Source organism: Chitinimonas sp. BJYL2, assembly GCF_027257935.1.
GTDB lineage: Bacteria > Pseudomonadota > Gammaproteobacteria > Burkholderiales > Chitinimonadaceae > Chitinimonas.
In genome coordinates, this window is record NZ_JANZKW010000002.1 from 344,258 (window position 1) to 805,630 (window position 461,373).

The 461,373-nt window shown below is 61.3% G+C and carries 425 protein-coding genes, 2 tRNA genes and 1 pseudogene (2 of these 428 only partly in view); 210 read left to right on the forward strand and 218 right to left on the reverse strand.

Features of this window, described 5'->3' with window-relative positions; translation table 11 throughout:
• On the forward strand, positions 1 to 855 hold the 3' portion of the coding sequence (gene clsB / locus O9X62_RS07175) for a cardiolipin synthase ClsB (RefSeq protein ID WP_269532120.1). It extends 306 nt beyond the left edge of the window; 855 of the gene's 1,161 nt are visible here — the last part of the coding sequence; the start codon falls outside the window, past its left edge; its stop codon occupies positions 853 to 855.
• A gap of 184 nt (positions 856 to 1,039) precedes the next feature.
• On the opposite strand, the gene rsgA (O9X62_RS07180) is transcribed toward clsB, so the two are convergent.
• The 11 genes from rsgA (O9X62_RS07180) to hppD form a co-directional block, all read right to left on the reverse strand.
• Complete coding sequence (gene rsgA / locus O9X62_RS07180) at positions 1,040 to 2,167, reverse strand: ribosome small subunit-dependent GTPase A (protein ID WP_269532121.1); 1,128 nt, start codon at positions 2,165 to 2,167, stop codon at positions 1,040 to 1,042.
• Between the two features lie 281 nt (positions 2,168 to 2,448).
• Positions 2,449 to 3,069 carry an NTP transferase domain-containing protein gene (locus O9X62_RS07185; protein WP_269532122.1) on the reverse strand — a complete coding sequence of 207 codons (621 nt, stop codon included), beginning with the start codon at positions 3,067 to 3,069 and terminating at the stop codon, positions 2,449 to 2,451.
• Positions 3,066 to 4,061 (reverse strand): XdhC family protein, encoded by a 996-nt coding sequence (locus O9X62_RS07190; protein WP_269532123.1) that lies wholly within the window; start codon positions 4,059 to 4,061, stop codon positions 3,066 to 3,068. The genes O9X62_RS07185 and O9X62_RS07190 overlap by 4 nt, the downstream gene beginning before the upstream one ends.
• Positions 4,061 to 6,229, reverse strand: a complete 2,169-nt coding sequence (locus O9X62_RS07195; RefSeq protein WP_269532124.1) for a xanthine dehydrogenase family protein molybdopterin-binding subunit — start codon at positions 6,227 to 6,229, stop codon at positions 4,061 to 4,063. The genes O9X62_RS07190 and O9X62_RS07195 overlap by 1 nt, the downstream gene beginning before the upstream one ends.
• Before the next feature lie 3 nt (positions 6,230 to 6,232).
• Positions 6,233 to 6,715, reverse strand: a complete 483-nt coding sequence (locus tag O9X62_RS07200; protein ID WP_269532125.1) for a (2Fe-2S)-binding protein — start codon at positions 6,713 to 6,715, stop codon at positions 6,233 to 6,235.
• Between the two features lie 200 nt (positions 6,716 to 6,915).
• Positions 6,916 to 7,563 (reverse strand): maleylacetoacetate isomerase, encoded by a 648-nt coding sequence (gene maiA / locus O9X62_RS07205; protein ID WP_269532126.1) that lies wholly within the window; start codon positions 7,561 to 7,563, stop codon positions 6,916 to 6,918.
• The gene (locus tag O9X62_RS07210) at positions 7,560 to 8,312 is read right to left on the reverse strand and encodes an ABC transporter substrate-binding protein (protein WP_269532127.1); all 753 of its coding nucleotides are present in this window, start codon (positions 8,310 to 8,312) and stop codon (positions 7,560 to 7,562) included. The genes maiA and O9X62_RS07210 overlap by 4 nt, the downstream gene beginning before the upstream one ends.
• An 88-nt stretch (positions 8,313 to 8,400) precedes the next feature.
• Positions 8,401 to 9,378 carry a fumarylacetoacetate hydrolase family protein gene (locus tag O9X62_RS07215; RefSeq protein ID WP_269532128.1) on the reverse strand — a complete coding sequence of 326 codons (978 nt, stop codon included), beginning with the start codon at positions 9,376 to 9,378 and terminating at the stop codon, positions 8,401 to 8,403.
• A gap of 116 nt (positions 9,379 to 9,494) precedes the next feature.
• Entirely contained in the window at positions 9,495 to 10,391 is an 897-nt protein-coding gene (gene phhA, locus O9X62_RS07220) for a phenylalanine 4-monooxygenase (protein WP_269532129.1), read from the reverse strand.
• A gap of 7 nt (positions 10,392 to 10,398) precedes the next feature.
• A complete protein-coding gene (locus O9X62_RS07225; protein WP_269532130.1) occupies positions 10,399 to 10,938 on the reverse strand; it encodes a VOC family protein in 540 nt (179 codons plus the stop codon).
• A gap of 1 nt (position 10,939) precedes the next feature.
• A complete protein-coding gene (hppD, locus tag O9X62_RS07230) occupies positions 10,940 to 12,019 on the reverse strand; it encodes a 4-hydroxyphenylpyruvate dioxygenase (RefSeq protein ID WP_269532131.1) in 1,080 nt (359 codons plus the stop codon).
• A gap of 158 nt (positions 12,020 to 12,177) precedes the next feature.
• Here hppD and O9X62_RS07235 point away from each other — a divergent pair, with 158 nt between their 5' ends.
• Entirely contained in the window at positions 12,178 to 12,651 is a 474-nt protein-coding gene (locus O9X62_RS07235; RefSeq protein ID WP_269532132.1) for an Lrp/AsnC family transcriptional regulator, read from the forward strand.
• A gap of 81 nt (positions 12,652 to 12,732) precedes the next feature.
• Here O9X62_RS07235 and O9X62_RS07240 read toward each other — a convergent pair whose 3' ends face one another.
• Complete coding sequence (locus tag O9X62_RS07240) at positions 12,733 to 13,350, reverse strand: GNAT family N-acetyltransferase (RefSeq protein WP_269532133.1); 618 nt, start codon at positions 13,348 to 13,350, stop codon at positions 12,733 to 12,735.
• A gap of 95 nt (positions 13,351 to 13,445) precedes the next feature.
• On the opposite strand from O9X62_RS07240, the gene O9X62_RS07245 reads away from it, so the two are divergent.
• The gene (locus O9X62_RS07245) at positions 13,446 to 14,351 is read left to right on the forward strand and encodes a LysR family transcriptional regulator (RefSeq protein ID WP_269532134.1); all 906 of its coding nucleotides are present in this window, start codon (positions 13,446 to 13,448) and stop codon (positions 14,349 to 14,351) included.
• Between the two features lie 211 nt (positions 14,352 to 14,562).
• Entirely contained in the window at positions 14,563 to 16,203 is a 1,641-nt protein-coding gene (locus O9X62_RS07250; RefSeq protein WP_269532649.1) for an electron transfer flavoprotein-ubiquinone oxidoreductase, read from the forward strand.
• Positions 16,204 to 16,318: 115 nt separating this feature from the next.
• Here the strand turns inward: O9X62_RS07250 and O9X62_RS07255 are convergent, their stop codons facing one another.
• From O9X62_RS07255 to O9X62_RS07265, 3 genes are all read right to left on the reverse strand, one after another.
• The gene (locus tag O9X62_RS07255; RefSeq protein WP_269532135.1) at positions 16,319 to 17,335 is read right to left on the reverse strand and encodes a Gfo/Idh/MocA family protein; all 1,017 of its coding nucleotides are present in this window, start codon (positions 17,333 to 17,335) and stop codon (positions 16,319 to 16,321) included.
• Positions 17,332 to 19,179: an HAD family acid phosphatase gene (locus O9X62_RS07260; protein WP_269532136.1), complete on the reverse strand. Its 1,848-nt coding sequence runs from the start codon at positions 19,177 to 19,179 to the stop codon at positions 17,332 to 17,334. The genes O9X62_RS07255 and O9X62_RS07260 overlap by 4 nt, the downstream gene beginning before the upstream one ends.
• Positions 19,180 to 19,305: 126 nt before the next feature.
• On the reverse strand, positions 19,306 to 20,616 hold the full coding sequence (locus O9X62_RS07265) for a hypothetical protein (RefSeq protein WP_269532137.1): 1,311 nt from the start codon (positions 20,614 to 20,616) through the stop codon (positions 19,306 to 19,308).
• A gap of 307 nt (positions 20,617 to 20,923) precedes the next feature.
• On the opposite strand from O9X62_RS07265, the gene O9X62_RS07270 reads away from it, so the two are divergent.
• Together O9X62_RS07270 and O9X62_RS07275 are read left to right on the forward strand one after the other, a co-directional pair.
• The gene (locus O9X62_RS07270) at positions 20,924 to 23,203 is read left to right on the forward strand and encodes an NADP-dependent malic enzyme (protein ID WP_269532138.1); all 2,280 of its coding nucleotides are present in this window, start codon (positions 20,924 to 20,926) and stop codon (positions 23,201 to 23,203) included.
• Between the two features lie 109 nt (positions 23,204 to 23,312).
• A complete protein-coding gene (locus O9X62_RS07275; RefSeq protein WP_269532139.1) occupies positions 23,313 to 23,558 on the forward strand; it encodes a PhaM family polyhydroxyalkanoate granule multifunctional regulatory protein in 246 nt (81 codons plus the stop codon).
• Between the two features lie 35 nt (positions 23,559 to 23,593).
• Here O9X62_RS07275 and O9X62_RS07280 read toward each other — a convergent pair whose 3' ends face one another.
• The 4 genes from O9X62_RS07280 to putA all read right to left on the reverse strand — a co-directional run bounded on the left by O9X62_RS07280 (position 23,594) and on the right by putA (position 30,769).
• Complete coding sequence (locus O9X62_RS07280) at positions 23,594 to 24,814, reverse strand: multidrug effflux MFS transporter (RefSeq protein WP_269532140.1); 1,221 nt, start codon at positions 24,812 to 24,814, stop codon at positions 23,594 to 23,596.
• Positions 24,815 to 25,048: 234 nt separating this feature from the next.
• The gene (locus O9X62_RS07285) at positions 25,049 to 26,023 is read right to left on the reverse strand and encodes a quinone oxidoreductase (protein WP_269532141.1); all 975 of its coding nucleotides are present in this window, start codon (positions 26,021 to 26,023) and stop codon (positions 25,049 to 25,051) included.
• Between the two features lie 87 nt (positions 26,024 to 26,110).
• A complete protein-coding gene (locus O9X62_RS07290) occupies positions 26,111 to 27,508 on the reverse strand; it encodes a methyl-accepting chemotaxis protein (protein ID WP_269532142.1) in 1,398 nt (465 codons plus the stop codon).
• 141 nt (positions 27,509 to 27,649) lie between these two features.
• Entirely contained in the window at positions 27,650 to 30,769 is a 3,120-nt protein-coding gene (putA, locus tag O9X62_RS07295; RefSeq protein WP_269532143.1) for a bifunctional proline dehydrogenase/L-glutamate gamma-semialdehyde dehydrogenase PutA, read from the reverse strand.
• Positions 30,770 to 31,022: 253 nt separating this feature from the next.
• Between putA and O9X62_RS07300 the strand changes: the two genes are divergently transcribed.
• Positions 31,023 to 31,493 carry an Lrp/AsnC ligand binding domain-containing protein gene (locus tag O9X62_RS07300; RefSeq protein ID WP_269532144.1) on the forward strand — a complete coding sequence of 157 codons (471 nt, stop codon included), beginning with the start codon at positions 31,023 to 31,025 and terminating at the stop codon, positions 31,491 to 31,493.
• A gap of 58 nt (positions 31,494 to 31,551) precedes the next feature.
• Here the strand turns inward: O9X62_RS07300 and O9X62_RS07305 are convergent, their stop codons facing one another.
• From O9X62_RS07305 to O9X62_RS07325, 5 genes are all read right to left on the reverse strand, one after another.
• Complete coding sequence (locus O9X62_RS07305; protein ID WP_269532145.1) at positions 31,552 to 32,853, reverse strand: alkaline phosphatase; 1,302 nt, start codon at positions 32,851 to 32,853, stop codon at positions 31,552 to 31,554.
• Positions 32,854 to 32,980: 127 nt separating this feature from the next.
• Positions 32,981 to 35,401 carry a TonB-dependent receptor gene (locus O9X62_RS07310; protein ID WP_269532146.1) on the reverse strand — a complete coding sequence of 807 codons (2,421 nt, stop codon included), beginning with the start codon at positions 35,399 to 35,401 and terminating at the stop codon, positions 32,981 to 32,983.
• 624 nt (positions 35,402 to 36,025) lie between these two features.
• Complete coding sequence (gene speB / locus O9X62_RS07315; protein ID WP_269532147.1) at positions 36,026 to 36,985, reverse strand: agmatinase; 960 nt, start codon at positions 36,983 to 36,985, stop codon at positions 36,026 to 36,028.
• Between the two features lie 143 nt (positions 36,986 to 37,128).
• Positions 37,129 to 37,605, reverse strand: coding sequence for a DUF6265 family protein (locus O9X62_RS07320; RefSeq protein ID WP_269532148.1), 477 nt, complete (start codon positions 37,603 to 37,605; stop codon positions 37,129 to 37,131).
• Complete coding sequence (locus O9X62_RS07325; RefSeq protein ID WP_269532149.1) at positions 37,602 to 38,036, reverse strand: nuclear transport factor 2 family protein; 435 nt, start codon at positions 38,034 to 38,036, stop codon at positions 37,602 to 37,604. The genes O9X62_RS07320 and O9X62_RS07325 overlap by 4 nt, the downstream gene beginning before the upstream one ends.
• Positions 38,037 to 38,206: 170 nt before the next feature.
• Here O9X62_RS07325 and O9X62_RS07330 point away from each other — a divergent pair, with 170 nt between their 5' ends.
• The gene (locus tag O9X62_RS07330) at positions 38,207 to 39,496 is read left to right on the forward strand and encodes an FAD-binding oxidoreductase (protein WP_269532150.1); all 1,290 of its coding nucleotides are present in this window, start codon (positions 38,207 to 38,209) and stop codon (positions 39,494 to 39,496) included.
• Here O9X62_RS07330 and O9X62_RS07335 read toward each other — a convergent pair.
• The 6 genes from O9X62_RS07335 to O9X62_RS07360 form a co-directional block, all read right to left on the reverse strand.
• On the reverse strand, positions 39,493 to 40,155 hold the full coding sequence (locus O9X62_RS07335) for a hypothetical protein (RefSeq protein WP_269532151.1): 663 nt from the start codon (positions 40,153 to 40,155) through the stop codon (positions 39,493 to 39,495). The two genes, O9X62_RS07330 and O9X62_RS07335, sit on opposite strands and share 4 nt — an antisense overlap.
• Positions 40,156 to 40,252: 97 nt before the next feature.
• Positions 40,253 to 40,996, reverse strand: coding sequence for a hypothetical protein (locus O9X62_RS07340; RefSeq protein WP_269532152.1), 744 nt, complete (start codon positions 40,994 to 40,996; stop codon positions 40,253 to 40,255).
• Positions 40,997 to 41,153: 157 nt separating this feature from the next.
• Positions 41,154 to 41,669, reverse strand: a complete 516-nt coding sequence (locus tag O9X62_RS07345) for a GNAT family N-acetyltransferase (protein WP_269532153.1) — start codon at positions 41,667 to 41,669, stop codon at positions 41,154 to 41,156.
• An 8-nt stretch (positions 41,670 to 41,677) separates the two neighbouring features.
• Positions 41,678 to 42,757 (reverse strand): enoyl-CoA hydratase/isomerase family protein, encoded by a 1,080-nt coding sequence (locus O9X62_RS07350; RefSeq protein ID WP_269532154.1) that lies wholly within the window; start codon positions 42,755 to 42,757, stop codon positions 41,678 to 41,680.
• Between the two features lie 27 nt (positions 42,758 to 42,784).
• Positions 42,785 to 43,474: a hypothetical protein gene (locus tag O9X62_RS07355; protein WP_269532155.1), complete on the reverse strand. Its 690-nt coding sequence runs from the start codon at positions 43,472 to 43,474 to the stop codon at positions 42,785 to 42,787.
• Entirely contained in the window at positions 43,431 to 44,207 is a 777-nt protein-coding gene (locus O9X62_RS07360; protein ID WP_308446440.1) for an enoyl-CoA hydratase, read from the reverse strand. Before O9X62_RS07360 ends, O9X62_RS07355 begins: the two co-directional genes overlap by 44 nt.
• A 136-nt stretch (positions 44,208 to 44,343) precedes the next feature.
• Between O9X62_RS07360 and hemP the strand changes: the two genes are divergently transcribed.
• The 6 genes from hemP (at position 44,344) to O9X62_RS07390 (ending at position 50,457) form a co-directional block, all read left to right on the forward strand.
• Positions 44,344 to 44,502 carry a hemin uptake protein HemP gene (hemP, locus tag O9X62_RS07365; RefSeq protein ID WP_269532156.1) on the forward strand — a complete coding sequence of 53 codons (159 nt, stop codon included), beginning with the start codon at positions 44,344 to 44,346 and terminating at the stop codon, positions 44,500 to 44,502.
• 123 nt (positions 44,503 to 44,625) lie between these two features.
• Entirely contained in the window at positions 44,626 to 46,809 is a 2,184-nt protein-coding gene (locus O9X62_RS07370) for a TonB-dependent hemoglobin/transferrin/lactoferrin family receptor (RefSeq protein WP_269532157.1), read from the forward strand.
• A gap of 20 nt (positions 46,810 to 46,829) precedes the next feature.
• A complete protein-coding gene (locus O9X62_RS07375; RefSeq protein ID WP_269532158.1) occupies positions 46,830 to 47,864 on the forward strand; it encodes a hemin-degrading factor in 1,035 nt (344 codons plus the stop codon).
• Positions 47,845 to 48,642 (forward strand): hemin ABC transporter substrate-binding protein, encoded by a 798-nt coding sequence (locus O9X62_RS07380; RefSeq protein ID WP_269532159.1) that lies wholly within the window; start codon positions 47,845 to 47,847, stop codon positions 48,640 to 48,642. The genes O9X62_RS07375 and O9X62_RS07380 overlap by 20 nt, the downstream gene beginning before the upstream one ends.
• 1 nt (position 48,643) lies before the next feature.
• A complete protein-coding gene (locus O9X62_RS07385) occupies positions 48,644 to 49,654 on the forward strand; it encodes an iron ABC transporter permease (protein ID WP_269532160.1) in 1,011 nt (336 codons plus the stop codon).
• Positions 49,651 to 50,457, forward strand: a complete 807-nt coding sequence (locus O9X62_RS07390) for an ABC transporter ATP-binding protein (protein ID WP_269532161.1) — start codon at positions 49,651 to 49,653, stop codon at positions 50,455 to 50,457. The genes O9X62_RS07385 and O9X62_RS07390 overlap by 4 nt, the downstream gene beginning before the upstream one ends.
• Before the next feature lie 109 nt (positions 50,458 to 50,566).
• Here O9X62_RS07390 and O9X62_RS07395 read toward each other — a convergent pair whose 3' ends face one another.
• The 4 genes from O9X62_RS07395 to O9X62_RS07410 form a co-directional block, all read right to left on the reverse strand.
• A complete protein-coding gene (locus O9X62_RS07395; RefSeq protein WP_269532162.1) occupies positions 50,567 to 50,938 on the reverse strand; it encodes a PRC-barrel domain-containing protein in 372 nt (123 codons plus the stop codon).
• Between the two features lie 117 nt (positions 50,939 to 51,055).
• Entirely contained in the window at positions 51,056 to 51,514 is a 459-nt protein-coding gene (locus O9X62_RS07400) for a glycine zipper 2TM domain-containing protein (RefSeq protein WP_269532163.1), read from the reverse strand.
• 306 nt (positions 51,515 to 51,820) lie between these two features.
• Positions 51,821 to 52,258, reverse strand: coding sequence for a nuclear transport factor 2 family protein (locus O9X62_RS07405; protein WP_269532164.1), 438 nt, complete (start codon positions 52,256 to 52,258; stop codon positions 51,821 to 51,823).
• 45 nt (positions 52,259 to 52,303) lie between these two features.
• Positions 52,304 to 52,933, reverse strand: a complete 630-nt coding sequence (locus tag O9X62_RS07410; protein ID WP_269532165.1) for a TetR family transcriptional regulator — start codon at positions 52,931 to 52,933, stop codon at positions 52,304 to 52,306.
• Positions 52,934 to 53,096: 163 nt separating this feature from the next.
• Between O9X62_RS07410 and O9X62_RS07415 the strand changes: the two genes are divergently transcribed.
• Together O9X62_RS07415 and O9X62_RS07420 are read left to right on the forward strand one after the other, a co-directional pair.
• The gene (locus tag O9X62_RS07415; protein ID WP_269532166.1) at positions 53,097 to 54,182 is read left to right on the forward strand and encodes a ferredoxin reductase; all 1,086 of its coding nucleotides are present in this window, start codon (positions 53,097 to 53,099) and stop codon (positions 54,180 to 54,182) included.
• A 16-nt stretch (positions 54,183 to 54,198) separates the two neighbouring features.
• Positions 54,199 to 55,275 carry an acyl-CoA desaturase gene (locus tag O9X62_RS07420; RefSeq protein WP_269532167.1) on the forward strand — a complete coding sequence of 359 codons (1,077 nt, stop codon included), beginning with the start codon at positions 54,199 to 54,201 and terminating at the stop codon, positions 55,273 to 55,275.
• Positions 55,276 to 55,317: 42 nt separating this feature from the next.
• Here the strand turns inward: O9X62_RS07420 and O9X62_RS07425 are convergent, their stop codons facing one another.
• The 4 genes from O9X62_RS07425 to gcvA all read right to left on the reverse strand — a co-directional run bounded on the left by O9X62_RS07425 (position 55,318) and on the right by gcvA (position 59,752).
• Positions 55,318 to 55,755: a GNAT family N-acetyltransferase gene (locus O9X62_RS07425; RefSeq protein WP_269532168.1), complete on the reverse strand. Its 438-nt coding sequence runs from the start codon at positions 55,753 to 55,755 to the stop codon at positions 55,318 to 55,320.
• A 40-nt stretch (positions 55,756 to 55,795) separates the two neighbouring features.
• Positions 55,796 to 56,527, reverse strand: a complete 732-nt coding sequence (locus tag O9X62_RS07430; RefSeq protein ID WP_269532169.1) for an alpha/beta hydrolase — start codon at positions 56,525 to 56,527, stop codon at positions 55,796 to 55,798.
• Positions 56,528 to 56,640: 113 nt separating this feature from the next.
• Positions 56,641 to 58,797: a patatin-like phospholipase family protein gene (locus tag O9X62_RS07435; RefSeq protein WP_269532651.1), complete on the reverse strand. Its 2,157-nt coding sequence runs from the start codon at positions 58,795 to 58,797 to the stop codon at positions 56,641 to 56,643.
• A 49-nt stretch (positions 58,798 to 58,846) separates the two neighbouring features.
• Complete coding sequence (gcvA, locus tag O9X62_RS07440; RefSeq protein WP_269532170.1) at positions 58,847 to 59,752, reverse strand: transcriptional regulator GcvA; 906 nt, start codon at positions 59,750 to 59,752, stop codon at positions 58,847 to 58,849.
• A 116-nt stretch (positions 59,753 to 59,868) separates the two neighbouring features.
• Between gcvA and O9X62_RS07445 the strand changes: the two genes are divergently transcribed.
• The 8 genes from O9X62_RS07445 to O9X62_RS07480 all read left to right on the forward strand — a co-directional run bounded on the left by O9X62_RS07445 (position 59,869) and on the right by O9X62_RS07480 (position 66,506).
• Positions 59,869 to 60,258, forward strand: a complete 390-nt coding sequence (locus O9X62_RS07445) for a DUF2917 domain-containing protein (protein ID WP_269532171.1) — start codon at positions 59,869 to 59,871, stop codon at positions 60,256 to 60,258.
• A 56-nt stretch (positions 60,259 to 60,314) separates the two neighbouring features.
• On the forward strand, positions 60,315 to 60,512 hold the full coding sequence (locus tag O9X62_RS07450) for a hypothetical protein (RefSeq protein WP_269532172.1): 198 nt from the start codon (positions 60,315 to 60,317) through the stop codon (positions 60,510 to 60,512).
• Positions 60,513 to 60,682: 170 nt separating this feature from the next.
• Positions 60,683 to 61,327, forward strand: coding sequence for a glutathione S-transferase family protein (locus O9X62_RS07455; RefSeq protein WP_269532173.1), 645 nt, complete (start codon positions 60,683 to 60,685; stop codon positions 61,325 to 61,327).
• Positions 61,328 to 61,500: 173 nt separating this feature from the next.
• Positions 61,501 to 62,163: a glycerophosphodiester phosphodiesterase gene (locus tag O9X62_RS07460; protein WP_269532174.1), complete on the forward strand. Its 663-nt coding sequence runs from the start codon at positions 61,501 to 61,503 to the stop codon at positions 62,161 to 62,163.
• Positions 62,160 to 62,414 carry a TfoX/Sxy family protein gene (locus tag O9X62_RS07465; protein ID WP_269532175.1) on the forward strand — a complete coding sequence of 85 codons (255 nt, stop codon included), beginning with the start codon at positions 62,160 to 62,162 and terminating at the stop codon, positions 62,412 to 62,414. The genes O9X62_RS07460 and O9X62_RS07465 overlap by 4 nt, the downstream gene beginning before the upstream one ends.
• A gap of 86 nt (positions 62,415 to 62,500) precedes the next feature.
• Positions 62,501 to 63,379 (forward strand): 4-hydroxy-tetrahydrodipicolinate synthase, encoded by an 879-nt coding sequence (gene dapA, locus O9X62_RS07470; protein ID WP_269532176.1) that lies wholly within the window; start codon positions 62,501 to 62,503, stop codon positions 63,377 to 63,379.
• Between the two features lie 12 nt (positions 63,380 to 63,391).
• Complete coding sequence (bamC, locus tag O9X62_RS07475; RefSeq protein WP_269532177.1) at positions 63,392 to 64,558, forward strand: outer membrane protein assembly factor BamC; 1,167 nt, start codon at positions 63,392 to 63,394, stop codon at positions 64,556 to 64,558.
• Positions 64,559 to 64,718: 160 nt separating this feature from the next.
• Entirely contained in the window at positions 64,719 to 66,506 is a 1,788-nt protein-coding gene (locus O9X62_RS07480) for an ABC transporter ATP-binding protein (RefSeq protein ID WP_269532178.1), read from the forward strand.
• A 10-nt stretch (positions 66,507 to 66,516) separates the two neighbouring features.
• Here the strand turns inward: O9X62_RS07480 and O9X62_RS07485 are convergent, their stop codons facing one another.
• The 4 genes from O9X62_RS07485 to O9X62_RS07500 all read right to left on the reverse strand — a co-directional run bounded on the left by O9X62_RS07485 (position 66,517) and on the right by O9X62_RS07500 (position 70,834).
• Positions 66,517 to 66,819, reverse strand: coding sequence for an Hpt domain-containing protein (locus tag O9X62_RS07485; RefSeq protein ID WP_269532179.1), 303 nt, complete (start codon positions 66,817 to 66,819; stop codon positions 66,517 to 66,519).
• Complete coding sequence (locus O9X62_RS07490) at positions 66,816 to 67,244, reverse strand: response regulator (RefSeq protein ID WP_269532180.1); 429 nt, start codon at positions 67,242 to 67,244, stop codon at positions 66,816 to 66,818. Before O9X62_RS07490 ends, O9X62_RS07485 begins: the two co-directional genes overlap by 4 nt.
• Positions 67,241 to 70,111, reverse strand: a complete 2,871-nt coding sequence (locus tag O9X62_RS07495) for an ATP-binding protein (RefSeq protein ID WP_269532181.1) — start codon at positions 70,109 to 70,111, stop codon at positions 67,241 to 67,243. The genes O9X62_RS07490 and O9X62_RS07495 overlap by 4 nt, the downstream gene beginning before the upstream one ends.
• 66 nt (positions 70,112 to 70,177) lie before the next feature.
• Complete coding sequence (locus O9X62_RS07500) at positions 70,178 to 70,834, reverse strand: response regulator transcription factor (protein ID WP_269532182.1); 657 nt, start codon at positions 70,832 to 70,834, stop codon at positions 70,178 to 70,180.
• A gap of 129 nt (positions 70,835 to 70,963) precedes the next feature.
• Here O9X62_RS07500 and O9X62_RS07505 point away from each other — a divergent pair, with 129 nt between their 5' ends.
• The 3 genes from O9X62_RS07505 to O9X62_RS07515 all read left to right on the forward strand — a co-directional run bounded on the left by O9X62_RS07505 (position 70,964) and on the right by O9X62_RS07515 (position 75,132).
• Positions 70,964 to 72,175 (forward strand): HD-GYP domain-containing protein, encoded by a 1,212-nt coding sequence (locus O9X62_RS07505; protein ID WP_269532184.1) that lies wholly within the window; start codon positions 70,964 to 70,966, stop codon positions 72,173 to 72,175.
• A 43-nt stretch (positions 72,176 to 72,218) separates the two neighbouring features.
• On the forward strand, positions 72,219 to 74,252 hold the full coding sequence (locus O9X62_RS07510; RefSeq protein ID WP_269532185.1) for a methyl-accepting chemotaxis protein: 2,034 nt from the start codon (positions 72,219 to 72,221) through the stop codon (positions 74,250 to 74,252).
• A 97-nt stretch (positions 74,253 to 74,349) separates the two neighbouring features.
• Positions 74,350 to 75,132 (forward strand): hypothetical protein, encoded by a 783-nt coding sequence (locus O9X62_RS07515; RefSeq protein ID WP_269532186.1) that lies wholly within the window; start codon positions 74,350 to 74,352, stop codon positions 75,130 to 75,132.
• A 93-nt stretch (positions 75,133 to 75,225) separates the two neighbouring features.
• Here the strand turns inward: O9X62_RS07515 and O9X62_RS07520 are convergent, their stop codons facing one another.
• The 3 genes from O9X62_RS07520 to O9X62_RS07530 form a co-directional block, all read right to left on the reverse strand.
• Positions 75,226 to 75,957, reverse strand: a complete 732-nt coding sequence (locus O9X62_RS07520) for an ABC transporter substrate-binding protein (protein WP_269532187.1) — start codon at positions 75,955 to 75,957, stop codon at positions 75,226 to 75,228.
• Between the two features lie 86 nt (positions 75,958 to 76,043).
• Positions 76,044 to 77,189: a PLP-dependent aminotransferase family protein gene (locus O9X62_RS07525; RefSeq protein WP_269532188.1), complete on the reverse strand. Its 1,146-nt coding sequence runs from the start codon at positions 77,187 to 77,189 to the stop codon at positions 76,044 to 76,046.
• A 115-nt stretch (positions 77,190 to 77,304) separates the two neighbouring features.
• A complete protein-coding gene (locus O9X62_RS07530; RefSeq protein WP_269532189.1) occupies positions 77,305 to 78,795 on the reverse strand; it encodes a wax ester/triacylglycerol synthase family O-acyltransferase in 1,491 nt (496 codons plus the stop codon).
• Positions 78,796 to 78,963: 168 nt separating this feature from the next.
• Between O9X62_RS07530 and O9X62_RS07535 the strand changes: the two genes are divergently transcribed.
• Both O9X62_RS07535 and O9X62_RS07540 read left to right on the forward strand, forming a co-directional pair.
• On the forward strand, positions 78,964 to 80,952 hold the full coding sequence (locus tag O9X62_RS07535) for an SDR family oxidoreductase (RefSeq protein WP_269532190.1): 1,989 nt from the start codon (positions 78,964 to 78,966) through the stop codon (positions 80,950 to 80,952).
• 26 nt (positions 80,953 to 80,978) lie between these two features.
• Complete coding sequence (locus tag O9X62_RS07540) at positions 80,979 to 83,432, forward strand: hybrid sensor histidine kinase/response regulator (RefSeq protein WP_269532191.1); 2,454 nt, start codon at positions 80,979 to 80,981, stop codon at positions 83,430 to 83,432.
• Here O9X62_RS07540 and O9X62_RS07545 read toward each other — a convergent pair.
• The 3 genes from O9X62_RS07545 to O9X62_RS07555 form a co-directional block, all read right to left on the reverse strand.
• Positions 83,319 to 83,966 carry a response regulator transcription factor gene (locus O9X62_RS07545; protein ID WP_269532192.1) on the reverse strand — a complete coding sequence of 216 codons (648 nt, stop codon included), beginning with the start codon at positions 83,964 to 83,966 and terminating at the stop codon, positions 83,319 to 83,321. The two genes, O9X62_RS07540 and O9X62_RS07545, sit on opposite strands and share 114 nt — an antisense overlap.
• Before the next feature lies 1 nt (position 83,967).
• Positions 83,968 to 84,240 (reverse strand): polyhydroxyalkanoic acid system family protein, encoded by a 273-nt coding sequence (locus tag O9X62_RS07550; protein WP_269532193.1) that lies wholly within the window; start codon positions 84,238 to 84,240, stop codon positions 83,968 to 83,970.
• 103 nt (positions 84,241 to 84,343) lie between these two features.
• A complete protein-coding gene (locus O9X62_RS07555; protein WP_269532194.1) occupies positions 84,344 to 85,015 on the reverse strand; it encodes a hypothetical protein in 672 nt (223 codons plus the stop codon).
• A 336-nt stretch (positions 85,016 to 85,351) separates the two neighbouring features.
• Here O9X62_RS07555 and O9X62_RS07560 point away from each other — a divergent pair, with 336 nt between their 5' ends.
• Positions 85,352 to 85,783, forward strand: coding sequence for a phasin family protein (locus tag O9X62_RS07560; protein ID WP_269532195.1), 432 nt, complete (start codon positions 85,352 to 85,354; stop codon positions 85,781 to 85,783).
• A 196-nt stretch (positions 85,784 to 85,979) separates the two neighbouring features.
• Positions 85,980 to 87,215 carry a patatin-like phospholipase family protein gene (locus O9X62_RS07565; RefSeq protein ID WP_269532196.1) on the forward strand — a complete coding sequence of 412 codons (1,236 nt, stop codon included), beginning with the start codon at positions 85,980 to 85,982 and terminating at the stop codon, positions 87,213 to 87,215.
• A gap of 78 nt (positions 87,216 to 87,293) precedes the next feature.
• Here the strand turns inward: O9X62_RS07565 and O9X62_RS07570 are convergent, their stop codons facing one another.
• A complete protein-coding gene (locus O9X62_RS07570) occupies positions 87,294 to 87,929 on the reverse strand; it encodes a GntR family transcriptional regulator (protein ID WP_269532197.1) in 636 nt (211 codons plus the stop codon).
• Positions 87,930 to 88,381: 452 nt separating this feature from the next.
• Here O9X62_RS07570 and O9X62_RS07575 point away from each other — a divergent pair, with 452 nt between their 5' ends.
• Positions 88,382 to 88,708 carry a DNA-binding transcriptional regulator gene (locus O9X62_RS07575; protein ID WP_269532198.1) on the forward strand — a complete coding sequence of 109 codons (327 nt, stop codon included), beginning with the start codon at positions 88,382 to 88,384 and terminating at the stop codon, positions 88,706 to 88,708.
• 54 nt (positions 88,709 to 88,762) lie between these two features.
• Here O9X62_RS07575 and O9X62_RS07580 read toward each other — a convergent pair whose 3' ends face one another.
• Together O9X62_RS07580 and O9X62_RS07585 are read right to left on the reverse strand one after the other, a co-directional pair.
• Entirely contained in the window at positions 88,763 to 89,632 is an 870-nt protein-coding gene (locus tag O9X62_RS07580) for a radical SAM protein (RefSeq protein ID WP_269532199.1), read from the reverse strand.
• Positions 89,632 to 90,084 (reverse strand): universal stress protein, encoded by a 453-nt coding sequence (locus O9X62_RS07585; protein ID WP_269532200.1) that lies wholly within the window; start codon positions 90,082 to 90,084, stop codon positions 89,632 to 89,634. Before O9X62_RS07585 ends, O9X62_RS07580 begins: the two co-directional genes overlap by 1 nt.
• A 114-nt stretch (positions 90,085 to 90,198) precedes the next feature.
• On the opposite strand from O9X62_RS07585, the gene O9X62_RS07590 reads away from it, so the two are divergent.
• The 5 genes from O9X62_RS07590 to O9X62_RS07610 all read left to right on the forward strand — a co-directional run bounded on the left by O9X62_RS07590 (position 90,199) and on the right by O9X62_RS07610 (position 93,326).
• Entirely contained in the window at positions 90,199 to 90,630 is a 432-nt protein-coding gene (locus O9X62_RS07590; RefSeq protein WP_269532201.1) for a thioesterase family protein, read from the forward strand.
• Positions 90,627 to 91,043, forward strand: coding sequence for a hypothetical protein (locus tag O9X62_RS07595; protein WP_269532202.1), 417 nt, complete (start codon positions 90,627 to 90,629; stop codon positions 91,041 to 91,043). The genes O9X62_RS07590 and O9X62_RS07595 overlap by 4 nt, the downstream gene beginning before the upstream one ends.
• Before the next feature lie 121 nt (positions 91,044 to 91,164).
• Complete coding sequence (locus O9X62_RS07600; protein ID WP_308446441.1) at positions 91,165 to 92,019, forward strand: MoxR family ATPase; 855 nt, start codon at positions 91,165 to 91,167, stop codon at positions 92,017 to 92,019.
• An 87-nt stretch (positions 92,020 to 92,106) separates the two neighbouring features.
• The gene (dinB, locus tag O9X62_RS07605) at positions 92,107 to 93,198 is read left to right on the forward strand and encodes a DNA polymerase IV (protein ID WP_269532204.1); all 1,092 of its coding nucleotides are present in this window, start codon (positions 92,107 to 92,109) and stop codon (positions 93,196 to 93,198) included.
• Entirely contained in the window at positions 93,195 to 93,326 is a 132-nt protein-coding gene (locus tag O9X62_RS07610) for a hypothetical protein (RefSeq protein ID WP_308446442.1), read from the forward strand. The genes dinB and O9X62_RS07610 overlap by 4 nt, the downstream gene beginning before the upstream one ends.
• Before the next feature lie 138 nt (positions 93,327 to 93,464).
• On the opposite strand, the gene O9X62_RS07615 is transcribed toward O9X62_RS07610, so the two are convergent.
• The gene (locus tag O9X62_RS07615) at positions 93,465 to 94,574 is read right to left on the reverse strand and encodes a hypothetical protein (RefSeq protein ID WP_269532205.1); all 1,110 of its coding nucleotides are present in this window, start codon (positions 94,572 to 94,574) and stop codon (positions 93,465 to 93,467) included.
• A gap of 852 nt (positions 94,575 to 95,426) precedes the next feature.
• Positions 95,427 to 96,704 (reverse strand): antiviral reverse transcriptase Drt2, encoded by a 1,278-nt coding sequence (gene drt2, locus O9X62_RS07620; RefSeq protein WP_269532206.1) that lies wholly within the window; start codon positions 96,702 to 96,704, stop codon positions 95,427 to 95,429.
• A gap of 562 nt (positions 96,705 to 97,266) precedes the next feature.
• Here drt2 and O9X62_RS07625 point away from each other — a divergent pair.
• Positions 97,267 to 97,674: a DNA-deoxyinosine glycosylase gene (locus O9X62_RS07625; protein WP_269532652.1), complete on the forward strand. Its 408-nt coding sequence runs from the start codon at positions 97,267 to 97,269 to the stop codon at positions 97,672 to 97,674.
• Here O9X62_RS07625 and O9X62_RS07630 read toward each other — a convergent pair.
• Positions 97,662 to 98,483 (reverse strand): CPBP family intramembrane glutamic endopeptidase, encoded by an 822-nt coding sequence (locus O9X62_RS07630; RefSeq protein ID WP_269532207.1) that lies wholly within the window; start codon positions 98,481 to 98,483, stop codon positions 97,662 to 97,664. The genes O9X62_RS07625 and O9X62_RS07630 overlap by 13 nt on opposite strands.
• A 267-nt stretch (positions 98,484 to 98,750) precedes the next feature.
• Between O9X62_RS07630 and O9X62_RS07635 the strand changes: the two genes are divergently transcribed.
• Complete coding sequence (locus O9X62_RS07635) at positions 98,751 to 99,971, forward strand: HD-GYP domain-containing protein (protein WP_269532208.1); 1,221 nt, start codon at positions 98,751 to 98,753, stop codon at positions 99,969 to 99,971.
• Between the two features lie 92 nt (positions 99,972 to 100,063).
• On the forward strand, positions 100,064 to 101,986 hold the full coding sequence (locus O9X62_RS07640; RefSeq protein ID WP_269532209.1) for a radical SAM protein: 1,923 nt from the start codon (positions 100,064 to 100,066) through the stop codon (positions 101,984 to 101,986).
• Here O9X62_RS07640 and O9X62_RS07645 read toward each other — a convergent pair.
• A complete protein-coding gene (locus O9X62_RS07645; protein WP_269532210.1) occupies positions 101,983 to 102,441 on the reverse strand; it encodes a YiiD C-terminal domain-containing protein in 459 nt (152 codons plus the stop codon). The two genes, O9X62_RS07640 and O9X62_RS07645, sit on opposite strands and share 4 nt — an antisense overlap.
• A gap of 148 nt (positions 102,442 to 102,589) precedes the next feature.
• A complete protein-coding gene (locus tag O9X62_RS07650) occupies positions 102,590 to 104,023 on the reverse strand; it encodes a DEAD/DEAH box helicase (protein WP_269532211.1) in 1,434 nt (477 codons plus the stop codon).
• Positions 104,024 to 104,412: 389 nt separating this feature from the next.
• On the opposite strand from O9X62_RS07650, the gene prmB reads away from it, so the two are divergent.
• Complete coding sequence (gene prmB, locus O9X62_RS07655; protein ID WP_269532212.1) at positions 104,413 to 105,318, forward strand: 50S ribosomal protein L3 N(5)-glutamine methyltransferase; 906 nt, start codon at positions 104,413 to 104,415, stop codon at positions 105,316 to 105,318.
• 6 nt (positions 105,319 to 105,324) lie between these two features.
• Here prmB and O9X62_RS07660 read toward each other — a convergent pair whose 3' ends face one another.
• Positions 105,325 to 105,936 (reverse strand): TetR/AcrR family transcriptional regulator, encoded by a 612-nt coding sequence (locus O9X62_RS07660; protein WP_269532213.1) that lies wholly within the window; start codon positions 105,934 to 105,936, stop codon positions 105,325 to 105,327.
• Between the two features lie 162 nt (positions 105,937 to 106,098).
• Between O9X62_RS07660 and O9X62_RS07665 the strand changes: the two genes are divergently transcribed.
• A complete protein-coding gene (locus O9X62_RS07665) occupies positions 106,099 to 106,629 on the forward strand; it encodes an isochorismatase family protein (RefSeq protein WP_269532214.1) in 531 nt (176 codons plus the stop codon).
• Positions 106,630 to 106,641: 12 nt separating this feature from the next.
• Here the strand turns inward: O9X62_RS07665 and O9X62_RS07670 are convergent, their stop codons facing one another.
• Genes O9X62_RS07670 through O9X62_RS07680 form a run of 3 tightly spaced genes read right to left on the reverse strand, consistent with a single transcriptional unit; the run spans position 106,642 to position 109,026 of the window.
• Positions 106,642 to 107,184, reverse strand: coding sequence for an adenine phosphoribosyltransferase (locus O9X62_RS07670; protein WP_269532215.1), 543 nt, complete (start codon positions 107,182 to 107,184; stop codon positions 106,642 to 106,644).
• Positions 107,185 to 107,194: 10 nt separating this feature from the next.
• Positions 107,195 to 108,496, reverse strand: a complete 1,302-nt coding sequence (locus O9X62_RS07675; protein ID WP_269532216.1) for an NCS2 family permease — start codon at positions 108,494 to 108,496, stop codon at positions 107,195 to 107,197.
• A 44-nt stretch (positions 108,497 to 108,540) separates the two neighbouring features.
• The gene (locus tag O9X62_RS07680; protein WP_269532217.1) at positions 108,541 to 109,026 is read right to left on the reverse strand and encodes a low molecular weight protein-tyrosine-phosphatase; all 486 of its coding nucleotides are present in this window, start codon (positions 109,024 to 109,026) and stop codon (positions 108,541 to 108,543) included.
• Positions 109,027 to 109,252: 226 nt separating this feature from the next.
• On the opposite strand from O9X62_RS07680, the gene O9X62_RS07685 reads away from it, so the two are divergent.
• Positions 109,253 to 111,256 (forward strand): methyl-accepting chemotaxis protein, encoded by a 2,004-nt coding sequence (locus O9X62_RS07685; RefSeq protein ID WP_269532218.1) that lies wholly within the window; start codon positions 109,253 to 109,255, stop codon positions 111,254 to 111,256.
• Positions 111,257 to 111,339: 83 nt separating this feature from the next.
• Here the strand turns inward: O9X62_RS07685 and O9X62_RS07690 are convergent, their stop codons facing one another.
• The 6 genes from O9X62_RS07690 to O9X62_RS07715 form a co-directional block, all read right to left on the reverse strand.
• Positions 111,340 to 111,906 carry a chalcone isomerase family protein gene (locus O9X62_RS07690; RefSeq protein WP_269532219.1) on the reverse strand — a complete coding sequence of 189 codons (567 nt, stop codon included), beginning with the start codon at positions 111,904 to 111,906 and terminating at the stop codon, positions 111,340 to 111,342.
• A 125-nt stretch (positions 111,907 to 112,031) separates the two neighbouring features.
• Positions 112,032 to 113,237: an acetyl-CoA C-acyltransferase gene (locus O9X62_RS07695; RefSeq protein ID WP_269532220.1), complete on the reverse strand. Its 1,206-nt coding sequence runs from the start codon at positions 113,235 to 113,237 to the stop codon at positions 112,032 to 112,034.
• A 239-nt stretch (positions 113,238 to 113,476) separates the two neighbouring features.
• Entirely contained in the window at positions 113,477 to 115,843 is a 2,367-nt protein-coding gene (locus tag O9X62_RS07700) for a 3-hydroxyacyl-CoA dehydrogenase/enoyl-CoA hydratase family protein (protein ID WP_269532221.1), read from the reverse strand.
• A 417-nt stretch (positions 115,844 to 116,260) separates the two neighbouring features.
• A complete protein-coding gene (locus tag O9X62_RS07705; RefSeq protein ID WP_269532223.1) occupies positions 116,261 to 117,745 on the reverse strand; it encodes an OmpP1/FadL family transporter in 1,485 nt (494 codons plus the stop codon).
• Between the two features lie 214 nt (positions 117,746 to 117,959).
• Positions 117,960 to 120,413, reverse strand: coding sequence for an acyl-CoA dehydrogenase (locus O9X62_RS07710; protein WP_269532224.1), 2,454 nt, complete (start codon positions 120,411 to 120,413; stop codon positions 117,960 to 117,962).
• A gap of 17 nt (positions 120,414 to 120,430) precedes the next feature.
• Positions 120,431 to 121,102, reverse strand: coding sequence for a TetR/AcrR family transcriptional regulator (locus O9X62_RS07715; protein WP_269532225.1), 672 nt, complete (start codon positions 121,100 to 121,102; stop codon positions 120,431 to 120,433).
• A gap of 337 nt (positions 121,103 to 121,439) precedes the next feature.
• On the opposite strand from O9X62_RS07715, the gene flhA reads away from it, so the two are divergent.
• The 8 genes from flhA (at position 121,440) to O9X62_RS07755 (ending at position 132,308) form a co-directional block, all read left to right on the forward strand.
• Positions 121,440 to 123,530, forward strand: coding sequence for a flagellar biosynthesis protein FlhA (gene flhA, locus O9X62_RS07720; RefSeq protein WP_269532653.1), 2,091 nt, complete (start codon positions 121,440 to 121,442; stop codon positions 123,528 to 123,530).
• Between the two features lie 96 nt (positions 123,531 to 123,626).
• A complete protein-coding gene (gene flhF / locus O9X62_RS07725; RefSeq protein WP_269532226.1) occupies positions 123,627 to 125,198 on the forward strand; it encodes a flagellar biosynthesis protein FlhF in 1,572 nt (523 codons plus the stop codon).
• Between the two features lie 14 nt (positions 125,199 to 125,212).
• Complete coding sequence (locus tag O9X62_RS07730) at positions 125,213 to 126,103, forward strand: cellulose synthase operon protein YhjQ/BcsQ (RefSeq protein ID WP_269532227.1); 891 nt, start codon at positions 125,213 to 125,215, stop codon at positions 126,101 to 126,103.
• A gap of 100 nt (positions 126,104 to 126,203) precedes the next feature.
• Entirely contained in the window at positions 126,204 to 126,959 is a 756-nt protein-coding gene (locus O9X62_RS07735) for an RNA polymerase sigma factor FliA (protein WP_269532228.1), read from the forward strand.
• Between the two features lie 75 nt (positions 126,960 to 127,034).
• On the forward strand, positions 127,035 to 127,775 hold the full coding sequence (locus O9X62_RS07740; protein WP_269532229.1) for a flagellar motor protein: 741 nt from the start codon (positions 127,035 to 127,037) through the stop codon (positions 127,773 to 127,775).
• Positions 127,776 to 127,895: 120 nt separating this feature from the next.
• The gene (locus O9X62_RS07745) at positions 127,896 to 128,747 is read left to right on the forward strand and encodes a 1-acyl-sn-glycerol-3-phosphate acyltransferase (RefSeq protein ID WP_269532230.1); all 852 of its coding nucleotides are present in this window, start codon (positions 127,896 to 127,898) and stop codon (positions 128,745 to 128,747) included.
• 34 nt (positions 128,748 to 128,781) lie between these two features.
• Complete coding sequence (locus O9X62_RS07750; protein WP_308446444.1) at positions 128,782 to 129,708, forward strand: isoaspartyl peptidase/L-asparaginase; 927 nt, start codon at positions 128,782 to 128,784, stop codon at positions 129,706 to 129,708.
• Between the two features lie 140 nt (positions 129,709 to 129,848).
• The gene (locus tag O9X62_RS07755; protein WP_269532231.1) at positions 129,849 to 132,308 is read left to right on the forward strand and encodes a DNA translocase FtsK; all 2,460 of its coding nucleotides are present in this window, start codon (positions 129,849 to 129,851) and stop codon (positions 132,306 to 132,308) included.
• Between the two features lie 85 nt (positions 132,309 to 132,393).
• Here the strand turns inward: O9X62_RS07755 and O9X62_RS07760 are convergent, their stop codons facing one another.
• Entirely contained in the window at positions 132,394 to 133,083 is a 690-nt protein-coding gene (locus tag O9X62_RS07760) for a hypothetical protein (RefSeq protein ID WP_269532232.1), read from the reverse strand.
• A 132-nt stretch (positions 133,084 to 133,215) separates the two neighbouring features.
• Positions 133,216 to 134,007: a helix-turn-helix domain-containing protein gene (locus O9X62_RS07765; protein WP_269532233.1), complete on the reverse strand. Its 792-nt coding sequence runs from the start codon at positions 134,005 to 134,007 to the stop codon at positions 133,216 to 133,218.
• A 92-nt stretch (positions 134,008 to 134,099) separates the two neighbouring features.
• Here O9X62_RS07765 and O9X62_RS07770 point away from each other — a divergent pair, with 92 nt between their 5' ends.
• Positions 134,100 to 135,005: a DMT family transporter gene (locus O9X62_RS07770; protein WP_269532234.1), complete on the forward strand. Its 906-nt coding sequence runs from the start codon at positions 134,100 to 134,102 to the stop codon at positions 135,003 to 135,005.
• Here O9X62_RS07770 and O9X62_RS07775 read toward each other — a convergent pair.
• The 4 genes from O9X62_RS07775 to O9X62_RS07790 all read right to left on the reverse strand — a co-directional run bounded on the left by O9X62_RS07775 (position 135,002) and on the right by O9X62_RS07790 (position 137,745).
• Complete coding sequence (locus O9X62_RS07775) at positions 135,002 to 135,907, reverse strand: histone deacetylase (protein ID WP_269532235.1); 906 nt, start codon at positions 135,905 to 135,907, stop codon at positions 135,002 to 135,004. The two genes, O9X62_RS07770 and O9X62_RS07775, sit on opposite strands and share 4 nt — an antisense overlap.
• A gap of 157 nt (positions 135,908 to 136,064) precedes the next feature.
• Entirely contained in the window at positions 136,065 to 136,472 is a 408-nt protein-coding gene (locus O9X62_RS07780) for an MAPEG family protein (protein WP_269532236.1), read from the reverse strand.
• A gap of 79 nt (positions 136,473 to 136,551) precedes the next feature.
• Positions 136,552 to 136,959: an RNA-binding S4 domain-containing protein gene (locus O9X62_RS07785; protein WP_269532237.1), complete on the reverse strand. Its 408-nt coding sequence runs from the start codon at positions 136,957 to 136,959 to the stop codon at positions 136,552 to 136,554.
• 6 nt (positions 136,960 to 136,965) lie between these two features.
• Entirely contained in the window at positions 136,966 to 137,745 is a 780-nt protein-coding gene (locus tag O9X62_RS07790) for an SDR family NAD(P)-dependent oxidoreductase (protein ID WP_269532238.1), read from the reverse strand.
• Positions 137,746 to 137,881: 136 nt separating this feature from the next.
• Between O9X62_RS07790 and msrB the strand changes: the two genes are divergently transcribed.
• From msrB to alaS, 7 genes are all read left to right on the forward strand, one after another.
• Entirely contained in the window at positions 137,882 to 138,274 is a 393-nt protein-coding gene (msrB, locus tag O9X62_RS07795; RefSeq protein ID WP_269532239.1) for a peptide-methionine (R)-S-oxide reductase MsrB, read from the forward strand.
• A 60-nt stretch (positions 138,275 to 138,334) separates the two neighbouring features.
• Positions 138,335 to 139,336 (forward strand): ADP-glyceromanno-heptose 6-epimerase, encoded by a 1,002-nt coding sequence (gene rfaD / locus O9X62_RS07800; RefSeq protein WP_269532656.1) that lies wholly within the window; start codon positions 138,335 to 138,337, stop codon positions 139,334 to 139,336.
• Entirely contained in the window at positions 139,333 to 139,779 is a 447-nt protein-coding gene (gene recX, locus O9X62_RS07805; protein ID WP_269532240.1) for a recombination regulator RecX, read from the forward strand. The genes rfaD and recX overlap by 4 nt, the downstream gene beginning before the upstream one ends.
• Entirely contained in the window at positions 139,772 to 140,146 is a 375-nt protein-coding gene (locus O9X62_RS07810; RefSeq protein WP_269532241.1) for a VanZ family protein, read from the forward strand. The genes recX and O9X62_RS07810 overlap by 8 nt, the downstream gene beginning before the upstream one ends.
• Positions 140,147 to 140,267: 121 nt before the next feature.
• On the forward strand, positions 140,268 to 142,352 hold the full coding sequence (locus O9X62_RS07815; RefSeq protein ID WP_269532242.1) for a prolyl oligopeptidase family protein: 2,085 nt from the start codon (positions 140,268 to 140,270) through the stop codon (positions 142,350 to 142,352).
• 184 nt (positions 142,353 to 142,536) lie between these two features.
• The gene (locus tag O9X62_RS07820) at positions 142,537 to 144,639 is read left to right on the forward strand and encodes a response regulator (protein ID WP_269532243.1); all 2,103 of its coding nucleotides are present in this window, start codon (positions 142,537 to 142,539) and stop codon (positions 144,637 to 144,639) included.
• 92 nt (positions 144,640 to 144,731) lie between these two features.
• A complete protein-coding gene (alaS, locus tag O9X62_RS07825) occupies positions 144,732 to 147,350 on the forward strand; it encodes an alanine--tRNA ligase (RefSeq protein WP_269532244.1) in 2,619 nt (872 codons plus the stop codon).
• A 182-nt stretch (positions 147,351 to 147,532) separates the two neighbouring features.
• Here alaS and O9X62_RS07830 read toward each other — a convergent pair whose 3' ends face one another.
• The 3 genes from O9X62_RS07830 to O9X62_RS07840 all read right to left on the reverse strand — a co-directional run bounded on the left by O9X62_RS07830 (position 147,533) and on the right by O9X62_RS07840 (position 151,148).
• Complete coding sequence (locus O9X62_RS07830) at positions 147,533 to 148,552, reverse strand: glycosyl hydrolase family 18 protein (RefSeq protein WP_269532245.1); 1,020 nt, start codon at positions 148,550 to 148,552, stop codon at positions 147,533 to 147,535.
• A gap of 87 nt (positions 148,553 to 148,639) precedes the next feature.
• Positions 148,640 to 149,248 (reverse strand): response regulator transcription factor, encoded by a 609-nt coding sequence (locus tag O9X62_RS07835; protein ID WP_269532246.1) that lies wholly within the window; start codon positions 149,246 to 149,248, stop codon positions 148,640 to 148,642.
• On the reverse strand, positions 149,241 to 151,148 hold the full coding sequence (locus O9X62_RS07840; protein ID WP_269532247.1) for a nitrogen regulation protein NR(II): 1,908 nt from the start codon (positions 151,146 to 151,148) through the stop codon (positions 149,241 to 149,243). Before O9X62_RS07840 ends, O9X62_RS07835 begins: the two co-directional genes overlap by 8 nt.
• A 139-nt stretch (positions 151,149 to 151,287) precedes the next feature.
• Between O9X62_RS07840 and O9X62_RS07845 the strand changes: the two genes are divergently transcribed.
• The 9 genes from O9X62_RS07845 to O9X62_RS07885 all read left to right on the forward strand — a co-directional run bounded on the left by O9X62_RS07845 (position 151,288) and on the right by O9X62_RS07885 (position 161,252).
• Positions 151,288 to 152,292, forward strand: a complete 1,005-nt coding sequence (locus O9X62_RS07845; protein ID WP_269532248.1) for a TRAP transporter substrate-binding protein — start codon at positions 151,288 to 151,290, stop codon at positions 152,290 to 152,292.
• Positions 152,293 to 152,340: 48 nt separating this feature from the next.
• Positions 152,341 to 152,898 (forward strand): TRAP transporter small permease, encoded by a 558-nt coding sequence (locus O9X62_RS07850; RefSeq protein ID WP_269532249.1) that lies wholly within the window; start codon positions 152,341 to 152,343, stop codon positions 152,896 to 152,898.
• On the forward strand, positions 152,895 to 154,271 hold the full coding sequence (locus tag O9X62_RS07855; protein ID WP_308446445.1) for a TRAP transporter large permease subunit: 1,377 nt from the start codon (positions 152,895 to 152,897) through the stop codon (positions 154,269 to 154,271). Before O9X62_RS07850 ends, O9X62_RS07855 begins: the two co-directional genes overlap by 4 nt.
• Positions 154,272 to 154,358: 87 nt before the next feature.
• Positions 154,359 to 156,254, forward strand: a complete 1,896-nt coding sequence (locus O9X62_RS07860) for a tetratricopeptide repeat-containing diguanylate cyclase (protein WP_269532250.1) — start codon at positions 154,359 to 154,361, stop codon at positions 156,252 to 156,254.
• Positions 156,255 to 156,326: 72 nt separating this feature from the next.
• Positions 156,327 to 157,184, forward strand: coding sequence for a DMT family transporter (locus O9X62_RS07865; RefSeq protein WP_269532251.1), 858 nt, complete (start codon positions 156,327 to 156,329; stop codon positions 157,182 to 157,184).
• A 94-nt stretch (positions 157,185 to 157,278) separates the two neighbouring features.
• The gene (locus tag O9X62_RS07870; protein WP_269532252.1) at positions 157,279 to 158,739 is read left to right on the forward strand and encodes a TldD/PmbA family protein; all 1,461 of its coding nucleotides are present in this window, start codon (positions 157,279 to 157,281) and stop codon (positions 158,737 to 158,739) included.
• Complete coding sequence (locus O9X62_RS07875; protein WP_269532253.1) at positions 158,736 to 160,058, forward strand: TldD/PmbA family protein; 1,323 nt, start codon at positions 158,736 to 158,738, stop codon at positions 160,056 to 160,058. Before O9X62_RS07870 ends, O9X62_RS07875 begins: the two co-directional genes overlap by 4 nt.
• Before the next feature lie 64 nt (positions 160,059 to 160,122).
• Positions 160,123 to 160,656 carry a peptide-methionine (S)-S-oxide reductase MsrA gene (msrA, locus tag O9X62_RS07880; protein WP_269532254.1) on the forward strand — a complete coding sequence of 178 codons (534 nt, stop codon included), beginning with the start codon at positions 160,123 to 160,125 and terminating at the stop codon, positions 160,654 to 160,656.
• On the forward strand, positions 160,653 to 161,252 hold the full coding sequence (locus O9X62_RS07885; protein WP_269532255.1) for a GNAT family N-acetyltransferase: 600 nt from the start codon (positions 160,653 to 160,655) through the stop codon (positions 161,250 to 161,252). The genes msrA and O9X62_RS07885 overlap by 4 nt, the downstream gene beginning before the upstream one ends.
• A 50-nt stretch (positions 161,253 to 161,302) precedes the next feature.
• On the opposite strand, the gene O9X62_RS07890 is transcribed toward O9X62_RS07885, so the two are convergent.
• Complete coding sequence (locus O9X62_RS07890; protein ID WP_269532256.1) at positions 161,303 to 162,931, reverse strand: methyl-accepting chemotaxis protein; 1,629 nt, start codon at positions 162,929 to 162,931, stop codon at positions 161,303 to 161,305.
• A 230-nt stretch (positions 162,932 to 163,161) separates the two neighbouring features.
• On the opposite strand from O9X62_RS07890, the gene O9X62_RS07895 reads away from it, so the two are divergent.
• Genes O9X62_RS07895 through O9X62_RS07910 form a run of 4 tightly spaced genes read left to right on the forward strand, consistent with a single transcriptional unit; the run spans position 163,162 to position 165,194 of the window.
• Complete coding sequence (locus tag O9X62_RS07895) at positions 163,162 to 164,088, forward strand: tRNA-dihydrouridine synthase (protein ID WP_269532257.1); 927 nt, start codon at positions 163,162 to 163,164, stop codon at positions 164,086 to 164,088.
• A 15-nt stretch (positions 164,089 to 164,103) separates the two neighbouring features.
• Positions 164,104 to 164,445 carry a YkgJ family cysteine cluster protein gene (locus O9X62_RS07900; RefSeq protein ID WP_269532258.1) on the forward strand — a complete coding sequence of 114 codons (342 nt, stop codon included), beginning with the start codon at positions 164,104 to 164,106 and terminating at the stop codon, positions 164,443 to 164,445.
• Positions 164,438 to 164,785 (forward strand): YkgJ family cysteine cluster protein, encoded by a 348-nt coding sequence (locus tag O9X62_RS07905; protein WP_269532259.1) that lies wholly within the window; start codon positions 164,438 to 164,440, stop codon positions 164,783 to 164,785. The genes O9X62_RS07900 and O9X62_RS07905 overlap by 8 nt, the downstream gene beginning before the upstream one ends.
• Before the next feature lie 16 nt (positions 164,786 to 164,801).
• Positions 164,802 to 165,194, forward strand: a complete 393-nt coding sequence (locus O9X62_RS07910) for a group II truncated hemoglobin (RefSeq protein WP_269532260.1) — start codon at positions 164,802 to 164,804, stop codon at positions 165,192 to 165,194.
• Between the two features lie 59 nt (positions 165,195 to 165,253).
• Here O9X62_RS07910 and O9X62_RS07915 read toward each other — a convergent pair whose 3' ends face one another.
• Positions 165,254 to 166,105, reverse strand: coding sequence for a tryptophan 2,3-dioxygenase (locus tag O9X62_RS07915; protein ID WP_269532261.1), 852 nt, complete (start codon positions 166,103 to 166,105; stop codon positions 165,254 to 165,256).
• A gap of 380 nt (positions 166,106 to 166,485) precedes the next feature.
• Between O9X62_RS07915 and O9X62_RS07920 the strand changes: the two genes are divergently transcribed.
• From O9X62_RS07920 to O9X62_RS07940, 5 genes are all read left to right on the forward strand, one after another.
• Positions 166,486 to 166,953 carry a Dps family protein gene (locus tag O9X62_RS07920; RefSeq protein WP_269532262.1) on the forward strand — a complete coding sequence of 156 codons (468 nt, stop codon included), beginning with the start codon at positions 166,486 to 166,488 and terminating at the stop codon, positions 166,951 to 166,953.
• Positions 166,954 to 167,118: 165 nt separating this feature from the next.
• Entirely contained in the window at positions 167,119 to 167,622 is a 504-nt protein-coding gene (locus tag O9X62_RS07925) for a molybdopterin-dependent oxidoreductase (RefSeq protein WP_269532263.1), read from the forward strand.
• Positions 167,623 to 170,655 carry a response regulator gene (locus O9X62_RS07930; RefSeq protein WP_269532264.1) on the forward strand — a complete coding sequence of 1,011 codons (3,033 nt, stop codon included), beginning with the start codon at positions 167,623 to 167,625 and terminating at the stop codon, positions 170,653 to 170,655.
• A 3-nt stretch (positions 170,656 to 170,658) separates the two neighbouring features.
• Positions 170,659 to 171,840 carry a two-component system response regulator gene (locus tag O9X62_RS07935; RefSeq protein WP_269532265.1) on the forward strand — a complete coding sequence of 394 codons (1,182 nt, stop codon included), beginning with the start codon at positions 170,659 to 170,661 and terminating at the stop codon, positions 171,838 to 171,840.
• A 3-nt stretch (positions 171,841 to 171,843) separates the two neighbouring features.
• Positions 171,844 to 172,848 carry a response regulator gene (locus tag O9X62_RS07940; protein WP_269532266.1) on the forward strand — a complete coding sequence of 335 codons (1,005 nt, stop codon included), beginning with the start codon at positions 171,844 to 171,846 and terminating at the stop codon, positions 172,846 to 172,848.
• 28 nt (positions 172,849 to 172,876) lie between these two features.
• On the opposite strand, the gene O9X62_RS07945 is transcribed toward O9X62_RS07940, so the two are convergent.
• The 7 genes from O9X62_RS07945 to pcaC all read right to left on the reverse strand — a co-directional run bounded on the left by O9X62_RS07945 (position 172,877) and on the right by pcaC (position 180,598).
• Entirely contained in the window at positions 172,877 to 174,229 is a 1,353-nt protein-coding gene (locus O9X62_RS07945) for a serine hydrolase (protein WP_269532267.1), read from the reverse strand.
• Positions 174,230 to 174,372: 143 nt separating this feature from the next.
• Positions 174,373 to 176,235: a C39 family peptidase gene (locus O9X62_RS07950; RefSeq protein ID WP_269532268.1), complete on the reverse strand. Its 1,863-nt coding sequence runs from the start codon at positions 176,233 to 176,235 to the stop codon at positions 174,373 to 174,375.
• 225 nt (positions 176,236 to 176,460) lie between these two features.
• Entirely contained in the window at positions 176,461 to 177,333 is an 873-nt protein-coding gene (locus O9X62_RS07955) for a DMT family transporter (protein ID WP_269532269.1), read from the reverse strand.
• On the reverse strand, positions 177,330 to 178,223 hold the full coding sequence (locus tag O9X62_RS07960) for a methylated-DNA--[protein]-cysteine S-methyltransferase (protein ID WP_269532270.1): 894 nt from the start codon (positions 178,221 to 178,223) through the stop codon (positions 177,330 to 177,332). Before O9X62_RS07960 ends, O9X62_RS07955 begins: the two co-directional genes overlap by 4 nt.
• Before the next feature lie 56 nt (positions 178,224 to 178,279).
• Entirely contained in the window at positions 178,280 to 179,578 is a 1,299-nt protein-coding gene (locus O9X62_RS07965) for an HD-GYP domain-containing protein (RefSeq protein ID WP_269532271.1), read from the reverse strand.
• A 65-nt stretch (positions 179,579 to 179,643) separates the two neighbouring features.
• On the reverse strand, positions 179,644 to 180,228 hold the full coding sequence (locus O9X62_RS07970; protein WP_269532272.1) for an adenylate/guanylate cyclase domain-containing protein: 585 nt from the start codon (positions 180,226 to 180,228) through the stop codon (positions 179,644 to 179,646).
• On the reverse strand, positions 180,221 to 180,598 hold the full coding sequence (gene pcaC, locus O9X62_RS07975) for a 4-carboxymuconolactone decarboxylase (protein WP_269532273.1): 378 nt from the start codon (positions 180,596 to 180,598) through the stop codon (positions 180,221 to 180,223). Before pcaC ends, O9X62_RS07970 begins: the two co-directional genes overlap by 8 nt.
• 153 nt (positions 180,599 to 180,751) lie before the next feature.
• Between pcaC and O9X62_RS07980 the strand changes: the two genes are divergently transcribed.
• From O9X62_RS07980 to O9X62_RS07990, 3 genes are read left to right on the forward strand one after another with little or no spacing between them, the layout of a single operon-like run.
• Entirely contained in the window at positions 180,752 to 181,066 is a 315-nt protein-coding gene (locus O9X62_RS07980; RefSeq protein ID WP_269532274.1) for a hypothetical protein, read from the forward strand.
• On the forward strand, positions 181,063 to 182,418 hold the full coding sequence (locus O9X62_RS07985) for a mechanosensitive ion channel family protein (RefSeq protein ID WP_269532275.1): 1,356 nt from the start codon (positions 181,063 to 181,065) through the stop codon (positions 182,416 to 182,418). Before O9X62_RS07980 ends, O9X62_RS07985 begins: the two co-directional genes overlap by 4 nt.
• 14 nt (positions 182,419 to 182,432) lie before the next feature.
• Positions 182,433 to 183,164 carry an ABC transporter substrate-binding protein gene (locus O9X62_RS07990; RefSeq protein ID WP_269532276.1) on the forward strand — a complete coding sequence of 244 codons (732 nt, stop codon included), beginning with the start codon at positions 182,433 to 182,435 and terminating at the stop codon, positions 183,162 to 183,164.
• A gap of 41 nt (positions 183,165 to 183,205) precedes the next feature.
• Here the strand turns inward: O9X62_RS07990 and O9X62_RS07995 are convergent, their stop codons facing one another.
• Entirely contained in the window at positions 183,206 to 183,676 is a 471-nt protein-coding gene (locus tag O9X62_RS07995) for an Lrp/AsnC ligand binding domain-containing protein (RefSeq protein ID WP_269532277.1), read from the reverse strand.
• 126 nt (positions 183,677 to 183,802) lie between these two features.
• Here O9X62_RS07995 and O9X62_RS08000 point away from each other — a divergent pair, with 126 nt between their 5' ends.
• Entirely contained in the window at positions 183,803 to 185,125 is a 1,323-nt protein-coding gene (locus tag O9X62_RS08000) for a D-amino acid dehydrogenase (protein WP_374708391.1), read from the forward strand.
• A gap of 138 nt (positions 185,126 to 185,263) precedes the next feature.
• Complete coding sequence (alr, locus tag O9X62_RS08005; protein WP_269532279.1) at positions 185,264 to 186,328, forward strand: alanine racemase; 1,065 nt, start codon at positions 185,264 to 185,266, stop codon at positions 186,326 to 186,328.
• Positions 186,329 to 186,331: 3 nt separating this feature from the next.
• Here the strand turns inward: alr and O9X62_RS08010 are convergent, their stop codons facing one another.
• Complete coding sequence (locus O9X62_RS08010; RefSeq protein WP_269532280.1) at positions 186,332 to 187,240, reverse strand: LysR substrate-binding domain-containing protein; 909 nt, start codon at positions 187,238 to 187,240, stop codon at positions 186,332 to 186,334.
• Between the two features lie 118 nt (positions 187,241 to 187,358).
• Here O9X62_RS08010 and O9X62_RS08015 point away from each other — a divergent pair, with 118 nt between their 5' ends.
• Together O9X62_RS08015 and aroC are read left to right on the forward strand one after the other, a co-directional pair.
• Positions 187,359 to 187,973 (forward strand): FMN-dependent NADH-azoreductase, encoded by a 615-nt coding sequence (locus O9X62_RS08015; protein WP_269532281.1) that lies wholly within the window; start codon positions 187,359 to 187,361, stop codon positions 187,971 to 187,973.
• 128 nt (positions 187,974 to 188,101) lie between these two features.
• Positions 188,102 to 189,202 (forward strand): chorismate synthase, encoded by a 1,101-nt coding sequence (gene aroC / locus O9X62_RS08020; RefSeq protein WP_269532282.1) that lies wholly within the window; start codon positions 188,102 to 188,104, stop codon positions 189,200 to 189,202.
• Positions 189,203 to 189,348: 146 nt separating this feature from the next.
• Here aroC and O9X62_RS08025 read toward each other — a convergent pair whose 3' ends face one another.
• Both O9X62_RS08025 and O9X62_RS08030 read right to left on the reverse strand, forming a co-directional pair.
• Positions 189,349 to 189,600 carry a hypothetical protein gene (locus tag O9X62_RS08025; protein ID WP_269532283.1) on the reverse strand — a complete coding sequence of 84 codons (252 nt, stop codon included), beginning with the start codon at positions 189,598 to 189,600 and terminating at the stop codon, positions 189,349 to 189,351.
• Positions 189,601 to 189,783: 183 nt separating this feature from the next.
• Positions 189,784 to 190,290, reverse strand: a complete 507-nt coding sequence (locus tag O9X62_RS08030; protein WP_269532284.1) for a hypothetical protein — start codon at positions 190,288 to 190,290, stop codon at positions 189,784 to 189,786.
• A gap of 183 nt (positions 190,291 to 190,473) precedes the next feature.
• On the opposite strand from O9X62_RS08030, the gene O9X62_RS08035 reads away from it, so the two are divergent.
• Both O9X62_RS08035 and O9X62_RS08040 read left to right on the forward strand, forming a co-directional pair.
• The gene (locus tag O9X62_RS08035) at positions 190,474 to 191,391 is read left to right on the forward strand and encodes a LysR family transcriptional regulator (RefSeq protein WP_269532285.1); all 918 of its coding nucleotides are present in this window, start codon (positions 190,474 to 190,476) and stop codon (positions 191,389 to 191,391) included.
• Positions 191,388 to 192,107: a hypothetical protein gene (locus O9X62_RS08040; protein ID WP_269532286.1), complete on the forward strand. Its 720-nt coding sequence runs from the start codon at positions 191,388 to 191,390 to the stop codon at positions 192,105 to 192,107. The genes O9X62_RS08035 and O9X62_RS08040 overlap by 4 nt, the downstream gene beginning before the upstream one ends.
• A 120-nt stretch (positions 192,108 to 192,227) precedes the next feature.
• Here O9X62_RS08040 and O9X62_RS08045 read toward each other — a convergent pair whose 3' ends face one another.
• The 11 genes from O9X62_RS08045 to O9X62_RS08095 form a co-directional block, all read right to left on the reverse strand.
• Entirely contained in the window at positions 192,228 to 192,791 is a 564-nt protein-coding gene (locus O9X62_RS08045; RefSeq protein WP_269532288.1) for a phasin family protein, read from the reverse strand.
• Positions 192,792 to 193,070: 279 nt separating this feature from the next.
• Positions 193,071 to 195,302 (reverse strand): HDOD domain-containing protein, encoded by a 2,232-nt coding sequence (locus O9X62_RS08050; protein ID WP_269532289.1) that lies wholly within the window; start codon positions 195,300 to 195,302, stop codon positions 193,071 to 193,073.
• A 78-nt stretch (positions 195,303 to 195,380) separates the two neighbouring features.
• Positions 195,381 to 195,935, reverse strand: coding sequence for an SMC-Scp complex subunit ScpB (scpB, locus tag O9X62_RS08055; RefSeq protein ID WP_308446446.1), 555 nt, complete (start codon positions 195,933 to 195,935; stop codon positions 195,381 to 195,383).
• A 6-nt stretch (positions 195,936 to 195,941) separates the two neighbouring features.
• Positions 195,942 to 196,739, reverse strand: a complete 798-nt coding sequence (locus tag O9X62_RS08060; protein ID WP_269532290.1) for a ScpA family protein — start codon at positions 196,737 to 196,739, stop codon at positions 195,942 to 195,944.
• On the reverse strand, positions 196,739 to 198,058 hold the full coding sequence (locus O9X62_RS08065; RefSeq protein WP_269532291.1) for a hemolysin family protein: 1,320 nt from the start codon (positions 198,056 to 198,058) through the stop codon (positions 196,739 to 196,741). Before O9X62_RS08065 ends, O9X62_RS08060 begins: the two co-directional genes overlap by 1 nt.
• 91 nt (positions 198,059 to 198,149) lie before the next feature.
• Complete coding sequence (locus O9X62_RS08070; protein WP_269532292.1) at positions 198,150 to 198,821, reverse strand: MarC family protein; 672 nt, start codon at positions 198,819 to 198,821, stop codon at positions 198,150 to 198,152.
• 158 nt (positions 198,822 to 198,979) lie between these two features.
• Entirely contained in the window at positions 198,980 to 200,317 is a 1,338-nt protein-coding gene (locus tag O9X62_RS08075; RefSeq protein ID WP_269532293.1) for an ATP-binding protein, read from the reverse strand.
• The gene (locus tag O9X62_RS08080; protein ID WP_269532294.1) at positions 200,314 to 200,979 is read right to left on the reverse strand and encodes a response regulator transcription factor; all 666 of its coding nucleotides are present in this window, start codon (positions 200,977 to 200,979) and stop codon (positions 200,314 to 200,316) included. The genes O9X62_RS08075 and O9X62_RS08080 overlap by 4 nt, the downstream gene beginning before the upstream one ends.
• Before the next feature lie 178 nt (positions 200,980 to 201,157).
• Positions 201,158 to 201,541: a hypothetical protein gene (locus O9X62_RS08085; RefSeq protein WP_269532295.1), complete on the reverse strand. Its 384-nt coding sequence runs from the start codon at positions 201,539 to 201,541 to the stop codon at positions 201,158 to 201,160.
• Complete coding sequence (locus O9X62_RS08090) at positions 201,538 to 202,092, reverse strand: cytochrome b/b6 domain-containing protein (RefSeq protein ID WP_269532296.1); 555 nt, start codon at positions 202,090 to 202,092, stop codon at positions 201,538 to 201,540. The genes O9X62_RS08085 and O9X62_RS08090 overlap by 4 nt, the downstream gene beginning before the upstream one ends.
• Positions 202,089 to 202,352: a PepSY domain-containing protein gene (locus tag O9X62_RS08095; protein WP_269532297.1), complete on the reverse strand. Its 264-nt coding sequence runs from the start codon at positions 202,350 to 202,352 to the stop codon at positions 202,089 to 202,091. The genes O9X62_RS08090 and O9X62_RS08095 overlap by 4 nt, the downstream gene beginning before the upstream one ends.
• 181 nt (positions 202,353 to 202,533) lie before the next feature.
• On the opposite strand from O9X62_RS08095, the gene O9X62_RS08100 reads away from it, so the two are divergent.
• Entirely contained in the window at positions 202,534 to 204,093 is a 1,560-nt protein-coding gene (locus O9X62_RS08100) for an aldehyde dehydrogenase family protein (RefSeq protein ID WP_269532298.1), read from the forward strand.
• Entirely contained in the window at positions 204,083 to 204,865 is a 783-nt protein-coding gene (locus O9X62_RS08105) for an ABC transporter substrate-binding protein (protein ID WP_269532299.1), read from the forward strand. Before O9X62_RS08100 ends, O9X62_RS08105 begins: the two co-directional genes overlap by 11 nt.
• 135 nt (positions 204,866 to 205,000) lie before the next feature.
• On the opposite strand, the gene O9X62_RS08110 is transcribed toward O9X62_RS08105, so the two are convergent.
• Both O9X62_RS08110 and O9X62_RS08115 read right to left on the reverse strand, forming a co-directional pair.
• Positions 205,001 to 206,200 carry a glycosyltransferase gene (locus O9X62_RS08110; protein WP_269532301.1) on the reverse strand — a complete coding sequence of 400 codons (1,200 nt, stop codon included), beginning with the start codon at positions 206,198 to 206,200 and terminating at the stop codon, positions 205,001 to 205,003.
• An 84-nt stretch (positions 206,201 to 206,284) separates the two neighbouring features.
• Positions 206,285 to 210,298 (reverse strand): PAS domain S-box protein, encoded by a 4,014-nt coding sequence (locus O9X62_RS08115; protein ID WP_269532302.1) that lies wholly within the window; start codon positions 210,296 to 210,298, stop codon positions 206,285 to 206,287.
• Between the two features lie 286 nt (positions 210,299 to 210,584).
• Between O9X62_RS08115 and O9X62_RS08120 the strand changes: the two genes are divergently transcribed.
• The 12 genes from O9X62_RS08120 (at position 210,585) to fliD (ending at position 227,487) form a co-directional block, all read left to right on the forward strand.
• A complete protein-coding gene (locus O9X62_RS08120) occupies positions 210,585 to 211,445 on the forward strand; it encodes a TetR/AcrR family transcriptional regulator (RefSeq protein WP_269532303.1) in 861 nt (286 codons plus the stop codon).
• Positions 211,442 to 212,596 carry an efflux RND transporter periplasmic adaptor subunit gene (locus O9X62_RS08125; protein WP_269532304.1) on the forward strand — a complete coding sequence of 385 codons (1,155 nt, stop codon included), beginning with the start codon at positions 211,442 to 211,444 and terminating at the stop codon, positions 212,594 to 212,596. The genes O9X62_RS08120 and O9X62_RS08125 overlap by 4 nt, the downstream gene beginning before the upstream one ends.
• 120 nt (positions 212,597 to 212,716) lie before the next feature.
• Positions 212,717 to 216,016 carry an efflux RND transporter permease subunit gene (locus O9X62_RS08130; RefSeq protein WP_269532305.1) on the forward strand — a complete coding sequence of 1,100 codons (3,300 nt, stop codon included), beginning with the start codon at positions 212,717 to 212,719 and terminating at the stop codon, positions 216,014 to 216,016.
• 184 nt (positions 216,017 to 216,200) lie between these two features.
• Positions 216,201 to 216,872, forward strand: a complete 672-nt coding sequence (locus O9X62_RS08135; protein WP_269532306.1) for a YIP1 family protein — start codon at positions 216,201 to 216,203, stop codon at positions 216,870 to 216,872.
• Positions 216,873 to 216,897: 25 nt separating this feature from the next.
• A complete protein-coding gene (locus tag O9X62_RS08140; RefSeq protein WP_269532307.1) occupies positions 216,898 to 218,103 on the forward strand; it encodes an efflux RND transporter periplasmic adaptor subunit in 1,206 nt (401 codons plus the stop codon).
• Positions 218,100 to 218,801 (forward strand): ABC transporter ATP-binding protein, encoded by a 702-nt coding sequence (locus O9X62_RS08145; protein ID WP_269532309.1) that lies wholly within the window; start codon positions 218,100 to 218,102, stop codon positions 218,799 to 218,801. The genes O9X62_RS08140 and O9X62_RS08145 overlap by 4 nt, the downstream gene beginning before the upstream one ends.
• Positions 218,789 to 220,012 (forward strand): ABC transporter permease, encoded by a 1,224-nt coding sequence (locus O9X62_RS08150; RefSeq protein ID WP_269532310.1) that lies wholly within the window; start codon positions 218,789 to 218,791, stop codon positions 220,010 to 220,012. The genes O9X62_RS08145 and O9X62_RS08150 overlap by 13 nt, the downstream gene beginning before the upstream one ends.
• 76 nt (positions 220,013 to 220,088) lie before the next feature.
• Complete coding sequence (locus O9X62_RS08155) at positions 220,089 to 222,023, forward strand: prolyl oligopeptidase family serine peptidase (protein ID WP_269532311.1); 1,935 nt, start codon at positions 220,089 to 220,091, stop codon at positions 222,021 to 222,023.
• A gap of 81 nt (positions 222,024 to 222,104) precedes the next feature.
• The gene (locus O9X62_RS08160) at positions 222,105 to 222,923 is read left to right on the forward strand and encodes an SPFH domain-containing protein (protein ID WP_269532312.1); all 819 of its coding nucleotides are present in this window, start codon (positions 222,105 to 222,107) and stop codon (positions 222,921 to 222,923) included.
• A gap of 67 nt (positions 222,924 to 222,990) precedes the next feature.
• Positions 222,991 to 223,821, forward strand: a complete 831-nt coding sequence (locus O9X62_RS08165; protein ID WP_269532313.1) for a hypothetical protein — start codon at positions 222,991 to 222,993, stop codon at positions 223,819 to 223,821.
• A gap of 442 nt (positions 223,822 to 224,263) precedes the next feature.
• Positions 224,264 to 226,351 carry a glycoside hydrolase family 10 protein gene (locus O9X62_RS08170; RefSeq protein ID WP_269532314.1) on the forward strand — a complete coding sequence of 696 codons (2,088 nt, stop codon included), beginning with the start codon at positions 224,264 to 224,266 and terminating at the stop codon, positions 226,349 to 226,351.
• A gap of 170 nt (positions 226,352 to 226,521) precedes the next feature.
• Positions 226,522 to 227,487, forward strand: a complete 966-nt coding sequence (fliD, locus tag O9X62_RS08175; protein ID WP_269532316.1) for a flagellar filament capping protein FliD — start codon at positions 226,522 to 226,524, stop codon at positions 227,485 to 227,487.
• Here the strand turns inward: fliD and O9X62_RS08180 are convergent.
• Both O9X62_RS08180 and O9X62_RS08185 read right to left on the reverse strand, forming a co-directional pair.
• The gene (locus O9X62_RS08180; protein ID WP_269532318.1) at positions 227,484 to 228,629 is read right to left on the reverse strand and encodes an MFS transporter; all 1,146 of its coding nucleotides are present in this window, start codon (positions 228,627 to 228,629) and stop codon (positions 227,484 to 227,486) included. The two genes, fliD and O9X62_RS08180, sit on opposite strands and share 4 nt — an antisense overlap.
• Positions 228,626 to 230,527 carry an ATP-binding cassette domain-containing protein gene (locus tag O9X62_RS08185; RefSeq protein WP_269532319.1) on the reverse strand — a complete coding sequence of 634 codons (1,902 nt, stop codon included), beginning with the start codon at positions 230,525 to 230,527 and terminating at the stop codon, positions 228,626 to 228,628. Before O9X62_RS08185 ends, O9X62_RS08180 begins: the two co-directional genes overlap by 4 nt.
• 81 nt (positions 230,528 to 230,608) lie before the next feature.
• On the opposite strand from O9X62_RS08185, the gene O9X62_RS08190 reads away from it, so the two are divergent.
• Positions 230,609 to 231,286, forward strand: coding sequence for a hypothetical protein (locus tag O9X62_RS08190; protein ID WP_269532320.1), 678 nt, complete (start codon positions 230,609 to 230,611; stop codon positions 231,284 to 231,286).
• A 40-nt stretch (positions 231,287 to 231,326) separates the two neighbouring features.
• Positions 231,327 to 232,064 (forward strand): hypothetical protein, encoded by a 738-nt coding sequence (locus O9X62_RS08195; RefSeq protein ID WP_269532321.1) that lies wholly within the window; start codon positions 231,327 to 231,329, stop codon positions 232,062 to 232,064.
• 126 nt (positions 232,065 to 232,190) lie between these two features.
• On the opposite strand, the gene O9X62_RS08200 is transcribed toward O9X62_RS08195, so the two are convergent.
• From O9X62_RS08200 to O9X62_RS08215, 4 genes are read right to left on the reverse strand one after another with little or no spacing between them, the layout of a single operon-like run.
• The gene (locus O9X62_RS08200; protein WP_269532322.1) at positions 232,191 to 232,688 is read right to left on the reverse strand and encodes a disulfide bond formation protein B; all 498 of its coding nucleotides are present in this window, start codon (positions 232,686 to 232,688) and stop codon (positions 232,191 to 232,193) included.
• 24 nt (positions 232,689 to 232,712) lie between these two features.
• Complete coding sequence (locus O9X62_RS08205; RefSeq protein ID WP_269532323.1) at positions 232,713 to 233,234, reverse strand: FlgO family outer membrane protein; 522 nt, start codon at positions 233,232 to 233,234, stop codon at positions 232,713 to 232,715.
• On the reverse strand, positions 233,234 to 233,803 hold the full coding sequence (locus O9X62_RS08210; RefSeq protein ID WP_269532324.1) for a hypothetical protein: 570 nt from the start codon (positions 233,801 to 233,803) through the stop codon (positions 233,234 to 233,236). Before O9X62_RS08210 ends, O9X62_RS08205 begins: the two co-directional genes overlap by 1 nt.
• A gap of 3 nt (positions 233,804 to 233,806) precedes the next feature.
• On the reverse strand, positions 233,807 to 235,012 hold the full coding sequence (locus O9X62_RS08215; protein WP_269532325.1) for a patatin-like phospholipase family protein: 1,206 nt from the start codon (positions 235,010 to 235,012) through the stop codon (positions 233,807 to 233,809).
• Positions 235,013 to 235,191: 179 nt separating this feature from the next.
• Between O9X62_RS08215 and guaB the strand changes: the two genes are divergently transcribed.
• Positions 235,192 to 236,655 carry an IMP dehydrogenase gene (gene guaB, locus O9X62_RS08220; protein WP_269532326.1) on the forward strand — a complete coding sequence of 488 codons (1,464 nt, stop codon included), beginning with the start codon at positions 235,192 to 235,194 and terminating at the stop codon, positions 236,653 to 236,655.
• Positions 236,656 to 236,805: 150 nt separating this feature from the next.
• Positions 236,806 to 237,645 (forward strand): 1-acyl-sn-glycerol-3-phosphate acyltransferase, encoded by an 840-nt coding sequence (locus O9X62_RS08225; RefSeq protein ID WP_269532327.1) that lies wholly within the window; start codon positions 236,806 to 236,808, stop codon positions 237,643 to 237,645.
• A 118-nt stretch (positions 237,646 to 237,763) separates the two neighbouring features.
• Here O9X62_RS08225 and cysS read toward each other — a convergent pair whose 3' ends face one another.
• From cysS to orn, 10 genes are all read right to left on the reverse strand, one after another.
• A complete protein-coding gene (gene cysS / locus O9X62_RS08230) occupies positions 237,764 to 239,140 on the reverse strand; it encodes a cysteine--tRNA ligase (protein WP_269532328.1) in 1,377 nt (458 codons plus the stop codon).
• Between the two features lie 140 nt (positions 239,141 to 239,280).
• Positions 239,281 to 240,252 carry an RNA polymerase sigma factor RpoS gene (rpoS, locus tag O9X62_RS08235; protein WP_269532329.1) on the reverse strand — a complete coding sequence of 324 codons (972 nt, stop codon included), beginning with the start codon at positions 240,250 to 240,252 and terminating at the stop codon, positions 239,281 to 239,283.
• On the reverse strand, positions 240,249 to 241,082 hold the full coding sequence (locus O9X62_RS08240; RefSeq protein ID WP_269532330.1) for a peptidoglycan DD-metalloendopeptidase family protein: 834 nt from the start codon (positions 241,080 to 241,082) through the stop codon (positions 240,249 to 240,251). Before O9X62_RS08240 ends, rpoS begins: the two co-directional genes overlap by 4 nt.
• A 236-nt stretch (positions 241,083 to 241,318) precedes the next feature.
• Positions 241,319 to 241,948, reverse strand: a complete 630-nt coding sequence (locus O9X62_RS08245) for a protein-L-isoaspartate(D-aspartate) O-methyltransferase (protein WP_374708392.1) — start codon at positions 241,946 to 241,948, stop codon at positions 241,319 to 241,321.
• 23 nt (positions 241,949 to 241,971) lie between these two features.
• A complete protein-coding gene (gene surE / locus O9X62_RS08250; protein WP_269532332.1) occupies positions 241,972 to 242,712 on the reverse strand; it encodes a 5'/3'-nucleotidase SurE in 741 nt (246 codons plus the stop codon).
• A gap of 328 nt (positions 242,713 to 243,040) precedes the next feature.
• Entirely contained in the window at positions 243,041 to 243,607 is a 567-nt protein-coding gene (locus O9X62_RS08255) for a hypothetical protein (protein WP_269532333.1), read from the reverse strand.
• 151 nt (positions 243,608 to 243,758) lie between these two features.
• Positions 243,759 to 244,637: an Hsp33 family molecular chaperone HslO gene (gene hslO / locus O9X62_RS08260; protein ID WP_269532334.1), complete on the reverse strand. Its 879-nt coding sequence runs from the start codon at positions 244,635 to 244,637 to the stop codon at positions 243,759 to 243,761.
• A gap of 29 nt (positions 244,638 to 244,666) precedes the next feature.
• A complete protein-coding gene (locus O9X62_RS08265; protein WP_269532335.1) occupies positions 244,667 to 245,242 on the reverse strand; it encodes an MFS transporter in 576 nt (191 codons plus the stop codon).
• Complete coding sequence (locus O9X62_RS08270) at positions 245,239 to 245,727, reverse strand: nicotinamide-nucleotide amidohydrolase family protein (RefSeq protein ID WP_308446447.1); 489 nt, start codon at positions 245,725 to 245,727, stop codon at positions 245,239 to 245,241. Before O9X62_RS08270 ends, O9X62_RS08265 begins: the two co-directional genes overlap by 4 nt.
• Before the next feature lie 2 nt (positions 245,728 to 245,729).
• Positions 245,730 to 246,275, reverse strand: coding sequence for an oligoribonuclease (gene orn / locus O9X62_RS08275; RefSeq protein WP_269532336.1), 546 nt, complete (start codon positions 246,273 to 246,275; stop codon positions 245,730 to 245,732).
• 90 nt (positions 246,276 to 246,365) lie between these two features.
• On the opposite strand from orn, the gene O9X62_RS08280 reads away from it, so the two are divergent.
• The 9 genes from O9X62_RS08280 to O9X62_RS08320 all read left to right on the forward strand — a co-directional run bounded on the left by O9X62_RS08280 (position 246,366) and on the right by O9X62_RS08320 (position 255,853).
• Positions 246,366 to 247,613 carry a M48 family metallopeptidase gene (locus O9X62_RS08280; RefSeq protein WP_269532337.1) on the forward strand — a complete coding sequence of 416 codons (1,248 nt, stop codon included), beginning with the start codon at positions 246,366 to 246,368 and terminating at the stop codon, positions 247,611 to 247,613.
• Positions 247,614 to 247,621: 8 nt separating this feature from the next.
• Positions 247,622 to 247,936 carry a 4a-hydroxytetrahydrobiopterin dehydratase gene (locus O9X62_RS08285; RefSeq protein WP_269532338.1) on the forward strand — a complete coding sequence of 105 codons (315 nt, stop codon included), beginning with the start codon at positions 247,622 to 247,624 and terminating at the stop codon, positions 247,934 to 247,936.
• Positions 247,933 to 248,796 (forward strand): ribosome small subunit-dependent GTPase A, encoded by an 864-nt coding sequence (rsgA, locus tag O9X62_RS08290; protein WP_269532339.1) that lies wholly within the window; start codon positions 247,933 to 247,935, stop codon positions 248,794 to 248,796. The genes O9X62_RS08285 and rsgA (O9X62_RS08290) overlap by 4 nt, the downstream gene beginning before the upstream one ends.
• 142 nt (positions 248,797 to 248,938) lie before the next feature.
• Positions 248,939 to 249,151 carry a 30S ribosomal protein S21 gene (rpsU, locus tag O9X62_RS08295; protein WP_269532340.1) on the forward strand — a complete coding sequence of 71 codons (213 nt, stop codon included), beginning with the start codon at positions 248,939 to 248,941 and terminating at the stop codon, positions 249,149 to 249,151.
• 277 nt (positions 249,152 to 249,428) lie between these two features.
• The gene (locus O9X62_RS08300) at positions 249,429 to 249,869 is read left to right on the forward strand and encodes a GatB/YqeY domain-containing protein (protein WP_269532341.1); all 441 of its coding nucleotides are present in this window, start codon (positions 249,429 to 249,431) and stop codon (positions 249,867 to 249,869) included.
• Between the two features lie 69 nt (positions 249,870 to 249,938).
• Entirely contained in the window at positions 249,939 to 251,849 is a 1,911-nt protein-coding gene (gene dnaG, locus O9X62_RS08305) for a DNA primase (protein WP_269532342.1), read from the forward strand.
• 204 nt (positions 251,850 to 252,053) lie between these two features.
• Positions 252,054 to 253,997, forward strand: a complete 1,944-nt coding sequence (gene rpoD / locus O9X62_RS08310) for an RNA polymerase sigma factor RpoD (protein ID WP_308446448.1) — start codon at positions 252,054 to 252,056, stop codon at positions 253,995 to 253,997.
• Positions 253,998 to 254,005: 8 nt separating this feature from the next.
• A tRNA-Ile gene (locus tag O9X62_RS08315) sits at positions 254,006 to 254,082 on the forward strand.
• A 184-nt stretch (positions 254,083 to 254,266) separates the two neighbouring features.
• Entirely contained in the window at positions 254,267 to 255,853 is a 1,587-nt protein-coding gene (locus O9X62_RS08320; protein WP_269532344.1) for a methyl-accepting chemotaxis protein, read from the forward strand.
• 105 nt (positions 255,854 to 255,958) lie between these two features.
• Here the strand turns inward: O9X62_RS08320 and O9X62_RS08325 are convergent, their stop codons facing one another.
• Positions 255,959 to 256,180 (reverse strand): hypothetical protein, encoded by a 222-nt coding sequence (locus O9X62_RS08325; protein WP_269532345.1) that lies wholly within the window; start codon positions 256,178 to 256,180, stop codon positions 255,959 to 255,961.
• Positions 256,181 to 256,474: 294 nt separating this feature from the next.
• On the opposite strand from O9X62_RS08325, the gene arsA reads away from it, so the two are divergent.
• A complete protein-coding gene (gene arsA, locus O9X62_RS08330; RefSeq protein ID WP_269532346.1) occupies positions 256,475 to 258,235 on the forward strand; it encodes an arsenical pump-driving ATPase in 1,761 nt (586 codons plus the stop codon).
• Positions 258,236 to 258,251: 16 nt separating this feature from the next.
• Here the strand turns inward: arsA and O9X62_RS08335 are convergent, their stop codons facing one another.
• The 5 genes from O9X62_RS08335 to O9X62_RS08355 all read right to left on the reverse strand — a co-directional run bounded on the left by O9X62_RS08335 (position 258,252) and on the right by O9X62_RS08355 (position 262,727).
• On the reverse strand, positions 258,252 to 259,097 hold the full coding sequence (locus O9X62_RS08335) for a DUF6671 family protein (protein WP_269532347.1): 846 nt from the start codon (positions 259,095 to 259,097) through the stop codon (positions 258,252 to 258,254).
• 265 nt (positions 259,098 to 259,362) lie between these two features.
• Positions 259,363 to 260,292, reverse strand: coding sequence for a protein kinase (locus O9X62_RS08340; RefSeq protein ID WP_269532348.1), 930 nt, complete (start codon positions 260,290 to 260,292; stop codon positions 259,363 to 259,365).
• Between the two features lie 10 nt (positions 260,293 to 260,302).
• A complete protein-coding gene (locus tag O9X62_RS08345) occupies positions 260,303 to 261,973 on the reverse strand; it encodes a DUF262 domain-containing protein (protein WP_269532349.1) in 1,671 nt (556 codons plus the stop codon).
• Positions 261,974 to 262,134: 161 nt separating this feature from the next.
• Positions 262,135 to 262,533 carry an MAPEG family protein gene (locus tag O9X62_RS08350; protein WP_269532350.1) on the reverse strand — a complete coding sequence of 133 codons (399 nt, stop codon included), beginning with the start codon at positions 262,531 to 262,533 and terminating at the stop codon, positions 262,135 to 262,137.
• 62 nt (positions 262,534 to 262,595) lie between these two features.
• Positions 262,596 to 262,727 (reverse strand): hypothetical protein, encoded by a 132-nt coding sequence (locus O9X62_RS08355; RefSeq protein WP_269532351.1) that lies wholly within the window; start codon positions 262,725 to 262,727, stop codon positions 262,596 to 262,598.
• A gap of 106 nt (positions 262,728 to 262,833) precedes the next feature.
• Between O9X62_RS08355 and O9X62_RS08360 the strand changes: the two genes are divergently transcribed.
• A complete protein-coding gene (locus O9X62_RS08360) occupies positions 262,834 to 263,088 on the forward strand; it encodes a helix-turn-helix domain-containing protein (RefSeq protein WP_269532352.1) in 255 nt (84 codons plus the stop codon).
• A 33-nt stretch (positions 263,089 to 263,121) separates the two neighbouring features.
• Here the strand turns inward: O9X62_RS08360 and O9X62_RS08365 are convergent, their stop codons facing one another.
• Both O9X62_RS08365 and O9X62_RS08370 read right to left on the reverse strand, forming a co-directional pair.
• Complete coding sequence (locus O9X62_RS08365) at positions 263,122 to 263,346, reverse strand: DUF2798 domain-containing protein (protein WP_269532353.1); 225 nt, start codon at positions 263,344 to 263,346, stop codon at positions 263,122 to 263,124.
• A gap of 38 nt (positions 263,347 to 263,384) precedes the next feature.
• Positions 263,385 to 263,876: a DUF2938 domain-containing protein gene (locus O9X62_RS08370; protein WP_269532354.1), complete on the reverse strand. Its 492-nt coding sequence runs from the start codon at positions 263,874 to 263,876 to the stop codon at positions 263,385 to 263,387.
• Between the two features lie 82 nt (positions 263,877 to 263,958).
• On the opposite strand from O9X62_RS08370, the gene O9X62_RS08375 reads away from it, so the two are divergent.
• The 5 genes from O9X62_RS08375 (at position 263,959) to O9X62_RS08395 (ending at position 267,958) form a co-directional block, all read left to right on the forward strand.
• On the forward strand, positions 263,959 to 264,396 hold the full coding sequence (locus O9X62_RS08375) for a helix-turn-helix domain-containing protein (protein WP_269532355.1): 438 nt from the start codon (positions 263,959 to 263,961) through the stop codon (positions 264,394 to 264,396).
• Positions 264,397 to 264,434: 38 nt separating this feature from the next.
• Positions 264,435 to 264,803, forward strand: a complete 369-nt coding sequence (locus tag O9X62_RS08380) for a VOC family protein (protein WP_269532356.1) — start codon at positions 264,435 to 264,437, stop codon at positions 264,801 to 264,803.
• 160 nt (positions 264,804 to 264,963) lie between these two features.
• Positions 264,964 to 265,575: a GbsR/MarR family transcriptional regulator gene (locus tag O9X62_RS08385; RefSeq protein ID WP_269532357.1), complete on the forward strand. Its 612-nt coding sequence runs from the start codon at positions 264,964 to 264,966 to the stop codon at positions 265,573 to 265,575.
• Positions 265,572 to 266,939 (forward strand): cytochrome ubiquinol oxidase subunit I, encoded by a 1,368-nt coding sequence (locus O9X62_RS08390; RefSeq protein ID WP_269532358.1) that lies wholly within the window; start codon positions 265,572 to 265,574, stop codon positions 266,937 to 266,939. Before O9X62_RS08385 ends, O9X62_RS08390 begins: the two co-directional genes overlap by 4 nt.
• Entirely contained in the window at positions 266,936 to 267,958 is a 1,023-nt protein-coding gene (locus O9X62_RS08395; protein WP_308446449.1) for a cytochrome d ubiquinol oxidase subunit II, read from the forward strand. The genes O9X62_RS08390 and O9X62_RS08395 overlap by 4 nt, the downstream gene beginning before the upstream one ends.
• A 6-nt stretch (positions 267,959 to 267,964) precedes the next feature.
• Here the strand turns inward: O9X62_RS08395 and O9X62_RS08400 are convergent, their stop codons facing one another.
• The 6 genes from O9X62_RS08400 to O9X62_RS08425 form a co-directional block, all read right to left on the reverse strand.
• A complete protein-coding gene (locus O9X62_RS08400) occupies positions 267,965 to 268,846 on the reverse strand; it encodes a prephenate dehydrogenase/arogenate dehydrogenase family protein (RefSeq protein WP_269532359.1) in 882 nt (293 codons plus the stop codon).
• A gap of 12 nt (positions 268,847 to 268,858) precedes the next feature.
• Positions 268,859 to 269,215, reverse strand: a complete 357-nt coding sequence (locus O9X62_RS08405) for a hypothetical protein (protein ID WP_269532360.1) — start codon at positions 269,213 to 269,215, stop codon at positions 268,859 to 268,861.
• 1 nt (position 269,216) lies between these two features.
• On the reverse strand, positions 269,217 to 270,233 hold the full coding sequence (gene aroF / locus O9X62_RS08410) for a 3-deoxy-7-phosphoheptulonate synthase (RefSeq protein WP_269532361.1): 1,017 nt from the start codon (positions 270,231 to 270,233) through the stop codon (positions 269,217 to 269,219).
• A gap of 211 nt (positions 270,234 to 270,444) precedes the next feature.
• Positions 270,445 to 271,116: an isoprenoid biosynthesis glyoxalase ElbB gene (elbB, locus tag O9X62_RS08415; RefSeq protein ID WP_269532362.1), complete on the reverse strand. Its 672-nt coding sequence runs from the start codon at positions 271,114 to 271,116 to the stop codon at positions 270,445 to 270,447.
• A 95-nt stretch (positions 271,117 to 271,211) separates the two neighbouring features.
• Positions 271,212 to 271,574: a cupin domain-containing protein gene (locus O9X62_RS08420; protein WP_269532363.1), complete on the reverse strand. Its 363-nt coding sequence runs from the start codon at positions 271,572 to 271,574 to the stop codon at positions 271,212 to 271,214.
• Positions 271,567 to 272,067 carry a hypothetical protein gene (locus tag O9X62_RS08425; RefSeq protein WP_269532364.1) on the reverse strand — a complete coding sequence of 167 codons (501 nt, stop codon included), beginning with the start codon at positions 272,065 to 272,067 and terminating at the stop codon, positions 271,567 to 271,569. The genes O9X62_RS08420 and O9X62_RS08425 overlap by 8 nt, the downstream gene beginning before the upstream one ends.
• A 177-nt stretch (positions 272,068 to 272,244) precedes the next feature.
• Here O9X62_RS08425 and queF point away from each other — a divergent pair, with 177 nt between their 5' ends.
• From queF to O9X62_RS08445, 4 genes are all read left to right on the forward strand, one after another.
• On the forward strand, positions 272,245 to 273,066 hold the full coding sequence (queF, locus tag O9X62_RS08430) for an NADPH-dependent 7-cyano-7-deazaguanine reductase QueF (RefSeq protein ID WP_269532365.1): 822 nt from the start codon (positions 272,245 to 272,247) through the stop codon (positions 273,064 to 273,066).
• Between the two features lie 71 nt (positions 273,067 to 273,137).
• Positions 273,138 to 273,968 (forward strand): HDOD domain-containing protein, encoded by an 831-nt coding sequence (locus O9X62_RS08435; protein WP_269532367.1) that lies wholly within the window; start codon positions 273,138 to 273,140, stop codon positions 273,966 to 273,968.
• 69 nt (positions 273,969 to 274,037) lie between these two features.
• On the forward strand, positions 274,038 to 278,249 hold the full coding sequence (gene hrpA, locus O9X62_RS08440) for an ATP-dependent RNA helicase HrpA (RefSeq protein ID WP_269532368.1): 4,212 nt from the start codon (positions 274,038 to 274,040) through the stop codon (positions 278,247 to 278,249).
• 98 nt (positions 278,250 to 278,347) lie between these two features.
• Complete coding sequence (locus tag O9X62_RS08445; RefSeq protein ID WP_269532369.1) at positions 278,348 to 279,103, forward strand: ABC transporter substrate-binding protein; 756 nt, start codon at positions 278,348 to 278,350, stop codon at positions 279,101 to 279,103.
• Positions 279,104 to 279,160: 57 nt separating this feature from the next.
• On the opposite strand, the gene hisN is transcribed toward O9X62_RS08445, so the two are convergent.
• Together hisN and O9X62_RS08455 are read right to left on the reverse strand one after the other, a co-directional pair.
• The gene (hisN, locus tag O9X62_RS08450) at positions 279,161 to 279,928 is read right to left on the reverse strand and encodes a histidinol-phosphatase (protein WP_269532370.1); all 768 of its coding nucleotides are present in this window, start codon (positions 279,926 to 279,928) and stop codon (positions 279,161 to 279,163) included.
• A gap of 77 nt (positions 279,929 to 280,005) precedes the next feature.
• On the reverse strand, positions 280,006 to 280,413 hold the full coding sequence (locus tag O9X62_RS08455) for a hypothetical protein (protein ID WP_269532371.1): 408 nt from the start codon (positions 280,411 to 280,413) through the stop codon (positions 280,006 to 280,008).
• A 97-nt stretch (positions 280,414 to 280,510) separates the two neighbouring features.
• Between O9X62_RS08455 and O9X62_RS08460 the strand changes: the two genes are divergently transcribed.
• Complete coding sequence (locus tag O9X62_RS08460; RefSeq protein ID WP_269532372.1) at positions 280,511 to 281,854, forward strand: hypothetical protein; 1,344 nt, start codon at positions 280,511 to 280,513, stop codon at positions 281,852 to 281,854.
• Between the two features lies 1 nt (position 281,855).
• On the opposite strand, the gene O9X62_RS08465 is transcribed toward O9X62_RS08460, so the two are convergent.
• From O9X62_RS08465 to O9X62_RS08475, 3 genes are all read right to left on the reverse strand, one after another.
• On the reverse strand, positions 281,856 to 282,773 hold the full coding sequence (locus O9X62_RS08465) for a hypothetical protein (protein ID WP_269532373.1): 918 nt from the start codon (positions 282,771 to 282,773) through the stop codon (positions 281,856 to 281,858).
• Positions 282,774 to 282,838: 65 nt separating this feature from the next.
• Positions 282,839 to 283,312 (reverse strand): GNAT family N-acetyltransferase, encoded by a 474-nt coding sequence (locus tag O9X62_RS08470; protein WP_269532374.1) that lies wholly within the window; start codon positions 283,310 to 283,312, stop codon positions 282,839 to 282,841.
• Positions 283,309 to 284,112, reverse strand: a complete 804-nt coding sequence (locus O9X62_RS08475) for an SDR family oxidoreductase (RefSeq protein ID WP_269532375.1) — start codon at positions 284,110 to 284,112, stop codon at positions 283,309 to 283,311. The genes O9X62_RS08470 and O9X62_RS08475 overlap by 4 nt, the downstream gene beginning before the upstream one ends.
• 177 nt (positions 284,113 to 284,289) lie before the next feature.
• Between O9X62_RS08475 and O9X62_RS08480 the strand changes: the two genes are divergently transcribed.
• A complete protein-coding gene (locus O9X62_RS08480; protein WP_269532376.1) occupies positions 284,290 to 286,626 on the forward strand; it encodes a bifunctional diguanylate cyclase/phosphodiesterase in 2,337 nt (778 codons plus the stop codon).
• 1 nt (position 286,627) lies between these two features.
• Here the strand turns inward: O9X62_RS08480 and O9X62_RS08485 are convergent, their stop codons facing one another.
• Positions 286,628 to 287,422, reverse strand: a complete 795-nt coding sequence (locus O9X62_RS08485; protein WP_269532377.1) for an SDR family oxidoreductase — start codon at positions 287,420 to 287,422, stop codon at positions 286,628 to 286,630.
• 149 nt (positions 287,423 to 287,571) lie between these two features.
• On the opposite strand from O9X62_RS08485, the gene mmsB reads away from it, so the two are divergent.
• The 8 genes from mmsB (at position 287,572) to O9X62_RS08525 (ending at position 293,121) form a co-directional block, all read left to right on the forward strand.
• Positions 287,572 to 288,465: a 3-hydroxyisobutyrate dehydrogenase gene (mmsB, locus tag O9X62_RS08490; RefSeq protein WP_308446450.1), complete on the forward strand. Its 894-nt coding sequence runs from the start codon at positions 287,572 to 287,574 to the stop codon at positions 288,463 to 288,465.
• Positions 288,466 to 288,587: 122 nt separating this feature from the next.
• Complete coding sequence (locus tag O9X62_RS08495; protein WP_269532378.1) at positions 288,588 to 289,166, forward strand: septation protein A; 579 nt, start codon at positions 288,588 to 288,590, stop codon at positions 289,164 to 289,166.
• A gap of 1 nt (position 289,167) precedes the next feature.
• Entirely contained in the window at positions 289,168 to 289,470 is a 303-nt protein-coding gene (locus O9X62_RS08500) for a YciI family protein (protein WP_269532380.1), read from the forward strand.
• Complete coding sequence (locus tag O9X62_RS08505) at positions 289,467 to 289,736, forward strand: BolA family transcriptional regulator (protein WP_269532381.1); 270 nt, start codon at positions 289,467 to 289,469, stop codon at positions 289,734 to 289,736. The genes O9X62_RS08500 and O9X62_RS08505 overlap by 4 nt, the downstream gene beginning before the upstream one ends.
• Positions 289,737 to 289,772: 36 nt before the next feature.
• Positions 289,773 to 290,558: a peptidylprolyl isomerase gene (locus O9X62_RS08510; protein ID WP_269532382.1), complete on the forward strand. Its 786-nt coding sequence runs from the start codon at positions 289,773 to 289,775 to the stop codon at positions 290,556 to 290,558.
• 93 nt (positions 290,559 to 290,651) lie between these two features.
• Positions 290,652 to 290,990, forward strand: coding sequence for a P-II family nitrogen regulator (locus O9X62_RS08515; RefSeq protein WP_269532383.1), 339 nt, complete (start codon positions 290,652 to 290,654; stop codon positions 290,988 to 290,990).
• A gap of 99 nt (positions 290,991 to 291,089) precedes the next feature.
• Positions 291,090 to 291,165: transfer RNA gene (locus tag O9X62_RS08520), tRNA-Thr, on the forward strand.
• 519 nt (positions 291,166 to 291,684) lie between these two features.
• The gene (locus O9X62_RS08525; protein ID WP_269532384.1) at positions 291,685 to 293,121 is read left to right on the forward strand and encodes a polysaccharide lyase family 1 protein; all 1,437 of its coding nucleotides are present in this window, start codon (positions 291,685 to 291,687) and stop codon (positions 293,119 to 293,121) included.
• A 257-nt stretch (positions 293,122 to 293,378) separates the two neighbouring features.
• Here O9X62_RS08525 and fliR read toward each other — a convergent pair whose 3' ends face one another.
• The 19 genes from fliR to O9X62_RS08620 form a co-directional block, all read right to left on the reverse strand.
• The gene (gene fliR / locus O9X62_RS08530) at positions 293,379 to 294,167 is read right to left on the reverse strand and encodes a flagellar biosynthetic protein FliR (protein WP_269532385.1); all 789 of its coding nucleotides are present in this window, start codon (positions 294,165 to 294,167) and stop codon (positions 293,379 to 293,381) included.
• Between the two features lie 7 nt (positions 294,168 to 294,174).
• Positions 294,175 to 294,444, reverse strand: a complete 270-nt coding sequence (gene fliQ / locus O9X62_RS08535; RefSeq protein ID WP_269532386.1) for a flagellar biosynthesis protein FliQ — start codon at positions 294,442 to 294,444, stop codon at positions 294,175 to 294,177.
• A gap of 7 nt (positions 294,445 to 294,451) precedes the next feature.
• The gene (gene fliP, locus O9X62_RS08540; protein WP_308446451.1) at positions 294,452 to 295,195 is read right to left on the reverse strand and encodes a flagellar type III secretion system pore protein FliP; all 744 of its coding nucleotides are present in this window, start codon (positions 295,193 to 295,195) and stop codon (positions 294,452 to 294,454) included.
• Complete coding sequence (gene fliO / locus O9X62_RS08545; RefSeq protein WP_269532387.1) at positions 295,192 to 295,650, reverse strand: flagellar biosynthetic protein FliO; 459 nt, start codon at positions 295,648 to 295,650, stop codon at positions 295,192 to 295,194. The genes fliP and fliO overlap by 4 nt, the downstream gene beginning before the upstream one ends.
• A gap of 10 nt (positions 295,651 to 295,660) precedes the next feature.
• Positions 295,661 to 296,107, reverse strand: coding sequence for a flagellar motor switch protein FliN (gene fliN, locus O9X62_RS08550; RefSeq protein WP_269532388.1), 447 nt, complete (start codon positions 296,105 to 296,107; stop codon positions 295,661 to 295,663).
• Entirely contained in the window at positions 296,097 to 297,116 is a 1,020-nt protein-coding gene (gene fliM / locus O9X62_RS08555) for a flagellar motor switch protein FliM (RefSeq protein ID WP_269532389.1), read from the reverse strand. Before fliM ends, fliN begins: the two co-directional genes overlap by 11 nt.
• A 41-nt stretch (positions 297,117 to 297,157) precedes the next feature.
• A complete protein-coding gene (locus O9X62_RS08560; RefSeq protein WP_269532390.1) occupies positions 297,158 to 297,730 on the reverse strand; it encodes a flagellar basal body-associated FliL family protein in 573 nt (190 codons plus the stop codon).
• Between the two features lie 142 nt (positions 297,731 to 297,872).
• A complete protein-coding gene (locus O9X62_RS08565; protein WP_269532391.1) occupies positions 297,873 to 299,147 on the reverse strand; it encodes a flagellar hook-length control protein FliK in 1,275 nt (424 codons plus the stop codon).
• A gap of 77 nt (positions 299,148 to 299,224) precedes the next feature.
• Positions 299,225 to 299,677: a flagellar export protein FliJ gene (gene fliJ, locus O9X62_RS08570; protein ID WP_269532392.1), complete on the reverse strand. Its 453-nt coding sequence runs from the start codon at positions 299,675 to 299,677 to the stop codon at positions 299,225 to 299,227.
• A gap of 9 nt (positions 299,678 to 299,686) precedes the next feature.
• A complete protein-coding gene (fliI, locus tag O9X62_RS08575) occupies positions 299,687 to 301,108 on the reverse strand; it encodes a flagellar protein export ATPase FliI (RefSeq protein WP_269532393.1) in 1,422 nt (473 codons plus the stop codon).
• Positions 301,089 to 301,946 (reverse strand): flagellar assembly protein FliH, encoded by an 858-nt coding sequence (locus O9X62_RS08580; RefSeq protein WP_269532394.1) that lies wholly within the window; start codon positions 301,944 to 301,946, stop codon positions 301,089 to 301,091. The genes fliI and O9X62_RS08580 overlap by 20 nt, the downstream gene beginning before the upstream one ends.
• 11 nt (positions 301,947 to 301,957) lie before the next feature.
• Positions 301,958 to 302,959: a flagellar motor switch protein FliG gene (fliG, locus tag O9X62_RS08585; protein WP_269532395.1), complete on the reverse strand. Its 1,002-nt coding sequence runs from the start codon at positions 302,957 to 302,959 to the stop codon at positions 301,958 to 301,960.
• 117 nt (positions 302,960 to 303,076) lie between these two features.
• Complete coding sequence (gene fliF, locus O9X62_RS08590) at positions 303,077 to 304,810, reverse strand: flagellar basal-body MS-ring/collar protein FliF (RefSeq protein WP_269532396.1); 1,734 nt, start codon at positions 304,808 to 304,810, stop codon at positions 303,077 to 303,079.
• 13 nt (positions 304,811 to 304,823) lie between these two features.
• On the reverse strand, positions 304,824 to 305,147 hold the full coding sequence (fliE, locus tag O9X62_RS08595; protein WP_269532397.1) for a flagellar hook-basal body complex protein FliE: 324 nt from the start codon (positions 305,145 to 305,147) through the stop codon (positions 304,824 to 304,826).
• Between the two features lie 84 nt (positions 305,148 to 305,231).
• Positions 305,232 to 306,596, reverse strand: a complete 1,365-nt coding sequence (locus O9X62_RS08600) for a sigma-54 dependent transcriptional regulator (RefSeq protein ID WP_269532398.1) — start codon at positions 306,594 to 306,596, stop codon at positions 305,232 to 305,234.
• A gap of 224 nt (positions 306,597 to 306,820) precedes the next feature.
• Positions 306,821 to 307,540 carry a chemotaxis protein CheB gene (locus O9X62_RS08605; protein WP_308446453.1) on the reverse strand — a complete coding sequence of 240 codons (720 nt, stop codon included), beginning with the start codon at positions 307,538 to 307,540 and terminating at the stop codon, positions 306,821 to 306,823.
• Positions 307,537 to 309,225 carry a fused response regulator/phosphatase gene (locus O9X62_RS08610; RefSeq protein WP_269532399.1) on the reverse strand — a complete coding sequence of 563 codons (1,689 nt, stop codon included), beginning with the start codon at positions 309,223 to 309,225 and terminating at the stop codon, positions 307,537 to 307,539. The genes O9X62_RS08605 and O9X62_RS08610 overlap by 4 nt, the downstream gene beginning before the upstream one ends.
• Positions 309,226 to 309,243: 18 nt before the next feature.
• Positions 309,244 to 309,543 (reverse strand): STAS domain-containing protein, encoded by a 300-nt coding sequence (locus O9X62_RS08615; protein ID WP_269532400.1) that lies wholly within the window; start codon positions 309,541 to 309,543, stop codon positions 309,244 to 309,246.
• A 63-nt stretch (positions 309,544 to 309,606) separates the two neighbouring features.
• Positions 309,607 to 310,788: a PAS domain-containing sensor histidine kinase gene (locus O9X62_RS08620; RefSeq protein WP_269532401.1), complete on the reverse strand. Its 1,182-nt coding sequence runs from the start codon at positions 310,786 to 310,788 to the stop codon at positions 309,607 to 309,609.
• A 270-nt stretch (positions 310,789 to 311,058) separates the two neighbouring features.
• Between O9X62_RS08620 and O9X62_RS08625 the strand changes: the two genes are divergently transcribed.
• From O9X62_RS08625 to O9X62_RS08650, 6 genes are all read left to right on the forward strand, one after another.
• Positions 311,059 to 312,015 (forward strand): chemotaxis protein, encoded by a 957-nt coding sequence (locus tag O9X62_RS08625; RefSeq protein WP_269532402.1) that lies wholly within the window; start codon positions 311,059 to 311,061, stop codon positions 312,013 to 312,015.
• A gap of 23 nt (positions 312,016 to 312,038) precedes the next feature.
• Positions 312,039 to 312,974 (forward strand): chemotaxis protein, encoded by a 936-nt coding sequence (locus O9X62_RS08630; protein ID WP_269532403.1) that lies wholly within the window; start codon positions 312,039 to 312,041, stop codon positions 312,972 to 312,974.
• Between the two features lie 70 nt (positions 312,975 to 313,044).
• Positions 313,045 to 313,434 (forward strand): chemotaxis response regulator CheY, encoded by a 390-nt coding sequence (gene cheY, locus O9X62_RS08635; RefSeq protein ID WP_269532404.1) that lies wholly within the window; start codon positions 313,045 to 313,047, stop codon positions 313,432 to 313,434.
• A gap of 18 nt (positions 313,435 to 313,452) precedes the next feature.
• Positions 313,453 to 314,274, forward strand: coding sequence for a protein phosphatase CheZ (cheZ, locus tag O9X62_RS08640; RefSeq protein WP_308446454.1), 822 nt, complete (start codon positions 313,453 to 313,455; stop codon positions 314,272 to 314,274).
• Positions 314,275 to 314,310: 36 nt separating this feature from the next.
• Complete coding sequence (locus O9X62_RS08645; protein ID WP_269532405.1) at positions 314,311 to 316,254, forward strand: chemotaxis protein CheA; 1,944 nt, start codon at positions 314,311 to 314,313, stop codon at positions 316,252 to 316,254.
• A gap of 86 nt (positions 316,255 to 316,340) precedes the next feature.
• Positions 316,341 to 317,558 carry an EAL and HDOD domain-containing protein gene (locus tag O9X62_RS08650; protein ID WP_269532406.1) on the forward strand — a complete coding sequence of 406 codons (1,218 nt, stop codon included), beginning with the start codon at positions 316,341 to 316,343 and terminating at the stop codon, positions 317,556 to 317,558.
• 79 nt (positions 317,559 to 317,637) lie between these two features.
• On the opposite strand, the gene dut is transcribed toward O9X62_RS08650, so the two are convergent.
• Both dut and coaBC read right to left on the reverse strand, forming a co-directional pair.
• Complete coding sequence (gene dut / locus O9X62_RS08655; RefSeq protein ID WP_269532407.1) at positions 317,638 to 318,090, reverse strand: dUTP diphosphatase; 453 nt, start codon at positions 318,088 to 318,090, stop codon at positions 317,638 to 317,640.
• Positions 318,087 to 319,298, reverse strand: a complete 1,212-nt coding sequence (gene coaBC, locus O9X62_RS08660) for a bifunctional phosphopantothenoylcysteine decarboxylase/phosphopantothenate--cysteine ligase CoaBC (RefSeq protein ID WP_269532408.1) — start codon at positions 319,296 to 319,298, stop codon at positions 318,087 to 318,089. The genes dut and coaBC overlap by 4 nt, the downstream gene beginning before the upstream one ends.
• 250 nt (positions 319,299 to 319,548) lie before the next feature.
• On the opposite strand from coaBC, the gene radC reads away from it, so the two are divergent.
• The 8 genes from radC to O9X62_RS08700 all read left to right on the forward strand — a co-directional run bounded on the left by radC (position 319,549) and on the right by O9X62_RS08700 (position 327,386).
• The gene (gene radC, locus O9X62_RS08665) at positions 319,549 to 320,229 is read left to right on the forward strand and encodes a DNA repair protein RadC (protein WP_269532409.1); all 681 of its coding nucleotides are present in this window, start codon (positions 319,549 to 319,551) and stop codon (positions 320,227 to 320,229) included.
• A gap of 87 nt (positions 320,230 to 320,316) precedes the next feature.
• On the forward strand, positions 320,317 to 321,324 hold the full coding sequence (locus tag O9X62_RS08670) for a hypothetical protein (RefSeq protein ID WP_269532410.1): 1,008 nt from the start codon (positions 320,317 to 320,319) through the stop codon (positions 321,322 to 321,324).
• A gap of 239 nt (positions 321,325 to 321,563) precedes the next feature.
• On the forward strand, positions 321,564 to 322,805 hold the full coding sequence (locus tag O9X62_RS08675) for a branched-chain amino acid ABC transporter substrate-binding protein (RefSeq protein WP_269532412.1): 1,242 nt from the start codon (positions 321,564 to 321,566) through the stop codon (positions 322,803 to 322,805).
• 263 nt (positions 322,806 to 323,068) lie between these two features.
• Positions 323,069 to 323,998: a branched-chain amino acid ABC transporter permease gene (locus O9X62_RS08680; RefSeq protein WP_269532413.1), complete on the forward strand. Its 930-nt coding sequence runs from the start codon at positions 323,069 to 323,071 to the stop codon at positions 323,996 to 323,998.
• Between the two features lie 9 nt (positions 323,999 to 324,007).
• On the forward strand, positions 324,008 to 325,141 hold the full coding sequence (locus tag O9X62_RS08685; protein WP_269532414.1) for an ABC transporter ATP-binding protein: 1,134 nt from the start codon (positions 324,008 to 324,010) through the stop codon (positions 325,139 to 325,141).
• Positions 325,134 to 325,904: an ABC transporter ATP-binding protein gene (locus O9X62_RS08690; RefSeq protein WP_269532415.1), complete on the forward strand. Its 771-nt coding sequence runs from the start codon at positions 325,134 to 325,136 to the stop codon at positions 325,902 to 325,904. Before O9X62_RS08685 ends, O9X62_RS08690 begins: the two co-directional genes overlap by 8 nt.
• Positions 325,905 to 325,908: 4 nt before the next feature.
• On the forward strand, positions 325,909 to 326,637 hold the full coding sequence (locus O9X62_RS08695; protein WP_269532416.1) for an ABC transporter ATP-binding protein: 729 nt from the start codon (positions 325,909 to 325,911) through the stop codon (positions 326,635 to 326,637).
• A gap of 2 nt (positions 326,638 to 326,639) precedes the next feature.
• On the forward strand, positions 326,640 to 327,386 hold the full coding sequence (locus O9X62_RS08700) for a molybdopterin-binding protein (RefSeq protein WP_269532417.1): 747 nt from the start codon (positions 326,640 to 326,642) through the stop codon (positions 327,384 to 327,386).
• On the opposite strand, the gene nudC is transcribed toward O9X62_RS08700, so the two are convergent.
• From nudC to O9X62_RS08715, 3 genes are all read right to left on the reverse strand, one after another.
• Complete coding sequence (nudC, locus tag O9X62_RS08705) at positions 327,383 to 328,219, reverse strand: NAD(+) diphosphatase (protein ID WP_269532418.1); 837 nt, start codon at positions 328,217 to 328,219, stop codon at positions 327,383 to 327,385. The genes O9X62_RS08700 and nudC overlap by 4 nt on opposite strands.
• The gene (locus O9X62_RS08710) at positions 328,216 to 328,518 is read right to left on the reverse strand and encodes a PilZ domain-containing protein (protein WP_269532419.1); all 303 of its coding nucleotides are present in this window, start codon (positions 328,516 to 328,518) and stop codon (positions 328,216 to 328,218) included. Before O9X62_RS08710 ends, nudC begins: the two co-directional genes overlap by 4 nt.
• Before the next feature lie 106 nt (positions 328,519 to 328,624).
• A complete protein-coding gene (locus O9X62_RS08715; protein WP_269532420.1) occupies positions 328,625 to 328,957 on the reverse strand; it encodes a helix-turn-helix domain-containing protein in 333 nt (110 codons plus the stop codon).
• Positions 328,958 to 329,166: 209 nt separating this feature from the next.
• Between O9X62_RS08715 and O9X62_RS08720 the strand changes: the two genes are divergently transcribed.
• Positions 329,167 to 330,843: a diguanylate cyclase gene (locus tag O9X62_RS08720; RefSeq protein ID WP_269532421.1), complete on the forward strand. Its 1,677-nt coding sequence runs from the start codon at positions 329,167 to 329,169 to the stop codon at positions 330,841 to 330,843.
• 86 nt (positions 330,844 to 330,929) lie between these two features.
• Here O9X62_RS08720 and sucD read toward each other — a convergent pair whose 3' ends face one another.
• The 12 genes from sucD to O9X62_RS08780 form a co-directional block, all read right to left on the reverse strand.
• Positions 330,930 to 331,817, reverse strand: a complete 888-nt coding sequence (sucD, locus tag O9X62_RS08725) for a succinate--CoA ligase subunit alpha (protein WP_269532422.1) — start codon at positions 331,815 to 331,817, stop codon at positions 330,930 to 330,932.
• A 28-nt stretch (positions 331,818 to 331,845) separates the two neighbouring features.
• Positions 331,846 to 333,018 (reverse strand): ADP-forming succinate--CoA ligase subunit beta, encoded by a 1,173-nt coding sequence (sucC, locus tag O9X62_RS08730; protein WP_269532423.1) that lies wholly within the window; start codon positions 333,016 to 333,018, stop codon positions 331,846 to 331,848.
• A gap of 103 nt (positions 333,019 to 333,121) precedes the next feature.
• Complete coding sequence (gene lpdA / locus O9X62_RS08735) at positions 333,122 to 334,558, reverse strand: dihydrolipoyl dehydrogenase (protein WP_269532424.1); 1,437 nt, start codon at positions 334,556 to 334,558, stop codon at positions 333,122 to 333,124.
• Between the two features lie 99 nt (positions 334,559 to 334,657).
• A complete protein-coding gene (gene odhB, locus O9X62_RS08740; RefSeq protein ID WP_269532425.1) occupies positions 334,658 to 335,854 on the reverse strand; it encodes a 2-oxoglutarate dehydrogenase complex dihydrolipoyllysine-residue succinyltransferase in 1,197 nt (398 codons plus the stop codon).
• A gap of 86 nt (positions 335,855 to 335,940) precedes the next feature.
• Positions 335,941 to 338,763, reverse strand: a complete 2,823-nt coding sequence (locus O9X62_RS08745; RefSeq protein ID WP_269532426.1) for a 2-oxoglutarate dehydrogenase E1 component — start codon at positions 338,761 to 338,763, stop codon at positions 335,941 to 335,943.
• A 99-nt stretch (positions 338,764 to 338,862) separates the two neighbouring features.
• Positions 338,863 to 340,155, reverse strand: a complete 1,293-nt coding sequence (gene gltA / locus O9X62_RS08750) for a citrate synthase (RefSeq protein ID WP_269532427.1) — start codon at positions 340,153 to 340,155, stop codon at positions 338,863 to 338,865.
• Between the two features lie 78 nt (positions 340,156 to 340,233).
• Positions 340,234 to 340,497: a succinate dehydrogenase assembly factor 2 gene (locus O9X62_RS08755; RefSeq protein WP_269532428.1), complete on the reverse strand. Its 264-nt coding sequence runs from the start codon at positions 340,495 to 340,497 to the stop codon at positions 340,234 to 340,236.
• Between the two features lie 12 nt (positions 340,498 to 340,509).
• Positions 340,510 to 341,220 (reverse strand): succinate dehydrogenase iron-sulfur subunit, encoded by a 711-nt coding sequence (locus O9X62_RS08760; RefSeq protein ID WP_269532429.1) that lies wholly within the window; start codon positions 341,218 to 341,220, stop codon positions 340,510 to 340,512.
• Positions 341,221 to 341,231: 11 nt separating this feature from the next.
• Positions 341,232 to 343,007, reverse strand: a complete 1,776-nt coding sequence (gene sdhA / locus O9X62_RS08765; protein ID WP_269532430.1) for a succinate dehydrogenase flavoprotein subunit — start codon at positions 343,005 to 343,007, stop codon at positions 341,232 to 341,234.
• Positions 343,007 to 343,354, reverse strand: a complete 348-nt coding sequence (sdhD, locus tag O9X62_RS08770; RefSeq protein WP_269532431.1) for a succinate dehydrogenase, hydrophobic membrane anchor protein — start codon at positions 343,352 to 343,354, stop codon at positions 343,007 to 343,009. The genes sdhA and sdhD overlap by 1 nt, the downstream gene beginning before the upstream one ends.
• A complete protein-coding gene (sdhC, locus tag O9X62_RS08775) occupies positions 343,348 to 343,722 on the reverse strand; it encodes a succinate dehydrogenase, cytochrome b556 subunit (protein WP_269532432.1) in 375 nt (124 codons plus the stop codon). Before sdhC ends, sdhD begins: the two co-directional genes overlap by 7 nt.
• Positions 343,723 to 343,944: 222 nt before the next feature.
• Positions 343,945 to 344,673 (reverse strand): GntR family transcriptional regulator, encoded by a 729-nt coding sequence (locus O9X62_RS08780; protein WP_269532433.1) that lies wholly within the window; start codon positions 344,671 to 344,673, stop codon positions 343,945 to 343,947.
• A gap of 236 nt (positions 344,674 to 344,909) precedes the next feature.
• On the opposite strand from O9X62_RS08780, the gene O9X62_RS08785 reads away from it, so the two are divergent.
• Positions 344,910 to 345,896 (forward strand): malate dehydrogenase, encoded by a 987-nt coding sequence (locus O9X62_RS08785; RefSeq protein WP_269532434.1) that lies wholly within the window; start codon positions 344,910 to 344,912, stop codon positions 345,894 to 345,896.
• Between the two features lie 152 nt (positions 345,897 to 346,048).
• Positions 346,049 to 348,100 (forward strand): glycosyltransferase family 41 protein, encoded by a 2,052-nt coding sequence (locus tag O9X62_RS08790; protein ID WP_269532435.1) that lies wholly within the window; start codon positions 346,049 to 346,051, stop codon positions 348,098 to 348,100.
• On the opposite strand, the gene O9X62_RS08795 is transcribed toward O9X62_RS08790, so the two are convergent.
• Positions 348,088 to 348,549, reverse strand: coding sequence for a thioredoxin family protein (locus O9X62_RS08795; RefSeq protein WP_269532436.1), 462 nt, complete (start codon positions 348,547 to 348,549; stop codon positions 348,088 to 348,090). The genes O9X62_RS08790 and O9X62_RS08795 overlap by 13 nt on opposite strands.
• Positions 348,550 to 348,638: 89 nt before the next feature.
• Between O9X62_RS08795 and hpnC the strand changes: the two genes are divergently transcribed.
• Together hpnC and O9X62_RS08805 are read left to right on the forward strand one after the other, a co-directional pair.
• Entirely contained in the window at positions 348,639 to 349,478 is an 840-nt protein-coding gene (gene hpnC, locus O9X62_RS08800; protein ID WP_269532437.1) for a squalene synthase HpnC, read from the forward strand.
• Positions 349,475 to 350,050: a thermonuclease family protein gene (locus O9X62_RS08805; protein WP_269532438.1), complete on the forward strand. Its 576-nt coding sequence runs from the start codon at positions 349,475 to 349,477 to the stop codon at positions 350,048 to 350,050. The genes hpnC and O9X62_RS08805 overlap by 4 nt, the downstream gene beginning before the upstream one ends.
• A gap of 3 nt (positions 350,051 to 350,053) precedes the next feature.
• Here O9X62_RS08805 and O9X62_RS08810 read toward each other — a convergent pair whose 3' ends face one another.
• The 3 genes from O9X62_RS08810 to O9X62_RS08820 form a co-directional block, all read right to left on the reverse strand.
• Complete coding sequence (locus O9X62_RS08810; RefSeq protein WP_269532439.1) at positions 350,054 to 350,917, reverse strand: DMT family transporter; 864 nt, start codon at positions 350,915 to 350,917, stop codon at positions 350,054 to 350,056.
• Between the two features lie 67 nt (positions 350,918 to 350,984).
• Positions 350,985 to 352,088 (reverse strand): hypothetical protein, encoded by a 1,104-nt coding sequence (locus O9X62_RS08815; protein ID WP_269532440.1) that lies wholly within the window; start codon positions 352,086 to 352,088, stop codon positions 350,985 to 350,987.
• A 382-nt stretch (positions 352,089 to 352,470) separates the two neighbouring features.
• The gene (locus O9X62_RS08820) at positions 352,471 to 354,309 is read right to left on the reverse strand and encodes an ATP-binding protein (RefSeq protein ID WP_269532441.1); all 1,839 of its coding nucleotides are present in this window, start codon (positions 354,307 to 354,309) and stop codon (positions 352,471 to 352,473) included.
• Positions 354,310 to 354,522: 213 nt separating this feature from the next.
• Between O9X62_RS08820 and O9X62_RS08825 the strand changes: the two genes are divergently transcribed.
• Both O9X62_RS08825 and O9X62_RS08830 read left to right on the forward strand, forming a co-directional pair.
• Positions 354,523 to 355,779 carry a D-amino acid dehydrogenase gene (locus O9X62_RS08825; protein ID WP_269532442.1) on the forward strand — a complete coding sequence of 419 codons (1,257 nt, stop codon included), beginning with the start codon at positions 354,523 to 354,525 and terminating at the stop codon, positions 355,777 to 355,779.
• 41 nt (positions 355,780 to 355,820) lie between these two features.
• Positions 355,821 to 356,570, forward strand: a complete 750-nt coding sequence (locus O9X62_RS08830) for an ABC transporter substrate-binding protein (protein WP_269532444.1) — start codon at positions 355,821 to 355,823, stop codon at positions 356,568 to 356,570.
• A 35-nt stretch (positions 356,571 to 356,605) separates the two neighbouring features.
• Here the strand turns inward: O9X62_RS08830 and O9X62_RS08835 are convergent, their stop codons facing one another.
• Positions 356,606 to 358,423 carry a M61 family metallopeptidase gene (locus O9X62_RS08835; protein WP_269532445.1) on the reverse strand — a complete coding sequence of 606 codons (1,818 nt, stop codon included), beginning with the start codon at positions 358,421 to 358,423 and terminating at the stop codon, positions 356,606 to 356,608.
• A gap of 247 nt (positions 358,424 to 358,670) precedes the next feature.
• Between O9X62_RS08835 and O9X62_RS08840 the strand changes: the two genes are divergently transcribed.
• Complete coding sequence (locus tag O9X62_RS08840; protein ID WP_269532446.1) at positions 358,671 to 359,138, forward strand: copper chaperone PCu(A)C; 468 nt, start codon at positions 358,671 to 358,673, stop codon at positions 359,136 to 359,138.
• Between the two features lie 55 nt (positions 359,139 to 359,193).
• Here O9X62_RS08840 and O9X62_RS08845 read toward each other — a convergent pair whose 3' ends face one another.
• Positions 359,194 to 359,844 carry a GntR family transcriptional regulator gene (locus O9X62_RS08845; protein ID WP_269532447.1) on the reverse strand — a complete coding sequence of 217 codons (651 nt, stop codon included), beginning with the start codon at positions 359,842 to 359,844 and terminating at the stop codon, positions 359,194 to 359,196.
• Between the two features lie 212 nt (positions 359,845 to 360,056).
• Between O9X62_RS08845 and O9X62_RS08850 the strand changes: the two genes are divergently transcribed.
• Complete coding sequence (locus O9X62_RS08850; RefSeq protein ID WP_269532448.1) at positions 360,057 to 361,394, forward strand: glutamine synthetase family protein; 1,338 nt, start codon at positions 360,057 to 360,059, stop codon at positions 361,392 to 361,394.
• A gap of 24 nt (positions 361,395 to 361,418) precedes the next feature.
• A complete protein-coding gene (locus O9X62_RS08855) occupies positions 361,419 to 362,780 on the forward strand; it encodes an aspartate aminotransferase family protein (RefSeq protein ID WP_269532449.1) in 1,362 nt (453 codons plus the stop codon).
• Positions 362,781 to 362,982: 202 nt separating this feature from the next.
• On the opposite strand, the gene O9X62_RS08860 is transcribed toward O9X62_RS08855, so the two are convergent.
• Positions 362,983 to 363,213, reverse strand: coding sequence for a hypothetical protein (locus O9X62_RS08860; RefSeq protein WP_269532450.1), 231 nt, complete (start codon positions 363,211 to 363,213; stop codon positions 362,983 to 362,985).
• Positions 363,214 to 363,408: 195 nt separating this feature from the next.
• On the opposite strand from O9X62_RS08860, the gene O9X62_RS08865 reads away from it, so the two are divergent.
• From O9X62_RS08865 to O9X62_RS08895, 7 genes are all read left to right on the forward strand, one after another.
• Positions 363,409 to 364,353: a sensor histidine kinase gene (locus tag O9X62_RS08865; protein WP_269532451.1), complete on the forward strand. Its 945-nt coding sequence runs from the start codon at positions 363,409 to 363,411 to the stop codon at positions 364,351 to 364,353.
• A gap of 19 nt (positions 364,354 to 364,372) precedes the next feature.
• Positions 364,373 to 365,161, forward strand: coding sequence for a LytTR family DNA-binding domain-containing protein (locus O9X62_RS08870; RefSeq protein ID WP_269532452.1), 789 nt, complete (start codon positions 364,373 to 364,375; stop codon positions 365,159 to 365,161).
• Positions 365,162 to 365,311: 150 nt separating this feature from the next.
• A complete protein-coding gene (locus tag O9X62_RS08875) occupies positions 365,312 to 366,076 on the forward strand; it encodes an ABC transporter substrate-binding protein (RefSeq protein ID WP_269532453.1) in 765 nt (254 codons plus the stop codon).
• Positions 366,077 to 366,625: 549 nt separating this feature from the next.
• The gene (locus tag O9X62_RS08880) at positions 366,626 to 367,162 is read left to right on the forward strand and encodes a carboxymuconolactone decarboxylase family protein (protein WP_269532454.1); all 537 of its coding nucleotides are present in this window, start codon (positions 366,626 to 366,628) and stop codon (positions 367,160 to 367,162) included.
• A gap of 11 nt (positions 367,163 to 367,173) precedes the next feature.
• Complete coding sequence (locus O9X62_RS08885) at positions 367,174 to 367,380, forward strand: hypothetical protein (RefSeq protein ID WP_269532455.1); 207 nt, start codon at positions 367,174 to 367,176, stop codon at positions 367,378 to 367,380.
• A gap of 30 nt (positions 367,381 to 367,410) precedes the next feature.
• Positions 367,411 to 368,037, forward strand: coding sequence for a glutathione S-transferase family protein (locus O9X62_RS08890; protein WP_269532456.1), 627 nt, complete (start codon positions 367,411 to 367,413; stop codon positions 368,035 to 368,037).
• 143 nt (positions 368,038 to 368,180) lie between these two features.
• Positions 368,181 to 370,253, forward strand: coding sequence for a pyridoxamine 5'-phosphate oxidase family protein (locus tag O9X62_RS08895; RefSeq protein WP_269532457.1), 2,073 nt, complete (start codon positions 368,181 to 368,183; stop codon positions 370,251 to 370,253).
• A gap of 27 nt (positions 370,254 to 370,280) precedes the next feature.
• Here O9X62_RS08895 and O9X62_RS08900 read toward each other — a convergent pair whose 3' ends face one another.
• Positions 370,281 to 371,180: a LysR family transcriptional regulator gene (locus O9X62_RS08900; RefSeq protein WP_269532458.1), complete on the reverse strand. Its 900-nt coding sequence runs from the start codon at positions 371,178 to 371,180 to the stop codon at positions 370,281 to 370,283.
• Positions 371,181 to 371,314: 134 nt separating this feature from the next.
• On the opposite strand from O9X62_RS08900, the gene O9X62_RS08905 reads away from it, so the two are divergent.
• The 7 genes from O9X62_RS08905 to O9X62_RS08935 all read left to right on the forward strand — a co-directional run bounded on the left by O9X62_RS08905 (position 371,315) and on the right by O9X62_RS08935 (position 376,803).
• On the forward strand, positions 371,315 to 371,854 hold the full coding sequence (locus O9X62_RS08905) for a carboxymuconolactone decarboxylase family protein (RefSeq protein ID WP_072429136.1): 540 nt from the start codon (positions 371,315 to 371,317) through the stop codon (positions 371,852 to 371,854).
• Between the two features lie 46 nt (positions 371,855 to 371,900).
• Positions 371,901 to 372,275 (forward strand): hypothetical protein, encoded by a 375-nt coding sequence (locus O9X62_RS08910; RefSeq protein ID WP_269532459.1) that lies wholly within the window; start codon positions 371,901 to 371,903, stop codon positions 372,273 to 372,275.
• Between the two features lie 207 nt (positions 372,276 to 372,482).
• Positions 372,483 to 373,505, forward strand: a complete 1,023-nt coding sequence (locus O9X62_RS08915) for an NAD(P)-dependent alcohol dehydrogenase (RefSeq protein ID WP_269532460.1) — start codon at positions 372,483 to 372,485, stop codon at positions 373,503 to 373,505.
• Between the two features lie 159 nt (positions 373,506 to 373,664).
• Complete coding sequence (locus O9X62_RS08920) at positions 373,665 to 374,531, forward strand: HD-GYP domain-containing protein (RefSeq protein ID WP_269532461.1); 867 nt, start codon at positions 373,665 to 373,667, stop codon at positions 374,529 to 374,531.
• A 155-nt stretch (positions 374,532 to 374,686) separates the two neighbouring features.
• Positions 374,687 to 374,911, forward strand: a complete 225-nt coding sequence (gene grxC / locus O9X62_RS08925) for a glutaredoxin 3 (RefSeq protein ID WP_269532462.1) — start codon at positions 374,687 to 374,689, stop codon at positions 374,909 to 374,911.
• A gap of 83 nt (positions 374,912 to 374,994) precedes the next feature.
• On the forward strand, positions 374,995 to 375,477 hold the full coding sequence (locus tag O9X62_RS08930; RefSeq protein WP_269532463.1) for a nuclear transport factor 2 family protein: 483 nt from the start codon (positions 374,995 to 374,997) through the stop codon (positions 375,475 to 375,477).
• A gap of 516 nt (positions 375,478 to 375,993) precedes the next feature.
• Positions 375,994 to 376,803, forward strand: a complete 810-nt coding sequence (locus O9X62_RS08935) for a hypothetical protein (RefSeq protein ID WP_269532464.1) — start codon at positions 375,994 to 375,996, stop codon at positions 376,801 to 376,803.
• A gap of 579 nt (positions 376,804 to 377,382) precedes the next feature.
• Here the strand turns inward: O9X62_RS08935 and O9X62_RS08940 are convergent.
• The 17 genes from O9X62_RS08940 to O9X62_RS09020 all read right to left on the reverse strand — a co-directional run bounded on the left by O9X62_RS08940 (position 377,383) and on the right by O9X62_RS09020 (position 396,285).
• A complete protein-coding gene (locus O9X62_RS08940; protein WP_269532465.1) occupies positions 377,383 to 380,169 on the reverse strand; it encodes a chitinase C-terminal domain-containing protein in 2,787 nt (928 codons plus the stop codon).
• Between the two features lie 951 nt (positions 380,170 to 381,120).
• Positions 381,121 to 382,137 (reverse strand): cupin-like domain-containing protein, encoded by a 1,017-nt coding sequence (locus O9X62_RS08945; protein WP_269532466.1) that lies wholly within the window; start codon positions 382,135 to 382,137, stop codon positions 381,121 to 381,123.
• 178 nt (positions 382,138 to 382,315) lie between these two features.
• Entirely contained in the window at positions 382,316 to 383,173 is an 858-nt protein-coding gene (locus tag O9X62_RS08950) for a 2OG-Fe(II) oxygenase (RefSeq protein WP_269532467.1), read from the reverse strand.
• Positions 383,174 to 383,247: 74 nt separating this feature from the next.
• The gene (locus tag O9X62_RS08955; RefSeq protein WP_269532468.1) at positions 383,248 to 383,754 is read right to left on the reverse strand and encodes a type II secretion system protein; all 507 of its coding nucleotides are present in this window, start codon (positions 383,752 to 383,754) and stop codon (positions 383,248 to 383,250) included.
• A complete protein-coding gene (locus tag O9X62_RS08960) occupies positions 383,729 to 384,112 on the reverse strand; it encodes a type II secretion system protein (RefSeq protein WP_269532469.1) in 384 nt (127 codons plus the stop codon). Before O9X62_RS08960 ends, O9X62_RS08955 begins: the two co-directional genes overlap by 26 nt.
• Complete coding sequence (locus O9X62_RS08965) at positions 384,087 to 384,590, reverse strand: type II secretion system protein (RefSeq protein ID WP_269532470.1); 504 nt, start codon at positions 384,588 to 384,590, stop codon at positions 384,087 to 384,089. Before O9X62_RS08965 ends, O9X62_RS08960 begins: the two co-directional genes overlap by 26 nt.
• A complete protein-coding gene (locus O9X62_RS08970) occupies positions 384,583 to 386,481 on the reverse strand; it encodes a secretin N-terminal domain-containing protein (RefSeq protein ID WP_269532471.1) in 1,899 nt (632 codons plus the stop codon). The genes O9X62_RS08965 and O9X62_RS08970 overlap by 8 nt, the downstream gene beginning before the upstream one ends.
• A gap of 33 nt (positions 386,482 to 386,514) precedes the next feature.
• Positions 386,515 to 387,018 (reverse strand): hypothetical protein, encoded by a 504-nt coding sequence (locus tag O9X62_RS08975; RefSeq protein ID WP_269532472.1) that lies wholly within the window; start codon positions 387,016 to 387,018, stop codon positions 386,515 to 386,517.
• Entirely contained in the window at positions 387,018 to 387,593 is a 576-nt protein-coding gene (locus tag O9X62_RS08980) for a hypothetical protein (RefSeq protein WP_269532473.1), read from the reverse strand. The genes O9X62_RS08975 and O9X62_RS08980 overlap by 1 nt, the downstream gene beginning before the upstream one ends.
• The gene (locus O9X62_RS08985; protein WP_269532475.1) at positions 387,590 to 388,120 is read right to left on the reverse strand and encodes a hypothetical protein; all 531 of its coding nucleotides are present in this window, start codon (positions 388,118 to 388,120) and stop codon (positions 387,590 to 387,592) included. The genes O9X62_RS08980 and O9X62_RS08985 overlap by 4 nt, the downstream gene beginning before the upstream one ends.
• A complete protein-coding gene (locus O9X62_RS08990) occupies positions 388,114 to 388,866 on the reverse strand; it encodes a hypothetical protein (RefSeq protein ID WP_269532476.1) in 753 nt (250 codons plus the stop codon). The genes O9X62_RS08985 and O9X62_RS08990 overlap by 7 nt, the downstream gene beginning before the upstream one ends.
• Positions 388,847 to 390,505, reverse strand: coding sequence for a GspE/PulE family protein (locus tag O9X62_RS08995; RefSeq protein ID WP_269532477.1), 1,659 nt, complete (start codon positions 390,503 to 390,505; stop codon positions 388,847 to 388,849). Before O9X62_RS08995 ends, O9X62_RS08990 begins: the two co-directional genes overlap by 20 nt.
• The gene (locus O9X62_RS09000) at positions 390,502 to 391,674 is read right to left on the reverse strand and encodes a type II secretion system F family protein (protein ID WP_269532478.1); all 1,173 of its coding nucleotides are present in this window, start codon (positions 391,672 to 391,674) and stop codon (positions 390,502 to 390,504) included. Before O9X62_RS09000 ends, O9X62_RS08995 begins: the two co-directional genes overlap by 4 nt.
• Before the next feature lie 6 nt (positions 391,675 to 391,680).
• Positions 391,681 to 392,112 carry a type II secretion system major pseudopilin GspG gene (gene gspG, locus O9X62_RS09005; RefSeq protein WP_269532479.1) on the reverse strand — a complete coding sequence of 144 codons (432 nt, stop codon included), beginning with the start codon at positions 392,110 to 392,112 and terminating at the stop codon, positions 391,681 to 391,683.
• A gap of 313 nt (positions 392,113 to 392,425) precedes the next feature.
• Positions 392,426 to 394,366 (reverse strand): glycosyl hydrolase family 18 protein, encoded by a 1,941-nt coding sequence (locus O9X62_RS09010; protein ID WP_269532480.1) that lies wholly within the window; start codon positions 394,364 to 394,366, stop codon positions 392,426 to 392,428.
• Between the two features lie 564 nt (positions 394,367 to 394,930).
• Positions 394,931 to 395,455, reverse strand: coding sequence for a C40 family peptidase (locus O9X62_RS09015; RefSeq protein ID WP_269532481.1), 525 nt, complete (start codon positions 395,453 to 395,455; stop codon positions 394,931 to 394,933).
• Positions 395,452 to 396,285, reverse strand: coding sequence for an alpha/beta hydrolase (locus tag O9X62_RS09020; protein ID WP_269532482.1), 834 nt, complete (start codon positions 396,283 to 396,285; stop codon positions 395,452 to 395,454). The genes O9X62_RS09015 and O9X62_RS09020 overlap by 4 nt, the downstream gene beginning before the upstream one ends.
• A 247-nt stretch (positions 396,286 to 396,532) precedes the next feature.
• Here O9X62_RS09020 and O9X62_RS09025 point away from each other — a divergent pair, with 247 nt between their 5' ends.
• Positions 396,533 to 397,168: a TetR/AcrR family transcriptional regulator gene (locus O9X62_RS09025; RefSeq protein ID WP_269532483.1), complete on the forward strand. Its 636-nt coding sequence runs from the start codon at positions 396,533 to 396,535 to the stop codon at positions 397,166 to 397,168.
• A 42-nt stretch (positions 397,169 to 397,210) separates the two neighbouring features.
• Here the strand turns inward: O9X62_RS09025 and O9X62_RS09030 are convergent, their stop codons facing one another.
• Positions 397,211 to 399,100 carry a GGDEF domain-containing protein gene (locus tag O9X62_RS09030; protein ID WP_269532484.1) on the reverse strand — a complete coding sequence of 630 codons (1,890 nt, stop codon included), beginning with the start codon at positions 399,098 to 399,100 and terminating at the stop codon, positions 397,211 to 397,213.
• Between the two features lie 219 nt (positions 399,101 to 399,319).
• Between O9X62_RS09030 and O9X62_RS09035 the strand changes: the two genes are divergently transcribed.
• Positions 399,320 to 400,300 carry an L-threonylcarbamoyladenylate synthase gene (locus O9X62_RS09035; protein WP_269532485.1) on the forward strand — a complete coding sequence of 327 codons (981 nt, stop codon included), beginning with the start codon at positions 399,320 to 399,322 and terminating at the stop codon, positions 400,298 to 400,300.
• On the opposite strand, the gene O9X62_RS09040 is transcribed toward O9X62_RS09035, so the two are convergent.
• Positions 400,297 to 401,196 carry a LysR substrate-binding domain-containing protein gene (locus O9X62_RS09040; protein WP_269532486.1) on the reverse strand — a complete coding sequence of 300 codons (900 nt, stop codon included), beginning with the start codon at positions 401,194 to 401,196 and terminating at the stop codon, positions 400,297 to 400,299. The two genes, O9X62_RS09035 and O9X62_RS09040, sit on opposite strands and share 4 nt — an antisense overlap.
• Positions 401,197 to 401,283: 87 nt before the next feature.
• Here O9X62_RS09040 and O9X62_RS09045 point away from each other — a divergent pair, with 87 nt between their 5' ends.
• The 7 genes from O9X62_RS09045 (at position 401,284) to O9X62_RS09075 (ending at position 406,876) form a co-directional block, all read left to right on the forward strand.
• Positions 401,284 to 402,213 (forward strand): DMT family transporter, encoded by a 930-nt coding sequence (locus O9X62_RS09045; protein ID WP_269532487.1) that lies wholly within the window; start codon positions 401,284 to 401,286, stop codon positions 402,211 to 402,213.
• A 74-nt stretch (positions 402,214 to 402,287) separates the two neighbouring features.
• Complete coding sequence (locus O9X62_RS09050; protein WP_269532488.1) at positions 402,288 to 402,986, forward strand: hypothetical protein; 699 nt, start codon at positions 402,288 to 402,290, stop codon at positions 402,984 to 402,986.
• A 55-nt stretch (positions 402,987 to 403,041) separates the two neighbouring features.
• Complete coding sequence (hpnD, locus tag O9X62_RS09055) at positions 403,042 to 403,878, forward strand: presqualene diphosphate synthase HpnD (protein ID WP_269532663.1); 837 nt, start codon at positions 403,042 to 403,044, stop codon at positions 403,876 to 403,878.
• Positions 403,879 to 403,895: 17 nt separating this feature from the next.
• Positions 403,896 to 404,345, forward strand: coding sequence for a hypothetical protein (locus O9X62_RS09060; protein WP_269532489.1), 450 nt, complete (start codon positions 403,896 to 403,898; stop codon positions 404,343 to 404,345).
• Positions 404,346 to 404,400: 55 nt separating this feature from the next.
• Complete coding sequence (locus tag O9X62_RS09065; protein ID WP_269532490.1) at positions 404,401 to 404,766, forward strand: hypothetical protein; 366 nt, start codon at positions 404,401 to 404,403, stop codon at positions 404,764 to 404,766.
• Position 404,767: 1 nt separating this feature from the next.
• Positions 404,768 to 406,105 (forward strand): hydroxysqualene dehydroxylase HpnE, encoded by a 1,338-nt coding sequence (gene hpnE / locus O9X62_RS09070; protein WP_269532491.1) that lies wholly within the window; start codon positions 404,768 to 404,770, stop codon positions 406,103 to 406,105.
• A 48-nt stretch (positions 406,106 to 406,153) separates the two neighbouring features.
• Positions 406,154 to 406,876 (forward strand): ABC transporter substrate-binding protein, encoded by a 723-nt coding sequence (locus tag O9X62_RS09075; protein WP_269532492.1) that lies wholly within the window; start codon positions 406,154 to 406,156, stop codon positions 406,874 to 406,876.
• A gap of 69 nt (positions 406,877 to 406,945) precedes the next feature.
• On the opposite strand, the gene rfaE1 is transcribed toward O9X62_RS09075, so the two are convergent.
• From rfaE1 to cmk, 9 genes are all read right to left on the reverse strand, one after another.
• Positions 406,946 to 407,884: a D-glycero-beta-D-manno-heptose-7-phosphate kinase gene (rfaE1, locus tag O9X62_RS09080; RefSeq protein WP_269532493.1), complete on the reverse strand. Its 939-nt coding sequence runs from the start codon at positions 407,882 to 407,884 to the stop codon at positions 406,946 to 406,948.
• Between the two features lie 5 nt (positions 407,885 to 407,889).
• Positions 407,890 to 408,114: a hypothetical protein gene (locus tag O9X62_RS09085; RefSeq protein WP_269532494.1), complete on the reverse strand. Its 225-nt coding sequence runs from the start codon at positions 408,112 to 408,114 to the stop codon at positions 407,890 to 407,892.
• A 95-nt stretch (positions 408,115 to 408,209) separates the two neighbouring features.
• Positions 408,210 to 409,523: a UDP-glucose/GDP-mannose dehydrogenase family protein gene (locus O9X62_RS09090; RefSeq protein WP_269532495.1), complete on the reverse strand. Its 1,314-nt coding sequence runs from the start codon at positions 409,521 to 409,523 to the stop codon at positions 408,210 to 408,212.
• Between the two features lie 21 nt (positions 409,524 to 409,544).
• Positions 409,545 to 410,243, reverse strand: coding sequence for an orotidine-5'-phosphate decarboxylase (gene pyrF, locus O9X62_RS09095; RefSeq protein WP_269532496.1), 699 nt, complete (start codon positions 410,241 to 410,243; stop codon positions 409,545 to 409,547).
• Between the two features lie 30 nt (positions 410,244 to 410,273).
• The gene (gene lapB / locus O9X62_RS09100) at positions 410,274 to 411,437 is read right to left on the reverse strand and encodes a lipopolysaccharide assembly protein LapB (RefSeq protein WP_269532497.1); all 1,164 of its coding nucleotides are present in this window, start codon (positions 411,435 to 411,437) and stop codon (positions 410,274 to 410,276) included.
• 63 nt (positions 411,438 to 411,500) lie between these two features.
• A complete protein-coding gene (locus tag O9X62_RS09105; protein ID WP_269532498.1) occupies positions 411,501 to 411,803 on the reverse strand; it encodes a lipopolysaccharide assembly LapA domain-containing protein in 303 nt (100 codons plus the stop codon).
• A gap of 155 nt (positions 411,804 to 411,958) precedes the next feature.
• Entirely contained in the window at positions 411,959 to 412,246 is a 288-nt protein-coding gene (locus tag O9X62_RS09110; RefSeq protein ID WP_269532499.1) for an integration host factor subunit beta, read from the reverse strand.
• A gap of 29 nt (positions 412,247 to 412,275) precedes the next feature.
• A complete protein-coding gene (gene rpsA, locus O9X62_RS09115) occupies positions 412,276 to 413,958 on the reverse strand; it encodes a 30S ribosomal protein S1 (RefSeq protein WP_308446458.1) in 1,683 nt (560 codons plus the stop codon).
• 147 nt (positions 413,959 to 414,105) lie between these two features.
• Positions 414,106 to 414,774, reverse strand: a complete 669-nt coding sequence (cmk, locus tag O9X62_RS09120; RefSeq protein ID WP_269532501.1) for a (d)CMP kinase — start codon at positions 414,772 to 414,774, stop codon at positions 414,106 to 414,108.
• Between the two features lie 331 nt (positions 414,775 to 415,105).
• Here cmk and O9X62_RS09125 point away from each other — a divergent pair, with 331 nt between their 5' ends.
• From O9X62_RS09125 to argS, 11 genes are all read left to right on the forward strand, one after another.
• Positions 415,106 to 416,029, forward strand: a complete 924-nt coding sequence (locus O9X62_RS09125; RefSeq protein ID WP_269532502.1) for an NAD-dependent epimerase/dehydratase family protein — start codon at positions 415,106 to 415,108, stop codon at positions 416,027 to 416,029.
• On the forward strand, positions 416,026 to 418,788 hold the full coding sequence (locus tag O9X62_RS09130; RefSeq protein WP_269532503.1) for a bifunctional glycoside hydrolase 114/ polysaccharide deacetylase family protein: 2,763 nt from the start codon (positions 416,026 to 416,028) through the stop codon (positions 418,786 to 418,788). The genes O9X62_RS09125 and O9X62_RS09130 overlap by 4 nt, the downstream gene beginning before the upstream one ends.
• Positions 418,754 to 422,590, forward strand: a complete 3,837-nt coding sequence (locus O9X62_RS09135; protein ID WP_269532504.1) for a tetratricopeptide repeat protein — start codon at positions 418,754 to 418,756, stop codon at positions 422,588 to 422,590. Before O9X62_RS09130 ends, O9X62_RS09135 begins: the two co-directional genes overlap by 35 nt.
• A gap of 4 nt (positions 422,591 to 422,594) precedes the next feature.
• Positions 422,595 to 423,125 carry a penicillin-binding protein activator LpoB gene (locus O9X62_RS09140; protein ID WP_269532505.1) on the forward strand — a complete coding sequence of 177 codons (531 nt, stop codon included), beginning with the start codon at positions 422,595 to 422,597 and terminating at the stop codon, positions 423,123 to 423,125.
• Positions 423,126 to 423,136: 11 nt separating this feature from the next.
• Complete coding sequence (locus tag O9X62_RS09145; protein ID WP_269532506.1) at positions 423,137 to 424,543, forward strand: PelD GGDEF domain-containing protein; 1,407 nt, start codon at positions 423,137 to 423,139, stop codon at positions 424,541 to 424,543.
• Positions 424,540 to 425,538, forward strand: coding sequence for a hypothetical protein (locus O9X62_RS09150; protein ID WP_269532507.1), 999 nt, complete (start codon positions 424,540 to 424,542; stop codon positions 425,536 to 425,538). Before O9X62_RS09145 ends, O9X62_RS09150 begins: the two co-directional genes overlap by 4 nt.
• Positions 425,535 to 427,082, forward strand: coding sequence for a GT4 family glycosyltransferase PelF (pelF, locus tag O9X62_RS09155; RefSeq protein WP_269532508.1), 1,548 nt, complete (start codon positions 425,535 to 425,537; stop codon positions 427,080 to 427,082). Before O9X62_RS09150 ends, pelF begins: the two co-directional genes overlap by 4 nt.
• Positions 427,082 to 428,452, forward strand: coding sequence for an exopolysaccharide Pel transporter PelG (pelG, locus tag O9X62_RS09160; RefSeq protein WP_269532509.1), 1,371 nt, complete (start codon positions 427,082 to 427,084; stop codon positions 428,450 to 428,452). The genes pelF and pelG overlap by 1 nt, the downstream gene beginning before the upstream one ends.
• Positions 428,453 to 428,546: 94 nt before the next feature.
• A complete protein-coding gene (gene aroA, locus O9X62_RS09165) occupies positions 428,547 to 429,857 on the forward strand; it encodes a 3-phosphoshikimate 1-carboxyvinyltransferase (protein ID WP_269532511.1) in 1,311 nt (436 codons plus the stop codon).
• A 115-nt stretch (positions 429,858 to 429,972) separates the two neighbouring features.
• On the forward strand, positions 429,973 to 430,371 hold the full coding sequence (locus tag O9X62_RS09170) for a response regulator (protein WP_269532512.1): 399 nt from the start codon (positions 429,973 to 429,975) through the stop codon (positions 430,369 to 430,371).
• A gap of 104 nt (positions 430,372 to 430,475) precedes the next feature.
• Positions 430,476 to 432,191 (forward strand): arginine--tRNA ligase, encoded by a 1,716-nt coding sequence (gene argS / locus O9X62_RS09175; protein WP_269532513.1) that lies wholly within the window; start codon positions 430,476 to 430,478, stop codon positions 432,189 to 432,191.
• A 149-nt stretch (positions 432,192 to 432,340) separates the two neighbouring features.
• On the opposite strand, the gene O9X62_RS09180 is transcribed toward argS, so the two are convergent.
• Entirely contained in the window at positions 432,341 to 433,441 is a 1,101-nt protein-coding gene (locus O9X62_RS09180) for an extracellular solute-binding protein (RefSeq protein WP_269532514.1), read from the reverse strand.
• Between the two features lie 278 nt (positions 433,442 to 433,719).
• Here O9X62_RS09180 and O9X62_RS09185 point away from each other — a divergent pair, with 278 nt between their 5' ends.
• From O9X62_RS09185 to O9X62_RS09200, 4 genes are read left to right on the forward strand one after another with little or no spacing between them, the layout of a single operon-like run.
• The gene (locus O9X62_RS09185) at positions 433,720 to 434,514 is read left to right on the forward strand and encodes a thymidylate synthase (protein ID WP_269532516.1); all 795 of its coding nucleotides are present in this window, start codon (positions 433,720 to 433,722) and stop codon (positions 434,512 to 434,514) included.
• The gene (locus tag O9X62_RS09190) at positions 434,514 to 434,999 is read left to right on the forward strand and encodes a dihydrofolate reductase (protein WP_269532517.1); all 486 of its coding nucleotides are present in this window, start codon (positions 434,514 to 434,516) and stop codon (positions 434,997 to 434,999) included. Before O9X62_RS09185 ends, O9X62_RS09190 begins: the two co-directional genes overlap by 1 nt.
• A 38-nt stretch (positions 435,000 to 435,037) precedes the next feature.
• Complete coding sequence (locus O9X62_RS09195) at positions 435,038 to 436,321, forward strand: diguanylate cyclase domain-containing protein (protein ID WP_269532518.1); 1,284 nt, start codon at positions 435,038 to 435,040, stop codon at positions 436,319 to 436,321.
• Positions 436,318 to 436,683 (forward strand): hypothetical protein, encoded by a 366-nt coding sequence (locus tag O9X62_RS09200; protein ID WP_269532519.1) that lies wholly within the window; start codon positions 436,318 to 436,320, stop codon positions 436,681 to 436,683. Before O9X62_RS09195 ends, O9X62_RS09200 begins: the two co-directional genes overlap by 4 nt.
• On the opposite strand, the gene O9X62_RS09205 is transcribed toward O9X62_RS09200, so the two are convergent.
• Entirely contained in the window at positions 436,684 to 437,091 is a 408-nt protein-coding gene (locus O9X62_RS09205) for an MAPEG family protein (protein ID WP_269532520.1), read from the reverse strand.
• A gap of 113 nt (positions 437,092 to 437,204) precedes the next feature.
• Here O9X62_RS09205 and O9X62_RS09210 point away from each other — a divergent pair, with 113 nt between their 5' ends.
• From O9X62_RS09210 to waaF, 3 genes are read left to right on the forward strand one after another with little or no spacing between them, the layout of a single operon-like run.
• Positions 437,205 to 438,125, forward strand: coding sequence for a branched-chain amino acid transaminase (locus O9X62_RS09210; RefSeq protein ID WP_269532521.1), 921 nt, complete (start codon positions 437,205 to 437,207; stop codon positions 438,123 to 438,125).
• Between the two features lie 50 nt (positions 438,126 to 438,175).
• The gene (locus O9X62_RS09215; RefSeq protein ID WP_269532522.1) at positions 438,176 to 438,379 is read left to right on the forward strand and encodes a zinc-finger domain-containing protein; all 204 of its coding nucleotides are present in this window, start codon (positions 438,176 to 438,178) and stop codon (positions 438,377 to 438,379) included.
• Between the two features lie 3 nt (positions 438,380 to 438,382).
• Complete coding sequence (gene waaF / locus O9X62_RS09220; RefSeq protein WP_269532523.1) at positions 438,383 to 439,441, forward strand: lipopolysaccharide heptosyltransferase II; 1,059 nt, start codon at positions 438,383 to 438,385, stop codon at positions 439,439 to 439,441.
• A 63-nt stretch (positions 439,442 to 439,504) separates the two neighbouring features.
• Here the strand turns inward: waaF and O9X62_RS09225 are convergent, their stop codons facing one another.
• Both O9X62_RS09225 and O9X62_RS09230 read right to left on the reverse strand, forming a co-directional pair.
• Entirely contained in the window at positions 439,505 to 441,721 is a 2,217-nt protein-coding gene (locus O9X62_RS09225; protein WP_269532524.1) for a carbohydrate binding family 9 domain-containing protein, read from the reverse strand.
• Between the two features lie 147 nt (positions 441,722 to 441,868).
• Positions 441,869 to 442,354 carry a YajQ family cyclic di-GMP-binding protein gene (locus O9X62_RS09230; RefSeq protein WP_269532525.1) on the reverse strand — a complete coding sequence of 162 codons (486 nt, stop codon included), beginning with the start codon at positions 442,352 to 442,354 and terminating at the stop codon, positions 441,869 to 441,871.
• A gap of 74 nt (positions 442,355 to 442,428) precedes the next feature.
• On the opposite strand from O9X62_RS09230, the gene O9X62_RS09235 reads away from it, so the two are divergent.
• The 4 genes from O9X62_RS09235 to flhB all read left to right on the forward strand — a co-directional run bounded on the left by O9X62_RS09235 (position 442,429) and on the right by flhB (position 447,683).
• Positions 442,429 to 443,925, forward strand: a complete 1,497-nt coding sequence (locus tag O9X62_RS09235) for a glycoside hydrolase family 13 protein (protein WP_269532526.1) — start codon at positions 442,429 to 442,431, stop codon at positions 443,923 to 443,925.
• A 20-nt stretch (positions 443,926 to 443,945) separates the two neighbouring features.
• Positions 443,946 to 445,238 (forward strand): GGDEF domain-containing protein, encoded by a 1,293-nt coding sequence (locus tag O9X62_RS09240; RefSeq protein ID WP_269532528.1) that lies wholly within the window; start codon positions 443,946 to 443,948, stop codon positions 445,236 to 445,238.
• Between the two features lie 152 nt (positions 445,239 to 445,390).
• On the forward strand, positions 445,391 to 446,458 hold the full coding sequence (locus tag O9X62_RS09245; RefSeq protein WP_269532529.1) for a hypothetical protein: 1,068 nt from the start codon (positions 445,391 to 445,393) through the stop codon (positions 446,456 to 446,458).
• Between the two features lie 85 nt (positions 446,459 to 446,543).
• On the forward strand, positions 446,544 to 447,683 hold the full coding sequence (gene flhB / locus O9X62_RS09250; protein WP_269532530.1) for a flagellar biosynthesis protein FlhB: 1,140 nt from the start codon (positions 446,544 to 446,546) through the stop codon (positions 447,681 to 447,683).
• Between the two features lie 91 nt (positions 447,684 to 447,774).
• Here flhB and typA read toward each other — a convergent pair whose 3' ends face one another.
• A complete protein-coding gene (gene typA / locus O9X62_RS09255; RefSeq protein WP_269532531.1) occupies positions 447,775 to 449,592 on the reverse strand; it encodes a translational GTPase TypA in 1,818 nt (605 codons plus the stop codon).
• 441 nt (positions 449,593 to 450,033) lie between these two features.
• Between typA and O9X62_RS09260 the strand changes: the two are divergent.
• The 3 genes and pseudogenes from O9X62_RS09260 to O9X62_RS09270 all read left to right on the forward strand — a co-directional run.
• A pseudogene (locus O9X62_RS09260) lies at positions 450,034 to 451,497 on the forward strand (DEAD/DEAH box helicase); the annotation flags it as partial.
• Between the two features lie 656 nt (positions 451,498 to 452,153).
• A complete protein-coding gene (locus tag O9X62_RS09265) occupies positions 452,154 to 453,779 on the forward strand; it encodes a methyl-accepting chemotaxis protein (protein WP_269532533.1) in 1,626 nt (541 codons plus the stop codon).
• Positions 453,776 to 455,299, forward strand: coding sequence for a methyl-accepting chemotaxis protein (locus O9X62_RS09270; RefSeq protein ID WP_269532534.1), 1,524 nt, complete (start codon positions 453,776 to 453,778; stop codon positions 455,297 to 455,299). Before O9X62_RS09265 ends, O9X62_RS09270 begins: the two co-directional genes overlap by 4 nt.
• Before the next feature lie 37 nt (positions 455,300 to 455,336).
• Here O9X62_RS09270 and O9X62_RS09275 read toward each other — a convergent pair whose 3' ends face one another.
• Together O9X62_RS09275 and O9X62_RS09280 are read right to left on the reverse strand one after the other, a co-directional pair.
• A complete protein-coding gene (locus O9X62_RS09275; protein ID WP_269532535.1) occupies positions 455,337 to 456,788 on the reverse strand; it encodes a hypothetical protein in 1,452 nt (483 codons plus the stop codon).
• A 28-nt stretch (positions 456,789 to 456,816) separates the two neighbouring features.
• Positions 456,817 to 457,665, reverse strand: a complete 849-nt coding sequence (locus O9X62_RS09280; RefSeq protein WP_269532536.1) for an alpha/beta fold hydrolase — start codon at positions 457,663 to 457,665, stop codon at positions 456,817 to 456,819.
• Positions 457,666 to 457,964: 299 nt separating this feature from the next.
• Between O9X62_RS09280 and rarD the strand changes: the two genes are divergently transcribed.
• The 3 genes from rarD (at position 457,965) to O9X62_RS09295 (ending at position 459,935) form a co-directional block, all read left to right on the forward strand.
• Positions 457,965 to 458,849, forward strand: a complete 885-nt coding sequence (rarD, locus tag O9X62_RS09285) for an EamA family transporter RarD (protein ID WP_269532537.1) — start codon at positions 457,965 to 457,967, stop codon at positions 458,847 to 458,849.
• A 30-nt stretch (positions 458,850 to 458,879) separates the two neighbouring features.
• Entirely contained in the window at positions 458,880 to 459,362 is a 483-nt protein-coding gene (locus O9X62_RS09290) for an SRPBCC family protein (protein ID WP_269532538.1), read from the forward strand.
• A 399-nt stretch (positions 459,363 to 459,761) separates the two neighbouring features.
• Entirely contained in the window at positions 459,762 to 459,935 is a 174-nt protein-coding gene (locus tag O9X62_RS09295) for a hypothetical protein (protein WP_269532539.1), read from the forward strand.
• Positions 459,936 to 460,018: 83 nt separating this feature from the next.
• Here O9X62_RS09295 and O9X62_RS09300 read toward each other — a convergent pair whose 3' ends face one another.
• Both O9X62_RS09300 and O9X62_RS09305 read right to left on the reverse strand, forming a co-directional pair.
• Complete coding sequence (locus O9X62_RS09300) at positions 460,019 to 460,222, reverse strand: cold-shock protein (protein WP_269532540.1); 204 nt, start codon at positions 460,220 to 460,222, stop codon at positions 460,019 to 460,021.
• A 204-nt stretch (positions 460,223 to 460,426) separates the two neighbouring features.
• On the reverse strand, positions 460,427 to 460,984 hold the full coding sequence (locus tag O9X62_RS09305; protein ID WP_269532541.1) for a DUF1415 domain-containing protein: 558 nt from the start codon (positions 460,982 to 460,984) through the stop codon (positions 460,427 to 460,429).
• A 119-nt stretch (positions 460,985 to 461,103) separates the two neighbouring features.
• Here O9X62_RS09305 and O9X62_RS09310 point away from each other — a divergent pair, with 119 nt between their 5' ends.
• On the forward strand, positions 461,104 to 461,373 hold the start of the coding sequence (locus O9X62_RS09310) for an HD-GYP domain-containing protein (protein ID WP_269532542.1). It continues 1,008 nt past the right edge of the window; the window shows 270 of its 1,278 coding nt (coding positions 1-270); its start codon is at positions 461,104 to 461,106; its stop codon lies off the right edge, out of view.

Here is a 461,373-nt window from a genome sequence, read left to right on the forward strand (position 1 = left end):
GAACGTCAGCGGCTACGTCGCATGCACCGCAAAATTGCCGTCATCGACAATCGCATCGCCTTTGTGGGCGGGATCAATATCCTCGACGACGTTGACGAGCCCGGCCTGCCGCCGCGTTACGACTACGCCGTGCAGATTGCCGGTCCCTTGGTACCCGATGTGCGGCAAATCGCCGAAGGCCAGTGGCGGTATACCTGCTGGACGCAACTGCGGCATGAGTGGGCACGGCACCAGCGTCCGGTTCCAGACCCCACGACGCCGGGGTCCGTGCGCGCTGCCCTGGTGCGGCGAGACAATCTGCGCCACCGACGCGCGATCGAGACCGCCTATATCAACGCCATCAATCAGGCACATGATGAAATCCTGATCGCCAACGCGTACTTCCTGCCGGGCATATCCCTTCGTCGGGCGCTATTGGCCGCGGCGCAGCGTGGTGTACGCATCACCATCCTGCTGCAAGGCCGCATCGATCACGCGCTGCTGCACTATGCCACGCGCGTGCTCTATCGGCCCGCCCTGCAGGCAGGCATCCACATCCACGAATACACGGCCGGTTTCATGCACGCCAAGGTTGCGGTGATAGACGGTGAGTGGCTCACCGTCGGCTCGTCCAATATCGACCCGTTCAGCCTGCTAACGGCGCGTGAAGCCAATGTCGTCGCGACGGACCGGCAATTGGCGCAGGCGCTGCGTGACGACATCTGCGCGCATATCGCGCGGGATGCGGTACAGGTGCCGCCACACAGCGTGCGGTCTTCACGCTGGTGGCAGCGCCTTATGCCCTGGCTGGCTTACCAGTTGGTGCGCGGCTTGTTGGGCTTGACCGGTTATGGCAGGCGCGAGTACCGCGAGTAGCGGATCGTGAACTGCATAGCCAGCAGGATTTTGCCGTCCACTATCTACCCTACCAACTTCATGATCACTACCCGTAGAGTGCAATAAGCGCGCCGGACTGCACCGTCTTACCCATCGCCCTATAGCGACAAACGGGGCAACGCAGCCAGACGGCCTTACTGCACCCTACGGTTGCCCCTGTTGTTTACCAATTGCCGCTGCGCTTGTCTTGCGAACGCGCGTGGCCAGCCTTGCCGATCACCTTCCACTTGGCCTGCATGGCCTTGCGCTCCAGCGGGGTTTGCTGGCTACGGGCGATTTCGCGTTGGAGCTTGTGGTAGTTGAGCAGTCGGTCCGCGTCAATCTGCCCGCGCACCGCGCAACCGGGCTCGTCGTCATGGTGGCAATCGCGAAAATGGCAGTGCTGCGCCAAGGCTTCGATATCGTCAAACGTGGCGGCCACGCTATCGGCATCCACATCAGGCCGCCAGGTACGCAGGCCCGGTGTGTCGATGATGCAGGCACCGCCGGGGCACAGGTGCAGCGAACGCGCTGTGGTGGTGTGTCGGCCCCGCCCATCACCGCGCCGCACATCGCCGGTTTGCTGGATCGCCGCTTCCAGCAGGGTGTTGGTCAGGGTGGATTTGCCGGCGCCCGACGAGCCCAGCAACACCAGCGTCTGCCCTGCTCCTAACCAAGGCGATAGCTCCAGCGCCGCCTCGGGCGACTGGCCGTTGATCACATGGATCGGCACACGCCGTGGCAAACGCTGGTGCAGCTCGGCCAGCCGCCCTTCCACATCGGTGCCGATATCGGCTTTGCTGAGCACCACTACGCCAAACACCCCGGCCGCTTCGACCAGCGCCAGATAGCGCTCCATCCGGCGCGGGTTGTAATCGTGATCCAGCCCCATTACTAATAGCGCCGTATCGATATTGCTGGCCAGTGGTTGACGACGGCCATCGTTGGCGCGACGGGCAAGGTGGGTGAAAGGCGTGATCTGGCGGTGTATCCACCACTCTCCCTGCTCGTGGCACCGCGCGCTGACCCAGTCGCCAACCGCCAACGCCGTGCCGGCGCCGTAGAGCGCATCAGCCAGCGCCGGAAACACTCGGGCTACGTGCTCCGTGGTGCCGTCGTGCAGTTGCAGCCAGTTGCGTTGTACTTCAACAACCCGGAACAGACGGTCTGCCGGGTTGGTTTCCAGCGCATGCCATTGCGCCATCAAGTGCGTGTTCAGGCCGATGCGCGCAAGCGCAGCGTAGTCATTGTTCGTACTCGTGGTGCTGAAATGCGTATTGCTGGAGTCGGTATTGCTGGAGTTGGTATCCAATGCAGTCTTCCCGTTCGATATGCCAACACGTGGTTGGCCGAAGCCGGCGCGCGCCAAGGCACGCAGGCAATGCGTAACGATGTGGGCGTCGACCAAGACCGGCAACGCGCCGGGCTAGACTGGATCAGGAAGACGCGCGGTCAGCAGCGCATCGGTCAGGCAGAAAAGCAGGTGGCGTTCAGGCCAGGGCCGACAGGAGGGCAAGATCAAATTTCTTCATGGCGCGACTCCTGTGGATAAATGAAAGAGGCTTCTAGTTTGCTCGCGGCGGTAGCGTTGCGTCAATCCAGACGCAACGCCTGTGGGCCAGCAGATACAGCGGGCCTCAGGTCGGCCGCGGTATCAACGTCACGCAACACACCCGTATCAGCGGTCTCAACCTGCCAAACAGACTGCCCGGCCAGTACCGCCTTGGCACCGCGGTCGCCCTGCAAGGCCAGCAACGCGTCCCGGTAGCGTGGCGGAAAGCCGACCGGATGACCGGGCTGCCCGGCATGGACCGGTTGCACCAGCGCATCGCGTTCACGCAGTGCATCGCGCACCGCGCAAACCGTGGTGAACTGCACCCAGGGCATATCGGCCAGTAGTACCAGCCAACCCGGCGCCTCTGCGCTCGCTGCCACACCCGCTGCCAGTGTGTGGCCCATGCCCAGATGCGCATCGGCGCATCCAAGCACTATGCAACCACGGCTTGCCAACACAGCGCGCAATGCATCGGTATGCGGATTGTGGTTCGCTGGCAGCAAGGCCAGCACCTGCGGCACGGCGGCCAGCAAGGTATCGGCGGCGGCCTCGGCCACCCGTCGTCCGTCGGGCAAGGTTTGCAGCAGTTTGTGTTGTACGCCGCTCGGATCAAAACGCTGGCCACGCCCGGCTGCCAGCAGCAGGCCAACCGGCATCATCGGCGGCTGGCTTCCACATGGTCTTGCACTAGCGCGGGCGGACGCTGTACCACCGTCACGCCGTTTTTCACCGCGACAATTTCGGCGAGGATGGAGATGGCAATCTCGGCGGGCGTGCGGCTACCCAGGTAAAGGCCAACCGGACCGTGAAGGCGGTCGATCTCGTCGGTAGACAGATCAAACAGCGCCAGCCGCTCGCGCCGCGCAGCCGTGTTCTTGCGGGAACCGAGCGCGCCCACATAGAAGGCCGGCGATTTGAGCGCTTCGAGCAGTGCCATGTCATCGAGCTTGGGGTCATGCGTCAGTGCCACGATGGCCGTGTGGGCATCGGGCTCCATAGCCACCACCACATCGTCGGGCATGCCTTCTTCAAACACCACGCCATCCACATCCCAATCGGTGCGGTACTCAAGGCGCGGATCGCAGACATGCACCGCAAAACCCAGGGCCTGCGCCATTTGCGCGGTGATGCGCGATAACTGGCCGGCGCCGATCAGCAACAGACGCCAGCGAGGACCGAAGATGCTGGTGAAGCGTTCGCCATCAAAGGCCGGTTTGTCGCCGCGCTGCGCCGGACGCAATGTAATATCCCCGCTTCCTAGGGCAACGACACGCGCGACCAGTTCGTGGCGAGCGGTGGTAGCCAGCATGGTATCGAGCCAATCTGTTGTGCGCAGCGGTTCGACCAGCAAGCGGAGTGTGCCGCCGCAAGGCAGGCCGAAGCGCGCCGCCTCTTCCTTGCTCACGCCGTAGCGGACAATGCCAGCCTCGGTCGGCCGCTCGCCGCGGCTGACGCGGCGCACCAAGTCGTCTTCCACGCAGCCGCCGGATACCGAACCCGCCACCGCGCCATCGCCGCGCACAGCCAGCAGCGAACCCACCGGCCGTGGCGCAGAGCCCCAGGTTTCGACCACGCTGACCAGCCAGACCGGCTCACCGGCCACATACCAGTCGCGCGCTCGCGCCAGCACCTGTAGATCAAGTGCGTCCATCAGGCCAGCTTCAGCGGCAGCGTGCTGAGACGTTTGCCGGTGGCGGCCGCCAGCGCGTTGGCCACAGCCGGGGCAATCGGCGGTACGCCGGGTTCGCCCACGCCGGTGGGTGCTGCGCCACTGGGCAGGATGTGCACTTCGATCCTGGGCATTTCATTGATGCGCAGCATCGGGTAGTCGTGGAAATTGCTCTGCTCCACCTGACCGCCTTTGAGCGTGATGGCGCTATGCAGGGCGGCGGAGAGACCAAAGCCGATGCCACCTTCCATCTGCGCGCGGATCACGTCGGGGTTGATGGCCGTACCGCAATCCACAGCGCAAACCACACGGTCGATGCGGAAGCTGCCGTCGGCCTTCACCGTGACCTCCGCCACTTGGGCCACAAAGGTGCCGAACGATTCCACCACCGCCACACCACGACCGCGCTTCTCACCCTTCTTGCCGGGTTTGAGCGGTTTGCTCCAGCCGGCCTTGTCGGCCACCAGTTTGAGCACGCCGGCATGGCGTGGGTGCTTGTCGAGCAGGGCCAGACGGAAAGCCACCGGATCGGCCTTAGCGGCAAGAGCGGCCTCATCGATGAGTGTCTCAACCGCAAAGCCCGTGTGCGTATGGCCCACCGAGCGCCACCACAGCACCGGTACGGCTTTTTTGGGCGAGTGGAGGTCTACACGCAGGTTCGGCACGTGGTAAGGAAGATTGGCCGCACCTTCCACCGAGGTCGCATCCACACCGTTCTTGACCATGAAGCCTTCAAACGCGGTGCCAGTAATGATGCTCTGGCCAACAATGCGCTGCCGCCAGCCGATCAACTTGCCCTGTGCATCCAGTGCCGCTTCGGCCTCATGCAGATACATGGGGCGGTAGTAGCCGCCGCGCATATCGTCCTCGCGCGTCCACACCATTTTGACCGGGGCCTTGCCGCCAATCGCTTTGACGATGCGAGCGCATTCGATCACGAAGTCCGAGGCCGGATTGGCGCGGCGACCAAAGCTGCCACCTGCGTACAGCGTGTTGATCTTGACCTGCTCGGGCTTGAGGCCGAACACAGCAGCAATCGCCCCCTGATCAAAAGTATGGAACTGCTCGCCATTCCAGACTTCGACACCTTCCTTGCCCAGGCTGATGACGCAGTTAAGTGGCTCCATCGCGGCATGGGCCAGATAGGGGAATTCGTAGACGGCGCGCACCACTTTGGCGGCTTTGGCAAATGCCGCATCGGGCTCGCCCTGCAGGTTTGCGACCGCGCCGGGTTGCTTGAGTAGCGCTGTATATTCGTCACGCAGCTCGCTGCTGCCCTGCTGGATCGCGCCACTTTCGTCCCAATCGAGCTTGAGTGCATCGCGGCCTTTCTTGGCGGCCCAGAATCCCTTGGCCAGCACAGCCACACCCGATTCGATGGTGACGACATCGACCACGCCCTTCACGGCCTTGGCGGCGCTCGCATCCACGCCGCGCAGCTTGGCACCAAAGCGCGGCGGGTGGGCAACCACGGCGGTGAGCATGCCGGGCAGATTGATGTCCTGGGTGAAAACGGCCTTGCCGTTGACCTTGTCCGCGCTATCGCGACGCGACAGCTTTTGCTTGCCCACCAAGGTGAAGTCCTTGGGGTCTTTGAGTTTGACCTCCTTGGGCGCCTGTAGCGTGGACGCTGTAGCAACTAGTTCACCGAAGCGCGCTTTGCGACCACTGGGCGCGTGGGTAACCACGCCTGCTTTCACACTGATTTCTGCGGCAGGCACGCCCCAATCCTTGGCCGCCGCGGCCACCAGCAGCGCACGCGCACTGGCACCCGCCTGACGCAATTGCATCCAGGAATTGGCCATGGCCGAGCTGCCACCCGTGCCCTGTATCGGCCCCCAGTTCAAGTTGTTGTAAACAGCCGCGTTGGCGGGTGCACCTTCTACGCGCACGGTTTGCCAGTCGGCATCCAACTCTTCGGCAAGGATGGTGGCCAACCCGGTGTAGGTGCCCTGCCCCATTTCCAGATGCTTGGAGAGCACGGTCACCGAGTCGTCACTACCAATACGTACGAAAGCATTGGGCACAGCCGTGGCGGGCATGGCTGCCGCACGTAGACGGCCGCCTGGGGTGAACTGGAAACCGATCAGCAGCGCGCTGGCAGCGCCCGCCTTGAGCAGATCGCGGCGGGAGAGTTCGGGCGAGTTCATGGCTTAGCCCTCCATCTTTTCGCTGGTTTTGCCGGCCATGATGCTGGAGGCCTCATGGATTGCGGCGCGGATGCGGTGATAGGTGGCGCAACGACACACATTGCCGGCCATGGCGGCGTCGATATCGGCATCAGTCGGCTTGGCATTTTTGGCCAGCAAGGCCGAAGCCGACATGATCTGCCCCGACTGGCAGTAGCCGCACTGAACGACATCCAGCTTGCGCCAGGCCGCTTGGACGGCGCGGCCAGCCTTGCCGTTCAGGCCTTCAATCGTGGTGATCTTCGCCTTGCCAACGGCCGATACCGGCATGCTGCATGCGCGCGCCGGCTGCCCATCGAGCCAGACTGTACAGGCGCCACACAGGGCCATGCCACAACCGTATTTGGTGCCGGTATGGCCCAGCTCGTCGCGCAGGACCCATAGCAAAGGGGTATCGGGTTCGACATCGACCTGAACGGTCTTGCCGTTGACGTTGAGTGCAGTCATTGCTTGCTCCGTGGCTGGCTGATCCGGAATCGGTTTGCTGGCTAACCGAAACAGTATTGGCGACCAGACGGCGGATGCAAACTGTGATGAGACAAGCGGTGCAATATGGAGATGAAGTGCACCTTAGGGTGCAATAAAGCCCAGGCCGCATTGCACCGGATGACGTTAGCGGCCTTGGGCCTTATTGCACCCTACTCTGTCTATTCCGCATCGGGCTGTTTGGCGGGTTGGGTGTCCGCAAAGGCGGGCAAGGTCATCAGGTGGGCATCAATGGCGACAATGTGCGGATACGGCGTCAAATCCAGCTTGAAGCGGCGCGCGTTGAACACCTGCGGCACCAGGCAGATATCGGCCAGACTCACCGCATCGCCCACGCAAAAGCGCAGGCTGCCCAAACGGGCCAGCTCGGCCTCAATGCCGGCAAAGCCCACGGCGATCCAATGGCGATACCAATCGTCCGCTGACTCCTGACTCACACCCAAGGTGCCCTTGAGGTATTGGAGCACGCGCAGATTGTTGATGGGATGGATATCGCAGGCAATGGCATAAGCCAGTGAACGGGCTTGGGTTCTTGCGAGCAGGTCGGCAGGCAGCAACGGTGGCTGCGGGTAACGCTCCTCCAGATACTCGCAGATCGCCAGCGACTGGCTCACTGTCGCGCCGTCATCGACCAGCGCGGGGATAAGGCCTTGCGGATTTACAGCATGGTAATCGGCACTGTGCTGCTGTCCGCCATCCTTCAGCAGGTGAACGGGAACAGCCGTGTAATCCAAGCCTTTGATTGCCATGGCAATACGGGCACGCCAAGCAGCGGATGAGCGGAAATAGGTGTAGAGGGTGCGGGTCATGGGTTACGGTATTTCTGAAAGATACGGTCTAGTTCACCGCTGGCGTTCAATTGGCCCAGGCCTTTGGCCAAGCGCTCTGCAGTGCCGGCTGGCAGCTTGCGGCTCACCCAGAACCAGATGGGTCGCTCGTTGAACACGGTGGGCAGTATGCGTAGTTCATGGTTGAAGCCGTGTTCCAGCAGCAGGTGCGCCAAGGTCAGATCGTTCATATAGAAGTAACGGGCGCGGCCGCCCGCCACTTTGCGCAGGGCCGCCAAGGCATCGCTGCTCTCATCATCCACCCGTATACCTTGGGCACGCAGCTGATCGACATAACCCGCGCCACGGTAGGTGGTAACGAGCGCCCCGCTATCGCGCAACTGCGCGATGTTGGCGACCTCCAGCGGATCGTTGACGCGGCCAACTACTTGCTCCCGCACCTTGTACACCGGCGTCGGCAGCCGGATCGCCACCTCATTGCGCCGTGGCGAATCCAGCAGGGCACACGCCACGCCTATCTGGCCTAACTCCAGCCCGCGCTCAATCAGAAGCATGGATCGGGGCCGGTTCACGTCGATGAACTGTATACCCGGGTCCTGTCGCTCCATCGCCCTGAGTACATCAGGACAGATGCCGCTGGCTTTGCCCTGATCAAATATGTACTTGGGCGGTACGCTCTCTTGCGCCCCCACGGTAATCACCAACTCGGCCGCACATAAGCACGGCACAAGCAGGGTGAACACCATGCTTGCCATCCAGCTTGTCTTCATCGCCCATCTCGTTCTTGGTTTGGTCTGCGTTTTATGTACTGCTTTTGTTCATTTTATATTCGCAGACCTGTGCAGGCGATGGCGACAATCAGGACAAACGGACAGTCTGCTCGATACTGCCGAAAATCGACTGGCCCTTGGCGTCCCACATATCGATCTTCACCGTATCGCCGGCCTTAAGGAACGGCGTGGTGGGGGCGCCGTCATCAATGGTTTCGATCATGCGGACTTCGGCCAGGCAGCAGGAACCCCGCGAGCGATCCTTGTTCGAGATCGTGCCCGAACCGACGATGGAGCCGGCACCGAGCTTGCGCGTACGCGCCAGATGGGCGATCAGATCAGCGTGGCTAAAGGTCATCTCTTCGCCGGCGTTGGGCTCGCCCAGCCAGATGTCGTTGATCCATGTCCGCAAGGGCAAGTGCAAGCGGTTGTCGTGCCAGTGGCCCTCCAGCTCATCGGGGGTGACCGCCACGGGCGAAAAGGCGCTGGCAGGCTTGGAGAGCACAAAGCCAAAGCCCTTGGCCAGCTCGTTCGGGATCAGGTTGCGCAGGCTCACATCGTTGACCAGCATGACGAGCCGGATATGGCTGGCCGCCTGAACCGGGGTAACGCCGATCGGCACATCATCGGTAATCACAGCCACCTCGGCTTCCAGATCCGTGCCCCAAGCTTCATCACGAATCGTGATCGGATCGCGCGCGCCCAGCATGTCGTCCGAGCCGCCCTGGTACATCAGCGGGTCGGTGTAGAACGACGGCGGCATCTCGGCACCACGTGCCTTGCGCACAAGTTCAACATGGTTCAAATACGCCGAGCCATCGACCCATTGATAAGCACGAGGCAAGGGTGCGGCGCAGTCAGCCGGATCAAATGGCTGGGCATCCGCCAAGGTGCCGGCGTTGAGCGCATCGCTGACGTCGCGCAGGTGGATGACGACGTTGGCCCAGTCGTCGAGCGCGGCTTGCATGGTCGCGGCGATTTGCGGCACGGCTATGCAGCGGCTCAGATCGCGGCTGACGACGACAAGGCGACCATCGCGGCCGTGTTTGAGTGAGGCGAGTTTCATGCCTTTTCCTTTTGCTTGTTCTTGCGGCTCACCGCACGAAATTCCAAATCATCGGGTGTTAAGCCCCTCTCCCACTGGGAGAAGGAACTTGCATCGCTTTGAATTCAGGTCGCTGTTTACCGTTTCGCGGCGTGATAAGCGCCCGTCCCGCGATGCAGCACCTCATCCGTTTCCAGCAAATCCCCCGGCTGCATTTCCGGCTGTGACTGAATCCGCGCGTACACCGGGGCAAAGTCAATCCGGTCCAGTTCCAGCAACTCGTCCAGATCGTCGAGCACGAAATACACTTCCTGGAAATCGTCGATTCGGTAGTTGGTGCGCATCACCCGTTCCAGCTCGAAGCGGATGCGGTTGGGCGAGGCATCGTCGGTGCAGAAGATGCTTTCGGTATAGGACGAGGCAATCCCAGCGCCATACAGGCGCAAACCATTGGCTTGTCGTACCAGACCAAACTCCACCGTGTACCAGTAAACCCGTGCGAGCTGCTTTAGCATGCCCAGCTGCTGCGCGCGCAAGCCCCCCTTGCCATAAGCCTGAATATAGTCGGCAAACACCGGGTTCATGAGCATGGGCACATGGCCGAACACATCATGGAACACGTCGGGCTCTTCGATGTAATCCAGCTCGAAGGGCTTGCGGATGAAGTTGCCCGCCGGGAAGCGGCGATTGGCCAGATGGTCGAAAAACACATCGTCGGGCACCAGGCCCGGCACGGCGACCACCTGCCAGCCCGTCTTGGCCATTAGCACCTGGCTGAGTTTGCGGAAGTCCGGAATCTCCTCCGGTCCCATGGGCAGATTGCGCATACCCTCCACAAAGGCATCGCAGGCACGGTTCTCCAGCAGCTTGATCTGGCGCTCGTACAGCGTCTTCCAGACGGCGTGTTCCTCTGCCGTGTAGTTGGCCCAGCCCTGGTCGATGGTCCAATCGGGACTGGGCGGTGCCATATCGCCCGCGGCCAAGCCATGCTTGATCTTCTCGGTCGCCGGCGCGTCGGTGGTGTAGGTGTTCATAGCCGGCTCAGTGATTGAACTCACGTTCATGCAAGAAGGCGGCATGCTTGGGCGCGCGCTTGGTCTTGGACCACTCCTCGAGCATGTCCCACTTCACGGCATCCAGCTTCTTGAGCATGACCTCTTCTTCGGGGTCCGGACAGGCCAGTTCAAGACGGTGGCCGTTCGGGTCGAAGAAGTAGATCGAATGGAAGGCTCCGTGGTCGGTCACACCGAGAACATCCACGCCATTGGCTTCGAGGTGTGCCCTGAATTCCAGCAACTCAGCGCGATCCTTCACCTTGAAGGCAATGTGCTGTACCCAGGCCGGCGTATTCGGGTCGCGACCCATTTCGGGCTGGGTCGGCAGCTCAAAGAACGCCAGCACATTACCGTTACCGGCATCCATGAAGATATGCATGTACGGGTCCGGTGCCTTGGTCGATGGCACGAAGTCTTCGGCAATCGCCAGCACGAAATCCATCTTCAGCATCTTCTGATACCAAAGCACGGTTTCCTTGGCGTCCTTGCAGCGGTAGGCGACGTGGTGAATGCGGTCAATCTTCATATCAAGCCTCGGCTTTCAGTACACCCCGGCGAATCTGGTCGCGTTCGAGCGACTCGAACAGCGCTTTGAAATTGCCTTCGCCAAAACCATCGTCGCCCTTGCGCTGGATGAATTCAAAGAACACCGGGCCCAGCACGGTTTCCGAGAAAATCTGCAGCAGCAGGCGCTTGTTGCCATCGGCAGTGCTGCCATCGAGCAGGATGCCGCGCGCTTGCAGCGCCGATACATTCTCGCCGTGGCCGGGCAGACGCTCTTCGAGCATTTCATAGTAGGTGTCGCGCGGCGCGGTCATCAGTGGAATGCCGGCGGCGCGGAGTTTGTCGATGCTGCCGATCAGATCATCGGTGAACAGGGCGATATGCTGGATGCCCTCACCGTTGAACTTCATCAGGAATTCTTCGATCTGGCCCGAACCCTTGGACGATTCCTCGTTCAGCGGAATGCGGATCTGGCCATCAGGCGCGGTCATGGCCTTGGAAGTAAGACCGGTGTATTCGCCCTTGATATCGAAATAGCGAATCTCGCGGAAGTTGAACAGGCGCTCGTAATAATCGGCCCAGAACTTCATACGGCCGCGGTAGACGTTATGGGTCAGGTGATCCACGACCTTGAAGCCGTGGCCGACCGGGTGACGGTCTACGCCCTCGATGAATTCGAAGTCGATGTCATAGATGGACTTGCCGTCTTCGAAACGGTCGATCAGATACAGCGGCGCACCGCCAATACCCTTGATGGCCGGCAGCTTCAGCTCCATCGGGCCTGTGGGGATGTCGATCGGTTGCGCGCCCAGTTCCAGCGCTTTGCTGTAAGCCTTGTGCGAATCCTTCACGCGGAAAGCCAGGCCACAGGCCGATGCACCGTGCTCGGCAGCAAAATAGCCGGCCACGCTCTTGGGCTCACGGTTCACAATGAAGTTGATATCCCCCTGGCGATACAACACCACATCCTTTGAACGATGGCGCGCTACAAGTGTGAAGCCCATCTTCTCGAACAGCGGTTCCAGCACATTGGGCACGGGCGAGGCGAACTCAACGAATTCAAAGCCCATCAGACCCATCGGGTTATCAAACAAATCGGCCATGCTGAAGTCCTTTTCCTGGTTCTTTCGCGGCTAGCGCGGCGTGCGCTCGGGTTGGCGAAAGGATACGAATTCGGCCACGCAATGTGCTTTCAAAATCCACCCACCACAGATCGATTATTGGCACAATCTGCCAATAATTCTCCGATTTAGGGTCAACCATGATCGAGCTGGACAAGACTGATCTCAAAATCCTCGCCATCCTGCAAAAAGACGGGCATTTGACGAACCAGGAACTAGCCGAAACCATCAACCTCTCGCCCTCGCCCACCTTGCGGCGGCTAAAGCGGCTGGAACAGGAAGGCGTGATCGCGCGCTACGTGGCGCTGCTGGAGCCGGCCAAGATTGGCTTGGGGCTGGAAGCGTTTGTGCGGGTGATGCTGGACAAGCGCGAGCGCCATTTCGAAACGTTTGCCAGCGCCGTGCAGGATTGGCCCGAGGTGGTGTCGTGCCACGCCATGGCGGGCGAGATGGACTATCTGCTGCGGGTGGTATTTGAAGACCTGGCCCACTTCTCGCGCTTTGTAATGGACACGCTGCTCAAACATCCGGGCGTGATTGATGTGAAATCGAGCTTTGTCCTTCAGGCCATCAAGCAAACGACGGCGCTGCCGCTTGATCATCTGAATCCGTAGGGTGCAAAAGCTGCGCGCATTGCACCGGTTTCATGGGGTTCAAAGGTGCAATGCGGCCTTGGGCCTTGTTGCACCCTACGTTCAGGCGACTTGGTCCGACTCTTGCCGGCTTGCCAGCAAACGGCCGGCAGGCTTGCTTTGCTGGCAATGGCTGGCCGCGTAGGTTTCGCTACCCAGCTTGAACAAGCTGCTTGCCGGTAGCCACGGGAAATCCTGCAGCTCACCGTCGGGCTGCATGCCCAGCTTTTCCAGTACGCGCTGCGATGCCAGATGATCGGGGCGTACCAGTCCATGTACCGCCTCTGCACCCAGTACATCAAATGCCACTTGCAGCGCAGCCTCGCCCAGCTCGGTGGCCAGCCCTTTGCCCCAGGCATCCACAGCAAAGCGGAAGCCCAGATTCAGCCGCTGGGTATCGCCATAGGCGCGCCAGCTCAGTCCACCAAAACCGATCACACGGTCCGGATTGGCCTTGTCGGCAATCGCCCACAGACCAAAACCATGCTGCACCCAGTGCATTTGCCAGCGCCACAACAGATCGGCCGCCGCGGCCTCGTCGCGCAAGGGGCCGACCGGGTTGTGGCGGCAGGTTGCCGGGTCGCCAAAGATTGCCCACACGGCGGCCATATCGGCAACAACGGGTTCACGCAGGATCAAGCGTTCGGTCGTCAGCGGAGAGATGGCACAGGGGCGAGGCATGGCATGGGTCCGGCAGACAGGATGGTGCATATTGTCTGGCAGCCCCTGTCATTCAGGAATACGATTCCTGCTTATAGTTGTTATAAGCAAAGCAAATGTCTCTACTAATCAGCGATCTTGAGCTATTGCGCGATGTGGCTGAGCTGGGCAGCTTTAGCCGCGCTGCCGCGGCGCGCGGCTGGTCGCAGCCTCAAGTCAGCCAGCGCGTGGCGCTGCTCGAAACCACGCTGGGCGTGCCGCTGTTTCAGCGTCATCGACGCGGTGCCGTTGCCACACCAGCCTGCCTGACCTACCTGGACGCCGTTCGCCGCGCACTCAGCGAACTGGACGCCGGCAAGCTCGCCATCCAGGGTAGCGCCGCGCTGCCCGAAGCGCGCGTCGGCTGCCCGCCCTCGCTCGCACCGCTGGTGTTTGCACCGCTGATTGCCGTATTGGCTGATGCACCGCTGGAACTCTATTGCCACACCGATCACTCGCCTGAGCTGATGGAGCGCGTACTCAGTGGCCGGCTCAAGCTGGCCTTCGTGTTCAACCGCCCTACCATTACCGGCATCCATCTGGAGGTGCTGGCCAGCAGCCCGATTGTGGCGCTGGCCGCGCCCACGCACCCACTGGCTACTCGTTCGCAACTACGACTAGCCGATGTGGCCAATGAGCGGGTCTCGCCGCAATGGTGGGGGCACGATGCCGACGCACTCGTGCGCCTGCTGCGGCAGCATCGCCGCGCCGATCTGCCCTTGCACATCAACCAGCCCGCCACCACCGCTTGCGATCTGGCGCGCAGCCATGGATTTATCGTTTTCATGCCACGCATAGCGGCGCTGGATGAGCTGGATCGAGGCGAGCTGGCGCCACTTCCGATCTGCGACCTGCCCGACTGGCGCTGGGAGGTGATGATGGCCTACCGCGCTGGAAAGCGGCCTGATGCCACGCGGGAACTACTGCTCGCCAGCGCACGGGAAATCGGTGCGCGGTGGCGGGCTCGCCTGTCCCCGGGCTGACTGCAGCCAAGCCCCAGCTGCCGAAGACGCAACGCCCGCTGGCATAAGCCCCACAGAGTCGGCCTGTACCGACCCGGCAGCTTTGACGCTAGCACCCCCATTCCCGCATCATTACGCGATTTTTCCGATTTCAGGGTGCGCCGCTTCCCCGCATTGACCGGCCCATCCACCAGCAAAAAACAGCAAGGAATCCCCCGTGGAACGCGAATTCATGGAATACGATGTGGTGATCGTTGGCGCAGGCCCTTCCGGCCTGTCTGCGGCGATCCGCCTCAAGCAACTGGCGGCCGAAAAAGGCAGCGAACTCAGCGTTTGCGTGCTTGAAAAAGGCTCCGAAGTCGGCGCGCATATCCTCTCGGGTGCCGTGATCGACCCGATCGCCATGAACGAGCTGTTCCCCGACTGGAAAGAGCGCGGCGCCCCCCTCAATGTGCCCGTCACTGAAGACCGCTTCCTGATTCTGGAAGAAGACGAGTCCTACCGGATTCCGAACTTCCTGCTGCCGCCGCTGATGAATAACCACGGCAACTACATCGTCAGCTTGGGCAATGTCTGCCGCTGGCTGGCGCAGCAGGCCGAAGACTTGGGCGTGGAAATCTACCCCGGCTTTGCCGCCGCTGAGGTGCTCTACCACGACGACGGGTCGGTCAAGGGCGTGGCCACCGGCGATATGGGCGTAGCCAAGGATGGCACCCACAAGCCCGAATACGCGCGCGGCATGGAGCTGCATGCCAAATACACGCTGATCGCCGAAGGCGTGCGCGGCTCGCTGGCCAAGGAAATCCAGGGCAAGTTCGATCTGCGCGATGGCGTCGATCCGCAGAAGTTCGGCATCGGCATCAAGGAACTCTGGCAGGTAGACCCGGCCCAGCATCAGCCAGGCCTCGTTGTCCACTCCCAAGGCTGGCCGCTGGGTGGCAACGCCGGCGGCGGCGCTTTCTTGTATCACCTCGATGACAATCAGGTGGCCATCGGCTTCGTGGTTCACCTGAACTATGAAAACCCGCACCTGAGCCCGTTTGAAGAATTCCAGCGCTTCAAGACCCACCCGGCCATCCGCGGCTTTTTCGAAGGCGGCAAGCGCATTGCCTACGGCGCGCGCGCCATCAACGAAGGCGGCCTGCAGTCGATTCCCAAGCTGACCTTCCCCGGTGGCGCACTGATCGGCTGTTCGGCCGGCTTTGTGAACGTGCCTCGTATCAAGGGCAGCCACAACGCCATGAAGAGCGGCATGCTGGCCGCCGAAGCCGCATTCGAGGCCTTGTCCGCTGGCCGTGCCGGCCATGACGAACTGACCGCCTACAGCGACAAGCTGCGCACTTCATGGGTGTGGGAAGACCTCGACAAGGTTCGCAATATCAAACCCGCCGTCACCCGCTTCGGTCTGTGGGCCGGTTCGATTTATGGCGGCTTCGACATGTGGTGCCACTCGCTGGGCATACGCCTGCCGTGGACTTTCAAGCACGGCAAGGCCGACCACGAAGCCTTGCTGCCCGCTGCTGACTGCACGCCGATCAACTATCCCAAGCCCGACGGCAAGATCAGCTTCGACAAACTGAGTTCGGTGTTCATCTCCAACACCAACCACGAGGAAGACCAGCCGAGCCACCTCACGCTCAAGAACATCAGCGTGCCGGTTGCGGTGAACTGGAACATCTACAACGGCCCCGAGCAGCGCTTTTGCCCAGCCGGCGTATATGAATATGTGGGGATCGAAGAAGGCCAGCCGCGCTTGCAGATCAACGCGCAGAACTGCGTGCACTGCAAGACCTGCGATATCAAGGACCCCAGCCAGAACATCAACTGGGTGGTGCCTGAGGGTGGTGGCGGCCCGAACTATCCGAATATGTAAGGCAGTGCTTCAACAACAAAACGGCGACCATGAGGTCGCCGTTTGTTTTGGGGAAGTCCGCTTGCGCGCGGGATGGGCAATATCTCCCTACCCGCCCCCAACGAGTGCCGGATCGTCAGGCTTCAAAGGGATACTTCACCCCTACCCGCTCACGAATGGCATCCATCCAGCGCAACATCGCTAGCGTCTCCGCGTGGGACATGATCGGGCTCTCAATCAACCCGGCACGGATGCAGCGCATGGCCTCGCGGATTTCATATTCAAAACCATTGATCTCAAACGGAGCCTCAACCTGCTCGGCTCCGCACCCGGCCACATGCAAGCTGGCGCGCGTGCCCTGCCAGAACATCTCGGGCACCACGATATAGCCACCATCTCCGATCAAACGCAGGCTATTGTCGCCAATTGCATCAAACGCACACACAAACTGGGCGTGGCAGCCATCGGCAAAGCGCAGTTGAGCGCTGATGCGCTCATCCACACCGGTCTTGGCCAGCACACCATCGACATGCATATCCACCAGCGCGGGCATGTCGCTTTGCTGCGCGAGCGCCCAGCGGATGGCGGTGAGGTTGTAGATGCCGATATCCAGCAAGGCCCCGCCCGCCAACGCCGGGCTAAAGACGCGGCTCTCCGGTCCGGCATTGGCAGCAAAGCAGAAGCTGGACTGGATGCTGCGCAAGCGGCCAATCGCGCCGCTGGCCAGCCACCGGCCCATCTGCTGGTAGATGGGCAGGAAGCGTGTCCACACCGCTTCCATCAGAAACACCCCGCGCGCCTGTGCCAGCGCCAGCAGGGGCTCGGCAATCGCAGCACTGGGTACCAGCGGCTTCTCGCAAAGCACGGGCTTGCCCGCGATCAGGCAGGCCTGGATCGCCTCGCCATGTGCCGAGTGCGGAGTGGCGATATACACGGCATCGATGCCGTCATCGCCCAGTGCCTGAGCCAGATCGGTGTAGACCTTGATGGGTGCAGCGTCCGGGGCTTGCCATGCGCTGGCAAACCCGGCGCCGCGTGCGCCATCCCGTGCAATCACGGCAACAAGGCTGGCATCCGGTAAGGCGTTGACGGCCTCGGCAAAGCGCCGGGCGATCTTGCCGGGGCCGATGATCGCCCAGCGCATCGGCATCATGGCTGCCAGCGCGTGGTGATGACGCAATGATCCGAGTACAGATCACGCACCTTGGCATGGTCGGTCAGCGCAGCGCCGGTTTGCGGGTCGCGATATGGCACGGCTTCCACCGAACCTGCTACCCACCCGCGCTCTGCACCACCACCGAGCACAATGTGGTCGATGCTGTTGCCGGGATAGCGCGGGTTGTAGCAACCAGCCGGGTGCTTGAACGCCGCGGTTGGCGCAATAATGGGTGCCTGGCTCAGATTGCCCTCGCCGTTTTCAATCCAGCGCGTCAAGGTATCGGCATCGCCGGCACGCTCGCTAGCCAGCTCACGGTTGAAGTCGCCCAGAATCACGTAACGCTCGCCGGCCTTTTCCTTGGCTGCGATCCAGCGGCTCAGGATCGGTGCCTGCTTCACCAGCATGCGGCAGTGATCGGTTGGGGCATTGAGACTACCTGCGGCACAGCGGGACTTGAGGTGCAGGGCCAGCACCGTCAGCTTGCTGCCATCGGCCAACTCCAGCTGCGCCTCCAGCGCACCGCGCTGATCCCGATCAAGCGGTTCGCCAATCTGGCTGAACGGTTTGAATACGGGTGTCGTGCCGGGCTTGAGCACACTTTTGCGCACGGCAATCCCGACCTTCTGCCAGCCGCCGCCAGGAAAGGCGCCCATCACATAGGAGCCAGGTGCAATCACGTCGGTACCGATCGACAACTCGCCCTTGCCATCCATGATGCGCTGAATGGCATCCAGCCCTTCCACTTCCTGGAAGGCCAAGATGTCGGCATCCACCAGCTTGGCGTGACGCGCCAGTCGCTGATAGTCCGTCGCCCGACGGAACGGGCCGCCATTTCGGCACACGGCGGTGGGTCGATCATCAAAGTTGCGGAAGGAGCGCGCCTCCTCCTCACAGCGTTGCGCCATGGGCTCGTCGAGTGGCGCATTGGCCAGCCAGGCAATATTCCAGGTCGCCAACTTCAGGCCCGTTGCTGCGGCCGGTGCGTCCCAGCCGCTAGGCGGATTCAATCGGGCAGCACGTGCGGCCAGATTGGCCGGCATGGCCCGATCCCAGGAGCCGTACATGGGGTTGGGCAGCATGAACCAGCGCTTACCAAACAGGGACAAAGCCGCCTTGGCTTCGGCGCTGGGTTTGCCGGCACGTAGCGCATCGGCCTCGGCCGCCGGCAGGAAGTCGCGCAGATCGTCGCCAAGCAGCATGACAATGCGCTTGCCTTGCGCTGCCAGCAGGCTGCGCCGGCCTGTTTTGTCGCTCACCCAGCCGGGCTGCTCGTTCTTCAGCAGCAGGAACTCTGGTGTCACATCCGGAAACCCGAGTTCGCGCAGATTGCGGATGGTGTGGGACTCTGCGGGACACGCCTCACCGTCTTTGGCGACACATTCACGATTGGTAACGTAGTAAACCTGCACATCCAAGGCGCGGGCCTTGCGCACAAAGTCCAACGCTCCTGGCAGTGGCTTGGCCTCACCCTTGGCAACCCAGTCCTGCCAGGCGGCCTCGCTGTAATCGCGATTCTCCCGCATGAGCCAGGCATTGAACGCCGAGTTATTGAGCACGGTTTCGTCGATATCGAGCACCACCGCATTGGCCGTCGTCTTCACGCCCTTGGGTGTGGCCTCCCGGGACAGGGTGGCAATCCCGGGTTTGCGCACGGCACTGGGCAACTGGTCGATCGCCGCTTGGTAGACCGTTTGCGCATTCAGCTGCGCCTCTTCCGACAGGTGATACCACCACACAGCATTCAGTTTGGCGAGATTGGCGCCCGTAGGTTCGGCCGCGAGCGCCGGGGTGCTCCAAGCGCTTAATAGCGCCGCCAGAAACAGGGATAACTTCGGCATGAGAAATTCCTTGCAAAGGGACGCGGGGGATCGCCCCGACGCCGCCATGTTAGTGCTGAGCTATTCAGTGACAAAACCAAAGCAAAAGGCCCCGTTACCGGGGCCCTCGGCCTGGAACATCCAGCATCAATAAGCCGTGGAGATGGCACCCGCCTTACCGACCGCCACAAAACGTGCGCCGCCGACAACCAGGTCACCCAACTGAGCTGCGTTGCCGGTGCTAGCCGGCATCCACTTGCCATCCGTACCGCGAATCACCACCGTGCCATTGGCACCGACGGCCAGCAGTTGCGAGTAGCCACTGAGCGCATAGAGATCTTGGGTGGTGTTGGATACATCTGCAGTCCAAGTCACCAGATCAGTACTACGCAGAATGGTGCCCTTCTTGCCTACGACAAAGTAGTTCACCACTGCTGTCTCGGCACCCGTGGTGGCATCCTTCTGCGTCACCGTCGCCTGATAGATGCCGTGCAGATCTTCGGTGGTGCCACTGTTGCGCTGGGTCCAGACGCGCGTAGCTTGCGCGGTTGTCGAGGTAGGCACCGGGCTGGTCAGAATAGTGCCGCCGTCACCCACCACAATGAAACCAATGGTCGAATTGAAGTAACCACGATTCAGATTGCGGGTGGTGCCGGTGTTCTCGACCACCCAAGCGCTCAGATCAGGGATCGCGGAAACGAGCGTCCCGTTCTCGCCAACTGCAAAATAGACCAGCGCACCCGCAGCGGACACCAGATGGCGGATACGCGGACGGGGTTGCGTGGTGAAACCTGCATCCCACGTCGCCGTCTTGGCCGTCCATGTAGCCGCATCCGAACTGGTCAGCACCTTGCCATCACTGGCCAGCGCCAGGAACTGCACGTTATCAAAGAACAATCCGACCAGATCAGCGCTCACACCCGTCGTGCGGGCGGTCCAGTTGCTGCCGTCCGTGCTGGTATAGGCCGCACCACCATTACCCACGCTCAGGAAGGTGCTGGTATAGGGATTGAACTGCACGGCATTGAAATCTGCCGTACCTACCGTCGAGTTCGTCCAGCTATTGCCGGCAGTGCGCGGGATCGCCGAAATTGAGGTGGCGGCGGGCCCGGCACCACTGCCCGAACGGGTCGCATTGATCGTAAAGGCGTAAGTCTTGCCATTGGTCAGACCCGACACCACCAGCGGCGAGCGGACCGGCCACAACACGCGCGCCTCAGGGAAGGTGGCGTAGGTATCCGGTGTCACGGTCGTCGCGGCAGCGCCAAATACCCAGTAAGTCAGTGCAGGATCATCGGTCCAGGTAATGGTGACCTGGCCATCGCCCGGCGTCACCGTGAAATTCTGTGGTGCCTGCTCAGGCTTGTCCTTGGTACCGCTGCTATTACAAGCGGCCAATACCAGGAACGGAATCAGCAGCGCCAGACGCCACCAGCGCGAAATCAGATTGTGAACCACTGCGTAAATCCTTTCGGAAATGAACGGCCCCGATTGAGCCTGCGCCCCATGTTGCGAGCGCGTTGCTGCATGGATGCCGGACAGATACAAATCCGCCCGCCACGGCAAAGAACGTAATGGTATCGGATACAAGCCCGATACAGAGAGTTCCCGTGCAGATTTCTGGCCGTTGCGCGGTCGAGACGAAGTGTCGGCTTTGCGCCATCGGTTTACCCGAAGGCGCCTGAACGGGTTTTCCTGCTCGGCCAGATGGCCCGAGGGGCCTATAATCCCAGCCCAACGACCAAGCCATGAGTTGGAGCGAGAGATGGATGAAGAACTGCGCAAAAGCGCATTGGAGTACCACCAGTTTCCCAAGCCCGGCAAGATTCAGGTGTCCCCCACCAAGCCGTTGGCCAGCCAGCGCGACTTGGCGTTGGCTTACTCGCCGGGTGTAGCCGCCGCGTGCGACGCCATTGTTGAAGACCCCCTCAACGCCTACAAATACACCGCCCGCGGCAATCTGGTTGCCGTGATCTCCAACGGCACCGCCGTGCTGGGCCTCGGCAATATCGGCGCACTGGCCGGTAAGCCGGTGATGGAAGGCAAAGGCGTGCTGTTCAAGAAGTTCGCCGGTATCGATGTATTCGATATCGAGGTGAACGAGAACGACCCCGACAAGCTCGTCGATATCATCTGCGCACTCGAACCCACGTTCGGCGGCGTCAACCTCGAAGACATCAAGGCACCCGAGTGCTTCTATGTGGAGCAGAAGTGCCGCGAGCGCATGGGCATTCCTGTGTTCCATGACGACCAGCACGGTACCGCCATCATCACCGCCGCCGCCGTCCTCAACGGCCTGCGCATCGTCGACAAGGACATTGCCCGCGTTCGCTTGGTGGTATCCGGCGCAGGCGCAGCCGCCATTGCCTGCCTGAACCTGCTCGTTCAATTGGGCATGAAGCCCGAGAACATCATCGCCTGCGACTCCAAAGGCGTGGTCCACACCGACCGCGAAGACTGGGACAAGCTCGACGAATCCAAGAAGCGTTATGCGCAGAAGACCGACTTCCGCACGCTCAAGGATGCGATGGTCGGCGCCGACATTTTCCTCGGCCTCTCCGGCCCCAAGCTGGTGTCGCAAGACATGGTCAAGTCCATGGCCGGCCACCCGCTGATCCTGGCCCTGGCCAACCCGGAACCGGAAATCCTCCCGCCGCTAGCCAAGGAGGCGCGTCCCGACGCCATTATCTGTACCGGCCGTTCGGACTTCCCGAATCAGGTCAACAATGTGCTGTGCTTCCCGTTTATCTTCCGTGGCGCGCTCGACGTAGGCGCCACCACGATCAACGATGCAATGAAGCTCGCTTGCGTGCGTGCAATCGCCGACCTGGCCATGGCCGAGCAAAGCGATGTGGTGGCCGATGCCTACATGGGCCAGTCGCTGACCTTCGGCCCCGACTACATCATTCCCAAGCCGTTCGACCCGCGCCTGATCGTGAAGATCGCGCCGGCCGTGGCGCAAGCGGCCATGGATTCGGGTGTGGCCACACGGCCGATTACCGATATGGCGGCATACCACGAGTCGCTGCTGCAGTTCGTGTACAAGTCCAACCTGTTCATGAAGCCCGTGTTCCTGGCCGCCAAAAAAGCCAAGAAGCGTGTCGTGTTTGCCGAGGGCGAAGACCAGCGCGTGCTGCATGCCGTGCAGGAAATCGTCGATCAAGGCCTGGCCCAGCCGATCCTGATCGGCCGCCCGGCCGTGGTGGACATGCGCATCGAGAAGAGCGGCCTGCGCATTCGCCCCGGCGTGGACTTTGAACTCGTCAACAACGAGAACGACCCGCGCTACCGCGAATACTGGACCGAGTACTACGAGCTGATGAAGCGCCGTGGCGTGAGCCAGGAATTCGCCAAGCGCGAAGTGCGCCGCAAGACGACCCTGATCGGCGCGCTGATGATGCGCCGTGGCGAGGCCGACGCGATGATCTGCGGCACCTATGGCCACTATCAGGATCACCTCGACTTCGTGTGCCAGACCATCGGCCGCAAGAGCGACACGCACACCTACGCCGCCATGAACGCGCTGATCCTGCCGCGTGGCAACGTGTTTATCGCCGATACCTATGTGAACCCGGACCCGACGGCCGAGCAGATTGCCGAGATCACGCTGATGGCCGCCAAAGCCGTGCGCAATTTCGGTATCGTGCCCAAGGTCGCCCTGCTCTCGCATTCGAGCTTCGGCTCGGTGGATTCGCCCACTTCGCTGAAAATGCGTGAAGCGCTGGCACTGATCCAGAGCATGGCACCCGATCTGGAAGTGGATGGCGAAATGCACGGTGATGCCGCGCTGTCGGGCAGCATCCGCGAGATGGTGATGCCGGATTCCACGCTCAAGGGCGAGGCTAATGTGCTGGTGATGCCGACGCTGGACGCGGCCAATATCGCGTTCAACCTGCTCAAGGTCAGCGCGGCAGATGGTGTCACCATCGGCCCGATCCTCCTCGGCGTAGACAAACCCGTGCATATCCTGACGCCGACTGCATCCGTACGCCGCATCGTCAACATGACAGCGCTGGCAGCCGTGGAGGCAGCACAGCTGGGTTAAGCATGCCGGCATTGCTGGCTTGATTAGCGGCACCCAGTAAAAACGCCCCGTGATTTACGGGGCGTTTTTACTGGCGCTCTGCCATCATGGTGAACGAGGAGGAACACCCATGAGCGACCAGCAGAACAACCCCTTCAATCTGTTCACCCAGTTTTTCAAGCCCATGGAAGGCATGCAAGCCTTCATGCCGCCGATGAGCGAAGAAGAGTGCGCACGCAAGATCAGCGAACTGAAAACGGTTGAGCAGTGGCTCACCCTGCAAGTGGGCATGGTCCAGATGAGCATCAAGACACTCGAACTACAGCAAGCCAGCCTCGCGGCACTCAAACCCCGCGACAAACCCGCCACCGAGTAAGCCTTTGCGGGGGCCGCTAGGGCCTGCCAACAGACTCAGTGGATCTCGTCTGCACTCACACCCGAGCGCCGTGCCAGACGCCAGCAAGCTGCGCCGATGAGGGTGGCGCAAAAAGCCCCGGTCGCCAGACCGGCAGCCTGTGGCGCCAGCCAAGGCGACACCACCCCCGCGACCAACGCACTGATCGTCAGCTGGATGAACGACTGCAGGGATGAGGCCGTACCGCGCTCATGCGGATAAAGATCCAGCAGCAGCAGGGTCAGCGTAGGAAATGCCAGAGAGATACCGGCGCCGTTGATCATGACGGGTATTACCGCCCAGGGCCAGCTAAGCTGCGGCGCCCAAAGGCAGTACGCAATATTGACCATACCCGCCAGCAACATGACCCGGTATGCCAACCTGACATTGCTGCCGGGGGTATGGCGGCCGGCGCGGCGACCAGACAGATAGGCGCCCGTCATCATGCCCATGATGGCGGGTACAAAGAAGTAGCCAAAATCAGTGGGGCCCATCTGCATGTGCGTGAGCACAAAGGCCGGCGCAGACGCAATGTAGATGAACAAGGCAGAGAAATTGAAAGAGCCGGACAAGCACAGCCACATGAACTGCGGGTTACGGAGCATGTCCAGATAACGGCCGAACAAAGGCCCTGGCTTGAGTGGCGAGCGCTCAGATGGCGGGTGGGTCTCTGGGAGCCAACGCCAGCACACGGCCAGCAGCGCGATACCGAACAGGGTCAGGAACCAGAAGATGGCTTCCCAGCCCAGCCGAGTTCCGATCAGGCCGCCGATGATGGGGGCAATGGCTGGCGCCACGCCGAAAACCATGGTGATGCGGGACATCACACGTTGCGCAGTCGCCCCATGGAAACAATCGCGGATGATGGCGCGACCGACGATGAGCCCGGAGCCCGCCGAGAAACCCTGCAAGGCGCGAAATACCAGCAACTGGCCCAGCGATGTTGATAGCGCGCAACCGATCGAGGCGATCACGAAGACCACAATGCCGGTCAGGATGACGACGCGGCGGCCCAGCGCATCCGACATCGGGCCATGCAGCAATGCCATCAAGGCATAGGCTAACAGATACACGCTGATGGTCTGCTGCATCTGCACAGCATCAATACCTAGCGCCCGCTCCATCTCCGGGAACACGGGGAAAATCGTATCGATGGAAAAGGGGCCGAACATGGCCAGTCCAGCCAGCAGCAGGACCAGAACGCCACGGGAGGTTTCGGGGGGATTGCCAGAGGACATGCACAACTACCTGTCAGCGATCAGCCAGCAAGTGTACCGATCCGTCATGGAACTGACCCGGCACAGTTGGCAGGGTTCCGGCGGACGGCATGACAATGTCTACGCAGGCGCCGCTTCAGGTGCGCAGCCATTGAACGCTGCCGCGTCAGCCCAAAGCCACGCCATGCAACTATGTGACTCGTTCGTGGTTGAAGCGGCTCCTGTGCGGTGCGTTACCCTGCCTGCGGCGGGGGACTACGGGAGCAGAATCGTCGAACCCACCGTCTTGCGTGTCGCCAGATCAGTGTGTGCCTGGGCCACCTCAGCCAAGGGATAGCGCTGGGCAATGCTGATACGCACCTTGCCGGCGAGCACGACGTCAAACAGGGCTGACGCAGCCTGCACCAGTTCGTCGCGAGTAGCGGTGTAATGTCCCAAGGTGGGTCGGGTAAGAAACAACGAACCCTTTTGCGACAGCAGTAGCGGGGAAATTTCCGGCACCGGACCAGAGGCATTGCCGTAGGTGACCATCATGCCGCGCGTCGCCAGACAATCGAGCGAGCCGAGAAAGGTATCCTTGCCCACGCCGTCATAGACCACACGTACACCCTTGCCGCCGGTAGCGGTGCGCGTGGCCGCCACCCAATCCTCACCACGGTAGTCAATAGCCACATCCGCACCCAGAGATTTGGCGAGAGCGACCTTTTCCGGACCGCCGGCAGTTGCCACCACAAAGGCGCCCAGGGATTTGGCCCACTGCACAGCAATCTGCCCTACCCCACCTGCGGCAGCATGAATCAACACGGCGTCGCCCGGCTGGACGGCGTAGGTGCGGCGTAACAGATACTCAGCGGTCAGCCCTTGCAGCATCATGGCGGCCGCCATCTCGAAGGAAATGCCATCGGGCAATGAAACCAGCTTGTCGGCAGGCAGGTTGCGCACGCTGGCATAAGCACCCAGCGGCCCGCCGGCATAGGCGACCCGGTCACCTGGAGCCAAGCCTGCCACGTTGGCACCCACAGCCTCTACCACCCCTGCCGCCTCACTGCCCAAGCCCGAGGGCAGGCTCACGGGGTACAGACCACTGCGCTGATAGGTATCAATGAAGTTGAGGCCGACCGCGTGGTGGCGTACCCGCACTTCACCTGGTGCTGGATCGGCAACCACGACGGGCACGCGCTCCAGTACCTCCGGCCCGCCCGTGGCGGCAAAGCGGATGGCGTAATCCATGAGATGGCTCCTGATGGTTGGATAAACGGACCTGATCAACGAAAAAGGCCCGTGAACCAGTCACGGGCCCATGTAGGTAATGCGCTCTCAGGTCTTGAAGTAAGCCACCGCGCCACGCAGGTCGTTGGACTGCTCGGTCATGGAATTAGCCGTGGCCGATAGTTCCTCCGCCGCAGCTGCGTTGGATTGCATGGACAAGCTGATTTGCGAAATGCCGGAATGGATCTGTTCAATGCTGCTGGTCTGATCACTGGAGGCACCGGCAATCTCCTGAACCAGCGAGGCCGTCTTGGTGATGCTGGGCACCATTACATCGAACAGCTCACCCGCCTGATTCGCGAGCTTGACGCTTTCCTCCGCCAGGTCGCCGATCTCGCGTGCCGCATTCTGGCTGCGCTCCGCCAGCTTGCGGACTTCCTGTGCCACCACGGCAAAGCCTTTGCCATGCGCACCGGCACGGGCGGCCTCAATGGCAGCATTAAGAGCGAGCATATTGGTCTGGTAGGCGATTTCGTCCACCACGCCGATTTTCTCGGCGATCTGGTTCATGGCCTGTACGGTCTTGCGCACCGCATCGCCGCCAGCCTCAGCCTGCTCGACGTTCTGCATGGCGATATTGTCGGTCACACGGGCATTTTCGGTATTCTGCGCCACCGAAGCGGTGATCTGCTCCATGGAGGCGCTGGTTTCTTCCACGCTGGCTGCCTGGCTGCTGCTGGCGGCCGAGAGGGAAAGTGCCGCACCACTGATCTGGGCAGCGGCATCCGTTACCAGTTCGGTAGAGTGGCGTACCTTGCCAATCACCTCACCCAGCGTATCGCTCATCTGCCGAACCGAGGCCGCCAGCTGACCGATTTCGTCACGACTTTGCACCGACAGGCTGACCCGCAACTGCCCTTGTGAGATCGAGTTCAACGCAGCACTGACCCGCATGAGCGGGTTGATCACAATGCGACCGAGTGCCAGCGACAATGCGAGTACAAGGATCACATCCAGCACGACGATCTGACCAATGATGAACAATCGTCGATCACTGAGCTGCGCGTAAATATCGGCGTTGCTCACCACGACTTCCACTCGGCCGACGGTGCGGTTTGCGCCACTGGCGGAATAGCTGAGTTCAGCGGATTTGCGTACATCGTCTTCGCCGACACGAGGCGCACCCTGTTCAATACGGCCGCTGGCATCGCCACGCAGACTCAGGAACAGCTTTTCCTCGGTATTGACGATGATGCCGCGCACAAAGCCCCTGTTGAACTCGGAGCGCACGATGCTTTCGGCCTGGGTAGCGTCGAAGTTCCAGACCGCGACGGGCAGCGACTGGGAAAGCCGGCTCAGCATACCCTCGATATCGGCCTGACGGCGCGACATGAGTTCGGCACGGGTCTTGTCGTAGTTGTAAGCGCCGGACGCCGCCAACACGGCGGTCACGATCACCACAAAAAGCAGATTGAGCTTGAGACGGATACTGGTGAAGTCGAACACGGCAGACCTGGCTGGGGGGTGCGATGACGATTCATGCTAGACCAATACCCGCCAAGGCATCCAGCAATTCACACTGTCGTATCGAATATAAAAAGGCCCGCTTGGGCAGCGGGCCTTGGCTTGCAACACAAAGTGACGAACTCAGGCCGGCTCGGCCTCACCGCCGGCCATCAGCTTGACGTTACCACCGACGGCCGCCGTGTTGATGGTGACCGTGCGCTCCGATGCAAAACGCAGCAGGTAGTGCGGGCCACCGGCCTTGAAGCCGGTACCGCTGAGGCCTTCGCCACCAAAGGGTTGCGAGCCCACCACCGCGCCGATCTGGTTGCGGTTGATATACAGATTGCCCACCTTGGCCAGCTTGCGCACCAGCTCCACGGTGCTGTCCAGACGGGTGTGCACCCCCATCGTCAGGCCAAAACCCAGCGCGTTGACGCGCTTGATCGCATCGGCCATGTCCTCGCCCTTGAAACGGGCGATATGCAACACCGGGCCAAAGGTCTCGGACGTGGGCAGCGTATCGAGGCTCACCTCGAAGGCGTGCGGGGCAAAGAAGCAGCCGCTGGCCAGTTCAGCCGGTACCGGCGTGGTGGCAACCAGACGTGCGCTGGTTCTGAGTTTGTCGCAATAGGCTTGCAGATCACGCTGCGACAGCGTGTCGATCACGGGGCCGATATCGTTGGCCAGTTGCAGCGGATCGCCCAGACGCAGTTCCTGCATGGCAGCACCCAGGCGCTCGATCACCATGTCGGCGATGTCGTCCTGCACCAGCAGGATGCGCAGTGCCGAGCAGCGCTGGCCGGCCGAATTGAAGGCACTGGCGAGTACGTCGATGATCAGCTGTTCCACATGGGCCGAGCTGTCGGCAATCATGGCGTTGAGGCCACCAGTTTCGGCGATCAGCGCGGCAATCGATGAATCACGCGCCGCCAATGTGCGGTTGATTTTCCAGGCAGCGCTGGTCGAGCCGGTGAACGCCACGCCCGATACGCGTGCATCGCCCAGCAGCTTGTCAGAGAGGCCGCCCGATTCGCCCGGCAGATAGTGCAGCACATCGCCGGGAATGCCGGCGTTCAGCAGCGCTTCAATCGCACGCATGCCGATCAGCGGCGTGCGGCGCGAAGGCTTGGCAATCACACTGTTGCCGGCAGCCAACGCGGCGGCAACCTGGCCCAGGAAGATCGCCAACGGGAAGTTCCACGGTGCAATCGCCACGAACACACCACGGCCGGTGAGGCGCAGCTCGTTCGACTCACCTGTCACGCCCGGCAGCGCAATCGCGTGGCCCATCAGGCGGCGGGCTTCGTTGGCGTAGAAACGCAGGTAGTCCACGGCTTCGCGCAGCTCGCCCAAGCCATCGCTGAGTGTCTTGCCAGCTTCGCGACTCAGCAGCCAGAGGAACTCGTCCTGGCGCGCTTCGAGCAGATCGGCGGCTTTGTCGAGCAGCTTGGCGCGTTCGTTCACCGGCGTGGCGGCCCAGTCATCATGAGCTGCATCGGCCAGATCCAGCGCACGGGCCACGGCGGCGGCATCGCTGCCCACCTGGGTGCCAATCTGCTTTTGCAGGTTGATCGGGCTCATGCGCGGCGTGGCGGTGCCATCAAGGCGTTGGCCGCCAACAATCGGCGCAGCGTGGAAAGCGCGGGTTTCGAGTGCAGCCAGTTGTTGGCGCAGCGGTTCGAGTGCGGTCACATCGGTCATGGCAAATCCTTGGCTGTTGCGGCGGGGCGCAAATACATCGGCGGGCGGCTTCACGCCGGGGGTCACGGGCTGTTTGGCCACGCTGAGTGAGGGGTTGTCGGCAATCGACTCGACCGGCACGCTGGTATCAGCCAGCTGGTGCACGAAGGAAGAGTTCGCGCCGTTTTCCAGCAGGCGGCGCACCAGATAAGGCAGCAGCGCATGGAAGCGGCCCACTGGCGCATAGACGCGGCTGGCAATGCCTTCGCGCTCGTGGATCAGCTCGTGCAGTGCTTCGCCCATGCCGTGCAGACGCTGGATTTCGAACTCGGTGGTGCGGCCGCGCGTGGCCTCCACAATCCAGCTCAGGGTTTGCGCGTTGTGGCTGGCAAACTGCGGGTAGAAGCGCGTAGGGCCGTAGTTGAGCAGCTTGCGGGCACAGGCCAGGTAGGCCACATCGGTATGGTGCTTGCGCGTGTAGACCGGGTAACCCGGCAGGCCGTTCTGCTGGGCGCGCTTGATTTCGCTATCCCAGTAAGCACCCTTCACCAGACGGATCGGCAGCACGCGGCCGGTATCGGCAGCCAGCTCGGCCAGCCAATCAATCACGAACGGCGCGCGCTTTTGATAGGCCTGAACAACCAGACCCAGACCCTGCCAACCCTTGAGGCTGGGTTCGCGGATCAGGCGTTCATACAGCCATAGCGACAATTCCAGCCGCTCGCTTTCTTCGGCATCAATGCTGAACACCAGGTCTGCCTTGGCGGCCGCTTGGGCCAGATCGAGCAGACGCGCATACAGCTCGGTCTGCACGCGATCAATCTGCGCAAACTCGTAACGCGGGTGGATGGCCGAGAGCTTGACGGAGATCGACTGGCGCGCAAAGCCGGTTTGCGGATCGGGGCGGCTGCCCAACTCGGCAATCGCCTCATGGTAGGCGCGGAAGTAGGCCTCGGCATCGGCGTTGGTCAGCGCGGCTTCGCCGAGCATGTCGTAGGAATAGCGCCAGCGCTTGTCGGCGTTGTTGATCGCCTCGGCAATGGTCTCACCTACGACGAAATGGCCGGCCATCACCTTCATGCCGGTCTTCAGCGCCGTGCGCAGCACCGGCTCGCCGAGCTTGCGCAGCAGGCGGTCAAACCAGTGGCGGCCTTCGGAGGCGTCGATCCAGCTATCGGTAAACGTGAGCGCACGGCTGGCGGCGCTGACCAGCCAGGTGGCGGTCTGCGAGCGACGCCAGTCGCGGTCTTCGAGCAGGTCGCGGATCAGCGCGTCCTGGGTATTGGTATCGGGAATGCGCAGCAGCGCTTCGGCCAGCGCCATCAGCGCCACGCCTTCTTCGCTGCCTAGGCCGTAGCTTTGCAGGAAGGCTTCGAAATGATTGTTACCGGCGGCCTGGCGTACACCCTGTGCTAGCGACAGCGTGCGCACATACACGGCTTTTTCGGCCTGCTCATCAAGCCGCGCCAAGGGCAGCAGGCTCTGGACGGCTTCGGCTTCATCGCGGAACAGGTTTTGGCGGATGCCGGCAAATGCGGGCAGGCTATTTGGCAGATCGCCGTAGAGCGGGGTCGGGTTCATGGGTGCATGCCTTCCACCTTGTCATGATGCCCGCAAGGCCGGATCGGCCATGCGGGACGTGTCATTGCGGGCGGACCGGGTAAGTCACCACGCACTTGTGGTGCGCCGCCCTCCTCTCTGCTGCCGAGCCGTGGTCTGGCTCACTACAGAACGGCGTGCATCGTACTGATGACAACGCCAAATGTGCCGCTATTTTTGACCACCCATACCGGATAAAATCCAGTCAAATCCACTTCAGCAAAACATTGCACCAATGACCAGCGAAATTGACCGCATAGACCGCAAGATCCTCCGCGAACTGCAAGACGACGGCCGCATTGCCAATGTAGACCTTGCACGCAAGATTGGCCTCTCGCCCACCGCCTGCCTTGAACGGGTCAAGCGGCTGACGCGCGATGGCTACATCCTCGGCTACGGCGCAAGGCTGAACCCCGAGCTGCTCGATGCTGGTTTGCTGGTGTTTGTGGAAGTGCTGCTGGATCGCACCACGCCCGAAGTGTTCGAGCGCTTCCGGGTGGCGGTAATGGACAGACCCGAGGTGCAGGAATGCCATCTGGTCGCCGGTGGCTTTGATTACCTGATCAAAGCCCGCGTACGCGACATGAAGGCCTACCGTGATTTTCTGGCCGGCACCCTGCTGGGCCTGCCCGGCGTGCGCGAGACGCACACCTATGCGGTGATGGATGCCGTAAAAGAATCGGGCGCGATTCCCATCGCGCCCTGATTCCAGCCTTGATGCCTGCTCCTAGATCAAGCCAGGCAGTGTTTCAGCAAGCAGCCTGTTATTTGGCCTTGGGCGCTTTGAGCGACTGGGCCGTAATGACATGCTCGAACTTCACCTCGCCCAGATCGTTGAGCACGCGCACGACTGCCTGACGATTCGCCTTGCCGCCCTCGAACCGCAGCTGACAGAAGTTACGCTCACCCATCACCAAAGTACCCGGCACCAGATCGGGACGCTCCAGCAGCTTTTCATCGCGGTAGACCCCCGACGTCAGTGCCGAGCAGGTGAGGTCATGCAACGGGTACATCCCCTCGCGCGTTTTGCGGATCAGCTCGCTGCGGTGCACATCACCGGACATGAACATCACACCGTCCACCCGCGTGTCCTGCAAGAAACGCAGGAAATCATCGCGCTCGGCCGGATAGTCGGCCCAGGAGTCCCCGCGCTCCCCCTTGTTGAGCATTTGCGAGCCACCGGCAATGATCTTGAATGGCGCAGTGGACTGCAGCAGTGCGTTCTTCAGCCAAGCCATCTGTGAAGGGCCGAACATGGCTTTGTCCGGGCTGGGTGGCATGCGGGGATCGTCTCGGTAAGTACGGTTATCCAGCAGGAAGAAGTCCACGTCATTGAAGCTGAACGTCGTGAACGCGCCCGGCGTTTCGGGCAAGCCATAGGCCGGATTCGCCCAATAACGCTGCTGCAGCTTGAGCGCCTCGCCCTTGAACACAAAGCTCTTGTTGGCGTCATTCGGGCCGTAATCATGGTCATCCCAGATCGCCGCATGGGCACCCACCTGCAAGGCGGGCTGCAGGTAACCCTGCGAGCGATCACGCTGCCAACGATAGGCCATGCCTTCGGGGCTGCTGTAATCCACTTCGCGGAAATACAGGTTATCGCCCAGCCACAGTGTCAGATCCGGCTTCTGTGCCGCCATGGTGCTGAAAATGCTCAGATGCCGGTCGCCATAGGGTTTGCCGGGGCGGTCATAGCCGGGCTCATTGCCAAAGTTGCAGGAGCCCGCCTGCAGCGTGAAGTCCGGCGCATCCTTGCGCCATTGCCAGAGTACCTGCGTGGCAAACGCAAAAGTCGCCTTGCTGGCCGGTTTGTCGTTCAGCAAAACCCGGTAACCATAACGACGACCCGGCTCCAGCCCGAATAGCGTGACCTTGCCCACAAACTGCTCATCGGCCTTGAGCGCCATGGCAGCGCTGCGCCGACGGGCATTGGGTGACGCCTCGGGCCAGTATTCGATACTGGCGCGCGCTTCAGCATCGGCTTGAAGCCAGAGCGTCACGCCCCGCATGGTGGGTGGCCCGGCCATCGGGCCGGCAATCAGCTCGACGGCTTGGGCGGTCAACATCAGCAACGCCGCAAACACAGGTATCAGGCAACGCATGGTGCATCCTTCAAATTAACCAGTCAAAAAGCAAAACGGCGGGAATAGACCCGCCGTTTTGCTTACACGACAACCATCAAACAATCAGCGATCAGAATTCGGCGCTGAACTGGATGCTGGAGAAGCGTGGGGCACCGATGTCGTAGTTCGGAGCGGAACCACCGACCGAGATCGTGGCCTGCGTGCCGCGATCAATCACGCGCAACTGGCTTTCCGTCAGCGTAGCCGCGTTGATCTGGGTGCTGGGGATGCCGCCCAGATAGTTCTTGTCGAACAGGTTAGCCACGGCCAGACGCAGCGTCGGCTTCTTGATCATGCCTAGGTTAGCAAACTTGTAGGCTGCGTTCAGATCCCAGACGGTCATGGACGGTACGGATTCCTGGTTCATCAGGTCACCGTAACGCTTGCCGGTGTACTTGGCACCCAGACCGATGCTTGCGCGGCCCTTGCTGTAGCTGGTGCCCGCACCCAATGTCCACTTGGGCGTGTCGGTCATGGTCTTGCCAGCCGTAGGCAGCGCTACTTGCGCAGCGCGGACCGTACCGCTCGCATTGGTGGTACCAACAAACTGAACGAAGTCATCGTTGAGCTTTTCACGGATATAGCTGGCCGAACCATAGACAGAGAAGCCATTACGTGCGCTGGTACCAAATTCCAGTTCGAAACCATCCTTGGTGGTGTCGCCCACGTTGTAGTTGCGGCGGCTGCCGTCATCATCCAGACGCTGAGCCTGACGATCTTTGAAGTCCACATGGAACACGGAACCGTTGAAGTTGAAGCGGTCGCCCTGATAACGGTAACCGATATCCACGTTGAACGACTGCTCAGGTGCCAGATCACGATTGCGCTTGGCGGCATCCGTATTGGTCTGATCCTGGATCAGTTCATACAGGATGAAGTTGGCAGGCGTGCGGAAGTTCTTCGACAGTGCGACGAAGGCATGGCTGCGGTCATCAATCGCGAACTTGGCGGAGACATTCGGCAGCACCTTGTTCCAGTTGCGCGTCACGCTCACGCTTTCGGTGGCGCCACGGGCCGTCAAGAATGCAGCCTGCTGCGTCTCCGAACGTGCACCGTAGGTAATACCCTTGCGCTCGGTATCCGGGGTACGGACACCGGCCAAGAAGGACCAGCGATCACCGATGGAGAAAGCGTCTTGCAGGGTGAACTGGCTCACGGTGGTTTCGGTCTTCCAGTTACGATCCAGGCCACCGGACTGACCGTTGTATACCTGGCCATCGTTGCGCAGGATGACATTCTCAGCCCAGGGATCGGTAGGACGGCCAGCAGCATCCACCAGCACGTGGGGACGTGTCTGGCGATGCGATGCCTGCTCGTACCAGAACGCGGCCATCAGCTTGTGGCCGTTCAATTCCCAGTTCAGGCGAGTCGTCACACCTGGACGGTTGGTGACGGTCTTGGAGATGGCGTAAACCAGCACGCTATCGAGCTTGTCGCCATCGCCATTCAGGTCGCGGCCACCGGTGGTGAAGCTGGACTCAGCCAGCGTCGTGCCACCCGAACCACCACCGTAGCCGTACCAGAAGTACGGATCGATCTCGAGACGGACCTTATCGCTCAGCTTGAAGTTAGCTTTGACCGTAGCGATATAGTTTTCAAACGGGTTGCCATTCAACTCGTAGAAGTTGGTCAGGCTGCTCTCGTTATCGGCCTTGCCAGCATTGATGATGCGGCCAGGGAAGGTCGTGGTGTAATCGTAGTAGCGGTTAGCTTGCCAATCCGACTTGCGGGCACGACGCAGGAAGTGGTTCTCGGCCTTGTTGTAAATGAAACCAGCGGTCACGCTGTGACCAGCGCCGAATGCAGCAACACTCTTTGCGTCAAAGTGGAAGCGCTCAGCACCACCCTTGCCGCGCCACTTGTCGGCCTCGGACTGCGAGAACGAGAAGTACGACTTGACCGGACCCAGCGCACCGGTATCAACACGGGCGTAAGTCTTGTACATGTTCAGGCCACCCACGGTCTGAGCAAACTTGGCGCGGAACTTGTTCGAAGGCTTCTGCGACACCAGACCCACGTTACCGCCGGTCGCGCCGATGTGCGGGGCGTCGTTATCGGTGGTGCCTTGGGTCACGTAGATTTCTTCAAGGTTTTCGGAGTCCACGTACTCTTGCGGGTACACATCGTAGCTACCCGAGTCATTGACGGGCGCGCCATCAACGGTGAAACCCAGCTGGCCTGCAGTGAAGCCGCGGATGGTCAGCGAACCGCCGAACAGGCCGGTGGCATCCTGCGAGTGGGCGTTCACGCCGGGCAGCTTGTCAATCAGCTGGTAAGCGTTGGAGGTGGCGGCCTTCTCTTCGATGGCGAACTTGGTCACCGTGGCGCGAGCGCGGGCGGCTTCTTCGTAAACCATTTTGCCGCCGGCGAACACGCCCTTGCCTTCGATCTTGATGCTTTGCGGGTTTTCTTCGCCCTCGGCATCAGCAGCGTAGGCACCGATCGAGAGGCTGGCGATCAGGATGGCCAGCGGGGTTTGCTTGAAGTTCATGCGTTCACTCCGTGTGGTATGCCTTCCGGGTGGGCATCCACGACTTAGGGGTTGAAGAGTTGGCCGTGGCGATCCAGCGCTATCGCGACGACAGGGGGTTTCCCGTGCCACACAATCTGCCAGCCAAAACGTGACCTGCTGGGTCACGAAGGCGCGGAGACTACACCGCCTGCATGACACTCATGCAAATGTTTTATTACATGGCTGTAACACGATTACTACACGCTACAGGCAAAAACAAGGCCAGTTGTGGCAGGGCTTTGCTACAGGCCTTGTGCAGCAAGGCATGGCAGGGTTTTCCCCAGTCTGGCGAATTCGCAACACCCTGAACGGTGTCCAATCATCGAGCAATTGCACCAGAATGGTGTGCAGCCACCCCATTCTTGGGCGGCATGCCAAGACAGGCGAGTTCTGGTCTCGGTGGAACGACGGGGATGCCAAAGACAGGGGTCGTGGGCGTTGAGCCAGGGTCAATGCCCAGCAGCCTACGCAGAACCGGTAGGCGAGCGTTGAATCGGGATGGGGAGCTTGGGCAGAGCGAGGTTCGCTGAAACAGCGCTTATGCGGCGTCGTGGCAAGGTTGGCGGGCGGCGTGGTAGAGCCCGCCCCGCCGGCCCGTCGGGCTTACTTGCCCAGTTTCTGATTACGCAGTACGCACAGCATATCCGTCGCGATATGGGCTGCGGCAATGGCTGTGAGTTCACTCTGATCAAACGGCGGCGACACCTCCACCACGTCCATGCCGATCAGATTGACCGGGCCCATGCCACGGATGATATGCAGCGCCTGCGCGGAGCTGAGCCCACCCGCTACCGGCGTGCCAGTGCCAGGTGCAAATGCGGGGTCCAGGCAATCGATATCGAAAGTCAGGTAAGTCGGCTGCTGACCCACAATCTCCAGAATGCGCTGCAAGGTTGCCTGTGCACCGTGCTCATGCACCCAGGCAGCATCCAGCACGTTCATACCCATGAAATCATCGTTCCAGGTACGGATGCCGATTTGCACGGAGCGTTTGGGATCGATGAGGCCTTCCTTGATGGCCTTGTAGAACATGGTGCCGTGATTGAGGCTGTCCGGGCTGTCGTCGGGCCAGGTATCACAGTGGGCATCGAAGTGGATCAGGCTCAGTGGCTGACCATATTTTTCAACGTGGGCCTTGAGCAGCGGATAAGTGATGTAATGGTCGCCACCCAACGTCAGCATCTTGGCGCCGCTGGCGAGAATGGTGCGGGCGTGCTCGATGATGGTGGGGGTAATGGTGAGCGGGTTATGGGCGTCAAACCAGCAATCGCCGTAATCGATCACAGCCAGGTCTTCAAAGGGATCAAAGCCCCATGGATACGGTTTGAGTTCGGCCAGTTGCACACTGGCGGCACGCACAGCCGCCGGCCCCAGGCGGGCACCAGGACGGAAAGTGACGGCAAGGTCCAGCGGGATGCCGCTGACAACAACATCCGCACCGGTCAGGTCACGGGTGTAGCGACGACGCAGAAAGCTCAGTACGCCGGCGTAGGTATTCTCGGGATTGGTGCCATACAGGCTGGTGCGGCGCATTGCGCCATCGCCGTAAATTGTTTCGTTCATAACCATCTCATCATCAGGCCATTACCTGCGCCAGCGCTGGACTGCGTGGCGAGCAGGAAACAGTAGCAACAGCTTATCTTCGGTCTTGTACTGGCGTACAGGGATGAACTATTCAAGGACATCTTGCCAATCCGGCAACTTGATCAATTGGCTTCGCACTTCACCCTTTGCATGGGGAAATCACGCGCACGGGGCTTTCCTTGCAGCGAGCCCTCAATGCGCGCCAGCAAACCACCGTCGGCCTGCAGGGTATAGAGAACCCGCTGAGGAAAATCATGGTGGGGATTCTCAAAAACCAGTGCCTTGGCGTGGCCGGATATCAGTTTGAAATGCGTTTCATCTCGGCCGGAGGGCTGAGCCGTGTAATGCAGTGCATCGTTCAGGGTGTGGATGCGCATGAATTCGAACTCGCGCAACTGCCCCTGGCGAACGGTACGCGACACACCCAGCAAGGTGCCTGCAGCGGGTAAGGTCCACACCTCGACCGACCCGGATTCCGCGGCGGACTGCCGCCAGCAGCCGGCCAGCCAAGCCAGCTCTTCGGCCTTCACGCGCGGGGGCTCACTGGCGCTGACGCTCAAGCAAAGTAGGGACAAGCATACCCAGCCGAGGCGCTTCATTGCCCTGCATCCTTACTTGCCGCACAGGAGCAGACCTCGGTCCCCTTATCGAAAACGATCTGCCATACGCCCGGCGAGACAAGCCGCCAAACCGAGTTGAAGCGCGCGATTAGCTTCCCGCTCGGGTCACGTACGGGGCCGCTACTGTGGGCCAGCGTGCCGCTTTCCAGGACTTCCACACTATCCGGCTCCCAAGAGAATGGCGGGGTGGGCCCCTGGTAGAAGCCTTGCCAAGCTGCAGCGACCGCCGCCTTGCCACGCAACACTTTGCCCCCGCCACCAAAGAAGACAGCTTCATCAGCCAGATACCGGGTGAATGCAGCGTGATCGCGATCTGCCATGGTTTTTGCGAATGCGCGTTCCGTGTCTGCGACCTGACGGCTAAGCGCGGCCAGATCAACTGGCGCGGCATGGGTAACAAGCGTGCTCATGGCGAACAGAACCGAATAAAGACAGCGTGTCATCATCGTGCTCCAGTGGGGATTTGTCTTGCCAGTTTAGTGACTGTATAACCGGCTGTTGTGCGATATCCACAACGGCTTGTAAAGCATTTTCAACAGTGCTAGCGTCGCACCGGTTCATTCGCCCGTTTCAGGTCATCATGCTCAAGTACCAGCGCCAAGCCCATATCGACTCTTATTACGTTGCCAGCACGCCCGATATCCCCGCGTGGCCGGCACTGGATGGCAGTACCGATGCCGATGTGTGCGTAGTGGGTGGCGGACTAGCGGGTTTGTCGGCCGCGCTCAATCTCGCCGAGCGCGGTTTCTCGGTCGTGCTGCTGGAGGGCTCGCGCATCAGCCACGGCGCTTCGGGCCGCAATGGCGGGCAGGTGATCAATGGTTACGCCTGCGATATGGACACCATCAGCAAGGCGGTGGGCGATGAGCACGCACGCGTGATGTGGGACATGTCGCTGGAGGCCGTGGAGATACTCGACGAGCGTGTCCGCCGCCATCAGATCGATTGCGACTGGGTACGCGGCCATGCCCTGGCCGCAGTAAAACCGCGCAAGTTCGATGAGCTGGTTGCATGGAAGGATGAGGCTGAACGCCGCTTTGGCTACCGGCACTACACGCTGCTGGACCAAACCGCGCTACGCGCCGAACTCGATAGCCCGCGTTACTGTGGTGGCCTTCTCGATACATTGGGTGGTCACATCCACCCGCTCAAGTACGCCTTGGGTCTGGCTCGCGCGGCACAAGCTGCCGGTGTACGCATCTTTGAAAACACGCCGGTTACCCGCGTTGATCAGGGTACGCCGCCCAGAGTGGTCACCGACACGGGCACAGTCAGTTGCAAGCAGGTTGTGCTGGCGGCCAATGTGAACATGGGTGATCTGGTGCCTGGCCTGGGCGACAAGATCATGCCCGTCGGCACCTATGTCATCACCACCGAGCCACTGGGTGAGGCCCGCGCCAAAGCACTGATCAAATCCAACTTTGCCGTATGCGATACGCAGTTCGTGCTCGACTATTACCGGCTCACGGCCGATCACCGCCTGCTGTTTGGCGGCAAGGTCAGCTATTCGGGTCTGCCACCACCCAATCTGAAGGACGCCATGCGCGCCGATATGCTGCGCGTGTTCCCGCAGCTGGCCGATGTAAAAATCGACCACGCTTGGGGGGGCTTTGTGGATATCACCATGAGCCGCGCGCCACACTGGGGCCGGTTGTCGCCCGACGTGTACTTCTGCCAGGGTTTTTCTGGGCACGGCGTAGCGGTGACGGGTTTGGCGGGCAAAGTGATTGCCGAGGCGATTGCCCGGCAGAACGAGCGGCTGGACTTGTTCGGCAAGATCCCGCATCTACCCTTCCCCGGCGGCAAGCTGCTGCGCATGCCCAGTCTGGTACTGGGCATGGCCTGGTTCCGCTTGCGGGACTATTTCTAGGCGGCTGCTTCGCTCGCGGCGGCCGGCTTGGCCAGGGTGACCTGCGGCCCGGCCGGCACGCCTTCGGCAGCCCAGCGATCCAGCTCATCCATGATGGCTTTATGGGTATCGCGGCTGATCTGGGGTAGTTCACCTCCCCATACCGCCGTTGCCTCGTCAAAGCCCTGCTGCACGGCCGCGCGAATGCGTTCGATCTGGCTGGCATCACCACCACTCGCATACAGGGCAAAACTCAGTATGCGCTCAGCGGTCTTGCGTACGCCCCACTCACCATCTTCTGCAATGGCAGCCTTGGCAGCCTCGATCTCTTCCGCTGGCGCACTCAGTTGCTGCTCGCCCTTGACGACCTTGGACCATTCCAAGCCCTGCCCGTCGATCAGACCGCGCAGGAACTGCATGAACTCGCCCACCTGGCGCTCCGACTCTTCGAGCATGGTGGACAAGTCAGGCAGCTCCTTGGCCAGCCGGGCACGGGGGTTTTCGTAAACGGCGGTATCACCGTCTGCTTGACCCAGCTTAACCACGGTGGACTCGTCGGCGGGTTTGTCAGCCGATGTCGCTGCGCCAGCGCCTGCTGCGGCGCGTGACGAAGCAGCTGCTGTCCCGGTCTGGACAGCGTTAGCGGCACGTTGGCCGGCTTGCGTAATGTTTGTTGTCATTTTCCTGTCTCCGCTTGCGCGTGAGTACAGTATCGACAGATGTCGGCAGCGCTTGAGCGCCACCAGCATTTATCAGACAAGCGGGGGCCGAGTTGGCTCAGGCTGGTTGGGCGGTATCATCCTTGAGTGGATTTTTCTCGACCCACGCCTGATAGGCCGGCAGTACCTTGATGTCGGCAAAGTCTTTGAAATCCGGGTCTTCGGTCAGCACGGCGCGTACCAGCGTGTAGGCGTCGTCGGTCTTGCCCAAGGCCAACAGGATGCGAACCTGGGTATCAAAGGAAAAGTAATAGACCGGGTCGTCCGCGTGATCCGTTACTTTCTCGATGATCTCCAGCGCCTTTTCCAGCTGGGCGCGATTTCCTTTGGCTTTTTCGTAGAGGTCCCACGCCAAAGCATTGCCGGCAAAGACAAAGGCTTCGATACGCAGCTTGCCCGCGGGTGTAAACACCCAATCGCCTACCTTGCCCTCCTGATCCAGGCGCGTGAACAGCTGACTGGATACCTTGAGGTAATCGGCTTCCGTGCCCGCTGCGAGCGTGGACGACTCCGGGCCGCTGAAGCTGGTCTTGATCAGCAGATACTGGGCATACAGGTAGTCATACTCGCCAAGATCGGCGCCTTCGTGAGCCAGCTTCAGGGCATCGACCACCATGGGTCTTGCCTGCTGTGGCGAGGGGTAGGCAAGGTGCGAAGCCTGCTCGATCAGTCTGGAAATGCGCTCGTCGGAATCCTCGGCAAAAGCATATGACTTATACACAAACGCCGGTAGCGGGTTGGCCAGCGCAGTCGCCGACAGACAAAGACATAAGGCCAAGCTCAAGGTACGCAGCAAATTCATCTGGAATGCCTCCTATGCATTATCGAACCGACTCCTGGCCAATGAGCCGGAGTTCATTTGTCGTCGCCAGCATGATAATGGGGGCAGACTGCGCCGTGCGAGCAGATATGACGTAAGCATTGCCATTGCCAGCCAGAAAGGGTTGGCCAGAGACGGCTCAGGGCTTATTCAGGCGGAAACGTGCTTCGGGCAAGCCGTCCTCATCCACCGCATCTTCCACGTGGGTAAAGCCGAGCTTGCCCATCATGGCAATCGAGGCGGCATTGGCCGGATCAATGGTGGCAACCATGGCGCTCAGGCCACTGTTGTGCCAAGCCCAAGCAATCATCGCCTGGGCCAGCTCCGTTGCCAGACCTTGCCCCCAGTGCGATGGAGCCAGTGCGTAGATGATCTCGGCCACATCCGGTTCGGGGGCATAGTCGTTGTGGTTAAGACCTGCCCAGCCGATAACGGTGCCACTGGCGGCATCCACCACGGCATGCGTGCCGTAGCCCCAGCGGTCTGCGTTGCTGTTGGCGCGGTTGATCCAGCGCGCCGTGGTTTCGCGATCCAGCGGCTGACCATCACCCACCCAGTGCATGATTTGCGGGTTGGCAGTCAACGCGCAGAAAGCATCGAGATCGGCCGCTTGCCAGCGGCGCAGTTGCAGACGTGCGGTCGTGATCCAGTACATATCCAAACTCAAACCGGCTGCACAAAGAAACCGGCAATGTAGTCGCTGCTGACAGCGTGCAACGCCGCAGGTGACCACGCCGGCTTGCCATCTTTATCTACCAGCAGCGCGCGCACGCCCTCGGCAAAATCGGGGTGGCGGCAGCATTGGCACGATACGGCCAGTTCCATATCGAAGACTTCGCGCAGCGACATATGCTTGGCGCGGCGCTGGGTTTCAGCAATCAAACGGATCGATGTTGGCGAGCCGCTGGCCAGCTTTTGTGCGCCTTGGCGCAGCCAGTCGTCACTGCCTTGGTAGCGCGTGATCACCTCGACCATATCGTCCACGCTGTCGTAATCGGTCAGCGCGCGGATGGCATCCCAGCGCGCGCGTACTTCCGACGGAGCCAGTTCCACCGACGCATTGGCCGCCAGATCGCGCAGCGCACGCGAGAGGATGCGGCGGTTGGCGTCGCTATCGCCCGACCACTCCAGCGTGGACAGCAAGCCCGGCAGATGCGTGCGCGCACTGGCCGGCAGGCTGATATCGGCCAAGCCCAAGAACAGCGCATCCGCCGCGTTGAGCGACGCACCGGTCAGGCCCAGATAGAGGCCGACTTTCCCGGGCAAACGGTTCAGGAACCACGACCCGCCCACATCGGGATACAGGCCAATGGTGATTTCGGGCATGGCAATGCGCGAGCGCTCGGTCACCACGCGGTGACTAGCACCGGCAAGCAGACCCAGGCCGCCGCCCATCACGATCCCGTGCCCCCAGGCCAAGACCGGCTTGGGGTAAGTGTGGATCAGGTAATCGAGCGCGTACTCCTCGCGGAAGAACGCATCGGTCTTGGAGAAATCGCCTTCACGAATGGCCTGATGCATGGCGACTACATCACCACCCGCACAGAACGCCTTCTCGCCCGCGCCCTGCAAGAGCACGCAGATGATCTTGGGATCGTCGCGCCAGGCACCCAAGCGCTCGTTCAGCAGCCGGATCATCGGCAGCGACAGCGCATTGAGCGACTTTTCGGCATTCAGGGTGGCCACGGCAATCTGGCGGCCATTGGCGGTGGGGCGCAGTTCAAAGAGGACAGAATCGGTCATGGCAAAAAGCGCAATCAGGTCAAAGGATCAACAGCCGCGAGTGTACTGCCAGAGCTGGTAGCGGCCACGGGAGTCGATCAGCGGCAGCCAGCCCGTGGGCCCGGCAGGGTGCGGCTCGGCCGCGCAGGGGCTGGATACCAGCCTGACGCGGAACCACCATTGGCCGTGTATCCGGCGGCGATCAAGAATCTCGGGCTCAAGCTGATCGGCTTGCACCGATATGTCGGCTTGGGTGCCAGCACGGCTGGAAAGCTGGCGCGACCAGTCAGGGCCAAACCGGTTGAGCTGATCCTTGCCGAGGAGTTCCCCGATGGCGCGGAACGACTGCCCGGCCTGATGAGGCATCCACAGAATCGGCTTGCTGGTACCCACGCGCAGCAAACCAAGCCAGCCATGCCGGCGCGCAAACACCAGCAGGTCCGCGGCTTCGTAGGCGGTTTCCAGGTAACGCAAGGCGTCAACCTTAACAAGCTCCGCGGGTGCCTGCTTGTCCGGTACGGCATACACGGTCACCCGGCCCGCCGGCCCGCCGCGTTCCCGCCATTGCTGCAACGCTGGCAGGCTGACCACGCCCAAGGCGCCGGCAGGCGGGAAATGCTCCGGCGTGTAATCGGCCGCCAGTGCGGCGGCTGCCAGCAGCACCCAAACGCCGACCAGCAGCCTGATCAGCGTTTCAGCGGTTCTTCCAGACGGGAGGGCGCTTTTCCAGGAACGCACGCACACCCTCCTGCTGGTCTTCGGTATCGAACAGGTCCACAAACAGCTCACGCTCCATGGGCATGGCGCTCCACATTGGCTGCTTGCGCGCTGCCTGGATCAGCGTCTTGCAGGCTGCGACGGAGGACGGGCTCTGCTTGGCCACCTTTTCGGCCAATTCCAGCGCCTTGGCCTTGGCCTCACCCGTAGCCACCACTTCTTCCACCAGACCAATCTGCAATGCGGTTCGTGCATCCACGCGCTCACCACACAGGATCATGCGTTTAGCCCAGCCCTCGCCCACCAGCCAAGGCAGGTGCTGCGTACCCAAGCCGCCGGGCAGCAGGCCCACGGCAGCTTCAGGCAGCGCCATCACGGCGTGTTCTTCGGCAATCCGGATATCGCAGGCGAGCGCGGCTTCCAGTCCGCCGCCCATGGCATAGCCATTGATGGCGGCAATGCTCACGCCTCGGAACTGCGCCAGCGTCTCGAACGCGCGGCCAAAGAAAGTGATCATCCGGCGGGCACGCGCCTTGTCACCATCGGCAAATACATTCAGGTCGGCACCCGCACTAAAGAACTTGGGGCCTTGCCCGGTCAGCACGATTGCATAGACCTCGGGGTCAGCGTTCAGTTGCTCGACCATCGCCTGCAGGGCGGGCAGGCTCTCTTCCGTCCAGGTATTGGCGGGCGGGTTCTGCATGGTGATCAAAGCCGTATGGCCGATACGTTCCAAGCTCAACAAGGCGCTCACAGGGGCTCTCCATTCATGATGTCGGCCACACGATAGCACTGCCAAGCAACGATCGGAATCGCTTTACCTTAACGTCACTCAGCCGGCGCACCGGCATGCTTGCAATTTAATAATGATAACCATTATCATTAACTTCATGAGTACGACGAAACCCACACCCAGCCCTGCTCCCACTCCCGCCGTGCTGGACGCCCAGGCCCTGTTGGGGCAGCGCAATGAAGTCGTGATACGGCACCGGGAGGAAACCTACCGCCTACGGCTGACGCGCAACGGCAAACTGATCCTCACCAAGTAAGCCCAAGGCTCACCCGGCAACACCCTTTCCATGACGTAGCCAGCCAGGCAATTAGTTCGCCCAGCCAGCCAAGATTTCCGCCCCGCCACAGGCTGGCGGGGCCTTTTTCTGGATTCACTGGCTATGACTGGCTTGAAGCACCTTTCCCTGACTCCGCTCGCAACCCTGCTCGCGGCTCTTCCCCTGACAACCCAAGCGCTGGAAAGCGCCACACCGGCAGGCGTCAGCGACTTGCCGCCGGTCTCCATCACGGCAACCCGGCTATCCAAGGCCGCAGACGAGGTAGCCCCGAACATCAGCGTACTGCCCGGCGACGCCAACGACGCGGCCAGCGCCCGCAACCTGCAGACCGTGCTGGATGATGAACCCGGTGTCAGCGTCAATCGCGATCCGGCGAGGCGCGGCATAGGCAGCATCAACCTCCGGGGTATCGAGGGTAACCGGGTCCTGATGCAGATCGACGGTATCGCCCTGCCGGCGCTGTACCAGGGTGGCGGCGCGCCGATCTCCGGTCGCGACATGGTCGAACTCGATACCTTGTCAGCCATCGAGATTGCCAAAGGCCCCTACTCCGGCCTTTATGGGGCAGACGCAATCGGTGGCGTCGTAGCCTACCGCACACTGGAAGCCGCCGATCTGCTCCAGCCAGGGCGTGAACGCGGTGGGCGATTCAGCAGCGGATTTCATGCCGCCGATGCCAGCTACAAACTGGGCGCAGCCCATGGATGGCAAGCTGGGGAGCTGTCTGCCGTACTCGCCTACACCGCGCGCCACGGGGAGGAAACCGACAATCGGGGCGACCGCAGCAGCCTGGATGCCAGCCGAACCCGGCCGAACCCGCAGCAATGGCAAAGCGACGCCGTGCTCGCCAAGCTGGGTTGGCAGCTCGCGCCCGGCCATACCGTCAGCCTGACGCGCGATATCTTCAGCCGGGAACAGGATAGCGACCTGATCACCAGCCGTACCGGCGCGATCACGGCCCAGGTCGCCAATGACCAAGCATTGCGCCAGCGTACCAGCCTGCACTATGACTACACCCGCCAAGGCAGCGGCCTGGTCGGCGCGCGCATCAATCTGCATAGCCAACACGGTGAGAGCCGCGAATACGCACTCGAACAGCGTAGCGGTAACGTGCTGCGAACCAATCAATCGGGGTTCCTGCAGGACAGCCAAGGCCTGAACGGGCAAATGACCTACCGCCTCGACCAAGGCGATACCCTGCACACGCTGGTCTGGGGTGCAGAAGCTCAGCGCACCGAAACCAGCCGTCCCCGTTACCGCCTGCAGCGCAATGCCGATGGCAGCAGCACTAACGTCGTGGGTGGCGAAGTCTTCCCGCAGAAGACATTTCCCGATAACGACAGCGAGCGACTCGGCCTGTTCGTGCAGGATGAGATCCTCTTTGCATCCGGCATCTCACTCACGCCCTCGCTACGTTACGACCGCTTCACGCTCACCCCCCGCCCCGATGCCCTGTTTGCTGCGGCCAACCCCAGCAGCTACACGGTGAGCCGCTATCGCGACTCGGCCATCTCGCCACGGCTGAGCCTGAGTGTGCCGCTAGCCACGGGCTGGACTGGTTTTGCCCAAGCAGGCACTGGATTTCGCGCGCCCAACTTTGACGATGCGATGCTGGTCTTCAGCAATGCCGCGCAAGGCTACGAAATCCTCCCCAATCCCGCCCTCAAGGCGGAAAGAAGCCAAGGTGCAGAAATCGGCGCTCGCTACCGGGGTGCAGACCTGCTGTTCTCCGCCACCGGGTTTCACCACCGCTATCGCGACTTCATCGAGAACGTCATGGTGTCGCCCCGGGATACCAACGCCAACGGCATTGCCATGGAGTTCCAGTCGCGCAACGTCGCCCGGGTTCGGATTGAAGGGCTGGAACTGCAAACGCGCTGGACGCCGCAAGATGCACTGAGCCTGCGCGCAGGTTTGTCTTGGGCCAGAGGCACCAAACTCGGTGATCACACCCCGCTCGATAGCTTGGACCCGTTGCGGGGCAGCCTGGCCGCGGATTACCGACTCGATCACTGGACTGCCACGCTGGCCGTTCGGGGTGCCAAACGCAAGACGCGGGTGAGTGCTGCCACGGTCTGGCAGGCACCGGGATACGGCGTGATCGACCTCTCGCTGCGCTACATGCCGCGCCCCGATCTCACCCTCACCACGGGCATCTACAACCTCGGCGACAAGAAGTACTGGCTGTGGAGCGACGTCAAAGGCCAGCCTGCCAGCAGCGCCGTGCTGGACCGCTACACCCAGCCCGGCCGCCACGCCGGCATTCACCTTGATTACCGCTTCTGATTCCCCACAAGGACATGCTCATGAACGCCACCACACTCTGGCAGCAATACCTGCACCTCAAGGCCGCCGAACCCAAGCTGCGCGCGCGCGACGCCGCCGCCAAACTCGGCGTCAGCGAGGCCGAACTGGTCGCCGCCGACCCGGCCTCCATCACCCTGTTCCCCAAGTGGGCCGATATTCTCGGCCGGCTTGAATCGCTGGGCACGGTGATGACGCTCACGCGCAACGAAGCCGCTGTGCACGAGAAGACCGGCATCTACGCCAATGTGCAGATCGATGGCGATATCGGCCTGGCGCTGAACCCGGAGATCGACCTGCGTTTCTTCCTGCACAGCTGGCGCTATGGCTTTGCGCTGACGAGCCACAAACCGTCGATCCAGTTCTTTGATCGCTATGGCGAAGCCGTGCACAAGGTCTTCCTGACCGAGACCTCGCACCGCGCGGCCTTTGATGAGCTGGTCAAGCACTACGCCAGCAGCCACGCCGTGGTCGAACCCGACCGTGAACGCAGCGTGCCGGCCGAGAAACCCGACGCCGACATCGACGCCGCCGCCTTCCGCGAGGGCTGGTGCCAGTTGCAGGACACGCACGAATTCTTTCCGCTGCTGCGTAAGTTCGCCGTGAGCCACACGCAGGCGCTGCGGCTGGCACCCGTGGGCTATGCACGTGAGGTAAGCCGCGATGCCGTGGGCATCCTGCTGCATGCCGCAGCCGACCGCGCCCTGCCCATCATGGTGTTTGCGGGCAATCAGGGTTGCCTGCAAATCCATACCGGCCCGGTTCATCGCATTGTGGTGATGGGCCCTTGGCTCAACGTGCTCGACAGCGGCTTCAACCTGCACCTGCGCACTGATTTGCTGGCGCGCGCCTACGTGGTACGCAAACCCACGCGCGATGGCGAAGTGACCTCGCTGGAGTGCTACGACGCGCAAGGCCGCCTGATTGTGCAGTTCTTTGGCGAACGCAAACCCGGCAGACCGGAGCTGCGCGATTGGGCCGAACTGGCGCTGAGCCTGCCGGGCAAGGAGGTGGAGCATGCGCGCCAAGCTGCTTGAATCCTTGTTGCTGGCGGTGGCGATAGCGCTGCCCGCGCAGGCCGGTGAGCGCATCGTCGCGGTCACGTCGGATGTCGCCGAAATTCTTGTCGCCCTTGGGAAGGCCGGTGAGGTAGTGGGCCGCGATCGCGCCACCAAGCTGCCAGCGCTGGCGCAAACGCCCGAGATCGGCAGTTCGCGTTCGCTCAGCGCCGAACCCATCGCCCGGCTCAAACCCACCTTGGTAGTAGGCAGCGCACTGGCCACGCCCGACGCGATCTGGGCCCAGCTGCAAGGCTTGGGTATCCGTGCCGTGAAGGTAGGCGAGCGGGCCGATGGTCAGGACTACGCCACCATCATTCGCCAGGTTGGCCAGCTTGCCGGTGCCAAACCCGCCGCCGACAAACTGGCACACGAATGGCAAGGCGCCATGCAGCCCGGCGTGCCTATCGCCCGGCGCGTGCTGATCAGCTACGAGGGCAACACGATGGCCGGCCGTAACACGCCGGCCGACGCGCTGATCCGTGCGGCCGGGGCCATCAACGCTGCGGGCCAGATCGAAGGCTACAAGCCGATTGATGCCGAAGCCCTGGCCAAGCTATCGCCCGATCTGATCTTGGTCGCTGAACACAACCGTGCGGTGTATGGCGGGCTCGATGCGCTCAAACGCCGTGCCGACATTGCGTCCACCCCGGCTGGCCGCAGCGGCCGTGTGCTGGAAGTGCCGGTGCAGGACTTCTTTACCATCAACCTCGATAGCCCGGCCGCCGTGCGCAAGCTGCGCGGCCTGCTCAACTGATATGCGCAGCGGAACTGGCACCTTGCGCACGGCTTGGCACCGCGCCCCTATCGTTGGCACGCTCAGTTTGAAGGGCTTGGCACCGCTAGGGCTGGCACTCCTGTTCATCGGCCTGCCGCTGTTCGCGCTGGGTTTTCAGGGCGATGGCTGGGCCTGGCCTGATTGGCAAGACCCGCTCTGGCAGGGCCTGCGCCTGCCGCGCGTAATGGCTGCGCTGTTGGTGGGCGCGGCTTTGTCGGCGGCCGGGGCCGCTTTGCAGGCGCTATTCCGCAACCCGATGGCCGATCCCGGTCTGATCGGCACCTCGGGCGGTGCAGCGCTGGCAGTGGTGGGCATCATGGCAATGGGCTGGAGCTGGCTGCCCCTACCCTTGGCCGCCTTTGCCGGCGGCCTGCTGGCCACCTGGATGCTGCTCGCGCTATCGCAACGCTTGGGTGGCGGCACGCTGGGGCTGCTGTTGCTGGGCCTGATGCTGGGCAGCCTGTTCGGCGCAGTCACAGGCATGATGCTGTTCCTCTCAGACGATCTTACCCTGCGCAGCGCCATGACCTGGCTGGCCGGCCAGCTCGGTGCCAGCACCGGCGCACCACTGATCTGGGCCGCGCCCATTGCCCTGATCGGCATGGTCATCCTGCTGGCACTGGGGCGTGATCTCGATTGCCTGCTGCTGGGCGAGGAAGCCGCCACCAGCCTGGGCGTGCGCGTGCAGCGCGTGCGGCTTTACACCGCTATCGGCGCTGCGCTCACCGTAGGCGCCGCCGTATCGGTCGCCGGCATCATCGGCTTTGTGGGGATGATGATTCCCAACGCCTGCGCGCTGATCCTGGGTGGCAGCCGCCGCCAGCTGATTACCGTATCCGCCTTGTACGGCGCGCTGTTCCTGTTGGGTATGGATACCCTCGCCCGCGGCATCGCCTACCCCATCAACCTGCCCGTCGGCTTGCTAGCCGGCTTTGTCGGGCCGGTGTTCTTTGTCTGGCTGTTCCGACTACGCACCAAGGAGCCCGCATGAACCGCGCCGCCCAGCACGAAATCGCCCCACCCGCGTTCCAGCTGCGCAGCCTGGGCCTGCAACTGGGCCGCAAAACCCTGCTGAGCCACATCGACACCAGCCTGCCCGGTGGTGCCATCACGGCCTTGGTCGGCCCCAACGGCGCAGGCAAAAGCACGCTGTTGCGCCTGCTCGCCGGCCTGCAATCTCCCAGCAGCGGCGCAGTACGCCTGGGCGACGGCCATGCGGTAGACCGGCTGGACCCGCAACAACGCGCCCGCCGCATAGGCTGGCTGGGCCAGTTCCTGCCCGACGATCTGCCGCTGAGCCTGCGCGACGTAGTACTGCTCGGCCGCCGCCCCATGCTGGGCGGCCAGGGTAACCCGGATGCGGCCGATCACGCCCGCGTCGATGCCGCACTGGCCAAGTTCGACCTGACCGACCTGGCCGACCGCCGCTGGCAGGTACTCTCAGGCGGCGAACGCCAACGCGCAGGCCTGGCCCGGCTGATAGTGCAGGACGCACCGATCTGGCTGCTGGATGAGCCCACCAACCATCTCGATCTCAAGCACCAAGCCCGCTTGTTCCACCTGCTGCGGCAGGAGCGCAGCCTGGGCCGCAGCATCGTGCTGGTCCTGCACGATCTGGAACAGGCCGCACGCTGGGCCGATCATTTGCTGTTGATGGCGGGCGGGAAACTGGTCACGGTGGGGCCACCCGAGGCGGTGCTGCGAGAGGATTTGCTGGCAAGCGCTTATGAATGGCCGATACGCGTGAGCCGCGATCCGCAGGGTGGGTGGCATCTGGCGGCAGCTGCCGCGTAGTTCGCACGCCCTCCTCAATGACAAAGCCCCCGCAATGCTGCGAGGGCTTTGGATTCAGACTCCATGAAGATCAGCCCGATTCAATAACGCAACGGGCGTTACCGGTCTATCAGTTTTCCCAATACGGGCGCTTGCCATAGAACTGGTGCACGTCGCGATTCCACTTTTCATCAGCCATCGTGGGCCAACTATCGGTATTGAAGCCGGGGGCGTCCTTCATGCTTTCCTTGGTGGCATCGAGCACGTAGTCATCACCCTTTTCGCTACGCTTGAACGCATTGAAAGGCACGGCAAACAGCTTCTCGCCCAAAGAAAAGAAGCCCCCGAACGACACCACCGCATAGGCCACACGACCAGAGCGCGGGTCGATGACAATCTCTTTGATATCGCCAATATGCTCATCCTTGAGATTGACCACATCGGTACCGATCATGCTGGATGCCTTGATCGGTGAATTGGAAAACGCTTGTAAGGTCGACATCGTGTTTCTCCGGTTGCTTGCTGCAATGAAGCGGGTGCCGGCTGCGACGTATTGCCACACCCGACCTGACCGCATTGTCGTTCTCAGGCCAGACACGACCTGAACGGCATGCCTTGTTCAATCGTGATAAAGCTGGCCATTCTCGACACGGACGCGGTCGCCTACCCGCAGGCTGTCGGCGTTGTCGTAGTCGAACTGCCGTGTCCGGCCGTTTTCAAGCCGTACGCTGATGCGGTAAATCCGCATGCCGTCGCTCTGGCGCTGTTCGATCTGGTTGCCGATCACGGCACCACCGACCAAGCCCACCCCGGTCGCCACCGAGCGCCCGGAGCCCTTGCCGATCTGGTTACCGACCACCGCCCCCAGCACCGCACCTATCACGGCACCGCCGCCCGAGGTGCGTCCATCCGTGCGCGACAACTCAATCTGGCTGACATGGCCGAACTGCACCGGGTAGTCGGCCTGTGCGGCATACCGGTCATCAACCGTATCGCCACGCCGCAAGGTGTTGGCGCAGGCGGAAAACAACAGCAAGGTGGAAACAGTGATCAAAACGCGTAGCGTGCGGGCATACATGGCGAAACCTCCCGTGTGCAGCGCTGGTGGTCTGCCCAGATAGGCAAGCTTGATGGCGGCACCGGCTCAGACTGAAGCTGCGAGAAGTGTCTGTCGGTACGTTGGCGAACACAGCATTGCGCTGGTTCGGATTGCCGGTGGCAGGACGAGGTCAGAAGCTGGCGTCCGCCGCACCGGTCACACTGCAGGCTCAGTACCTAGCTGCCCGAATGGTTGGAACTTGTATCGTGGACGGGTACGCCAACCCAATTATTCAAAATTCAAGACCAGATCCTACGGCCCCTTTGCTCGGCGTGGCGACTGACTTCAGTGCGCGAGCAGCGTGTTCTGATCATGAACAAGCTTCCACCCCTCCGCCTCCAGCGCGAAGACCAGCGATAGCACGTATTTCATTTCATACGGCTTCCCATGTTGATCCTTGTCGCTATACCTGACCGAATACACGGCAATGCCCGTATTGGCGGTGCTTGTAAGCCCAATCTGTTCGAGCTGCCAGGACCAATCCGTATCAGCGAGCCAGGACTTCATGGCTGATTTGAAAGCTTGAGTCGTAGTACTCGTCTTGCCGTTCGGGGCAACAAATGTCAGCTGCTCGCCTGACGTGAGCGTCTTTTCGAACGCTGCCCAATCTCGGGTCTTGATGGCTAGAAGATGTTCTTGCAGCGCTTCAGGGAATGTATCTTGACCTGCAATAGCAACGGTGGGGAGCAGCACGAGTAAGGCAAGTAGCTTGCGGGTACGCATGAATTGAGGACCGGAGGGTTGATCTTCGGAAATCCAACATGTCGATTAGTCTTCCAACCACATCCCAACCCCCCGCCAATGCTTGGCCCCAATCAAAATAAACCGCAGCTTGTCCTCAAGCTGATGTTTGGGGCTACGTAGTTCCGGTGAATCCGCATCGGGCGGATTCACCAGTTCCGGCAGGGTGGAAAACACGGTTTTCACCACCAGATCCGCCAGCATTTCCAGATCGGGCTGTGCCAGATGTTCCAGCTTGGGGCTTTGGGCCAGATCGGCCTCAAGGTCTGTGATGAAGTGGTGCTGCATGGCGTTGATGGCTTGCCGCACCAGCGGTGAGCCGCCGTATTGTTCGCGCGCGAGGAACAGGAACAGTTGCCGGTGCGCGAGTACGTAATCGACAAAGATATGCACGGAGGCATGGATGGCGCCATGCTGTTCTTCATTGCGGCGTACCAAGCGGATCGCTTCGCGGAAGCTGGTGCTGACCTGTTCGACCAGCGCCAGGCCCAGCGCGTCCATATCGTCGAAGTGCCGGTAGAAGGCGGCGGGCACGATGCCGACTTGGCGGGTGATTTCGCGCAGGCTGATGGCGCTGAAGCCACGGCCGTTAGCCATCAGTTCCAGGGTCGCATCCAGTAGCGACTGGCGGGTCTGCTGTTTTTTTTCTGCGCGCATCAGCAAGGAGAGTTCTCGACTACAAGGGTTTTGGCGTAGCGGGGCAATGTATCAGATGCGGGCCAGCTTGATGTAGCGCAAAACTCTTTAGTGAACATTTGTTGACTGAAACCATAAACGTCGGCAATCTGTGAACACTTGTTCACTCAAAAGATGAGCCAACGTGCGCCTTTTGCCTGATTTCTTCGTCAACACCCTACTGCCCCGCGTGTCCGTACTGCGCGGCTGGCTGCGTGAAGACATATTCGATTACTACGGCCGCCTGCTGCACCCGCAGCTGCAATTGCAGCGCGTGTTCGCCCGCGTGGTGGCCAAGCGCCTTGAGGGCGACAGCACCGTCGTCCTCACCCTGGCTCCCAGCCGCCACTGGCGCGGCATGCAAGCCGGACAGCATGTACCGCTCACCGTAGAGGTTGGCGGTATCCGCCACACGCGCTACTACAGCCCCATGCAGCAGACAAATGGCTTGATCGAGATTGGTGCCAAACGCCAGGCTGACGGCTTGGTATCGAACTGGCTGCACGCGCAGCTGCAAGTGGGCCAATACATCGAACTGGGCCAGGCCAGCGGTGCCTTTACGCTGTCCAGCCCAACACCAACCAAGTTGCTGATGCTGGCGGCCGGTAGCGGCATTACGCCCTTGCTGGCGATGCTGCGCGGCCTGCAAGCCAAGGGCCAAGCAAGCGACGCCGTGCTGGTTTACTACGCACGCCATCGCCGCGAGCTGGCATTTATCGACGAGCTACGCGCCTTGCCAGGCCTTGCCGTGCATGTCTGCCTGACCGGCGAAGCTCCGCTGGCTGGCGAACATGCTGGCCGCATCAGTGCCGATCAGCTGCAAGCACTGGTGCCCGATGCGGCGCAGCGCCACGCCTATGCCTGCGGCAGCTTTGGCTTTACCCAAGCCGTAGCGGCCATTGCCGCCCAAGGCGGCGTGGCCAGTCTGGCGCAGGAGTCGTTCAGCCCGCCGGTGTGGAACGAAACCGATGCAGCCACGGTGGAACTGACTTTTACCCGCAGTGGCCAGCAAGTGAGCGGCCAGACCGGGCTGGACTTGCTGAGCCAGGCCGAAGCGAACGGACTGCAACCCGCATTTGGTTGCCGCATGGGCATCTGCAATACCTGCACCTGCCACAAGCGCGAAGGTGCCGTGCGCGATTTGCGTACCGGGCAGATTTCGCTGGAACCCGACGAGACGATCCGCCTGTGCATCTCTGCACCGGTCGGCCCCGTTGTGCTCGATTTGTGATCGACAAGGATCAACCATGACCCTGAGCCGAACCCTCACCCCGCAAGAAGCCGACGCCTTCGGCCGTGAACTCGACGCGCTGCGTAACCAGCACCTGGCCGAGCGTGGCGAAGTGGATGCACGCTATATCCGCCGTGTCCGCACCAGCGTGCGCATCGCCGAACTCGCCGGTCGCCTGATGCTGTTTGCCGGCTTCTTCCCGCCTACCTGGATTGCCGGCACGCTGCTGCTGGCGTTTGCCAAGATTGTCGACAATATGGAGCTGGGCCATAACGTGATGCATGGCCAGTACGACTTCATGAACGACCCGGAATTTTCGGGCAAGACATTCGAGTGGGATCACAGCTGCACCAGCGATGCCTGGCGCAAGACCCACAACTACGAGCACCACACTTACACCAATGTGCTGGGCAAGGATCACGACGTAGGCTACGGCACCGTGCGCATCTTTGCCGAACAGCGCTGGCGGCCGTTCTACCTGCTGCAGCCGCTATGGGCATTCTTGCAGGCCGTTCTGTTCGAGTACGCGATTGCGATTTTTGATCTGAAACTCAATCGCTACTTCAAGGGCAAAGTCAGCAAGGAAGAGCTCGATGCCAAGCTGCCGCCGGTAAAGCGCAAGCTGTGGCGCAAGTTCATCAAGGATTACGTGTTCTTCCCGCTCCTGGCAGGCCCCAATTTTCTGGGCGTGCTGGCGGGCAATGCGGTGGCCAACCTGCTGCGCAATCTGTGGACGTTTGCGGTGATCTTCTGCGGCCACTTCACGCAGGATGCCGAGGTGTTCCCGCCCTCGGTGCTCAAGCATGAAACGCGCGGCCAGTGGTATGTGCGCCAGCTGCGCGGTTCATCGAACCTCAGCGGCAGCTGGTTCCTGCACTTCATGACCGGCAACCTAAGCCACCAGATCGAACACCACCTGTTCCCCGATCTGCCCGCTCGCCGCTACGCCTTGATGGCCCCCAAGGTGCGCGAGATCTGCGCGCGGTACGGCCAGCACTACAACACGGGCAGCTTTGCCGGGCAGTTCTTCAGCGTGATTGTGCGGCTGTTCCGCCATGCCTTCCCGAGCCAGCCGCGCCGGCAAGCGGCATAAAGCAAAACGGGGCGTGAATCACGCCCCGTTTTGCTATGGCCATCAGCACTCTTTGACCATCAGGAACTTGATGATCCCGTTCGGGTAGCCCGCAATGCGCGCCCGCTCGGCATAGCCGTGCTTGAGATAGAACCCCGGTGCCTGGTAGCTCAGGGTGGTGAGGTAATACACCGTGCAACCCCGGCCAGCCGCGTGGGCCTCAAACGCCGCCAGCAAGCGCGATGCCACGCCCTGCCCGCGCTGGGCTTCATCCACCCAGAGTTCCAGCAGTTCGCAGCACTGGCCCCAGGTGCGGCCGACCGCACCACCGATCAGCGTGCCATCGGGTGTCCGCGCAAATGCCGCCAGGGGTGCCACATCGTTCAGCGGGGCAACGGCATAGTTATGCCGCTCCAGCCCTTCATCCACCAGCGCCAGCGCGGCTTCGTCGGGCGCATCGGCAAGCTCGATGGCAATCATCAATTCGTCATTGGCGGGCAAGGCGGACTCCCGGTGCAGGTGGCGATGAAGCGGCTATGCATCAAGGACGACACACATCGTTCTGCAAGAAGGCAATGATCGCATCCTGCATGACCTGCCTGGAAGCCGGCGTGCCGTGGTCGTTCATGTCGTTGTGCTTGGTGTCCGGCAGATTCACGCGGCAGAAGCGCTCGGGCAGTTGCGTGGAAGGTGCCGGCAAAACGCCCGCGTCTGCCGGCTGATCGGCACTACGCAAGGTCAGCACCGGCAGAGAACCATTCTGTGGCAATGGCACCCGGCGATTATCCAGCGTAACCAGTGCCGCCACCGCCTGCGGGTTTTCTGCGGTGTAGAGCGCGGCAATATCCCCGCCTTGCGAGTGGCCCATCAGGGTGACTTTCTGCCATTGATACGCCGGGAACTGCTTGGGCAACGCCTGCAGCAGGTAAGCCAGGGCATCCGCGCCCCGGCGCCAGTACGCCCCCCGATCCTTGGCGATGTTGCCGGTATTGGGCATGGGGGCGTCGCCCTCCAGATCGTGCTGGACGATGATGGTCAGGTAGCCCTGCTTGGCCAATGCATTGCCGATGAATGAGTAATCCTTGGCGGCCACGGTGTAACCCGTTCCGAACAGCGCAGCCCGACACGGCGGCTGGCACCCGTCTAGAGATGGCGTGTAAATGGCCAAAGGAATCTGGCGCGATGACGCCGGATGAACAACGGTAGTCGTGACAGGATCTGCCAATGCCGAAACACCAGCCCAAGCAAGGGCGAATACAGCCAGTAAATTCATGCGCTTTGATGCCTGTTAGAAGAAAAAGAAAGGCAGCGTGACGCTGCCTGTTTGGGCGAAGACGAATAGTTGAGTGATCGATCCACCACGCCCGAACCAAGCGGGATTGTCAGCTAGAAGTCGCCATTGATGCTCAGGTAAACCCGACCATGCCGGTTATCGCCATACGCGTAGCCAAAATAGGCCGGTCCCAAGCGTGTATCGCTGCCCACAAACAGCACACCGGCGTAGCGCAGCTTGTCTTCGCGATAGCTTGCGTCGATACCGCCCCAGGTACGTGCAGTTTCAAGCGACACTCCCCAGAAGCCAGCCGTACCGAGCAGCGGCGCCAGGCGCGTGACATCTTGCGAGAGGCGCAATTGCGCACGGGCGATGCGCTTGGCGCGGATGGCATCCACCCCATAGCTCGACAAGCGAAACAGGCCGCCCGCAGTAGGCAAGGAATCGATATCGGCATCATTCGACCAGTCGTAGCGCAGGTCGATCAAACCGGCCCAGGCACCCACGCGCAGGGCTTGCTTGAGCGTGAGGTTGGCCGTGCTGAAATCCTCATCTCGCCCCATGCTGGCCAGATTGCGGTAGGCGTTCAGGCCGGCGAAATAGCCTTCACGCGGGTACTGGGCGCTATCTAGCTGGTCGATGGCGAACTTGAGGCGCACACCGCCTTGGGTGGTGGCCAGATCAGGGAACGCCGGATCACCAGTCGAACGCGATGCGCGGACGCGACTCTTTTCCAGCCCTATACGCAACTGGGCGGATCGACCCACGTTCAGACCCGCATCGATATTCACGTTACGGCGGACAAGCCGGTAATCGGCCACGCGCTCGCCGGCCAGATAAATGGGGAAGGCATCATTGTTGATGCTCCCTTCCAGCGCAACAAAGCCACCATCGTCGGGCCGCAGGGGCTGGTAAAACGCGGTGCTGAGGCCACGCGCCTTACCCAGCCAAGCGCGTGTTTTCCACTCGCCACCCAGTTTATTGAGCCAGGTGCGGCGGTATTGTGCGCTCAGCAGGAAGGCCGCATCGTCTTCAAAATCGGTACGCAGACCCAGGCCGAGATCGAGATAACCCGGCCCCCAGGACTTTTCGCGCGGCAGGATCAGGAGGTTGGCGCCATCGCCATCGGGGATCAGCCGGTAATCAATCTGGTCAAAGTCACCGCGGGCGTAGGCACGGCCCAGGCTGGCGTGCAGCGCAGGTACATCCAGTGGCTCACCAGCCGGCACGGCCAGTGTGTCCTTGAGCACATCGGGGCTGACAAAGCGGGTGGCATCCACTGTTACCGACTTGACCTTGGGCGGTACAAAGGCACGCGCCGCTGTCTGCTCACGCCAGTTGGCGAAGGCTGCCGGCTCAACCTGCAGCGCAAGCAATTGCGGCAGGGCTTCGCGGGCAGCCAGCTCGCCGGCCGCGATGGCGGTTTCAGCCGCATTGAACTCGGTGCCCGAGAGGGCGCCGAGTTCGGGCCGGATCAACAGATCCCGTTTGCCCAGCTGGGCAATCTGTTCGTCGACATTACGCTGGGTCAGCACACGCAAGGTTTGGTCCGATACCGCCAGCGCATCGGTCACTTCCTTGCGGCTGAGCAGGGGCGAACCCACATCGATGGCGATCACCCGCTCGCCGCAAAGGCCGCGTGCCACATCGACCGGCAGGTTACGGGCGATACCGCCATCCACCAGCATCCGGGTATCGCGCTCGACCGGCGGAAACACGCCCGGCACCGCCATGCTGGCGCGCATGGCCGCAGCCAGATCACCGCGCGAGAGCACTACCATATCGCCGGTTTCCAGATCGGCCGCTACGGCGCGATACGGAATCGCCAGCTGATCAAAACTGGGCAAGGCGGCGTTATTGACGAGCCGGCGGATCAGCAAGTCCACCTTCTGGGTACCGATCGCCCCTTTGGGGAACAGCATCTCGCCCCGATCAGACAGACCCAGGCCCAGGTTCATCATGCCCAGCCAGTCATCCTGCTTGTCCTTGAAAGTGCGCTGGGGGCGGCGCGGGCGATCATCCAGCACCTCATCCCAATGGATGGCGCGCACCGCCGCCTCGACCTCGGCCGCCGAACGACCGCCGGCATAAAGACCCCCAACCAGCGCCCCCATGCTGGTACCCACAACGCAATCAACAGGGATACGGGCCGCCTCCAGTACCTTGAGCACACCCACATGAGCCAGCCCGCGGGCGCCACCACCGCCGAGCACCAGCGCAACCTTGGGGCGTTCGGGGGGCGCGGCCTGCAAAGGCAGGGCCACACTCACAGACAGCAAGCAGCAGAGCAGTCGGAATACTGAAGCAGGCACAGGCATCCTAAGCAGAGAAGTCATCGCCGAAAGATAGACGGGCCTCGGCGTTCAGCCAATCTATCAGGGTTTGCAGTACGGGCCGATGCGGCGGCGCCTGCGTGGTGACGAGGTAATAGGCCCAAGGGTGGGCCAGCGTCTGGGAGAAAACCTGTACCAGCTTGCCGCTGGCCAGCTCGTCCTGCACCAGCGAGCGCCGCGCCAAGGCAATGCCCTGCCCTTCAACCGCCGCCTGCACCAGCATGCCGGAATCGCTGAACACCAAGCCGTGATCGGGTTCCTGCCAATCCAGCCCCACGCTGGCAAACCAGGGTTGCCAGGGCTCATCAATCGCACGCAGCAGCGGCTTGCCGGCCAGGGCATCGGGTGTGCCCGGCAGGCCACCCGAGAGCCGGGGGCTGGCCACGACCAGAAAGTATTCATGCAGAAAGGGCTGGGCATGCAGGCCCCGCCATTGGCCTGGTCCGATACGGATGGCGAGATCCATCCCGGACTCGGCCAGGGATTCAATCTGTTTGGAAGTCTGCACCCAGAGTTCGATATCGGGATGATCTTCGATGAATCGCCCGAGCCTGGGTGTGAGCCAACGCGCACTGAACGAGGGCAGAACCGTCACCACCAGACGCGGGCGCTCACGCTCGCGGCGGATGGCATCCAGCTCCTGCCCCACACCCATCAGCAAGCGGTTGACCGTAGCAGCCAGCCGCCTGCCTTCCGGAGTCAGGGCAATCCCGCGCCCCTGACGCACAAACAGTGCGTAGCCCAGCTGCGTTTCCAGCCCGCTGATCTGGTGGGATACCGCACCGGGGGTCACAAACAGCTCGGCCGCCGCGCGCGCCACGCTACCCAGGCGGGCGGCGGCTTCAAACGCACGTAATGCGGGCAGAGATGGCAAACGGCCGGGCGATTCCATTGTTGAGTATTTCTCAATTAATTCATGAAAAAGGATCGATAGACGATCAATCCTCACACACAGAGAATGCAAGCACAGAAGGCCGGAATCAACCTTCCTGATCAGTGGAGCGCATCATGACAATACTGCATGATTTTATCGAATACGAACAAGAACTGGCGTGGCATCACCTGCGCAGCGTCAATGCCGACCTGGGTGATCGCATTCATTGCCACGAGGGTCAGCTGTGGATCACCGACGCAGCGGGTAACGATGTACTGCTGAGTGCAGGGCAAAGCCACCGGATCAGCCACCGCGGCCGAGTGGTCATCGAAGCCCTGTCTGCCGCCCGGCTGCAACTGCTGCCGAGGCGTACGGCCAGGCTCACAATGTCATCCATGCGCTGCCTGCTGCAACAAGCCCGCCGTGTCATCCATCGTCCCGGGCAACAGTTGATCGCCTGGTGGAGACGTCGGTCGCATCACCGTGGCAATGCGGCACCCGCAAGCGCAATCTGTCCGCACTGAGGTAACCCGGTCAACCGTGAGGTCATTCAACTTTTTCACCCCGCAAGGAGCACATCATGGAACAGCATTTCGACGCACAGCATTTTGACGAACCCCACCACTACGACGACAAGCTCGAAGCCATCGTCATCTTCGCGATTGCCTTGGTCATCGGGGTCGGTGTACTGGTGTACTTTGTGGTCAACGATGGTAATGCCGGCTATATGCAACGCTCGGATGCCACCCCGGCAAGCACCCAAGTGACCAAGGTCTGAGCCCGGTGCTGCGGTTTACTCACGCCCGCTGAGGAAGTGCCGGGCAGCGTTCCCCCCGGGAATACTGCCCCGCACTTCTTCGGCGGTGCCTTGTCTGCTCCTCGGCGCGCTTGCGCCTGCTCGTCCACTGCCTATCCTGCAAGTCTTCTCCTCAAACACGCCACACGCCGATGATCACACTTCATTTCGTTCCCAGCACTGCCAGCCTGACACCCCATATCTTGCTGGAGGAGCTGGGCATTCCTTTCGAGCTGGTCGAAATCGACAAAGATGGCGGCGAACTGGATTCGCCGGCCTATCGCAAACTCAACCCCAATGGCTTGATCCCGGTATTGCGTGATGGTGATCTGGTGCTGTTTGAAACCGCCGCGATCTGTCTGCATCTAGCGGACACCCACCCCGACGCCGCGCTGATGCCTCCCCTTGCCACACCCGAGCGTGCAGAGACCTACAAGTGGCTGAGCTGGCTCTCCACCACCTTGCAGCAAACCCTGATCCTGTACTTCTATCCGCAGCGCTGGGCAGACAACGAGGCAGGCGCCGAGGTCGTGAAGTGCTGCGCACGCGATAAAACCCTGCTGTTGCTGGAGCAGATCGATACCCAGCTCGCCAGCCATGGCCAGCCCTGGCTCTTGGGTACGCAGTTCAGCCTGGTGGACATCTACGCCATGATGCTGTGTCGCTGGACGCGCAACTTCCCCGAGCGCAAGGCGCGGGATTTCACCCACATCAAACCCTGGCTGGATCGCGTACTGGCCCGCCCTGCCGTGCAGCGCGCGTTTGCGCGTGAAGGTCTGGTGGCACCGTTCGTTTGAGATGCTGGGGAGGGTGCAATAAGGCCCAGCCGCATTGCACCTTGGCCGGCAACGCCACGCCTGATGGTGCAACACGCTGCGCTTATTGCACCCTAGGGGTTGACCGGGCCTGCCGGTTACCGCTGCCGGCGTGAGGGTCTACACTTCTTTCAAGTCCCTCACGGAGTCTGCCCATGCACTTGCTCGCCCATCGCGGCTATCACGCCAAACTACCCGAGAACACGCTGACAGCCTTTGCATCGGCCGTGGAAGTTGGCTTTGAGGGAATCGAAACCGATGTGCGCGTCAGCGCAGACAACGAACCGGTGCTGTTTCACGATCGGGTGGCACCCAACGGGGTAGCGGTGGCCGCACTGACCCGCAAGCAGCTCAGCGAGGTCTGCGGTTACACGGTGCCCACGCTGACCGAGGCGCTCGATGCCTTGCCGGGCATCTGGTGGAATATCGAGATCAAGACACCTGCCGCCGCCAGCCTTGCGCTGCCCATCCTGTCTGATTACGACAGCAGCCACCGGCTACTGGTCACCTCGTTCCGGCACGATGTGGTGCTGGCCGCGGCCGAAATGCTGGCGTCGGACTGCGGCTTGCTTAATGCGCATCGCCCGGCCGCCCTCAGTACCCTGTTGCACGCCGCCCTGCCCCATCCCAACCTGCGCACCCTGGTCTGGGATTGCGAGATCGTTGATCCGGACATCCTGCGCCAAGCGAATGCGCTGGGTTTCCGCAACGCGGTCTATGGCGCCAAAACCCTGTACGAACATCAGTTGATGCAGGAACTGGGGGTCCACACCCTGATTACCGATTACCCGCAATATGTGGGTCTGCTGCCCGGATGAAAAACCTGGGGCCGGTGTCGCGCGGCTGGCTTTCGGCCATCGGGATCCATACGCTGGGTGAACTGGCGGACGTGGGTTCGATAACGGCTTATCGGCTCATACGCCAGCATGGCCATCGCGCCAATCTCAATCTGCTTTATGCACTGGAAGCGGCGCTGCGAGGCTGCCACTGGCAGGCGCTCGACCCAGCGACCCGGGCCTCACTGCAAGCAGCGGGCCGACAGATTGCGGCGGAACTCAAAGCAGGCTGACCGGTCTTCCTGATGCGCGTCCCCACAACGCCGGGATGATTCGGTTAGAATCCCCGCTTCCCCTCCATCCCTTCCGGATAGCATTTATGTTGAAAGGCAGTCTGGTCGCGCTCGTGACCCCGATGTTTGAAGACGGCAGCCTCGATTTCGAGAGTCTTAACAAGCTGGTCGATTTTCACGTCGAGGCAGGCACAGCAGGGATCGTCGCCGTGGGTACCACCGGCGAATCGGCCACCGTTGACGTAGAAGAGCATGTCGCCATCATCAAAGCCACCGTGGCTGCGGCTCGTGGCCGCGTCAAGGTGATTGCCGGCACGGGTGCCAACTCCACCTCCGAAGCAATCGCGCTGGCCGAGCAAGCCAAGGCCGTCGGTGCCGACATGACCCTCTCGGTGGTGCCGTACTACAACAAGCCCACGCAAGAAGGCATCTACCAGCATTACAAGAAGATCGCCGAGTCGGTGGATATCCCGGTGATCCTCTACAACGTGCCCGGTCGTACCGTGGCCGACATGAGCAACGACACCACCCTGCGTCTGGCAGAGATACCCGGCATCATCGGGCTCAAGGACGCCACAGGCGATATCGGCCGTGCTGCCGATCTGTTCATGCGTGCACCCAAGGATTTTGCGCTCTACTCGGGTGACGACGCGACCGGCATCGCCTTCATGCTGCTGGGCGGTCACGGCGTGATCTCGGTCACCGCCAACGTAGCGCCCAAACTGATGAGCCAGCTCTGCGCCGCCGCATTGAGCGGCAAGATCGCCGAGGCCCGTGCCATCAACGATCAGCTGCAGGGATTGCACAAGCACCTGTTCATCGAAGCCAACCCCATTCCGGCCAAGTGGGCCTTGAGCAAGATGGGCCTGATGCCAAACGGCATCCGCCTGCCGCTCACCCCGCTGACCAGCGCCAGTGAACCCGCCGTGCGTGCCGCCATGCTGCAAGCCGGTATCGCCGTCTAAGGAAATCGTCTCATGATCCGCACCCCACGCACTTCGGCGGCCCTGCTGCTTGCCCTGCTGGCCACCGGCTGCGCCAATACCAACTTCCATATTCCGTTCTTTGGCAATGACGACGAGCCGAAAACGCCGGAATATGCGCAGGCCCGCAAGTCGATCCAGAATCGCCCGCTGGAAGTCCCGCCCGACCTGACCACGCCCGAAGCCAACGGCAGCTACCTGATCCCGGGCCTTAACGGTGCCGCACCGAGCGCCGCCGGCCAGAAGTTGCTGGAAACCGGCGCTGTCCTGCCCGGGTTTACCAATGCACGGCTCGAAAGCGCGGGCAACCAGCGCTGGCTGGTGGTGAACGCCCCCGCGGACAAGGTGTGGCCCACCGTGCGCCAGTTCTGGCTGGATCAGGGCTACAAGCTGACCATCGACAACCCCACCGCTGGCCTCTTGGAAACCAACTGGGCCGAAGAGCGTCCCGAGCTGCCGGTCGGTGGCATCCGTGCCGCCATCCAGCGCGGTCTGGGCACGCTGTACTCGACCGGCAAGGTCAACCAGTATCGGATCCGTCTGGAGCGCGCGAGCGCCGACAGCACCGAGATCTACATTGCTCACCGTGGCATGGAAGAGAACTACGTAGGTGCCAATCGTGAAGACACGCGCTGGACCGTGATGCCGGCCAATCCGGAACGCGAAGCTGCCCAGCTGAAAAAACTGCTGGTTACGCTGGGCGTCAGCCCTGACAGCGCCACCCAGCTGGCCGCAGCCGCCAAGCCGGGCGAGGCCACCGAAGCCATTGCTGCCGACGGCAAGGCCCGTGCAGCGCTGGTCACGGTTGAAGGCATCAAGACCATCCAGATGGAGGACGGATTTGATCGTGCTTGGCGCCGTGTTGGCTTGGCACTGGAACGCGCCGGCTACGAAATCACCGACCGCGACCGCACCCTGGGCGTGTACTACGTGCGCCCAGGCATGGTCCGCAAAGCCAAGGAAGAAGGCTTCCTCAGCAAGTTGGCGTTCTGGAAGGACGACAGCGCCAAGACCGAGGAAGTACCGGCCGACGAAGTGCTCGTCGGTGTGGTCAGCAAGGGTGGCCAGAGCACGGTACGTGTGGGCCGCCGCAACGGCGCGGCCTTGCCCGAGGCCGATATTGCCAAGGTGCTCGACCCGCTGCTGGTCGAACTGCGCTGAAGCAGTAACCCGAACAGCCGCCGCGAGGCGGCTGTTTTGTTTTGGGGCCGCCAAGTAGCGGTGCAATCAGCGCAGCGCATTGCACCGCCCCCGAATGCGCATCAAGGTGCAATACGGCGGAGGCCAAATTGCACCCTACGACAAGCCAAGGATGAACCCGATGCACCCGCTCAAACGCCTGTTTGCCTACGCCAGCGCCTACCGCCGCGAATTCCGCTTGGCCACGCTGTATTCGGTACTCAACAAGTTCTTCGACATCCTGCCCGAAGTGCTGATCGGCATTGCGGTAGATGTGGTGGTGAAAGGCAATGAGAGTTTTCTTGCCACCCGCGTCCTCAGCGGTCTGGGTATTACCGATACCTGGCACCAATTACTGGTGCTCGGTGGCGTGAACGTGCTGATCTGGGGCGGGGAATCGCTTTTCCAGTACCTCTATGAGGTGAAGTGGCGCCAGCTGGCACAGGATATCCAGCATGCCCTGCGGCTCGATACCTACCAACATGTGCAAAAGCTGGAAATGGCCTACTTTGAGAACCAGCGCACCGGCAACCTGATGTCCATTCTTAACGACGACATCAACCAGATGGAGCGCTTTCTCAACGGCGGTGCCAACCAGATCATCCAGGTGTTCTGCTCTTCCGTGATGGTGAGTGCCGTGTTCTTTGCCGTGCAGCCGGGGCTGGCGCTGATTGCCTTGCTGCCGGTGCCAGCCATCCTGTTTGGCGCCTTCTGGTTCCAGAACCGCCTGGCACCACGCTATGCCGAAGTGCGGGAAGCGGCGGGGGATGTGAGTGCCCGCCTCAACAACAACCTGCTGGGTCTGGCCACCATCAAGGCTTTTGCGGCAGAGAGCTTTGAAACTGCCCATATCGCCGAGGCCAGCAACCGCTATCGCGAGGCCAATGCCCGCGCCATCCGCATCAGTTCAGCCATTACCCCCGTCATCCGCATGGCGATTCTCAGCGGCTTTACCGCCACCCTGATCTACGGGGGCTGGCTGACGCTGCAGGGTGAGTTGGCCGTGGGCGCCTACTCGGTGCTTGTCTTCCTGACCCAGCGCCTGCTCTGGCCACTGACCGGCTTGGCCGAAGTGGCCGATATGTACCAACGCTCCATGGCCGCCATCGATCGCGCCATGAAGCTGCTCGATACCGAGATCCGCATCCCCTATGAAGGCCAACATCTGCCTGCGGGCGGCCTGCGTGGCGAGTTGCGCTTCGAGCAAGTGGGGTTCAGCTATGCCGATACGCCGACGCTCAAGGATATTGACCTCTGCATCGAAGCCGGCCAGACCGTAGCCTTCGTGGGTAGCACCGGCTCGGGCAAGTCCACCTTGGTCAAGCTCTTGCTGCGCTTCTACACGGCGCAACAGGGCCGAATACTGCTCGACGGCGTGGCAGTGGACGCGCTGAATCTGCAGGATCTGCGCCGGGCGATTGGCTATGTCTCGCAGGACACCTTCCTGACCGATGGCACGGTGGCCGACAACATCGCCTATGGTCTGACCGGCGTGAGTGACGAAGCCATTGCGGACGCGGCCCGTGCCGCCGAAGCCACCGAGTTCATCGACAAATTACCGCTTGGGTTTGCCACACGCGTGGGCGAGCGCGGCCAGAAGCTCTCGGGCGGTCAACGGCAGCGGCTCGCACTGGCACGCGCCATTCTCAAGAATCCGGCCATCCTGATTCTCGACGAGGCCACCAGCGCGGTCGACAACGAAACCGAAGCCGCCATCCAGCGCAGTCTGGAGGTTGTCAGCCGGGGGCGGACCACGCTGGTGATTGCGCACCGGCTCTCCACCATCCGCCATGCGGACTGCATTTACCTGCTGGAGGCGGGCCAGATCGCGGAGCGCGGTACGCACGAGCAACTACTGGCGCTAAACGGCGGCTACGCGGCGCTATGGCGCCTGCAGACTGGTGAGCGCAGCAGTACATCGGGTCATTGAGCAAGCGGGTCTAGCGCACCGATTGCAAGAGCGCATGCAGGAGCTGCTGTAGCGCGTATTGATCCGGCGCGGGCTCGCCGGGTGTGAGCATGCCCTCAAGCTGTCGGGCCAGATCAGTGACCTCCGGATGACCAAAGAGCTTGCCGGCACCGGCAAGCCGATGTGCCAAGGCATGTGCCGCTTCGCGTTGGCCTTCATCCAGCAAGCGGAGCAGCTGGCTGACATCGTCCGGCAAACGAGCCTCGAAATCCCGGCGTACCTCACTGAGGGCCGCCGCAAGCCGAGCCTTTCTGGCGAGCTGTTCGTCGCTCATGCGGGATGTCCGGCATGCCACAGGCGACGAATCTCGTCGGCCAGCGTCATCGGATCAAAGGGTTTGCCGATGATGCCCAGCACGCCATGCATGCGCAAAGCCCGCAACTCTTCGGGCTGAACCTTTGCCGTCATGAAGATGGCTGGCATCCGCTCAAACCCGAAGCGCCCGCGTATCTTTTCCAGGGTGGTAGGGCCATCCACCACCGGCATCATCACATCCAGCACCACCAGCTGCGGGCGAAACGGGCTCAACTGTGCCAGTGCCTCATCGGCCGACCCGCAGGTTGCCACCTCGAAACCGCCCACCAGCTCCAGTGACATTTTGACCACGGTCTGGATATGGGGCTCGTCGTCCACATAAAGAATGCGGCTCAGTGGCAATTCGGGGTGATGCCCGCCCGGCATGTTCCTGCGCAAACTCATTCCGCCAACTCGCTAGGTGTAGGGGTGATCAATCCGGCCGACAGATCACGGAGGGCTTCGGCAATCGTCTCGGCCGCCAAAGGTCTGACCATCCAGACACAATGTTCAAAGGGTTGCGATGGCCAGGACGATGCCATGCAAATACAACGATGCCTGTAGCCCGGAAACAGCTTGCTGAGCATGTCCGGATCGTAAGCAATCGCCGCAGGGTCCATCAGCAGTAACTGGAAGCGCCCCGAAAGCCAGCGTCGGCTCGCTTCTTCCGAGCGGTAGCTCACCTCAACCAGATAGCCGGCCTCCTGTGCCTGCCGTGCCAGTGCAAGCGCATCATCGGCATGGGGTTGCAATATCAGCACTCTTGCAGGCTCTACCGGCAAACCGGGATCGGACTGGGGCTCCAGAGCCAGTTCGAACCAGAAGCAGCTCCCCGCCCCCAGATCGCTGATCACGCCGAGCTGACCCTGCATGCCCTCAATCAGCGAGCGGGTGATGGCCAGGCCCAGCCCTGTGCCATCGCGCTTGCGCGCGTCGCTGGCATCGATCTGGCTGAACTTCTCGAACAGCCGCGCGCGCATCGCCGGTGCAATACCGGGACCGTGGTCGCTGACCTCCACGCGGATACGGCGGGCATAACAGGCCACGCTGACCTCCACGGTGGTACCGGGCGTTGAAAACTTGGCGGCATTGGAGAGCAGATTGGCCATGACCTGCTCAATCCGGTTGGCGTCGACTTCGGCCCAAGCAGACACCAGCGGGCACAGCAACTTGAGTTCAACCTGATAGTGACTGGCATAGCCCTGGTTATCGGCTATGGCCCGCTCCAGCAGGGGGATCAGATTGTGGCGGCGCATATCCAGCGTGAGCCTGCCGGACTCGATTTTTTCGATATCGAGAATGTCGTTGATCAGCCGGACCAGACGCTCGGCGTTCTGCAGGGCAATCTGGGTCAGCTCCCGGGCTCGTTCGGGCAGATCACCGGCGATACCGGATGCCACCAGGCCCAACGCTCCCCGTATGGAGGTGAGCGGTGTCCGCAACTCATGGCTGACGATGGAGATGAACTCCCGCTTGATCCGGGCTGCGCCGTGGAGCTCGGTCAGATCATGGGCCACCCCAAGGTAGCCATGCAGACGCCCCGACTCATCACGCAGGGCCGTGACCGACAACAGAACCGGGATGCGCGTTCCATCCTTGCGTACATAGGTCCACTCGCGCTCATCGGGTCCGCCCGCTCGGGCCTTGGCAACAAAGACTTCAAAGCCGGGCTCGACCGTGTACCCCAGCTCGGCTGTCAGCGCCTCGGCGCGCTCGGCCACTTCCTGCAGATCGTGGATCAGCTTGGGACTGACACGACCCACGACTTCCGCGCTGCGATAACCGAGCATGCGCTCCGCGCCACGGTTGAAACTCTGGATGGTCCCGTCCACATCGGTCGAAATGATGGCGTAGGACGTACCATCCAGAATGGCCCGCTGCATGGTCAAGGCTTCTTCAAGGCGGTGATCCTGTTCCCGACGGCGGGTGATGTCTCCCACGGCCGCAACGCAAAGCACGATCGGATCGGCATCCCGGAGCGGCGCAGCGTGAACATGAATCCATCTGGCGCTGGCGTCAGTGCTCTTCAAGCGGCACTCCAGCTCGATATCGATACCCTCATCAAACACGCGGTTCCACTGGGCCTGCGCATACCCGATGTCCCGCTCGTCGATAAGTACCAGCCAGTTGTCCGGCAGCTGCTGGTGGAATGCCGGAATCAGCTGCGTGAGCACCGCGTTGGCGTAGTGGCATACGCCAGCGCGGTCAGCCACGATCAGCGCCACCGGCGAAGCCACATCAATCGCCCTGAGCCGCTCCGCCTGGGCCAGTGCCGCCATTTCAATCAAACGCTGATGACGTGCCTGACGCGCCAGCCGCAAGGTGAGCAAACCCAGCACCAGCAAGGCCATGCCTGTACCAAGGAGGGAAATCCAGGCTGTCCGATACCAGTTCGACAGGATGGCGGACTCAGCGCGCGACAAGGTGACCACGAACGGGTAGCCCTCCAGGCGCTGGGCGTAACCAAGCCGCAAGACCCCGTCTACCGGACTCTGGCTACGCAGAATCCCTTGGGACTTCTGCCTGAGCACGGTAGTCAAGACCTCGCCATGTGCGAACGACCGCCCTATGGTGCCCGGTGTCTCGGGCCATCGCGCCAGCAGCACGCCATCACTGCGCAGCAGAGTGATGGCACTGCCGTCGCCCAGATCGATGCTTCGGTAGATATGCGCCTGATAGGCTGGATCAAACGATGCCGACAACACGCCGGCAAATTCGCCGTGACTATCCCTCAGGGCTACGCTAAGCCCGATGCCCCAGCGTCCGTCCACGCGGGACTGGCGCGGTGCGCCTACATATAGCCCTTTGGCCTCACCAGTCAGGAAAGCGCGGTAGGCGGTGCTGTCGGCCACGCTGAAGCCCACTTCAGGCGTCAGCGAGTGGCCAATCACGATGCCTTTGGCGTCGGTCACGGCCAGGAAGCGGATCTGCGGCATATCCGTCAGCCGTTCGCGCAGCAGGCGGTGCAGGGCGACGGGATTGATTCCCTCGCGTCGTTGCAGACGATCCTGAATATGCCCCCGCGTTGCCTGCAGCAACAGGTCGGCACTTTGTACCGAATGTCGCGTCTGCTCTGCCAGCACATGGGCAAGATTCGCCAGGTCGGTCTCTTCTTCCGCCAAGGCCTGCTGGCGCAAGGCAAACAGCGCATAGCCCAGCAAGGCCAGCACCACCCCGCACAGCGCGAGATAGAGCGTCAGCAAGCGCCTGACCGATGGCAAATCGCGCCAGCGGATTGGCGAAGGCGGTGTGATATCCGGAGCAAGATCCATGGCGTCAAATCTGCCGGGCAGGCAGGGGGCTTGTCAGCTAGGTCAACACCTAGTGAGATAACACGGTCAGATACCCCGCGGGTTGCGCTCGGTCAAAGGTACGAGACCTAGACGGCTGGCGTATACCGCCAGACTGGGAATATCCCGGATACCCAGCCTTTCACTGAGTTTGGCCCGATGAAACTCCACCGTTTTGGGGCTGACGTCCAGATCACGGGCAATCTGCTTGAGTGAATGGCCAAGGGCGAGACCGCGCAAGACCTCCAGCTGCCTGGGCGTGAGCAGCTCGCTCTCGTCTGCGGTGATGGACTCCCGCACCGCGGCGGGCAGGCCTGGGCTCAGGTAGCGGCCACCGCCCTGTACTTCGGCCAGGGCTGCATCCAGCTCATCAAGCACAAAGTCCTTGAGCAGATAGCCATCCGCACCCGCGCGGAGCGCCTCACGGACCGCAACAGCGTCCGTCTGGGCCGACAGATACAACAATCGGGTCTGTGGCGCCGCTGCAGCCGCCCGCAGCACCACTTCCACCCCCGACATCACCGGCATGGCAATGTCGATCAAGGCCAGATCGGGACTCAGCGCCAGAATCATGGCAAGCGCTTCGGCACCATCACCCGCCTCCGCGACCACCTCATGCCCCAGCTCATCGAGCAGGGCGCGGATACCACGGCGGATCAGGAGATGATCATCCGCGATCAGGACAGTCAGTTTCTGCGTCGACATCAGGAACGGCACTCACCTTTGATGCATGCGTTTGTCATGTCCCGTCCGGCGACCGACTAGGTGTCCACCTAGCTGTGCGGGATGGGTGCCACGCGGAGAATGGCCTCAAGCGAAAGACAGGGGCCTCAGATGATCAAATACCTTCAGGCGGACAAACTCAAGGTCGGCATGTATATCCATGACCTGGGCGCCGACTGGTCCACCCACCCTTTCGTCAGATCCCGCTTCCTGCTGGGCAGCGACGCGGACATCGACACGATCCAGCGCTGCGGTATCCGTCATGTCTATATCGATACCGACCGCGGGCTGGACGTGAGTGATGCGCAGCCCGAAGCCGAGCGCACCGCCGAGTTGCATGCGGAGATGATGGCGATTGCCGCAGAGCCGATCCTGATCCCCAGGGCCGAGCTACAGGAAGAGGTCGGCCGCGCCAAGCGTCTCCGTCATCAGGCCACGCAAGCGGTGCGCACGGTGATGCAGGATGTGCGTCTGGGCAAGGCGGTTCAGCTGGGTGATGTGGAGCCACTGATCACTGCCATGGCCGAATCCGTCCTGCGCAATCCCGGCGCACTGATCAGCCTGGCGCAAATCAAGGACAAGGATCAGTACACCTTCCAGCATTCGGTCAGCGTTGGCACCCTGATGATTGCCTTTGCGCATTCGCTGGGCATGACCCAGACACAGATTCATCAGGCAGGACTCGGCGGTTTGCTGCATGACGCCGGCAAGGCTTTGGTGCCGGACGAAATCCTCAACAAGCCGGGACGGCTCACGGAAGCCGAGTTCGACATCATCAAGCTGCATCCGAGCGACGGTCACGCCTTTCTCCAGCGCAGCGAGGGCATCGGCGCCATCCCGCTCGACATCACCCTGCACCACCACGAACGGATTGACGGCACCGGCTATCCCCACGGTCTCAAAGGCGACGACATTTCGCTCAAGGCAAGGATGGCCGCGATTGTGGATGTGTACGACGCCATCACGGCAGACCGCTGCTACCACCGCGGCATTGCCCCGACCGATGCGCTGCGCAAGATCTTCGAGTGGAGCAAGACCCACCTTGATCCGGAGCTGGTGAAGGCCTTCATGCGCTGCATCGGTATCTACCCGGTCGGGACCCTGGTCAGGCTGGAAAGCGGACGACTGGGGATCGTGACCGAACACAACCCTGACAGCCTGCTCCAGCCACGGCTGAAAATCATCTACGACACCCGCAAGCAGGGCTACGTCAGCCCGTATCAAGTCGACCTGTCGCGCAGCATGGGGCGAGGTGGCGCCGATGCCATCGCCAGCCACGAGTCCGCAGACAAATGGGGCATCGACCCCGGCCGATTCCTCTGAACCGTACCGCGCCGTCTCTACGCCTTACTACGAGGTCACCAACATGCTCACCGCCCTGCTCAAACCTGTGACGCGCTTGTCCAGCAAGCTCAATTTCCGCCAGAAGTTCCTGATTGTGTTCGTGATTTCCGTGGTGCCCGGCTTGTTCTTTCTGGCGAGTGGCGCAGTAACCAATTACCGACATGTACAACGCGATCAGCTTGAGGTCGCCGGTAGCCGCTATCTCCAGCTACTCGGGCCTCTGGTGATGGCCGTACAGCATCATCATGGTGTGACCAACCGCATCCTCGCCGGTGATGCCGGCGCACAGGGCCAGGCCGCCAGCGCAGCGACCGAGGTCGATACCGCCCTGGAAAAGCTGATCAATCAACCGCCGCTCACCTCCGCCGTGCAGTGGCGGGAGAAGACCCGCGCCATCGAGTCGGCCTGGCAATCGCTGCGTGGCAACTGGTCCTCACTCGGTCGAAGAGCATCCACGCACGCACACAGCAACCTGATCAGCCAGATCAACGAGTACCGCCATCATGTTGCTGGCGATACCGAACTGCTGCTCGACCCCGATGAAGCGGCCTACTACCAGATCATTCTGATGACGGATGACATCCCCGCGCTCGCCGAACTGCTGAGCGAGACTCGTGGCGAACTTGTTTCCGCTGGTGCGCCGGATGCCGAGCGTGCTTACCATCTGGGGCAAGTGGATATGCTGGTCAACGACCTGCTGCCGCGCATGGTCAGCCGCATCGAAAACAATCTGGAACTACTGGGCGATGACTACCCGGAGGATCTGGCCAGCATCCAGCCCCAATGGGATACGGCCAATGCAACAGTCCAGAGCCTGATCAAGACAATCAACGCCGAGGTTGTCCAGCAAGGCGGAAACAGCCTTGACGCCAAGTCGTATTACGACCGCATAACCACGGTCATGCACGGTCTGGAGACGCTTGATCAGACCATTCTTGACCGACTGACCAACCACACCCTGAGTGACAGGCTGGCGTCCACACGCCTGGAGCTGATCAGCCGCATCGCTTTCGGGCTGGGCGTGTTGTCGCTGGTGGGCTGGCTCATCATCGGGTTTGCCCGAGATATCGCCCTGCGTGCGGAGGCCCTGCGCCTGGGCATGCGCAAACTGGCCGAGGGCGACCTGACCCGACGTTTCGATGCCCTCGGTCGCGACGAACTGGCCCATGTGGCCCGCAGCGCCAACGAGCTGGGCGAGAGGCTGAGCGACACCATGCGCGATATCCGCGACGGGTCTACCGAACTCCTGGGTGCGGCCGCCAGCATTGCCTCGGTCAGCACGCAGGTTGCTGGCTCCACATTGGAGCAAAGCAGCGCAGCCGCCACCATGGCAGCGGCGGTCGAACAGCTCACCGTCAGCATCAGCCACGTCGCCGACTACGCCCGCGATGCCCATGCCATTTCGGATGAATCTGGCCGTATGTCCAGCGAGGGCGGCGTGGTGATCAACGAAACGGTGGACAGCATTGCCGAGATCGCCAACAGCGTGCGGGCCGCCTCTGGCAGCGTCACGGTCCTGGGGCAGCATGCCATCGAGATCACCAGCATCGTCAATGTCATCAAGGAAATTGCCGACCAGACTAATCTGCTTGCTCTCAATGCCGCCATTGAAGCCGCCCGGGCCGGCGAAAGCGGCCGCGGATTCGCCGTAGTGGCCGACGAAGTGCGCAAGCTCGCGGAGCGCACCGCTACCTGTACCCGCCAGATCGCCGAGATGATTGAACGGGTGCAGGATGGCGCCGAAGGCGCGGTCAACGGGATGGAGCAAGGCGTGGACAAGGTGGAGCGTGGTGTTGCGCTGGCCAGTCAGGCCGGTAATGCCATCGCGCGTATCCGCGAGGGCTCGGTCGAAGTGGTCAGCGTGGTCAACGAGATCAGCACGGCCCTGAAGGAGCAGTCCTCCGCCGCCCATGAAGTGGCACGCAAGGTCGAGACTATTGCCCGCATGTCCGAAGACAACAACCGAGCTGCCGAGACCTCGGCGGCTACCGCGGAACAACTGCGCGGGCTCGCGCTGGGTCTGGAACAGAAGGTCGCGCAATTCCGCTTTGCGTAAACAAGCAAGCGCTCTGTTCGCGTGCCTATAATCTGGGAGAGTCTGGCTCGCAGGGCCAGCCTCTCCCCGATACCAACGACAACGGAGCAGACGCATCATGTCCACGTGGAAAGCCTTTCCCCACCCCGCTGACGCGTTCGACTACGACGGCGACAAACTCTGGAAACACTGGGAACGCCTGCACGCCGGCGACCAGGAGCCCTGGCCCGAAGACGATGCCAGCCGCGAAGCGTGGCGCGCCTATCACCGTGGCGATTTCCAGAACGCCGTTGCCCTGGGCCTGAAAGCCGAAACCGCCTCAGGCATGAACGCCGCCAACAAAGCGCAAAGCATCTACGCCACCTATCTGGTGGATGACGAGGATGAAAAGAAGGAACTGTTCGAGGAAGTGGCCGACCGCGCGGAAGTGGCCACCAAGGAATACCCCGATAGTATCAACGCGCACTATCAGCACGCTTATGCGCTCGGGCGCTACAGCCAGGCGATCTCGATTGCCAAGGCGCTGACGCAAGGCCTGGCGGGCAAATGCAAGGCCAGCCTCGACAAGACACTGTCACTGGCCGACAACCATGCCGAAGCCCATGTCGCGCTCGGGGCCTATCACGCAGAGATCATCGGCAAAGTGGGCAGCATGGTCGGCTCGCTGACCTACGGCGTCTCCAAGGATGCCTCGGAAGCACATTACGAGAAGGCGCTGGAACTCCTCCCGCATTCGGCCATTGCCCGTGTCGAGTACGCCAACGGTTTGCTGACGCTCTATGGCAACAAGCGCATCAAGGACGCGACCAAGCTCTACGAAGAGGCCGCGGCCTGTGAGCCCATGGATGCAATGGAAGCCCTGGATGTCGCTTTCGCCAAATCGGAGCTCAGTGACGATTGAACGACAGTCCTTTCTGCTTGGGAGATCAAAAAGGCCACGCATTGCGTGGCCTTTTTGTCGAACCACACGCGGGCAGTCGATCAGGGCATGGGATCAGCGTGGTAATTCGTAGCCGTGGCTGGCGAGGATCAATTGATACGTGCCATCCTGCTTCATGTCTGCCAGCGCCTGCCGCCAGGGCTGCAAGGCGCTCTCCTCTACATCCCTTGAGGCCGCGAGATAAATCCCGACCCGACTCGTGACCATGCCTCGGTTCAATCCAGTGATCGCCAGCCCAGCCGCCCGTTGTGCTTGCAAGGCGGTATTCCAGGCAGCCATCCAGAGATCAATCCGCCCGCTTGCCAGCTTGAGTGCGTTGGCCTCTTCACGGGTTACCCCTTCAATCAGCCGGAAGCCACTATCGCGGGCAAGTCGCTCGCCTACCGAATCACGCATGACACCCACACGCCGCGCCTTATCGAGGCGATGCGGGTCAATCTTGCCGCCGGTTTTGCTGATGAGGACGAAGGCTTCATCGACCAGATTGACCACCCAGCGGTAGTGGGCCTCGCGCGCTGGAATCCGCCCCACCGGAATCAGCAGGACGCCGCGCTCAGCCTTACCGGTCTCGATCATTCTGGCAAAGGGCTGCAATTCCACACGGCCACTGTGGCCAACGCGGCTCGCCATTTCCCGGACAATATCCGTCGCCACACCCGCAGGATGCCCCTTGTCCTCACGGACGAAGGGAGGCACCTCGCCTGCCACAATCCGCAGCTCTGCCGGCGCGGCAAGCGACAGCACGCCGCACAGCATGAAAAACCACAGGCGTATCAGCTTGAACATGGGTGAGCAACTCAGTGCAGGACACACAGAGACGTTATAGCCCGTCTCGGTATTTCACTGGCAAATGCTTGGCCGCCCTGCACAGTTCAACGATGCGCGCGGATCACCTCGGCCAGCACCTTCACCCCTTCTTCAATCCGCTCTGGCGAGGCATGGCTGAAGTTCAGGCGGAGGTGATTGGAAGTCCGGCCCGAGGCAAAGAAAGGCTTGCCGGGCATGAAGGCCACTTTGCGATCCAGCGCGGGTTGCAGCAGCGCGTAGCTGTCGATATCCGCCTTGAGTGTCAGCCAGAAGAACAGGCCGCCCTGCGGCACCACCCAATCGGCCAGATCATGGAAATGCTTGTCCAGCGAGGCCGCCATCGCATCGCGTTTGGCGTGGTAGTAGCCACGCAGGCGTTCCATGTGGGCGGGGTAATCTGGCGAGGTCAAGAAACGGTGCATGGCCCACTGGCCCTGACGGTTCGTGTGCAGATCGGCGGCTTGCTTGAGCTTGTAGAAATGCGGCATCAGGTCGGGATGGCAAGCCAGGTATGCGACGCGCAAGCCCGGAATCGCGGTTTTCGAGAAAGTACCGAAGTGGACCCACTTGGCCGCCTTGAGGCGTGCGCAGATCGGTGCGCGATCACACTCGTCATAGACCAGCTCACGGTACGGCTCGTCTTCCAGCAAGACCACGTTGTGCTCGTCGAACAGATCGGCCACACGCTGGCGCGTGGCTTCGTCGTAACACACGCCCGACGGGTTCTGGAAGGTGGGGATCAGATAGGCAAAACGGGGCTTCTCGCTGATCAGCTTGCGCTCCAGCTCGGCGAGATCGGGGCCCTGCGGGGTCAGCCCCACTTCCACGAACTTGGCACCATAGAGACTGAAACACTGCACGGCGGCGAGAAAGGTTGGCGCCTCCACCAGCACCGGCGTGCCTTCATCGACAAACAGCTTGCCGGCCAGATCCAGACCTTGCTGGGAGCCCGTCAGGATCAGGATTTGCTCGGGCGTGACCGTCACGCCGTTCTTGCTCATCTCGGCCGCCACGGCTTCACGCAGCCAAGATTCGCCCTCGCTGGGGCCATATTGGCTCAGACTGGCGGGTAGCTCGGTGAAATCGAGCTTGGGCATCGCATCGGCGGCAGGCAGGCCACCGGCGAAAGAGATCATGTCGGGCTGGCTGGCCACAGCGAGAATTTCCCGGACCAGTGAGCCTTGAAGACGGTTGATGCGTTCTGCGAACATGGCGATAGAGGGATATATTGTTGTCGACGCTGACACAATCAAGCAAAACGCGCGCGTCCGACAGGGACAGCGCGCGTTCTGCTTGTAGTGACCGTACCGGTATTACAGGGGTGAATTACACCTCGACCTGACGCCGCAACATGGCCAGGTGCAGTTCGGCCAGCTCCGGATCAGGCGGGCAATCGAGCACGCTCAGCAAGGTAGCCAGTACCAGCTTCTCGAACTCGCGGCTGAAGTCCTCGATGATCTTGGCCGGATCGGGCACCAGCTTCTTGTCCGTCATCATCCCGAAGTTGACGCGATCGTTGTAAGAGAGGATCGAGATCCCGATACCGATCTCACCCGACTGCGGCACCCAGAACTGCAGATCCTTGACCTTGCTGCCGGCCATGTAGATGGGATCACGGGGGCCGGGCACATTGGTCATCACCGCGGTGGACTTGGTGCTGAAGTATTCAATGGCCGGCTGCTCGATGGCATTAGGCAATGCCCCCACCACACTGAGCAGACCCAGGGTGATGATCGCGTCGTAGCCGCCCTTGATCTGCTCCATGCGGCGCTTGACCTCGTAAACCCGCTCGATGGGATTGGCCACCCCGATCGGCAGCGGCAAGAAGACGAGACCGAAGTAGTTGCCCAGCTTGTCGAGCTTGCTCTCGGGGCGCAGGTTCACCGGCACCGAAGCGCGGATATCGAGGCCATCCACGTTCTGGCCCTTGGCGATCAGGTAATCCCGCAGGGCGCCCGCCACGCACGACAGCAACACATCGTTGATGGAGCAACCCAGCGCCTTGCCGACCATCTTCACTTCCTGCAAAGGCAGGGATTCAGACCAGGCAATCCGTTTGGTGGCAGAGAGCTTGCCCTTGAACTTGGTGCGCGGATCAGCCGGCATGGTCGCCAGCTTGGCCACGGCGCCGCTGACGGCGAGGCCAGTCTGGGTGTAATCGGCGAGCTTGGACGGATTCATCATCAAGCCATAGCTGGTGCCCACCACCTTGGCATATCGGTTCAGCATGCCGGCATACATCTTGGCGACCGGCTTGTAGAGCCGCATGAAGGGATCATCCGGCTCGCGTTCGCCGGCCTGGAACGACAGTTTCTTGGGCGGGGGATCGCTATCGCCATCCTGATCTTTGTCGGTCAGCGACAACAGTACCTGGATCAGCGCAATGCCATCGGCAATGCAGTGATGGATACGCGCCACCAAAGCGGAGCCGCCCTGGTAGTTCTCGACGAGGTGAAACTGCCACAGTGGCTTGCCGAAATCGAGCGGGGTGGAAATATGCTCGTTGATGAAGTCTTCAAGCTCAGCCTTGCCTGCCTTGCCCGGCAAGGCAACCAAATGCAGATGGTTGCTGATATCGAAGTCCGGATCATCCACCCAGCTTGCATTGGTGCCGCTTTTGACCACCTTCTGGCGAAAGCGCTTGAACTTGACCAGACGGGTTTCCAGCACCTGCTTGAGCCGGTTGAAATCGACATGGTCGTCATAAAACATCAGGCCAGTAATGACCATGAGATTGGTAGGCCGGTCCATGCGTAGCCAGGCCGTATCGACCGCTGACATGGATTCGCCGCCGGACCCGAATAAATTCAACAACATGAGGCCACCTCGATCCTGGGTGTGGTTTTATCAACGAGCAAAGCGGCCGCTCGCTTGACGTTGTAGCTGCCAGATTATAGAACACACAGTATTCCCGCCACCCAGCACTGGTGCGGTTTGCAGCAAGGCACCAGGCTAGCCCACAAAAACACGAGGAGCACTTCCCCCATGACTTACTTCGTCACCGGCGCAACCGGCTTCATCGGCAACCACCTCGTCCACACCCTGCTGAAAAAGCGCAAGGGCAAGATCTATGCGCTGGTGCGCAAGGAGTCGCTGGAAAAATTCGACAAGATCCGTGAGCGCTGGGGCAAAGACGGCGAGCGCGTCATCCCCGTTGTGGGCGATCTATCCAAGCCCAAGCTTGGCGTGAGCGCCAAGGACATCACCGAACTGAAGGGCAAGATCAAGCACTTCTTCCACCTGGCCGCACTGTATGACCTGAAGGCCGGTGCCGAGGAGCAGATTGAAGTCAACGTGAACGGCACCCGCCATGCCGTGCAGTTTGCCGACGCCATTGAAGCCGGCATTTTCCACCACACCAGCTCGATTGCTGCCGCAGGTTTGTACGAGGGTGTGTTCTCGGAAGACATGTTCGACGAGGCCGGCAAGCTCAATCACCCCTATTTCCGCACCAAGCACGATTCCGAAGCCGTGGTGCGCAAGGAATGCAAACGCCCATGGCGTGTGTACCGTCCCGGTATCGTGGTGGGCAGCAGCAAGACCGGCGAGATCGACAAGATCGACGGCCCTTACTACTTCTTCAAGCTGTTGCAGAAAATGCGCAAGATCCTGCCGCCGTGGATGCCTGCCATCGGTATTGATGGCGGCCGCATCAACATCGTGCCGGTGGATTTCGTGGTCGAAGCCATGGATCACATCGCCCATATCAACGGGCACAACGGCAAGTGTTTTCACCTGACCGACCCCGATGCCAAGCGCGTAGGCGAGGTGTTGGCGATTTTTGCCGAGGCAGCCCATGCACCCAAGCTGGCTCTGCGTATCAACCCGGCCATCTTCGGCTTCATCCCTTCGATGGTGCGCCAGGCACTGACCTCGCTCACGCCGGTTCGCCGCGTGCGCGACGCCGTCATGAAGGATCTGGGCCTGCCATCGGATGTGATGAACTTCGTGTCCTACCCTACCCGGTTCGATAGCCGCCAGACCCAGAAGCTGCTCCAGGGCACCGGCATTGCCGTGCCCGCGCTGGAAACCTATGCCTGGAAGCTGTGGGATTACTGGGAACGCCACCTCGACCCGGATCTGTTCATCGATCGCAGCCTCTCAGGCGTATCACGAGGCAAGAACGTACTGATCACTGGCGGCTCCAGCGGCATTGGCCAAGCAACCGCCATGAAGCTCGCCAGCGCAGGGGCCAATGTGATCATCGTGGCGCGTGATCTGGAAAAACTCGAAGCCACCAAGAAGGAAATCGAAGCAAGCGGTGGCAAGTGCTTTGTGTACTCCTGCGATCTGTCGAACCTTGAGTCGATCGATGGCCTTGCCGTAAAGGTGCTGGCCGATCATGGCCATGTGGATGTGCTGGTGAACAACGCCGGCCGCTCGATCCGCCGCGCCATTGAAAACAGCTACGACCGATTCCATGACTTCGAGCGCACCATGCAGCTCAACTACTTTGGCTGCCTGCGCCTGACGCTGGCCTTGTTGCCCAGCATGAGCGAGCGCAAGAGTGGCCAGATCATCAATATTTCGTCGATCGGCGTGCTCACGAACTCCCCACGTTTCTCGGCCTATGTAGCCTCCAAAGCCGCGCTGGATGCCTTTACCCGCTGCGCCGCCAGTGAGTTCTCTGACCGTGGCATCTACTTCACCACGATCAACATGCCGCTGGTGCGTACGCCGATGATTGCGCCGACCGAGATCTACAAGAGCATGCCGTTCATCATCAGCCCTGATGAAGCCGCCGACATGGTGGCCAATGCCGTCATCTACAAGCCGGTGCGGGTGGCGTCGGGTCTGGGCATCTTCGGTCAGATCATCCACGCCGTGGCACCGCGCGTGGCACAGATCATCATGAACACCGCCTACCGCATGTTCCCCGATTCCTCCGCCGCACAGGGCAAGGATAGCGGCCCCAAGGAGCTGAGCGCCGATCAACTGGCGTTCATGCAGGTGATGAAGGGTATCTACCTCTAAGCATCCACCTCTACGTGCTATCGCCCATGTTGATCGTGGCAAACGCAGCGCAGGCTCCTCGGGAGTCTGCGCTGTTTTTTTGGCGACGCTGGCTTTGCTATCTGCTGCCGGCATTGTTGAGCCTGGTTGCCGTGGCAACACATGCACAAGACAGCATCGTGGCATCCGCCCGATTCTGGCCCACCGCCTGCGCTGAACGTAGCGGGCCGGGCCAGGACGTCGCCCTGCCCAACCTGCTCAACCTCAAAGCCCTGCGCCTGCCCACGCCGGTCTGCTATGAAATACCGGTGACGCTGGCAGCTACGCCCGATAGCACCTGGACGCTGACTCTGCGCAGGGTTTCCCGCGACTATGCCATCCGCCTCAATGGTCAGCTGATCAGTGCCCGCGGCAAGGCGGCCGGCCCCCTGCCAACCCGGCTAGGCTTTACCGACACCCTGGTCGAGACCTCCCCTGCCTGGTGGCGGCAAGGAAACAATGTGGTCCAGATAGAGATGATGGCCGGCATCTGGTCGCGAGCGGGGCTATCGACCCTGCATATCGGCCCCGACAAGCAGGTGCGCAGCGCCTTTGAACAGCAGCATTTCTTCAACCGAGACCTGCCGCAGGCCATCAATCTTGCTTGCGGGTTGCTGGCCATCCTCACGCTCCTGATCTGGTACTGGCGACCGCGCGAGCGTGCACTTGCCTACTTCAGTCTGCTGTTCCTGCTGGGCTCCTTGCGCAACTGGTACTACTACGCCGATTCGCCCCTGATTTCCGCCACGTTCAATCACTGGTTCTTTTATGCGGCGCAGGTGTGGACCTCTGCCTTGCTGCTGCTGTTTACCGCCACCCTGTGCCACCGCGACGGCAGACGCCTGATACAGCAGGTCATTACTGTCGCCACCCTGCTGTCGCTGCTGGCGATTGCCGCGGTGGACACGGTGTGGCTGGTACGCCTGCGTACGGCCACCTATCCCCTGTTGATCGGCACCATTCCCCTGTCCATCTGGTGGCTCTACCGCGCAGGCCGCCAAACCAACCAACGATTGTTGTTCGGCGTGATGGCGGGTTTGCTGGTGGTTTTTGTCAGCACCATTCAGGACTATCTCGTCGTCACCAATCAGCGCGGGCTCGATGGCGAGTACTGGCTGCCCTACTCCATGCCTATCGTGCTCACGACCTTTGCGATCTACCAGCTCCGGCGCATGGTGGCCGCCTTGGGTGCAGTGGAACAGCAGGCCGATGAACTCGAAGCCAAGGTCAGCGAACGCACCTTGGCACTGGCCAATGCCGGCGCCAAGAAAACCCGCTTTCTGGCAGCAGCCAGCCACGACTTGCGGCAGCCCATGCATGCGATCAGCCTGCTCGTCGGCTTGCTCGACAATCGCTTGCCGCAACGGCAGTTCGATCAGGTGCTCGGGCAGCTCAAGGATGGCGTGAGGGCGATGGAATCACTGCTGAAAGGCATCATGGACCTGTCGCGGCTGGATGCCGGCGGCGTGCAGCCCAAGATCAGCAGTTTTGCGTTGGGCCCCATGCTGGCCATGGTGGTGCAGTCCGAATCTGCTCATGCTGCGGAGCGCGGTCTTACCCTGCGTGCCCGCCCCTGCCCCTATTGGGTGCAAAGCGACCCGATCCTGCTGGAGCGCATCGTCCGCAACCTGCTGGGCAACGCGATTCGCTACACCCGTCGTGGCGGCGTAATGGTGGCATGCCGACGCCGCGGCACCCAGCTGCTGCTGCAAGTCTGGGATACCGGCATCGGTATCGAACCCGCGCAGCAAACTGCCATCTTCGACGAGTTCTACCAGGTACCCGGCGTCTCCCGGGACCGCGCGCAGGGCCTGGGCCTGGGGCTTTCCATCGTGAACCAGTACAGCCAGCTGCTGGGCCATCCGCTGGGCCTGGTGTCACGGCCGGGGCGGGGATCGTGTTTCAGCATCACCCTGCCACTGGCACCGGTGAATCCTGCTCTGCCGCAAACGGCTGTGAGCGAGACCTTCGACCTGACCGGCCACTTCATCCTGCTGATCGACGATGATGAGCGTATCCGGGAGGCCACTTCGCTGCTGCTGCGCAGCTGGGGCTGTCATGTCGATACGGCACGTGATCTGGCCAGTGCGCGCGAGGCACTGGACCGACACCTTCGCGCACCCGATCTGCTGCTGGTGGATTTCCGGCTGGATCAGGGCCTGCGTGGTCCCGATGTGATCACGGCATTACGTTCGGAACTGGAAGAAGATGTGCCGGCCATCATCATCAGCGGCGATGTATCAATCGATGGCTTCTGGCAAGCGGATGGCGCTGCACCACAGGTGCTGCACAAGCCCTTGCATCCCGCTGAACTGCGTCAGGCGCTGGCCGACCAGCTCGGTAATGCATCAACGGTCAAAACAGAGCCCGAGACGGCTGGCCTCGATGACCGCCTGAGTGCGGGTGGTGACATTGAGCAGGCGCAGAATGGCACTGATATGGCTTTTGACCGTCGCGGTTGAGATATCCAGATCTCGGCAGATCTGCTTGTTGGACATCCCCTGCAATACACGCTGCAGAACCTGCGCCTGGCGCGGCGACAAGCCAAGGTCTTCGGGTGACACCGCCCTTGCTGGCGCCGGCAGGGGGCGGCCGCTGCCAGACATCAGCACCTCGGTCGGCACATAGATGCCGCCAGCCAGAATGAGCCGCAGCGCGGCAATCATCACCTCTGTCTGCACGCTTTTCGGAATGAAGCCCATGGCCCCGTCGCCAATCGCCCGAAGGATGACGGCAGGCTCGTCGTGGCCGGAAACCACCACCACCGGTAAACCGGGGTAGTGAGATTGCAGCCGCGCCAGACCGGTCATGCCGGATTCCTCGGCCAGTTCCAGATCCAGCAGGACCAGATCCGGCAAGGCATCCTGCGCGAGGCACGCCAGCGCCTCATTGCAATTGCCGACGCCGGTTACGGCAACGCCTTCGTCCAGCCGCTGCAGTAGCGCCGCCAGACCATCCCGGAACAAAGCGTGATCATCGATCAGCAGTACGCGCACGTCAGTCGAAATTCTGCGCCAGGAACTTGCGGATATCGCCCTCGATACGTGGCTTGAGCGCCATCAGCAAAAAGCCCAGATTGACCTCGACAACAATCTTGTCAGGATTCACCGTGAGGCAACCGTTCACGCCGGTACGCTTGAAGTGCAGTACCTCGCCCTCCCAGCGGCACACCATGTCGAACTCCTGCTGCATCTGATCGGCCACGTTGGAGGCGAGCTGAAGCGCCTCATCGTGAGGTTTGCTATGGGGGTAATTGATATGAATGGACATCCGGAACTCCGCCAAACAGGGCAACAATGCGGCAACGCAAGCCGCTATTCACTTGCAGCTTAGCCGATGAACGGCAATACGGGGAGTCTCACCACCGTATCGCTCAGAGATTAAAGACCTGGAATGGATCGGGATCGGCGGCCAGTATTCGCTCCAGGATCAGGGTTTCACGATCGCGGATGGTATCCAGGAAGTGATCCGCCCCTTTCATATGCAGGAATGCCGCAAAGCCCCGCTCCAGAAAGTCCTGCAACTCCCCCAGCCCGGCCAGATGGGCCGGACCATGCGCGAGCTTCAAGGTCATCTGCACCAGAGGTCGCTGGACCAACTGATCCAGCTCATGGCCCAGCGTATGCACCAACGCAATCTGTTCATAGCGTGCGGCTGCCTGATCACAGCGACGATAGGCCTCCGCGTAATTGACCGCGTTGATCTGATCCACGCGCAGGGTATCGAACAGCATGCTGGCCATCTGCGCATCCAGTTGCTGGCTCAGTTGATTGAGATGCAACGCGCTAGCCAATGCCTGGGTGGCCCGGCGCGGTAGTAAGGCCCGCATCTTGGCAATCACCCTCGCACCGTCAGCATCCCGGCGCGAGTAATCCTTCGGTCCGTAGATATCCGTCAGGAAGAAGGTGGTGGCCTGCGCGTAACGCGCATCGGCTGAAAGGTCGGCATACGTGGCGGCCAGGCGGTCTGCCTGCCAGCGGGCAAGCAGGTAAGCAGGGCGGCTGAGGCCGCTTTGGGCGATGGCGTCGTCAAGTTGAGCAAGCATGCTGTAGCGAAAAAGTGATGGGCGTAAATCTGACAGCGTGGCAAGGACGCACAGCGCAGGCCGCGTCCTTACGGGCCCTGCCGCGAGCACGGACAAAATCACAACGTTGCGATAGTACAACAGTGTGGTTTAGCCACCAGTGCGCACAACAAAAACCCGATAAAAAACTGGCACTTAGCGCAACCCAGCCCGGATAATTCATTCCAACAGAGGCCGATTTGCGAGCCGATTATAAGCGCCGCCACCCAGCGGCACCCGGGCACAGTTCGGATATCTCGTTATCCACCCGGCAGTACCGGACCGATTTTTCGTTTTGTAAACTCAAGGAGTGCCACCATGGCAAAGTCGCTGAAGAAAGCTACCGAAGAAAAGCAGTACGCTCACGTTATTCTTGAATCCGCCAACCAGATCTGGCTGGCAGGCCTGGGTGCTTTCGCCAAGGCACAAGGCGAAGGCGTGAAGGCTTTCGACACGCTGGTCGAAACCGGCAAGCAAGTTGAAGAAAAGAGCCGCAAGTCGGCCGAGGAGAAAGTTGTGGCAGTGACCAGCAAAGCAACCGAGACCTGGGACAAGCTGGAACAAGTGTTCCAGGACCGCGTCGCCCGCGCCCTGAACGCACTGGGCGTGCCCAGCAACAAGGATCTGGCCGACCTGAACAAGCGCATCGACGAGCTGAACAAGAGCGTCAATGAGCTGCTCAAGAAGCAAACCGCCAAGCCGGCTGCTGCCGCTGCCAAGGCTGAAGAAAAGCCCGCTGCCAAGGCCTGAGTCCTGGGTACCGCGCTGTAGCAAAACGGGGCGGCGCCTTGTGCGTCCGCCCCGTTTTGTTTGTTTGCCTGTGAATCTGTCCATGTATACGCGCACTTGTCGTTGCGATGCAGCGATGCGGCGCCTTGCAGGCGGCCTCACAGGCAAGCAAGCAATTGCTCTAAAATAGCACCTTGTTCTACCGGAGTTGTCGTCGATGCCCCCCGCCTCACCTCGCACTGCCCGCTCTCAGATTGGCCTCAACCTCGCGGCAGGCGGCCCATTGGGCGCCATTTATGAAGTCGGGGCCCTGTGTGCTTTGGATGAGGCCCTGGTCGGCATCGAACTGACGGATCTGGACGTTTATGTCGGGGTCAGTGCAGGCAGTTTCATTGCCGCCGCACTGGCCAATGGCATCTCTCCCCGCGAGATGTACCGGATCTTCATCACCAACGAAGCCAAGGACATTCCGTTCGAGCCTGATCAGTTCCTGCGCCCGGCCTACCGTGAGTATTTCCGCCGCGCCATGGGCTTGCCCGAACTCATGTTCGACGCCTTCTGGGATTTCATCACCCGGCCGCGCGAAGTCGGTCTCACGGGCGCCATGATGCAGCTGGCCCACGCGATCCCCACCGGCCTGTTCGATAACAGCGAAATTGATCGTTTTCTGACCCGCGTATTTACCTCCGGCGGCAGGACCAACGATTTCCGCGCACTGCGCAACAAGCTGTACATCGTGGCAACCGATCTCGATACCGGTCGCTCAGTGAAGTTTGGCGAACCCGGCTACGACCATGTGGCCATCTCCAAGGCGGTCCAGGCGTCTTCTGCCCTGCCGGGCCTGTTCCCACCGGTGGAGATCGATGGCGATCACTTTGTAGACGGGGCGCTCAAGAAAACGCTGCACACCTCTATCAGCTTGGACGAAGACGCCAATCTGGTCATTTGCGTCAACCCGATCGTCCCCTTCGATTCACGTCTTGCGGCCACAGGTCACCCGGATTCACGTGACCGGCTGATGCAGGGCGGCTTGCCCGTCGTGCTGTCGCAGACCTTCCGCTCGATCATCCACTCGCGCATGCGCGTAGGCATGCAGCGTTACGCTGAAGCCTATGAACACGCCGACATCGTGCTGTTCGAGCCCAGCCACGGCGATCAGGAAATCTTCTTTTCCAATGTATTCAGCTATGCCGACCGCGAGAACATGTGCGAGCACGCCTACCAGCACACGCGTGAAGACCTTCGCCAGCGTGCCGATCTGCTTGAGCCCATCCTCGCCAAACATGGGGTGCGCATCAATCATGAAGCGCTTGAGGAAGAGCGCTGGCTATCTCAAAAGGCCTATCACCATTATTGGCGCAAATTTGATGACCGCCCGCAGCCTGACGCAGGCATCGACAAGCTTTACCACACCCTGAACCAGCTGGATCAGTGGTTACAGACACGGCGTTGAGGCAGAGCGAGTCAAGCCGGGCAGCAATCAAAAAGGGGCGGTGAATACCGCCCCTTTTGCGTCAGGAAACCGAGCACCTCAGGCTTCGAAATTCGCCTCGAAGAAGTTCACGTAAGCCTCGTGCAGACGCTTCATGTCTGCGGACAATCTGGCCATGTCTCGTGCTTTGAGCGATTCCAGGTAATCCCAGCGTGTCGGCGCATCGTTCAGGCGCTTGCCCTTGTTCTTGCGCAGCACTTCGGCGTAGTAGCGAGTAGCCCGCTTGAGGGTGATCTGGATCATCTCCAGCAACAGCGGCCGGTTGGCCTTGCTCAGCAAGACGGCGTAATACGCATTGATATTGTCCATGAAGGCCGTTGCGGTCTGCCCTTCGGTCGCCTCCAGCTGGGCAGTAAGATCGGCCAGCTTGGCGAGCTGCGCATCATCGAGCGTGGGCATGGCGATCTCGAATGCCAGAGATTCAAGTGCATGACGCACACCGGCAATGTCAGCCGCCTCGCCACGCTTGAGGCGGGCAACAATGGCACCCCGGTAGGCAAAATACTCGACCAGCCCTTCCACCTGCAGGCGCTGCAGGGCTTCGCGCAGCGGAATGGGGCTGACACCATAGTGATTGGCCAGCTCAACCTGCTTGAGCGGATCACCCGGCGCCAACTCGCCGCGGAAGATGTCTTCGCGGATTTCCTGCACGATCTTGTCTACGAGTGTCGTCATGATGCGCACCGAGCGGTTCAAGCCCGGCTTCCCAGTATGCAAATCAAGCTGGCAGTCTAACAAACCCGCCAGTATTTTTTTGCTGTCCTGGCATTAGGGTTTACCGCAACAGTCGCCCGTCTGCCAATGGCTTGCCTAGGCAAGTCTGCTACATACCCGGCCTTGCCGATTTTCATGACAGACAGATAACAAGTCCGTCTGCAATCCAGAAAAACATCTATAAATCAAATGCTTTCATGGCATATTCAGGCAAAATGCATTTCATGCCTCGCGCATAAAGCCGACTCGCAGTAAGATAAGTGCTGAGAAGCTCAGGGCTGATGCAGGGTGTTGGGCGGCCACAGATCACGTTGAAGCCGGTGATGCAATCCGACTTCGGTATGAGTGTTGACGCGCCGTCATACACAACCCCGGCATACTCAATGACAGAACCATAACCTGGCCAGATCGCCATGAAACTGTTCGACAAACTGTTCAATCCGCGTGAAGTACGCCGCAAGCTCGGTCTGAACCAGCAGGAGTTCTGGACCAAGATCGGCGTGACACAAAGCGGCGGATCGCGCTACGAGAGTGGCCGCAACATGCCCAAGCCGGTCCGCGAGCTATTGCGTCTGGTGCATGTCGAGCAGATTGATCTGACCCGTGTGCGTCGTGAGGATTTCGACATCATCGATTACCTCAAGGACAACCACCCCGATCTCTACAAAAGCCTGCAAAAGGCGGTTCGTGCCCGGCAGGAAGCCGGCAAGTCCGGCGGCGAATCCAGCGAGTCCGAATAAGCACCACCAGCGCCGAGTCCGGCCCGGCGCCGCCAGCACTGGCAAGCAGCACGTTCAGACACTCAGCTTGACTGGCAGGCCGCTGGCGCGAATGCGTGCCGCAAAGGCCGTCATCCACGCTTCCGGCAAGCGAGACAGCCGCGGTGCCTCGGGCTGGGTAGAGGGGCGGGCCAGCCCATAGAGCAGCACACCCTCCGGCTTTGCCCCCTCCCCCCTCGCCTCATCCAGCAAGGCCAACCAGGCCGTCAGCGCCATTTCATCCGGCGCTTTGCCATCGATACCGAACATGCAGGTCTGTATCCAGGTCGGACAGGCCAGTGTCGCCACCTTGAGATGCCGCTTGATCTGTGCCGCGGTCAGGGCAACCTGATTGACGTAGCTCTCGCCGGCTACCGGCGCGCGATCATATTTGAACCAGACCTCCCCGTTCAGCGGCGCCATCGAGGCAATGGCAGCCTGCACCTGGGGCTTGTAGAGCTGGCTGCCGTTGGTAATCAGCACCAACTTGATCTGGCCGAGCAGGCCGGCGCGGCGTAACTGTCTGGCAATAATCTCGATAACGTCGGCAAACTGACGGCTGGATGTAGGTTCCCCATTGCCGGAGAGGGCAATGTCGTTGAGTCGCCGTGCTTCCTCAGGAACGTTGCGAACCATGAAGTCACCGCTGACGATATCGTCGAGCATGGCGGCAAGCTCGGCCTCAAGCTGAGCCAAGTCCAGCACCGGCGCGTTACCACGCACCAGATCAGGTACCTGACAATAAATGCAGCGCCAGTTGCAGGCATTGTTGGGATTGAGGTTGATGCCCACCGACACGCCGCCCGCGCGGCGCGACACCACGGGGTAGACATAGGTGTAGCCGAGGATATCGCGGCGATGATCAGTAACGGAGAGCGGAATAACGGGTTTGGACGTATCGGACACTATTTCTGGCGCTTGATCGGAAAAATGAGCACGGGTACGGGAGCATGCCGGATTACGCCCTCTGCCACGCTGCCCAGCAGCAGGTGATCGAGCCCGGTCCAGCCATGCGAACCCATGACGATGATATCAGCCGGCCAATCCCGCGCCGCCTCAATCAGGGTTGTCGCAGTCGACCCGCCCCAGATCTCCAGCAGCACTGTTTCGGTCTCCACCCCATTTTCCGCGAGCAGCGCCCTGGCGCTTTCCAGCACCTTGCGCCCCGTCTCGCGCAAAGTGGTCTGCAGCTCGCCCACATCTACAAATTCGGCGCCACCCCAAGTGAACTGGGCAAGGTCAATCACATGGACCAGGCGTGTACGGCCATGCTGATCACAACAGAATCGGGTGGCCTCGATCAGCGCCTGACGCGAGGTATCGCTGTCGTCCACCGGAATGAGAATGCGCTGGTACATGGCGTCCCCCAATCTGTGCCAATCGGCTACACATACAATTCACTATAGCTTCCCGGTTGCAGGGTAGTCCGGGAGACGCTTAGACTGGCCGCTCGATCACCCCGCCGCTCTCGCATGGCCCGCGTAAAACTAGACCTCCCCGAACGGTTTGCCTTTGTCACCACACTGGATGTGGGCATCGGCCATATCAACTACGGCGGTCATCTGGGCAACGATTCCGCGCTCACACTCATTCACGAAGCGCGGATGCGTTATCTCAAATCCCTAGGCTTTACCGAGTTGGACATTGGTGGCCTGGGTTTGATCCTGTGCGATGCTGTGATCGTCTACAAATCGCAGGCGTTCTGGGGTGAGCAGTTGCGTGCCGAAGTCACCGCGGCCGATTTCAACAAGTATGGCTGCGACCTGTTTTACCGTCTCAGCCAGGCATCCGATGATCGCGAAGTGTTGCGTGCAAAGACGGGTGTGGTGTTTTTTGATTATCAGCAACAAAAACCGGCTGCCGTTCCGGTAGTCTTTCTGGACGCAATGGAGACACAGTCATGATGAAACGCTACGCCACCAATAGTCCGGAAGCCATGTCCCGCCTCCTCGTCATGCTGATGATGAGTGACGGCAATCTGGACCCGCGCGAAATCGACAGCCTCGAAACCCTGCATATGTACGAGGCCATCGGTATCAGCCGGCAGAAGTTCATCGAAGTGTTGCATACCTACTGCAATGACCTCAGCGACGAAGCCGACGAGGAAGGCCGCATCCACCTGGTCGACAAGCAACGCATCGACGACATGCTCGACAGCATTACCGAACCCAAGAAGCAGCTGCTGGTCGCCACGCTGGCGCTGGATATGGCCAAGTCTGACCGCACCATCTCCGAGCCTGAACTCGCCATCTACAAGCACATGCTGGAGCGATGGCACCTGACGCTGGATGATATCGAGTCGGCTTACGCCAGCTGAGTCCCAGTTCGGCCCGGGTCGCCCAGCAAGCGGCCCGCAGAGCATGGTGCGTCCTGCTACGCACCATGCTGAATTAGCTGCATAAGCAGGTAAAATCGGGCATCTATCAAGGATGCCCCGCATGTCCTCCTCTCCTCGCTTCACCGGCACCGATCACTACATCGCCACGCCAGACCTGATGCTGGCAGTCAACGCCGCCATCACGCTTGAACGACCACTGCTGATCAAGGGCGAGCCCGGCACCGGCAAGACCCTGCTGGCCGAACAGGTTGCGCAAAGTCTGGGCGCACCGCTGATTAGCTGGCATGTGAAATCCACTACCAAAGCCCAGCATGGTCTGTACGAATACGATGCGGTGGCTCGCTTGCGCGATGGTCAGCTCGGCGACGAGCGCGTTCGCGACATCGGCAACTACATCGTGCGCGGCAAGCTATGGGAAGCCTTCGAAAGCGAGCAGCGCGCCGTCCTGCTGATCGACGAGATCGACAAGGCCGATATCGAATTCCCCAACGATCTGCTGCGCGAACTCGACCGTATGGCTTTCGATGTGTACGAAACGCGCCAAACGATTGCCGCCAAGCATCGGCCCGTCATCATCATCACCAGCAATAATGAGAAGGAACTGCCCGACGCCTTCCTGCGCCGTTGTTTCTTCCATTACATCCGTTTCCCGGACCGCGACACCATGCGGCAGATCGTGGATGTGCACTACCCCGGCCTGCATGAGAACTTGCTTGCCGAGGCACTGGAACTGTTTTACGCGGTACGCGAGCTGCCCGGCCTCAAGAAAAAGCCCTCCACCTCCGAGCTGGTGGACTGGCTCAAGCTGCTGCTGGCCGAGGGCATTACCCCAGAGCAGCTGCAAAACCCGACAGGCCTGCCCCCCATGGCCGGTGCCTTGCTCAAGAATGAACAAGATCAGACCCTGTTTGACCGGCTGATCAAGATGGTGCGGGCGCGGCAAAGTAACCACTGATTGCCGCCTGTCTCACCTTGGTACTTGGTAACACCGCCCAAAGCATGGAGAATACGAACGTTCTCCATTCGTTTCATCGGGCCTGCCGTGCGCGAACGCCAGCGCAAGATCATCCACATTGATTGCGACTGCTTCTATGCCGCCGTCGAAACACGCGACAACCCCAGCTTGCACGGCAAGCCGGTTGCCGTGGGCGGGCGACCTGAAACACGCGGCGTGATTGCCACCTGCAATTACGAGGCTCGCCGCTACGGTGTTCGCTCTGCCATGGCCTCAGGCCAGGCATTGCGACGCTGCCCCGGCCTGATTCTGTTGCCACCACGCTTTGAGGCTTATCGCGCCGCATCCAGGCAGATTCATGCCATCTACAGCGACTTTACTGCCCTCATCGAACCCCTGTCGCTGGATGAAGCCTATCTGGATGTCACTGATTCCCCGCACCATCAGGGCAGTGCCACGCTGATGGCCGAAGCCATACGGGCGCGGATCAAGGCCGAAGTCGGCATTACGGCGTCGGCCGGCATTGCGCCCAACAAGTTCGTCGCCAAAATCGCCAGCGACTGGAACAAGCCCGACGGCCTGTTTGTCGTGCGGCCACCCGAGATCGACGCCTTTGTCGCCGCGCTGCCTGTGGGCAAGCTCTTCGGCGTCGGTCAGGTCACCGCCGCCAAACTCAATCAACTGGGGGCGCAAACCTGTGCCGACCTGCGCAGCTGGCCGCTGACCGAGCTGGTACGCCACTTCGGCAAGTTTGGCGAACGCTTGCACGCGCTGTGCCGTGGTATCGACGATCGACCGGTGCGCAACGATTATCCGCGTCGCTCATTATCGGTGGAGACCACCTACGTCCACGACCTGGCTGACCTGGCGGCCTGCGCGCAAGCGCTCAGCCCGCTGATTGACGATCTGCAACGCCGACAGCAGCGCGATCCGGATGCCGGGCAACCCCATAAAACGTTCATCAAACTGCGCTTCAACGACTTTACCCACACAACGGTGGAATGCCTGTGTGCCAAGCCGGATACCGAAGTCTGGCTGCGATTGCTGCAGCAGGGCTGGGAGCGGCAACGCAAACCCGTACGCCTGCTGGGGGTGGGGTTTCGTTATGAAGACGAAGACAAATCTGCCAGCCGCCAGTTGGCACTGTTCGAACCCGCTCACGCAGCCCATGCAGCATGAATGAACGCAAGCGCTGTTTCCCGCCCGTGGTGAATGCGCAGACCCGGGTATTGATCCTGGGTAGCCTGCCGGGCGAGGCCTCGCTGGCAGCCACGCAATACTATGCGCATCCGCAGAAGAAGACTTGAGTAAAGCCCCCTGATGCTTTCTCGTTCAATATTTGAACCTTACTTTACGCTTTTAACAAATCAAAAAAAATGGAATTATCCTCAGCCCATGTCAATGCCCATCCACGTAACCCAGACAATCTGTTTCCCCAATAAAACTTAGTCATAATCCGGAATACTGGAGTACCGCCACCCACCTTCGGGTTCATATTCATTTGGGTTGGCAAAATACTGATCGAGCAGCCTGGATTCCACAAGACTCAATGACTCATAGCGAACGTCCCACATGACACGGCCAATCTGTGATATCGATGGTCGTGATTCCGGCTCTTCATTGACTGCCCACTCGAAGAGCCGAGGTAGAATTAGTCCGCCCGGTATGCTTAATTCTCGCAGTTCGTTCGCACGTTCCATTAAGCGACTTTTCAGTGCGCCACTATAAACCTCTGATGCGTATTCACCCAAGCTAGCGAACGTAACCGGGTTCTGTAATGAGAGAACTCTGTAAAGAAGCATGCCGAGCCCCCAACTCTCATATGTGCCCCCAAAATAGCGATTGTGTTGCCAAGGCTTAAAAACCTCAGGGGGAAGACTAGTAATAGCTCCCACGATCATACGTGGCGCTTGAGAGAGCATTACGAAGTTGTGATCGGGTTCATCGTCATAGCTCCCCATAATCACAGGAAGCGCCTCCCCCCAATCAAGTACCATTACTGCCGACCTAGAGTCGCGGAACCCGACCGTAGGCCCCATATGTACCTGATCTTCTGGCAACAGTATTATGTTCCCAGGATGAAAGTCTCGGTGTTGAAAAGACAACGTGGCCTTGGACATTGCAACTGCAATGCGATGAAAAACTTCAAGGCGTTTCTCCACATCTAGCGTGTGAGCACGTGCGAGCCAATCAGATAACAATTCACCGTCAACCCACTCGGTTACTAATACCATCGATTGCAATTCGTCAAATTGCTCAAAGTGCAGAACTTCCGGGGCAACCCCCTCCCCAGGAAACTGTCTAGTTCTTACAAGGGCATCTCGTTCCATCAAAAACTTTGCTCGCTCTCCCTCGCCTCGAGGACAGATGAGGTATTTAAAAAATACTCGCTGCCCTGTACTAACATCCGTTCCTGAGAAAGTAGTTCCTCCAAACGAATTTCCGATATTTTCATCAGCGCGATACCGACCGTCAATTGTGTCAATTCCCAACCTTCTAATTAATGAGAGAGCGCTAGGCGATAAAGAAGTTTTACTCGAAATGGATATAACCATATTGCACTTTCATTCATCAATTCCCGGCTGGCGTATTGCTTGAACTCTGCTGCAAACCAACATGATTTCATTCTGAGAACGGATCGCAGAAATAAGGTCGTCGCACCTAAATTGCAGACGGCTGAGTAGCTCCCCTATCGACTCGTTATGACTTGAGGTTTCATATGCACCATAGAGGTCGTCACACAGTGGACTCCAACAAAAGCAGAAGTCTTCCACTGCGCGTAGAGTTCTTACCTCTCCTACCATATGCGTATATCCGCGCGCGACTTCGATCGAACCCGTACAAAAAAGTGAACGTTGTCGAAATCGCACACCGAATTTAGCTTCAAACCAGTTGTCTATCTCCAACTGTACACACAGTGGCATGTTCACCGGGAAGCGATCGGTCGGAGAACTTATTGTAACTATCTGTTCGCTGGCACGCGTCGGGAAGCCACGCAATAGCATGAGCCCACCTGCCAATTCGTCCCATGTATTTGCCGAGTTCCATATATGCATAGTTTTGTTTGTTTAGAAGTTAGGAGTGATTGCCGACGATATGTAAAACTACCATACAAAATCAAACTGATCCGCGCGCAGGCATCTTGTAGAAATATCAAATTTGCCAGCAATTCAGAAGGCCCAGGCAGCGCTTCATGACACTTATCGATTCAATTGGTGAAATCCAGCCGAAGATTCCGGCAAGGCCCAAGAAGGGCTTAGACGCCGGCAAACCAGCATAAATTTGAGCTGAATACCCTCAAAAGGTGTCAAATTGACCAGAGGTTTAAGAAGACTTGGGTAAAGCTTCTTGATACTTCTCGGTTCAATAAGTGAAATTCATATATAGCTTCTCACAAATACTTTGGGCTACTTCTCTATGGCTCGCTGTAGACGCCCCCAAAGAGGCCGCAACTGGCGCCTAATTGCCTTTGAGTTCATTACCTTGGCCGCTTTATATCCATATCGCAGGAAATTTCGACTCCCAAGGTGTGAATATCTGGACAGCAACTTTCGCCGGTATAGCGTTTTCTCATCGGCTCCGTTAGCGATTTTTGCCTTGTTCCTGCTCCGCATCGTCTGCTTGGCCAAACTGACACCACGCTTCATATGGTTTGAGAACTTAGCGAATGCAGCAGAGCGAATAATAGTTTGCTGTCCATCGAAAAGAAAACCAAGGTATTGCAAAGGTTTATTACAAACAAGGGAAGCCCCATTTTTTGTAAAAACACAGGTATCGGTTTTGTCTGGATTAATTTTTAGTTCTAATTTCCCTATCTCAGAAATACAGAAACTCTCGGTCTCACTGGCAAGTTCTACAGGCATGACAAACAGAATGTCGTCACAGTACCGCATGTACTTACCGCCATGGGCTGTTGCGAACGCATTAGCCACAGCATCAAATTCCAGCATATACACATTGGAGAGCAGAGCACTGATTGCCGTTCCCTGTGGAATGCCGCATTTGTTCGGGTTCGTTTTGATCAGTTTTGCGTCCCGAACTTGCCCCCGGAAGTTAGTAGGGCTGCAAAGACGGTATTTGCCGTTTCCCCGAGGGTTATGAACGGAAATCCCCAGAGCACCGAAGACTTCATCTCGATCAACATATGCAAACTTGGTCAATGCCTTGTAAACCGCAAAGTGATCAGAAGGGAGTTCTGAGATCCCAAGCAACTGCTTCCAACGAAGCTTAAGTTGGGCGTGGTCAATCGTATCGAAAAACTTCGTCACATCTAGAGCAACTGCAACACAGTTACCACGAACACTAATCTCATCAAATGCTGACTTCGCAAAGTTGATGTTGTTCTTACCTAACGAACGGAAAGCGAGCACACAGTCTGCAAGACCTTGCTTTGCAAGATGTAATTCATATAACGCGCCAATTCTCTCCGCATAAAAACCAAAGATAAGTGAGTCACTATGGGCGGCGTAAGAGATCTCTCGATCCTTATGGTGCCAGTCCAGATGTCCAGTGGTCTTGTTCTGCTTGATTTTGGTGGTATGTACATTGAAACGAATCAATGGCCAAAAAGCATGAGTCGCCACTGCATTTGGATTAGTAACCAGCGCCATCGCCTTTTGAAGGCTCAGCGGCTCATCGAAATGCAAGTAACGGCGTTGACGAAACCAAGTAGGTGTATCAAGCATGTGCTAGCAATTTCAGTAGCAAAACCGAGGAGGGATAAGACCGTGGCAATCTTTACCACCCTCCCCGGCTTAACCGAGTGATAACTCATCACCATCTTGCGACACGAGGTCGCGTAGCCACGCGTGTTAGCAATGTCGTACAGTTACCTAGAGACAACCATGAGGCTGAGATTCCAAGTTCAGTGGTCAAGTTTGCCCGGCATGGCCGGATGGCTTGACATCCTGTGACATACCCCTGATACCGATCTATCAAGGCATGCGCACAATATCATTAAATCCGCTAGCCGCTGAAATCCGAGCTGATATTCACTAAGAACTGGATCAGACAGTAAGAGTACCGTCGCTGATGATGTGGCCTCGTGTTCGTAAAGCCTCATCGTGGGCAAATCAGCAATGAAGATGTCAAATTGACCAGAGGTTTAAGAAGACTTGGGTAAAGCTTCTTGATGCTTCTCGGTTCAACTAGTGAACCCCCGCGCAAAGCTTCCGACAAGGCCCAAGAAGGGCTTAGACGCCGGCCAACCAGCATAAAATCGAGCTGAATGCCCTCAAAAGGTGTCAAATTGACCAGAGGTTTAACCAGTTCTGGCGACTGATGGGTGCATTACTGAACGATGACCTGCATGTGCAACCCTATCCAGCTCGGCTCGACAAGCTGCAGCACCATGGCATCGGTCTGTGGGACGTGATCGCCGAAGCAGAGCGGCAGGGCAGTCTGGATGGCGCTATCCGTCGCGAAGTAGGCAACGACCTCACCCGCCTGATTTGCACCTTGCCCGCTCTGCAGGCTGTGGCCTTCAACGGCAAGACCGCCGCCCGGATGGGACGGCGGCAACTGCTTGCACTGGGAAGCCGGGTAGCCCTGCTCGATCTCCCCTCCTCCAGTCCGGCCTACACACTGGATGCGGGGCTGAAACAGGCTGCTTGGGCCAGCCTGCTGCCCTACATCCGAAGCGCTCAGACAGGCTGACGATGAGCGGGTCGTAAATAGCCGCGCCGGTGTGCCAGGAGGAGAAAGACGGCAGCTGCCAGCAGACTGACCACCAGCGTGACGACCGATGCCTCGATACCAAACGCACCCCCCGTCCAGAGCGGAGAACCCGTTACCTGACCGGACAGCACGCCGGTACGCTGCTCATGGCCGGAAACCACCGCGGAGAATCCCTGCTCCAGCATCACGTTCCAGCCGATATGCGCCCCGATGCACAGCCAGAGCCGCCCCGTATACAGGTACAGCGCTCCCTGTAGGACCCCCACTGCCAGCATGTTTGCAAACGCCCAATTCGAGGCCGCAGGGGTAAAGAGGTGCCCCAGTGCAAACAGCAGGGATGACACCATCAAGGCCGCCCAGACGCCCAGAGCACGCTCGGTTACCTGGAACACCACGCCGCGCATGACCAGCTCCTCGCTGACACCCACCAGTATCTGTCCGGCAAGTGGCAAGAACAGATACCCCCCCACCGGATGCATCCCGTCCACCGTGTAGTGCCCTGTCAGGGCAAGCCCGGCCAAGGTCAGCAGTACCAGCACAGCACCAAGCAGCAAGCCCATGCCCAACTCGCGCCCTGCCCCGGTCGAAGAGAACTCGTGCAGCGGTCGGCGTTCTATCCGGTTAACGAACAGGTAGTAGCCCCAGGCAGAGAGTCCGACTGCGAGTAAGGCGGGCCAGATCACGGCATAGGGTTTACCAATGAGTTTGTGTGCAAAGAGCATGGTGAGGGGAATGGGGCCGAACACCATCAGCACGCCTACCAGCCCCCTCAGCAGCGGAATGTTCATGCATCGCTGCCACCAGCCAGTGGAATAAGGTAGTGCCTGGGTTGTCATGTTTTTTGTCTCCTGGTCAGAAGGCTGCGCAGACACCATCAAGGCGGCGCCATTGAGCCTGGCGAACGGAGCCTAGGCGAGCCGCAGAGCGAGCAGACAGTGTCATCCGACCGCACGCAGTTTGACTGGCATGAAACGCAGCCGGCACCGCCGGGTGTGCCGGGCGGCAAGCATGCATGGTGATCAGGGCCGGCGACCGCTACACTGCAGACATCAGGCATGATCCCGGGCCCCACCGGCATCGCCTTCACTTCACGCTCGGCACACACGATGGAACTGGAAAAGGTAAGCGCAGACGATCTCGTCTCCGGCGACCGGACGCTATGGAATATGTATGGCGAAGACGGCAAGCTGCTGATTCCAAAAGGGAAGATCGTCGGCAACGACGCCCTGCTCAACAAGCTGCTGGCCATGGGCCTGTACGCACCCAAGCTGGAACTGCTGAAAACCCGGCAGGAATGGCGCGAATCGAAGGCGCGCGACAACCAGCGCAATGAGCGCCCGCCCTCCACCCTGGATGCCCTGATCAACTCACGCAAAAAGCTGGATGCCATGGTGGCGCAGCTGGATCGTGGCATCCATGGTCGCTGGCTGGAGCAGAAGGTCGGTGAGCTGGCCACGGAGGTCATGACGGCTTGCGCCAGTGACAGCGATGTCGCCATTGCAATGATCCTGCTCAGGCAAGAGGGCAAATACGCGGTTCGTCACATGGTCAACGCCGCGATTGTCTGCGCCTTGGTCTGCCGATCACTCGAAAAAACAGAGGCCCACACCCGTTCCATCGTCTCCGCAGCATTGACGATGAACATCGGCATGATCGAGTTCCAGGACCAGCTCAAGGAACAGAAGACCCCCCTCAGCGCCGCGCAACGAGCGCGCCTGGAACGCCATCCGATGATGGGGGCCGACATGCTGCGCGAAGCCGGCATTCAAGACCCCGTGTGGCTGGATGCGGTCGAGCAGCATCATGAATGCATTGATGGCAGTGGCTACCCGGACAAACTGTTCGGCAAGGAAGTATGCGAAGGCGCGCGCATCCTCTCGCTGGCCGACTTGTTCTGCGCGCGGGTGACGCCGCGTTCTTACCGGCCCGCCGTGGCCTCCAATGTGGCACTGAAAGGCATCTTGCTGGAGCGCGGCAAGTCGCTCGACGAAACCGTAGCCTCGCACTTCATCAAGACGCTGGGCATCTTCCCGCCGGGCATGCTGGTGCGGCTGGCCAATGGTGAAATCGGCGTAGTCACCCGTGCCGGCGCCAAGGTCAACACACCTCAGGTCAAGAGCATCCTCAGTGCCGATGGCCACAAGATGGGCCTCGCCATGACGCGCGACACCGCCGTTGAACAGTTCTCGATCCGCGAAACGGTCGATCCGCGGCAGGTATCCACCTATGTGAACATGGAGGCAATCTGGGGTAGTGCCGCCGCACACCGGGGATGAGCCCCACCGGCCGTCGCCCACGTATTTGCCCGGCTTGACGCCCCCCGAGCAAGCTGCGATCTTGCGCCCCCACGCCTGCACCCTTGCCTGATATGTCCGCCGCCGCCATCAAGGTGCTGTCGATCATCCCGCCGATGACGCAGCTCAATACGCCCTACCCGTCCACCGCCTACCTGACGGGTTTTCTGCGTTCGCGCGGCGTGGAGGCCGTTCAGGAAGACCTGGCGCTCAAGCTGGTGCTCAGACTGTTTACCGCCGATGGCCTGCGCGCCATGCGCGCACAGATACTCGCGGCCAACAAACGCAAGCCCGTCAGGGTGGTACGCGACTTTCTCGACGAGTTCGATCGCTACGAAGCCGCCATTGAACCCGCCATTGCCTTCCTGCAAGGCCGCGACCCCACCATCGCCTACCGCATCGCCGCCCGCCAGCTGCTGCCCGAGGGTCCGCGTTTCGAATCGCTCAATGCCTATGTCGACCCGGATAGTGAAGACGGCGGCGATGCACTAGCCTGGGCATTCGGCGCGCTGGGCACGCAGGATCGTGCCCGCCATCTGGCCACGCTGTTCCTGAACGACTTAGCCGATGTGCTACGCGAGTCCATTGACCCGCGCTTCGAGTTTGTCCGCTATGCCGAGCGGTTGGCATCGGGCCAGCCCACGTTCGATCCGCTGGCCGAGGCGTTGACGGCACCGGCTTCGTTGGTCGACGAAACTTTGCAGGCGCTCACGCGCGAGGCCATTGCCAAACACCAGCCGCAGCTGGTTTTGCTCTCGGTACCCTTCCCCGGCTCGGTATATGGTGCGTTACGCATCGCCCAGCAGATTCGCGCCATCGATCCCGCCATCCGTATCAGTCTTGGTGGTGGCTATGTGAATACCGAACTGCGCGAACTGCGGGAATCGCGGCTGTTCGACTACGTGGACTTTGTGACCCTGGATTCGGGTGAGCGGCCGCTGCTGGCGCTGCTGGAGCATCTGGCCGGCAAGCGCTCATCAGAACGGCTGGTGCGTACCTTCGTGCGCGATGATGCGGGCAAGGTGCGCTACATCAACTTCCCCGAACCCGATGTGCCGTTCGAGGACTGGGGCACGCCGACCTGGGATGGTCTGCCCATCCACGATTACCTGTCGCTGCTCGACATGCTGAACCCCATGCACCGGCTATGGAGCGACGGGCGCTGGAACAAGCTGACGATTGCGCATGGCTGCTACTGGAAGAAATGCAGCTTCTGCGATGTGTCGCTCGATTACATCTCGCGCTATGAAACCGCCACGGCCGAGACCCTGGTCAACCGCATCGAAGCCATCATTGCCGAGACGGGCCAGACCGGTTTCCACTTTGTTGATGAAGCCGCACCACCCAAGATGCTGCGCGCGCTCGCCGAGGAGCTGATTCGTCGCAAGGTAGCGATTTCCTGGTGGGGCAATATCCGCTTTGAGAAATCATTCACACCCGAGCTGTGCCAGTTGCTGGCGCAAAGCGGCTGCATTGCAGTCACGGGCGGCTTGGAAGTGGCGTCGGATCGCCTGTTGCAGCTGATGAAGAAAGGCGTTTCGGTCGAACAGGTCGCGCGCGTCACCTACGCCTTCAGCGAGGCCGGCATTCTGGTGCATGCCTACCTGATGTATGGCTTCCCCACCCAGACCGTGCAGGACACGGTGGACGCACTCGAATACGTACGACAGATGTTCGAGGCAGGCTGCATGCAATCAGGCTTCTGGCATCGCTTTGCCTGCACCGTGCATTCACCGGTGGGCCAGAACCCGGAGGAGTACGGCGTCAAGCTCGTGCCTTTGCCGGCCAATGCCCATTTTGCCCGTAACGATATCGGCTTTATCGACCCGACCGGGGTGGATCACGACAGCCTGGGCAAGGCGCTCAACAAGGCGCTCTACAACTACATGCACGGCATTGCGCTGGACTGGAATGTGCAGCGCTGGTTTGAAGAACGCGTGCCGCGCACCACCGTGCCCAAACACTTCGTCAGCAAGGCCCTGGGGCGCCGCGGTTAAACCGCCACCTCAGCCCGTTTCGCCACGTACTCAGCCTCGAACCGGGCCGTCAGGACGCCCTCGCAATGCACGCTGGCCGTCAGTGCCAGCCTCGCCAGGCCTTTGCGGGCAAACAGGCGTAGGAAGCGCCCGAGCACGTCGGTATCCAATTCGTCTGCGGTGGCAGAGAAGTCGGCAGTCACCGGCAGCAGGTAGGTTGTCTCGCCACGCTGGATGACAATTTCCACGCTGTCACCCAAGCCGGCCAGATCGAGCTGCCGCTGCACCTCCACCCAGCCCGCCAGCGTGGCGACCACGGCCAGGCTGCCGCCAAAGCCTGTGCCCTTGTCGTTGACATTCGGTGCCAGCGGCACGGCAATGGTGATACGGCCATCGGCCTGTGCCGTGGCATCCACGCCCATAAGGCGTGTAAGCGGGATGGATTGGTGCAGCAGGGTTGGCCAGTGTTTTGGCATACGGTTCAGTCGTCCGGAAGTTGCCCGCAAGCTTACCGCAACCGTAGGGGGCAATTAGCAAGGCGTCTGGCACCCTACCCACACCCTATGGGCTTGAACGGCAGCAAAAAGGGCGCCGAAGCGCCCTTTCCATTCACATCACGACAGCTTACTCGCCCACCGTATAGCGCGGCGGGAGCAACAGCGCCGGCAGTTCACGGGCCGCATCACGGGCGCGATTGAATGGCGCTATCGCAGCACCAAATCGGCTGCCCGTTGCGGCAGCGGTCTTGCGGCCTTCTACCAGCGGCGTTTCGATCTGTTCGATATCGTCGCGGCGACGGCGGCTTTCGCGGCCATCTTGCGATTCGCGGCCAGCCTGGGGAGCGCGCGGCTCGCGGGGCTCACGCGCCGGGCGCGCATCGCGACCTTCACGGGGTTCACGGCTTTCACGCGGCGGACGGGTATCGCCACCCGGCACGGGGATGATTTCCATCGGCTTGCCCAGCAGCTTGCGCACCAGCGCCAACGACTTTTCTTCTTCGGGCGCAACCAGCGAGATCGCGATACCGGTGGCGCCGGCACGACCGGTACGGCCAATACGGTGGACGTAGTCTTCGGGGTTGGTCGGCATCTCGAAGTTGACCACAAAGGGCAGCTCCGAAATATCCAGCCCACGCGCGGCCACATCGGTGGCAACCAGTACTTTCAGCGTACCTTCCTTGAACGCAGCAAGCGTTTCCAGACGGCTCTGCTGGGTGCGATCGCCATGGATAGCTTCGCAATCAAAGCCTTCACGCTTGAGTTCGCGCGCCAGGCGCTCTGCCATCACCTTGGTCTTGGTGAACACGATGACCTGGTTCATGTCGTGATGGCGGATCAACTGGGCCAGCACGCGACGCTTCTTGTCGATCTCGACCGAGTGCAGGTGCTGCTCTACCGACTCATTGGCGGCGTTGCGGCGGGCGACCTCGATGACCTCGGGGTCTCGCATGAAGTCTTCGGAGAGCTTTTTGATTTCGGGCGCGAAGGTCGCCGAGAACAGCAGCGTCTGCCGGCGGGCGGGCAGCAGGCCGAGAATGCGGCGGATATCGAGAATGAAGCCCATGTCGAGCATGCGGTCGGCTTCATCAAGGACGAGAATCTCGACCTGGCTCAGATCAATCGAGCGGCCTTGCACGTGATCGAGCAGGCGGCCCGGCGTGGCAACCACCACTTCCGAACCACGGCGCAGCGATTCGCTCTGCGGCTTGATGTCCACGCCGCCAAACACGGCCGTGGCACGCAGCGGCAGGTATTTGCTGTAGGTGATGACGCTATCGAAAACCTGATCACACAGCTCGCGTGTGGGGGTGAGGATCAGGGCGCGAACCGGGTGGCGAGCCGGGCTTGCGCTGGTATTGGCATAGGGCTGCAGCTTGTGCAGTAACGGCAGCGTGAATGCGGCGGTCTTGCCGGTGCCGGTCTGGGCGCCTGCCATGACATCACGGCCGCTGAGTACCACGGGTATGGCGCGCGCCTGCACGGGGGTGGGCTCGGTGTAACCCGAGTCGAGTACGGCGCGAAGGATCTCGGCATGCAAGCCGAGGCTGTCAAAAGACATTGCGGGGGATTCTCCAGTAAACCTAGGCTGCTGACTTGCTCACTGACGGCGGCGCAACCTGTTGGGGCAGGCACGATAGGATGGCACCGAGCCGGCAATCAGCCCGGCCTCGCCTCACCCCACGCCGTCTCCGCGCTCAGGGCGGAAACCGGCACGCAAACAGGGTTGCATGCCGAAAACACGAACGGGCGAGAAGCAGCGTCTGCCCGTGAGGGCCGAACTATACGCTGCCACGCCGCCCCTGAAAACCGCTAAGTCATGAATTCCAAAGGAATTTTGCCGGTTTAGCGCAAGTTATCGAAAGCCTGTTGCGGGGCTTCGCGTAAAATGCGGTTCCTGCACCACGGCTCCAGCGCAGCCGCAAACCCATTGAAGACAGGCCCTGGCCCATGTACACGCTCGCTCGCACCCATTTACAGACCGTCCGCGATCTCGTTCGGTTTGCCGTTTCCCGGTTCAATGAAGCCGGCCTGTTCTTTGGCCACGGCAACACCAGCGCCTGGGACGAGGCCGCCTATCTGACCCTGCATGCACTGCATCTGCCGCTCGATCAGCTGACCCCGTTTCTGGATGCGCGACTGATTCCGGACGAAATCGACGCGGTACTCAAACTGATCGAAACGCGTGTCAGCACGCGCAAGCCGGCAGCGTATCTCACCAAAGAGGCATGGCTTGGCCCCTACCGCTTCTTTGTTGATGAGCGGGTGATCGTGCCGCGCTCCTTCATTGCCGAGTTGCTACCGACAGCACTAGAACCCTGGATCGAATACCCGGAGCTGGTCCATCGCGCGCTAGATCTGTGCACGGGTTCGGGTTGCCTGGCCATCCTGATGGCCGAGCACTACCCCGACGCAGAGGTGGACGCGATCGACCTTTCTGCAGACGCCCTGGATGTGGCCGAGATCAACGTCCGCAACTATGGTTTGCAGGACCGCATCAACCTGTTGCAATCCGATTTGCTGACGGCGGTGGAAGGTGAGACCTATGACCTCATCGTTTCCAATCCGCCCTACGTGGATGCAGAGTCGGTGGCCGCGCTGCCGCAGGAGTACCTGCACGAGCCCGAACTGGCACTGGGTAGCGGCGAGGACGGTCTGGACGCCACCCGCATCATCATTGAATCAGCCAGCCGCTTCCTGAAGCCGCTGGGCGTACTGGTGGTGGAAATCGGCCACAATCGCGAAGTACTGGAACCCCAGTATCCCGATCTGGCATTCAACTGGCTGGATACCAGTAGCGGTGACGGTTTTGTCTTCCTGCTGACACGTGAACAACTGGTGGAAGCCGGCTACTGAGCCACCTCACGCCGCGCAAGGCGGCGTGAGTCCATCGAAACAGGTTGTCAGCATCATCGCAATGATGTCTTCGTCGCTGTATTGGCCCGTTGCCTTCATGAAATGCAAGACCGGATCGCAGGCGTTCGCAAACAGGCGGAACAGGATCAGCTGCGGCGACAGTCCAGGGTTCAGCACACCTGCCTCTTGGGCTGCCAAGATCCAGCCGCCCATCTCATCGCTCAACCGAAATACCCGCTCAAGATAGCCCTCGTGCTTGCTCAGGGCCGTCACTAAGGACGAATTGGCGTGCGGCAGAGAGGGCATGTTGCCGGCCAGCGCGGTTGCCATGGCCCAGCGTGACATGGTCTTGAGCTTGTCCAGTGGCGCGCGCTCTTCCGGCTGGGCGGCAGCTTGGGCCAGGGCGGCATCCAGCATCCGCATCATGGCCGCCGCGGCCAGATCTTCCTTGGATGGAAAGTGGCGATACAGACTCGCCTTGGCAATGCCGGCCTCCGCCGCCACGGCATCCACCGTCATCAGATCAAATCCCTTGGTGGCGAGCAGCGTATTGACCGCCTCCAGGATGGCCTCCTCACGGGCAATCTGCATTTTCTGACGAAAGGTAGTGGTTTCCATGGCGCCGCATTCACGTTGAATCTGGCTTCATTCTACGCGCCTTGTCGCCACAATGAAACTTGACGGTTCATTTGTGACTGATTAGTATCATTTCGAAACCAATCAGTTCATTCCGCAAGTGAAGGCCACTGCGGCTGTTACTTCAACCACAGGAGCGAGATCATGACTTGGGCACTGGTCGTCGTGGATATGCAAGGCAAACTGCAGCAGGACAACTCCGCACTGGCCAGGCAGGTCGGTGCCAAGGTCGACAGGCTGATCGAGGCATTCGAATCAGCCGGCGAAGCGATCTACCGCGTCGAGAATGCACTCGATGCCCGCCCTCTCCTGCCCGGCAGCACAAGGCAAACGTTATATCGCTACGGCACAGATGCCTTCACCGGCTCCGGGCTGAGCAGCCGGCTGCGTAGCGATGGGGTGAACTGCATCGTGCTCTGCGGCGCAGGCACTGACACGGTGATCGATACCACGGCCAAGCGGGCGCTGGCGTCGGGATTCGATGTGCTTCTGGTAAGTGACGCGCATCTGGCGCATGCACGCGGCGATCTGAGCGCCGAGACCATCGTGACCTATCACAATGCGCTGCTGGCCGACTGGGTAACACCGGGACAGATCATCGAGGTACTACCGGCCGAGGATATTCTGGCCATCTTGAGCGAATCGCCCATGCTGCCTGCGGCAGTGGGCTGGTAGTTGCGGCACGGCTCAGTGGCCGTCGAACTGGCAGAGTGTGAAAAGCGTGATGCCCTCGCCAGCCACGGCTGCACTGCCACCCAGCTCGGGCAGATCGACAATGGCGGCGGCTTCGACGACCTCGCCGCCCAGTCGGCGTATGAGTCGGGCAGCCGCCAGCAGCGTGCCGCCGGTTGCTACCAGATCATCCACCAACAGGACACGCTGCCCGGGCGCAACCGCGTCGATGTGCAGTTCGATGGTTGCCGCGCCATATTCCAGCGCATAGTCCTCGGCAATGGTCTGGAAAGGCAGCTTTCCCTTCTTGCGGATAGGCACAAAGCCCCGCCTCAGCGCGTAGGCCAGGGCGGCGCCCAGAATGAAGCCGCGAGCGTCGATGCCTGCGACCAGGTCAATATGCTGTGCAAGATAGCGCTGCACAAAGCAGTCAATCAGCCGCTGGAAGGTATCGGCATCCTGCAGCAGCGGGGTGATATCGCGAAACTGGATGCCGGCCTGCGGCCAATCAGGCACCGTGCGGATACGGTCGCGGAAATCATCAGTAGCGCGGGGCATGGCGCTCCGTTCAGAACAGGGCAAAACGCGCGATCCATAACAGCGCGATGACCACGACAGCGAACGACAGGTCTTGCCAGCGCCCTGCCAGCAGCTTCAACCCGGCATAGCAAATGAAGCCGAAGGCGATGCCGTCGGCTATTGAAAACGTAAACGGCATGGCCAGCGCTGTCACCACAGCTGGTGCAGACTCGGTGAGGTCGTCCCAGTTGATCTCAGCCAGGCCTCGTGTCATCAGGACCGCCACGTAGCACAGCGCGGGGGCGGTGGCATAAGCCGGCACGGTACCCGCCAAGGGCGACACCCAGAGTGCAGCGAGAAACAGGATGGCCACCACCACGGCGGTCAATCCGGTACGCCCCCCTACTGCCGTACCGGCGGCCGACTCGATATACGCCGTGCAACTGGATGTCCCTAACGCCGCTCCGCCAACAATGGCAGTGGAGTCCGCGGCCAGTGCACGCTTGAGCCGCGGCAAGCGGCCTTGCGCATCCAGCAGACCGGCGCGATGGGATACACCCACCAGCGTCCCCGTGGTGTCGAACAGATCCACCAAAAAGAACACAAAGACCACACCGATCAGACCCGCATTCAGAGCGCCCGCAATATCCATCTGCATCAGCGTGGGCGAGATGCTGGGCGGCAGGGCGAACACGCCGTCAAAGCGCTGGTAGCCGAGCAATACCGAGAACACAGTGACACCGAGTATGCCGATGATGACCCCGCCGGTAACCCGCCGGTATTCAAGTGCAAGGATCATCAGAAAGCCCAGCACGGCCAGCAACACGCGGGGGTCTGTCACATCGCCGAGCGTGACCAGGGTCGCCGGGTGGGCCACCACGATGCCGGCGTTCTTGAGCGCGATGATGGCCAGAAACAGGCCGACCCCGGCCGAGATCGACAATTTCAGAGAATGCGGAATGGCGTTGACCAGGGCCTCGCGCACCCGGAACAAGCTGACCGCCATGAAGATGACGCCTGAGAGGAACACCGCGCCTAGGGCGACCTGCCAACTCACCCCCATGCCCTGCACCACACTGAAGGTAAAATAGGCATTCAGACCCATACCGGGCGCCAGCGCGATCGGGTAGTTGGCAACCAGTCCCATCACCGCAGACCCCAGCGCCGCCGCAAGGCAGGTGGCCACGAAAACCGCGTTGAAATCCATGCCGGTCTGCGACAGGATCGCCGGGTTTACGAAGATGATGTAAGCCATGGTCAGAAACGTGGTGCACCCGGCCAGCACCTCGGTCTTTACATCGGTACCGTGCTCACGCAGCTTGAACAGGGTGTCGAGCATGAAGTGCCCCATGGCGATGATCCCGACTTTCGTTATGGCCGCAGATCCCTAACGCTTCAAGACCGGCGGGCGGCTTGCAAGTGGGCAATCAGGCCTGTGGTGGCATCTTCGATCAGATCCAGCACATGCTCAAAACCCCGACCGCCGCCGTAGTAGGGATCGGGCACATCTTCGCCGACCGCCAAAGTGCCGAAATCCAGAAACAGCCGGAGTTTGTGCTGCAGTTCGGGCGGGCAAAGCCGGCGCATGTAGGCCAGATGGCCGCGATCCATGGCCAGCAGCCAGTCAAACCGGCTGAAATCGGCTTTCACAAGCTGCCTGGCGCGCTGAGTGGACAAATCGTAGCCCCTTGCCAGTGCATGGGCCTGCGAACGGGGATCAGGCGGCTCGCCCACATGGTAAGACTCGGTGCCACACGAATCTACCTCCAGCAATAGCCCCGCTTTCCGCGCCTGTACCGCCAGAACCCCTTCTGCCGTGGGCGAGCGACAGATATTGCCAGTACAGACAAAACAGACAGAAGCGAGTGGTGCCGGGCGCATGCGGGGTGATTCCTGAGATGGCGATAAGGCGGCCTGCAAGCCTAGCACCAAGGTCTATGGACGCTCAAACAAGGCGACCGCGGGAAAGCGACAGCCGGCAGGCTGGCAGAGCGCAGGGGCGTGCGTGGGTGACTATAGTCCCCATCAGGAGGAGCCATGCCGCGCTCGTATCCCGCCGCCACGCGAGCGACGGATGCCAGCAGCCAACCCGCTGCGGAGAAACGCCATGCGCCTCGCCGATCTATCACTCCGTTACCGCCTCATCCTGTTTTCGCTTGCCAGCGCCCTGCTGGGACTTGCCGTATCCGGCGCGGTACTCGCCAGCAAGAGTCGCGATACGGTACGCGAAGCCGCCATGGCCAGTGCCCGCAATCTGGCTGCCGGCGAGGCAGCGCGTCTGGAGGGCGGGCTCAACGCAACCTATGCCACGGTGCACAGTCTCGGCCAGTTGATGACCGGCATGAAGGCGAGCAGCGAGCCCCCCACCCGCGCACAGCTGGATGCCGCCATCGCCGAGCTGTTGCGCCAGCAAACCGATGTGCTGGCCTACAGCACCCTGTGGGAACCCAATGCCCTCGATGGCCGCGATGAGGAGTTCGTCAATGCCAAACCGGGACATGACGCCACAGGCCGCTATCTGCCTTACTGGAATCGCGGCAGCGGCCAGATAGCCGTTGAGCCGCTGGTGGATTACGACAAACCCGGTGCCAACGACTGGTACGCCATTCCCAAGCGTACGCTCAAGGATGCCTTGATCGAACCGTATCTCTACAAGGTCATGGGCAAGGATGTGCTGATGACTTCGCTGATGTCGCCCCTCATCGTCAACGGCCAGTTCGTCGGCGTGGTCGGGGCGGATTACCCGCTGGCGGGGCTGCAAGCACAGCTAGGTCGGATCAAACCCTTTGGCACAGGCTCGGTCACCTTGCTCTCTCACACGGGCCTGTACGCCACCCACGCCGATCCCCGCAGACTGGCCCAGGCTGCTGATGACATCCCGCCCGAAGCGCGTGCCGCCATTGCGGCCGGGAAACCGCACGAATACCGTCAAGCCGGCATCGCCCACCTGTTCCAGCCGCTCAGCGTGGGCAACGGTGGCACGCCGTGGTCGTTGCGGGTCTCGTTCCCGCTGGACAGCGTGATGGGCCCGGCCAATGCCATCGTCACCGTCTCGGTCATCGTCGGCCTGTTGAGCCTGATACTGATGGCGGTGCTGCTGACGCTGGCCATCAGTCAGGCCACCCGACCGCTGCTGAAACTCGCCGAAACCATGGAAGAGCTGTCGCAAGGCCAAGGGGACCTCACACGCCGGCTCAGTGCTGACGGCAAAGACGAAATCGCCCGTATCTCCCGCGCTTTCAATGCTTTTGTGGGCCGTATCCAGGAACTGGTTGCCGATATCAAAACCCAGAGCGATCACCTGGACAACGCCAGCGAGGCCTTATCGGCCACTACCGAGTCCATCTCACAGCGTTCTCGCCAGCAAAGCGACGCTTCCAGCTCCACGGCAGCGGCGATTGAGGAGGTCACCGTGAGCATCGGCCACGTGGCGGATCATGCCCGCAGTGCCGACGTGGGCGCGCGCGAGGCGGCGGAGCTGACCGGCTCGGCAAATGCGCGTATCGATGCCATGGCCCGCGAGATCAGCGCCGTCAATGACACCATGGTCCATGTCCGCGACCTCGTGCAGCGGCTGGACAACCGGACCCGGGAGATTGATGCCGTGGCCACCGTGATCAAGGAAATCGCCGGACAAACCAACCTGCTGGCGCTCAATGCGGCCATCGAGGCGGCACGTGCCGGCGAACAGGGGCGGGGCTTCGCGGTGGTAGCCGATGAGGTACGCAAACTGGCCGAACGCACCAGTCAGGCCACGATCGAAATTGCACAAATGCTCGAAAGCATCCAGCAGGAAGGGACAGAGGCCGTGGCAGGCGTCGACAAAGCTGCACAGCGCGTGGATCAGGGAGTGGCCCTGTCGCACGAAGCCGCTGAGGCGGTTGCCGGGGTACATGCCCGTATCGTGACACTGCGGAACCAGGCCACTGAAATTGCCGGCGCGATGGCGGCCCAATCCAGTGCCAGCACCGATATCGCGCGCCATGTAGAGTCCATCAGCGCCATGGCGCAGGAAAACGACCAGACTGTTCATACCGCCCAGCTATCCGTCAGGCAGCTGCGCGAGCAGGCTGCCTTGCTGCACCAGCAAGTCGCCCGCTTCCGTATCTGAAGGTCCGGGCGCACCGAAAATCGCCCCCAAGACACAAAAAAAGCCGCGGCATCGCGCCGCGGCCTGTGGATCACTCGCCGAGCTTATCGGCCTGCGAGCAGACCCTTCTTGAGATCGCTGCTGACCGGGTTCTTGCCCAGCCAGATGCGCAGCAGCGCAGAGGCAAAGTCGTCGCCGGCAATCACATCCTTCACTTGGCCGCGCACGGTAATCTGCGTGCCCTTGCCGGGAATGAAGTCCAGCGCAATCACGTCACCGTCCTTGACTTCCTTCACTGCCTGGAAGATCGCGTTCATCTCCTGAATGCGCGGTTTGAACTTGGCAAACTCGGCCTCGGACACGTTTTCTTCCAGACCTTCGATGAACGAGGCATGCAACTTGTCAGCCTCTACCGAGCGCAGCATCGTCAGTTGCATGCGACGCGGCGTCGCAGCACTGATGACCGCATTGGCATCGCCCACCTTCTGGGCAACATACAGCGCGCCAACATAGACCTTCGCCACACCAAACTTGGTACGGACACCACCACCATTGAGCACCAGATCCTGACCGCCCACCTTGACGGTATCGTCGATACGCTTGCCGCCGATTTCAGCTGCACTCGTCACCATGCTGGCAGCAATGACAACACCCACAAACAGTTTCTTCATCTTGTCTCTCCGTCTCAGGTTTTGGACTGCAATCGCTACCCCAACATCATACGGGCGGCGGGCAACAACAAAAAGGGCCAGCCGAAAGGGATTCCGACTGGCCCTGATACTACGTGTAGCTTGCTTTACAGTGCCTGAATGATGCCAGCGGCGCCCATACCGGTGCCGATGCACATGGTCACCATGCCGTACTGACCCTGCTGGCCACGACGGCGCATGCCATGGACCAAGGTGGCGGTACGGATCGCACCGGTGGCACCCAGCGGGTGCCCCAGCGCAATCGCGCCACCCAGCGGGTTGACCTTGCTGGTATCCAGACCCAGATCGCGGATCACGGCCAGCGCCTGTGCGGCGAAGGCTTCGTTCAGTTCCATCCAGCTGATGTCGTTGAGGCTCAGGCCAGCTGCCTTCAGCGCAGCAGGAATCGCTTCCTTGGGGCCGATACCCATGATTTCAGGCGGCACACCCTTGACGGCAAAGCCCACGTAGCGAGCCAGCGGCACCAGGTTGAACTGCTTGAGGATCTTTTCCGACACGATGACCACGGCGCCAGCGCCGTCGGACATCTGCGAGCTGTTACCGGCAGTGACCGAACCCTTGGCGGCGAACACCGTCTTGAGCTTGGCCAGACCTTCCATCGTGGTGCCGGCGCGCGGGCCTTCGTCTGTATCGAGCAGCTTCTTGATGATCTCGACTTCGCCGGTGCTCAGGTTCGGGTTGCGGTAAATGGCTTCGAGCGGGCTGATTTCCTGCTTGAATTCACCGGCCTCGATCGCGGCGACGGCGCGGCGATTCGACTCCACCGCAAAGGCATCCTGGTCTTCGCGGCTGATCTTCCATTGCTCGGCCACCTTCTCGGCGGTCAGGCCCATGCCGTAGGCGATACCGATGTTCTCGTCCTTGGCGAAGATTTCGGGGTTCAGCGATACCTTGTTACCCATCATGGGCACCAGCGACATCGATTCCGAACCGCCGGCGATCACCACATCGGCTTCACCGGTGCGGATGCGGTCGGCCGCAATCTGCACGGCGTTGATGCCGGACGAGCAGTAACGGTTGATGGTCAGGCCACCCGTCGTGTGCGGCAGGCCAGCCAGCAGGGCCGAGATACGGGCCATGTTGAGGCCTTGCTCGGCCTCAGGGAAGGCACAACCGGCCACCACGTCTTCCACCAGTTCCTTGGGCAGCGTGGGCACCTGGGCCATGGCTTCGCGGATCACATGGGCCAGCATGTCGTCGGGACGCACGAAGCGCATCATGCCGCGCGGTGCCTTGCCCACCGGCGTGCGGGTGGCCGCGACGATGTAGGCTTCCTGTACTTGTTTGGTCATTTCACTTCTCCTGTTTCCGGACCTTGCCGGATTTCACAGCCAGATAGTTCAATCTGTTCAGTCTTGGGCTCCGACTCAACGGAGCGCTGTCGAGCGTCAGCGAGGCTCCCTCGCGGCGGCGAGGGCGGGGGGAGTGGAATGGATCAGCCCAGAACAACAAGCCGCCGGGTTCCGCACCGCTACCGCCTCGCGCCCGGCTTTGCCGGGTGCCTGCGCTAACGCCTGAAATTCAACCGCAATCAGTTTCTCAGCGGCTTGTTGTTCTGGAGCATGTAAGCAATGCGCTCTTGTGTCTTCTCGTTCTTGAGAAGCGACAGGAAGCCCTTGCGTTCCAGGTCCAGAATCCACTGTTCGTCCACCAGCGTGCCGGCTTCGATATCGCCACCGGTGATGATGTCGGCGATCAGTGCGCCAATGTGGTAGTCGTGCGCCGAGATGAAGCCACCTTCCTTCATATTGGTCAGCTGACCCTTGATGGACGCTGCGCCAGCACGACCGGCCACGGCAAACTTGGCTGGCAGCGGTGCACGGTAGCCGGCTTCGGCCAGCGCCAGCGCTTGTTGCTTGGCCACGTGCAGCAGTTCGTACTGGTTGAACACGATCACATCGGCCTCGCGGAAGAAGCCCAGTTCCTTGGCTTCCTCTGCGCTCTTAGCCACATTGGCCGTGGCGATGGTCATGTAGCGGTCCTTCAGCGCGGCGAACACGTCGCCACGGGCTTCCTTGGCAGCACGCAGGGCGAATTCCTTGGTGCCACCGGCGCCCGGCAGCAGGCCCACGCCCACTTCAACCAGACCCACATAGCTTTCCAGGTGGGCGACCACGCGGTCGGCGTGCAGACACACTTCGCAACCACCACCGAACACATAACCGCGCGTTGCGGCCACGACCGGGATCTGGCTGTAGCGCAGGCGCATGGTCATGGCCTGGAAGTCGCTCAGCATCTTCTCGATGCTGGCCCAGTCGCCAGCCATGAAGGCGGGCAGCATGGAGCTCAGGTCAGCACCGACCGAGAACGGCTCTTCCGGTGCCCAGATGACCACACCCTTGAAGCGCTCTTCGGCAATCGTGATGGCTTGGTTGATGCCTTCGAGCACAGCGGGGCCGATGGCGTGCATCTTGGACAGGAAAGTCACGACCAGTACGCCGTCGCCGTTCGTCCAGGCACGCACGCCTTCGTTTTCGTAAACCGTTTCGCCGTAAACCGGGGCAGCTTCGCCAACCAGTTGCGCCGGGAACAGCTGGCGCTTGTACACATCCAGGGTCGAGCGCGGTACCAGCGCGTTCTTGCTGGCGCTGAACGAGCCTTCCGGCTGGTGCACGCCGTCGCGGTCAAACACCCAGGCCGGCAGCGGTGCGTTGACCAGCGACTTGCCGGCGGCGATGTCTTCCTTGACCCACTCGGCAACCTGTTTCCAACCCGCTGCTTGCCAGGTTTCGAACGGGCCTTCGTTCCAGCCGAAGCCCCAGCGAATGGCCAAGTCCACATCACGGGCGTTGTCGGCCACGGTATCGAGGTGGAAGGAGATGTAGTGGAACACGTCACGGAAGCAGGCCCACAGGAACTGGGCTTCCGGGTTGGCGGATTCGCGCAGCTTCATCAGACGCTTGCCCGGATCCTTGATCTTCATCAGTTCCTTGACCGCGTCGTCGCCCTTCTTGTTGGCTTCAACATACTGGCCGGCGGCCGGGTCCAGAACCAGCTTGGTCTTGCCTTCGCGCTTGTAGATGCCAGCCTTGGTCTTGGCGCCCAGAGCACCGGCTTCGATCAGCTTGGCGAGCCACTCGGGCGACTGGAACAGGCCATGCCACGGATCGTTCGGCAGCGTGTCCTGCATGGTCTTCACCACATGGGCGAAGGTATCCAGACCCACCACATCGGCCGTACGGAAGGTGGCCGACTTGGGGCGACCGAGGCGCGGGCCGGTCAGGTCATCAACCACATCGAAACGGATACCGAACTTGCGGGCGTTTTCAATGCAGGCCAGCATCGAGAACACACCGATGCGGTTGGCGACAAAGTTGGGGGTGTCCTTGGCGCGGATCACGCCCTTGCCCAGCGTGGTGGCCAGGAAAACTTCCAGCTGATCCAGCATGGCCGCATCCGACGTCACGCACGGGATGATCTCGACCAGATGCATGTAACGCGGCGGGTTGAAGAAATGGATGCCGCAGAAGCGCGAACGCATGCTGGCCGGGCAGCCTTCGGCGAGCTTGTTGATGCTCAGGCCCGAGGTGTTGGTAGCAAAAATCGTGTTGGCGCCCAGGTGTGGCGCAACCTTCTCGTACAGACCCAGTTTCCAGTCCATGCGCTCGGCAATGGCCTCAATCACCAGATCGCAATCCTTGAGCAGGTGCAGGTGCTCGTCATAGTTGGCCGGCGTGATGAAATCGGCGCGACCCTTGGCCGACAACGGCGCCGGGTTCTGCTTCTTCAAGGCCTCGATCGCCTTCAGGGCGATGCCACTCTTGGGGCCTTCCTTGGCCGGCAGGTCGAACAGGATGGCTTCGACATTGGCATTGGCGAGGTGGGCGGCAATTTGCGCACCCATCACGCCGGCGCCGAGTACGGCCACCTTGCGGACGATGAATTTGGATTGAGACATGGTGTTCCTCGATTGGGGAGTCGATCGGGGCTCGCGGAGCGGAGTCTGTGTTAGCTGGTATAGACACTAATCCAAACGTTTGTTTGATTCAAGCGCTTGCTCGGTAAAAATGTCAGACAGAACCCGCGATGTGGTCACTGCGGCCCATATCGTCTGTTTTACATCACAGCCAATAAAAAACCAGCGCAGGTTTGTGACCCGCGCTCGAACGGTTTGTTGCACGACAGCCCTTATCCTGTCATCCCCTGCGCCCAGCCGGCTACCAAAGGCAGAGCCCGCCCGTCACCCGCCAAAGGGAGTACCAAACAGCCACCACCATTGCCCCGGCTGCTTGAGACCCAAAACGAAAACACCCGGGTCTCCCCGGGTGCTTGCTAGCTGCTGCTGCCAGGCCGTGCTCAGCACGGCCATCAGGCATCAGAAGCGGTAGCTGGCCTGAATACCGACCAGATGTGCGCTGCTTTCGAAGTTCACAGTACCGGTGGTGTAGCTCGACACGCAATTGACAGCCGTAGCGGGTGCGGTAGCGGGGCTGGTGCCACCGCAGTAACCATTCACATTGGCCGAGGCATCCTTGATGCTGATGTACGAGTAGGCTGCATCCACCACCAGCGACTTGCTCATGGCGTACTTGGCACCAAAGGACAACCAGCTGCGGTCGCTATCCGGCAGCGTGCTCAGACGGTCGTTGGCGCTAGGTACAGGCGACTTGTCATGCGCAATACCGAAGCGCAGTTGCAACGGATCGGACAACTGGTAGCTACCGCCGATGGCAACCTTGGTGGTGTCTTTCCAATTCGGGTTCAGACGGGTAAACGTAGCAGCCTGAGCCGGGTTGATGGTCGTCTTGGGAATGGCGTACTTCACATCAGCCGAGGTAAAGCTGGAGTGATTAGTGCGGCTGATATCGGCGTACATGCGCAGCACGGGGCTGAACTTGTGCATGATGTGCAGGGAATAGCTCTCCGGCGTGGTGACCTTCACCGAAGCGGCGGAGTCACGGTAGCCCAGGGAACTCTCGATGATCGACACGGCCGATGGGTACTCGGTCGCGCTCGGCGAAGGCAGCGTCCAGTCTGCGGTACCGGCCAACTCATGCTTCACCTTGGAGCGGTAGTTGAAGCCGACGCGAGTGTTGTCGCTCACGTCCAGCAACATGCCGAAGTTGAAACCCACGCCCCAGTCGTCACCGGAGATCTCGGCAAAGCCATCCAGCGGACCCTTGCCGTCTTGTGCAATGGCGCGCATGGCAGCTGCACCGAGCGCAGCTTGTTGAGCCGAACCAGCCGGTGCCGCAGCGGCTTGCAGTTGATAAACACGGGCCAGCGAAGCGGCGAAGTTAGCGTACTGGCGCAGTTCTGCTTCAGCATGCTGAGCAACAACACCAAAGCCAACCGAGAGCTTCGGCGTCAGCTTGAACGATACGGCCGGGTTCAGCGCAATCACGGCCAGATGAGTCTGGTTCACGTTGTAGCGCAGCACGGAATCCTTCTCATATTCGGTACCGCTACCGAACGGCACATAGATACCCATGCCGTAGGCAAAGCGATCATTCACACGCGACGAGAAGTAGGTGTGCGGGGCAGCGGCGGCGTCACCGATCTTGTCGTTGGCGCGGCCGGCAATGGCATTGCCCGACAGCGTGCGGCCGGTTGCATTCTTGGCCTCGACGGTGGGTACAACCACAGTCAGCGTACCGGAGAACTGGGTGCCATCGAGATAGCTCAGACCAGCCGGGTTATACGAGATGGTGCTCGCGTCGGCGGCTTCGGCAGCGCTGGAGTTGGCTGTGGCCTGGCTGGCTGCAGACTGGCTGCTGAACTGGAAGCCGGAAGCGTGGGCATATTGCGCCAGAGCGGCGGTCACCAGCAGCGTGGTCACTCGCAATGCGTGCTTGTTCATCGATGTTGTCTCCATATACGGTTGGGGTGAATCCTGACCAGCCTTTCAAGCGCTCGGCCGGCAATGAAAAAGAGCATAGCACAGCGTTTAGAGCAAACAGTCGAGGCGCCCTTCTGGTGGGGTTTTGTGGGCACTTTGACGACGCATGTGTGGCACCGTTGCAACTGGGCAGATGAAAAAAATCCCCGGACATGCCGGGGATTTTTCGGGTGGATCAGACCGGCTCGCGCTGGCTGATGCCGGTATCGTGCTTATCCAGCATCTTGTCGAAATCATCGACCATGATGACCTCGCGCTTGAGGCGACGTGCGCGGGTCACGGCATCGAACTCGGCTTGCGTGATGAGGCCGGCAGCCAGCGCCTCATCCAGGCGACCCTTGGCGTTGAGCGACTTGAGCTTGCCGTCGCGCTGGGCACGACGCAGCTTGCCCTCGGTGGATTCGGCCTCGATATGGGCGACCAGTGCGTAGTTGAGCACACCCACCGCGTCGTTCTCATCCTTGGGCACGTACATGTCGCAAGTCAGGCGATCACGAGCCTCACCCGGCTGCATGAGCAGGCGTGCGATCTTGGTACCCAGGCGGTCACGCGGCGTGGTGAAGTGACGACCCAGCGGGAACACGATCCACTTGATCAGGAAAGCGAGCGGCTTGTTCGGCAGGTTGGCCAGCACACCGGTAAAGGCCTCCTGCGCGTCGTGCAACGCTTGCAGTACCGACCACTTGACCAGCGGCAGGTCTTCCTTGGGGCTGCCATCGTCGGCAAAACGCTTCAGACAGGCGGTTGCGATGAACAGATTGGACAGGATGTCACCCAGACGGGCCGAGATCTTCTCGCGGAACTTGAGCGAGCCGCCCATGCTGAACATGGCCATGTCCGAGAGCAGCGCAAAGGCGGCTGACAGACGCTCGATATCCTTGTAGTACTGCGCCAGTTCACCTGCATTGGCCGGAGCCGAAGCGATCTTCGAGCCTGTCATGCCCAGCACGAAGCTGCGGATGGCGTTATCCATCACAAAGCCAAGGTGCCCGCTGAATGCCTTGTCGAACTCAACGGCATCGTTCGCCATGGCGGCCTTCATTTCACGCAGCACGAAGGGATGGCAACGGATGGCGCCCTGACCGTAGATGATCATGGAACGGGTCAGGATATTGGCGCCTTCCACGGTAATGCCGACCGGGATGGTCTGGTAGGCATGACCCAGGTAGTTGCGCGGACCCATCACCACTGCCTTGCCGCCGTGGATATCCATGGCGTCATTGAGCACCTTACGCATGCGCTCGGTGTTGTGATACTTGAGGATGGCCGAAATCACCGAGGGCTTCTCGCCCGAATCCAGACCGGTCAGCGCCAGGCGCTGGCTGGAATCCATCTGGTAGGTGTAACCACCGATGCGCGCCATGGCTTCGTCCACACCCTCGAACTTGCCGATCGACAGGCCGAACTGTTCGCGAACACGGGCATAGGCGCCGGTCACAAAGCTGGAGAACTTGCCGGATGCCACAGACATGGCCGGCAGCGAGATGCAACGGCCCACGGACAGACACTCGACCAACATGCGCCAGCCTTGGCCCACGAAGTCCTGACCACCAATCACCCAATCGATCGGGATGAACACGTCCTTGCCCATGGTGGGGCCATTCATGAACACCGAACCCGGTGGCGAGTGGCGGCGACCGATCTGCACGCCTTCGTGCTCTGCCGGAATCAGGGCGCAGGTAATGCCGATGTCTTCCTTGCTGCCCAGAATGTGGTCCGGGTCATACAGCTTGAATGCCAGACCCAGTACCGTGGCAACCGGTGCCAGCGTGATCCAGCGCTTTTCCCAGTTCAGGCGGATACCCACCACGTTCTCATGACGCTGGCCGGTACGCGGGTCGGTATACGAGCCACGGCAAACCACGCCAAAGTCGGGAATCGCACCCGCATCGGAACCTGCATAGGGACTGGTCAGTGCGAAACAGGGGATATCGATACCCTTGGCCAGACGCGGCAGGTAGTAATCCTTCTGCGCTTCGGTGCCGTAGTGCTGCAGCAGCTCGCCCGGTCCGAGCGAGTTCGGCACCATCACCGACACGGCCGCGGTACCACCGCGGGTGGCGATCTTGGTCACGACGCGAGCATGCGCGTAGTTGGAGAACTCCACCCCGCCATACTTCTTCTTGATGATCATGCCCAGGAAGCCCTTGTCCTTGATGAACTGCCACACATCCGGCGGCAAGTCCTTGAGCTCATGGACGATCTTCCAGTTGTCGATCATGGCGCACAGCTCTTCAACCGGACCATCCAGGAAGGCTTGCTCTTCAGCAGTCAGCTTGGGCTTAGGGAAGGCATGCAGGCGATCAAAATCCGGCTTGCCCGAGAACAGCTCGGCATCCCACCAGATCGAACCGGCATTGATGGCCTCTTGCTCGGTCTGCGACATGGCCGGCGTGATCTTCTTGAAGATGGCGAAGATCGGGCCCGTGATCAATGCACGACGCAGCGGCACCAGATTGAAGATCGCCAGCACGATGCCGGCACCAATCAACCAGCCGGGGTGACACCCCGTACCGAATACCGCGTAAGCAATCCCGCCAAGGATTGCCGCGCTCCAGACGATAAGCGGCGCTCGCAGGTAGCCGAGCACCAGAATGCCCAGTACCACGATCAGGATGGTGAGTGCCATGAGTCTTCCTTCCCAGGTTATGCGTGCCGTAACGCAGTCGCCGGAGCCGTGAGGCCAGCCACTACGAAAGGCACGAGGTAAGTGGCGATCAGGCGCGGGTCGCGCGCGTTGACCACCGGTTCAATCACAAACAAACGCAAGATGTTGTTACCCGCAAAGGCGTTGAAGATGGCCGAGAAGGCAAAGTTCAACCGCCACTGCAATTCGATATCGCTCAAACCCGGCAGTGCCCTGGCAACGGCTTGGGCGTAGCGTGCAAACAGCTCTTCATAATGGCGCGGCAAACTCTCGCGCAAGGCCGGGTGTGCCTCGACAAAGGTACGGCTCAGCAAGCGCACGAAAATGGCACCACCCCGCTTTGGGTCATGGGCCACATCGAGCGCCGCGTCCATGAACGCCTGCATGATGGCGTCCACAGGCACCGGTGCCTGATGCGCCACCGATTCCAGACGATCCAGATTGCTGATGGCCAGCTTGGTCAGCGGAGTCAACCGGCGGGTGAAAACACCCTGAAACAGGGCATCCTTGCTGCCGAAGTGGTAGTTCACCGCCGCCAGATTCACATCGGCTCGCTGGGTGATCATGCGCATCGACGTCGCCTCGAAGCCGTGCTCGACAAACAGCACCTCCGCCGCATCCAGAATGCGGGTCGCGGTATCGAGTTGTCGTGCTTCCAGTATTTCGCCCATGGTGCTTCAGCTATTGCCCTTGCAGACCGGGTTCAGGACAGTGCCCTGTGGGTCAGCATAGACGTTGATCAAACGATTGTTTGAAACATACGTCCCAGTTATCGATCAGTCAAGCAAGCGCTCGATTTTTTGATTTTGTCTGTGTCGTTTGCATCCCAAGCTGTGGCGAGATCGCGCAGCAGCATGCTTACGCAGGATGTGCAGCACATTTTCCACAGCCAACCGGCTTGCAACACGAACAGGTGACAAAAGCAAAAAAATGAGATAATTCAATGAAGAAGCCCGGTTTTTGAAACCGCTTTATCAAGAGTTCAATACAGGCGCGCAACGCAAGCCCATGTTTTCCCGGCTCAATCTCTCATCGCTGGCTGGCCCCATCCTCGTCCTGATGGTGCTGACGCTGTTCATCCTGCCGCTGCCAGCGTTCATGCTCGACCTGTTCTTCACCTTCAATATTGCGGTGTCGATCATCGTGCTGATGGTGGCCATCAACACCAAGAAGCCGCTGGAGTTTTCGGCCTTCCCGGTGGTGTTGCTGATGACCACCCTGCTGCGGCTGGCGCTCAACGTCGCCTCCACGCGCGTGATCCTGACCAACGGCCATCAAGGCGAGGCCGCCGCGGGCAAAGTGATCGAAGCCTTCGGCCACTTCCTGATCGGCGGCAATATCGCCATCGGTATCGTGGTGTTCATCATTCTCACGGTCATCAACTTCGTGGTGATCACCAAAGGTGCCGGGCGTATTGCCGAAGTGAGTGCACGCTTCACCCTGGATGCCATGCCCGGCAAGCAGATGGCTATTGATGCCGACCTCAATGCCGGCCTGATCAAGGAAGACGAAGCACGAGAGCGGCGCAAGATCATCTCGCAGGAGGCCGACTTCTTCGGCTCCATGGACGGTGCATCCAAGTTTGTTCGCGGCGATGCGGTTGCCGGCATCCTGATCATCGTGATCAACCTGGTGGCCGGCATCATCGTCGGCATGCTGTCGCATGACATGCCCTTCGCCGTGGCCGGCAAGACCTACACCCTGCTCTCGATTGGCGACGGCCTCGTCGCACAGATTCCCGGCCTGATCATCTCTACCGCAGCCGGCCTCGTGGTGTCGCGCGTGGGTGATGATCGCGACCTGTCCGAACAGGTCATGAGCCAGATGTTTGCCAAGCCCAGCACGCTGTACATCACGGCGGCCGTGATCGGCGTGTTTGGTTTGATCCCCAACATGCCGCATATCGCCTTCCTGCTGATTGCAGGCTCGCTGGCGGGCCTCGCGTGGTATCTGGAACGGCGAGCCGAAGAGGCAAGTCGGCCGGGGCGTCCGCTCGATCCGGTCGCCGCCCAGCAACAGGCGCAGCAGGCTCAGCAAGCGGCTCAGGAAACCCAGAATGCCGAGGTCGGCTGGCACGACGTGGGCACCGTCGACCCGGTCGGGCTGGAAGTGGGTTACCGGCTGATTCCGCTGGTAGATCGCAATCAGGATGGCGAACTGCTGCGGCGCATCCGCGGCATCCGTAAAAAGATTGCGCAGGACTTGGGCTTTCTGGTCCCGCCCATCCATATCCGCGACAACCTGGAGCTCAAGCCCAATGCCTATCGCATCCAGCTCAAAGGCGTGGATATCGGCGAAGGCGAAGCCTGGCCCGCACAGTTTCTGGCCATCAACCCTGGCCGCGTGATGGGCCCGCTGCCGGGCACGCCCACTACCGACCCGACTTTCGGCCTGCCCGCGATCTGGATCGATGCCAACCTCAAGGAACAGGCGCAATCGCTTGGCTACACGGTAGTGGATGCCAGCACGGTGGTTGCCACCCATATTTCCAATGTGCTGCAAAGCCACTCGGCCGAACTGCTGGGCCGGGAGGAAGTACAGCAACTACTCGACCATCTGGCCAAGGAATGGCCCAAGCTCGTCGAGGACCTGGTGCCCAAGCTGGTGCCGATCAATGTGTTGCAGAAGGTGCTGCAAAACCTGCTCGACGAGGGCATGCACATCCGCGACATGCGCACGATTCTGGAAACACTGGGCGAACACATTACCCGTACGCTGGATGTGGACGAGCTGACCTCGGCCACCCGTGTGGCACTGGGCCGCGCCATCATTCATCAATTGTTCCCCGGCGAAAGCGAACTGCAAGTACTGGCGCTGGACCCCAGCCTGGAGCAAGTCCTGTTGCAGGCCAGCCAGGGTAAAGGCGGTGGCCTCGAACCCGGATTGGCCGAAACGCTGCTCAAGCAGGCGGGCGAACTCAGCGAGCAGATGGAAAATCAGGGCCTCAACAGCGTGCTGGTCACACCCACCCAGCTGCGTCCCTTGTTATCGCGCTTCTTGCGTCGTTCCATCCCCCAGTTCCGGGTGCTGGCGCATGGCGAGATTCCCGATACCAAGACCATCCGTATTGTCGGCGTGCTGGGTAGCCAGGGCGCGTAAACAGATAGACAGAGCCGCCAACAGCCCACTGGTATGCTGGCTTGGCGGTAGCACCACCACAACAAACCAGACACCCGACCAAAAAAGGACAGGATCATGGTCGTCAAAAAATTCCAGGGTGACAGCACCCGCGAGGTGCTCAAGCAGGTCCGTGACGAGCTGGGTCCGGATGCGTTGATTCTCTCGAACCGGCAAATGCCGGACGGTTCCATCGAGATCATGGCCGTCGCCGATACCGAGCTGGCCACGCTGACCGAAGACAAGCGTACCGCCGCGCCGGTTGCCAAGCCCGCGCCGCCACGTACTACTGCCGCTGCCAACCGTGCGCTGCAGCGAACCTATGCGCTACCACCCGAGCTCGAAGATGACGAAGAGCCTACGCTCGACGCCATCCGCCCTGCCAGCCCGCCGCCACCCGCCGTCCAGGTGGCGCCACGCTACAGCCACGAGGTACTGGCCGACGACGACCCGCAAGCAACAGCGCCCAAGACATTCACGCCGCGCTATCGCTACGAGCCACCGGAAGCCGAGCTGCCGCCTCCCTCGCAAGCGCGGATGGAGCCCACGCTGAGCGCCGACGCGCTGCCTGCAGCCCCTGCCCCTGTTGCCCCCGAGATGCCCACCCTGGCCCCGGCAAGCACAGTCGCAACACCCGCCACCGCGCCACTGGGCGAGCATGGTCGTAAAATCGATACGATCAGCCACGAAGTCGAAGACATCGCCAGCGAAATCAAGTTGTTACGTGGCCTGCTGGAAGGCCAGCTGGCGGGCCTTGCCTGGTCAGAACTCAAGCGCCATGCGCCGGAACGGCTCGAAGTATTGCGTCGCCTGTTGAGCGTGGGCTTCAGCCCGGCACTGAGCCGCCAGATCGTCGAGCATATGCCCACGGGCTACAGCACCGAGCGCGGCATGAAATGGGCCCGCACTGCCCTGCAGCACAATCTGCCTACCGTGGGCGCCGGTGCCGATATCGTCGAGGCCGGTGGCGTCTATGCGTTGGTCGGCCCGACCGGTGTGGGCAAGACCACCACCGTAGCCAAACTCGCTGCACGCGCCACACTCAAGCACGGCGCCGCCAAGGTCGCCCTGATTACCACCGATGGCTACCGGATCGGCGCTCAGGATCAGCTGCGCATTTACGGCAAGATTCTGGGCGTGCCGGTGTATGCCGTGACGGACGAAACCGATCTGGCAGAAACCCTGGCCGATTTGCGTAACCGTCATCTGGTGCTGATCGACACCGTCGGCATGGGTCAGCGCGACCAGCGCGTGGTCGAGCAGATCGCCCTGCTGGCTGGCCAGACCACGCCCGTCAAACGCCTGTTGCTGCTGAGCGCCAATGCGCAAGGCACCACACTGGACGACGTGGTGCGCCGCTATCACGGTGAAAATCTATCGGGCTGCGTCTTCACCAAGATCGATGAGGCGTTTGCACTGGGTAGCGGACTCGATGTGATCATCCGTTACAAGTTGCCGCTGTATTACATTACCAATGGTCAGCGCGTCCCCGAGGACCTCCATGTAGCCAGTGGCCTGTACCTGGTCGACCGGGTGTTCAAGACACCGCCCGAGGCGCCGGCCTATCGGCTCAAGCAGGAGGAGTATCCGCTGTTCATGAGTGCCCAGCAGCCCGCGCTGGATTTCTCCTGGCGTGAAGCCGCGGCCTGAGCAGCCACCCATCCATGGACCGTTTCAATAACCCCGTACCCACTCTGGCCACCGATCAGGCCGCTAGCCTGCGCAAGCTCGTTGGCGGCCCCGGTGGACGCGCTATCGCGCTCACAGGGGGTAGCGGCGCCGGCGTAACCACGCTGTCGCTGAATCTCGCCTCTGCGATCAGCGCCATGGATCAGCGCGTCTTGCTACTTGATGAGGACGACAGCCGGCACAATGCCATCAACCGCCTTCAATTGCGCCAGCGCTTTGCCTTCGAACATGCCATAGGCCGGGAAGTACGGCTCGATGAGCTGCTGCTTGCTGCGCCGGGGTTTGAAATGATGCCGGTCAAGCTCGCTCCCGCACTGGTCGGTCATCTGCCACCGGGTCGGGCGGCACAACTTGCGGACGAGTACGACTCGCTGATCGCGCGGATCGACTGGGTACTCATCGACGCCCGCCCGATCGCTGATGACACCGCGGCCGGGCTTGCCCTGTCGGCCGATGAGGTCATCGTCGTGATTACGCCCTCTGGCGATTCGATCACAGCGGCCTACGCCGCCATCAAGCGCCTCTACACCGACTATGGCCGGCGCGATTTCCGCCTGCTCGCCAACCGTGTGCGCACGCTTGATACAGCCATGGCGTTGCTGCAGCGGGTCAAGGAAGTGGCGGCACGTTATCTGGACGTCAAGATGAAACTGGTGGGCTTTGTGCCGGAAGACGAGCAGCTCGCTCGTGCAGATCGGCTGGCCCAACCTGTTTCTCATGTCTTTCCGCAAAGCGAGGCCAGTGTCGCCTTCGCCCAACTCGCCAGTGCCATGCGCCGCTGGCCCGGCAAGCGCAGCAGCGCAGACCGCGAGAACCTGCTTTTCCGTGCCCTGGATGTGAGCCGCCGCCTCGCCACAGTGCGCTAAAGCCCTGCCGGATTTGTCAGCCCTCGCGGCGATTGCTAACCTTGATCAGACCCGCAATCGCTTTCCCGGCGCGGCACACAGAGAAAAACGCTTCCCCCGCATGCCCAGCAAATCCTCCTCACGTGCCATAGGCGCTTACCAACAGCATGCTGAAGACCCGGTTGAAACCCGGGTGAACCAGTTTGCGCCGCTGGTCAAACGGCTGGCTTATCACCTGGTATCCCGGCTGCCCGCCAGCGTGGAGGTCGACGATCTGATCCAGGCCGGGCTGATCGGCCTGATGGAGGCCGCACGCAATTTCGATGCAGCGGCCGGCGTCATGTTTGAAACCTATGCCACGCAACGCATCCGCGGCGCCATGCTCGACGAACTGCGTGAGGCCGACTGGATGCCACGCCAGCTTCGCCGCTCGATGCGAGACATCGAATCCATGCTGTCCAAGCTCGAACACCAGCTTGGCCGCGCACCGTCAGAAACAGAAATGGCGGCGGGCATGCAACTGAGTCTGGCGGATTACCAATCGTTGCTGGCCGATTGCCGCGGCCACCAACTCATCTATTACGACGACTACGACAGTGATGACGAGCATCGCGAAGTGCTGGACGGCTTCGCGGCCGATCACGGCTCGGATCCTTTGCGCGGTCTTGATGACGCGAGCTTCCGCCAAGTGCTGATCGAGGGCATTGCCGCCCTGCCAGAACGCGAGAAGATGGTGATGGGGCTGTACTACGAGCAGGAACTCAACCTGAAGGAAATCGGCGCCGTACTGAATGTCTCCGAGTCCCGCGTTTGCCAGCTGCACAGCCAGGCGGTTGCCCGCCTGAGGGTGAAGCTGCATGACTGGACCGACAAATGAGCATCGTTCGCCGTGCCGACCTGCCATCTGCTATAAACCGGGCGACACCGCCCCACAACAAGAGCGCCTGATCCCATGGATAGACTGAGCCTGATCGGTATTGCCTTCGGCCTGATTGCCATCGTTGGCGGTCAGGTACTTGAGGGTGGCCAAATCTCTTCACTGCTGCAGGCAACTGCGTTTCTGATCGTGCTCGGCGGCACTGCCGGTGCGGTCATGCTGCAAAGCAGTTCGGCAGCGGCGATCGAAGGCGTGAAAATGCTCAGATGGGTCGTCGCCCCGCCCAAGGTCGAGCTTGAGCCCTGGGTCAAAACCCTGGTTACCTGGAGCAATACGGCCCGGCGTGGTGGCTTGCTCGCGCTGGAAACGCCGCTGGAATCCGAGAAGGACCCTTTCGTGAAGCGTGCCCTGCAGATGCTGGTCGACGGCACAGAACCCGAGGCGATTCGCCACAATATGGAGCTGGAGATCGACAGCTACGAAGAGAAGCTGCGTGCTGCGGCTCGCATCTGGGAGTCTGCAGGCGGCTATGCCCCCACCATCGGCATTCTGGGCGCCGTGATGGGTCTTATCCATGTGATGGAAAACCTGACCGATCCAGCCAAGCTCGGTTCCGGTATCGCGGTTGCCTTTGTTGCGACGATTTATGGTGTAGGCTCGGCCAACCTGTTCTTCCTGCCCATCGGCAACAAGCTCAAACATGTGATCGGCACCGAAGTGCGCCGTCGTGAACTGATCACGGAAGGGTTGGTGGCCATTGCCCATGGTGAAAACCCGCGCATTATCGAAGGCAAGCTGCGCGGCTTCATGGTTTGATGGCTGCCTCTCTGTTGGCGCAATCCCTTGAGGCGTCACCAGACTGCCTGATCGCGACCCGCATCATGCCCTACGAGAGGGGCAATAGCTCGGCATGACCAACCGCGCATCGCTTCGGGCATGCAGCGCATCGGCCCAGGCGGACTCCATGCCCCGCCCGGCCTCGTCGAGCCAACGCTTACAGGGTACCTTCATGATCCAGCTGATGTCGTATCCGGTGCCAATGCGATGATTGCTCTCTTCCGTCTCAGCTGGCGCCTGGTTGCCATTCTTGATTTTGTGCTCTTCACCTTGCTGTTACTGGTGTTGGCTCTGCTCCCCCTGCGCCTGATTTCACCGCTTTTCCGGCCACTCTTTCACGCCTGGTGCCGCGCCTTCGTCCGCGCGCTGGGCGTTGAACTCAAACTGCACCAACACTACCGCGGCCATTTGCCGCGTCATTACGTCCTGGTTGCCAACCATCCCTCCGCGTTCGAGGATGTCGGAATCCCGGCCCTGTTCCCGGTACGCTCCCTGGCCAAGATCGAGGTAGCAGACTGGTGGCTGGTGGGGCGCATCGCTGTCGCGGCAGGCACGCTTTTCGTCAAGCGGGAGTCCGCCGATTCGCGTAAGGCTGCCGGTCAGGCACTGGTCGATGCTGCCAGGGCCGGCGATTGCATCGCCCTCTATCCCGAAGGTGGGTGTAAAGGCAGACGACTCGCTGGTCGCTTCTTCAACGGTGCCTTTATTGCCAGCTTCGAGAGCGGCACACCAATCGTGCCGGTCTTTTTGCACTACCAGGCTCAGGAAGAGTTCGAGTGGGCCGATCAGAACATCTTTCTCAAGCTCTGGCAGATTGCCACGGCACGGAATCCGCGCGCCGACTACCATGTATTCGAGCCTATTGATCCACACCACTTCGATTCGGCCGAGGCTATGAAGGAGCACGCTTACCGGCTTTACCAAGGCTGGCAGAAGCGTTTTCTCGAATGACTACCGCCGGCTACCCCAGGGGCACGGACTGCCTATGCCTTACGCCATCGCCATTCATGGCGGCGCCGGGACCATCCCGCACAACAGCCTGACCCCTGAGCGGGAGGCTGCCCTCCATGCCGGCCTGCATGCCGCGCTGGATGAGGGTCTTGGCCGGCTGATGGCTGGCCAGACTGCGCTCGACGCCGTGGAAGCCGCCGTAATGGCACTGGAAGACAACCCGCTCTTCAATGCCGGCCGAGGGGCGGTGTTCAATGATCAGGGCTTCGTCGAGCTGGAGGCCGCCATCATGGACGGCCCAATGCGCAGGGCCGGATCAGTGACCGGCGTGCGCCGGGTTCGTAATCCGGTTCGGCTCGCGCGCGCCATCATGGAGCAGACCCCGCATGTCACGCTCGGCTTCGACGCTGCCGATGCGCTGGCCGAGAGGCTGGGATTACCCGCGGCCGATGCCGACTACTTCTTTACTCAAGCCCGTTGGGATGCACTGCAAACGGAACTCGCGCGACTGGCAGCAGGTGGCAGTGATGCCGAGGTCTCCGAACAGGTCAAACACGGCACGGTGGGCGCGGTTGCTCTGGACCGGCAGGGCTGCTTGGCCGCGGCCACATCGACCGGCGGCCGTACTGCCAAAATGGCCGGCCGTATCGGCGACACGCCGGTGATCGGCGCGGGGACCTGGGCAGATGAGCTGGTTGCGGTGTCGTGCACCGGGCACGGGGAGAGCTTCATCCGTTGCGCCGCAGCACATGAGGTGGCCAGCCGCATCCGCTATCTGGGCCAGCCACTGATTGATGCCTGCGATGAGGTTGTACATGGCCAGTTGATTGAAATTGGCGGCACTGGCGGGCTGATTGCCGTGGATTGGGAGGGCAATATCGCCCTGCCCTTCAATTCCGAAGGCATGTATCGGGCCGCGGTCAATGCCGAGGGTGAGCGCTTTGTGGGGATTTATCGCTGAGCGCTGAGGCCGTGCAGCCACAGCCATCCTGGTCGTCGCCCGAGGTACTACGACACTGTCATCGGCGAGCCCGATAGCCACGCTATAATCGCCGCGACGCCGACATCTGCCGGCCCCTACTTTTCATTCCGGCTGCGCCCATGCTGTTTTTCCGTCGCTCCAAGAACACCCCCAATGCCTCCAAACGCGAGGGTTCGCCGCTGCCACCGCAGTTCGCTGCCGTCCTGCGCGAGAGCTGGTGGCTGGCTGCCGTGGTAGCCGGTATCTACCTCGTCATCATCCTGGCCAGCTATCACCCCGGTGACCCCGGCTGGTCCCATGCGGCAACGGAAACAGTCATCCGCAATAAAGGCGGGCTACTGGGCGCCTGGCTTGCGGATGTACTGCTCTATCTGTTCGGTTTTTCAGCCTGGTGGTGGGTCGTGTTCTGCCTCGCCGCCATCCTGTGGGGCTACCGGCGACTCGAAAAGGTGGAGCACAATCATCGTCTAGCCGTGGTGGCCATTAGCGGCTATCTGCTGCTGATCCTCTCCAGTTGCAGTCTGGAAGCCTTGCGCATGAACAGCTGGCAGATTCCCCTGCCCTATGTGCCCGGTGGCATGCTGGGTCTGGCGCTGGGCGGGTGGCTGTTCCATGCACTCGGCTTTACCGGAGCAACGCTGGTCCTGCTGGCTTGCTTCGGGATCGGCCTATCGCTGTTTGCCGGCGTGTCCTGGCTCGACTTGATGGAAAAGCTCGGCGGCTTCATCGAGAACAAAACGGTCGGCGTGTGGCAACTATGGCAAGCGCGGCAGGATCGCAAGATCGGCGAGGAAGCTGCGATCGCACGCGAAGCCCGGGTCACGGTGGAAAAGCAGCGTTTCGAAGACGCCCCAGCCCTGCGCATAGAGGAGCCGGTACTCGAAATCGAACCGGCCAAGGCCGTGCTCAAGGAAATCGAACAGGAACAAAAGGCGCAGGAAAAAGCCCGCGTCGCCGAGGCCCAGCCTTCGTTGTTTGCCGCAGAAGACCTGCCGCCCTGGGAAGATACCGCACCCGCTGCAGCCCCCAAGGCCAAGACGGTCAGCAAGAAGACACCAACACTGATCCAGTCTCAGCGTGGCGAGTTGCCCAGCATCACCCTGCTGGCCCCACCGCCGCCCTCGCAAGAGGTCGTCAGCCACGAAACCGTCGAGTACACCTCGCGCCTGATCGAGCGCAAGCTGGCCGAATTCGGTGTGGAAGTGAAGGTCGTGGCCGCCTATCCCGGCCCGGTGATTACGCGGTACGAGATCGAACCCGCCACCGGCGTGAAGGGCAGCCAGATCGTCAACCTGATGAAGGATCTGGCGCGCGCGCTGAGTCTGGTCAGCATCCGAGTGGTGGAGACAATTCCCGGCAAAACCTATATGGGCCTGGAACTGCCCAACCCGAAGCGGCAGATCGTACGGCTATCGGAAATTCTCGGCTCGCAGGCCTACCACGATTCCGGTTCGTTCCTGACCATGGCCATGGGCAAGGACATTTCCGGCAAGCCGGTCGTTACCGACCTCGCCAAGGCCCCGCACATGCTGGTGGCCGGCACCACGGGCTCGGGCAAGTCAGTGGCCATGAACGCCATCATCCTGAGTTTCCTGTACAAGGCCACGCCCGAGGAAGTCCGCCTGATCATGGTCGACCCGAAGATGCTCGAACTGAGCATCTACGAAGGCATCCCGCACCTGCTGGCCCCGGTCGTCACCGACATGAAGCACGCCGCCAACGCGCTGAACTGGTGCGTGGCCGAAATGGAAAAGCGCTACCGGCTGATGAGCGCCATGGGCGTGCGTAACCTGGCGGGCTATAACGCCAAGCTCAAGGAAGCCGAAAAGCGCGGCGAAAAGCTGACCAACCCGTTCAGCCTGACTCCGGACAACCCCGAACCACTCGAATCCCTGCCCCTGATCGTGGTGCTGATCGACGAGCTGGCCGATCTGATGATGGTGGCTGGCAAGCAGATCGAACAGCTGATCGCCCGTCTGGCACAAAAGGCCCGTGCTGCCGGCATCCACCTGATCCTGGCCACACAGCGGCCGTCGGTGGACGTGATTACCGGCCTGATCAAGGCCAACATTCCCACGCGCTGCGCGTTCCAGGTTTCGAGCAAGATCGACAGCCGCACGATTCTCGACCAGATGGGCGCCGAAAGCCTCCTGGGTCAGGGCGATGGCCTGTTCCTGCCACCGGGCACGGGTTACCCGCAGCGTATCCACGGTGCGTTTGTGGCCGATGAGGAAGTCCACGCCGTGGTCGAATTCCTCAAGACGCAAGGCGAGCCGAACTACATCGAGGGCATTCTCACCGGCCAGGTCGAAGGCATGGGTGGCGATGCGGGTGGTGGCGAGTTCAGCCTTACCGGCGGAGGAGAAGGTGGCGGTGAGGGCGACGATATGTACGATCAGGCCGTCGCCTTCGTACTCAAGAGCCGCAAAGCGTCCATCTCGTCGGTACAACGCCAGCTACGCATCGGTTACAACCGCGCGGCGAGGCTGATTGATCAGATGGAACAAGCTGGTCTGGTCAGCCCGATGGAAACCAATGGCAACCGGACGGTGCTGGTACCGGCACGCGGCGACGAGTAAGACGCAAGGGTTGATTGATCAGGCCTGAGCGTCGAGACGACGTGGACCTATTTCAGGCTTGTACGTCCAGTCGACGTGAATCTTTTCAGGCCTGCACGTCGAGTCGACGTGCATTGGGCTCCTGGCGCAGATCGAGATAACGCGGGCCATCGGGCAAGTCGAGCACCTTGGCCAGCAAGCTGCCCAGCACATCCTGTCCGCCCAGCTGGAACTGGAATGGCAGGCGCACAGGCTCGGGCGTCAGCCGGTCGAACAAATCGGCTGCGTTGCCATCAAAGTCCGCCGCCAGCGCCGGCGCCCCCTCGGCCGATTGGGCTACCGTGGCGCTTGAAGCCAGCGTGGCGCTGTAACTCACCTCAATCTCGAATTCGAACTGCCGGCCATCCTTGGTGGTGATGGTGCCGCGCCCGGTGAAGGTGCTGCCCTCGGCATACTCCATGGCCTCGGATCGCAGGCTGGCATTGCCTTGCTGCACCGATTGGCGGCTGTAGGTGAGGCTGGCTTGCGAGGAGAGGCTGAAACTATCGAAGCTGAACTGCAGATCCTTGGCGTCTTCGCCGAGCACCTGACTGGCGAACTGGCCAAGGAAATTGCCGGCCAGTGAGGTCACCTGCTGCCCGAGTTGGTTGACGCGCTGACCCAGCTTCTGAGCGGCCCTGTCCAGGTCCAGCACACCACCCTGCCCACGTGCTTGTACCTCGCCTTGGTTGCGGGCATAGCTAGCCGGAGACCGGGCAGCGGGTTGGCTGGAAGGGAACTGGATGGGCGAGAGCATGATCGGTGGCCGGGGTGATACCGGGATATCGGCCGAACAGTGGCGCTTCTTGAGGTTGATGCTATGCCGTTTGTCGCCAGCGATAAGTGATTTCCGGTCTGTTCGTATCACTGAGGCTTAGGCGCCCCCCACTCAAGCGCCTACCGTCAACCCCCGCCGATACTGATCCGGCGTCGTACCCGCCAAACGCTGGAACATGGTGATGAATGCCGACGCGCTGCTGTAACCCAGATCAAACGCCACCGCCTGTATCGTCGCCCCCGCCTCCAGCCACTCGATCGCCCGCAAAAACCGCAAACGCTGCCGCCACTCACCCAGGCTCATCCCCAGCTCGCGCTGACACAACCTTGCCAAGGTGCGTTCGGTGGTGTGAACGCTGGCAGCCCAATCCGCCACACCCCGGTTATCGGCCGGGTTGTCATGCAAAGCGGCCAGCACGCCCGCTAGCACGGGCGACTCCGCCATCGGCAGGTAATGCTGCTGTATCGGCGCAGCATGCAGCTGGTCCACCACCACGGCCGCCAGACGCAAATCGGCGTCCGATTGCGGCACCTTCACATCGCGCTCGGCAAAATCGTTGAGGATGCTTTTGAGGATGGGACTCATGCCCAGCGTGCAGGGCTGCATGGGCAGCGGCGCGCACAAAGGCAGCGCCAGATAGACCGAGCGGTACACCACGGCATAGCGGTTGTAGCAGCTGTGCTCGGCGTGCGGTGGTATCCACACGGCGTATTGCGGTGGCGACAGGAATCGCTGGCCGGCAATGTTCAGCTGCATCACCCCATGGGCCACGTAATTGAGCTGGCCCCAAGCATGGCGATGCGGTGCGGCATGGGTGTCGGCACCGAACTCGTCGTGGCGGAAATAAACGCTAGCGGGCAAGGTGGAGAAGTCGGGAATGGCCAGCGGCTGGGGGCTACTCATGAAAGTCCGGTGCGCGTGATGATCTGTCTGTTCATGAGTATATCCATCACAGCAGACAAGGCGACAATCCACCTATCGCTTCGGAGTGCCTCATGGCCTATCTGTATCCCTTGATTGCCGTCCTGATCTGGGCGGGTAATACCATTGTCAGCAAGCATGCCGCCGGTGTCATTTTTCCGGCCGAGATCGGCTTTTATCGCTGGCTACTGGCGGGCTTGCTGTTCACGCCCTTCCTGCTGCGCCCGGTACTGGCCAACTGGATGGCAGTGCGGCCGCAACTATGGCGACTGGCCGTGCTAGGTGTGCTGGGCATGGCGACCTACCAGAGCCTCGCCTACTACGCGGCACATCTGACCACGGCCACCAATATGGGCATGATCCTGGCGCTGATGCCGATGATGGCGCTGGGCCTGTCGATTGCCATGTTGGGCCAACAACTCACGCTCGGCACACTGGTCGGTGCGATGGTGTCACTGGCCGGCGTGTTGCTGGTTGTCACTGAGGGGCAACCCGCCCGCTTGCTCACGCACGGTATCGGCTGGGGCGACGCCATGATGCTGGTCGCCAACTTTGCCTATGCGCTCTACAGCGTATTGCTCAAGCGCTGGAAGATCGACCTGCCGGCCACGCAGATGCTGTATGTGCAGATACTGGTCGCGATCATCGCCCTGCTGCCGCTGTATCTGGCCTCGCCCAAGGCTGGCATCCACCTAAACAATCTGCCGCATATAGGCTTTGCCGGCGTGCTGGCTTCGATGGTCGCTGCGCTGGCCTGGATGCACGGCGTGGCGCGTCTGGGGCCAAGCCGGACGGCACTGTTCTTCAATCTGCTGCCGGTGTTCACGGCCTTGGCCGCGGCGCTGGTGCTCGATGAGCAACTGCACGGTTCAGTGCTCATTGGCGGTGTGCTGATTGTGGGTGGTGTGCTGGCCAGCGGGCGTTGGCAAAAAGCAGTCTGGACACCATCCAATGCGACAATGAAGCGAGCCAGCACCTAGGTCGTCTCGCAAAATCGCTGCCAGGCAGCCTGTACGCTGGCAGCCTGCACGGCCACCGTGTTTGCGATAGGCTCGGCATAGCCGCCCGCCATCGTCATCACCATGGCAGCGCGGTATTGCTCGATCAAATCGAACACCATCGTATCGCGCGCGGCCACGCCGGCCGGCGTGAGCGCAAGGCGGCCGAGCCGGTCGCCGGCCAGTACATCGGCACCGGCCAGGTAGAACACCAGATCGGGCTGGGTCTGGGCGAACACCATGGGCAAGATCGTACCCAGGGCAGCCAGATAATCGTCATCGCCCGTGCCATCGGGCAGCTCCACATCCCAGTCGCTCTGGGTTTTGCGGAACGGAAAGTTGCGTGCGCCGTGCACCGACAGGGTGTACGCGCCAGGCTGGTGCGCCAGCATGGCGGCCGTGCCATTGCCCTGATGCACATCGAGGTCCACCACCAGCGTGGTGCCGCGCCAGCCATCCGCTGCCAGATTGGCAATCGCCACCACCGTGTCATTGAACACGCAGTAGCCCTCGCCATGATCGGCAAACGCATGGTGCGTGCCGCCAGCCAGGCTGATACCCACGCGACCGCCCGTTATTGCGTGCCGCGCCGCAGCCAAGGTCGCCCCGGCAGATCGGCGCGAGCGCTCGGCCATGGCGGGCGACCAAGGAAAGCCGATGGTACGTTGCTCACGTGGACTGAGAGTGCCATCGAGTACGCGCGCCACATAGTCGGCATCATGCGCACGCCGCAGTTCCGCCTCGGTGGCGGCCGGTGCCTCGCAGACGAGGTTGGCCGGCACATAGCCGGCTACCGCCTCGTGCAACAAGGCGTACTTTTCGATGGGGAAACGATGGCCCGTTGGTAGCGGCAGAACGAAATGATCACTGGTATAGATGCGCATTCGCATAGTTTGCCAGTGCCACACGGCCGCGGATAACCGGCCATGCCTGTAGAGCCCGCAGCATCCGCCCGGTGACTTAACCGCCCTGCGCGGGGTGCGTGAGCCTCATCCCCTGCGGATACATCACCTGCGGATAGCCCGGCTGGCCGATGCCGGATCAAGCAAGCAGCAACATCCAGACCCAGTAGATGGCGATGCCGATCTGTACAGCAAACGCGGCAAACCGGGCGTTGACGGCCAGATTGCTGGTCGAGGCCACATGGATGGACGATTGCACGACTCGGGCGAGCAGCACCCAGGGTGCCAGGGCATCCGTCACATCGCTACGCCCAGTCGCCAAAGCCAGCAGCAGCACGCCACCTATAACGGGCAAGCCTTCCAGGCAATTGGCATGTGCCCGCGTGAGGCGCTGCATGAAGGGGGACAGATTGGCGTTATCCGGGCGGAACTCATTGGATTTGACGCGGCCCGCCAGGACCAGGTAGCCCCGTACGATCTCCATGGCCAGCAAGAGCACGATGGTCCATGAAATGAACAGCAGCAATACGGTGGCGGACACGCTCATGACAACTCCTCGGAAAGATGGGTGAGAGACCGCAGGGATGCGGGCCCGCAGACCAATCTAGCCCAAAGCGTGCCAATCCTCACCGGTCACCACGCGAAAAAGCATCCAGCTGGCGACGCAGTTTCTTGCTGGGCCGGCCCTTTAGATCGGGATGATCGAATGTGGGCGCTAAGGCGCGTTCAACCTTGCGTTGCGCGCGTGCCTGCTGACTGGCGTCGGTTTCGGCATAAAGTTGCCGGGCTGCGTCAGCCGGGCCGCGCTTGTCGCTGAGGGCCAACACGGTGATTTCGTATTCATCACCGGCCGTCAGCACCCGTAGCACTTCACCGACTTTGAGATGTCGCGCCGGCTTGGCGCGATCACCACCAATGCGTACATGGCCGGCGTCAATCGCGTCGGTCGCCAACGAACGGGTTTTGAAGAAGCGCGCGGCCCAGAGCCATTTGTCGAGCCGGGTACCGGCCTCCTTGTCCTCGTCGCGCGCCATGGTCGCTTATGCCACCGAAGTGCCGACGAACTCGGCCTCATTGAAGCGCAGGGTCTGGCCACGCATTTCACGGCTGGCGGGGCCGGCCAGCCACAGGAACAGGTTGCGCATCTCGCGCATCTGCGGGAGCTGGGCCATATCTTCACCGGGGTGGGTCTTGAGCCGGAACGGGCTGCGCACCGGGCCAGGAATCAGCAGGTTCACGCGCGGCATCGGGTCTTTGTCCCATTCGTCCGCGGCAATCGTTGCCAAGGCCGCCTGCGCCGCGCGGGTCACCCCGAAACCACCCCAGTAAGCCTTGGGGTTCAAGCCGTGTTGCTCGCCCACGATGACCACCGACGGATTATCGGACTTCTTCAGCAGCGGCAGACAGGCGCGGCTGATCGCAAACGGCGCGGCCACATTCACCCGGAACATGCTGACCCACTCTTCGAGCTTCTGGTTCGTAAGCGGCGACAGGTGATTGAAGCCATTGGCGCAATGGACAATGCCATCGAGCTGGTCGAATTCCTTCCAGATCAGGTTGGCGAAGTTCACGCAGTCCTGATCCGTCATGGCTGCCAAGTCCACCGGAATGGCTGCTGGCTGCGGGCCGCCGGCGGCTTCAATAGCGTCGTAAACCTTGCCCAGTTTCTTCTCGTTACGGCCCACCAGGATCACCGTAGCGCCGTGCTCGGCAAAGGCCATTGCGGCCACCTCGCCCAGCCCCTGGCCGGCACCGGTCACCAGAATGACACGGTCTTTGAGGTAGTCGGCGGGCGGCGTGAAGTCTTGCCAAGGCTGCATGTCAGGTTCCTGCGGGGGTGTTCGACAAAGGCGGGAAGTTTACCACGCGCCCCCTGCCCCACTTTGATCTGACCTAACATGAACGCAGACAAACGCAGCACAGACCGCTCTCCGTTCACACACACGCAGGAACACCATGGCCAAAGTCGAAAAAACCGATGCCGAATGGCGCGCGCAGCTGACCGATACGCAATACCGCGTCACCCGCCATGCCCATACCGAGCCGCCCTTCACGGGAATCTACTGGGATACCACCACGGACGGCACCTACAACTGCATCTGCTGCGGCACGCCGCTATTCATCTCTGACACCAAGTTCGATGCCGGCTGCGGCTGGCCCAGCTTCTGGCAGGCGCTGCCCGATGTGGTCAAAGAGAAGCGCGACATGAGCCACGGCATGATCCGCACCGAAATCCTGTGCGCCAATTGCGATGCCCATCTGGGCCATGTATTTGACGATGGCCCCGGACCTACCGGCCTGCGCTACTGCGTGAACTCGGCGTCCATTGATCTCGACCCCAAATCCTGAACCCGGCTCGTGCGCCGCAGCGGTAAAATGGCGGGCAAATCCGCCAGCAAGGACAGCATCATGTACATCGTCGTCACCGGCGCGGCCGGCTTTATCGGCTCGAACCTCGTCAAGGCACTCAACGAGCGCGGCATCACCGACATCATCGCAGTCGATCATCTCAAGCAGGGCGACAAGTTCCGCAACCTTGTCGATTGCGAGATTGCGCACTACATCGACAAGGACGACTTCATCGAGCAGCTCGATGCCGGTGATTTTGATGGCGAGATCGACGCCATCCTCCATCAGGGCGCGTGCTCCGACACGATGGAGCCGGACGGCCAGTACATGATGGACAACAACTATCAGTACTCGCTGGCCCTGCTTGATTACTGCCAGGCCGAGGAAATCCCGTTCATCTATGCGTCCAGCGCCTCGGTGTACGGCGGCGGCAGCGTGTTCAAGGAAGAGCGCGAGTTCGAAGGCCCGCTCAATGTCTACGGCTATTCCAAGTTCCTGTTCGACCAGATCGTCCGCCGCCGCTTCAATGAGCTGAATGCCCAGGTCGTGGGTCTGCGCTACTTCAACGTCTACGGCCCACGCGAGACCCACAAGGGCCGCATGGCTTCGGTGGCTTTTCACCACTTCAACCAGTACCGCGAAACCGGCAAGGTCAAGCTGTTCGAAGGCATCGAAGGCTATGCCAATGGCGAGCAGCGCCGCGATTTCATCTCGGTGGAAGACGTGGTCAAGGTCAATCTGCACTTCCTCGACAACCCCAAGGTATCCGGCATCTTCAACTGCGGCACGGGTCGCGCGCAGAGCTTTAACGAACTGGCCGCCGCCAATGTGAACGCCTGCCGCCGTCACCAGGGCAAGACGGCACTTACGCTGGATCAGCTGGTGGCAGAAGGCATCATCGAGTACATCCCCTTCCCCGAGGCGCTCAAGGGCAAGTACCAGAGCTATACCGAGGCCGATGCCAGCAAGCTGCGCAATGAAGGCGGCTACAAGGACGACTTCCTCACGGTGGAACAAGGCGTCAGCCAATACATAGATTGGCTCGCCGCCCGCGCCGGATGAGCGAACTTCGCAACAAAGCCCTCAAGCTGCTCAATGGCCGAGAGCATTCGCGCGCCGAGCTGCGCCGCAAACTCATATCGCGCGTAGAGACCAGCGATAGCGAAGTCGATGCCCTGCTCGACGAGCTGGAAGGCAGGAACTGGCTGTCGGATGCGCGCTTCGCCGCAGCTTATGTCAGCGCGCACGCGGCACGCTTTGGCAAACTGCGCATCCAGCATGATCTTCGCGAACGCGGCGTAGCGGATGCCTTGATCGAAACAGCGCTGGCGGCCATGAACGAAGAAGACGACGAACTCAGCCGCGCCCGCAACGTCTGGCAAAAAAAATTCACCGCGCTGCCGCAAGACGCCCGCGAGCGCGGCCGGCAAATCCGCTTCCTGCAGGCGCGCGGCTTTGGTTTTGATGTGATCCGCCGTGTACTCGGCGGACTGGGCGATGACTGAAACCTGGCTGCGGCGACTGGCCGCACTGGCGGGTACGGCCATGGCCACCGGTATCCTGATCGGTTCACTGATACCCAACCCGCCCTCGCCCGATGTGGCGCAAGGCGACAAGCTCATGCATCTGGCCGGTTACGGTGTGCTGGCCTTTTGCTGGGCCAGCGCCTTGCCGGCACACCGCCTGCGCGTGTGGCTGGCTTGCGCACTCTATGGCGTGCTGATTGAAGGCCTGCAAGGACTCACCGCGTATCGCAGCCTCGATGGCTGGGACATGCTGGCCAATGCACTGGGTGCCGCACTGGGCTGGCTGGCCGCCACGCTCGCCTGCCGGCTGGCGCGCGTGGTGTTGGATCGACGCCAAGCTGTCTAACCATTCATCCGGCCCGGCAACGGTTCGTCGCAGTCTGCTCGCCCGCTCCATCACATCACGCTTATCCTCGCGCGGCATCCCGGCACCAAGCCGGCTCGACCCGATTCCACGCAGGATTTGTATGAAAACCCTTCTGATTTCCGTTGCCCTGGCCGCTAGCGGCCTGCATGCATCGGCCGGTACCGCGGCCGATCCTTATCAGTGGCTTGAAGACGTCGGCGGCGAAAAGGCGCTTGATTGGGTCAAGGCCCGCAACGCCACCAGCCGCGCCATGCTCGAAGCCCAGCCCGGCTTTGCCGAACTGCGTGGCGAGATCAAGGACATTCTCGATTCCAAGGCGCGCATTCCCTACGTGGAGAAGATGGGCAACTGGTACTACAACGTCTGGCGCGATGCCGAGCACCCGCGCGGCCTGTGGCGGCGTACCACGCTGGCCAGCTACCGCACGGCCAACCCAGAGTGGGAGACCGTGCTCGACTTTGATGCGCTGGCCAAAGCCGATAACGAGAACTGGGTTTACAAAGGCAGCGATTGCCGTCGCCCCGCCTACGACCGCTGCCTGGTACGCCTCTCGCGTGGCGGTGCCGATGCCGTGGTGGTGCGTGAATTCGATCTGGGCACCAAAACCTTCGTCGCCGATGGCTTCACCCTGCCCGAAGCCAAGCAGGACGTTACCTGGCAGAGCCGCGATGCGCTGTTTGTCGGCACCGACTTCGGCGCCGGTTCGATGACGGACTCGGGTTACCCCCGCGTGATCAAACTCTGGCAGCGCGGCACCCCGCTCAGCGCCGCCAGCACCGTATTCGAGGGTCAGCAGACCGATGTATCGGTTTCGGCTGCCGTCTACACCAAGGGCGATCATCGCTACGAAATCATCCAGCGCGGCATCACTTTCTACACCAGCGCCTCCTTCCTGCGCGAAGGCGACAAGCTCAGCCGGATTGATGTGCCTGAACATGCCGAGGTCAGCTTCTTTGGCCCGCAACTGATGGTTACCCTGCGGGAAGCCTGGACGGTGGGCGGTAAAACCCATCCCGCCGGCAGCCTGCTGGCGATCGACTTTGCCGAGTTCCGCGCTGGCAAGCGGGACTTCACCACCCTGTTCACGCCCACGGCCACGGCTGCGCTAGAACGCGATGGCATTACCGCCACCCGCAATCATGTGCTGCTGTCGGTGCTCGATAATGTGAAGGGTCGCGTGATCGAGTGGCGCTTTGCTGATGGCAAGTGGACCCAGCGCGAGGCCAATGTGCCCAAGCTGGGCAGCCTGTGGATCAGCGGGATCGATGCCGATGAATCGGACGATTACTTCTTCTCCCATGTCGATTTCCTGACCCCGGATTCGCTGTATCTGGCCCAGGCTGGCAGCGACAAGCAAGAACTCCTCAAGCAGCGCCCAGCCTTCTTTGATGCCAGCGGCTTCGAGATTGCCCAGCAGTTCGCCAAATCGAAGGACGGTACCCAGGTGCCTTACTTCATCATCAAGCCCAAAGGCCTGAAGGCCAATGGCAAGAACCCGACCCTGCTCTACGGCTATGGCGGCTTTGAAGTCAGCATGACGCCGCGCTACTCGCCCGGCGTGGGCAAAGCCTGGCTGGAAAAAGGCGGCGTGTACGTGATCGCCAATATCCGCGGTGGTGGAGAATATGGCCCGCGCTGGCACCAGGCCGCCCTCAAGGCCAATCGCCAGAAGGCTTTTGATGATTTCATCGCCGTGGGTCAGAGCTTGATTCGCGCCAAGATCACCCAGCCCAAGCATCTGGGCATCATGGGCGGCAGCAATGGCGGCCTGTTGATGGGCGTAATGATGACGCAGCGCCCCGATCTGTTCGGCGCCGTGGTCTGTCAGGTGCCGCTGCTCGACATGCAGCGCTACAACAAGCTGCTGGCCGGTGCATCGTGGATGGGTGAATACGGCAATCCGGATGACGCCAAGGAATGGGCATTCATCCGCAAGTACTCGCCTTACCACAATGCCAAAGCGGGGGTGAAGTACCCGAACGTACTGTTCACCACCTCGACGCGCGACGACCGCGTCCACCCCGGCCATGCCCGCAAGATGATGGCCAAGCTCGAAGGTCTGGGCGTGAAGAACGTCTGGTACTACGAGAACATGGAAGGTGGTCATGCCGGCGCGGCCGACAACAAACAGAAGGCTGACATGACGGCGCTGGAGTACAGCTTCCTCTGGAAGATGCTCAAGTAAGCCCGCATTTGCCGGCCATCAGGACAAAGCCCGCCACTGCGGGCTTTGTCATATAAGCAAAATGTCATAGACCATTGATTCGGCAAGGATTCGTGCATAATCCGCCGACTTGTTATCGCCACAACCATCTCGTTCCGAAGGTGGCTTTCGCCGGTGCCCCCAAGCATCGCAGGAGGATAGGCAGTTGAAACGCTGGCTCGAAGCATGCACCCCCAAGACCGCCCGCTTGCGCATCCTGTGCGTGTTCCTGCTGGTCAATCTGCTGGCCACGGTGGCCTATACGCTGTTCATCTGGGATCTTAAAGCCACCAGCGCTCGTGAAGCGATTGATGCCCGATTGGTTGCCGGCGTCAGTGCGGCACCCAAGATCATCGGCCAGGCCTATCTCGACAGCGCCAACAAGCCGGACGCCATTGACCCGGCCCGCTATACATCCTTGGTGCGCTTGCTCAACGATTACTGCCAGCGCACCGGGGTGCGGTATGTCTATGTGTTCGAGCAGGTGCAAGGCCAACTGGTCTACATTGCCGATGCCGCCGATGACGATGAAATCCGCATCGACAACTACGGTCACTTCTACCAGCTCTACGAACCCGTTCCCAATCCCGCCATTCTGGACACGCTGCGTACCGGCAAAACCAACTTTGCCGAATACCGCGACCGGTTCGGCCACTTCCGCTCGGTATTCCAGCGTATCCATCGCAGCGACGGCAGCGCGCTGGTGGTGGGCGCCGATGTCGATATCCGCTATCTGCGCGGTGAGCTGACCAAGGCGCTGCAGCAATCCATCGGTATCGGTGTGGTGATCTTCCTGCTGGGTGCGGCAGGCTCCATCTGGCTGGCACGCATGATCAGCAACCCGCTGGCGCGGCTCGCCAACGCTGTGGATCAACTCGCCGAAGGCGAATATCACACCCGCGTTGAGGTCAAAGGCCGGGATGAGATCGCCCATCTGGCGCTGGCCATCAATGCCATGAGTACCGCCATTGAGGAGCGCGAACGCGACAAGGATCGCCTGCTCGACCAGCTCGCGCGCAACGAAGCCGCGCTGGAAGCGCGCGTGGCAGAGCGGACGCGCGAACTGGCCGAACTCAATACCGCCCTGTTGCAGCATGAGGCCGAACTGGAAGCCGCGCGCGCGCAGGCCGAAGATGCCTCGCGGATGAAATCCCTGTTCCTGGCGAACATGAGCCACGAAATCCGCACGCCCATGAACGGCATTCTTGGCATGTCGCACCTCGCCCTGATGACGGAACTCAATCCCAAGCAGCGCGACTACGTCGAAAAAATCCAGCGCTCCGCCAAGCACCTGCTGGGCATCCTCAACGACATTCTCGACTTCTCCAAGGTCGAGGCTGGCAAGCTCGATCTGGCCTGTACCGAATTCTCCGTGCGCGATGTGTTTGACCATGTCGCCAACCTGCTGGCCGAACCCTGCGCGCAAAAGGGGCTGGCCTTCAGCATGGAGATCGATCCAGCCCTGCCTGCCCGGTTGATGGGCGACCCGCTCAGACTGGGGCAGATCCTCCTTAACTTCAGCAACAACGCCGTCAAGTTCACCGAGCATGGCTGTGTGACCCTGCGTGCCCGCCCACAGCAACAGCAGGACAAGACGCTCAGCCTCTATGTTGAGGTCGAAGACACCGGCATCGGCTTGTCCGATATCGAGCAGGCGCAGCTATTCCAATCGTTCCAGCAAGCAGATGCGACCACCACCCGTCGCTATGGCGGCACCGGCCTCGGTCTTGCCATCGCACGCCAGCTGGCGCTGCTGATGGGTGGAGAGGTGGGCGTGCGCAGCCAGCCTGGTCAGGGCAGCACATTCTGGCTACGTGTGCCCATGACCCTTCCGGGCAGCCCCTCCCAAACGCCCCCAGCGACGGCCGGCCAGCCCGCCGTCAGCGGCCTGGGGGGCTATCGCGTCCTGCTGGTGGAGGACAACGAGATCAATCAGGAGATCACCAGCTACCTGCTCAAGCGTGCAGGCGTGACGGTGGAGGTCGCCAGCAATGGCGAGCAGGCGCTGGCAGCGCTGGGCAAGGCAGATTTTGATCTGGTGCTGATGGACATGCAGATGCCCATCATGGACGGCATGACGGCCACCGCCCGAATCCGCAGCCAAGCCGCGCTCAGCAACCTGCCCATCATCGCCCTGACGGCGAATGCACTCAGCACCGACCGCGAACGCTATCTGCAAGCTGGGGTCAGCGATTACCTCGCCAAACCCATTGAACCAGACCAATTGTTTGCCATGTTGCAACGCTGGCTGCCCACACGCGTGAGTTGAACCCGCAAAGCACCGCAGCGCATACGCCAGCGCTGCGGTTTAAGGCATAATTGACGGCTATTTTCCGACTTTCAGCCTGGATAGCCCGTCCCATGCGTACCACCGAGATTCGCCAGAAATTCCTCGCCTTCTTCGAGTCCAAAGGCCATCAGGTCGTGGCCTCCAGCCCGTTGGTGCCGGGCAACGATCCGACCATCATGTTCACCGTGGCCGGCATGGTGCAGTTCAAGGACGTGTTCCTGGGCTTTGACAAGCGCGCCTACAGCCGCGCCGCTACCAGCCAGAAGTGTCTGCGCGCCGGCGGCAAGCACAACGATCTGGAAAACGTGGGCTACACCGCCCGCCACCACACCTTCTTTGAAATGCTGGGCAACTTCAGCTTTGGCGATTACTTCAAGCGCGACGCCATCGTCTACGCCTGGGAATTCCTTACCAGCCCAGAATGGATGGGCATCCCCAAAGAAAAGCTGATGGCCACGGTGTATGCCTCCGACGACGAGGCTTACGACATCTGGCACACCGTGGTCGGTTTGCCCGCTGACAAGATAGTGCGCATTGGCGACAACAAGGGCGCGCCCTACGCCAGCGACAACTTCTGGGCCATGGGCGATACCGGTCCCTGCGGCCCCTGTTCCGAAATCTTCTATGACCACGGCCCCTCGGTTGCCGGCGGCCCCCCCGGTTCGCCCGATGAAGACGGCGACCGCTTCATGGAAATCTGGAACAACGTGTTCATGCAGTTCAACCGCGACGAGAGCGGCACGCTGCACCCACTGCCCAAGCCCTCGGTTGATACCGGCATGGGTCTGGAGCGTATCTCCACCGTCTTGCAGGGCGTGAAGTCCAACTACGAAACCGACATTCTGGCCGAGCTGGTCAAGGCTGCCGCGCGTGAAACTGGCGTGCCCTACACGCAGGATCAGCCCTCACTCAAGGTGATTGCCGACCACATCCGCGCCTGCGCCTTCCTGGTGGCCGATGGCGTGATGCCCAGCAACGAAGGCCGTGGCTATGTGCTGCGCCGTATCATCCGCCGCGCAATTCGCCACGGTTACAAGCTGGGCCAGAAGGGTCTGTTCTTCAGCAAGCTGGTGGCCGACCTGGCCCGAGTGATGGGCGATGCCTACCCGCAACTCGTCGAAGGCCAGGCTCGCATCACCGCCGCGCTCAAGGCCGAAGAAGAACAGTTCAGCCGCACGCTGGAAACCGGCATGAGCCTGCTCGACAAGGCACTCGAAGGCGGCAAGACCGTGCTCGACGGCAAGACCGCCTTCCTGCTGCACAGCACCTACGGCTTCCCGATTGACCTGACTGCTGACGTCTGCCGCGAACGCAATGTGCAGGTGGACATGGCTGGCTATGAGAAGGAACTGGCCGAAGAACAGGAACGCGGCCGTGCTGCCGGCAAGTTCAACGCCGCCGCCAATGTGGAATACAGCGGTGCCGATACGGCCTTTGAGGGTTACGACAAGGCCAGCAGCAACGCCAAGGTACTGGCGCTGTACAAGGATGGCGCCGCAGTTACCGCACTCAACGCCGGCGACGAAGGCGTGGTCGTGCTCGACAACACCGCTTTCTACGCCGAGGGTGGTGGTCAGGTCGGCGATACCGGCACGCTGACGGCGGCTGGCACGCTGTTCAATGTGACCGACACGCAAAAGGTCAAGGCCGCAGTATTCGGCCACCAGGGCACGCTCGCCAGCGGCAGCCTCAAGATCGGCGATGCCGTTACCGCCACCATCGATACCAGCAAGCGCATCGCCACGGCCCGCAACCACTCGGCCACCCACTTGCTGCACGCCGCCCTGCGCGCCGTGCTGGGCACCCATGTGCAGCAGAAGGGCTCGCTGGTGAACAGCGAACGCACCCGTTTCGACTTTGCCCACACGCAGGCGGTGACGGCCGAGGAACTGGCCAAGATCGAGGCACTGGTCAATCGCGAGATCGCCCTCAACCACCCGGTGTCCGCCACCATCATGAAGCAGGACGACGCGCTCAAGGCCGGGGCCATGGCCCTGTTCGGCGAGAAGTACGGCGACGAAGTGCGCGTGCTCAAGATGGGTGAGTTCTCCACCGAATTGTGCGGCGGCACCCACGTGCAGCGCACCGGCGATATCGGCTTCTTCAAGATCGTGTCCGAAGGCGGCGTGGCCGCCGGCATCCGCCGCGTCGAAGCCGTGACCGGCGAAGGCGCTGTGGCTTTTGTGCAGGACATGGAACGCGAGATCAAATCGGCCACCGCCTTTATCGGCGCGCAGCCGGGCGATCTGCTGGGCAAGCTCGAAAAGTTGCACTTGGAGCAGAAGGCACTGGAAAAGGAACTGGCCAAGCTCAAGGGCAAGCTCGCCGCCAGTGCTGGCGACAGCCTGTTTGAGCAAGCTGTGGACGTGAATGGCGTGAAGGTGCTGGCTGCGCAAGTGGACGGTGCCGACAACAACGCCCTGCGCGAGATGGTGGACAAGCTCAAGGACAAGCTCGGCAGCGCTGCCATCGTGCTGGCCTCGGTCGTGGACGGCAAGGTTGCGCTGGTTGCGGGCGTCACCGCCGACAAGACCGGCAGTATCAAGGCTGGCGAACTGGTCAACTTTGTCGCCCAGCAGGTCGGCGGCAAGGGCGGTGGCCGCCCCGATATGGCCATGGCCGGTGGCACTAATCCGGCAGGGCTGGCGAGTGCGCTGGCTGGTGTGGCGGATTGGGTGCGCAGCAAGTAATCGTCCCTGCGCAAAACAAAAAAGCCGGCTTGCACGCCGGTTTTTTGTTTTGCCAAGTCCATCTCGAATCGCTGAATGCTATCAAACGTCTAGGCCGCCTTGTCCCGATATCGCTGCCGGATTGACCGGCATGTCCTGGTGCAATGCGCTGCGCTTATTGCACCCTACGCGGCCGAGTGGCGTCAGGGTTTGCGCAGGGCTTCCACGGCTTGCCAGGTAGCATCGCTGCGCCAACCGGGTGTGCTGAGCTGCAAGTCCCACAGGGCCACACCGGCACCTAAAGTTCTGAGCTCCTCCATATGGGCAACGATACTGCTGCCCTTACCCGTGGCACCCGCCTTGCCCCAATCGTCCATCCAGGTGGGTGCGCCCAGGATGATCTGTTCGGGCTTATAGCCCGCCCTGATGCCGTATTGCTGCTGCCAGCTGTAGCGGAATAGCGGTGCGCCGCCGGCGCAGACTTCGGTCTTGCCCGGCGGGGTGAAGGTGTCGGTGCTGCCTTCATACAGGTCCTGGTAGCCCATGCTGTGCAGGGCGTCGATATGGCCAGCCCAGTCTTGCCACCAGAGCATATTGGGGGCGTTGAAGCAGGGGCTGTGGAAGGTATCGATAGTCAGCAGCTTGCCGCGTGGGCGGACCAGTTTGGACAGGTGCTTCACAAAGCGGGCGTAGACCGGGCGGTCGTCGTCCAGAAAGCCTTCGCCTTCCAGATCGAGATCGATGCCATCGAGTTTGTATCTGTCCATCTCGGCCACCAGCGCGGCGGCGAAGGCTTTGCGGTTGTTGGCAAAGGCGTTGCGGGCCAGCGGCCAGTCCCAGTGCTTGAGCACCTGGGAGTTGTTGTACACCGTGAGCAGCACCTTGATATTGCGCGCATGTGCCCAATCGCGGATTTCGTCGATGTGGCGCGGATCGACTTGTTTACCCGTATCGTCTACCGGAGCGAGCACCAGCGATTTGCCATCCTTGGACGGGTTCCAGAACTGCAGTCCGATGCGGGTCAGCCCCTTGCCGATCAGCGGATTGCTGCTGAGTGCGGCGATGCTGGTTTCGATGCCATAAGGTGGCACCCAGCCCACGACCTGAATATTGCGCGGCTGTGCCTGGGATACGGATGAAGCAGTGGTTTTGTCGGCAACCGGCGCGGCAGCCAGCGGGCTGGTCAGCAGGGAAAGCGCCAGCAATCGGTGTATCAGCTTCACAGCGGCATCCAGTTTTAGTGGTATTAAACTGGACTATACACGGAACGGTACCAACCTTGATCACCACGGTGTGATCCGTTGCGTGCATCAGGCTGCTTTGCCAGCCAGCATCTGCGCCAAATCTACCGCCGAACGCACACCCATCTTGGCAAACACCTTGGCGCGATGGACCTCGATGGTACGGATGGTGATGTTGAGGTCGTCGGCAATCTGCTTGTTGAGCTTGCCGGCCAGTACGCGGTCCATGACCTCTCGCTCTCGCTGGGTCAGTGTGGCAAGACGCTTGTCCACGGCCTGCTGGCCCTGGCGTGACTGGCTGCGGCCGCGCACCACTTCGAGCGCATCGTCGAGCTTGTCGAGCAATTGCTGCTCGGCACAGGGTTTTTCGAGGAAATCGAAAGCGCCCTGCTTTATCGCCTGCACGGCCATGGGGATATCGCCGTGGCCCGACAGGAACAGCACGATCAGTTCGCTATCCACAGCACGCAGCTGATCGAACACATCCAGCCCCGAAAGGCCCGGCATGCGCACATCGAGTATGGCGACACCGTCACTGCCAGCGTCGACCTCGGCCAGGAACTGCTCCCCACTCTCGAACGAACGCACCATATAACCATGCGACAGCAGCAACAGACCCAGTGCATCTCGGACTGCTGCATCGTCATCAACCAGATAGACATGGCCCGGCTTATGCATGGTCACCCCTTGGCAGGCTCAGGTGGAATACGGCCCCGCCCGCTGGCGCGGCCTCGAACCAGAGTTTGCCATGATGCTGCTCCAGGATGGAGCGACAGATATTGAGGCCAATACCCATGCCGAATTCCTTGGTGGAGAAGAAGGCTTCAAACAGCCTGGCCGCGACTTCAGGGGAGATGCCCGGCCCGTTGTCCTGCACACTGAGTTGCACCGTATCGGCATCGTAGCGTGTGCTCAGCTGCACTTCGCGCGCCGAGGCGGCCCTGCCCGCGCAAGCATCCAGTGCGTTGCGTAGCAGGTTCAGCACCACCTGGCCCAGCAACACCCGGTCCGCCTCAATATCGGGCAAATCCACAGCCAGATCCCGGTTCAGACGGATGCCCCGGTTATGGGCGGTGGCATCGATCAGTTCCAGCGCGTCAATAGCAATGGCGTTGAGATTGCAGGTTTCGCGGTGGGGCGCATGCTTGCGCACGAACTCACGGATGCGGCGCACCACATCGGCGGCACGCTGGGCCTGTCCGGCGATTTTTTCCAGCGTGGTATCCAGTGTGACGGCATCCCCCTGGCTGGCGAACTGGCGGGCGGCGCTCGCATAGCTCGACATCGCCATCAGCGGCTGGTTCAGCTCGTGTGCCAGCGTGGAGGCCATTTCGCCCATGGCGACCAGACGACCGGTCTGACGCAGCTTTTCTTCCTGCTCCCGTTCGCGTGCTTCTGCGGCCTTGATGGCGGTGATATCGACCACCGAACTCATCCAGCCCGATTGCTTGCCTGTCGCATCGATGAGCGGCGCGGTGTACACGCGGGTGGCGACCAAGTGTCCGTCGGCATGGCGTATTGTCGACTCAAAACCATCGACCGGCGCCTTGCCTGCGAGCACCGCCTCGTTCTGCGCCTGATGTCCGGCCAGATCATCGGGGTTCCAGTAGGGGTAAGGCGGGCGCGTGCCGATCAGTTCGGCGGAGCTGTACCCCACCATACGGCAGAACGCCGGGTTCACATAGACGATGCGGCCTTCCATATCTCGCGCACGCATGCCCACGCTGAGCGAGTCTTCCATCGATTGGCGAAACGCGTGCTCCTCCCGCAATGCGGCCTCGGCCGATAGCCTTTGCTGCACCTGCCGGCGCAAGCGCCACCAGCTCAGCAGCACGATCACCGCGAGCACGATCACCGCGGCAATCAGCAGGCGCTGCACCACACCCGTCGGGGCGCGATACGCGGTGATCCGCAAACTCAGTCCATGCCCGACCGGATCAAAAGCCAGCTGGTACGACAGGGACTGATCGTCAGCAGCAATGCTGGACTTGCTGGCGATCTCGCGACCCTGTTCATCCAGCAAGGCCAGGCGGTATTTGGTGGCGAACCACCAAGGCACCTGCTGCGCTATCAATGCGGGCAGATCCACCAATGCGAGGAGGCGACGATCATGGTCAGCCAGCACCATCGCCACCGTACCGCGCCGGTCCAGCGGTGCTGTATAGGTCGTCCGGCCACTCAGCCGAGCCAGTCGCGTTTCTGCCGCCAGCTCACCGGCCAGCGCTGTACTGCCGGATTCGTAGCGCTGTGAGGGGGTATCCAGACGAATCGCCCGAATGGCCGGGTTGGCGGCAACCAGCAAGCGCGCCCGGGTACGGAACTGCGCGGCATCCAGCGGATTTTCACCCGCGTAGGCCAGCAAGGCCGCCATGCGCTCCTCGCTTTGCTGAAGCTGGAAGCGCAGGTTCTGCTCCACCCAGAGCACGTCGCTGATCAGGGTCAGCCGGGCCTCCTCATGCTCGCTATGACGCAAATAGGCAAGCAGACCCAGTACGGCCGCGACAAACAACACCAGCGCCACTCTGGGCCAGAGCCAGAGCCGACGGGGCGACAAGAGATCGTTGAGTGCGTAGTGCATACCTTCATGCTAACCCGGTGGCGCGCACGACTCATTGTGGTTAACCACAGCGGGGTATCCACAGTTGAATCAGCAGCTTGTGCGGCCAACAATGTAGCCACGCTGCAGCTCACTACGACAATCACAACGGAGACACGCCATGAAACGCCGCACCTTGCTGGGTACCAGTCTTGCCCTGATTCTCTCTGCCACGGCGTTCGCCGCCGATGCCCCCATCGTGATCAAGTTCAGCCACGTGGTGGCGCAGGACACGCCCAAGGGCAAAGCCGCCGAGCATTTCAAGAAGCTGGCCGAGGAGCGGACCAAGGGTCGCGTCAAGGTGGAGCTCTACCCGAACAGCCAGCTCTACAAGGACAAGGAAGAACTGGAAGCCCTGCAACTCGGTGCCGTGCAGATGCTGGCACCCAGCCTCGCCAAGTTCGGGCCGCTGGGCGTGAAGGAGTTCGAAGTCTTTGATCTGCCTTACATCTTTGACAACTACGACGAGCTGCACAAAGTCACCCAAGGCCCCATCGGTAAGGCGCTACTGGGCAAACTCTCCAGCAAGGGCATTACGGGTCTGGCGTACTGGGACAACGGCTTCAAGCAGTTCAGCGCCAACAAGCCGCTCAAGGCGCCGGGGGATTTCCGTGGCCTGAAGATGCGCATCCAGGCATCCAAGGTGCTCGATGCGCAGATGCGCGCACTGAGCGCCCTGCCGCAGCAGATGGCCTTCTCCGAGGTGTATCAGGCCTTGCAGACCGGCGTGGTGGATGGCACCGAGAACCCGGCATCGAACTTCTACACCCAGAAGATGCATGAGGTGCAGAAGTTCCTGACCCTCAGCAACCACGGTTATCTGGGCTACGCCGTGATCGTGAACAAGAAGTTCTGGGATGGCCTGCCGGCGGATGTACGCACTGCGCTCGACGGTGCGATGCGCGATGCCACCAAGTACGCGAACGAGATTGCCAAGGCCGAAAACGATGGCGATATCGAGAACGTGCGCAAATCCAATCGTACCCAGATCCTCACCCTGAACCCGGCCGAAAAAGCCGCGCTGCGCAATGCCATGGTACCGGTCCACAAGCAGATGGCCGACCGTATCGGCATGGACCTGATCACGTCCATCTACAAAGAAACCGGCTTCACCCCGGCCCAGTAAGTCCTTCGGCCCCGCTCGTTCCGTGCGGGGCCCTACCCGGAGCACACCATGAAATTCCTCGATCACCTTGAGGAGTGGCTGATTGCGTCCCTGATGGCCGCTGCCACCCTGATCATTTTTGTCGCCGTAGTCCACCGCTATGCCTCGGGCTGGGCCATCCCCGGCGTACAGGATTGGCTGCTGCAGCAAAACCTGGGCTGGGCGCAGGAGACCACCATCTACCTGTTCGTGTGGATGGCCAAGTTCGGTGCCGCCTATGGGGTGCGTACCGGCATCCATGTGGGTGTGGATGTGCTGGTCAACCGGTTGGCACCGCAGCACCGCAAGATTTTCGTCGTCATCAGCCTGCTGGCCGGTGCCCTGTTCACCGGCATCATTGGCACGCTGGGTGCGACTTTCGTATGGGAAATCGGCCATACCGACCAGACCTCGGTCGACCTCGAAATCCCCATGTGGATTGTCTATCTGGCCATTCCGCTGGGCTCGTTCCTGATGTGCTTCCGCTTCCTGCAAGTGCTCTGGACCTTCCTGCGCACTGGTGAAGTCCCCCACCACGATCACGGCCATGTCGAAGGCCTGGATGACGCCAAAGGAGAACCGGCATGAGCGCCGCTGAACTCAACCCTGCCAAGCCCATGTCGCTGAAGATCCCGCTTGCCGTGCTGGCTTCGCTGCTGGTGCTGGCGATTGCGGGTGGCAAGAACGCCATCATCTTCTGCCTGCTGATCGGCCTGATGCTGACCGGCATGCCGATCTCGATCGCACTCGGCCTCACCGTGCTGACCTTCATGTTCACCATGACCCAGGTGCCCATCGAAGCAGTGGCGCTCAAGCTGTTCACGGGTATCGAGAAGTTCGAGATCATGGCGATCCCGTTCTTCATCCTCGCCGGTAACTTCCTCACCCACGGCGGTGTAGCACGCCGGATGATCAACTTTGCCACCAGCATGGTCGGGCACTTCCACGGGGGGCTGGGCCTGGCTGCCGTGCTGGCCTGTGCGTTGTTTGCCGCCGTATCGGGCTCCAGCCCGGCTACGGTGGTGGCGATTGGCTCCATCATCCTGCCCGCCATGGTGAAGCAGGGATTCCCGAACCGATTCGGTGCCGGTGTCGTTACCACCTCCGGCGCACTGGGCATTCTCATTCCACCCTCCATCGTGATGGTGATGTACTCGGTGGCGACCAACACCTCGGTCGGCGCACTGTTCATGGCCGGGGTGATTCCGGGCCTGATGCTGGCTTTCCTGCTGGGCCTGACCACCTGGTGGCGTGCCCGCAAGAACGGTTACCCGCGCATGCCCAAGGCCAGCTGGCTGGAACGCTGGCAGGCCTTCCGCAAGGCGATCTGGGGCTTGCTGCTGATCGTGGTGGTGATGGGCGGCATCTACTCGGGCATCTTTACCCCCACCGAAGCCGCCGCCATGAGCGCCGTGTATGCCTTCGTCGTAGCAGTGTTTGTCTATCGCGATCTGCCCCTCAAGCGCGTCGGCAAGGTGCTGCTCGATTCGGCCAGCATGAGTGCGATGCTGCTGTACATCATTACCAATGCCATCCTGTTCTCGTTCCTGATGACGCACGAGAACATCCCGCAGGCCATGGCTGCCTGGCTGATGGAAATGGGCCTAGGTCCGATTGCCTTCCTGCTGGCCGTGAACCTGCTGTTGTTGCTGGCCGGCAACGTGATGGAACCATCGAGCATCGTACTGATCCTCGCGCCCATCCTGTTCCCGGTGGCCATGCAGCTGGGGATCCATCCCGTGCACTTCGGCATCCTCATCGTCGTGAACATGGAAGTGGGCATGTGCCACCCGCCGGTGGGGCTGAACCTCTATGTCGCGTCGGGCATTACCAAGATGGGCATCACCGAACTGACAATCGCCGTGTGGCCGTGGTTACTGACGATGTTGGGATTTCTGGTCGCCGTAACCTACATCCCGGAACTGTCGCTGTGGCTGCCCCGGATGATCGGCATGCTCTGATACCTGCACGCGGAATCGGCATACTCCAACAGGTCGCTGATGCGGCCTGTTGGCATCAGACCAGTCTTGCCTATACTGGCCCTAACGATGCCGCTCACTCCCTTACTCCGCTGCATGTACATGATGGCCATGGCGCTTGGCTCGCTGGCGGGCCAGGCATCACAACAGCCTTGGCGTGAAGAGCTGAATGCAGTCGAGCTGCAGTCTGACAGGGACATCAACGCAGCCTCCAGTAGGCTGAATCAGCTGCGACAGGGCTACGCGACGCGCAAGCAGACCGACGCCCTGGCTTATGCAGATTCGGTGGACTGCTATATGCGCCTCGTGAATGCCCCGGACCAGGCCACCGCCTTTGCTGATGCGGCGCTGGCAAAGCTCGCAGGCAAACCCGATAACGACACCGCCATCCGCCTGACCCTGTGCCGCGCCAGTGGTCGCGAGCAAACCAACGACCTGCGGGGTGCACGCACCGATTACGAGCAGGCCATCCAGCGTGCGCGTACGCTCCGGCGCCAGGACCTTGTTGCGGAAGGGCTGGGCCTGCTGGCCGATCTGCTTTCGTATCAGGGCGATATGGCCAATGCGCTGGTCATGGTGCGCGATGGCGTGCACCTCCTCGACCAATACGCCCCCTCCCCCCCCGATGAAAGCTGGTTGCGTATCCGTCGCGGCCTCTTGGGGCGCATGGCCAATATCTATGTAAGAACGGAAGAGCCTGCCAAGGCCATCGATTACTACAAGGAAGTCCTCGCCCACGAAGTACGCCTGGGCAATACCCAGAACATGATCAGCGGTTATTTCAATCTGGGTCGGGCCTATGAGGAAAACGGCCAGCTGGATCAGGCCATGAAAACGCTCCAGCAATCCATGACGCTGGCCGAATCCATTGACGATCAGGTCAGCATCGCCTGGGCGCAGCGGGCAGCGGGTGGTGTGCTGATCAAGCTCAAGCGTTACCGGGAAGCGCAGCCACTGCTCAATACCTCCTTGGCCGCATTCGAGAAGCTCAACGATGAGGAGATGGTGGCCCAGATCCGCTACCTGCTGGCGCTGGTCCATATGGAGGCCGGTGATCTGATCAGGGCCGATGTCCTGCTGAATCAGGCACTTCAGGTATTCCGCAAGAACGATAACCTGCGTTATCAAGAATGGGTGCTGGATGCCCTTGCCACGGTATCTGCCCGTCGTGGCCTGCATGTCACGGCCTATGATCAGCTACGCCAGCAGCATGAAGTGCATGCCAAGCTCGATGCAGATGCCCGCAGTAAGACCTCGGCACGCCTGCGCATGGAGTTCGACACCGAGAAGATCGAACAACAGAATCGCCAGCTACTCACTGAACAGAAGTTCCAGCAGGAGCAGCTGGCAGCCAGTCAGCAGATCAAGCAGCTCCAGTACATCGTGATCGCACTGGTGCTCGTCATTGCGGCCACCCTGCTGGTGTTGATGGTCAGGCAGGTGCGCGCCGGCAAGCGCCTTCGTACGGTTGCCATGACAGACGAGCTCACCGGCATTGCCAATCGCCGCAGCATCTACACTTGGGCCGAACGCCAGTGGGTGGACACCCGCGAGAACGACGCTGCCATCAGCCTGATTCTTATCGATATCGACTTTTTCAAGCGTATCAACGACGAGTTCGGCCACCCCATGGGCGACCATGTGCTCAAGCAGGTCGCCCTGTGCTGCCAGGAACAGCTGCGCCAGATGGACCGCATTGGCCGTGTTGGCGGAGAAGAGTTCATGGTCGTACTGCCGGGCGCGGGGCAGGAAGACACGCTGGGGGTGGCAGAGCGCCTCAGGGAGGCTGTAGCGAATCTGCCGTCCGATAACTGGGCGCCCGGCCTGAAGGTATCGATCAGCCTCGGGGTGGCCACCCGGACCCATGCGGCAGACCCTTTGCCCGCGCTGGTGCAGCGCGCTGACAAAGCGCTCTATCAGGCCAAGCAGAATGGCCGCAACCGGGTGGAAGTGGCCACCAGCTAGGCCGCCAGCCAGGCATCAGCTCGGCTATGATCGACGGCATTACCTCCTCAGCAGCGCTTTTGCCGTCACCCCATGCGACTGGTTTCACCTACCCTGCTGGCGCTCGCCGCCATTGCGCTCTGGTCCTCGCTGGCCCTAATCTCGACCCGGCTGGCCACCGTGCCGCCATTCCTGCTGGTCGGCCTGGCGCTGTGCATCGGCGGCCTTTGCAGCCTGCCGCATTGGCGTGACTGGCGCGTGCCCTTGCCGACCTTGCTGCTGGGCTGCTACGGCCTGTTCGGCTACCACTTCTGTCTGTTTCTGGCCCTCCGTTTTGCACCGCCACTGCAAGCCAACCTCATCAACTATCTGTGGCCGCTGCTGATCGTGCTGCTGTCGCCGTTACTCTTGCCGGGTACGCGACTCGGCGTGCGCCATGTACTGGGAGGCCTGTTCGGGCTAGCGGGCTGTGTGCTGGTGATCGCCGGCAAGGGCGATATCGGCCTGCAGGGGCAGCATGGCCTCGGCTATGCGCTGGCGGCCGTTGCGGCGGTAATGTGGGCGAGTTACTCCCTGCTGACGCGCCGCGTGCCGACGTTTCCAACCAGTGCGGTTGGCGGGTTCTGCATGGCATCCGGCCTGCTTGCGCTGCTTGCACACGCGGTGCTCGAACCGGCTTACACCCTCAATACGAGCGAGTGGCGCTGGCTGGCACTGTTGGGCATCGGCCCCATGGGTGCCGCCTTCTTCCTGTGGGATGCCGCCCTCAAGCGCGGTGACCCGCGCGCCATCGGGACAATGGCCTATCTTACGCCACTGGCATCGACCAGCCTGCTGGCACTGTTCGGCGGCCAACAGGCCGGCTGGCAAGCGCTGGCGGCACTGGGATTGATTCTTGCCGGCGCCTGGCTGGGGCAATCGGCCAAGCCCACAACGCAATCGGTGGCCTGACGGCGTGCTGCGTGGTGACGTAAACGTCACTCGGTAGGTATGATCAGCCCCTGACTGAATCGCGTTGTGATCAACGCACCCACAGGAAACCCCGATGTTCGACACGATTGAGCAACGCTTCCGCAAGCTGAAGTCCAGCGTGGACTTCTGCGCCATTCGCTATGTGGAAGAAGACAGCGAAACCCTGGCCGTGCGCCAGGGCAAGGCCGAGCCGCTGCGCCGCACGCGTGACCGCGGCGCGATGATTACGGTGTTCCACCGCGGTGGTTACGGCTATGCCGCCACCGCCGATTGCAGCGAATCCGGTCTGGCTGCCGCACTGGCGCGCGCCACTGCCTGGGCCGAGGCATCGGCCGACAAAACCGTATTCGATTACCGTCAGTTCACCCCACCCTCGCCGCAAGGCCGCTATCAGGGGCCGGGTACGGATCTGCCGCTGGACTGGAACCGCAAGGCGCTGTTCGACCTGCTGCTGTCGGAATCAGCAGCGGCCAAGGGCAAGGACGAGCGCATTGTCGACTGGTCGGCCGATCTGGCCCGCCTGGATATTCGTCAGCGTTACGTGACGCACGATGGCGGCGCAGTCGACCAGCAGTTCCGCGCCATCCTGCCGGGCCTGACCGTCACGGCCTATGCCGATGGCGAGGCACAGACCCGTAGCCTGGGCGGCCAGTATGGTGGCCTGTGTCGTCAGGGCGGCATGGAGATCATCGCCGAGGCCGGCCTGCTGGGCGCCGGCCGCCGCGTGGCCGACGAAGCACTGCAACTGCTGTACGCACCCAACTGCCCAAATGGTGCGATGGACCTGCTGCTGATGCCCGAGCAGATGATGCTGCAAATCCACGAGAGCATCGGTCACCCGCTGGAGCTTGACCGGATTCTGGGTGACGAGCGCAATTACGCAGGCACCAGCTTTGTAACCCTCGATATGTTCGGCCAGTACCAGTACGGCTCGCCACAACTGAATGTGACCTATGACCCCAGCGTGAGCAACGAATTCGCCAGCTATGGCTGGGACGACGACGGCCGCGCCAGCGAGAAGGTCTGGTTGATCCGCGACGGCATCCTGCAAGCCCCGCTGGGCGGCAGCATCTCGCAAGCCCGCGCCCATGCCATCGGCAAGGATATGGCGGCTGTGGCCAATAGCCGTGCCTGCAACTGGAACCGCCCGCCGATTGATCGCATGGCCAATCTCAATATCGAAGCCGGCGATCAATCGCTGGATCAGTTGATCGCACAGGTGGAACACGGTGTGTTGATGGATACCAACGTCAGCTGGTCGATTGACGACTCGCGCAACAAATTCCAGTTCGGCTGCGAATGGGGCCGGATCATCGAAAACGGCCAGCTCAAGGGCGTGGTCAAGAACCCCGGTTACCGGGGCATTTCGGCCACCTTCTGGCGCTCGCTCAAAGCGGTGGGTAACGGCGACACGGTCGGCGTGCTCGGCACCCCCAACTGCGGCAAGGGCGAACCCAATCAGGCCGTGCGCGTGGGCCATGCCTCGCCAGCCTGTCTGTTCAGCCAGATCGATGTATTCGGAGGTGAAGCATGATGCGCACCGCCTTCGCCGCCATCGCCAGCCATCTCAAGACCCGCCTGCTGCCGGACGAGCATTACACGCTATGGCTATCTGCCGAGCAGACCGACTTTGTGCGTTTCAACCACGGCAAGGTGCGCCAAGCCGGCCAGGTATCCCAGGCTTATCTCACCCTTACCCTGGTGCGTGGCCAACGCCATGCCAGTGAGCAGTTGTCCATCAGCGGCAACGCCGACGACCTGGCCTTGGTCGATGCCTCGCTGCTGACCCTGCGTGGCGCACTCGACGAGATCGAAGACGACCCCTATCTGCTGCTCAACACCACGCCGCAATCGAGCGAGCGAGCCGATGCCAACGTGCTGCCGGCATCCGAAACCATGGTGGCCGATATCGTGGCAGCGGCGGGCGATGCCGATCTGGTCGGCATTCTGGCTGCCGGCCCGGTGTATTACGGCTTTGCCAACAGCTATGGCCAGTTCAACTGGCAGGCATCCAGCAGCTGGAACTTTGACTGGAGCCTGTATGCGCACGGCGACAAGGCCGTCAAACGCGGCAGCGCAGGCACGCACTGGTCTGCAGAAAACATCGCTGCCGATATCGCCGAAGCCCGCACGCAGCTGGATCTGCTGCGCCTGCCGGCCAAGACGCTCACGCCCGGCAGCTACCGCGCCTATCTCACCCCGTCGGCCGTGGCCGAAATTGCCGGCATGCTCAACTGGGGTGGTTTGTCGGAAAAGCAGCTGCGCGCCAAGAAAAGCCCGCTGCTCAAGCTGGCCGAGGGCGAGCAATCGTTCTCGCCCAAGTTCACCTTGCTGGAGAACACCGGTGCTGGTCTGGCCCCGGCCTTCCAGGCCGAAGGTTTCATCCGCCCCGCTCAAGTGGCGCTGGTACAGAACGGCAAGCTGGCAGGCAGCCTGATCAGCCCGCGCTCGGCCAAGGAATACGGTATCGAGGGCAATGGCGCATCCAGCTGGGAAAGCAGCGAGTCCATGGACATGGCCGGCGGCGATCTGCCCACGGCCGAGGTGCTGCAGGCCCTAGGCACAGGCTTGTACATCAGCAACCTGTGGTATCTGAACTTCTCCGACCGCGCCGCCGGTCGCATTACGGGCATGACGCGCTTCGCCTGCTTCTGGGTAGAGAACGGCCAGATTGTCGCCCCGCTCAATGTCATGCGCTTTGATGACAGCCTGTTCCGCATCCTCGGCAGTGAACTCGAAGCCCTGACGAGCGAGTGTGAATTGCTGGTTGATCCGGGCAGCTATGGCGCACGTTCCAGCGCCAGCCAGCGGCTGCCGGGCGCTCTGTTGCGCTCGTTGAACCTGGTGCTGTAAACCGTAGGCGCGGCCTTGGTCGCGCCTGCTTTCTCTGCAACCCTGTAGCCCAAGGAGCCACGCAATGTCCCTGCAAACCGCAACCCTGGCGGGTGGCTGCTTCTGGTGTCTTGAAGCGGTGTTCTTGCGCCTGCGCGGCGTGGAAAAGGTCGTTTCCGGCTATATGGGCGGGCAGGTCGACGCCCCCACTTACAAGCAGATCTGCAACGGCGATACCGGCCACGCGGAGGTCGTGCAGATCAGCTTCGATCCCGCACAAATCAGTTACGCCGATCTGCTGGAAGTGTTCTTTGTGATTCACGACCCGACCACCTTGAACCGTCAGGGTAACGATGTGGGCACTCAGTACCGCTCGGCCATTTTTTATCACGATGCCGAACAGCATGCCGCCGCCCAGGCTGCGATTGCCGCGCTGACTGCCGAGCACGCATTTGATGCACCCATCGTCACCGAAGTCACCCCCGCCCCCACCTTCTGGCCAGCCGAGACTTACCACCAAGGCTACTTCGACGCCAATCCCTACCAGCCTTATTGCATGGCCGTGGTTGCCCCCAAGGTACGCAAGGCCATGGCGAAGTTTGCCCGCCAGATCAAATGAGCACGGACATCACGCTGCGCCGCGCGCGCGCCGACGATATGGCCGCGCTTTACGCTATCTGCCTCGCCACCGGCAATGCGGGCGCTGACGCCAGCCTGCCGGGGCGTCAAGGTGAGTTGCTGGGGCACCTGTTCGCCGGCCCCTATCTGCAACTCGCGCCAGACTTTGCCTGGGTCGCCGAGGATGCGGGCGGCGTTTGCGGCTACGCGCTGGGCACCGATGATTCAGCCCGCTTTTATGCCCGGATGGAGAGCGAATGGCTACCGCCACTACGGCAACGCTACCGTGAACCCAGGATTGCGGATGACCGCTGGCTGATCGACATGCTGCACCGCCCGTGCACTTTCAACCCGCAACTCATGCAATGGCCCGCCCATCTGCACATCGACCTGCTGCCTCGCGCCCAAGGTACAGGTTTAGGTAGTCGCTTGATGCGCGCCCTGCTGGATGACTTGCGCCGGGCTCGTGCGCGAGGCGTGCATCTGGGCGTCGATCCCCGTAATGAACGTGCCGCTGCGTGGTACCCGCGTTTCGGCTTTACCGAGCAGTATCGTGAACCTGGCTGTATCTGGTTCGCCATGCCGCTACACCCCTAAGCAAAAAGCGGCCAATATGGCCGCTTTTCCTGGGTGAGGGTTCTGTCCGCTTAATCCACAACAAAGCGCCCGATCTGCACGTTGAGGTTGGCCGACAAATCAGCCAGATGCCGTGCAAGCTGATTGGCCGAGGCAACCGAGGCATGGTTCTCCTCGCTCATCTGTGCAATCTGCTCCACATTCTGGGCAATCTGCGTTGCAGCAATGCGCTGCTCGCGGACAGCGCTGGCGATTTCAGTCAGCACTGCCTTGGTGGAAGCCGAGCTGGACTGGATGATGGCCATCGCATGTTCCAGATCATGAGCATGCGCCACCCCCGAATCGATACGCGCACTGGCTTCCTGCATACGGCTGCTGGCGCTGACCGTGTCTTGCTGCACGGTGTGGATCTTTGCCGAGATATCGCTGGTTGCACTGGCAGTCCGCTCGGCCAGCTTCCGTACCTCATCGGCCACCACCGCAAAGCCCCGGCCCTGTTCCCCTGCGCGTGCAGCCTCAATGGCGGCGTTGAGCGCCAGCAAGTTGGTTTGATCGGCGATCTCCTTGATCACTCGGACTATCCCGCCGATCTCGTCGGAGCGCGCAGCCAACGCATCCATGGCCGCCGTGGCGGCGTTGAGTGCTTCGGCAATCTGGGCGATTTCCTTGGCGGTTTTACCCGCAAGCTGCTGGCCCTCTTCGGCCTGCCTGGCAGCATCATCCGCACCCATGCGGACGTTCTCAGCATTGTCGGACACCACGGCGATGCTGGTTGTCAGTTGCTCAATCGCGGCGGCCACGGCCGAGGAAGCCGCAGCTTGCTGCGACGAAGCCAGCGCCACCTGCTCCGAAATCGTGCCCATCTCGCTGGACGACCGGGATACATCACCGGCACTGGAACGCGCCTGCACCACGAGGGAGCGCACCCGCTCCATCACCAGCCCGAACGCCGAGATGGTGCGACCGATCTCGTTGCTGCCGGTTTGCGGCATCTTCACGGTCAGATCGTTGTTGTCGGCGATCCGCTGGGCGGCAGATTCGGCGGCGCCCAGCGGCTGACGGATTGATTGCGCCACCACCACCGCCACCCCTATCCCCAACAGCAGGGCCATCACCGCCAGAATCATCAGGGTGCGGCCGGTCTTTGCCCGTGCAGTCGCCAGCTCCCCGGTCACCAGGGCCGCTTTTGCCGAGGTGTGCTTGAGCATGTCATTCAGCGACGCCTCCATGCCCCGCACGGCCTCCTTGTGCGTACCCATGGCTTTGTTCGCATCTGACGTGGTGGTCAGCGTCTGGCCCAGCTGGCCGTCTACCTGCACAAAGCCATCGCCATACTTGGCGATATTGGTTTTGAGCCCGTCTACATGTTCACGCAGCTCACTGGTGGCCAGCTTGTCCACCAAAGCCAGACTTTCCTTGGCCTTGCCGAAGGAGTCGTTCCATTTTTCGCGGTACTCGGCAACCTTGTCGGCCTTATCCAGATTGATGAAACTGTCTTTCTCGTAACGGCGCAGATTGCCGATGTGGTAACGCACATCACCGGCTGCGTTATTGAGCGCGATGTCTCCCTGCATCAGCTCCTCGACCCGCTCGTACTGCTGGCTGACCCCCCAGTTGCCCGTGATCGCCATGGCCATGATCAGCAGGATCAACAGGGCAAAGCCCGCCCCGATGCGTTGTCCGACACTCAGATTTTTCATGATGCAGTTGGCTCCGCGAATGGATAGGCGATCTGTGTACCCGGTGACGACGCTGCGGCCATATACATGCCGGGATCTATCTCTGTTTTATAGCTGCTGTACTGGTCTAGTTCCAGCTTGTCCTACCCGGCTGGATCGCCAGCAAAGGCCCGGCCGGATTCCACGCGGCTTCTGTTAAAATGCGCGCTTTATCAAAGGCTTGAAACGCAGTGCGAATTGCCCTTGCACCGATGGAAGGACTCGTCGATGCGCCCTTGCGCGCCACGCTGACGGAGATCGGCGGGGTAGACTGGTGTGTCACCGAGTTTGTCCGTGTAACCAGCACCCTGTTACCACCCAAGTTCTTCCGCCGCATCGCGCCCGAGTCCCTGACGGGCTGGCGCACTGCCGCTGGCACGCCGCTCAAGTTGCAGCTGCTGGGTTCAGACCCCGCCTGCCTGGCTGACAATGCCGCACGCGCGGCCGAACTGGGCGCACCCGGTATCGACCTGAATTTCGGCTGCCCGGCCAAGTCGGTAAACCGCCATCGGGGCGGCGCCGTGCTGCTGCAGGAACCCGAGCTGCTGTACGAGATTGTCTCTGCGGTACGCGCCGCCGTACCCGGCACGATTCCCGTCACCAGCAAGATGCGTCTGGGTTATGAAGACACGGCGCTCGCCCTCGATTGCGCCCGAGCCCTTGATACCGGCGGCTCAGCCGAAATCGTCGTGCATGCACGTACCAAGCTCGATGGCTACAAACCGCCCGCACACTGGCACTGGATTGCACGCATCCGCGACGTCGTCAGCGCCCACGTGGTGGCCAACGGCGAAATCTGGACGGTAGATGATTACTTCCGTTGTCGTGCCGAATCGGGTTGCGATGACGTGATGCTGGGCCGAGGGCTGGTCGCCTGCCCCGATCTGGCCTTACAGATCCGCGCCGCGCTGACAGGGGAAGCGCCCGAACCCATGGACTGGGCCGCACTTGCTCCGCATGTCGCACGTTTTCATGCCAGCCTGCAGGGTTTGGGTAATGCTTCGTACCCGAGCTCACGGCTCAAGCAGTGGCTGGGCTATTTGCGCCGTGAATATGCCGGAGCCGATGCCATGTTCCTGGCCATACGCAACCAGAAGCAATTGGCAGGCGATGCGCTATCGTCTGCAGCGGCGGTCTAGTGGGATACGTCGGCCATGCAGGAACGTGCCGCACTCCATCCTTGCCAGCATTGCGGCGCCTGCTGCAACAGCTTCCGGGTGTCGTTCTACTGGGCCGAGGCCGAGGTGAACGCGATTCCCGCCTCGCTGACCGACAAAGTAAACGACTTCTATCTCTGTATGAGGGGCACCCACGCACGTGCACCGGCCTGTGCTGCGCATCGCGGCACAGTGGGTGTGTCCAGCGCGTGCAGCATTTACGCGCACCGGCCCAGCCCCTGCCGCGAGGTCCAGCCTGGCGATCCACAATGCACATTGGCGCGTCAACGGCACAGCCTGCCTCCCATCACTTTCTTAGCCGAATCGCACCATGTCTGATCCCGCACAAAATGCCTGCTTGAGTTGTGGCGCATGCTGCGCCGCATTTCGCGTGAGTTTTGATCGCAGCGAACTCGATAGCGAGCATGGACGCGTGCCGGCATCGCTGGCGGATGAAGAAAACGACACGCTCTGCCGCATGCGCGGCACCGATTGGCTCAAACCACGCTGCATAGCGCTGGTGGGCAAGATCGGCGAATCGGTCAGCTGCGGCATTTATCACGAGCGTCCCGGACCCTGCCGCGAGTTCGCACCCCTCGCCGAACACGGTGTATTCCCGGCGGCCTGCAACCGCGCCCGCGCACGGCATGGCCTGCCTGCCCTGCCGGTATCCGAATAAACACAGAAAGCCCCGCATGAGCCAGATTCTGGAAGCCACACCCTACGAGATGATTGGCGGCGAAGCCGGCGTAAGTCAGCTGGTTAACCGCTTTTACGAGATTATGGATACCGATCCGGTTGCCGTCGGCGTACGCGGCGTGCATCAGGCCGATCTAGCCGAAGCCCGCGAGAAGCTGCGCCTGTTCCTGACCGGCTGGCTGGGTGGCCCGGCGCTATATGTGGAGAGGTATGGCCATCCGATGCTGCGCGCACGCCACCTGCCCTTCCGCATTGACGAACGCATGCGCGACGAGTGGCTGTACTGCATGTTCAAAGCCATGGGCGAGATGAACCTGCCCAAGGCGCTGGTCGATCACCTTGAGCAGTCGTTCTGGCGCACGGCGGATTTCATGCGCAATGCAGATTGAGCGTTTCGCACTCCACTGCGCAGGGTGTAATTAGCGCAGCGCATTGCACCCTGCGCACTTCAAAGCGCCGAGCGCACCTGGATCAGTTCGGGAAAGAAGGTCAGATCCAGTGCCCGCTTGAGGAATGCCACGCCGCTGGAGCCACCCGTCCCCTGCTTGAAGCCGATCACCCGCTCCACGGTTTTCATGTGGCGGAAGCGCCAGAGCTGGAACGCCTCTTCCACATCGACGAGCTTTTCGGCCATCTCGTAAGCATCCCAATGATTGCGCGGGGCCTGGTAAATGATCTTGAAAGCCGCCACAACTTCCTCGTACGCCTGATAAGGCTGGCTGAAATCACGATCAAGCGCGGCTGCCGGAATGGCAAAGCCACGCCGCGCCAGCAGGCGCAGAAACTCTTCCCACAAGCTGGGGGCATGCAGATCAAGCTGGATCTGCGCGTACAGGGCATCGTCATACCGGAACACCTCGGCCTGGCCCGCATGCTTGTTGCCTAGCAGGAACTCCAGCGTGCGGTACTGGTAAGACTGAAAGCCGGACGACTGCCCCAGTGCCGGGCGGAACTCGGCATATTCGCTCGGCGTCATCGTCTCCAGTACGGCCCACATATTGAACAGCTGCTGCTGGATCAGTTTGACGCGCGCCAGGATCTTGAAGCACGGCTCCAGCTCGTCGCGCTGCACATGGCCAATGGCGGCGCGAAGTTCGTGAATAAGCTGCTTCATCCATAGTTCGGAGACCTGATGCTGGATGATGAACAGCGTTTCATCGTGATGCGGCGGGTTCGACAAGGGCTGCTGGGCAGACAGCAGGCGATCCAGGCGCAAATAGCCGCCATAGCTGAGGCGGTCGGCAAAGTCGGTCTGGATACCGGATTCAAGGTCGCGCTGAATGGTGGGTCCGGCTTGCATGACGGCGTTCCTGTATAGACAAGATCAGGATGATGCGCGCAGTCGCAGCGGGACTCAAGCCGTGGCAAGCGCGGCCAATCATAGTCAACAGCAATCGTCATTCTTCGTAAAATCAATTTCTACAATGATCGCTGCTTGACCATACTCCAGACATCCCGATCCGGAGACGCCATCATGCGTCGCACACTGCTAGCCAGCCTTACCGATGTACTCGCCGATTACGCACAGTCGCACTGAGCAGAAACCCTATGTACCGGAACACGGATATATCTCGCCGCCGCGCTTGCCCCGCAAGGAGGCAGATGCTTCGATGAAGGCGAACCTGCAACGCGGTTACCGGTTCCCCACTGCTTAGCTATTGCCATCAACAGGAGTCCATCATGGAAATTGATCTCGGCATTGAAACCAGCCAGCGTAAAGCGATTGCCGACGGCCTTTCGCGCCTGCTCGCCGATACCTACACGCTGTACCTGCAAACCCACAACTTCCACTGGAACGTCAGCGGGCCCATGTTCAACAGCCTGCACCTGATGTTCGAAGGTCAGTACAACGAGCTGGCACTGGCAGTGGACCTGATTGCCGAGCGCATCCGCTCACTGGGCTTCCAGGCACCGGGCACCTACAGCGCATTTGCCAAGCTCTCCAGCATTGCCGAAGTCGAGGGTGTGCCACCAGCCAAGGAAATGATCGCCATCCTGCTCAAGGGCCAGGAAGCCGTGGTCCGTACCGCCCGCAGCCTGTTCCCGCTGGTAGATGCCGCCCATGATGAATCGACTGCTGACCTGCTGACCCAGCGCATGCAGGTGCACGAGAAAACCGCCTGGATGCTGCGTTCGCTGCTCGAATAAGGTCTTTGTGGCCATCGATGCCCGCACATCACGCCCCGTTACCACTTGCGGTCGCGGGGCGTTGTTGTATGCGGCAGCGTGAACAAAGCGACATTTGATCCGGGTTGATCTACAAAACAGGCAGACCCATCTGCCGCCAACGTTGCGCACCCAAGGAGGAATACCATGTCCAGCTACTGGAGACACCGGCTCGCCATCATCCTGTTGTTTGCCGCATCGCTGGGTGTTCAAGCGCTCGACAAACCCACAGGCAGGGTGATGCTGACCATCACCGGTGGCGTGAGCCAAGCCAACGCGGGCAAGGACGCCCAGTTCGATCTGAAGATGCTTGAAGCGCTGCCACAGCACAGCTTCACCACCAAGACACCCTGGTATCCGGAACCGATGAAATTCACCGGTCCGCTGCTGCGCGACGTACTCGCACGGGCTGGCGCCAAAGGCAGCAAGATCATTGCGGTGGCACTCAACGATTACAAGGCAGAACTCCCGTTTGCCGATGCGGCTGAGCATGAGGTGATCGTGGCGCTCAAGCGTAACGACAGGCTCATGAGCATCCGCGACAAAGGTCCGCTTTTCCTCATTTACCCGTTCGACAACAAGCCTGCGCTACGCACCGAGGTCTATTACGGCCGGGCCACCTGGCAACTCAAGGCATTGCAGATCAAGTAAATGCGCTCAGCGGCAGACAAACGCAACACACGGTTGTTGGTGCTGATCGTCACCAGCCTGATCTTGGTCTATGCCGCGATCGGGTTTCTCAAGTGGCATCAGCTACGCAATCTCAGCGAGGTGATGGGCCGAAGCGACGACAGCGCGTTGTGGCCATTCCTGCAACTGCGCGTCGAGTATCAGCGCTTCGACAACGCACTTGATCACCGCCTGATCGACCCAGCCGGTATGCCGGTAGAAGAGCTGCAACTGCGCTACGACCTGTTTGTGAGCCGGGTCACCGGACTGGAAGCAGAGGCGCCTCATGGCTTGATGGATAACCTGCCGATCTATACCGGCACCTTGCGCAGCCTCAAGCAGTATGTGGCGCAAGTCGATCATTACTTGGGCCCCGAGCCGGATGCAGGCATCGACGCCGAAGCCATGCGGACAATTCGCCAGGCGCTGCTGGCACTGGAGGAGCCAGTTCAGGATCTGGCGCTGCAAGCCTCACGGCAGTCCGCCAAGATTGTCGATCGCCGCAACAAGGAGGTGCACAACCAGACTGCCTGGACAACGGCACTGACCGGATTCCAGTTCATCCTGACGTTCCTGCTGGCAGCCGCCATGCTGCGTCAGCATCGCGAACGCCAGAAAGCCCAGCAGCGGGCACTCGATAGTCAGGCAGAGCTGGTAGAGGCGTTAAAGCGCAATGAAGAAGTGCTAGAAGCACGCGTGGCCGAGCGCACCGAAGCACTGGGCGCTGCCAATGCCGCACTGCGCGAACACGAAATCGAACTCGAAGCCGCCCGCGCCAAGGCCGAGGATGCCTCCCGGCTCAAGAGCGAATTCCTCGCCAATATGAGCCATGAAATCCGTACCCCCATGAATGCCGTCATCGGCATGAGTCATCTGGTGCTCGCCACGGCGCTCGATGCCAAGCAGCGCGATTACGTACAGAAAATCCAGCGTGCCGGCCAGCATCTGCTCGGGCTCATCAACGACATCCTCGATTTCTCCAAGATCGAGGCCGGCAAGCTCGAAGTCGAAACCATCCCGTTCGAGTTGCAAAGCGTGCTCGAAAACGTGGCCACGCTGATCGGGGAGAAGTGCACGGCCAAAGGGCTGGAGCTGATCTTCGATATCGACCCCGCCCTGCCCGATCACCTGATGGGCGACCCGCTGCGGCTGGGGCAGATACTCATCAACTACTCGAACAATGCAGTCAAGTTCACCGAGACCGGCGAAGTCACCATTCGAGGCCGTTTGCTGGCGCAACGCGACGGCGAGGTGGAGGTGCGCTTCGAGGTCAGCGATACCGGCATCGGCCTCACGCCCGAGCAGAAGGCAAGGCTGTTCCAGTCGTTTCAGCAGGCCGATGCTTCGACCACCCGCAAATACGGTGGCACCGGACTCGGTCTGGCCATCTCCAAGAAACTTGCCGAACTTATGCAGGGCGAGGTGGGTGTGGAGAGCGAGGCCGGCGTGGGTAGCACCTTCTGGTTCACCGCCACACTGGGGCTCAGCGAATCGAGTCACGCACCCAGAGTGCTGCGTGCCGATCTTGCCGGCAAACAGGTGCTGGTAGTGGATGACAATGCCCATGCGCGGCTCATCCTCAGCGAGATGCTGCGCAATATGGGCTTTGCCGTCAGCGAGGCCGAGGATGGCGAAAGCGGACTGGCCAAGGCGCGAGCTGCACTGGCCCAAGACGCCGGGTTTGAAATTGCCTTCCTTGACTGGCAGATGCCCGGCATGAACGGCATCGAACTGGCACGACGCCTGCAGTCTCTTGCGGTGGCGCCAACCCCGGTCATCGTCACCGCCCATGGGCGTGAGGAGGTATTCCGCGAGGCCGAAGCCAGCGGCGTCACGCTGATGCTGGTCAAGCCGGTCAATCCGTCCTTGCTGTTCGATACCGCCGTACGCGCATTGGGTGCTGCACCCGCCACGGATCTGGCTCCACGCAGCACCGGCCGCATTGGCAACACCGATATGCGGAGTCTCCGCGGTGCACGTGTGCTGCTGGTGGACGACAACGACCTCAATCAGCAAGTGGGCAAGGATTTGCTCGAAAACGCGGGTATCGTCGTCGATATCGCTGAAAACGGCCAGATCGCGCTCGACTTGGCCGCCACGGGCGATTACGAACTGATCCTGATGGACATGCAGATGCCCGTGATGGACGGCATCACCGCCACGCGCAAGCTGCGAGCGCAGCCGCGCTTTGCCGATCTGCCCATACTCGCGATGACCGCCAACGCGATGAGCACGGACCGCGATGCCTGCCTGGAAGCTGGCATGAACAGCCACATCGCCAAGCCTATCGACCCGGACGAACTGTTCGGGCAACTACTGCGCTGGATCGCCCCTCGCAACGGTCTGACTGACGCGATGCCTGATGCCGAACCGCCCCCCGAGGAGACCGCCAGCGCGGAAGATCCGCTGCTTGGCATCATCGGACTGGACACGGTTGCCGGCATGAAGCGTGTACTGAACAAGCGCGATAACTACGAAAAAATGCTGCGCAGCTTCATCGCAGGACAAGCCAACGCCGTGGCGCAAACCCGCAGCGCACTGGCCGGCGGCGATCGCACCGAGGCACGGCGATTCATGCATACCCTTAAAGGCACTGCCGCCACTATTGGGGCGCAGCCCTTGGCCAAGCTGGCAGAGGCCGCTGAAGAAGCGCTGAAAGCCGAGCCCGCGGCCGACGCGAGTGAAATCGAGCTGCTACTGCAAGCCATTGATCCGGCTTGCACCGCCCTGATCACCGCGCTCACGGCGGCCTTGCCCACCCAGGCACAAGCCAGCGCCGCAGCCAATATCGACTGGGCCGCCGCACGCGCGCTTGTCAGCCGGCTGGATGCCCTGCTGGCTGATGACGATTCCGAGGCCATCGAGCTGTTCGAACAATCCACCCCCTTGCTGCGTGCAGCACTGGGCAATGGCTACGACCCGGTCCACCGGGCACTGCAAAGTTATATTCTGACCGATGCACTGGACGCGCTGCGCAGCGCCCGTGCCGGCACTGCCCAACTGCAAGAGGAGTAAGCCATGAGCAACGCCCTCGATTTCACCGAGAAGCACACCATCCTGGTGGTGGACGACACCCCCGACAACCTGGCCCTGATGAGCGGGCTGTTACGCGATCTCTACAAGGTCAAGCTCGCCCCCAATGGCGAGCGCGCGCTGCAGATTGCGGCCGGCGACGGGAAGCCCGACCTGATCCTGCTCGATATCATGATGCCGGGCATGGATGGCTATGAAGTGCTGCGTCGCCTGCAAGCCAACCCGGCCACCCAGCAGATCCCGGTCATCTTCCTCACTGCCATGAGCGAAACCGACGACGAGAAAGTCGGCCTCGATCTCGGCGCGGTAGACTACATCACCAAGCCGGTGCGCCCGGCCATCGTGCTTTCGCGCGTGCACAACCACCTGCAACTCAAGCTCGCACGCGATTTCCTGCAGGACCAGAATGCTTACCTCGAACGCGAGGTCAACAAGCGGACTGCCGAGGTCATGACCCTGCAGGATGTCACCATTCGCGCCATGGCCAGCCTCGCCGAAACCCGCGATAACGAGACGGGCAACCACATTCGGCGCACCCAGCGCTACGTCAAGGCGTTGGCACTACACCTGCAAACGCACCCGCGCTTTGCCCGTGAACTCAGCGACAGCGCAATCGATTCGCTCTACAAATCTGCGCCCTTGCATGATATCGGCAAGGTCGGCATCCCCGACCGTATCCTGCTCAAGCCCGGCAAGCTGGATGACGACGAGTTTGCCATCATGAAAACCCATACCACCCTGGGCCGCGATGCCATCGTTCAGGCCGAGCGGGATTTTGGACAAGAGATCCCTTTTCTGCGCTATGCCAAGGAAATCGCCTACAGCCATCAGGAAAAATGGGATGGGTCAGGCTACCCGGTCGGCTTGAGCGGCGAGGAAATCCCCATGTCGGCACGGCTGATGGCGGTGGCCGATGTCTATGACGCTTTGATCTCCAAGCGCGTCTACAAACCCGCCATGACCCATGAACAAGCCACGCGGATCATCCATGATGGCCGCGGCAGCCACTTCGACCCTGATATCGTGGATGCCTTCATGGCCATCAACGACACGTTCCGCGAAATCGCCAGAACGTTTGGCGACAGCGAACACGCCGTCATCGACGAAGCCGAGCGGATTGCCAACGACTACCCTGTGGAACAGGTTGTCGTCACGCCCAAGGAGTAAACCTTGCAGCCAGACCAGGTCTCTCTCTTATTGGTTGAGCACGATCCGCTGCTGCGCGCCGCGCTGCGGAGCCAGCTACAGGCCGAGGGCTACAGCCGCATCCATGAAGCGCGGGATGCGGACGCGGCGCTGGACGTCCTGAAACAGACGGCATGTCACCTCATCATCAGCGAACTGGACTTACCGGGACGCAGCGGCCTCGCCATGCTGGAAACCATGCGTATCGACGAGGCGCTGGCGGATATGCCGATCATCCTGATGTCCGGAGAACTGGATCGCCATTCAGCCCAGCAAGCCATCCGCCTCGGTATCAGTGACCTGCTGATCAAACCGTTCAAGACCGTAGACCTGCTAAGCCGTGTAGACCGCGTGGTCAAACGCGAAAGCGCCACCATCTACAAACGCCGTGTTGCGGTTGAAGACAAGCCGACGCTGCTGGTGGTGGACGACACCCCAGACAACCTCCAGCTGATAGCCGGCCTGTTTCGGGACCAATACAAAGTGAAGCTCGCGCACAACGGCGAGAAGGCGCTCGCCATTTGCCAGGGTGGCACGCCGCCCGATCTGGTCTTGCTGGATGTGATGATGCCGGGCATGAACGGATTCGAAGTCGCACGCCGTCTGCGTGCACATCATGCCTCGGCTTACACGCCCATCATTTTTGTCACCGCGCTGACGGATGACGCCTCCCGCGATGAGGGCATGGAGATCGGCGCGGTGGATTATGTGACCAAGCCCATCAATCCGGGTTTGCTGAAACTGCGGGTCACCAATCTGATGCGCTACGTCGAACACCGGCAGGAGCTGCAACGCGAGTTCGACCAACTGACCGAGCTGGCCGGATTGCGGGGGCAATTGCGCCTCATGCTGGGCGAACAACTGCCCGCCGCACTGTCACGCGCCCGCGCAGCACCGTCAACACCCGAGTGCCACGCCGCCATCGATGAGGCTCAGACCCTGCTCACCCAAGCACAGCAGGTCTTGCAGCCCGGTTGGGACGAGGCTTGATCAACCACGTCCGGACCTGGATCCCCACTCATTGCCGAACCGGTTGCGACGGTTCACACGCCGCCCTGGTAGCCGGACGGATGGCGCAGCGATATAGCAAATCGATGAGTTGCGCCTCCACCGTGTAAAAACTGCTTTGCGAGGCGCGACGGCCGGTTGCATCGGCACGTGTGCCACTGAGTACATAGACGATGCCGTCACCCGAGACCGGGTCGATCAACATGCCGGACAACAAGCCGTAAGCATTGCCCAGATGCCCGACCGGCTTCCACCCCCCCGTTTCGATCAGGCGGTCGCCGTTGCCGGGCTCGCCCCGATCGGTAAACCGTTGAACGCCCAGTCCCCAGGCATTGAAAAGCCCGCCAAAATCGTCGCCATTGCTGCCATTGGCATCACGCTGCCAATAAGGGGACAGCATCTGCGCCACCGTCTGCGGCTGGAGCAAACGCACGCCATCGACCTCGCCTCGCCCCGCAATCAGGCGCAACAACTTGCCGATGCCGGCCACATCAATCCGCAACCTGCCCTGCGGACCGAATACCGTGCCATTGCGGCCCAAGCGGTAGTCGCCCAAACCCACGGGCGGCGGTGGACGGCTCCCGGCGTAGTCATCAGCCTGTGCTTCCCAGCTACCTGTCGGTTTACCCGTGGCATCCACAGGCATTTCATACAAAGTGGCAATGCGCGCGAGTTCGGCATCCGTAAATTGGCTGGGATTGAATCCGCCCTGGATGCTCAGTGGCGACAGCACCGAATCGCGGATATAGCGATCAAACCGCTCGCCACTGACCGCTTCGATCACCGTTGCCAGTACTCCGAAATTGAGATTGGTGTAGCGAAAGTAACTGCCGGGCCGGGAAGGCTGTGTTCCATCATTTGTCGCCCATGGCGAGGGCTCGCCCACAGCGGGGGGGGATTGCAACAGCGTGGCCAGATTGAAGCTGGCCGGAAAACTGATGCCGGCCCGATCACGCAAGCCGCTGGTATGGCCCAACAGCATGCGCGTGGTCACAGGTATCTCTGGCCAGGCCGGGTGGCGAACGGGAAAACCCAGGTAGTCGCCGATGTCGCGATCCAGTTCCAGCTTGCCGGACTCGACCAATCGCATGGCCCCGATCGCCACCACTAGCTTGGAGAGCGAGGCCACCCGGAACAGGGTATCCGGCTTCACCGGCAAGGCTTGGCCTTGGGCGGTCAGGCGGCGGAATCCCGCTTGGCCTTGGTACACCATTTTGCCCTGACGCAAGGCCACTACCGCAATACCCGCGATGGGATCCGTTGCACTCTGCTGCATGGCCAGCAGGCGGGCGTCCAGCACTTGCCGTGGTACCGGGGCGGGTGATTCGACACCTGCTGCCCACACCTGCGGCACAAGGGCCATGGCCAATAGACTCGCCTTACACCATCGATTCATGATTCCCGCCTGCATCGTCTGCAACCACCTTGCGTCAAGACGCCCCCGGCAGCACGATGTCTGCCGGGGGCGTGTGAGAGATGGCGAACAGCGCGTCCGCCAGTCAACGATCAGTCAAACAGGTGCAACCAGAGGTCGTTACCCAGACCATTGTCGTTGATCGCACGTTCGAATGCTGCCTTGGGATACTTCAGACCCTTGCCCGACACGGAGGTGTCATAAGCAGCGCCCGAGCCTGCAACCAGATTCCATTTACCGTAGGGGTCATTCACCGTGTAGTTGGTACCGTCATAGCCGGTCACCACTAGAATGTGTCCCGGTGCCGTGAACCAGCCATGCACGATGGTCGGCTTACCCTGGCTGGCACGCTCACGCAGTTGTGCCAACGTACCGTTGGTGAGGCCGGTATCGCGCAGTGAACTACCCTTTTCTGCCGCGATCGTGTTGAACACCTGAGCCAGGCTAGACACAGTCTGGCGTTTGCCAAAGCGCTCATACAGATAATCCGGTGTGCGCTTGCCCAGCTTGGCGGGATCGGTGAGCTTGAAGAAGTCGGTGATCATGGCCATCGACGTCACACTGCAGGTGGCGTAGGGCTCATAGGCATTCGCGAGCTGCGACCAGTAAGGAATGGTCTGCGTCGGCACCGGGGCAGGCGTGCTGCCCAGATAGTCTGTCAGCAGATTGTTGCCGCTACCGCACTGCGCTTCGCTGAAGCTGCTGCGTTGCCAGTTGATCCCGGCCCAGTCGTTCCAGATGGTAGTAGGCGTGCCGCCACCGGGGATACGCCAGATCGACGCATTGGGGCCAGCTGCCGTCATGAACGCTTCGAGTTGTGCCGAGGTGATGGTGTCGTACTCGGTCGACACGATATGCCAGATCGGTTTGGTGGCACCCAGATTGCGGTATTCGCAGTTGCCCGCTTCGATCCAGCGCTTGGGATCCGCCATATAGGTGCTGCCCCAGACTTCCACATAAGTCTGCGGCATGTGGAAGTCCACATACTGGTCGATGATGTCTACGCGCATGCCGTGATCAGTCGGGTTGCCCCAGGTGGTGGCACCCAAGGGGAACACGCCACCGGGCACATAACCATCGGTCTTGGCACGGGTACGCGCAGCTTGCATGGCTTGGAGCAGACTGCTCAGTTCGGTGGTCTTGCGATCGAATTCCACCTCGATATCGGTCACGAAACCCACATAACCGTACTTGGCTGCCTGATACAGCGCATCGGCCTGGGCCGCATTATTACCCGGGTAGTTGTATGCCCAAGCCCAGGGTTCGATACCCCGGCTGCGGTAGATATCGGTCGTTGCCTTGGAGCAGGCATCCGGGAACAGCGAGCAGGCATTAGTGCCATCGGCGATCTTGATGTAGATGCGCTTCACCCCCTGTGCCTTGAGCTGATCTGCCAGCTGGGTATGGGTCTTGCCCAGTGCGTCGGCATAAAAGAGCCAGACGCCGTACTTGTTGGTCACGTTACTGGGCGGCGGTGTCGCAGCACCCTGGACCTGCAGATAGAACGTGGCGGACCAGCGATTCGTGTAGCAGGCCGAACCGCCGCCCAACGATTCGCACTTGGCAACCTCTTCCAGACTGAAATTGCCATACACATTGTTCGTGCTACCGCTGTTCTGTTCGAAACAGTGGTTGCCATACGTAGCCGAACGCACCGAACCAACCGGACAACTGCCCGTACCACGCAGATTGGCAGCGAAGCTCTTGGACCAACGCATCACGTTGACTGTATGACCCTTGACCAGATAGGGATAGGTCTTGGTACAGGCACTACCGCCGCCAGCAGACTGGCAACCCGCGACCATCTGGTTGGTAAAGGGGCCGAAGGCATCGACACTGGTCACGCAAGTGGTCAGCGTGCTGTCGTAGGTGGAGCCATCGGGACACAAGGCATGTGCGCTGAGCGACATGGCCATCAAGGCGCCGCCCTGAATGAGACGTTTGATCAGATACATCGGTCTTCTCCGTTTCTTCTTGAATGGAATCAACGGGTGAGATGCACCATCAACCAGCGACGCTGGTACATCCCAGCCCTGCGCCGCGCGTGCTTTTTATTTGATCGTGTGAGCGGCGAGGCTATGTTGCGACGCTGATTCGCCGCCTGGGATGTGCCTAAATGTTAATGGTGTATAGACAGGCGTTAATCGTGCCGTCATGCGTGATTCAGGCAGGCAGCAGAACTAGACCTTGGTACGCGGCCACAGGCCCAGTGCGAGGGCGGTTCCCGACAGAATGATCAGACCACCCACAAACACATTACGGGTCAATTGCTCGCCGAGGAAAACCGCACTCAACAAAATGGCAAAGAGGGGAATAAGAAACGTTACCGAGATCGCCTTACCCGGCCCGACGTGGGCAATCAGCCTGAAATACATCAGGTAAGCGAGCGCAGTACAGACAAGCGCCAGCGTCAGCACTGCCATCCAGGCAGACCAGGCCAAAGGCTGTTCAGGCCAGTACCAGAGCGCAAAAGGCAGCAGCATCAGCGAGGCCGACACCTGGCTACCCGTAGCAATTAGCATGGGGCTGACCCCGCTCAGACGCTCGCGCGTAAAGTTGGCAGCAATGCCGTAGCACAGCGGCGCAGCCATGACGGCAAGTACGGCCCAGCCATCACCACCCGGCTTGAAGCTGATCTTGCCCCAGACCAGCACGAGCACGCCGGCCAATCCCGCAAAGAGCCCTAGCAGGCGCCATCGTGGCAGCTTCTGTCCAAGCCAGACCCAGGCCACCACCCCGGCCCAGATCGGTGACGTGGCGTTGATCACGGCGCTGAAGCCCGCGGATAGCGACATCGCCGCCACCCCGAACAGACAGAACGGCAGCGCTGAATTGGTGAGCCCCACCACGGCAAGTGGTCGCCAGTGGGTACGCAGGCCCGCCAGCTCGCCACGCCATATCAGCCATGGCAACAGACACAGGCTGGCCAGACCGACACGCAGAAAGACCATGGCAAATGGCCCAAAGGCCGGTGCCGCAATGCGCATGACCATGAACGAGGCACCCCATATGGCAGCAAGCGCAATAAGCTCCAACAGATCAACCGCTTTCATGCGGCACGCTCCTCGATCCCGTGGCGTGCCAGTTCCAGCCCTAGTATCGCCTGCTTGCGTACTTCGCCCCAACGGTATCCACCCAAGGCTCCATCGCTGCGGATGACGCGGTGACAAGGAATCAGCAAGGCAATCGGATTGGCGCCAACCGCGCTCCCAACGGCACGCGCGGCACCATGGGCGCCCATCTGGCCTGCCAGCTCGCCATAGCTGGTGAGTCGGCCCTCGGGCACACGCAACAAGGCCTCCCAGACCTTGAGCTGGAACTGCGTACCCTTCACGAAAAGGTGAACGGGTTCAGGCTGCCGGTAACGGGTAAACAGGCGGGTGGCGATTGACTGCGCCGCCTCGGGCGCATGCACCAGCTCGGCACGGGGCCAATCGTGCTGCAATTCCGCCACCGCGCTTTCTGCTTGCGTCCCGATGAAGGCCAGCTTCACCAGGCCGCGCGCACTATCCGCCAGGAGGGCCTGCCCCAGCGGGGTTGCCACGATACCCCAGCGGATCACCATGCCTGCGCCGCCATTACGAATCTCGCCCGGCGTGGCCGCCTCGCAGCTCACCATCAGATCATGCAGGCGGCCCGGGCCGGACAAGCCAGCGTCCATGGCGGCGCCCAGAACATCCTCGCCCGCACGCAGCGCGGCGCGGGCACGTTCGCGGCTCAGGTGCTGGAGAAAGCGCTTGGGGCTGACCCCCGCCCACTCTGCAAACACACGCTGCAAATGGAATTCAGATAAGCCCAGCTCGGCCGACAACTCGGTCAGGCTGGGTTGATCCAGCGCGTGTTCACGCAACCAGACGAGTGCTCGGGCGACCGTGTCATAGGCCTGGGCACGACTGGGCAAATCAGCAGGGGCAGGTGTCGGTGTCGGTGTCGGTGTCGTCATGGGCACATGCTAGGGTGGCGCAGCGGGTGTGCCCACCCGATTCTTGCGATAGGCCATCACGCCGGATGGCTTTGTCGCAACGGATCAGCAATTGCTGCGAGCAGGCTATCGAGACCGTGGCGTTCGACCGGCTTGAGCAAACCGATGCGGAGCGCCGCAAAGCGCGCCAGTTCGCGCAGGCGCCAATTGATTTCGTCGATGATACCCATGCTTTCAGTCAGCTCATCGGCCGCGGCATCAAATAGCGCCGAGCTGATTTCGCTGACCGGCACACTGCCTAGACCAGTGCGGAGGAAAGCCCGATGCAAGCCATTGAAGCGGGACTCCACCTCGGCCACCAGTTCACGACTCTCCAGATTATCGGCATCCACCTCGGCTCTGGATATGGCAGCGCGTACCGCATCCAGCGACCAAACGAGCCGGTTGACCGCTGTAAGTACACTGGACACCGTGTACAGCGCCAAGCCCGCCGACGGCGCCTGCCCCGCCAGCGCCTTGCGCAGGCAGCTCATGACTTCGGGTGCATGGCCCGAGGACATGACTTTGAGTGCCAGATCGAGTCGGGCCTGCGTATCAGACGCCTTGCCCAGCAGGCCTGTCGTCATCTCGGCGGCAGCCAGCAACTGGCCCGCTGGGGATATTTCGTCACCCGACAAGCCGCGTGGATAGCCACTGCCATCGATACGTTCATGATGTTCGCCGATCAACCGCGCCACAGCAGGCCCCAGACCGGTCGTATCTGCAACCAGCTTGCGGCCGACCACCGGATGCACGGCCAAGGCACGCCACTCGTCCGGGGTGACCAGATGCCCGCCACTGAGTACGACAGGGTCGATGTAAAGCTCGCCGATGTCGTGCAGCAAGGCTGCCGTGGCAAGGTTGATCTGGTCTGGCTCAGGCAGCGAGAGCCGCTCGGCCAGCGCCAGTGCGGTCAGGGTGACCAGCACGGCATGACGCATCGCCGCGCCCTCGGTGCGGTGCGCCAGGGTCAATAAAAGCAGGGAAACACGATCCAGACGTACATTGCGCAAGTGCTGCGCCAACATCGCCACCCCTTGCTTGTCGACAAGCCGGGCCAGAATGGGCTGCTCGTCGACGAGCATGGTCGCCAACAGCATCAGGGCATCGACGGTGATGCCGTCGCTCACGCTGAGGCTTTGCACCAGGGGCCGCTGCAGCTTGTGCATGAGCAGGCGATCCTGAAACGATCGCGTCAGTTTGACGCCCTTGGCCAGCAGTTTGACCCCGGTATCGGTAAAGATGTCTTCCGCAACCTCCACCTCGCCCTCGTCGGCCAACGCCATGACACGATCAACAAAGTGCGGGTTCGCATGGTCCAGCAAGTGTTCGGACATGGTTAAGCTCTACGTGGGCTTTTCTGCTTTGTAGGTGAATCTGCCCGTGGCGGCCAGTCCGTGCCTCAGACCAAGGGGCGGAAAATGGTGCGTGAGCCGAACAGCAATCCCTGTGTCGCGAACCGGCGCGCGGGCAGGCGGGCGCGGAAGGTATCGGTAACGAGAATTTCGCCGCCGCGGGCGGTTTCTTCCCCCAGCTTGGAGGCCGCATTGACTTCAGCCCCCCATATTTCCTGATTGTCCAACAGCAACACAGAGCCCCAACCCAGCCCGATACACAGTTCAATACGCTCTTCGGTGACGCGATCCGTACTTGCCAACCGACAGGCAGTGACCATTGCGTGGGCGCAATCGAGGGCAGCACCCGCGTCGGCAAATACGGCCAGCATCGAATCCCCTTCACGCTTGAGACACCGTCCGCCGTGCGCTGTAATCGCCGGCAGGCAGATCGCTTCGTACTCATGAATCAGCTGCAGGAAGTGAATGATGCCGAAAGCCTCCACTGATCGGGAAAAGCCGACCAGATCAGTAAACATGACGGCACGTTCACAACCGAAGCGCGCATGGATTTGGGCATCGATGGCTGCCTTGTCCGCACCCGGCTTGCGCCGCTGCTGCAACAACTCAGCCAGGGCCTCGGCATCAAGCACGTCCGGCCTCGGCAATCACCTCGCGGGCTGCACGCACTGCATCCACACACAGCGGCACACCGGCATAAATGGCTGAGTGCATCAGCACCTCACGGATTTCATCCACCGTGGCGCCATTATTGAGCGCACCACGAACATGGCCCTTGAGCTCCTGGGTACGCCCCAACGCTGCCAACATGGCGAGCGTAATGAAACTACGGGTCTTGCGGTCCAGCCCTTCGCGGTTCCAAACCGTGCCCCAGGCATGCTCGGTAATGAAATCCTGCAGGGGACGGCTGAAGTCGTCGGCATCAGCAAAGGCTTTATCGACAAATGCATCACCCATCACCTCGCGGCGCACCTTGAGGCCGCGATCAAATTGTTCGCTCATATCTATCCACCTGCCCGATTGTCTCGACAGGCAACATGATAGCCGCAGCCGAGATTACCTTGTCCGCCGTCCTCACCACACCGCATGGCACGCAACACCGCGAGGCAACGACTATGCTGTTGACGATGTGTAACGGTATCGAGGGGTAGCTGGATGGGGGTGCTCGAACCCTTGCTGCGCAATGCGCGGTTCGGAAAATGGATAGGGCTGGCCGCGGCCTTGCTGGTCATGCTGGTGTGGTGGAAAACAGCGATTGACCCCGGCAAGGTCGTTGCACGCCATGAGGCAAGCGGGCGAATCGTGGAACGCCACCCCAAGACCTATGTCGTTGAGCTGGCATCGGGTCAGCGTGTGCGGGTATTCCGCCTCACAGAGCACGCCCAAGGGGATGTGGTGACCTTGGTAATGGAGCGCCACGAGTCCGGCGACGTCTTTGCCCGGCTTCCGGGTATGGCTAAGCAACCATGAGAACCATCGTGCACGATAAGGCCCCGCTGCCCTGCTCCATCTCGCCATTCGTCATTCGTCTGATGGCATTGCGATTGCCGATCCTGCTTGTCTCACTCCCCGCTCTGGCGGCCGACAACACGCCCTTGTGGCACGGTATCGCCTTGGCCCTGTCCAGCCTGCTTGGCGGCATGATCCTACTGCTGCTGTTCCGCCGGCTCTGCCGGAAGGGGCACGCGCTGCTGGTCAAAGCCAGCCGACAGAGGGCTCGCCGGCTGGAACAGCGCACCCATCGCGTACTGCGCGCCCAATCCCTGCTGCGCGTGTTGGGCGGAGGTCTGCGTCTGCTTCAGTTACTGGGCATCTTACTGATTCTCTACCTCACGGCCGAACTCGTGCTGAGCCAGTTCGAGGCCACTCGACCCATCGCGCGTCAGCTTGCCGGCTGGCTGCTGGACCCACTGCAGCAACTGGGCACCATGCTCGCTGAACAGATACCCAAGCTGATTTTCCTGCTGGTACTCGCACTGGTGACACGCTACCTGCTCAGGGTAATCCGCTACCTGTTCCGGGAGATCGAGCGCGGCAATCTGCGGATCGAGGGTTTCTACCCAGACTGGGCCAACCCGACGCAAAAGATCACCAGTTTCTTGCTGATCGTATTTGCACTGATGGTGGCGTACCCCTATATCCCCGGCTCCAGCTCCGATGCTTTCAAGGGTGTTTCCTTGTTTCTGGGTGTGCTGTTCTCGCTGGGCTCCACCGGTGCCATCTCCAATATCGTGGCCGGCGTGATCCTCACCTACATGCGCGCTTACCGCGCCGGCGATCTGGTGCGCATCGGGGATGTACAAGGCGTGGTGGTCAGCCACTCCCTGCTGGTGACCAAGCTGTACACGATACGTAATCAGGAAATCACCATCCCGAACTCCGTCATTCTGCAAGGGCATGTGATCAATCTTTCGTCCGCCGGCGCCGCCAGAGGGGCGCTGGTTACAACAGCAGTCACCATCGGCTACGACACGCCCTGGCGGCAAGTACATGCCATCCTGCTGGAGGCGGCCGCCGCCACGGAGGAAGTCTTGCCAACCCCCGCCCCGTTTGTCTTGCAGACCGAGCTGCAGGATTTCTATATCCGCTATGAGCTCAACGTATATACGAACCGCCCCGAGCGGCTACCGTTCGTGCTGTCTGCGCTCAACGCCCATGTGCAAGACAGTTTCAATTGCCATGGCGTCCAGATCATGTCGCCCCACTATTTTGACCGCGCCCGTGCTCCGGTCATCTCCGCGCCCGCACAGTGGTACACCCAACCAGCAAAGCGCGAAGACCAAACCACAGATAAGCCCGGCAGCCCTTCGCCGCTTCGATAGCTATAGTGGAAAAGATGAGAGCCCTAATTATTTTCTTGTGTTTGCTCGCCGCCCAAAGCTCACAGGCCTCGGTCGTCCAGATGGCCTTCGGCGAGAAGATCCCGCCGTTTTGTTTCCCGGCAAGCAATACCGGCATCGAACTAGAGGTCATCGGTGAGGCGTTGGCCTACCGGGGGCATGTGCTCAAACCGGTCTATTACCCGTTTGCACGTATTCCGGTTGCCTTCAAGGGCAAGGAGGTCAGCGCCGCCATGACCGATCTGGGTGAGGACCTGCGCCCCTTCGGCGGCCACTATGGCGACCCTGCGGTGGTGTACGACAACGTACTGATCACGCTGAAATCACGCAACCTGCGCATCAGCAAGCCAGCAGACCTCAAGGGACTCTCGGTGATTTCGTTCCAGGGCGCCATCAAGCGCTATCCGGAATGGCTTGATCAGGTCAAGGCTGATGGGCGTTACTTCGAGCAGAATGATCAACGAGTGCAAGTTCTGACACTGGCTCGGGGGCGGTATGACGTGGTGCTGAGTGATCGCAGCATCTTTCGCTACTTCACCTTGCAACTCCAGAAAACAGAGGGTTTCCTGCCGCCAGCCGTCGAGGAACATCGCTTTACCGCGCTGAATCCCATGGATTATCGTCCCGTGTTCCGCGATCCCAAAGTGCGCGACGACTTCAATATCGGGCTCAAACACCTCAAGGACTCAGGCCGCTTTCAGGCCATTTACGACAAGTATCTGAAGTAAGCGTCGATGTGGCTGGCCCCATGGCTTAAGCAACCACACACTCAGACCGGCAGCACCGGCAACTGCAAGGTCTCCTTCACTTCTTCCATCACCACATAACTGCGGCTCTCCACCGCACCAGGCAGATTCAGCAGGATGTCGCCGAGCAGCGTGCGGTACTGCGACATATCGGAAATCCGCGCCTTGACCAGATAGTCGAAATCACCCGATACCAAATGGCATTCGACGATGTTCGGCAACTTCATCACCTCACGCCGGAACTGATCGAAGATTTCTGCCGACTTGGCCGCCAGCCTTAGCTCTACAAATACAAGCTGCGCGCAGCCCACCGCACGCGGGTTCACGCGGGCGAAATAGCCTTCGATGATGCCGTCACGCTCCAGCCGTTTCACGCGCTCGGACGTAGGCGTAGTGGAAAGCCCTACCTTCTCAGCCAGCTCGGTCAAGGCCATGCGGCCATCTTGTTGTAGATAAATCAATATCTTGCGATCAATCCGGTCGAGTTCACGCATTCCGGTGGCAATCAGAGTTTTTCTCGCAAATAGCCTAACAAACAGGAATTAATCTCGCCACAGATACCTAACTTGGCGGCACTTTTTGCGTATCCATCAATACACTGCGTGAAATTCCTGAACCAAATATTCAAAGGCAGACAACCCATGCAAGTGATCGTGCTCGGCGGTGGTGTGATTGGTGTTTCGACGGCTTACTACCTAGCCAAGGCCGGCGCCAAGGTCACGGTGCTGGAACGCCAGAGTGGCGTCGCCATGGAAACCAGCTTTGCCAACGCCGGCCAGATCTCTCCGGGCTACTCGACGCCTTGGGCGGCCCCCGGCATCCCCACCAAGGCGATCAAGTGGCTGTTCCAGCGCCACGCTCCCTTGGCAATCCGTCCCGATGGCAGCCTGTTCCAACTGCAATGGATGGCGCAGATGCTGGCCAACTGCAACGACAGCGCCTATGCGATCAACAAGGAACGCATGATGCGGTTGTCCGAGTACAGCCGTGACTGCCTGCGCGCCCTGCGCAGCGAAATCGGTCTGGAATACGAACAGCGTACCGGCGGTACCCTGCAACTGTTCCGCAGCCAGTATCAGCTTGACGGCGCAGCGCGCGACATCCCTGTACTCGAAGCCTGCGGCGTACCGTTTGAACTGCTCGACGAAGCCGGTTGCGCCATCGCCGAACCTGCGCTGGCCAAGGTGCCAGGGCGTGTGGTCGGCGGTCTGCGTTTGCCCAACGACGAAACCGGTGACTGCCAGCGCTTCACCACCGAGCTGGCCAAGCGCGCCGAGGCGCTGGGCGTCACCTTCCGCTTCAACACCGTGATCGATGAACTGGTCATGGAACGTGGCCGCATTGCCGGCGTAATGGTGGACGGAAACCGCCTGACGGCCGACCATTATGTGGTTGCGATGGGCAGCTTCAGCCGCCAGCTGGTCAAGGATCTGGGCCTCAATCTGCCGGTCTACCCGACCAAGGGCTACTCGCTGACCGTGCCGATTACCAACCCCGATGGCGCACCCGTCTCCACCGTGCTCGATGAGACCTACAAGATTGCCATCACCCGTTTTGACGACCGCATCCGCGTCGGTGGCATGGCCGAACTCGGCGGCTACGACCTGAGCCTGAACCCTCGCCGCCGCGAAACGCTGGAAATGGTAGTCAACGACCTGTTCCCCGAAGGGGGCAACGTCAAGGAGGCCAGCTTCTGGACCGGCCTGCGCCCGATGACACCCGATGGCACGCCCATCGTCGGCCGCACCCCCATCGCAAACCTGAGCCTGAACACCGGCCACGGCACGCTGGGCTGGACCATGGCCTGCGGCTCGGGCAAGTTGATGGCGGATATCGTCACCGGCCAGCGCCCGGAAATCCGCACAGAAGGCCTGGGCATCGATCGCTACGGCAAGAAAGCCATCGGCGCCCGCCTGCAAGGCTTCCAGCCCGCCACGGCCTGATCGTCCCTCCATAAGGTGGGTTAGCCGCCAAGCGGCGTAACCCACCTCTCCCCCTTTGCACCAAGCACCCACAGCCCCGCCGCCACACCCGCTGCGGCCCTGCGGTATGCTTGCAGCCATCTCACCCGCCCACCTGCCATGAGCCGCCCTCTCACTGCCACCATCGACCTCGCTGCCCTGCGCCACAACTACCTGCTGGCCAAGCGCCTGCATGGCGGCAAGGTCCTTGCCATCGTCAAGGCCAATGCGTATGGCCACGGCGCGGTGCGCTGTGCGCAGGCATTGGCTGATATTGCCGACGGCTTTGGCGTGGCGGCGATTGAAGAGGCCATCCAGCTGCGAGAAGCGGGCATCGTCCAACCGATTCTGCTGCTGGAAGGCTGGTTCGAGGCCAGCGAACTGGCGCAGATTGCGCGCTACGATCTATGGACGGCCTTGCACAGCCTGTGGCAAGTCGACGAACTGGCGGCCAGCCCGCTTGAACACCGCTTTACCGTCTGGGCCAAGATGGACAGCGGCATGCACCGCCTGGGCCTGCATCCCGATGATTTCCGCACCGCCGTCGAACGTCTGCGTGCCAGCGGCAAGGTGCGCGACCTGGTGGCCATGAGCCACTTTGCACGCGCTGATGAACTCGACAGCGATGCCACCCCCAAACAGATCGCCCGCTTTGAAGCCGCAACGGCGGGACTGAACCTGCCCACCAGCCTCAGCAACTCAGGCGGCATCCTTGCGTGGTCGCATGCCCATGGTGACTGGGGCCGTGCCGGCATTATGCTCTACGGCGGCGCTGGCACCGACCGCGTGCTGCCCGACTGGCCCCAACCCGTCATGCAGCTCGACAGCAAGGTGATCTCGGTACGCGATCTGCCCGCGGGCGAAGCCATCGGCTACGGCGCACGGTTTGTGACCGACGCCCCAACCCGCGTTGGCGTGGTTGCTTGCGGCTATGCCGATGGGTATCCGCGCGTCGTACCCACGGGCACACCCGTGCTGGTCAACGGCCAGCGCAGCCGCATTATCGGCCGTGTGTCGATGGACATGATGACCATCGACCTCACCGGTCTGGATGCCGATATCGGGACACCGGTAAGGCTGTGGGGCGACGGCCTGCCGGCCAGCGAGATCGCCGCGGCGGCTGGCACCATCGATTACGAGCTGTTCTGCAACGTCAAACGTGCGCGGTTTGATTACCAAGGCTAAGACTCACACCAGCCTGTCGGCATCCTTGCCGAACACCTCGACCAGATAATCCACAAAGCAGCGTACCGCCGGGAGCAAGCCGCGCCGATGCGCATACACGGCCTGCAACCAGGCTTCGGGCATATGCCAGCCTGGCAGTACCCGCACCAGGGTGCCTGCCGCCAGCTCTTCCTCGCAGTACACCTCGGGCAGCATGGTCACGCCCAGCGCCGCCAGCGCCCCGGCCTTCCGCAAGATGAAATCGTCCGCGCCCAGGCGTGGCTCGGTCACCACCTCCACGCGGTGGCCGTTGGGCCCCTGCAAGGGCCAGCGTGTGCGCCTGTCCATATCCAGCGCGCCCAGCGAGGGTAGCTCAGCCAGTTGCTCGGGGGTATCGAGCACACGCCCGGCCAGCAGATGGGGATGCGCGACCAGAATCGATTCGGCGCGGCGCAAGCGGCGAGCAACCAGCGAGGCGTCCTCATCACCGGGGGCGCGTACACGCAGGGCAATGTCCACGCCCTCCTCGATCACGTCCACGCGGCGATTGGTGAGCAGCACTTCCAGCCGCACCTTCGGGTACAGCGCCAGAAAACCCGGTACCACGCTGGTCAGCTGCGTCTGTGCCAGGCTCACCGGGCACGATACGCGCAAGCGTCCGCGCGGCTCCGCACTCAGCGCCGCCACCGCCTCCTCGGCCGCATCAGCCTCCAGCAACATGGCCAGGCAATGCTGGTGGAAACGCTCGCCCACTTCAGTAAGCACCAGCTTGCGCGTCGTGCGGTGCAGCAAGCGCACACCCAAACGCGCTTCCAACTCGGCCACCCGGCGCGAGAGCGTGGACTTGGGCATCCCCAACAGGCGCCCTGCGGCGGCAAAGCCCCCCGCTTCCACCACGCGCGCAAAGTAATGCAGATCATTGAGGTCTTGCATCAATTGAACTCACCAATGGAACAATGCATCGCATTCTAGCCATCTAGTTCGACATTCGCCGCATCAATACTATGCATTCCAAGACAGCGCCACTTCGGCGACGACTTTGGAGATAGCCATGAAACTGCTGCATATCGATTCGAGCATCCTCGGTGACCATTCCGCTTCGCGTCAGCTCAGCCGTGAAGCCGTCGAAGCCTGGCGCGTGGCAGAACCCACTGCCATCGTCAGCTACCGCGATCTGGCCGCCGATGCGCCCAACTTCCTCAGCGGCCTGAGCCTCGCTGCCAACGCCACCCCGGCCGAACTGCGCGATGCTGCGCAAAAACACGAAGCCGCGCTGTCGGAGCAGATCCTCAACGAATTCCTCGCGGCCGACGCCATCGTCATCGGCGCACCGATGTACAACTTCTCGATCCCCAGCCAGCTCAAGGCCTGGATCGACCGTATCGCCGTGGCCGGCAAGACCTTCCGCTACGGCCCGAACGGCCCCGAAGGTCTGGCTGGTGGCAAGAAGGTCATCATCGTCTCGACCGCAGGCGGCCAGCACGCAGGCCAGCCCACGGCAGCAGCGCACGATGAATACCTGAAGCTGGTACTGCAGTTTGTTGGCATCACCGACATCACCATCGTCCATGCCCATGGCCTGGCGATGGGCCCTGCGGCCCGTGATGCCGGGATTGCCCACGCCCGCGCCCAGCTCACCGCCGTGTTTGACGCCGTAACGATTTGATCTGTAGCGACATGTTTCTTACTACACGGCGCGCTCAGGCGGACGAGCGGGCGCGCCGTGCTAGACTTGCGCGTTCTGGAAACCCGCCATCCGCCCACTGCGGCTGGCACGCAGCGCGAGGTTGAATCATGCCGGGCAGTACATTGGGCTTGCTGTTTACCGTTACCTCATTCGGCGAAAGCCACGGCCCCGGCATCGGGTGTGTGGTGGATGGCTGCCCACCGGGCCTGAGCATCAGCGAGGCCGATATCCAGCTGGAGCTGGATCGCCGTAAGCCGGGCACCAGTCGCCATGTCACCCAGCGTAAGGAACCCGACCAGGTCGAGATCCTGTCTGGCGTATTCGAAGGCAAGACCACCGGCCACCCCATCGCCCTGCTGATTCGCAATACTGACCAGCGCAGCCAGGATTACGGCAAGATCGTCGAGACCTTCCGTCCCGGCCATGCCGATTACACCTACTGGCACAAATACGGCATCCGCGACTACCGCGGCGGTGGCCGCTCCTCCGCCCGCGAAACCGCCGTGCGCGTGGCAGCCGGTGCCATTGCCAAGAAATGGCTCAACGAGAAGTTCGGTATCGTGATCCGTGGTTACATGAGCCAGATCGGCGAAGTCGCCATTCCGTTCAAAGCTTGGGAACACGTCAGCGAAAACCCGTTCTTTGCACCCAATGACGAGATCGTGCCGCAGCTCGAAGCCTATATGGACACGATCCGCGCAGAACGCGACTCGATTGGTGCGCGTATCGAAGTGGTGGCAGAAAATGTACCCGTGGGCTGGGGCGAACCGGTTTACGACCGGCTGGATGCCGATATCGCCTATGCCATGATGAGCATCAATGCCGTCAAGGGTGTGGAAATTGGCGATGGTTTCGGTGTGGTGGCGCAGCGCGGCAGCGTGCATGGCGATGAACTGACGCCCGAAGGCTTTGCCAGCAACCACGCCGGTGGCGTGCTGGGCGGCATTTCCACCGGTCAGGACATCACCGCCAGCATTGCCATCAAGCCGACGTCCAGCATTCCGCAAGAGCGTAAGTCCATCAACAAGGATGGGGAGTCGGTGATGATGCAGACCACGGGCCGCCACGATCCCTGTGTCGGCATCCGTGCCACGCCGATTGCCGAGGCCATGATGGCCCTGGTTCTGATGGACCATGCCCTGCGCCACCGCGCACAGAATGCCGATGTACAGGTCGACACGCCTCGCATTGCCGGAAAGCGCCGCTGACCAATACCGCCTTAATATGATTTATCGTCTTGATAAATAAACAGAAAGGACGCAACAAGCGTCCTTTCTGTTTTGTGCTGCTGCCGGAAATGCCGGCAACAAAAAAGCCGACTCGAAAGTCGGCTTTTTTGCGCGCTACGAAGCTATTACTGCTTCGGGGCTTCTGCAGGAGCAGCAGGAGCAGCAGCGGCGTCAGCAGCAGGAGCAGCAGCGGCGTCAGCAGCAGGGGCGGCGGCAGCGTCAGCAGCAGGAGCAGCAGGAGCGGCTTCAGCAGCAGGAGCAGCAGCAGGAGCGGCTTCAGCAGCAGGAGCGGCTTCAGCAGCAGGAGCTTCTTCCTTGTTGCCACAAGCGGCCAGACCCAGGGCGAGCAGAGCAGCGACGAGCAGGGACTTATTCATGGTTATTACCTTTTAAAGTGAGTTTCACAAATGAAACAGCAAATCCAATTAAGCAATCGACCGTTGATCGAGGGCTTGTAACCTTTGACGCATCAATGACGACCGACTGGAAAATTCTAGCAGCTTCCAAAGAAAAAACTAGTGGTCAGATTGCATTGCAGCAATAGAAAGTTTGCACTGGTGTCAAAGACCCAGTGGCCGACTGATACTGATCGGCGCGGCCCCGTGCCAAAGCGCATCAAATCGCTGCTGGCACAGCGCCCTTTTTTGCCCCTCTGCCGTCAGCTCACCTCGCGGAGAATCAGGGTGAAAGCGTCTGACCACCGTGGTATTTCCCAACAGAAAGCGCTCGTCAACGGGATGATCTGCCTCATCACAGACGCGCACCTCAACACGATGGCCCCAAGTCTGGAAAAGGCTCACGGTACGCGGGCATCTCGCCTGCAGCCAAGCAGGGTCAAGCACCAGCAAACGCAAACTGCCATTCCTTGGTACCGCAAACAGGCTGGCGAGATGCTCAACCACCGCCAAGGTGCCAATGCCGGTTTCAGACAGGTCGTCATCCAGCCAGTCCAGCCTGGTTGGCGCCTGATCCAACAAGTTGAGCAACGCAGCCCTGTAGCCCGCCCAATCATCAAAACGATGCGCTTCCATCAACTTCACATCCTTTGAACCCGTGCCAGTACCCACTTGCCAGTGTAGGCTCGGCGCCGGCCTGCTGCCACTCTCACTGCCCGCTCATGCCCTCGTACGCACACGTTCAGTCCTTCCGACGAAATGATCAGCAATACGTTCCCGCGCACACCATAATTCGCCCATGACCATTTCCGCCACCGACCACCCCCCAAAGCGTGCTGACTACACGCCAGTGACATGCGCCTATCGCTCGATGCCCTGATCGTCCTGGATGCCATCGACCGCAAGGGCAGCTTTGCCGCAGCGGCGAGCGAGCTGCATCGCGTGCCCTCTGCCGTGACCTACACGATCCAGAAGCTGGAGCAGGATCTGGATGTGCTGATCTTTGATCGCAGCGGCCATCGGGCACGCCTCACCCCGGCGGGTCAGGAGCTGCTGCGCGAAGGCCGTCCCCTGCTCGACGCGGCCGCAGCGCTGGAGGCGCGCGTCAAACGCGTCGCCACGGGCTGGGAACCCGAGCTACGGATTGCAGTGGGTGACCTGATCGATTTTGAACGCCTGCTGGATGCCGTCCACGCATTCGACCAGGTTGGCGGCGCAACCCGGCTGCGCTTCATCCACGAAGGTTACGGCGGCACCTGGGACGCGCTGTATACGGGCCGTGCCGACATGGCCATCGGTGCGCCGGACGATGCGCCTCCCGGTGGCGGATTCAAGAGCTTTCTGCTCGGCAGCGTCGAGTTTGTGCTGGCTGTCGCGCCCACACATCCTCTGGCGCAAGTACCTCAGCCCATCCCCATGCAACTTGTGCGCAGCCACCGCGCGATCAGTGTGAGTGACAGTTCACGCAGCCTGCCGCCACGGACATCGGGCTTGTTGACTGGCCAACCCACGCTCAGCGTCTCCTCTCAGCGGGACAAAGTAGCCGCGCAGCTGGCGGGGCTTGGCGTGGGGTTTCTACCAGTACGCATCGCCGCACCCCATATTGCAGATGGCAGCCTGGTGGCGCTGGAAGTGGAAGAAGGCAAACCCACCGCCAAGCTTCATGTCGCCTGGCCCACCAAAGCCCGCGGGAACGCCTTGCGCTGGTTTCTCGACCACCTGGATAGCGAAGCGGTGCGCCGGGCGCTTTGCGCAGGGCATGGCGCCTCGTGAACCTGGTTCTGCTTGACGCACCCGAACTGCTGGCCAGCCGGCTGGTCCGGCAAGGAATCAGGACTTACTCGGTGGATTCAACCCCGCCCGATGGCAGCACCGCCGTCAAGGCTGAACTTGTCGGGGATACGGTACCCGCACCTAGAGCCTGGCTGACAGGCAGCACCACTCGCCCACCTGAAGCGGGGGACGATCTGGTCCTGCTCTGCAAACCCACAGAACCGGCAGACAAGGCAGTGGGGCTTGCCTGGCAGGCCAACCCCTTTGCCAGCGAGCTGGGCCTGATGCTGATGGTCGGCGGGCCGAAGGCGTATGTTGCACAGGCTCGCCCGGTGCTGGATGCGCTGGCGCCCAAGGCGGGCGTCTGGCTTCATGCGGGTGACGTCGATGCCGCCCATTTTCTGGATCAGGTCATGCTGGCACTGGAAGGCGACATAGGCATTCTTGCCCAGATGTTCCAGCATCTGCCAACGGCGGGATTCGGGCATTTCTGGCATCAGCATCAGGCACAACAACAGCGGCTGGCGCAGCTTGCGCGCGATTACCTGCAGCGTAGTAGCGGGGCAGACCCCTTTGAACCAGCCCAGATGCTGCCTGCCTGGCTGGAGCTGCCGCTACCCGGCGTCGGCCCGCAGGATGCGCCTGCCCGACGTATTGCCGCCCTGTTGGCCTGGCTGGGGGATATTTCGGCGCTGCATGCCGGCAAGCGGCCTTGATGCGGGCCCTGCCGCAACAAGCCCGTGACCCAGGCACGAGGTAAATCACCACCACGACCAAAAACAAAAAGCCACGCAATGCGTGGCTTTTTGTTAGTGCCGACCAGACAGGTGGGCGAATCAGGCTGCAGCAGCCTTGCGCGTCGGTGCCTTGGCTGCATTGGAAGCTGCCTTGGCCGACGTTTCAGCAGCAGCTACGCTGGCTTCAGCGAAATCGGCCGTCACCTTCTTGGCAGTCTTGGTCACGGTGTCGTAAGCCGAAGCAGCGGCAGCAACAGCCGTCTTCATGCTGGACACAACGATCTCGGAACCGGCCGGTGCTTGCTTCACTGCCTTGTCAAGCGAGGTCACCAGACCCTTGTTGAATTCAACCATCTGGTCTTCAACAAAGGCACCCAGTTCAGCCTGCGTCTTGCTGGAGACTTCATAAACGCTCTTGGCAACCGAGACGGCCTTGTCGACGGCGGGCTGAGCCAGTTGCTGCTGCAGGGCGATCAGGCTCTGGAGATCCTTGACTTCGGTCAGTGCCTTCACGGTCGAGCCTTGCTCGGACAGGACTTCACGAACCACATCCAGTTGCAGGGCAACAAAGCGTTCGGCACCAGCCAGCGCGATATTGGAAAAACGGATCGATTTTTCAAGTTGGGCTTGGCCCAGCACAGCGAATTCGGAAGCGGCGAACATGAGGTCTTCTCCTGGATGATGGGTGGAAGCGCTGCGACATTCATATTGCACTGCAGCATGGAATCCATTATCAGGAGCCGGACTGGTCAAGTCAAGTTCCTTTTGTTGCGACGCACAAATTTATATTCAAGGTGAAAATCTGATTACAAACAGCAACCTAGCAACTAGAGCAAAAATTCCAATGCGGCGCCGCGATGACGCAGGTCACGCGGGCCTTTGCGGTAGCCGCGGGGTGCATCCAGGGCTCATAGAACAAGGTTGCTGGTATGCAACAAACCCTTACCCTGGCCCGCCAGGGGTTTTCTGCCGGATCGCCAGTATGGCCTGATTACGCAGGGTCTTGCACAAGGCCAACTCCCGCTGCGCCAGACGAAAACTGCCGGGCTTGTCGCAATCTGCATAGAACAGACCGACAACCCGACGGTCAATGACCACGGGCAAGAGCAGGAAGGTACGGCCCGCGCCGATTTGGCGGAACCAGGCGGGGATGCGATCACGGATCGCCAGATTGTCGATATCCTCGATCAGGATGTCCGCATTCTGTGACAGGGAAACCCGGAATACATCTGCTCCCTCATCCAGCGGCACGCGAAAACGGGTCAGGAAATCATCGATCTCCGTGCCAAAGCCAAAGCGGCCAACGATGGCATTGCGCTGCACGCTGCGGGTAGCCAGCACGACACGATCCGCTCCCAGGCTCCGGTACAGGGTTTCCAGAATCATCCGGAGGAGGTCATTGAGGCGAAACTCGCCAACCAGCGTCTCGGTCACGTCCTGCACGCAGGTTGCCAGCGCTTCTATTACGTCGGGGCGCGGTTCAGTTGTGGCTGGCGCGGTAGCTGCAGGCGCCGTAGCCGCCACAGGCTCAACCACCGTCGGCGACGACGGCACGGGAGGCGGTTCATCAACGGATGCAGGCTTGGGGCCACCCACGGTGGGTAGTCCGGCGAGTTTACGGAGGCGTGCGAGCACACCGCTCCCTTGCGACTCCATGCCGAAAATTGCGGCCTCGCGCAGCGCCTCGCGGCTGGCTTCATCAACGGCAGAACGAAAGTCGCGCTCGGCAAACTGCAGCGCAGGTCCATAGCCGTCGCGCACGGTAAGAAAGGCGCGTACACGTTCCGGTTCGGGCTCAGCCAGGGTGGCTTGCGTCAGGCGTTTGCCCGCATTGGCAAACAAGCGCAGCCAATCGCCATCAGTACGAGGGGTACGCGGCTTGGGGTCTTCGTCGGCCAGGCTGCTGACCAGTTTGCCGGGCAGGTTCCAGCTGCGCGCCACGCTCATGCCCAGCGCCTCGTAACTGGCACCCAGCTCACGCGGCACGGCCACACTCTCTCGCTCGCCCGATCGGATCGCCTCGTCTATCCGGTCGGATTCAGTCGGGAAGTAACAGAGCGCCAATAACCGGCCCAATAGATGGAACATCCCTGCCACACGGGCCTCTTCGGGCTCGCGATAACCGCAGCGCTCGGCAATCTTGCGGGCGATAAGGCTGGCCAGAAAAGCGCGGACCACCTCGTCACGCAAATCATCGCCACGAGGGTGATCTTGCAGATGCTCGATCAATACGGACGTGAGGGCCAGACCTTTGATGGTGTTGAGGCCCAATACCATAACCGCACGCGAGATCGTGCTGATGCCGCCGCCAAACTGACCGTAAGTGACTGAGTTAGCGAGCCTGAGCACCTTGTTGGTCAGCGAGAAGTCGCGCAGGATGATGGAGGCCAGCACCTGCAGCTTTTCGGTATCACTATCACTCACCCGGCTGATCGCACCAATGGCGCGGGACAAGGCGGGAAACCCGTCTGCGCCTTCAAGCTGGCGGCGCAGGTGGAATGCCGGGTCATCGGCAGCTTCGGCCGCCACATCCACCGCTTGCAGGTCGGAAAGATAGTCGCTGAGGGCATTGCGAAAGGCCAGCAGGTTATCGAAACGCGGCACATGCGCATCGTCCAGCGCCCCTTCGATCAGGGTTTCCAGACGCACGTCCACCTCGGGCAGGTACTTGCGCAAGGCGGGGCGCTCGCCATTGGCATCCGGATGCGGGAAAACACCCGTGAGCAACTGGAACAGCAAGCCGCCAAAGGCCTCAATCGGGCTGCCTACCGGTGCACCCACTGGCAGTGCCGCAGCAAGCAAGGGCTGCTCGTCCGTCACCATCACGACACGATCGGCATCAATCGTGCCCAAGGCCAAGCCAACAAGGCGCGCATGGGTGGCGCCATCCAACAGCCTGAGCGTCAGCCGGACAGCTGCAAGCAGGGGCATTGCGCCCTGCTCGATACGACGGCTAAGGGGGACACCGGGCGCCCAGCGATAGGCCAGCCAGTGCTCGCCGTCGATCTCGGCATCACCATCAAGCACAGCCATGACGGGGTGCCGCGCATCGCACACCATCATCGGCAAGGCCAGACCGGGATCGGGCACCAGCAATGCGGGCTGGCCATCTTCTGTTTTTGCCAGCCAGACACCACCTTGCTGGCTGATCAGGGTGTAGATCTTCTCTTCCATTGCTCGCCGTCCGCGTCGGCTGTCTGATTGTTCTGATTGCAGACTAGCAGGCACAACGCGCGATTGCAGTGAATGGCGCTACTCGGCGCCCGGCACGACAAGCTGCCCCAGCTCGGACAAAGCCGGTAGCTCGCTGCGGCTCTTGAGTCCCAGATCATCCAGAAACGCCCGGGTGCTCGCGTACAAGCCTGGGCGACCCGGCGTATCGCGATGCCCCACCACCTCGATCCAGCCACGCTCTTCCAGCGTCTTCACGATCTGGGTTGAGACTGCGACGCCACGAATCTCCTCGATCTCGCCACGGGTCAGGGGGCCCTTGTAAGCAATGATCGCCAATGTTTCCATGACTGCACGGGAATAGCGGGGGGGCTTTTCGGGCGCAAGCCGATCCAGATAGGGCTGGAACTCCAACCTTGCCCGGAACCGCCAGCCCGAAGCCAGCTTGACCAGCTCGACCCCCCTGCCCGTCCAGGCCTGCTGGATTGCGTCGAGCAGCTCGTGCAGCAACTCGGCACGCACTTCCTCGGCAAACAGTTTCTTGAGATCGTGCAGGCCCAGCGGCTCTGAGGCAACGAGCAAGGCCGTTTCGATCACGGTCTGCATGTACTGCCGGTCGTGGAGGCTATCAGGCATAAGGCATTAGTGAGCGGCAGCGTGGCCGGCCAGCTGCACGTAGATGGGTTGGTAAGGTTCGAGCTGGGTGACCGCAATCAGGCCTTCCTTGGTCAGCTCCAGCACCGCAATGAAGCTCACGACCAGCATGCCGACACCGCGCGTGGTATCGAAGAGTGTGGTGAACTCAAGATGACGGCCATCGGCGAGCTGCTTGAGGATACTGCTCATCTGCTCGCGCACGCTGAGCTCGTCCGGTTTGACAGTGTGATGCTTGTGGTGCTTGGCGCGCGCAATCAGCCCCATCCAGGCCTGTTTCAGATCGGCCGGTGACACCTCAGGCAAGCGCACGACCATCTCGCGATCAAACCAGACACTGACCCAGCTGAAATCACGGCCCGCCACGGGCAGCTGATCGAGCTCGAAAGCAGCCAGTTTCATCTGCTCGTACTCGAGCAGACGCCGCACCAGCTCGGCGCGCGGATCGTGGCCATCGTCCTCGGTCGCCGTGGGTGCGCGTGGCAGCAACATACGCGATTTGATCTCGATCAGTAGCGCGGCCATCAGCAGGTATTCGGCCGCCAGCTCCAGCCGCTGCACCCGCATGGCTTCGACGTAATCCATGTACTGGCGCGTAACGGCCGCCATGGGGATATCGAGGATATCGAGGTTCTGCTTGCGGATCAGATACAGCAGCAGGTCGAGCGGGCCTTCAAAGCGCTCCAGCATTACCCGCAGCGCATCGGGCGGGATGTAGAGGTCGGGCGGCAGCTCGGTCACCGCCTCGCCGAACACCCGCGCCAGCGGCTCGACCGGCAGGTTCATCAGTCGAGGCCGGGCTCGCCGGGCTCCAGCTCGGTGTCAGCCGACGGGTCACGGCTGGCGAGTACCTTGTCGATACGCTTGCCGTCCATATCCACCACTTCGAAGATCCAGCCGCCCCAGTCGAGCTTGTCGGCTGTCTGCGGCAGACGGCCGAGCAAAAGCATGAGCATGCCGGCCAGCGTATGGTAGCGGCCTTTGTCTTCCTCTGGCACATCGCGCAAACCCAGGCGATCCTTGAGTTCGGGTACCGGGATCAGGCCATCCAGCAGCCAGCTGCCGTCGTCGCGCTGGACCGCCCAGGCGTCTTCGATATCGGCCGGCTTGAACTCGCCGGTAATCGCTTCGAGCAAGTCTTGCAGCGTGACCAAGCCCTGGATCTCGCCATACTCGTCGATCACCAGCGCCATCTGCACGGCGGTCTGGCGGAAGTTTTCCAGCAGTTCCATGCCGGTGAGGGTTTCGGGCACATAGACAACGGGCTGCAAATGAGCCGAGAAGTCCGCTTCCTTGCCGCGCAGCGTCTGGCCCAGAATCTGTTTGGCCGTGGCGATCCCCAGCACTTCATCCAGGCCACCATGGCACACCGGGTAGCGCGAGTGATCCGTGTCGGCAATCTTCTCCAGATTGACGCGGCGATCATCATCGGTATCCAGATAGACGATTTCAGATCGTGGTGTCATCAGCGAACCGATCTGGCGATCGTCAAGACGGAACACGTTGCGCACCATCTCGTGCTCATGCTGTTCGATCACGCCCGACTCCGAGCCCTCGGCGAGCATGGCGTGGATCTCTTCCTGGGTCACGGTGTTCGATTGCTCACGCACGCCCAGGCTCTTGAGAATGACATCGGTCGAGGCAGCCAGCAGGCGCACGAACGGCTTGGTCAGCGTGGCCAACCATTGCATGGGGCGCGAAACCAGGCGGGCAATCGGCTCGGGATAGACCTGACCGATGCGCTTGGGCACCAGCTCGCCAACCACGATGGCGATATAGGTAATGCACACCACCACCAGCACCAGCGCCAGCAGCGTTGCAACCTCGGCATCCATGCCGACACTGATCAACCAGAGCGAGAAAGGGCCAGCCAGTGCGGCTTCACCCACGATACCGGAGAGCACGCCGATCGACGTGATGCCGATCTGGACTGTAGAAAGAAAACGGGTCGGATTTTCACCGAGCTTGATGGCGGCAGCGGCGCCGACATCGCCGGCCTCGGCCTGTAGTTGCAGGCGGGCACGGCGCGCGGTGACCAGTGCGATTTCGGACATGGCAAACAAGCCATTGAGTACGATCAGTCCGAAAAGAAAAGCGATTTCCATTGAAGGGAAAAGGGAGTGGCAGAACCGTTAGTGTAACCGCCAGCCCCCTGCGACGCGAAAAAAACCGGGCAAACCGTTGCGCCAGCCGCGCTCAAACCCCAACAAGCAATCCATGTAGCAGTTCGGACGCGCCGTTCCAGATGATCTGCACACCGATGCAAAGCAGAATGAAGGCCGTGAGCCGCAGGAACACCGTGAGGCCGTTTTCGCCCAGCCATTCAAGCAAGCGATGAGCGTAGCGGTAGCAGAAATAGACGGTAAAACAGACCAGCACGATGCCGATCAGGCCACCGGCCACATTGAGCGCATCAATCCCGCCACGCGAACGCAGCGTAACGCCCAGCGTAATTGCAATCGAGATGGAACCTGGGCCGATGGTGAACGGGAAGGTCAGCGGGAAGAACGCCCGGCGCAGGTTACTGACGGCACCGGCAGGCACCTCGGGCTTCTGTTCCAGGCTATGGTCCTCGACATTGAGCAGGCGCCAACCCGCTGCAGCCACCACGATACCGCCACCCACCTTCACGACAGCCAGCGAAATGCCAAAGAACTTGAGCAGATAGGTGCCCACGAACATGGCCCCCAGCAGCATGAAGAAGCTGTTGATGGCGACCTTCTTGGCAATGATGCGGCGATCCTGCTCGCTGCTGCCGTGGGTGTAGGTCAGGAAAATCGGCGAGGCACCCGGCGGATTGATGATGGGGATCAGCGCCGTCAGCACCAGCAGGATACTTTTGATGAATTCAATGAGATCAGTGTTCATGGCCGGATGATGGCAGCGCACGTCGCGGCTGTGAATCCCGCTGATTGCCTAAAAATGTGGCACCCATGTTAAAGCCATTGTGATCAGGCACTTGGGTGACTTGTGCACAGCTCGCCCACAGGGTTGTACGGGCAAACCTGTGCACGGCCCCGCGCCAGTCAAAAGGACCCGGAATGCGGTTCCGCCGGAAACAGCAGTGAAACACGCAGCCCCCCGGTATTGGAGAACTGCAGCGTCGCACCGTGCAGGGCCGCTACACGCCTTACGATGGAGAGCCCCAGGCCGCTGCCGGGCCGCTCGCTCCCGGCACGGAAGAATCGCTCGCCCAGCTTAGCCAGCACGGCGTCCGGCACACCTGGGCCGGCATCACACACGGTGAGGCTGACACCCTGTGTCCTGGTTTCCACCCGCGCCAGAACCTGGCCGCCTGCCGGCGAATGCGCCACCGCGTTGTCCACCAGATTCCGGATGGCCAGCCTCAGCAAGCCCTCTGATCCGGTGACCAGTCCCCCATCGCCTTCCAGTGCCAGGTCGACATGCTGCTGCAGTGCTGCGCTGCTGGCGTCCGCCAGCACCGACCGCACCAAGGCATGAAGATCGAGACGCTGCAGATCATCCAGACCCGCCAAATGATCCAGCCGGGCCAGTGTCAGCAACTGGCTGGTCAGCCGGCTCGCCCGCTCGATACCCTGGATGGCATGCTGAAGCGCCTGCTGGCGCCGTGCCGGGTCTACCTCCCCTTGCGCCACCTCGACCTGGGCTCGGATTGCCGCCAGCGGAGTGCGCAATTCATGCGAGGCATCCGCCGTGAAACGGCGTTCGTTATCCAGCGCCGTACTCACGCGAGCCAGCAAGAGATTGATCTCGGCAAGCAGCGGTGCCGCTTCCTGCGGGGTTGCCCGCACCGCCAGCGGGGCCAGATCGTCGGGGCGGCGGCCAGCCACCTGGCGCGACAACTCGGCCAAGGGTGCCAAGCCACGCCCCACAGCCCACCACAGCAGCCCAACCATCAAGGTGAGCGACACCACCCAGGGCCCGGCCAGCCCCGCAGCCAGGCTGGCTGCCAGTTCTTCACGTTCATGCAGGGGTCGCGCCACCGCCAGCCAGCGGCGACTGGTCTTGTCGTGCACACGCAATACCCGCCAGTCACCCTCGGCGAGATGCAGGTAAGCCAGACGTGCCGGTGCAGGTTCGAAAGGAATCAGCGGTGCGGACTCCCCCTTGAGCAGGATCTCTCCCTGCTCGGTCCAGATCTGGGCCACAAAAGCATCATCGTCGTTGAACTGCTGGAAAGCCGGCGCATCAATCGCCGCTTGAATCTGCGACAGATCCAGCTGGAACAAGGTCGCCGCCACTTGCTCCAGCTGCGAATCGAACATCTCGTCCACTTCGACCAGGGTTTCCCGGTAGGCCAACAAGGCCATCAGCAGCCATAGCGGCGCCAGCACGGCCAGTTGCAGCACAATCAACCGATAACGCAGGCTGCGTGATTTCATCGCTTCTCCGGGTTCAGCAGATAACCCACACCACGCAGGGTCTTGATCCAGTCGTTACCGAGTTTTTTGCGCAAATGGTGGATATGCACCTCGATGGCATTGCTCTCGACTTCTTCACCCCAGCCATACAGGGCTTCCTCGATCTGCTCGCGGCCCAGCGGACGCTCGGGCTGGCCGATCAGCAAGGCAAGCACATCGAACTCGCGTACCGACAACTCCACGCTACGCTCACCCACGCTCACCTGCCGCCGCGCCGGATCGAGCGCCAGATCGCCAAAACGGAAAACCGCCTCGCTCACCCCGCTACTACGCCGGATCAGGGCGCGCAGCCGCGCAGCCAGTTCAGCCATGGCGACGGGTTTGACCAGATAATCATCCGCACCACCATCGAGGCCAGTCACCCGGTCTTCGATGCTGTCCCGCGCGGTCAACATCAGCACCGGGGTGGCATCACCGCGCTGCCGAACGCGGCGCAACACGGTCAGGCCATCGGCGCGCGGCAGGTTCCAGTCGAGTACCACCGCAGAAAAACGGTGGGTATTGAGCGCCAGCTCGGCGGCGGCACCATCCTGCACCCAATCCACTACATAGCCGGCCTGGATCAGGCCTGCACGCAGGCCATCGCCCAGCAATCGGTCGTCTTCTACCAGCAGGATACGCATCGTGTGTCAGCGGGTTCTCAGTGAAGGGCCGGATGCTTGGCCAGCCCTGTTGTTGATGCAAACCAGTTGATATGTACTTTATCGGCGACGCCGGCGCCCCAGGCCGCCATGGCTACAGGCCCAGGCAGTGGCCTGATACCAGTTGATCGCATCGACCAGCAGCGCGGATCATTGGCCGCTACTTGAGCAGCGCCATCGGCCTCGTTGGGCACCAGCACCCGGGCACCGCGGCGGGTATCGAGCTTGACCAGCTTGCCATCGCCCAGAAACCCAAGTCCTGATAGGTGCCGATGAACGCACGCTCGCGCCCTGCTTCCAAGTTGAAGAGATCGTAGCCCAGGAAGCGGCTGGTGTAGCTGATATCTGCACCAGATGGGCCAGCCCCCGGCTCCACCGCCGGCCCGGTTTTGCACAGCAGCGCCAGCCGGGTCAGCAGCGACAGCACGACAAACACGCCACCGAGTATCAGCCCAAGGCCCGAAGCGCGATGCCAGCCAACGGCATGCCAGCGAGCCGGCAGTACACGCTGCAGTGGCAAATCATCCAGCAAGATATCGCTCATGGGGCTGCCACATGGTCGTTGCTGACGCTTTTTTTGCCGTGCACCATGGCGGCAATCAGGTTGTCGCGCTCATGCAGGCTGGCCATGATGGCGGCCAGCACATGCAGGGGCACCAGGACCATCAGGCTGTTGGCCAATGCCTCATGGATTTCCTCCACCCACTCCTCGCCCCAGAACATGTCCGTACCCATGAGCCAGCCAGTGAGGCCAAGACCCAGCAGCACGCTCCACAGGGCCAGCATCATCAACATGCCCAGCGGGTTGTGGCCCAGATAACGCGGCGCCTTGCCCTGCCATAGGGCCGAAACATAGGCCGTTATCCGCTGTGGCGTAGGCAGTTCTGTCCACAGGCGCGCGTGACCGGGCCCCACCCAACCCCATACCAGCCGGATCAGCACCAGTGCGACCACGGTGTAGCCCGCATAGCGATGCCAGGTTTCGCCGTCCTCATTGAGAAAGTTGCCCAGCACCAGCAAGGCAACCGTCCAGTGCGTCAGGCGGACCAGCGGGTCCCACACCGCCACGCGCGCAGTCGGGGAGACGGCGTTCATGATTCGATGCGCTGCTTGACCGGCAGGCCCTTGACCGGATCGAAGTAGATTTCAACCTTGCGGCCAGCCTTGTCGTGGCCATAGATCTCGTAGCAGTGGTCCAGCACCTTGAACTTCTTAATCTGGTAGCCATCGGCCTTGAGCTTTTGCTGGAACTGCTCGGGCGCTTGCCAGCGGTCCTTGGGTTCCGAAGTGCAAACGGGCGACGCTAGCGCGGCGGCGGAGAAGGTAGTCAGCAGACAGGCGATCAGGGTCTTCATCTTGCACTCCAGCTTGTGAACGGGATGTGCGTATTGAAGCGATCAAGGCTTAAACCAGGCTTAAGGCCAGCGAGGCAGCGGGAATATATCCAAATTAGGCTGGAGACGCCGGGCATGCCGGACTATGCTGCGGACAAAGCCACCACCCCGGTCAACCCGCGCGTCTCGACACCCTATCGCCATGCCGCTGCCACCCGACCTGATCGCTGACCTGCACCTGTCCGACCTGGCTGCCGAGCCACACTGGCCCTCCGCACTGGTGACCGGCGCGGCCCACTATGCCGATGCTGAAACGCGCGGCATCGTCTCGCCCATCAATGGCATGGGCTTGGGCAGTTTTGCGCCTGCCACCACGGGGCTGGTCAATCATGCGGTTGAAGCCGCACATGGTGCCTACCTCAAATGGCGTACGGTGCCCGCACCGATGCGTGGCGAGCTGGTTCGGGTGATTGGCGTCAAGCTACGGCAGCGCAAGCTGGCGCTTGCCCGTCTGATCACGCTGGAGGTAGGCAAGATCAACAGCGAAGCCGAGGGCGAGGTGCAGGAGTGCATCGATATCTGCGACTACGCACTGGGGCTGTCGCGCCAGCTACATGGCCTCACCATGGCGAGCGAGCGCCCGCAGCACCGGATGATGGAGCAGTGGCACCCGCTCGGCGCCGTAGGCGTGATCACCGCCTTCAATTTCCCCATGGCCGTCTGGGCCTGGAACGCCATGCTGGCGCTGGTGTGCGGGAATGCCGTGGTCTGGAAACCCAGCGAGAAAACGCCACTCTGTGCGATTGCCTTGCACCGGCTGGTAGAAGAGGCGGTTGATGAACTGAGTGATCGTGTCCCCGCCCATGTCTGCCAGCTTTTGCTGGGTGATCGCCATGCAGGGGCCCATCTGGCGGCCCATCCGCTGATTCCCCTGGTATCGGCTACCGGCTCTACCCGGCTGGGGCGCGCTGTCGCACAGAGTGTGGTGGGTCGCCTTGGCCGATCCTTGCTTGAACTGGGGGGAAACAATGCCCTGATTGTCGCGCCCAGCGCCAATCTGGAACTCGCCTTGCGTGCCATCGTGTTCGCCGCTGCGGGCACGGCAGGCCAGCGCTGCACCAGTTTGCGCCGGCTGATCGCCCACGAAAGCCTGATCGAGCCGCTGTGCAACCGCATCGCCCAAGCTTTCAACAGCCTGCCGATTGGCGACCCGCGAGATGACCATAACCTGGTTGGTCCCCTGATTGATGCCGAAGCCTATTGGGCCATGCAGCAAGCTCTGCAGGCAGTGGCACAGCAAGGCGGGCAGCTCCTGACTGGCGGCGAACGCATCACGTCGAATGTGCCAGACACCGGTTATTACGTGCGCCCAGCGCTGGTGCGCGTGCCCGGCAATCTCCCTATCGTGTGCGAGGAAACCTTCGCGCCCATCCTCTACGTCATGCCCTATAGCGAGATGCTTGACGCCATCGACCTCAACAATGGCGTTGGCCAGGGTCTGAGTTCGGCGATCTTTACCGATAGCGTGCGGGAGGCCGAGTGGTTCCTTGGCCCTGCCGGGTCAGATTGCGGCATTGCCAATGTCAATATCGGCACCAGCGGCGCCGAAATCGGTGGCGCATTTGGCGGAGAAAAAGAAACCGGCGGTGGCCGCGAATCCGGCTCGGACTGCTGGAAGAACTACATGCGGCGCGTCACCAATACGGTGAACTACGGAGATAGCCTGCCACTGGCGCAGGGCGTGCGTTTTGATGTGCCCTGAGCACCAGCCCACCCGTCTGCCGATCCGTCTGGCGCTGCTCTTGGTCATGGGGCTATGCGCGCAGGCGGCGGATCTTCCCCCTTTGCGCATCCTTGTCGATACCAGTACCGAAATGCCGTTCGCGCGGATTGCTGGAGGCAGGTTGGTGGAGGGGCTATACATGGACATCGGCAGCGCGCTGGCCGGCGCGATGGGACGCAACGCCACCTTCAAGGCCCTGCCCAGACGACGGCTTGCCACCGAGATTGAATCCGGCGGCTCGGATCTGATCTGCCTCTACAAGCCGCAGTGGTTACCCGGCGCCTTCGACTGGAGCCAGCCATTCGTGCCCATTACCGAAATACTGGTGAGCGCGCGTACGGCCAAGCGTCCTGAACGACTGAGCGACCTCGCAGGTCAACCCATCGGCTCGGTCCTTGGTTTTGAACACCCCGAGGTCAGCGCCGCACTGGGCACCCGCTTTGTTCGCGACAACGCGCCTCACGCGGCGGCCAATCTGCGCAAACTCGAAGCAGGCCGGATGCAGCACGCGCTGTTCGTGCAATTGTTCTTCGATTACATGGTGGCGCAGAACAAGGTCAACGTCGCGCTGCACCCGCCCTTAGTGGTAGGCAACAATCTGACCCAATGCGCCGTTTCTCGCCGCGGCCAGGTCCGAGTGGCAGAGGTGGATGCCGCTATCCGCCAGCTGAACGCCAGTGGCGCGATCACACGGTTGTTGAACCGCTATCGTCCACCCCAAACCGAGGCGCCCTCGGTTGCACGCCCTTGAATCCCTGCTTCCGCAGCCACCCATCAGGTCCGTTAACGGTCATCGCCTACACATCGTGCCTTCGTGCTGCTTGCCGCCAAGGCTCATGGGCTAGCTATCCAGATCATGTAGCCCAGCATCAGTGAGTGTCGCAGTTCAAGCGGGCGGTGTGTTGGCGACCAGGGTGCCCGCCACCTCCCCGGCAGGTTGGGCAGCAAGTACCTGACGATAAAAGCTTGCCATCCGCTCGGCTGTTGCGGGGGCGCTCCAGCTGAGTGCATAAGCACGGGCTTCGACCGCCTTGCCGGCCCGCAGCTCGGCATCGGCGAGCAGATGCTGCACCACCAGTGCAAACCCCGCCGCATCGATCGGTGCGCACAAGCAGCCTTGCTCGGGTAGCAGAATGTCGCGCGCGCCCATCGCAGCAATCGCCACGACCGGCACACCCAGCGCCATTGCCTCCAGCAACACCAGGCCCTGCGTCTCGGTGGTCGAGCCAAACACGAACACATCAGCCGCGCGGTAGCAATCGACCAGAGCGCGTGCCCGATCCAGATAACCCACAAAACGCACCCGCCCCGTCAGACCCAGCTGCTCGGCCAAGGCCTTCAGATGCGGCAGTGCCGGGCCTTCGCCTGCAATCATCAGCAAGAAGTCCGGCCGCGCCGCCGCAACGGCCACTGCCATGTGCAGCAGCAGGTCGATATTCTTTTCATGGGCAACGCGGCCCACATAGAGCGCCACCTCGGCATTGAGCGGAATGGCATGTGCTTGGCGAAAAGCCTCGCCGTCGCCGTGGTCAAACTCAGCCAAAGGAATGCCCGTGGGAATCACCTCGATGGGCACCGTCACGCCATAGGAGCGCAAGGCATCGCGCATGGCCGTGGACGGTGCCACCACCCCCGCCGTGGCATTGCACTGTCCGCGCGAGAATCGCCGCGCCAGCGCACGCGTCCAGCCACGCGGCACGATGCGCGCGTAATGGTGCAGGTACTCCTCGAAAAAGGTGTGGTAGGTCGTCACCACCGGCACGCCCAGCGCCCTAGCCAATGCCAGCCCAGCGTAGTGGGCAATGAACGGGGTCTGGATATGCACAAGCTGATACGCCTGCCCGCGCAGCACCGGCAACAGCGCATCGATCTCGCTGCGCCGCATCATCCTGTCCTCGGGGTCGAAAGCCAGATAGCGCGACGGCACGCGGTAGACGCCATCTTCCTCCACCGCTCCAGGGTAGGCCGGCGCGATCAGATCGACCGTGACGCCGATCTCGGCCAAGGACTGACGGAAGGTGCGGATCGATGTGGACACACCGTTCACGCGGGGGAAGTACACATCCGACACCATCAAGACGCGCATGCTCAACTCCATCTTCCAATCCGCGCAAACTAACGCCATGGCATGACAGTGCTGTGACAGCGGGCTACGGCAAGTGATGGCGCCTCAGGTCGGGCCCTCACCCGCCAGCACTGCCCGGTTACGCCCCTCTTTCTTGGCGCGGTAGAGCGCCGCATCGGCGCTGGCAATCAGGGTTTCGGGCTTCACGCCCTTGAGCGGGCGCATCGTGGCCACACCCATGCTCAGGGTGACATGGGGTGCCGTAGTGGAGTGCGCGTGCGGGATGGCAGCCTCAGCGAGGCGCTGGCGCACATGCTCGGCCACCTCCAGCGCACCCGCTCCCTCGGTATCCGGCAGGATGATGGCGAACTCTTCCCCGCCGTAACGAGCCACAAAATCGGCCGGGCGCGACAAGCTCTCGCGCAGTACGGCGGCGACCTGGCGCAGACATTCGTCGCCCATCTGATGGCCATAGCCATCGTTGTATTTCTTGAAGTGATCGACGTCGATCATGATCAGGCTCAGGTGCTCGCCGGAACGTGCCTCACGTCCCCACTCGGCGGCCAGACGGGTATCAAACGCACGCCGGTTGGCCACCCCGGTCAACCCATCCTGCTGCGCCATGCGGCCCAGCTCCACATTCGCATCCAGCAACTGTTCATTGGCCGCATTGAGCGCCTGCTGGGCTGCTTCGAGTTCATCGATGTTCTGCAGCAGCTTCTCCTCAAACGCCTTGCGTTCGGAGATGTCGCGCATGACCCAGGTAAACACGCGCTTGCCGCCAAAGTGGATTTCGCTGACGGTGAGCTCCATGGGAAAGCTGGTGCCATCGCGACGCTGACCCAGTACCTCAATGCGCTGACCCAGCACCCTGCCCGTTTGCTCGCCTGTCTCGATATAGCGCTCAAAGGCAGCACGCTGCTGTGCCGCCAGCGGCGGCGGCAACAACATGGAGGCGGGCTGGCTCATGACCTTGTGGAGGCCGTAGCCGAATACATCGGCCACTGCGGGGTTGAGCAGTTCCACTTTGCCGGCTTCGTTGATCACCACGATCGCGTCCTGCACGCTCTCCAGTATGGAGTTGAGCAGCGCATCCTCTTCCACCATCTTGGCTTCCATGGCGCGCACTTCAGAAAGATCGTGCAGTACGGCTGCGGTAAAGGTGGGCGGTTTGCCCTGCATGCGCGGTGCGACGATCAGCTGGCGCATGTCGATGATGCGGCCGTCCGGCGAGACCCACTGGGTTTCGCCCTGCCAGCTGCCTTCGGCCAGGGCCTTGGGAATACCCACATTGCTGATCAGCTGGTACGACCACTCGGTATAGCCATCACGTTTGGTGAAGCCCTTCAGGGATGCGTCCGGTGCCAGCTGGAACAGCCGGCGACCGGCGGCGTTGAGGTAGATCACGTCACCATCCAGCGAGGTCATGCGGACGATATCGGGCAGGTTCTCAATCACCGCTTCCAGTCGATCGCGCTCGATCTCCAGTTGTTTCTGCTCGCTGATATCGTAGGCAATCCCCATGGAGCCGATCACCCTGCCCTCGGCGTCGAGCCGTGGCGACATGGTGAGACTCACAGGAAACGCACTGCCATCCTGACGGATGTAGGTCCACTCGCGTTCCACCTGGCGCCCTTGCAGGCCCAGAGCAAAAACCTGTGCGTTCGGCTCCACGTGCATGCCTAGTTGTTCCCCGACTTCCATGGCATAGCGGGCCAGTTCGGTGTTGTCGTGGAACAGCAAGGGCGTATGCAGGCCGATCACATCCGCTGCACGGTAGCCGAGCATGCGTTCAGCGGCCTTGTTGAACAGTGTGATCAGGCCATCGGCATCGGCCGCGATGATGGCGTAGGGCGATGAGTCGAAGATGTTGCGCTGCAAGGCCTCGCTGGCTGCCAGAGCCAGTTCCGATTGCTTGCGGCTGGTGATGTTGCGACTGGTGAGCGTCACCCCCCAGCCCATCGGAACGACGCGGTTCTCATACCACCCCGGTGCCAGGCCCTCATGATCGTGGCGAACTTCTTCGGCAAACGGCATGCCGGTTTCAATCGCCCTGATATAGCGGTCGAAGTACTCGGCGCGACGGGTCGGAAACAGTTCGGACTGAAGCTTGCCGATGAACTGCTCGCGCGAGCGCCCCACGGCGGACAAAGCCTCGGGGTTGGCCTCGATGTAAAGGAAATCGACAATCTTGTCCGCCGGGTCCTTCACGGCTTCCATGACGAAAACAGCATCCAGACTGCCCGCAAAGACGCTGCGGAACAGCTCCTCACTGCGTGCAACGCGCGTCTGGATACGCGCCATTTCCGTGACATCCCGGGCAAACAGGATAGCGCCCGTGCGACGGCCAGCCTCGTCCAGCAAGGGGGCGAAGGAGCAATCGAACACCCGCCGCATTGCGCCAAGCAGAATGCGTAGCTGCTTTGGCTTGCCTTGGAGTGCCAAGCCAAAGCTCGATTGCAGGGCATTGCGATCAGCCGGGTGGCCGGCCAGCCACTCCAGGAACGATTCGCCCACTTCGGGCACGTCGTTGAACACCATGCCGAAGGCCTGGCCCAAGGCGGGGTTGGACAACAACACCTGCCAGTCGTTATCCACCGCCAGAATCGCATCGCCACTACCGGTCACCACGCCATTGACCAACTGCAAGGCACCCGCCAGCCGCGATTCGTGTTCCTTGCTGGCCTGAATATCGGCCAGACTCAGCACCACGCCGGTTTCCGCCGAACCGCTATCCGGCACGCCAGAGAACAGGCAACTCACCCAGCGACGGCGCCCATCCGGTAGACGCAGCTGCAGATCCAGCGGCTCAGCCTGGGCTTGCTGGACAAAGCGATGCAAACTGGCCTGCAAGCGCTCGCGGTCTGCATGGTCCAGCACCGACCACCAGCCGACACCCTGTGAAAGTTCCAGGCTCAGGCCGGTAAGCTCGGTCCAGGCATCGTTGCTGTACTGCGCGTCGAACTGACCATCCAGCATGATGACCGCCACTGGTGCCTGGGCCAGCAGTGCCTGGAAGGCCGCCTGGCGATGGCGCCGGCCCTGGCGGCGTACGGACATATTGGCAATGACCATGGCCGCCAGACAGGCAAGCATGACAGCGCCCGCCGTGACGATGATCTGGGTACGGACCAGCGGCGCCTTGAGCTTGCTCATGGCTTCGGCATCCTGGTGCATCACCAGATACCAGTCCCCCTGCCTGGCCGGGGTCACGAACGGCAGCCGCAGCAAGACCTTGTCGCCCTGCGTGAGCGGCGCGCGCGGTGCCATCTGGCGATAGCTCCAGGTAGCCTGATCAAGCACAAGATTGCCCGCCGCCCCGGATGACTGCAGCAGCTTCCACAACGCGGGATCGCGCTCACTCAAGGTGCGACCGGTGCCCGCCTGGATACCGAAGTTGTCTTCAATCCGTCCGCCCAGCAACCATTGACCACGGGCGTCGAACAGCATCAGTTGCCCGCGTTCGCGGGTGGAGTGCTCCAGTCGGGTGAGTGCCGGAGTAACCAGCAGATTGACTACCAGCACCGCCCGTTTGACGCCCGCCGCATCGTAAACCGGCGTCGAGAAGCGGATCACCGGTTTGAGTGGGCGCTCCAGACGTCCCCGTTCGACATTCAGGTCCAGCGACGAGAGGAATATTCGCCCCCGCGAGAGATTGACGGCATCACGGAAGTAATCGTGTCCCCGTTTGTCCTGCAGGCTGATCGCCGGCACCGGATAGGGGTCGCCACGATTGAGGTTGACGCGCAGGCGCTCCTTGCCCTGCAGATCCAGCAGCCGGATCTGGTCGTAGACGGGCTTGAAGCGCATCAGGCTCAGAAAGTGATCTGCGTGCTCGGCCCAGCGCTCGGCGGGTTCGCCGAGGGTAACGGCCAGCGTTGGATCATTTGCCAGCATCATCAGGTCGGCACCGCCATCGAGCAGGGTCGATGACAATTCCTGATGTACCCGCAGCAGTATCCGCTCATTACGTGCCTGCAGTTCCTCGTGCATGACCTGCTGTTGGTGATGCCACCACCACCAGGAGGCCCCCAGCGCGAGGACGAGCAGAGGCAGCAGCGTACTCACCAGGCTGCGCAGCCAGTGACGGCGTTGGGACAGGTAAAGGTCAGCCTGCATCAGAAAAACTTTGCAATCGTACGCATCCAGTATCGGCGAATCGCCGTGTAGCCGCAGGCTTACGTCACGCGCGGCGATTCAAACAATCAGTATGGCGCAACACCTCCGGCCTAAGTCACGCCGTTACCCGCCGCGCTGGCGGCACCCGGCGGTGGTCTGCAGACGCATTAGCCACTCCAAACAATATAGAACCGTCGCCGCCTGCTTGCCGGCCATCGGCGGGGGTTTACACAGAGGCCATTCACTACATAAAATACCGATCAGTATGCTTATTGGAGATCCGGTCTTGAACCGCGCAGCCAACCCCTCCGCCCAGCTTGACATCCACGGTGCCCGCCAACAGGCCATCGCTGCACTGCGCACGCTCAGTGCAGGCCGATCTGTTGCCGACATCAGTTATGGCGAAATCGCCAGCGAAACCGGCCTGCCCTGGCAAACCGTGAAACGCCTGCTCGGTCCGCGGGAAGCGTTTGCGGAACTGCTCAATGGCGACGGCGTGCAACCCGTCGATACGCGAGACCGCATTCTCGATGCCGCGGCACGTGTGTTTGCCCGCAAGGGATTCCTTGCTGCATCGCTCGATGAGGTGGCCGCCGATACCGGGCTGACCAAGGGTGCGGTGTACTGGCACTTCAAGAGCAAGAACGAGTTGTTCTTTGCCCTGCTCGATAGCCGCTTCCAGCAAGAGTTCGATCAGCACCTGCCCGAAGCCATGGCACGTGATGCCGCCTACACCGACCCACGCGATGCCCTCAAGGCTTTGCTGGGCGGGGTGGTAGACCGTGTGGAGCACGACCCCGACTGGCCACGCCTGTTTCTGGAGTTCATGGGCCAGGCGCGGGAGCCGGAAATCCGCGAGCGTCTGGCACGCGCCTATCAGGACTCCTGGCGCCTCTCCGCCGGGCTGATTGCCCAGCAACACCAGGCCCGTGGCCATACGCCGCCGGCCGATCCCGAACTGATGGCCGTGTTCTGGAGCGCGCTGATGGACGGCCTGATCATGGCCTGGATGATCAACCCCGAACGCATCAAGCTCGATGCCCTCATGCCCCGCATCGTGGACATGCTCTGGCAAGGGCTCAATCCCGCCGCACCGTCGGCCACCGAATCCCCCGTATCCCCAGCTTCCACAAGGAGTAAGCCATGAACGCTCGCCTCCCCCGTTTCAGTCGTCGCACGCTTGCCATCAGCATCGGTGTGGCGCTACTGGTTGGCACCGTAGCGGTCACTCAGACCAGCCGCGCCGCACCCGAAGACAAAAAGAAGGACAAAACCCCGGTCGTGCTGGAGCTGGCCAACTCCGATGTCGTCAAGGTCATGGACGTGAATCTCATCCAGCCGCTGGCTTTGTCGGGCACGCTGACCCCGGTACGTCAGACCGTGATCAATGCCGAAGTGGAAGGCGCACTGGCTGAGGTGCTGGTTCGTCCCGGCGATTCCGTCAAGGCGGGTCAGGTGCTGGCGCGCTTCGAGACCAGCGATCTGGGTAACCAGCTTGCCATGCGCCAGGCCAGTTTCGAGCGCTCGCGCGCTGAACTGCAACTGGCCGAGAAAAACCGCGACCGCAATGCAAACCTGATTAAGCAAGGCTTCATTTCATCGAATGCCTTTGACGTGAGCGAAAGCTCGCTGTCAGTGGCCGTGGCACAGCACAAGGCGGATGCCGCGGCACTGGGTCTGGCACGCAAAGCCATGAACGACAGCGCCGTACGCGCGCCCATCAGCGGCATTGTGGCCGAGCGCAAAGTAGAGCCCGGCACACGCGTGGGCATCAATCAACGCCTGTTCAGCGTGGTGGACCTGGGCGAGATGGAGTACGAAGCGGCGGTGCCGGTGAGCGCGCTGGCTAGCGTCAAGCTTGGCCAGGATGTGACGCTGACCATCGACGGTTTTGCCCAGGATGCACTCAAGGGCCGGGTCGAACGCATCGCGCCGGTGGCCGATAGCGCCTCGCGCATGGTGTCGGTGTATATCCGGATCAAGAACCCTGATCACCTGCTCAAGGGGGGCATGTTTGCCCGTGGCCAGTTGGCTGTGGCACGTGCCGAGCATGCAGCGACGCTGCCTTTCGGTGCGATCCGCGATATGGAAACGAGCGCGCCTTATGTCATGGCGGTCGAGAATGGCAAGGCAGTACGCAAGCCCGTCACGCTTGGCATCCTCAATGACCTGAGCAAGGAAGCGGCGATCCGCAGCGGCGTGACGGCCGGCGCCACCGTGATCATCGCCAAGGTGGAAAACGTGAAGGCTGGCCAGCAGGTGAAGCTGCCCGGCGCCACGCAACCCGCCAAGTCCTGATTCCCGCCCTGACAGACCCGGCTCCCTGACGGATGCGGCTTCCGAGGAAGTCACATCCGCAGGGGTGACGGCGTACGCGACAAAACAAACCGCCGGCCCTGCCGGCATGGGGATGCAACCATGTGGTTTACCCGCATCAGTATCAAAAACCCGGTCCTCGCCACCATGATGATGCTGGCGCTGGTGGTGCTTGGGCTGTTTGCCTACAAGCAACTGCCGGTCGAGGAAATGCCGGACATCAAGTTCCCGTTCGTGGTGGTGGTTACCGCCTATCCGGGTGCCTCTCCCGAGATTGTCGAGAACGAAATCTCCCGCCCGGTCGAGGACAAGCTCGTCACCCTGCCTGGTATCAAGCATGTGACATCCGACTCGTACAACGGCCAGTCGGTCGTCGTGGCCGAGTTCGAGCTGAACACCGATAACGAGAAAGCCCTGCGCGATGTGCGCGAAATGGTGGATGAGGCCAAGGTCGAGTTCCGTAACGAAATTCTCGAGCCGCGCATTTTCCAGGCCCGCAACGATGATCGCCCGACCATCTCGGTAGCACTGGCCAGCGACAAGCTGACCCCGCGCCAGATGACCACCCTGGCAGATCAGAACATTCGTCGCGAGTTCCAGACCATCAAGGGCGTGGGCAGTGCCACCATCGTTGGCGGCGTTGAACGCAAGGTCCGCGTGGAACTGAACCCCGAGCGCCTGCGTGCACTGGGCGTCGGTGTGGATCAGGTCATCAGCACCTTGCGCAGTGAAAACCGCGAAGTACCCATCGGCAATATCGAGTTCGACAAGACCGAGCGCGTGGTGCAGATCAAGGGCCGCATCCGCGATGCCGACGATTTCCGCCACATGGTCGTCGCCCGCAACAACGGCCAGATCATCACCCTGGGCCAAGTCGCCAAGATCGAGGATGGCGAAGACGAGATGCAGTCGCTATCGCTCGTGGATGGCAAGCGCGCGATCTCGATTGATATCCGCAAAATTGATGGCGCCAATACGATTGAGGTCACCGATGCCGTCAAGACCGCCGTCGACAAGCTCAACGAGGAATACCTGAGCCAGGGCCTGAAACTGCAGGTCGTCAACGACACCTCCATCGGTATCCGTCGCTCGCTCAGCGATGTGACTCACACCCTGTTTGAAGGTGCGCTGCTCACCGTGCTGATCGTGTGGCTGTTCCTGGGTTCCTGGCGCTCCACCGTGATTACCGGCCTGACACTGCCGGTCGCACTGATCGGTACCTTCTTCTTCCTTCAGGCCTTCGGCTTCACGCTCAATGTGATGACGATGATGGCGCTATCGCTGTGTATCGGTCTCTTGATTGACGATGCCATCGTGGTGCGCGAGAACATCGTGCGCCATATCGAGATGGGCAAGGGCCACTATGAAGCCGCCATGGATGGCACAGCGGAAATCGGTCTGGCCGTGCTCGCCACCACCCTGACCATCGTGGCCGTGTTCCTGCCCGTGGGTTTCATGGGCGGCATCCTCGGCAAGTTCTTCTACCAGTTCGGTATCGCGGTCTGTGCCTCGGTGCTGATCTCGATGTTTGTGTCGTTCACCCTGGACCCGATGCTCAGTTCGATCTGGCACGACCCGCACGTCCACGGCATGGGCCACAAGGGCCTGCTGGGCAAAATTCTCGACAAGTTCGAGAAGCTGCAGGACCGCGTTGCCGATGCCTATGGCCGCACTATCGCCTGGGTACTCAGCGAGAACCGTATCGGCGTGCCCAAGTATGTGGTCATCCCGCTGGCCGTCATCGGCCTGCCGATCACGCTGCTGGCACTGGCTACACGGCCGCGTGCCCGTGCCTGGCTGAAGTCGGGCTTCAAGGGTCGTCCTAGCTGGTCGCATCGCTTCATCGTGGTGCTCGGCGGCCTCGCCTCCTTCGTGCTCGCGCTGGCCATCCCGGCCACGCAGATGGTGCAGACCGAGTTCATCCCCAAGGCGGACGTCGGCCGTATCTTCATCGATTACCGCACCCCCATCGGCACGGCGCTCGAGTACACCGAGGCCAAGGCCCATCAGGTGGAAGCGGCCCTGCGTGAGTTCAAGGAGATCAAGGAGCTCTACACCACGGTCAGTTCCGACAGCAAGCACATCGCTTTCGTCTCCATCAAGCTTGTGGACAAGGATCAGCGTGAGCGCGGCCAGGAAGAGCTGGTCAAGCTGATGCGTGAGCGGATCGAACGGGTTGCGGGTATTGAAGTCCGTTACGTTCGTGGCGCCAGCGGTGGTGGTGGCGATGCCCCCATCTCCATCCAGGTACAGGGTAAGGATCTCGAAGAACTCAAGCGCATTGCAGAGAACATCGCCGAGCGACTCAAGACCGTGCCGCACCTGACCGATGTGCAAACCAGCCTGCGTGCGGCCAAGCCAGCCGTGGACATCGAGGTAGACCGCGAAATGGCGGCCAAGGTGGGTCTCTCCATCGGCCAGATCGGCAGCGCCCTGCGCCCGCTGATTGCCGGTGACGAAATCACCACCTGGGTGGGACCCGATGGCGAGAACTACGACGTGATCCTGCGCCTGCCCAAGTCCAACCGCCGGGTGGCCGAAGATCTGGCTGACCTGCCGATTGCCAGCCGCGATATCGACCCGCGCACCGGCCAGCAAACCATGGTGCCGCTGGGCCAGGTGGCACAGGTGAAGGAGAGCGGCACATCCACGCTGATCAAGCGCCGTGACCAGTACCGTAACGTCACCATCACCGCCAATGTGGACGGCGTGCCTGTAGGTTCGGTGCAGGCTGATGTGAAGAAGGTGCTCGATGGCATCCAGATGCCACCGGGTTACCGGCAGGTGCAGGAAGGCGATGCCGAGTTCATGAAGGAATCGGCAGGCTATGCCGCCATCGCCATGGGCATCGGCATGATGTTCATCTTCCTGATCCTGGCCTCGCAGTTCAGCAGCGTGTTCCAGCCACTGGCCATCATGACCTCGCTGCCGCTCTCGCTGCTGGGTGTGTTCCTTGCCTTGTGGCTGTGGGGCAGCACGCTGAACCTGTTCTCCATCATCGGCGTGATCATGCTGATGGGTCTGGTCACCAAGAACGCGATCCTGCTGATCGACTTCGTCAACCGGCTGCGCGCCGAGGGCATGGACCGCTTCAACGCCATGATCGAAGCCGGCCGCATCCGCCTGCGTCCGATCCTGATGACCACCTTCGCCATGATCGGCGGCATGCTGCCGCTGGCCCTGGCGCTGGGCGAAGGCTCGGAACAACGTGCACCGATGGCCCACGCCATCATCGGCGGCGTGATCAGCTCCACCGTGCTGACGCTGGTGGTGGTGCCGGTGGTGTTCACCTATCTGGATGACTTCAGCATCTGGCTGCTGCACTTCTTCAAACGCGGCCGGCATGCCGCACCGGTGGATCACACGATCGATCTGATCGAACAGCCGGGTACGGGCCGTTAAGCCACAACAGGCGCGGCTTCGGCCGTGCCTGACTGCCTGGCGGACCTCCCCCGTTCAGCCACAAAAAACCACGGTTCGTCGCATAAGCTCAACAGGCCCGGCTGGTACGCTCTACCATCCGGGCCTGATTGTTTGCGGACAGGCCGCAAACCCGCTAACAATAAGGCTTTGCCCGGAGACCCCCATGCAGCTGATCAACGCGTTTACCGAACCCGCCAAGCTGTTTGACGAATTGCGCCAAAAGCCCAGTTTTGCCGTGCCGCTGGTACTGATGATCGTGATGGCCGTACTAGTCACCTACGCCTACTACGCCCGCGTGGATGGTGAATGGATGATCGAGCATATGGCCAACGCGGCCGGCACGCCCGCCGAACAGAAAATGATCCGCGACGGCATGTCGGTCGACATGATGAAATGGCCCTCGCTGATTGCGGCACCCATCGTGCTCGTGATCATGTACCTCCTCAGCGCCGTGTACTACACGCTTGCAGGCAAGGTTTGCGGCGTGGAAGGCCGCTTCTCGCAATGGTTCAGCTTTTCTTGCTGGTCCACCGTGCCTGCCCTGCTCGGGCTGCTTATCGCCCTGATCCAGGTGGCCATCATGCCGGCACAAACCCTGTGGTCGGATGTGTACCTGACCCACCTTGACCCGCTGTTTGGCGTGCTGCCGCTGAATCACCCCTGGAAAGGCTTCATGACATCGGTAGACCTGCTGATGGTCTGGAGTATTGGCCTGGGTGCTGTGGGCTGGCGCCAGTGGAGCCAGGGTGGCTGGGCACAAGCCATCATCGTGGCGAGCCTGCCTTCGGTGGTGATTTTTGGTATCTGGGCGACCGTCGTCGCCGTGATGAACTGATTCTGCGGTCATTTCTGGAAAACCCATGCGCCTGAACAAGAAATGGCTTGGCCTCGCCGCCATCGCCCTCGTCATCGTCGTACCCTTTGCAGTCAAAAGCCTCAACAGTGGCAAAGGCAAACCCGTGGACATGAGTCCGGTGGCCCAACAGGAAATCCGCCCCACCATTCTGGCCTCCGGTACGCTGGCCTTCCGCACCGAAGTGGCGCTGACGGCTGAAGTCACCGCCAAGGTACGCGAAGTCCTCGTTGTCGAAGGACAAGATGTGAAGGCTGGCGATGTGCTGCTGCGCCTTGATCCGCAAACCTACCAGAATGCGATTGCTCGCGAAGAAGCCGGCTTGCGCCAGAACACGATCGCCATCGAGCGCCAGCGCGTCGCCCTGGCCCTGCGCCAGAAGCAGTTCGAGCGAAATCGCAAGCTGTTTGAGGCCAAGATGATCGACGCCTCGAAGTTCGATGAAGAACGTAACCAGCTGCAACTCGCTGAAGTAGAACTGAAATCCAGCGAGGAAGCCGCGCGCCGGGCCAGTGCAGTGCTGGCCGAAGCGCGCGAACAACTACGCAAGACCGAGGTGCGCGCGCCCATCAGCGGCCGCGTCGTCGCCCTGCCGATCAAGGTGGGCGAAACCGCGATCCCGTCGACGATGAGCCTCGCCGGTGCGCAACTGATGACACTGGCCGATACCGGCGAGATCAAGGCCGAACTCAAGGTGGACGAAGGCGATATCGCCCGCGTCGGCGTAGGCCAGGCGGTTGATCTGTTTGCCGCTGCGTATCCCGATACCGCACTCAAGGGCAAGGTGGAGAAGATCGCCCTTGCACCTACGGTGGAAAACCAGGCGCGCGCCTACAAGGTGACCGTGACACTGAATCCCCCGGCGGATGTGAAGCTGCGCTCGGGCATGAGCTCGCGCGCGGAAATCTTCCTCAGCGATGGTCAGAAGCGCGTGGCGGTGCCGGTGGAGGCCGTGCTCACGGACGACAAGGACAGCAAGCAGATCAAGCGCTATGTGATTCTCGCCAAGGATGGCAAGGCCGAGCGCGTGGACGTGGAGACCGGCATCTCGGATGACCGCTGGCAGGAAATCACCAAGGGCATCAAGGTGGGCGACATGCTCGTCACCGGCCCAGGCAAGACGCTGCGTGATCTCAAGACCGGCGACAAGGTCTCGCAACGCCCGGCCGACGACAAGAAGAAGGACAAGTCCAAGGACGAGGCCAAGGCATGATCGAGCTCTCCGGCATCGTCAAACGCTACCGCATGGGCGAGGAAGAATTCTCGGCCCTGTCGGGCGTGGACCTGCATATCGCGCGCAACGAGTATGTGGCGCTCACCGGCCCGTCGGGTTCGGGCAAGTCCACGCTGATGAACCTGCTCGGTTGTCTGGATCGCCCCACCGAGGGCCGCTACGTGCTCAACGGCAGCGATGTCGCCACCCTGGACGACAACGCGCTGGCACAAATCCGTAATCGTGAAATCGGCTTCGTGTTCCAGAGCTTTCATCTGCTGCCGCGCCTCAATGTGCTGATGAACGTAGCTCAGCCATTGGTCTATCGCGGCCTGCCACCGGCCGAGCGCGAACGCCGCGCGGCCGAGGCGCTCGATCGCGTGGGTCTGGCCAGCAAGCTCAAGCATCTGCCCAACCAGCTTTCGGGCGGCCAGCGCCAGCGCGTGGCAGTGGCACGGGCACTGGTCGGCAACCCGTCGATCCTGCTCGCCGACGAACCCACGGGGAATCTGGATACGCGCACTTCAGAGGAAATCATGGCACTCGTGGACGAACTGCACCGCGATGGCCAGACCGTGATCCTGGTCACGCATGAGGCGGATATTTCGGCCCACGCCGGCCGGGTGATCCGGCTGGTGGATGGCAAGATCGAGTCGGACGTGGCGCAGCAGCGCAAGGAGGCCGCATGTATCTCCTGATTGAATCGCTGCGAGCCGCCTGGCTGAACCTGATCGCCCACCGCCTGCGCAGCTTTTTGACCACGCTGGGCATTGTGATCGGCACCGCCTCGGTCGTCGCGGTCGTCGCGCTGATGCAGGGCTTTGCCGATTCGATCAAGTCGCAGTTCGCCGATCTGGGCGGTACGGCGCTGACGCTCAAAGCCAGCAATAACTTCGATAACTTCAACAGCGGCAATATCAACCGCCTCTCGCTGAGCGATATCGACCTGCTCCGGTACCGCGTCGAGGGCGTCACCCATGTCGCACCGGTGATGCAGGTGGTGTACGGCGGCACGGTGCGCTACCGCGGCCACTCGACTACGCCGCAGGTGTATGGCGTAAGTGCCGACTACGTATGGGTGGAGCGCCGGTTCCCCGAGTTCGGCCGCTTCCTCGTCGATAGCGACGACCAGGGCCGACGCCGCGTGGCCGTGATCGGCCCCAAGCTGCGCGATGACCTGAAGCTACCAGCCAACCCGGTGGGCGAGTTCATCCAGGTCGGCAGCGAGTGGTTCAAGATTGTCGGCATGATGGACAAGCGCGGTGAGATCTTCGGCTTCAGTCAAGATAACTACCTGATGATTCCGTTCGATGTAGGCCGCGCACTGCAAGGTCAGAACCGCCGCCTGATGTTCGAGTTGCGCTTTACCGTGGCCGACATTGCCGATATCGAACAGGCCAAGGAAAAGGTCAGCCGTGCCGTGCGCGCCGCCCACAAGATCAAACCGGGCAAGCCCGATGATTTCGAGGTGGAGTCTGCCGACCAACTCGCCAAGCAGTTCAGCCAGATCACCGGCATGGCCACGCTGGTACTGGGTGGCATTGTGGGTATCTCGCTGCTGGTGGGGGGTATCGGCATCATGACGGTGATGCTGGTCTCGGTGACAGAGCGCACCCGCGAGATCGGCATCCTCAAAGCCATCGGTGCCACGCGGCGCGATATCCTTGTCCAGTTCCTGCTCGAAGCCGGCATGCTCTCGCTGCTGGGTGGTGTGGTCGGCATCGTGATCGGCGTGGCGCTGGGCCACGGGATTGCAGCGCTGATTCCGAACTTCCCGCCCGCCTCGGTGCCCATCTTCGTGGCCATCGGCGCCGCACTGTTCTGTGCGCTAGTGGGGGTGTTGTTCGGCATCATGCCGGCCTCCAAGGCCGCGAATCTCGATCCGATTGAAGCATTGCGTTACGAATGATCCACCCTGCTGCCTAACGGCAGCAGGCTACTTGCCCCTTTACCCCTGAACCACCATGACAAAAGGTGACAACTCCATGAAAGCCACGCTGCTAGCTACCCTGATTGCCGCGAGCTTTGCCGCCCACGCTGCCGACACCGCCTACAAGGGTCTGGGTGCCGATAGCGTCAGTGCAGAGACGCTGGAAAAATTCCGCGCCAAGGCGCTCGATGCCGACCTGAGCCGCAAGGTGCAGTCGATTCTGGATCTGCGCGCCCCCGGTGGCGGTGTTCTGAGCCCCGACGGCAAGTCGCTGTACTTTGGCTGGCGCGTCACCGGCACGCCGCAGATCTGGCGCATTGACGGCCCGCAAGCCTTCCCCGTGCAGATGACTGGCGGTGAAGACGCCACCAACCTCGCCGACATCTCGGCTGACGGAAAATGGCTGGTTGTCCAGCGCGACCGCAAGGGCGAAGAGAACCCCGGCCTGTATCTGCAAAACCCAAAGGGCGGTGAGCTGATCCCCATCCAGCACATCAAGGGCGTGCAGACTTTCTTCGAGTTCATCAGCGACGACAGCCGCTACGTCTACTACCGCAGCAACGATGAAGTGCGCGACAGCTACACCTTCTATCGCTACGAGATTGCCACCGGCAAGAAGGAAAAGCTGTTCGGCCGCAAGGGCACCTGGAATATCGTCGACTACCGTGCCGACGGCCGCCTGCTGATGGTGCATGTGCCCAGCAGCCTGTACCGCGAAGTGTGGGAATGGAACCCGGCCGACGGCAAGTTCAGCCCGGTGATCGGCCAGGGCGAGCAGGAAATGTACAGCGCCCGCTATGGTGCCAAGCCCGGCGAAATGCTGGTGCACACCAACAAGATCGGCGAGTTCTACCGTGTGTATCGCAAGACCGGCGACAAGCTCGAACCCATCACCCCTGAACTCAAATGGGATGTGGCCGGCTTCAGCATCGACGACAAGCGTGAACGCATCTATTACACCGTCAATGACGGCGGTTACACCAAGAGCTACGCGCTGGATGCCCGTACCTACAAACCGCTGAAGTTGCCCGAGTTCAAGGGTGCCGAGCATGTCGGCATCGGCAGCGTCACACGCGATGGCAGCAAGATCACCCTGGGCGTGGGCACGGCCAAGGCACCGAGCACCAGCTATGTGTTCGACTGGAAGACCGGCAAGCTGACCCAGTGGGTGCTGCCGTCCTCGCCGGAAATCGATACCAGCACCTTCTCGGCCGCCACCATCGAAACCTACCCGGCACGCGATGGCACGCCTATCCCCATGGTCGTGCGTCGCCCGGCCAAGTGCGATCCTGGCCCCTGCCCTGTCGTCGTCAACTTCCACGGCGGCCCGGAAGGCCAGTCCACACCGGGCTTCTCGCCGGTGGCACAGCTCTACGTGGATGCAGGCTTCATCTATGTGCAGCCGAACGTGCGCGGCTCGGATGGCTACGGCAAAACCTGGATTCACGCCGATAACGCCGCCAAGCGCCTGGATGTGATTACCGATATCGAAGATGCAGCGATCTACATCAAGAAGGCCTGGGCCAAGAATGGCGTAGCACCCAAGGTCGGCATCAGCGGCGGCAGCTATGGTGGTTACGCGACGATGATCGGCATGACCATGTTTGCTGGCGCCTACGATGCCGGTGTCTCCAACGTGGGGATCAGCAATCTGCTGACCTTCCTGGAAAACACCGCCCCGTATCGCCGCGCCCTGCGTGCCTCGGAATACGGTGATCCGGTCAAGGACCGTGACGCACTGATCAAGCTGTCGGCCACGACCTATATCGACAAGCTCTGCGCCCCGTTGCTGGTGATCCAGGGTGCCAGCGACCCGCGTGTGCCGGTGGGCGAAGCAATCCAGATGTACGACGCAGCCCAGAAGAAGGGTGTGCCGTCCGATCTGATCATCTTTGCTGACGAAGGCCATGGTGCCCAGAAGCGCGAGAACCAGGTCGCCACGATTGGCCATACGCTGCGTTTCTTCCAGAAGCATCTGCAGGGCAAGTAATACCCAGCACACTACTGGCAAGCACTGCCATACTGCCCGGGAAGCCCTGCTTTCCGGGCATTTTTCATGGATGAAAACGGTATGAAACCTGCACGTCTCCTTATGGCCGGCCTGAGCATGCTCAGCCTGTTCCCTCTCGCCGGCTGCGGCCGGATCAGCACGGATCCGGGTACGGAAACCGTGCTGCTGGACAAACCCTACTTCGTGGGTCACGGCGGCGTCCGTGACGAAAGCCAGAAACCCGGTTCGGGCTGGTACTGGTGGTCCACCAGCGGAATCACTGTGCCGGTGGTGCCGATCAAGATCGACGAGCGCTTTGACGACCTGATCACGGCAGGCGACAACATCCCGGTGGACTTCAATTCCTACCTGCAGCTACAGATCAACGACCCGGTGGCCATCATCAAGAAGTATGGCGAGCGCTGGTACGACAACAACCTCAAGGAGCAGTACCGCACCATCGTGCGTAATGCGGCCAAGCAGTACACCCTGAACCAGTTGTTATCGGACAACGAGGCATTGCAGAAGCTCGAAGAGAGCATCCTTGGCGCCACCCGCAAGCTGGTAAAGGACTACGGCCTGCCGATTGCCGTGCTGGATGTGAATCTGGGCAAGGTGTTGCCGGATGGCAAGATCATCGAGGAAATCAACGAAACCGGCCGCCAGAAACAGCGCAGCAAGACCATGGAAGCGGCCCGCGAGGCCGAGAACCAGCGCAAGGAAGCCGAACGCGCACGCGCCGCTGCGGACAATGCCTACCGCAATGAAATGAGCCTGACGCCGGAACAATTCATCAAGCTTGAGGACGTCAAGGCGCGCAAGATGCTCTATGAACAATGTAACAAGGGCTGCACGATCATCGTCAGTGACGGCATGACACCACTGGTCGCCCGCCCTTGAGGTGGCAAGCGGCTGCAACATCTGCTCCGGCTTGCGGACCCGTGCGCATACCAACAAGGAGACAAGCATGAAGCAGTCGCTGATGACCCTGATGATCGCCATGGCAGCCAGCCACGCGACGGCCGCTACCTGGAGCGATACCTTTATCGGGTATCGCTACGGCACCAACCATGCCGAACCCGCCATCCCGCACGACATCACCAAACACATCGTCCAGTTCAACCATGTCAGCGGCTACAGCCTGGGCAGCAACCTGCTCAATGTGGATCTGCTGATCAGTGATGACAAAGATCCCGCTGCCGGCGGCAAGGAAGGGGCGCAGGAAATCTACCTGCTCTACCGCCACCAGATGTCCATGGGCAAACTGTCTGGTCAGGATATGTCCTGGGGACCGGTCAAAGACCTTGCGATCACGGGCGGCTTTGATGCCAATACCAAGAACACGGCCTTCGCCCCCAAGAAGCGCATGCTGGTCATCGGCCCGACACTCAAGTTCGATGTACCCCAGGGCTTCTGGGACATGAGCGTGTTTTACCGGGATGAGCGTAACCACAACGGACTCTCGTTCGCCAAACAGAACAAGATCCACTTCAAGCGTACCTGGCAGTTCGATACCGCTTGGGGCATTCCCTTTGATGCCGGTGGTGTACCCATGCGCTTCAAGGGCTTCCTCAATTACATCCCCGCCAAAGGCCGCGACGGCTTTCTCGCCGAGACCAAACCGGAAACCTATCTGAACGCTGCCCTCATGGCAGATATCGGCTCGCTCATTGCAGAGCGCAAGGATGCGGTCTACGCAGGGCTAGGCTACCGGTACTGGCACAACAAGTTCGGCAATGCGCCCGGCGTGGGCACGCGCGAGCGCGGCGTGTCGTTACAGCTGGAGTGGCATCTGTAAACCGGCGGCTCCGAGGCAGTAATTGGCCAGCAACGCTTGCCAGGCAAGGTCAGTCGGCACCTGCGGCGATCGAGCGCATGCGGGCTGGCCATGCCGAGGAAACCATACTGTGTCGCAATGGCCTGGCGACAGCCAGGCAACCCGGAGGCGGTGTTCAGACTGTCTCACCCCGAACACAGCGCGGGTGACACAGACAGTTCGACAATGGTCTAAGCCGCTTCATCCTTCACGCCGCCTCTTACCGGGGAAATGGCGCCTCGATTACCTTGTACGCGCGCTGGTAGCCAGGAAGGATTAGACCTCCTCACTCAGGGTTATTGCGCCCTGCGTTTACGTTCATGTGATCCCTGTGCAAGTGCTCCTATAACCGGCTTCAGTCCACTTCGTGCAGCGCTAATGGCACGGTGGCCGGGGTCTGGTCTTCCATCTACAGGAGCACAGCATGTCGCAATGCATTCCCGCCAGTGCCGGCATCGGCCACCGGTGCCTGCGTTACTTACTGACGCTGCTCATCGCCGCCACCACGTCACTGTGGGCCGCCAGCGTCGTTTTTGTCACGCCCAGCGTCAACAATGGCAACTATGTGAACGGCGTGGCCTTCAAGGTCAGCGTGAGTACCGATATTGATCGGGTCAGCCTGGAGGCCGATGGCTACCCCTTCCTGACTCTCAATGCTGCCAATGGTTGGGGCGCAAGCTACACCTTCACGAACCTGGGCTCGCGCAATATCGTGGCCAAAGCGCTCAATGCTGGTGGCACACAGCTCACCAGCACCAGCATCCGTATCAATGTGGTGGATCAGCTGTTCTACGCGCCCGCCAACGGCAGCAGCTACACCAATGGCAGCGAGGTACGTATCGCCGCCAGCCCACGGATCAAGGAAGTCCGCCTGTTTGCCGACATCTACCAGATCGGCAGCAGCACGGTACGTAACGCCAACAACCTGTTTGCCATCACGCCGCCTTTGCTCAATACCCTGGGCACCCGCAATTTCGTTTCCAAGGGTTATGACGGCAACGGCAACCTGCTGGATACACGCACCATTACCGTCACCGTGGTCAGCCCCCCTGTGACTCAGACCGAGCCACCGCTGGCCCCGCGTGAATTCCGCGCCATGTGGGTGGCGACGGTGTCCAATATCGACTGGCCCAGCAACAAGAACCTCACGGTGGCGCAGCAGCAAGCCGAGCTGATCAGCATGCTCGACAAGGCCAAGGCCGCCAATATGAACGCGGTGATCCTGCAGGTGCGTCCGGCGGCCGATGCCATCTATCCCTCCACGCTGGAGCCCTGGTCCGAGTACCTGACCGGTCAACAAGGTGTGGCCCCCAGCCCGAGCTGGGACCCCTTGCAAATGTGGATTACCGAGGCGCACAAGCGCGGTATCGAGCTACATGCCTGGTTCAACCCCTACCGTGCGAAGGCCAAGGGGGCGGGCGCGCTGGCTGGAAGCCATATCTATTACAGCAATCCGGAAGTCGTGAAGAGCTATGACGGTATGTTGTGGATGGACCCCGCGGAAACCGTAGCCGCCAACCGGACCATTGCCGTGATCAGCGATGTGCTGACCCGCTACGATATTGATGGCGTCCACATCGACGACTACTTCTATCCCTACCCGGTGTACGACGGCAGCGGCAACAAGGTGGACTTCCCCGATAGCCCGGCCTGGAATCGCTATCTGACGGCGGGCGGCAGCTTGAGCAAGGCAGATTGGCGGCGCAAATCGGTGAATGACATGGTCTACCGCATGTACAACACCGTGCGCCAGTACAAACCACTCGCCCGCTTTGGCATCGCACCGTTCGGCATCGGCAAACCCAGTCTGCGCCCTGCCGGGATTGTCGGTTTCAGCCAGTACGATGAAATCTACGCCGATGCCGAGCTGTGGCTCAACAACGGCTGGCTGGATTACTTTTCGCCGCAGCTTTACTGGAAGATCAACCAGACAGGCCAGCAGTTCGACATCCTGCAAACCTACTGGCGTGGGCAGAACTGGCAAAACCGGCATATCTGGCCAGGGATGTGGACCACCAAGATCGATGGCACGAGCAACTCCTGGCCGGTGAGTGAAATCATCAACCAGATCAACCTGACGCGCCAAGGCACCAGTGCCGCGGGCCATGTCCACTTCAGTGCCGTCGGTATCACGCAGAACCGCAAGGCGCCTGCCGACACCCGTGGCCTGGCCGATGAACTCAAGGCCAGCACTTACACCGCACCGGCACTGATACCGCATGCCGGCTGGCTCGATAACAGCCCGACGCCCGATCCGGTCGCCAGCGCATCCCGCAATGCCAGCGCCAAAACCGTGACGCTGACACTGACGGCCGGCGCCGGCAAGGCCACGCGCCAGTTTGCAGTATGGGCGCTGTTCGGTAGCAGCTGGCGCTTCACGGTGGTCCAGGCCAGCAGCCCCACCCTGACCCTGGCTGACGATGCCACGCTGGGTGCAGCCAGTCAGTTCTATGTCACGGCAGTGGATCGCGTCGGCAAGGAAAGCAACCGGATCAAGGTCATCGTGCCTTAGCCGTTCGCCGGAAATCGCGTCGACCAGGGTCCAACGCATTGCGCGCTGGCCATGGCAAACCCGGTCCACAGCCGGGCGCAACACGACAAACGGCAGATGCGCGTCCTGTTCAGGGCGCGCATCTTGCTTGATATGACATATTGCATTGCCACCCTGCAACGGAGGCCACCATGTCCATCAAGCACAGCTCGCAAATCGGCTTTGACCCAACCCAGCTCAACGCGCTGCGGGACAACTCGGTACCCGCCGACAAGCACGCCTTTGCCGTACAGCTAGCGCAGTTCCAGTCCGAAACCATGAATACGCTGATCCGCGCGGCACTCTCCGACCCACGCGAACAGGAAAGCGGCAGCATGGTCAGCGGTTCAGATGATGCGAGCGGCAATCCCTTGCTCGGCAACAGCATGCAGGCTACCCATCTACAAGGGCTCAGCGCCTCGGGCCGCAATATGTCGCTGCTGGACCCGGAAGCCGGCTACAAGATGATGAGCCTGATCAACACGCGCGAAGTAAGCCATAAGGCAGAATTTGCCGCCCTCACCCAGATGCAGGGCGAAGTCGCCGGGATGCGGGCCGAGGGCGCGGAACTGGCCGAGCTCGGCACCGCCAGCAGCAATGCGCAGATCCGTGCCGAGCTGCAGGAATTTGTCGATGAGTACAACCAGTGGGTGCGGGAATTCGACGACGAGATGCAGGCTGGCGGCGCGCTGGCCAATTCCAATGCGGCAAAAATGTCGCGTTACGAACTGGGCCAGAGCATCGAGAACCCGTTCATGGGGGCGCAGCATGGTGTCAAAGGCATGGCGGCACTCGGGATCAGAATCGACCCGATCAGCAAGCAGGCCGTTTTCGACCCTGCGCAACTCGATGCCACCCTGGCCAGTCATCGCACGGGAGCCTTGCAGACGCTGGATGACTTCAGCGCCCACTTCGCCAAATCGGCCGAGCTGCTGAATGCCGACAACAACTTCATCCGTAACCGGCTGGCAAATCTGGACCGGGTGATCCACTACATCAACACCAACAAGACCAGCCTGCAAGCCGAGTTTGGCTTGGGTGACAGCGCCCGGCCCAATGCCGGCATGGCGCAGGCACTGGCCGCCTACCAAGCCATGCTCAAAGATAAAAAGACCTAAACCAGCAGCCTCGCCCGCATCGCCGCGACGGCAACAAACACGCTGACCACCGCCAGCAGCGCCATGCCGAACACATAGCCATAGCCGTGGATCGCGTAGCCCATAAGCGGCGGCCCCATCAGCGAGCCGCTGTAACCCAGAGTGGCCACGCCGGCCAGTGCGGTGGGGCCCTCGCGGCCAGCGGCGCTGAAAAGACAAGGAAACACCGCCGCCACGCCCAGGCCGGTCAGGACAAAACCGATCACGGCAACACCGAAGCTGGGTGCTGCAATCGCCACCCCCAGCCCCACCGCGGCGAGCAAGCTGCTGCCCGCCACAAGCCGGCGTGCACCAAAACGATCTTTGAGACGATCGCCCACCAGCCGCGCAACCAGCATCGCGCCGGCAAAGGCGGCATAGCCCAATGGCGCGCCGGCTTCACTGGCATGCAGGTGATCGGTGAGATAGAGCGAAATCCAGTCGGTGAGCGAGCCTTCGGAAATCGCGCCCAGAAATGCAATCAAGCCCAGCCAGATCAAAGCACCATGCGGCAGGGCAAAGTGCTTCTTGCCGGCATCCGGGTCCGGGGCATCGCAAGGCAGAATGCGGTAAGCGCAGATCAGCATCAGCAGCAGAACAAACGCCACCAGCAGGAAGTGCCAAAGCGGCGACAAGCCCAATCCAGCCGCTGCACTGCCCACCAGGGCACCCGAGAAGGTTCCCACACAGAACCAGGCATGCAGCATGGACATGATCGAGCGCCCCGCCTCACGCTCTTGCTCCGCCCCGATGGCATTGATGGCCACATCAAAGCAGCTGCTGGCCGCCCCCAGCACAAAGACGCCCGCGAACAGCAGCCACCAGTTAGGCAACACACCCAGCAAAGGCAGGCCGAACAAGAGCCCCAAGCCCGCATACAAAGCAGCACGTCGGGCACCATAGTGAGCGAGCAGCCAGGCAGCGAGCGGAAACGACAAGACCGCCCCCAGACCGCCACCCAGCAGGATGGTCCCCAGCGTGGCCGCATCGAGCACGCGCAGGTCACGGATGGCAGGCAGGCGCGACGCCCAGGTCGCGTAGATCACGCCCAGCAGGATGAACATCGCCGGCAAGGCTGCGCGCAACCAGCGCGACGGGGTCGGTGCAGGCTGAGCCAGGCTCATGCGGCAGGCAAGGCCAGCGCCTCGATCTCGTCATGCAGCGCGAGCCAGCGAGCCTCTACATCCTGCAAGCTGGCCTGGACATCGCCCTGTTCACGCAGAGCCTGCTTGAGCTGTTCCTTGGCGGCGTCGAGATAGATGGCCTCATCGGCCAACTGGTCTTGCAGTTGCGACAGACGCTCCGTCAGCCTGGCCATTTGTGTTTCCACCTTGGCCAGCTCTTTCTCCAGCGGCTTGCGCAGTACCGAGAGACGCTGACGCTCCTCCGCCTCCTGACGTTTCTGCGCCTTGCGGTCTCCACCGCCATCACGCGGTACTGCCACACCGCCATCCTGCGCTGGCTGCTGATCACGATAGCGCTTGTAATCATCAAGATCCCCATCAAACAGGACAACCCGGCCATTCTCGACCAGCAGGAAGCGATCCGTCGTGGCACGCAGCAGGTGACGATCGTGGGAGACCACCACCATCGCGCCGCTGTAGTTCTGCAACGCCAGCGTCAGGGCATGACGCATTTCGAGATCCAGGTGGTTGGTGGGTTCATCCAGCAACAGCAGATTTGGGCGCTGCCAGACAATCAGCGCCAAGGCGAGGCGTGCCTTTTCGCCACCGGAAAACGGGGCAATCGCGCTACGTGCCATCTCCCCCCGGAAATCAAAGCCGCCCAGAAAATCCAGCAGCTCCTGTTCACGCGTTTTCGGGTCAAGCTGCTGCATATGCCACAGCGGACTTTCGTCCAGACGCAGATGCTCAAGCTGGTGCTGCGCAAAGTAGCCAATCGCCAGGCCTTTGCCGTCCACACGCTGCCCTGCCGCCAGGGTCAACTCACCGGCCAGCAACTTGATGAGTGTGGATTTGCCTGCGCCGTTGCGTCCCAGCAAGCCGATACGTGCACCGGACTCGATACTCAGCTCCACCTCTTCAAGCAGATGGTTGCCGCCATAGCCCACTGCACCATGCTCGATGAACAAGAGCTGGCTAGGGCTGCTGACGGGATCACGGAATGAAAAGTCAAAAGGCGAATCAATATGCGCCGCGGCGATATCCTCCATCCGCTCCAGCGCCTTGATGCGGCTTTGCGCCTGGCGCGCCTTGGTGGCCTGGGCGCGAAAGCGGTCGATGTATTTCTGCAGATGGGCGCGCTCGCGCTGCTGCTTGTCGAATGCCTGTTGCTGTTGCGCCAGTCGCTCGGCTTTCTGCCGTTCGAAATCGGCATAGTTACCTGTGTAGAGGGTGATGGCGCCGCTAGCCAGATGGGCGATCACATTCACTGTGGCATCAAGAAAATCCCGGTCATGCGAAATCAGCAACAAGGTACCCGGATAGCTCGCCAACCAGTTTTCCAGCCACAGCACGGCATCCAGATCCAGGTGGTTGGTGGGCTCGTCCAGCAGCAACAGGTCAGACCGGCACATCAGCGCCTGCGCGAGATTCAGGCGCATGCGCCAACCGCCCGAGAAGCTGGCCACTGGCCGGTTCAGGTCGTCCGCCCTGAAACCCAAGCCGTACAGCAACTTGCCACCCCGTGCCTCGGCACTGTAGCCGTCCACCGCTTCAAAACGGCTCAGCCATTCCGCATGGGCAACACCATCGTGCTCAGTGTTCTGCAATTGCTGCTGGATAGCCCGCAACTCCGCATCGCCATCCAGCACATAATCCAGCGCACTACGGGGCAGTGCCGGCGTCTCTTGGCGCACCGAAGCCACGACCAAGGTGGGGGGCAGATCAATATCGCCTGCATCCGGATGCAGCTCGCCACGCAACAGGCCGAAAAAGCTGGATTTGCCCGCGCCATTGGGGCCAACCACGCCAATACGCTGGCCACGATTGAGGATGAGGTCGACGCGGTCGAGCAAAACCTTGGTGCCGCGGCGCAGAGTGAGGGAAGAAAGTCTGATCATGGCGACATTCTACCAAACCTGTCTTGCCCACCCCGCCGCGGTATCGACTAGAATGAAATCAACTCTCTAGCCAGCCGTGCCATGCCTGCCTTCGACGCACAGCAAGCCGAAACCGCCCTGAATGCCTATCTGAGCCTCCTCAAGAATAAAGGGGCGGCTACCAGCATCATGGCGCGGCGCAAACATTTCCTGCGCCATCTGGTCACCCGGCTGGAAGCGCTGGCCGATCGGTTCCTGACCGACGATGACGCGGGTTACCGCCGCGCAGTCGACCAGACCATCGCCAATTTCCCCTCGGATCAACAGGTGGAAATCATTTCCACCGCACGTGAGTTCTATCCCTTCTGGATTGGCGATCTGAAAATGATCGCCAAGCTCAATGCTGCCGATGCGCTTTCGCTGGATAACACCCAGCTCGATTTGCGCGGATCGCTGGTCGACATGTTCGCGCGCATGGACGCCGATCATTGGGAAAAATCGGCCCCGCCCTGCCTCGGCACCTATGTTGAGCACCTCAAGCAACTGGGCATGGATAACGCCGGGCTGGATATCCGCGAACGCCTGCTGTCCTTGCTGCTATACATCATTCGCCATGCCGAGCAGACGCCCTTGGCCTATCGCGCCGGCGTGGATGCCATGCTCACGCTGTTCACCAAGGATGAAACGCGCAATCTCTTCACTGATATGGCGCGCGAGTTCTTCTACTACTGGAACGGCTATCACCAAGGCGAATCCAGTGCCATTGCCAACGCCGCCTAGCCCGCTAGTCAGCACCCGCTAACCCACCGCCTACGAGACCATGAGCCGCCCTACTCCCGACCAAGCACTGGAGCAGTACTGCGAAGAACTCAAGCGCCGCGGGCTATCCAACAAGCAGCTGACGCTGGCGCGTCACTTCCTGCGCCACCTGATTTCCACGCTGCGCGATTTGCCCCAGGATGGCACCGGCTACCGCAAAGCCGCAGAGCTGACCCTGCGCAACTTCCCGGAAGACGTGCAGTTTGTTGATCTGATCCGTGATTTCTACCCGCACTGGAGCGGTGAGGCGCCGGATACTTCGGGCCAGGCAACCTCATCGCCCGCTCCGCGCCCGGCAACCAGTGCCTCGGCGGGCGGGGCAGCGACTCTTGGCGGTAACAGCGGCAGCGGCCTGCAAGCGGCACTGGGACAAATGGATGCCGACCCTTGGTCGCATGCCAGCCTGGCACAGCTTGAGCGCCACACGCATCAGCTCAAGAGTCTGGTCCGCTATGCCGAAGAGCTGCGCAAGCTCGGGCTGGAGGATGCCAACGTCCATGCACGCATCAAGCTGATCAAACTGTTGCTGTACACGATCCGCGACATGGTGCAGAACACCGATAACTATCGGACCGGTGTGGATCAGGTACTCGCTTACATCACCCAACAGGAACGCTGGCAGGTTTTTGTGACCCTGGCGCGCGAATTCTTTTACTTTCTGGCCAACGATCCCGAGGCAGCGAGCCGCCTACAGAAACAGATTCCCACGGCAGACCTGAATAGCGTTCTGGCTAGCTGAGCAAAGCGTACCAGCCCATGCCCCCTGCTTTACAGGCTATCCGTAACGCATAGGCGCATGCAGGCGCCGCCAACAAAAAAGCGCCATGGATTACATGGCGCTTTTTTCATGGGGATGGACAACCGGCTAACGACGACGCACACAGGCCAGGGCCAGTGCGCCCGCTAGCAAGCCGGCAAAGCCCACGGCGCTCCAACCCGGCAAGGAAAAGCCCAGGAAGGTCCAGTCGATCACCGCACATTCGCCACTGCCCTTGAGCACCGTCACGACCACCTCACCCAATGGCGTGGTGTCGAGCATCTGGAACAGACCCGCCCCGCAAGTGGGCAAGGATGCCGGCGGGAAATACTGGAGCAGCGTATGCCGTACGGCAATCGCCAGCCCGGCCAGCGCCAAGACGGCAGCCAACAAGCCATAGATCTGGTAACGCCGCTGCCCGGGGCCATGCAGGGCAGCCAGCAAGGCAACGGCACCGACACCAATCACGAAGACCCGCTGGAACATGCACAACGGGCAGGGATTGAGATATTTGTAGTATTGCAGGTACAGGGCGAAAGCCATCATGCCGGCGCAGGCAAGCGCAAGCACAAGAAAGCCCACCCGGCGATTAAGCAGCCAGTTCATCGATCAGCAGTTTCACGTTGAGGTTCAGGACGGTTCAGACAGCAGCAAGGTCTGCGTAGTTTCATCGACACTTACTGCGATGTTGTGTGCCGACAGTACACGGTTGTCCTGCGGGCGCACAATCTTGATGTTGAGGAAAATCTTTTCCGGTGTAACGGCATAGCTGCCCACCACGACGGCCTGCACATTGTGCGCCAGACTCAGGTCCCGCACCTCGCGAGACAGCAACAGCTCGCCACGACCTTCCTGCACGAACACGCTATCCCGCAGTTTCAGCTCAACCATCGCATAACCCTGCTGGGTGAAGCGCGCAGCCACCTGCTCGGCCAGCATCCTGCCCAAGGTGGAGCTATGGGTCAGATGATCAATATTGACAAAGGTTGCCGCAATCAGCGGTGCGTCTTTGGGAATGGCCGGTTTGGCCAGCGCCAGCAACTGGTCGGCGGCGTCGTAGCTCACCCGGATCAGCGGGTTCTTGACCCCGGCCTGATACTGGGCACAGCTGCCAAGCACCAGACAGGCAGCCAGCAACAGAGGTGTGCGCATCAAGGCTTACCTTTCACGGGCATCCGGGTCACTGCAGTGGGCGGTGGTGGTGGCGGTGTAAACGAGGCGTCATAAAGCCGGGCATCGGCGGTATTCACCGCATACGACTCGGTCATCCGGAAGAGGTAGCGTGAACCGTTACCCAGTGCGGCCGTGACCACCACCTGCATGCCGCTGGCAAGCCGGACTGGTTGCACTTCAGCAAGCAGCCCCAGATTATCGGCGCCCGCTTTTTGCGATACCGTCATGCCCATTTCGGTCAGATTGCTCTGCAGATACTGATGCAGGGCTATGGAGAACTGTGTGCGCACCGTGGGCTCGATGACCCAGATGGGGCGGCTGCTCAGTTCCTTGTTCTGGGAAGCACGCTGAGCAATGCGGTAGGCCGCATCACGCGCCAACTCGCCCCAATCTGCCGGTGCCAGCAGCACCTTGGTATCAGGTCGCGGGGCCTCCACGGTGACGACACGGCTCGGAGGCCGGGTGACGGAGGACTGACGAAGCTTCTGGGCGAGCCCGCAGGCACTCAGGACCAGCGTCAGGACAAGCACAACGAGTGTTCGCAGCACTGCTTATTCCTCTTGGCTTTCGGGGTCGTCCGGCTCGTTGGCGGACGGATCAAATGCGGCTGGATCATAGCCGAGAAAGCGCAGGATGTCCTCGCGCCGCCGCATCGCATCGTTGTAACCCAGTTCGATCAGATCGCGTGTGTAGTCGCGGTGAAACAGCAAGTAGGACGCGAGCACCGAGCCACCACGCTTTAGCGCGCCAAGACCGCCGAGGATAAAGCGCAAGGTCCAGGGGAAATGCCCGGTATGGCGCGCAGCAATTTGCTCCAGTGGTTTGGATGGCGCAATGATCAGCATCTCCACCTGCCTGAGGCTGACCTCTGACTTTGCGCGCGTTTCTTCCGGAATGAAAGAGAGCGTCCGGTTCACCCGCAGGATCCGCTCCAGATCCACCTCCATGCCATCAATGAAGATACTGTTCATGAGGTGACCCGCCACCTGCGCCAAGCTAGGGTAACTGGGTGCATACAGGCGCTCGGCAGACTCCTCGCGCGGTGGCGAAACCCCGATCACCATCACCTTGTCCGCCCCCAGATGAAGCACAGGACTGATCGGGGCGACCTGACGGACCGAGCCATCACCGAACCATTCACGGTTGATGCGCACCGCCGGAAACACGAGCGGAATGGCCGAGGTTGCCATGAGATGGCGAACCTCGATCTTGGCGCGGCATCCCACGCGCTGAACCCGGTTCCAGCCTTGCAGGGTATCCAGCCCCTGAAAGAATGATACCGACTGCCCCGAGTTGTAACCGGATGCGGTAATGCACAGGGCGGAGAGCGCCCCCTCGTCGATGGCACGCTGCACGTCGCCAAAGTCGATCATCTTGTCCAGCAAGGCTTCCAGCGGGCTGTTGTCAAGAAAGGAACGCGGGTTGAATTTGCCCAAGCCCCCGAACAGCAATGAACCCACCCAGTGCCCCAGACGCTTGAAGGTACTGCCGACATCCGTCTTGTAGACTTCCTCGACCTTGAAGTTCTTCCACACATACTCAAGCCGGCAGACGGCCTTGCGAAACTCGCGCGATCCGGCTGCCAGTGCAGCCGCATTGATCCCGCCGGCCGAGGTACCGGAAATGATCTTGAAGGGATTGGGTGCGTCTTTGGGCAACATCTTGGCGATGGCACGCATCACGCCAACCTGATAGCCCGCACGTGCACCACCACCGGACATGACTAGCCCGACGCTGAATTTGGAATCGGAATTCATGGTCTCCCCAGCTTTTATTGTTCCGCCCTGTTTGAAGCATAGTGCATGCATCAGAAAGCAGGTGAAGCCGCCTGCAAACTCGCTCCGGGCGCGACGGACAAACCCATGCTGCATCGCGGCAGGGTGTTCAAAGGGAGTCACGGTCGGTATAATCGACTTTTGCCGCCAAGGACTTAGCCATGCGTGTCATCCAGAAAGCGCTGACCTTCGACGACGTTCTGCTCGTTCCCGCCCACTCCGCAGTCCTGCCGCGCGATGTCGATCTCTCGACCCAGCTGACGCGCGATCTCCGCATCAATCTCCCGCTTGTTTCCGCCGCCATGGATACGGTCACCGAAGCCCGTCTGGCCATTGCCATGGCGCAGGAAGGCGGCATCGGTATCGTGCACAAGAACATTCCTGCACGTGCTCAGGCGCAGGAAGTCAGCAAGGTCAAACGCTACGAAAGCGGCGTGGTCAAGGACCCGGTCACCATCAAGCCCGACATGCTGGTCCGCGATGTAGTGGCCCTGACCCGCCAGCACCGCATTTCCGGCCTGCCAGTCGTGGAAGCCAACGGCCAGGTTGTCGGCATCGTTACCAACCGTGACCTGCGCTTCGAAAGCCGCCTCGATGCCCCGGTCTCCAGCATCATGACCCCGAAAGAGCGCCTGATCACGGTACGTGAGGGTGCCAGCATCGAGGAAGCCCGCGAGCTGATGCACACCAACCGCCTGGAGCGCGTGCTGGTCGTGGATGACGGTTTCCGCCTCAAGGGCCTGATCACCGTCAAGGACATCATCAAGACCACCGAACACCCGAACGCGGCCAAGGATAATCAGGGCCGTCTGCTGGTTGGTGCGGCGGTTGGCGTGGGTGGCGACACCGACGAGCGTGTGCAGCTGCTGGTGGAAGCCGGCGTGGACGTGATCGTGGTGGATACCGCCCATGGCCACAGTCAGGGCGTGCTCGACCGCGTGCGTTGGGTGAAGACGAATTTCCCGCATGTGCAGGTGATTGGCGGCAATATCGCCACCGCCGCTGCGGCACTCGCACTGGTCAAGGCTGGCGCCGATGGCGTCAAGGTCGGCATCGGCCCCGGCTCCATCTGTACCACGCGTATCGTGGCTGGCGTGGGTGTCCCGCAGATCAGCGCCGTGGCCAATGTGGCCGAAGCGCTGGCCGGCACCGGCATCCCGCTGATTGCCGACGGTGGCATCCGCTTCTCTGGCGATATCTCCAAGGCCATCGCCGCCGGCGCACACGCCGTGATGCTGGGTGGTCTGTTTGCCGGTACCGAGGAGGCACCGGGGGAAGTCGAACTGTTCCAGGGCCGCTCGTACAAGAGCTACCGTGGCATGGGTTCGCTGGGCGCAATGACCCAGGGTTCCAGCGATCGCTACTTCCAGGACAACGTCAACAACGCCGACAAGTTCGTGCCCGAGGGCATCGAAGGCCGCGTCCCATACAAGGGCCCGCTGGCTGCCGTGATTCACCAGCTCGTCGGTGGCGTGCGCTCTTCCATGGGATATGTAGGCTGCCCCACCATCCAGGCCATGCGCGAGCGTGCCGAGTTTGTCGAGATCACTTCGGCCGGCATGCGCGAATCGCATGTGCACGATGTGCAGATCACCAAGGAAGCGCCGAACTACCACGTGGACTGATCATCAGCTTGATCACCGCTGTGCAGTAGGCAAAAGCCCCCGACAAGTTCGGGGGCTTTTTTTGGGCGCTGAAATATGCCTGTCGTGAACGCTTGCCAGACTCGATCCACTCCCGTTGTCGACAGGCGGGTAACACTGGAGGGCCGGCGCGTGATTTCCATCGAACATCTGCTTAACGAGCGCTTCCCTGCATTTGCGTGCAAACCAGCCGCCGTGCGCAAACCCGTGGTCTTGGGCTTGCAAGCCTTGCTGCGCGAAAAGCGCCTGAATGAACTGATGCGCTACAGCGAAGGCCACACCGGACTGGCCTTCAACGACCGGCTGATCGACTTTCTGGACGTGCGCTACACCGCTACCGGCATCGAACACATTCCTGCCACCGGGCCACTAGTGGTCGTGGCCAACCATCCACTGGGCGCCCTGGATGGTGCGGCGCTGATCCAGATGATCAGCCGCATACGTCGCGATGTACGCATGGTAGTCAGCGATGTGCTGCTGCAATTCAAGCCAGCGCGCGACATCCTGCTGCCGGTTGATAATCTGGGCGGGCGCAACAACCGCCGCAATGTGGACGGTATCGATGCAGCGCTGGCGCGTGGCGAAGCAGTGATCATCTTCCCTAGTGGCGAGGTATCGCGTGCCAGCCCGCGCGGTATCCGCGATGGCATCTGGCGGACGGGATTCCTGCGCGTGGCGGCACGGGCGCAGGCCAGCATCCTGCCCATCCATATCGGCGGGCGGAATTCGCTGGGCTTTTATGCCTGGTCGATGCTGTACAAACCGGCCGCCATGCTGCTGCTGGCCAAGGAGGCGTTTGGCAATCGATCCATCCACTTGCCGCTCACCATCGGAAAGCCGGTGAGCTGGGCGGAAGTCGAAGCCATGGGGATGGAGCTACCCGCAGCCGCCACATACTTCCAGCAGCACGTCTATCGACTGGGGCAGCGCCCGCGCGCCACGCGCTTTGGTCGTCCACTTAGGGCGCAATAAGGCCGCCAGCCGCATTGCACCGAATGCCCGCGGCACAATGCGCTGCGCTGATTACACCCTACATCTGCAAAACAAAAGGCCGGCAATGAAGCCGGCCTTTTGTGACGCAACGAACTAATCAGGCACGCCGCCAGGTTGTCCCTTGCGGGCCGTCTTCCAGCACCACACCCTGCTCCAGCAGCTCGGCACGAATGCGGTCCGATTCGGCAAAATTCTTCGCCTTGCGCGCATCGAGTCGTGCCTGGATCAGTGCTTCGATCTGTGCAGCGCCCAGCTCGCCCTCGCCCGCAGGGCCACCTTGCAGGTAGGCCTCCGGATCACGCTGCAGCAGACCCAGCACATTGGCCAGACCCTTGAGCTGTGCAGCCAGCTCGCCCGAGCCGCTACGATTGACCTCGCCCGCCATATCAAACAACACAGCCACGGCTTCGGCAGTGTTGAAATCGTCGTCCATCGCGGTCTTGAAACGCTGACCATAGCTGCTGGTCCAGTCGATGGGTGCGCGACCGGTGGGCGGCGTGTTCTTGAGCGCGGTGTACAAGCGATCCAGGCCCGCCTTGGCATCGCGGATCAGGTCTTCGCTGTAGTTCAGCGGGCTGCGGTAATGGGCCTTCACAATCAGGAAGCGAACCGCTTCGCCATCAAAGGCCTTGAGCACATCGCGGATGGTGAAGAAGTTGCCCAAGGACTTGGACATCTTCTCGCCGCTCAGCTGCAAGAAGCCGTTGTGCATCCAGTAGTTCACATAGGTGTGATCGTGGCAGCCTTCGCTCTGGGCGATTTCATTCTCGTGGTGCGGGAACTGCAGGTCCTCGCCACCACCGTGAATATCGAAATGGCTGCCCAGATGGTGCTCGGACATCACCGAGCATTCGATATGCCAGCCAGGGCGGCCAGGGCCCCACGGCGACTCCCAGCTCGGCTCACCGGGCTTGGCCGATTTCCACAACACGAAGTCATGCGGATCACGCTTGTTCGGGTCCACTTCCACACGCTGACCGGCTTGCAGATCGTCCAGCGACTTGCCCGAGAGCTTGCCGTAGCCGGGGAACTCGCGCACCGCGTAGTACACATCGCCATTGGCAGCGTGGTAGGCCCGGCCCTTTTCGATCAGCTTGGCCGTCATCGCGATCATGCCGTCCACATGCTGGGTGGCACGCGGCTCGTGCGTAGGCGGCAGCAGATAGAGCTGGCTCAGATCGGCGTGCATGTCGGCGATGGTTTCCTCGACCAGCTGATCGGGCGTAATACCGCGTTCGGCAGCGCGCTTGATGATCTTGTCTTCGATATCGGTGATGTTGCGCACATAGGTCACGTCATAGCCCGAGGCATGCAGCCAGCGGTAGATCACGTCAAACGCGGCCAGCATGCGGGCGTGGCCGATATGGCAGAGGTCATACACCGTCATGCCGCACACATACATGCGCACCCGGCCGGGTTCGATGGGCGTGAAGACCTGCTTTTCGCGGGCCAGGGTGTTGTAGACGGTGAGCATGCTGTCCTCAAAAAGGGAAACGCCGGCCACTAAGGGCCAAAGACGGGATTTTAACAAAGGCGGCGCGCCCTGCCCTGCGCCGATGATGCAAAAACAAAAAGGCCGGAATTGCTTCCGGCCTTTTAGCTGGGGGTACGTGCTCAGCCTAACAAGACATCGCGCGATACACCTTGGCGCCGCAAGAGCCGCCGGAGGCTCTCAAGCGCCTCGATCTGGATCTGCCGGACCCGCTCCCGCGTCAGCTGCAGGTGGGCCGCCAGATCCTCCAGCGTACAGATATCGTAGCCATTGAGCCCGTAGCGACGCTCGATGACCATGCGTTGTTTGTCGTTGAGCTGCTTGAGCCATTCGCGCACATAGCGCTGGACTTCGGCGTTCTGCAACACCACATCCGGCCCATCCTGCTGCTCGTCGGGAATCGATTCACCAATCGACAGCATCGGGTCGATATCGAGCGGCGCATCCAGCGAGGCCATGCGCTCGTTCAGGTTCATCACCCGACGCACTTCCTCGACCGGCTTGTCGACCTGATAGGCGATCTCGTCCATCGTCGGCTCGCGGCCCATCTGTGCCTCAAGATGGCGCTGTGCACGCAGATAGACATTGAGTTCCTTGATCACGTGGACCGGCAAACGGATGGTGCGCGACTGGTTCATGATTGCGCGCTCGATGCTCTGGCGGATCCACCAAGTTGCATAGGTCGAGAAGCGGAAGCCCCGCTCGGGGTCGAACTTTTCCAGCGCGTGCATCAGGCCGATATTGCCCTCTTCGATCAGATCCAGCAGGGCCATGCCGCGGTTGATGTAGTGCTTGGCGATGTTCACGACAAGGCGAAGATTGTGTTCGATCATCTTCTGCCGGGCATCGAAATCGCCCTTGACCACGAGGCGCGACAAACGGCGCTCCTCGTCGGGGGTCAGCAAAGCGTTGTGACCGATATCGTTGAGATAGATCTGTGTCACATCGCCGGTGGATTCCACCGAGTATTTCTCCGTTTCGGCAGCGGGGGCATCGCCCTCGGCATCTGCTTCATCGGCTGCTTCATCTTCCTCCTCGTCGAGCAAATCCTCGTCGATGAGTTCTTCGTCGATGGTATCCATGGAGTCGTTCATGGTGAGCCTGCCGTCAGATATTTCGTTGGGTCAACCGGCTTGCCGAAGCGCCGGATTTCGAAGTGAAGCTTGATCTGATCTGCGTCGCTGTTTCCCATCTCAGCAATCTTGTCTCCCTTCTTCACGGTGGCCCCTTCCTTCACCAGCAACTGGCTGTTGTGGGCGTAGGCTGTCAGGTAGGTCTTGTTGTGCTTGATGATGATGAGCTTGCCATAACCGCGCAGGCCCGTGCCGGCGTACACGACCTTGCCGCCGCCAGCCGCCAGAACAGGCTGGCCAAGCTTGCCGGCAATATCGATGCCCTTGCTGCTCTCGGAGAAAGGCCCGATCACACGACCCACAGTGGGCCAGGACCAGCTGATTTCCTCTTCACCGGTGGCAGGATTGACTGGTTTGGTATCGGCGGGTTTGGCCTCGGGCTTGAGCTCGGGCTTCTCCGCTGGCGGCACTTCTGCCGGTTTTACAACACTGGTCGCTGCACCTTCTGACTGGCGTGCCACAGACGCGGCATCGGTGCCATAGGGAAACTTGAGTGCTTTGGGGAAGGCGGCATTCGCCACCACGGGTGCAGGCTGGGCATCCACCGGCGCGGGCGCAGCACCACCGTCGAGCTTGAGTGGACGAATCACCACACCGCTTGGCGGTTCGGCAGGCGCCGGATCATCGGCCGGATCGGTCAGGCGCAGCACCTGACCCACCTTGATCAGATTCACATCGGCGAGCTGGTTCCAGGCTGCAATTTCCTTGTAGTCGGAACCGTTCTCCAGCGCGATGCTGTAGAGGGTGTCGCCCGGCTTAACTGTGTAACTCTTGCCTGGTACATCCGCCACGGGTCTTGCCGACGTCGCTGCGGGCGCGACACTGCCGGCTGCCACGCCGAGCGGGCGTGTGCGATCAACAATGGGAGCAGGAGAACGTGCCGGATCGGACGCGCAAGCGGCCAGCAATAAGGCGGACAACAATCCGGCGATTCGACAAACGCTCAACTCGTTACTCCCTCTAATTGGCATTGGTGCGTAGCGAGTAGTTGAAAGACTACCGCGCCACGATGACAGTTTTGTTGATGCTAGGCAAGGCCGGGCAACATGGGCACAAAGCGGACTTTTTCGAGACGGGACTCGATAAATCCGTCCTCGGTACGCTCAATCATTCGTAATTCCTGATCAAGGTTACCGAGGGGAAAAACCATGCGTCCACCGGGCGCCAGCTGGCTCAACAGGGCTTCGGGCACAAAGGTGGGCGCAGCAGCAATCAGGATCGCATCAAACGGCGCGGCGTCAGTCATGCCGATAAAGCCGTCACCATGACGCAAACGAATGTTGCTTAAACGCAAATCCCGCAACCGCACACGCGCCTTGTCGAGCAGATTGCCGAGCCGTTCAACGGAGTAAACCGTCTTGAAAAGCTGCGCGAGAACAGCCGTCTGGTAACCGCAACCGGTCCCTACTTCGAGCACGCGCTCACGTTTTGGCGCACCCACGGCCAGTTCGACCATGCGGGCCACGATATAGGGCTGGGATATAGTCTGCCCCTGACCAATAGGCAGGGACACATCGTCATAGGCACGATGAGCGAGCGCCTCATCCACAAAGATGTGGCGTGGTGTATTGCCCATGATGCCCAATACTTCCTCATGGCGAATACCCTGCTGGCGCAGGCGCTCGACCAGCCGACCGCGGGTGCGCGCCGAGGTCATGCCGATACCGGAAAAATCATGCTTCATTGCAACCACTCGTTCATGAAGTCGAGCTGCTTGTAGGCAGTAAGGTCTATCTGTAGCGGCGTCACCGACACGAAACCGTTCTCGACGGCCCAGAAGTCGGTGCCCTCCACATCATCCTGCGCCTTGCCGACCGGCCCCACCCAGTAGATGGTTTCTCCCCGCGGGTTCTCGGTACGGATCACAGGCTCCGCCTTGTGACGACGACCCAGTCGGGTGATTCGCCAGCCTTGGAGATCGGCATACGGCCGGTCGGGAACATTCACATTGAGCAAGACGGCACCACGAAACGGATGCGCCTGCACGCGGGCAACCAGCTCCGCGGCCACCCTTGCGGCGGTATCAAAATGTTTGGCTCCATGGCGGGCCAGAGAGATGGCGATAGCGGGGATACCCAGCAGATAGGCTTCGGTCGCCGCTGCAACCGTACCGGAATAGATGGTGTCGTCACCCATATTGGCGCCGTGATTGATCCCGGACACCACAAGATCAGGGCGCGGGTCCATCAGGCCGGTCACTGCGAGGTGCACGCAATCGGTAGGCGTGCCATTCACGTAATAGAAACCGGACGCCGCTTGGCGCAAGCTCAGCGGCCGATCCAGCGTGAGCGAATTGGATGCGCCGCTGCGATCACGCTCTGGCGCCACGACCTGCACATCGTGATCAACACTCAGGGCTTGGCTCAACGCTGCCAGACCGGGCGCGAAGTAACCATCGTCATTGCTCAACAGGATTTTCATGCGTCTCCCTCGTGCGGTGGCGGCCAGTGGGCTGGCTCGAAGCTGTTGAAGCGGCACCGCGACTGGCCACATTCTATCTTGCCGCGCCCTCGCCGGGAAACGCTGCCAAGCACGCACCGCGGTACCGGCACGATCTGGCGCCCATGATACCCGCGCCGTCCGGGTGCCGGCTTTGTCACCGTGGGCACCAACGCTCAGCCGCAAACAAAAGAAAAGAGCCATGCAGGAAAGCTGCATGGCTCATCGCCACAAAGGAAATACGAGGGACCCTGTGTCGGCAAGATTCGGGCTCGCCGCCGAGGCTAGGCGGCCGTGCACCCAAAGCCGTTTACTCTGGCTTGGCCGCCTTGGCTGCGGATGCCTCGCCTTGCTGGTGGCGTGCCTGCATACGCGCCTTCATCTGCGCCTTGCGGGCTTTCATCTGCTCGGCTCGCGCAGCCTTGTTGGCCATTCTGGCCTTGATGCGCTCACTGACTGCACGCTTCTGCTCAATGCTCAGGCTTTCGTATGCCGCCAACCATTTTGCGCGGCTTGCTTCCTGCTGGGCACGGGCCTCGTCCTGTACGGCACGCATTTCACGATCCAGTTTGGCCAGGTCCAGCACTTCCTTCTCCCGCTCGGCCGCCATGATGGTACGCAGGCGTTCGTGCTGTGCCCGGCGTTGCTCGTGAGCGGCGCGGGCGGCGGCCTCTGCCTCGGTCCACTTGGCGTCTTGCTCAGCACTGAGTTTGAGTTCGGTGCGCATCTTGCCAAGATCAGCCAAGGGGCCCATATCGTGGCGGGCCGGCTTGCCGGCATGACGCATTGCCTGGTCATGCTGATCGCCAGGCGCGGCCAGGGCCGACACAGCCAGGGCAGCAGCAAAGACGGTAATCAGTTTGGGGATGTAGCGCATGGTCCTGTCTCCAGATTCGCACTGCACGGATTGGCAGCACACGGGAGCCAGTGTAGGGACGCCCTGTCAGCACTTCGTGTCGACAAGGCACCAAGGTGTAAGGCTGTGTTACCGGGCGCGGCAGCCTTAACCGATATTTACAATTGGCGGCTCAGTGCCGGGTTTGCGGAGCAGATTCGGTGGAATCCGCGGCAAACAGCTGGGCCACATCGACAGCATCAAAGCTGTAATGCTGGTTGCAGAAGTCGCAATTGACCTCGACCTTGCCGCGCTCGGCCAGTACCGAGTCGGCTTCTTCACGCCCCACCATCTTCAGCATGTTGCCCACGCGTTCGCGCGAGCAACGGCAGCCGAAGTGCGGGTGCTCCTCGGCCATCACCCTCAAGCTATCCTGATGGAACAAGCGGTAGAGGATCTCTTCGGGCTTGAGCGTGCGCATCTCATCGGGTGTCAGCGTATCGGCCAGCATGGTCAGGTGCTCCCAGGCATGCGGGTCGCCATGGCCGGCCGGCAGCTTCTGCAGCATCAGGCCGGTGGTCTGGTGTTCATCACAAGCAAGCCAGAGTCGCGTATCCAGCTGTTCGGAGCTTTGCATGTAGTGCTCGATGATGGCGGCCACACTGGAACCCGCCAGCCCGACCACACCCTGGTAGGTTTGCCCGCCATCACGCGGGTCCAGGGTAATCACGAAACGGCCATCCCCCAGCAGATCCGCCAGTGATACGTCAGGCAGATCGCCGGCGTCTTCATCCCAGCGAGCCGTGGCACGCAAGGTGAGATCGGATTCGCATTCGACCACGATCAGCTTGACCCGGCCCTTGCCATGCAGCTGCATGATCAGCGAGCCATCGAACTTGAGCATGGCGGTCATCAGCGTGGCGGCAGCCATCAGCTCGCCGACGATCTTCTGCAACACGGCCGGGTAGGCGCGGCGCTGCAACACGGCGCGCCAGGCATCGTCGAGCTGGACGATCTCGCCGCGCACCGGGGCGGCATCGAACAGGAAGCGTTGCAGTATGTCTTTGCTCATCAAACGTCTCTCGTCATCAGTGGGCGCGCTCAGGCGGCGCCCAGTTCCAGTGTGCGCAGGGTCATGGGCAGCGAGGAGTTCACGTCGAACTCGCAGCCCGTTTCTATCCCCACGCGGGCAATATCGGCCGCGCTCAGTTCAGGGCGGTCGTAAACAGCGCGCATGGCGCCTATGGCAAAGTCGCGACCTGAACCGATGGCCCAGTACTGGCGGTATTCGTAGACCTCCCGCATCGAGAACACACCGAAGATGCCATGGGTATTGGCGATCAGCGCGGTCATCTGGCTCGATTCGTAAGGGTCATCCTCTTCTTCCTCGGGACGCAGGAAGAAGTCTTCCTTAAGCTTGGGATGCAGCTTGCGGAAGCTTTCAAAGATGGTGGCGCGGCTGGAAAAATCCAGTGTGCGGTTGCGGCTGAGCGCGGCTTGCATGACCAGATCATGCGCTGCCGCACCGCACAGGCCGAACAACACGCCGCCGGACTCGAAGATCTTGTCCGGCCAGGCATCGTGCTGCTGGCCCAGCCGGGTATCACCAAACGTCGATTGCGTGTCGGCCGCGATGGCGACCTGATTGCCCTTGCGGACAACAACAATGGTAGTCATGCCGTGTCAGATTCCCGGGTAAGTGCCAGCAAATGCGCCAGCGCATGATGGATGGTTTGCGCGCGCACGGCAGCGCGGTCGCCGTCAAAGCGGCAGGTTTCCGTCAGGGTACGATCCGCCAGCGCAAAACCGAAGCACACGGTGCCGACCAGCTTGGCCGCCGAACCGCCAGAAGGCCCGGCAATGCCGGATACCGCCACCGCAATCTGGGCTCCGGACGCAGCCAAGGCGCCGCGCGCCATCTCGGCCACCACCGCTTCGCTGACTGCGCCATGGGTCTCCAGGGTGGCCGGCAACACACCCGTCAGTTTCTGCTTGGCATCATTCGAGTAGGTGACCCAGCCCATGTCGAACCAGGCCGAGGAACCGGCGATATCGGTAATCGCACTGGCAATGCCGCCACCTGTACACGATTCAGCCGTGGTCACCCGCCAACCTCGTGCCAGCAGCGCAGCGCCCAGTTGTTCAGCCAGCCCGGACGCCACGTTCAGCCCTTGAGGAAATGTTCGCGGTAATACTTGAGCTCATCAATGGACTCATACACATCGGCCAGCGCCTCGTGCCGTCCGGATTTCTTGAGGCCCTTGTAGATATCGGGCTGCCAGCGCTTGCACAGCTCCTTGAGTGTGGAGACATCCAGAATCCGGTAGTGCAGATACTCATCGAGCTTGGGCATCCAGCGCACCATGAAGCGGCGATCCTGATGCACCGAGTTACCACACAGCGGCGAGGTACCCTTGGCCACATGCTGGGCAATGAAATCCAGCATCTGCTGCTCAGCCTCGGCCTCGCTGAGCGTGGACGCCTTGACCTTGTCGATCAGTCCTGATTTGCCATGGGTATTCTTGTTCCAGTCATCCATCGCATCGAGCACGCTGTCGGGCTGGTGCACGACCAGCACCGGGCCTTCGGCCACGGTATTGAGTTCGCTGTCAGTAATTACCACGGCCAGCTCGATGATGCGCTCGCGCTCGGGATCCAGACCGGTCATTTCCATGTCCAGCCAGATGAGTCGGTTTTGCTCTTGTGCCATACTTGCTCGCTGTATCAAGTTAGGCGGACTCGCAGATTCATGCGCAGACCCGCCCGTTCAGAATAGACCTCCATTTTCGCACAGCCCCGCATGAGCGCCCACGAATTCAGTCTTGTCTTTATCGCCTTTCTGGTGCTCTCCACCGGCTTGCAACTCTGGCTCAAGGGGCGCCACCTCGCGCACATCGCGGCACACCGCGACAGCGTCCCCGCAGACTTTGCCGGCGCCATTGAACTCGATGCCCACCAAAAAGCCGCCGACTACACCTCGGCCAAAACGCGTCTGGCGCGCATCGTCATCGCCTGGGATGCGCTGGTACTGGCGGGACTCACCTTGGGCGGCGTGATCGGCTGGTTCGATACCAGCCTGCGCGCGGCACTCGGCAACAGCATCTGGGCCGGCTTGGGCTTGATGGCGGCGGTCATGGTGGTCAGCAGTGTGCTGTCGCTTCCGTTCTCTATCTACTCGACTTTTGTGCTGGAAGAACGCTTTGGTTTCAACAAGACCACGCCGGCACTATTTGTGGTGGACATGATCAAGGGCGCCCTTCTCTCAGCCGTGCTGGGCCTGCCACTGGTGGCACTGGTGCTCTGGCTGATGGATGCCGCCGGCAACGGCTGGTGGCTGTATGCCTGGCTGGCCTGGGTGACCTTCGGCCTGCTCGTCATGGCCATCTACCCGCGCTTCATCGCCCCGCTATTCAACAAGTTCTCGCCGCTGGACAACGCCGATCTCAAATCGCGTATCGACGCACTGCTGAACAAGTGCGGCTTTGCCAGCAACGGCGTGTTCGTGATGGATGGCAGCCGTCGCTCCAGTCACGGCAATGCCTACTTCACCGGCTTTGGCAAAACCAAGCGCATCGTATTTTTCGATACGCTGCTTGAACGACTCGAACCGCTCGAAGTGGAGGCCGTGCTGGCCCATGAACTGGGCCACTACAAGCGTCGCCATATCATCAAGCGCATGGTCATGATTTATGGCTTGGGCTTGGTCACGCTGGCGGTGCTGGGCCTGCTCAAGAATGCCGAGTGGTTCTATGCTGGCCTGGGCGTGGCCACGCCGTCTACCGCTGCCGCGCTGCTGCTGTTCTTCGTGGCGCTGCCAGTGTTCACCTTCCCGTTTGCCTGGATTGCCAGCCGTGGCTCGCGCCAGCATGAATACGAGGCCGATCACTACGCGGCCGAAGTCAGCAGCGGCCCGGCGCTGATCTCCGGTCTGGTCAAGCTCTACCGCGATAACGCCGCCACGCTGACCCCCGACCCACTGCATTCGCTGTTCTACGATTCGCACCCGCCCGCCGCCCTGCGCATTGCTGCGCTGCGTGCTCATAGCTAGGAACCATCATGTCGCTGCTGAATGAAAACTGCCCTGCCAAGGTCGACCCACTGAGCGATGCCGAGCTGGCCAGCCTGCTCTCGCAAGTGAGCGGCTGGACGGTAGAGGGCGGCAAGCTCGTCAAAACCTTCCGCTTTACCAACTATTACGAGACGCTGGCCTTTGTGAACGCCTCGGCATTTCTCTCGCACCAGCTTGATCACCACCCCGAACTGCATGTGACCTACAACACGGTCAAAGTCGCTTACGACACTCACTCGGTCAACGGCCTGAGCCGCAACGATTTCGTCTGCGCCGCCCGCACCGACGCGCTGCTCGCATGAGCATTACCGGCCGCATCATCCAGTCGCACGGAAAATCGTTTGTCGTCGAAGTGGGTGAGCGCCGCTATATCGCCACCGCGCGCGGCAAGAAAACCGCCTATGCCGTGGGCGATCTTGTGGACATCGATCTGATCAATGAAGAGCAGGCCGTCATTGAAAAGGTACAGCCGCGCACCAGCCTGCTGTACCGCTCGGATGAGTGGCGCGAAAAGCTTATCGCTGCCAATGTCACGCAAATTGCCATCGTGCTCGCCGCCGTGCCCAGCTTCTATGAAGAGCTGTTGAGCCGCTGCCTGGTCGCAGCCGAAGACGCCGACATCCGCGCGCTGATCATCCTCAACAAGTGCGATCTGCCCGAAACCGCGCAAGCTCGGGCCACGCTCGAACCCTACCGCGTGCTCGGTTACCCGATGCTGGAACTGAGTGCCACCGGCGATATCGCGCCGCTGCTACCCGAGCTGGCTAACCACACCACCGTACTGGTGGGCCAGAGCGGCATGGGCAAGTCCACACTGGTGAACGCGCTGCTGCCCGACGCCAAGGTGCGCACCAACGACATTTCCCTTGCGCTCGATTCTGGCAAGCACACCACCACGCACGCCACCCTTTACCGCCTACCGCAAGGCGGCGAACTGATCGACTCGCCCGGCCTGCAGGAGTTCGGTCTCGGCCACTTGCGTGGCGACCGGTTGCTCGCGCTCTTCCCCGAAATGCGCCAGTACATCGGCCAGTGCCGCTTCCGCGATTGCCGCCATGAACGCGAGCCGGATTGCGCGCTGATTGCCGCCGCTGAACGTGGCGACGTGCTGCCGCAAAGGCTGCAACTGCTGCGGAAGTTGCGTGCAAGCTGCAACACCTGAGCCGTATCTGCTCAAAAATCGCCGCCAAAACAGCCATTTACTCGCCGCCAAACTTGTCTGACGGCTTGCCAGACTGTTATCATCGCTATTCGCAGCAAAATTTTATTTAACCCGTCTTCGTTAGAAAGTAGGACTGATCTCAATGCCGACCGTACGCGTCAAGGAAAACGAGCCGTTTGAAGTTGCCATGCGCCGCTTCAAGCGCACTGTGGAAAAAACCGGCCTGCTCACCGAACTGCGCGCCCGCGAGTTCTATGAAAAGCCGACCACTGAGCGCAAGCGTAAGCTCGCTGCCGCTGTGAAGCGCCATTACAAGCGCATTCGCAGCCAGATGCTGCCGAAGAAGTACTACTAAGCCAGTACTGCTTTAGCTGCGTTTTCCGCGTACCGCCAGTGAGGGCTTGCCCTCACGGTCACGCAATCAGGGCCGCCGGTTTATACTGGCGGCCTTGTGTTTTGCGGGCCTGTTTTCAACGCCACACAGTGGCCTGCTGGCACGTGCCACACAGGCAGCCGGGGCCCTCAGGACAGCAGCGCTATCTCGCTGCGCTCGTAAGCACACTGAATAGGCAGTTGAGATACTCAGCAAACCGCCCTTCACCCCACCTTCCAACCTTCTGCAAAGTCACGCCATGAGCCTCAAGCAACGCATTACTGATGACATGAAGACCGCCATGCGCGAAAAAGATACCGCGCGCCTGGGCACCATCCGCCTCTTGCTGGCCGCGATGAAGCAGAAGGAAGTCGATGAGCGCATCGAGCTCAGCGATGAGCAGATCGTCGCCATCATCGACAAGATGAACAAGCAGCGCCGCGATTCGATCAGCCAATACGAAGCCGCCAATCGCCAGGATCTGGCCGATGTGGAAAAGGCCGAAATGGTGGTGCTCGAGGCCTATATGCCGCAGCAGGCCGACGAAGCCGAAATCAATGCCGTACTCGAAGCCGCCGTGGCCACGCATGGCGCCAGTGTGGCATCCATGGGCAAGATCATGGCCGACGTCAAAGCCAAGCTGGCCGGCCGCGCTGACCTCAGCAAGGTCTCGGCCTTGGTAAAGGCGCGCATTCAGTAAGGCGTGCGGCTTGAGGTGTGAGGCGCAACGGTCCGCATCTCAAACCTGACATCGCACCCCTCACCCACCATGGCCCTCATTCCCGAAGAGTTCGTTCAGGACCTGCTCAACCGCCTCGATATCGTCGAGGTCGTCGAGCGCTACCTGCCGCTCAAGAAAACCGGCCAGAACTACAGCGCCTGCTGCCCGTTCCACAAGGAAAAGTCACCCTCGTTCACCGTGAGCCCCACCAAGCAGTTCTACCACTGCTTTGGCTGCGGCGTGAACGGATCGGCTGTGCGCTTTGTCATGGAATACGAAGGGCTGGCTTTCCCTGAAGCCGTTGAAAAGCTCGCCGAGTCGGTCGGCATGCAGGTGCCACGCGTTGCCGGCAGCAAGCATAACGATGCGCCACAGCGTGCGCGTCAGGCCAGCCTCGTCGAGCTCAACAAGGCCGCGATGCAGTTCTATCGCGATAGCCTCAAGCAAAGCCCCGCCGCCATCGATTATCTGAAACGCCGCGGCCTCTCGGGCCAGATTGCCGCACGTTTCGGCCTCGGTTACGCGCCCGAAGACTGGCACCCGCTGGCCAGCTGCTTCAGCGATTACGCCACCAACCCGGGCATCAAGGAAGTCGGCCTCGTGATCGATAGCGAGAGCACCGGCCGCCGCTACGATCGCTTCCGCAACCGCATCATGTTCCCGATCCTGGATGGCAAGAGCCAAGTCATCGGCTTTGGCGGCCGCGTGCTGGATAGCGCCGCGAGTGTGCTCAAGGGCCAATCCAAGCCCGACGCCAAGACCGGCGAGATCAAGGAACCCAAGTATCTGAACTCGCCTGAAACGCCGCTGTTCCAGAAAGGCCTGGAACTCTATGGCCTGCCGCAGGCGCGCCAAGCCATCCGCACGCTGAACCGCGTGCTGGTCGTGGAGGGCTATATGGATGTGGTGGGCCTGGCGCAACTGGGCGTGGAGTACGCCGTTGCCACCCTCGGCACCGCCTGCACGCCCGAGCATGTACGCAAACTGATGCGGCTGGCCGACCGCACCATCTTCTGCTTTGACGGCGATGCCGCAGGCCGCAAGGCCGCTTGGCGCGCGCTGGAGAACAGCCTGCCACTGGCCAGCGATGCCAAGACCCTGAGCTTTCTGTTCCTGCCCTCCGAGCACGACCCGGACAGCTATATCCGCGCCTTCGGCAAGGAGGCGTTCGAGACCTTTGCCGACGAGGAAAGTTTGGGTCTGGCCGCCTTCCTGTGTCGCGAGTTGTCCAGCCAGGTCGATCTGGATACCGAAGAAGGCAAGGCACGCCTGCTGCATCTAGCTAAGCCGCTGGTCGAACAGATCAAGGCACCCGCACTGGCGATCCTTTTGCGCAAAAAGCTCGGCGAGCTAGCGGGGCTGGATACCTACGAAGTCACCCAGATACTCGGCATCAGCCAGCCCCTGGCCGCCCCCGCAACCAAAGCCGATGACGCGCCACGTCGTCAGGACAGTCCTCGTAGCCGCGCACCGCGCGACAAGGAGTCCCGCTATACACCGCGCCAAAGCCAGCCATCACTGGGCCGCGCCCCACGCGAGCTCGGCTTCGAGCTGCTGCAACTTCTGGTACTGAACCCCAAGCTCGCACTCGAATTGCCGCAATCCGCCCTGCCCGCCATTACCGATCCTGGCACGCGCGCCATTGCCCGCGTCGTCGATTACGTATGCGAGGCAAGCAGCCCGCCAGCGAGCGGGCACCTGATGGAAGCCCTGCGCGGCGACCCCAGCCACGCCCTGCTCGCCAAAGCCCTGGCCGCCGGACAGCTTGCCTATGCCACCAGCAGCGAATCCACGCTGCACGACGTATGGCGCGATGTGCTGGAACGTTATCTGCAACGGGCGGACAAACCTCGTAACGATGAGCGCATCGCGGAGCTGGCCGCCAAGGGTTTTGCCGGCATGAGCAGCGAGGAGCGCGAGGAATACAGCCGGCTGCTGATGGCCGGTCGCCACATATAGGCAGCAATTCAGCGGCAGATCGCTAAACTGGACTCAACGGCGCCGGCAAGATTGCCGCAAGCGGCCAGCAGCCTGCCTGCGAGGCCGATTTACCCAGCCGACAAAGTCGCTGATTTCAAAGACTTAAGGAACGGGAAACCTGCAAAGCACTGGCATCCGTGCTACACTTTGCGGTTTCCCCGTCCCACATTCGAGATAGTACAGATGGCGGCAGATCAAGAGTTGGACAAGTCCGAGGCCAACAAGCGCGACGCGGAACCGCGTCTCGACAGCGAAGCGCGCAAAGCACGCTTCAAGAACCTTATCGTGCTTGGCAAGGAACGGGGCTACCTGACCTATGCCGAGATCAACGACCATTTGCCCGAAGACATGCTCGACGCCGAGCAGATCGAAGGCGTGATCAGCATGATCACCAGCATGGGCATTCAGGTCTACGATGAGGCGCCGGACGCCGAATCGCTGCTGATGTCCGACGCGGCACCCGCTGCCGTGGCCGACGACGACGTCGCCGAAGAAGCCGAGGCCGCGCTTTCTACCGTGGACTCCGAATTCGGCCGCACCACCGACCCCGTGCGTATGTACATGCGCGAAATGGGCACGGTCGAGCTGCTGACGCGCGAAGGCGAAATTGAAATCGCCAAGCGCATCGAAGACGGCCTCAAGCACATGGTGCAGGCCATCACCGCCTGCCCCACCACTATCGGCGAAATCATCAACCTGGTCGACAAGGCCCTGGCTGATGAAATCCGCATCGATGAAGTGGTTGACGACTTCATCGACCCGAACGCGGTCGAGGAAGAAGAAGTCGCCCCGCCCGAACTGCCCGATCCGGACGCCGAGGACGAAGCCGCGCTCGATGAAGCCGCCGAAGACGACGAAGACGCCGAAGGCGCCTCCGCCGCAGCGGCTGCCGCGAATCTGGAAGAACTCAAGAACAAGGCACGCGAACACTTCGAGGTGATCCGCGCCCTGTACGACAAGATGGTCAAGGCCCTGGCCAAGCACGGCCCGCAGAGCAAGCAGTACCTTGCCCTGCAAGCCGACGTCTCCGCCGAGTTCCTGAAAATCCGCTTCTCGGCCCGCCAGGTGGAAAACCTGTGCGACAGCGTCCGCAACATGGTCGACGAGATCCGCGGCTACGAGCGCGAGATCATGGACATCTGCGTGCAGAAGGTCCGCATGCCGCGCGACTACTTCATCAAGAACTTCCCCGGCAATGAAGACAATCAGGACTGGGTGAAGAACGAGATCGCCGCCGGCAAGCCCTACTCGGCCATTCTGGAACGCTACCAGCACGCCGTGATGGAAAAGCAGTCCAAGCTTGCCGAGCTGCAGCAGAAGGCCATGCTGCCGATCAAGGAGCTCAAGGAAATCAACCGCCAGATGTCGACTGGTGAAGCCCGTGCACGTCGCGCCAAGCGCGAAATGATCGAGGCCAACCTGCGTCTGGTGATCTCCATCGCCAAAAAATACACCAACCGCGGTCTGCAATTCCTGGATCTGATCCAAGAAGGCAACATCGGTCTGATGAAGGCCGTGGACAAGTTCGAATACCGCCGTGGTTACAAGTTCTCGACGTACGCCACCTGGTGGATCCGTCAGGCCATCACGCGGTCGATCGCCGACCAGGCACGCACCATCCGTATCCCGGTTCACATGATCGAAACGATCAACAAGATGAACCGTATTTCGCGCCAGATCCTGCAGGAAACCGGCCTTGAGCCCGATCCCGCCACCCTGGCCGAAAAGATGGACATGCCTGAGGACAAGATCCGCAAGATCCTCAAGATCGCCAAAGAACCGATCTCGATGGAAACGCCGATCGGCGACGACGACGATTCGCATCTGGGTGACTTCATCGAAGACACCAACAACGTGGCCCCGGTTGATGCCGCCGTCTACGCCAGCCTGCGCGATGCAACCCGCGACGTGCTGGACACGCTGACACCGCGCGAAGCCAAGGTGCTGCGTATGCGCTTCGGTATCGAAATGAATACCGACCACACGCTGGAAGAGGTCGGCAAGCAGTTCGACGTGACCCGTGAGCGTATCCGTCAGATCGAAGCCAAGGCACTGCGCAAGCTGCGTCACCCGACCCGCTCGGAGCGCCTGAAGAGCTTCCTCGACAGTCTGCAGAGCGAAGGCTAAGCGGTTTTGGGCCTGTAGCTCAGTTGGTTAGAGCAGAGGACTCATAATCCTTTGGTCCAGGGTTCAAGTCCCTGCGGGCCCACCATAAAAACAGGGAGTCAGCGCAAGCTGACTCCCTGTTTTGCATTTGGCGGTCAACCAAGCCTCTACCACGTGTCGCAGCGCGTACTATTGCGCAGCCGACTGATTGCCTAGGGCTGCCTGCCAGCGTCATGAACTTGCAACACACCGGAAATAGCATGCACTGCTGATACCTCAGGTGCGTGCTCATGAACATGTCGCTCTCCCGGCAACTCCTACTGGTCAGCGTGATTGCGGTAGCCGTGCTGGCCTTGGCGATTGCGATCACGGCGATACGCATCGGCTCGCTGCGGCAGCAAGTTGTGCTGCTGGAGGGAAGTCAGCAGTCGGTTACGCTGCTGCTCGCCATCAAGGCGACGGCGCTATCGGTTTCCCGTGCCGATCCGATCATGCCCGAAACCAAACCGCAGCTTGAGCAAGCCAACCAGCGTATCGAGTCCGATGCCGGCCTGCTGCTGCGCACGCTCGATGCCAAGTCGCGCAAAGACATCGATACCCAAGTCCTGCCGCAATGGCGCGACTATCTCAAGCAGTTCCAGAGTGCACTCACCATCGCCGAGACCAGCCCGCAAGACGCGCTATCGATCCCTGAGCAGATCTTCCGCCTGAATCTGGAGCCGGCGGTCCGTGCGCTCGATCAGCTGGTGGCGCATCAGGAAAAAGCAGCCGGCACGCTCAAGCTGGCCATCGACAAACAAATGTCGCGCATCGTCATTGAAGTGATCCTGATACTGCTGATGGCCGCTGCCACGGTCGTGATATCGCAACTGCTATTTGCCCGCCGCCTTCATCGCCAGGTGCGACATACGGCCGATGTGGCGGCACGGCTAGCGCAAGGGCAGCTGACGCTGCGTTTACCGGAAACCCGTGATGAGCTAGGGCAGGTTTCGCAGGCCATCAACAGCTTCATCGACCAGCTCAACGCCTTGCTTGGCGAGGTCAAGCACGCCAGCCATCAGGTCTCGGATCAGGCCGCTCAATTGGGAAATACCGCCGATACGGTGCGCGATAACACCTATCTGCAATCAGAAGATGTGGCCAAGATTGGCGCAGCGATGGAGCAGATGAGTACCGCCATCGATAGCGTGTCTGCGTTTGCACAGGATGCATCCATCAAGTCCAGCGAGTCGGTTGCCTTGGTCACATCGGTTGCCGGCAAAACCCACGAAGCAACGGCGGAAATCCACGCATTGGCGTGCGATATCGATCAAACCAGCGGCATGCTGGGTGAGCTGAACCGTTCGGTAAACGAGGTCACACAGGTCAGCGAACTGATCAAGGCGATTGCCGGTCAGACCAATCTGCTGGCACTCAATGCCGCGATCGAAGCTGCACGCGCTGGCGAGGCCGGGCGAGGTTTTGCGGTCGTCGCGGATGAGGTACGTTCACTGGCCGAGCGTACGTCGGATGCCACTGCCAGCATCAATCGCCAACTGGCACAGCTGGCGGCCCGCATGGAATCCACGCGCGAGGCCATGCAGCAAGCGCGCATCAAGGCGCAGGCAGGCGCCGTGCAAATCGAATCCGTCGCCGTACTGAGCGCCGATGTCGCCCACGCGGTGCAAGAGGTCGAGGCCCTGATGCGCAGCATTGCCGATACCACCGTTCAGCAATCACAGGGCGCCGCGGAGATTGCCCATGAGGTGACGGCGATCAATCGCCTAGCGGAAATGAATGTGGTGGCCATCGACAGAACGCGTACCGATATCCGCACGCTCAGCATTACCGCCAAAGCGCTGGATCAGGCGGCGGGGCAGTTCACTACCCGCACGTAAGCCTTGTGCGTATTAGCCAGCATCCTGGCTTTGCCAACGCCGGCGATCCGCCATCTGCCTCAGGCAAACGGGCGCATCCCCCACCCTGGGCCTTGATACGCCACTTCACGAAAACCGCGGGACCGACCGACGTTCATGGCACGCTGAGTCCATCAGCCGCACGATGATGCTCTCGGCTGCGGCCAGGGCCTCCGCTTCGGTCTCAAAGGTATTGCGAATTTGCTGGTGGTATTCACAGGCATGACCCGTGAATGCCCGACGATGGAGAATGACGGCTTGGTAACCGCCGCTTGCTGCCCTGCTCGCCATGGGTGTCAGCTCGTCCATGCTGGTGTACTCCCTGTCGTTTGCGCCACTTCGCGCACTCTAGAACAACGGGACGTCAGGCATATTTCAGCTCGTCGCATTCTTCGGGATTTCTTTAGTTTTGCTGACGAGCGTCAAACTGGCGCGACCTTCAGGCTTGCCCTGTTGCCTGCTTCATTGCGGGCAACTGATCTTGGCCGATGGTGCGCACAGCACATCTGCATCCCTCCCCTGCTGCGGCCTTGATCCATGCCAAACCCCTAACTGCCAGTTCCACTAGGATGAGGACGTCGTCGTCCCTTATCAGACATCAGCATGAACCCGCTCACGCCCCTTCTGGACCATCCGACACGCTTTATCTTCTTTACCGGCAAGGGTGGCGTGGGCAAGACCTCTGTCTCGACCGCAACAGCGATCGCCTTGGCCGATCGGGGTAAGCGAGTCTTGCTGGTCAGCACGGACTCCGCCTCCAATCTCGATGAAATGCTGGGCGTTCAGCTGCGCAATCAACCCGTGGCCGTTCCCGGGGTTCCGGGTTTGGCCGTGATGAATATCGATCCGGATGTCGCCGCCCAGAACTACCGGGTCCGTGTCGTGGCGCAGATGGGCGATACCGCAGACGATGATGATATCGCCACCGTGCGGGAACAGCTTTCCGGCGCATGCACGACCGAAATCGCCACGTTTGACGAGTTTGCTTCGCTGCTGTCGGGCGATGCCCCCGACTACGATCACCTGATCTTCGACACGGCACCCACTGGCCACACGCTCAGACTACTCAGCCTGCCCAAGGCCTGGACGGGATTCCTCGCGGGCAATGACCGTGGCGCCTCCTGTCTGGGCCCCCATTCCGGATTGAAAATGCAGGAACAGTTGTTCAATCTAGCACTGGCCACCCTCAATGATCCTTCCGCGACCATGGTGGTCCTGGTTGCCCGGGCAGAAACGGGCTCCCTACGAGAGGCGGCCCGAACGTCGAGCGAACTGAGCGCGCTCGGCCTGACCCGGCAGCGGCTCATAATCAACGCAGTCTTTCGGGCAACGCGGCCAGATGATCCCATTGCACATGCCATCGAAGCGTTGGGTCAGCAGGCCTTGCACACGCTGCCTGACACCTTGCGCAAGCTAGAAACCGACTACATTCCGCTTCGCCCCTTCGACTCAGTCGGGCTACCTGCCCTGCGTGCCTTGCTATCCGCCGAAGCACCGGCGCCGCAAGCCGATCTTGCGCCAAGGCCCAAGATTCCCCACCACACCCTCTCCATGATGGTCAGCAAGCTGGCCGCAGCAGACCACGGGCTGATCATGGTGATGGGCAAAGGCGGCGTGGGGAAAACCACCCTGGCCGCCGCCATTGCGCTGGGGTTGGTGCGCGAGGGGAAGTCCGTGCACCTCACCACGACCGACCCCGCCGCACATCTCGCGGGGACGCTGCAGGCGGACATACCGGGGCTGACTGTCAGCCGGATTCATCCGCAGGAAGAAACCCGGAAATACGTCGAGAAGGTGATGGCCTCGCGCGGGCGAGACCTGAACGAGGCAGAACGTGCACTGATGCTGGAAGACCTCCGATCGCCATGCACCGAGGAGGTGGCCGTCTTTCACGCGTTCTCGCGCGTGGTATCCCAGGCGCGTAGTGCCTTTGTGGTGCTCGACACCGCCCCCACCGGCCACTCGCTGCTGCTGATGGATGCGGCGGGCGCCTATCACCGGCAGATGCAGCAGGCCTTTGAAGGCCAGTCGGCCGCCCACCTCGTCACCCCCCTGATGCGCTTGCAGGACAAGGACTACACCAAAGTCATCCTGATCACCTTGCCCGAATCCACGCCCGTATCGCAGGCGGCTGCGTTGCAGGCAGACCTACGCCGCGCGCAGATCGAACCATTCGGCTGGATCATCAACAAGTCCCTTCTGGCCACCCACACAGCAGACCCCTTGCTGCAGGCACGGCTGCAAAGTGAGTACAGCCAGTATCAACGGGTCAGGGCCTATGCCGGGGCAGATATCGTTGCCATTCCTTGGGTCCCGACGCCGCCATTGGGTGCGGAAGCACTGCGCGCGCTGCTGGATGCTTGAGCATCACCATCACCGATCAGGGATTGCATCGAGGACACTCACCAGGGTCCGCAAACAGGCGATCTTGTCGCAGGGTCGCTGCTTTGTGCTGACAAGCCGGGCACGCCCAGATTTCCTTCTGGTACACCGCCGTGGGGGTGCGGCAAGTCGCACACGGCAGGCCAGGTTCGCGCGCTGCTATCCAGAAACCCGGCAGACCACAGGCCGGGCATGGTGACTGCAGCCGCTTCAGCAAATCCACCGCGGCTTCGCCGATGCGCTGCATGCGGTTCGGATTGGCAAACGCCCGCAGATCGGTCTCCAGGAACACCTTGCCGTTGCGGGACCGAAACCGGCAATCCTCAAAGCACTGGCGCAGCACCTGCCAATCGGCAATGCCTTTCACCAAGCCCGGGTCGGCCTGATCATTTGGGCGCAAGACCAGTTGCTGCGCCGGAAAACCCTCTCGCTGGGCAAATGCCTCCACGTCAGCCCAGCTATCGGTATGCAGATGCCCGCTGGATGCCGGCCCCTGGCTCATCGCAACCAGTTCGATCCCGGCACGATCATCCAGCAAGACCAGCAATTCCAGGTTCCAAGGGAACAGACCCGTCATCGGGTCCAGTCCAAAGCTGCCTTCGCTGGCGAGCCCGATGGGCAAGCCTGACAATTCCATCCCGATGCGCGCCTTGCGCCTTGCCGCCTCCAGCTGAGTCCCCGCGCGAGGCGTTTCACGCGTAAAGGTGCCCAGCGTATCGGTATCAAACCCGCTCACCAGCTCGATCTTGCAGGACAACGCCGGTTCAAGCACCGGTGCAATCACTTGCTCCTTGCCGTGCTGCGTCAGCAATGCAATGCGCTGGTCCGTGTAGTGGTGGCTCATGTCGGGGTTTCCATCGCAGGGTCGCGTTGGCTGCCATGATATCCGTGTAGTCATCCCGCATTGCAATCAAAGATGCGGTACTGGGTAATTGCCATCGCATCGGGTGCCTTGGTCAGCACTGATCTGGCGCGCAGCTACGCCGCTAGCGTGAGCGCACGGTGGCGGTGTTCAACGTTGGACGGATAGCAGTTACGGCAGCTGCGGATGGCTAGGTATGCAAAATTCAAGACCTGACCCCAGCTACTCTTGCAGCATTCCTTGTGGATTAGAAAACTCGTCCCTCTAAACCGTGTGCTGCAGTCACAACTGCCCGGAATATTCCTTCCCATGAATCGAAAAGATCGGCAGCGGGATACCGACGGGTAACATCTGGTTCCAACATCCGCTCAATCTGAGCTCTAATCGATACCTCTTGGGAGCCCGCGATAGCACCTAATGGCTCTAGTTCGACAGGATCTAGAATTTTTTCGCACTTTTTAAGTGGAACAACGCCGGTAAATACTTCGGCAAATACTAGGCCCAGCTGAAATACATCAGACTTCGTTGAAATAGTTTCTTTACCTCGACAGTAGTCAACCAAGTCCGGGGTTCTATAAAACCTTGGGAGTCGCGGCCCAACACTATCAATCAAGAATCCCGGATCCTCTTTATCGCCATCATCACTGAGAGATTTAATTAATCCAAAATCACCAAGAACAAACGACCTACCTTTGACGAAGATATTCTCAGGCTTAATATCACGGTGAACGATCTGAGGCTTACGTGAAGCCAAGTAAGAAAGACCAGAAAGCATTTGTAGACAAAATGCCAACCGGAATGCCATCGGAAAAGAACCAGAAAGCATCACATCACGTAAAGTTTGCGGAAGGTAATCAGCTATCAAGAAAGGAAAAGCAACAGCTTGACCACCATGTTCTTTAGCAACAATCCCCGTGTCATATACTCGCATAATTGCAGGATGGGTAAATTGCTGCAAGACCGCAACTTCCTGCAAAAATCTACTTTTCCGCGCCTCATCTCCGATCTTGGTAAACACCTTCATGGCAAACAAAACACCACGGTGCTCACCAGAGGTTGCCTCAACCAAAAAGACGAGTGAATTCCCGCCATTGCCCAAGGCTTGAATTACACGATAATAAACACTATTAGCTGATTTAATAGTTTGCGATATTGTTATAAGATCGTCGACTTGCATAATTAACGTCCTATTCGATCTTCCAACGACGGCAGGCTTCCCTTGCCAATTCATGTGTTCTATCCGTTATAAGATCAGGACCCCAACCATCAACCTTGACGGACTGCGTAGTCGTAAATTTTGACCGCCCAAAGTACGCTTCGCTAATTCTAACTATTTCGTCAGGAGATTTCTGTCGTATGGAGCGTGCGTATTCGGCACCTAGACTACCTTCCAAGAGGAAATAGCTGCCAAGTTTCTTAAAATCTTCCTCCGGATCATCATTATGAAGAGGTGGTAGATAGAGGCATTTTGCATTATCTAGCACAGCAGAATCACAGCCACGGTCCTTCTCAATCTGAGCCAAGACATAGTGCGCTCGGGATACCTTCTGCTCTCGATGTTCGACAAAGTCCGACTGAAACTGCTCGTCACTGATCATTAGCTCCTTGAGCACAGAAAGCCACTGTTCTCGGTCAACAGACTGTTGACCCCATATAAGGACGCAAGCCCGGCCAAGCACTTTCTCTAAGACACCGGTTCGGCCGTGACCAATCATTTGGAACCGAAAAAGGCATACCGTTAGGTCAGCAAGAAACTCCGGCCGCGAACCTTCTGAAAGTTTTTTGAACACGCTATATAGGAGTGGGCGCGCCTGTTTGCTTCCGATTGTTTTAATTGCAGCAACGGATTCCAATACTTGAGGAGCAACGCCAAGCCAGACCTCATGCTTGGGATCATCCAACGCAGCTGCGAATCGTGCTGCATCTAACAGCTCTTCCAGCAAAGCATTTGCTGCTTGCTGCCCCTGGAAAGACTGTCGAATGCGTCGGAAAAGGTCGCTTTTCTGAACAATGCCGAATCGCGCAGTCCAAAAAAACTTCAAAAAGTCGTCTGCATCGGTATCCTCAATCAGCTTGGTAAGCCTACCCCATAGGGCTTCAAGGTATGGATGATCCTTAGGAACCGCTATGCTAAAAATGTAATTTTTTACCAAATCTAGTGCTGATAAATCAGCACCCCTGTTATTTAGAGATTCAAACAAGATATATGCATCCGCGTCAGTAGCCACATCGACGCTAACAACCTTAACACTCGTTTCAAGGAATCGAGAAAGACCAAACAAGGCCTCCGCGCTTCCCTCCCGCGTATTTGCCACATTACTGGAGAATTTATCAACCCATTGCCTGCAATTAATAGCCGCATCAAGCAGAAGAAAGTTTGACGTCTTCCTTCCCAATTTATCTCGCTCTCTTATTAAATCCGCTGTAGGACAAATTGCGATTATATGTTTCTCAAAAATCTCATGATTAATAGAGTTCAAATGTATACGTGTGGAAAAATCCCCCCCCAACTGTCTTACCCCAAGGTATTCCGTTTCTATCTGAGTAGCATCACCATCAAACCCGCGCTCCTTCAGCCAAAATCGAATTGCCGAATAAATCATCGTTACTGTAGTCAGGCGCTGCTGGCCATCTAGGACCTCCCATACCCCACCTTGGGGCCCGCGTAGAACGACGAGACCTATGAAGTAGTCATTGGATTTATTGGCAAACGCAGCCTCAATGTCATCCAGTAGCTGTTCGACCTGCTCAACAGCCCAAGAATAGTTGCGTTGATGTATTGGCACAGAGAAAAGTTTTCTCTGTGTAATCAATTCACCAATGCCATATGTACTCGAATCAAACATTGCTGAGCCCATGCGCTCTCCGTGTTTATTAATCTGTGCCCTCATTAGTAAAGCACAGCTGCAGGTGGATACGGGTTGCTCAGGCTATACCGAACCTCATACCAATGACAACTACACAGGAAGGGATCGAGAGGCTAGGTCTTGATTCATGCAGAGCACTCCACAGCATCTCGCTACCCTTTAACCCATACCAGATACATCAACACCCCCGCCGAAACCAGCAACACACTCAACGTCAACACCATCCCCACTTGCCTAAGCGGCAAGGGTTCCTTGACCTGGCTGATGCCCACGGCGTGAATGATGCGGCCCGCGATCAGCATGGTGCCTAGGGTATGTAATAGCCGGCTATCCGCGCCGCCCCAAGTCAGCAGCACCAGCAGCAGGAGCGCAAACGGGGTGTATTCCACAAAGTTGGCGTGTGCACGGATGGCACGTTGCAAACGGGCATCGCCACCGTCGCCCAGCGCTACGCGCACGCGGGTGCGCAGGACGATGGTGCGCAGGGTCAGCGCGACAAACACGACCGCCAGGATGGCGGCGTACAGCATGATGGGCTTGGCATCCGGCATGGTGGTCTCCTGAGTCAGGACGCAGTCTTGATCACTTGCTGACTTGTGCGCAAGGTGCGCGATCAGTGATGCCACCCCAACAGATCGTTCACCTGCTGCAAGTAACGATGCGCATGCTCGCGCCCGTGGCGGCTTTCGCGCAGGGCCAAGCCCCAGTTGGCGACGGTTTTCTTGAGCGAATCGGGTGCATCCACCGCGTCGATCTGTTCCGCCTGGCTGGCCGCACCCTAGCCACGCGGCAATGCCAGAGCGGCCGAGCTGGCGCATATCCGGCTCAGCCCCACGCTCGATCAGCTTGCCTTGGCCTTCCACACCAGCCCAGCCACCCTCAAACGCCAGCTCGCACGGCATGGCACCCATTTCCGGGCCTTGCTGGACCAGGTGCGCACCCATGTATCGGTATGGCTCATGCACTACCGGGGCTATAGCCATGAGCAACTGGCCGAGCACTTCGGGTTTCACGATGCCCGCAATTTCCGCCGATCGTTCCAGCGCTGGACGGGCATCACACCGGCTTGTCCCGAAGGCGAGTTGTGGCCAAGGGCCGCGTGCTGACATCCGCCCAATGCAAGCAGGCCGGCGCAGCCATCAAGCCGTCAACCTCGCCACTACGCCGCGTACCCAAGGTGCAATCAGGGTTACGGCGGCAAAGGCAACCGGCCAGGTCGTGATGCAGCTCTTGGCCCAGCGTGTCAGAAAATCAGGCTGAAAGCCCTGCGTGCTGATCAGCACGAACGCGACCATGATGGCCACCATGATCGCCGACAGCAGGGCGCTGAAAAGGATGGGGGCAAAACGGGCAGGAATACGCATGAGGATGCTCCGGTTGGGTAAGGGGTTGGTAACGACAATCATTGCGCTGGTACTAGCTGGATCAGCGACGCCACGGCATAGAGGCCGGCGCCGAACACGGTGTGGGTGATCAGGCTCTGCCAGCGCGCGGCGGCAGGTTTGGACGTGCGGCGGGCAGCAATGCCGGCGCCCATGCCCGGCTGCATGAGCAGGAACGGCGCAGCCACCGTGGCCACACCCACCAGCAGCGCCGGGAACAGCGTCGGGGTATCGAGCCACGCCCTGCCCCATAGCAGCGGCACGATGGCGGCAAACGCCATACCGATCAGGTAGTGAGCCAGCCAACCGAGGTACTTTTCGCCCGCCACTGGTGCCGCCTTGGCGATGGCTTCATGGCGGAAACGGCCCTTGGGCATATGCGCCAGCCAGCGCCCGACCAGCCCGTAATTGGGTGGCGGCACGCCTAGCCAACGCTGGCGGGCAATGGCCCAGATATCGATCAACAGCGTCGCACCGGCACCGATCATCACGATGCGAATCAAGTCATGCATGACAGCCTCCTTTTACTTGCCTTGAAGTGGCAGAGACTGCACAGTACTAATTCAAGTCAACTTGAGGTCAAGGGGTGCCGTGGTGGATATTGCCGAAGTCGCCAAACGCTCGGGCATGCCGGCCTCGGCCCTGCGTTACTATGAGGAGAAGGGGCTGATACGCTCGAACGGGCGGCAAGGCCTGCGGCGCGTGTTCGACGCCAGCGTGCTGGAGCGCCTGGCCTTGATTGCGCTCGGACGCGTGGCCGGCTTTACGCTGGACGAAATTGCCCAGATGTTCGGCGCCGATGGCCAGCCGCAAATCGACCGGCAGTTGCTGGCCGCCAAAGCCCGAGAGCTGGATGCGATGATCCTCAAGCTCAGCGCCATGCGCGATGGCCTGCAGCACGCGGCAGAATGTCCGGCACCCAGTCATCTGGAGTGTCCTACTTTCCGCCGCCTGCTGGCCGGTGCCGCATCGGGTGCACTCAGCGAGCGCAGCATGCACACTGCGCGCAAACGTCCCCGACCCAAAGCCTAGTCCTGCGCCCAACATCCCGATTACCGAGGAAGCCCGCCATGCAGACACAAGACATGTCCATCCCCATCCTGCCGAGCCGTTCGCTGCCGGCCACGCTGGATTTCTATGCCAGGCTGGGGTTTGACGGCGAGATCATGGGCGAAGGCGATAGCTACGCCATCCTCACGCGCGGGCCGGTGGAGCTGCACTTCTTTGCGCACCCGGACCTCAGGCCCGAGGACTCCTGGGCCGGCTGTTACATCCGCGTGCTCGATGTGGAACCGGTGTATCAAGCCTTTGCGCAGGCGGCGCTGCCACGTTGGGGGATTCCGCGCATGGACACACTGGAAACCAAGCCTTGGCGCATGCGCGAGTTTGCGGTGATTGATCCGGATGGCAATCTGATCCGGATAGGCCAAGCCCTGTAATCCTTAAATCAAAATAAAATCAATGGCTTGCAGCAGCATCAGGTGCGCCATGCATTGCGCCCGCTGATCCTGCACAACGCATCACTATTTGATCTTGATCAAGTCTTCGTGCAGAATTTTCACAAATTAGTGAAAATTCAAAAACTTTAGCGAGCTTGATATGGATCTGACTCCGCTGGTACAACGCTTTGTGCTCCACTTCGGCGAGATGGGCAGCCGCTGGGGCATCAACCGGACAGTGGGGCAGATTTATGCCCTTCTGTATGCCTCGCCCAGGCCGATCAATGCCGATGAAATCGCCCAGGCGCTCGGGTTCTCGCGCTCGAATGTCAGCATCGGTCTCAAGGAGCTGGAGAGCTGGCGGCTGGTGCGGCTATCGCACCAACCCGGCGACCGGCGCGAGTATTTTTCGGCGCCCGAGGATGTGTGGCGCATTTTCCGCACGCTGGCCGAAGAGCGCCGCAAGCGCGAAGTCGAACCCACGCTGACCATGCTGCGCGAGGCGCTGCTGGAAACCCCGGCCAACCCGCACGAAGAGCATGCACAGGGCCGCATGCGCGAAATGTACGAGCTGATCTCGCTGTGTTCGGACTGGTTTGATGATCTGCAAAAGCTCGAAGTCGAGAACCTGCAAAGGCTGATGAAGCTGGGCGCCACGGTGCAGAAGCTGCTGGCCATGAAGGACCGCATGGGCACGCTGTTCGGCGGCCGCGAGGAAGAAACCGGGCCTGAGGGCGAAGCCGGCAACCCGCACGGAGGGCCGCAAACATGAACGAGCTCGATGGTTTCCTGCTGGCGCGCATCCAGTTTGCCGCCAATATCAGCTTCCACATCCTGTTCCCCACCATCAGCATTGCGCTGTGCTGGTTCCTGGTGTTCTTCAAGCTGCGCGAACGCGCTACCGGCGCGCCGCACTGGCGCGAGCTGTATCAGTTCTGGGTGAAGATTTTTGCGGTGACCTTTGCGCTGGGCGTGGTCAGCGGCATCACCATGAGTTTCCAGTTCGGCACCAACTGGCCGGGCTTCATGGAAAAAGTCGGCAATGTGGCCGGGCCGCTGCTGGCCTATGAGGTGCTGACGGCATTCTTCATGGAGGCGACCTTCCTCGGCATCATGCTGTTTGGCGCGCAGCGCGTCGGCGAGCGCGTGCATTTGCTGGCGACACTGCTGGTGGCCGTGGGCACGTCGCTGTCGGCATTCTGGATATTGGTGCTGAACTCGTGGATGCACACGCCGGCCGGCCATGAAATACGCGATGGCGTGGTGCATGCGGTGGACTGGTTCGCGATTGTCTTCAACCCGTCCATGCCGTATCGCGTCGTGCATATGCTGTTGGCCTCGGGGCTGACGGGGGCCTTCCTGATTGCCGGCATCTCGGCCTACCGCGGGCTGCGTGGCGATGGCTCGCAAGCCGCGCAGACCGGCCTGAAAACCGGCGTGATCGTGGCAGCCATCCTGATTCCGCTGCAGATCCTCGCTGGCGACCTGCATGGTCTCAACACGCTGGAACACCAGCCGGCCAAGATCGCGGCGATGGAAGGCATCTGGGAAACCCAGCAAGGCGCGCCGGCCGTGCTGTTCGGCCTGCCCGATGCCAAGCAGCAGCGTAATCACTATGAGATCGCCATCCCCAAGCTCGCCTCGTTTTACCTGACGCACGATATCAACGGCGAACTCAAGGGCATCAAGGCCTTTGGTGACAAGCATCCGCCCGTCGCCCCCGTGTTCTTCGCGTTTCGCGCCATGGTGGGCGTGGGCCTGTTGATGCTGGCGGCGAGCTGGCTGGGTTGCTGGCTGCTGTGGCATCGCGGCCGATTGCCGGTCTGGCATCTGCGTGGTTTGGTGGCGATGACCTTTGCCGGCTGGGTTGGCGTGCTGGCCGGTTGGTACACCACCGAAATCGGCCGCCAGCCTTGGCTGGTCCACGGCATCCTCACCGCTGCCGATGCGGCCTCCAGCGTGGCCCCGGCGCATATTGCGCTGACGCTCTCGCTGTATCTCATCCTCTACGCCGTGCTGATGGCGGCGTATATCTCGGTGGTGTTTTTCCTGGCCCGCAAGGCGGCGTATGCAGGCGAAGCCGGCATTGGCGAGCCCGACACCACCGAACCCGCCCTGATCCCGAGGAGCGCATGATGAACCCGGTCATTCCCGATCTGAGCACACCGGCTGGCTGGCTGCCGCTGGTCTTCCTGTTCCTGATGGCGCTGGCGATGCTGGCTTATGTGGTACTCGATGGTTACGACCTCGGCGTGGGCATCCTGCTGCGTCGGGCCGGCAGCGAGGCCGAGCGCGATACCATGATTGCGGCCATCGGCCCGTTCTGGGATGCCAACGAAACCTGGCTGGTACTGGGCGTGGGCCTGCTGCTGGTGGCATTTCCGGTGGCGCATGGCGTGATACTGGGTGCGCTGTACCTGCCGGTGGCGTTGATGCTGATCGGCTTGATACTGCGCGGCGTAGCCTTCGATTTCCGCGTCAAGGCACGGGCGCAGTTCAAGCCTTGGTGGGACCGCACGTTTTACGCCGGCTCGCTGATTGCCGCCCTGAGCCAGGGCTGGATGCTGGGGCGTTTTGTGACCGGATTCGGCAGCGTCCCGCTTGATTACGTGTTCGCCGCCGCCACCGCACTGGGGCTGACCGCAGGCTACGCGCTACTCGGCGCCGGCTGGCTGCTGATCAAGACCGAAGGCGAATTACAGCAACGTGCGCGGCGCTGGGCACAAGGGGCGGTCGCGCTGACGGCGCTGGGCGTGCTGGCCATTTCGCTCGCCACGCCCTTGGTCAGCGAACGCATCGCCGCCAAGTGGTTCAGCTTCCCCAATATCCTGCTGCTGGCCCCGATTCCGCTGATGAGCGCGGCGTTGTTTGGCGTGATCGTGCTGTTGCTGAGGCGCTTCCCGGCCAAGGGCTGGCACTGGGTACCGTTTGCTGCAACAGTCGGCATCTTCACCCTCGCCTTCCACGGCCTGGCCTACAGCCTGTTTCCCTATGTGGTGCCCGAACGCACCACGGCCTGGCAAGCCGCCGCCGCGCCAGAATCGTTGATGGTGATTTTTGTGGGCGCCTGCGTGGTCTTGCCCTGCATCATCGGCTACACCGCGTTCGCCTACTGGGTGTTCCGCGGCAAGGCGCAGGCGCTGCATTACGGCTAGACCAGCTTAGCCACGTGGCTTACCCCAAGCGGCACGGGCCGCACTGGCGCGGGCAAAGCGCTCGCCCAGTGCTGCGCTGTCGGCGTCTTGCAATTGGCTGATCAGGGCATTGAGCTCCGTGCGGAAAGCTTGCAGATCAGCCAGCAAGCCATCGCGATTCGCCAGTGCAATATCGCGCCACATTTCGGGGTGGCTACCGGCAATGCGGGTGAAGTCACGGAATCCGGTGGCCGCGAGCGCCAGACAGGTTGCCGCATCCGGTCGATCCAGCACGCTGTTCATATAGGCAAAGGCCAGCAAGTGCGGCAGATGGCTCACGGCGGCGAACACGGCATCGTGCTCTTGCGTCGCCAGCTGCAGCGTGTGCGCACCACACTGCTGCCACAGGCTTTCCACGGTGGCGGTTTTAGCGGGTGCGGTTTCGGGTAGCGGGCAGATCACGACCTTGCGGCCTTCATACAAACCATAACGTGCCGCCGCAGCGCCCGATAAATCCGAGCCGGCAATGGGATGCGCGGGCACGCAACGGCCCAGGCTCTCTGGCAGATACGTACGGAACAGCGCCGCGACATCGCGCTTGGTGCTGCCGGCATCGGTCACGATGGCGCTGGCAGGCAGATGCGGTGCAATCGCGCTGAGTACGCCAGCCATCTGGCCGACCGGTGTCGCGATCAGTACCAGATCAGCGTCGGCCACAGCGTTCGCGGCGTCCTGGCTGATGCTATCCACCACCCCCAGTTGCAGAGCGCGCTCCAGGTTGCCCAAGGATCGGCCCACACCGACGACGTGATCCACCCGCCCTGCCCGCTTCAGATCGAGCGCGAACGAGCCGCCGATCAGGCCGACACCGATGATGACGAGTTTGTGGATGCGTGGCGTGTTAGTCATGGAGCGATCGGATCAGGGTTGTGCTGCCGGTACGACCTGGTAGCGGTAAGCCAGCTGACTGGCCGACTGATGCGGGTTAGTCCACATCAGGCAGTAATGCTGGGTGATGGCGGCAACGTGGCTGCCAGCCGGCACCTTGTCCTGCAACGATTCGGGCACCGGCATCTCGACGCGATCGCCGTCGTGGAAATGCAGGTTGAAAGCCAGCTTGTTGCTGGCGCTGAAACCGTATTCGAGCCGATCACCCGATTTGAGGTCCATGCAGGCTTCATGCCCCTTGCCCGCAGCCAGCGTCACCGTGTGGGTGTCGGCTGCGGCGGCATTGTCCATCAGGCAGGTGGTGCAGGCCAAGGCCAGCAGCAATTTCATGTCACAGCTCCCGGCCAACGGCTTGCGCAATCAGCCGCAAGGAGGCCATCAGTTCGGTCAATTCAGCCGGTGTGAGTGCCTGGTCGGCATCGCACCAGGCTTCGCACGGGTTGGGGTGGGCTTCTATCAGCAAGCCATCGGCACCGGCAGCAATCGCGGCACGTGCCAGCGCTGGCACCATCCAGGCCTTGCCGCCAGCATGGCTGGGATCGACCACCACCGGCAAGTGGGTTTCACGCTGCAAGACCGGGATCGCCGTCACATCCAGCACATTACGGTAGGCGGTTTCAAAAGTACGGATGCCGCGCTCGCACAGAATGATGTTGTGGTTGCCGCCCGCCGCAATGTACTCGGCGGCCATCAACAGCTCGCTGATCGTGGCCGAGAGGCCGCGTTTGAGGATGACGGGCTTGTTGACCCGGCCCACTTCCTTGAGCAGGTCGAAGTTCTGCATATTGCGCGCGCCGATCTGGATCACATCGACATCGTGCTCGAGGAAAGTATCGAGCATGCGCACATCCATCAGCTCGGTCACGATGGGCAGTTTGTACTCGCGTGCGGCCTGCTGGAACATTTCCAGCCCCTGCACACCCAGGCCCTGGAAACTGTACGGACTGGTACGCGGCTTGAACGCGCCGCCACGCATCAGGCGGCAACCGGCAGCGGCCACGGCAGCGGCCGAAGCATCCATCTGTGGCTGGGTTTCCACTGAGCACGGGCCGGCAATCACCTGGATCTGCTTGCCGCCGAGCTTGATGCCGCGGATATCCACAACCGTGCCAGCCGGGTGGCCTTCGCGGGCGACCAGCTTGTACGGTTTGACGATGTGCAGCGCACGCTCCACACCGGGCAACTGCTCGAAGGTCTGCTCGGACAGCGAGCGCTCGTCGCCGATGGCACCCACGACGGTACGCTCGGTGCCGCGCGAGATGTGTTCATTGAGGCCGGCAGCGCGGATACGGTCGACCACGCGCTGGAGGTCGTCGTTACTGGCTTGCGGGGACATGACGATGATCATGGTGTGTGTCCTTTACGTGGATTTCTGGCGGATTGTTCAGGAATGCGGACAAACAAAAAGGCGGGCCCTGTTGGGCCCGCCTTTTTGGAATCTTGGTTTCTGCTAGACGAAACCGGGCTGCCCGCTAGGTGGATGGCGGGTAGTAATAAAACGAAAACAGCGAACGGAGCAGCTTGGTCATGGTCGTCTTTGAACAGATTTGCGGTTGAGCTTAACCCAAAACATCCTTGAGTGCACCCATCGCCGCCTGCACCGAAGCGAGGATTTCTGCTGGCGTGGCTTCGTCGTACATATAGGCCGGCGCCGAGATGAAGGCGTGTTCGGGATCGAGGCAAGCCTGGTCCACTTCGACCGACACATGCATCTGCCCCCAGGCTTCGATCGCATCCGATAGCGGATTGCCGCCGTAACCCACGGTGATCCGGGCCTTGCTGTACCCGGCTTCCTTGGCGGCCAGTGCCAGCACCAGCGGTGCAGCACAAATGGCGACGACCGGCTTTTTGGCGAGCACGAAGGGCATGATGGCTGCCTTCACATCATCGTGCAGACGCGCGTTTTCACCGTCGTCGGCAAAGGTACACAGGTTCTTGGCTGCGCCAAAACCGCCGGGAAACACGATGCCGGCGTAGGCAATCGGCATCAGTGCTTCCAGTGGCGACACCTTGCCACGGGCTATGCGGGCCGCTTCGATCAGGATGTTGCGGGTCTCTTCCGTACCCTCGCCACTAAGGTGGTTGACCACATGGCGCTGGGCGCGATCCGGCGCGTAGCAATCGTAAGCAATGCCTTGCTGGCTCAGGGCAATCAGCGTGGAAACCGCTTCGGTGATTTCGCTGCCATCGAGGTAACCGCTACCCGAGAGGACGACTGCAACGCGTTTCATCTGCTCCACTCCCTGTGCTGATTTGAAGGCGGCCTATGCGGGCCAATGCCGACAGCATAGCGAATCTGATCGCCGCTTGTGTAACGCCTTGGTCATCAAGCCTTGCGTTCGATGATCACGTAGTGTTTTTTCATCGGTTCCAGCACTTCGAACACGCCCTTGAAGCCCGCAGGAATGACCAACGATTCACCCGGACCGGCCTCGGCGACCTTACCGGCCTCGTCGATGATGCGGCAGCGGCCTTCGGTCACAAAAAAGAACTCGTCTTCCTTATCGCCAAACGCAATCCGCCAGCTACCCACGTCGCAGGCCCACACACCGGCAAACACTTCACCGCTATCGTTGGTGTAATGGTTCCAGGTCGTGCGCAGGGGATTGCCTTGCAGGCGGCGCTCTTCGCGCGGGTGGTCGTATTCGGGGGCCGTGGTCTGACTGGCAAAGGTAATGATGTCAGGCATGGCAAATCTCCAGGGGGTTGGACTGCACCGGCCAAGGCGGCAGCGGTGCCAGATCGGGTTCAATAAAACAGGTACGCGCCGCCGGCAAGGCCAGAAGCGCCGCCGAATAATAAGGTGCCAGCGCAGACTTGCTGCTTTCCAGCAGCGGCGCCGCACGCAACTCAAAGCGGCGCCAGGCACGCTGCCAGCGGTCGGCATCGGTCTGTGCTTCGGGCATCTGTTCGGCAATCAGCCGCAGCAGTGCTTCGGTGATGGTGACATGGAATTTGTCTTCCGCGCCCAGGTGCCTCACATACGCCTTGAGCGCGTAACGGAAGCGCTCCGCACCAACCTTCGTCCCGAACTGGTACATCGCCGCCCAAGCCGAGAAAACATGGGCGCGATGATCGAATGCATGCGCCGCCAGTCGCCCACTTTCCAGCGCGCCCAGTACATCGGGCAGGTCGGGAAAGCGTTGGGGTTGAGGGGTACTGGTCAGAGTCTGGGGCGCCATATTCGGGGATTTCAGCCTGCGCAGTCAGGCGATGGGGCTTCGCGTCGGGAGTAGCCGGATATTCTAAGCCAGCGCTGTGCGGCGCCGTTTTATATCTGCAGTGTCCTGCCCGCCTGAACGGAGCGCGGTCCGGTGCTCAGGTAAAATGTGCACCAATCCCATTCCGGCGGAGCCGCCATGCAGCCCGAGCTTTCCCCTCTTGGCAAAACCAGCGCCTATATCGAGCAATACGATCCCGGCCTCCTGTTCCCGATTCCCCGTATCGTGAAGCGCGACGAGATCGGCGTACCGGCACAACTGCCCTTTTTCGGCACCGACTTCTGGAATGCCTATGAATTGTCGTGGCTCAACGCGCGTGGCAAGCCGCAGGTTGCGCTGGCCAGCTTCATGGTGCCGGCCGACACGCCCAATATCATCGAGTCCAAAAGTCTCAAGCTGTATCTGAACTCCTACAACCAGACACGGCTGGACGATGCGGCCACGGTGCGCCAGCGTATCCAGCAGGATCTGAGTGCGGCAGCGGGTGGGCATGTGGCTGTGCGCCTGGTCCTGCCCGACGCCTTTGCCAGCGAGCGCTTTGCCGAACCCGATGGCTTCTGCCTCGACACCATGGATATCGAGGTCGATCGCTACCAGCCCGCCCCGGCCTTGCTGAGCACACTGGATGAACCGGCCATTGAAGAAACGCTGTTCTCCAATCTGCTCAAGTCGAACTGTCTGGTCACCGGCCAGCCCGACTGGGCCAGCGTGCAGATCCGTTACCGTGGCGCCCCGATCCACCGTGAAGGCTTGCTGCGTTACCTGATCTCGTTCCGGCAACACAACGAGTTTCATGAGCAATGCGTGGAGCGCATCTTCATGGACATCTCGCGCCAATGCAGGCCGCAAGCACTGAGCGTGTATGCCCGCTATACGCGCCGTGGTGGTCTGGATATCAACCCCTTCCGCACCAGCCACACCCAAGCCGCACCCGCCAATCTACGCACGGCAAGACAGTAGGAATTTGCGCGCCGGCAGCTACACTGCAAATCGCGGGCCTGTCCCGATTTTCCTGATTGCGAGTCTGCGCCATGGCCATCCAACTCAGTGACGACGACGCTGCCAAACTGCTTAAAAGCCTGACCCTCCCCCCGATTCCCGGTGTGCTGGCCGAGTTGCGTGCGGCCCAAAGCCGCGAGGCCGACGCCGATGTGCTGGCTGCGCTGATCGGGCGGGATCTCAGCCTCACGGCGGCGGTGCTCAAGACTGCCAATTCACCAGCGTTTTCGGCACGCCAACTCGATAGCCTGAGAGATGCGGTCATGGTCCTGGGTGCGGCCAACCTCGACTCGGTGGTCACGGGCGTGGCGCTCAAGAAGCTGGTCCCCCTGCCGCCCATCCTCGGGCGCTTCTGGGATGAGGCCACGCGTATCGCTGCGGTGGCGGCGGCGCTGGCCAAGCACTGGAAACAGGTGCGCCCCGATCAGGCCTATCTGTTCTGCCTGTTTCGAGACAGCGGGATTCCGGTGCTGACGCAGCGTTTCCCGAGCTATATCAACACGCTGGCGCGGGCCATGAATGACCCGGGTCATTTTGTCGAGATCGAGAGCAAGAGTCGCGGTGCATCCCATGTGGTGGTGGGTTATTTGCTCGCCCGCAGCTGGTACCTGCCTGATGTGCTGAATCTGGCCATTCTCCACCATCACGATTTTGCCGATCTGGGCGACCGCAACCTGATTCCGGAAGAGGCCGCCCATTTGATCGCCCTGGCGCGGCTGGCCGAATACCTGCTGCAGTGCCATCTGATCGAGGGCAGCGATCACCATTGGCCGCTGATTGCAGAGACCGTACTTGCCACGCTGGAGCTAGGCGAGGTGGACCTGCCCACCGCCGTCGAGATTGCGCTGGCCTCCAACGCCTGACGGCAGCGGCCGGTCAGCATAGCAAGCAGGTAGAATCGCGCCCTTGTCTGCCCTTGCCTTGCTGAACTGATGCTGCCCGCCGAATTTGATGCCGCCCTTGCCACCTGCCTGATCCGCGATCACCACCCCTTGCGGCAGAAGTGGCGCACCCTGCGCGAGCGGCTCAAGCAGAAGCAGCCTGCCGACAAGCTCGCGAGCGAGCTCGCCGATGCCATCAACGCCTCGCAAACGCGCTATGCGCGCCGGCTCGCCAAACTGGTAAAACCCGAGTACGACGACGCCCTGCCCGTCAACCAGCGCCGTGATGATCTGCTCAAAGCGATTGCCGCAAACCAGGTGGTGATCGTTTGCGGTGAGACCGGCTCGGGCAAAACCACCCAGCTGCCCAAGCTGTGTCTGGAACTCGGCCGTGGCGTGGCCGGCCTGATCGGCCACACCCAGCCGCGCCGCTTGGCCGCGCGCTCGGTGGCCAGCCGCATTGCGCAGGAACTCAAGACCGAACTCGGCGACACAGTGGGTTACAAGGTCCGCTTTACCGATAAGTCGTCCGAACTGAGCCTGATCAAGCTCATGACCGATGGCATCCTGCTGGCCGAAACGCAGACCGACCGCTTCCTCAGCCAGTACGACACCATCATCGTGGACGAAGCCCACGAGCGCTCGCTGAACATCGACTTCCTACTGGGTTTCCTGCGCCAGCTGCTGCCCAAGCGGCCCGATCTGAAAGTCATCGTCACCTCGGCGACGATTGATGCCGACCGTTTCAGCCAGCATTTCGGTGGTGCACCCGTTATCGAAGTAAGCGGACGAACCTACCCGGTGGAAGTTCGCTATCGCGAGCTGCGCGCGCAGGGCAAGGCCAAATCCAGCGCCAGCAAACCCGCCGACGACAGCAGCCGCCATGCGCGCCAGTCCTTTGCCGAGGACGATGCCGAAATCGAGATGGAAGAAGCCGTCGTCGAGGCGGTACAAGAGCTGTGGCGACACGACGGCGCGGGCGATGTACTTGTATTCCTGCCCGGCGAGCGCGAAATCCGCGAAACCGCCGAGGAACTGCGCCGCGCCAAGATCATGGGCGCCGAGATCGTGCCGCTGTTTGCGCGCCTGAGCGTGGAAGACCAGCAGAAGGTGTTCCGCCCCAGCAGTGGTCGCCGCATCGTGCTATCGACCAACGTCGCCGAAACCTCGCTCACCGTGCCGGGCATCCGCTTCGTCATCGATTCGGGTCTGGCACGCATGAACCGCTACTCGCCGCGCGCCAAGGTCGAGCAACTGCAGATCGAAAAGATCAGCCAGGCCAGCGCCCGCCAGCGCGCGGGTCGTTGCGGTCGGGTATCGGCCGGTGTGTGTGTGCGCCTCTATTCGGAAGCCGACTTCAACGCGCGCCAGCCATTTACCGACCCGGAGATCCTGCGCTCCTCGCTCGCCGCCGTGATTCTGCGTATGCAGGCGCTGCGGCTCGGCAAGGTGGAAGACTTTCCTTTCCTTGAAGCGCCATCGGGCCGCCTGATTGCCGACGGCTACGCGCTGCTGCACGAGCTGGGTGCAGTGGATGACCAAGGCCAACTGACACGTATGGGCACCGAGCTGGCGCGCCTGCCGATTGACCCGAAAATCGGTCGCATGCTGCTGGCCGGCCGCGACGAAGGCTGCCTCGATGAACTGCTGGTCATCGCTTCGGCCCTCAGTATCCAGGACCCACGCGAACGCCCCTTTGAAGCCCGCGATGCCGCCGACCGCGCCCAGGCCCGCTTTGTGGACGAGAAGTCCGACTTCTACTCGTTGCTCAATATCTGGCACTTTTTCGACGAGGCGCTGCGCAACAAGCAAAGCAACCGCCTGCTGGTGCAAAGCTGCCACGACCACTTCCTGAGCTACCTGCGCCTGCGCGAATGGCGCGAGCTGCAAGCGCAGCTGCGCGACATTGTGGTGGATATGGGCTGGGTCTCTGATAAAGCTGCCGCCGAACATCCCGCTCGCGGGAGAGGGGCTGGGGGTGATGGCGCATCCAAGAGCGATGCACGCCCCACCACGCTTTCCCGCACACAGGACAAAACACCCGTTAGCAGTGTGCCGGTCCTCCCCAAAAAAGCCGAAAAAGAACGCCTCGCCGCCGAAGCCGCCCGCTACGAAGCCATCCACAAAGCGCTCTGCGCCGGTCTCTTGGGCAGCATAGGTTTCAAGCAACCCGAAGACGACGAATACCTCGGCGCGCGCGGCATCAAGTTCAGCATCTTCCCCGGCTCAGGCCTCAAAAAGGCCCGGCCCAAGTGGATCGTGGCCTCCGAACTCGTCGAAACCACCAAGCTCTACGCCCGTTGCGTGGCCGCCATCCAGCCCGAATGGCTGGAGCAACTGGCACCGCATCTAGTCAACCGCGATTACTTTGAACCGCATTGGGATGAAGGCCCGGCGCAGGTCGTGGCCAGCGAGCGCGTCACCCTGTACGGCCTGCCCGTGGTGGCCCGCCGCCGCATCCACTTCGGCCCGGTTGACCCGGTACGTGCGCGTGAAATCATGCTGCGCGAGGGTCTGGCTGGCCGCCGCTTCAATACGCGCGCGGCGTTCTGGCAGCACAATGAAAAACTGATCAGCGAGATCGAAGAACTCGAACACAAGGCTCGCCGGCAGGATGTGCTGGTGGATGAAGACGTGCTGTTCGACTTCTACGACGCCAAAGTCCCCGCCGACATCATGAACGGCCAAGGCTTCGATGCCTGGCGCAAGGACGCCGAAAAGGCCAACCCGCAGCTGCTGTTCCTGAGCCGCGACGACCTGATGCGCCATACGGGCGAATCGATCACCGAGCAGCAATTCCCGCCCGAGCTGGTGCTCGACGGCATTGCCTTGCCGCTTGCCTACCGGTTTGAACCCGGCCACGCGCTCGATGGTGTCACCGTGCAACTGCCGCTGCACCTGCTCAACAAGGTCAACGGCGCCGCGTTTGAATGGCTGGTGCCGGGTTTGCAGCGCGAAAAGATCACCCTGCTGGTCAAGGCGCTGCCCAAGTCCATCCGTCGCCTGTGCGTGCCGGTGCCCGAGTTCGTCACCAAATTGATGGTGACGCTCGACAAGGCCGATCGCAAAGCGCCGCTGCTGCCGCAACTAGCGCAGGCCGTGGGCCGTGGCATCGGCCAGCCTGTGGAAGTGAGCGAATTCGAAGGGGCCGAGCTGCCAGCCCACCTGCGCATGAATATCCGCGTGGTCGACGACGCCGGCCAGGAGCTGGCCAGTGACCGCGATCTGGTAGCCCTGCGCGCCAAGCTCGGCGAAGCCGCGCAGATGACCTTCCGTGAAGTGGCCGCCAGCCAGCCTGCTGCTTCGCCAAAGGCGGGCCCACAAGGCAAAGCCGCCAAGGGCCAGAACACCGCCAGCGCGGCATCAACGCCCGCATCGGCACCCACGCGTGCTGCTGGCCCCGCCATTGAAAAGGAAGGCATAACCAGCTGGGACTTCGGCGACCTGCCCGCCAAGCTCACGTTTGATCGTGGCGGTGCCAGGCTCACGGGCTACCCCGCACTGGTACCGCATGAAGGCGCGTGCGCGATCCGCCTGTTCGATGTGGAAACCATGGCCGAGGCCGAACACCGCCGCGGCGTAGTGAGGCTGATGCAGTTCGAACTGAAGGAACAGGTCAAGCAGCTACCCAAGTGCTTCCCCAACTTCACCCAGACCGCCCTGCTGCTGCGCCACATTGCGGACTCGGACAGCCTGATGGATGACCTGGTCGCCTGCATTTGCAACCGCGCCTTCATCGGCGACGACGAACTGCCACGCAGCAAGAAGGAGTTCGACGCGCTCAAGCAAAAGGCCAAGGCCCGCCTGCCTGCGGTCCGCGACGCCGCCTGGCGCGTGCTGCAGGAAGTCGCCACCGAGCAGCAACAACTCACGGTGCTGCTCACCAAGCCGGTACGCCTGCAAAGCGAACTCAAGCAGCAGCTGAGCAAACTGGTGCACAAGGGCTTCATGGCTACCACACCCTGGGAGCAGCTGCCGCATCTGTCACGCTATCTCAAGGGCTTCAAGTTGCGGCTGGAAAAGTACAACGCCAATCAGGCGCGCGATGCGCAACGCGGCGAGGAAGTGGCCGCACTGTGGGCACGCTGGGAAGCCGAGCAGGAAAAGTGGCGCAAGCTGGGCCGCGATCCGACACCCCTGGCACCATTCAGATGGATGCTGGAGGAGCTGCGCGTGAGCCTGTTTGCCCAGGAGCTGCGCACCCCGTTTCCGGTATCGGTCAAACGGCTCGACAAGATCTGGGCGGACTTGATCAAGCAATGATGCCTTGTGCTCGGCACAACGCGCGTCCGTCAGCCTCCGCTGCTGCTTCTCACCTACTGGCTACACTGAGTGGGTGATTGGCTTACGGGAGAGAGGCGATGCGCTGGCTGCTTGCCCTGCTATGTTGCCAAACCCTTGCTGATACAGCGGGGCTACCCGCGACGCTCAGCTTTGCTGCCAGGCCTCTGCCGCCCTATATGGAGCAGACGCCCAGCGGCTATAAAGGCGCACATCTGGAAATCATGTCGGCGCTGACGCGCCAGATCGGCGTAAGACTGAAGCTGGTTGAATGCCCGAGCGCGCGCTGTCTGCGCATGCTTGAAGTGGGCGATGTTGATGTGGCAATGGGCTATGCCAGAGATCCGCAGCGGGATGCTTACCTCGATTTCCTGCAACCCAGCTATGCCAGCCCCACCCGCACACAATTCTATGTGCGTCATAACGAGACCCGTTCACTACAGCAGGCCGAGGATGTCAGCCAGTTCCGGGCAGGCTTGGTCAGGGGGGTATTCTATTCCCGCGTCCTGACGCTGATTCCCGAAGCCAACCGCGACTACGGTCCGGACATGGAAACCAACTTCCGAAAACTGGCTGCCGGGCATGTGGACATGGTGCCGGCAGGGGTGAATGTGGGGACACGCGTCATCGACAAGCTGGCGCTGGTCGGCAAGGTTCGCGCCGCACCTTTCAGCCTAGTTCTGGATACTGAGCGTCATATCTCGCTGTCTCGACGCTCAGCTTGGCATCCCCACAAAGCCCGCCTTGAGGCCGCGTTTGCGACCCTGGTGCAGAAAGGTGAGGTCAGCGCCATCCTGGCGCGCCATGAGGAAGTCGACTCAACCCGCAAACGCTGAAAGATGGATGAGGCTAGTACGCGTATCACCATCGCGAGTTGGGTGACGTGTCGAGGATCAGCCGCCCAGCAGTGGCTTGGCCAGTGCATGCAAGACAGGATTGGCGGCCACCAGCACGCTGCCATCCGAATCCTTGTCCAGCTCGCCGCCCTGCCAATCCGTCATCAAACCACCCGCGCCCTGCACCACCGGCACCAGCGCAGCAAAGTCGTGCAGCTTGAGGCCGGATTCCACGACCAGATCGTAGCCACCGCTGGCCAGCAGCGCATAGGCGTAGGCATCGCCACCCCATACGGTAAAACGGCATTGTGATTGCAGCGCATTGAAGCGCACGCCGGCCTCGCCGGGCAGGTATTGCGGCCCGGTCGAACCCAGGCGGGCCTGCGCCAGTTCAGCGAGGCCGGATGTGCGCACGGATGCGCCATTGAGCGTGGTCGGCTGCCCCTGTACGCCTACCCAGCGTTCACCCAGCACGGGTTGATCGATGATGCCGAGCACGGGTTTGCCGTGGTGCAGCAGGCCGATCAGCGTGCAGAAAGTGGGTCGGCCTACGATGAAGCTTTTGGTGCCATCCACCGGGTCGAGCACCCATACCCACTCCGCATCGTCACGCACGCGGCCGAACTCTTCGCCGATGATGCCGTGCTCAGGACAAGCGGCTTCGATCAGCGCACGCATGGCCTGTTCCGCGCCACGATCGGCCAGCGTTACCGGGCTGGCATCGGCTTTGTCGTCGATGACAACGCCACTGCGGTAATGGGGAAGAATGGCCGCGCGGGCTGCGTCGGCAAGGCGGTGGGCAAGGGGGAGAAATTGAGCGGGCACAGGAATCACAGGGTCAGCAACGGGGAGTCGCCATGATACCGGAGCCGCGATAGGGCCAGATGATGGTGAAGCCGGGTTCAGTAACCGCAGTTGAAACGGGCACTGACCATGACACGCACACCGCCACCGGCAATTTCTCCACCCAGCTTCGAGCCGGGCCGCAACACGGTTTCGCAGCTACGTACCGGCAGGCCCAAACCGCGTATGGCCTTGGCCGCTTCCATGCTCGACATGCGGATCTCGGGTCGCCACTTGGCCAACTGCATGCTGGTCCGCTTTTCCGGGGTCAGTGTCAGACGCAGCTGTGGCCAGCGGCTCTCGGGTTGGCCCACGGTGAAGACCGAAACCGGCGCAGGCGCCATATTGGCGGGCCGCAGATCGATTTCACGCGCACCAAACGGCTCCATGCCGGATTCCGCTTGTGCCACCAGTGGCATACATGCCATTACCGCCAGCACTGCGATGTCACGCTTGAGGGCAACCATGATGCTGCTCCTTATATTAGATTTTTATTATTTTGTGATTGTTTTACGCCGCTGCCACCGTGCAGGCAATAACCGTCTGTCGCCAATATTCGCCAATATGAGATGCGTCGCCGGCGGCTGGGGTTTGCCGCCGAACGGCGAAGTGCGCGACCATGCCCATATCGTGTTGCTCATCCACAGGGAGTACGCCTTGTCCCGTCTTTCGCTCGCCCCGCTTCTGGCCATGCTGGTGGCCATGCCTGCCATGATCTCCGCCCATGCCGCCACGCCAGAGGAAGCGCGTCTTGCGCGTGCCCGTGATGCCATGCCCGCGGTCGTCGGTGCGTTCGATACCCGGATCAACGCGCTGGCCCAAAGCTGGACAGCCGCACGTGACGCGCGCGAGGCCATGGAACAGGTACGTGAACACGGCCAGCAACTCTGGGCCGACGCCAAAAGACGGCTGCGGGCGCAGCAAGATGCCGATGACCGGCCGCTTTACTGGGCGCGACTGGCGATGGCGCAAACCCTGCGCGAACAGAAACCGGCGTTTCCCGTCTTTGCGGCAGACCGCGAGGCGATCATTGCCGCCTTCGAGCAAGCCAGCCGCGGCATGGACGAGATCAGCTATCCAGCACGTTCTGCCATGCGCCGCATCCTGATTACCGGCTTTGATCCTTTCCTGCTGGACCGCCGCCTCAATCAGAGCAACCCGAGTGGTGTTACGGCACTGCTGCTGGACGGTGAGGAAATCGACATCGACGGCCAGCGCGCGCGCATTGAAGCGGCCATTTTTCCGGTGCGCTATGCCGACTTCGACGCAGGCATGGTGGAAACCTTCCTGATGCCCTGGCTGGCCGGGCCGCAAGCCGTACCCGAGAACTGGCTGGAGGCTGCCCGCTTGCATGCCCAAGGCGGTGTGGTAGCCGGGCAAGCCAAGCCGCAGATCGATCTGCTCGCCACCATCAGCATGGGTCGCAAAGATTTTGATCTGGAGCGTTATCCCGGTCGGCGCCGCTCAGCCGATGTGGTGGATAACCTCAACGCACTGCCCGGTGCCAGTCGGCTCTCCCCCAAGCCGCCGCTCCTCAACGGCAAGCCGATCAGCGGACCAGAATTCGTGGAGTTCTCGCTGCCGGTCGCGGCCATGCAGCGTGCGCAAGGCCCTTATGCCATCCACGACAACCGCTGGGTTCGCGTTGTCCCGGACACCCGCTTTGCTGCGGGCGGGCTGGCGACACTAAAGGGTAAAACGGCGGTCGAGGGCGGGGGTGGCGGTTATCTCAGCAACGAGATCGCGTACCGCTCGGCGCGCCTGCGTGATGCGCTGGGCATCCAGCTGCCGCTTGGGCATATCCATACACCCGCGATTGCGGCTTATGAGCCCGATAAAACCACTGCCATTGCTGCACAAATCCGGGAGATGCTGCGACAAGCCATCCCCACGCTGGCAGCGCGCTGAACTACTTGCTCGCGTAGCGCGCGTCGGCCGCCTTGGCCTGTGCAGGCAAGTTACCGCGCAGCCACTCTGCCGCATTAGGGTCATAGCGCAGGTGGGCACGCCAGAACTGGGCGCTGGCCTCACGGAGCAGCGCTTGCTGACGGGACTCGATGCTATCGCCCACCAGCAGACGGTCGCCGCCGAAGAAGTCATGGGTACGACCCGCAAGGACCAGCAGATATTTGCCGCCAGCCGGCATCGCGGCATAAGGCTTTTCGCGATCTGCAGCGCTCATGCCGCTGCCCAATGGATCACCATCTTCCGTACCGGTCATCGAGAAGAAGGGGCGATCGAACTGATCAAATGCCCCACCCTCACGACGTGCACTGGGGCTGAATGCCAGAAAGGCCTTGATGCGGGGCTCACGCCAGCGCGTGCCGATCAGCGGATAGTGCTGCCCAGCCACAGCCTGCGTAGTGACGGCACCGAAGCTATGCCCCGCCATGCCGATCTGATCGAGGCTCGCCTTGGCCAGGGCGCCCGTCGCCTTGCGCCTGGCCAGCTCATCCAGCGCAAAGTGGACATCTTCCACCCGTGCCTTGAGCTGCGCCGCACTGGCTGCCGATTTGAGCGCCCGGAATCGATTGCCCTCGGCCTGTCGCCAGACCAACTCATCGCTGCCGGGATGTTGCAGATGTATCACCAGCAGGCCCTGCCTGGCCCAATGTTCACCCCAGGCGCTACCACCTTCTCGCGAGCCACCCAGCCCGTGGGAATAGACGATGACCGGGAACGGTCCTGCACCGTCCGGCACTCTTAACTTGACGGGGATATCACGCTGCCGCGCCGCATCATGCCAAGTCTGCAGCACGACGGCGGGCTCTCCTGCGTGGGCAAGCCCAGCAAGTACAAAGAGGCAGATCAAGAACAAACGCAGCATGGTGACTTCCAGAATCCGGGCCAGATCAGACTATACGGTGCGGCAGGCTTTCCCCGGGCATGCGATCAGGGTGACGGGTGATAGGCATACAACACATCAGGGCAGCGTTCCTCATTCCCGGACCCATCCGAAAAGGCGATCGCCACAAAGCCATGACGCTCATAAAAGCGGCGAGCCGGGCCGTTGGCCTGAAAGGTGAACAGGCGTACCGGCGCATTGATCAGCACCAGGGCGTGCTGCAACAAGGCGCTGCCCAGCCCCTGCCCCACCTCGTCAGGGTGCAGGTATAAGTGGTCGATCCACCACTGCCCATCCTGCTGCACACAGGCCACAAAGCCGCGCACCGCCCCCGCCCGCTCGGCGACAATCACCCCGCCGGCCGGCAAGCGATGCGCTGCCAGCCACTGGCGCACCGCTTCATCGTCATGGGCGAGTGGGGCATAGGGCAGGAAAGTACGGCGGGCGTTCAGATAGAGCGCAGCCAACGCATCGGCATCGGCGGCCTGGGCGGCACGCAGTGTCCAATCCGACAGGCTCACGGGATGCTGGCCCGCGCCACCAGGCGCCGGTACAGCCAGGGCCACCAGCGTGCAAGCGGCACCACCAGGGTTTCCAGGCCACCCACATTGAACTCATCCTTGCCCGCATCCAGCCCGCGGAGGATCTGCCGCGCACAGACCTCGGGAGAGGTGACCTTGCGGCGGCCCGCATCGGCCTTGCCTTGGACGCTGCCATCGCCGGTCAGCGCAGCGGCGGGCAGCCCGGTATCGATATAGCCGGGACACACCAGGCTGACACGCACGGGCGATGGCCACAACTCGGCACGCAAGGAATCGAAATAGCCATGCAGGGCGTGCTTGCTGGCCGCATAACCAGTGCGGCGCGGCACCCCAACCTTGCCCTGCACGCTGCTGATGACCACGATATGACCCGACCCGCGCGTCACCATGTCGTCAAGCAGGGTCTTGGTCAGGGCAACCGGGCTGAGAAAGTTGATCTGCATCAGCGCCTGGTCCACCGCCACCGCCGTATCGCGCGCCCAGCTACGCTGACCGATGCCCGCGTTGAGGACCAGCATATCCGGCAGCCCCACCTCGTTGATCACACGACGGCAGAGTGCAGGCAAGGCATCGATATCCGCAGCGTCGAAAGGCAAGACGAGATGGCGCTCGGGATTTGCGCAGCGCTGCCGCACGGCCTCCAGTTCCTTTACCCGCCGCGCCGACAGCACCAGTCGTGCCCCGCGCTCGGCCAAGGCACAGGCCAGTGCAGCGCCAATGCCGCTGGAAGCGCCGGTAATCCAGACCAGGGAAGAACGTTGATGGGGCTCAGCAGTCATGGGCATATCAAGGGTTGGCGGCATGCATACGGGGTTTTGAGATTACTGGCAAATACCGCAAGGTGACACTCTCGTATGCGCCTGTTCGCGCAAAGCGTGCGGCGATGCACTAAACCAAAGGCAGCAACGTATCCACGCTGCCTGTGAGTCGCGGTCATTTCCGAGGTCAGGATACCGTTGAGTACATCGAGTCCCGCCCCCGCCGTTGCAGCACCCCAGACACTCACCCAGTGGCGCACACTGGTGTTGCGCCGGATCCTGCTTGCCGTCTTGCTGCTGGGCACCCTGGCTGCACTCCCCAGCAGCCTGCTGGCTGTGCAGCAAGGCCTTTGGTCGACCGTGCTGATCGACCTGGTGGCACTGGCCTGGGTGGTGTGGCTCTGGCAAGGCGGCGGCCTGAGCTTGCGCGCCCGAGCCTGGCAGTTCGTGGCCCTGGTCTACGCCCTAGGGATGTGGTTCCTGTTTACCGTGGGGCTCGTCAGCCAGATTTATCTGCTCGCCTCTCCGGTATTGGCTGCCTTGTTGCTGGGTCGGCGCGCGGCCATCTTTGCGTTAAGCGTCACCACCATGTCGCTGCCACTGGTCGGCTATCTTGCCGGCCTGCCGGTCGATGTACGTGGTTTCCCACCCAACCCGCTGGTTCAGTGGCTGCTGATCGCGGCCAACTTCGGCATGATCAACGGGGTGCTGACGCTCTCGGCCGCCGTGCTGATGGAAGGTTTGAGCCGGTCGCTCGATGCCCAACAGCAGGTCAGCGATACGCTGGCCGAGAAGCAGGCACGGTTGGAAACCACGGCCGAGGAGCTTCGGCTCACCGGCGCGGCAGTGGCCCACCTCAACGATATCGTGCTGATCATTGAAGCGGCACCCCACCCCAGCGGTCGCCGCATCATGTTCGCCAATGCTGCGTTCGAGCGTCAGACCGGTTATCTGCTTGAGGAGGCCATCGGCGAAACCCTGTACCTGTTTCTGGGTCACGAAACCTGCCGCGAGGAAATGGCGCGCATCACCAAGGCACTGGACGAGCAGACCAGCCTGCGCACCGAGCTGATTGTCTACCGCAAGAATGGCGAGCCCTTCTGGCTGGAGCTGGACCTCAACCCCATCTACGACACAGCCAACCGCTGTACCCACTTCGTGCTGGTACAGCGCGACATCACCGATCGTAAACGTGCCGAAGAAAACATCCACCGTCTGGCCTTCTACGACAGCCTTACCGGCCTGCCCAACCGCCGCCTGCTGATCGACCGCATGGATCGCGCGCTCGCCGCAGCACGCCGTCGCGGTGGTTTTGGTGCTGCCATCTTTCTGGATCTGGACCACTTCAAGCATGTCAACGATGCGCGTGGTCATGGTACGGGCGATACCTTGCTGACCGCCGTGGCAGCGCGTCTGACCGTACTGCTGCGCGATGAGGACACCATTGCCCGGCTCGGCGGCGACGAGTTTGTGGTGCTGCTCAATCACCTGGCTGACGACGACACCAGTGCGGCGACGCTGGCCATGCAATTGGCAGACAAACTGCGGCAAGCCCTTGCAGAACCTTTCGATCTCGGCGCCCAGCGCTTCAGCACGGGCGGCAGCCTGGGGATCACCTTATTTCCCAAGCCCGGCCAGCGCACGGAAGATATCCTGCGCGAGGCGGATATGGCCATGTACCGCGCCAAGTCAGAGGGGCGCCACCGTGCCGTGTTCTTTGAAGGCAGCATGCAAGCCGAAATCGAGGAACGCCTTACCCTGCAGCGGGACATGGAACAGGCGCTGGCTGAAGGCGGCTTCCAGCTCTACCTGCAACCCCAGGTCAACGCCGAGGGGCGCGCCATCGGCGCCGAGTTACTGCTGCGCTGGCAGCACCCGGTACGCGGCTTCATCTCTCCGGCGCAATTCATCCCGATTGCCGAAGAAACCGGCCTGATTGCGCGTATCGGCGACTGGATACTCGTTGAAGCCTGCCACCTGCTGATGATTCTGGCCGCCACTGGCCGCGATCTGCCGCTATCAGTGAATGTGAGTCCCTATCAGTTCCATGAGGCCGACTTCGTCGCCAAGGTCAGGCGCGTGCTCGATGAAACCGGTGCCCCCGCCCAACAGCTGGTGCTAGAAGTCACCGAAGGGCTGTTGATCCGCAACTTCTCCGCCACCGTGGCCAAGATGGAAGAGTTGGCCAGCCTGGGGCTAAGGTTCTCGATTGATGACTTCGGCACCGGTTACTCCAGCCTGGCCTATCTGCAGCGCCTGCCGCTGGATGAGTTGAAGATCGACCGCAGCTTCCTGCCGCAGGATCCCGGCATCCCGAGTGAATGCGCCATCTCGGCGCTGATTCTGAGTCTGGCGCGGCACATGGACCTGCGCGTGGTGGCAGAGGGCGTGGAAACGCCTGAGCAGGCAGCCTTCCTGATTCGCGAAGGCTGTCATTCGATGCAGGGCTTTCTTTATGCGCGGCCCATGCCGGTCAGTGACTGGCTCAAGCTGCCCGACGATCATTGCTACCCGGATGGCAAACCGCTCTTCTGAATCATGTCACCCGTGCATTGCGAATGATGCGGCGGAACAAGCCTGGGGCAAACCGCTTGATATACAGCCCCAGCTTTTCGCGCAGGCCAGCTACGGCAAACTCTTCCTTGCCGGCATCCAGCCCCGCAAGTATCCGACGCGCGCAATCGGCAGGTTCTATCCCGTTGGCCTGTGCCTGATCCATCCTGCCTTGCGGGCTGCCATTGGCCGTGAGCGCGACCAGCGGCAGATTCGTCTTGATGAAGCCCGGACAAACCAGGGTCACACGGATGCCATCACGCCATAGCTCGGCGCGCAGCGAATCAAAGAATCCGTGCAGGGCGTGCTTGGCTGCTGCGTAGCTGGAACGCATGGGCGTACCGAATTTACCGACCAAGCTCGTCACCGCCACCAGATGCCCAGAGCCTTGCTTGAGCATGACCGGCAGCACCGCTTTGGTAAGCGCCACGGTTCCGAGATAGTTCACCTCGATCAGCCGCTTGTCCACCGTCAGATCCGTTTCGCGAGCCAGTGAGCGCTGGCTCAAGCCAGCATTGTTCAACAGCATGTCGATGCGGCCGTAACGTGCCAGCACCTGTGCCACTGCAGCGGCAAAATCTGCTGGCTGTGCCAGGTCCAGCCGCACGATCAGATGGCGTTCCGGCTGCGCGCAGCGCGCCAACACACGCGCCAGTTCATCGCCACGCCGGGCCGACAGCACCACGCAATCACCGCGCGCCGCACATGCCAGAGCCAGCGCCTCGCCAATGCCACTGGATGCCCCCGTGATCCACACCACCCTGCCCTGTTCGCTCATCCCACCCTGCCCCGTCCCGATCTGGAACACGGATCATCGCAGCGCGCCCGCCAGCGCACAATGCGGGTTGTCGCCTCAACGGGGTTTGGACAAATCGTCGCCATTTGGACTAAAACGGCAACTTGTTCCCCCACCCGAAGCCGCCCGCCATGAACACCCTGCCTCGCATCGCCTTTATCGGACTCGGCCATATGGGTGGTCCCATGGCCGCGAACCTTGTCCGCGCCGGCTACCCTGTCAGCGGCTTCGACCTGACTGCAGATGCGGTGGCCGCCCTCGTATCGCTCGGTGGCAGCGCAGCCCCCGATGCGGCCAGCGCGGCGACCCAAGCCGATATCGTGATCAGCATGCTGCCGGCCAGCCAGCATGTGGCCGGGCTCTATCTGGAGCAGGACCTGCTCGCCGCCATCCGCCCCGGCACACTGGTACTGGAGTGTTCGACCATCGCACCCGAGACGGCCCGCAAGGTCCACGCCGCCGCCAGTGCACGCGGCATTATGATGCTCGATGCCCCGGTGTCTGGTGGCACGGCCGGCGCCGCAGCCGGGACGCTGACCTTCATCATCGGCGGCGAAGCGGCGGTGCTCGAACGGGCACGACCCGTACTCGAAAAAATGGGCAAGAACCTGTTCCATGCCGGCCCGGCAGGCAGTGGCCAGGTTGCCAAGATCTGCAACAACATGCTGCTGGCCATCCATATGATCGGCACCGCCGAGGCACTGAATCTGGGCGTGAGCAACGGGCTCGACCCCAAAGTCCTGTCCGACATCATGCGCGTCAGCTCGGGGGGCAACTGGAGCCTGGAGAAATACAACCCCTGGCCGGGTGTGATGGAGAGCACACCGGCCAGCCGTGAATACGAGGGCGGCTTCGGTGTGGACCTGATGCTCAAGGACTTGGGGCTGGCCATGGAAGCGGCATTGCAAAGCCGCTCGGCGACGCCGCTGGGCGCGCTGGCACGTAACCTTTACGCCATTCACAGCAGCCAGGGCGCAGGACAGCTCGACTTCTCCAGTATCCAGCAGTGGCTCAAACGGCACTAAAGGCAGAAGACACGGCGCTTGAGAGAAGACACTTCAAACAGCGCCCGCAGCTCGTCGCCCGATTCCCCCGCTTATCGCGCCCCGATTGCCGATGTGCACCGCCATCGGCATAATCGCCGCCCATGAAATTCCTCTTCGACCTGCTGCCGGTCATCATCTTCTTTGCCGGCTACTCCTCCGGTCTTGTCTTTCCCGAATACGGCCTGAACAAACCCATCGAGTTTGCGACCGCGCTTGCCATTGCGGCCTCCGTGATCCAGATCGGCTGGCTCAAGCTGCGCGGCAAGCCGATTGAAGTCATGCAATGGATCGGGCTCGGACTGATTGTCGTTCTGGGCGGCTTGACCCTGGTGCTGCATAGCCCGGCCTTCATCTACTGGAAGCCCACGGCCGTGAATCTGGCGCTGGCTGGCGGGCTGCTGATTACCCGTTTCGTGCTCAAGAAGCCGCCCATGGCCTTGCTGCTGGGCAAGGAAATGAAACTCCCGGAAGCCATGTGGGACAAGCTCATGTGGGCCTGGGTCGGGTTCTTCCTGTTGCTCGCCGTGGTCAATCTGGTTGTGGCCTTCAACTTTCCGGAAGACATCTGGGTCAAGTTCAAATTATTCGGCGTGCTGGGCATGACCTTTGTGTTCGCCATTGCCCAAGGTCTCTGGCTTGCTCGCCACCTGCCCGAAGACACCGCAGCCAAGGAAAGCTGAGATGTATTACGCCATTACCGGTACAGACCACGCCGACACGCTTGCGCAACGGCTCGCCGCCCGCCCGGACCACGTGGCACGGCTGCAGGCCCTGCAGGCAGAAGGTCGCCTGCTGCTCGCCGGCCCCTTCCCGGCCATCGACAGCCCCGACCCTGGTCCCGCCGGCTTCAGCGGCAGCCTGATCGTCGCCGAGTTCGAGAGCCTCGCAGCGGCCCGCGCATGGGCCGATGCCGACCCCTACCTTGCGGCCGGCGTGTACGCGCAGGTTGATGTACGCCCGTTCAAGAAGGTACTGCCCGCATGAACACGCCGGACAAAATCCGTGCGAAACTTGCGAGCCTGGCGCCCACGGTACTCGAACTCACCGACGATAGCGCCAAACATGCCGGTCATGCTGGCGCCGCCTCCGGCGGCGGGCACTATCGGCTGGTTATCGTGTCCGAGCAGTTCACCGGCCTCGCGCTGATTGCGCGGCACCGGCTGATTTACGATGCGCTCGGCGACATGATGCGGCAAGATATTCACGCTCTGGCCATCGACGCCAAAACGCAATCCGAATTGACCCACTAGCTTCACCCCACTCAAAGACCGAGAAGGACGTTTTCGATGCACACCAAGATTTTCGCTTCTGCCCTGGTTGCCGCCCTGCTGGCTGGCGCTGCCGTTGCTGCCGACAAGCCGGTGGCCGTCGTGAACGGGGTGGCCATCCCCCAGGCGCAAATGGATTTCATCCTCAAGCAACTGGCTGAGCGTGGCGCCAAGGACAGCCCCGAGCTGCGTGCCAAGATCCGCGACGACATGATCACCAAGGAAGTCATCGCCCAGGAAGCCGCCAAGAAGGGCCTGAGCAAAGACGCTGATGTCCAGGTTGAAGCCGCCATGGCACAGCAGAATGTGCTGCTGAAGGCCTTTGTGCAGAACTTCCAGAAGACCAACCCGATCGCCGAAGAAACCCTCAAGGCCGAATATGAGCGGATCAAGGCTGAAGCCGCTAGCCGCAAGGAATACAGCGTTCGCCACATTCTGGTGAAGACGGAAGCCGAAGCCAATGCCGTGATCGCCGAGCTGAAGAAGGGCAAGAAGTTTGCCGATCTGGCCAAGGCCAAGTCGCAAGACCCGGGCAGCAAGGATAACGGCGGCCTGTACGACAAGGTCCAGCAAGGCCAGTTCGTGCCCGAGTTCGATGAAGCCATGCGCAAGCTGGCCAAGGGTCAAGTGACTCAGACTCCGGTCAAGACCCAATACGGTTTCCACGTGATCAAGCTGGAAGACGTGCGCGCCGCACAAGGTCCTTCTTTCGACGAAGTGAAAGCCGGCCTGCAGCAGCAAGCTCAAGGTCAGGCACTGGACAAGCTGATCGCCGATCTGCGCGCCAAAGCCAAGGTGGAGTAACACCGCCCGTCAGGCACCGCACCACACAAAGGGCCGCAAGGCCCTTTGTCATTGCATGCCCACCCGTTGCGACCCAAGCCCAAGAGAGTCCGCATGAAAAAGATCGAAGCTGTCATCAAGCCATTCAAACTCGACGAGGTGCGTGAAGCGCTGGCCGAGGTCGGGGTCAGTGGCCTCACCGTGACCGAAGTCAAAGGCTTTGGCCGCCAGAAAGGCCACACCGAGCTGTATCGCGGTGCCGAGTACGTAGTGGATTTTCTGCCCAAGGTGAAGATTGAAGTCGTTATCACCGACGACAAGGTCGACCCCGCCATCGACGCCATCGTCAAAGCCGCCCGCACGGGCAAGATCGGCGACGGCAAGATCTTCGTGATGCCGGTCGAGCAGGTTGTCCGCATCCGTACGGGAGAAGTCGGCGCAGATGCGGTTTGATCGACTCAATTACCTGAAATATTTGCCGGGTTGCGGCTTGCAAGAAACGAATCAGCCACTATAATTGCGGGCTGTTTCCGGTTCAGCCGGAACCATGTTGCCGGTGTAGCTCAGTTGGTAGAGCAGCGCATTCGTAATGCGAAGGTCGTAGGTTCGACTCCTATCTCCGGCACCATAAGAATCAAGGGCTTAGCTGATTTCAGCTAGGCCCTTTTCTTATTCTGGCAAGCAATGTGCCCCAAGTGGGCCGCCGCCATGCCAGCAGTTGCCTTGGGGCATTCTGCAAGTAGCGATCACCCCGGCAGGCGGGACGGGCTACCCCTTTCTCCTGAGCAATCGATCGGCGCTACGGCTTGCATCCACAACGATTGGGCGACCACACCAAGTATCAAGCGGGCCGAGGTTGCGACTTACAGCGGGCTCGCATCAGGCTATTGCGCACCGGACACACCATCAGCATCAAATGAAACACTGAATAGACAATTTCAAAACGCAGTTTCATAATCGAGAAACGATGTGCAGCCTTGGGGTGCTGCGCCGACCTGACGTCGCTGCGATGCAGATCGAGCCGAGCCGGCTAAAGGCCGGAACGGAATCCATCAACGCAATTTCAGGTCGGGGCCATGCCATAGCAGCCCTTGCCTGGACCCGTGCGCGCGGTGAGCGCTGTACGGTGAGACAAGGAGACAGCATCATGAAAAAGAACACCATGCGTCCATTGGTCGGGATGGTAGGCCTGCTGATGGCCTGCCCGGCTTACGCCGTAGACTGGCCCTCAGGCTATTCGAAATGTGCCGACGAGGGCGAGATCTGCAAGGCAGGCACCAGCCTGCGTCCTGTGTCTTTCGGCATTAAGGACAAATGGGTTATCAAGCAACTCAGCGGTAATATCGCCTGCACGGTCGCCACCTTCGGCAGCGACCCCAATCCCGGCATTCCAAAGAAATGCGCAGTAGGCCCTGTGCCGACTCCGACTCCGACTCCGACTCCGACTCCGACTCCCACGCCAACACCAACGCCAACGCCAACGCCAACACCAACACCAACACCAACACCAACACCAACACCGACACCGACACCGACACCGACACCGACACCGACACCGACACCGACTCCAGCCGGCGCCAGTGGCGGCTATGCCGGCACCGTTAGCGGCGGCGGGAGTGCGGCAGTGCAAACCGTCAGCACGCCGGCTGCGCTGCAAGCAGCCATTAACGCCTATACAGGTGGCGGGCTGGTATTGCGCTACACGGGTACATTTGATTTCGGCAGCATCACCGACACCTGCGCCCAGTGGCAAAAGCCCGCCGGCACCATTGTGGAGATCAAGAACAAAAGCGATATCACGATCGAGGGTGCGGATGGTTCAGGAGCCAACTTCGGTCTGGCGATCAAGGCAGACTCACGAAACATCATCATCCGCAACATGACGATCGGGCTGCTGCCCGGCTCAATCGACGCCATCGGTATCGAAGGTCAAAGCGGAAAATTCCCTGGCTATATATGGATCGATCACAACACCCTGTTCAGCAGCGTGAATGATTGTCCGGGTGCGGGTGATATGGAGTTCGATGGCCTGATCGACAGCAAGGCGGGAGCGCACCACATCACTTATTCGTACAACCTGATCCGGGACCACCAGAAGGTTGGCCTGATTGGTTCCAGCGACAGTGACACCAGTGATCGCTTCATCACCTTCCACCACAATGTCTATCAGAACGTCAGCGCACGTCTGCCCCTGCAACGCGGCGGTTATACCCACCTCTACAACAATCTCTATAGCGGCGTGAAAACCTCGGGGGCAAACATTCGCATGGGCGGCTACTCACTGATTGAGGGCAACTGGTTCGAGAACGCGCAAAACCCGGTGACATCGCGCGACAGCTCGTCGATTGGTTACTGGGACCTGCGCAACAACAATATCCAGAGCCCGGCCGACTTCGCGACCTATGGGATCACTTGGGTGGCGAGTGATTCGTCTCCCACCCGCGATGCGACCGACTGGCGCAGTACTGCCAGCTTCCCGCTGGGCATTCCCTATAGCTACACGGTACAGGCACCGTCCTGTGTGAAGCAGAAGCTGCCTGCCGTAGCCGGTGCAGGCAAGGGACTCGCGAAACTGAGTTGCTGAGTCGATAGCTCGTGCATCCCGGCCGGAACCAGATGGACAACAAAACCTGACCACGTACTCGGGCACATTCCGGCAGCAACAGCACAAAGGGGCGCATGGCGCCCCTTTGTGCTGTTGCGTCATCATCCAGGCACACGTTCGTTTAGCGTCGATGGTGCCATCAGCAATGGCTTATGGCGTAGCCAGCGGCAATCCGGGTAACCAGGTGCTCTACGACTGGCAATACCAAGGCTGCGCACGCCGCCTGCCAGCGATATTCAGGCGCCACCGAATGTGGTGGCCACCTTGTAGGCCAAGCGGGTTGCCTGATCGACCAGATGACGAATGTGGGGGACGAACTGAGGGAGGGATACGTAGAAGATTGCTATCCCGACGCCGATGGTGATGGGAAAGCCCACCGCAAAAACGTTGAACTGCGGCGCAGCCTTGGACATGACGCCAATCGCCAGGTTGGTGATCAGCAAGGCCGCCAGCACAGGCAGCGAAAGCAATACCCCGAGCATGAAAATCTGTCCGCCTGCATCCACCAGCAGCTTGAAGCCAGCTGCCTTGATGGGCGCTGCAGTAATGGGCAGCAGCACAAAGCTCTTGGCAATGGTCTCGATGACCAGCAGATGGCCATTGAGCGCCAGAAAAACCAGAATGGTCAGCAAACTGGTGATCTGGGCAACAACTGCTGTATTGGTACCGTGCTGTGGATCGTAGAAACTGGCAAAACCCAGACCCATTTGCAGGCCCGCAATATGGCCAGCCATTTCTACCGAGCTGAACACCAGCCGCATGGTGAAACCGATGGCAACCCCGATCATGACCTGCTGGATGATGATCAGCACGCCGAGCGGCGAGACCGGGCCGACATCGGGCATGGGGGGCAGGCTGGGTGCAATCAGGATGGACAGCAGCACTGCGAGGATCACCCGCACACGCACCGGTATGCTACGGCTGGAATAGAAGGGGTCGGTGGCGAAAATGGCGAGGATACGGAAGAACGGCCATAGCAGCAGCCCCAGCCATGCCTGAATCTGCGCATCGGAGACGCTGAACATGGCCCCGCTAACCGATCATGGTCGGGATCGCCTGATAGAGGCGGATCGTGTAATCCATGAGGATGCTGAGCATCCACGGGCCAGCCAGCACCGCCACCAGAAAGGTGATCAACAGCTTGGGAATGAAGGATAGCGTGGCTTCGTTGATCTGGGTGGCGGCCTGGAACACACTGACCAGCAAGCCCACGATCAAGCCGGCGATCAGCATGGGGCCGCCAACGAGGATCATGACCTCGAAAGCGCGCTGGATGACGGTGATGACAAGTTCCGGGGACATTGCGGCCTCAGGTATAGAAGCTCTGCACCAACGAGCCGATCAGCAGTGTCCAGCCATCCACCAGCACGAACAGGATGATCTTGAACGGCAGCGAGATCGTCACCGGGCTCACCATCATCATACCCATGGCCATCAGCACGCTGGCAACCACCATATCGATGATCAGGAACGGTATGAAGACCAGAAAGGCAATCTGGAATGCAGTTTTGAGTTCGCTGGTGACAAAGGCCGGCACAAGTACCTTGAGACTGATGTCATCCGGTCCTTGCGGCTTGGCGCTTTGCGACAGTTCGATAAACAGGGCCAGATCCTTCTGGCGGGTCTGCTTGATCATGAATTGCTTGAGCGGCTTGCTGGCGCGCTCGACGGCCTCATTGAAACCGATCTGATCCTGGCTGTACGGCTGGTAGGCCTCGACCCAGATCTTGTCGAGCACCGGCGACATGACAAATACGGTGAGGAACAGCGACAGGCCCACGATGACCTGGTTGGGCGGTGCCTGCATGGTGCCGATCGCCTGACGCAACATCGAGAGCACGATCACGATCCGCGTGAAGGCCGTCATCATCAGCAACACGGCCGGCAGGAACGTGAGGCTGGTAAGGAACAGCAGTGTCTGCAGGGTCAGTGAGTAGCTTTGACCACCACCTGCTGCTGCCGGTTGGCTGGTGAGCAGGGGCAAGCCGGGGTCGGCTGCCATGACGGGAACGGCCAGTGCGAACAGGCCCAGCGCCAGTGTGCTGCGCTTCATGCAGTTGCTCCCGGTCCGGCGGGCTTGGCAGGCCGCGCCAGCATGGCGGCAAGGCGGTCAGCAAACAAGTTGGCTGTTGCAGTAGGCTGGTCGGCATCGGCAGGTTTGGGCAGGGTGTGCAACGTGGAGATTTCCACGCCGGTGACACCCAGAACGAGCCAGGTGTCACGCAGCTCGACCACCACCACGCGCTCACGCGGACCCAGCTGCACCGTGCCCACGATGCGCATCTGCGCAGTGCCCGCGATCTGGCCCTGACCAAACCGGCGCATCAGCCACAAGGTACCGATGATGCCGGCCACAACCACGATCAAGGCGAACATGACCTGGAAAATCGACCAGATCGAGGGTGTAGCAACAGTCGGCAACGCGGCAACCTTGGCGGCTTCGTCGGCGGCACTACAAACACAAGCCGCCGCGGTAAGGGCGGCGGCTGGCAGAAGGCGGATAAGCATGTCGATGGGCTTACTTGTGAAGGCGACGAATCCGCTCGGCAGGCGTGATGATATCGGTAAGACGGATACCGAACTTGTCGTTGACGACCACCACTTCGCCCTGGGCAATCAGGGTGCCATTGACCAGCACGTCCATGGGCTCGCCGGCCAGACCTTCGAGTTCTACCACCGAACCCTGAGCCAGCTGGAGCAGGCTGCGGATGGCAATCTTGGTACGGCCGAGCTCCACGGTCATGGTGACCGGGATATCCATGATCATTTCGATACCGCTAGGCCCGCTGGGCTTCTCGGTATCCTTGTCAAAACTCTGGAAAATGGCAGCGGCGGAGGTCACCGCGGCAGAGGGTGGTGCCAAGCTACTGACCGTGGCGGCCGCTGCCGCAGCATCCGCTGCTTCCTGTTCAGCCAGCGCGGCTGCCCAGTCATCCAGGCCTTGTTCTTCGGTTTCATTGCTCATCATGCAGCTCCTCGATCGGTTCTTCGTCGATCATCAGGTTCTCGGCAGTGGTAAGCACCTGATGAACCTTGAGTGCATATTGGCCGTGGAACGTCCCGTAAGTGCCTTCGATCAAGGGCACGCCATCGACTTCAGCCACGATGGTATCGGGGATCTCGATTCCGATCACATCGCCAGCTTTCAATTCAAGAATCTGTCCGAGCGTAATTTGCGCTTTGCCCAGATTCGCAATCAACTCGACATGCGAGTTCTGTACTTCGTGTGAGAGCAGCTTTACCCAACGATTATCCGATTCCATGCGGTCCGCCTGCATGGAGCTGTAGAGCACATCACGCAGCGGCTCGATCATCGAGTACGGGAAGCAGACGTGGAAATCGCCACCGCCTGAACCCAGTTCAATCTTGAAGGTAAATGCCACCACCACCTCGGTAGGGGTAGCAATGTTGGCAAACTGGGTGTTCATTTCCGAGCGCACATAGCTGAACTCGGTTTTGAAAACAGGCTCCCAGGCCTTGCGGTATTCCTCCATCACCACTTCCAGCAAACGCTGAATGATGCGCTGTTCGGTAGGGGTGAAATCGCGGCCTTCAACCCGGACATGATAGCGACCGTCTGAGCCGAACATGTTATCGACCACCAGAAACACCAGGTCCGGATCAAAGATGAACAGCCCCGTACCGCGCAGGGGCTTCATATGGATCAGGTTCAGGTTGGTGGGCACCACCAGATTGCGGATGAATTCGGAATACTTCTGTACCCGCACCGGGCCGACCGAGATCTCGGCCGAGCGGCGCATGAAATTGAACAGGCCCAAGCGGAGATTACGGGCAAAGCGCTCGTTAATGACCTCCAGCGTCGGCATCCGGCCACGGACAATGCGCTCCTGGCGGCCGATATCGTAGGCGCGGACAGCCGATAGATCGGCACTGTCGCCGTCATCTTCGTCCTCACCGGTGACCCCTCGCAAGAGGGCATCCACCTCTTCCTGGGAGAGAATATCGTCAGCCATGATTCATCCTTGATCCTGTTCGGCCCGATGCCGTCCGGGCGCTACTGGATGATGAAGGTTTTGAACTCGACGCTCATCACGCCGTCTTCGTCTTCCTTCGCATCCAGCACCTTGTTCAACGTCTGTTTGATCTCGTCCATCAACTTCACCTTACCTTCATAGGTAGTGAGGTCTTCAAGCTTCTTTGAGCCAAGCAGCAGGTTCACCTGGCTGCTCAGGCGCGGCAGGTAGTTCTTGATCAGGTCAGTCTGCTTCTCGTCCGAGACCTGAACATGAATTTCCGTTTGCAGTACCGAGCCGTTGGGCAAATTCACCGTGAACGTATCCAGCTTGGTGAAGACGGGCACTGCTGCCGGGTCCTTCTCTTTCTTTTCTTTCTTTTTCTTCTTGTCCTTGCTGGCGGCATCATCCGTGCTGCCATCTGCTGCGTGTTCGGCAACAGGGTCCTCGAATGTTGGTGGTATAAGCACCTTGTATGCCACAAAGGCTCCGGCACCAAGTACCGCGATCAGCAGCACCAGCAGGATGATGACCACCATCATCAGCATGTTCTTCTTCGGCTTGGCACCGCCATCATTATCGGCGGCCGGCGCCGGCTTTTTGGCCTCTGCCATGAGCGATCTTCCTTTTGGGCTAGGTTTCTTGCGTTATCTGTACCCCCTGCGTACACGGGGAGCACCTAGCCGATTTATAAAGCAAACCCGTTTGTGCAACAAGCATTGGCGCGGGTTTCGGGGAGATCCTCTGGCAGTTGTTTCAAACAAACAGGCTGACGCTGCCTGGCGTGAGCATGCTCATCGAGGCGCGTATGGCATGCACAGGCACGGGCTGCAATTCCAATGGCTCGCTGGCGATGCGCTGCCCACCGTGGCGCTGCTGCCCCTGCTCGCCCTGGGCCTGATCCCGCTGGGCCTGCGATTGAACCTGCGCATCGGCAAGCTGAATGCCGCTTTCCGCGAGCATTTCACTGAGTTTCGGCATGGAGGCTTGCAGGGCCTCACGCACCGGGGCGTGTAGCGCCACAAACGTCACGCTGGCCTGATCCTTATCCAGCGTAAGCTTGATTTCCATGGGGCCCAGATGAGGCGGGTTCAGCTGCATCTCGACTTCCTGCTGCTGGTTGCTGACCATCATCACCATGCGGGTACCCAAGGCTTTGTCCCAGCCCTCGCCACCAACCGGTTGAAAAATGGACATTTGCCCGCGACTGCTTTCAACGCTTTGGGCGCGCATGGGTTCGACCCTGATGCTCTGGGAAGCGGTTTGCTGAATCACCACGCCTGCGGACTGCGCGCCAAGCCGTGACTCCAGCACGCGGGAGAAGTCCTCTACCGGTTCCGTCATGGTGTCCTTGCCGGCAAGCAGGATGCCGGGTTCTTTCACCGCAGCGAGATCCTGCTTGGCCAGATCGACCATGGCGTCAGCTTTTGCCGCAACCGCCGGCAGACTTTGCCGCAGCTGGCCTTCCTTGCCGTTCAGCTCGGCCACCAGCTTTGCCAGCGTTGTCGCCTGTTCCGCATCACCCTGCAGCAAACCCTCCACTGCCGTGGCATCAGCCTCGGGGGCGGGTTCAACGGCGGGATTCACTAAATGTTGTAGCTGCATGATGGCCGTCGCCTGTGCGGCGGTGGCCATGGCTTGCTCTTCGTCAACTTGGTCGTCCTGACCGGACTTGCTGGGTGCACCCTTGCGCTCACTGGCCGGCCGGGTTGTCGTGTCGTCCACGGGTACGGCGGCCTTGTCGTAGTCGGGGCCGGCCGCTTCACGGGTATCCGGTCGTTCCGGCTGACGCGTTGCCGGCTTGGCAGCTGGGCGCTCCGGCGCCTGAGTCGCTACCCGCTCGCGCTCGGACACGGGCTTGGCGACCGCATCCGGCGACGCCGATTCAGGTCGGAACTGATTGATCTGCTGATCCAGTGACGCCTGGAACAGGCCATCCTGCGCCGCATCGGGGCGACTACGGCCAGCATTCGGGGCCTTGTTGGCGCCCAGGCTGGCAAGTAGCTGATTGGTGTTGCTGGTGGCTGGCATGGCTCGCGCCCCCTTGCTGTATCCCGTTGGTGTCAGGAACGTCTTAGCAAGGACGGTGCCAACGAATCACCGGGGACTCAGTGCCCGGTGGGCTCCCGGCGATGGGCGGCATTGGAAACCCAGTCATCCGTCAGCTTTTGCTCCCGCTTGGCCTCGCGGTGATTCTCGCGTTGTACATGACGGGTTTGCAGGGTCTCGTAGGCTTTGACTTCCTTCTCGGTCTCCAGCCATGCAAGCCGACGTTGCTCGACCACACCCTCACAACGCTGAATATCGCGCGCCTGCTGCTCCACTGCGCCATCGAGCTTGGTCAGGAACGCATGAAAGTCCTGCCACTGATGGGCCGGCATCCCCTGTCCGGCGGAATTCGAGAAGCGCAGGCGATACTCAGCACGGTATTGCTCGATCTGCGCCAACCGATCGCGTGATTGCATCAGGCGCTGTACGGCCTCGCTGAGCGCGGTCGCTGCGGCGTCGCGTTTGTCGGCAGCCAGATCTAGCAGAAAGGAAAACTGGAAGGGCTTTGCCATGGCAATGCGTCAACCACCGAACAGGCTGGCCAGATGCCCCCGTGCATTGGCGTAATTGACTTGCTCGTAGATGCCTTGCTGCAAAAAGGCCTCCATGGCCGGCATCATCCTGATGGCCTCGTCCAGCACCGGGTCTGACCCACGGACGTAGGCACCGACATTGAGCAGATCGCGATTGCGCTGATAACGGGAATACATCAGCTTGAAGCGCCGCACATGATCCAGTGCATCGGGCGAAATGATATCGGTCATGACCCGACTGATCGATTGCTCGATATCAATCGCCGGATAGTGACCAGCATCTGCGAGTTGCCGGCTGAGCACGATATGGCCGTCAAGAATGGCGCGGGCACTGTCTGCAATGGGGTCTTGCTGATCATCGCCCTCACTCAGCACCGTGTAGAAGGCGGTGATCGAACCGCTGCCCTCTCGCCCGTTACCGGCTCGTTCGACCAGCGCCGGCAGCTTGGCAAATACCGATGGCGGGTAACCCTTGGTGGCAGGTGGCTCACCCACCGCCAGCGCGATTTCCCGCTGCGCCATGGCATAGCGGGTCAGCGAGTCCATGATCAACAGCACGTTCTTGCCGCTATCGCGGAAATACTCGGCAATCGCCGTGGCATAGGCGGCGCCATGCAAGCGCAGCAAGGGCGGCGTATCGGCAGGTGCCGCAACCACAACGGAACGCGCCAAGCCCTCTTCACCGAGAATATTCTCGATGAAATCCTTGACCTCGCGGCCACGCTCACCGATCAGGCCTACCACGACGATATCGGCCGTGGTGTAGCGCGCCATCATCCCCAGCAAGACACTCTTGCCGATACCCGAGCCCGCAAACAGGCCCAGACGCTGTCCACGACCCACCGTGAGCATGCCGTTGATGGCACGGATGCCGACATCGAGCACATCCTTGACCGGCACACGGTCCAGGGGATTGTAGGGACGGGAAAACAAAGGCACATGATCGCTAGCATTCAGCGGGCCCAGCTTGTCGAGCGGACGGCCCAAGCCATCCAGCACGCGCCCCAGCAGGTGCGGTCCTACCAAGGCCTGGCGGCCACGATCTTCAATACGACGCCGCGGTCCACCGTGGCTGGCGCCGGGCTGTGGAATGCGGCTTTCAATGTCTTCGTAGGCGATGACCTTGGCGCCGGGTTCCAAGCCATAAACCTCTGCCACCGGCATGAGGAACAGCTTGTCGCCGTTGAAGCCGACAACCTCGGCTTCCACACTGTGACCATTGGGCAGCACTACATGGCAGCTGGCGCCCACAGGCAGTTTGATCCCCACGGCCTCCAGCACCAGACCGGCGACACGCGTAAGGCGCCCCTGTGCAAGCCAGGGTTTGGTCTCGGTCACAGTATCGATGCAGCTGTCCGCAAACTGCTGCCAGCGACGAATTGCCCCGAGGTCAGTTTGATTTGTGTCCATCGCCCGCCTGCCAAGGTTCATCGCTACCCAAGGATTCGATGATACGGCGCCAGCGTGTAGGCAGACTCAGATCAAGCTCGACGGTCGCGTGGTTGATCCGGCAACCGCCACGTTCCATCGCCTCGCTGGGTTCCAGTCTCCAGGTGGCATGGGTACCCTCGTGGGCGAGAAAATCTTGTACCAGGGCGACATCATCCGGATGCAGCGTCACCTTCAGGGGACCGTGCAGCTCGGGCAGGCTGGCAATGGCTTCGCGAATAACCGTTTGCAGGCTTTCTGGCTGCGTCGTGATCTGGGTTCGCACAATCTGCTGCGCCACGGCAATACCCAAGTCGCGTATGGGCAGGGCCAGTGCGTCTTCGTAGGCGGCAATCGCCGCCGTCAGGGACTGACACAGCGCCTGAAAACGTGCGACGTCAGCGTCGGCTAACTGACGGCCTGCCTGCTCACCACTGATCAGGCCTGCGGCATGCCCGGCCTCCCTGCCACTCGCTTCGCCAGCGGCATAACCTGACTGGCGCCCAGCTTCGAAACCGGCCTCATAACCTTCCTGGCGTGCCGCCTCGCGGATACGCGCCAGTTCAGTTTCCTCAATCATCGGCACCAGTGGAACAGGCGGAGACAGCTCCGCCTCGGGCATGGGCTCGGCTGATGCTTCCAGGCTGGCGGGCACCTCGGCGACGGGGTCGGCGGCCTCGGTACCAAGCACCTCGACAAATTCCTTCATGCGCAGATAAGGACGCTGTACCGAGGGGCCACTCAGCGCGTCAGCCTGCCACGGCTCCAGACCGGTCAGCTCGCCACTGCGAAATATCTTTTTGCTGCCCCAGGCTTTCATGCTCGATGGCCTTATTCAACAAAGCCTTCACTACCGCCCTTGGCAATAGCGATCTGGCCCTCATCGGCAAGGCGGCGTACGACCTTGAGAATCTCGCGCTGCTCAGCTTCCACATCCGACACCTTGACCGCACCTTTGGCCTCGAAGTCATCACGCAGCATTTCGGCCGCCCGTTGCGACATATTGCGGAATACCTTGTTGCGCAGAGCTTCGCTGGTACCTTTCATGGCCACAATGAGGGAATCCGACGACACCTCGCGCAACAGGATCTGGATACCACGATCGTCCACGTCGACCAGGTTCTCGAAGGTGAACATCTTGTCCTGGATGCGTTGCGCCAACTCCGGGTCGTACTCGCGAATGGCATTGACCGCCGATGCCTCGACGACGCCACCCATGAAGTTGAGGATTTCTGCCGCCATGCCCTCGCCACCCATGGCCGACTTCTTGACCCGGTCTGCACCCGACAACAACTGGGTGAGCACATCGTTCAGCTCACGCAAGGCAGTCGGCTGCACACCCTCAAGCGTGGCGATCCGCAGGAGAACGTCGTTACGCAGTCGCTCGGTGAACTGGTTGAGAACCTCGGACACCTGGTCCGGCTCAAGGTGCACCAGAATGGTAGCAATGATCTGCGGGTGCTCATTCTTGATCAGCTCGGCAACGGCTACCGAATCCATCCACTTGAGTGACTCGATACCAGTGTTATCACCACCCTGAAGGATGCGATCCAGAAGGTTGGCGGCCTTGTCGGAACCCAGCGCCTTGGTGAGCACAGAGCGGATGTATTCATCTGCGGCACCAAAGTTGGCGCGGTTCATCGTCCCCGCCAGGAACTCGGTGACCACCGATTCCACCTGCTCACGGGTGACGTTGTCCATGGACGCCATGGACAGACCGATCTTCTGCACTTCCTTGGGGCCGAGATACTTGAATACCTCGACCGCGGCCTCCTCGCCCAGGCTCATCAGCAAGATGGCGCTACGACGAATGGCTTCCTCATTGTTGGCCATGACGGCTCCTGATGTATCGGGCGGAACCCGCCTGTGCAGTCACTTGCAAACCCAGACGAAAACACGGCAGGACATGCAGGCACGGCCCGGCACCCCTGCCATGTAAACGCAAGCCCATCACACGGTCTTGTCGGCTGGATCGGCGTTCAACCATTCGCGAATGATGGTAGCCACCATGCGCGGATCTTCCTTGGCCATTTCCTTGGCACGCTGCAGCAGTTCGCTGAACGCGGCCATCTGGGCACTCGCCTCGGCCTCTGCCACCACTTCGGCCTCGACTTCAGATTGCGCCAGCTCCTCGGCAGTCAGCGCCACGCCACCTTCTTCGCCGCCTATCGTCTTGTCCTGACGCGGACGAATCACATCACGCAGGATGGGTCGCACCACGCCAAACATCAGATAAGCCAGTACCAAGCCGATCAGGATTACCTTGATGATGTTGGCCGTGTTGTTGATCAGATACTCGGTGAGTTTCTCGATGAACGACTTGCCCGCCACATCCAGGATACGGTCGGCAAAGGCGGCGTTGACTACCTTGACCGAGTCGCCACGGTCTTTGTTGTAGCCGATCGCCTCCTGAACCAGATTGGTAACCTGGTTGATTTCCTGCTGGGTCAGCGGCACAGACTTCACGCCGCCGTCCTTCTGTTGGACCCGCTTGTAATTGACCACCACGGCCGCATTGACACGCTTGAGCACACCCACCTGCTGCTTGACGTGCTGAACCGTTTTGTCGACCTCGTAGTTGCGGGTCATTTCCTTGTGCGAAGTGGTATTGCCCGCATTATTGACCGTCACACCCGGCGGATTCGGCAGAGTGATGGGGGCAGCAGCCGCACCCGGTGGCTGATTCGACAAGGCACCCGGCACACCCGACGGTTGCGCGGCGCTCGCGCCAGATCCCTCTGTGGACTGTTCGCTACGGATAGCCGATGCATTGGGAGGCGAATTGGGCTTGTAGCTCTCGCTGGCCTGTTCGACCTCCGAGAAATCCATCTGTACGGTGACTTCAGCCTTGACGTTGTCGTTGCCGACGATGGGTTCCAGAATCTTCTGGATACGCTCCGACAGCAGGATTTCCTGCTGATGCACAAGCGCCATCTGGCGCTGGTTGAGCGAGCCATTCCCGCCACCCAGGAAATCCGGCGAGTTCGACAGCAGATTGCCATCCTGGTCCACGACGGTCACGTTCTTGACCGGCAGATCCGGCACGCTGCTTGATACCAGATGCACGATACCCGCGATTTGCGAGCCATCCAGAGTGCGGCCCGGATGCAGGGTCAGCAAGACTGAGGCAGTCGGCTTTTGCTGCTCACGCAGAAAGACTGTCTGCTTGGGCATGGCCAGATGTACACGCGCCGAAGCCACAGCCGACAGCGATTCGATCGAGCGAGCCAACTCACCTTCCACCGCGCGCTGGTAGTTGATCTGCTCACCGAACTGGCTGATGCCGAATTTCTGGTTATCCATCAACTCGAAGCCCTGCGTGCCGAAACCGTTGGCACCGCCTTTGGGCAAGCCTTGCGACGCCAGTTGCAGGCGCGCGCCATGGACCATTTCGGCAGGTACCGAAATCACCCCGCCAGGCTCAAGCTTGTAGGGAATATTGAGTTGCTGCAGCGACTGGACAATCTGCCCGCCATCCTTGTCCGAGATATTGGAGAACAATATCTTGTAACCAGGATCTCGGGCCCACAAGAATGCCATCGCTGCGGCTGCAATCGCTGCAGCGGCAACGGCGATGATCAGTATCTTGCGGGGATTGGGAAGCTGATTGAAGCGCTGGATGAGGTTTGGTTTCTCACCCGGTTGCGCGTCACGATTATCGACGGCTACGACCGCGTCATCCATATGTCAGGCGATATCACACCTGCATGTTCATAACTTCCTGGTATGCGGACACCAGCTTGTTACGAACCTGCACCATGGTCTGGAAAGACAGGCTCGCTTTTTGGAGCGAGACCATCACGTCTTGCAGGTTGGCATTCGGGTCGCCCATTTCGAACGCCTGCTGCTTGGCCTGCGATTCGGATTGCATCTGGCTTACCTGATCCAGTGAGGCCTTGAGTACCGATGCAAAATCGGCACCCTCCGGCACTACGTCGGCAGCAGACGTACCTTGCGAGGCCGCCTTGGCGGACATCGCCTTCAGTTCGCCCAACAGGTTGTCTATGCCTTGCACGCTCATGATGCACTCCAAATACTGCGTCTGATTGTATGTGGCTCGCTTCCACTATAGCAAGCAATCCACAGGCCAAGCGCTAACTAGTCTTTATTCTTCATGCCAACCTTCGGCACGGTATTGCTGCAACTTGTAACGCAAAGTGCGTTCGCTCATGCCTAAACGCTCGGCCGCCAACTTCCGTACACCCCCGGCCAGCCTGAGCGTATCGAGTATGTGCTGACGCTCCAGCAACTTGATATCGGTGATGGCGGATGCCGCTGGCGCAGCATCCCCGGCAGATACCGAGAGCGGGGCGGCAGATTTTGCCGCCACCGGCAATTCCTGCCGGCTCTGCACCGGCAAAAACAGATGTTCGGCGTCAATCTCGTCACCCGGCGCAAGAATCAGGGCGCGCTGCATCACGTTCTCAAGTTCGCGGATATTCCCTTCCCAGCGATGTGCAGTCAGCGTTGCCGCTGCCGACGCCGATACTGCCGGCACACGGCGCTTCGCGGTTGCTGCATGTCTGGATAGCATGCTGCGTGCCAGCGGGACAATATCGTCAGCCCGTTCGCGCAAGGCTGGCAGAGCCAGCGGAAATACATTGAGCCGGTAATACAAATCTTCGCGGAAGCGGCCTTCTGCTACTTCTTTGGGCATGTCACGGTTGGAGGTCGAGAGCACGCGGATATCGATGCCGATCGGCTTCTTGCCGCCCACGCGTTCGACTTCCCGCTCCTGCAACACACGCAACAGCTTGGCTTGCAGGCCAAGCGGCATCTCGGAGATTTCGTCGAGCAGCAGAGTACCGCCATCCGCCTGCTCAAACTTGCCAATGTGTTGCGCGGCCGCACCGGTAAATGCGCCCTTCTCGTGACCGAACAGCGTGGACTCCAGGAGCTGCTCGGGAATGGCGGCACAGTTGATGGCCACAAATGGCCCTTTGGCGCGAAATGAATGGCGGTGGATATACCGCGCCATCACCTCCTTACCGGTGCCGCTCTCGCCGGTGATCATCACGGCAGCCTCCGATTGTGCAACGCGCTGGGCCATATCCAGCAGGCGCAACATCCCCGGATCCTCCGCAATCACCGACTCATCATCCACCGCCGGCAGCATGTATTTGGCTACCGTGGCGAGCAACTCATCAGGCTCGAAGGGTTTGGGGAGATAGTGAGCTGCGCCGGCGTGCAGTGCCGCCACGGCTTTCTCGATTACTCCGTAGGCCGTCATGAGCACGACAGGGATATGCGGGTAGCCAAGCTTGACCCGCTTGAGCAGAGTTTCACCATCCATGGGCTGCATCTGCACATCGGACAACACCATGCCGACCTTATGCGCTTCCAGGACAGCCAACCCGGCTTCACCATCTTCGGCGGTGAGGACCTGATACCCAGCGAGTTCTAGCGTATCCGTCAGCGCCTCGCGCAGGTCGTTATCATCTTCGACAATCAGAAGGGGTAATGCGGGCATAGGCAATCTGCGTGAGTGTTGAAGCCGCTGCATGTCGCTCCTTCAAGCCCTCCAGTGGCATCAGCGCACCGGGACAGGCTGATACAAGCAGAGGGAGTGCAAACAGACAGCGGGTTGATATCTGACTGACAAGTTAGCACGCGGCATGCCCGAGTTACGGACTGAACTACGGCGGCGTGCACCACGCGCAAGTCTTGCGGCAATGCTTTACAAGCGCATTGAGCTTACACGGGGTCGCCGGCTTTGGGGAGCGCGCCGCGCAGCATGGCGACCAGCCTCGGGGCGATACTATCCAAAGGCAGGATCTCGTCGGCACCGCCCAACGCAATGGCTTCCTTGGGCATGCCGAAAACCACACAGCTCGCCTCATCCTGCGCAATGGTATAGGCACCCGCCCGCTTCATTTCCAGCATGCCTGCAGCCCCATCTCGCCCCATGCCGGTCAGGATGACGCCCACCACGTTGTGCCGGCCAACGTTGGCAGCAGAACGGAACAGCACATCCACTGAAGGGCGATGGCGATTCACCGGAGCAGCATCGGACAACTCACACTGGTAGCCGCCCGCGCCCAGACTCAGCAAAAGATGCATGTGTCCCGGCGCGATATAGGCGTGACCCGGCAATACGGGCTCTCCATCTTCCGCCTCCTTGACGTGCAAGGCGCTGATCGTATCGAGCCGGGCGGCGAAGGTCTTGGTAAACGCAGCGGGCATGTGTTGCGCAATCAGGACAGCAGGCGAGTCGCCAGGCAGATGCAGCAACAACTGCTTCAAGGCTTCGGTGCCGCCCGTGGAGGCACCGACAATAATCAAGCGCTGCTGCGGCAATCGCGCCGGTCGTGGCGTAATGGGCAACACCGCATCTGCCGAATAGCTCGGCGGAATGTCCATTTTGGGCATTGCCGGCATGACTTGGCGGGAAGCGTGCTTCTCGGTTTTGCTCATTGCACACGCGCCACATAGGTGGCCTCCACCGCGTTGCCGACGCCCTCGAACACCAGATCACGGACCAGACCGCGAACCACCATCAGCCCCCTGCTCGCCTCAGCGGGCGGCAGATGACCCGATTGCCACCGCTGCCAGTCGAAACCGGGTCCGGTATCTGCGACACGCACCCGCACAATCACCTCATCAGCGCATTTGCTGGCACGCAAACGGATATCAACCCGACCCGACTTCAGACCCTGCAAACGACGGATACGTGCCCGCCGGTAACGGATCATGCCTTCCGGCTCGCTGCGCACACTCGGGGGCAGCCCCAGCAGGCCATGATCGACCGCATTGGTAACCAGCTCATTCAGGATCACAAACAGATCCGCCTGCACTTTGACGAGCGAGTCGATCTGGCTCACGAACCCGAGAATATGCGGAACCGTACGCAAGTGCCGCAACTCATCTGCACCCAAGGACAGCTCATACTGCCACTCGGCACTTTCCATCTGCATGGGCACGTCCGGCCAGCGGGCGGGCGAAGGAGATGGGGTAACGGCAGCGGGATCGATATCGATCAACACCAGCGAGATGTCGTCATGGCGCTCGGCATCGCCGACAAACCGGGCCAGCGCATCAATAATGTCCTGACGGGCCGAGACGGCCGACTTTCCGGCACAGGCGGCCAGCAAACGTGCCTCACCAAACGCCTCGCCCGCAGGATTGCGTGCTTCCAGCAAGCCGTCCGAACACGCCACCAGGCTACAGCGTGACGCAAATGCATAGCGTTCGATTTCCGGTACAAACTCGGTATTGGCCAAGATGCCCAGCGGCAGGTTATGTGAGGGCCAGGCCATGCGCTCGTCACCATTCTCATCCAGCAAACGCAGCGCCGGAATACCGCCATTCCACACGCCTATCGTCCTGCGGGCAAAATCCACGGTTACCACGGCCAGCGCCACGAAACGCCCCAAAGGCAGCACTTCGCGCACCTTGGAGTGCATTTCGACAAGGATGTCTTCGATGTCGAAGCCTCGTGCCGTCATGGCATAGAACGGCTGCGTCAGCGGCAGCACATTGAGCGCTGCCGTCAAACCGTGACCGATCCCATCTGCCAGCATCAGGTGCAGCACCCGGCCCGGCGTTCGGGCTGCTGCGATCAGGTCGCCCGATAGGCTTTCCGCAGGGGCGATCCAGGCGTGCAACTGGGTATCCGACAGGCGCTCACGGTTGACCAGCTGCTCCATCAGGTGGCGCGCGACCAGCTTCTCTTCTTCTGCCTTGTCGTAATAATCTGCCAGCTTGAGCGCCTGATCCCGCACCTTGCGATTCAGTTCCAGCGTACGCTCAATCGCGCGAATCTTGGCTTCCAGAATCCGGAAATTGACAGGCTTGATCAGGTAGTCGTCAACACCCAGCTCCATGGCGTCGGCCAGCTGGGCCACCTCTTCCACCGCGGTGATCAGCACAATCGGAACCCAGTGCTCCCCGGCGATTTCCTTGATCTGCCGACCCGCCTGCGGACCATCGAGACGCGGCATCAACATGTCCATCAGTACCATGTCGGGCCGATGCTGACGGTAGCTGGCCACAGCGTCGATCCCATCCAGTGCAAGCACAAGCTCATGTCCCATGGATTCCACGAATCGCCCGACAACCAGTCGGACCACCTCGGCATCGTCGGCGAGCAGGATCTTCATGGGGGATGGGTTAACAACCTAGCGGATGGTGAATATCTTCCCGAAACAGGCAATCTCCAGCACCTGCCTTACGGTATCGCGGCAATTGATCAATGCCAGCTGTCTGCCCGCGGCTTTCTCCTTGAGCAGCAGCAACATACCCAGCGCCGAGCTATCGAGGTAATCCACCTGACCAAAATCGATCAGGATCTCGCGCACCGCTTCGCTGCCGAGCAGCTCGTCGCAAGCCTGCCGGAAATCCCGGTGTGCGCTGAAGTCGAACTGGCCAGAGAGCAGCAGTCGGCCGGTCTGGCCGTTGATCTCAACGATGGCTGTCATGGTACGGATGCTTTCCTGAATTCGATAAGGGAGTGACTACTGCAATGCCTTAACCTTAGGGAGCTAGTCACGCGCTGGCAACAGGATCGTGAAAGTCGCCCCCTCGCCGGGCGCAGAGACCACATCAATCCGGCCGCCATAGGCACTCACCAGATTACGCACAATCGCCAGCCCCAGACCCGTCCCCTCCTTGCGGGTCGTGAAGAACGGCTCGAAAAGGCGATCCTGCACCGTGGCATCCATACCGCAACCCTCATCTTGCAAAGTAACCTGCCAATCGCCGCCTCTGGCGCTCAACGCCAGCTTGATCGCATCGCCAGGAGCGGTCGCCTGCAAGGCATTTTCCAGCAAATTGATCAGCGCCCCCGTCAGTTCCTTGCGGCCCGCCGCCACCCAGGCAGACGCAGGCTCCACTGCCACCACCCAGTGCCGTGTAGATCCCGCGTCCTGAGGTTGCACAGTCTGCAGGGCATCCTCCAGCACCGCCACCAGATCAACCCGCTCCAGCTCAGCCTGCTGGCCCCGTACAAACTGAAGCATGTTCTTGATCAGCGTTTCCAGATGCCGCAGTCGCGCCAGCGATTTTTCGCCAAACTTGACCCGCTCCGCCTCACCGAGGTGCGGCTTGGTCAGGTTGGCGGTATACAACAGCGCTGTTGCCAAGGGCGTACGTAGCTGATGGGCAAGCCCCGCAGCCATTTCCCCCATCGCCGCAAGGCGCTGATGGTGCTCCAGCTGCTGCCGCAGACGCCAATCCTCACTCACATCGTGAATCAGCATGATGCGCTCACCACTGGCGAGCTGGCTCTCCGCCAGCGTCAGCCGGCGCACATTCCCATCAGGATGGGCGAGCTGCCACTCCGGGCTTTCCGCAATCGGCGCCAATATGCGCTCAACCACCTCGCTCCACACCTGGCCGACCAAGGCCTGGCCAAAGATGGCCACGGCAGCAGGATTGGCGGTAACCACGCGGTTTGCCTGGTCCAGCTCCACAACGCCCGCCGGCAAAGCAGACAGAAGCGCACCCAGCCTGCTGGACAAAGCCGCCTTTTCCTCGAACTGCTGCCGGAGAGCACCATTGGCCACCGCCAGCTCCCGGGTCAGCGATGCGACCTTTTGCTCAAGCTCCTGGTAAGACTCGACCAGCTGACGCGATGCCTCGGTAAACAGGGTGAACGCCTGTTCAAGCTCCGCACGATCCATGGTGCTGGCGGGGCTGGATGTAACACGGTCATTTTCCTGCACGACTGGCTTCCTTGTGACGACTACAGGCTTGGTTTATAAAAACATGGCAAGGCTAATTCTGGCCCAGATTGCTTGTCTGGCTTGAAAACTTGTCTTGCGCGGTGGATAACGTAGACAAGACACCGGATACAATGTTTGTGCTTATACAAGGTATGCGGACATATGCTTGAACTAGAATTCCCAGAAGCAGTCCAGTTGCCTGCCAAGCCAAGTCGGGCTTGGTATCCAGCATACTGAGACTCTCCAACCCCCATTCGCGGAGCCGCAACCGTGTCCGACTTGCTCAAGAAAATCGACGCGCGCACCAAACTCGCGGGCACCAATAAGCTCGAAATCCTGCTGTTCACCCTCGGCGTGGACCAACGCACGGGCCGCCGCGAGAACTTCGGTATCAACGTGTTCAAGGTGCGCGAAGTCATGCGTACCCCCGAAATCACCCAGGCACCCGAGATGCCAGAGGCCGTCAAGGGCATGGTCAGCCTGCGTGGCAACCTGATCCCGGTGATTGATCTGGCTACCTATGTGGGTGTGCAGACCGACAGCAAGCCCGAAATCATGATCGTGTCCGAATACAACGGCCACACACAGGGTTTTCTGGTTGAGGCAGTCGATACGATTCTGCGGCTGGATTGGTCGCAGATGCGCGTCCCGCCCGAAATGCTGGTCAACAACCTGCGCGGCCTGGTCACCGCCGTGACCGAGCTTGAAAACGGCAAGCTGGTCATGATGCTCGATGTCGAGAAAGTGCTCGCAGAGACCAACGACATCGACGACTCGGCCGACTTCAAGGCCATCCAGCCCGCCAGCGACCTGATCGGCAAAACCGTGTTCTACGCCGATGACTCAGCCGTCGCCCGACGCCAGATCCAGCGCACGCTCGAGGCCCTTGAGCTCAACTATATTGAAGCCATCAACGGCATGCGCGCCTGGACCGAATTGCAGCGCATTGCCGCGCAAGCCGAAGTAGTGGGCAAGCCGGTACGCGAATTCGTGCACATGATCCTGACCGACGTTGAGATGCCCGAAATGGATGGCTACATGCTGACCAAGTCCATCAAGAGTGACCCCCGCTTCACCGGGATCCCCATCCTCATGCATTCCTCGCTCTCCGGCATGTCCAACCAGCGCCTCGGGCAATCTGTCGGTGTCGATGCCTATGTGGCCAAGTTCGAGCCGCACAAGCTGACCGAGGCTGTCACCACCATGCTGCGCAATGCAACAAAGTAACCGGCGGCCGATAAGGGGAGACCATGTCTAACGAGAACGCCACACTGCTCGATAATGTCGACGCTCGTACCAAGCTTGCGGGCTCGAACAAGATGGAAATCCTGCTGTTCTCATTGGGAACACGGGAAACGTTCGGTATCAATGTTTTCAAGGTCCGCGAGGTGTCGCAGACCCCGAAAATCACCAAGACACCGAACATGCCGGTCGGCGTCGAAGGTGTCATTTCGCTGCGCGGCAATATCATCCCGGTGATGTCGCTGGCCAAGTTTGTCTGCCCGAACGAAGAAAAGGGCAGCACCGAAGCCACCATGATCGTCACCGAGTTCTCCAAGCACACCCAGGGTTTCCTGGTGGACTCGGTAGACCGGATCATCCGCGTGGACTGGAACAAGGTACGTGCACCGGAAACCATGCTGGCGGGCAATCAGGCTTTGATCACCGCCATCACCGAGCTCGAAGACGGCAAGCTCGTCTCGATACTCGACGTCGAATCCATCCTGTCAAGTGTGTTAGGCGAAACATTCGTCCCGGAAATCCCCGCGGTAGCCATGGAGCAGGATCGCTTCATGTTCTTCTGCGACGACTCCATCGTGGCACGCAAGGAAATCATCAGCGTGCTGGACAAAGTCAGCGTCAAGTACCAGCAGGCCAACAACGGCGCTGAGGCTTGGGAAAAGCTGCAGAACATCGCCAACCGCTATCAGCACGAAAAGGAGCCGCTGCGCAGCTTCCTCAAGCTGATTCTGGTCGATGCTGAAATGCCAGAGATGGACGGCTACGTGCTCACCAAGCACATCAAGTCCGACTCCCGCTTCCAGGGCATACCCGTCGTCATGCATTCCTCACTGTCTTCCAATGCCAACCGAGCCATGGGAAGTAGCGTGGGAGTTGACGCCTATGTCGCCAAATTCGATCCTCTCGTCCTCGCAGAGACGATTTCACCCTATCTGCAGGCCTGACAACGGCAAACAAGCCCAAACAAAATAGCGACACGCCGCAAACCCGCGGTAACGGTTCTCGGAGCAAGACATGACGGATAAAAATCTAAGATTTCTCGTGGTGGACGATTTCTCGACCATGCGCCGCATTGTGCGCAACCTGCTCAAAGAGCTGGGTTTCAGCAATGTGGAAGAAGCGGAAGACGGTCAGGTTGCCCTGCACAAGCTCAAGTCTTCTGCTTTCGACTTTGTCGTCTCCGACTGGAACATGCCCAATATGACCGGCATCGAACTGCTCAAGGCGGTTCGCGGCGACCCAACCCTCAAGCATCTCCCCTTCCTGATGATCACGGCCGAGGCCAAGAAAGAAAACATCGTGGAAGCAGCTCAGGCCGGTGCCAGCGGCTACATCGTCAAGCCGTTCACCGCGGCCACCCTTGACGAAAAGCTCGGCAAAATTTTCCAGTCATTGAACAAGTAACCCAAGCAGGAGTTCAACGTGAGCGACAAAGCCAACAATAGCGGCGACTCCGACGAACTGCAGGCGTTGTTCGACAGCATCGTGTCGGCAAGCTCAAGCAGTGAACCCGCACCGGTTGCGGAGCCCGTAGCAGCAGCGCCAGCAGAAACAAGCACCAGCACCGAGTCCAGCGCCAGTGCAGCCCAGCAAGTCCTCGCCAACGCAATGGACGCAAGCTCCGACCCGGCACGCTCGATGTTTGCCAGCATTGGCCAGCTGACTCGCAAGATCCACGATGCCCTGCGCGAGCTTGGTTACGACAAATCCATCGAAAAGGCCGCTGCCGCCATTCCCGATGCGCGTGATCGCTTGTCGTATATCGCCACACTCACCGAGCAGGCGGCGAACCGCACGCTCAACGCCGTGGACGCCGCCCAGCCGTTGCAGGACAAGATCGAGAGTGAATCCGAAGCCTTGGCACAGCAATGGGACAAACTCTTTGCCAACCAGTTGTCGGTCGAAGAGTTCAAGCAACTCGCGGCCAAGACCCGCGAGCACCTGAAGTCATCGGCCGGCCACGCACGCGCCACCAATGCGCAACTGCTGGAAATCATGATGGCGCAGGACTTCCAGGATCTCACGGGTCAGGTGATCAAGAAGATCGTCGAAATGGCCAAAGAAATGGAAGGCGGCCTGCTCGAGTTCCTGGTTCAGTTCTCGCCCGCCGGCGGTGTGCCACCCAAAGTAGCCGACGTTGACGCCAGCCTGCTGAACGGCCCGGTTTACAACGCGGAAGGCCGTACCGATGTGGTTACCGATCAGAGCCAGGTCGACGATCTGCTCGCCAGCCTTGGATTCTGATCACGGATGCACCCTGAAGTCTGAAAGGACGTTGTCATGAGCGACTTTGGCGGGATGGAAGAACTGCTTCAGGATTTTCTGACTGAAGCCAGTGAGCTGCTGTCCGATGTGGATAACAAGCTGGTCGAGCTGGAAAAACGGCCCGACGACAAGAATCTGCTCAACGTGATTTTTCGTGGCTTTCACACGATCAAGGGCGGTGCCGGTTTCCTGAATGTCGACCCACTGGTCAATCTGTGCCACCGCACCGAGAACCTGTTCGACAAGCTGCGTAACCTTGAGCTCAAGCTCACACCCGAGCTGATGGATGCCATTCTTGCCGCCACCGGCGTCGTGCGTGACATGTTTGGCTCCTTGTCCCAAGGACGCATGCCCGCACCTGCGGACCAATCCCTGCTCACGCAACTGGACAACGCACTGGAGGGGCGGCTCAACAGCAGCAGCCCAGCACCCGCGCCGGCCGCAGCGCCCGCACCGGCTCCCGCGCCAGTGGCGTCCGCGCCCGCCCCTGCACCTGCGCAAAGCGGCAATGAACCCGACTGGGCCGCCTTGCATCAGGCCATTACCGGGTCTGCACCTGTTTCCAGCCCGGCGCCAAGCAGCGCCCCTGTCGTCAGCGCGCCGGTTGCCGTTGCACCCGCACCCACCACACCGCCCTTGCCCGCCGCATCGCCGGTGGCGGCTCCGGCTCAGCCCAAGCCCATGGCACAAGCTGCCCCTGCCAAAGCGCCGGCAGCCATGCAGCAGTTGTCGACGCAGGAAAATACCATCCGTATCGATACCAATCGACTGGATCAGGTGCTGAATCTGTCTGGCGAGATTGGTCTGACCAAAAACCGCCTGACCACCCTGCGTACCGACATTCTGGGAGGCAAAACCGATCCCGGCACGCTCAAAGCGCTCGATGAGGCCATCGGTCAACTGGACCTCTTGGTCAGTGATCTGCAGAACGCGGTCATGAAGACGCGCATGCAGCCGATCGGCCGCCTGTTCCAGAAGTACCCGCGGCTCGCACGCGATCTCGCACGCCAGTTGGGTAAGGATGTCGAACTCGTCATTACGGGTGAGGAAACCGAACTCGACAAGACCATGATCGAGGATCTCAACGATCCTTTGGTCCACTTGGTTCGCAATGCAGTAGACCATGGTGTCGAAACCATCGAGGAGCGCATTGCCGCGGGCAAGCCCGGCAAGAGTATCGTGCAGCTCTCGGCCACACAGGTTGGTGACCATATCCTGATCGAGATTGTCGACGATGGTAAGGGCATGCGCCCGGACATGCTCCGTCGCAAAGCCGTCGAGAAGGGCATTATCGACCTCGAAACCGCCAATAGCCTGGATGACAAGCAGGCCCTGCAACTGATTTTCATGCCGGGCTTCTCGACGAAGGATCAGATATCCAGTGTGTCCGGCCGCGGCGTCGGCATGGACGTCGTCAAAACCAACATCCAGAAGCTCAACGGCAGGATCGATATCCAGTCCACCGTCGGCGAGGGCTCACGCTTCACGATCTCGCTGCCACTGACCCTGGCAATTCTGCCGGTGCTGGTGGTGCAAGTTTGCAACCAGCCGTTTGGTGTCCCCTTGGCCATGGTGCGGGAAATCATCCCGATTCGCTCGGAGCAGGTTCAGGAAGTTTCCGGTCGGGCCACCATCGTGGTGCGCGACGAAATACTGTCCGTCAGGTCTCTGGCGCGCCTGCTCGGTTGGCAGGAAACACAAACCCCGCAATTCGGTGTATTGATGCAAAGTGGCGAAAACAACTTCATCCTTGCGATCGACAGCTTCATCGGTCGCGATGATGTGGTGATCAAGCCACTCCAGAATATCCGCCCCCGTGGCATTGCCGGTGCAACCCTCTCTGGCGATGGTTCGGTCGTGCTGGTACTGGACATGGAGAACTTGCTCGACGATAGTCAGTCTGACCAATCAGCGATCAAGTCCACCCAGTTGCTCGAAATGCTTACGGACAAGTCCTGAGGCGAAATTGCCAAGCCTAGCGGCGGTCTTGCATAATGAGACCGCCGTTTTCACGCCACTGACTGCTTACGCAACCGCGAGTCCCCATGCAGAACAACGCCTTTATTGGCCGCCAGCCCATCCTGAACCGCCAACAGCAAATCATTGGTTATGAATTGCTGTTCCGGCTTGATGAGACTTCACTCCACGCAGACTTCTCCAGCGACATGCAGGCCGGAACCAACATTCTGGTCAACACGCTATCGAATATGGGTGCCGACTGGCTCGTGGGCAGCAAGCTAGCCTTCGTGAACGTTGCGACCTCCATGCTGGAAAGCAACTTCCTCGAACTCCTGCACCCACAACGCGTGGTGCTCGAAATCGTGGAATCGGTCAACGCGACGCCCGAGCTGCTGGCGCGCGCGAAGGAACTGCGCGCCCAAGGCTTCGGCATTGCGCTTGATGATTTCACCTATACGCCGCAAACCGCGCCTTTCCTTGAGTTCGCCAACTACGTGAAGCTGGATATCCAGCAACTCGGTCTGGATAACGTCAAGAGCCTGTCCAAGGAATTGCGCAAATTCCCGGTGTTGCAGGTGGCCGAGAAGGTCGAGACCAAGGATGAGTTCAAATTCTGTCTCGACGTAGGCCTCGACTGCTTCCAGGGCTACTACTTTGCGCATCCGGAAACGCTGTCGGCCAAGGTCATCAATCCGGCTTATGCCAATATCCTCAGCTTGCTCAACATGCTGCGGAACAACGCCGAGATCTCCGAGATCGAGAACGCGCTCAAGCGTGATGTGGCGCTCTCGTTCAAGCTGCTGCGCTATATCAACTCGGCTGGCTTTGGCCTCTCGTGCGAGATTCACTCCTTCCGTCACGCCGTGACGATTCTGGGTTACCAAAAGCTTTATCGCTGGCTGACGCTGTTGCTGGTAACTGCCAGTTCCGACGCTGGCACGCCACCCGCACTAATGAAAACCGCGATCACCCGTGGTCGCCTGGTCGAGCTGCTGGGTAGCCATCTGCTGGATGGTACCGACCGCGACAACCTGTTCATTGTGGGCGTCTTCTCGCTGCTGGACGTAATGCTAGACATGCCCATGGAGAACATCCTGGAGACGCTGCTGCTGCCCGATACGGTCAGCGAGGCCCTCACAGATCGCGGTGGCATTTACGGCCCGTTCCTGGAGCTTGCCGAAGCCTGTGAAGACCCGGATATGGCTGAAGTGCCGCGTCTGTGTGCCAATTTGCAGATCACGCCGGAAATGCTCAACAAGGCGCATGTCTCCGCGCTGGCCTGGGTGGAAGAGTTGGGCGTTTAACCCCTCCGTTACACCGAGGTTCATCACCAAAACAAACAGCCGCCCTCGGGCGGCTGTTTGTTTTGGTGGCAGCACAAGCTCAATGCTTGCCGGTACTTCCAAATCCGCCCTCGCCCCGCGAGCTGGCTTCAAAGCTGTCTACGATATTGAAATCGAGCTGCACCACGGGCACAACCACCAATTGCGCAATTCGCTCCAGTGGCTGGATCAGAAAGGCTTCGTGTCCACGGTTCCAGACCGACACGAAGATCTGCCCTTGGTAATCCGAATCAATCAAGCCGACCAGATTACCCAGCACGATGCCGTGTTTATGGCCCAGACCCGAGCGAGGCAGGATCATTGCCGCGTAGTTGGGATCGGCGAGATGCACCGCCATGCCGGTAGGAATCAGTGTGGTGGCACCAGGGTTCAATTCGACCGGGGCTTCAATACAGGCGCGGAGATCCAGTCCGGCCGAACCGCTCGTTGCATAAGCCGGCGCCTGCGCTTTGAGCCGCTCGTCCAGCAAACGGACATCAACAGATTTCTTCATGGTTTGTGGTACTCGCGATATAGCTTGGCAGTATGAGAAATGATGGCGCGGGCAATGGCCTGCTTGGGCGCCCGTGGAAGCAAGTGCTGGCCGTGATCATCCAGCAGGTGTACCTCGTTGTCGTCGGCACCGATCGCATCCTGCACCTGATTGGCAACCAGTAGTGGCAGCTTTTTACGGCGGCGCTTTTGCTCGGCGTACTCAAGCAGGTTCTCGCTTTCGGCGGCAAAGCCTACACAGAATGGTGGCTCGGCCAAGCCCGCAACGGTGGCGAGAATATCGGGATTCTGGGCAAATTCCAGCACCAGATTGCTGCCGGTTTTCTTGAGCTTCTGCTCCGAAGGGCTCACCGGATGGTAGTCCGCCACCGCAGCCACACTGATGAAGACATCGGTTTTTGACACCTCGGACGTCACCGCCGCCAGCATCTGGCGCGCGCCTTCAACATCGATGCGTTTCACACCAAACGGCGCGGCCAGCGCAGTGGGGCCGGATACCAGCGTTACCGATGCACCCGCCTCCATGGCTGCCTTGGCCAGGGCGTAACCCATCTTGCCCGAACTGGGATTGGTGATGCCGCGCACCGCATCGATACGTTCAAACGTCGGGCCTGCCGTGACCAGCACGCGTACGCCACGTAACACCTTGGGCTGGAAGGTCGCTTCAATCAGCTCGAACAGCACCTCGGGTTCCAGCATGCGGCCAAACCCGGTTTCGCCACAGGCTTGCTCACCAGCATCCGGGCCCAGGATAGCGATGCCATCTTGCCGCAGCAGGTTTACATTGCGCTGGTTGGGCGGGTTGTCCCACATCTGCCGGTTCATGGCGGGCGCCACCAACAGTGGACAGTCACGCGCTGTGCACAGCGTAGAGAGCAGATCATCCGCTGCACCGTGCGCGAGCTTGAACAAGAAATCGGCGGATGCCGGGGCAACCAGGATCAGATCGGCGCCGCGGCCCAGATCGATATGCGCCATGTGGTTATCCACGCGGCTATCCCAAAGGTCGGTGAATACCGGCCGGCCGGAAAGGGCCTGGAATGTCGCGGGCGCCACGAAACGGGTCGCCGCTTCGGTCATGACAACCTGCACGTCGTAACCGTTCTTGACCAACAAGCGGGTCAATTCGGCGCATTTGTAGGCGGCAACGCCGCCGGTAACACCCAGCAGCACGCGCTGTGGTCGGCTCGGATTGGCTGCCTCGGCCATGCTTGCTCCTTGATTGGACACTCAAGTCCAAAAGTTTAACCCGGATAACTCATCAGGACGCGTGATGATGGCTTGGCAACGTACGTGCGAATCGGTGTAAGGGCGACAAGCCCATGGTGGTCAGTCCAAGGGCCACCAAGGCGGGTCGCCAGAACACCGCACAATGCCCGCCAGCACATGCGCAGGCGGGAAGAGCTGCCTGATGGCGTAACCGGATTCATGCCGCTATACGGATATAGACACCTTTACCATGCCGATTACCGACTGGCCCACTGATGAACGCCCCCGCGAAAAGTTGCTGAAGCAGGGGCCACAGGCACTCTCCGATGCCGAGTTGCTGGCGATCTTCCTGCGCGTTGGTCTACCAGGAAAGAGTGCGGTCGATCTGGCCCGCCAGCTATTGGGTAACTTTGGTTCACTGACAGGTCTTTTCCAGGCCCGGCTTGGCGACTTTGCCGCGATTGCCGGTATCGGGGAGGCAAAGTATGCCCAGCTGCAAGCGGTCATCGAGATGAGCCGGCGCGCTTTGGGAGAGGAACTGCGCCAACCGCAGGCTTTTGAACATCCTGCCGCCGTGCGTGAATACCTGCGACTTTGGCTGGGCGGCGAGGCGCGCGAGTGTTTTGCCGCCTTGTTTCTGGATACCCGTCACGCGCTGCTGAGCGCGGATATCCTGTTCCGCGGCACGCTGGACCAAGCCACGGTGCACCCGCGTGAAATTGCCCGGCGCGCACTCGGCCTCAATGCTGCCGCTGTCATCGTGGCGCACAACCACCCTTCGGGCCACGCTGAACCGAGTCCGGCAGATATCTCGCTGACCCATCATCTGCGCGATGCGCTACGGCTGATCGACCTCCGCCTGCTCGATCACTTCATTGTGACTCGGCAGACTGCCGTCTCCCTTGCTGAGCGGGGGTACCTGGCAGGCTGACCGACTGTCGCCGTCAGCTCAAGCCCCCGTCCCAATGGGTCGATATCTGGGTCATAAGGTCGTGACAGGCGACCAGGAGCCAGAAAAATGAAAATCACCCAATCCGATGTCCAGCTTGCCGGACAGCGCCAGGCTGCGCGCGAACACCGCGTTACCGAACAGCTACAGCTATCCCGCATGCCCTCGCAGCCCCTGCCCGACCCCGTCGCCTTGTCCGCTGCTGCCCGCGCAGCCCAGCAAGCCGACACCGCACTGGATCTGCGTGCCGAGCTGGAAGGCCACCCGCTGTGGCAACTGATCCAGCAGCTGGTCAAGAAGCTGACCGGGCAAGAGATCGAGCTCGACAATATCGTGCCGCCCGGCCGCCAGCAGCGGGCCGCCGAAGCAGCTGCCCCTGCACCAGCGCCGATATCGCCGATTACCGAGTGGCGCGTCAGCTATCTGCGCCGCGAGGAGATCCACGAGACCGAACAGACCCGGTTCAGCGCTCAAGGTAGTGTAAAGACGGCAGACGGACGACAGATCGACTTCACAGCGGCGCTGGATCTGTATCGCGAGTATCACGAAGTCAGCGAGGTCATGCTCGACGCCAACAAAGCGCCTGTACGCAAAGACCCGCTGGTCGTTAATCACGCCGCCGCATCCGCCAGCCTGACCGAAGAAAAATTTGCCTTTGATCTTGATGCAGACGGCGTTCAGGACAGCATCTCCTTTGCAGGACCCGGCAGCAGCTTTCTGGCGCTCGATCGCAACGGCGATGGTCAGATCAATGATGGCAGCGAGCTGTTCGGTACGCGCAGCGGCAATGGCTTTGCCGACCTTGCCCAACTCGACGATGACGGCAATGGCTGGATAGACGAAAGTGATCGGGTGTGGGGCTCGCTAAAGCTCTGGCTGCGTGAAGAGTCCGGCGAACTTGCGCTCATTGATCTGGCCGCCGCGGGCATCGGCGCCCTGTATCTGGGAAGTGCCAGAACCGACTTCTCCCTGCACGACCGCACCCATCGCGAGCTGGGCCAAGTACGCCAGAGCGGGGTTTTTCTTGGCGAGGATGGCCGCGTCGGCACGCTCCAGCAAGTGGATCTAGCGGTGTAAGCCTAGCCAGATTCAGCCCTTGCCTCGCCCCCTTGCGCCCCGAGCCGGTGCAATGGCCGCAAATCAGTGCCCGCAATCGGGCGCAAAGCCTTGTTGCAAGCGGCACGCAAGCGCATCACCCGCGTTGACAAGCGCAAAATCAAGAGCGCACTATTCAGCTCGCATTTTGACTGACTTTCGGCCGTGGCTTGCTACGGCCCGTGATTGATGTTTTGCGTTTGTCGAAAAGGGGAAGATTCATGAGCTTGGCTCGTTACAGCCTGATCGCTTCCGCCGTGCTGGCCTTGGCCGCATGTGGCGAGAAGAAGGAAGAAGCAGCACCCGCAGCAGCCGCAGCGGCTGCGCCGACTGAACTGGTGGTGAAGATCGGCCACGTCGGCCCACTCACTGGCAATATCGCCCACCTGGGCAAGGACAATGAAAACGGTGTTCGCCTCGCCATCGAGGAGCTGAATGCCGAAGGCGTCGAAATCGGCGGTGTCAAAGCCAAGTTCGAGATGATCTCGGAAGACGACCAGGCCGATCCGAAGACGGCCACTACCGTTGCCCAGCGCATGGTCGACGCCAAGGTTGCCGGCGTGATCGGCCACCTGAACTCGGGCACCACGATCCCCGCATCGAAGATCTACTCCGACGCCGGCATCCCGCAGATCTCGCCCTCCGCCACCAACCCGCAATACACGTTGGCCGGCTACAAGACCGCCTTCCGCGTGATCGCCAACGACGTGGCTCAAGGCGGCGCGCTGGGCGTGTTTGCTGCTGAAAACGCCAAGGCCAAGAAGGTTGCGATCATCGATGACCGCACCGCCTACGGCCAAGGTCTGGCTGATGAGTTCGAAAAGGCCGCCAAGGCCAAGGGCGTTAACATTGTTGCCCGCGAATTCACCAACAACCAGGCCACCGACTTCATGTCGATCCTGACCACAATCAAGGGCAAGAAGCCTGACCTGATCTTCTACGGCGGCATGGACGCTCAGGCCGGCCCGCTGACCCAGCAGATGAAGAAGCTGGGCATCACCGCCAAGGTGATCGGTGGCGACGGCTTCCAGACCGGCGAATACATCAAGCTCGCTGGTGACAATGCCGATGGCCAGTTCGCCTCGCAACCCGGCATGCCCAAGGACAAGATGCCGGGCTACGCCGAGTTCGAAAAGAAGTACAAGGCCAAGTTCAACACCGACATCCAGATCTACGCCCCGTTTACCTATGACGCAACCCGCGTGATGGTCGAGGCCATGAAGAAGGCAGGCAGCACCGATCCGGCCAAATACCTGCCCGAACTCGCCAAGATCGAACACGATGGCGTGACCGGCAAGATCAAGTTTGACGACAAGGGCGACATCATTGGTGGCTCGGTCACGGTCTACAAGGTCGCCAATGGCACCTGGGAAACCGTTGCCACCATCGGTGGACCGGCTGAAGCAGCCCCAGCTGCCGAGGCCGCCGCACCGGCAGCAGCCGAAGCGGCACCCAAGCAGTAAGTTATCTGGATCAAGGCGGCGTCTTCGGGCGCCGCCTTTCTTATGTGTCTCGTCCTGACCACAGTAAGTCCCGTCTACCAGTCGTCTGTTGTGGCTGGCCTTCGCGGCGGAGACATGCAATACCCTCATTAGCTCCAGCACAACGGCTGTTCCATATGGCCGGATGGTGCAAACGGGTTTCGCGTATCGGCGGAATCCCTAATACCTGTATTGCCGGCATCCAGACACTCTGACGCTTCAGTAGGCAAAACGAGGAACCCGCTGTGGATATCCTGATTCAACAACTCATCAATGGCCTGGTCGTCGGCAGCATCTATGCGCTGATCGCACTGGGCTACACCATGGTCTACGGCATACTCCAGCTGATCAACTTCGCCCACGGCGAAGTCGTGATGATGGGCGCCATGATCACTATCTCCGCCATTGGCCTGCTGGTCGGTAACGGCGTCAGCTTGCCTGGTCCGATGATGGTGCTGGCAGGCTTGCTGATCGCCCTGCCCTGCACCATGTTGCTGGGCTTCGTGATCGAACGCGTGGCTTATCGGCCATTGCGCAATGCACCCAGACTCGCGCCACTGATCACCGCGATCGGCGTCTCCATCGTGCTCCAGCAGGTGGCCGTGCTGATCTGGAAGAACAACCCGCGCTCCTTCCCCGACCTGCTCTCGCACGAAGGCCACAATATCTTCGGCGCGGTGATTACCGATCTGCAGATCGTCATCATCGTGCTCGCCATCGCCATCATGGCGGCCCTGCTGCTGATGGTCGAAAAAACCAAACTTGGCCGCGCCATGCGTGCTGTATCCATGAACCAGCCCGTCGCCAGCCTGATGGGCGTGAATATCAACCATGTGATCTCGATGACCTTTGTGCTGGGTTCCGCACTCGGTGCGATTGCCGGGGTCATGATCGGTGCCAACTACGGCCTCGCCTACCCGACCATGGGCTTCCTGATCGGTCTCAAGGCGTTTACCGCTGCCGTGCTGGGTGGCATTGGCAACCTCGGCGGTGCGGTAGCAGGCGGCATCCTGCTTGGGGTAATTGAAAGCGTGGGTGCCGGCTATCTGGGGGCGGCTACCGGTGGCGTGCTAGGCAGCCACTATCAGGATATCTTCGCCTTTCTGGTACTGATCCTCGTCCTCGTGTTCCGTCCGTCCGGCCTCTTGGGCGAGCGCGTGGCCGAGCGGGCTTGAGGAGGCATCATGAACCTGCATGCCATCAAACAGAGCAAGCCAGCGGCCTATATCGGGTTGTTGCTGATCGCCGTCATCCTCACCGTCCTACCCTTCCTGATCGGCGCCACGCTGGGTAACACCTGGGTGCGCAATCTCGATCTCGCCATGCTGTACATCATGCTGGCGCTGGGCCTCAACATTGTCGTCGGCTACGCGGGTCTGCTCGATCTGGGCTACATCGCCTTCTACGCCGTGGGTGCTTACACCTATGCGCTGTTGAACTCTACGCATCTGGCGCCGCTGCTGGCCGGTACTGGATTCGAGTGGATCAGCCATGCGCCGATCTGGTTCGTGTTGCCCATGGCTGCGCTGCTGGCCGGGATCTTTGGTGTGCTGCTTGGCTCACCTACCCTGAAGCTGCGCGGTGACTATCTGGCCATCGTTACGTTGGGTTTCGGCGAGATCGTGCGTTTGTTCATGAACAACCTCGATCGCCCGGTGAACATCACCAACGGTCCGCAAGGCATCAATCTGATCGAACCCGTCACGATCTTCGGCCACAAGTTCTCGCAAGCCATCACCGTGTTCGGTGTCGAGTTCCGCAGCATCCACCTGTATTACTACCTGTTCCTGATGCTGGCCCTGCTGATCATCGTCGTGTCGATCCGCCTGCAGGATTCGCGCATCGGCCGCGCCTGGGTCGCCATCCGCGAGGACGAAATCGCCGCGCAAGCCATGGGCATCAACACACGCAACGTCAAACTGCTGGCGTTTGCTATGGGGGCAAGTTTTGGCGGTGTATCGGGGGCCATGTTCGCGAGCTTCCAGGGCTTCATCTCGCCCGAGAGCTTCATTCTGATGGAAAGCATCGTGGTGCTCGCCATGGTGGTACTGGGCGGCATGGGCCATATTCCCGGCGTGATCTTGGGTGCAGTGCTGCTGTTCCTCACACCCGAGGTGCTGCGCGATGTAGTCAACCCGCTGCAGGACAAGCTGATCGGCGAACGCGTGGTCAACCCGGAGAACCTGCGCATGCTGCTGTTCGGCATTGCCTTGATACTGGTAATGCTGGTGCGGCCGGAGGGCCTGTGGCCATCGCGCCGTCGCAAGGCCGAGCTGCACGAAGGCGACGCGACCAAGGGGGAGGCTGCTCATGGCTGATACCTTGCTCAGCATTGCCGGCATCCATAAACGTTTTGGCGGCCTGCATGCGCTCAACGATGTCTCACTGCAAATCAATGCGGGCGAAATCTACGGCCTGATCGGCCCCAACGGTGCAGGCAAGACCACGCTGTTCAATGTGCTGACCGGTCTGTACCAGCCCGATGAAGGCCAGTTCACCTTCAAGGGCATTGATCTGTTCCGCAAGAAGCCCGATGTGGTCGTGGCCAGCGGTATTGCACGCACCTTCCAGAACATCCGCCTGTTCCACAATATGAGCGCCATCGAGAACGTGATGGTGGGCCGCCATGTGCGTACCAAGGCTGGTGTGCTCGGTGCCGTGCTGCGCAACCCCGGCACACGTACCGAGGAAGCCGCCATCCGCGCACGTGCTATCGAGCTGCTCGATTACGTGGGTATGGGCAAGCGTGCGCAGGAGCAAGCGCGCAACCTGTCCTACGGTGACCAGCGCCGTCTTGAAATCGCCCGCGCACTGGCGACAGACCCCACACTGCTGGCGCTCGATGAACCAGCAGCCGGCATGAATGGCCGCGAAACCGAAGACCTGCGCGCGCTGATGGACAAGATCCGCCGCGATGGCGTGACCGTGCTGCTGATCGAACACGATGTAAAGCTGGTCATGGGCCTGTGCGACCGCATTGCAGTGCTCGACTACGGCAAGAAGATTGCTGAAGGCGTACCCGAAGTCGTGCGGCGTGATCCGCGCGTGATCGAAGCGTATCTGGGCGCCGCGCCGGAGTAATGGAATGAGTGACAACAATACCCCTACCCTGTTGCAAGTGCGCGGCCTCGAAGTGGCCTATGGCGGTATTCGTGCCGTGCGCGGCATTGATCTCGATATCCGCCAAGGCGAACTGGTTGCACTGATCGGCGCCAACGGCGCGGGCAAGACCACCACGCTGAAAACACTGGTCGGCATGGTCAAACCATCAGCCGGCAGCATTCACTACCAAGGTGCCGATTGCGCCCAGATTCCCGTCCATCAATATGTATCGCGCGGCCTCGCGCTGGTACCCGAAGGCCGTGGCATCTTCTCGCGCCTGAGTGTGGAAGAGAACCTGCTGATGGGGGCTTACTGCCGTAACGATAAGGCCGATATCGCCGCCGATCTGGAACGTGTTTACGGCCTGTTCCCGCGCCTCAAGGAGCGCTTCCGCCAACTGGCCGGCACGCTCTCGGGCGGCGAGCAGCAGATGGTGGCGATAGGCCGCGCCATCATGTCGCGGCCCAAGCTGCTGTTGCTGGACGAGCCATCCATGGGCTTGGCACCCATCATCGTGCAGAAGATTTTCGAGATCCTGCGGCAGATTGCGTCGGAGGGCGTGACCATGCTGCTGGTCGAACAGAACGCCCGGCTGGCGCTCAAGACCGTGCATCGTGGCTACGTAATGGAAAGCGGCTTGATCACCCATGCCGATACTGCCGAGGCCTTACTGGCGAATGAGAAGGTGCAGCAAGCCTATCTGGGCGAGTGATCATGGGCACCCGCTTTGGCGCGATCATCGTCGGTGATGAAATCCTCAGCGGCCGCCGCACCGACAAGCATCTGGCTTTCATCGCCAAGGAGCTCGACGAGCGCGGTCTTTCGCTAGCTTGGGCGCGCTATGTAGGCGATGTACCGGCCGAGCAGGTGGCGCTGTATCGCGAGACCATGGCGGGCAGCGATATCGTGTTCAGTTTTGGCGGCATCGGCGCCACGCCGGACGACCATACGCGGGCAGCAGCAGCCCAAGCAGCCGGTGTCGAGCTGATCCAGCACATTGGGGCGACAGCGATGATCGAAACCCGCTTTGGCGAAGCCGCGCGGCCCAACCGGATCCGCATGGCCCAGCTACCCGATGGCTGTGTGCTGATCCCGAACCCGGTCAACCAGATTGCCGGCTTCTCAGTCGGCCATCATCATTTTGTCCCCGGTTTTCCCGATATGGCTTGGCCCATGGTGCGCTGGGTACTCGATACCCGCTATGCAGGCCTGGGCGAGGCACGCGAGCGTTGCAGCTTTATCGTGCCGGATGCACGCGAAGGCGATCTGATCGACTTGATGGAAGCGTTCACGGCCCGCTTTCCCGATACCGGCTTTTCGAGCCTGCCGAGCTTTGGCAACGCCCGTCATGCCGGGCCGCATATCGAATTCGGGATAAGCGGCAAACCCGGGCTCGCCTCAACGGCGGCAGACTGGCTGGCAGCGGAACTGGTGCAGCGCGGTTACACACCGAGCCGCTAAGGCATCAACTCGCCCGCTTGCAGCCTGGCTACCGTATCGCGGATCAAGTAGCCGGATATGCTGAAGCGTGGCGGAATGGGTGGCAGCGCATCCAGCGCGAACCAGGCAGCGTGTTCGATCTCGCCCGCCTGCGGGACTATCTCCCCTTCAACCCAGCGCGCCGTGAACGCCAGCATCAGGCTGTGCGGAAACGGCCAATTCTGGCTACCGTAGTAAGCCAGATCGGCAACGCGCACGCCCACCTCTTCGTGGACTTCGCGCAGCACGCAATCCTCTACCGATTCACCAGCCTCCACAAAGCCGGCCAGCGCGCTGTAAACGCCCGGGGTAAAGCCCGGTGAACGCGCCAACAGAATCTCGCCCGGCCGCCACACCAGCGCCATCATGGCCGGGCTGATGCGTGGATAGACTAAATGGCCACAGGCCGGGCAGACCCGCGCGCGCTCGCCCTGCTTGAGTTCGGTCGCCGTACCGCAGACACCGCAAAAGCGATGGCTACGATCCCACTCCATCACCTGGGCAGCACGGCTGGCCACCGGCAGCATCTCGGCGGTCATGGCCATCATGGCGGCACGCAGGCTCAAGAGCTGCCAACCCGGTGGCGGCGTATCGAGACCAAGCGCCCAGCAGTCGCTGCCCGCCAGCGCACCCAGATAGTGGCGCGTGGCACCGTGCAGCCAGTCGCTCTGGGCCGAGATGGGCAGAAAACGCTCGGCCAGCCCCGCTGGCAAGCACAGCTGCTTTCCGACGAACACAAAGTACCAAGCCTCGGTAGTCGGCATGGCCGGTGGCAAATGGGTGGGCAGGAACATCGAGGTATGGGCGGTGATCACGCGAGAATCTCGACAATCGCCAGGCCGATTTCATAGCTGACGCCCGGCTCCAACTCATGGCAACGGCGTACGCGCGCGCGGATGACCATCGGCACGGGAGCCTGTTTGGCCGTACGGGGCGGCATGACCGTCACCTCCAACAACTCGTCGTGACGGGGCACAAAATTACTCTGAATGGTCAGCCCGGTCACGGACAGGTCGGTGCAGGTGCCATAGAAGGCGGGGCCAATATCCGCGGTGCGGATGCGGGCCGGACAGGAAACCGGGATGCGTAAGGCTGCGCGTTTGTCCTGGGACATGGAGTCGATATGCAGCGGGCTCTGAGGTGACGGGCGTAGCAGCCGGATTGACCCGCATTCTAAGGCAAGCCGGGGCGACTTTCCGCTCTGGCTGCCCGGTCTTTACTCAGTCGCGCATGCGCGCAGAGAGCGTTTTCACCAGATCGACAATCAGGAGGCGATCCGCATCGGCCAAGGGTTCAAGCAGACCGGCGAGTTCGGCTGCCAGCGATTGTGGTGTCGAGGAAATACCACTGACCAACTCGGCCAAGGAGACGCCCAAGGCGGCACTCAGATTATCCAGCGTGGCGAGGCTGGGTGTGACATTGCCGCGCTCGAAACGCGATACGGTCTCGGCATCGACCGAGACAACTTCAGCCAGCTGCGCCTGCGTCATGCCGGTGCGCTTGCGGGCTGCTGCAATGTTCTTGCCGAGGCGGCCGGACAAGGATGCGGCCATCAAACAACTCCATTTTACGTAGCCGGCGATGGTGACGCAGAAACGGCTCGCGATTAACGTAGCAATATGTTGTCTGGCAACATTTATATGTCAAATGCTGGCTTATAATGGATTCGAGCGGTGCGGAATCCGTTTTTTCTGCCACTCGCCACTACAAAATACATAAATACAGGCCTTGCCCCGATTGGGCAAGGAAGGGGAGATCAACCATGACGTCGCTCGGACGCATGCAGGATCCGCTGGAGGAGATCAGCCGGTACTTCCTGGAGGGCCTGCCGGCCAATCTGGATGCGCTGTCCGCCAGCCTCGCTGCTACACCAGCCCGATTTGATGATGGCCTGAGCAAGGCGCAGGAAATCGCGCTGCTCAGTGACGAAGCCGGCCTGCCAGAAATAGGCCGCACCTGCAGGGCACTGGTTGCCTTTCTGACTGACCTGGCTGCTGACCATGCGCTGTTCGGACCCCGTATGCGGGGGGCGCTGGAACAGTATGTCGACGCCATCCGCGTCGCCGCCCTGAGCGCCTTGCGCGCCGACTCGCAGCCTAGCCCCATCCCGCCTTTCAATGAGCAAGCCTTCCTGCGACTGAGCACGTCCGCCGAAAGCAGTACCGAGGACTGGCCACGCCGCGTCATTGTCATTTCGCCTGATCGCGCAAGCATGAACAGCTTCGCCGAACAGCTTGTCCCTGTGGGTTACACGGTTGAATGGGTCGCCCACCCCGCCGAATTGCCGCTGATCAGCGAACACCGCCCGCGTACTGTTCTGGCCATCCACACAGGATTCCTGGACGACACGGAGCGCACAGACTGGCTGCACAGTGATCAATGGCAGACCCATAGCGCAAACACCACCAAGGTTTTTTTCGGTCGGGATGGCAGCCTGCCGGTAAGGCTTGCTGCGCTGCGTGCCGGCGCACGGGGGTTTGTCCCCTTCCCGCCCAAGGCTCGCTCGGTAGTTGCCCAGTTCGACATGCTCACCGGCGGGGTGAACTTCCCTCCCGATCGCGTATTGGTGGTGGATGACTCGCGCACGGTAGCCCAGTTCTATGCCGATGTGCTCACCGAGGCCGGCATGATTGCCCGCCCGCTCTCCAGCCCCATGGAGGTGCTCACGGTGATGGAGGATTTTGCACCCGATCTGATCCTGATGGATCTGCACATGCCCAGCTGCAACGGGGATGAGCTGATTACCGTGATCCGCCAGCAGGAGGAATGGGTGGGCATTCCCATCGTAGTGGTCTCGGGCGACATCAACGATGCCCGTCACCTGCATGCCATGCGCTGCGGAGCGAGCGATTTCCTGCGCAAACCGGTCCATCCGGATCACCTCGTCGAACGCGTCGTCGCCCATACCGAACGCCACCGCATCCTGCGCATGCAGATGAGCAAGGACGGCCTGACCGGCCTGCTCAACCACGCACGCCTGCACGAAGCCATCGATATCGAAACCCGTCGCGCCGTGCGTAACCAGCAATCACTGGTACTGGCCATCATCGATCTGGACCACTTCAAGCAGGTCAATGATCGCCATGGTCACCAGGCGGGTGACGTGGTACTGCGCAATATCTCCCGCCTGCTGGTCCGGCGCCTGCGACAGACCGATATTGCCGGGCGTTACGGGGGTGAGGAGTTCTGCATCCTGCTGCCCGACACCTCGCTAGCCGATACTGAAACCTTGCTGGAACAGCTCCGTGACGAATTTGCCGCGCTGGAACATCGCTTTGGCGACAAAGGGTTCCAGACCACCTTCAGCGTGGGGATAGCCTTGTGTGGCCCGGACGACGACGGCGACGCGCTCTTCTACCGCGCCGACAAAGCGCTCTACCGGGCCAAGCGCGGCGGCCGCAACCGTGTGCGCGTGGAGCTGCCGGCAAGGGCTGGCTAAGCGCTCCGGCATGGCCAGCCGCCGGGCCTACAAACAACAACGCCACCCTTGCAGGTGGCGTTGTTGTTTGCAGCGAGTCGCGAGACTTACTTGATCATGCCCTTGGACTTCAGCAGATCAAACATGGTCTTGCCGATTTCAGCCGGGCTGCGTGTGTACGCAATGCCAGCCTTCTCGAACGCGGCGAACTTCTCTTCGGCCGTACCCTTGCCGCCCGAAATGATGGCGCCAGCATGGCCCATGCGCTTGCCCTTGGGGGCCGTCACACCGGCGATGTAGCCCACGACCGGCTTGGTCACGTAGGACTTGGCGAATTCGGCGGCTTCTTCTTCGGCCGAACCACCGATTTCACCGATCATGATGATGGCGTCGGTGTCCGGATCATCCTGGAACAGCTTGAGCGAATCGATATGGCTGGTGCCAGGGATCGGGTCGCCACCGATACCGATACAGGTCGACTGGCCCAGACCCAGCGCGGTGGTTTGCGCCACGGCTTCATAGGTCAGCGTACCCGAGCGCGACACGATGCCGATACGGCCGGGGTTGTGGATGTGCCAGGGCATGATGCCGATCTTGCACTCACCGGGGGTGATCACGCCGGGGCAGTTCGGGCCGATCAGGCGGATGCCGGCTTCATCGACAGCGCGCTTCACGTACAGCATGTCGATGGTCGGCACGCCTTCGGTGATACACACGACCAGCTTCACGCCGGCATCAATGGCTTCCAGGATCGAATCCTTGGCAAACGGAGCCGGCACGTAGATCACCGAGGCATCAGCCTGGGTTTCACGCACGGCATCGCGCATGGTGTTGAACACCGGCAGGCCCAGATGGCTGCTGCCGCCCTTGCCGGGGGTCACACCGCCGACGACCTTGGTGCCGACCTTCAGCGCCTGTTCGGCGTGGAAGGTACCGTTTTTGCCGGTAAAGCCTTGCACCAGCACCCTGGTGTTCTTGTTGACGAGAACGCTCATTGTTTGACTCCTGATTCAGTGCGGGTGATTAGGCGACGGCTGCAACAGCGGCAACAATCTTTTCGGCAGCATCGTTCAGACCCTGGGCCGAGGTCAGCTTGAGGCCGCTCTCGTCGAGGATCTTGGCGCCGAGTTCGGCGTTGTTGCCTTCCAGACGCACCACCACGGGCACGGTCACGTTCACTTCCTTCACGGCGGCGATGATGGCCTCGGCAATCATGTCGCAGCGGACGATACCGCCGAAGATGTTGATCAGCACGCCCTTGACCGATTCATCGGCCAGGATCAGCTTGAAGGCTTCGATCACGCGTTCCTTGGTGGCGCCACCGCCCACGTCCAGGAAGTTGGCCGGCTGACCACCCTTGAGCTTGATGATGTCCATGGTGGCCATGGCCAGACCGGCACCGTTCACCATGCAACCGATATTGCCTTCGAGCGCCACGTAGTTCAGGTCGAACTCGGACGCCTTCAGCTCGCGCTCGTTCTCTTGCGACTTGTCGCGCAGGGCCACGATCTGCGGCAGGCGGAAAGCGGCGTTGCTATCGATGCCGATCTTGGCATCCACGCAGCACAGTTCGCCATTGCCACGGATGGCCAGCGGGTTGATTTCGAACAGGGCGAAGTCGTTTTCCACGAAGGCCTTGTAAGCACCCATCATCAGGCCGGTGAACTGCTTGATCTGGGCATCGTTCAGACCCAGGGCAAAGCCGGCTTCACGGGCTTGGTAAGGCTGCAGACCGACCAGCGGATCAACCACGGTCTTGATGATCTTCTCGGGCGTGTTGTGGGCGACTTCTTCGATCTCCACACCACCTTCGGTCGAGGTCATGAACACGATCGAACGGGTCGAACGGTCCACCACAGCGCCCAGATACAGCTCGCGCTCGACCGGGTACATGTCTTCACAGACCAGCAGGCTGTTCACAGGCTGGCCCTTGGCGTCTGTCTGGTAGGTCACCAGGCGCTTGCCCAGCAGGCCCTTGGCCACTTCAGCAGCTTCGTCGGCGCTCTTGACGACCTTGACGCCACCGGCCTTGCCGCGGCCACCCGCGTGAACTTGCGCCTTCACCACGGCGAACTTGCCGCCCATGGAGCGGAAGGCATTGGCGGTTTCTTCCGGCGTCGTGGCCAGGATGCCCTTCTGTACCGGCAGGCCGTACTTGGCGAGCAGGTCTTTGGCTTGGTATTCGTGCAGATTCATGGATGTTTCCCTTTTGAGAGAAGTTGCTTAACAGGGAAGGGCGAGGGGCGAAGGTGCAGGTTATCGCCCTGCCCTGCGCCCATCCCCCTTCTCTCAAGTACGTTTAGCTATGCAGCGTGCGGCCATCGCAGCCCAGTGCGGCTTCGTGCAAAGCCTCGCTGAGCGACGGGTGGGCGTGAACGATGCGGGCAATATCTTCGGAACTGGCCGAGAACTCCATCGCCACTACGGCTTCCGAGATCAGCTCGGAGGCATAGGGGCCGACGATGTGCACGCCGAGGATGCGGTCGGTCTGCTTGCAAGCCAGCATCTTCACAAAGCCCTTGGCCTCGCCCAGTGCCAGCGCACGGCCGTTGGCCGAGAACAGGAACTGGCCTTTCTTGTATTCCACGCCATCGGCCTTGAGCTGCTGCTCGGTCTTGCCGACCCAGGCAATCTCGGGGCTGGTGTAGATGACCCAAGGGACATTGTTGAAGTCTACGTGCGGGTGCTGGCCGGCAATGCGCTCAGCCACAGCCACGCCTTCTTCACTGGCCTTGTGCGCCAGCATCGGCCCGCGCACCACATCACCAACTGCCCAGACATTGGGCAGATTGGTCTGGCAGTCGTCATTGACCTCCACTTGGCCACGCTCGTTGAGCTTCAGGCCTACAGCCTCGGCATTGAGGCCGGCGGTATTGGGGATACGGCCGATCGACACGATCAGCTTGTCGAACACGGCCTTGTGCTCGGCACCGGCAGCGTCGAAGTAACTGACAGTGACATCCTTCTTGCTGGCCTTGATCTCGCCGATCTTCACGCCAGTCTGGATATCCAGGCCGGTGTCCTTGGTCAGGAACTTCAGCGCTTCGCGCGCAACCTGCTCATCGGCCGCGCCGAGGAAGGTCGGCATTGCTTCCAGTACGGTAACGTCGGCACCCAGACGCTTCCACACCGAGCCCATTTCCAAGCCGATGACGCCAGCGCCGATCACGCCTAGCTTCTTGGGCACCGCCGGGATAGCCAGCGCACCTTCGTTGTCGAGCACCAGCTTGTTGTCGATGGTCACGCCGGGCAGTTGACGCACGCTGGAGCCGGTGGCGACGATGACATGGGTGGCTTCGATTTCTTCCGTCTTGCCGTCAGCCAGCTTGGCGGTCAGCACGTACTTGTCGCCATTCTTGACCTTGAAGCTGCCGGTACCGTGGAACGGGGTGACCTTGTTCTTGCGGAACAGGAAGGCAATACCGCCGGTGTTCTTGGCGATGATGTCTTCCTTGCGCTTGAGCATCTGGGCCACATCGAACTTCACCGTACCCACGTTGATGCCGTGATCGGCAAAACCATGCAACGCGTGGTGGTAGTTCTCGGACGATTGCAGCAGTGCCTTCGAGGGGATACAGCCGACATTCAGGCAGGTGCCGCCAAGGCTCTGCTTGCCGTTCTTGTCGCTGGTAGCGTCGATACAGGCAGTCTTGAAACCCAGTTGCGCGGCGCGGATCGCGGCCACATAGCCGCCGGGGCCACCACCGATGACGACGACGTCGAATTGTTGGGACATGGTGTTTCCTAACATGTAGGGTGGGTCAGCCGTTCCGGTCTAGCCCACCGTTGCCTTGATGGGTTAAGGCCTGCGGCCTAACCCACCCTACACGGTTGATCAGATATCCAGCAGCAGACGCGCCGGGTCTTCGATGGCTTCCTTGATCGCCACCAAGCTCAACACGGCCTCGCGGCCGTCGATGATGCGGTGGTCGTAGGACTGCGCCAGATACATCATCGGGCGTGCCACGATCTGGCCGTCTTCCACCACGGCACGTTCCTTGGTGGCATGCATGCCCAAGATCGCGCTTTGCGGCGGGTTGATGATCGGAGTCGACATCATCGAGCCGAAGGTACCGCCGTTCGAGATCGTATAGGTGCCGCCGCTCAGTTCTTCCATGGTCAGCTTGCCTTCCTGAGCACGCTTGCCGAAGTCGGCAATCTGCTTCTCGATGTCAGCCAGGCTCAGCTGGTCAGCATTGCGGATCACCGGCACCACCAGGCCACGCGGGCTGCCCACGGCCACGCCGATGTCGTAGTAACCGTGGTAGACGATATCGGTGCCATCGACCGAGGCGTTGACGATCGGGTACTTCTTGAGCGCGTGCACGGCGGCCTTCACGAAGAAGCCCATGAAGCCCAGCTTGATGCCGTGTTCCTTCTCGAACTTGTCCTTGTAGCGGTTGCGCAGGTCCATCACCGGCTTCATGTTCACTTCATTGAAGGTGGTGAGGATGGCGGCGGTCGATTGCGACTCGACCAGACGCTCAGCCACGCGCTGACGCAGACGCGACATCGGCACTCGCTGCTCAGCGCGATCGCCAGCGGCAACCACCACAGCCGGGGCCGGTGCAGCCTTGGCAGCCGGTGCGGCGGCCGGCTTGCCGGCAGCAGCAACAACATCTTCCTTGAGCACACGACCATCGCGGCCCGATCCGGCGATCTTGCTGGTGTCCACGCCCGCATCGGCAGCGGCCTTCTTGGCGGCCGGCATCACGGCGGCTTCTGCCTTGGCGGCAGCCGGTGCGGCTGCAGCGGCAGCGGGCGCCGGGGCGGCGGCGCTGGCGCCGGCCTTGGCTTCGGTATCGATGGTGGCGATGACCTGGTTGCTCACCACGGTGCTGCCATCACCCTCGACGATCTTGACGATCACACCGGCCTGCGGTGCCGGCAGTTCCAGCACGACCTTGTCGGTTTCGAGATCGATCAGGTTCTCGTCGCGTTCGACGTATTCGCCGACCTTCTTCTTCCAAGCCACCAGCGTGGCTTCGGAAACGGATTCGGGCAGTTGCGGGACTTTGACTTCGATCAGCATGTTCTAGGCTCCGGTTTGCGCCTGCTTGGGGTTATTGCATTTATCAGCGCAAAAGCGGCTCAGGCCGCTTCTGCGTGGTTTCGGGTTTACTTGCCAGTATTGATCGCTTCGTCGACCAACGCCTTGAGCTGGGCCACGTGCTTGCTCATGTAGCCCACGGCCGGCGACGCCGACGACGGACGACCCGAGAAAGCCAGCGTCTGCTTGGGACCCAGCAAGCCTTCGAGGCGATGGCGGATGTGGTACCAGGCACCTTGGTTCTTGGGCTCTTCCTGGGTCCAGACGATTTCGCGGGCGGCCGTGTATTTGCCCAGCTCGGCACGCAGATCGTCGGTCGGGAACGGATACAGCTGCTCAAGACGCACAATCGCCACATCCTTGGCATCACGCTCGCGGCGAGCGTTGATCAGGTCGTAAGCCACCTGACCCGAGCACACGACCACGCGCTTGACCTTCTTGGCATCCGGTTGATCCGGATCGCCAATCACGGTGCGGAAACCGCCTTGGGTGTAGGCCTCCAGCGGGCTCATCGAATCCTTGAAGCGCAAGAGGCGCTTGGACATCAGGATGATCAGCGGCTTACGGTACGGGCGCAGTTGTTGGCGACGCAGCACATGGAACATCTGTGCGGCTTCGGAGGGCATGACCACCTGCACATTGTGCTCGGCACACAGCTGCAGATAGCGCTCCAGACGCGCCGAGCTGTGCTCGGGGCCTTGGCCATCGTAACCGTGCGGCAGCACCATGGTCAGACCGCAGAAACGGCCCCACTTGGTTTCGCCCGAGGTAATGAACTGGTCAATCACAACCTGAGCACCGTTGGCGAAGTCACCGAACTGGGCTTCCCAGATCACCAGCTCGTCGGGCGCCGAGGAGCTGTAACCGTATTCGAAGGCGAGCACGGCTTCTTCGTTGAGGATGGAGTCGATGACCAAAAAATGGCCTTGGCTGTCGCTCAGGTTGCGCAGCGGCACATAGGCACCCGCATCCCACTTCTCGCGGTTCTGGTCATGCATCACGGCATGGCGATGGCTGAAGGTACCGCGACCCGAGTCTTCGCCCGAAATGCGCACGCCATAGCCCTTTTCCAGCAAGGAGCCGTAAGCGAGGATTTCCGACATGCCCCAGTCGATGTTCTGCTTGCCGGTCGCCATGTCACGGCGTGCAGCCATGACCTTCTCGACCGTGGGGTGCAACTTGAAGTTGTCCGGCACCTTGGTGACCTTCTCCCCGAGGCGGGCGATTTCAGCCGCGCTCAGCGTGGTGTCGGTCGGGTGGGCCCAGTGGGTACCCTTGTAGGCGCCAAAATCAATCGCGAAGCTGCGTTTGAAGTCGGTCAGCGTGGTCTGTTCGACATGCTCGCCCTTGTCCAGCGCGGCGCGGTAGTCCTTGATCAGACCATCGGCCTGTTCGGCACTCAGCAGGCCTTCGGTCACCAGACGGTCGGCGTACATCTTGCGCACGCCGGGGTGCTTGGCGATCTTCTTGTACATCATCGGCTGCGTCAGCATCGGGTCATCACCCTCGTTGTGACCCAGCTTGCGGAAACAGACGAGGTCGATGACGACGTCTTTCTTGAACTCGCGGCGGAAATCGAGTGCGGCCTGCATGACAAAGCAGACGGCTTCAGGATCGTCACCGTTCACGTGGAAGATCGGCGCCTCGATCATCTTGGCGATGTCAGTGCAATACAGCGAGGAGCGCGTGTCGCGCGTGTCGCTGGTGGTGAAGCCGATCTGGTTGTTGATGACGATGTGCACCGTACCGCCCACGCCGTAACCACGGGTTTGCGACAGGTTGAAGGTACCCTGGTTGGTACCCAAGCCGATAAAGGCCGAGTCACCGTGCAGCAGCACCGGCAGCACCTGCTCACCGGTGCGGTCGCCCCGGCGTTGCTGACGCGCACGAGCCGAACCGACGACCACCGGGTTGACGATTTCGAGGTGGGACGGGTTGAAGGCCAGCGAGACATGCACGGCACCGCCCGGTGTCGGGATGTCGGAACTGAAGCCCATGTGGTACTTCACATCGCCCGAGGGCAGATCGTAGCTGTACTTGCCTTCGAACTCGGAGAACAGGTCGCCGGGGCGCTTGCCCAGCGTATTCACCAACACGTTCAGACGGCCGCGGTGTGCCATACCGATAACCATTTCCTGCACGCCCTGCTCGCCGGCCGATTGAACCAGATGGTCCATGGCTGCGATCATGCTTTCGCCACCTTCCAGCGAGAAACGCTTCTGGCCCACGTACTTGGTGTGCAGGTAGCGCTCCATGGTCTCGGCAGCGGTGATCTGCTTGAGGATGCGAAGCTTCTTTTCCTTGCTGAAGCTCGGCGTCGAACGCTCGCCCTCAAAACGCTTCTGCACCCACTGGCGCTGGGCCGAGGTGGTGATGTGCATGTACTCAAGACCGATGGTGCCGCAGTAAGTCTGCTTGAGACGGGCAAGGATATTGGCTAGCGTGTCACGCTCGGGGCCGACCAGGTTGCCGCAGTCGAATGTGCGGGCCATGTCGGCATCGGTCAGGCCGTAGGTACCCGGATCGAGTTCGGGCAGCAGGGTCTGGTCGAGACGCTTGAGCGGATCCAGCGAAGCATGGCGCGCACCGATGATGCGGTAGGCCGAGATCAGGCGCAGTACCGCGACCTGCTTCTTGTTGGCTTCGCTCTGCGCGGCAGCCGACATGCCGCCCACGCGCGGCTGCTTGGCCATCTGCGCGAAGCTCTCTTCAATGGCGGCGCGCGGAATGTCACGGTCGGTATTGCCGGGCAGTTGCTGCAGCTTGTCGAAGTAGTCACGCCACTCTTGGGCAACGGACTGCGGGTCAACAAGATATTGCTCGTACAGATCCTCGATGAACGGCGCGTTGCCGCCGAACAGATGGGACTGGGCTTGGAATGCTTGCATCATGGTGAGCTGGCCTATGGCTTTGCTTTTTTTGCTTGGGCGTAACGGGCGATGACTGGATACAGCAACACCCGCCCGTGTCAGCGGGCGGGTGTTAGGTACTTACTTGCGCTTGTCGATCGGGATGTAGTCGCGACGCGGTGCGCCGGTGTACAGCTGACGCGGGCGACCGATCTTCATGCCGGGGTCAGCGATCATTTCGTTCCAGTGCGAGATCCAGCCCACGGTGCGGGCCAGCGCAAAGATCGGGGTGAACATCGAGACCGGGATGCCGATAGCGCTGAGCACGATGCCCGAGTAGAAGTCCACGTTCGGGTACAGCTTGCGTTCGATGAAGTACGGATCGTTCAGGGCGATCTTTTCCAGCTCCATGGCGAGCTTGAACTTCGGATCGTTATGCAGGCCCAGTTCGGCCAGCACCTCGTCGCAGGTCTTCTTCATGATGGCGGCGCGCGGGTCCATGTTCTTGTAAACGCGATGACCAAAACCCATCAGCTTGTAGCGCTTGTCCTTCACGCCCTGCATGAAATCGGCAACCTTCGACACATCGCCGATCTCGTCGAGCATCTTCAGCACGGCTTCGTTGGCACCGCCGTGCGACGGGCCCCACAGGCAGGCAATACCGGCAGCGATACAGGCGAACGGGTTGGCGCCCGAGGAGCCCGACAGGCGAACCGTGGAGGTCGAGGCATTCTGTTCGTGATCGGCGTGCAGGGTGAAGATGCGATCCAGTGCCTTGGCCAGCACCGGATTGACCTTGTACTCGGACACAGGCGTCGAGAACATCATGTGCAGGAAGTTCTCGGAGTAGGTCAGGCCGGCCTTGGGGTAGTTCAGCGGCAGGCCACGGTTGTAGCGATACGCTTGGGCAGCAATCGTCGGCAGCTTGGCGATCAGCCGGAAGGCGGCAACTTCACGATGGCGCGGATCGTTGATGTCCAGGGAGTCGTGATAGAAGGCCGACAAGGCACCCACCACGCCGACCATCACAGCCATCGGGTGAGCATCGCGGCGGAAGCCACGGAAGAAGTTGTGGATCTGGTCATGCAGCATGTTGTGGCGCATGACGGTGTAGTCGAACTGGGCTTTCTGTTCGGCCGTAGGCAGCTCGCCATTCAGCAGCAGATAGCAGACTTCGAGGTAGTCGCTGTTCTCGGCCAGTTGTTCAATCGGGTAACCGCGGTAGTAAAGCTGACCCAGATCGCCATCGATGAAAGTGATCTTCGATTCGCAGCTCGACGTGGACATGAAGCCGGGGTCGTGCGTGAACATGCCGGTTTTGCCGAACGCGCGGATATCAACTACATCCGGACCCAGCGAGCCCTTCAGTACGGGCAACTCGACGGTGTTCTGGCCGTCGTTGTAGGTAAGCGTTACGGTCTTGGAATCAGCCATTGAAAAAACTCCTGATGGGGGTTCGGTGACGCGCGGTCCGGGACGTTGGCGGCGCCAGGGCGTGAATCGGTTAAGCCATTATTGTTGTTTACCCGTGACTTGCCAGTGGCGCAGTCGCATCAGCAAAGGTGCGAAACGGGGCTCTGCGGGTTCAGTCCGGCCATCAACCATATCCAGCAGGTCGTTGTCGGGCAGCATCAGCAAGTCTTGGTAAACATCCAGTTCGGCCGGGGTCAACTGGTCGAAATCGTGTTCGAGAAACGGCTCGAACACGAGATCAAGCTCCAGTAGTCCCCGCCGCGAGCGCCAGCGGAGCCGGTTCTTGTCCGCCTGCGTGTGCATGCCGGCAGTTCCTTAGGCGATGCGTTTGACCATCAGCTCTTTGATCTTGCCAATCGCTTTGGTCGGGTTGAGGTGTTTGGGGCAAACGTCCACGCAGTTCATGATGCTGTGGCAACGGAACAGGCGGTACGGGTCTTCGAGATCATCCAGACGCTCGTTGGTGGCCGTGTCGCGCGTATCGGCAATGAAGCGATACGCAGCCAGCAGGCCAGCCGGACCCACGAACTTGTCGGGGTTCCACCAGAACGAGGGGCAGGATGTCGAGCAACAGGCGCAGAGGATGCACTCGTACAGGCCATCGAGCTCTTCACGGTCTTTCGGATCCTGCAGGCGCTCTTTCTCGGGCGGCGGCGTATCGTTGATCACGTACGGCTTGATCGAGTGGTACTGCTTGAAGAAGTGCGTCATGTCCACGATCAGGTCGCGGATGATGGGCAGGCCCGGCAGCGGGCGGATCTCGATCGGCTGCTTGAGATCGGCGATATCGGTAATGCAAGCCAAGCCGTTCTTGCCATTGATGTTCATTGCATCGGAACCGCACACGCCTTCACGGCAGGAGCGGCGGAACGACAGACTGTCGTCCTTGACCTTGAGTTTCACCAGGGCGTCGAGCAGCTTGCGCTCGGTCGGGTCTACCTCGACCGAGATGTCCTGCATGTAAGGCTTGGCGTCCTTGTCCGGATCGTAGCGGTAGATCTTGAAGTGTACGGTTTGGGTGCTCATGGGACGCCCTTTTAGTAGCTGCGCGCTTTGAGCGCGATGGTTTCAACGGTCAGCGGAGTCAGGTTCACCGGCTTGTAGTCGAGCTTGTTGCCTTCGCGCTGCCACAGACTGTGGCGCAGCCAGTTCTTGTCGTCTCGGCCGTTCGGGGTTTCCGGCGTATCGGGCGCATCATCACGCACGTGGGCACCACGCGATTCGGTGCGGGCATTGGCCGAGATCATCGTGGCCTTGGCCACTTCGATCAGGTTTTCCAGCTCCAGTGCCTCGATGCGCGCGGTGTTGAACACCTTGGACTTGTCGTGGATCTGGGTCTGCTGAACCATCTTTTCCACTTCGAGAATCTTGTCCACGCCCTGCTGGAGCATGTCCTTGAAACGGAATACGCCGCAATGTGCCTGCATGGTGCGCTGCATGGCATTGCGGGCATCGTTGACCTCAACGCCGTTCTTCTGGTTATCCAGACGATGGACGCGCGCCAGGCAACGATCGATTTCGCCTTGCGGGATCTCGGGCAATGCCTTGACCTGCGTCTTGACGTACTCGACCACCGAATCGCCCGCGCTCTTGCCGAACACCACCAGATCAAGCAGTGAGTTGGTACCCAAACGGTTGGCACCATGCACCGAAGCACAGGCGACTTCGCCTGCAGCGTAGAAGCCCGGCACCACCTGACCATCGACAATGACTTCGCCGCGGTAGTTGGTGGGGATGCCACCCATCTGGTAGTGACAGGTCGGCACCACCGGGATCGGCGCCGTGATCGGGTCCACGCCGGCAAACTTGATCGAGATTTCGCGGATACCGGGCAGCTTGGTCTTGATGAGATCCGGGTCAAGGTGCGTGATGTCGAGCAACACGTGATCCTTGGCCGGGCCGCAACCACGACCTTCGTTGATTTCGGTGACCATGGCACGCGACACCACATCACGCGAAGCCAGATCCTTGGCGACCGGGGCATAACGCTCCATGAAGCGCTCACCCGCGCTGTTGCGCAGGATGCCGCCTTCACCACGCACGCCTTCCGTAATCAGCACACCTGCGCCGGCCACGCCGGTCGGGTGGAACTGCCAGAATTCCATGTCTTCGAGCGGGATGCCGGCACGCGCTGCCATGCCCAGGCCGTCGCCGGTGTTGATGAAGGCATTGGTCGACGAGGCGTAGATACGGCCTGCGCCACCGGTTGCAAACAGCGTGGCCTTGGCCTGGAAGATGACGATTTCGGCCGTTTCCATTTCCATGGCAATCACGCCAAGTACCTTGCCGTCGGCGTCGCGGATCATGTCCAGCGCCATCCACTCAACAAAGAACTGCGTGTTGGCGCGCACATTGCGCTGGTACAGCGCGTGCAGCATGGCGTGGCCGGTACGGTCGGCGGCAGCACAGGCGCGCGGCACCGGCTTTTCGCCGAAGTTCGACATATGGCCGCCGAACGGGCGCTGGTAGATGGTGCCATCGGCATTACGGTCAAACGGCATGCCGAAGTGCTCGAGCTCGATCACGGCCTGCGGCGCGGCGCGGCACATGAACTCGATGGCGTCCTGGTCGCCCAGCCAGTCCGAGCCCTTGACGGTGTCGTACATGTGCCAGTGCCAGTGATCCGGCTCCGAGTTACCCAGCGAAGCGGACACACCACCTTGCGCGGCAACCGTATGCGAGCGAGTAGGGAAGACTTTGGACAGCACGGCGGTGCGCAGGCCGGACTCCGACAGTTGCAGTGCAGCGCGCAGACCGGCACCACCGGCACCCACCACCACTGCATCGAAAGTTCGCTTGGGAAGATTCGCCATTACACACCCCACAACACGGAAATTGCATACACAAAGCTGGCAATCAGCCAGAGGATGGTCAGCACATGCAGCGTGACGCGCAGGCCGAGCGGCTTGACGTAATCCATCCAGATATCACGGACACCCACCCATGCGTGCAGCAGCAAGGCCAGCACGGTCAAGGTGGAGAGTACCTTCACACCGGTATGGGCAAACAGCGAACGCCAGGTATCGAAACTGGCATTGGCCGCCAGGAACAGGAAGGCCAGAACGGCCACGGTGTAGACCAGCATGATCACGGCGGTAACCCGCTGTAGCAGCCAGTCGCGCAGACCATAGTGCGCACCGATAACGTGACGGTTTACCACAGCAGACCTCCGATGACGGCAGTGAGAACAAGGCTGACCACCATGACAAGCTTGGCGGTATTACGTGCGGTATCGAGTTCGATCCCCTTGTGCACATCAAGGAACAGGAAGCGGATGCCGGCGCAGGCATGGTGCAGGTAGGCCCACAGGAGTCCGATCAGACCCAGCTTGATGACGGGATGACTGATGAAGCCGCGAAATGCCTCATAGCGCGCCTCGCTGGCGAGCGAACCGGCGAGCAGCCAGATCACCAAAGGAATCGCGAGGAACAGGACTGCGCCGCTGACACGATGCAGAATAGAAACGATGCCCGGAATGGGAAGCCGGATCTTGGGGAGGTCCAGATGCTTGGGCCGTGTTTTCTCCATGACACTTTCCTTGTGGTTATTACCTGGCCGCATGGCGGCACATTCACTGCAAGCCCATGCCCAGACAGGGTCACGGGTTCATGCCGGGGAAATCCGGCTGCAACTTGTTCTTTACGGCTTGCCGGACCAAGCCGACACCCGTTCTACAGCAGAAACAGCACTGGATTGTAGCAAAGCACGCCACAACTACCGGCCGATACAACAGGATGTACAGCCCACGGCCTACACCCGGTATACATAGCGATCGGTACGACAACGCAATACCGACCATTCCACTGCCTGACCATCGAGCCCGGCAGCCAGTCTTGCCACCTCCAGGAGCGGGCCATCTGCCGGCACCCCGAGAAGACGTGATTCATCGCGACCTGCCAGCACCGCCCGAAACTGCGGCTCACCCGCCACGACACGCAAACCGAATTCGCGCCACCATACCCGATGCAGCTTGCAATCGGCCTGACGGATGCGCCGTGCATCCACGCCCTCGAAGCGATCGGCAGCCACATAGCTATCGATCAACGCAAAGGGCTCACCCAGCACGCGCACCAGACGCGTAATCAGCAACACCGCCGCACCGCGGCGTAAACCGAGCGCCACCGCCGCCTCCTCGCCCGCGTGACTGCGCGCGCAAGCAAGCAACTCCAACGACGCATCCACCGCTCTGGCACCGGCCGGCAACTCAGCCCGCCCCCACTCGTCGTCGGCGAGGGCCACAAACGTACCCAAGCCCTGACGTCGTACCAGCACCCCTTCAGCCACAAGGCTATCGAGGCCTTTGCGAACCGTGCCGGAGCTGACGCCAAAGCGATCAGCCAACTCGATCTCACTAGGCAGGGCTTCGCCTGCGCCCCACTCTCCCTGCTCGATCCCCGCAATCACCCGCGAACGCACCTGCGCGTACAGCGGCTGGCGGCTGGGCATGTCCTGCCTGGCGGATTGAGAAACAAGGGCCATGACGCGCAATACAACACAAGTTGCCGCTTTATACGCCACGCAGGGCACAATGTCCAACCAGGTCTTATATAAGACATAAGAATCAGATGCAGAAATACCACGCAGACACGCCGGCACCGTGATTTTCGCCCGGCAAAAGTGCTAGACTTCGCCAGATTGTAGTAGTGCGACATATGCGGTTCCCGATACGACACGGGGACACGCCACTTTTCCCCACAAGCTCCAGGAGCACCACGATGAAGAAACCCGTTCGCGTTGCCGTTACCGGCGCTGCCGGCCAGATTGGCTACAGCCTGCTGTTCCGTATTGCTTCCGGCGAGATGCTGGGCAAAGACCAGCCGGTGATCCTGCAGATGCTTGAACTGCCCATGGAAAAGGCTCAGGCCGCACTCAAGGGCGTAATGATGGAACTGGAAGACTGCGCCTTCCCGCTGCTGGCCGGCATGGTCGGCACCGATGATCCCGAAGTCGCCTTCAAGGATGTGGATGTGGCCCTGCTGGTGGGTGCCCGTCCGCGCGGCCCCGGCATGGAGCGCAAGGACCTGCTGCTCGAAAACGCCAAGATTTTCACCGCTCAGGGTGCCGCCCTGAACAAGGTTGCCAGCCGCGACGTGAAGGTGCTGGTTGTCGGTAACCCGGCCAACACCAACGCCTACATCGCCATGAAGTCGGCCCCGGATCTGCCGGCCAAGAACTTCACCGCCATGCTGCGTCTGGACCACAACCGCGCTCTGTCGCAACTGGCAACGCGCGCAGAAGTGGCCGTGGCCGATATCGACAAACTGATCGTCTGGGGCAACCACAGCCCCACGATGTACCCGGACTACCGCTTCGCCACCGTGGGCGGCGCATCGCTCAAGGCCAAGATCAACGACGAAGCCTGGAACCGCGAAACGTTCATCCCCAAGGTCGGCAAGCGTGGCGCCGCCATCATCGAAGCCCGCGGCCTGTCGTCGGCTGCTTCGGCTGCCAACGCCGCCATCGACCACATCCGTGACTGGGTGCTGGGTACGAACGGCAAGTGGGTGACGATGGGTATCCCGTCGGATGGTAGCTATGGCATCCCCGAAGGCGTGATGTACGGCGTACCCGTGACCTGCGCCAACGGTGAATACACCCGCGTGACCGGTCTGGAAATCGACGAATACAGCCGCACGATGATGGACAAGACGCTGGCCGAGCTCGAAGAAGAGCGCGCTGGCGTAGCACACCTGCTGGGCTGATTCCCGCTCAGCGGCACACAGAAAAGGCGTCCCTCGGGGCGCCTTTTTTGTTGTTCATGGCCGATGCGAACCAGCCCCCTCGCAACAAGTTCGCGCCCATCGTCGGCGCTTGCAGCTATGCTGATGCCGCAACGTTCACCCTACAGCCGCCCATGCCCGATACGCTCAGCCCGCAGGAAGTCCTGACCTACGCCGCCCTCAAGCTGCAGCAGGGCGACCCTGCCGGTGCCGACAATCTGGCTGCCATGATTCTGGAGAAGAATCCGCATATCAGTGCGGCATGGCTGCTGCGTGCGCAGGTCGCCATCCTTGGTGGCGGCAATGCCGAACCGCTGTTGCAACGTGCCCAAGCCTGTGCAGATCTTGGGTCTGCCGCCCTCGACCAGATACGCGCGCTACAGCAGCAAAAGCAGCAGGGGCAGCGTGCCGATGCACTGCTCGAACAAGGTAACCGGCACTACCAGCAAGGGCAGACTGAGCAAGCCCGATACTGCTATGCCCAGGCCCTGCAGCTCGCGCCACGCCACGCCCATGCCTGGACGAACATGGGATTGTTGCTGCATGGCGCAGGCTTGCTCGCGCAGGCACAGGCTGCCTATGAACAAGCTTTGCAATGCAACGACCAGCTTGCTGTCGTACATAACAATTACGGGATCTTGCTCCAACAGCTCGGCCAGATGCGCCGCGCCGAGGCGCACTATCAACGCGCCCTCTCCTTGCAGCGTGACTATGGCGTGGGCTGGAAAAACTACGCCTCCCTGCTGCAAGATCAGGGTCGCTTCAATGAAGCCGGTGCAGCCTACGCGCAGGCGCATGCCCTGCTGCCCAGCGATCCTGAACCGCTAGCCGGGCTGGCATTCATGGACCTCTATCGTGTTGACTGGCCCTCGCTGGCGCATCACAGTCAGGCACTGATGCTGTCGCTGCAAGCCCGGCCCAGCGCGCGCATCGCGCCCTTCATGGCGCTGGCTTTGCAGGATGACCCCGCCTTCCAGCTCGACATTACCCGACGCTGGGCTGCCGGCTATACCCGCACGCGCTTGCCCGCCATAACGGCACAGCCCAAATCGCGCATCCGCCTCGGCTATCTGGGTGGCGATTTTCACAGCCACGCTACCAGCTGGCTCACCGCCGGCCTGTTTGCCCGCCATGATCGCAGTCGCTTTGAGGTGATCGGCTACGATTACGGCCCCGACGATCAATCGCCGCTACGTGCACGGGTGGCGGCCGGGTTTGATCGCTTCGAACAAGTCGCCACGCTCGACGACCCGACCCTCGCGCAACGCATCCGCGACGACGGCATCGATATCCTCATCGACCTCAAGGGCTGGACCCGCCGCACACGCACCCAGGTACTGGCCTACCGCCCTGCGCCGCTGCAGCTGCACTATCTGGGCTACCCCGGCACGCTGGGCGCCGACTGGATCGACTACCAGATTGTCGACGCCATCGTCGCCCCACCCGATCGGCCCAACGCCTTCCACGAAGCATTGATCCGACTGCCCCACTGCTACCAGATCAACGATTGCGAGCGGCCCATCAGCGCCGTGCCCAGCCGAGCCCAAGCCGGCCTGCCCGACACCGGTTTCGTTTTTGCCTGCTTCAACCAGCACTACAAACTGAGCCCCGCCATGTGGGACGCGTGGATGCGGCTGTTGCAAGCGGTACCGCACAGCGTGCTCTGGCTATTGGACCCGCACCCCGAGTGGCGCACCCGCCTGCAACAAGCCGCAGAAGCCGCCGGTGTATCCCACCAGCGCCTCGTCTTCGCCCCCGCCCTGCCCCAGGCCGACCACCTGGCACGCCTAAGCTGCGCCAACCTGATGCTCGACACCCTGCCCTGCAACGCCCACACCACGGCTAGCGATGCCCTGTGGGCAGGCGTGCCGGTACTCACCTGCATGGGCCAAAGCATGGCGGCACGGGTCGCCGCCAGTTGCCTGCATGCCGTCGGGCTCAGCGAGTTGATCACCAGCTCGCTCGACGAGTATCTTTCCTTAGCGCTCAAGCTGGCGACTCACCCACAGCAACTATCGGAACTGCGTGCGCGCCTGCTAGCCAACCGGCTGACAGCCCCGCTGTTTGATACGGCAGCTAGCGTAAGGGCATTGGAGCAGGCCTATCAGACCGCATGGAACCATTTCCAAAGCGGCCAGCAACCGCAAAGCTTCGACATCGCCAGCCCAAACCCTCAACCCGGCTGACGCGCCTGCTCGACAATCCGGCTGAAAAACCCGTACACACCCTCATCATCCATCTTGCGGGCATTCGCCAACTCCCCCGCCCGCGTGGCATAGAGCACGCGCTGATCAGGCGCGAGCACCACCACGGCCGGGATGCCCTGCTTGATCGGGTTGCCGTACACCGTGTCGATATCCAGATTCTTGTTGAAGCGCGCCACATCGACCTTCACGATTTCGAACGAGGCCGCCATCAGGCGAGCGTTCTTGTCGGTCTTGAGGCTGCGATCCAGCGCCCGGCAATCGCCACACCAATTGGCGCCAAACACGATCAGCACCGGCTTTTGTTGCGCCCTTGCGCGGATCAGCGCCTGTTTCAGATCGGCCCGTGCATCGGCCTGCTCGTCATAGGGTTGCTCGCTGGCCAAGACCATTGCACTGGCCAGCATGGCGATCAGAAATCGATACCACATGGTTCGCGCTCCCACATTGTTGATGGCAGCACTATGCCTGCGCCATCGGCCATGCGGCAATCGGCGGGCTGTCCGTATAATCCGGCCCCATGCCTGATTCCTACGCCATCAACCATTACGAGAACTTTCCGGTTGCCTCGGTGCTGCTGCCTCCCGCCATGCGCCGGCCCATCGCCATCGTCTACCGCTTTGCGCGCACGGCCGATGACTTTGCCGATGAGGGCGAGCGCACGGCGGCGGAGCGATTGGCGCTGCTTGATGGCTATCGCAAGGGACTGGACGAGATTGAAGCCGGCGGCCCCATCAGCGATGCCTTGTTTCGCGACCTGAAAACCGAGGTCATCGATGCCCATCGGGTGCCGGTGCAACTGTTCCGTGATCTGCTCGATGCGTTTGCGCAGGATGTGGTCAAAACCCGCTATGCCGATATGGCCGAACTGCTCGACTACAGCCGCCGCTCGGCCAACCCGGTTGGCCGCATCGTGCTGCACATTGCAGGTCTCGCCACGGCCGAGCGACTGGTGCAATCCGATGCCATCTGCTCGGCGCTGCAGCTGATCAATTTCTGGCAGGACGTGGCGATCGACTGGCAAAAGCAGCGCGTCTACCTGCCGCAAGACGCCCTCGCCCGCCACGGCGTGACCGAAGCCGACATTGCCGCCGCGCGCGTGGATGCGCGCTGGCAGGCCTTGCTGACGGAGATGGTCCAGTCCACCCATGATTTGCTCTGGTCTGGCGCGCCGCTCGGTGCCAGCCTGCCGGGCCGGCTGGGCATGGAGATCCGCCTCACCGTGCTAGGTGGCGACGCCATCCTGCGCAAAACCCGTCAGGCCGACTTCGATGTCTTCACGCGCCGGCCCAAGCTCGGCAAGCGCGATTGGCCCGGTTTGTTGCTGGGTACGCTGTCGACCCGGCGTTTCAAGGCATGAGGCTGGTCGGCGCAGTACTACGTTTGTTGGGCGCCCGTAGCCACGCGGCACGGTTGGCAGCGTTGATCGCGATTGCGGCCGCGGGCTTTGCCTGGTGGCAAGGCCAATCAACCGCCGCGCCCTTGCCTGGCAACACCCAGTCAGCGCGCGTCAGCCGCGTGTTTGATGGCGATACGGTAGAGATCATATTGACCAACGGGGAAACGCAGCGTGTGCGTCTGGCCTGGGTCGATGCACCTGAGCATGATCAGCCCTACGGCGATGCGGCGAAATCGACGTTGACTGCGCTGCTACTGGGCCGTGAGGTCAGCGTCCTGCCAGCCGGGCCGCAACATGATCGCTATGGCCGCCTGCTGGCGCAGATTGCCATACAGGGGCGCGATGCCGGGGAAGCCCAGCTGCAGGCGGGTATGGCCTGGCACTATGTGCAGTACGCGCGCAAGGATCAGCCCGGTGATGCCTACACCAGCTATGCCAACGCAGAAGCCGGCGCCCGCACACAGCAGCAGGGACTCTGGCAGCAGGTCAACCCCATGCCACCCTGGCAGCACCGCAAAGCGGGCCGGCAGTAAGTCTCAGCCCTTGCGCTGGGCAGCGTACATGCCGCTGAACGCAATCAAGCCCATGGCAAGCCAGGCAGTCCAAGGATGCGGGTCGTTCCACAACACCATGCCGAACAGGCTGGCGCACAGCACCGTGGTGTAAGCCAAGCTGGCCACAACGAGGCTATGGCCCTTGCGATACGCCCGTGTCATGGCCAGCTGCGCACCCGTGGCGCAGGCACCCATGCCGGCCAACAGCCACACATTGCCCCAAGTGATGGGGCTGAGGCCGCCGGGGATCATCCAGACAGCAGCCATCAGGGTAGCAATCAAAGAAAAGTAGAACACCGTACGCGACTCAGGCTCCCCTGCTTCGCCGAGCATGCGCACATTCATGTAGGCGATGGCGGCACCAAAACCCGAAGCCAAGCCCATCAAGCCGGCAAACCATTGATCGCGGCTCAGCGTGGGCTGCAATAGCAGCACCACACCGCCAAAGCCCACCAGCATTGCCAGCAACAGGCGTTTCGATACCCCTTCGCGTAGCCACACGGTGGTCAGCAAAGCCAGAAACAAGGGCGAGGTGTAATTCAACGTGACTGCAGTCGCCAGCGGCAGGCTTGCTATCGCATAGAAATACAGCATCAGCGCGATCGTGCCGGCAATGCCCCGGCTCAAATGTTTGCCCAGCACCGGCGTCCTCAGCGTACCGCCCTGCCACATCACCACCAGCCCCACCACCAGAAAGCCCACAAAGCAGCGATAGAACACCAGTTCTGCCGTACGGAAATGGGTGGCACCGAGTTTGACGAACACGCCCATGCAGGCGAACAGGATCGAGGCCAGCACCATCCAGAATGGGCCGGAGTGTCGTAGCGAGGCGGGGAAAGGCAGCATGCCGCCATTGTATGCGGCCCAGCCTGTGCGGGCCGCGAGGGCGCCGAGATATATCTGTATCTGCTGACTATATCTTGAGGAGCATGGCGCTTGAGAGCAGCTTGAGCAACTCGCCCTGGCGGTGCGTACCGGTTTTCCAGAACATGGACTTGCTCTGTGTGCGCACGGTGGACTGCTGCAACTGCAAACGCTGCGCCGCCTCGGCCAGCGAGCAGCCTTCCAGCAGCAGTGCAGCCAGTCGGCACTCCGCAGGAGAAAGACCATACAGCGCCGCAAGCACTTCCAACGGCTCGGCTTCGCTGGCGCTGGGATCATGCGCCATCAGCAGGACCAGCGGTCGCTTTGAATCGGCCACAAGCGGGGAGTCTGCCGGCAGCGGCGCCACCAGCACGGTAAGGCGTCCGCCGGCGGGGCGTTCGAGCGCCAGCGCCCCGCTTTGCGGCTTGCGGCTGCTCGCCTGCATGAGCAGGCTCTGCAAGCGCGCTTCGAGGGTGGGGTTATCTGCCGACAGCCGCCCCTGGCGCACGCACATGCCGGGCAACCCGGTTGTCTCGGCAGCCTGATTGGCAAACTGGACACGCCCTTCGCCATCCACGACCCAAAGGGGCGCAGCCAAGCGGTCCAGCGCTTGTCGCGCGACGGCAGCCTGCATGCGAAGACGCGAAAACTCGCTTGATAGCCGGCAGGCCAGTTCCAGATGCGGCGATAAACGACGCAGCAGGGCGATGCCCTGATCATCGAACGGGGTCACCGGCATTTTGCGCTGGAAACTGATCAGTGCCTCGTGGTGACCATCGTCAAAGGCGCGCGCACCCAAGCTATGGCATCCAGCCTCGGCAAAGGGCCTGAAGAAGGGATGATCGGCAATATCGGGATGATTGAACCGCGCGTGGTCATCTATCCATTCACCCACACGGCCAAGCGGGCCATACCAGTTAGCCAGCAGTTCCGGCGTCCCTGCCACCTTTGCCACAGCACGCGTCTCATGGCCGAAACCATGCCAATGGACCATCTGTCCTGTCGTCTTGTCACGCAGATGGAACAAACCGGCGCTGGCGGAAATGGCCTCGCCCACGCGGCGGAGCATTGCATCCCATTTGCCGGGTTCAAGCACCACGCTATGGATGGCGGTCACCAGCTGGTCATACTGCGGCAGGGCGTGGTCGGACATAGCGTCAAGAGAGTGGACGGGTCTGGTGTGCTGGCAAAGCAGCGCACGCACGGCATTCTGTACAAGCCAAGGCTAATGGACAAGCGATACTTTTGAATCGCTGATCGCGTTTGCCCGGAAATCAGAATATGCAAAAAAACCCGGTGTTTTCACCCATTTGGGTGATGACCGGACCCGCCAAGGACCTTTACATTGCGCACATCCGCCCGAGGAGGAGGAAAACTCGGGGGGAGGAGGAAATCCCTCTCTGGAGCCAGCGCAAAGACGCTGGTTCGCCGCGCGAGATGACAATGCTCAGACATTGCATTCAACCCGGCAACCAACAAGCAAATGGGCGACCTGCAAGGGTCGCCCATTTTCATGGTGGTCTTGCCTGTGCGGCTTAGCTCGACTGGCGCGGCAAGGTGAAGTAGAAGGTGGCGCCCTGGTTGAGTGCACCCTTGGCCCAGACACGGCCGCTATGGCGATTGACGATACGCTGTACGATCGCCAGCCCCACCCCGCTCCCCTCGAATTCCTGCGGGCTATGCAGTCGCTGGAAGGCACCGAACAACTTGTCGGCATAGCTCATGTCAAAGCCGGCACCGTTATCGGCGACATAGAACGCATTCTGGCCATCGACCTGGGTGGCGCCAAAACGGATCTCCGCTGCCGGGCTCTTGCCGGTAAATTTCCAGGCATTGGCCAGCAGGTTCTGCATGGCCAGGCGGATCAGCTTGGGGTCTGCATCGGTCACCAGATTGGGCATGATGGTCACAGCCACCTCCCGGTCTGGATACGCCTGCCGCAACTCGCTCACGATTTCGGTGGCCATGTCGGACAGGTTGACGGGCTGGGTGTTGATCTCGCTGCGGGTCAGCTTGGACAGATTGAGCAGGTCGTCGATCAGGTTCGACATATTCTGCGTGGCGCGGCGGATGCGGCCCAGATACTGGCGACCTGCCTCGTCGAGCTTGTCCGAGTAATCTTCGAGCAGCACCTGTGAAAAACCATCCACGCTGCGCAGGGGTGCGCGCAGATCGTGCGATACCGAATACGAAAACGCCTCCAGCTCCTTGTTGGCCGCGGCCAATGCCTTGGTACGCTGCTCGACCAGTTCTTCGAGGTGGTTGCGGTAATGATCCAGTTCGATCTCGGTCGATTTGCGCGCCGAGATGTCGATCATGTAACCCTGCAAATGGCGCTCGCCAGCCTCATCCGGAATCATCGTCGCGACCAGCATCACCCATACCACCTTGCCGTTGGCGCCGAGCATGCGGCACTCGAACTCGATGGTGTTATCGCGATCCTGACCCTCGGCGAACAGCTTGTAAGCCAGATGACGATCATCCTGATGCAGATAGGTGGTCAGGAAGCCTTCGCTGTACCAGACATGCAGCGGGAAGCCCAGAAGGATCTCGGCCTGTGGTCCCACATAGGTAAAGCGCCACTCAGCCGGGTTGGCTTCCCAAGGCACCACATTGGTTGATTCCACCAGGCGGCGATAACGGTCTTCGCTGGAGCGCAAGGCGTGTTCGATCTGCTTGCGCTGCTGAATATCGGCTTGCAGTTCGCGGTTCTTGGTTTCCAGTTCGCCAAACAGGCTATGCAACGATTGCCGGGTGATTTCCAGGCTTTGGCCAAGCTTGCCGATCTCGTCCTGGCGCTTCCACTCGAACGGCGTGGCCAAGTCGCGACGTGCGAGGCGGATGGATTCGGACATGAGTCGCTGCAGGGGGTTAAGAACGCGTTTCTGCAAGATGACCAGAATCAGCGCCAGGCTGCCCAGCAACTGGAAACCCGCGGTCAGCAGGGAATAACGCTGCTGCTGGTCGATCTGCGCCAGGGCGCCGCCATCGTCCATTTCCACCGTGACCTTACCGATCACGTTGCCCTGTTTGGTGACGCTCTGCGAAATCGTCTTGAGTTTGCCCTGCCGGCGCTCGGGGCGGTTGCGCTCAAGGAACGGCCCCAGGGTCGCGTCCTGCACGATGACGCGAATGATGCGCTCATCACCCATCACCGATTCCAGCAGGGGCTCGCCCGTCTCGGCCGACAGGTTCCAGAGGGGTTCCTGCATGCCCAAGACCAGAATCTGGGTGATGCGGTTGTGGTCCTCGCTAAGACGCTTGAGGAGGGAATCCTCCTGGCGCTGCAAGGTCAGATAACCAATGAAGAGACTCGGCACCAGCAGGCCGGCCAGAATGGCCAGCACAACCGCACGCCGCAATGTGAGGCTCATGAACGACTCCCGCCCATTTGTCGGATAATCTGATTGTCGGCAAGATCATTATGGGTGCGCCCCGGCGGACCATGCAAATAAGAGTTGTCCATCCACAAGGCGCGAACAGACTTGCCTGTGGTATTTGTCGCAAGACTTGTCACTGCGCGTCCGGACAAAACCGTGCGCCTGTGGCGATACCCGCCCTTACCTGTCCAGACAAGAGGTGACACGTTGAAGGTTGTCGTTCTGGGTGCCGGCATTACCGGCATATGCTCAGCTTGGTTCCTGCGTGAAGCAGGCTTCGATGTGGTGGTGCTCGACCGTCAGCCTGAGGCAGCACTGGAGACCAGCTTTGCCAACGGCGGCCAGATATCCGTCTCGCAATCCGAACCCTGGGCCAACCCGCAAGCGCCACTCAAGGTGCTCAAGTGGCTATGGCGTGACGATTCCCCCCTGCTGTTCCGTCCCAAGCTGGATCTGCAGCAGTGGCGCTGGGGTCTGGCCTTTCTCCGCGAATGCCTGCCAGGCCGCACGGAGCGCAACATCATCCAGATGGTGAATCTGGGTCTGTTCAGCCGCAGCACCCTGCATGCGCTGCGTGCAAGCACGGGCATTCAGTACGACCAGCTCAGCCGCGGCATTCTCCAGCTGTTCTTTGATCAGCGCGACTTCGATGCCGCCGCCCAGTCATCCTTGCTGATGCGCCAGTATGGCTGTGTGCGTGAAGCCATCAGCCGTGAACGGGCCGCCGCCATCGAACCCACGCTGGCACGGCTGGGCAGCCGGCTGAGCGGCGCCATCTGGGCAGAAGACGACGAATCGGGCGATGCCCGACAGTTCACCCAGAAGCTGGCAGAGTTAGCCCGTGCGCGCGGCGTTGTCTTCCAGTACAACAGTTGCATCAGCAAGCTGGAAACCGAGGCCGGGCAGGTCAGCGGCGTCAGGTATTGCAATCAGGAAGGCCAAAGCGTACTTGAGCGTGGCGATACCTATCTCCTGTGTCTGGGGAGCTACAGTCCGCAACTGCTCGCGCCGCTGGGTATCCATCTGCCGATTTATCCTGCCAAAGGCTACTCGGCTACCATGCTCACTGAGGGCTACGAAGGGGCGCCCACCGTGAGCCTCACCGACGATGCCGTCAAGATGGTCTACAGCCGCCTCGGCAACCGCATCCGCATTGCCGGTACGGCCGAGCTGAACGGCTACAGCACCGAGCTGAACGAGGTGCGTTGCGAGGCGCTGACACGGCGCTATTTCTCGCTGTTCCCCGAATCAGCAGACCCGAACTCGGTGCAGTACTGGACCGGCTTGCGCCCCTCCACTCCGTCGAACGTGCCCATCATCGGCCGCTCGCGCCTGCCCAATCTTTACCTCAACACCGGCCACGGTACGCTGGGCTGGACGGAAGGCCCCGGCTCAGGACGCGCCATTGCCGAACTGATTGCCGGACGCAAACCACCTGTCGATTTCGCATTTACGGGAATCTAGACCAGTCCTAGGCTGAAGCCAGTTCCCCCATGGAGCCTGCCATGCCTCGCCAACTTGTCCGTATCCTGTTGCTGGTCTGCTGTGCGTTTGCCCTCCATACCGCCCAGGCGGCCGTGGTGGTGCTGTACACCTATCACATCAAGCCGCCTTATATCGTCGATGCCGACAAGGAGGTAGGCCTCTACTACGATCTGGCAAGCTGGCTGAACAAGCGCACCCGCAAGCACCACTTCAAGGTGGAGCCCATGCCCCGCAAGCGGCTTGATGCGGAACTCGAAGCCGAAAAACTGGATGGTCTGGTAATCGGCGTGAACCCGGTGTGGTTCAAAGACAAGGCACGTACCCGCTATCTGTGGACGCAGGCCTTCATGAGCGACATTGATCTGGTGGTATCGCGGCGCGAGAAGCCAATTCCTTACTCGGGACCGGAGTCACTGACCAATCTGCGTATCGGCTTGCCGGCAGGCTATTACTACTTTGGCGTGGACGAGCTGGTCAAAGCAGGCAAGGTGATACGCGACGATGCCGCCAACGAGGGCGCAAACCTGCAAAAACTGGCGTCCGGCAGGGTGGATGCCATTATCGTCAGCCGCCCTACCCTGGATTACTTCATCCGCCAGCAGCCAGCCTGGCAAACCCGGTTCAGCATCGCGGATATACCCCACGACGCCTTTGACCGGCACATCCTGATTCCCAAGACGCTGGGTCACCTGCTGCCCGAACTGAACGCGGCGCTTGCCAATCTGGGCCGGGACCCCGAGTGGAAAGCTGCGCAGGACAGTTACCGCTAAACGCGCCCCGGCAGGCTGCCGAGGCACGATACGCCTCAGGCCTTGAGCCAGGCCTCGCGGGCGGCCTTGGCCAGATCAGCCTGCACCACCTTGAGCCCCACGGTGGTGGCCGGGGCCGCATCCAGTCGTACCCGGCACTTGATCAGTTCGTCACGGCGGAACGCCAGCACCTCCACCTTGTCGCCGGCCTTGGCCGACGCCAGCATGGTATCCAGATTCGCCTGCGTGGCTTTGAGCCCATCCACCGCCACGAGCACGTCGTTGGCAGACAGGCCCGCCAGCATCGCCGGGCCATCACTAAGCACATGGGTCAGCTTGACCAAACCGCCGTCCGTGCCGGTGCGGGCACCCAGCCAGACCGGGGTCGCCGGCACCTTGTCGAGCCAGCCGCCTTTGTCCCCCGCGCCCACCTGGGCACGCGCCTGCCACTGCACGCCAACGGTTTCGAGCAGCTCTGCGAGTGGCAAGGGTTCGGTGCTGCGCAGGAAGCGATCGAACAACGGCTTGAGCGGGAGGCCGGTCACCTCTTCCGCCACCCGTTCCCAGCCATCCTCGGGCACACCTACCGGCTTGCCGTTGTAGAAATCGCGGCCGTAGCGCTCCCACAAGGCACACATCACATCGTCCAGACTGCATTTACCACCGGTTTCCCGGCGGATATGCAGATCCAGGCACAGGCCAGCCAGCGAGCCCTTGGTGTAGTAACTCACCAAGGCATTCGGGGCATTCTCGTCAGGGCGGTAGTACTTGATCCAGGTATCGAAGCTCGAATCTTCCAGCGTCTGCACGGCATGACTGGGGCTGCGCAGCACCCCCGTGATGGTATGCGACACCAGTTCCAGATAGCTGGCTTCGTCGATCAGGCCGGCGCGCACCAGACAGAGATCGTCGTAGTAACTCGTGAGTCCCTCGAAAGCCCATAGCAGCCGGCTATAGGCCTCGCCCTCATTGGGATAAGGCGCGTAAGCCGCCGGCTTGATGCGCTTGACGTTCCAGGTATGGAAATACTCATGACTGATCAAGCCCAGATAATTGCGATACGCCGTCTTCATGCCGGTCTCGCCCGGCTGCGGCAGACTCTCGCGCGAGCACATCAAGGCAGTGCTGGCGCGGTGCTCCAGGCCACCATAGCCATCACCGCTCACAAAGCTCATGAACACATAGCGATCAAACGGCGCAGGTTCGCCAAACAGTTTGATCTGATACTCGCAGATGGCCTTCACATCCTTGGCCAGGCGCTTGGAATCAATCTTCGGCAGACGACCCGACAGCACAAAGTCATGCGGCACACCGCAGGCCTTGAACTGGATCAGGGTGAAATCACCAAGCTCGACCGGGTGATCAATCAGCTCGTCGTAATTGGCGGCCTGATACGTGCCAAAGGCATAGGGCTTGGCCTTGAGCGCCGGCAGGCTGGTGGCGACGCGCCACTCGCGGTAATCCTTGCCTGTCGGGGCGACGATGTCGACAACCACCGGGGCATCGGTCTGCCCTTCCACGGCCAGACACAGGCTGGTGCCGTTGAAGAACGCCCGCGTGGTGTCCAGATAGGCCGTGCGTACCGACAGATCATAGCCATACACGGTATAGCGCACGGTCAACACGCCCTTGGCCGGTGCGGCCTGCCAGCTGCGTTTGTCGAGCTTGTTCAGCACTACCGGGCCGGCCTCGTCCTCAGCCGAGATACGGACGATGTTCTTGGCGAATTCACGCACCAGATACGAGCCCGGAATCCACACGGGCAGCGTAAACAACTGGCCGGTGGTAGCAGGATTGTCGACAGTCAGCGTGACCTCGAACAAATGCGCTTCGGGGTTGACGGGATCAATACGGTAGCGAATGGCGGGCTTCATGGGCGGCCGTCTTCAAAGTGGTTTCGGGGTAGGCCCGCAGTTTACGCCGGATCGCGGATGACCTGAACCGGCATATGCGCTTGCACGGTGGCGTGGGGGCGCGACAACATGTCGCAGGCCTGCGGCCAGCGCCACGCTTAGAATGGCCCCCCCCTCAGCCGGCTCACCCGACGCGCCGCCATTGCTACGCCATCACAAGCCCGACGCTTGCTCTTACAATGCGCCACTCGAACCAAGAGAATCACCCATGACCCGTTTGATCGCAGCCCTGCTGTTTGCCGCCACCCTCGCCCCTGCCCTCGCACACGAATTCAAGGCCGGCAGCCTCACCATCCACCATCCTTGGGCGCGCGCTACACCGCCCGGCGCACCCGTTGCCGGGGCCTTCCTCAAGATCAACAATACCGGCGTGGCCGATGCGCTGATTGGCGTGGAAGCCCCCACCCTGGCCGGCATGGCCGAACTGCACACCATGAGCCATGAAGGCGGCGTGATGAAAATGCGCCAGCTTGATCGCATTGCCATCCCCGCCAAGGGCAGCGCCACGCTCAAGCCCGGCAGCGATCACATCATGCTGATGGGCCTGAAGCAGCCGCTCAAGGAAGGCGACAAGCTGCCGCTGACGCTCAAGTTCGAAAAGGCCGGCAGCGTGAAGGTGGAGATCAAGGTGGAGTCGATGACGGTAGACCCCGCCAGCCTGCACGCAGGCCACTAAGCCGTATCGCTCAAGCAAAAAAAGCCGGCAGATGCCGGCTTTTTTCATGCTGTTTTCATTCCGTGCACAGCGTGCGCAAATACTGCCCAGCGCAGAACAGATCTTTCTCGATAGCCCTGCGCACAGCCGGCGCATCCTTGCGCGCCAAGGCCGCCAGCAACTCGTCGTGTGCATCGTTCATCGTGGCCCAGACGTGCGGGTCGTCGTGCAGGCGGTTGGAGATCGGGCCGACCTTGAGCCAGACGGTTTCAATCAACTCCAGCAGCAATGCCGAGCCGCAGGCGCGGTACAGGATCAGATGGAACAGCTCGTTGGCATCGAGATAACCCTTGAGATCACCCGCTGCAATCGCCCTGGCCATGTCCTTGCCCAACGTCAGCAACTGCGCACGCTCCGTCGCATCGAGCTGACGCGCACCGCGCTCGGCCGCCTCGCCTTCCAGCAGCAGGCGGTTCTGCAGGATGTCGTCGAACTGCGCGCGGCTCAGCTTGGGCACCATCACTCCGCAGTTGGGCACATTCACCAACGCGCCCTCGGCAGCCAGCCGCTGCAAAGCGGCGCGTACCGGCATGTCGCTCACACCCATTTCCAGCGCCAGCGTGTTGATCTTGAGTCGTTCACCGGGCAGGAAGCGGCCCACCGTGACCCACTGGCGTAGCGTCTGGTACGTCCTATCCTGAATCGTGATGCCGTTAGCGGATTTCATCGTGATGGGTGCCGTGGAATGAATCCGGATGGTATCAAGGATTTGATCAAATATTGACGAATGTTTATGCGTCAACTTATGATCAAATCCACATCTTCAACGCATAGCCAAAAGGAAACAGAGCATGCCTAACCGCCTGAATCCCTTCGACCTGCGAATTGAACGCTATCCCAGCGCTCATGAATATGATCAAAAACCAGCCGGAGCACAGCATGGACGCCTCATTGATTCAGTTCCTCAAGGACAACCAGATCCACGAGGTGGAATGCGTGATCCCCGATATGACCGGCGTGGCGCGCGGAAAGATCGTGCCGCGCAATCTGTTTCTGGCCGAGGACAACATGAAGATGTCCAAGGCCGCGCTGATGCTCACCGTCAACGGCGAGTTCGCTGATTACGAGCGTTTCGCCGGGGCCAACGACCCCGATATGGTCTGCGTGCCCGATGCCTCCACCATCCGCATGGTGCCTTGGGCGATCGAGCGCGTGGCTGTGGTGATCCATGACTGCACGGATTTCGATGGCCGCCATGTGGGCATCTCGCCGCGCGCCGTGCTGCGCAAAGTGCTCAAGCTGTACGAGAACAAGGGCTGGCGTCCGGTGGTCGCGCCCGAGATGGAGTTCTACCTGATCGCGCAGAACAGCAACCCGCACGAACCGCTGCGCCCGCCCGTGGGTCGCGCCGGGCGGACCGAGGTGGGCCGGCAGAGCTTCTCGATTGATGCGGTCAATGACTTCGACCCCTTCTTCCAGGAACTCTCAACCTTCTGCGAAGCTGCGAATCTGGGGGTGGAAACGCTGATCCATGAAGTCGGCGCCGGCCAGATGGAGATCAACTTCTCGCATGGCGACGCGCTGGATCTGGCCGACCGCGTGTTCCTGTTCAAGCGCGCCGTGCGCGAAACCGCCTACCGCCACAAGATTTTCGCCACCTTCATGGCCAAGCCCATGGAGCACGAACCCGGCAGCGCCATGCATATCCACCAGAGCATCGTGGATAGCGAAACCGGCGAGAACATCTTCTCGAATGCCGATGGCACGGCCACGCAGCTGTTCTTCAGCCACATTGCGGGCATGCAGAAATACCTCCCGCATGCCATGCCCATGTTCGCGCCCTACGTAAATAGCTACCGCCGCCTGAGCCGCCACACGGCTGCGCCCATCAATGTGCGCTGGGGATACGACAACCGCACCTGCGGCATCCGCATCCCCAACTCGGGCCCGGCCGCACGCCGGCTCGAAAACCGGGTACCCGGCGTGGATGTGAATCCCTATCTGGCCATGGCCGCCACGCTGGCCTGCGGCTACCTCGGCATGATCGAGGGGCTGGAACCCAGCGAACCGATGAGCGACAGCGCCTACAACCTCGATTACGAGCTGCCACGTGCACTGGAAGACGCGGTGGAAATGATGCAGGCCTGCGAGGAGTTGCAAGAAGTGCTGGGCAGCGAGTTCGTGGAAGCCTTCTGCAATGTGAAGGAAAAGGAATTCGAAACCTTCAACCGCGGCATCACCGCCTGGGAACGTGAACACCTGCAGCTGCACGTGTAACGCCAATACGACCGGAGAAACAACATGACCCTACGTCACGGCCTTGATTGGCAAAAAGTGCAGATGCTGGTCGCGCGCGAACGCGCCGCCTTCATTGAAAAGATGCCGCGCTCCAAGGCGCTGTCGGAACAAGCCGCCCAGCACCTGCTGTTCGGCGTGCCGCTGCACTGGATGAACGACTGGTCCACCCCGTTCTCGCTGTATGTGGATGCCGCCAAGGGCGCGCAATTCCGCGATGTGGACGGCCATCACTACGTTGACTTCTGCCTCGGCGATACCGGTGCCATGTTCGGCCACGCGCCCGAACCCGTTGGCCGCGCCATTGCCGCGCAGGCGCAGAAGGGCTTCACCACCATGCTGCCCTCGGAAGACGCGCCCTGGGTGGCCAAGGAACTCGCGCGCCGCTTCGGCCTGCCCTACTGGCAGTTTGCGATGACCGCCACCGATGCCAACCGCTTCGTGATCCGCTGGGCGCGCGCCGCCACAGGTCGCAAGCAGGTGTTGATCTTCAACGGCTGCTACCACGGCACGGTGGATGATGTGTTCGTTGATCTGGTCGATGGCCAGCCGGTGCAGCGCGACAGCCTGCTAGGCCAGGTGTACGACCTTACCCAGTACACGCGCGTGGTGGAATTCAACGATCTGGCCGCGCTGGAGAACGCGCTCAAGGAGGGCGACGTCGCCTGCCTGTTGGCCGAACCGGCCATGACCAATATCGGCATGGTGCTGCCCGAACCCGGCTACTGGGAAGACGCGCAAGCGCTCTGCAAGCGCTACGGCACGCTGCTGGTCATGGATGAGACACACACCATCAGCACCGGCCCCGGCGGCTACGCACAGGCCCATGGTTTGCAGCCCGACATGTTCGTGGTCGGCAAGCCTGTCGGCGGTGGCGTGCCCTGCGCGGTATATGGCTTCAGCGCCGAGATCGCCGAAAAAGCCCAGAACGCCAAGCGCAATGCCGCGCCCGGCCACTCTGGTATCGGCACCACGCTAACGGCCAATATGCTCACCATGGCCGCCATGCGCGCCAATCTGGCCGAGGTGATGACCGACGAGGCTTACACCTATATGTTCGGGCTGGCCCGCCATCTGGCCGATGGTTTGTCGCGCGTCATCAAGGCCGCTGGCCTGCCTTGGTGTGTTACCCAGGTCGGGGCGCGTACCGAGTTCCAGTTCACCGCCACACCGCCACGCAATGGCACCGAGGCCGACAAGATTCTGGACCCCGCGCTGGAGCAGGCGATTCATCTGTTCCTGCTGAACCGTGGGCTGCTGATCACACCGTTCCACAATATGTTGCTGGTGTGCCCGGATACGACGACGGAAGATGTGGACCGACTGGTCCAAACATTTGCCGACTTTGTCGCCGCCACCCTGCCCTGACTCCACCCCGTGGGGTGCCGAGTAGGGTGCCGAGTAGTGCGCCAATAAGGCAACAGGCCGCATTGCACCAATACGCGGTGTCGCGCAGACATAGGTGCATTGCGCTTCGCTTGACGCACCCTACCCAAGGCAGCCTGAACACGGCACAAACAAAACAGGACGTCGCACGACGTCCTGTTTTGTTTGGTACGGTCTCCGTCACTCAGGCGAAGGTATTGATACGGTTACCCTGTGTCGCCGTGGTGCCTTTGGCTACCTCGGGCGCCTGCGCTACTTGCTGATTGCCCTGCGGCGCTTTGCTGGCTGCCGGCTCCTGCACACGCGATTCCTCGCGCGCCTGCCGCGCACGGGCCTCCTCGCGGGACTGGCGCAACTGGTCGTCGGCCTGCTGATTAAGCTGTACGGATGCGGCGTTGCTGCGCTGGATTTCCATGCTGATCTCCCGGTGGACTGAAAGCGGCCCTGCAGTTCATCGCGTGAAAATGCATTGTATGCTCCGGTTTCGGCTCCGTATCTTCCGTCCATCGCCGATCTGGGAACGGCTCCTTATCCTGCAACCATGGCGAGATCGGATACCGGCGCGCAATCCATGCCAAGCGCCGGACCGCACAACAAGCAGGAGCCCATCATGAACGACGAATACACCCCACAACCCGGCAAGGGCAGCATGCAAAACAGCAAGAACTCCGCATCACGCGAATCCTGGATCCAGCTCAAGAACCTGCTGGTGCAGTTCTGGTGGCAGTTCTTTGACTGGCTGGCCATCGTGCCTTGGAAAACGCTGGCCATCGTGGCCGTGCTGGTCTTCATTCTGGCCGGCATGCTCAATGCCGAACAACTGGGCCTGATGCTGGTGGTGGCCTCCATCATCATCAAGGTAGTCGCCGGCGGCAAACTGCGCGCCGAGGTACAGGCCGAGCGCGCCACGGCACGAGCCGAAACCGAAAAGATGGAAAAGGTCGTCATCGAAGCGCGCATGGAAGCCCTGCAAGCGCAGATCGAACCGCACTTCCTGTTCAACACCCTCGCCTCGGTCGAACAGCTGATCCTCACCGACCCACCACGCGCCGCCAAGATGCAGCAAAGCCTGATCCGCTACCTGCGCTCGGCCATGCCGCAAATGCGCGAGGGCAGCCGTCCCACGCTGGGGCAGCAGACCTCGCTCTCCACCGCCTTCCTGGAAATCATGCAGGTGCGCATGGAAGAGCGGCTGCAAACCGATATTCGCGTACCCGACGGTTTGAAATCTGCCGTTTTCCCGTCAATGATGTTGCAGACGCTGGTCGAAAATGCCATCAAGCACGGCCTCGAACCCAAGGCCGAAGGCGGCAAGCTGACCATCGCCGCTGAGATTGTGGACGGCGCGCTGGAAGTCAGCGTCACCGATACCGGGATCGGCTTTGGTAACAGCCATGCCAGCTCGGGCGGCGTGGGGCTGGCCAATATCCGCGAGCGGCTCAAGGGCTTGTACGGCGGCCACGGCGAGCTGATCATCATGATCCCGACCGAAGGCGGCACCCGCGCCACGATCCGCATCCCTTACGAAGTCACCAAACCGGCCACTGCGGCCTGATAACAAACGGAATAACAGCGTGAATCGTCCCAACCCCGTCCCCGTTGCCATCATTGCCGATGACGAGCGGCTGATGCGTGAACAGATCATCAGCCGCCTCAAGGACGCCTGGCCCGAGCTGGTCATCGCCGGCGAAGCCAGCAACGGCCGCGAGGCGGTGGCCATGATCCGCAGCCAGGAACCCGATATCGCCTTCCTCGATATCCGCATGCCCGAGATGACCGGTGTCGAAGCCGCCAAAGCCATCGCCGGCCAGTGCCATGTGGTGTTCGTGACCGCCTACGATCAATACGCGGTGGAAGCCTTCGATCAGGGCGCCGTCGATTACCTGCTCAAGCCCGCCGACCCGGAACGCCTCAAGGTTACGGTCGAGCGACTCAAGGCCAAGCTGGAAAGCAAGCCCGACCCGATGGAAAACCTGCTCGATCAGCTATCGGCCCGGCTGGGCAGCGTAGGCGGTGGCGTAGCGGTGAAACCCAAGGAATACCTGCGCTGGGTACAGGCCAGCGTCGGCAACGCCATCCGCATGATCTCCACCAAGGAAATCCTGTTCTTCCGCGCCGAGGACAAATACACGCGCGTGCAGACCGAAAGCTTCGAAGCCCTGATCCGCAAACCCATCAAGGAACTGGTCGAAGAGCTGGACCCCGATGAGTTCTGGCAGATCCACCGCGCCATCCTGGTGCGCGTGGATGCCATCGATAAGGTCAGCCGCGACATGCGCGGACAGCAGATAGTGCAGATGCGCGGCAATGACGAAAAACTCGAAGTCAGCCGCAGCTTCAACAACCTGTTCAAGCACATGTAAGCCTCGCACGCTGCGCAGCCTGTAACCACACCATGCCGGCGCAGGCCATCCGTCTTGCCACCCTTCGGACGGCGGGCCCGCAGCCGGGCATGAGCGACGCGCAAAATCATCTAAGCTGGGGGAAACCCGCATCGGGATGGGGCCGCCATCATGCTTAGATCACTCACGATTCTGCTGCTGTCGCTGTGCGCCATTCCGTCGTATGCGCTCAGGATCTACACCGAGGAATGGCCGCCCATCTCTTACCAGACCAATGGCGTGGCAGACGGCATGGCGGTGGAGGTGGTACGCGAGATCCAGACCCGGCTGAACGACAAGACACCGATCGAGGTCGTGCCCTGGGCCAGGGGCTATGAAGAACTGCTTAACAAGCCTGGCACCCTGCTCTTTACCGTGGGCCGCAGTGAAGCGCGCGAGAAGCTGATGACCTTGCTGGGCCCGATTGCCATCTCGGAAACCGTGCTGCTGGCTCGCAAGGGAGAGGCTGCCAAACTCCAGGCCATGGGTGACGAGATCAAGCGGCTAGGCGTTGGTGCCTATCGCGGCAGCATCTTTGCCGACGCCGCACAGGCAGCCGGCTTCAAACAACTGGACCTGGCACCCACGCCCCAGATCGCCGCCCAGAAACTGCTGGCCGGACGTTACCCGCTGTGGTCCGAAGGCAGCATAGCCGTGACCTCCATCCTCAAGGACATCCAGCAACCGATCGATGCCGTGGAACAAGTACGCGTGCTTGAATCATTGAATATCTATCTTGCCTTCTCGCGCGGCACGCCGGGGGAGGAGATCCGCCGTTGGCACAGCGCCTTGGTCGCGATCAAGAAAGAAGGCACCTTTGCGCGCATCTACAAAAAATGGCTACCGCGCAGTACCGTGCCCAACGAAGTTGAGCTGATCGGGCTACCGCCGCGCTGATCCCGCAGAGTGCGGGCAGGCAATACGGCCTATCGACCACGGCGGCCACTGAGCATTGGCAGTATGGCCTCCCCCTCAAGCTGGATCGCGGCCAACCGCACTCAATGTCCGTTTGCTCAGCAATCTCCGACTCATCATCAACGTCGATGCCTTGATATCGAACGGCGCTCGACAACCGTGGGCCACATCTCGCTATTACATCGTCAAGAGATCGCATCCACACGGCTTGCTGTCGATAGCCGAGCTGAACATGGCCAGATCTCAGGCTCGATCTTCATGCTGCAAGTGAATCCGTACTCAACGGCGGCTTGGGGTCTGCAATCGATCGGCGCCAAAGTGCTGAAAGCGTTAGAGACGTCCTGATTCTTCCCAATAGCTTGTTTCTGAGGTGCCTCAAGGGCTCTGTCAGCGGAAGGCGTACAGATTATTCCATTAAAAGGAACAATGAATTATCCGTGGCAGGAATTCTTTCCGTGACCGACTTTCGGCAAAGTGGCGACCTACGCATCGCAGTACCGATGCAGCGACTACTGATCACGAGGATTCATCATGGGCCGAATTGCGCTCATCACGCCCGACATTGCCACACACGAGCAACGCAGCCTGCTGCATAGCATGGGTGGGCTCAATGGCCACGTACCCAATCTGGTGCGGATCATCGCCAACTCGCCCGCCGCGCTACGTGCCTTCACGGGTCTGCAAAGCCTTGCCCGTGAAGGCTGCCTTGATCTGCCTACCCGCGAGCGGATTGCCCTTGCCTTGGCACAAAAGAACGGCAGCACCTACTGCCTTTCGGCGCATACCCAGCTGGGTAGTCAAGCCGGGCTCAACGGTGCCGAAATGGAATCGAACCGGCTCGGCGACAGTCACGACGCCAGGGCGGCCGTGGCTGTCCGCTTTGCCTGCCGGCTGATCGAGCACCGGGGCGACCTGGATGACGCCGAGTTCCGGGCCATGCGCGATGCTGGCTACAGCGATGCCGAGATTGTCGAGGTCATCAGCCATGCCGGTCTCAATTTCCTGAGCAATCTGATCAGCAAGGCCAGCCGGGTCGAGATCGACTTCCCGCTGGTTACGCTGAACTGAGGGTGACCCACATGCTCACCCGCCTGCGCTCCTTGTTTTGCGCTGACCACCCTGGCCGCCTAGCCACCCAGACCAAGACCGCACCGCGTTTGGGCTGGCTGCTACTCGCCGGCCATGTGCCGCAGCACACACCCATTGCCGAGGGCCGCGATCTGCTGGCCCTGGCCGACGGCGCCAATCACCTTGAATTGGCTTTACAGCTTCATTGCACTTTCTAACCACTGCCTCACCTACCCAGGAGATTTCCCATGTCCCACCACCCCGTCAAACTTTATACCTTTCCCCTGTCTGGCCATGCCCATCGCGTCCGCCTGGCGCTGTCGCTGCTCAATGTGCCGACCGAACTGATCGAAGTGGATCTGCGCAAGGGCGAGCACAAGCAAGCGGACTTCCTCAAGCTCAACGTCTTCGGCCAGGTGCCGGTCATCGACGATAACGGCACGGTAATTGCCGACTCCAATGCCATCCTCGTGTACCTGGCCCGCCAGTACGGCAATAGCGATTGGCTGCCAAGCGACCCGGTAGGCGAAGCAAACGTACAGCGCTGGTTGTCGGTTGCGGCAGGGCTGGTGGCGTTCGGCCCGGCGGCGGCACGTCTGGTGACGGTGTTCGGCGCGGGCTTCAATGCCGATGAGGTCATCAACCGCTCGCACAATCTGCTCAAAGTCATGGATGCCGAACTGGCCAACCGTCCGTTCCTGATTGGCAGCAAGCCCAGCATTGCCGATATTGCCAACTACACCTACATCGCCCACGCGCCCGAAGGTAATGTGGCATTGAGTGCGTACCCGAACGTGGGCGCCTGGCTGCGTCGCATTGAAGCGCTGCCCGGCTTTGTCGGCATGCAGAAAACCGCCGTCGGGCTAGCAGCCTGATCAGTCAGTTGTCCAGGGCGGGCAGCTTGCCCGCCCTGCTGGCCCGCCGCACTTAGCGGGACTTGGCTGTGGGCATACGCCCAGGCCAAGCAGTACAAAGACACATCAGTGGATTCAAGTTGCACCCACCTGAAGGATGAATCATGAGCTCCCCGGACACTGGCACTCCCTCCCCCTGGCACCGCGGTGAACGGGCAATCCATGAGCAGATGGGGACCGCAGCCCAGATGGAGGCCTTTGGCCGTCGGGTCATCCGTGATTACATGCCGGACCAGCACCGTACGTTTTATGCGCAACTGCCCTTTATTGTGGCCGGTGGCGTCGATGCGCAAGGCTACCCTTGGGCCAGCGTGCTGGAAGGCATGCCGGGCTTCATCCAGTCACCCGATCCGCGCCAGTTGCTGATTCGTGCCAGGCCAACAGCCGGTGATGCCTTGCTCGATTGCCTGCACGATGGCGCTGCCATCGGCCTCTTGGGCATCGAGCTGCATACCCGCCGCCGCAATCGCATGAACGGCCAGATTCACCTGCAGCAGAACGGTGATATCGCCGTCCATGTTGGTCACTCTTTTGGTAACTGCCCGCAATACATTCAGGACCGGGAGTTCTCCTTTTCCCAGCCGCCGGGCCAAGCCTATACCGGCGCCATCGAGCACCTGAACGGGCTCGATGCGGCAGCACGAGACACCATCAACAACGCCGATACGTTCTTTGTTGCCAGTTGCTTTCCCGGTGACGACGACACACCAGCGCAGCAGGTCGATGTTTCGCACCGTGGCGGCAAGCCGGGTTTTGTCCGTGTAGACGGCGGCACGCTCACCATTCCCGACTTTTCCGGGAACCTGCATTTCAACACGCTGGGCAATCTGCTGGTCCATCCCAAGGCTGGTCTGGTGTTTATCGACTTTGCCAGCGGCGACATGCTGCAAGTGAGCGGCAGTACCGAGATCCAGTTTGCGGGTGACGACATTGCCGCCTTTCAGGGGGCAGAGCGCCTGTGGCGCCTCAAGGTCGAACGGGTCGTGCGTCGCCGTGCCGCGCTGGCCTTGCGCTGGCAACTTCGGGGTTTCTCGCCCAATTCGCTGATGACGGGTTCCTGGGAGCAAGCAGCGGAGCGGCAGGCTGCGGCAAAGTTGCAGAACACTTGGCGGCCATTCCGCATCGAGCGGATTATCGAAGAGAGTTCGGCAGTACGCTCCTTCTACCTGAGCCCCGCCGATGGCTTGGGTCTGGCCGGGTTCCAGGCTGGCCAACACCTGCCAATCCGCCTGTCCCTGCCGGGGCAGGACAAGCCAGTGATACGAACCTATACCTTGTCGGCGGCGCCGTCCGATGGTTTCTACCGCATCAGCGTCAAACGTGGTGGTCGCGTGTCCGGCCATCTGCACGATGCGCTGAAAATTGGCGATCTGATCGAAGCACGTGCTCCGCAAGGCGACTTTCTGGTGGATGCGGCGGAGCGGCGACCACTGGTGTTGCTGGCCGGTGGCATCGGCATCACCCCCATGCTGGCCATGCTGCGTCATGTTGTTTACGAGGGCTTGCGCACCCGCCGTGTCCGCCCGAGCTATTTGTTCTATGCCACCCGCACGGTCGCTGAGCGGGCATTTGATACGGAAATCGACGCATTGCTTCATCGCGCCGGCAACGCGCTACAGGTGGTACGACTGGCCAGCCAGCCCGAAGCAGACCGCGTTCACGGCCGCGATTACGAAGTCGCCGGCCATATCGATCTGGCCTTGCTCAAGTCGGCGCTGCCGCTGGATGACTACGACTTCTATCTGTGCGGCCCGGTGCCCTTCATGCAAAGCTTGTATGACGGCCTTCGCGATTTACGCATTGCCGATGATCGCATCCACGCCGAGGCCTTCGGGCCGGCGGCGTTGACGCGTCGAGCGGATGTGGCGTCTGCGTTGCCCACATTGGCGCCAATGGCTGATCACGATGTGAAGGTCCTGTTTGCGGAGTCGGGCAAGGAAGCGCGCTGGCAAGCCGGTGATGGCAGCCTGCTGGAGCTGGCCGAGGCGCGCGGTCTGACACCCGAATTCAGCTGCCGTGGTGGCAGTTGCGGCACCTGCAAGGTGGCATTGCTGGAGGGCGCGGTCACCTACGCGCAACAGCCGGCGTTTGCGCTCGCAGACGGCGAGGTTTTGCCATGCTGTGCGGTGCCCGCCCGCAGCGCAGATCAAGCTGCCCGTATCGTGCTCAAGCTCTGAGGCTGTCTGCCGAGCAATCAATCGTGCTCAGTTCAGGTGCTTGTCCGCGCGCAGACGATCTGCCATCAGGTCGATAAAGCTGCGTACCTTCGCCGACCCATACTTGCTCTCGCGGTGCACGATGTGAATGGGCAAAGGCGCGTTTTCGTATTCGGACAGCACGATCTTGAGTTGACCCGCAGCCAGATGCGGCGCGATCTGATACGACATCAGCCGGGTAATGCCCAAGCCGCTAAGGGCAGCCTCGATCGCAGCATCGTTGCTGGTCACGGTCAGACGTGGCTTGAGCTTGATGTTGGTGGGCGTGGATTCCGGCCCGAACTTCCACTCCACCGCCGGTGACACCCCCGTCGCCGCAATGATCGTCCGCTCGCGCAAGGCCTGCGGTGATTGCGGAATGCCATGCTGCTCCAAGTAAGCCGGCGAGGCACACAGCACCCGCCGCACCTGGCCTACCTTGATGGCACGCATGCTGGAATCCGGGAGCGGGCCGATACGCACGGCTACATCCACGCCTTCTTCCAGCATGTTCACCACGCGGTCCAGAAACAGCGCCGATACATCGGTCTCGGGGTAGCGACTCAGGTAATCGACAATGCCGGGCATCACGAACATCTTGCCGAACAGCACCGGGGCCGTCACGGTCAGATGGCCCCGTGGCGCGGCATTGATGCCCGCCGCGGCCTCGTCAGCCTCATCCACCTCGCCGAGAATGCGGCGGGCGTCGTCCAGATAGCGCTGGCCAGCCTCGGTGACCCGAACATAGCGGGTCGTGCGCTGCAGCAGCTTCACGCCCAGGCGGTTTTCCAGGGCCGAGATGGCCCGCGTCACCGCCGGTGGCGACATGCCCAGCCGCCGTGCCCCACCGGCAAAACTCTCTTCCTCACCTACCGCCACAAACACCGTCATCAGGTGCAGTCTGTCCATGCTTCAATTCCTTTAATCGGAATAATCTATTGCATTGTACGGCCATTCTTCTACAGGGTGAACTTTGGCAAAGTGGCACCACTCGCAACGCACCGGGCGCTGCGAACCGCAAGCCACCCAACCAAGGACCCATCATGAGCCGTATCAGCATCCCCACCGTCGAACAATCCGTCGAAGCCAGCAAGCCGCTGCTGGCCGCCGTGAAGCAACAACTGGGCGTCGTGCCCAACCTGATGAAACTGGTCGGCCACAGCCCCGCGGCACTGGAAGGCTATCTGTCGCTCAATGCTGCGCTGAACAAGGGCAAGCTCGACGCCGCCCTGCGCGAGCGGATCGCCCTCACCGTGGCCGAGTACAACGGCTGCGACTACTGTCTGTCGGCGCATACCTATCTGGGCCTGCATGTTGCCAAGCTCAGCGAGGCAGAAATTGCGGCCGCCCGTGACCACCACAGCAGCGACACCCGAACCGCCGCCGCCCTGCGCTTTGCATACCGCGTCGCCACCGAGCGTGGCCGCGTCAGCGACGCCGACCTGGCCGCGCTGCGGCAGGCTGGCTTCGACGAGGCTGAGGTGGTGGAAATCGTCCTCGTCGTTGCCCTGAATGTGCTCACCAACTACGTCAACAACGTCGCCCAGACCGATATCGACTTCCCCAAAGTATCGGCCAAGTAAACCGCCGCCTAAGGCATCTGCCCACTCACTTGAATCGGAAACCATCATGAACATCGCCCGCACCCGTCTCCTCGCCCAACTGGCACTGGCCGCCGCCCTGATCGCCCCGGTCTTTGGGGCCACACCCGTGACCAAGGATGGTGTCACCACCATTCACCTGACCGAGTACAACGGCTACTTCGCCGCCAAGGAAACCCTCACCGACCTCAAGCCCGGCGAGTACGACTTTGTCGTAACCAACAAGGCAGGAAAATTCGTTGGCTTTAACGTGCAGGATCAGAAAACCCATGAACTGCTCGGCGGCTTCGGCCTGAATCCGGACGAGACCAAGACGGCCCGGGTCACGGTGACCGCCAATGGCTTCCGTTACCGCTGCCCGATCAATGTCACACCCTGGTACGACGTAGACGTCAGCAAGTAAGTCCCCGGCGCTCTGCCCGACGTCCCCTCGCGTCGGGCAGCGTTGTCGCCAGCGTGCTCCCCCATGGCGGCCTCACCGCCGCTGGCCAGACTCTGAGCTTGAATGGCCCGCTTGGGCCACTCGCTCCTTTCTCCTTTCCAACCCAATCAACTCTGAATTGCGCCAAACCAGACCATGTTTGCGTCCGGATTATGCGCGGATACCTCCATGACGATGACCACACGGCAATACCGCCTCACCCCCGGCACAACGGGGCTGGCCTTGCAGCAAGACACCCGGCAGCTCCCTTTACTCGCAGAGGATCAGATCCTCATCCGGATCGGCGCAGTCAGCCTCAACTACCGTGACAGGCTGGTCCAACAGGATGCCGCCACTACCCGCAGCGGCCTGGTGCCATTGTCCGATGCCGCGGGTACGGTAGTGGCCGTCGGTCGCCATGTCAGTCAATGGCGAGAGGGCGACCGCGTCAGCCCTGGCTTCTTTGCGGCTTGGCAAGATGGGCCATTCAAGCCCCATCACCTTGCCTCAGCCTTGGGCGGTGGCAGCAATGACGGGGTACTCAGTGACTACGTCATCGCGCAGGCAGACGCCGTGGTGGCGGTCCCCGACCACCTTAGCCTGGCCGAGGCCGCCGCTTTGCCCTGCGCGGGGGTGACGGCATGGCACGCACTCTTCGAGCGGGGCCAGCTCCAAGCGGGCGAGACCGTGCTGGTACAAGGCACCGGCGGTGTGGCGATGATGGCCTTGCAACTGGCCTCCGCCCATGGCGCCAGGGTCATCGTTACGTCGTCGTCGACTGCGAAATTGCGTCGAGCCGAGGCGCTGGGAGCGTGGGCCACGATCAACTATCGGGAAGAGGCAGACTGGGATAAAGCCGTGCTTGATCTGACCGAGGGCGTCGGCGCGGATCACATTCTGGAGCTAGGCGGTCCGGCAACTTACACCCGATCGCTGAATGCCGTTGCGCACGGCGGCCGCATTGCCCAGATCGGCGTGTTGAGCGGATTCGATGCCGCCCCGCATATCACGCCAATGCAGTTCAAAAACGCCAGCATCAACGGTATCTGTGTCGGCTCGCTGGCTCACCACGTTCGCCTCAATCAATTCATGACCCAGCATGGCATCCACCCGATCATCGAGCATCAGTTCGCGTTTGATGAGGCGCCCCAGGCCTATTCGGCCTTGGCCGAGGCCAACCATATGGGCAAGCTTGTCGTGACACTGGACTAGTCACCCTTGCCGGGCGTGGGCCCACCGGGCCAATCGTCATCGCTGGTCGGCAAAGACCTTGCCGACCAGCCGCAATCTACCTCTCCCACTTGCAGGCTGGACTATCGTAAAGGCGTCACGAATCCGACCTGACCCCACATCAACCCACCGGCACTCACCATGACCCATTTGCCTATCGATGATCATCAACCCTTGCTCAAGCAAGGTCTGCTTCGCAGCCTCATGCTGATGGCCTGGATGGTTGAAGCGCGCGACCCCTATACCGGCGGCCATTTATGGCGCGTGGCGCGCATGGCCGAGGAGCTGGGCAAATCGATCGGCTTACCCGACAAGGAAGTGCGCCGCATTGCCCTTGCCGGTTTCCTGCACGATATCGGCAAGATCGGCGTCCCCGATGCCGTGCTACGCAAACCGGGCAAGCTGGACGACGACGAGTATGCCGTCATCAAGACGCACCCTGCCATCGGCCAGCGCATTCTGGCCGAGCATCCGCTGGCCCATCTGGTCATGGATGTCGTCTTCCACCATCACGAAACACCGGATGGCCGCGGCTACCCCATGGGGCTGAGTGACACCGCCATTCCGCTGGACGCCCGTTTGGTCGGCATCTGCGATGCCTTCGATGCCATGACCAGCACCCGGCCTTACCGCAAGGGCATGCCGGTCGCCAAGGCGCTTGAAATCATCAGCCATGCCGCAGGCCAGCAGTTCGACGCCGAACTGGCCGGCCACTTTGTGGCACTGGGTAATGCCGGTGCATTCGACCATATCGTCGGGCATACCGACGAGGGGATTCCACTCGGCGTCTGCGTCAGCTGCGGGCCGGTGATCCAGCGCTATCGCACCACCCAACCTGGCGAGCATGCCGACTGCCCCGCTTGCAACGCACGCTATGAATGGCAACAGACCGGCAACGGCCTGCACGCGGCCCATGTAGGCAAAACTCATGGCAGCCAGAGCCTGCCCTTGCCGGATACCAGCCTGATGCACACCCTGCTGGAGTCGTGGTCACCGCTACTGGCGTAAATCACTGCTCAGCGCGCAATCAATGCACCAATGCGCACCGATTATTCCACCAATGGAAATAATCATTTACCTGGAACAAGGATTCCGACATTTCAGCAATACGGTCAAAGTGATGCCTGTTCACTATCTGCCAACCCGGCACCCAAGGAAGCATCATGACCGACATCACCATGTTCCACACATCGACCTGCCCCTACTGCGTTCAAGCAGAGCGCCTGTTGAGCCGCAAGGGCGTCACCGCCATCAACAAAGTCAATATTGAAGCGTCGGCAAGCTTGCGCGACGAGATGATCGCCCGCAGCGGCCGGCGCACCGTGCCGCAGATCTTCATCAACGGCCAGCACCTGGGCGGTTTTGATGATCTGGCACGACTCGAATAAAGCGGCGAGCTCGCTCCCATGCTGGGCCTCAAGGCGTAACCGCCAAACCGTTCTTGCCCACATCACTGACCAGGTAACGCATCATGACAGCCCACTTGAGCACTAGCCGCCCACCGCTACCACCTTTTGATCACGACAGCGCGCTGATCAAGGTCCGAGCCGCAGAGGATGGCTGGAATGGCCGTGACCCCGCCAAGGTTGCGCTGGCCTACACAGCAGACAGCCGCTGGCGCAACCGCGATGAATTCCTGCACGGAAGACAGGAGATCGAAGCATTCCTGCAAAGAAAATGGCAGCGCGAGCACGACTACCGGCTGATCAAAGAGCTATGGGCTTACACCGGGAACCGGATCGCGGTCCGCTTTGCTTACGAATGGCATGACGACGCAGGCCAGTGGTACCGCTCTTACGGCAACGAGAACTGGGAGTTCGATGCACAGGGCCTGATGGCCGTGCGCCACGCCAGCATCAACGATCTGGCCATTTCGGAGTCAGCCCGGTTGTTTCACTGGCCGCAAGGTAGACGACCGGATGAGCACGCTGGTCTAACTCAGTTGGGGCTGTGACTCTGCGCATTTTGATCATCTGGGCGCTGCAAAGCCGCAAACCCGGGCGCTACTCGGCCCAAGCAGACTGTCCAGTGAAGTGCACCGGTTGGACTGCTACCGACTCTCAGCTGTCATTTATGATGGGAGGAACACTGGATGTCTATTGTTCTCGAGCCAGACTAGGTAGCCTCATTACGACAAAGTATGGGGGATCGCCCAGAGCACGTGTGATTATGGAATCCATACACGACGTGCCCTAAAGGGCAGATTTCAAGAGTATAGCTAGTGCTAAATTTGAGGGACGGTATTAACTACTTCAGGTTGAGCACGACCTCATCTTGGTCGATTCGACTGGTATCGCCCTCGGTAATTTGGCATCTCGCGTATTTTGCTCACGCAAGGCGAACGCTTCGCTGGGGGCTGAATATCAAGCGGCGCTCTCTTGAGGTGAAAATGAACTCTCGGTGAGATTAAATTTTACCCATTTCCACCAGATCATCTACGCTAGTACCATTTGACCAATGGAGGCTCCTTATGTCCCGACGTACTCTACGCGTGCTGTTTGTGATCGTCGCGTCCACAATTGCCACATCTTTTAGTCACGCCAGTGAGCCCGCGGTTAGTTCGCCAAACGGCAAACTCGGCATCGCAGTTGGCAATAAAGACCTATCCAATATTGTCAGTGGCTCATTTACTTTCGGTCTGACTCAAGGTTTAGGGGCTCAGATCGATCTATCGAGGTTGAAATATGGTGCTTCCGGTGCCACCTCGAACGCGGCCGCAGGCCATTTATTCTGGCGTGACCCGTCAGTTGGATTGGTGGGTACCGGATTTGCTCACTATGATAGGCATGGCGGTAACGGTCGTAGTTTCAGTTTGCAGGGAGAGAGATACTTCGAACAGTTCACGTTGCGCGGTCATGTGGGGCGCGAATACTGGAATCTCGGCTCACTTAAAGGCAGCGACACCCTGTTGAGATCAACAGCATCGTGGTATTCAATGCCTGACCTCGCTCTTCATCTTCGCGCGAACCGAGCACTAGGTCGCAATTGGGTTGGTGTTGGGAGCGAATGGCAGTTTTCCACAACCCATTCAGCCGGTTATACGTTTTTCCTGGAAGCCGGTAAGAGCCGTGACCTTGGTACCCAGGTAAAGGCCGGCTTCCGCATTTACTTCGATTCTCCCATGACGCTAAAGGCTCGCCACCGCACGGCCGACCCAGAGGCATTTGACAACAACAACACGAATCATGGGATGTGCCCTCCTGGTTATGAGCACGATCAATGGGGAGTCATTACCGGCCCAGGTGCATGTAGCCCAATTGAATTTGAGGATAATATTTGATGATTCGACAAGACAGCTGAAGGTCGATCTTCAGAGTAAGTAGTTTTCCGCCAAATCCGCAGCGGGCATAAATAAAGCCACACCTGAGAGTGGCTTTATTTTGTGGATATTCATCGCCCTGGCAGTCGACGTTTTCTTTTTGACATGGCTGATTCTAGGTGGTGCACGACGCACATCGGGTTGCCCTTTAACAAGGTTTGGTTCTTCGGAGAGTTAGCCTTGCTGACGTTCTTAGATGGCCTTCCCGGATAACCGACAACTACACCAACTCAGTCGACCCTATAGCTGCTTTTTCTGGAAGTCGGAGGTGGCTTAGGATTGGTCATCGGAGTTCGGTGGCCGAGGCAACTGCTATCGGCACCACTACGTGCTGAGTGTTAGCTTAACGGCGCTTTGCTGACCGATTAGCCTAACCATCCAAATATCAGCAAAGGCCGACAAGCCGCCCTCCCACACGTAGCTGCGTGTCCCCACATCAGCAAGCACCACAGACACAACCTGTTAGCAAAACACCAATAAAAAGCGGGCGAACCTTTCGGTCCGCCCGGTCAATGCACTGCTACTCCCAAACTGGTGTGATTACTGGATCGTGCCCGTTGGCAGGTTCGGGTATTCCTGCTTGATGGCGAACTGCTTGGCGCCGATGGTGATCACGTAGTTCGATGGGCCACTGATCGGCAAGTAGTAGTTCAGCGTCACGTCGGTGGAGGCACCGGGCGCGAGCGATTGCCAGGCCGGCAGTGCGAACTCTGCCGTGTGGAAATCACCCTTGAAGCCGCCCACATTGCTGCCGGTATGCTCGGAAGCCACCACCTTCAGGCCCGCACCGCTCTGGTCGGCCATATTGTTTGGCGCGGCCACGGGGTACTGGAACTGGATCTTGGCGCCACCGGGGATGGTCGCTGTCGATTTGTTGGTGATACGGAGCTTGGGGTTCAGCGGGTAGTTCTGGTCGCCGAGTTTGAAGTCGGTGACGTCGAACTGCAGGTCGATTGCCTCGGTGGGCATGGCTTTCTTGGCGCGCTTGTTGCCATAGGCTGAGGCCACCTTGAACGCGTCGTGGAACTTGGTAGTCAGCGTGTTGCCGACACCGTATTCGCCCTTGGCGCTGTTGAAGGCATAGTCGCCCGCCAGCTCCCAGAACATCACCCCGCCCACGCCGTTATCCACAATCCACTGCGCCTTGCGGGCAACCGATTGTTCGTCCTCGGTAGAGAGGAAGACCTTCTTCTGGGCATTCCACAGCCACGGCGCCACCAGGGTGGCGTCGTAGTTGCGGGCGTAGGTGCCGGTCAGGTTGCTAGCGTTAAGGCCATACATGCCCAGGTAGCTGCCAGCGATGCCGTTCTCCAGGTTCTTGGCGTGCCACATCGGGTTGGAACCGGCGCCCATCTCGTTGCCGTTCTGGTCCAGGTCGTGCCAGATGTTGTCGATGCCGACCGCGCCCGTGCCACATTCAGTCAGGCCCGGGCCGCAGTTGGACGACTTGGCCGAGGTACCCCACAGACCGTTGGTACCGCCCGTCACGTTCTGCCAGCCGCGGGTGTAGTAAGGCACACCCACATTGATACGGCCGGCCGGCAGCGCGCCACGGAAGTAGCGATAGGCCCAATCGGTGTTCAGGTAGCCGATCTGCCCGTACTGGGCGGTGGTGTAGACGCCCCACTTGGCCAGTTCGGCGTCCTTGCCATCGTCAAACAGCGCGGCATTGGGGCCGACGAACTCGTTCCATGCGCCGTGCAGGTCGTAGCTCATGATGTTGACGTAGTCGAGGTTCTGCACCGACTGATAGGTCTCCATGCCACGCAGCAAATAGCCGGACGACGGCGAGGCGATGGTCAGCATGTAGTACTTGCCATCTGCCGCCGCCGCGTCATCAAGCTTCTTGCGCAGTACCTTCATCAGCTCGCGGTAAGACGCTTGCAAACCTTTCAGCCGGGTTTCCGATACACCCCAGTCGAGCGGGTTACCGGCCTTGGACATGGTGGTCGGGTACTCGTAATCGAGGTCGGCACCGTCGAAGTTGTACTTGCGCAGGAAGGCCACCACCGAATCCGAGAAGGTGTTGATGCCTGCGGTGTTGATGCTGCCGTCGGCATTCGTGGTCATGGTGTAGAAGCCACCCGAGGCCACACGCGCACCGGTGGCGTCGAAGAAGCCGCCCGTCTCTGCCCAGCCGCCGATCGAGATCAGCGTCTTCACACCGGGGTTCTGCTTCTTGTACTTGTTGAGCAGGTTGAAGTGGCCCTTGTAAGGCAGGCTGGTGTCCATTTCGGCGCCGGCCACGCCCGGCCATTCCATCCCGGTTGCCTCGTTGCCCGTGGCACCCTCGTTGACCGAGACCTTGTTGGTCGCGTCGATATGCGCGAAGGCGTAGTTGATGTGCGTCAGCTTGGTCCAGGGGATGTCCTTGGCCAGATAGGCTATCTGCCCGTTCTTGCCGGTACGCCAGCTGGTGAAGTAACCGATGATCCGGCGCTTGGCACCATTGGCCAGCTTTTCGCGGCCTTCGGTATCGTAGGCCTGGCAGTACGGCACATCAGCGACCGAGGCCGTCATCAGACCATCTGGACGGCAAGCCTGATTGCCTGATGGCGTCGGCGTCGGCGTCGGTGTTGGTGTCGGTGTCGGTGTCGGTGTCGGTGTTGGTGTTGGTGTTGGTGTTGGTGTTGGTGTTGGTGTTGGTGTTGGTGTTGGTGTTGGTGTTGGTGTTGGTGTTGGTGTTGGTGTTGGTGTTGGTGTTGGTGTTGGTGTTGGCGTCGGCGTCGGCGTCGGAGTTGGCGTCGGGGTTGGCGTGCTGCAGACACCCAGATCCTTCCAGGGCTTGCCTGAACCCACGTTCGACGACGGCACTTCACCCTGCGTCCACCACTGGGCCTCGTAATTGCGACCGTTGTAGGTCACGCGCTGACCACCCGTGTAAGCCGTGGCCGAGACCCATGCGGCGTAGCACGTGACTGGCGTCGGAGTGGGGGTCGGAGTGGGCGTGGGTGTCGGCGTGGGTGTCGGCGTCGGTGTCGGTGTCGGGGTAGGCGTCGGGGTAGGCGTCGGGGTCGGCGTCGGGGTCGGGGTCGGCGTCGGGGTCGGCGTCGGTGTAGCCGAACAATCCTCGACAAAGCCCCACAGCGTTGGCGTAGCCGCCGGGTTCCAGTTGGTGCCCACGTAAGCCGTGTGGGTTACCAGCGCACGATAATTCTTGGCCTGATACGAGGCCGCCGCATTGGCCGCATAGGTATTGCCTTCGGCCCAGGGCGTTGCGCAGTTCGCCGCCAGGGCAGCAGGGGTATACAGCAGGCCGGCACTTGCCAGGCCCAGGGTCACGGACCGCAGCGCAAAACGCCGGGCCATTGTTGCTTGCTTGCTCATTGTTGTTGCTCCATCCGAGAAGGTTGTGGCGATACCAGGCCGGGTACGTTGCCCGTCCGTGTCATGGAGACGCGGCTACCCCTCGCCTTGGGTAGCTGCATCGGGAGTTGCGGTGTAATCAGTGATGGTCTTGCCCGCACTGGGCCAACAAGCGGGCCATTCGGCAGGGCGTCATCGCGCTCAGGTCGCGTGTGGCATGCGCAGGCTGGGGTAGCGCGTGACGCATGCGTGCGGAGAGGCGGGAAAGGCGGCCAGTTGGCCGGCGGCGAGCGCCGTCGAACCATGGCGCCGAGTATCAGCGTGGTGCAATGTCATTGTCGTGCTCCATCCAGGACGATTCATGGCGACACGACCAGGTACATTGCCGGGCCAGATTTATCGGGGTGTGTCTGCCGTCGCCATCGGGCAGCCCCTAGGGGAGTACCGCTTCTTCATCAACAGGTATTACAACCAATCTTTCATTGGTAATAGACACGTATTAACGTGGCATTAATGAAATATGACGAAGCGCGGCTGGAGTCAATGTTCGTACCGTCCTGCCACCCACCCAGCCGACGAACGGTATGCCGCATGACCAAAGTTGACTTAATACCAGTTGTTAATCATTAATAATCAATTACTTAGCACAAAACCCCCAAACCAGAATGCCGATAGAACGACGCGCAGGCGCTCACCCAGCGAATCTGCCCGGCACGAGGGCTTGCTATTGAAGGGCTGGCGGGTACTCCGGCACTTGGGCGCCTGCCTGATCACAAAAGTGGTATCGGTAAATTAAATACCACTTTGGCCCATGGAAAGACCGCCGGCGGGTAGCCGGTGTGGGACGGCACTGGTAGCTGGAGAGACACAGGGAAGCGTCGCCTAGCTGATCCGGGTGGCGACTTGCTGGCGAGTGGTGCGCGGTTTGCTCATGGCCACCCACACCGTTGCGGTGCGGGTGGCTGTACGGACTCAGACACCGTGGTAGGTGCTGTAGAAGCTGGAGAAATCGTTATCCCAGCGGAAGTTGGTGTACGACATGGTGATGCTGACATCCAGACCCTGTACGTAGTGCCAACACCCCACGGGCAGGAACAGGATCTCCCCAGCCTCCAGCACCACATCCAGTACCTGCGCCTCGGCCATGGCCGGGAAACGCTGCAGGTCAATGTTCGCCGCATCCACCGGCGTATAGCAGTGCAGGTGGTTGTACACCTGGGCCTGCTCCACAGCTGGCACCAGGCGAACAAGCTTGCGCCCCCGGATCTGGGCCATGAAGTTGTTGGTCAGGTCGTGATGCATGGGCGTGCGCGTCCCGGCCGGGCCAAACCAGAAGAAGCCCTCGCCGGGCACACCGTTGAGATACTCGGGCAGATGGCCGGTGTCGTTCCACAACTCGGACAGCGCCTGCTTGTTGTGGCCGGTGTTGTTGGCGGTCATGTAGAAATCATTGGTCTCGCCGCTGCGTTCAATCAGATCCACCAGCTCGCCAAAGCGCATGCGGCGCTTGAGGTGCGGCTGGTTGATTTCGTAATTGGCATCCTGGTTTCGGCCAAACTGCACTTCCACCTCGCGCTCGCCGAACTGGGTGCGGAAGTAGTCATTCGTCCAGTGTTCACGTGCCGGCCAATCATCGAGCATGCCGGTGATCACCACCGGGCGGTTGAGCAGGTAAAACTCGTGATACAGCTCGTCGGCGCTGAGTTTGTGCCGACGGGGTACGGCCTGCATGCGCGTGTCCATGTGGTTGAGCTTGCGCTGGATATCCAGCACCCAACTACGCTTCTTGAGTCGCTCGCGCAGCCGCCCTGCCCCGGCCAGATACGGACTGGCCATGGCGGTTTCGATTTCACGGCGCGCGTCGTCGGGCGCAATGCCGGCACCCACCATGGCATGCAGCAGGCTTGCCGGTTCGCCATCGAGGATCAGGTTCTCGGCGATCCAGCGGCGCCATTCATTGTCTACGGGTACGCGGGTGGCGGTTGTCATGGTCACATTCCTTGCGTGTTCTCGGTCGCCCGGCCCGAAACAGGCAGCAGCGAGGGTGGGGGTGGATTCGATCAGAAGGGGCTGCATGCCCGCATCTCGGCCAGCCTGGCGCGCAGGGGCTTCTGGAACCGGCGTGAGGCCTTGTCCCGGCCCGATCTGGATCAGCAGCGTGCGGCACTCAGCGGTGGGGGCGCTCCCGCATCCATTTGGTCATGATCCACTTCTCGCCAGCGGTCACGGGGGCACCACCATGCAAAGTCAGCGGGTCGATTTGTCCCTGCCGATTGAAATAGCGGAAGTACACCGCCGAGCCCTTGCGCGGGATCACGCTGAGCCCGGCATCAGGGAAGATGGTCGCGCCACCCTCGGGTACATCGTTGAGGTACAGCACCATCGTCGCCACGCGCTGACCGCTACGCGCCAGGTGCGTGGCGCTGCCCGGGTCGTTCGGCGGGAAGTAATCGAAATGCGGGGTGTATTCCCCCCCCACGCCGTATCGCAGTATCTGTAGCCCCTCGCCATTCTCGACCGGCCAGTTCATCAGCGCCGAGATGCGGGCATCGAGGCGGGTGATGAAGGCATCCTCGCACAGGCCGAAGAAGGTGCCCTCGCTGGTCCGATCCTCAATCACATCCTCGCCCCCGGTCTTGGGGTTCACCGTGGTTGAGCGGCGCAGCTTGGAGCGCGAGCGTTCGATGACTTCGTCGCACTCCTCATCGCTAAGCACTCCGTCCAGCACCAGCACCTGGGGCTTGTCGCACCGCATGGATACGGACACGAGGCGATCGCCACCGTCCAGGCGATTACCCACCGGCATGGGCCAGGCATCGTGGACATAGCTGCCGGCAACCGCCTGAACCGGCGCAGCCACCGCAGCGGCGCTGGTGCCACCTCGCTGGTACACCTGCACCAGTGCCTGCGCATAGATACATTCGAAGCCCGCCTTGACCATGGCTTCAATCATGGATTCGGCGCTACAGCCACGCGCCGTGTTGTCAGTCAGCCAGCCTTGCCATTCCTTGGTGAGTTCCATCATGTCCGCTCTCCCTATTGCTGCGCGCTGTGGCGCCTTGCAGGGCGCTTCCAGAAGCCTTGGTTTCTGGAAGCGCCCTATCGTCCCAGACCCCGCTTGATCGGCCAGGCAGCAAACACCCAGCCCTGATAAGTGGTTTGCTCGGCAAACCCGTAATACACCGCATCAAAACCCGATCGCTTCAGCGGGGTGGCCGTGGATCGGCTGTACACCCCCATGATGCCGCCCGCTGGCGCCGGCACGTAGCCCCAGTCGCGCCCTGTCATCGGGTCGGCATAGGCACGCCGCAGGTGCCGCCGGATCACGCCGCCACGGCCATCCTCGACCAGTGCGGCCAGCGATGGCGGATAGCTGCGTACGCCAGCCGGGCCATTGGTCAGATAGGATTCGATGGCCCGACGGATTTCATCGCCCTCCTGCATCAGCCTGGCCTCGCGCTGCCGGCGCTGCTCGGTGGACCAGACCTCCCCGGTGCGGGCCAGATAGATGCCCATCAGTAGCACTGTCAGCATCACGAACACATAGCCGTATCCGCGCTGGCTCGCCAGACCGATGCACTTACCAGCTCGCATACGGCGTGCCATCGGCACCCTCTCCTTCCGCACTGCTACGTACATCGAACACCCCCGCCTGGGTGGCGGGCGGCTGCAAGCGCCAGGCATCCCGCTTGCCGGTAATGGGGTCCAGCGGCACCTCGCGCAGATAGGCCCGATCACGCAGCTCTTCCAGGCTGGCGGGGTAGCGGCCGGTATCGCCGTAGAACTTGTCGATGGCATCGCGCATCGCCAACAGGTTGTGCCGCAACACGGTTTCGTTGGCGCGCTCGGTCTGACGGAAATAGCGCGGTACCACCAGCGTGAGCAGCGCAGCCATGATGGCCAGCACCACCAAGAGCTCGATCAGCGTAAAGCCACGCTTACCAGTTGCGGTACGGTTGACCATTGAGGCCTACCTCCTCACTGAGCGAGTACACGTCGTATACGTCTGACCCTTCGCTGGGCCGATCGGGCGGGCTGGCGTAGCTGCGCTTGCCCCAGGTGTCGGCATCGCGCCGGGCCGGGCAATCGCACATCGGATCGCGCGGGATGCGACGCAGGAAGTAGATCTTCCGATTGAGCGGATCACGCAGATCCTTGACGCCATCCACCAGCACCGCCAGCGTGGCCGGGTAGCCGTTATCACCGTACTGGCGCTGCACCTTGCCTTCATCGACGGCTTTTTTGTACGCATCGAGCGCATTGCGTATCTGCCAGAGTGCCTGTTGCAGCGCCGTCTCGCGATTGCGCTTGGCGGCGACCTGCGTCAGCGGCATGGCGACCGTGGCCAGGATGGCCAAAATCGTCAGCGTGACCATCAGCTCGATCAGCGTGAAGCCACGCTGGCCGTGCCGGGCTTGCCGCTGTAAATCTTGCCTAGCCACGGCGGCCTGCCCCGATGGGGGTATCCGGTGAGTTGGGCTGAGCCGGTGCCGCGACAGGCGGCGCCATGTCCTGCCCGGCGGGCGGCGCTATCAGCACGGGTGCCGGACGCAGGCGCAGCGGCTCGGTGCTGATGGCGCCCTCGGTGCCACTATCGAACTGGGTGATGTAAGGCGCGGGCAGTGGCAGATTGCGCACGATACGGGGCGTGACCAGCAGCACCACCTCGGTTTTCTCGCCGTTGGTACGCCGGCTGCCGAACAGCCGATCCAGCAGGGGCAAATCGCCCAATACCGGTATGCCGTTACGCTGATCCTGCTCGGTGCGGTTGATCAAACCGGCCAGCATCTGCGTTTCACCATCGCGCAACGTGAGGCTGGTGTTGGCCTTGCGGCTGCCCAGCTTGTAAGCGACCAAGCCCGTCTTGGTGGTGAGCTGGTCGATGATGCTGGACACCTCCAGGTTGAGCTTGATGCTCACCTCATCATTGAGATTGATTGCCGGCTCGGCCTCCAGCGACAGCCCCACTTCGAGCAGGCTGATCGACTCGCTGACCACGCCGTTGGCATTGACGGTGGTGACCACCGGCACCTTCTCCCCGATATGCACCTTGGCCTTGTCGCGGTTCTTGATGCGTATCTGCGGATTGGCGAGCAGATTGGTGTTGCCACGGCGGTGCAGCAGGTTGATCAGCGCCGTCGGGTTGCCCACGCCCACCTGCACGTTGTTGCGGTTGAGGTTCTCCAGCTCGGACAATTTGATTACGCCGGCCACGCCATTGCCGGTGTTGCGCGCTGCGTCGGCAGCCGAACCGATGATCGTGGCGCTGACACTATCGGGATAGCGGATGCCCAGATCCAGCAGATCGCTGCGGCTGATCTCCAGCACTTCCAGATCCAGCATCACTTCGGATTGCGGCAGATCCTGCGCGGCCACCAGGCGCTCGGCGACCTCGATCACCTCAGGCGTATCCCGCATTACCAGCAGGTTGAGACGCTCGTCGATATACATGTCGCGCGTTTTCACCATCATCTTGAGCATGGCCAGTATCTGCTTGGGGTCGGCGTTGTCCAGATAGAAGGTGCGCATGACCAAGTCCTTGTAGTCCTTTTCCTTATCAGGCCGCTTGGGGTAGATCAGCAGGCTGTTTTCCGACAGCACCTTGCGATCGAGCTGGTTGGTGACCAGCATCAGGTTGAGCACATCCTCGATGCTGCCATCCTGCACATAGAGCGTGGTGCGCAGGCCGGCGGGTACGTCTTTGTCGAGCACGAAGTTGATCTTGCCGATGCGCGAGATCAGATCAAGCACATAGGTGATCGGCTGATCGCGGAACTGCAGCGACACCGGTTGCTGCAAGGCCTTGGCGAGCTTGGGGCGGATGCTGTCCTGGCGCGACTTGCGGCTTTCGAGTTCATCGCGCAGCTTGAGCGCGAGGCCGTGATGCGGGTTCTCGGCCAGTATCTGGCGCACGGCGGCCAGTGCATCGTCGGGCTTGTCGTCCTTCACCTTGTGCGCAAAGGCAAGGATCGAATCGGTACGGCGTTGCTTGCCCAGCGCTGCCAGCGCCACCTGTGCGCGTTCGTTGTTGGCATCCCAGCCCAGCATGGCGGCATACGCTGCCTGTGCGCCGTCGTAATCGCCACGGCGACTCGCGGCCTCGCCATTGCGGAACAACTCTTCCAGACGCACATCCAGCTGGCGCCGGCTGGCGCTGCGCAAGGCCACATCCTGTGGATGCTGGCGGCTCTGATCGAGCAGGTAGCGCAGACCGGCATCCACATCGCCACGCTGGATCATGCTCTCGCCCTCGCGCACATGGCGATCACTGGCGCAGGCAGCCAGCAGCAAGGGCAGCACGATGAGCAAACTCTGACTAAGGCGGCGTTTCACGCTGGGTACTCCTCGGCGCACAGGGTGCCGGGTCTAGTAACTAAGCTCCTGCCGGACATCGAGCGGCAGGAAGGTAAACAACAGGCGATGAGGCTCGATCTTGTCGAGCCGGTAACGGCCTTCGATCACACCACCGGGCCGCACATTGCCGAACACATCGCAGCGCTCGCAGGCCACCCACTGGTTATCACCAAGGCTCATGCCCACATAGCGGCCACCCGCGTCTTCCCACACCATGGCAACGCGAATCGGCAGCGGCGGCGCGGCGGGGGCTTGCTCCACCACGGGCGGTGGTGGGGGTATCCAGTCCTGGCTGGCGAACAGATCAACCGGCTTGCCGGGCTTGGCATAGTCCGAACGCGCTACGGGTGGGGCACTGGCTGCGGGGGTACCGGGCATCTGCGCCGCCGTGGCATCAACACGTGGCGCACGCGCGGCGGGCTTGCCGGGCGGCGCGCTGGCATCGTCATCCAAAGCCAGCCACAGCGTGACGGCGAGCGTGGCAAAGAGGGCGAGCTGTACAGGCTTGCTGATCATCAGCGCACCTCCGTCAGCACGCTGTAGCGGATCAGCGCCGACGGGGCCGATTCGTTGATCTGCGTACGCGAGAGATTGATGCTTTCCACCCGCACACCGGGCAAGCGGGCCAGCTCGACCATCAGCTCGCGCACGGCCGGATACGGGCGTTGCAGCGCAAGCTGGCTGGTGTAGCGCACCAGCTTGCCGCCGGCCTCTTCGGCCGGCTGGAAATCGCGCTGGCTGGCGGGCACGCCGAAGCGTTCGAACACCTCGTCCAGTTGGCGGATTACCGCGGGTAACTCGCCGCGAGCGGGCAAGCGCGGCTGCTCTAGCTGGGCCGCATCGGCCGGGCCGGCCACGGGTGCAGACGGCATCTGGGCAAGCTGTTTGGCGCGCGTGGCCAGCCGCATTTTTTCTTCACTCAGGCTGCGCGATAGCGGCCCAAGCTGCGTCAACTGGAACAGGCCCACTACCAGCAATAGCAGCACGGCAACGATGCCGGGCATGCCAGCCTGACGACGCCACACCACCAACCAGGCAGACAGTGGGCGACGCCAGACAAGATTCGGCAGGGCAAGACGCTGGCGCTTCATGGTCGCCACCGCCCTTCCAGATTGGCGGTGACCGGGCGCTCCGCAGCCGGCAGGCCCAGTCGGGGCAAGTAGCCGGTGACAGCCATGCGGGCAATGCGCGGATCGCGCTCCAGCCGCTCGACAAAACCGAGCGCGTCGTGGAGACGTTTGCCATCCACACTGAGTAGCAACGTTTGCCCCTCGAGTGCGGCGTCGAGCCGCAGCACGGCGACTTCGGGCCGCCACTGGCGCTCAACCGCATCAAGCAGCGGCAACAGACTCAGTTGCTGCGTTTGTGCGGCGGCCAACACGTGCGGGTCGGGCCGGGTTTGTGCGGCAGACTGGCTCTGGCGTACCTGCTGGCGCTGGCGCATGTCCAAGCGTTCGGCCTGGACGGCCAGCGTGCGGCGGGCTTCGTCTGCCTCAAGCCAACGTGTGCCAGCATCCGCCGCAGCCAGCAAGGCCAGCAGCAGCAAGGCCACACCCAGCCAGGGCATGGGCCTTGGGGTGCGGGTGAAATCCATGTCCAGCCGGCGCGGCATCAGCATGCGGCCTCCAGCGTGGCAAAGGCCGGGGCAATCGGGCCCAGCCACTGGCATTGCGCCGGCAGCTGCGCGGGTCGCCGGGTGGCGGCCAGATAGCTGATTTCCGGCATGCCAATGCTCAGCAGACCGCCTGCCTGCCGCAGCGTGGCGGCCAAGTCACCCGCCAGCGGCAGGCTGACCACCCCCCGCCAGTCACCCGCGCTCGCCACAGCGCACGTGAGCAAACTGTCTTCCAGTACCAACAGGGCGAATTCCGTGTGGCGCAGGGTGCGGCGATGGCGGTTGTACACCTGCATCAGGGCCGGTTCGATAGACGCCAGTTTCTGCCCACGGGCGACCACCGCTTCGGCCAAGCTGACACACAGCGATTCATCTACCGCAGCGGCCAGCCGCACCGCGCCGTAGGGCGCATCGGCCACGCGCACGCGCCAGCCGTCGGTGGCGGTACCAAATTGCGGCCGCATCAATGCGCGGGCGTAATCGGCCCATTCGGCATCGGTATGCACGCCTTCCTGCCAGGGCAACAGCTGGTAGCGCACCCAGGGGCTGCCAAGCACCAGCTCAACACCCGCCCGCCAGCGACCGCGCGGCGTAGCAGCCAGCAGTGCAGATGCGGCGGCTGCAGGGCCAGTCTCGCTCACACCCAGCTGTGCCAATGGCAAGCCGCGTGCAGGCAGGCGGCTGTGCCCCGCCAGTGCGGCGCGGTCGCGGCCCAGCCATAGCGTGTGCTCAGTCCACAAAGGTGACACGGTTGATTTCCTGCAAGGTGGTTTCGCCACGCGCCACGCAATCGAGCGCGATCCAGCGCATGGGCACAAAGCCGCTCGCCTCGGCCAGCCGGCGCAACTCAAGTACCGGGGCGTGACTGACGATGGCCTGCTTGAGTTCGTCGTCAAGACGCAGGACTTCCGCAATCGCCCGGCGGCCGACGTAGCCACTCTGGCGGCAGGCCGGGCAACCGCGGCCAATGCGGAAGCGGTAATGGCTGCACGCAGCCGGATCGAGCCCGGACTCGCGGATCAGCGCCGCATCGGGCTGATCATCGCTACCGCATTCACGGCAGATCTGGCGGATCAGCCGCTGTGCGACCACACCGTTGAGCGCCTCGACAAAGCTGCTCGCCTCCACGCCCATATGGATGAAGCGGTCGATCACCGAGAACACACCGTTGGCGTGCACCGAGGAGAGCACCAGATGCCCGGTCAGCGCCGCCTGCACGGCAATCTGCGCGGTTTCGCCATCGCGGATTTCGCCGACGAGGATCTTGTCGGGATCGTGGCGCAGGATCGAGCGCAGACCGCGCGCAAAGCTCAGGCCCTTGCGGTCGTTGACGGGGATTTGCAGGATGCCCGGCAGCTGATACTCGACCGGATCTTCAATCGTGATGATCTTCTCGTCGCCGGTATTGGTTTCCGACAAGGTCGCGTACAACGTGGTCGATTTACCCGAACCGGTCGGGCCAGTGACCAGAAGCATGCCGTAGGGCTCGCGAGCCAGCTGGCGCAGGGCGGCGCGGGCGCTGTCGTCGAGGCCCAGGCCATCAAGGCTCAGCTTCTGCCAGCTCTCGTCGGCACCGCGCTTGTCGAGAATACGCAGCACGGCATCCTCACCGTGGATGGACGGCATGATGGACACGCGGAAATCCACCTCGCGGCCACGGATCAGCACGCCAAAGCGGCCATCCTGCGGTACCCGCTTTTCCGAGATATCGAGTTCGGCCAGCACCTTGAGACGCGACAGCACCTGCTCGGCCACGGGCACGCCATTGGCGCTGGCAATGCTCATCAACACGCCGTCGATACGGTATTTGATGGCGAGGCCGACCGGCGTGCTCTCGAAGTGGATATCGCTGGCCTTGGACTTCAGCGCGTCGTACAGCGTGGAATTGACCAGCCGCACCACCGGGCTGGCATCCTGAGCAATGCTGGCCAGCGAGATTTCGGTGACTTCGGCCATGGACCCGACCTGCTCGTCGCCAAGGGCCAGATCATCCACAGCGCGGTGCGCTTTGTCCTGCTGGCGAAACCAGTCATCCAGATCCGCCGCCAGCACCAGGGCAATCGCGAACGCAAACGGCAAGCGCTGCAAAGCCCAGTTGCGCAGCGGCAAATTGAACGGATCGGCCAGCACCAGCACCAGCGCGCCATCGGGCTGTGCAAACAGCACGCAATGGCGCGCGCTGGCCTCGCTGAACGGCAGCAGATCAAGCCGTGGCTGCCATTGCGCGAGCTGGATGGCATTCACCGCTACCAAACCGCTGTAAGCCGCCACCTGCTGCAGGGCCGTCACCTCGTCCCAGCCCATGCGCTCGCGCAAGCGGCCCAGCCAGCCATCGTGGCCGACGCTGGCGGTCAGTTCGGTGAGCAGCGCGGGCGTGATCGCGTTCACTTGATGCTCTCCGCCAGCTCGAAAATCGGCATGTAGAGCAGGAAGACGATGGTGCCGATGAGGATGCCGATGCCCAGCATCAGCAAGGGTTCGAACAGCCGCGTGAACAGATCGATGGCGCGGTCGAGCTCGTCGTCGCAGAACTGGGCGATGCGTTCGCACATGGCGGCCAGCTCGCCCGACTGCTCGCCCACCCGCAGCAGGCGTTCGGCCACCGGCGTGCTCAGATCGTGGCGCGTCAGCGTGGCAGCCAGCGGCTGGCCGGCGCGGATATCGACCAATGCGCGTTCCAGCGCCCGGCGCAGTGCATCGGGCAAGAGCTGGCTGGCCAGTTGTAGCGCGGGCACGGCGGCAATACCGCCGGCCAGCAACAAGCCCAAGGTGCGATAGAAGCGCGCCAGCGCAAACAGACGGCGCAATTGCGCCAGCCGCGGCGAGCGCCACAGCAGCGCCAGCAGGCTGGCCAGCCGCGCCGGTTGGCGCAGCAAAGCAATCATGCCGGCCACACCCGCCACCACGGCCAGACCCAGCCACCAACCATAGGCCTGCACGGTTTCACCCCACCACAGCATGGCGCGCGCGGCAAAGGGCAAATCGCGCATCGTGGTGTAAATCTGGCTGAAGCGCGGAATCACATAGAGCAGCAGGAACAGCAGCACGCCACCGCCTACGGCAATGATCACGGCCGGGTAAATCAGCGCACTGCTGACACGCTTGCGCACCGCCGACAAGCGCGTTTCGTAATGGTGATAGCGGCGCAGGGCATCGGCCAGATGGCCAGTGCGCTCAGCTGATGCGACGGTGGCCGCAAACAGCGGCGGAAAATGTTCAGGCTGATTGGCGAGTACCTTGGAGAAGGGCAAGCCTTGATACAAGCCTTCAGCCAGTTGCTTGAGCACCTCGCGCGTCGCCCCCTCAACAGCCTTGTCGCCCAAGGTATCGACCGCTTCGGACAGCGAGAGCCCGGCCTCCAGCAGCGCGACCAGTTCCTGCGTGAACAAGGGCAAGGAAAAGTCACTGCGCCGTGTGCGGCTGCCGGCGCGAGCACGCAGACCGATCAGCTGCACGCCCTCGCCGCTCAAGTGCGCACGCAATTGCTGCTCGCTGGCCGCCTCCAGCTCTTGTTCGACGACCCGGCCATCGGCGAGGACTTTGGCGACGAAGCGCATGGGGACTCAAAACTGCCAGAAATCGACGTCAGCGTCTTCGCCGCTACCACCCGCTTTACCGTCGGCGCCGAGGGTCAATAACTCGTAGTCATGCGTCGTACCGGGGGCCTGGTAGGTATAGGGCTTGTCCCAGGGGTCGTTGGGTACGCCCTTGGCCAGATACGGGCCACGCCAGGTGGCTTGATCAGCCGGTTTGCTGACCAGCGCAGCCAGGCCTTGCTCGGTGCTGGGATAGCGACCGGTATCAAGGCGGTATTGATCGAGCGCATCGGCAATCAGCTTGAGCTGACCCTGCGCAGTCTGTGTTTTGGCGCGGCTGACCTTGTCGAACAGCTTGGGGCCGACAAAGCCGGCCAGCAAGGCCACGATCAGCAGTACGACCAGCAATTCCAGCAGGGTGAAGCCGCCATGCCGTCTGCAATGAGTTCGCATCTTCATGTTGTCTCGCCCTGACAGTGACCGCCAAGAACACGGTCTGCCTTGTGTGTTTTATGCCTGGGCATTCGATCTGGAAACGCACAAATCAAATACCAGTTTAATGCATCTTAAAGCGCAGAAAAGACGGCAGCAAGCCGATTGCATCGTGCATTGCAGCAAATGCAGCAGCCATGCCTGTCGCACCCCGCCCGAGTGATCGAGTTCTTGTGATTTCAGCGACTTGCCTGCCCGCAAGGGCTTAAAAAAAGCCCTCCCGAGACCGGGAGGGCTCGACTGATGGCGACCTCGCAGCCGCCATCCACACCACATGGATTTATTGCTTGACGGCGCTCATCGCGTTCATGAGCTCACCGTCGGCGGTATCGCCATCCAGCGCCCAGCTGAACATGCCGCCCAGACCCTTGGCCTTGACGTAATCGATCTTGGTCTGGATGTTGGCCGGCGTGTCGTAGGACCAGAAGTTGGTGCCGTCGTACTTCCAGGACTGCTTGGTCACCGGGTTGGTGTACACGGTGCCCGGTGCGTTCTTCAGCACCTTGTAGTCCTCGATACCGGCTTCGTAGGTGCCGCGTGCTGCTGCCGTGGCGGACTGATACAGCCCGTTGTTGACGTTAGGCACGCCCGTCCAGCCACGGCCATAGAACGGGATACCCACCACGAGCTTGCTGGCAGGCACACCCGCATTGAGCAGCTGGTTCACGCCGCTGTCGATGTTGTAGGTGGGCTTGAGGCCGCCTTGCGGACCGGCCGGGTCGTTGTAGAGATGCGAGTGGAAGTTGGTGAGACCGGTTGCGTCCCAGCCACCGTTGAAGTCGTAGGTCATCATGTTGATCCAGTCGAGCGACTTGCTGTACTCGCCCGGTTCGGACATGTCGATCTTGTCCTTGCCCATGCCAATGGCCACGGTCAGCAGATAGCGCTTGCCGGTCTGCGCGCCGTAGGCATCCAGCTGGGTACGGAACTCCTTCAGCAACAGGGTGTTGTTCTGCTTGTCGGCCGGGCTCACGGTGTTGTAACCAATGCCCTGCACGCCCGGGAACTCCCAGTCGATATCAATACCGTCAAACAGGCCTGCTGCCGCACCCGTGCCACCCGCACCATCCACCACCGGCAGGTTGCCCTTCAAGTAAACATTGATACAGCTGCTGACCAGCTGCTTACGACCAGCATCGGTTGCGGCTGCTGCCGAGAACCACTTGGACCAGCTCCAGCCACCCAAGGAGATGAACAGCTTGAGGTTCGGATACTTGGCCTTCAGGCGCTTGAGCTGGCCGAAATTGCCACGCAGCGGGTTGTCCCACTTGTCGGCGATGCCATCCACGGAAGCATCGGCACCGAAGGACTTGCCGTAATCCGCAAAGTTGTCGCCCCCGTCGCCGTTACCGCTCTCTGCGCGCATCTGGATGTCGCACTCGTAGCCACCGTTCTTCTGGTAGATGTTGCCGAAGGCGTAGTTGAGGAAGGTCATCTTGGCGGCCGAGCCCGAGGTGTCGATGTTCTTCACCTGATAGTTGCGGCCGTAGATACCCCACTGCGCGAAGTAGGAGCCAACCTGCTTGCCCGTGGGGGTCGGGGTCGGGGTCGGGGTCGGGGTCGGGGTCGGGGTCGGGGTCGGGGTCGGCGTTGGCGTTGGCGTTGGCGTGGGTGTCGGGGTCGGGGTCGGGGTCGGGGTCGGGGTCGGGGTCGGGGTCGGGGTCGGGGTCGGGGTCGGCGTCGGCGTGCTGCAGACACCCAGATCCTTCCACGGCTTGCCCGAGCCCACATTCGACGACGGCACTTCGCCCTGCGTCCACCACTGCGCCTCATAGTTGCGGCCGCTATACGTCACGCGCTGACCACCGGTGTAAGCCGTGCTTGATACCCAGGCGGCGTAGCACGTCACCGGCGTGGGGGTCGGGGTCGGGGTCGGGGTCGGAGTTGGCGTGGGTGTAGGCGTGGGTGTAGGCGTGGGCGTCGGTGTGGGCGTCGGTGTTGGAGTCGGCGTGGCCGAGCAATCCTCGACATAGCTCCACAGCGTTGGCGTGGCAGCAGGGTTCCAGTTGGTACCCACGTAGGCAGTGTGGGTTACCAGGGCACGGTAGTTCTTGGCCTGATACGACGAGGCCGCATTGGCGGTATAGGTATTGCCCTCCGCCCAAGGCGCGGCGCAAGTGGCTGCCATCGCAGCAGGGGCATACAGCACACCGGCGGTCGCCAGGCTGGCAGTCAGGGTCTTCAGCGCAAGGCGCTGAAAGGGCGTGTGTTGCTTGGTCATGTCTTGGTTGCTCCATCCGAGAAGGTTGTGGCTGCAATACCGGGGACATAGCCCGATAGTTTTTTCAGCTCACCGACCTGCGCCTGTAACCGGGAGCCGTGGGACCGTGCACCAAATCCTTAATACAGGTATTACCGGTTCTCTTTAACTGGTAACTCACATGTATTAACGTGGCATTAACGAGATAAACGTCTGTCACACGCTTGTCAAGACACTGTGCATGACCACCAGGCAGCCGACTCGGAAAAGTCACCAGAGAGTACAAATTTCCTTTTTATTTTCAATGCATTGAACAAATACAACGCACCGCAATCCAGTAGGGAGAAACTGGCATAATCACCACACTCCACCCTGTATCCAAGTCCCCGTACAGCAGGCTCAAGCAGCGCCCTGCTCCTCTACCTGCTCAAACGGGTGGTCTCCTTGCGTAATACCAGTATTACCGGATCAGCCAGGCCACCCCCATGCAGCGCCGCTGATCCAGTGCAGACGCACCGATGCCCCGGCACCGGTCAAATCACCGGTGTCGGGCTGAGGCTGGTTCTAGATGCAAAAGGTGGTGTGCTAGCCCGCAAACAGGGTGCGGGCGGCTTCGAAGCGGGCGGCGAAATACCGGGTCTTGAGGCTTTCGATGCGAATGCGTCCGTTGGTACTCGGCGCATGGACGAATCGGTCATCGCCGATGTAGATCCCAACATGAGAGAAGGGTTTGTTCATGGTGTTGAAGAACACCAGATCACCGGGCTGCATCTGGTCCCGGCGTATCGTGCGGCCACGCTTGGCGATATCGGCGGCGCTGCCGCGCAGGTCCACACCCAGTGCATTGCGGTATATGAAGCTGACCATGCCGGAGCAATCCAGCCCGGCTTCAGGATTCTTGCCGCCGAACTGGTAGCCCACATCCAGCAAGCCCAGCGCATACATCGCTACCTCACGCCCCGCTTCGCTGGCGGGCTGGGCAATCAGGGCCGGAGCGGGGCGGGTGGCCTGTGCGCTGTTGGCCGGCTTTCCGGCTGCCGGCTTGACCGGTGCAGTTGCGCAGCCTGCCAACAGCAGTAGCAAGCAAGGCAAGAACAGGGCGCGATTCATGGCAGTGTCTCCAGCCATTGCAGAAATTCGTCCGCAACCTGTCGCCACGGTGCGTCCAGCATCATGGCGTGGCCAACGCCATCGAGCATGCGTGCCCGCACACCCAGAGCACGCGCGGCGCTGTGTACCAGATGGGGCGGAATGATCTTGTCGGCACGGCTACCCAGCACCAGAGCAGGCGGCATGCCCTTGGGCGGGCGCAAGTCGAATTGCGGAACCGAGAGGTCCAGCAAGGCGCGCTGGGATTCATGCTGGAAGCGTGCGGCATAGCCAAGCAGCGTGGGTAGATCCATGGCCGGCGAAAACAGCAGTTCACGCAGCTTGTCGGCCAGCAGCGGCTGTTCGCCATATTGCAGGCAATGCAGCTCCCAGAGCAGTTGCGGGTGCTGAAACAGCAAATGAAGGGTAGACCCCAGCAGCCCCTCCGGCGGCAGGGGTGCCAGCAAAGCCAAGCCCGGCAAGGCCACATCACGCGCATGGGCCAAAGCCAGATAGCCCCCCATGGAGTGCCCTACCAGCACGGGAGGTCGCCCGCAACGCTCAGTGACCTCGCGCACGGCCCAGGCAACATCGTTCAGGTAGTCGTTGATCGAATGCAGGGCGAGGGTAGCGTGGCCCTCGCTGTCACCATGGCCACGCAGGCTCAGGGCAAAGCTGCGATAACCGCGACTGGCGCACAGAGGCAGACAATGCGGCGACCAGCACCAGGCGCCCATATAAGCCCCATGCAAAAACAGCAAGGGCGGGCGACCAGCCACCATGGCCGGCATGACTTCGATCAATTCCAGTTTTATATCAGCCACTTGGCGTATCTTCTTGCGGAACAACATGAAATCCTCATGTACCTTACGCCAACTGTCCGCACCCGGCAATCTGCAAGCCACTGACCCACGCCTGTGGCCCCGTCAGGTGTCCGGCGCGCGCGGATGGGTTTGGGTCTGTTGCATGGATCACGTCTTGGCCCACGAAGTCGTTCCTGCCCGCACGCTTATACCGATATGCTCCGGCCTCGCCTCCCGGCCCCAATCACCTTTCCACCGCCCCTGAATCGTGGCCTTTGCCTACGCCCGGAACCCCATGGACGCTCCCGCCACCCGCTGGCAGCGCCGCAAGAGCGCTCGCCCTCACGAGATCATCAATGCCGCACTGCATCTGTTCATTGCCAAGGGTTTTGCTGCCACCCGGCTGGACGACGTAGCCCGCGAAGCCGGCGTCACCAAGAGCACGGTATATCTGTACTTCGAGAACAAGGAAGACCTGTTCAAAGCCGTGGTACGCGAGACTCTGGTGGCGAATCTCGCGTTCGCTGAATCCCTGGTCGCCGAGCACCAGGGCAGTGCAGCCTCGCTGCTGCAATGTTTGCTGGACGCCTGGGCCGAGCGGATGGAGACCCTGCCCGCCACAGGGATTGCACGACTGATGATTGCGGAATCCGCCAATTTTCCGGAGCTGGCCCGCTTTTACATGGACGAAGTGGTGGTGCGTACCCGCCTGCTGTACCAAGGGGTACTGCAGCGCGGTGTCGCTTCGGGCGAGTTTCGGGAGCTGGATCTGATGGAGGCCACGCGCGTGACCATTGCACCCTTGCTGCTGATGAAGCTCTGGTCACAGAGTTTTGCTGATTGCGACCCGGAACCTGCCGATCTGCGGGCATTGGCGCGTTTTCATTTCGATATGCTGATACGCGGACTGCGTGCCGATACGACCTGCTGAGGCAAACCTGACCCAACTCGTCCGGGCCTGACTGAGCGAGCGTCAGGCCCCTTCAGACAACCAGCCCGCTGCAGGTGCTGCCGACGCGAGTTCGGCGGGCTGCGCCAGCTCGATCCGGTTACGCCCATTGGCCTTGGCGCGATACAAGGCCTCATCAGCGCGCTGCAACAGCGAGGCCAGCCGTGAGACACCCGGCTCGCGCTCGGCCAAGCCCAGGCTGATGCTCAGGCTCAGTCCCGGCGCAATATCACTGCAATCAATCGCGCCCACCGCAAGCCGCAAGCGCTCCGCAGCCATCGCCGCGGCGTGCAGACCGGTGCGCGGCATCAACACGCAGAACTCCTCGCCACCGAGCCGGCCCACCGTGTCGCCGGGTCGCAGTGCGGTTCTGAGCGCATGGGCCGTGCGCTGCAGCACCAGATCGCCAGCTGCATGCCCCCAGGTGTCGTTCACCCGTTTGAAGTGGTCGATATCAATACCGGCCACGGTCAGTGGCTCGTCGTTACGCTGTGCACGAGACCAAGTCGCTTCAGCCATTGCCAGAAAATGCCGCCGGTTGGGCAGGCGGGTGAGCTCATCCATCAGCGCCATATCGCGCAGACGGCGGCTGGTGGCGATCTGCCGGAATACGGTCCAGCCCAGCAGCGCAATCACGACAAGGCTCAGGGCAATGACAGTGAGCTGCCAGCGGTGCGCCTGCCGGCTGGCAACCAGCTCCCGCTGCTGCGCCGCATTCGCACGCGCTAGTGCCTGGCTCTCGCGCTGGGTTTGTTCGGTCTGAAATTGCACCCGCAAGCGGGCAGTACGCTCATCCAGCAGTCGGGTCTGGAGTTGTTTGTAGACGTCGATGTAATCCCCGCGCGCGGCAAAAGCGCCGCGCCAGTCGCCCGCACCTGCCAGTGCCAGCGCATGCTCGGCGTGGATGGTTTCCAGAAAACGCAGATTCCCCGTGGACAAGTAGAACTGCCGGGCCACATCGATATCCGCAAGTGCGCGGGCAAACTGCCCGGCGCGCCGGTAAGCGACCCCGCGCGACAAGCGCACCATGGCAACCGACTCGCGTGCATCGGGATCGCGTGTGGCGCTACGTTCGTAGGTCGCCAGTGCCTGATCCAGCAGCTTGAGTGCCTCCTCATGGCGGCCCAGCTTGGACAGCACGATGCCAACGGCGCGCTCGTCAAAGGCAATGTCCTCCGGCAAGCCGCGCACCCGATCCAGCGCCAACGCATGGCGGAACTCGGCCAACGCCTCTTCCAGCTTGCCCTGGCTCTCCAGCGTACTGGCGATATTGAAGCGGGTGGCAGCCTGATTGGTGTGGTCCTGATTGGCCTCATGCGCCTTGAGCAGCAGCCGGTAGTAAACCAGCGCCTGGTCGTAATCGCGCACATTGCGATCGGCATACAGATTGGCCAGCGCATTGAGTGCATAGCTTTGCTTGGCGGAGGCGTCCAGTGCCAGCGCCAGCTCATAGGCGGCTTTCAGATCCGTGATCGCATCCGCATAGCGGCCCCGCGCGCCGTATTGCTCACCGCGCAGGGCCAGCACACGCGCAAGCAGGGGTCGGTCGTCCAGTCGCCGTGCTGTCGCCACCGCGGTCTCGTAATCCGCCAACGCAGCATCGGCCTTCCCCGTGCGTTCGGCCACGTAGCCTCTGCACGCCAGCAAACGCGCCATCTGCATGGCAAAACGCGGGTGGGCGGCATCGGCAAGCACTTCATCCAGCAGCTTGCCTGCCGCCGTCGGGTCCGTCACCGCCAACCGCCAGCAACGCGCGTCCTGGACCCTTAGCCGACGCTCTGCCGCAGCCGATCCACTGGTCTCGGCCAGCAAGCCATCCAGCGCCACCATCCCCTTCGGATCACCCGTTTGTGCAAGCTGCTCGGCAGTGGACAGCCGGGTCTCGAAGTCTGCCCGCCCGTTTTCTGCGGACATCGCCGACGCGATGCAAAGCATCATGATGAGCCCGACGGACGGCAGCGATTTTCCCGGCAGACGCGGCATGCACTTCATCCTGAAAAGAAGACACCAGCAGGCAGGCAGCCCGCTACGCCACGAGAATATAGGCAATCGCCCGCCGGATGGGTAAGCGCACAAGCGCGAAGAAACGTTCTCCTGCACGCTAGCAGGCCACGACACGATAAAATCGCCTCGATGCGCACAATCTCCACTGATCTCGACCGGGCCCTGACCCTGCTGCAAGGGGGCGAGCTGGTCGCCATTCCGACCGAGACCGTCTACGGCCTCGCTGCCGACGCTCGCCAGCCCGATGCCGTCGCCAAAATCTTTGCCCTGAAGGGTCGGCCGGCCGATCACCCGGTCATCGTCCACATTGCGGGTAAAGATCAATTGCAGGACTGGGCGCGTGACATTCCCGACACAGCCTGGCGGCTGGCCGAGGCCTTCTGGCCAGGTTCGTTGACGCTGATCCTGCATCGCCAGCCCGGCGTGTCCGATGCCGTCACTGGCGGGCAGGATACAGTGGGCCTGCGCGCGCCGGCCCACCCGCTGACACATGCCCTGCTCGAACGCTTCCAGGGCGGCCTCGCCGCACCGTCGGCCAACCAGTTCGGCCATGTCAGCCCCACCACGGCAGCCCATGTGTATAGCGAATTCGGTGATCGGGTGCCGTTGATACTGGATGGCGGACCTTGCCAGGTGGGCGTGGAGTCCACCATCGTCGGCCTCACGGGCGATACCCCTTCCCTGCTGCGCCCCGGTGGTGTGCCACGCGAGGCGATTGAAGATTTGCTGGGATTGCGGCTCGAACATCACGAAAAGCCATCCACTGCCCAAGTGCGCGTCTCGGGTCTGCTCGATTCGCACTACGCGCCCCGTACGCCCCTGCTGACCGGTCCGCTCGCGGCCATCGCCGTGGAGGCTGCCCGCCGTGGCGATGCCGGCGAGCGCGTTGCTGTGCTGCACCACTCGCCCACGCACAAGCTGGCCGGCAGCAGCGAAGACCACGCCATGCCGGGCGAACCCGAGGCCTATGCGCGTGATCTGTATGCCACCTTGCGGGATTTTGATGGTGGCCGCTTTGATGTGCTGTTGCTCGAAACACCGCCGCAATCGGCCGCCTGGCTGGCGGTGAACGACCGGGTCAAGCGTGCAACCAGCCAGTGGCTGGGCTAGTCCACCCCGGCCAGATACCCCGCCAGCGCGCGTACAGCAGGTGTCAGTGTTTCCCAGCGTTGCACACAGAGCTGCAATTCGCGGCTGGCCCAGTCGTCACTGATGTTGACGAGCACCAGTCCCATCGCATCGCGGTAACCCTGCCCGGTGCTCTCAGGCACCACGGCCACGCCCGCACCGCCGGCCACCAGCCGCGCAATGGCGGCAAAGCTCGGTGCACGGGCCCGCACATGCAGCGGCAGGCCCGCCAGATGCGCCATCTTGTCCACGAATCGCTGCATGGAACTGTCCTCGGGCATGCCCACCAGCGCATGCTCGGTGAGCGCGCGGAACGAGCAGGCAGACTGTGCGGCCAGCGGGTGATCCGCCGCCGCCAACACCGTGAGCCGGTAGCGCCCCAGCGGCAGCAGGGTGAGTCCCTCGGGTTGGTAATCGCTGTCGATCACGCCGATGTCGGCCTCGCCACGCACCACGGCATCGATCACCTCGCGGCTGGTCCGCTCTACCAGCACCATATCCAGATAGGGGTGCTCGGCCAGGTAGCGACCCAGGGCTGCTGGCAGAATCGTGCTGTTGGCCGTGGTATTGGCCCACAGACTCAGCGCCACCCGCTCAGGGCTGACCAGGGCGTCCATGGCGGTTTGCGCATCACTGGCGGCGCGGGCGATGCGCCGGGCATGCTCCAGCAGGGTGTCGCCTGCCCGGGTTAAACGCACGCCGCTGGCATGCCGATCAAACAGGCTCAGGCCAAGCCGCTCTTCCATCTGTCGCAGGCGGGCGCTGGCAGCCGACAAAGCCAGCGGCAGGGTCGCCGCCCCGCGCGATAGTGACCCAGCCTCGGCCACGGCAATGAACAGGCGGATATCGGGCAGATCAAAACGCGGAGGTTTCGTCATTGGCGAAGGCCGGTCGAGAAAGCACGCATTCTCTTCCGCCTTGCCCGGCCAGACAATCCCGACATTACTGCACGCACCGAGCCCGCCATGCACAATGCCAGCACCATGACCTTCGCCAAACCGGAAAGCCAAGCCTGGTATCACGATGGCCGCATGCTCGCCGCCTTGGCGGCCGCAGCGTTTTCGCTGAAGGCCATTTTCGTCAAGCTTGCCTATGGCGCGTACCCGGTTGACGCCATCACCCTGCTGGCCATCCGCATGGGACTCGCACTACCCGCATTTTTATGGCTCGCCACACGCGACGCCAAGGGCAAGGTGCCGACGCAGCGCGATTGGCTGGGCTTGGTGGCGATGGGCTTGCTGGGCTACTACCTCTCCAGTCTGTTCGATTTCATCGGCCTGCAAACCATCTCGGCCGGGCTGGAGCGGCTGATCCTGTTCACTTACCCCACGCTGGTGCTGATCTTGGAGGCCGTGTGGCGTAAAAAGCCGATCAGCCGCGCGGTCTGGGCTGGCATGGGGCTCACCTATCTGGGTCTGCTTGCCGCTTTTGGCCATGACTTGGTCCAGCCCGGCGAGATGGCGCTGGTACTGATCGGTGGTGGCTGGGTATTCCTGAGCAGCCTGACTTATTCGGCTTATTTCATGGGCACCGCAGCCTTGGTGGGCCGTGTCGGCTCGACCCGTCTGGCGGGCATTGCCGGCACTGTGGCATCCCTGTTCGTACTCGCCCACTTCGGCCTGACCCATCCAATCGCCGACTTGCAGGTTCTGCCTGCCGAGGTCTGGCTCTGGGGCGCGGCGATGGCCCTGTTCTCCACCGTGTTGCCGATCTGGCTGGCAGCCAGAGCAGTAGCGCGACTGGGCGCAGGCAAGACAGCCGCCATCGGCTCACTGGGCCCGGCACTCACCATCGTGTTCGGCTGGCTGATCCTGAGCGAACCCTTCTCCCTGCTTCAGTTGCTGGGCATGGCCTTGGTCATGGGCGGGGTCTGGTGGGTCGGCAAACATCACTAAGCAGCCTTCCCGATTGGGCCAGGCCCTCGCTTGTGGCAAAGTGTGGCGCACCTTGCCAGTAAGTCGAGATCGTCATGCCCATCTTCATCCTGATCCTGCTGCTGATTGTCGGATTTGTGCTCTGGTTTGCCTGGTCGCGCAGCGTGAATGCGCAGCGCGCCGAATTCATCCGTCACTACACATTGCCGCAGGGCCTGTATGCCAAGCTGCAGCAAAAGCACCCACAACTGAGCCTCAAGGATTGCCAACTGGTGGGTCAGGGCCTGCGGCAGTTCTTTCTGGCTTATCTGCGCGGCGGCGGTCAGTACATCTCCATGCCCTCACAGGTGGTGGACGATCTGTGGCATGAGTTCATCCTGCACACACGCAATTACGAACACTTCTGCAACAAGGCCTTTGGCCGCTTCCTGCACCACACGCCAGCCACATCCTTGGGCGATGATCGCCCGGCCAATGCCGGCCTGCGCCGCTGCTGGCAACTGGTCTGCCGCGAGGAACTGATCGACCCGCTCAAGCCCAGCCGGCTGCCGCTGCTGTTCGCGCTCGACAAGAAGCTGCAGATCGTCAACGGTTTCCACTACCTGCCCGACTGCCAAGGCATCAGCCGCGCGCAGGCCGACAGCAGTGGCAGCGCCGTTCATTGCGGCAGCGATTTTTCCAGCACCAGCTACGACGGCAGCACCGATGGGCTAGATGGCAACGATGGTTCCGGTGGCGGTGACGGGGATGGTGGCGGGGGCTGCGGCGGTGGTTGTGGCGGCGGTGGCGACTGATGCCCCGCAAGCCGCTACAATCCACGCGTTCAGCCACTCGCCGCCAAGCCACAACGTGACGCCCGACCAGTACTGCGAAAACAAGGCCGCCCAGAGCGGGTCCAGCTTCTACTACAGCTTCCGCTTCCTGCCCCTGCAGACGCGGCTCGCGATTACCGCGCTCTATGCCTTCTGCCGTGAAGTCGACGACGTGGTGGATGAAACCCACGATGAAGGCGTTGCCCGCACCACACTCAACTGGTGGCGCAGCGAAGTCGGCAATCTGTATGACGGCACGCCGCAGCACCCGGTCACCCGCGCCTTGCAGCCCCATGTGGGTCGCCTGCAACTGCCACGCGAGCAATTGCTGCAGATCATCGACGGCATGGAAATGGACCTGACTCAGGCCCGCTACAACGCGTTCGCCGATCTGCGCGAGTATTGCTATCTGGTCGCCTCGGTCGTCGGGCTCTTGTCGGCACGCATCTTCGGCGTGACTGACGAGCGCACCTACCAGTATGCCGAGAAGCTCGGCCTTGCCTTTCAGCTCACCAATATCATCCGCGACGTGGGCGAAGACGCCCGCCGGGGCCGCATCTACCTGCCGGTCGAGGAGCTGCAGCGCTTCAACGTGCCGGCAGCCGATCTGCTGGCGTGCCGCGAGACCCCCGAGTTCACCGCACTGATGCAGTTCCAGATCGAACGTGCGGAGAGTCTGTACGCCGAAGCGCTGGCCGCCCTGCCCGCCGCGGACCGCAAGGCGCAACGCGCCGGGCTGGTGATGGCCGCGATCTATCGCGCCACGCTGGATGAAATCAAGCGCGATGGCCCGGCCAAGGTGCTCAACCAGCGTCTGAGCCTGACACCGGTGCGTAAACTCTGGCTCGCGTGGAAAACCTGGTGGTTTGCGTGAGCCCGACCCACTAAGCCATGGACAAACTGCCCTTCTCCCCTTGGTATCTGCTGTTCGCCGCCATCGTCATCGGCGCGATTCTGGCTGCGGGCTGGATGGAGATGCGTCAGGCCGACCGCAACGCGATCCGCAAACGGAAGATGCGCGAGGCGCTGGAGTCCTTCCGCATCGTGCGCAAATACACGCGCGAAGACGGGAGCACCGAACAGTTCCTCTACAGTGCCGAGAACGCCAAACGACTGGTTGAACTGGAGAACGAGATCGCCAAGCATGGGCACGGCTCGGCATCGTGGCTGTTTTTCATGCCCGAGCGACGGCTGTTTTTCATCTTCGAGCTGGTCGCCATCGAACCGCAGGGTGAGCTGCATTTCATCCAGACCCTGCACCCGATCAAGCCCGATCGCGCCAAGCAGGTGCTCACGCGCTACCCGGACCTGTTCCGGGAAATCTTCCGTGAAGACATCTGAGCACAACAAAGTCAAAAACCGCGCAAACCTGCGCATACCGCCGGAGGAAAGCACCATGCGTCACACCCTGATCAGCCTGTGCCTGCTGTGTGGCACCACCCTGCCCAGCTGGGCCGATGACACCACGCCAAGCTGGGTCAAGGTCGAGTTCAAACGTGAAGACGGCAAGGTGTTCAGCATGCTCACCGAGGCAGGTAAGGAAGCACGCATGGTCTACGACGGCTGGACCATCTCGGTCACGCCCACCGTCACCGCCGGCGACAAAGTCTCACTGCAACTGCGCCAGTCCCAGACGCTGGAAGCCGGCAATGGCGAGACACGGTCGATACGCTCACCCATGACCCCGGTCGAGGTCAAATCCTCCCTGGTCAGCAAAGCGGACGTGGAAACGCTGATGCAAGCAGCACGCAGCAAGCGCTGAGATGACCGCCCTCTCCCAGCGCATCGCCATCATCGGCGGCGGCTATGCAGGCATGGCCGCCGCCGTGACCTTGGCTGCGGCAGGCAGAAGGGTCTGCGTTGTCGAAGCGGGCCCGGTGCTGGGCGGCCGTGCGCGGCGGGTGGAAATCGACGGCTGCACGCTCGATAACGGCCAGCATTTGCTGGTGGGTGCGTACCGCGAACTGCTGGGCCTGATGAACCGGGTTGGCTTGCGGGAAGCGGAGGTGATGCTGCGGTTGCCACTGGATCTGGATGTCCGCCAGGGCAGCAAGCGGGTATTCCGGCTTGCCTGTCCGCGACTACCAGCACCGTTGCATACCCTGTTCGCCTTGCTGGGAGCGGATGGCATAGGTTGGCGCGATCGCTGGGCAGCGATCCGCGCCATTCGCAGCGCCGAACATGGCGGCTGGAAACTGGCGCAGGATCACTCCGTTGCCGATTGGCTGGCGCATCAACGTCAACCGCTATCGCTGATACGCCATCTGTGGGAACCGCTGACGCTCGCCGCCCTCAACACCCCCATCCAGCTTGCCAGTGCACAGGTGCTGCTGCATGTGTTGCGCGATAGTCTGGCAGCCCGCCGCGACGCGAGCGACATGCTGCTGCCCAAGGTGGACCTGTCGGCACTGTTTCCCGAGGCCGCTGCCCGCTACATCGAACAAGGTGGTGGCCAGGTTCACACGGGGCGGATGGTGCGGCAGCTCACCCGAGGGAGCGACGGTTGGCGGGTCGATCAAGACGATACGGCCTACACCCATCTCGTGATCGCGCTGCCACCGCACAGGCTGGCCATGCTGGCCGATGGCATCGACGCCCTCACGCCGGCCGTGACGCAGATCGCAAACTGGTCATGGCAACCGATCTATACGGTCTACCTGCGTTACCCCCCCGATACCCGCCTGCCCAAGCCCATGCTGGGCATGGCTGGCACGGTGACGCAGTGGCTGTTTGACCGCGGCCAGCTCGGTGATGAACCGGGTTTGCTGGCTGCTGTCATCAGCGCGGAGGGGCCACACTGCGATTGGACACAGGCCGAGCTAGCCATGCACGTACATAATGAAGTGTTGTCCCTATTGCCTGGCCTGCCCGCCCCAAGCTGGCAGCGCGTGATTGCCGAAAAACGCGCCACCTATGCCTGCACTCCCGGCATGCAGCGACCAGGCAATACCACAACCGACCCCAGTCTTTGGCTGGCCGGTGATTACACCGCGGGCGATTACCCCGCCACCCTGGAGGGGGCCATCCGCAGCGGCATTGCGGCGGCTAACGGCCTGCTGCGCGACGATGCGCCTCGGCTCCCGGCCCAGGGACTGGCGTAGAGATATCAACCGCATATAGTGAAGTGCCTTCCCGAACAGGCTGGACCCATGTTGCTGCGTTTGCTGTGCACGACCGCGCTCTTGCTTTCCCTCACCGGCGCCCACGCCGAGCCGGTGGCGCTCAGGATCTATACCGAGGAACTTCCCCCCTTCAACTTCAAGCAGCCAGACGGCCGGCTCAGCGGCAGTTCGACTGAAAAAGTGGAAGCCGTACTCCGTGAGGCCGGGCTCGCCTACGACATTGAGCTGACTTCCTGGGCCCGCGCTTTTGAGGCAGCCCGCACCCAGGCCGCCTGCGTTTACTCCACGGCCCGCACCCCGGAACGCGAAGCCGCGTTTGACTGGATCGGCCCCTTGATCCGCAGCGATGTCGTCATGCTGGGTCTGGCAGACAAAGCTTCGGCAGCCGATACACTGGAAGCGGCAAGGAACGCACGCGTCGGCGGCTACTATGGCTCGGCCAGCGCCCGTTTCCTGATGCAGCGCGGCTTCCCCGTGCTGATGTCCACCAATCATGAGGTCGCATTCAAGAACCTGCTCGCAGGTCGGCTGGACTACTGGGTCGCCATGAAGGACACCGGCCTCACCATGGTTGAAAAAGCCGGCCTGAAAGGCAAGGTAGTGGTACGCATCCCGGTCAACACGGTGGAGATGTATCTGGCCTGCAACCTACAGATCGATGCCGGCTTTCGTCAGAAACTCCATGCTGCTTTCCGGCACCTGAACGCGAATGGCAGCCTCCGGGCGGTGGATCGGCGTTATATCAACTGAGAGGCGGGCGACACACATTGAAAAAGCCCCGCACATGACGGGGCTTTTTTAGTGGAACAGCGCACACACTCAATCGGCAAAGACCTCCTCGGCCGTGGCCACGGCTGTGCCCAGTTTACCGACCACGATACCCGCTGCGCGGTTGGACCAGCGCATGGCCTCGTCCAACGTGCAGCCTGCGGCCACCATCGCGGCCATCGTGGCAATCACAGTGTCGCCCGCGCCGGACACATCAAACACTTCGCGCGCGACCGTGGGTACATGGCTCACGGTCTCGGCACTGAACAGGCTCATGCCTTCTTCTGAACGTGTCACCAGCAAGGCATCAAGGCCCAGCTCGGCACGCAATTGCAGGGCACGCCGGGTGAGATCGGCCTCGTCAGCCCAGCGGCCGGTGACCATGCGCAGTTCGGCCCGGTTGGGCGTCAGCAGCGTCGCGCCGGCATAACGGCGGTAATCATCGCCCTTGGGATCGATCAGCACCGGTTTACCCGCCGCGCGTGCGGCGTCGATCATCGTGCTTACATGGGTCAGCCCGCCCTTGCCGTAGTCCGACAGGATCACCACATCATGGCTGGGTAGTGCAGCACGGTAGTCATCGAGCTTGGCGGCCAGCACTTCATGGCTGGGGCTGTATTCGAAATCCAGACGGATCAACTGCTGCTGCCGCGCCACGACACGCAGCTTGACCGTGGTAGTGATACTGGGATCGCGGTGCAAGCTGGTCTGCACACCATGCGTGTTCAGCAGGTTCTGCAGCGCCGTGCCCGCTTCGTCATCCCCCACCACCGAGAGCAGTGTGGCCTGCGCCCCCATGGCCGCAATATTGCGCGCCACATTGGCCGCGCCGCCTGCGCGCTCTTCCACCCGGTTGATCCGGGCCACCGGCACGGGGGCCTCGGGCGAAATGCGTTCGACATCGCCGAACCAGTAGCGGTCGAGCATCACATCGCCGACGACCAGTACGCGGGCCTTGGCCAGCGCGGCTTGCAGTTGTTCGTGTTTCATGGGTTTCAGCGGCCACTACCCTCACAGAATGCGGGTAGCGGCGTGTCCTTGGTCAGGGCCAGAGCCTCCTCGCGGGAGAAACCCTGTGCCAGCAAATTGTCATAAAGGTTGCGCTTGAACGCGGCGGCAGCCGCCGCCACTTCAGGGCGACTGATGCGCAGATAGCCGGCCATGACCTGCTCATCCCGCGCCCGATTGGCGTCTCGCAGCATTTTAACCGCTTGCGCCATTTTTTCTCCTGCCTGAGGCGCAAGCGGGACAGTTTGCGTATCTGCCATGCAACCGAGCGATAGCAGGGATAACACCGCCACCATACTTGTCTGTCTCATCTTCCTATCCCCTCGTAGGTGTAACCCTGTGCCCGCAGCCAGATCGGGTCATAGAGATTACGGCCATCGATGATCAGCGGTTGCTTGAGCAGACGCCGCATCTGTTCGAAATCCGGACTACGAAATTCCTTCCATTCGGTAGCAATGAGCAGCGCATCGGCACCACTCAGGGCCGCCATGGGGCTGTCGGCATAGGCCACGCGAGCGCCTAGCATGCGCTGTGCCTCGGCGCTCGCCACCGGATCGTAAACGGTTACGGTCGCGCCACGGGACAGCAAGCCTTCGATGATGCTCAGACTCGGCGCCTCGCGCATATCGTCGGTATTGGGCTTGAAAGCCAAACCCCATAAGGCGATATGCCGACCTACCATATCTTGCCCCAGATGACGCATCAGCTTGCTGACCAGACGCTGCTTCTGCGCTGCGTTGACCTCATCGACCGCCGTCAGCAAACGCAGGTTCACATCGTGCATCTGCGCGGTCCTGCGCAACGCCTTCACATCCTTGGGCAGGCAGGAGCCGCCGTAGCCCAGGCCGGCGTACAAGAAGTGGTACCCGATGCGTGAATCCGAGCCGATGCCTTTGCGCACCATCTCAATATCGGCCCCCAATGCCTCGGCCAGATTGGCCATTTCGTTCATGAACGAAATGCGCGTGGCCAGCATGGCGTTGGCCGCGTACTTGGTCAGCTCGGCCGAACGGATATCCATGACCTGCATGCGTTCATGGTTGCGCTGGAACGGCTGGTACAGCGCGCGCAGCTGTTCGGTGGCGCGGGCATCATTGCTGCCGATGATGATGCGGTCAGGCCGCATGAAGTCTTCGACTGCGGCGCCTTCCTTGAGGAACTCGGGGTTCGATACCACCGCAAAATCGATATCCAGACCCCGCTGCGCCAGCACAGCGCGTATCTCGTCGCGCACCAGATCGGCGGTACCTACGGGCACGGTGGACTTGGTCACCACCACCGTATATCCCGTCATCCGCTCGGCAATGCCGCGTGCGGCGGCGAGCACGTATTGCAGATCGGCCGAGCCATCCTCGTCGGGCGGGGTACCGACGGCAATCATCTGGATATCACCGAATCCGTTCAGGCAGGCATCGTCCGTCGCAAAGTGCAGACGCGAGGCAGCAGCGTTGCGACGGACGAGCGCCTCCAGCCCCGGCTCAAAGATCGGAATCCGCCCTTCACGCAGCGCGGCGACCTTGGCCGGATCGTGCTCCACACAGAGCACATCGTTGCCCACTTCGGCCAGGCAAGCCGCTGTGACCAAGCCTACATACCCTGCGCCTACGACCGTCAATTTCATCCATGCCCGCTCCGCTATCAGTTAGATAGCGAGGCTGGCACGGATAGATTGCAACATTGCGACAGGGTCGGCGGCCTGGGTAATCGGGCGGCCGATGACGAGGTAATCGCTACCGGCAGCCACAGCCTGCTCGGGGGTCATGATGCGGTTCTGGTCGCCTACGGCGCTGCCGGCAGGGCGGATGCCGGGGGTGACGAGCTTGAAGTCCTTGCCGCACAGCTTCTTGAGCAGGCTGGCTTCCTGTGCCGAGCAGACCACGCCGTCCAGGTCGCAATCGAGCGCCAGCCTTGCCAGCAACGGTACCTGCACGGCGGGCTCCGGCAGGCCGATCTCGGCCAGATCGGCGCCGTCCATGCTGGTCAATACGGTCACGGCAATCAGCAACGGGCGATGTGCCTCGCCATCAATCGCTGCGCGGGCGGCGCGCATCATCTTGCTGCCACCCAACGCGTGCACATTGACCATCCACACACCCAGCTTGGCGGCCGCCTTGACGGCCTGGGCCACGGTGTTGGGAATGTCGTGGAATTTGAGATCGAGGAACACATCAAATCCACGCGCCACCAGCTGCTCGACAAACTGCGGGCCGGCCACGGTAAACAGTTCCTTGCCGACCTTGAGACGGCACAGGTCGGGCGTGACCCGATCCACAAAGGCCAGCGCCTGGGCCGCATCGGGGTAGTCGAGCGGGACTACGATCCTTGGGTCGTCTGCGGTCATCGTTTTTCTCTTTCTTGTCGTGGAATCTAGTCAAGCGCGGGTCTGACCACGCGCCGGCAGGAAGCACTCCCAGTCATTGCAGGCCGGGCAGCGCCAGAAATACTGGCGCGCCTTGAAGCCGCACGACGAGCAGTGATACATGCTCAGGCCGCGCGTGGCTTCCTGAGTGAGACGCAGCATGGTGTCGATCTCGGCACGGCGCTCAGGCGGCGCGGCTTGCGCCTGCGCTTCGAGCAATTTGATCAGGCCCGGCATATTGGGGTTGCGGCGCAGTTGTTCGCGCAGCCAGTCAAAAGCCACATCGGCGTTCTCGGTGGCGGCGATGCGTTCGAGCACCACATCGAGCATGTCGAGCTCGGGATAACTGGTCATGAAGCCCTTGAGCAAGGCCGTGCCCTCATCAGCGCGGCCCAGCTTATCGTAAGCATCCAGCAGCTGGCGGGCGGCGAAAGGCAGGAAGCGGTGATCTTGTGATTCGATCCGTAACCAGGCTTCAATCGCGCCGGCATGGTCACCCTGGCCTGCGGCCAGCTCGCCCAATAGCAGGTTGGCGCGTACGCACTTGCGGTGCTCGGCCAGCGCCTGTTGCAGGTACTGGCGAGCTTCAGCCGGTTGCGAGCGCGTCATGGCGGTGACTGCCAGCTCGCAGTGGAACTCGGCGATTTCGTGCTGATAGGTGTGGCTGGTGTCGCGCAGTTGCTGTGCGGTCTCAATGGCTTTGTGCCATTCCTTTTCCTGCTGGTAGATATCGAGCAGGTGGCGGCGTGCAGCACGGGCGAACTCGGTGTCGTCGAGTTTGGCAAACAGCTCTTCGGCGCGGTCGAACAGACCGGCTTTCATGAAGTCGGAGGCGAGTTCGAACTGGGCGGACTGACGCTCGAACTGGCGCAGTTCGGGGCGTTCGAGCAATTTCTGGTGCATGCGGATCGCGCGCTCGATCTCGCCCTTGCGACGGAACAGATGCCCCAGGGCAAACTGTAGTTCGATGGTCTCGTCGTGATTGCGGGCGAGATCCACGAACACTTCGACCGCCTTGTCGGTACGGTCATTGAGCAGATGGTTCAGACCCTCGAAATACTGTCGAGGCAAAAGCTTGGAATCAGAGAGGATATGGCGGATATCCACCCGGGCGGCGAGCCAGCCGAGGCCAAAACACAGGGGAAACAGGATCAGCCACCAGGCTTCGAATTCCACGCATTATCCTTTCGATCAATCAATTGCATGCGGCGCGCGCCCAGGGCATCGGCCTGTCGGCGTTCAGATCACGGCATCCAGTGGCTGGGCCGCGTCGGGCAGCGCCGGCTCGGCAGCGGCAGCGGCAGCAGGCTGCTGTGCGCGGATATGCCGCAATTCGCGGTCCAAACGACGGTAGGGCAACCACATGGCTACTACGCCGGCAATCACGCCCAGCACAAAGAACAGCAGTAACCACAGGATCAGGGGTGCCTGCCATTGCGCCCCCTGCAGGCCGGACAAGGTGACATGGCCGGTGTTGCGCAAGGCGAAGGCAAACAGGATCAGGAAGACGGCCAGCTTGGCCAGCCAGATGAGGTAGCGCACTCACGATCTCCAGCAACAGGGGCCACGGGGGCCTGAAGACCCGTATTTTAGCCCGAAGCAATGATCCCGCCGGCAAGACGACAAAGAAAAACGCGACGTCTTGCGACGCCGCGTTTTCTTTTACCGCAAGCCCGAGTGATGGGCGATCAGCCAGCTTACGCTTCCTGACCATCCACACGTTCGCGCAGCTCTTTGCCAGCCTTGAAATGGGGCACATATTTTTCCGGTACCGAGACTTTCATCCCGGATTTCGGATTGCGCCCCACCCGCGGCGGGCGATAGTTCAGATCAAAGCTGCCAAACCCCCGAATTTCGATACGCTGGCCGCTGGCGAGACTGCTTGCCATGGCGTCCAGAATCGTCTTCACGGCCAGTTCGGCATCCTTCGCCACCAGCTGCGGGTAACGCTCCGCAAGCTTGGCGATCAGCTCGGACTTGGTCATGGGGCTTGAAGACGGCATTTCCACTTTGATTACTCTTGGTTACCCGAGAGCTTGGCCTTGAGCAGTGCGCCCAGGCTGGTGGTGCCGGCGTTGCCTGCCGATTCCGCGGCTTGCAGCGTCTTCACGGCGCTGCTGTCGTCGGCGCTGTCCTTGGCCTTGATCGACAGGTTGATCGAACGGTTCTTGCGATCAACGTTGATGATCATGGCTTCGACTTCGTCGCCTTCCTTCAGCACGGTCGCGATGTTTTCAACGCGGTCACGCGAGACTTCGGTAGCGCGCAGGTAGCCTTCAACTTCTTCGCTCAGGGCAATGATCGCACCCTTGGCGTCCAGGGACTTGACGGTACCCTTGACGATGGCGCCCTTGTCGCTGGTGGCCACGTAGTTGTTGAAAGGATCACCTTCCATCTGCTTGATGCCCATCGAGATGCGCTCGCGCTCAACGTCGATCGACAGCACCAGGGCTTCCACTTCGTCGCCCTTCTTGAAGTTGCGAACGGCTTCTTCGCCAGTCAGGTTCCACGACAGATCGCTGAGGTGAACCAGACCATCGATACCGCCAGGCAGACCGATGAACACGCCGAAGTCGGTGATCGACTTGATGGTGCCCTTGATCTTGTCGCCCTTCTTGAAGTTGGCCTGGAAATCGTCCCATGGGTTGGCCATGCACTGCTTCATGCCCAGCGAGATGCGACGACGGTCTTCGTCGATTTCGAGGATCATGACTTCGACTTCGTCGCCCAGCTGGACAACCTTGGTCGGATGGATGTTCTTGTTGGTCCAGTCCATTTCCGACACGTGCACCAGGCCTTCGATGCCTTGTTCGATTTCCACGAACGCGCCGTAGTCGGTGATGTTGGTGACCTTGCCGAACAGGCGGGTGCTTTGCGGGTAACGACGACCCAGACCCACCCACGGATCTTCGCCCAGCTGCTTCAGACCCAGCGAGACGCGGTTCTTTTCCTGGTCGAACTTGAGGACCTTGGCAGTGACTTCATCACCCACGGCGAGCACTTCGCTCGGGTGCTTGACACGGCGCCAGGCCAGATCGGTGATGTGCAGCAGGCCATCGATGCCGCCCAGGTCGACGAATGCGCCGTAGTCGGTGATGTTCTTGACGATACCCTTGACGGTAGCGCCTTCTTGCAGCGTGGAGAGGAGCTTCTCGCGCTCTTCACCCATGGTCTCTTCGAGCACGGCGCGACGCGACACAACTACGTTGTTGCGCTTGCGGTCGAGCTTGATGACCTTGAATTCGATGTCCTTGCCTTCGAACGGCGTGGTGTCCTTGATCGGACGGATATCGACCAGCGAACCCGGCAGGAATGCGCGGATACCGTTGATCATCACCGTCAGGCCACCCTTGACCTTGCCCGAGATCAGGCCGGTCTTGATGATGCCGCTTTCCAGCGCTTCTTCCAGATCAATCCAGGCAGCCAGGCGCTTGGCCTTGTCGCGGGAGAGCTTGGTTTCGCCGAAGCCGTTTTCAACGTTCTCGATGGCAACTTGCACGAAGTCGCCAGCCTTGACGTCAACCACGCCCTGGTCGTTCTTGAACTCGTTGATGTCGATCAGCGCTTCGGACTTCAGGCCGGCGTTCACGACAACGAACTTGTCTTCAACCGCGACCACTTCTGCAGTGATCACTTCGCCGGAACGCATTTCCTGACGCGCTTCCATTTCGGCAAATAGCGCGGCAAAACTTTCCATGGCGGGAGAAACTTGGGTAGTCATTGAGGTAGTTCCAATAGCCCACGTGTACTGCCTGTGGGGTCAAGTTGATAAGGCCAGCCCCGCATTGCGCAAGGTACTGACACCAGCGCCGCATCGACACCTGCCGATGCGGTTTTGCCCGATTCAACCGGGCATGACCTCGTGCAGCCAATCGAGCACCGTTTGCACGGCATCGCTGATCGGCAGCGTGGTCGTATCCAGCAAGCGCGCATCGGGCAATTGCCTCAATGGCGCAACAGACCGCGCGCTGTCGCGTGCGTCCCGCTGCTGAACGTCCAGCAAAATCTGGCTGATAGTAACCGATTCCCCTTTTGCAATCAACTGCTTATAGCGGCGCTGCGCACGCTCTTCAGCACTGGCAGTCAGGAATATCTTCAGCGTGGCCGCGGGAAACACCACCGATCCCATGTCACGACCGTCCGTCACCAGCCCGGGCGCGCGGGCAAAATCGCGCTGCCTTTGCAACAGGGCAGCCCGCACGCCGGGCAGTACCGCCACGCGTGAAGCGCCCTCGCCTGCGGTCTCGGTGCGGATGATATCGGTCACATCCTCACCATCAAGCAGCACCACGCCTTCAAGAAAAGCAGCGTCCAGATGTGCTGCTACCGCCGATACTTCAGGCTCATCGGCCAAGTCGATGCTGCGGTTCTGCGCGGCCAGCGCAGTCAGGCGGTACAGCGCACCGGAGTCCAGATAATGCCAACCCAGATGGGCGGCGACGCGGGCAGCCACTGTGCCCTTGCCGGAGGCGGAAGGTCCATCGATGGCGATCACAGGTACGGTCTGGGACATGGGCGTAACAGGCTCTCTGGCAGATTGGATGCAATCTCACTATTGTCGATGCGCGCCGGGACATTCGTCTACGCTGAGACAACGCGAGCCGACCGGGCGATCCCACATGCAAATATCATCAAACGCCGATGCGCCAGACTTATCCACACCCCTGGTCGCACCGGGCTGCGGTGTGTACTAGCCTGTACTGACAAGCCAAGTTCGCCATAATGACAAATGCATACATGTGCCGAACGATCGTGCACTTAATTGGCTTGCGGCACGGCAATGACACTGCTTCAATGCGCGCCGTCCGGGCCATTCCGCCCTCGTCTTCTGCAGGTTCTACGACATGTCCAATTACTCTGTGCTGGTAACCGGCGGTGCCGGATTTATCGGATCGCATACGGTCGAACGATTGCTCGCCCGCGGACTGCGCGTACGCGTCCTCGACAACCTCAGCACCGGCAAGCGCAGCAATCTGGCCGGATTTGATGGCGTGGAACTGCTGGAAGGGGATATTCGCGACCCCGCTGTCGTTGCCCAAGCCATGGCTGGCGTCAGCCATGTCCTGCATCTGGCCGCGCAGGTATCCGTACAGGCATCAATCGAGAACCCGCCCGCATCGGCAGATCACAATCTGCGCGGTTTTCTGACCGTACTGGATGCCGCACGACGTGCCGGCGCGCAGCGCGTGGTCTACGCCTCCTCGGCTGCCGTCTATGGACAACCCGCGGAGCTGCCGCTCACCGAATCCAGCGCGGTGCAGCCCGTATCCCCCTATGGCCTTGAGAAGCTGGTGAATGACCAGTACGCGAGCCTGTATCGGGATCTGTACCAGCTCTCCTCGCTGGGACTGCGTTACTTCAATGTGTACGGCCCGCGGCAAGACCCCGCCTCGCCCTACGCAGGCGTGCTGTCCAAGTTCAAGGAGCGTATCGCCACGCAGCAAACCCTTACGGTGTTTGGCGATGGTGAACAGACGCGCGACTTCATCTACGTCGGCGATGTGGCAGAGGCCAATGTGCGCGCCCTGCTCGCCCAAGGTGATGGCATCCTCAATATCGCCACCGGCGAGAGCGTGACGCTCAATCAGGTCATCCACACGCTGGGCAAGGTGGTGGGGCGTGCGCTGCAGGTGGACTATCAACCCGCTCGCACCGGGGACATCATCCACTCTGCGGCCAAACCGGATGCTCTGCACCGCGTATTGGGCCATCTGCCCATGACACCGCTGGCCCAAGGCCTGACACACCTGCTGGCAGCCGAGGCATGATGCATCTGCGCTGGCTGCTTCCGCTCCTGCTAGCCCTGTGCCTGCCTGTGGCACAGGCCAGCCCGGCCCGGCCAGCCACCGCCTTCTTCTACGGTGCACAAGCGCCCCTTGATGAACTGAATGCCTTTGATTGGGTGGTCCTGGAACCCGACCACTTTGCCAAAGCGCCAAACCGGGCCGGCACGGACTGGTTCGCCTATGTCAGCGTGGGCGAAGTCGAGGCGCGCCGCGACTATGCGCATCGCTTGCCTGCGAGCTGGCTACCGACCAGCAATCCCGCCTGGGGTGGCAAGGTCATCGACCAAAGCCAGCCCGAGTGGCCGGCCTTCTTTGTCGATCAGATCGTCGCCCCGCTGTGGGGACGAGGCTGGCGGCATTTTTTCCTGGACACCCTCGATTCCTGGCAGCTGCTTGCCACCACGCCCGCCGAGCGGGAGGCCCAGCAGGCGGGCTTGCTGCGCGCACTGCGTTTGCTGAAGCAGCGTTATCCCACGGCCCAATTGCTGTTCAACCGTGGCTTTGAACTCCTGCCGCAAGCACGCGAACTGGCCGCTGGCGTCGCCTTCGAATCGCTCCATGCACGCTGGAACCCTCAGGCAAGAAGGTATGAAGCCGTGCCTCAAGCAGATCGTGACTGGCTACTCGCCCAAGTGCGCCCGCTGCTGGGCGAAGGGGGACTGCCGGTCATTGCACTCGATTACCTGCCCGCTGAACAGCGTGGGGAAGCACGTACGCTGGCGGAGAAAATCCGGGCCGACGGACTGATTCCCTGGATTGCCACACCCGAGTTCGACACCCTGGGCGTGGGCGAGATCGAGGTCATGCCTCGTAAAGTGATGGTGCTGTACGACGGCCGTCAGTTTCCCAACCTCACCGTGTCCGACCATGTCCGCTATCTGGCCATGCCCCTGAACTATCTGGGGCTGGTACCGGAGTATGTGGACATACGCCAGCCGGTGCCGGCCCAGCGCCTTGCCGGTCGCTACGCCGGCGTGGTCGCCTGGCTCAATAGCGACGATGCCGATGAAGGCGGGCAGGTCCGCACCTTGGTCAAACGCGCCCGCAGCGAATCCGTGCCCGTGGTCTTCCTGTCCCGTTTCGGTAGCACCGACCGGGCCTGGCTGGCACAACTGGATCTGAAGCTGACGCTCGAACAGCCTGAGGGACAGGTCCATATCGTCCACCAGCACCCGCAGGTCGGCTTTGAACAGAAGCCCTATCCCCGCGCGAGTACCTTTCTGGCCGTTGAAGCCAGCAAGGGCACGCCCTGGCTCAGCCTGAACAGTGACCAGTTGCGCGCCGACGCTGTCGCCATCACACCCTGGGGCGGCTACGCCCTGGAGCCCTTTGTGGTGGAGCACGCACCGGGCAACGAAGAGGACACGCACTGGGTCATCCAGCCGCTCGAATTCCTGCGTACGGCCTTGCAGTTACCGGCCATGCCGGTACCCGATGTCACGACCGAGAACGGTCGCCGACTCTGGCTCACCCATATCGATGGTGACGGTTTCCCCAGCCTCGCCGAAGTGCCGGGCTCCCCCACGGCGGCAGAAGTGATGCGCCGCGATTTCATCGAGCGCTATCGCGTCCCCCATACCGTGTCAGTCATTGAGGCCGAGGTGTCACCCAACGGCCTCTGGGCCGGCATGGCGCCCGCTCTGCAGCAGACTGCACGAGCGATTTTCGCCCTGCCGCACGTGGAAATCGCCAGCCACACTTACACCCATCCGTTCTATTGGCAAGCCTTGACCGGCCAGGTCAAGCGAGACAACACCCTCTACGGGCTCAACCTGAAAGTCGCGGACTACACGTTCTCGGCCGAACGTGAAATCGCCGGTTCGGCCCGTTATATCGATACCCAGCTCGCACCGGCCGGCAAGCGCACCCAGGTACTGCTGTGGACCGGCGACTGCGATCCGGACGGCGACACGGTTGCCGAAACCTACAAGGCCGGGCTGCGCAACATGAACGCCGGCGAGACCCGGATCAGCCGCTCCAAGCCGTCTTGGACCCATATCGCCCCCCTGGGGCTGATGAAGAAGGGCTATTTCCAGACCTACGCCCCCAACCAGAACGAAAACATCTACACCAACGACTGGACCGGGCCGTACTGGGGTTTCCGCCGCGTGATCGAAACCTTCGAGATGACCGATCGCCCGCTGCGCTTCAAGCCTATCAACCTCTACTACCACACCTACTCGGCCAGCCGTAAAGCCAGCATCGAGGCGCTGCACGAGGTCTATCGCTGGATCCTCAAGCAGGAAACCCTGCCGCTGTTCGCGTCCGCCTATATCGACCGGGTAGCCGGTTTCAATCAGGCCGCCGTTGCCCGCACTCCCACCGGCTGGCGCCTGCGCGGCCTGGGTGCCTTGCGGACCATGCGCGTGCCGGCTGCGCTCCTGCCCGATCTGACCCAGAGCGCGCAAGTGGCCGGCTGGCGCGATCTCAGCCAAGGGCGCTACCTGCATCTGGCGGCAGACCGCGCCGACGTGGCACTGGCCACACGCCCTGACACCACAACACCGCGCCTCGTGGATGCCAATGCCATGATCAACCAGTGGCAGGTCGGCGTGCAGGGTGGCGAATTTGCCCTGGAAGGTGGCGTACCACTGGAATTCACCTTGCAACACCCCAGCGCCTGCACCCTGAGCCAGGGGGGTCAGCAACTCAAGCCTGCGCCCGTATCCGGCGCCGCCCAACACCACCGCTACCGACTTGCCCGTCATGCCGCCCGCTTCGTCCTCGCCTGCCCACGCTGACCCGCTGGACCGGCGCAAGCCCCTGCCGCGGCAACGGCTGTTCCCGCCCCAATCAGTCATTGCGCTCGCCGCCAGTGCTGCAGCCGCGCTTTTCCTGATCTTCCCCAAGGGCCGGGAACTGTCGGAAATCGCTGCACAAGCGCGTACCGATGCCCTGTCGCTGCAGTACCTGCGCAATCTGGTACGGGCCAGTCCGCGTGATGTCGAACTTAATCTGCTGCTGGCCAATCAGGAGCTGGCACTCGGCAATGTGCAGGTGGCACGACAGATGGCTTACGGCTTGCGCGATCTGGGCGACACCACGCTGACCCAAGAGGCCGAACACATCCTGCTGATGTCGGCCCTCTACGAGCGCGACCGGCAGCAGCCGGATGCACAGCGTCTGCGAGTGCTTCAGGCCGAAATTGATGATCTGGTCCTCCGCATGATCGATCACGGCCCGCTGACGCCGGACACCCTGAACCTGCTGATGCCGGAGCTGAACCGCCATCGCCGCGGTGGTGCGCTGATCGATACCCTGCGGCTGCGGCTATTGCGCAGCAACACGCTGGCACCAGACATCCTCTTGCGCATCGCCGGCCAAGCTCTGGCACACGGACACCATCGCGCCGCCGCCGATTTCACCCTGATGGCTGCCAAAGGCAGCCGCCAGCGGGCAGAACAACGCGACTTGCTGCTGCAGGGCCTGCGCCATCTGCAAGCGGGCAGCCTGTTCCGCGAGGCGGGCGAGGTGCTCGCTAATCCGCCAGTGTCGCCAGGCGACGATCCGCGCCTGCTGGGTGAGCTGGCCAGGATTGCCCTGGCTGTCGGCCGTCCCGATCTGGCCCAGCGCTATGTCGAGCAGGCCTTGCGTCTGAGTCTCGCGCCGCGTTGGTCCACAGCCTGGCAGTTGGCACAGGGCCGGGGCGATGAATTTGGCGGGCGCTGGTTGCCTGTCAGCAACGAGCTATTGCAGGCGCCGATTGAAGGCCGCACCGCCGGACTGCCTTTTGATGAGGGGCTCTACCAGCTTGGCTACGACATTTTTCTGGCCAACGGCAAACTCAACGATGCCTACCTGCTGGCGCGTGCCGGCGTGCAGGCGCGGCCAGCCAGCGCTGCCTGGCATCGACGTCTGGCACAGGTGGCCCGCTGGCTCAGCCGTCCCGATGAAAGCCTCAATCACTGGCTCTCGGCCGCCCGCCTGGGTGACGTTGCCGCGTGGAAGGATGTCGAGGAGCTCGTTCCCTCCATCCAGGATGAGAACCTGCGGGTCAGCACCCTGGAGCAACTGGTTCGCGCTGGTCTAGGCGGCGACGCCCGGCTCGATGAGCTGGTGCTGGCCTACGATGCCGCCGGCCGGCCAGAGGCGGCCGTGCAGCTGATCGAATCCCTCTACCGGGAACGGCGTGAGAGCAAGCTGCTGATCCGTCTGGCCGACTTCCATCACCATATAGGCGACCGCGACCGCGAGGCCGAGGTGGTGCGCCGGCAGATTCGCGACTTCGGTCTGGACGAAGTCTCGGCCTTGCGTCTGTCGCGCATCCTCATTGCCGAGCGCCGTGAAGCCGAGGCCTTGGTCATGCTGGAACAGGCCGCGGAACGTCTGCCCACTCTGAGCGTGCCGACTTGGCGATTGATGGCCCAGCTAGCTGACATGCTCCAGCGCCCCGATGCCGCCCGCGCGGCCTACCGGCGTCTCGTCGATACCCCGGAAGCCACCCAGTCCGATCTGCGGGTCTACTACAGCCTGACCTGGCGCGAAGACCCGGACAGCGCCTATCGCGCAGCCACACTGGCCTGGGAGCGTTTTGCCGATTCGACCATGTTCCTGGCATCGCTGGAAATCGATATTGCCCGTGAACGCTGGCCTGCCCTGCGCGAACGCCTGGATACATTGAAACCCGGCCAGCTTGCCATGCTGCGCAAGCAGGCACGCTATCTGGCCATGTCGGCCCAGATCCGCCATCAGAGCAGCCAGCCCGAGCTGGCGCTCACCGACTACCGCGAGGCGATTGCGCTGGCTCCGCGCGATACTTCCTTGCGGGTCGGCATGCTTTGGTTACTGCTCGACATGGGTACCCAGCGCCAGCTGCTGCGCCAGTATGTGCATGCCTGGCATGGCGATGGCGCGCAGGGCGGGCCACTGACGCACGTCCTGGGAACGGCTTACCTGCAGCTGGAGGAACCCGCTCAGGCACTGGCACTGCTGCAGATCGAATGGCGGCGGATGCGGCGAGCCGGCGAGCGGCCCAGTCAGTCCTGGCAGGAAACCTATGCCGATGCGCTGGAACAGGCCGGCCAGCCAGCGCTGGCCTACAACCTGCGCCGTACCCTCTGGCAGAAAACCATCAGCGCGATCCGCAACGACCCTGCCCGCTTCCAGAAGGCGCCCCAGGCATTGGTGGATGCTGCCCGACTGGCGCTGCGACAGCAGCGCGGGGACGGCCTGACTCAGGTGATGCAGCAGTTGTTGCGGCAGTCTACCCACCCCCTGCACGACAACCCGATCCGGGCACAATTGCTCGGCGCCTGGCTGCAACTGCGAGATCAACCCGCGGCTGCCCGGCGTTATCTGTTGGGTCGGCAAATGGCGCGACTGGCGAATCCGGCCTATCTGGCGCTCGGTGTCGCTGTTGCCAATGGCGATACCGAGGCCGTCTCCCGCCTGCTTGCCGACGCCGAGAACCTGCCCGTGAAAGACCGCATCCTCGCCGCCGACCTGCTGCGCGACAACGACAAAGCCAAGCTGTGGGCCGCTGGCGGACTGGCGGGGCGCCGTCACGATGACGACCTGCACGGCATGATGACCGAGCGCTTCTTCAAGGATGCCGGTCGTCTGGCCCTATCGCAGGCTCGGCAATCGCGGGGCCCACTCGATCTGGATGTGCGCGAGTTCAACGCCACCGTGCCCCTGGCCGGACGGGGTGCGCTTATGCTGAAGCATGCCCACCAGCGCCAGACGGTGGTACGCCCTCGCTCGCTCGGCGAGGTGCCCCGCACCAGCGAATACCACGAGATCGGCTGGGAGCAAGGCAGTGAAGCATTGGATGGCTGGATCGCCCTAGGCCGACTTCGGGGTTTCGATGGCCACGGCGGCCACCGGCTGGGCTTGCGCTGGCGTCCGGATGGTCACCATCAGGTGCAGTGGCGCCAGGAGGCAGGCCAGCCCACCAGCGATTCCACCTTGCTGCAGCTGGCCGGCCAGCGTGGTGGTAACGCGCTGGGCTGGAACTGGCAGATAGGCCGACGCGAGTACCTGATGGCCGAACAAGGGGACTGGACCTACCGTACACAAGACGGTGGCCGCCTCGGCCAGAGCCGGCTCGGTTCGGTGGAGCTGGGCTACCGGGTACGGCTCGATACCCCGAACATTACCGTCCGGGCCGGCTACAACCAGTACGACTTCCGTGCGGATGGCGAACTGGCGCCGCGCTACCTCAAGCTGATCCCGGATGCCGAGGCCGCCTATGCCGAGATCGGCAATACCCGGCCCTGGCTCAATGACTTCCTGCCTCCCTCCAGCCGGCAATGGTCGGTAGGCCTCAACTACAACGACGCCAGCCCCAGCCAGTACCGGCGCCGCTGGACGCCCTATGGCCAAGTCACCCTGGCCCGTAACAGCGTCTCCGGCAAAGGCCACGAAGTCCGCCTAGGCATAGGCGGCAGCCTGCTGGGCGCCCTGCCAGACGGCGTAGACCGCCTCAATCTGGAGTGGGTGCAATCGCAGGGCAGCAGCCCGGCTGGCAACCGCGACCGTAGCAGCAGCCTCTCCGTCGTCTGGCAATACTGGTTCGATAAACCTTCATCATCCCGAGACTGAACCCATGACTTCCCTACTCTACCGCCTGCTGCCCCTGCTCGCCGCCGTGTTGCTGAGCGCCTGTGCTGCCGTTCGTACCGCCCCGGCACCCGATTGGCAAGCCGAGGCGCGCTGGGGCCTGCTGCCCGTTGCCAACCACAGCGATACCCCGCTGGCGGGCTTGGCCGCTGAATCGATCGTGCATGCGCTGCTGCAGGCCGATGGCCCACGTTCGGTGCTGCGCTACCCGCCCGAGCTTAATGGCGACGCCCTGTTCGAAGCCGCTGATCGCAAAACCGAGCAAACGGCACTGGCTTGGGCCAAGCAGGCCGGCGTGCGTTACGCGGTCACCGGTGCGGTATCGGAATGGCGCTACAAGGTTGGCGTGGATGGCGAACCTGCAGTCGGTATCAGTCTCAGCATCATTGATGTCGAATCCGGCCAGACCGTCTGGAGTGGCGTGGCAGCGGATACCGGCTGGAGCCGCTCCTCGCTGACCGTGACGGCCCAGGATGCCATCGCCAAGCTGCTGCGCAGCGCCAAACTGCCGCGCTGAGCCCGAGAACGATGCGACACCGACTATTACGGCGCCTGCGACTGCTGCTGGGTCAGCTGATTGCCCCCGGCGAGGCGCTACCCACGCGCTGGCTGGTCGTGGAGACGACGGTACTCACCGCTGCCATGCTGTGCCTGAGCTACCTCATCAACCCACAGGACCCGCTGGCGCTGCGTGGTGATTTCCCCTGGCCCTGGTTTGCACCGCTGCTGCTGGCCCTGCGCTACGGCGTGCTCCCCGGTCTGGGCGGTGCCGCAATCATGATGGCCGCGTGGTGGCTGGCCTATGACCATGGCCCCGGCCCGGTGCAGGACTTTCCCAAGCTGTACTTTCTGGGTGGCCTGATCGCCACGATGATTGCCGGTGAATATGCCGGCGCCTGGCAACTCAGGCTGCGCCGTGTGCAGGAAAGCAATGCCTATCTGTACCAGCGCCTGCGCCGGGTTTCCAACCAGTACTACCTGATGCGTCTGTCGCACGACCGGCTGGAGCACGAGTTCCTGCTCAAGCCCACCACCATGCGCGATGCACTCAGCTCGCTGAAGGCGCAGATCGATAGCCAGACAAGGCTGACCGGCCGTCTGGTGGGCGGGTTCAGCAGCGCCCAGGCAGATGCCATGCTGAACCTGCTCTCGCAGTTCTGCGGCGTGGATGAAGCCGGGTGCTACCGCGTGCCCGGTGACGATCTGCGTCCGGTGGCCTATCAGGGCAGCTTGCCGGGTCTCGATGGGCAGCCTATCCGCCACCCGCTGGTTGCCGACGACCCCATGGTGCTCGCAGCCCTTGAAAACCGGGTACTGACGCACGTGCAGACCGAGATTCTGGACCGCCAGCAACCGTCCGCTTACCAGGTTGTCGTTCCCATCATGACGGCCGACGACCGCATGCTGGGCCTGATCGCCGTGCGCCGTATCGGCTTCTTCTCACTGCATGAAGAAACCCTGCTGATGCTGGCCGCCATGGTCGCCTATTTTGCCGATAGCCTCGTAGCCCCGAGCAGCCTGCAGGCCATACAGGCTGAACTGCCGGACTGCCCGGCTGACTTTGCCGAAGAGGTCGGCCGCCTGCTGCACCTGAGCCAGATCGGCCGGGTGGAGAGCTGGCTGGTGCTGCAAGTCTTCCGCCATACCCCCCAGGCGGCCGATGCCGCCGAGGGTATCCGTCGCTTGCGACGCGGACTGGACAGTGTCTGGCTCATGCACGGGCCCGACTGGCATGCCGTGCTGACCCTGCTGCCCATGACCAATGCTGCTGGCGTGGAAGGCTATGTCGAGCGCATCGGCAGTTGGGCCAACGAGCTGTACGGGCCCAACTTCAGCCTGCACCACAGCACCGTTCACACCGAAGTACTGACGGGTCGCAACCCGGTCCTGGTGATGAAGCGTGCGCTCGCGCCGCTCCAAGAGGTGGCCGGATGATCTACGACCGCCTGCTGATCCTGGCGGCCGGCATTGATGTCGGGGCGCTGTCGGCCCTCATCATGGGTGACCCCGGTCCATTGCAGGTCGTGCTGCTGCTGGGCAGCCATGCGCTTGCCTGCGCCGGCTTCGCGCTGGCGGGCATGAAGCTGCTGCCGCCGCAGTACCGGATCTCCCCCTGGCGGGCACTGACACTGTTCTTCTCGCTGTGCTTCTTCATCCCTGCTGTGAGCGTCCTGGGCATTGCGCTGGCGGTCATTCTGTCGCGCCTCGTCAAGGCCCAGCGCAGCTTCGAGCCTTATGGTCAGGTTGAACCGCCCAGTTATCGCTCGGGTCTGCAGGCCAAGCAGCGTGGCTATGCGGCGGGCGGGATCAAGGCGCTCATGCTCAACCCGCGGGCGCAGGTCGATGTACGTCTGCGTGCCTTGCTGACCACGCAGGCCATGCCAAGACGGATGGCCAACCCCCTGCTGCATCAGGCACTCAGTGGCGATGTGGACGACATCCGCCTGCTGGCCTACGGCATCTTGTCCAATCAGGAACAAGAAATCAGCGAGCATATCCACCGGCTGCGACAGGAAGAGCCGGCCGACGCGGCCGCGCGGCTCAAGCGCGATCACATGCTGGCGCAGCTGCACTGGGAGCTCGTGCACAACGAACTGGTACTCGGCGACATGCGTCGACACACCCTCGCCGATGCCGAACGGCTGGTCCTCAGCTGCCTCGACAAGTCACCCGAAGACGCTGGCCTGTGGCTGCTCCTGGGCAAAATCCGTCTGGCTAGCGGCCAGCCCGAGATGGCTCGCCCCTGTTTCATGGCCGCGCAGTCTTTCGGCCAGGCACCTACCAACGTGATCCCCTTTCTGGCCGAGCTGGCATGGCGCCAGCGCCGCTACCACGATATACGCAGCCTGATGGCGCAACTGCCCGCGTCGGGTCTGCCACCGCAGATCCACGCCATGCGTCGCTATTGGGCGGATACCCCGACAACATGACCGTACTACGCCAGGCCGAATCGGCCGATATCGCCCTGCTGCTCGAAGGCACCTATCCGTTCATCTCGGGCGGGGTATCGAGCTGGGTGCACCAGATGCTCAATGCGTTTCCCGAGTATCGCTTTGCCATCGTCTTCATCGGGTCCAAACCGGAGGAATATGGCGACCCGCGCTACCAGATGCCGGAGAACGTGGTGCATCTGGAAACCCATTTCCTGCACAGCAAGCACGGTGAATCGGAAACACGGCCGCGCAAGGGCGACCCGGCAACCATGGCCGCCGTGCGCGATCTGCATGACTGGTTCCGCTCCGGCAAGGCCTGCGGCGGCGAACAGGTGTTCAGCGCGCTGGCGGGTCTGCTGCTCGACAAGCGAGATGTGGGCGAAGCCGAGTTCCTGTACGCCCGCACCAGCTGGGATTACATCTGCGAGCAATACCGCGAGCGGTGTACCGACCCCTCGTTCGTGGACTACTTCTGGACCGTGCGCTCCATGCACGAACCCCTGTGGATGCTGGCGCGTATCGTGCACGGCTTGATTCCGGTGCGGCTCTACCACACCGTCTCCACGGGGTATGCCGGCTATCTGGGCGCCCTGCTCAAGCACCGTCATGGCAAGCCACTGCTAACCAGCGAACACGGCATCTATACCAAGGAACGCAAGATCGACCTGTTCCAGAGCAACTGGGTCAAGGACAACCGCGATACCTTCCAGAAGAGCGCCAGCGAACTCTCCTACTTCCGCAATCTGTGGATACGCTTCTTCCAGGGCCTGGGGCTGGCCTGCTATGAAGCCTCTGACAAGATCGTCGCACTCTACGAGAACAACCGCCTGCGGCAAGTGGATGATGGCGCCCCGCCCGAGCGGACACTGAACATTCCCAACGGCATCAAGCTCCAGCGCTTTGCGCCGATCCGGCCCATGCGGCAAGACAGCCCCGAGAGCCCACCCATCCTCTGCCTGCTCGGTCGCGTGGTGCCGATCAAGGACATCAAGACCTTCATCCGCGCCATGCGCACGGTGGCCAATGAGCTCCCGCATGCCGAAGGCTGGATTGTCGGCCCGGATAACGAAGATCCCGGCTACGCGCAGGAATGCCGGAATCTGGTCGAGAGCCTGGGGCTCATCAATAACGTCAAGTTCCTGGGCTTCCAGAAGCCCGAGGACATCTTCCCCAAGGTGAAGCTGCTGATCCTCAGCTCGATTTCCGAGGCCCTGCCGCTATCGCTGCTGGAAGGCTACGCCGCCGGGATTCCTGCTGTGACTACGGATGTCGGCTCCTGCAGCCAGCTGGTCTATGGCCTGACCGAAGCCGACCAGGCGCTGGGGCCCTCCGGCGCCGTGGTGCCGATTGCCAACCCCGAAGCATTGGGCCGCGCCAGCCTGACCCTGCTCAACCACTTCGAGACCTGGCAAGCCTGCCAGGCCGCCGCCATCGCGCGCGTGGAGCGTTTCTATACCGATGACCTGATGTTCGGGCGTTACCGCGAGCTGTATCAGGGCCTGCTGGATGCCCCCGCCAGCGCCGGCGAGGGGGCTGCCTGATGGCCGGTATCGGCTTTGAGCTGCGCAAGCTCCTCAACCGCAAGGGCTACTTCGGCATGGTACGGGGCTACCTGTACGCCGGGCTGATCAGCTCCGGACCCTGGGTACTGTCCATCATGGGCGTGCTCATGATCGGTCTGTTCTCGCTCAGCGTGGTGGTGCCCAACCACCTGATCGCCCAGTTCCAGGTCAGCGTGACCTACATCATGGCGATCAGCCTCATCCTCACCGGCTTTGTGCAGCTTGGCTTCACCCGCTTCATTGCCGACCGACTGTTCAGCCAGGAAGACCATGTGGTCTTGCCTAATTTCAACGGAGTCCTCACAGCCGTCACCATCATTGCCGGCCTGCTCGGCGGGCTCGCCGCCATCTTCCTGTTTCCCGAGCAGAGCATCACCTATCGGCTCCTGCTCACGGGCTCCTTCGTGGTAATGTCGGATATCTGGATCACCGCCATCTTCCTGTCGGGGATGAAGCGCTACAAAGCCATCCTGCTGCTGTTCCTGATCGGTTACACGATCACGGTGGTAGCGGCGCTGGCCATGCGCCCCTTCGGACTGGAAGGCTTGCTCGGCGGTTTCTTCCTCGGTCAGAGCATCCTGCTGTGGGGCATGATGGCCCTGGTGTTCCGCGAGTTCCCGGCGCAGCGCTTCGGCAGTTTCCAGTGGCTGGATATCTTTCGCACCTACCCCAGCCTGGTGTGGACCGGCTTCATCTACAACCTGGCCGTCTGGGCCGACAAGTTCATCTTCTGGTTCTACCCCTACACCTCCAGCCAGGTCATCGGGCCGCTGCGCGCCTCGGAGATGTACGACTTCCCCATCTTTCTGGCCTACCTCAGCATCATTCCCGGCATGGCCGTGTTCCTGGTCCGCATGGAAACCGACTTTGTCGAGTACTACGACAAGTTCTACAACGCCGTGCGCGAGGGCGAGACGCTCCAGTACATCGAGGAGATGCGCAATGAAATGGTGGTCACCGTCCGCCAGGGCATTGCCGAGATCGTGAAGATCCAGGGGATTGCCATCCTGCTGGTGTTTGCCCTTGCCCCAGTATTGCTGGACGCGCTGAACATCTCCCGCCTGCACCTGCCCATGCTCTACGTGGACGTGGTATCCGCCGGCTTGCAAGTGGTGTTCCTCGGGTTGCTCAATGTGTTCTTCTACATCGACCGGCGGCGCATCGTGCTTTTCCTTACCACCTTGCTGCTGGTCTCCAACACCGTGTTCACACTGATCAGCCTGTGGCTGGGCGTTTCCTTCTTCGGCTATGGCTTTGCCGCAGCCATGCTGTTGACCGTGACCGTGGCCATGCTGCTGCTCGATCGCAAGCTCGAAACCCTGGAATACGAGACGTTCATGCTGCAATAAGCGGCCCATTGCCGTGAACGTCAGCTTTTCCCGCCCCCACCGCAACAGCTACACTCGCTGACCTTCATTGCACTGCAGCATCGGTCTCTCGCCCATGGAATACCTCGATCTCGCCCCCAGCCTTGCCAGCGCCGGCACCATCCGTCTGCCGGGCTCCAAGAGCATCTCCAACCGCACGCTGCTGCTGGCGGCACTCAGCAACGGCACGACCGAGGTGCGCGGCCTGCTCGATTCGGATGACACGCGACGCATGCTCGAAGCACTGACCGCGCTCGGCGTGCAGTGGACCCAGACCGGCGAGCGTGATTACCGCGTCGAGGGCGTGGGCAGCCGCTTTCCGATCGCGCAAGCCGATCTGTTCCTTGGCAACGCCGGTACCGCCTTCCGCCCGTTGACTGCTGCACTGGCGCTGATGGGTGGTCACTACCAGCTCAGTGGCGTACCACGCATGCATGAGCGGCCGATTGGCGATCTGGTGGATGCGCTGCGCGAACTGGGTGCACAGATTGACTATCTGGGTAACGATGGTTACCCCCCGCTGGCGATCAAGCCTTGGCAGAACCAGCACAACGAAAAGCCCGGCCTGCGTACCAAAGTACGTGGCGATGTATCGAGCCAGTTCCTCACCGCCCTCTTGATGGCACTACCGCTGACCGGCGAAGACGCCATCATCGAAGTCACCGGCGAGCTGATCTCCAAGCCCTATATCGAAATCACCCTGAACCTGATGCGCCGCTTCGGCATCACGGTGGAGCGCCGTGGCTGGAGCGAATTCCATCTACCCGCCGGCCAGAGCTACCGTAGCCCCGGCACGATCCATGTGGAAGGCGATGCCAGCTCGGCCTCGTACTTCCTTGCGGCTGGTGCACTCGGCGGCGGTCCGGTGCGGGTCGAAGGCGTAGGTGCGGATTCGATCCAGGGCGATATCAAGTTTGCCGATACGCTGGCCCAGATGGGTGCGCTGATTGCGCTGGGCGAAGATTGGATCGAATCCTCCGGTCCCGTTGCAGCACGCGGCGGCAAGCTCAAGGCGATTGATGCCGACCTGAACCATATTCCCGATGCCGCCATGACCATCGCCGTGCTGGCGCTGTTTGCCGATGGCACCACCACCATCCGCAATGTCGCCAGCTGGCGTGTGAAGGAAACCGACCGCCTCAGCGCCATGGCAACCGAGCTGCGCAAGGTTGGCGCCATGGTGGAAGAAGGCGCGGACTACCTGCGTATCACCCCGCCCGCCACACTCACGCCCAACGCCGTGATCGACACTTACGACGACCACCGCATGGCCATGTGCTTCTCGCTCGTTGCCGTCGGTGGCACGCCCATCCGCATCAACGATCCCAAGTGTGTGGGCAAGACCTTCCCCGAGTATTTCGACGTACTCGGCACCATTACCCGCTAAGTCATGACGAGGTGGCGGACTCCCGCCACCTTGCCGGTCATGGGCACTTGCATAACGCGGCAAGGGAAAATATTCTGAATCTGAATATTATCTTTTGCTGATAAACAGGTGTCCCATGCAAGACGTCATCAAATCCCTGCACTTTCTGGTCGTCGAAGATGCCGCCTCTATGCGGCAAGTCATAACCGCGCAACTCAAAGCCATGGGTGCCGAACGGATCACCGGCGCAACCCAAGGCCAGGACGCGCTCAATATCCTCAACAAACAGAAGGTCGATGTGGTACTGACCGATCTGCATATGCCGGTCATGTCCGGTCTGGAGCTGCTGCGGGCTATCCGTGCTTCCGAACAGTTCAAGCATCTGCCCGTACTGATGATCACCTCGGAAAACGAGCGGGGCGAGTTGCAATCGATTGCGCAAAGCGGCGTGACCGAAATCCTGATCAAGCCCTACAACGCCTCCATGCTCGAACTGAAGCTGATCTCGACCCTGCGTAAGGGCAAAATGAAATAAGCGCAGACACGGGCAGCATTTGCCCACTGCAAGGCCTGCCCGTAAAATCACGGTACTTCACCGAAACCCCTCTGCGGAGGGGTTTGCCATTTCAGGATTCCGCCATGTCCCTGCTTGCCCTGCTCAATCAACGCTTCGCTGCCGCGCTGGCCGCCGTGGGTGCGCCCGACGCCCAACCGCTGGTCCAGATGGCCGGCCGTCCCGAGTTTGGCGACTACCAGATGAACGGGGTAATGGGTGCCGCCAAAGCACTCAAGCTGAACCCGCGCGAATTGGCACAAAAGGTGATCGACGCCGTTGATCTACAGGGCATTGCCACCGCGCTGGACATCGCCGGCCCCGGCTTCATCAACATCAAACTCGCCGATGCCTGGCTGGGCCAGCGCGTACAGGCCGCCCTCAGCGCCGAGCGACTGGGCATTGCCGCACAGCCGCGCCAGCGCGTGATGGTGGAATATTCCTCGGTCAATCTGGCCAAGGAAATGCATATCGGCCATCTGCGTGGCGGCATCATTGGCGATTCGCTGGCACGCATCCACGGTTTTCTGGGCCAGGAAGTGATCCGCCAAAATCATGTGGGTGACTGGGGTACCCAGTTCGGCATGCTGGTGGCCTATATGGTCGAAACCCGCAACCATGGTGAAGCCGACTTCGAACTCAAGGATCTGGATACCTTCTACAAGAAGGCCAAGGTGCGCTTTGACGAAGACGCCGCCTTTGCCGATACCGCGCGGGAATATGTGGTCAAACTGCAAGGCGGCGATGCCGAAGTACTAGCCCTGTGGAAGCAGTTCGTGGCCATCTCGCTCGAACACTGCAATGCCATCTACCAAAAGCTGGGCCTGCTGCTCGACAACGGCGATGTGCGTGGCGAGAGCTTCTACAACGACGACCTGCCCGTCATCGTGAGCGAATTACGCGAGCAAGGCCTGCTGACCGAAGACCAGGGTGCGCAGGTCGTGTTTCTGGATGAGTACAAGAACAAGGAAGGCGAACCCGCCGCCTTCATCGTGCAAAAGCAGGGTGGCGGTTATCTGTATGCCACCACTGATCTGGGCGCCGTGCGTTTCCGTACGCGTGAACTCAAGCTCGACCGCTGTCTGTACGTGGTCGATTCACGCCAGGCGCTGCACTTCCAGCAGATGTTCCTGGTGGCCCGCAAGGCCGGCTGGTTGTCCGACGCCGCGAGCTTTGAGCATATCGGCCACGGCACCATCATGGGCCCGGATGGCAAGCCGCTGAAGACGCGCTCGGGCGATTCGGTGAAGCTCGGCGAATTGCTGGATGAAGCCATTGAGCGTGCTTACCAACTGGTCAGCAGCAAGAACCCGGACAGCGACGAAGCCAGCCGCCGCCAGATTGCCGCCGCCGTGGGCATTGGCGCGCTCAAGTACGCCGACCTCAGCAAGAATCGCAATACCGATTACATCTTCGATTGGGATGCAATGCTGAGCTTCGAGGGCAACACGGCGCCGTATCTGCAATATGCCTATACGCGCGTGAAGAGCATTTTCCGCAAGGTCGGGGATTGGGACCAGAACGCGACGGTACTGCCGGTGGAAGCCGCCGAGCACGCCTTGGCGCTGGAGCTGGCCCGCTTTGAAGACACCATCACCCAGGTCGCGCGCGACAGCATGCCGCACTTCCTGTGCGCCTATCTGTACAACGTGGCCACGGCTTTCTCGCGTTTCTACGAAGCCTGTCCGGTGATTCAGGACGGCGTGACCAACCCCTCGCGCTTGAAGCTGTGCGACTTGACGGCGAAGACGCTGTCTACCGGTCTGGGCCTCTTGGGTATCGAGGTGCTGGAAACGATGTAGGGTGCAATAAGGCCCTAGGCCGCATTGCACCGAATCGTTCGCGTGCCATACGGTGCAATGCGTTGCGTTTATTGCACCCTACGCATCGCACGCCACAAACAAAAAGGCCAGGAGTGATCCCGGCCTTTTTGCTGTTCGCAACGCCTAGCTTACTTGGCGGTCTTGAACTGGTTGAATGCCTTGGTCAGAGCGGTCTGCGTGGGCAGATCGATCACGGCCAGCGGCTGCAGCTTCTGCAGGGCGGCGGCGGTCGGGTAGATCTTGGCATCGCCCGAGATCTTCTTGTCCACAAGGCCCGTTGCCTTGGCGTTCGGGTTGGCGTAGCTCACCGTGTTGGTGATGTCGGCCACGACCTTCGGATCGAGGATGTTGTTGATCCACTTGTGGGCGTTTTCAACGTTCTTGGCGTCCTTAGGCACAGCCATCACGTCAAACCACATGATCGTGCCCTTGGCCGGCACCACGTACTCGATGTTCTGGGGCTTCTTGGCAGCAGCGGCACGATCCTTGGCGATGTACACGTCGCCGTTGTAAGCCATGGCGACGCAGACGTCACCGTTAGCCAGCAGATCGATCGGGCTGTCGTTGAACACGCGCACATCCTTGCGCACGGCCTTGAGCGTGTTCAGTGCAGCAGCCACGTTTTCCTTGGAGAAATCGTTGGCGGGCTTGCCGTTGTACACGTTGGCCATGGCAAACAGGTTCTTGGTCATCGTGATGAACGAGATGCCGCAGCTCTTGAGCTTGCTGGTGTACTTGGGGTTGAAGACCAGGTCCCATTCGTCAGCCGGCATCGGCTCGTTACCCAGCGCCTTCTTGACCTTGTCGACGTTGATGCCGAAGGCCATCGTGCCCCACATGTACGGCACCAGGAACTTGTTACCCGGGTCGACGGTTTCGAGCTTCTTGAGGAATTCGGGGTTCAGGTTGGCCAGGTTAGGCAGCTTGGTCTTGTCGATGGGCTGGAATACCTTGGCGCCAATCCATTTGCCTGCATAGTCAGCCGACGGATACACCACGTCGTAGCCCGACTTGCCGGTCAGCATCTTCGATTGCAGCGTTTCCACGCTGTCGAACATGTCGTACTTCACCTTCACCGCGGCCGACTTCTCGAAGTTGGCGATGGTGTTCTCGGCGATGTAGTCGTTCCAGTTGTACACATTCACCGTGCCGGCAGCCTGGGCGGTTGCACAGACAGCAGCACCAACAAGCGCGCCGATCAGCTTGGGCGCAAAAGACAGTTGAGCCATGGGGAAAACTCCGTAAACGTGGTGGTGGTACACGACGGGAAATCCCCGTCAAACCTTGATCCGAAGCAGCATTCGGCGGGCAACATTACACCATGCGATCAGCATGCAATGGCAAATAATTCTCAATCGGCACCTGCCGCGCACCCGCATCGACACGGGCCTGTATCGACCTTGCAACAGCCCTGATGCGGATTCGGGTAAATCAGACCAATCCGCAGCGGGCTGCCGCTGATAAACTGTATGCCTCAAGTCGATGTTGTCCCTCAAGGCTCCCCCGCATGCGCACCTATCTCGACCTGCTCCAGCACGTCCTCGACCACGGCACCACCAAGACTGATCGCACCGGCACCGGCACCAAATCGGTATTCGGCCACCAGATGCGCTTCAATCTGGCCGAGGGCTTCCCGCTGGTCACCACCAAGAAGGTGCACCTCAAGTCCATCATCCATGAGCTGCTGTGGTTCCTGAAGGGCGACAGCAATATCGCCTACCTCAAGAACAATGGCGTCAGCATCTGGGACGAGTGGGCCGACGAACATGGCGACTTAGGCCCGGTATACGGCGTGCAATGGCGCAGCTGGCCCACGGCCGATGGGCGCCATATCGACCAGATCAGCCAGCTTATCGACCAGATCAAGCGCAACCCCGATTCACGCCGGCTCATCGTCTCGGCCTGGAACGTGGGCGAGATCGAGAACATGGCCCTGCCGCCCTGCCATGCGTTCTTCCAGTTCTACGTGGCCGACGGCAAACTGAGCTGCCAGCTGTATCAGCGTAGCGCCGACCTGTTCCTGGGCGTGCCCTTCAACATCGCCTCCTACGCGCTGCTGGTGCTGATGGTGGCGCAGGTCTGCGATCTGCAGCCCGGTGACTTCGTCTGGACCGGTGGCGATTGCCATATCTACAGCAACCATATGGAGCAGGTGCAACTGCAACTGAGCCGCGAGCCATTGCCGTTGCCGACCATGAAGCTGAACCCGGCAGTGAAGGACATTTTCGGCTTCAAGTTCGAGGATTTCACGCTGGAAGGCTACGAGAGTCACCCGGCCATCAAAGCCCCGGTGGCCGTGTAATGGCCAAGCTGTCACTGATTGCTGCACTGGCCCGCAACGGTACGGTCGGGATCAACAACACCCTGCCTTGGCACCTGCCGGACGACCTCAAATACTTTAAGGCCACGACCAGCGGGCATCCGATCATCATGGGTCGCAAGACCTATGACTCGATCGGCCGGCCACTGCCCGGTCGCCACAATATCGTGGTGACGCGCGATCCAGCCTGGCATGCCGACGGCGTGACCGTGGTGCACTCGATTGACGAGGCGATTACCGCAGCGGGTAAAGCGAACGAGGTGTTCCTGATCGGCGGCGCCACACTGTATGCCGAAGCGCTGCCGCGTGCCGACCGGCTCTATCTCACCGAGATCGAGGCCGAGGTCGAGGGCGACGCATTCTTTCCGGCATGGCCGCGCGAGCAATTTACCGAACTCCGCAGAGAACATCGGGAATCCGCGGATTTCGCCTATAGTTTTGTGGTCTACGAGCGTCGGCCCGGCTAATCTGTACGGGCCTGCGCCCTTAACCAGCCTACGCCTTGATGACCCCAGAACGCACTGCCGCCCTGTTTGCCGAGATGGCTCGCCTGTCACCGCTCCCCTTGCTGGCGGTGGACAGCGATACAGGCGCCATCATCGCGTTCAATCAGCTGGCACGCGACACGCTCGGTCTGCAATCCGAGCAACCGGGTCTGCGCGAGCTGTTCGACAACCCGAGTCTGGCACGCCAGTTCCTGCTGATTGCCCGTAATAACGGCTTCATCCGCCAGTTCGAGGCGCGCATACGTCTTTCGGGCGGGCAGCGGGTCTGGGTGCTGCTGGCCGCGCGCCTGTGCGAGATCGACGGTGCGTCGATCCTGCTGGTCACTACCACCGATATCCACGAACGCCGCCTGCAGGAAGAAGCCCTGCGCGAAAGCGAGCTGCGGCACCGCCGCGTGCTCGAAACGGCCAACGAAGGCTACGCGCTTTTCGACGCAGGCATGAACGAGCTGCTCGATGTGAACCCGGCGCTGTGCGATCTGCTGATGTACCACCGCGATGCACTGCTGGCACTACGGGCCGAACAGTTGGTCACGGAGGATAGTCTGGCGGCCTTGCATGCACTGCGCGACCGCTGGCACAACCTGCCCAACCAGAAGGTGGAACTGGGTTTGCGCCGCGCCAATGGCGAGCGGATTGCCGTGGAGGTAAGCATCTCGGCGCTATCGGATCAGGAAGGCCGGGTCACCTCGGTATTTGCACTCATCAGTGACATCACAGCCCGCAAGCTCAGCGAGGAACGCGTGCTGTATCTGGCCTTCTACGATACGCTGACCGCCCTGCCCAACCGTTTCCTGTTTGCTGAGCATGTGGAACAGGCCCTCAAGCAGCGCGCACGCCATGGGCGCCAGCTGGCACTGATGTTCATTGATCTGGACGACTTCAAACGCGTGAACGATACGCTGGGCCACGATGCCGGCGACGAATTGCTGCGCACGGTGGGCAAGCGGCTGAGCAACTGTGTGCGCGCTACCGATACCGTCTCCCGTCAGGGCGGCGATGAGTTCATGGTGCTGCTGGCCAATCTGCAGCAGGGCAGCGATGCGATTGCGGTCGCGGAAAAAATGCTCGGCGCGCTGGCTCAGCCGGTGGAGATTGGTACCCATCAGGTCAGTGTGCAGGCGAGTATCGGGATCGCGCTATGTCCTGAACATGGCGAATCGCTGCATACCCTGCGTCGTCATGCCGATATCGCCATGTATCAAGCCAAGTTCGGCGGCAAACACCGCTATGCGGTGTATTCGGCCGAGGCACACCATCACGAAGACACCGCGACGCCATGAACCTCCACTACCGCATTGTTGCCACGCTGCATATCGTGTTTGCCCTGTTGTTCCTGCTTGTTCTGGCCGTACTGGTGCTGTTTACCGGGGCAATCATGCAGTTTGCGGACATCGACAGCACCGCCATGCAAATCATTGGCGGTACAGCCGGTGTGCTGGCCGCACCATTTGCGCTGCTGGCGGTGGGGCAATTGATTGCCGGGCTGATGCTGCTGCGCGGCAGCCGCGGTGCCCGCATCTGGGTCATCGTGTTCGGCATACTCGAACTGATCAACTTCCCGTTCGGCACCGCCTTGGGCATCTACACGCTATGGGCACTGCTGCAGCCCGATACCAGCGGGCAGCCTGCAGCGCGCAACTGATCATGCAACGCGGCTGATGGCCTGTACGAACAGATAGACCACCGCCAGCAAACCCACCACCCACGCCAGCGAACGCTGCCAGGCCAGATTGGCCAGATACAGCACGCCGTGCAGCACGCGGGCCATCACAAACACCAGCGCCGCAGTGTTGATCTGGTCGGCTGGCACACCTGCCTGCACCGCGACCAGCACTGCCGCAAAAAACGCTGGGGCCGATTCGAAGGCATTGTTGTGTGCCCACAAGGCCCGTGCAGCAAAACCCTCGAGCTTGGCCTGCTGCGCACGCGGCGCGTAGTTGTTGTAGCGACGGGGTGTACCGTCCTCATGCTTGCCGCCGAACTTGGCAAAGTAGATCCAGATGAATGGCAGCAGGGCCACAATCAGCATCGATGCATAGGCAATCGCCATGTCGTAACTCCAGGTTAGATGTCCGATCTTAGCAGCAACACGGCATGGAGCATGGGCGCTCAAACGGCTAAAATGCCGGTTTTGCGATTGCTGACAATTAGAGGAGCAACACCATGTCCATGGCCGACCGCGACGGTTTCATCTGGTACGACGGCAAGCTGGTCGATTGGCGCGATGCAAACACCCATGTGCTGACGCATACCCTGCATTACGGTCTGGGCGTGTTCGAAGGCGTGCGTGCCTACGAAACCAGCCAGGGCCCGGCGATTTTCCGCCTGCAGGATCACACCGACCGCCTGTTCAACTCGGCCAAGATCCTCGGCATGGAGCTGCCCTACAGCAAGGAACAGATCAACGAAGCGCACAAGCAAGTGGTGCGCGAGAACAAGCTCAAGTCGTGCTACTTCCGCCCCATGGCTTTCTATGGCTCGGGCAAACTCGGCATTGCACCGCCCAAGGGCGATGTGCACGTGATCGTGGCCGCCTGGCCGTGGGGTGCGTATCTGGGTGACGACGGCATCAACAAGGGCATCCGCGTGAAGACCTCGTCGTTCACACGCCACCATGTCAACGTGACCATGTGCAAGGCCAAGGCCAACGGCAACTACATGAATTCGATCCTCGCCAATACCGAAGCCGTGCGCGACGGTTACGAGGAAGCGCTGCTGCTGGATGTGGATGGCTATGTGGCTGAAGGCTCGGGCGAAAACATCTTCGTGATTCGCAAGGGCAAGATCTACACGCCGGACCTGACCAGCTGCCTCGCCGGCATCACCCGCGACACCATCTTCCAGCTGGCTGCCGAGCACGGTTACGAAGTGATCGAGAAGCGCATCACCCGCGATGAGGTCTACATTGCGGATGAAGCCTTCTTCACCGGCACCGCTGCCGAAGTCACGCCCATCCGCGAACTCGATGGCCGCCCGATTGGCGACGGCAAGCGCGGCCCGATCACCACCCAGCTGCAAGCCGCCTACTTCGCAGCCGTGAAGGGTGAGTCGGCCAAGCACGCGGGCTGGCTGACGCTGGTTTAAGTGTTCACGCGGGCCGCACGGCCCGCCCTTTGCTTCCAACGGGAAACACCATGACGCAACTCAAAGAAAACACCCAGAAGCACATCGAAGTCGAAGCCGGCGATCTACCGCTGCATTGCCCGATGCCCTCCATGCTCAAGTGGAATGCCCACCCGCGCGTGTTCCTGCCCATCGAGGCCAAGGGCGAGGCGCTGTGCCCGTACTGCGGCACCAAGTACGTACTCAAGGGTGGCCCGGTCGGTCACGGTCACTGATCGATGCACTATCGCATCCTCGTCGTCGCCCCCGCCTGGGTGGGCGATAGCGTCATGGCCCAGCCGCTGTACCAGCGCATCAAGCAATACCGGCCTGACGCACACCTGACCGTGATGGCGCCCGACTGGACGCTGCCACTACTTGAGCGCATGCCCGAGGTGGACGCCACGCTGCGCAACCCCTTCGGCCATGGCGCGCTCAAGCTGGGCAAACGCTGGCAGCTCGGGCGCAGCCTCAAGCGCAAGTTCGATCAGGCCATCCTGCTGCCTAACTCGATCAAATCGGCACTCGTCCCCTGGTTTGCTCGCGTGCCCATCCGCACCGGCTTTGTGGGCGAATCGCGCTACGGCTTGCTCAACGATATCCGCACGCTGGACCCTAAAGCCCTGCCGATGATGGTGGAGCGCTTTGCGATTCTGGCCGAACCCGGTGGCAAGCCCTTGCCACGCCCGGTGCCGGCACCGCATCTGACCATCCGCCCCGAATCGCAACAGGCCGCCCTCAAGGCGCTGGGGCTGGATCTGGACAGGCCCGTGGTTGCTTTCTGCCCCGGCGCCGAGTTCGGCCCGGCCAAGCGCTGGCCGGCACGGCACTTTGCCGAGCTGGCACGCCGGCTCAGCTCGCAGGGTTATGCCATCTGGCTGTTCGGCTCCAGCAAGGATCGCGGCGAAACCGAGGCCATTGCGCGTATGGCGGGCGTGCCGCTGGTGGATCTGGCGGGCCGTACCACGCTGGCACAGGCCATTGATCTGCTTTCGCTAGCGCATCTGGTCGTCACCAATGATTCGGGCCTCATGCATGTGGCTGCCGCATTGGAGCGTCCGCTGGTGGCGCTGTATGGGTCCAGCAGCCCCGAGTTCACGCCGCCACTGAACGAGCGCGCCGAGGTCGTCACGCTGGATCTGGAGTGCAGCCCCTGTTTCGAGCGCAACTGCCCGCTCAAGCATTTTGACTGCATGGAAAAGCTCGGCTGCGATCAGGTCGAAGCCGCCATTGCGCGCACGCTGACCAAGCCGCCCGGCACGCCGGCCAGCCCGTACATCCCGGTTGCGGCAGTTTAAAGCCCAACAAAAAAGCGCCGTGAGGCGCTTTTTTGTTGGGTGCTACCCGGCCAACCCGGCACATCAGATCTGCCAGGAACCCTTGATGAACAGCTCGCGCTGCTTGGTACTACCCGAGGCCGATTTGTCGCGGCCATCAGCCATCGTCGCGCCCACATACAGCGCCCGGCCCGAGCTACGGCGATGCGTGTATACCAACGACACCGTATCGCGCTTTTCACCCAGACTCACGGTCGTTGCGTAGGCCGCCGGGTTACGCGCAATGTCGCGATGCTGCCAGATCAGCCGCGCAGTATCACGCGCGCTAAAGTGGAAGATGGAGTTCCACTGATAGGCCATCTCGCGGTAGGCACGGTCAGGCGTCACCTGGGCACCATCTACCCAGACGCGCTCAAGGAACTGCTCGATCTCGATACGTTCATGCGGGCGAATGCGGGTGAATACCGACATATATCCCCCTTTGCCGACCCGACCATTCTCGTAGTCCACCTGATCGCCCAGATCCGCCCGCACCGTCAGGCGGTTCAGCAGCTTGGATGGCGCACCATCGGCCGACAGATGCACATAGTCGCGCTTCAGCAAGGGGCCGCCCGCCGCTGCACGGGTGCGCTCGTTACCGTGCCACTCGAGATTGAAGAAGCTGTCATAAGGGCCGGCCAGAAAGTATCCCGGCGAGACATGGCGCGACACCGTGTTGCCGTCGCGATCCTGCACCACGCCCGTATTCAGGTAAGGGTTGCGCTCACGCCAGGCACCCTCGTGATTGAATTTGCGATTCAGGTTCACATCCAGGCTGCGGATGCCGGTCTGGGTAATGAAGCCGTTATCGGCGCGGAAGTCCTTGCCGATATCCTTGTAGCGCGCAAACAGGTTCCACTCGGGTGTCTGATGGTTGGCGTCGAAATACAGGGCGTGGCCATCACGCGCCGCACCACGCGCCAGGGTGCCATCGGCTTGCACATGGGCCGTGGTATCGCTGAGCAGCAATTGGCCGCGGAAGCGGGTGAAATCGCTGGCTTGCAGATTGGCATCGGCGCCGATCACGCGGTTATAGCCACGGCCCTGCTCCAGGGTGCGGTCAGTGAACACCCCGCCAAACTGCCAGCGATCCTGACGCAGGCTGCCGCGCGCAATCGTGGCCTGCGAACGGAAATCCTGGCTGGCGAAACCGTTGCCATAGGCGCTGGGGTTCACCACCAAGCCACCACCTTTGTCCTGCGCCGTCATCACCGTGGCATCGGCCGTTGTACCACGCCAGCTAGCGCGTACGCCCCAGTCCGGATCGGTCATCGAGCGCGTGTGGATCACTTGCAGCGTGGCATCGTCGGGGAACGGCGCCTGCAGCAGATCGGCACCCTCGAGGAAAAACGGTCGCTTTTCCGGGAAGAACACGGCAAAGCGGCTGTTCCCCGCCAGCGCAGGCGCATCCAGCTCCACCTGCGAGAAATCCGGATTCAGCGTCAGGTCCACCACCCAGTCCGAGCGTGGACGCAGCTTGGCGTCGATGGAAACGTCCACATCGCTATGGCGCGTCTTGCTGCCATCGGGCCGGGTCAACTCGGCCTGGCGGGCCAGCAATTGCGGCGTCACCGACCAGTTGAAGCCGGGCTCCGGCGGCGTCATGCCCGTCACGGGCGTGGTGTAGCACAGGAAGCAACGTGAATCGCGCGGCACCGGGCCGCTAGTCAGGCGGTAGCGGTCGCCACGGGTCAGGCTGCGCAATGCCATCACGCGCCAATCCTTGCCCTTGCCGTTATAGGCCAGAGACGAGAACGGAATCCGCAGCTCGGCTGTCCAGCCGCTCTCGGTGCGTGATCCTGCGGCGTCAAAATCGTAATCGGGCGAGAAATCTTCTCCGCCGCCATCGGTGAACATGCCGTCGCCCACTGCGCCGCGCGGGTTCACGCGGAAGAACTGGGCGGCCTTGCCGTCGCCAGTCGGGTCCAGATAGAAAACAAAGAAGTCCTGATCGCCGAGCACCTTGTCGCGGCGCGCGAATGGCTCGCGGATATCGGCCGGGTTCGGGTCGGTAGCTTCGAGTGCCACGTAGAAATACTGGTCGTCGTAAGCAATCCGCATCGCCGTGGGCATGCCAGCGGGGCGGTTGTCGTTGGGGGTGTGTTCATAGAACTGGGCGTTGCGCGGCGCCTTTTGCCAAGCGGCGTCGTCCAGTTTGCCATCGGGGCTGATTGTCTCGCCGGGCGCGAGCCGGTAGGCGGCCATGTCGGCCAGTACGGGGGTAGAAAAGGCCAGCAGCAAGGCCAGAGTCAGTTTTTTCATGAGCGCTTCTCGTCGTGGCGGTCTGTTGTGTATTGGCCGCGCACTGTACGTAAGCGCCCTCTCGCCAGCACGACCGCTGCGATAAAGCGGCCAAGCTGGCGATAAAACGTCATTTCGCCGGATGCGCTGCGGCAGCCGGCTTGCGTATCAGTCGCGGAAGTTCTGGTATTGCAGCGGGAAGTCGCTGATTTCCTTGCGCACCAGCGCAATCGTGTCCTGCAGGATGTCGCGCTTGGCGCCCGATACGCGCACGGTCTCACCCTGGATGCTGGCCTGCACCTTGAGCTTGGAATCCTTGATCACGCGGACGATCTTCTTGGCCAGCTCTGTCTCCACACCCACACGCACGGTAATGGTCCGTTTGACCTTGTTGCCGCTGATCTTTTCCAGGTCGCCCTCCTTGAGGCAACGCACATCGATGCCACGCTTGGCGAGCTTGCCCACCAGCACTTCCTTGACCTGATCGAGCTGGAAGTCGGTATCGGCAAACAGCGTCAGCACTTTCTCGGCCTGCTCGACGCGAGCATCCGAGCCCTTGAAGTCGAAACGGTTGCCGACTTCCTTATTGGTCTGATCGACCGCGTTGCGCACTTCTACCTGATCCACTTCGGACACGATGTCGAAAGACGGCATAATTCCATTCTCCCTGGCCAGCCAGCCTGGCCGGCGGCGATATCGATAAAAACCACATTTTACCCGAGTGAACCATGAATCCAGCCACCCCGCTTGATGCCCTGACCCGCAAGACCGCCAGTCAGGTGGTCTACCAGATCTTTCCCGAGCGCTTTGCCATCGGCAACGGCCTCAGCAGCGCCGAAAAACTGGCCCAAGCCGCTTACGACCGTGCTGACGTCGTCAAGCGGGATTGGGACGAGAGCACACTGAACCAGCCCTGGGGCCAGCAGTTCTACGGTGGCGACCTCGACGGCATTGCCGACAAGCTCGATTATCTGCAAGACCTTGGCATCACCGGTGTGTACCTGACACCCGTATTCACCGCGCCCAGCAATCATAAATACGACGCGGTCGACTTTTTCAGCGTGGACCCGATGTTCGGTGGCGATGCCGCCCTGCAGCGACTCACGGGCGCCTTGCATGCACGCGGCATGACGCTGACGCTGGATGCTGTGCTCAACCATGTCTCGGACCAGAACCCCTGGTTCAAAGCGGCGCAGGCGGGCGATGCCGCCAAGCGCGACTGGTTTAGCTTCCGTGCCGATGGCAGCTATCTGTGCTGGCAGGATTTCGGCAGCATGCCCGAGCTGAACCTCAGCAACGGCGCGGTGCGCGACGTGCTGTATCGCAAGCCCGATAGCCTGGTGCAGTACTGGCTCGGCAAGGGTATCGACAACTGGCGTTTCGATGTGGCCCAGGATGTGGGCATTGAAGTGGCGCAGGAAATGCGCCGCTGTGTGGAACCCCACTTCCCGGATGCCATCCTGCTCGGCGAACTCAACGGCTTCTCGGGCAGCTGGTTCCAGGCCGGCGGCGGTTTCCACGGCATGATGAACTACTGGTACCGCACCGCCACGCTGGCCTGGCTGGCCGGCGAGATTGATGCCGTACAGATGAACCGTGCCTTGGCCGATGCCCGTGCCGCCTACGGCCTGCCCGGCCTGCTGTGCAGCTGGAACATGCTGTCCAGCCACGACACGCCGCGCCTGATTACTACCGTGGGCAGCATTGAAAAATCGCGTCTCGCACTGGCCATGCTGATGACCATGCCGGGTGTACCGCTGTTGTACTACGGCGAGGAGATCGGCATGGAGGGCGGGGCCGACCCTGATTGCCGTCGCCCCATGCGCTGGAACGAGGCGGAGTGGAACCAGGCCCAGCGGGCGCTGGTCAAGCAGCTGATCACCATCCGCCAAGGCAACCCGGCACTGCAGTACGGCGACGTCACCGTGCTGGGCGACCGCCTCGCCGGCAACGCGCTGGTGTTCCTGCGCCATACCGACCAGCCCGGCGAAGCCGCGCTGGTGGTGGTGAACCTGAGCAACCAGCCCCTGCAAACCCGCCTGCTGCTGCCGTATTCGCATTGGTACGACGGCGTGCCGCTAAAGGATGCGCTGGGCACCAGTAGCGACACCAAGGTGCAGGCCGCCAGTGTCTTGCTCGATATAGCGCCGCACAGCGCTGCAATCTATCAGGCATACGAGCCTTACCAGAACTACACTTTCTTCAAACCCCGAAATCGCAGCTGAACGCGGCGCACGAGCAGACCATGGCGGATAGCGAGCTTTTATACCAGCGAACAGCCTACTTTCTGGCACAGACCTTTTTCATCAAGGACAACCGGGAAGAGCTGCTCCAGTGCGCGCATAAGTACGATTTTGAAATCGCGTTCTTTGATCAGCTGGCCGACTTTGTCGACCAGCTGCATCACGCGAGTGATGACGATCTCTACGTCATTGATCTGGATGTGCTCAACAACATGCAGACCGAGAGCAACCGGACCATGTTTCTGGGCGATCTGCTCAAGCGCCTGCCGGCCGGGCGCGAGTATGTCTACCTGCAAACCGCCCGCCAGAGTGGTCGTTTCCTGCTCCAGCGCACGCTGGTCGAGAACAACTGCCTCGCTTATGCAGAAAAGCCAATCGCCAATGATGTGCTGATCGACAAGCTGTTCAACCTGTTTGCGCGCAAGCGCTCACCCGAGCGGAGCCGCGTGGTGTATCTGGGTGATCGTCATGCCTTTGATACGGGCATGCTGCGTGAGGCTGCCGTGGAGGTGTTTCCGCACGAGGATGCGCAGACCCTGCACCAGATGGTCAAGCAGCATCGTCCTGACGTGGTGATCATTGACGATACGTTCTTCATGCGCACTCCCGTGGTCGCACAGGTACTCAAGAAGAACATCGAGGTCGATCCCAGCATGGAGATCGTGCTGCTCCAGGGCAAACCCGATGCCCTTGTCTCTCGCCAGGGTATCGAAAGCGGCTTCGATGAAATCATGCTACTCAAGGATCGAGACATCCTGACGCGGCAGATGCTCAACCGCCTGCTCAAGACCCGCGTGAACAAAAACCTGATCAGCCGTGATCGCGCCACCGGCCTGCTGAACAAGGTCGGCTTCCAGCGGCGGGCACAGGAAACCATCCGCCAGGCTGCGGCGGCCGGTGTGCCGCTGTCGCTGGCCGTGATCGATATCGACAAGTTCAAGACCATCAATGACACCTGGGGCCACTACTTCGGGGATATCGTCATCAAGCGTCTCTCACTGCTGCTGGATGCCCATGTGGGTGCCGATGATCTGTTAAGCCGCTTTGGCGGTGAAGAATTCGTGCTCTTGCTGTGGAACTGTGATGGTGCCGCCGCGCACCAACGTATGGACGCCATGCGGCTAGCCTTCGGGCAGCTCGGCTTTGAGGTGGCGGCCGGCGATATGCGTCAGTTTTCGTTCAGCGGCGGGGTGGCAAGCTACCCGCAGTTCCAGACCGAAAGCACGTTGTTCCTGCAGGCTGACGCCATGTTGTACGAAGCCAAGCAGGGCGGCCGCAACCGCATCTGCAGGTAGGATCCCTGCCACTGCACCGGGCTGGCCAAGCAGGCGGCTCGGGCTCCCCGCATCATTCCCGAGTGCACGTCACCGCCTGCAGAGGTAAAATAGCGGGCTTTTCCGGCTGCGGCCGGGCTGCTTTTGACAATAAATCCAACGGAGTAGTACCCATGCGTCAACTGATTCTGGCCGCCCTGTTTGCCGCCGCGAGCAGCACTGCTTTTGCCGCAGCCGACGATACCGCGGCTGCCAAAAAGCCCACCAAGCCGGCCAAGGCCGCCAAGGCAGACAAGAAGACTGCCGCCCCGGCACCCGCCACAGCGCCCGTGGTCAATGTCGCCCTGCGTGACTACTCGACTGCCTTTGCCAAGAACTACGACACCTTGGCCACCTACCTGAGCACGCCTATTGCGCCGCCGGCACCACCGGCCACGCCGGACAAGAAGGATGCCAAGGCACCCGAGGTCAAGCCGCAGCTGCCTCAGCTCACCCCCGAACAATTGGCTGATATCCGCTGGAAGATCTACAAGGACACCTCACCCTACACCACGGGTAGCGACGAGGCCGCCAGCAAGCAGGCACTGCTCGATGCCTGGCCCAAGTATGAGCCGCTCATGCCGCAGATCCGCCAGGGTGCTGCCGGTCTGCAGCCCACGCTGTCGGCCATCAATACCGCGCTGGCCAATCTGGTCTATCTGGAAAAGCCGGTTGCCCTGCGCTACATCGTGTATGTCGATACCTTCAAGCCCTCGTATCGCAGCGAGTGGGATGGCACGCACCTGAACTTCTATTTCCCGCTGGAACAGAACTTCGACACGATGCTGCTGCCGTTCACCCGGACGCTGTCACGCCATTTCCTGGCCAATGCCGCCGTTTGGGGTGACCGTCCGCGCTCGCTGGTTGAGCTGATCATCCAGGAAGGCGTAGCCGCCCACATGATCGCCGCCGTGATCGAAAACCAACCGGCACACGTCTATCTGGGCCTGAGCCAAGAGCAGGTGCAGCAACTGACCGCCAGCCGCAAGGACGATCTGAAGGAAGTGATCTCCCGTCTGGCAGAGCCTGCACCGGCGAACCCGAGTGTCGAGCAACTGGCCCGTTACCGTTATGCCGGCTGGCTGCTGGTGGACTATCTGCAGAAGCAGGACATCAAGCTCTACGACCTGATCCGTCAGCGTCAGTCTGATCTGGTACGTGGCGCTCAGTTGGCTACCGGCTCGGTGATCCGCGCCAAATAAAGCTGCGCCGGCGCGCAAGCAAACGCGCTAAGATCGACAGGCCGCCTCAGGGCGGCCTTGTCGTATCCGCAACCGGTAGCGCCCCATGGCTGAAGACAGCGATCTAGAACGTACAGAAGACCCCAGTCCCCGAAGGCTGGAAGATGCGCGCGCCAAAGGGCAGATTGCACGCTCACAGGAGCTGGTTGCCTTCTCGGTATTGCTTGCCGGCTTGGGCAGCATCATGGCCATGGGTGGATCCATACTCGACGGCTTCAAGAAAATCTTTCGCGATACCCTGGTTTTTGATCGCGGCACCTTAGCCGATATGGATCTGGTCGTCGCCCGCTTCGCGCAGGCCTCCTGGGATGGCCTGATGATCGTGTTACCCGTGTCGGCCACCATCGCCGTTGCTGCCGTACTCGCTTCGATACTCCTGTCCGGCTGGCTGTTCACCTGGGATGCGGTCGCCCCCAAATTCAGCAAGCTCAATCCCATCAGCGGCATTGGCCGCATGTTCTCGATCCGCTCGCTGGTCGAGATGAGCAAAGCCATTCTCAAGTCTGCACTGATTGGCGGTATCGCCGCCTTCACCATCTGGAGCGAACGCGACGAGATTGCCCAACTAATCGTGATGCCCCCCTACGAGAGCCTCGCCTATCTGGTGGACATGATCGAAACCACCTTGTTGATCGTGGTGGGTTCGATGATCGTGATCGTGCTGATCGATGTGCCCTATCAGCTGTGGGATTACAAACGCAACCTGCGCATGACCAAGGAAGAGGTCAAGCAGGAAAACAAGGAATCCGACGGCGATCCCCATATCAAAGCCAAGATCCGCCAATTGCAGATGCAGGCGGCGCGTCAGCGCATGATGGCGGAAATCCCCAAGGCCAATGTCATTGTCACCAACCCTACCCACTACGCCGTCGCATTGCGCTACGACGAAAAAACCATGCAAGCACCGCAAGTGGTTGCCAAGGGTGCCTTTCTGCTGGCCGAGCGCATCATCGAGATCGGCAAGGAAAACAAGGTACCCATCCTGCGCACCCCGCCATTGGCCCGGGCTTTGTACCACCACGCCGACCTAGGTCAGGACATCCCCACGGCGCTGTACTCGGCCGTCGCGGAAGTGCTTGCCTACATCATGCAACTGACCAGTTTCCGCAAGTTTGGCGGGCACTCACCCACACTGAGCAGCACCCTGCCCGTGCCGCCCGAGCTGGACCCTGGCGGCGAAGCATAGCGACTCGCCCTGCGTTTATTGCTGCTGGTAGAAATACCCAACAAAAAGCCCGTCACTTGGACGGGCTTTTTGTTGGGCTTGCCAGCGTGGCTCAGTTTTCCGAGGCACGCAGGGCGCGCTTGCGATCATGCTCATTCAGATGGCGCTTGCGAATACGGATGCTCTGCGGCGTGATCTCAACCAGCTCGTCATCATCAATGAACTCCACCGCCGACTCCAGGGTCAGCTTGATCGGGGGGGTCAGACGTACGGCCTCATCAGTGCCCGATGCGCGGACGTTGGTCAGCTGCTTGCCCTTGATGGGGTTGACGATCAGATCATTGTCGCGCGAGTGGATGCCGATGATCATGCCTTCATACAGCTTGTCGCCGGGGCTCACGAACATACGGCCGCGGTCTTCCAGCTTCCACAGCGCATAGGCGACCGCTTCGCCGTTATCCTGCGAGATCAGTACGCCATTGTGACGGCCAGGCATATCCGGCTTGGTCGGTGCGTAGTCGTCGAACACATGGCTCATCAGGCCGGTACCACGCGTCATGGTCATGAAGTCGGACTGGAAGCCGATCAGGCCACGGGCAGGGATATGGTATTCGAGACGGGTACGGCCCTGGCCATCCGATTCCATATTGGTCAGCTCGCCGCGGCGACGACCGATTTCTTCCATGATGCCGCCCTGGTGTTCATCTTCCAGGTCGATGGTCAGGTTTTCGTACGGCTCGCACTTCACGCCGTTGATTTCCTTGTACACCACGCGCGGCTTGGCCACGGCCATTTCAAAGCCTTCGCGACGCATGCTTTCCAGCAGGATGGTGAGGTGCAGCTCGCCACGACCGGAAACACGGAACACATCGGCATCCGCCGTATCTTCCACACGCAGGGCCACGTTGGTCAGCAGTTCCTTGTTCAGGCGATCGCGAATCTGGCGCGAGGTGACGAACTTGCCCTCGGTGCCGGCCAGCGGCGAGGTATTGACCATGAAGTCCATGGTCAGGGTCGGCTCGTCCACACCCAGTACAGGCAAACCAACCGGGTTTTCCTTGTCACAAATGGTGACACCGATACCGATATCGTCGAGACCCGAAATGATGATGATGTCACCGGCTTCGGCACCGTCGACCGGCACACGTTCCAGACCCTTGAAACCGAGAACCTGGTTGATGCGGCCGGTTGCCACCTGCTCGTCATGGTTCATCACCACGACTTGCTGGCCCGGCTTGATACGACCGTTGATCACCTTGCCTACGCCAAGACGGCCAGTGTAGGTCGAGTAATCCAGTGCGGCCAGTTGCAGCTGCAAGGGGGCATTGGCATCACCGGGCGGGGTGGGCACATGCTTGAGCACGGTTTCGAACAGCGGACGCATATTGTCCGAGGTCTCATCCAGGTTCAGCTTGGCAAAGCCATTGAGGCCAGACGCATAAATGATGGGGAAATCGAGTTGCTCGTCGGTTGCGCCGAGACGGTCGAACAGATCGAAGGTCTGGTCCAGCACCCAGTCAGGGCGCGCACCGGGGCGGTCAACCTTGTTGATCACGACGATAGGACGCAGACCCAAAGCCAGTGCCTTCTTGGTCACGAAGCGGGTTTGCGGCATCGGGCCTTCTACGGCATCCACCAGCAGCAGCACGCCATCGACCATGCCGAGCACACGCTCGACTTCACCGCCAAAGTCGGCGTGACCGGGGGTGTCGACGATATTGATATGCGTGCCTTCGTAATCAATCGCCGTGTTCTTGGCCAGAATCGTGATGCCACGCTCCTTCTCAAGATCGTTGCTGTCCATCACGCGTTCATCAACCTGCTGGTTGTCGCGGAAGGTGCCAGACTGGCGAAGGAGTTGGTCAACCAGGGTCGTCTTGCCGTGGTCAACGTGGGCGATAATGGCGATATTACGGAGGGCGCGGGACATGGAATGCCTGTCTTGTCGTCAGATGCGAAAGCGGACGATTCTAGCACGACCACCCTGCCGCACTGCACAAACCATTTGAATTTTTCTTTTGTTTTCAGCATAATGCGCTCCGTTGCACTGATTCAGGGTGCAACTCATCGATCTCTGACCTCCGCGCCCTTGCCTTCGCAACGTGATTGGCGCACTGCTTGGTTAGCGTCGATGCAGGCGCTGCCGATCCGCATACCAGCCAAGCAACCGGCCCCTTGCCGATCTCAGCCATCGCAGCCCACCGATTTTGCGGTTGGGCTTATTTTGTAAATTACGAATCTACGCGCTTGCCGCATCGGACGGGTTTTGCCTGTCGGCCCAGCTTCACGGGGTTAATTGTGCTTGGCGGCTGTGCTCGGGTTCGTACGCTTTCCTTTCCAACGACCCGGAAAGCACCACCAGGAAACCGCCTTGACTCAAGTCACCTTCGCCGACCTCGGCCTTGCTCAACCTATTCTCGATACCGTCATCAGCTCGGGTTACACCGAACCCACCCCCGTACAAGCCGCCACCATCCCCCTGCTGCTGCAGCGCCGCGATGTGATGGCATCGGCTGCCACCGGCACCGGCAAGACCGCTGCTTTCATGTTGCCCGCCCTGCACCTGCTGACCGAAAAGTCGGAAAAGCCGGGTCGCGGCCCGCGTGTTCTGGTGCTGTCGCCGACGCGCGAACTGGCCGGCCAGATCAAGGCCGCTGCAGAAACCTACGGCAAGCAACTGCGCCACGCCAAGGTGGTCAGCATCGTGGGTGGCATGCCTTACCCCCTGCAGATCAAGCTGCTGGCCAACCCGTTTGAAATCCTCGTCGCCACCCCGGGTCGTCTGATCGACCTGATGGACCGCGGCCGTATCGATCTCTCGCGCCTGGAAATGCTGGTGCTCGACGAGGCTGACCGCATGCTGGATCTGGGCTTCCGTGACGATATCGCCCTGATCGCCGAGAAGCTGCCGAAGGAGCGCGTGACCGCTCTGTTTTCGGCGACGCTGGATGGCGAGATTCTCAAGATCGGCCAATCGCTGCTGAACAACCCCGAGCGCATCGAAATCGCCCCGCCACCGCGTCGCGAAGAACAGATCCTCGAAAAGCTGCATTACGCCGATGACATCGGTCACAAGACCCGTCTGCTGGATCGCATCCTGGAAGACGACGCCGTCGGCCAGGCCATCATCTTCACCGCCACCAAGATCGACGCCGGTGATCTGGCCGACCGTCTGCTGGGCCAAGGCAAGAAGGCCGCCGCCCTGCACGGCGACATGCCCCAGCGCGAACGCAACCGCACGCTGACTCGCCTCAAGCAAGGCGAAGTCGATGTGCTGGTCGCCACCGACGTAGCCGCCCGCGGTATCGACGTGGCTGGCATTACCCACGTGGTGAACTTCGATCTGCCCAAGTTCGCTGAAGACTACGTTCACCGCATTGGTCGTACCGGCCGCGCTGGTCGCGACGGTATTGCCATCTCCTTTGCCGCCCGCCACGAAGTCCCGGCGCTGCGTCGCATCGAGAAGTTCATCGGCCGCAAGCTGAATCCGTATCAGATGGAAGGCCTCGAAGCCCGCTTTGAGCCGCGCGCCGGCTCGGGCATGGGTGCTGGTGGCAACAAGCGCCCTGGTGGCAGCCGTGATGGCCGCCCCAACAAGTTTGCCGATAGCAGCCGCCCCGGTAACGGTGGTCCCAAGAAGCCTTGGGGCGATCGCCCCGCCGGCAACCGCGAAGGCTTTGGCAATCGTGAAGGCTTTGGCAACCGCGATAACGCCGGTAGCCGTGAGGGCTTCGGCAACCGCGAAGGCGCGGGTAACCGTGACGGTTTCGCCAAGCGCGAAGGTTTCGGTAACCGTGATAACGCCGGCAACCGCGGCGGCTTCGGTCAGCCACGCGAAGGCCAAGGCAATCGCGACAACTTCGGCAACCGTGAAGGCTTCGGCAACCGCAGCAGCTTTGGTGCCCGTGACGACAACTTCGGCAATCGTCGCCCCGCCGGCGGCACCCGCGGTCCGGTCGAGCGCAAGGTGTTTGGTCGCGATGACAACTTCGGCAACCGTGCCCCGCGCGTGAACCGCGCTGACTTCAAGGGTCTGGAAACCGACTCGACGGTCTATGCCGAGCAACCGCGTCTGACCCTGCACAGCCAGTTTGACACCAAGGGCAAGGGTGGCAATCGTGGTGGTAAGCCGGTTGATGGCAACCGCGCTGGCAATGGCAACCGTGCCGGCAACGGCGCACCCAAGCGCACCGCTCCGCGCGCCGGCTATGGTCGTCCTGATTTCGAGTAAGTCTGCGACGTCATGGATACAAAAAGCCACGCCTTAGGGCGTGGCTTTTTTGTTTGCGCATGCCCCGTCTGATACGCCATCAGAACAAGCGCGCCGATCGGCAGGCATCCCCGGAAAACCGCGCGGATATTCAGGCGCAGCACATCCGTATTGATTATATTAAATGCGCAACTTGCCAGCTGATCCGCCACGCAGAGGGACGGGGAGCCGGCGGCTGTATTCCGTTGCACCAATAAATCCAATACTGCGGGAGTGCCAACATGACATTGCGAGCCAAACTGATCGGTCTGGTCGCCGGACTGATTGCCCTGATGGTGATGCTAGCCATCTCCAGCCTGATGACGCTGGCGGCGACCAATGAGGACTTCGCCTCAACCTATAACGATCGCATCGTGCCGCTCAAGCAGCTCAAAGTGGTTGCTGACATGTATGCCGTCAATATCGTCGATACGACCCACAAGCTGAACCACCAAAGCATGGACCCGGCCGCTGCGCAGGCCAGCTACGCCGCGGCCAAGGCTGGTATCTCCGAGCAATGGAAGGCCTACACCGCCACCAAGCTGACGGACGAGGAAAAAGTATTGGTGAGCCGTGCCGAAACGGCAATGGCCAAGGCAGACGAATTGGTACGCCAGCTCGAAGCCAAAACAGCGGCCAAGGATATGGCAGGTATCGATACACTGGCCAGGCAACAGCTCTACCCCGTGATCGACCCCGTCTCCACGGCCATCTCCGAACTGGTGGACCTGCAGTTGCGTGAGGCCAAGAAGGGTTTTGACACGGCCCAGGAAGACTATGCCAGCGTGCGCACCTGGACGGTCATCAAGCTGTTTGTCGCACTGGCACTGGGTATTGGTGTGGCATTCTGGATCGTCACCACCATGAATACCAAGATCTCGACGCTGAACCGGATCATGCGGCAGGCGCGAGATAACAACGACCTCACCTTGCGTATCCCGCAGCACAATCAGGATGAGATCGATAGCGTTGCGCGTGCTTACAACGCGCTAGCCGACAATATGCAGTCCCTGATCCGCACGGTCGCCGTTGCCGTCGATTCCGTGAATGGCGAGGCAGAACAGCTGGCCAGCACTTCCGAGCAGGTAGCCCAAGCTACCAATCTGGGTTCTGAAGCCACCAGCTCCATGGCAGCGGCAGTGGAAGAAGTGACGGTCAGCATTGCGCACGTCGCCGACAGCGCCAAGGAGGCGCACGAAGTTGGCGAGGCCAGCAGGCTGATGGCACAACAAGGTGGCGCGCAGATTCAGGCTACCATCGAGCGCATCCATGCCATCGACGGCGCCGTCGCCTCGACTGCCGACAAGGTCACGGCGCTGGGTAAGGATGCGGAGCGCATTACCAGCGTGGTCAGCGTCATCAAGGATGTGGCCGACCAGACCAATCTGCTGGCGCTCAACGCCGCCATCGAGGCCGCCCGTGCTGGCGAACAAGGCCGTGGTTTTGCAGTGGTGGCTGATGAAGTCCGCAAACTCGCAGAGCGCACCGCCAATGCCACGGTCGACATCCAGAACATGGTCGGTCAGATCGGCGCCAATAGTCAGCAGGCTGTGGCCGCTATTGCCGCTACGGTAGAACGTGCCCATGAGTGCGCCATGCTCGCCAGCGAGGCCGGCAGCGCCATTGCATCGATTACACGGGATGTGGATGCCGGAGAGCATGCCGTTGCCGTGATCGCGGAGGCGCTGAACGAACACAAGGCAGGGACCCAGCAGATTGCCCAGCAGGTTGAACGGGTTGCGCAGATTACCGAAGAAAACACCGCGGCCGTAGCAACAATGAGCCAGACCGCGACCAATCTTGGCGACCTTACCCGCCGTTTGCATGCCGAGATCCGTCGCTTCCGCTACGACGCAGGTGGTGCATGAACCTGAGTCGTCGCTGGTCGCTCAAGCGCAGCCTGCTGATCTCTCTGCTCATTCTCGTTGGTGGGCAGATTGTCCTGCTCTGGCTTGCCGCCAGTCAGGCAAACAGGCTGATGGTGGGCGGGCCTATCTACCGCGATATCAAACAGGCTCAGGATCTGGTGGCAGATATCCTGCCACCGCCGGCCTACCTGGTCGAAACCCATCTGCTTGCCCACGAACTGGAGGCCTCTCCGGACCCCCAACGCATCGGCAAAGTAAAAGCGGCCATTGCGACGTATCGCGAACGGCTGGCCTACTGGCGTAACAGTTCGCTTCCCAAACGTGTGCTGGACCCTATGCTGCTGCGTGCCGAGCCGGCGGCAGAAGCCTATATCACCCTGCTGCAGACCGAGTATCTGCCCGCGTTGACACTGGATGACCGGGACAAGATTGCCGTGCTGCTGCGCACGCTCGACAAGCGCTTTGCCGAGCATCGTGCAGGCGTGGAATTGGCCGTCAATGCGGCCCGCGAATTCCAGGAAAACGAAGAAGCCCGGGCGCAAAAGGAGATCGCGCAGGCCAGAGAGGTCGTGCTGCTGGTCAGCGGGCTCAGCGTATTGGCACTGATCATTGCGGGCTGGATTGCCTGGCGACGCTTGCAAGGCATACTCGGTGGCGAACCCGTACAGGTCCAGACTGCGCTGAGCAGCATGGCTGGCGGGGATCTCTCGCGTCTGCCCGATGAAATGGGTGTGAACGAAGGCAGCATTGCGCACGGTATCGTCCAGTTGCGGGAGCGACTGATGGCGGTGCTGCAGGAGATCCAGTCCGACAGCCTGACACTCGAAGCCCACGCCGCAGAGGTTGCCGCCTCGACCGAACACCTGCAGCGGCAGAGCACCACGCTGGCGACCGCCTTATCGTCTGCGGTCGCCGCCTTGGAGCAGGTCCGGTTCGGCCTAGGCCATACGCGCGCTTCAGCCGCGGAGAACATGAGCCGCGCCACGCTCACCAGAGAATCCGTTCAGCATGGTGTGACCCTGGTGGAAGCCGTGGGACTGGAGATGCAGAAGATCGCCGGCCTTTTAAGGCTGATGGACGACATTGCTTACCAGACTAATATGCTCTCGCTCAATGCCACCATTGAAGCCGCACGGGCAGGTCAGCATGGCAAGGGGTTTGCAGTCGTGGCCAACGAGGTGCGCAAGCTGGCGCAGCGCAGCCAGATCGCGGCCAACGAAGTAGGCGCCGTCAGCGCCCATATCCTGTCCATGTCCGGCGAGGCAAGCAAGGTGTTCCGCAAGCTGCGCGTCGCCGCCGAGGAGGCAGTGGTACGAGGCAGCGAAGTGGCACAGGCGACAGAACTGCAGGCGGACGGCACCAACCATATCGCCGAGTCTATCAGCGGGTTTGCCGCATCCTCACAAAGCGCCAGCGCAGCCGCCGAAGAACTGGCGGCGATGGCAGAGCAGCTCAGCATCATGGCCGAAAGCTTGCGGGAGCAGACAAGCTACTTCCGGATGCCGGCCCCCCGCAGCTGAGCAGGCTTGCGTTATCGGCTCTGGCCGAGCTGTTGGTTCAGGCGGCCCGGCACGGGTAGCACCACAAGCGCACACCAAGCTGAACAGGCGCGCCCGGTATCAAGCGAATAGACGAAGCCTCCAGATCGGCATCGAAGGGTGCCTCGGCAGGTAGCCAGTCATGATCCAGCAGCAGCAAGGTCTGGTAGTCGTTTACCGGACAAGGCTTGAGATACAGGGCGCGCTGTACTTCCCCGCCAATCGAGGTCAGCCTGATCGATTCAGCCTCCTGGGCTAACCAACGGACGGCGACAAACAGCTCGCCATCCGCCAGCGGCTCCAGCCTGACCGGATGGCCTAGCCACCAACCCTGGTTAGCAATATTGATGGCCATCAACCCGGACTCCAGCAGCTCGGTCGCCGCCGCCGGCAGCAAAAGACTCAAACCTGCCTCGTCAGCATCATCCAGTCTGGCCGCGTGCACATAGGGATCTTGCCCCGGGACTCGCTCGCCTTTCTGACCCAGCAGGCCCCGAATCCGCAAAAAATCAAAAGCGACCAGCACATCACCGACGCGCGCCGCAGCTGGGTGCCGCCCCCTGCCTCGGCGCAATGCCCAGGCGGTTTCGAGTCTGTCGAACAGGTCCGCCGGACCGGAGGGTGGCCACCACGGCAGCGGCTTACCCGTTCGCAGGTCCCCAGCCATGTCGTGGGCCATCGCAGCACAGGCCTCCAGCCCCATGCACAACGCAGGCATGCCTTCGCGCGGGCCATTCCAGCCCACGATGCGGCTTGCTTCATTGGCATCAATGTCCATGACCAGCGGCGTGATCCGGTGAAAGTCGGCAGCCAGCACAACCTCGGGAGCCAGCAGGTGGCAGATGCGCGCCGCCAGTGCCACCTCGGCAGCGCTGACTACCTTGAAGGCATCGTGGCAGAGCGCCAGATACGCCAGGGGAGCAGCGGGGCCATCCGCAGCACGTTGCGGACCTGGCGACAAGGCGCCCGAGCGGATCAGCGCCAGATACAGACTGACAGGTTCACTCCATGAGAGACGTGCCGCGCCGGGATTCAGCAGCGCACGTGCGCCATGCGCCACCCCAAGCCAGCGGAAGTAGGTCGCGGCGAGCTGGCTGAGATCGGCGAGTTTGCCGTTACCCCGCTGCCACTGCGCTGATTCACGCTGGGCCTCTATATAAGACGCGTTGGCAAGTTGCGTAGCCAGCAGGGCCAAGCGCTGGCCGATCAGGTCACGGCGTACCGGGTTATCTTCGCTGAGCGCCAGTTCGGTCCATGCCTGATCACTCCAGGCACTGGCGGTCGGGTCTACCTGCTCCAGCAAGCGGCGTGCGGTCGGGCCCGCCGGAGACGCGGCCAGCCCCTCACGCACGGCACCGTGCAACAGATCCAGCGCCGCAACCACAGGCTGCCCCGGCAGGCGGGCAATGGTATCGCGAAGCGCGCGGGTGACAGCATCACCCTGCAGATTGGAGAAGAGTCGGTCAAACATGGATGCGGGTCGGGTTTCTAGGGGGGGGCTAGGCGATCAGAAATTCCCTGGCTACCTGGATCTGGTTGTCGTGCAGAAAGGTGGGCGCGTGGCCCACGCCGTCAAAGTCCACCCAGGCAGCCTTGGGTCCACGCTCGCTCATGGCACAGGCGGTCTCAACGGATAGCAGGTCGGACTGCGCGCCGCGGGTCACCATTACGGGGCACTGGATGGCATCGTACATGGGCCACAGACTGACATCCTGACCATTCAGACCAACGCGAAATGGGTGGGCAATGGCCGGATCATAGTTCAGTCGCCAATGCCCCCCTTCCGCCTTGAGCATGACCTCGGTCAGGTAAGCCCACTGGGCATCATCATGAGGACCAAAGGGTGCTGAAACGGCGCGGATATACGTCTCTGCTGCCGCACGATCCGGAAAGGCGGGTGCCTGCCCCACATAGTCGGCGATACGCTGAAGGGCGCTGGCCGCCAACAGCGGGCCGACGTCATTCAGCAACAGGCGTTTGACGGGTGAGCCGGGCAAGGCAGCCAGGAGCATGCCGATCAGGCCGCCCATCGAGGTGCCCAGCCAGCTCACCGAGAGCACATTGAGCCGCGCGATCAGTACCAGCATGTCCTGAACATACAGCGGCAACTGATATCCCATCGGGTCCCGCAACCAATCGCTTTCACCCCGGCCCACGACATCAGGCGCAATCACCCTGAAGTGATCAGACAGTTGCCTGGCAAGCAGGTCAAAGTCGCGACCATTGCGGGTCAGGCCGTGGGCGCAGATCAGTACGCGGGGATTGTCGGGGTCGCCCCACTCGCGGAAGTGCATCCGGTATACGCCGCTTTCCCTGCCGACCAGAACCTGGCCGAGTCGTGCCACCATGCGTATCTCCCCCGTTTGCCCCGTCCCGAGGCACTGTCAAACCTTGCAGGTCAGTCAAGGTGACCCCAGGCATCTTGATGAGATCGGCAGATCGGCGGATTTCTGCACCATTTTGCGCATTCTGCCGTGCTCAAGCTCCCTCTGGCTTCATCTTTATAGCGTGCCAGCACGCAACTGACCGGGATCACGCAATCGCACCGGTCGCTTTACCATGACAGTCGGCCAGCCTGTTATCCCGCTGTATCGTGTGGGCGCCACCTTGCTGAGCGATGATGCGTGGCCAACAGAAAGGCGCCATCGTGAGAACCGGGATCATTTATGCAGCCAGTGCCTACTTCATCTGGGGCTTGCTGCCGCTTTATCTGAAGGCCCTGAGCGAGGTACCCGCAGCGGAAATCCTCATGCACCGGATGATCTGGTCGCTGTGTTTCCTGCTCGTGGTACTGGCGGTACGCCGTCAGTGGCAATGGCTCAAACCGGCACTGGGCGATCCCAATGTCATGTGGCGCTTCATTGCCAGCGCTACCGTGTTGTCGATCAACTGGTTTCTGTATATCTGGGCCGTCAATAGTGGTCGCGTCGTGGATGCGAGCCTCGGCTACTTCATCAATCCGCTGGTCAATGTCATGTTTGGCTACTTCCTGCTCAAGGAACGGCTCAGACTGTCACAGTGGTCCGCGATTGCTGTCGCCGCCATCGGGGTGTTGTGGCTGACAGTGCAGGCCGGCCAACTGCCCTGGATTGGGCTGATGCTGGCCGCCAGTTTCGGCACCTATGGCCTGCTGCGCAAGACGGCCCCCTTGGGCGCGCTCGAAGGCTTGTCCCTGGAGACCCTGCTGCTCACGCCGTTTGCGTTGGCCTACATAGGCTGGCTCGCCAGCCAGGGCCAAAGCGGCTTCATGAATGGCAGTTCGCTGACACAGGCCCTGCTGATTGCGGCGGGCCCCATTACCGCCATTCCCTTGTTACTGTTTGCAGCTGGCGCCCGGCGCATTCCCATGACCCTGCTGGGGCTGCTGCAATATATCGGCCCGACCCTGCAGATGGGTCTGGGCGTCTTTCTCTGGCATGAGCCATTCAGCCAGACCAAGTTCATCGGCTTTGCGCTGATCTGGTCTGCCCTTGCCATCTATACGCTGGAAGGGCTGTGGTTCAACCGGCAGCAACGCGCGGCGCTGGCGTAAAATAGTGGCAGTCCTTCGCCGAGCTAACCCATGCATTTCGAGCATCTTGTTCAGATCAACAATCCGGACGATCCACTACTCACCGTCATGAGTCGCGCCCAGTTGTGGCGAGGACTGATGCGCAGGGTCGAGAAGCCCGAGGAGTTTCTCGTCGGCGTGGAGTCGGTGCGCATCATCGAGCGTGGTGAGGATTGGCTCAAGCGCGAGATGCAGTTGGGCGCCTTGCTAGTACAGGACCACATCCTGCTGGCCCACGAGCACATCATCCAGTTCGCCACGGCCCCCAGTGCGCAACACGGTGGCGGCCACTTCACGATGGTGATCGAGGAGCCGAGCCCCGGGGACCTGTTCGTACGCTTTCGTTACGAAACCAGCCTGCCGGAGGCCGGCGAAGCGACGACGGAAGCCGATGATGCCTACTTTGCCGATTATGTGAAATCCGCCTACCGAGCTACCGATATCGATGCCATTCGCTGGATACGCGAATTGCTCGAAACCGGGCAGCTCGATTAAGGCAGGCAAACAATAAAAAAGCCGCGGGCCATTGCGCGCGGCTTTTGTCGGAACCCCTGCTGAGCAGGAAGACGACTCCCCGAAGGGATCAACGTCGGAACAGGTAGATTAGCCAACCCATAATAACGCTCCTTTCACTTTCGGCATCGCGCACTGTCTGTAAAGACCAGCGCGTTAGCTGTACGCGGGCGGTTGCAACCCTTGCCATATTTCAACGACAACCACCGGCCGCAGGCACATAGCCAATGTGTAACCTCGCCTGCTCCGGCCCATGAAACCCGATTGGTCCCACGCTTTACTACAATCTGGTCAACTGTAGATGTTTGATTTTACAGGATTGTTGCATAACAGCAAAGTCCGCTACACTCCACCGTCAACTCCCCGCAGAGAACTTGCATCATGAAACGCACGGAACTGGAAAAACGACTCGGCCTCAAGATTGCTGGACGTCAGGCAGGTGAAAAGAAAACCCAGCGCTTTGGCACAGGCAACAAGGCTGGTAGTCAGGCGAACCAACCCCAAGGCCTGCTGGCCGGTCTGCTCAAGAAGGCAGACACCAGCGACAACAAGTAAGACACCCGGATCGCGCCTTGACACCCGGGCGCGGCCATAAAAAAAGCCCGGCTATGCCGGGCTTTTCTATCAGCGAGTCTGGATTAGACAGGCTTGATGTTCGATGCTTGCTTGCCCTTGGGGCCAGTCGTCACATCGAAGGACACCTTCTGGTTTTCCTGGAGCGACTTGAAGCCGTTCGACTGGATTTGCGAGAAGTGTGCGAACAGGTCTTCGCCGCCATCATCAGGAGTGATGAAGCCGAAGCCCTTGGAGTCATTGAACCACTTAACGGTACCGTTAGCCATGATGTTTATCCTTGTAGAATAAAGTGAAAAAAGTGCCGACGATCAAACAAGGAAGGCGAACCGGAATACCGCAGGGGTATGAGGAAAACTGCCTGAAACCTGATACTTGACTGTACATGCAGCCTGCCTTTTACGCGATTACCCTTGGCGACGCAAGACATTTCGCGGCTGCGGCACAAAGTACCTGCTTTCAGCCAGCCTGACTCAAGCCTTTGGCGTCGCTTTCAGACCCAGCTTGCGCCACCCTTCATGCCCCAGCTTCTGCAGGGTCTCCATGTTTCGCTCGAAGATGGCCGCTGCATCAGGAAAGGCCGCCACGGCACGATCGATACTGTCCTCGCGCAGCAGATGCAGGGTGGGGTAAGGCGCGCGGTTCGTATAGTTGGTGATGTCGTCTGGCTCGGTATCGGCAAACTGGTAATGCGGGTGAAAGCTTGCCACTTGCAGACAGCCTTCCAGCCCGTTGTCCACCACAGCACCCTCGGCCCAAGCCAGAAAATCGTTGTACTCGGCAAAATCGGTCAGCAGCGCCGGATGGATGAGCAGGGTCGTATCGATCTCGGCTGCCGGGGTGGCCGCCAATAACTGGAGTTCGCGGTCCAGCTCTTCGAGCAAGCCATCAAGATGCGGTGCCGTACTGACCACATAGCGCACCTGCTCCTTCACGTACACCGCGCGCGCGAAGGGGCATAGATTGAGGCCGATGACCGCCTTCTCGAGCCAGTCGCGCGTATCGGCAATGACACTTTCCTTATCGATCATGGTGGCAGTCGCTAGAATCATGGAAAGAGGATTGTAACGCGAGGGCATAGTTTGCCGCGTTCGCCTGTCTGCCTGCATGCAGCTCCCCGGAACTCCACTTTGGCCAGCAAGCCCTGAACATGACCAGCAGCAACGAATCTGGCTACATTCATCCCTCCCAGCTCTGCGTGGGACTTTACGTGCGGCTGGAGCTCGACTGGCTGGAACATCCGTTCACGTTCAACCAGTTCAAGATCACCAAGCAGGAACAGATTGATACCCTGCAATCACTGGGGCTGGACCGCATCAAGGTGGACATGAAGCGTAGCGATGCCAAGCCCCTGCCCGCCCCCGCCGAACCTCCCCCGCCCGCGGTGGTTGCGGACCGGACAGCGCAGGATGCGGCGATT

Coding starts and splice junctions, on each gene's coding strand:
- O9X62_RS08335 (WP_269532347.1), bottom strand. CDS start 259,097: ATGAGCCACCACTACACGGACCAGCGCATTGCATTGCTGACGCAGCAC.
- O9X62_RS07430 (WP_269532169.1), bottom strand. CDS start 56,527: ATGAATTTACTGGCTGTATTCGCCCTTGCTTGGGCTGGTGTTTCGGCA.
- O9X62_RS08610 (WP_269532399.1), bottom strand. CDS start 309,225: ATGAAGATCCTGCTCGCCGACGATGCCGAGGTGGTCCGACTGGTTGTC.
- O9X62_RS08145 (WP_269532309.1), top strand. CDS start 218,100: ATGATCGAGCTCTCCGGCATCGTCAAACGCTACCGCATGGGCGAGGAA.
- argS (WP_269532513.1), top strand. CDS start 430,476: ATGTCCCTGCTTGCCCTGCTCAATCAACGCTTCGCTGCCGCGCTGGCC.
- O9X62_RS07685 (WP_269532218.1), top strand. CDS start 109,253: ATGCGCCTCGCCGATCTATCACTCCGTTACCGCCTCATCCTGTTTTCG.
- O9X62_RS09295 (WP_269532539.1), top strand. CDS start 459,762: ATGAAACGCACGGAACTGGAAAAACGACTCGGCCTCAAGATTGCTGGA.
- O9X62_RS07345 (WP_269532153.1), bottom strand. CDS start 41,669: ATGTACTGGATCACGACCGCACGTCTGCAACTGCGCCGCTGGCAAGCG.
- arsA (WP_269532346.1), top strand. CDS start 256,475: ATGAACCCGCTCACGCCCCTTCTGGACCATCCGACACGCTTTATCTTC.
- O9X62_RS08215 (WP_269532325.1), bottom strand. CDS start 235,012: ATGAATTCCGATTCCAAATTCAGCGTCGGGCTAGTCATGTCCGGTGGT.
- O9X62_RS08810 (WP_269532439.1), bottom strand. CDS start 350,917: ATGCTGCCTTTCCCCGCCTCGCTACGACACTCCGGCCCATTCTGGATG.
- O9X62_RS08015 (WP_269532281.1), top strand. CDS start 187,359: ATGAAACTGCTGCATATCGATTCGAGCATCCTCGGTGACCATTCCGCT.
- O9X62_RS09265 (WP_269532533.1), top strand. CDS start 452,154: ATGACATTGCGAGCCAAACTGATCGGTCTGGTCGCCGGACTGATTGCC.
- O9X62_RS08385 (WP_269532357.1), top strand. CDS start 264,964: ATGGATCTGACTCCGCTGGTACAACGCTTTGTGCTCCACTTCGGCGAG.
- O9X62_RS08840 (WP_269532446.1), top strand. CDS start 358,671: ATGACCCGTTTGATCGCAGCCCTGCTGTTTGCCGCCACCCTCGCCCCT.
- waaF (WP_269532523.1), top strand. CDS start 438,383: ATGCACTATCGCATCCTCGTCGTCGCCCCCGCCTGGGTGGGCGATAGC.
- O9X62_RS07790 (WP_269532238.1), bottom strand. CDS start 137,745: ATGCAGCCTTGGCAAGACTTCACGCCGCCCGCCGACTACCTCAAAGAC.
- O9X62_RS09145 (WP_269532506.1), top strand. CDS start 423,137: ATGCGACACCGACTATTACGGCGCCTGCGACTGCTGCTGGGTCAGCTG.
- O9X62_RS07715 (WP_269532225.1), bottom strand. CDS start 121,102: ATGGGCGAAATACTGGAAGCACGACAACTCGATACCGCGACCCGCATT.
- O9X62_RS07630 (WP_269532207.1), bottom strand. CDS start 98,483: ATGAACATTCCGCTGCTGAGGGGGCTGGTAGGCGTGCTGATGGTGTTC.
- O9X62_RS07350 (WP_269532154.1), bottom strand. CDS start 42,757: ATGACCGATTCTGTCCTCTTTGAACTGCGCCCCACCGCCAATGGCCGC.
- O9X62_RS08085 (WP_269532295.1), bottom strand. CDS start 201,541: ATGAGCGATATCTTGCTGGATGATTTGCCACTGCAGCGTGTACTGCCG.
- O9X62_RS09300 (WP_269532540.1), bottom strand. CDS start 460,222: ATGGCTAACGGTACCGTTAAGTGGTTCAATGACTCCAAGGGCTTCGGC.
- O9X62_RS07705 (WP_269532223.1), bottom strand. CDS start 117,745: ATGAACAAGCACGCATTGCGAGTGACCACGCTGCTGGTGACCGCCGCT.
- O9X62_RS08390 (WP_269532358.1), top strand. CDS start 265,572: ATGAACGAGCTCGATGGTTTCCTGCTGGCGCGCATCCAGTTTGCCGCC.
- O9X62_RS09085 (WP_269532494.1), bottom strand. CDS start 408,114: ATGGCGCAAGCGGTTAAAATGCTGCGAGACGCCAATCGGGCGCGGGAT.
- fliF (WP_269532396.1), bottom strand. CDS start 304,810: ATGGATGACGCGGTCGTAGCCGTCGATAATCGTGACGCGCAACCGGGT.
- O9X62_RS08790 (WP_269532435.1), top strand. CDS start 346,049: ATGCCCGATACGCTCAGCCCGCAGGAAGTCCTGACCTACGCCGCCCTC.
- O9X62_RS09200 (WP_269532519.1), top strand. CDS start 436,318: ATGAACCTCCACTACCGCATTGTTGCCACGCTGCATATCGTGTTTGCC.
- O9X62_RS08125 (WP_269532304.1), top strand. CDS start 211,442: ATGAACGCTCGCCTCCCCCGTTTCAGTCGTCGCACGCTTGCCATCAGC.
- rpsU (WP_269532340.1), top strand. CDS start 248,939: ATGCCGACCGTACGCGTCAAGGAAAACGAGCCGTTTGAAGTTGCCATG.
- O9X62_RS07390 (WP_269532161.1), top strand. CDS start 49,651: ATGAACCGCGCCGCCCAGCACGAAATCGCCCCACCCGCGTTCCAGCTG.
- mmsB (WP_308446450.1), top strand. CDS start 287,572: ATGAACACCCTGCCTCGCATCGCCTTTATCGGACTCGGCCATATGGGT.
- O9X62_RS09185 (WP_269532516.1), top strand. CDS start 433,720: ATGCGCACCTATCTCGACCTGCTCCAGCACGTCCTCGACCACGGCACC.
- O9X62_RS08500 (WP_269532380.1), top strand. CDS start 289,168: ATGTATTACGCCATTACCGGTACAGACCACGCCGACACGCTTGCGCAA.
- O9X62_RS07890 (WP_269532256.1), bottom strand. CDS start 162,931: ATGAAAAATCTGAGTGTCGGACAACGCATCGGGGCGGGCTTTGCCCTG.
- O9X62_RS08985 (WP_269532475.1), bottom strand. CDS start 388,120: ATGCTGATGCCGCGCCGGCTGGACATGGATTTCACCCGCACCCCAAGG.
- aroF (WP_269532361.1), bottom strand. CDS start 270,233: ATGATCATCGTCATGTCCCCGCAAGCCAGTAACGACGACCTCCAGCGC.
- O9X62_RS07730 (WP_269532227.1), top strand. CDS start 125,213: ATGGACCGTTTCAATAACCCCGTACCCACTCTGGCCACCGATCAGGCC.
- gspG (WP_269532479.1), bottom strand. CDS start 392,112: ATGAAGATGCGAACTCATTGCAGACGGCATGGCGGCTTCACCCTGCTG.
- O9X62_RS08165 (WP_269532313.1), top strand. CDS start 222,991: ATGAAGCAGTCGCTGATGACCCTGATGATCGCCATGGCAGCCAGCCAC.
- alr (WP_269532279.1), top strand. CDS start 185,264: ATGAGCCGCCCTCTCACTGCCACCATCGACCTCGCTGCCCTGCGCCAC.
- O9X62_RS08565 (WP_269532391.1), bottom strand. CDS start 299,147: ATGCCAGCCACCAGCAACACCAATCAGCTACTTGCCAGCCTGGGCGCC.
- sucD (WP_269532422.1), bottom strand. CDS start 331,817: ATGAGCGTTCTCGTCAACAAGAACACCAGGGTGCTGGTGCAAGGCTTT.
- O9X62_RS07665 (WP_269532214.1), top strand. CDS start 106,099: ATGACTTGGGCACTGGTCGTCGTGGATATGCAAGGCAAACTGCAGCAG.
- O9X62_RS08060 (WP_269532290.1), bottom strand. CDS start 196,739: ATGAACCTGCCGGTCGAGCCGCTGGCGCGGGTGTTCGGCGAGGCGGTG.
- O9X62_RS08425 (WP_269532364.1), bottom strand. CDS start 272,067: ATGGCGCCCCAGACTCTGACCAGTACCCCTCAACCCCAACGCTTTCCC.
- O9X62_RS08190 (WP_269532320.1), top strand. CDS start 230,609: ATGCCTGCCTTCGACGCACAGCAAGCCGAAACCGCCCTGAATGCCTAT.
- O9X62_RS08895 (WP_269532457.1), top strand. CDS start 368,181: ATGAGCTCCCCGGACACTGGCACTCCCTCCCCCTGGCACCGCGGTGAA.
- O9X62_RS07835 (WP_269532246.1), bottom strand. CDS start 149,248: ATGCATAAGCCGGGCCATGTCTATCTGGTTGATGACGATGCAGCAGTC.
- O9X62_RS07670 (WP_269532215.1), bottom strand. CDS start 107,184: ATGCCCCGCGCTACTGATGATTTCCGCGACCGTATCCGCACGGTGCCT.
- O9X62_RS07535 (WP_269532190.1), top strand. CDS start 78,964: ATGACTTACTTCGTCACCGGCGCAACCGGCTTCATCGGCAACCACCTC.
- O9X62_RS08930 (WP_269532463.1), top strand. CDS start 374,995: ATGACAGCCCACTTGAGCACTAGCCGCCCACCGCTACCACCTTTTGAT.
- O9X62_RS07480 (WP_269532178.1), top strand. CDS start 64,719: ATGCACCCGCTCAAACGCCTGTTTGCCTACGCCAGCGCCTACCGCCGC.
- hrpA (WP_269532368.1), top strand. CDS start 274,038: ATGCTGCCCGCCGAATTTGATGCCGCCCTTGCCACCTGCCTGATCCGC.
- O9X62_RS08780 (WP_269532433.1), bottom strand. CDS start 344,673: ATGGCCCTTGTTTCTCAATCCGCCAGGCAGGACATGCCCAGCCGCCAG.
- O9X62_RS08080 (WP_269532294.1), bottom strand. CDS start 200,979: ATGCGTATCCTGCTGGTAGAAGACGACCGATTGCTGGGCGATGGCCTG.
- O9X62_RS07540 (WP_269532191.1), top strand. CDS start 80,979: ATGTTGATCGTGGCAAACGCAGCGCAGGCTCCTCGGGAGTCTGCGCTG.
- O9X62_RS08380 (WP_269532356.1), top strand. CDS start 264,435: ATGCAGACACAAGACATGTCCATCCCCATCCTGCCGAGCCGTTCGCTG.
- O9X62_RS08670 (WP_269532410.1), top strand. CDS start 320,317: ATGAAAATCACCCAATCCGATGTCCAGCTTGCCGGACAGCGCCAGGCT.
- rfaD (WP_269532656.1), top strand. CDS start 138,335: ATGTACATCGTCGTCACCGGCGCGGCCGGCTTTATCGGCTCGAACCTC.
- O9X62_RS08280 (WP_269532337.1), top strand. CDS start 246,366: ATGAGCGCCCACGAATTCAGTCTTGTCTTTATCGCCTTTCTGGTGCTC.
- O9X62_RS08860 (WP_269532450.1), bottom strand. CDS start 363,213: ATGGAAATCCAGCGCAGCAACGCCGCATCCGTACAGCTTAATCAGCAG.
- gcvA (WP_269532170.1), bottom strand. CDS start 59,752: ATGGAATCGCCCGGCCGTTTGCCATCTCTGCCCGCATTACGTGCGTTT.
- O9X62_RS07770 (WP_269532234.1), top strand. CDS start 134,100: ATGGCCTATCTGTATCCCTTGATTGCCGTCCTGATCTGGGCGGGTAAT.
- O9X62_RS07510 (WP_269532185.1), top strand. CDS start 72,219: ATGCTCACCGCCCTGCTCAAACCTGTGACGCGCTTGTCCAGCAAGCTC.
- O9X62_RS07335 (WP_269532151.1), bottom strand. CDS start 40,155: ATGACAACAAACATTACGCAAGCCGGCCAACGTGCCGCTAACGCTGTC.
- rsgA (WP_269532339.1), top strand. CDS start 247,933: ATGAGCATTACCGGCCGCATCATCCAGTCGCACGGAAAATCGTTTGTC.
- O9X62_RS08630 (WP_269532403.1), top strand. CDS start 312,039: ATGTCTAACGAGAACGCCACACTGCTCGATAATGTCGACGCTCGTACC.
- O9X62_RS07695 (WP_269532220.1), bottom strand. CDS start 113,237: ATGACCAAACAAGTACAGGAAGCCTACATCGTCGCGGCCACCCGCACG.
- O9X62_RS07860 (WP_269532250.1), top strand. CDS start 154,359: ATGCCGCTCACTCCCTTACTCCGCTGCATGTACATGATGGCCATGGCG.
- O9X62_RS08090 (WP_269532296.1), bottom strand. CDS start 202,092: ATGAACGCCGTCTCCCCGACTGCGCGCGTGGCGGTGTGGGACCCGCTG.
- grxC (WP_269532462.1), top strand. CDS start 374,687: ATGACCGACATCACCATGTTCCACACATCGACCTGCCCCTACTGCGTT.
- gltA (WP_269532427.1), bottom strand. CDS start 340,155: ATGGCTGATTCCAAGACCGTAACGCTTACCTACAACGACGGCCAGAAC.
- prmB (WP_269532212.1), top strand. CDS start 104,413: ATGTACACGCTCGCTCGCACCCATTTACAGACCGTCCGCGATCTCGTT.
- O9X62_RS07195 (WP_269532124.1), bottom strand. CDS start 6,229: ATGAACTCGCCCGAACTCTCCCGCCGCGATCTGCTCAAGGCGGGCGCT.
- O9X62_RS07555 (WP_269532194.1), bottom strand. CDS start 85,015: ATGCTTGCTCAACTTGACGACGCCATCGCCCAAAGCGGCCTCAGCCGC.
- O9X62_RS09130 (WP_269532503.1), top strand. CDS start 416,026: ATGATGCATCTGCGCTGGCTGCTTCCGCTCCTGCTAGCCCTGTGCCTG.
- O9X62_RS09015 (WP_269532481.1), bottom strand. CDS start 395,455: ATGAATCGCGCCCTGTTCTTGCCTTGCTTGCTACTGCTGTTGGCAGGC.
- pyrF (WP_269532496.1), bottom strand. CDS start 410,243: ATGACCGCAGACGACCCAAGGATCGTAGTCCCGCTCGACTACCCCGAT.
- O9X62_RS07955 (WP_269532269.1), bottom strand. CDS start 177,333: ATGAAAGCGGTTGATCTGTTGGAGCTTATTGCGCTTGCTGCCATATGG.
- O9X62_RS08865 (WP_269532451.1), top strand. CDS start 363,409: ATGAACGACGAATACACCCCACAACCCGGCAAGGGCAGCATGCAAAAC.
- dut (WP_269532407.1), bottom strand. CDS start 318,090: ATGAAGAAATCTGTTGATGTCCGTTTGCTGGACGAGCGGCTCAAAGCG.
- O9X62_RS08600 (WP_269532398.1), bottom strand. CDS start 306,596: ATGCCCGCATTACCCCTTCTGATTGTCGAAGATGATAACGACCTGCGC.
- O9X62_RS08115 (WP_269532302.1), bottom strand. CDS start 210,298: ATGCAGGCTGACCTTTACCTGTCCCAACGCCGTCACTGGCTGCGCAGC.
- O9X62_RS08935 (WP_269532464.1), top strand. CDS start 375,994: ATGTCCCGACGTACTCTACGCGTGCTGTTTGTGATCGTCGCGTCCACA.
- O9X62_RS09195 (WP_269532518.1), top strand. CDS start 435,038: ATGACCCCAGAACGCACTGCCGCCCTGTTTGCCGAGATGGCTCGCCTG.
- O9X62_RS07915 (WP_269532261.1), bottom strand. CDS start 166,105: ATGCAAGCCGGACCCACCATTCAGCGCGACCTTGAATCCGGTATCCAG.
- O9X62_RS07950 (WP_269532268.1), bottom strand. CDS start 176,235: ATGTATCTGATCAAACGTCTCATTCAGGGCGGCGCCTTGATGGCCATG.
- O9X62_RS07235 (WP_269532132.1), top strand. CDS start 12,178: ATGATCGAGCTGGACAAGACTGATCTCAAAATCCTCGCCATCCTGCAA.
- O9X62_RS07610 (WP_308446442.1), top strand. CDS start 93,195: ATGAATGAACGCAAGCGCTGTTTCCCGCCCGTGGTGAATGCGCAGACC.
- O9X62_RS08820 (WP_269532441.1), bottom strand. CDS start 354,309: ATGAGCCTCACATTGCGGCGTGCGGTTGTGCTGGCCATTCTGGCCGGC.
- O9X62_RS07960 (WP_269532270.1), bottom strand. CDS start 178,223: ATGACGACACCGACACCGACACCGACACCTGCCCCTGCTGATTTGCCC.
- O9X62_RS09060 (WP_269532489.1), top strand. CDS start 403,896: ATGGACAAACTGCCCTTCTCCCCTTGGTATCTGCTGTTCGCCGCCATC.
- O9X62_RS07945 (WP_269532267.1), bottom strand. CDS start 174,229: ATGGCCCTTGTGCCGCAGGTGTGGGCAGCAGGTGTCGAATCACCCGCC.
- O9X62_RS09040 (WP_269532486.1), bottom strand. CDS start 401,196: ATGACGAAACCTCCGCGTTTTGATCTGCCCGATATCCGCCTGTTCATT.
- O9X62_RS07450 (WP_269532172.1), top strand. CDS start 60,315: ATGGAACAGCATTTCGACGCACAGCATTTTGACGAACCCCACCACTAC.
- lpdA (WP_269532424.1), bottom strand. CDS start 334,558: ATGTCCCAACAATTCGACGTCGTCGTCATCGGTGGTGGCCCCGGCGGC.
- O9X62_RS09000 (WP_269532478.1), bottom strand. CDS start 391,674: ATGCGCTTCGTCGCCAAAGTCCTCGCCGATGGCCGGGTCGTCGAACAA.
- O9X62_RS08350 (WP_269532350.1), bottom strand. CDS start 262,533: ATGCCGGATGCCAAGCCCATCATGCTGTACGCCGCCATCCTGGCGGTC.
- O9X62_RS08485 (WP_269532377.1), bottom strand. CDS start 287,422: ATGAGCGAACAGGGCAGGGTGGTGTGGATCACGGGGGCATCCAGTGGC.
- O9X62_RS07200 (WP_269532125.1), bottom strand. CDS start 6,715: ATGACTGCACTCAACGTCAACGGCAAGACCGTTCAGGTCGATGTCGAA.
- orn (WP_269532336.1), bottom strand. CDS start 246,275: ATGGCACAAGAGCAAAACCGACTCATCTGGCTGGACATGGAAATGACC.
- O9X62_RS07660 (WP_269532213.1), bottom strand. CDS start 105,936: ATGGAAACCACTACCTTTCGTCAGAAAATGCAGATTGCCCGTGAGGAG.
- O9X62_RS07255 (WP_269532135.1), bottom strand. CDS start 17,335: ATGATGCCGATGCGCTGGGCGATCATCGGCCCCGGCAAGATCGCCCGG.
- hpnE (WP_269532491.1), top strand. CDS start 404,768: ATGACCGCCCTCTCCCAGCGCATCGCCATCATCGGCGGCGGCTATGCA.
- O9X62_RS08345 (WP_269532349.1), bottom strand. CDS start 261,973: ATGGGCTCAGCAATGTTTGATTCGAGTACATATGGCATTGGTGAATTG.
- O9X62_RS08910 (WP_269532459.1), top strand. CDS start 371,901: ATGAACATCGCCCGCACCCGTCTCCTCGCCCAACTGGCACTGGCCGCC.
- O9X62_RS07285 (WP_269532141.1), bottom strand. CDS start 26,023: ATGGATTACGCCATCCGCTTTGCCGCCACGGGCGGGCCGGAGGTACTG.
- O9X62_RS09075 (WP_269532492.1), top strand. CDS start 406,154: ATGTTGCTGCGTTTGCTGTGCACGACCGCGCTCTTGCTTTCCCTCACC.
- O9X62_RS08170 (WP_269532314.1), top strand. CDS start 224,264: ATGTCGCAATGCATTCCCGCCAGTGCCGGCATCGGCCACCGGTGCCTG.
- elbB (WP_269532362.1), bottom strand. CDS start 271,116: ATGAAACGCGTTGCAGTCGTCCTCTCGGGTAGCGGTTACCTCGATGGC.
- O9X62_RS09305 (WP_269532541.1), bottom strand. CDS start 460,984: ATGATCGATAAGGAAAGTGTCATTGCCGATACGCGCGACTGGCTCGAG.
- O9X62_RS07710 (WP_269532224.1), bottom strand. CDS start 120,413: ATGGCACTCACCATCCTGATCGTGGTACTGGGCATTCTGGTGCTCGGC.
- O9X62_RS08960 (WP_269532469.1), bottom strand. CDS start 384,112: ATGGTCAACCGTACCGCAACTGGTAAGCGTGGCTTTACGCTGATCGAG.
- O9X62_RS08300 (WP_269532341.1), top strand. CDS start 249,429: ATGAGCCTCAAGCAACGCATTACTGATGACATGAAGACCGCCATGCGC.
- aroC (WP_269532282.1), top strand. CDS start 188,102: ATGCCGGGCAGTACATTGGGCTTGCTGTTTACCGTTACCTCATTCGGC.
- O9X62_RS08690 (WP_269532415.1), top strand. CDS start 325,134: ATGGCTGATACCTTGCTCAGCATTGCCGGCATCCATAAACGTTTTGGC.
- fliJ (WP_269532392.1), bottom strand. CDS start 299,677: ATGGCAAAGCCCTTCCAGTTTTCCTTTCTGCTAGATCTGGCTGCCGAC.
- O9X62_RS08195 (WP_269532321.1), top strand. CDS start 231,327: ATGAGCCGCCCTACTCCCGACCAAGCACTGGAGCAGTACTGCGAAGAA.
- O9X62_RS07550 (WP_269532193.1), bottom strand. CDS start 84,240: ATGTCCATTCATATCAATTACCCCCATAGCAAACCTCACGATGAGGCG.
- O9X62_RS08745 (WP_269532426.1), bottom strand. CDS start 338,763: ATGATGCAAGCATTCCAAGCCCAGTCCCATCTGTTCGGCGGCAACGCG.
- O9X62_RS07560 (WP_269532195.1), top strand. CDS start 85,352: ATGGCAAAGTCGCTGAAGAAAGCTACCGAAGAAAAGCAGTACGCTCAC.
- O9X62_RS07965 (WP_269532271.1), bottom strand. CDS start 179,578: ATGTCCGAACACTTGCTGGACCATGCGAACCCGCACTTTGTTGATCGT.
- fliR (WP_269532385.1), bottom strand. CDS start 294,167: ATGTTCAGCGTCTCCGATGCGCAGATTCAGGCATGGCTGGGGCTGCTG.
- O9X62_RS07420 (WP_269532167.1), top strand. CDS start 54,199: ATGACCCTGAGCCGAACCCTCACCCCGCAAGAAGCCGACGCCTTCGGC.
- O9X62_RS09110 (WP_269532499.1), bottom strand. CDS start 412,246: ATGACCAAGTCCGAGCTGATCGCCAAGCTTGCGGAGCGTTACCCGCAG.
- O9X62_RS08755 (WP_269532428.1), bottom strand. CDS start 340,497: ATGCACACGCAGGCGGACAAGAACCGGCTCCGCTGGCGCTCGCGGCGG.
- surE (WP_269532332.1), bottom strand. CDS start 242,712: ATGAAAATCCTGTTGAGCAATGACGATGGTTACTTCGCGCCCGGTCTG.
- O9X62_RS09290 (WP_269532538.1), top strand. CDS start 458,880: ATGCATTTCGAGCATCTTGTTCAGATCAACAATCCGGACGATCCACTA.
- rpsA (WP_308446458.1), bottom strand. CDS start 413,958: ATGGAAAGTTTTGCCGCGCTATTTGCCGAAATGGAAGCGCGTCAGGAA.
- O9X62_RS07280 (WP_269532140.1), bottom strand. CDS start 24,814: ATGTCCTCTGGCAATCCCCCCGAAACCTCCCGTGGCGTTCTGGTCCTG.
- flhA (WP_269532653.1), top strand. CDS start 121,440: ATGTTTTCCCGGCTCAATCTCTCATCGCTGGCTGGCCCCATCCTCGTC.
- O9X62_RS08070 (WP_269532292.1), bottom strand. CDS start 198,821: ATGAACACTGATCTCATTGAATTCATCAAAAGTATCCTGCTGGTGCTG.
- O9X62_RS07910 (WP_269532260.1), top strand. CDS start 164,802: ATGAGCCAGATTCTGGAAGCCACACCCTACGAGATGATTGGCGGCGAA.
- O9X62_RS08100 (WP_269532298.1), top strand. CDS start 202,534: ATGCCGCTGCCACCCGACCTGATCGCTGACCTGCACCTGTCCGACCTG.
- O9X62_RS08510 (WP_269532382.1), top strand. CDS start 289,773: ATGCACACCAAGATTTTCGCTTCTGCCCTGGTTGCCGCCCTGCTGGCT.
- O9X62_RS08075 (WP_269532293.1), bottom strand. CDS start 200,317: ATGAAATCACGCAGCCTGCGTTATCGGTTGATTGTGCTGCAACTGGCC.
- O9X62_RS08955 (WP_269532468.1), bottom strand. CDS start 383,754: ATGGCACGCCGTATGCGAGCTGGTAAGTGCATCGGTCTGGCGAGCCAG.
- O9X62_RS08880 (WP_269532454.1), top strand. CDS start 366,626: ATGGGCCGAATTGCGCTCATCACGCCCGACATTGCCACACACGAGCAA.
- O9X62_RS08685 (WP_269532414.1), top strand. CDS start 324,008: ATGAACCTGCATGCCATCAAACAGAGCAAGCCAGCGGCCTATATCGGG.
- scpB (WP_308446446.1), bottom strand. CDS start 195,935: ATGCCTGATAGCCTCCACGACCGGCAGTACATGCAGACCGTGATCGAA.
- O9X62_RS07565 (WP_269532196.1), top strand. CDS start 85,980: ATGCCCCCCGCCTCACCTCGCACTGCCCGCTCTCAGATTGGCCTCAAC.
- O9X62_RS08815 (WP_269532440.1), bottom strand. CDS start 352,088: ATGTCCGACCACGCCCTGCCGCAGTATGACCAGCTGGTGACCGCCATC.
- drt2 (WP_269532206.1), bottom strand. CDS start 96,704: ATGCTTGATACACCTACTTGGTTTCGTCAACGCCGTTACTTGCATTTC.
- O9X62_RS08845 (WP_269532447.1), bottom strand. CDS start 359,844: ATGAAATCCGCTAACGGCATCACGATTCAGGATAGGACGTACCAGACG.
- O9X62_RS08805 (WP_269532438.1), top strand. CDS start 349,475: ATGAGGCTGGTCGGCGCAGTACTACGTTTGTTGGGCGCCCGTAGCCAC.
- O9X62_RS07380 (WP_269532159.1), top strand. CDS start 47,845: ATGCGCGCCAAGCTGCTTGAATCCTTGTTGCTGGCGGTGGCGATAGCG.
- O9X62_RS07750 (WP_308446444.1), top strand. CDS start 128,782: ATGCCTTACGCCATCGCCATTCATGGCGGCGCCGGGACCATCCCGCAC.
- cheY (WP_269532404.1), top strand. CDS start 313,045: ATGACGGATAAAAATCTAAGATTTCTCGTGGTGGACGATTTCTCGACC.
- fliE (WP_269532397.1), bottom strand. CDS start 305,147: ATGAGCGTGCAAGGCATAGACAACCTGTTGGGCGAACTGAAGGCGATG.
- O9X62_RS07500 (WP_269532182.1), bottom strand. CDS start 70,834: ATGTCGACGCAGAAACTGACTGTCCTGATCGCGGATGATCATCTCCTG.
- O9X62_RS08400 (WP_269532359.1), bottom strand. CDS start 268,846: ATGACTAACACGCCACGCATCCACAAACTCGTCATCATCGGTGTCGGC.
- O9X62_RS07600 (WP_308446441.1), top strand. CDS start 91,165: ATGTCCTCCTCTCCTCGCTTCACCGGCACCGATCACTACATCGCCACG.
- guaB (WP_269532326.1), top strand. CDS start 235,192: ATGCGTGTCATCCAGAAAGCGCTGACCTTCGACGACGTTCTGCTCGTT.
- alaS (WP_269532244.1), top strand. CDS start 144,732: ATGCGTACCACCGAGATTCGCCAGAAATTCCTCGCCTTCTTCGAGTCC.
- O9X62_RS08135 (WP_269532306.1), top strand. CDS start 216,201: ATGCAGCTGATCAACGCGTTTACCGAACCCGCCAAGCTGTTTGACGAA.
- recX (WP_269532240.1), top strand. CDS start 139,333: ATGAGCGAACTTCGCAACAAAGCCCTCAAGCTGCTCAATGGCCGAGAG.
- O9X62_RS08045 (WP_269532288.1), bottom strand. CDS start 192,791: ATGTTCGCCGCTTCCGAATTCGCTGTGCTGGGCCAAGCCCAACTTGAA.
- O9X62_RS08325 (WP_269532345.1), bottom strand. CDS start 256,180: ATGGACGAGCTGACACCCATGGCGAGCAGGGCAGCAAGCGGCGGTTAC.
- O9X62_RS09190 (WP_269532517.1), top strand. CDS start 434,514: ATGGCCAAGCTGTCACTGATTGCTGCACTGGCCCGCAACGGTACGGTC.
- O9X62_RS08920 (WP_269532461.1), top strand. CDS start 373,665: ATGACCCATTTGCCTATCGATGATCATCAACCCTTGCTCAAGCAAGGT.
- O9X62_RS09135 (WP_269532504.1), top strand. CDS start 418,754: ATGCCGCCCGCTTCGTCCTCGCCTGCCCACGCTGACCCGCTGGACCGG.
- O9X62_RS08065 (WP_269532291.1), bottom strand. CDS start 198,058: ATGGAAATCGCTTTTCTTTTCGGACTGATCGTACTCAATGGCTTGTTT.
- O9X62_RS09245 (WP_269532529.1), top strand. CDS start 445,391: ATGCGTCAACTGATTCTGGCCGCCCTGTTTGCCGCCGCGAGCAGCACT.
- O9X62_RS08445 (WP_269532369.1), top strand. CDS start 278,348: ATGCGCTGGCTGCTTGCCCTGCTATGTTGCCAAACCCTTGCTGATACA.
- fliG (WP_269532395.1), bottom strand. CDS start 302,959: ATGGCCAACAATGAGGAAGCCATTCGTCGTAGCGCCATCTTGCTGATG.
- O9X62_RS07840 (WP_269532247.1), bottom strand. CDS start 151,148: ATGCACTACGCACTCAACGATCTCTTGTCGCCCCGTCGGCTCTGGCTC.
- O9X62_RS08205 (WP_269532323.1), bottom strand. CDS start 233,234: ATGCGCACACCTCTGTTGCTGGCTGCCTGTCTGGTGCTTGGCAGCTGT.
- O9X62_RS07905 (WP_269532259.1), top strand. CDS start 164,438: ATGTCTGATCCCGCACAAAATGCCTGCTTGAGTTGTGGCGCATGCTGC.
- hppD (WP_269532131.1), bottom strand. CDS start 12,019: ATGGCCGATTTGTTTGATAACCCGATGGGTCTGATGGGCTTTGAATTC.
- O9X62_RS08560 (WP_269532390.1), bottom strand. CDS start 297,730: ATGGCAGAGGCCAAAAAGCCGGCGCCGGCCGCCGATAATGATGGCGGT.
- O9X62_RS08185 (WP_269532319.1), bottom strand. CDS start 230,527: ATGATCAGACTTTCTTCCCTCACTCTGCGCCGCGGCACCAAGGTTTTG.
- O9X62_RS07325 (WP_269532149.1), bottom strand. CDS start 38,036: ATGAGCACGCTTGTTACCCATGCCGCGCCAGTTGATCTGGCCGCGCTT.
- pelG (WP_269532509.1), top strand. CDS start 427,082: ATGGCCGGTATCGGCTTTGAGCTGCGCAAGCTCCTCAACCGCAAGGGC.
- O9X62_RS08155 (WP_269532311.1), top strand. CDS start 220,089: ATGAAAGCCACGCTGCTAGCTACCCTGATTGCCGCGAGCTTTGCCGCC.
- O9X62_RS07525 (WP_269532188.1), bottom strand. CDS start 77,189: ATGTTCGCAGAACGCATCAACCGTCTTCAAGGCTCACTGGTCCGGGAA.
- rpoD (WP_308446448.1), top strand. CDS start 252,054: ATGGCGGCAGATCAAGAGTTGGACAAGTCCGAGGCCAACAAGCGCGAC.
- O9X62_RS08245 (WP_374708392.1), bottom strand. CDS start 241,948: ATGACCTCGGCGCGCACCCGCGGTCGGCTGGTCGAGCGCCTGCGCCAG.
- O9X62_RS08525 (WP_269532384.1), top strand. CDS start 291,685: ATGAAAAAGAACACCATGCGTCCATTGGTCGGGATGGTAGGCCTGCTG.
- O9X62_RS08465 (WP_269532373.1), bottom strand. CDS start 282,773: ATGCTGCGTTTGTTCTTGATCTGCCTCTTTGTACTTGCTGGGCTTGCC.
- O9X62_RS08795 (WP_269532436.1), bottom strand. CDS start 348,549: ATGTGGTATCGATTTCTGATCGCCATGCTGGCCAGTGCAATGGTCTTG.
- O9X62_RS09140 (WP_269532505.1), top strand. CDS start 422,595: ATGACTTCCCTACTCTACCGCCTGCTGCCCCTGCTCGCCGCCGTGTTG.
- O9X62_RS07780 (WP_269532236.1), bottom strand. CDS start 136,472: ATGAGCGTGTCCGCCACCGTATTGCTGCTGTTCATTTCATGGACCATC.
- hslO (WP_269532334.1), bottom strand. CDS start 244,637: ATGAGCAAAGACATACTGCAACGCTTCCTGTTCGATGCCGCCCCGGTG.
- O9X62_RS07395 (WP_269532162.1), bottom strand. CDS start 50,938: ATGTCGACCTTACAAGCGTTTTCCAATTCACCGATCAAGGCATCCAGC.
- O9X62_RS09020 (WP_269532482.1), bottom strand. CDS start 396,285: ATGTTGTTCCGCAAGAAGATACGCCAAGTGGCTGATATAAAACTGGAA.
- O9X62_RS07690 (WP_269532219.1), bottom strand. CDS start 111,906: ATGAAGAAACTGTTTGTGGGTGTTGTCATTGCTGCCAGCATGGTGACG.
- O9X62_RS07885 (WP_269532255.1), top strand. CDS start 160,653: ATGAGCACGGACATCACGCTGCGCCGCGCGCGCGCCGACGATATGGCC.
- aroA (WP_269532511.1), top strand. CDS start 428,547: ATGGAATACCTCGATCTCGCCCCCAGCCTTGCCAGCGCCGGCACCATC.
- msrB (WP_269532239.1), top strand. CDS start 137,882: ATGGCCAAAGTCGAAAAAACCGATGCCGAATGGCGCGCGCAGCTGACC.
- fliO (WP_269532387.1), bottom strand. CDS start 295,650: ATGCTTATCCGCCTTCTGCCAGCCGCCGCCCTTACCGCGGCGGCTTGT.
- O9X62_RS08200 (WP_269532322.1), bottom strand. CDS start 232,688: ATGAACTGGCTGCTTAATCGCCGGGTGGGCTTTCTTGTGCTTGCGCTT.
- O9X62_RS07855 (WP_308446445.1), top strand. CDS start 152,895: ATGAGCGCCGCTGAACTCAACCCTGCCAAGCCCATGTCGCTGAAGATC.
- O9X62_RS08650 (WP_269532406.1), top strand. CDS start 316,341: ATGCAGAACAACGCCTTTATTGGCCGCCAGCCCATCCTGAACCGCCAA.
- speB (WP_269532147.1), bottom strand. CDS start 36,985: ATGAACGAAACAATTTACGGCGATGGCGCAATGCGCCGCACCAGCCTG.
- O9X62_RS07675 (WP_269532216.1), bottom strand. CDS start 108,496: ATGGGGCACTTCATGCTCGACACCCTGTTCAAGCTGCGTGAGCACGGT.
- O9X62_RS08475 (WP_269532375.1), bottom strand. CDS start 284,112: ATGACTGCTGAGCCCCATCAACGTTCTTCCCTGGTCTGGATTACCGGC.
- O9X62_RS08180 (WP_269532318.1), bottom strand. CDS start 228,629: ATGAGCCTGGCTCAGCCTGCACCGACCCCGTCGCGCTGGTTGCGCGCA.
- O9X62_RS08890 (WP_269532456.1), top strand. CDS start 367,411: ATGTCCCACCACCCCGTCAAACTTTATACCTTTCCCCTGTCTGGCCAT.
- O9X62_RS08900 (WP_269532458.1), bottom strand. CDS start 371,180: ATGGACAGACTGCACCTGATGACGGTGTTTGTGGCGGTAGGTGAGGAA.
- O9X62_RS08505 (WP_269532381.1), top strand. CDS start 289,467: ATGAACACGCCGGACAAAATCCGTGCGAAACTTGCGAGCCTGGCGCCC.
- O9X62_RS08265 (WP_269532335.1), bottom strand. CDS start 245,242: ATGACTACCATTGTTGTTGTCCGCAAGGGCAATCAGGTCGCCATCGCG.
- O9X62_RS08605 (WP_308446453.1), bottom strand. CDS start 307,540: ATGAGCAAAACCGAGAAGCACGCTTCCCGCCAAGTCATGCCGGCAATG.
- O9X62_RS09065 (WP_269532490.1), top strand. CDS start 404,401: ATGCGTCACACCCTGATCAGCCTGTGCCTGCTGTGTGGCACCACCCTG.
- O9X62_RS08715 (WP_269532420.1), bottom strand. CDS start 328,957: ATGGCCGCATCCTTGTCCGGCCGCCTCGGCAAGAACATTGCAGCAGCC.
- O9X62_RS09205 (WP_269532520.1), bottom strand. CDS start 437,091: ATGGCGATTGCCTATGCATCGATGCTGATTGTGGCCCTGCTGCCATTC.
- O9X62_RS07330 (WP_269532150.1), top strand. CDS start 38,207: ATGCTCAAGTACCAGCGCCAAGCCCATATCGACTCTTATTACGTTGCC.
- pcaC (WP_269532273.1), bottom strand. CDS start 180,598: ATGAGCGAACAATTTGATCGCGGCCTCAAGGTGCGCCGCGAGGTGATG.
- O9X62_RS07215 (WP_269532128.1), bottom strand. CDS start 9,378: ATGAAACTCGCCTCACTCAAACACGGCCGCGATGGTCGCCTTGTCGTC.
- O9X62_RS08905 (WP_072429136.1), top strand. CDS start 371,315: ATGAGCCGTATCAGCATCCCCACCGTCGAACAATCCGTCGAAGCCAGC.
- O9X62_RS07985 (WP_269532275.1), top strand. CDS start 181,063: ATGAGAACCATCGTGCACGATAAGGCCCCGCTGCCCTGCTCCATCTCG.
- O9X62_RS07270 (WP_269532138.1), top strand. CDS start 20,924: ATGGATGAAGAACTGCGCAAAAGCGCATTGGAGTACCACCAGTTTCCC.
- O9X62_RS08940 (WP_269532465.1), bottom strand. CDS start 380,169: ATGAGCAAGCAAGCAACAATGGCCCGGCGTTTTGCGCTGCGGTCCGTG.
- O9X62_RS07845 (WP_269532248.1), top strand. CDS start 151,288: ATGAAACGCCGCACCTTGCTGGGTACCAGTCTTGCCCTGATTCTCTCT.
- O9X62_RS09230 (WP_269532525.1), bottom strand. CDS start 442,354: ATGCCGTCTTTCGACATCGTGTCCGAAGTGGATCAGGTAGAAGTGCGC.
- O9X62_RS09280 (WP_269532536.1), bottom strand. CDS start 457,665: ATGGTGGCACGACTCGGCCAGGTTCTGGTCGGCAGGGAAAGCGGCGTA.
- O9X62_RS08365 (WP_269532353.1), bottom strand. CDS start 263,346: ATGCGTATTCCTGCCCGTTTTGCCCCCATCCTTTTCAGCGCCCTGCTG.
- sdhC (WP_269532432.1), bottom strand. CDS start 343,722: ATGGAGAAAACACGGCCCAAGCATCTGGACCTCCCCAAGATCCGGCTT.
- O9X62_RS08050 (WP_269532289.1), bottom strand. CDS start 195,302: ATGGAAGAGAAGATCTACACCCTGATCAGCCAGCAAGGTGGTGTCTGG.
- O9X62_RS07375 (WP_269532158.1), top strand. CDS start 46,830: ATGAACGCCACCACACTCTGGCAGCAATACCTGCACCTCAAGGCCGCC.
- O9X62_RS09240 (WP_269532528.1), top strand. CDS start 443,946: ATGGCGGATAGCGAGCTTTTATACCAGCGAACAGCCTACTTTCTGGCA.
- O9X62_RS07850 (WP_269532249.1), top strand. CDS start 152,341: ATGAAATTCCTCGATCACCTTGAGGAGTGGCTGATTGCGTCCCTGATG.
- fliQ (WP_269532386.1), bottom strand. CDS start 294,444: ATGTCCCCGGAACTTGTCATCACCGTCATCCAGCGCGCTTTCGAGGTC.
- O9X62_RS08875 (WP_269532453.1), top strand. CDS start 365,312: ATGCTTAGATCACTCACGATTCTGCTGCTGTCGCTGTGCGCCATTCCG.
- O9X62_RS07250 (WP_269532649.1), top strand. CDS start 14,563: ATGGAATACGATGTGGTGATCGTTGGCGCAGGCCCTTCCGGCCTGTCT.
- O9X62_RS09215 (WP_269532522.1), top strand. CDS start 438,176: ATGACGCAACTCAAAGAAAACACCCAGAAGCACATCGAAGTCGAAGCC.
- O9X62_RS09010 (WP_269532480.1), bottom strand. CDS start 394,366: ATGACCAAGCAACACACGCCCTTTCAGCGCCTTGCGCTGAAGACCCTG.
- O9X62_RS09270 (WP_269532534.1), top strand. CDS start 453,776: ATGAACCTGAGTCGTCGCTGGTCGCTCAAGCGCAGCCTGCTGATCTCT.
- O9X62_RS09180 (WP_269532514.1), bottom strand. CDS start 433,441: ATGGCTCAACTGTCTTTTGCGCCCAAGCTGATCGGCGCGCTTGTTGGT.
- O9X62_RS08695 (WP_269532416.1), top strand. CDS start 325,909: ATGAGTGACAACAATACCCCTACCCTGTTGCAAGTGCGCGGCCTCGAA.
- O9X62_RS08835 (WP_269532445.1), bottom strand. CDS start 358,423: ATGAAGCCCGCCATTCGCTACCGTATTGATCCCGTCAACCCCGAAGCG.
- O9X62_RS07185 (WP_269532122.1), bottom strand. CDS start 3,069: ATGATGCCGGTTGGCCTGCTGCTGGCAGCCGGGCGTGGCCAGCGTTTT.
- O9X62_RS07300 (WP_269532144.1), top strand. CDS start 31,023: ATGACCAGCGAAATTGACCGCATAGACCGCAAGATCCTCCGCGAACTG.
- O9X62_RS08025 (WP_269532283.1), bottom strand. CDS start 189,600: ATGAATAAGTCCCTGCTCGTCGCTGCTCTGCTCGCCCTGGGTCTGGCC.
- O9X62_RS09225 (WP_269532524.1), bottom strand. CDS start 441,721: ATGAAAAAACTGACTCTGGCCTTGCTGCTGGCCTTTTCTACCCCCGTA.
- O9X62_RS07410 (WP_269532165.1), bottom strand. CDS start 52,933: ATGCGCGCAGAAAAAAAACAGCAGACCCGCCAGTCGCTACTGGATGCG.
- O9X62_RS09035 (WP_269532485.1), top strand. CDS start 399,320: ATGCGCACAATCTCCACTGATCTCGACCGGGCCCTGACCCTGCTGCAA.
- O9X62_RS08515 (WP_269532383.1), top strand. CDS start 290,652: ATGAAAAAGATCGAAGCTGTCATCAAGCCATTCAAACTCGACGAGGTG.
- O9X62_RS07305 (WP_269532145.1), bottom strand. CDS start 32,853: ATGTTGACCGCCCAAGCCGTCGAGCTGATTGCCGGCCCGATGGCCGGG.
- O9X62_RS07320 (WP_269532148.1), bottom strand. CDS start 37,605: ATGAAGCGCCTCGGCTGGGTATGCTTGTCCCTACTTTGCTTGAGCGTC.
- O9X62_RS08010 (WP_269532280.1), bottom strand. CDS start 187,240: ATGCAAGACCTCAATGATCTGCATTACTTTGCGCGCGTGGTGGAAGCG.
- O9X62_RS07485 (WP_269532179.1), bottom strand. CDS start 66,819: ATGAGCGACGAACAGCTCGCCAGAAAGGCTCGGCTTGCGGCGGCCCTC.
- O9X62_RS08140 (WP_269532307.1), top strand. CDS start 216,898: ATGCGCCTGAACAAGAAATGGCTTGGCCTCGCCGCCATCGCCCTCGTC.
- O9X62_RS07640 (WP_269532209.1), top strand. CDS start 100,064: ATGTCCGCCGCCGCCATCAAGGTGCTGTCGATCATCCCGCCGATGACG.
- O9X62_RS08950 (WP_269532467.1), bottom strand. CDS start 383,173: ATGATGGAACTCACCAAGGAATGGCAAGGCTGGCTGACTGACAACACG.
- O9X62_RS08915 (WP_269532460.1), top strand. CDS start 372,483: ATGACGATGACCACACGGCAATACCGCCTCACCCCCGGCACAACGGGG.
- cmk (WP_269532501.1), bottom strand. CDS start 414,774: ATGTCCCAGACCGTACCTGTGATCGCCATCGATGGACCTTCCGCCTCC.
- O9X62_RS09090 (WP_269532495.1), bottom strand. CDS start 409,523: ATGAAATTGACGGTCGTAGGCGCAGGGTATGTAGGCTTGGTCACAGCG.
- O9X62_RS07490 (WP_269532180.1), bottom strand. CDS start 67,244: ATGAGTTTGCGCAGGAACATGCCGGGCGGGCATCACCCCGAATTGCCA.
- fliM (WP_269532389.1), bottom strand. CDS start 297,116: ATGGCTGACGATATTCTCTCCCAGGAAGAGGTGGATGCCCTCTTGCGA.
- O9X62_RS08885 (WP_269532455.1), top strand. CDS start 367,174: ATGCTCACCCGCCTGCGCTCCTTGTTTTGCGCTGACCACCCTGGCCGC.
- O9X62_RS08710 (WP_269532419.1), bottom strand. CDS start 328,518: ATGTCCCAGGACAAACGCGCAGCCTTACGCATCCCGGTTTCCTGTCCG.
- O9X62_RS07745 (WP_269532230.1), top strand. CDS start 127,896: ATGCAGCGCATCGGCCCAGGCGGACTCCATGCCCCGCCCGGCCTCGTC.
- O9X62_RS07775 (WP_269532235.1), bottom strand. CDS start 135,907: ATGCGCATCTATACCAGTGATCATTTCGTTCTGCCGCTACCAACGGGC.
- O9X62_RS07925 (WP_269532263.1), top strand. CDS start 167,119: ATGTCCAGCTACTGGAGACACCGGCTCGCCATCATCCTGTTGTTTGCC.
- dapA (WP_269532176.1), top strand. CDS start 62,501: ATGTTGAAAGGCAGTCTGGTCGCGCTCGTGACCCCGATGTTTGAAGAC.
- O9X62_RS08785 (WP_269532434.1), top strand. CDS start 344,910: ATGAAGAAACCCGTTCGCGTTGCCGTTACCGGCGCTGCCGGCCAGATT.
- putA (WP_269532143.1), bottom strand. CDS start 30,769: ATGAACCCGACCCCGCTCTACGGCGATCTGCCAAATAGCCTGCCCGCA.
- O9X62_RS07930 (WP_269532264.1), top strand. CDS start 167,623: ATGCGCTCAGCGGCAGACAAACGCAACACACGGTTGTTGGTGCTGATC.
- O9X62_RS07340 (WP_269532152.1), bottom strand. CDS start 40,996: ATGAATTTGCTGCGTACCTTGAGCTTGGCCTTATGTCTTTGTCTGTCG.
- O9X62_RS07650 (WP_269532211.1), bottom strand. CDS start 104,023: ATGTCTTTTGACAGCCTCGGCTTGCATGCCGAGATCCTTCGCGCCGTA.
- O9X62_RS07895 (WP_269532257.1), top strand. CDS start 163,162: ATGGAAGGACTCGTCGATGCGCCCTTGCGCGCCACGCTGACGGAGATC.
- O9X62_RS07920 (WP_269532262.1), top strand. CDS start 166,486: ATGGAAATTGATCTCGGCATTGAAACCAGCCAGCGTAAAGCGATTGCC.
- rpoS (WP_269532329.1), bottom strand. CDS start 240,252: ATGAACGACTCCATGGATACCATCGACGAAGAACTCATCGACGAGGAT.
- O9X62_RS07740 (WP_269532229.1), top strand. CDS start 127,035: ATGGATAGACTGAGCCTGATCGGTATTGCCTTCGGCCTGATTGCCATC.
- O9X62_RS08580 (WP_269532394.1), bottom strand. CDS start 301,946: ATGAAAGCCTGGGGCAGCAAAAAGATATTTCGCAGTGGCGAGCTGACC.
- flhB (WP_269532530.1), top strand. CDS start 446,544: ATGGCTGAAGACAGCGATCTAGAACGTACAGAAGACCCCAGTCCCCGA.
- odhB (WP_269532425.1), bottom strand. CDS start 335,854: ATGCTGATCGAAGTCAAAGTCCCGCAACTGCCCGAATCCGTTTCCGAA.
- O9X62_RS08850 (WP_269532448.1), top strand. CDS start 360,057: ATGGACGCCTCATTGATTCAGTTCCTCAAGGACAACCAGATCCACGAG.
- sucC (WP_269532423.1), bottom strand. CDS start 333,018: ATGAATCTGCACGAATACCAAGCCAAAGACCTGCTCGCCAAGTACGGC.
- O9X62_RS07400 (WP_269532163.1), bottom strand. CDS start 51,514: ATGTATGCCCGCACGCTACGCGTTTTGATCACTGTTTCCACCTTGCTG.
- O9X62_RS07495 (WP_269532181.1), bottom strand. CDS start 70,111: ATGGATCTTGCTCCGGATATCACACCGCCTTCGCCAATCCGCTGGCGC.
- radC (WP_269532409.1), top strand. CDS start 319,549: ATGCCGATTACCGACTGGCCCACTGATGAACGCCCCCGCGAAAAGTTG.
- O9X62_RS08615 (WP_269532400.1), bottom strand. CDS start 309,543: ATGACAGCCATCGTTGAGATCAACGGCCAGACCGGCCGACTGCTGCTC.
- O9X62_RS07785 (WP_269532237.1), bottom strand. CDS start 136,959: ATGGCGCGCGACGAGGACAAGGAGGCCGGTACCCGGCTCGACAAATGG.
- fliD (WP_269532316.1), top strand. CDS start 226,522: ATGTCCATCAAGCACAGCTCGCAAATCGGCTTTGACCCAACCCAGCTC.
- O9X62_RS07700 (WP_269532221.1), bottom strand. CDS start 115,843: ATGTCTCAATCCAAATTCATCGTCCGCAAGGTGGCCGTACTCGGCGCC.
- coaBC (WP_269532408.1), bottom strand. CDS start 319,298: ATGGCCGAGGCAGCCAATCCGAGCCGACCACAGCGCGTGCTGCTGGGT.
- hpnC (WP_269532437.1), top strand. CDS start 348,639: ATGCCTGATTCCTACGCCATCAACCATTACGAGAACTTTCCGGTTGCC.
- O9X62_RS07810 (WP_269532241.1), top strand. CDS start 139,772: ATGACTGAAACCTGGCTGCGGCGACTGGCCGCACTGGCGGGTACGGCC.
- O9X62_RS07445 (WP_269532171.1), top strand. CDS start 59,869: ATGACAATACTGCATGATTTTATCGAATACGAACAAGAACTGGCGTGG.
- O9X62_RS09025 (WP_269532483.1), top strand. CDS start 396,533: ATGGACGCTCCCGCCACCCGCTGGCAGCGCCGCAAGAGCGCTCGCCCT.
- O9X62_RS08340 (WP_269532348.1), bottom strand. CDS start 260,292: ATGCAAGTCGACGATCTTATAACAATATCGCAAACTATTAAATCAGCT.
- O9X62_RS09050 (WP_269532488.1), top strand. CDS start 402,288: ATGCCCATCTTCATCCTGATCCTGCTGCTGATTGTCGGATTTGTGCTC.
- O9X62_RS07865 (WP_269532251.1), top strand. CDS start 156,327: ATGCGACTGGTTTCACCTACCCTGCTGGCGCTCGCCGCCATTGCGCTC.
- O9X62_RS07505 (WP_269532184.1), top strand. CDS start 70,964: ATGATCAAATACCTTCAGGCGGACAAACTCAAGGTCGGCATGTATATC.
- msrA (WP_269532254.1), top strand. CDS start 160,123: ATGTCCCTGCAAACCGCAACCCTGGCGGGTGGCTGCTTCTGGTGTCTT.
- pelF (WP_269532508.1), top strand. CDS start 425,535: ATGACCGTACTACGCCAGGCCGAATCGGCCGATATCGCCCTGCTGCTC.
- O9X62_RS07980 (WP_269532274.1), top strand. CDS start 180,752: ATGGGGGTGCTCGAACCCTTGCTGCGCAATGCGCGGTTCGGAAAATGG.
- O9X62_RS07995 (WP_269532277.1), bottom strand. CDS start 183,676: ATGCGTGAACTCGACCGGATTGATCGCAAGATATTGATTTATCTACAA.
- O9X62_RS08420 (WP_269532363.1), bottom strand. CDS start 271,574: ATGCCTGACATCATTACCTTTGCCAGTCAGACCACGGCCCCCGAATAC.
- O9X62_RS09125 (WP_269532502.1), top strand. CDS start 415,106: ATGTCCAATTACTCTGTGCTGGTAACCGGCGGTGCCGGATTTATCGGA.
- O9X62_RS07190 (WP_269532123.1), bottom strand. CDS start 4,061: ATGGACGCACTTGATCTACAGGTGCTGGCGCGAGCGCGCGACTGGTAT.
- O9X62_RS07575 (WP_269532198.1), top strand. CDS start 88,382: ATGAAACTGTTCGACAAACTGTTCAATCCGCGTGAAGTACGCCGCAAG.
- O9X62_RS07460 (WP_269532174.1), top strand. CDS start 61,501: ATGCACTTGCTCGCCCATCGCGGCTATCACGCCAAACTACCCGAGAAC.
- O9X62_RS07935 (WP_269532265.1), top strand. CDS start 170,659: ATGAGCAACGCCCTCGATTTCACCGAGAAGCACACCATCCTGGTGGTG.
- O9X62_RS08150 (WP_269532310.1), top strand. CDS start 218,789: ATGTATCTCCTGATTGAATCGCTGCGAGCCGCCTGGCTGAACCTGATC.
- O9X62_RS08455 (WP_269532371.1), bottom strand. CDS start 280,413: ATGGTTGCCCTCAAGCGTGACATCGCAGTGCTGGCGGTAATGGCATGT.
- O9X62_RS08645 (WP_269532405.1), top strand. CDS start 314,311: ATGAGCGACTTTGGCGGGATGGAAGAACTGCTTCAGGATTTTCTGACT.
- O9X62_RS07635 (WP_269532208.1), top strand. CDS start 98,751: ATGATCCCGGGCCCCACCGGCATCGCCTTCACTTCACGCTCGGCACAC.
- O9X62_RS08675 (WP_269532412.1), top strand. CDS start 321,564: ATGAGCTTGGCTCGTTACAGCCTGATCGCTTCCGCCGTGCTGGCCTTG.
- O9X62_RS07240 (WP_269532133.1), bottom strand. CDS start 13,350: ATGCCTCGCCCCTGTGCCATCTCTCCGCTGACGACCGAACGCTTGATC.
- phhA (WP_269532129.1), bottom strand. CDS start 10,391: ATGAACACCTACACCACCGACGCGCCGGCGACCGAGAAGATCAAGCAT.
- O9X62_RS07245 (WP_269532134.1), top strand. CDS start 13,446: ATGTCTCTACTAATCAGCGATCTTGAGCTATTGCGCGATGTGGCTGAG.
- O9X62_RS09030 (WP_269532484.1), bottom strand. CDS start 399,100: ATGTCCGCAGAAAACGGGCGGGCAGACTTCGAGACCCGGCTGTCCACT.
- O9X62_RS08720 (WP_269532421.1), top strand. CDS start 329,167: ATGACGTCGCTCGGACGCATGCAGGATCCGCTGGAGGAGATCAGCCGG.
- O9X62_RS08830 (WP_269532444.1), top strand. CDS start 355,821: ATGCCTCGCCAACTTGTCCGTATCCTGTTGCTGGTCTGCTGTGCGTTT.
- O9X62_RS08110 (WP_269532301.1), bottom strand. CDS start 206,200: ATGCGCGTCTTGATGGTGTCGGATGTGTACTTCCCCCGCGTGAACGGT.
- O9X62_RS07520 (WP_269532187.1), bottom strand. CDS start 75,957: ATGTTCAAGCTGATACGCCTGTGGTTTTTCATGCTGTGCGGCGTGCTG.
- O9X62_RS07225 (WP_269532130.1), bottom strand. CDS start 10,938: ATGAAGATTGACCGCATTCACCACGTCGCCTACCGCTGCAAGGACGCC.
- O9X62_RS07870 (WP_269532252.1), top strand. CDS start 157,279: ATGTTCGACACGATTGAGCAACGCTTCCGCAAGCTGAAGTCCAGCGTG.
- O9X62_RS08160 (WP_269532312.1), top strand. CDS start 222,105: ATGAAACCTGCACGTCTCCTTATGGCCGGCCTGAGCATGCTCAGCCTG.
- O9X62_RS07465 (WP_269532175.1), top strand. CDS start 62,160: ATGAAAAACCTGGGGCCGGTGTCGCGCGGCTGGCTTTCGGCCATCGGG.
- O9X62_RS07275 (WP_269532139.1), top strand. CDS start 23,313: ATGAGCGACCAGCAGAACAACCCCTTCAATCTGTTCACCCAGTTTTTC.
- O9X62_RS08495 (WP_269532378.1), top strand. CDS start 288,588: ATGAAATTCCTCTTCGACCTGCTGCCGGTCATCATCTTCTTTGCCGGC.
- O9X62_RS07260 (WP_269532136.1), bottom strand. CDS start 19,179: ATGCCGAAGTTATCCCTGTTTCTGGCGGCGCTATTAAGCGCTTGGAGC.
- O9X62_RS07900 (WP_269532258.1), top strand. CDS start 164,104: ATGCAGGAACGTGCCGCACTCCATCCTTGCCAGCATTGCGGCGCCTGC.
- O9X62_RS08320 (WP_269532344.1), top strand. CDS start 254,267: ATGAACATGTCGCTCTCCCGGCAACTCCTACTGGTCAGCGTGATTGCG.
- O9X62_RS08760 (WP_269532429.1), bottom strand. CDS start 341,220: ATGAGCACCCAAACCGTACACTTCAAGATCTACCGCTACGATCCGGAC.
- maiA (WP_269532126.1), bottom strand. CDS start 7,563: ATGACCCGCACCCTCTACACCTATTTCCGCTCATCCGCTGCTTGGCGT.
- O9X62_RS08035 (WP_269532285.1), top strand. CDS start 190,474: ATGCGCCTATCGCTCGATGCCCTGATCGTCCTGGATGCCATCGACCGC.
- O9X62_RS07570 (WP_269532197.1), bottom strand. CDS start 87,929: ATGACGACACTCGTAGACAAGATCGTGCAGGAAATCCGCGAAGACATC.
- O9X62_RS07765 (WP_269532233.1), bottom strand. CDS start 134,007: ATGAGTAGCCCCCAGCCGCTGGCCATTCCCGACTTCTCCACCTTGCCC.
- O9X62_RS07585 (WP_269532200.1), bottom strand. CDS start 90,084: ATGTACCAGCGCATTCTCATTCCGGTGGACGACAGCGATACCTCGCGT.
- sdhA (WP_269532430.1), bottom strand. CDS start 343,007: ATGGCGAATCTTCCCAAGCGAACTTTCGATGCAGTGGTGGTGGGTGCC.
- O9X62_RS08980 (WP_269532473.1), bottom strand. CDS start 387,593: ATGAAGCGCCAGCGTCTTGCCCTGCCGAATCTTGTCTGGCGTCGCCCA.
- O9X62_RS07530 (WP_269532189.1), bottom strand. CDS start 78,795: ATGTTGTTGAATTTATTCGGGTCCGGCGGCGAATCCATGTCAGCGGTC.
- cysS (WP_269532328.1), bottom strand. CDS start 239,140: ATGCTCACCGTCTACAACACCCTGGCCCGCGAAAAGCAGGTCTTCACG.
- fliP (WP_308446451.1), bottom strand. CDS start 295,195: ATGAAGCGCAGCACACTGGCGCTGGGCCTGTTCGCACTGGCCGTTCCC.
- bamC (WP_269532177.1), top strand. CDS start 63,392: ATGATCCGCACCCCACGCACTTCGGCGGCCCTGCTGCTTGCCCTGCTG.
- O9X62_RS09235 (WP_269532526.1), top strand. CDS start 442,429: ATGAATCCAGCCACCCCGCTTGATGCCCTGACCCGCAAGACCGCCAGT.
- O9X62_RS07735 (WP_269532228.1), top strand. CDS start 126,204: ATGCCCAGCAAATCCTCCTCACGTGCCATAGGCGCTTACCAACAGCAT.
- fliN (WP_269532388.1), bottom strand. CDS start 296,107: ATGAGCAATGAAACCGAAGAACAAGGCCTGGATGACTGGGCAGCCGCG.
- O9X62_RS08285 (WP_269532338.1), top strand. CDS start 247,622: ATGTCGCTGCTGAATGAAAACTGCCCTGCCAAGGTCGACCCACTGAGC.
- O9X62_RS07405 (WP_269532164.1), bottom strand. CDS start 52,258: ATGCGTACCCGCAAGCTACTTGCCTTACTCGTGCTGCTCCCCACCGTT.
- O9X62_RS09045 (WP_269532487.1), top strand. CDS start 401,284: ATGCACAATGCCAGCACCATGACCTTCGCCAAACCGGAAAGCCAAGCC.
- O9X62_RS07515 (WP_269532186.1), top strand. CDS start 74,350: ATGTCCACGTGGAAAGCCTTTCCCCACCCCGCTGACGCGTTCGACTAC.
- O9X62_RS07310 (WP_269532146.1), bottom strand. CDS start 35,401: ATGAACTTCAAGCAAACCCCGCTGGCCATCCTGATCGCCAGCCTCTCG.
- O9X62_RS07590 (WP_269532201.1), top strand. CDS start 90,199: ATGGCCCGCGTAAAACTAGACCTCCCCGAACGGTTTGCCTTTGTCACC.
- O9X62_RS09170 (WP_269532512.1), top strand. CDS start 429,973: ATGCAAGACGTCATCAAATCCCTGCACTTTCTGGTCGTCGAAGATGCC.
- O9X62_RS08255 (WP_269532333.1), bottom strand. CDS start 243,607: ATGCGCTACATCCCCAAACTGATTACCGTCTTTGCTGCTGCCCTGGCT.
- O9X62_RS07815 (WP_269532242.1), top strand. CDS start 140,268: ATGAAAACCCTTCTGATTTCCGTTGCCCTGGCCGCTAGCGGCCTGCAT.
- O9X62_RS08700 (WP_269532417.1), top strand. CDS start 326,640: ATGGGCACCCGCTTTGGCGCGATCATCGTCGGTGATGAAATCCTCAGC.
- O9X62_RS09150 (WP_269532507.1), top strand. CDS start 424,540: ATGATCTACGACCGCCTGCTGATCCTGGCGGCCGGCATTGATGTCGGG.
- O9X62_RS08395 (WP_308446449.1), top strand. CDS start 266,936: ATGATGAACCCGGTCATTCCCGATCTGAGCACACCGGCTGGCTGGCTG.
- O9X62_RS07760 (WP_269532232.1), bottom strand. CDS start 133,083: ATGCTCTCGCCCATCCAGTTCCCTTCCAGCCAACCCGCTGCCCGGTCT.
- typA (WP_269532531.1), bottom strand. CDS start 449,592: ATGTCCCGCGCCCTCCGTAATATCGCCATTATCGCCCACGTTGACCAC.
- fliI (WP_269532393.1), bottom strand. CDS start 301,108: ATGGACACAAATCAAACTGACCTCGGGGCAATTCGTCGCTGGCAGCAG.
- O9X62_RS08370 (WP_269532354.1), bottom strand. CDS start 263,876: ATGCATGACTTGATTCGCATCGTGATGATCGGTGCCGGTGCGACGCTG.
- O9X62_RS07595 (WP_269532202.1), top strand. CDS start 90,627: ATGATGAAACGCTACGCCACCAATAGTCCGGAAGCCATGTCCCGCCTC.
- O9X62_RS07990 (WP_269532276.1), top strand. CDS start 182,433: ATGAGAGCCCTAATTATTTTCTTGTGTTTGCTCGCCGCCCAAAGCTCA.
- O9X62_RS08945 (WP_269532466.1), bottom strand. CDS start 382,137: ATGACAACCGCCACCCGCGTACCCGTAGACAATGAATGGCGCCGCTGG.
- O9X62_RS08105 (WP_269532299.1), top strand. CDS start 204,083: ATGTGCCCTGAGCACCAGCCCACCCGTCTGCCGATCCGTCTGGCGCTG.
- O9X62_RS08855 (WP_269532449.1), top strand. CDS start 361,419: ATGACCCTACGTCACGGCCTTGATTGGCAAAAAGTGCAGATGCTGGTC.
- O9X62_RS08435 (WP_269532367.1), top strand. CDS start 273,138: ATGGCCATCCAACTCAGTGACGACGACGCTGCCAAACTGCTTAAAAGC.
- O9X62_RS08405 (WP_269532360.1), bottom strand. CDS start 269,215: ATGAAATTGCTGCTGGCCTTGGCCTGCACCACCTGCCTGATGGACAAT.
- O9X62_RS07455 (WP_269532173.1), top strand. CDS start 60,683: ATGATCACACTTCATTTCGTTCCCAGCACTGCCAGCCTGACACCCCAT.
- O9X62_RS07875 (WP_269532253.1), top strand. CDS start 158,736: ATGATGCGCACCGCCTTCGCCGCCATCGCCAGCCATCTCAAGACCCGC.
- O9X62_RS07385 (WP_269532160.1), top strand. CDS start 48,644: ATGCGCAGCGGAACTGGCACCTTGCGCACGGCTTGGCACCGCGCCCCT.
- rfaE1 (WP_269532493.1), bottom strand. CDS start 407,884: ATGAAACACGAACAACTGCAAGCCGCGCTGGCCAAGGCCCGCGTACTG.
- O9X62_RS09210 (WP_269532521.1), top strand. CDS start 437,205: ATGTCCATGGCCGACCGCGACGGTTTCATCTGGTACGACGGCAAGCTG.
- hemP (WP_269532156.1), top strand. CDS start 44,344: ATGAGTACGACGAAACCCACACCCAGCCCTGCTCCCACTCCCGCCGTG.
- O9X62_RS07645 (WP_269532210.1), bottom strand. CDS start 102,441: ATGCCAAAACACTGGCCAACCCTGCTGCACCAATCCATCCCGCTTACA.
- O9X62_RS08130 (WP_269532305.1), top strand. CDS start 212,717: ATGTGGTTTACCCGCATCAGTATCAAAAACCCGGTCCTCGCCACCATG.
- queF (WP_269532365.1), top strand. CDS start 272,245: ATGCAGCCCGAGCTTTCCCCTCTTGGCAAAACCAGCGCCTATATCGAG.
- flhF (WP_269532226.1), top strand. CDS start 123,627: ATGGTCGTCAAAAAATTCCAGGGTGACAGCACCCGCGAGGTGCTCAAG.
- O9X62_RS08460 (WP_269532372.1), top strand. CDS start 280,511: ATGAGATGCGTCGCCGGCGGCTGGGGTTTGCCGCCGAACGGCGAAGTG.
- O9X62_RS08975 (WP_269532472.1), bottom strand. CDS start 387,018: ATGATCAGCAAGCCTGTACAGCTCGCCCTCTTTGCCACGCTCGCCGTC.
- dnaG (WP_269532342.1), top strand. CDS start 249,939: ATGGCCCTCATTCCCGAAGAGTTCGTTCAGGACCTGCTCAACCGCCTC.
- O9X62_RS07615 (WP_269532205.1), bottom strand. CDS start 94,574: ATGGTTATATCCATTTCGAGTAAAACTTCTTTATCGCCTAGCGCTCTC.
- O9X62_RS07755 (WP_269532231.1), top strand. CDS start 129,849: ATGCTGTTTTTCCGTCGCTCCAAGAACACCCCCAATGCCTCCAAACGC.
- O9X62_RS09275 (WP_269532535.1), bottom strand. CDS start 456,788: ATGTTTGACCGACTCTTCTCCAATCTGCAGGGTGATGCTGTCACCCGC.
- O9X62_RS07370 (WP_269532157.1), top strand. CDS start 44,626: ATGACTGGCTTGAAGCACCTTTCCCTGACTCCGCTCGCAACCCTGCTC.
- O9X62_RS08095 (WP_269532297.1), bottom strand. CDS start 202,352: ATGAAGACCCTGATCGCCTGTCTGCTGACTACCTTCTCCGCCGCCGCG.
- O9X62_RS07680 (WP_269532217.1), bottom strand. CDS start 109,026: ATGCGCCCGGCACCACTCGCTTCTGTCTGTTTTGTCTGTACTGGCAAT.
- O9X62_RS07210 (WP_269532127.1), bottom strand. CDS start 8,312: ATGAAGACAAGCTGGATGGCAAGCATGGTGTTCACCCTGCTTGTGCCG.